Consider the following 455708-nt stretch of genomic DNA (forward strand, 5'->3'; position numbering starts at 1 on the left):
ACTGCATCACCAGCGGATACACCGATGCTGAATAATAGAAGATCCAGACTCCACCGCGCGCGCGCGCTCTCCTGTATAACCAATAGTGCACAATCAAGAACACGGGCGGAATTAGCACGCCGAGGTACGAAAAGTCGCGGAAATAAACTTCATATACCGTATACACATTTGTTGGGTCCGGGACGAACGCATATCCCTTCATCAAGGCTACAGGCGCCAGAGTTGAAATACCCAAAGCGTACTGAATGGAAATCAACAAGCGAAACGTATTCTCGCCCCAACTTAGATCCGGATTCCATTCCACAAGCCGGGAAAATGCAAGCAAAGGTGCAATCGTATAGCCCTTCATGCTTTCGAGAAACGATTCTACATTTTCCACAATACCGTCATCCGCGGAAATCCCCTTGGCAGTCATCCCCGCCACAAATACTGATAATGCAATAAATATGATCAGCGTAATGAGTAACCCGCGCATACGAATTGCGCCAACATTCATCAACGGAACAAGGGCCAGACACAAAAAGAACAAGATATATGTCCGACCAGTGCTGAGATAGCAGTAACAAAGACTCACCGCAACCGAAAGCCACAGGCGCCCAAATCCCAAATTGGATTGCCGATAAAGAAATATTGACACGGAGGTAGTCACAAACGAAAGTACCCACAGGTATGCCAATATCCCATAACCCTCTCCATCCTCCGTCATCGCCGCACGAAGTTGTATATAACCCAACACGGTGAAAACGCTCTCACCACCCGCGATTTCCGTAGCCCGCGCGTAGACGAGCGGCAGAGCAATGATCGCGACCAGCTGAGCCAGGTCAATAAATCGAGTCTTTCTCGCAATGACCCCGTGCCGCCGGATTTCTGGGCCTCGCCCCTGAAGCCCGCGACAGCATAAGATCATGATAAGCAATGCCAGAAGCTTCGCGGTCAGAATAAGAAGGACAAATTCCACCGACATCGAGATAAAAGAATCCCGGGACAAGTAATATCCAAGGAGCAAAGAGAACCAAACGAAGAAATAAATCTGGAACGGGTTCCCAAACCCCAATGGCCGCCGACTCGCTGTCAGCAGCCCTGCGAACGTAACGAGCAGCAATAACTCAAACATTCCGCATCCTGGAATAGTATGCGAGCGCGCTGGCGTCAAAAATCATACGACCCACCCAGGCCCATGCCGCACCGTGAATACCGTATGTATTTAGGAGAAAATATAGCGAAACAACAAAAATCGGTAATTCGATCATGTGCAATGTGGCGGTCAGACTCGCTCGCCCGTCTGCCTGAATCAACGCGTAAAACATGGAGCCGATCGCATTAGCAAAGACTCCGAGACACAGCACTTGACCGATTACAATCGACTCGGATTTCAGATGATCCTTTATCCACCACAAGAGTACATCCGGCAGAAGCAAGGCCATCAATATGCTCACGACCGCCATCAATCCAACCATGATGAACAGCCAGCGACGAAAATAGGGGCGCCACTCGCCAGGACGCTCGCGCATCAACTGGCTCAAGGTTGGAAACATTACGGACGACACCGAGCTTACCAATATCAGGCTTTGCGTCACCATCTCGTACGGCAACACATAAACAGTCACGGCAGCAGCGGAGATGACCGAGGCAATAACAAAGCGATCCGCCTGGACCAGGATCGGGCTGACGATGCTACTGACCGTCACCCATCCGCCGAAGGCGAACAGTGATCGCGCGATTCTTGAAGAATAGGCGCCCTTATATCCAACCCCACCATTCCGCATGCATCGGGCAGCCAGGTAATCAAATGCGAACAAAGCAAGAACCCTGCTGACAACTAACGTTGCAATCAGCCACGGAAGTTGATTGGTGTAGAGTGTTACCAGATACGGCCCACCAAAATTGATTACGCCGAGTCCCGCTCGCAATAGACTGATGCCTTTGAAGTTCAGGAAGGCTTCATTCATTCCGCGGTACGTGGCACTCATCGCCTGCGCCGGCAACGCAATGGCCAGCAAGATCATGGCCGAGCGGATCTCAAGAGGGGGAGTACCATGCGCGTCGATCCAGGCGTATCCACCCAGCAACGCGGTCGCCGCGACCAAAATGCCACCGACCAGTCCGGCCACAAGAGTGATCCGCCGTGCTGTCGCCAACACGTCCGGAATATCTGCCAGGTTGTCTGCGCCCCGTAGACTGGAGACCAATTGCGTCAGCGCTCGACCGATGCCGAGATCCAGCGCCCCCGCATAGCCGATCAATCCCCATGCCAGCGCCAGTAACCCAAACCGTTCGTTCCCGAGTTTCTGTATGAGTTGCGGGACCGTGACAGCTGCGACGAGTAATGGGAGCGTTAATCCAGCCAGATTCCACGAAATATGGGATAGCCGCATGATCTAATCATTTGGTTTCGCAAGCGGATCATGGCCGCAGACGGTGCTTCCCAATTCTCAAAGCTCCCTCACTAGACCAGCTACCTTGCTATTGCGCAAACTTCGCACCTTTCACCGCGCGTCCAGGACTGGAAGAGCGTCTTTGCTGTTTGCCGTGCCACGCACACGCCACGCAATTCATCGATCGGCCGGAATGATTTGCGGGTGATAGCCCAGTTGGCGTCTTCCTTTGCTTCAAGCAATTATGGGCGGTGCTGGCGGCGCGAGAGAGTAGCTATGTGCGGCACCCCATATATGCATTTCGACAGCGCCGCGTTGACGTCGCTGTCGACGTACGGTCAGCGATGTATGTTCGCGTGAAGGTCCAGCCAGGAGTTAATGCCCGCGCGGTCCGCACGTGGCGCTTCGCCCATATGTCAGGGCCGCCCCACATTGGGGGTTTTCAATAGCGGAGTTCGCCGCAGTCACCGCCCAAGCGACCCCTTTCATCACGAGTCCAGGTTGCGGATTGCGCTTTCGATTTCAGCGCTGAAATACTGTGAACGAGCAATCGCAGCACTGATGTGTTTGCACGATGAGGGCGCCGACCTGCGGCATGGCGAGGAAGCCCTCGCGTTCGCCAGCGGGCGTGAAATGGCCCTGATCCCGGGTGCCCCCTGAAACCTGTCCGGTCTGAAACACCGCCACCGCCGCGGACAAATCCCGCACACGCTCCTGCAGCGATTCCGCGGCCGCCGCTTTGTTCTTCGCTCGCCCGTCAGGTCCCAGTCGCGCTGCAAGTTGCCTCGTATTCGGCCTTGCCGACATTGAGCTGCAGTTCGATCAGCGCGCTGAGGTCCTTTCGCGGGGGGATAGAGCGCTTTCATCGGACCACGCACGATCGCATCGAGACGCTGCGCGTCCCGGGCGCGCAATGCCGCCAGCGCCGGCGTGATCCTTCGTCTCGGAACTACTTGATGCTTAAGTCGTTCACCGAGATTTTCCTACGCTGTCCGTGACCCGTTCCCTGCCGGCGAAGGCAAGTGCTTGTCAGGCTGGTTCATCGCCAGCCTTTCCTTGATGGATGCCTGTATCAGGCTTCCGGTTATCGTCAGGCGCAGGCCAGATTTAAGGCTCGCTTTTGGTGCAGTCGGGGAGTCGCCTCGCGCGTACCACGCCCGAGGCCTGACGCGAAGGAACCGTGCGCTTCAACGCGATGCCGCGAGTGTCTTGCGGCATGCATGCAAGGGGGAGAGTAGAACTACTCAGCGGCGCAGGACTGCGTCGGCGTCGGCGCGTCGACGAACTTCAGCGCGGTCGACAGCGACGACAGCAGCGATTCAAACTGGTCCATGAACGCGGATAGCAGCGCTTCGTCGGGCCGGTCGTCGAGGAGCTGGCGCTCCAGCGTGCGAAGCATCGGGGCGAGTTCCACCGCGCCGAGCGTGGCCAGGATCGCGTGCATATTGTGCGCAAGCAGGCTCGCATCGCGGTAGCGCGCTTCGGATACGGCCTGATGCAACTGCCGGTGGAAGTCCATTCGCTCGGCAAGAATGCGCTGCACGAGCCCGACGTAGATCTCGCGGCGTCCCTGCAGCCGTTCGAGTGCCGGCCCGACATCGAGCGCCGGGATCGCGCGCAGCGATACGATGCACGGAACTTTCGCGACGGCTTGCGCTGGCGTGCTCATGATCGCCGCGGCGCTTTGCAATGACTGTGCATCGCCGCCCACAAGCCGCGCCATGACCTGGTAGAGCTTCCGGGGCTCGATCGGCTTCGACACGTAGTCATCCATGCCGGCCGCCAGGCAGCGCTGCCGGTCATCTTCCAGCGCACTGGCCGTCAATGCCACGACCGGCATCGAGGCGTGCCGCGGATCGCGGCGGATGCGCTGCGTGGTTTCGAGCCCGTCCAGCATGGGCATCTGGACGTCCATCAGTACCAGATCAAAGCGCCCTTGTGCGAGCAGGCCCAGCGCATGCTGGCCGTTGTTCGCTTGCGTGACCTGCATGCCGGCCTGCGTCAGCAGCGCCTGCGCGACTTCCTGGTTGATCAGGTTGTCCTCCACCAGCAGCACCGTGCGTCCGCGCAGGGCGTGCGGTGTCGCGGTGCGTGCAGCGCCAGGCAGATCGTCGTGCACGTGTTCTGCCGAAGACTGGACGGCGTCCTGTTTTGGCGTGACGGCCGGCAGGCGTGCAGCGCGGCCTTGCCATGCGGGCGGTTTCGAAACGCCAAGACCGATCTCGAGCGTAAATAAGCTGCCCACACCTGCTTGGCTCTGCACGGTGATGCGACCACCCATCAACTCGGCAAGTCGTTTGCTGATCGCCAGGCCAAGGCCCGTTCCCTCGAAGCGCCGCGCGGCCGAACTGTCGGCCTGGTGGAACGGGCTGAACAATACGAGCAAGGCATCTTCGGCAATGCCGATTCCCGTGTCGCTGACCTCGAAGCGCACGGCCACGGTGTCGTCATCGGCATTGCATGCGCGCACCCGCAAGCGGATCTCGCCGGCATCGGTGAACTTGAGCGCATTGCCAAGCAGGTTGATCAGGATCTGCCCGATGCGCTGGGAGTCCCCGATGACATGGAGCGGCAGCGCGGGATCGACCTCCATCTGCAAGACCAGGCCTTTCTTGCGGACCTGCTCGCGGAACAGGGACAAGACATGGTCCAGCAGGCGCGCAAGCGGGAAGCTCGCGGCATCGACTGCCAGCATGCCTGCCTCCATCTTCGAGAAATCGAGGATGTCATTGACGATACGCTGCAGGTGCTGGCAAGACTCCTCGATGCGCGCGAGGTATTGCCCCTGCCTGCCGCTGTCCGGCTCGCCGATCGCGAGATGGGTCATGCCGCTGATGCCATTCAGCGGGGTCCGGATCTCGTGGCTCATGTTCGCCAGGAACTGCGACTTGGCCCGCGCCGCCGCTTCCGCCGACTCGCGCGCCTCCATCAGTTCGCGCGTGCGCTCGGCCACTTTCCATTCGAGCGTGCTCGCCAGGTTTTCCAGCGCCTGGCGCGTCCGTTCCTGTTCGGAGATGTCGGTCACCACGGTGCCGACGCCCATGATGACTGCGTCATGGCGGCTGCGGACCGGAAACCTCGCGACGCGGTAGACCCGTTGCCCGTGCGCGCGCACATTCAGCGTATGCTCGTCCACGTGCGTTTGGCCTGTGCGCAGCACGTCGGCATGGCCGCGCTCGCAGATGCCTGCGACGCGCCGGTCGGGCAAGGCCGTCCACGCGTTCCTACCCAGCAGGTCATGGAGGGGAAGGCCGGCGAATTCGCAGTAGATATCATTAGCCATATCGACCCTGCCGCCTGGGCTCATGTAGGCGAGGCCCGCCGGCACGTTCTTGCGAAAGGCCTGCCAGCGCTCCGCGTTCTGGCGCATTTCCCGGCGGCTGCGCCAGTGCAAGGCGGTCAGCGCAAGGATCAGGCAAATGGCGAGCGCGGTCAGCGCGATGATTGCCTGGCGCGCCAGATGGAACGAGCGGTACGCTTCATCGGTGTCGAGTTCGACAATGACACCCATTGCGGTGTCGGGAAACCAATGGCCCACGCCGATGACGCGGCGGCCGCGATAGTCGAGGTAGTGATCGAATACGCGCGTCTCGCCGTCCCTGGCATCGATCAGCGCAGCAGCCAATTCGGTCAGTTGTCCGTTACCGTCGGCAGGCACCGATGGCCCGCCACCGCGCGGCCGGGTCGGGACTTGCGCCCACAGGCCGAAGGGCGCTGATACCCATGGCTTCGCCGATGGCTGCAATGCTCTGTCGCCAGGCAGCCCGGGCGACAGCAGGCGCCCTGCGGCGTCGATGACATAGGCCTTGCCGCTCTTGCCAGACCAGCCCACGCGCAGGATCTCGAACAGCCGATCCTGGGGGTCCGTACGCAGGCAAAGGAAGGCGATTGGCGCCTCCGGCGTGCCGATGCGGGCACAGACCTGCTGGAACAAGGTGCCCGGGGGCTGTTCGCCCTCGGCAGTCAGGATCGGCATGGGCGACCGGTTCGGCCGTGTCGCCGCGTAATCAGCGTGCTGTGCGCGAGCCAGCGCTTCGATCACCACCGCGGTCGATACCGGCCTGCCGACATAGGCGCGGCTGCTGGCAGCGACAATCACGCGCTGCGGCGAGATCAGGCTATAGCCCTCGAAGCCGCGGCTGCGGAAGACGGGCGTGATCCACGCCTCATACTCGGCGCGCAGGGCCTGGTCGCCCGGCGCGGCGGCAATGCGGCGAGCGAGGTCGATCTGGTACGGGTTCTCGATGATCGTCCGCAGCCGTGTCTCACCGTCCTCCCTCAGCATCCCGATCATGCGCGTGACGGCATGCAGCGCGGCCTGCCGTTCGGCCTTCACGCGAGCACGCTCCTGCGAATGCAGCGTCTCAAGCACATGGGCGCTCAAAAGAAGAATGAGTGCAATCGCGGCGCAAGTCATGCCCATCGTCTTTCGGACATCAGCAGCAGGAATTTTCCCGGCACGCTGCCAGAGTCGCCCGAGGCCTTGCCTGACCTGGCCGGGCGTGAAAGAGAATGAGTTCACGGTAGATGGAACGTGGGTGCGGTGGTGCCGGCGGGGCCGAAACTGGGAGCGCGTGCGACTGGCGTAGATAGTCCATTTCGCGCCCGCCAACGTCGCGCGCCGCGGTGCATTATCCGAACCGCGACGCGTCGGGGGAATCCGGCATTGCCCGGCATAGGACTCCGCGATGAATTGGGCCAGAACCCGCAGGGTTCCTACGAAGAAATGGGTACGCTCTGGCGGACTTCAGCAACCGGGGTGGTGATTTGTGCGCCCGCCGCACCGTGCGGAGACTCACTGGCACTTGCGGAAGTGTGGTGATTCGCACAAAAATAATTTACATTAACTTTGGTGCGGCAAAAGTGGCCTGCTCGGAATCCACTTTGGATAAAGTTGTTATAGTTCAGTCACTTACATGAGATCGGGCAATGAGTGAAGACGGCGGCGCATCGGGTGCCACCAAGCTGACGCGGACGGAATTCGCAGTCGTGCGCGCGTACGCGCAGGGCATGAGGTCGGTCGATATCGCAAACCGGTACCTCACCGATCCGGACGACGATGACGTGCTGACCGAGCACCAGGCGATCACCCGGATCCTTAGTCTGCGCGACCGACTGGTCCAGTTTGCGTTGCAGCACGACCGGCCCGAGATCGCCGAGATGTTCGAGGCGCTGCGCGGGCGCTCCGACGTCGGCATGACCCGCCGCGTTGACGCGCTTTCCTCTCTAGAGGGTCTTGGCCAGGGGCGTCCGTCGTCGGGACATGAGGTAGGGCTATGGTTCGGCCCGAGCCTGGCCCGGCGCCTGACCTCAGCCGGCATCCACAAGATTTCAGATCTGGCCGACCTGGCTAATGCTCGAGGCAGCAGCTGGTGGCGCGCCGTTCCTCGCATTGGCCCGAAGTCGGCGGAGGTCATTACACGGTGGTTGATCCAACAGCGAGCCGCACAAAAAGATAATAATAAGGCACTTATAGCGCCGTATATCGTCGCACCGTCGGACGTCTCGCGACGTCCTTCCCTGGTCCCCCTTGCACTGGGCCCGGGCATGACGCATCCCGTACCGCTTGAACTTATGTTGCCGCATAGCGACGCGGGGCCAAACGCTGAGCGATCGGATCTGGAACTCGTTCGGCAATGGCTGGACGCCAGGCCCCGATCGCCCCATACCCGAAACAGCTATCGCAAGGAGGCGGAGCGGCTGCTGCTTTGGCTGGCCCAGGAACGACTGCAACTGAGAAATATGACGACGCAAGCGCTGCAACGCTATGCGGCTTTCCTGCGCGCACCGGAGCCGGCGTCGTTCTGGTGCGGCCCCGCAAGCCCGCGCGACCGGGTTCACTGGCGCCCATTCGAGGGGCCGCTCGGCGCAAGCTCGCAGGTTGCAGCGCTGCGCGTGGTGCATGCCATGCTCAAGGCACTGTCCCGCGCCGGACGGATAGGCGATGTCCGCGGGATGCTCGATGCGTCCGTTGCGCGGGCCGACGTGGTGGTGTCCGAGGCACCAGAAGCATCCGACGCAGCAAACGCTCCAGACGCGCTGAAGCGAAATGACATTGATGAATTCTTCGATTGGCTGAGGTCGCAACAAGACGCGAAGTGGCAGGCAGCGCTTGCAGCCGGCCTGCTGGTGCGCGATGGCTTCAGGCTAAGCCACCTTGCCAGCGTGACATGCGGCGCTTTGCGAATGGATGGAGACGGGGCCCGTCTGGATGAGGATGGTGCGCCATCGGTCGCTGCCGTGGTTGCTGCCGACACCCTCGCAGCGCTTCGGAAGCATTGGGTACGGCGAGGATTTGAAGTCAACCCGCCTGCTAGCGCGGCGCTCCTTGGGCCGCTCGAATTTCCGCGCACCCGTCGTGGCCTCGCGAAGCGCCTGGCAGGCAGTGCTGCCGGCTATGGGGCCAGCGGTCTCGATCAGTTGTTGCGAACAGCGTGGAAGACTTTCGCGACAGCGAAGGCACGCGAATTGCCGGCATTCACGCCGAGACAGATCCGTACTGCGACAGCATGAAGCCCCTGCGGGCCGGCAGGGAGGAGAAGGTCATTCCCCTCCCCGCGTTACACGGTCTTCGCCTCAGCTGCGCACTACGTCAGAGCAGCGTCTTGTCGAGGCCAAAGCGCGCCTTGAGCGCCTCCACCAGCGCCTCGCGCGCGCTGCGGTCGCTAAGCTGAACATCCAGCATCACCCGCCCGGAATCCCATTCCTTGATCGTGCCGAGCAACTGACCAGCATCTGTACGAATCTTGTACTGGCGGCTGATCTCCTTGACCTTGCGCGACTTGCCTTCCTGCGCCTGCTTGCGGATTGACTCGACTTCACGGCTGGACAACCCATCCGTCATGATGCGCGTCGCAAGTTCACGCGTGCGATCCTCACCCGCCAGCTTGAAGTACAGCGTCAGTTCATAACCCGCAGCGATGCCGATCGCGTTCGGCCGTTCCCGCATGACAGCCAGAACCGACTCGGGAAGGCGCAACAATGCGAGAGTCTTGTTTACCGTGCCGGCGGAGATACCGGTCAACTCGCAGATGTCCTCCTCCTTCTGCACCTTGCCTTCATCGAGCAACTGGCGCCAGGCGATCGCGTTGTCGAGCGCGGACTGATCCGACCGCTGCTCGTTGAGCATGAACGACAGCCGGTAGAAGTCGAGGTCGCTAAGATCATTTTCGACAAAGCATTCCATCTCGAGCTTGCCGGCAGATGCCAGGGCGCGCTTTCGATAGTGGCCGTCGATCAGGATGTAGTGGCCCGGCCGGGATGGATCCGGCGCGGCAAGGCCTGGCGTCTTCTGTCCGTGGGTGGCAATCGATGCGGCCCGCTCCTGCACGACGGCAGGATCGTAGATGCGGCGGGCATTTAGCGGATTGTCATGCAGGTGGGTCAGGAGAATCCGGACCAGCGCACGGGAGTTCTCGGTTTCCGCGCTTTCAGCGCTGAAAGCCGTCGGTGGCTCCGGCTGGCGCGCCTGCAGCAGGCCGTTCGGATGCTGGGAGATCGCCGCCTCGGCGCGCGCGAATCGATCGAGGGAATCGCTGCGATTCTTCTCGGCCGCCATGCCGGCCAGCATGCCCGCCTTCAGGCTCTTCAGTTTTGTAGCCATGCCTTAATGCTCAATCAAAGACAACACTTCATCAACCATCATGTCGACCTCCTGAACCGCTTCGCGAGCGCCGGCGACGCCGTGGACGGTACATCCGATTGCCTGGCATTCGCGGAATGCCGAGCGCGACCCGATCATCGAGTTCAATAGCGGTACCTCGCCGTCGTCGCCAAGGATTTCGATGGCCTGCCGCGCGATCGACACGCGTCGCTGAACCATATTCGCCATCACGCGGATCAGCAGCGTTTCGTTCTGGACTTGTGCATGCTGGGCCAGCGTCTTCGCCGCCACGGCTGCCCACAAATCGGGGGGCGACGGTACCACGGGAATGATCGCCAGATCCGAAATCAGCAGTGCGCTCGACGGCGCCGCGGAATGGACCGCAGGCGGGCAATCCACAACGATGTAGTCGTAGTCCTGCACGAACTTGCGGACTTCCCGATGCATGGCACCGCCCGACGGCGCCAGGCCAATAACGGAGGCGGGAAAAGGGCGTTCATCACTAGCCTGTGCCGCCCATCGCGTCGCAGTGCCCTGTTCGTCCATGTCGACCAGCATCGAACGGGCGCCACGCAGACCGAGCGTCCCGGCCAGATGCATGCTCACCGTAGTCTTGCCGCACCCGCCCTTCTGGTTGAAGACCGTGATGATTTTTGCTGCCACAAGGACCTCTCTTTCAGCGCTGAAAGCGCAGTTAACTTTAGGCGCAACTTTAGCCAAAACGACGTGACGTATCAACCCAGTTCGTAAATTTTATAAAATATATAAACATCCCTTGCGCTTTCACTGCAAGAGCGCTTTTTGCGGCCGCTTTGGCAAAAAGCCCAAAGCTTGATATTTCTGCTTGAAATGCGTCAGACAATCCGCCTAAAGTATCTGTAGTGCGCTCTACGGCGCACATGACACGCCAGCACAATCTGGTTATGATGCGCCCTACAGTCGAGTCAAGTCGTGCCAACCTCGTCGGCTTCCGTTCGGTATCTACGAGAACTCAACGTGCTTGAACGGTTGTTTACGTGGTGTAAGAGAACTTGCTTCGAAAAGGAAATTCCTATGGCAACCGGTACGGTCAAGTGGTTTAACGAGACTAAGGGCTTTGGCTTCATCACCCCGGACGACGGCGGTGCGGATCTGTTCGCGCACTTCTCCGAAATCCAGGGTTCGGGCTTCAAGACGCTGAAGGACGGCCAACGCGTGACCTTCGAGGTCAAGCAAGGTCCGAAGGGCCTGCAGGCATCGGCGATCAAGCCCGCCTGATCTTGCGGCAGCCACGCAGTTGATGCGCGGCTGTCGTTTGAAAGCAAAAAAGGCAAGCTGCGTGCTTGCCTTTTTTGTTGACCCTGGCAGGTATCAGCCGAGCTTGCGGACGCTGGTCCTCGACGGTTGCAGGATCAGGGCCTTTGACGAGTCCGCGTCGACCTTGGCACCCGGATACACCACGAGCACATCCTTCAGCGCCTTGCGGAACAACGCGCGGAACTTGCGTTCGCTCTCGGTCTCGGTGCCGAACTGCATTTGCAGGGCCTCCCAGGGGATCTCCGTACGCCGCTGGATCGTAAAGAACCGGTACGTCAGCCAAGAGTAGACGTCCAGCGCGAACGGCGACTGCTTGAGCGCCTTCAGTGCGCGCATATCGACCGGCACGGGTCGGTTGACCAGCTCGTTGAAGAAGGGTTCGGACAACACCACAAAGCTCTCGAACATGGAGCCCTGCCCGGGCTGCATGGGATCCCACCACGTCGACAGTTGATCAGCTAGCAGGTAACCAACGCGATCGATCGACAGCGGTTCGTGGTTGCTGGTCTGATTCTGGCTCGGCATCGACTTGTTCTGCACGATCGCAATCGTGGCCGAGAACAGCCGGATCATCTGCTGGCGTACCAGCGTCATGGTCCCGCGCTTGCCGCCAGTGGCCATCGGAATGCCGAGGTTGTACATGAACTCCGACAGGGAATTGCCCAGCGAGATGCGGCGGTCCTCAACCGTGCCGGTGAATTCGCCCCGCTTCTTCTTGGCCATGATCTCCTTGCCGATCCAAGCAAGCATCAGGCGAGGATAGGAGCCATAGGGGTAACCGAGCGACACGGTTTCCGACACAAGTTTCTGCCGGCCATTGCTGGCGCGCTCCGACCGCTGCTGCGTGAAGTAGCCAGGCTGGATCATCAGCGAGATGTTGCCGCTCGTACGCGTCCACACCGGCGGCGCGCCCTTGGGCGCGCGATAGGGCAACGTCACCTGGACACTGGCCCGGCTCAGGAAACCGACTTCGCCGCTTTGCCAGGCGTCTTCGCGCTCCATGGCCTGCGCCTCGTCGAACAGGCGTTGGAATTTTTCGGACGGAACCAGGTTGTTCTCGTTGCCGGGAACAATGATGCGGGATGGCTCGCCGTCCATATCCAGGACGGAGCGATCCCCCGCGGCGACCGGGGAGCGTTTGATGGGCATATTGGCGTGCTTCGGATTACCCGCCTTTGTACGCGAAGCCGTAAACCTTGTCACGCAGAAACGGGTACGTATACGTTCCGTTACGTTTCCTGTGGCGTTTCCCTGTATGCCAATTGGGTTGAGGTGCCGTGTTTACCTGGCTGGCAGAAGGCTGGCATGTCGGTGGGCAACCCGGGAGGGTTGTCCACGGAACGCCAGACCTTGGCTACAAGTAAACGATACCGATACGGGTTAACTACTTGTAAACCGTATACGGAGGGGTCAGCGCCTTGATTTCAAAAGAGATCTGTCCCGCCCGCGAACCCGAATCTGCGGAGGAACGTACTCGATTCTGCGAAGCCCCGAACCCGAATCTGCGCAAGGACGAACCTGTTTCAGCGGGTGGCCTGAACCGGTTTCTGCGTGGATAACTTCTTGTTCACACAGGCTTTTCCACAGCTGGAGCGTCCATTTGCGTACCCAATTCTGCGGCGATGTGCCGTTTTGATCGCCAGGAGGCGTAAACGCGCTCGCCGGCCGGAGTTATCCCCGCAGAAACAGGTACGTTCCGCGGTATACGCCTTGCCTGTTAACGCTTTGGCGTACCTGTTTCTGCGAAAGATCGATCCAAAGCGTACCTGATTCTGCGCTGCGGCGGTTTACACAGCTGTGCGCTCGTTGTCGTACCCATTTCTGCGGCGTACCTGATTCTGCGACGCGCCGGCCCAGGCAGATCCTCAAGTTCGGCGTACCCATTTCTGCGTGTTTAACAGATGCGCAATGGCGAAGTGCGTACCCGTTTCTGCGAGTCGTCTCACGTTCGCGCCGCAGCCAAACAATAACACTTTCCATTATACACATGCCTTTCCACAAAAGCTAGCGCTCACATTTATACGTATACGTGCGTTTGGCGGCACAGGCTGCGAGTACCCGTTTCTGCGCACGTTTGCGTACTGAGTCTTCGGTGAGCGACAGGCGCAAGGGTTGGCTCTGCTCGGTGCGTACCCATTTCTGCGTACTCGGACCAATCCAAACGCCAGGGGACCGCGTACCCGTTTCTGCGAACTGGTCCCAAGGGGGCTCAGCAGCGGAAAATTCTTGCGCTGCAACAACACCCGTACCCATTTCTGCGCAGGAAAAATGCGGCACGGCAACAGAAAGAGGGGCTATCTACGCGTCGTGGCAATCACGACGGGGCACGAAAAAAAATTTCTCGCCGTACCCGTTTCTGCGGGCGTGGAATCAGGGGCCGGACAGGCGTTTCCGGTTTGCGTACCTGTTTCTGCGGGCCTGAATCGGAGCGAGCGTACCCATTTCTGCGTGCTGCGCTGCGGAAGGTATGCGGCCGGACTCCCCAGGGACGGGGATTGCGTACCCGTTTCTGCGTGCCGGAGGCCGGCACTTACGGATTCGGTAGGAAGAGGGGGAGACCGTCCTCCGGTCTTACTGGAGGGATGTGGCAGTGAAGGCGCGACAGCGGCAGTCGCGACCCCAACAGGCGTAAAAAAACCCGCCTCAGTGGGCGGGTTCCTTGTCGTAGCGCGCCAGGCGCGCCGCGCGCTCGCTTACAGCGGGGTGATGTTCGCGGCTTGCAGACCCTTCGGGCCGTTCTTGACTTCGAACGACACGCGCTGGTTCTCTTGCAGCGACTTGAAGCCTTCCGAGCGGATTTCGGAGAAGTGGGCGAAGAGGTCGTCACCACCTGCGTCCGGCTTGATGAAGCCGAAGCCCTTGGCGTCGTTGAACCATTTGACGATACCGGTTTGCATGATTTGCTTTCCAGAAAAAATAAAAAAAGCGAATGGCGAAACCGCCATCCTACATAGAACTCAAGGAAAGGACACCATGGACAACCGAAGTACCAGACGGTGGCTAACGAATGAACTGTTGCCTCGTCGCTTGAATCTAGGCCGATTTATACGGGGGTTCGATGCCACCGTCAAGCTGGGAGTGATCCCGGGGTGGGGCGGGCATCACTTTTCGGCGCTGTGCGATCATCACGCCTTTTGCATGTCGTTCATGCGTCGGCACCGCCACCTGCGTCACGATTCTGTACCAGCGTACGCTTGCCGCAACATGGGCGCGGTATACCCATGCCCATGCGGCGGCCAGGATGTCCCGGCCATATCGGCCATTGCGTCCGGCGCACCGATGCACCAACGATAGACAGTCAGGAGACCATTCATGTCGATACCGGAACCCGCCTCCACGCCACCGGGCGGCCCAGCCGCCGGCCAACCCGCGCCGTCGCTGCTTGAGCGCCTCTTCGGGCTGTCGGAACACCAGACGGATGTCCGCACCGAAGTCCTTGCCGGGATGACGACCTTCCTTACGATGGCGTACATCATCTTCGTAAACCCGTCCATCCTGGGCGATGCCGGCATGCCGAAGGACGCGGTTTTCGTGGCCACTTGCGTGGCTGCGGCGATCGGTACGCTGATCATGGGCTTCTATGCCAACTATCCGATCGCCATGGCCCCCGGCATGGGCCTGAATGCTTACTTTGCGTACACCGTGGTGAAGGGCATGGGCTTCGCGTGGCAGGCCGCGCTCGGCGCGGTGTTCATCTCCGGCTGCCTGTTCCTGCTGGTCACGCTGTTCCGCGTCCGCGAGATGATCGTCAACGGCATTCCGCATTCGATTCGCGTGGCGATCACCGCGGGCATCGGCCTGTTCCTCGCGATCGTGGCGCTCAAGAACGCGGGCATCGTCACGGCGAGCCCCGCTACGCTGGTGACCATCGGCGACCTCCACCAGCCGTCCGCGGTGCTGGCGATCGTCGGCTTCTTCGTCATCGTTTCGCTGGACCAGCTCAAGGTGAAGGGGGCAATCCTGATCGGCATCCTGCTGACCACGGTGCTGAGTTTCTTCTTTGCAGGAAATACGTTCCACGGTGTGTTGTCGGCACCACCGTCGATCAGCCCGACGCTGTTCAAGCTCGATATCTCGGCTGCGTTGTCGATCGGCATCGTCAACGTAGTGCTGGTCTTCTTCCTGGTGGAACTGTTCGATGCTACCGGCACGCTGATGGGCGTGGCCAACCGCGCTGGGTTGCTCAAGGCCGGCCGCATGGACCGCCTCAACAAGGCGCTGATGGCGGACAGCACGGCGATCATGGCGGGCTCGTTCCTGGGCACGTCGTCGACCACTGCCTATATCGAAAGCGCATCGGGCGTGCAGGCAGGCGGACGCACGGGGCTCACCGCCGTGACGGTCGCGGTCCTGTTTCTGGCGTGCCTGTTCATCGCGCCGCTCGCGGGCACGGTGCCGGCCTATGCGACCGCGCCCGCATTGCTCTATGTGTCCTGCCTGATGCTGCGCGAACTGCTCGACATCGACTGGAACGACGTCACTGAAGTCGTGCCAGCCGTGCTGACCGCGCTCGGCATGCCTTTCACCTATTCCGTCGCCAATGGCGTCGCATTCGGCTTCATCAGCTACGCCGTGCTGAAGCTGCTGACCGGCCGTGCGCGCAATGTCCCGGTGATGGTGTGGATCATCGCTGCGGTGTTCGTCTTCAAGTTCTACTACCTGCCAGGCCACTGAGCGGTGGGGGTCGAGGCGGGTCCGCGCCGCCTCAGTCTGCGTGCCGAGAACCCTCAAGGCGTACCCGTTTCTGCGTGACCGGCCGTGGCAAGGCGTACCCGTTTCTGCGAGCATCGGGCGCGCTGGCGCATGACCGCAGAAGCATGCCATGCCGATGGATGAGAACGGTGAGGCGCTTGCCGCAGGCTTCATCCCAATGGATGAGTGCGGCATGAGTTTGGTCGGACATCCCCCACTCGGGGCTGGACAAACCGCCGCAAATGCACTGAACTATAGGCGTGGCAAAGAGAGGGCGCATGAAAGCGCCCTTTCTTGACTCCGGTTCATCGGGAAAGGCGCCATAGAGCGCACTGAAGCAGCTTCGGCAAGTCCGCCTGCCGTGGGACACGTCCGACAAGACCGTTTTTCAATACGGCATCGCCACCACGAAGACAGAGCGCGCGGACACACGTGCGCCAAGCAAAAAACAATTTAAAGACAGAAAAGTGGTAAACGCGAACGTGTAGTGCCGGGGGTGTTGTACAACGGGGATCAGATCATGACCGCAGGAGAAATCCGGCGAACCGCCATCGGGCCCATCAGCGAGTCCGCCAGTCGTTCCATGCATCGCACCTGGGCTGCACTGGGAGAAGCCGCGGGTGAGTCAGCCACCCGCAGGATCCGCCACGACGGTGCGGCGGTGTCGGGCGTGACCGCGTTGCTCCAGGACGGCGAGCTGTCGGCGGGCGCGCGCGAGGCGATCGAGAACTTGCTGCGGCGCCATCGGCTGCTCGAGGCCGAACTGGTGCGCCAGCGTGAGCTGCTGCAGGAATGGATCCTGAGCCAGCAGACCTACAAGGCTCTCTACTATCAGTATTCCGGACAGACGCCCGAGGCTCCGCGCGTTGAACTGATGCGCGAGCGCGATGCCGTGCGGCGGCGTCTCCAGGAAGAATTGCATCTTGGCAGCGATCCGCTTGCTGTCATGGATGAACCAGCACGCAGTCAGTCCAGTTCGTGACACCGACGTCAAACCCGCGGCGGCAACGGCCGGGAGGGCCGGAACCGATGCGCCGGGAAACCGGGATGAACAATAAGCCCAACGTCCGGGAGATCGTAATGGACCGACTGTGCAAGGCGCCGACACGCGCCGCGCAGGTCGTGGTCGTGTCGCGTCATGAGGATTTTGGTTTTACCCCTGCCCAGTTCGGGCCGGGTTGGGACGTGCGCCGCATCCAGCAGGTGCGCGACCTGGAGCGTATCGTGCGATCGAGCGCGCCCATGGCGGGCGTGATCGACCTGCAGACCGAGTACAGCGAAGTCGAGCTCGGGCAGCTGGAGCAGGGGCTGCAACACCTGCACGTGACGTGGGTGGCCATCACCACCGATGCACGTCTTGCGGACCAGCGCATACGCCGGCTGATCCGCGACTATTGCGTCGACTATGTGCGCACGCCGTTCTCGCATGACGAACTGCTCTACACGCTCAAGCATGCGCATGGCATGGCGTGCCTGCATCACGGGCGCACCACCGAGATGGCGCCGCATGGGACCATGATCGGCGAATGCGCGTCGATGCGTGCGATGTTCCGCTCGCTCGCCAAGGTGGCGCACAACGAGGCGCCGGTGTTCATCTCGGGCGAGTCGGGCACGGGCAAGGAACTCGCAGCACAGGCCATCCATGAGGCATCGAGCCGGCGCAAGGGACCTTTCGTTGCGATCAACTGCGGCGCGATTCCTTCACACCTCGTGCAGTCGGAGCTGTTCGGCTACGAGAAGGGCGCGTTCACCGGCGCGAACCAGCGCAAGATCGGCTGGATCGAGCAGGCGCAGGGCGGCACGCTGTTCCTCGATGAAATCGGCGACCTGCCGCTCGAAAGTCAGGTGGCGCTGTTGCGCTTCCTGCAGCAGGGCACCATCACCAGGCTGGGCGGACACCAGTCCATTCCGCTGGATCTGCGCATCATCTCGGCCACGCACGTGGACCTGGTGGCGGCGCAGGCCGATGGCCGCTTCCGCGCGGACTTGTTCCACCGGCTCTGCGTGCTCACGCTGACCATCCCCGCATTGCGCGAACGCGGCGAGGACATCCTGCTGCTTGCCAATGCGGTACTGGCCGAGCACGGGCACGAAGCCCACCGGCGCATCCGCGGATTCTCGCCATGCGCCACGCAGGCGATGATGCAATACGCCTGGCCGGGCAATGTGCGGGAGCTGATCAACCGCGTGCGGCGTGCGATCGTGATGACCGACAACCGCAAGATTACCGCAGAGGACCTGCAATTGCATGGTGGCGCCGAGTTGCCGCGCAAGACGCTCGATGCGATTCGCGAGGAGGCCGAACGCGAGGCGATCCGCAGTGTCATGGCGAGCCACGGCTTCCATGTCGTGCCCGCCGCGCGCGAACTCAACGTGTCGCGCGTGACGCTGTACCGGCTCATGCACAAGCACAACATCCGCGTGGAGACGCAGCAGACGGCCGGCGAGTAAGCCGGCGAACGGTTGAGCCGACTGGCCGCATGCGCGCGCCAGGCGCTCCAGGGAAAGGGGAACTGGCGACGTCCGCTCGCCGGTTCCCCCTTCCCCGTGCCTTGCGGCACGTCAGCGCACAACGGCGACCGGCACGGGTGGCGTGCGCACCGGTCCGGCAGCTTCGGTCCCGGCGACGGGAGCCGCCGCCAGGTTCATGCTGATCTTGCCGCGCGGGCGTGGCGGGGCGTTGCCGCCGCCGTCATTGTGGCGGCCGGGCGCCGCGTCGCGGCGGTCCAGGCCATCGCGTGCCTGCCGCTCGTTCGGCGTCGCGGCGCCCGGGTCCTGCTTGAACTGCAAGTCGCCCCATGCCCAGCCGAAGCCGCGCACGTAGACGTCGCTGCTCACGGCCGCATGCGAATTGTCACTGGCGTTATCGGGCCGGTCAAAATAGGCATAGCTGGCCGCCAAGGCGCTGGTCGAGCACAAAGCCAGGGCGGCGGCAAGGTATCCGGCTTTCATGGTGGCTCCTCCCTTGGTGGAAAAAAGTGCCCGCCGGGGGACGGAGCACAATTCCTGCTGGCTTGCGGCGCTTGCTGCGCTATAGCGGCTGCGCCGTGGCCATATCTAAATATATCTAATGTCCAGTGCGGCGCCGATACGCCGAGATCGCAAGCGCCCGGCTCCATAACGCGCATGGCGATGCGGGCTGTGTTGGCACACGCGGATGCGGCAGCAACGGCGATGACAACAGGTCCATGACAGACGGCGGCGGTCCCGCCAACCGGTGCGAACGCCGGCGTGCCGTCATGCGTGCTGGCGGATGACGCATGGCTGGGGGCTCCTCTTGCAATCGCGCGTAATGGCGTGTGGTGGCGTCACGGATTATTACTACTCCCTGTCAGACAGAGAGCGACAAGTGTGCCAATGGCCGCAAGCGCTTGTTTCATGCGGCTTCCAGCCCGATGCAAAGGCTGTATGGTCATCTTGTGCCGCGGTCGCCGACGATTCCGTTACGCCGATGCAACGGAAGCGGCCCGCGTGGCGCGCCGCGCCCCCGCCACGCGTGAGCGTTACATGCCGCGATGTCGCGTCCTAGGCGGCATTGCGCGCCGCGAGGGGGTCCGCTGGTGCAATTCCGCCACGGTTGCAGCGCTGTTACACGGGCCACGCGTATATCACTTGCGCGCACGCCGGCGCCGCACGCAGAAACGGGTACGCCGGGTTAGCCAGGACGCGGGGAGACGCTCAGCGTGCCGGGGCTGATTGCTGTGCCGGAGCCGGCGACTGGCCGGCGCCGCTGGCACCCGCGCCGGAAATGGGTTTGGGTCCGGGTTGGCTGCGTTCGCAGCCACCACAAGCCAGCAGGCTCAGTCCAAGCAGCAAGATGACGGCCAGCGGCCGCCCTGGGATCGTGCGGGTCACAGTGGCTCCTTTCGCGGTAGTTGCGGCGCAGATGCCGCGTCACAGGCGCGGGCAGGCATGCCTGTTTTTACTGTAGCAGGTCGGTCGTGTACTGCCGGATGCGGCTCCAGGCCGGAAGAGTGCTCCGATGCGAAGTATCATGAACGCAGGTGTCGCGTCGGCTGCGGCTGCACCAGGCATGGCAGCTGGCGCCACGTTCTGTCCGTGGTGCTGCGAAGGTCTCCCGAGCATGACTGCTGATGAGCACAACCTGTCCGATCCAACGGACCGCCACGCCCGCCGTCCGCACTCTGGCCTGCGACGCTTCCTGCCTGATCGCCACACCGGCCAGCGCACGGTTCGCGTGGTGGTTGCCGCGGTTCAGTCGTGGTTCGCGCACCGTGCTGCCAGCAAGGGCGCCGCACTCTCGTTCTACATGCTGTTCTCGCTGGCCCCGATACTGGTCCTGGTGATATCGATCGCCGGCCTGTTCTTCGGCGCAGAGGCCGCGCGCGGCGAGATTTTCGAGCAGTTGCAAGATCTGGTCGGCGAACAGGGTGCGAGTGCGATCCAGAGCATCCTGGCTGCCACGCATCGCGCCGGGGGCAGCGGGGTGGCCGCGATCATCGCCACCGGGATCCTGTTTGTCGGTGCTACCAGCGCCTTTGCCGAACTCAAGAGCAGCCTGGACGATATCTGGCACGTGCCGGTGCCGGCGACGGCGGGCTGGCAGCAACTGCTGCGCTCGCGGCTGCTCTCGTTCAGCCTGGTGCTGGTGCTGGCGTTGATGCTGCTGGTTTCGCTGATCGTGAACGCGGCGCTTGCCGTGATCGATCGCTTCTGGGGCGCGCTGTGGACGCAGTCCTGGTTCGCGCCCGTGGCCGATGTGCTGTCGACGCTGTTCTCGTTTGCCGTGGTGACGGCGTTGTTCGCGGTCATCTTCAAGATGCTGCCCAACGCGCGCATTGCCTGGCGCGATGTCACCATGGGCGCGATCATCACTGCAGTGCTGTTTTCGGTCGGCAAGCGCCTGATTGGCCTTTACCTCGGCAACAGCGCGGTGGCATCGTCGTATGGGGCCGCCGGCTCGGTCGTGGCGCTGATGCTGTGGGTGTATTACTCTGCACAGATCTTCTTTTTCGGCGCAGAACTGACGCGCCAGTACGCGCTGCAGTTCGGCAGCCTGCGCGGCCAGCAGGCGGATGCGTTGCCCGGCCAGGGCGGCGAACCGGTAAAATAGCGCCCCATTCCCTTTCGTGCGTGCCCGCAGTGCCGGCTCGACCGCCACCCTGCGGTCCTCGTCGTTGCCCGGTCGGCTCCCGCATGCCGGGCCCTGCAATCTACCCGATCCCTATCCGCTGCCGTGAGCTCGCTCGTATCCGAAATTGCGCGTCGACGCACCTTTGCCATCATCTCCCACCCCGACGCGGGCAAGACCACTCTGACCGAAAAGCTGCTGTGGTTCGGCGGCGCGATCCAGGTGGCCGGCGAAGTGCGCGCGCGCAAGGCTGACCGCCATGCCACGTCGGACTGGATGGAGCTGGAAAAGCAGCGCGGCATTTCGGTGACCTCGTCGGTGATGCAGTTCCCGTACCGCCGCGAAGCTGCCGACGGCAAGGCCGAGGAGAACATCGTCAACCTGCTCGACACGCCGGGCCACGAGGATTTCTCCGAAGATACCTACCGCACGCTGACTGCCGTGGACTCGGCCGTGATGGTGATCGACTCGGTCAATGGCGTGGAAGCGCAGACCATCAAGCTGCTCAACGTCTGCCGCCTGCGCGCTACGCCGATCCTCACCTTCATCAACAAGCTCGACCGCGAAGGCCGTTCGCCGATCGAGTTGCTCGACGAAATCGAAGACGTGCTGCAGATTCAGTGCGCGCCGATGACCTGGCCGATCGGCATGGGCAAGGCCTTCCGGGGCGTGTACCACCTGATCGACGACAAGGTGCAGCTGTTCGATCCGCACGGTGACAAGGGTACGGCGGCCATTCTCGATGGCCTCGACAACCCGGAGCTTGACCGCATCCTTGGCAGCCAGGCCGACGAGCTGCGCCTCGAGATCGAACTGGTGCGCGGTGCCTCGCACACGTTCGACAAGGAAGCGTTCCTGGCCGGCAAGCAGACGCCGGTCTACTTCGGCTCCGCCATCAACAACTTCGGTGTGCAATCTCTGCTCGACGCGCTGTGCCAGCTGTCGCCCCCGCCGCTCGCGCGCAATACCGAGTCGCGCGTGGTCGAGCCGCAGGAAGGCAAGTTCACGGGTTTCGTGTTCAAGATCCAGGCCAATATGGATCCGCGCCACCGCGACCGCATTGCCTTCGTGCGCGTGTGCTCGGGCCGCTTCGAGCGCGGCATGAAGCTGCTGCACGTGTCGCAGGCCAAGACCGTGGCGATCAACAACGCCATCACGTTCATGGCGCAGGACCGCAACACGACGGAAGAGGCCTACGCGGGCGACATCATCGGCGTGCCGAACCACGGCACCATCCGGCTGGGCGATGTCTTCACCGAGGGTGAGCCGCTGAAGTTCACGGGCATCCCGTCGTTCGCGCCCGAGTTCTTCCGCCGCGCGCGACTGAACAACCCGCTCAAGGTCAAGCAACTGCAGAAGGGCCTGCAGCAGCTCGCGGAAGAGGGCGCCACGCAGATGTTCCGCCCGCTCGCGTCGAACGAACTCGTGCTTGGCGCGGTCGGTATCCTGCAGTTCGACGTGGTGGCGCACCGGCTCGAGCACGAGTACGGCGTCGATGCCATTTTCGAGTCGCACGAATGCGCGACCGCGCGCTGGCTCAAGGGCGCGCCGGCCGAGATCGAAAAGCTCATTGCCAAGGCCGGCCACAACGTGGCGCTCGACGGCGCCGGCGACCATGTGTACCTGGCGCCCAGCATGGTCAACCTGCGCCTCACCCAGGAAAAATTCCCGGACGTGCAGTTCCTGGAAACGCGCGAGATCGTCTGACCCGAGCGCATCCCGGATGCAAAACGGCCCGCAGCAGTGCGGGCCGTTTTGCATGGAAGTGCCGTTTTGCGCGCATTGGCGCCTGGGATAGCAACGCGGCGGGTCAGAGAGCCCCTCTCTTCACGCCGTGTGCGAATGTCGGCAGCTGTATGCACGCGATCCACCATGCCGCCGTAGAATAACGCTCTTTGCCCTAATGGCGCGCTGTGCAGCCGGATGCTCCGCAGCTGGCCGCTCCGCAGTTGGCCGCTCCGCAGCTAGCCGCAAGCCACGCCATCCATCTCCCTGACCGGCACCCGCCGCCGCGACTGCTCCCATGTCTTCCCCCGCCGCCACCACTGCCGAAGCGTCCGACAGCGTCTTCGGTGATGCTTCATTCCGCCGTTTCTGGTTTGCGCGCCTGTGCACGACCATCGGGTACCAGATCTTCACCGTGGCGGTTGGCTGGCAGATGTATGACCTGACGCGTGATGCGTTCATGCTCGGGCTGGTGGGGCTCGTGCAGTTCCTGCCGTCGGTCGCGCTGATCCTGATGTCGGGCCATATGGCGGACCGCTTTGACCGTCGCCGCATCGTACGGACCTGCCAGGCGCTGGAAGCGCTGATCGCTGTCGCGATGGCGGTGTCCAGCCTCTCCGGGCGGATCAATCCCGAGCACATCTTCGTGTTCGTGGCGCTGATCGGTGCGACGCGGGCGTTCGAAACGCCCACACTGCAGGCTTTGCTGCCGAGCGTGGTAACGCAGCGCCAGTTGCCGCGCGCGGTGGCGCTGTCCAGTTCCGCGGGGCAGGCGGCCATCATCATCGGCCCGGCCATCGGCGGCTTCGCTTATGTTGCGGGGCCAGGCGTGGTGTACGCGCTGAGCGCCACGCTGTTCGTGATCGCCGCGATCCTCGTCAGCGGCCTGACGCTGCGCCAGCCGGTGCAGCGGCTAACGGCGCCGGTCAGCGTGAAGACGCTGTTTGCCGGGTTTGCCTATATCCGCAGCCGCCCGGTGCTGCTTGGCGCGATCTCGCTGGACCTGTTCGCGGTCCTGCTCGGTGGCGCGACGGCGCTGCTGCCGATCTATGCGCGCGACATTCTCCACACCGGCCCGTGGGGGCTTGGGCTGCTGCGCTCGGCGCCCGCGATCGGGGCGCTGGTCACCGCGCTGTGGCTGGCCCACCATCCGCTCAACCGCCGTGCGGGCAAGGTGATGTTCGGTGCCGTGGCACTGTTCGGCGCGGCCACGCTGGTGTTCGGCGTATCGCACTGGCTGCCCCTGTCGATGGCCGCGCTGGTGGTGCTTGGCGCATCGGACATGATCAGCGTGGTGGTGCGCTCGACGTTGGTTCAGCTCGATACGCCCGATGACATGCGCGGACGCGTCGGCGCCGTCAACTCGGTCTTTATCGGTGCATCCAACCAGCTCGGCGAGTTCGAGTCGGGTGTGACGGCGGCACTGCTGGGGCCGGTCGGCGCGGTGATCCTCGGCGGCGTGGGCACGCTGCTGGTGGTGGCGGTCTGGATGCGCCTGTTCCCGGCGCTGACCCACCGCGACCGCCTGCACGACCATCCGGCCTGATGACTGGGGCCCCGAGGCCCAGAGCGTACCCGTTTCTGCGTGCATGTGTGGTGTCGTCCGGCAACGTCGGGCGGGCGATCGCGGTATAGTCGCCAGGCACTCTTCAGACACGTATGGCCGCTCCTGACACCAGCCTCCACACCGGGAATGACCCGCTGCGACACCATGCGGTGTTCAACGCGCTGACGGGCTCCCGTGCCTCGCTGGAACGCGCCGCCGCGCTTGGCGATGGGCTTGGCCTCGCGCTGTGGCGCAACGGGCATGACGACACCGCCTACGCGCAACCGGGCCACCATACGCTGTCGGTTTACCTCGAGGGCGGCCATTCGACGTACCGGCTCGATCAGCCCGGCAATCTCGGCGCTCCCGGCCGCCTGTGCCTGTTGCCCGCGGATCATGAGTCGCGCTGGCATGTCGGGGGTACCCAGCGCTTCCTGCATCTGTACTTCGATCCCGGCTACGTCGCCTGGCATTGCGTGCGGCTGCTCGATCGCGAGCCGCGCGGGCTGCAATTGCGCGACCTGACCTTCGCCGAGGATCCGCACCTGTTCGCGTTCGGCCAGCGCCTGGCCATGCTCGACTGGCAGGCGCCCGATGCGCGCATGGCCGGCAACGCGCTTGCGCATGATGCCGTCACGCATCTTCTGCTCAGCCATGCCGCCCATCGCGCAGGCACCGACTGGCGAGGCGGATTGTCTGCAGCGGCGCGCCGCATGGTGCGCGACTGGATCGAAGCCCATCCCGAACAGAATCCGACGCTCGGTGAACTGGCAGCGCTGGCGGGTTTGTCGGAATACCACTTTGCGCGCATGTTCCGCGTGAGCTTCGGCATGCCGCCGCATGCTTGGATTTTGCGAGCGCGGCTGCAACGCGCGCTGCGACTGCTGGGCGAGCCGGGCCTGTGCTTGCGTGAGATCGCTATGCGCGCCGGGTTTGCCTCGCCCAGCCACTTCAATAACCGCTTCCGTTCAGCGTTCGGCATCACGCCTGGCGCGTGGCGTGCCGACCGCGTACGCTGACGCGGCTTGCCGTCCGGCCGTCGATGCCGGAAACCAATTCCCTTTCCGGCTGTCCTCTGAAAAACAGCGTAATCCCGCCTAATGGCGCCATTTGTCGGTGAATGTCTGACATTTTGGCCTGACAACGCGCCTGATCCGTTGCTTCACATTGCGCCTTGTGTCGCATAACGGCCTGGCATACGCGCGCAGAAACGGGTACGCCCCCACCTGGAGCCGCTTCTCATGAACTGGAATATGGACGCCGTGAAGCTCGATACCGCATGGAACTACCTGGTGCAGCTGGCCGTGCATCAAGGCATGAACTGCCTGGTCGCCGTACTGATCCTGATCGCGGGATGGTGGTTGTCGGCGTGTGCGGCCGAATCGGCGCAGCGCGCGCTGGACCGCACGCACCTGGATGAAACCGTGCGGCCGATGCTGGCCAACACGTTCCAGTGGATGGTGCGCGTGCTTACCATCGTGCTGGTGCTGTCCCAGTTCGGGGTGCAGACGGCCAGCATCATCGCCATGCTCGGCGCGGCCGGGCTTGCGATCGGGCTGGCGCTGCAGGGAACGCTGCAGAACATTGCAGCCGGCCTCATGCTGGTGCTGCTGCGGCCGTTCCGCGTCGGGCAGTACATCGATGCTCAAGGGGTTGCTGGCACGGTCCGCGAGGTCAGCCTGTTCATGACCGAGCTGACCACGGCTGACGGTGTCTGCCTGCGCGTGCCCAATGGCAAGCTGTGGGGCAGCGCGATCACGAACTACAGCGAGAACGCGTCGCGCCGCATCGACATCGAGACCACGGTGGCGTTCGGCGGTGACATGCACAAGGGCCTGGACGCACTGCACATGATGCTGTCCGCCGAGCCGCGCCTGTTGCCGGAGCCGAAGCCCGAGGCGATGGTCGTCAACTACACCGAGCAGGGCGTCACGCTGAACCTGCGCTGCTGGACTTCGAGCGAGGACTACTGGACGGTGCGCTACGCGTTCTACGAGCGCATCAAGAAGGTGCTCGAGGACGCGGGCTGCAAGCTCGCATCACCGATCCAGGAGGTGCGCATGCCAGACCCGGGCGCCACGCCGGTCACCACACCGCCGACCGCAACGCCCGATCCGCGCGCCAATCCGTTGCGGCGCGCGGGCTAGTTCGCTGAGTCAGTCGCGCGCGTCTTCGTCGGCGAACAGCGTGCAGGCGCCCGCTTCGGCATCACTGACGTTGCGGCGGAAGGTCGCGAACAGGTCGCGTCCGACGCCATGGCGATTGGCCCGCAGGTCGGGGCGTGCGGATTCGCGCGCGTCCCACTCGGCATCTGCCACCAGCACGGTCAGCACACCGGCCGGCGCATCCACGCGCACCATGTCGCCGGTACGCACGCGCCCAATACCGCCACCGTTCAGCGCCTCCGGACAGACGTGAATGGCCGCCGGCACCTTGCCCGATGCGCCCGACATGCGTCCATCCGTCACAAGCGCGACAAGGAAGCCTCGGTCCTGCAACACCGTCAGCGTCGGCGTGAGCTTGTGCAACTCCGGCATGCCGCACGATGCCGGGCCTTGCCACGGCAGCACTGCGACGAAATCGCGCTCGAGCTCGCCGCGCTTGAATGCCGCGATCACGTCGTCCTGGTGCTCGAACACGATCGCAGGCGCTTCCACGACCTGGTGTTCCGGCTTCACTGCAGAAGTCTTGATGACCGCACGCCCGAGCCTGCCGTCGAGCACCTTGATGCCACCGTCCGCCGCGAACGGCTGCGCCGGGCCGCGCACGATCGTGTCGTCGAGCGAGGCCTTGGGCCCATCCGTCCATTCGAGCTTGCCATCGCGCAGCACGGGCTCGCGCGTATAGGCCTCCAGCCCGCGGCCGACCACCGTGTTGACATCGTCATGCAGCAGGCCGAGTTCGAGCAGACCGCGAATCACCACCGACAGGCCGCCGGCCGCCTGGAACTGGTTTACGTCGGCCTTGCCGTTCGGGTAGACGCGCGCAAGCAGCGGCACCGCGGCCGACAGTTCATCGAAATCGTCCCACGTCAGTACGATGCCGGCCACGCGTGCCATGGCGATCAGGTGCAGCGTGTGATTGGTCGAACCGCCCGTGGCCAGCAGGCCCACGATGCCGTTGACGAAGGCGCGCTCGTCGAGCACGTCGGCCACAGGCGTATACCGTTCGCCGCCATGCACGAGGCGCAAGGCCTGCCGGGCCGATTCGCGTGTCAGCGCTTCGCGCAGCGGCGTGTTGGGATTGATGAAGGCCGTGCCCGGCAGATGCAGGCCCATCATTTCCATCAGCATCTGGTTGGAGTTGGCGGTGCCGTAGAACGTGCACGTGCCGGGGCTATGATAGGAACGTGTCTCGGCCTCGAGCAGCTCCTTGCGGCCGATCTTGCCTTCGGCATAGAGCTGGCGCACATGCGCCTTCTCGTCATTGCTCATGCCGGTGGTCATGGGGCCGCCCGGCACGAACACCGCCGGCAGGTGGCCAAACGACAGCGCGCCCATCACCAGCCCTGGCACGATCTTGTCGCAGACGCCGAGATACAGCGCGCCGTCGAACATCTGGTGCGACAGTGCCACCGCCGTGGCCAATGCGATCACATCGCGCGAGAACAGTGACAGGTCCATGCCGTCCTGGCCCTGGGTTACGCCGTCGCACATGGCAGGCGTGCCGCCGGCGAACTGCGCCGTGCCGCCGGCTTCCAGCGCGGCCTCCTTGAGCCACTTCGGGAAGGCCGCCAGCGGTTGGTGCGCCGACAGCATGTCGTTGTAAGACGAGACGATCGCCAGGTTGGGCCGCTCGTCGGCCTTGAGCCGGATCTTCGCCTCGTCCGGCATAGCGGCGATGGCGTGCGCGAGGTTGGTACAGGAAATCTGGCTGCGCTCGACTTTCTGGCCCGCCATGGCGCGGGTGCGGTCAAGGTAGGCCTGACGCGAAGGGCCGCTGCGCGAGACGATGCGGGCCGTGACCCGTTCGAGTACTGGGTGACGTGGCATAGGTTTCTCCTGCGGGGTTGCTTCCAGCCTAGCGCACTTCGCGGCACGCTGCACGGTGGAGCGACGCAGCCAGTGGGCACGCAGAAACGGGTACGCTTTGTGGCCCGCTCGCCTCGCCAAGCGGCGGGGACTCACGTAAACTGGCCGGAACTTATGGGCCGCTGCGGGACACTCATTGCATGCGGCCGCATCGGGCAGGTGCCGCGCATGCGCGCGTTCTGACCGCCATCCTCATGCCTAGGAGCCCACGGTGAGCATGCCTGATTTCGACATGGTGCTGTTCGGCGGCACCGGCGACCTGGCCCGGCGCAAGCTGTTGCCGTCGCTTTATGAAGCCCACCATGCCGGGCTGCTGCACCCGCGTGCGCGCATTCTCGCGACGGGCAGCCAGCCACTGAGCCAGGAAGACTACATTGCGTCGCTGGAGCAGGGCGTACGGCCGGGCCTGGCGCATGCGCCGCCCGAGTCATGGGCCGCGTTCCTGGCCCGCATCTGCTACGTGCAGGCCGACGCACGCGTGCCCGCGCACTTCGATGCACTCGCCGAAAAGGTGCTGTCGCGCCGCCCCGAAGTGGTGGTGTGCTACCTTGCAACGGCGCCACATCTTTTCGTGCCGATCTGCGAGCAACTGGCGCGTACCGGGCTGAACACGCCGAATGTCCGGATCGTGCTGGAAAAGCCGCTGGGGCACGATCTCGAATCGTCCGAAGCGATCAACGCCGCAGTCGCGAAATTCTTTGCCGAGGACCAGATCTACCGCATCGATCATTACCTCGGCAAGGAGTCGGTGCAGAACCTGATGGCAATCCGCTTCGGCAACGCGCTGTTCGAGCCGCTGTGGCGGCGAGAGTGGGTGCAGGATGTGCAGATCACGATCGCCGAGGAACTCGGCGTCGAGACGCGCGGGGACTTCTACGATCGCACGGGCGCCTTGCGCGACATGGTGCAGAACCACCTGCTGCAGCTGCTGTGCATGGTGGCCATGGAGCCCCCGAGCAGCCTGTCGGAAGACGCGATCCGCGACGAGAAGATCAAGATCCTCAAGGCGCTCAAGCCGATTACGCCGCAGGCCGTGGCCGAGAAGACCGTGCGCGGCCAGTATCGCGCCGGCGCCATCGGGGGCAAGCCGGTGCCGGGCTACCTCGACGAGAAAGGCATTGCCGCCGACAGCCGGACCGAGACCTTTGTCGCGATCAAGGCGGAGATCGCCAACTGGCGCTGGGAAGGCGTGCCGTTCTACCTGCGCACGGGCAAGCGCATGCAGTCGCGCGTGGCCGAGATCGTGGTGCATTTCCGCGATGTGCCGCATGCCATCTTTCCGCGGCCGCTGACGCTGTCGCCGCAGAACCGGCTCGTGATCCAGCTGCAGCCCGAGGAAAGCATCCGCTTGTACTTCCTGGTCAAGCAGCCTGGCGACACGCTGGAACTGACGCCCACCTCGCTCGACCTGGACTTCGCCAACTCGTTCAAGGTGCGCCGCGCGGGCGCCTATGAACGGCTGCTGCTCGACGTGATCCGCGGCAGGCTGGGCCTGTTCGTGCGGCGTGACGAGCAGGTGCAGGCGTGGCGCTGGGTCGAGCCGATTCTCGACACATGGGAAGAAAGCAACGTGCCGCCCAAGCCGTATACCGCGGGCACGTGGGGTCCGGCGGCGTCGTCGGCGCTGATGTCGCGCGACGACTCGCTGTGGCACGAGGAAGCCTGACTGGAGATACCGCCATGCGCGAATTCGAGCATGCAAACGCGATGGACCAGGCCGAGGCGCTGGCCATTTCCATCGGCAATGCACTGGACCAGGCGATCCGCGTCAACGGCTGGGCCGTGCTCGCGGTGTCCGGCAGCCGCTCGCCGGTGCCGATGTTCGAGCGCCTGCGCTACCGCCCCGTGCGCTGGGACGCAGTGACCATCACGCTGGTCGACGAGCGCGTGGTGCCGCCGGACCACCCCGACAGCAATGGCGGGCTCGTGCGCGCACACCTGCTGCGCGAAGCCGCGGCCAGTGCGGCGTTCGTGCCGCTGATCGCGGATGCCGCTGAGGTCGCGGACCCGGCGAGCGCCGTGGCGCGGCTCAACAAGGCATTCCGGCAACCCGACGTCGTGGTGCTCGGCATGGGCGAGGATGGGCACACCGCATCGCTGTTCCCGGATGCGCCCGAACTGCAGACCGCACTCAGCGACCCGAAGCCCGGGTACCTCATTACCCATCCGTCGAGCGCGCCGCATGTGCGCGTGACGCTGAACCTTGCCGCGATCCTCGCTGCCGAGCGTGCTTTCCTTGCTGTCGCAGGCAAGGTCAAGGCCGAGGTGCTGGCCCGCGCAATGCAAGGCCCGACGCCGGCGCTGCCGGTCAGCATCGTGCTGGCCAACCAGCGCCGCGGCTTCGACCTTTTCCGTGCATGAGCAACGCCATGGCTGCTTCCGCCGTGCCCGATGACACCGCCTATCCGCGTTTGCTGGCCGACGTGGGCGGGACCAATGTGCGCTTCGCACTGGAAACGGCGCCGATGCAGATCGGCGCCGTGACCGCGCTGAAGGTGGCCGACCATCCGTCGCTGGAAGCGGCCATGCGCCACTACCGCGATGCGCTGTCTGCCTCGGGTGCCAAGTTGCCGCGCCATGCTGCCATCGGTCTCGCGAATCCGGTCACGGGCGACCACGTTCGCCTGACCAACCACGACTGGGCCTTCTCGATCGAAGCCACGCGGCAAGCGCTCGGGCTGCAGACGCTCGTGGCCATCAACGATTTCACGTCGCTGGCGCTGGGCTTGCCTTACCTTGGCGCGAACGATCTCGTGCAGATCCGCTCCGGCCAAGCCGTGGCCACTGCGCCGCGTGCGCTGATCGGGCCTGGCACCGGGTTGGGCGTGTCGGGGCTGGTGCCCGCGCCGGGCGGTGGCGCCGTGGCGCTGGCGGGGGAGGGCGGCCATATCGAACTCATGCCCGTGACCGACGACGAGTGGATCGCCTGGCGCGCCACGCACGCGAGCCTTGGGCGGGTGTCGGCGGAGCGGTTGTTGTCAGGCATGGGGCTGTCGCAGATCCATGCCGCGCTGTCCGCAGAAACGGGTACGCGCGTGGACGTGCCGCTGACGCCCGAGCAGGTCACGACGGGTGCCTTCGCACGGCACGATCCGCTCTGCGAGCGCACCATGGCGGTGTTTTTTGGCCTGCTCGGATCTGTCGCAGCGGACATCGCGCTGGTAATGGGCGCGCTTGGCGGCGTGTATCTCGGTGGCGGCATCCTGCCGCGCTTCGTGCCAGCGCTGCAGGCGTCGGCCTTCAATGCGCGCTTCGTCGCCAAGGGCCGCATGCGCGGCTATCTCGACAAGCTGCCTGTCTACGTGATTACCGCGAGCTATCCCGCGCTGCCGGGCCTGGCGCGCGCGCTGGCCGATACGCTCAGTCACGGCCGCCCACATATCGGATAAGACATGCGCGTGCTGCTGGTGGAAGACGATGCCATGATCGGCGACAGCGTGAAGCTTGCGTTGCGCCAGGAAGGCTTTGCGGTGGACTGGGTGCAGGATGGCGAGGCGGGCCTTGCCGCGGGCACGCCAACGGGAGGCTCGGGCGGTGCCGACGAAGGCGCGTGCTATGACCTGATCCTGCTCGACCTCGGCTTGCCGCGCCGCTCGGGGCTTGACGTGCTGCGTGCCCTGCGCGCGCGCGGCGTGTCGACGCCGGTGCTGATCCTGACCGCACGTGACGCGATTGCCGATCGTGTGGCGGGACTCAATGCGGGCGCCGACGATTACCTCGTCAAGCCGTTCGACCTGCAGGAGCTGGCCGCGCGCATGCACGCGCTCGCGCGCCGCGCCGAAGGAAGGGCCGAGCCGATCCTCAGCTACGGTGCCATTTCGCTGAACCCGGCCACGCGCGAGGTCACCCTCAATGGCGAACCGGTGCACCTGTCCGCGCGTGAGTTCTCGCTGCTGTCGGCGCTGATGGCGCGCCCGGGCAAGGTCTGGTCGGTCGCGCAGTTGCAGGAACGACTGTACAGCTGGGACGACGAGGTGGGCAGCAATACGGTCGAGGTCTACATCCACGCGCTGCGCAAGAAGTTCGGCGCCGCGCTGATCCGCAATATCCGCGGCGTGGGCTATGTCATGCCCCGGCTCGAAGAGGGACCGGGCAACTGATGCGTTCGATCCAGCGAACCCTGCTGTGGTGGCTTGCGGCCGGGCTGATGGCGGGCATCGCCATCGCGACCGTGCTGATCTACGGCCAGGCGCGGCAAGAGGCCAACGCCTTGTTCGATTACCAGATGAAGCAGGTCGCGGCCGCGCTGCCTAGCCAGTTCGCCGATCCGGTGGCACCGCCGTTCCTGATGGAGGGCGGCCCAGGTGCTGACCTGCTCCATGCCGACGAGGACGTGGTCATCCATATCTGGGACGGCTCCGGCCGCAGCCTGTACTTGTCGCACGCGCATCCGGCGCTGCCGGCGCGCGCTGAGCTTGGGTTCTCCAACGTCACCACGGGCGAAGGCGAATGGCGTCTGTACAGCATGCAGCTCGGCCCCGCAGTCGTTCAGATCGCGCAGCCGATGAGCGCGCGACGCACGCTCGCGGCGCGCATGGCGCTGCGCACCGTGGCGCCATTGCTGCTTCTGCTGCCGCTGCTGGCGTGGCTGGTGTGGATGGCGGTGGGCCGTGGGCTGCGGCCGCTGCGCGAGATCGCCACCGAAGTCCGTGCGCGCGATGCGAACGCGCTCACGCCGCTGGCTGTGCGCCCGATGCCGGACGAGATCGCGCCGCTCAGCGACGCGCTCAACCAGCTGCTGGGGCGGCTGTCGCATGCGATCGATACCCAGCGCGCCTTCGTGGCCGATGCCGCGCACGCGCTGCGCACGCCGCTGACGGCGCTGCAGTTGCAGGCGCAACTGGTCGAGCGCGCCGAAGATCCGCAGGCGCGGCGCCAGGCAGTCAGCAACCTGCGCCAGGGGCTCGAGCGGCTGACCCATCTGGTGGCACAGCTGCTGACGCTCGCGCGCCAGGAGCCGGGAGCCGTGACGTTGCCGCAGGAGCCGGTGGACCTCCACGAGGTGGCATCCACCGTGGTGGCCGACATGGCGCAGGCTGCGCTGGATCGTGAAATCGACCTCGGCCTCGACGCTGACAGCGTGCCGGTTGCAAGCGTTCACGGCGATGCCGATGCGCTGCGCATCCTGCTGACCAACCTGATCGACAACGCGCTCGCCTACATCCCGCGCGGCAGCCGCGTGGACGTCCAGGTCAGGCAGGCGACGGGGGGCCGCGCGGTCCAGCTTGTGGTCAGCGACAACGGGCCGGGCATTCCCGCGGCGGAGCGGGGGCGCGTGTTCGACCGCTTCTACCGCCTGCCCGATGCGCCGACCGGCGGCAGCGGGCTGGGACTTGCCATCGTGGCCGAGATCGCGCAGTCGCATGGCGCGCGCGTGTCGCTGGAAGACGCGGGCCCGGGGTTGCGCGTGCGCGTGACGTTTCCCTCCGCTTGAGGGTGCGCGTCGCTCAGACAGGCGTCAGCAGCGACTCGCCGGCAAAGTGGCGGCGGGCGTTCTCCAGGAACTGATCGACCGACGCCTGGATCGCCTCCGGAGACCCTCCGGCCATATGCGGGGTCAGGACCACGTTCGGGCAGTCGAACCGCGCTCAAAGCGTGCGGCCAAAAGCGAAAAAGGAGCGCACATTCTATCGCCGCGGCGCGGCCTGCGCTGTCACGGACGCGTACGCAGAAACGGGTACGCTTTGGCTGTTCGCAGAAACGGGTACGTTCGCAGAAACGGGTACGCTTTTGCTCCGGCAGGACAGCGAGAGGCGATCTTCCAGTGTCCCAGGCCGGTCATCTGTGGCAGAAATCCGGACCGCTGAAGGCCCTGCGGCAGGCGCGCAGAAACGGGTACGCTTTTGCCGGCGCGTATCATCGTGCTCTCTTCTACTCGTCCCGGAATCCCCGCATGCGCGCGATCGGCAATTTCCTCTGGTTCATCCTTGGCGGTGTCTTCATGGGCCTGGCCTGGTGGCTGGCGGGGCTGCTGGCGTTTTGCTCGATCGTGGGTATCCCGTGGGGCAAGGCGTGCTTCGTGATCGGCAGCTTCACGTTCTTCCCGTTCGGCAAGCAGGCGATCAGCCGGCGCGAGCTGAACCAGCGCGACGACATCGGCACCGGTGCGCTCGGCATGGTCGGCAATGTGCTGTGGTTCGTCTTTGCCGGCATCTGGCTCGCGATCGGCCACGTGATGTCGGCCATCGCGTGCTTCGTGACCATCATCGGGATTCCGTTCGCGATCCAGCACCTGAAGCTGGCCGGTATCGCGCTGGCGCCGATCGGCCAGACGGTAGTGAGCAATGAGGTGGCGGAGGCCGCGCGGCGCGAAACGGCGCGTGGCGAGGTCAACAGCCTGAGGCGGTAGGGGCTAGGCGTCGTCGGACGGTTCTTCGCGGCTCGCATGGGCGACGAGCCGGTCCAGCAGGCTGGCGAGCAGCGCCTGCTCCTGTTCGCTCAGGCAGCCGAAGATCTCTTCATTGCGCCGGGCGATCAACGCGATGGCCTGCCGGTACAGCGGCTTGCCCTGCGGCGTCAGGGTGAGCACCACGCCGCGCCCGTCGGCTTTGCTTGCCGACTTGCTGACCAGCCCGCGATCCACCAGCGCTTGCGCCGAACGGCTGGCCTGCCCCTTGGTCAGGTTGGCCTTCTGCGCGAGCGCATTGACCGACAACGGCGCGAACGCGCCAATCGCGGCCAGGCAGCGGCCTTCGCTGAGCAGCAGGCCACATTGCTCGAGGTACGCGTAGGCGCTGTCCTTGTCGCTGAGCTTGTTGACCTGGTGCAGGCGGTAGGTCAGGAACTGGTCCAGGCGGGGCAGGGCTTTCATGTCGGATCCATCAGGGAACCGGAACTTTACACCCGTGCCTCGGCTGTTTCGATCAGGGCGAGCACGGGGGCCAGCGCGTCCTGTCGGCTCATCAGGCCGAGGCACACCATGGCCAGCAGCAGCGGCGTCTTGTCCCGGCCGACCCGGGCCATGGTTTCGCACAGGCGGGTGTAGGCGAGATCGAGTTCGTCAGCTTGCATGGCGGGCTCCGTCAGAAGGGGTTTGCAGGAAAGGGGCGAGGACGGTGCGGATCTGATCCGGTTGCGGCGTGCGCCAGCGCGCCAGGACATAGCCGTCCGGACGAATCACGTACAACGTGCCAGGCTGTGCGCCATAGCGCTGAAAGGCCTGCCCGTCGACATCGACCAGCATCCCTTCCCGAGCCGTACTGCCAGCGGGATTTATGGCGAGCAACTGCACGCCAGCGGCATGCGCCTGCGCCATGGCGGCGATGTCTCCCGGTACGCTATCGCCAAACCACAGCAGCGTGAAGCGATGGCCGAAGCTGGCGGTCAGGTGTCCGCGGTCCACGCGGGCTTCCGGCGCGGGCATGCCCGGCGCCGCAGCGGCGCACTCGCCGCCGAAGTCGGACGGACCATTCAGCGCCGAGTCCGCATACGCGATCGGCGCCGACTGACGCGGATTGATCAGCGAGCGTACGCCCGGTTCATCGAGCGCCAGACGCAGCGTGGCCTGCCGCATCAATTCGAAGGCGAAGTTCGGCGGCGCCATGAACTCCGTGCTCTTGGCGCCGTGGGCGATGTTCTGCCGCGTGGCATGCACGCGCTCGGTGGAATAGCTGTCGAGCAGGCTTGCACCGGCACGGCCCTGGATGACCCACGCGAGCTTCCACGCCAGATTGCCCGCATCATCGAGTCCGGAGTTGAGCCCGCGCACGCCGAAGATCGGCACCAGGTGCGCCGCGTCGCCCGCGAACAGCACTCGCCCGTGCCGGTACGCATCCAGCGTCAGGCACTTGGCGTTGTAAATGGAGATCCACAGCGGCTCCCACGGTTCGGTCTCGCCGATCATGTCGAGATGGCTCTGCACGCGCGGCAGCACGTTCTCGGGCTTGACGGCCTCGATGGGGTCCTCGTCGTCGCGGATCTGGTAGTCGATGCGCCAGACGTCGTCGGGCTGGCGATGCATCAGGATGGTCGAGCCGGGGTTTGACGGCGGATCGAACCACGCCAGCCGCTCCACGTCGCGCTTTGTCTTTTGCACGATATCGACGATCACATAGCGGCCTTCGTATTGCGTGCCTTCCATGCGCAGTCCGAGCTGCTCGCGCACGGTGCTGCGGCCGCCGTCGCAGGCGATGAGCCACTGGGCGCGGACTTCTTGTGTGCCTTCTGCGCTTTCGATGTTCACGCTGACGCTATCCGCATCTTGCCGCACGGTGATGACACGCGCGTTGAAGCGCACATCGGCAAGTGTCCCGCAGGCAAGCGCAGCCTCATGCGCGAACGCTTCCAGGTAGTACTGCTGGATATTGACCATCGGCGCGAAGCGCTCCCCGGGTTCGCTCGGCATGCGGAAATGCAGCACTTCGGCATCGCGGTAGTAGCTGCGCCCGCCGACCCACGGCAGGCCCTTGTCGACCGTGGCCTGGTCCGCGCCAACCCAGCCGAGGATCTCCAGCGATCGGCGCGACATGCAGATGGCACGGCTGCCCGCGCAGTACCCGCCATCAGCTTCGATCACGAGCGAGGCGATGCCCTGGCGCGCGAGCAGGGCGCTCAGCGCCAGGCCGACCGGGCCACCACCGGCGATCAGCACAGGAACCTCGGACGGCCATGGCCGCGCGTCGGCGACGGGCGGCAAGGGTGGCGCAGCGGAGGCGGGGGCGGGGGCGGAACGATCTGTCATGGACAACCTCGGCAATGTAGTTGTGTGCGCAACTATATCGACATAATAGTTGCGCACGAAACTAGCGTAAACCCCGGCGTTCGATACTCTCGCCTATGCTTTGCAGGAAGCACTTCTCCGGCTCATTGTGTGTCTGCCATGCCATCCGTTCCGTCTGAAGCCGCACCTCGCCTGCACTGGCTGCCCGCGCCCGGGAGCTGGCAATACCACGTGCTGCTCGGCGCGGCGGGCATGCTGGTGCTCGGCCCGCTGGGCGGGATTGCCGCGGCGTACATGAACTTCTCGCTGGGCTTCTTCGTGGGCGGGCAGGTGCTGGCCGGCATACTCGGCTCGGTGGTGACCTGCGGCTACGGCGCGTCCGGCCGGCATGGCGCGAACTACATCCAGACCGCGGCCGCCTCGGTGGCCGGCATGGGCGGCATGGCGGTGGTGATCCAGGCGATGAGCTGGCTCGGGCTCGCGCAGCCGCCGCTTTGGCAACTCATGGGGTACATGCTGTGCATCGGCATGTATGGCGTCGGCGTCGGCATGCTGTACACGCCCCTGCTGGTCGACCGCATGCAGCTGACGTTTCCGTCGGGCCTGGCGGTCGCTAATATCCTGCGCGCGCTGACCGATCCACCGCTGCTACGCCGCGCGGTGTCGCGGTTGGGCGGCGGCATGGCGGTGGGGCTGGCAAGTGGATTGTGGCTGTCCCGTCTCGCGCCGCTGGCCGCGCTCGATATCTCGGCATCGACCTTCGGCGCGGGGATGATCGTCAGCGCGCGCATCGGCATTGCCGCGCTGACCGGCGGGCTCGCAGGCTGGGCGATGACGCCGTACTTCGTCTCGATCGGCTGGCTGGCGCCGGGCGACCCATACCGCAAGATCACGTTCCTGATCGCGCTCGGCATGATCGTGGGCGCCGCGGTGGTGGACGTTTCGCTGCTGGCGGCGCGCGCATGGCGGCAGTGGCGCGACCGTGCAGCGCCCGCGGTCGCGCGTGTCGACGGGCCTGGCATGCGCTGGGTCGTGGCATGGGTGCTCCTGTGGGGCGCGGCGGTGGTCGCGGCGGGGGTGGCCTGGTTCGGGCAGCCTCTCGGCTATCAGTTGATGGCGGTGCTGCTGGTAGTGGTGTTTGCGCTGGTCAACGGCATTTCGGTCGGCATGGTCGACCAGAACCCGATCTCGTCGGCGTTCGTGCTGTGCGTGATCCTGATGGCGGCAGCAGGGCTGCGTGCGCCGCACGTCGGCCTGATCGCCGCGACGGTGCTGCTGGTGTCCACCGCCGAAGCCTGCGACATGCAGCAGGACCGCTCGACGGGCTGGCGCCTCGGCAGCCGCCGCATGGTGCAGTTCGGCTATCAGGTGGCGGGGATCATCGTCGGGGCGCTGCTCGCAGTCGCCCTCGCGCGGCTGTTCATGCAGGCGTATCCGGTGCTGGCGCTGGACCAGACCACGCTCACGGCCGACCAGCAGCCGGCGCGCTGGACGTCGGCGATGACCTACAAGATCGTCGGCGTGCTGCGCGGACTGGCCGAGGCGCGCGGCTACCAGCATCTTGCCGTCATCATTGGCGTGGCGATCGGGCTGGTGACAGAAGTGCTGCGCAAGGCGCTGCGCGCGCACGAGGGGTTCCAGCGGTTCGTCCAATCCGGACGATCTGGCAGGACGGTCGATTTCGCGTTGGACGCCGTCTTGCTGCCTTCGCCGTATGCGTCGTCGTTCGGTGGCTTCGTCAATCTGCCCGCCGCGGCATGGATGGCGGCCGGCGGCATCGTGGCCGGCCTGACCGAGGGATTCGGCGCGCGTCGCCCAAGCCGTTCCCTGCCAGAGGACATGAGCACCCCATCGCTGATTGGCGGCGGCATGATCGCCGGCGACGCGCTGGCCGCGCTGGCTATCGGCATGGCAGGACTGTTGGCCGTCACACGCGGCTGACTGTCAAATTTTATTGACGCTTCTGTCCAATGTGGGATGGATTGTCAAATCAGATGGCGCGCGTACCATTGCGCCAAGACTGTCGAACTGGCTTGACTGGAGAAACGCCATGGCCCTTGACCAAGAATCCTTTGCCCTGCTGCGCGCGTCGGTGCAGCGTTTCATCGACGAACGCCTGAAGCCGGCCGAAGACACGCTCGAAGAGCTTGACGACGTGCCGGCCGACATCGTCGCCGACATGAAGGAAATGGGCCTGTTCGGCATCTCCATCCCCGAAAACTACGGCGGTATCGGCCTGTCGATGTCGCAGGAATGCGACGTGGTGTACGACCTCGGCCACACCGCATTCGCGTTCCGTTCGGTGTTCGGCACCAACGTCGGCATCGGTTCGCAGGGCATCCTGATGGATGGCACTGAAGAGCAGAAGCAGGCCTACCTGCCGAAGATCGCCAGTGGCGAGCTGATCATCTCGTTCGCGCTGACCGAGCCGAACGCCGGTTCCGACGCGGCTTCGCTGCAGACGAAGGCCGAACTCGATGGTGACCACTACGTCATCAACGGTACCAAGCGCTTCATCACCAATGCGCCGCGCGCGGGAGCCTTCACGCTGATGGCGCGCACGGGCGGGCCCGGTGCGTCGGGCATCTCGTCGTTCATCGTGCCGGCCGATACCCCGGGCATCTCGCTGGGCAAGCCGGACAAGAAGATGGGCCAGCGCGGCACCAAGACCTGCGACGTCGTGCTGGAGAACGCGCGCGTGCCGGCCGCCAACATCATCGGCGGCGTACCGGGCGTGGGTTTCAAGACCGCCATGAAAGTGCTCGACCGCGGCCGCCTGCACCTGTCGGCGCTGGCCTGCGGCATGGCGCATCGCCTGATTACCGATGCCGTGGCCTATGCCAAGGAGCGCAAACAGTTCGGCAAGCCGATCGGCGACTTCCAGCTGATTCAGGGCATGCTGGCCGACAGCCAGGCCGAGTTGTACGCGGGTCTGTCGATGATGCGCGACTGCGCGCAGCGCTATGACGCCAAGCCGGCCGGCAAGAGCGACCCTGAAGTCAGCATGCTGGCCTCGTGCACCAAGATGTTCTGTACCGAAATGGTGGGCCGCATTGCGGACCGCGCGGTGCAGATTCACGGCGGCGCCGGCTATATCGCCGAATACAAGGCAGAACGCTTCTACCGCGATGTGCGTCTGCTGCGCCTGTATGAAGGCACCACGCAGATCCAGCAGGTCATCATCGCCAAGCATCTGCTGCGCGACTGATGGCGGCCGCGGCAGCAGGGCGCGATAAGGGCAGTCTTCCGGAGAGCCGCGGCGTGCACCGCCTGCGTGCCGTGGTGGCTACCTACCGGCCGGAGTTCCCGGCCTACACGCTGGCCGTGTCGCCGGCCGAGTTGCTGGCGCTCAGCGCCATGCCAGGGGAGCTGGCGGCAGCGCGTGATCCGCGCGCGCATGCTCACCTGGAACGCCTGCGTGAAGACGTACATGGCAGTGGCATCGCGTTGCCCGGTGCGATCGTGGTGGCCGTGAGTGGCGGGCACATGCATTGCGAATGCGACCACCTGTATGCGCTGGAAATGCGCCCGCAGGCCGGGGACCGGCTGATTGTGATCGATGGCTATGATCGCCTGCTGGCGCTCGCCCACAGCGAACGTCGCCACTGCCAGACGCTGGTGTCGGCGGTGTTGTGGCACACCGCCATGAAACCGGTGCCCGCCGCGTGTGGGGGGACCGCCCAAGAGGCGACCGCCAGCGCGATGGCGCAATCGGCGGCCGCGCGCTGGGCCAATGCCGCGCGCGTCTGGCACTGAGTATCCGGAAACACGTGAACGAAGCATGCCGCCGATTGGCGGCATGTTTGTTTTCGGGGGGAATTCGATTCTGTGAGTGGCGCCCTATTCGGCCTACTCGGCAGGCCAGACGCTGTCCACGTCTCGCAGCAGATGCCCCGCGAGGATGTAGTCGCCAAGCCGCGTGGCCTTGGCTTCCAGGTCGAGCAGTTCATGGTCCGTCAGCGTGCCCAGATCGAACTGGCAATACAGGTTGCGCTGCCTGAACGTGGTCTTGACCTTGGCCAGGCCTTCGATCAGCGCTTCGCGCGAGCGCACGGCGACGCTTTCCTGGCCGCGATACTGAACCTTGATCCCGCGCTTTTCCCCGAGCCTGCCGAGTTCGACGGCGTCCTGCCATCCGGTCTCGTAGTCCAGCTCCAGCGCCAGCACTCCTTCCGCAGCGAGAAGCCGGAGCGCTTCCGCCTTGCTGCCAGCCCGCACGATTGACATCCACACCTCTTGTCTCTACTTATACTGTACGAATATACAGTCAACACCAGGGCACGGCAAGGGGCGCGCCGTGGGATGGCGCCCGCGGAAGCCGGCGCGTTGGCTCATTCTGGGCCGCGTCCTTTTCGCTTGCATGACGCTTGCGTGACAATACTACGGACGCGCGGCGGGCGCTTCGCCGGATGCGGCCCCATCCATGGCCCCTGCCGCCGCCGACGCCGCACTGAAATCGCCAGCATAGACCTGCGACAGCCCGCTCGGGATCACGTATCTGCGGATCGCCGCGTTGACCGCGTCGGGCGTGGCTGCACGCAGGCGCGCTTCGAGGTCCTCGGTATAGGCCATGGTGCGGCCCAGATAGAGCTGGTTGGCCAGCGCGCCCGCCAGTGCGCCGTCGCTGCTGCGGCTGACGATGCCCTGCTGCAGGATGCCGCTGACGGCTTCGGACAACTCCGCCTTGCTGACGCCTTCACGCACGAAGCGCTCGAGTTCGTCTGCGACGGCGCGCTGCACGCGTTCGAGGTTCTGCGGTGCATATTGCGCCTGCAGGCCGAAGCGGCCGGCGCGGTCGAGCGCGCCCACATTGACCCAGCTCGATGCGCCGTAGCTGAGCCCTTCCTTCTGGCGCAGCCGGTCAGCCAGGCGGCTGCGCAGCGAGCCGCCGCCGAACACGCGGTTGGCAATCAGCATCAGCGCGAAGTCGGGGGCGTCGTTGGTCAGGTCGATCGGCTCTGCGGCCAGGTAGACCGCATTGGCCTTGCCCGGCGTGGCCAGCGTGAAGTCCGCGGGCGTGATCGGCACGAAAGGCCTGTCCACGCGCGCGAAGGATTGCTGCGCGCGCCAGTCGCCAAACAGCTCGCCGGCCTGGGTGACAGCCGCATCGGCATCGAAGTCGCCGACGAGGCTCAGTTGCGCGTTTTCTGTACCGTAGAAACGTGCGTGGAAATCCCGCACCTGCGCGAGTGTGGCGGCCTGGAGTGCGGCGATGCTTTCATCAAACGTTTGCGCGTGGCGCGGGTCGCCGACCGGGTAGGGGTCGCCATGGCGGCCAAGCGCGTCGGAGGCCATCACGCCCGGCTGCCGCCGCACGCTTTCTATATCGGAGATGGTCGTGCTGCGCAGTGTTTCGAATTCCGCTTCGGGGAAGGTCGGCGCGCGCAGCACGTCACGCAACAGCGCGAGTAGCGCGGGCAGTTGCTCGCGCCGGGTCTCGAAGCTCACCGCGACGCGCTCCGAGCCGCCGGAAATCGATACCCGTGCGCGCAAGGCCTCGATGCGATCGGAAATCTGCATGCGATCCATGTTGCCGGCGCCGCGCCTGAGCATCGATGCGGCAAGACTGCCGACGGTCGTCAGGCCCTGCAGGCTTTGCACGTCGCCCATGCGCAAGATCAGCGTGCCGTTGACCACGCCGCCGCGCGTGGGCTTGGGCAGCAGCGCGAGCTTCATGCCATTGGCCAGCGTCTCGCGCCGCGTGTGCGCTTCGATATTGGCCGGGCTAGGATCAAATTCGGCGACTGCCGCCAGCGCCGGCTTGCCCTGGTAGCCACGCACGAGCTGCGCCACGTCCGGTGCCCTGGGGACCTGCGCGCGTTGCGGCTTGTCCTCGGGTACGAACAGTCCGACCGTGCGGTTCGACGCCTGGAAGTAGTTGAGCGCGACGCGCTGCACATCTTCGAGCGTCACGGTCTCGATGCGGTCGCGCGCAATCAGGAACAGGCGCCAGTCGCCCTTGGCAATGGCTTCCGACAGCGCAATGCCAAGCGCGCCGGGATCGTTCATGTAGTGCTCGTACGCATTGCGCATGCGCACGCGCGCGCGTTCTAGCTCTTCCTGTGTCACCGGCGCATCGGCGAAGCCTTCGACCTGCGTGATAAGCGCCGCGCGCGCGGGCGACATCGCCTGGTCCTTCGCGGTTTCGGCCATGAAGAGCAAGGTGCCGGGATCCTTCATTGCACTGAACGATGTGCCGACCGAGGTCGCCTTCTTCTGCTCCACCAGCGCCTTGTACAGCCGCCCGCCCGGCGTGTCGCCGAGGATGATCGTCAGCATCGCGAGCGCCGTGGTGTCCGGGTGCGCGCCCGGGCTGACGTGGTACTGCGCGGCTACGAGTCCACTGTCGCCGGGCCGCTTTACGACCAGTTCGCGCGCGCCTTCCTGCGGCGGCTCCACGGTGTGCTCGGGCGGCAGCACGCGCGTGGGACGTGCGATGGATCCAAAATAGCGCTCGATGCGTGCAAGCGTCCACGCCGGGTCGAACTTGCCGGCGATCACGAGCACCGCATTGTCGGGCTGGTAGTAGCGGCGGTAGAACGCACGCAGGTTGTCGATGCTGACCTGCTCCACGTCGCTGCGCGCGCCGATGGGTGCCTTGCCGTAGTTGTGCCAGCGGTAGGAAGCGGCCATCATCTGCTGGATCAGCATGCGGCCGGGGCTGTTCTCGCCCATCTCCATCTCGTTGCGTACCACCGTCATCTCGCTGTCGAGATCGGCGCGCGAGACGAAGCTGTTGACCATGCGGTCGGCCTCCATGCGCAACGCCCAGTCGAGGTTGTCGTCGCTCGCGGTGAAGGTCTCGAAGTAGTTGGTGCGGTCCTGCGCCGTGGTGCCGTTGGACGACATGCCGCGTTGCGCGAACTCCGTCGGGATGGTCTTGCCCGGCAGCGTCGGCGTGCCCTTGAACAGCAGGTGTTCGAGCAGATGCGCCATGCCGGTTTCGCCGTAGTTCTCCTGGCGGCTGCCGACCAGGTAGGTCATGTTGACCGTGGTGGTGGGCTTGGCCGCGTCCGGCGCCAGCACGATACGTAACCCGTTGGGCAGCCGATACTCGGTGATGCCCTCGACAGAGGTGACCTGGACCGCGCTCGCCGCCGCCTGCGCCGTGCTGGCCGGCGCGGCGGAAGCGCCGCCTGGCAGCCCAAGCCACAACAGGCCCGTCATAGCGAGCGAGCAGGTCAGCGGAAGCGGTTTGGCAGGACGCATGGAATCTCCGGGAAACAACATCGCAGGCTGGTGATTCTAGCCGTAGTCCATTGCCGTAACTGTGCCCCATGGCACGGTCGAAGGCCACAGGGGAATGTCCGAATCCAGCGGGTGCCTGGGTGCCTGACGCGGTAGCATGCACGCATGGAACTCGATCCCGACACCTGCTACAAGGCCGTGGCCTCGCATGACCGGCGCTTCGATGGCCGCTTCTTCGTCGGCGTGTCGTCCACGGGCATCTACTGCCGGCCCGTGTGCGCGGTGCGTACCCCGAAGCGCGAGAACTGCACGTTCTACGAAAGCGCCGCGGCGGCGGAGAAACACGGCTTTCGCCCCTGCCTACGCTGCCGCCCGGAACTCGCGCCCGGCCATGGGCTGGCCGATATCTCGGGCCGCCTCGCGCAAGCTGCCGCAACGCTGATCGACGAAGGCTTCATGGCCGATGCCGGCGTGGCTGCGCTTGCCGCACGCATCGGCGTGACCGAACGCCATCTGCATCGACTGTTCACCGCGCAGTTTGGTGTCTCGGTGCTCGAGTACGTGCAGACGCAGCGCCTGCTGCTGGCCAAGCGGCTGCTGACCGATACCGCGCTGCCCGTCACCGAAGTGGCGCTGGCCGCTGGTTTTGGCAGCGTGCGGCGCTTCAACGACGTGCTGCGCACGCGCTATGGCCTCACGCCCATGGCATTGCGCAAGCGCGCGTCGGACGGCGTGGCTGACCGGCTGGTGTTCGAACTCGGCTACCGGCCGCCGCTCGCATGGGAGGCGCTGCTGGGCTTTCTGGCGGTGCGCGCGGTCGATGGCATCGAGCAAGTGCGCGATGGCGCGTATGCGCGCACGCTGTCGGTCGAGAGCGGCGGCACCACGCATCGCGGCTGGGTGCGCCTTGATCATGTGCCGGGGCGGCTCGTGTTGCGCGTCACATTGTCGGCGTCGCTCGCGCGCGTGATTCCGCAAGCGCTGGGCAAGGTGCGCCGGCTTTGCGACCTTGGCTGCCGGCCCGATATTGTCGACCGCCACCTTGGTGAGCTGGCCAGCGATGTGCCGGGCATGCGGCTGCCGGGCAGTGTCGACGGGTTCGAGATCGCCGTGCGCGCCGTGATCGGCCAGGTGATCTCGGTGGTGCAGGCGCGGCGCATCCTGGCGCGGCTCGGACAGACCGCAGGCGATGCCCTGCCGGCGCCCGCCATGCCGATCGACGGATGCGCGCCGCTGCAACATGGCTTTCCATCCGCCGCTGCGCTGGCAGCATTGCCGGATGCAGACATGGTTGCCGCCGGCGTGTCACCGGGCAAGCTGCGTACACTGCGCGCACTTGCGCAACGCGTTGCCAGCGGTGCGCTTCCGCTGGAGCAGCACATGCCGCCCGAGCAGACCGTGGCGGCGCTGTGCGAGATTGACGGGATCGGCGACTGGACTGCGCAGTACGTCGCGATGCGCGCATTGGGCTGGCCTGACGCGTTCCCGGGGACCGACTACGCGTTGCGCAAGGTACTCGGCGTGAACACCGTACGGGCCATGCAGGCGCGTACGGCGCAGTGGGCACCATGGCGCGCCTATGCGGCCATCCACTTGTGGCATCGCTATGAAGCGATGAAAACGCAAGGTGACGGCGCAGTGATACCTTTGCCCGACATAATTGCCAGCCATTCCGATATCGAGGTGACGACATGATCAGCTACCGCCAGATCGACAGCCCGCTCGGCGCCATGCTGTTGCGTGTGCAGGACAGCTTCCTGACGGGCGTTTATTTCGAGGGGCAGAAGTACTATCCGGCCGCGGCAGTGTCCAGCGTGGTGCCGGAAAGCGCCGCACGCATCTTCGACGAGACCGCCAGACAGATTGCCGCGTATTTCGATGGATTACTCGAAGCCTTCTCGGTGCCCATGCGCCTCGTTGGCACGGACTTCCAGAGGCGCGTGTGGGAGGCGCTGCGTGCGATCCCGTTCGGCGAGACGTTGTCCTATGGCGATCTCGCCGGACAGCTTGGGCTGCCGCCGGGGCACGCGCGCGCGGTCGGCGGCGCGGTGGGACGCAATCCCGTTTCGGTGATCGTGCCGTGCCATCGCGTGCTTGGCGCGGCCGGCGACCTGACCGGCTATGCCGGCGGCACCGATCGCAAGCGCGCGCTGCTCCGGCTCGAGGGCCACGCTGCCGCAGCGCGTCTGCCGATCATGCAGCAGTCCGCTCTCGCCTTCGTGTAGGTCCGGCGTGGCACGCCTGTTCATCGCCGTCGACGCGCCGCCTGAGATAGCGGCGCGGCTGGTGAAGAGCGTGCCGACAGCCAGCGGCATCCGCGCTGCACCGACCGGGCAGGTGCACCTGACCTTGCGCTTTCTCGGGGAGTGCGACGCGGAGCAGACCGAGCGCATCCGCGCCGCGCTCGACGCCGTCCGTGCGGCGGACTTCACGCTGAACGTGGCTGGCGTCGGCCGCTTTCGCGGCCGGCAGGGCAGCGTGCTGTGGGCAGGCATGGCGCCGTGCCCTGAGCTCGATGCGCTGTATGTGGCCATCACCGCCGCGCTGCAGTCCGTCGGTATCGCGCCGGAGCCGCGGCGGTTTCGCCCGCACCTGACTCTTGCGCGCTGTCGCCCCACGGCGCCGGAAGTGCTGCAACGCGAATGGCTGGCCAATCATCGCGACATAGCCGTGCCGCCGTGGCACGCGCGGCGCTTCGTGCTGTACGAAAGCCGCCTGGAGCGGCAAGGCGCGACGCATGCCGAGATCGGGTCGTGGCCGCTCATGGCACCGGATACTCCTCCTGCGACGGCGAGCGTACCCGTTTCTGCGTGACGCAGCGTGACAAAAACCGCGCGCCGCTGCGCGAAAGCGGCGTGAACGCTACCCCCCGAAAGTCTGTGCTCAAGTTTTGCCACAGATTGCCGAAGCCCATCCCATGAGTCTTGCCGTCGAACGCAGCGTCCCCTTAATATGCGGCGCTCGGCCGCATGCCGTTTCTGCCGCGCCGCCCCCTGAACGTGAATGCGCGCGGTGCGCTGCCATCCTGATGTTGCCTGATTCCATGAGCCTCCAAGAATTTCCCGAGTCCACCCAAGCCGGCGACGGCCAGCGAGACGATATCGATGAGGGGCCAGGCGCTGCGCAGCCGGACGAGCGCTATCGGCTGACCCATACGTCGCAGATCGGCACGGTGCTGCGCGACCTGTCCTGGCAGAAGTGCCTGATCACCGTGCGCACGCGCACCGGCCATCAGTTCGTGACGTCGATCCTGCACATGGATCCGGTCAACCGGACGTTTATCTTCGACTGGTGCAACGCTGATGCCGAACGCCAGTCGCTGATGACGTCGGACGAGAACGCGTTTTCGGGTTTGCTGCGCGGCGTGCCGGTCAACTTCGTGGTCGGCCGTCCGGCGGCCACGCGCCACGACGACCGTCCGGCCTTTACCGCCGAGTTTCCCGAGAAGCTTTACCACTTCCAGCGCCGCCGGCATTTCCGCGCCCGCACGCTGGTGACCAAGGGCTACCGCTGCGAAGTCCGCAACCCGGACAACAGCGTGCTGTCGCTCGACATTGCCGACCTGTCGCTGTCCGGTGTCGGCCTGCGTTCGAAGACGGTTGGCGAAGACCGCCTGCCCGTGGGCACGATGGTGAGCCGCTGCCGCCTGGATTTCCGCGAGCTGGGCAAGCTCGACATCGATCTCCAGATCGTCGGCCACTGGCTGGTCGGCAACGACGACAGCGCGATCCACCACTATGGCTGCGCGTTCGTGAACCCGGACGGACGCATAGAGAATTTTCTGCAGCGCCTGGTGTTTGCGCTGGAACTCGCGCACCGCGGCTGAGGCCGCAAGCTGCCTCAGCGAACCGCGGCGCGGTCAGGACGTACGATCAGGACGTGATCAGGCGGCCAATGGCCGCGGCCGCTTCGCGCATCGGCGGCAGCAGGCGCGACACCATTTCCGCTTCCGTCACCTTGGCCGCACGCACGCTCACGCTGATGCCGGCCAGCACGATGCCCGCGGCCGAACGCACCGGCACCGCCATGGCGCGCAGGCCCGGTTCGAGTTCTTCATCGACGACCACGTAGTCGAGTTCGCGGGCGCGCTCGAAGCATGCTTCGAGTTCCTGGCGCGATACCTTGGTTTGTAGCGTGCGCGGCCGCAGGTCGGCATGCTCGAAGAAACCGTCGAGCACCGACGCCGGCTGGTGCGCCAGCAGCAGGCGCCCGTTCGACGTGCAATAGGCCGGTAGCCGGCTGCCCATGCCGAGCGAGTAATTGACCACGCGCTGCACTTCCGAACGCACGAGATAGAGGATGTCGGTGCCGTCCAGGATGGCCAGCGTGCAGGTCTCGTGGATGCGCGCGCTCAGGTTGTCCAGGATCGGCTGTGACAGCGAAACCATCGACGTCGACGAGAAATACGCGTGCCCGAGGTGCAGCACGCGCGGGCGCAGCGCGAACTGCCCGTCCTGCTGGCTGACGTAGCCGAGCTGCTCCAGCGTGTACAGGCAGCGGCGCACCGACGCGCGCGACAACTGCGTGCGCTGCGCCACTTGCGAGATCGTCAGCGGGCGCTTGCGCTCGGAAAACGCCTCCAGCACGGTCAGGCCGCGTGCCAGCGACAGCATGAAGTTCGGGTCGCCGGAGAAACTGCTGAGCAGATCAGACTGGGGATAGGCAACGCGGACGGTATCGGCCTGGGCCTGGCCGATACCAAGGGGGCGGGTGGTCTCCATCTTTGATTTGCTTTGTTCGATAATCGCGCAATCTTAAACGGAGTCGGCGCCGCGGGCCAGTGGTTTTGGAGCACTGGGGCAAAGACGCCCTGTACACCCGGTGTTTCAGCGCCGAAAGCGACTCTGCCAGCTTGGAGGTAAGGCCCATTCCCGGCAGTCCGCTCAGTCGGTCACCCGACCTGTTCGCGCAGCAGCGCGGCCATGCGTTGCGCCAGCGGCGACAGGTAGGCGCCGGCGCGCGTCACCACGCCGATGCGCCGCCGCAAGTCGAGTTCGTCCAGCCCCACGTCGAGCGGCTTCAGGCCCGGCAGCCCGGCCTCGGCGTGGCCGCTCGATACGCTCAGCATGGGCGTGCCACGGATCAGCCCAAAAAGCGATGCGGTGCCGAAGTCCACTTCCACCCGCATCGCCGGCGGCGGCAGCCCTTGCCGGCGGAAGGCCTCGTCGACCTGCTGGCGCAGCACGATATGGCCCTCCGGCAGCAGCCATTCCTGGCCGCACAGGTCGGCCAGGCGCAGGTTGCGCCGCTGCTGCAGCGGATGAGCTTCATCGGCCACCACCACGAGGCGGTCGTCGAACAGCTCTTCAATGGCCAGGATGTCGGTGGCCTGCCTCGGTACGGGCGCTACGGCAAGGTCCAGTTCGCCGGCCGTGAGCAGGTCCATCAGGTCGCGCGCCAGGCGGCGGCGCAGACGCAGACGGGCCACCGGGCGCTCCTTCAACAGCCTGCGGCAGGCGTCCAGCACGATCGAATTGGGCAGCGACGGCGAGTATCCGAGCCGCAGCACGCCCAACTCGCCGGTGCGGATCCCCTGCATCTCCTTGAGCGCATCCTCGTATTCGAGCTGGATGCGGCGCGCGCGCTCGATAAAGTGCCGACCCGCTTGCGTGGTGCTCATGCCATTGGCCGTGCGCTCGAACAGCGGCACGCCAACCTGCGCCTCGACGCGCTGCACCGCCTTGGTCAGCGCCGGCTGGGTGATGCCCAGCGACTCCGCCGCTCGGCCGATGCCGCAGCACCGCTCCACGGCCAGGATGTATTCGATATCCCGTGTCTCCATGCCAGCATTCCTGTTGGTTATGACTTTATAGCCAAGCCTGCATTGTGGTGATGTCGCTCATCTTACAGACTCCACCAGACATACAGCATGGAGACGCCGATGGGCTTTGCATATTTCCTGCGCCGCGCCGCGCGCTACTGGGGCGACCTGCCGGCCGTCCTCTATCGCGATCAGGTCCTGACCTACCGCGAGCTCGACGAGCGCTCGACGCGGCTCGCCAACGCGCTGCTCGCGATGGGGCTGCGCCAGGGCGACCGCGTGGCGGTGCAGTCGCGCAACCGGCCGGAACTGGTGGAAATCGAATGCGCGCTGTACAAGGCGGGCCTGGTCAAGGCGGCGCTCAACCCGCGCTTTACTGCGCCCGAGGCGTCCGACGTGGTGGAAAACTGCCAGCCGCGCGTGCTGATCGCCGGGCCGGGCTACGCCGGCTATTCGCCGGCCACGCGCGGCTTCGGGTCGGTGGAAACGTTCGTCTCTATCGGCAAGGATGCGCCCGGCTATGCAGCCTATGAAGCGCTCCTGGCTGAAGCCAGCACCGAATTGCCCGAGATCACCCCCGCGCCCGGCGATCTCGCCGTGCTGCATTTCTCGTCCGGCTCGACCGGCAAGATCAAGGCCGCCATGCAGAGCTACGGCAACCGCCTGGCAGCGCTGCGCAAGATGCTGATGGGCATGGACAGCCCGCCACGGCCCGGTGACCGGCTGGCGCTGATCGGGCCCGTCACGCACGCGTCCGGCATGCTGATGCAGCCTTACCTGTACTGCGGCGCCACGCTGGTGCTGTTCGAGAAATTCGAGCCGGCCGATTTCCTGGCCGAGGTGGCGCGCCTGCGCATCACGCACGTGTTCATGGTCCCGGCCATGATCAACATGCTGCTGGCCGAACCCTCGCTGGCCAGTGCGGACCTGAGCAGCCTGAGGACGCTCGCCTATGGCGCTGCGCCGATGGCGCCGGCACGCATCCGTGAAGCGTGGGAGCGCATCGGTCCCATCCTGTCGCAGGGCTACGGCGCGAGCGAGTCCACCTCGGGCGTCACGCGCCTGTCTACGGCCGATCATGCGCAAGCCATCGCCTCGTACCCCGAGCGGCTGGCCTCATGTGGCCGCGCGCTCGGCGAGACCGAGGTGCGCGTGGTCGATGAACAGGGCCGCGAGGTGGCCGTCGGCGAGATCGGCGAACTGGTGATCCGTGGCGAGGACGTGTTCCAGGGCTACTGGGGCGAGCCGGCGCTGACGCAGGAGGTGCTCGTCAATGGCTGGCTGCGCACCGGCGACATGGCGCGCGTCGACGCGCAGGGGTACCTGTACCTGGTGGACCGCAAGAAGGACATGATCATCTCCGGCGGCTTCAACGTCTACCCGACCGAGGTCGAAGCCACGCTGTACCAGCACCCCGACGTGCTGGAGGCGTGCGTGATCAGCGTGCCCGACGAGACCTGGGGCGAAAGCGTCAAGGCTGTCGTCACGCTTCGCCCGGGCCGGCAGGCCAGCGCCCAGTCGCTGATCGCGCATTGCCGCGAACGGATTGCCGACTACAAGTCGCCGCGCTCGGTGGACTTCGTCGACGAACTGCCCAAGAACGCCAGCGGCAAGCTGGCCCGCAAGCTGGTGCGCGAGCCGTACTGGCAGGGCGCATCGCGCCGCGTGAATTGATAAAGCCGAGAAAGCCGAGGAAGCCACCATGTTCGAATACCTGACCAATCCGCTGTTGACCGAGACGCGTGCCGCCGTCCGGCGCTTTATCGACGAAGAACTGCGGCCGCTCGAACGCGAACTGGGCCTGGGCTCGGAAGACCCGTGGCCGGTCGAAACGCTGCGCAACGTGTGGCGCCGCTCCAGCGAGCTTGGCCTCTACGCCGCCTGCTTGCCGGTGGCGCTCGGCGGCAAGGGCCTGAATATTGCCGAGCAATGCGCGCTCAAGGCGGACCTTGCGGCGAGCGGCTGCGTGCTGGCGCCGCACGTGCTCGGCGACCTGGGGGGGCCGCCGCGCGTGGGCAATATGCTCAAGTACGCGACCCCGGAGCAGCTCGACCGCTACTTCCTGCCGGTGATCCGCGGCGAGAAGTCGACCTGCTTCGCGCTCACCGAGACGCATTCGGGCTCCGACGCCCAGAGCATTGCCACGACCGCAGTGGCCGATGGCGACACGCTCGTCGTCAACGGCAGCAAGCACTACATCAGCGGCGCGCCGTTCGCGAGCTTCGCCATCGTCATGTGCGTCACCGATGCGACCGTATCGCCGCCCGCGATCAGCGCCGTGCTGGTGGACCTGGACCTGCCGGGCGTGACCGTCACGCAGGCCTACGTGCCGATGTCGGGCCAGCATATCGATGCCGATATCGCTTTCGACAACGTGCGCGTGCCGCGCGCCAACATCCTCGGCGGCGAGGGCAATGGCTTCAAGCTGGGCATGTCGCGCATCAACGTCAACCGGCTGCTGCATTGCCCGTCCATGCTCGGACTTGCAACCAGCGCTTACCGGTCGTCGCTGGAATACGCGGGCAAGCGGCGCCAGTTCGGTGGCCCGATCGCGCGCTTCCAGGCCATCCAGCACATGCTGGCCGACATGGCAGCGGCGCTGTGGGCGTGCGAGAGCATGATCGCGCAGACCGCCGCGCTGGCCGATGCCGGCGCGGACCTGCGCATGAAGGCGGCGGCGTGCAAGCTGTTCGTTTCGGAGCGCTGCTTCGAGGTCGCGGACAAGGCCGTGCAGATCCACGGCAACGTGGGCGTCACGCGCGGCCATCCGGTGGAGCAGGCCTTCCGCAAGCTGCGCATGTTCCGCGTGTTCACGGGCACCAGCGAGATCCAGCGCAATACCATCGCCAAGGCGATTCTCGAACCTGCGACGAAATAGCCGCCCGCCCACGGCACGGCAACGACATACCCAGACAATAGGCGGTGCAGGACACTGCCCGCCAGCCACGGAGACAACCATGAACCGCCGACAATGGCTTGCCACCACAGGTGCCGCCGCGGTCAGCGCAATGCTGGCCCCGGCGCGCGCCGCCGCACCGGCATCCGCCGCCTATCCTACCCGCCCGATCCGCCTGATCGTTCCGTTCGTGGCGGGCAGCTCGCCCGACAACTCGGCGCGGATGCTGTCGTCGGAGCTGGGCGCCCGGCTCGGACAGCCGCTGGTCGTGGAGAACATGCCCGGCGCGGGCGGCATCATCGGTGCCGGCGCGCTCAAGCGTGCGGCGCCCGACGGCTACACGCTGGGCCTGCTGGCCAATACGCACGTGATCAACGTGCACATGTACCGTAATGCGCCGTATGATGCGGCGCGCGACTTCACGCCGATCACCGCGATCTCGGGTGGCCCCACCGCACTGGTGGTGCCGGCCGATTCGCCGTACCGCACGGCCGGCGAACTGATCCAGGCGATGAAGAAGGCGCCTGGCAAGCTCAACTACGGCTCTGGCGGCAAGGGCAGCATCGCCCATCTGGCGGTCGAAGCGCTGCTGCACCAGACCGGCTGCGAAGCCGTCCACATCCCGTACAAGGGCGCGCCGGAAATCGTGTCCGCCATGCTGAGCCACCAGACCCAGTTCGGCATGCCAGTGCTCGCCACGGCCACGCAGTACGTGCGCAACGGACAGGTGCGCGCATTGGCCGTCTCGTCGTCATCGCGCTCGCCGTACTTCCCCGATGTGCCGACGCTCGCCGAGGTCTTGCCGCCGGGGTTTGTGATCGACAACTGGGGCGGCCTGTTCGCGCCCGCAAATTTCCCGCCGGCACTGACGCAGAGATTGTTTGCCGCCGTCACCGAAGTGCAGGCGAGCGGCCGCATGGACGCGCAGATCAAGGCCAATGCCGGTGAACTGCGGCGCAGTGCCTCCCCGGCCCAGTTCCGCGACATGGTCGCCGCCGATAACGCCCGCTACGGCGCGCTGATGCGTTCGATCGGCATGCTTGCCGATGTCGGCTAAATCTTGCGGAGCGTTGCGATGAAACCAGAGTGGTCCTGCCTCAGGGACGTGAAGATCATCGACGTCAGCCAGTTACTGCCTGGACCGCATGCCACCAGCCTGCTGATGCAGCTTGGCGCGGACGTGATCAAGGTGGAGCAGCCGGGCACGGGCGACACCTCGCGCCAGCTGGGCAAGGCGGTATTTGCGCAGTTCAATCGTGGCAAGCAGTCCGTGGCGCTCGACCTGAAGTCGGCGCACGGCCGCGAGGCCTTCCTTGCGCTGGTGCGCGATGCGGATGCGGTGGTGGAAGGTTTCCGCCCGGGCGTGATGCGGCGGCTTGGACTCGACTACGAGGCGCTGGCCGCGGTCAACCCGGCCATCGTGCTGTGCTCGGTCTCCGGCTTCGGGCAGGAAGGTCCGTACGCGGACCATGCCGGCCATGACCTCAACTACCTGGCGCTCGCCGGCTACTGGTCGGTGCCGGTGCAGGTGCACGACAAGGTATCGCGGCCGCGTGCGCGTATCTCGGACTACGCGGCATCGGGCTATGCGGCACTGTCGCTGGCGGTGGCCATCATGAGCGCGCGTCAGAACGGCCACGGCCAGCATCTCGACGTATCGATCCACGATGCGATCCTGTCGTGGACCGCGCACGGCGCATGGGCCGCGCGCGGCTACGAAGAGAGGCCTGCCGATGCGCCAATGGTGATGCCGGACAACGACCTGTTCGAAACGCGCGATGGCCGCCACCTGGCGCTTGGCATCCTGGAAAACAAGTTCTGGGGGAACCTGGGCGAAGCCCTTGGCGAGACCTTCCCCGCATTGCGCGATCCGCGCTTTGCACAACGGCCGGGCCGGCAGCAGCACAAGGCCGAAGTGCATGGCCTGTTGCAGGAGATTTTCAGGTCGCGCACGCTGGCCGAGTGGACGGACACGTTTGCCGCGGTCGATGTGCCGTTCTCGCCTGCGCTCGGCGCACGCGAGCTGTTTGACGATCCGCACATCAAGGCACGCGGCACAGTTCGTCATCTGCCTGATGAGGACGCGATCGCGCTGCGGTTTCCGGTGAAGTTCTCGCTGGGTCTGCCGGATGGTGATGACACGGTGCCGCCGCTGGGTGGCGCTGGCGGCTGACGACCGGCGACGCTGATCGAGCTGACCACGCGGAGGCCTCGTCAGCGTCGTCAGAGCTTCTGCTGCGCCGCGAGCGCGAGAATCTTCGCCCACCGCCGCGCATGCGTGCGTGTGGGCATGGGGATCTGCCAGAGCGGCCGGGCATTGTGCTCGAGCCGCAGGGCCAACGCCCACGTGCCCGCATCGGTGACCGGCTCGGCGCCCGCGATGTCGGCGAAGATGAAGCGTGATTGCACGTCGCCAAGCACTACCGTGCCGAGCTTGCGGTCCGCGTCGATGCGCAGGCTGCCCCACGTGCCGCCGACAGACAGGATGCGTTCGCCCTGCCTGCGTACACCGTGGATGGCGCGCCAGCGCCGCACGCCATCGGCAATCAAAGCGGCCAGCAGCGCGATGGCAAGCGCGACAGCGCCGCCACCGGCAGGGGTGCCGGCTGCGTCGGCGACGGCATGGTAGAGACGGACCAGCCCGTAGATCAGGGCCCCGATCAGGGCCAGGCCAAGCAGGATAAAGGGCACGTACGGCTCCGGCGCGTACCGGGCAGGCTGCCCGGCGTTCAAAGCCGCGATTTTACCGGCGCCCCGGTGAAGGGCGCCGGCATGCGACTACGAGAGCCGCCGGCCCAGCGTCTCCGGCACCATCCGCAGCCCGATCAGCGACACCAGCCCGCAGCCGATCAGGTAGAACGCCGGCGCATTGGGGCTGCCCGTCACGTGGATCAGCACGGTCGAGAACAGCTGTGCAAAGCCGCCGAACACCGCGATGGCCACGTAGTAGGTCACCGCCATGCCGGTCGCGCGCAGGCGCTGGGGCAGCACCTCGCTGACCAGCACCAGCGTGGCGGGCGACGTCATCGCCATCGGGATGGCCAGGCACCCGACCACTACCAGCAGGCAAGTCAGCGACGGGAAGGTGTTGATCAGCACGAAGGCCGGATAGGCCATCACCAGCAGCGCGATGCGCGACCACCACACCATGGTGCGGCGCCCGACCCGGTCGCTCAGCAAGCCTGCAATGGGCCCGAAGATCACCATCATGCCTGCCGCGACAAAGCCGGCCCACACCGCGTCGCCGCGCGGGATGTTGAGCTGGAACGAAGCGTAGTTGGGCAGGTAGTACGCAATCAGGTGCACGGCGGCAGCCAGGCCGGTCATCAGCAGCACGCTGGCCACGAGTTCGCGCCAGTGCGCGCGCATCAACTGCCAGCCGCCGGCCGCGGCCTTCTTGCGAGCCGGGGCCTCCAGCGTTTCTTCCAGCCGGCGGCGGATGACCTGACCGACAGGAATGACGAGGATGCCGATCAGGAAGGCCACGCGCCAGCCCCAGTGTTCCAGGGCGTCCGGACTCAGCGTATGGCTGAGCGCGAGCGCAACCAGCGCGGCGAAGACCGCGGCAATGCCCTGGCTGGCGGTCTGCCAGCTGGTGTAGAAGCCGCGCGAACGTTCGTCCGCATACTCCATCAGCATTGCGGTGGCGGAGCCCATTTCTCCGCCGATCGCGAAGCCCTGGACGAGGCGCGCGACGATCATCAGGATCGGCGCCATGATGCCGAACTGCGCATAGGGCGGCGTCACGACAAGGATCAGCGCGCTGAGCCCCATCAGCCACATCGACAGCAGCACCGCCGGCTTGCGGCCATAGCGGTCGGCGTAGGCGCCGATCACGAGGCCGCCGAGCGGGCGCATCAGGTAGCCCGCGCCAAACGTGCCGAAGGACAGCAGCAGCTGGCCCAGCGGATTGCCCACCGGAAAGTAGAGCGGAATGATCAGCGTGGCAAAGAAGTTGTACACGCCGGAGTCATACAGTTCCAGCGCGCCGCCGATGGTGATCGCCGTGATGGCCGACGCCTTCGACATCGGTTTCTTCTGGTCCGGGTGGTCCGCTTGCTGGCCGGATACCGGCGGGTGCGCGGGCGCCACCATGGTGGTCGGGTCGAGAGGCATTGCAAGTCTCCTGGGCGCGGCAGACCGGTTAGCCATGTGTGGCTGCCGCGTTGTTGACGTCTGAATCTGAATGCGACGCCGCCTCAGGCGGCGCCTGCGCTATTCGGGTTTGAGTCCCGCGCGCCTGACGGCGAGCGGCCATACCTTCTGTTCCGCTTCGATGAGGCTGGCGAATGCCTGCGGCGTGCTGCCTACGGGCTCGAAGCCCTGGCTGGTCAGCCGCTCGCGTACCGCTGGTTTGCCTACCGCACTTGTCAGCGCCTGGCTCAGCCTGGCGATGATTTGCGGCGGCGTACCGGCGGGCGCGACCAGACCGTACCATTCAGTGGTATCGATGCCCGGCACGCCGGCCTCGGCAAGCGTCGGCACATCGGGCAACTGCGGCAGCCGCTGCTTGCTCACCACCGCGAGCGCCTTGAGCTGTCCGGAGCGCAGCAGCGGTTCGGCCACCGGCAGGCCCGGGAACATCAGTTGCACATGGCCGCCGACCACGTCGGCCAGCGCCGGCGGCGCGCCTTTGTAGGGCGCATGCACGATGTCCACGCCGGCCTGCCGCTTGAACGATTCGCCGATCAGGTGAAGCTGCGTGCCCGGTCCCGAAGAGGCATAGCTGTAACGCCCCGGTTGTGCTTTGATCTTCGCCACCAGATCGCGCACTGAAGTTGCCACGGCCGGATTGACGACCATGACGTAGTTCAGGCTGACCAGTTGTCCAATGGGCGCGAACTCGCGCGACAGGTCCACGGTGGCGTTGGCGGACAGGCTGCGGTTGATGATCGTCGGGGTGGTCGCCACCAGCAGGGTGTATCCGTCCGGCGCCGCCTTTGCTGCCGCTGCCGCGCCGATATTGCCGGCCGCACCGGGGCGGTTATCCACCACCACGGGCTGGCCCAGGCTGACGGCGAGCTGCTCGGCGACCACGCGCGTGGCCATATCGACACTCCCGCCCGCGGGCCACGGCACGATGAGTTTCACGGGGTGATTCGGGTACGAACCCTGTGCCCAGGCCCCCGTCATCATCACGGCCAGCCCGATCGCGCCCAGCATCTTCTGCTTGCCTTGCGTCTGGGATTTCACAACCACTCTCCTTTACTTCTAGCGTTACTGCTTGCTTTACTGCGTCATTCCAGGCGGAAGCCGGTCTGCTTGATGGCCAGCGCCCATTTCTTCTGTTCGGCGGCCATGAAGGTCGCGAACTGGGCCGGCGAACCGGCCGCGGCCGGTTCATAGCCCTTGCTGGCCAGCTGCTGGCGCACGCCGGGCGCATTCAGCGCTTTTTCGATCTCCTTGCCGAGCAGCGCTACGATGTCCTTCGGCGTGCCTGCTGGCGCCACCAGCCCATACCACTCGCTCGCCTCGATGCCCGGGTACCCGGCCTCCGCCATGGTCGGGATGTCCGGGAACAGCGGCAGGCGCTGCTTGCTGGCCACCGCGATGCCCTTGAGTTGGCCGCCCTTCACGAACGGCATCACCGCCGGCACGCCATGGAACATCATGTGGATGTGCCCGCCCACCATGTCGGTCAGCGCTTGCGGGCCACCCTTGTAGGGCGCGTGGACGATATCGACGCGGGCCATCTCCTTGAAGACCTCGCTGACCACGTTCTGCTGCGTGCCGGGGCCGACCGAGGCATAGCTGAGCTTGCCGGGCTCGGACTTGGCACGGGCCACCAGGTCCTTGACCGAGCCGGCCACCGACGGGTTGACGACCAGCATGTACGGCGAGCTGGCCATCAGTCCCAGCGGCGCGAAGTCCTTGCCGAAGTCGAACGGCAGGTTCTTCTGCAGGCTGGCGTTGATGGCCATCGGCGCGCTGGCGACCAGCAGCGTGTAGCCGTCCGGCGCGGCCTTGGCGCCCATGCCGGCGCCGATGTTGCCGGTGGCGCCCGGCCGGTTGTCGATTACGAACTGCTGGCCCAGGCTCGCCGTCATCTTCTCGGCCACGGTGCGCGTGACGGTATCGACGCCGCCACCGGCCGGCCACGGCACGATGATGCGCACGGGGCGATTCGGGTAACCGCCTTGCGCCAGGGCGCTGGTGGCACCCGCAACGAGGGCAATGGCGCCCAGGGCATGACCCACGCGGTGCAGTACGGATTTCATGGCTTGTCTCCTTGTTGTCTTGTGATGGTCCCCGCGTCTCGGGTTCGGGGGACTCGCTACACCAATCGTTTTAGTCGTTCGTAGTTCGTCTTCAGGCTGCCACGGTGGGCCGGGCCGCTTCGCGCTGCACGTCGCCTTGCTTCCATTGCGCCGTCAGCCGTTCCCAGCGCGTCCGCACGGCGGCCACGTTGCGCGCCTTGATGTGGCCATAGCCGCGAATGTCCATCGGCAGGCGCGCAATCTCCAGCGCCAGCTCCAGGTTTTGCGCAGACAGCTTTGGCAGCAGCGCCTCGATGCCGCGGCGGTACTCGGCGATCAGCGCGCGTTCTTCCTTGCGCTCCTCGGTGTAGCCGAACGGGTCGAATGCGGTGCCGCGCAGGCCCTTGAATTTCGCCAGCACACCGAAGGCCGAGCGCATCCACGGGCCATACGTGCCCTTGACCAGTTCACCCTTGTCGTTCTTCTTCGCGAAGAGCGGCGGCGCAAGGTGGTGCACCAGGCGCACGTTGCCTTCGAACATCGACTCGATCTGCTTGCGGAACGCGGCGCCGGTGTGCAGGCGGGCCACCTCGTATTCATCCTTGTAGGCCATCAGCTTGAACAGCGAGCGCGCCACGGCCTCGGTGAGGCGCGTGCCACCCGTGACCGACTCGGCGATCCTGACGCAGTCGATGAAGCTTTCGTACTGCGCCGCGTAGGCGCGGTTCTGGTAGCCGGTCAGGAACTCGACGTGGCGCGCCAGCAGGTCGTCGAGCGACGGCTTGCGCAAGAACTGGATCACCTGGGCATTGGCGGCGCGCACCGGTACGCGCGACATGTCATGCGCGCACATCCGGCCCCATTCGAACGCCGCCTTGTTGCTGTCGATCTGCACGCCGTTCAGTTCGATGGCCCGCATGATCGCGTCATGCGACAGCGGCACGCGGCCCTTCTGCCATGCGTAGCCAAGCATCATCAGGTTCGCGTAGATCGACTGGCCCATCACCTGCTTCGCCACTTGCTCTGCGTCGAAGCTGCCGACCTGGTCCCGGCCCACTGCCTGCGCGATGCGGCCGACGGCTTCCTCGGTCTGCGGGTCCCAGTCAGGGTTGCGCACGAAGGCGGCGGTCGGGGTCACATGGCTGTTGAGCACGACATAGGTGCGCTGCGGCGACATGGCGGCAATGGTTGCCTTGCTGGCTGCGACCACCGTGTCGCACGCGATCACCAGGTCCGCCATGGCCATGTCGACACGGCTCGCATGCAGCGCATCGGGGCTCGCGGCGATCTGGATGTGGCTCCAGGTGGAACCACCCATCTGCGCCATGCCGGTGGCGTCCTGCGTGATCACGCCCTTGCCTTCCAAATGCGCGGCCATGCCCAGCACGCCGCCGATAGTCACGATGCCGGTGCCCCCGATACCCGCCACGACGATGCGCGCCGCTTCCGGCAGCACGGGCAGCGGGATGTCGGTCGGCACGGATTGGACCTTTCCGCCGGTCGACGGCTTCTTCAGCTTGCCGCCCTCAACGGTGACAAAGCTCGGGCAGAAGCCCTTGGTGCACGAGAAATCCTTGTTGCAGGTGTCCTGGTTCACCTTGCGCTTGCGGCCGAATTCGGTCTCCACCGGTTGCACGGCCAGGCAGTTGCTTTCCACCGAGCAGTCGCCGCAGCCTTCGCACACGAGCTCGTTGATGACCACGCGCTTGTCCGGGTCGACCATGGTGCCGCGCTTGCGTTCGCGACGCTTCTTGGTGGCGCAGGTCTGGTCGTAGATGATCGCCGTGACGCCGCTGACTTCGCGCAGTTCGCGCTGCACGGTGTCGAGTTCGTCGCGGTGGCGAATCGTGACGCCGGCTGCCAGGTTCGCGACACCCTTGTACTTCTCGGGCTCGTCCGTGACCACCACGATCTGGCGCACGCCTTCAGCGTGCAGTTCGCGCGACATCGCGGGGACGTCAAGCTCGCCGCCGTCCACCGGCTGGCCACCGGTCATGGCCACGGCGCTGTTGAACAGGATCTTGTAGGTCAGATTCACGCCGGCGTGGATCGACTGGCGTATCGCCAGGAGACCCGAATGGTTGTAGGTGCCGTCGCCCAGGTTGGCGAACATGTGCTTGCGCTTGCTGAACGCCGACTGGCCCATCCAGTGCACGCCTTCACCGCCCATCTGCGACCACGACGTGGTCGAGCGGTCCATCCACACCACCATGCCGTGGCAGCCGATGCCGGCGGTCGCGACGGAGCCTTCCGGCACCTTGGTGCTGGTGTTGTGCGGGCAGCCCGGGCAGAACCAGGGCAGGCGGTCGGTGCCGCGCGAATCGCCCTGCGCGGTGGCGCGTTCCTTGGCTTCGATTTCCTTCAGGCGCACGTCCATGCGCGCGGCCACGTCGTCGGGCACGCCGAGCGCCTTGAGACGCTGCGCGATGGCCTTGGCCACCAGCGCCGGCGACAGGTCGGCCTTGGCGCGCAGCAGCCAGTCCTCGGCTGGCCGCGCGTGGCTCCATTCGCCGCCCACGCCTTCGGTGTGGTGGTACTTGCCGAACACGGCCGGGCGGGCCTGCTCGGGATAGTGGTACAGCTCGTCCTTGAGTTGCTGCTCGATGATGGGACGCTTTTCTTCCACGACCAGCACCTCGCGCAGACCATGCGCGAACTCGCGCACGCTCAGCGATTCCAGCGGCCACACCACGCTGACCTTGTGAACGCGGATGCCGAGCGCGCGGCAGGTGGCGTCATCGAGACCCAGGTCGAGCAGCGCCTGGCGCGTATCGCTGTAGGCCTTGCCGCTGGCGATGATGCCGAAGCGGTCATTCGGGCCTTCCACCACATTGCGGTTCAGCCGGTTGGCGCGCACATAGGCGAGCGCCGCGGGCCACTTGTATTCCATCATGCGCGCTTCGGCCGCCAGCGGATCGTCGGGCCAGCGGATATGCAGGCCGCCCTCGGGCACGGCGAAGTCTTCCGGCAGCAGGATGCGCACGCGGTCCGAATCGGTGACGACCGACGAGCCGGACTCCACCACTTCCTGCACGGTCTTCATGCCGGACCACAGGCCGCTGAAGCGGCTCATGGCGAAGGCGTGCACGCCCAGGTCCAGGATGTCCTGCACGTTCGACGGGAAGAACACCGGCAGGCCGCAGGCCATGAAGGTGTGGTCGCTCTGGTGCGCGAGCGTGCTGCTCTTGGACACGTGGTCGTCGCCGGCGAGCGCGATCACGCCGCCCAGGCGCGACGTGCCGGCCAGGTTGGCATGCTTGAGAGCATCACCGCTGCGGTCGACGCCGGGGCCCTTGCCATACCAGATGCCGAACACGCCGTCGTATTTCTTGCTTTCCGCATCGAAGTCCAGCTGCTGCGATCCCCACACGGCCGTGACGCCGAGCTCTTCGTTGACGCCGGGCTTGAACACGACGTGGTTGTCGGCGAGGTATTTCTTCGCCTGCCACATGGCCTGGTCATAGTTGCCGAGCGGCGAGCCGCGGTAGCCGGAAATGAAGGCCGCGGTGTTGTGGCCCGCCATGGCGTCGCGCCGGCGTTGCAACAGCGGCAGGCGCACCAGCGCCTGCACGCCGCTCATGTAGGCACGGCCGGATTCGAGCGCGTACTTGTCATCGATCGAGACAGCTTCCATGGCCTTCCGGGCCGCGTCGGGGAGAATTGGAGCGTTCATGGGGCGGATTCAGCCAGTGTGTTTGTAGGGTAGGGACGGCCAGCGTCTGCCGGTAGCCCGGATATCAGCAATCTGTGTGTGGTTGGATCAGGCCGGAAGCGAGACTGGATGCGGGACTGGAAGCGGAATGCCCAGTTGCTGGCCCAGCGCGCCTAGCTCACGGGCAATGGCGTCTGGCAGTGCGATGCCGTGCGCTCGGCCTTCGCGTTCCAGCGTGTCGCCGCGGTGGCCGGGGAGCCGTGCATCCCCGCCGCCGGCGGCCAGGTAGTTGCCGGTCCACTGCGCCATGTAGTCGGCGAAGACGCCCTGGCCGGAAAAGGCCTCGGGCTTGACCAGCCAGACAAAGCCGCCCTGACGGCCGACCGCACCGCCGCTGCCGACGTGGTTGCGCTCTGGCGAGAGCGAATCGGCCGTGGCGGCCAGCGCACCCGCGAGGCACTCCACCATCATGGCGATGCCGATGCCCTTGTGGCCGCCCGTGGGTAACAGCGACCCGGCGAGTGCGCGTTGCGCGTCGGTGGTCGGCTGACCGTCGGCGTCGAGCGCCCAGCCTTCGGGAATGGGTTTGCCCTCGCGGGCGGCAAGCAGGATGTGACCGCGCGCGGCGACGCTGCACGCCACATCGAACACGATCGGCGCCTGGCCCGGCAGCGGGCAACCGAAGGCGATCGGGTTGTGACCGATGGCGGGGCCGGAAAAGCCTTCCATGCCGAGAACCGGCGGGGTGCGCTGTCCCACCATGCAGAACGCGCCGGCCTCGGCCGCGAGCAGTGCATGGATGCCAAGTGCGCCAAGGTGGCCGCACGACTGCACCGCGACGAGCACGGAAGCGCTCGATTCCAGTGCTTCCAGACCAAGCCGAACCGCATGCGGCCCCGCAACCTGTCCCATGGCACCATCGGCGTCCAGCACGATGCCGCCGGCAAAGGCACGGTGCGACATTGTCGCGCGCGGATTGAAGTCACCGGCGCGCAGGCGGTCGACGTAAGACGGCACGCGTGTCATGCCATGCGTCTTGTAGCCGCGCAGTTCGCTGCGCACGAGCGCGGCGGCGGCCTCGACGGCATGCTCGGGCGCCACGCCGCACGATTCGAATACGGCCGACGTCCATTGCTCCAGGCCGTGGACATTCCATCGGGTCGTCATGACGATTTCTCCCGCACGATCATCAGCCGCTCGGTGAACGGCGCGGCATAGACCGACTGGTAGTAGAGCGGCTGGTCGCGCAGCGTGTAGCCGCGCATTTCCATGATGAAGGCCGGAGCCTCGGGGTCGATGCCAAGCTGGCGCGCGACCGTTGCCGGCGGCTTTTCAAAGCGGATCCACTGGTCCACGCGCAGCGTCGGCAGCGACAGGCGCTGGCCGATCAGCTCGCGCAGGTTCTTTTCCAGTGCCTCGCGGTCCAGGCCGCCCAATTGGGCGAAGTCTTCCTCGCGCAGCCAGAACTCGCTGTACAGGTCAAAGCGGCCGCCGACGTTGATCACGCGCTCGATGCGCACGTAGCCATCGCCTTCGAGGAAGTCTGCCCACGGCCCCTTCTTCTTGATGCGCTTGACCGAGCGCGCGTGGACGTACGACGGCAGTTCGTTGCCCTCTTCGTCGCGGAAGCGCAGGTAGCGTACGTCCGCCGGCGCGACGCGCGTACCGGATACGAACGTGCCGCGCCCCTGCTCGCGCGTGATCAGTCCTGAGTGCGTCAGCCGGATCAGCGCTTTCTGAATGGTGCCGACGCTTACGCCGTGCATGGCGGCCAGCTCTGCCTCTGACGGCAGGCGGTCGCCCTCGCGCAGGGCGCCGGATTCGATGGAGCGGATGATCGCGTCGGAGACGCTGTTCAGTTTGGTCATGGTTGCTCAGAGGCTCAGTGCGAATCGACTGATCGCGGTCTCCCGGACATCGAGCACCTCGCTGGTCAGCTGCGTGCCCGATGCGATATCCATCGCATAGGCATACAGCTGCTCGCCAAGGTCGGAGATCTTCTCTCCGTGCTGCAGGACGCCGCTCACGTCGAAATCTATGTTGTCGGCCATGGTCTGCAGCGTATTGACGTTGCCGCACACCTTGACGGTCGGTGCCACCATGCTGCCGATCGGGTTGCCCACGCCCGTGCCGAAAAACGTGAGCTGGCACCCGCCGGCGGCAAGCGCAGTCAGATTTTCCACTGCCGCGGCCGGTGCGTCCATGAAATGCAGCCCCGGCTTGCGCGGCGCCTCGCCGTAGCGCAGCACGCCCACCAGTGGCGTGCTGCCGGCCTTGGCCATGGCGCCCAGCGCTTTTTCCTCGACGGTGGTCAGACCGCCGCGCTTGTTGTCGGGCGAAGGCTGGTCTTCGCGCATGTCGACGCCGCGCGAGATCGCGAGGTTTTCCATATTGCGCACCGCAGTGACGAAGGCCTCGCGCACGCGGCCGTCAGCGGCGCGTTCGGCAAACAGGTGATCGGCGCCAATGAATTCCGAGGTCTCCGAGATGATGACAGTGCCGCCTTCGGCGATCACCATATCCGCCATGCGTCCGATGACCGGATTGCAGCTCAGGCCCGAGGTGGTATCCGATCCGCCGCATTCCACACCGATTACCAGCGACGATACCGGGCACGGCACGCGGCGCGCACGCGACGCGGCCAGCGACAGGCGGGCCGCCTTGCGCGTGCCTTCGGCGATGCAGTCAACAGTGCCGTTGGGCTGCAGGTGCACGCGTTCGACCGGTTTGCCGGCAGCCTGGATGCGGCGCGCCACTTCTTCCGTGGACGAGGGCTCCAGGCCAACCAGCAGTACCGAGGCGATATTGGGGTTGCGGCCCAGCCCGGCCAGCTGCTCGAAGGCGAAATCCAGGTCGGCGCCGAACTGGCCGCGCACGAACAGCGTAGTGACCGGGATGCAGCCGCCCACGGTGCGCGCAATGGTGCGCGTCACAGGGTTGCAGTTATCCATGACCGAAACGACGGCGACCCAGTTGCGCACGCCGACCGCGCCGTTTTCGCGCGGATATCCGAGAAAGGTGGTTGCCATCTGTGTCAGCCCTTGTGCAGGTCGCCGCGCGCGCGCGCCGATTCGATGTTGTGAACGTGCATGTGTTCGCCGGCCCGGATCATATGGCTGGCGCGGCCGATGACCTGGCCGTACTTGACGATGTCGACGCCCGAAGGCGTGTCGGTGATGCAAATCTTGTGGCCGAAGGGCACGTCCTGCAGCAGGACCAGTCTTCCTGATCGCTCGCCTTCCAGGGCGCACGCTTCTCCGGCGTGGCCCGCGTCCAGCAGCGTGGCCACATTGTCGGTCGGGTTCAGTACGATAGCTCGGGGCATTGATCAACTCCTGTATAGGTGTTGAGATGCAATGTAGAGAATTGCACAATGCTTAGTCAAGGCAAATCGCGTATCCCCCCGAGAAAACCACTACTCTTATATAGAAGTCCTATATAGAAGTTGTTGACATCGGCTTGCGGCGTGTCTATCGTCATGTCAACGGCGCCGCGGTTTTGCGCCGATGTGATTCAACAAAGGAGTCAGCATGAAGGTGGTGTCACACCTGGAAAAGATTGCGAAGCTTCAGGCACTGCGCGACCGCCTGGATCCGCTCGATGATTTCGAGCTGTGGTTCTGGGCCGGCATGACGGCCGGCACGCATGCGGTCAATGCAGCGCTGCATCAGGCAGGCGTCACGCTGGACGACAACATGTTCGCCACGCAGCCCGGCGTGTATCTGGTGCCCCAAGCGGACGGCAAGCTGCAGGCGGCGTTCCGGCCGCTTGGCGACGTGCTGCATGTCGGGCGCCCGAAAGTGGAGGCACCGGTGCCCGCCGACATCGCCGCGATGATGGAAGACATGGAGCGCATCGAGCATTACCGCGACCCGTGCTTGCGCGAAGGCCTGGTCCCGACCGAGGCCATTGCCCGCAGCTGCGACACGGCGCTGCGGCATTGCCTGGATTTGCTGGCGACGCGCATGGAGGGGAGTGCACATGGACATTGAAGGACACCTCGGCATCGCGCGCCGCATCGAGGCATCGCTGCAGAAATGCGGACCGGCCGACTACGAGATGACCATCGAGGCCGCGATGCTCGCCGGCACGCACTGGCTGAACGTGCTGCTTCACAAGCTTGGCACCACGCCGGCGCAGCAGGACGTGTTCCACACGTACCTGCTGACCGTCAACGAGTTCCGGCGGCTGACGGTGGCGGCGGAAAAGCCGCTGGCGGCGCTGGCGGCCATCGAGGACACGCGTGCGCCGTTTGTGCGGGGCAATCATCCCGGCGGAGAAGCCGCGGCCGAACGTGCGCTGACGCTGCTTTCGCTGATCCGTGCGACGGCGCTCGGCCAGGCGTGAGACAGCAAGGAATCAGTCAGTAATCGAACGAAACAAAGCAAGGAGCCAACAGTGAAGGCAATTCGTGTGGTGCCGGGCCCGGAGGGCGGCAAGGTCGAGGTGCAGGATATTCCGGTTCCCGTCGCGGGGCCGGGCCAGGTGCTGGTCAGGGTTCGTGCATCGGGCCTGAACCGCGGTGAGATTAACCAGGCGAAGGAGTTGCGTACCGGCAATACCATCACCACCGGCGTCGAGTTCGCGGGCGAGGTGGCCGAAGTCGGTGAAGGCGTGCACGGCTGGCGCAAGGGCGACCGCGTCATGGGGCACGGCAAGGGCTGCCAGGCTGAATATGTCGTTTCCGATCCGATGGCGCTGATCGCCGTGCCGGACGGCATGTCGTGGATCGATGCCGCCGCGTTTCCGAATGTCTTTATCACGGCACACGACGCGCTGGTGGTGAACGGCCAGCTCAAGCAGGGCGAGTCGGTGCTGGTCAACGGTGCGTCGGGCGGCGTGGCGATGGCTGCCATCCAGATCGCGTCGCTGATGGGCGCCAAACCGGTGATTGCCCAGTCGCGTTCGGCCGCCAAGCTCGACAAGCTCAGCCAGTACGGTGTGGACGTCTGCATCGATTCGTCGAAGGACGACCAGGTCGAAAAGGTGATGGAGGCGACCGGCAACAAGGGCGTCGACGTCATCATCGACACGGTCGGCGGGCCGGTGTTCGAAGCCAATATGAAGAGCCTTGCCGTTCAGGGGCGCCTGGTGAACATCGCGCGGCTAGGCTCGGCCACGGCGCAGATCGACCTGGCCCAGCTATGGCTCAAGCGTCTGCACCTGATCGGCGTGACGTTCCGTACCCGCACCGAGCAGGAGCGGCTCGAATGCATCCAGGCGTGCGCGCGCGACATGCTGCCGTTCCTGCGTGCCGGCCGCGTGCGGCTGCCGATCGACCGTACCTTTGCCATGACCGATATCCACGCGGCGCACGCATACATGAAGCAGGACCAGCACGTCGGCAAGATCGTGCTGCTGGTCGACTGAATCCACCGATAGAAGAGGAGACATCATGACCATTGAAATCAAGCCGCTGACCGGTTCGGTCGGTGCATCCGTGACCGGCGTCAACCTGAACGACCCGATCAACGACGCCACCTTCAAGGTGCTGCACCAGGCGTTCCTCGAACACGGCATGCTCGTGTTCCGCGGCCAGTTCCTGCAGCCCGCTGCGCAGGTGGCCTTCGCCCGGCTGTGGGGCACGCCCGTGCAGGGCAACCCGCTGCTCAAGGGGCTGGCGGAGTTCCCGGAACTGTTTCAGGTCACCAAGATTCCGAAGGAGACCGCCTCGACCGAGGCCTGGCACTCGGACTCGATCTACACCGCGGTGCCGCCGAAGATCTCGATCCTGTCGGGCGTCACGATTCCCATCGGCGGCGACACCATGTGGTGCAACCAGTATCTCTCGTACGAACGCCTGTCGCCGGTCATGCAGCGCCTGATCGAGGGCCTGCGCGCACGCTTCTCCGGCGCGCGCCTGGCCAAGATGACGGGCTCGGACAAGGTGCCATCGGCGGTGCACCCGATCGTGCGCACGCATCCGGAGACGGGCCGCAAGGCACTGTACGTCGGCCATCCGGACACCGCCGAATGCATCGAAGGCATGACCGAGGCCGAGAGCCGTCCGCTGCTCGACTTCCTGTACGAGCATTCGGTCACGCCGGACAACGTCTACCGCCACATGTGGCAGGAAGGCGATGTGGTGATGTGGGACAACCGCTGCACCATGCACTACGCCGTCCATGACTACGGCAATGCCGAGCGCGTACTCAACCGCGTGACGCTCGAAGGCGAAGTGCCCAACTGAGCGGCACGAACCGACCGGCACCGCAGGCGGCACTGGCCCCACGCGGTGTCCGGCGCGCAGCGTCCCCATGCTGGTTGGCGCGGCGGATCACAGGAGATGGAACCATGCAGATAGGCATCCCGACTGAAACTCGGGCGGGAGAGGCGCGCGTCGCCGCTACGCCGGAGACAGTCAAGAAATACGTCGCACAAGGCCACAAGGTCGTGGTGCAGGCGGGCGCGGGCTTGCGTGCCAGCCAGACCGATAGCGCCTATGAGGCGGCCGGTGCGACGATCGGCACCGCCGCCGACGCGCTCGGCGCGCCGCTCGTGCTCAAGGTGCGCGCACCTGAGAGCGCCGAACTGGCGCAGATGAAGTCCGGCGCCGTGCTGGTGGGCATGCTCAACCCGTTCGATACCGAGAACAACGCGCGCATGACCGCCGCCGGCATCACCGCCTTCGCGCTCGAAGCGGCACCGCGCACCACGCGTGCGCAGAGCATGGACGTGCTGTCCTCGCAGGCGAACATCGCCGGCTACAAGGCCGTGCTGGTCGCAGCGCATCACTACCAGCGCTTCATGCCGATGCTGATGACCGCCGCGGGCACCGTCAAGGCCGCGCGCGTGCTGATCCTCGGTGCCGGCGTGGCGGGCTTGCAGGCGATCGCCACGGCCAAGCGCCTCGGTGCGGTAATCGAAGCCTCGGACGTGCGCCCGGCCGTGAAGGAGCAGATCGAATCGCTCGGCGGCAAGTTCCTCGACGTGCCGTTCGTGACCGACGAAGAGCGCGAGATCGCGCAAGGTGTCGGCGGTTATGCGCGGCCAATGCCGCCGGACTGGATGAAGCGCCAGGCCGAGCTGGTGCACCAGCGTGCGATCCAGGCCGACATCATCATCACCACCGCGCTGATCCCCGGCCGCAAGGCACCGGTTCTGCTGCACGAAGCCACCGTGCAGCAGATGAAGCCGGGCTCGGTGGTGGTCGACCTGGCCGCCGCGCAAGGCGGCAACTGCCCGCTGACCGTGGCCGACGAAGTGGTCGAGCGCCATGGCGTGATCTTCGTGGGCCATACGAATCTGGCCAGCATGGTCGCCGCAGACGCCTCGGCGCTGTACGCGCGCAACGTGCTGGACTTCCTCAAGCTGGTCATCGACAAGGACGGCCAGTTCTCGCTCAACCTCGAAGACGACATCGTCGCGGCTTGCCTGATGACGCGGCGCGAAGAAGCGGCGCTGGCCGGTTAAGGAGACAACCATGGAAATGGTGAACCACACGGTGATCAACCTGATCATCTTCGTGCTGGCGATCTACGTGGGCTACCACGTGGTGTGGACGGTCACGCCCGCGCTGCACACGCCGCTGATGGCGGTAACCAATGCGATCTCGGCCATCATCATCGTCGGTGCGATGCTGGCCGCTGGCCTGACTGAAGGCGGCGTGGGCCGCGCGATGGGCACGCTTGCGGTGGCACTGGCTGCGGTCAACGTGTTCGGCGGCTTCCTCGTCACGCAGCGCATGCTCGAGATGTTCCGCAAGAAGGCGCCGAAGGTGAAGGCCGAGGCGCAGCCCGCAAAGACGCCCGCGCATGCCGGCGGAGAACTGGTGGAGATGCCGCGATGAACGGACTGTCCATGAATACCGTGACGCTGTTCTACCTGGGCGCGTCGGTCTGCTTTATCCAGGCCCTCAAAGGGCTTTCGCACCCGGCTTCGGCCCGCAAGGGCAATGCCTTCGGCATGATCGGCATGGCGGTGGCGGCACTCACCACGGTGGCGCTGATCCTCAAGCTCAAGAACGAGTTCCTCGCTGCCGGTAGCGGCACGACAGCCGGGTCTGGCCTTGCGCTGATCCTGGCTGGCCTGGTCGTCGGCGGCGGCATCGGCGCCTATGTGGCGAAGAAGGTCGAGATGACCAAGATGCCCGAACTGGTCGCGGCGATGCACTCGCTGATCGGTCTCGCGGCGGTGTGCATTGCGGTGGCCGCGGTGGCGGAACCTTCCGCCTTTGGTATTGCGCCGGCGGGCTCGCATGAGATTCCGATGGGCAACCGCATCGAACTGTTCATCGGCTGCTTCGTCGGTGCCATCACGTTCTCCGGCTCCGTGATCGCCTTCGGCAAGCTGGCAGGTCGCTACAAGTTCCGCCTGTTCCAGGGTGCCCCCGTTGTGTTCGCGGGCCAGCACATGCTGAACCTGGCGCTGGCCGTCGCCATGGTCGGCTTCGGCATTGCGTTCTTCATGACGCAGGAGTGGACGCCGTTCCTCGTCATGCTGGCCATCGCCTTCGTGCTCGGCGTGCTGATCATCATCCCGATCGGCGGCGCCGACATGCCGGTGGTGGTGTCGATGCTGAACTCGTACTCGGGCTGGGCGGCCGCCGGTATCGGCTTCTCGCTGAACAACCCGATGCTGATCATTGCCGGTTCGCTGGTGGGTTCGTCCGGTGCCATCCTCTCGTACATCATGTGCAAGGCGATGAACCGTTCGTTCTTCAACGTGATCCTCGGCGGCTTCGGCAGCGATGCGGGAGCGAGCGCAGCAGGCGGTTCGCAAGTGCAGCGCAACGTAAAGTCGGGCTCCGCCGATGACGCCTCGTTCCTGATGGGCAATGCCGAGACCGTGATCATCGTGCCGGGTTACGGCCTGGCAGTGGCGCGCGCCCAGCACGCACTCAAGGAACTGACCGAAAAGCTGACCGAGAAGGGCGTGACCGTGAAGTACGCGATCCACCCGGTGGCGGGCCGCATGCCGGGCCACATGAACGTGCTGCTGGCCGAGGCCGAGGTGCCCTACGACCAGGTCTTCGAGATGGAAGACATCAACAGCGAGTTCGGCCAGGCCGACGTGGTGCTGGTGCTCGGCGCGAACGACGTGGTGAACCCGTCGGCCAAGACCGATCCGAAGTCACCGATCGCCGGCATGCCGATCCTGGAGGCGTACAAGGCCAAGACCATCATCGTGAACAAGCGTTCGATGGCGGCCGGCTACGCCGGCCTCGACAACGAGCTGTTCTACATGGACAAGACCATGATGGTGTTCGGCGACGCCAAGAAGGTGGTCGAGGACATGGTCAAGGCGGCGTAAGCACTACGTCATACGGATATCGGAGGAGACATGGCAATGAACCATGAGGACGGACGCAGCCTGAACCCGTTCGCTGATCTGGAGGGCAAGGTGGCGCTGGTCACCGGCGCCTTCGGTGGACTGGGTCTGCATTTCGCGAAGACCCTGTCGCGCGCCGGCTGCAAGGTGGCATTGGCCGGACGGCGTGTGGGCGAAGGCGAGGCGCTGCTGGCCGAACTGCGCAAGCAGGGTGGACAGGGTTGCGTGGTCGCGCTCGACGTCAGGGACCCCACCTGGGTCGATTCGGCATTCGAGCGAGCGCAGCAAGAGCTGGGTCCGGTGCAGATCGTCGTCAACAGCGCCGGCATTGCAACCACCGGCGCGGCCATGGACGTGGACGAGGCGCAGTGGCAAAGCGTGATCGACACCAACCTGAACGGCGCCTGGCGCGTGGCGCAGCGTGCCGCGCGCATGATGCGCGACACCGACACGCACGGCAGCATCATCAACATCGCGTCGATCCTCGGGCTACGCGTGGCCCAGCAGGTGCCGGCATACACCGCAGCCAAAGCGGGCCTGATCCACCTGACGCGCTCGCTCGCGCTGGAGTGGGCGCGCCATGGCATCCGCGTCAATGCGTTGGCGCCGGGTTACTTCGAGACCGAGATCAACCGCAGCTTTTTCGAGACCGAGAGCGGGCAGGCGCTGATCCGGCGCATCCCGCAGCGCAGGCTCGGTCAGCCGCGGCAGCTCGACGGCGCGCTGCTGTTACTGGCGTCTGACGCATCCGATTTCATGACCGGCACGGTGCTGCCTGTCGACGGTGGCCATTCCATCAATTCGCTTTAAGGCAAGCCTCCATGTTCACTCCCTGCCCCACCGAACGCAGCAAGGCCATTGCCGACCGCGTCGAGGCCTTCGTGCGCGACGTTGTCGCGCCGTATGAGCGCGATCCCCGCAACGCCGGCCACGGCCCGACCGAGGACCTGGTCCGCGAACTGCGCGCCAAGGCGCGCGAAGCCGGCGTGATGACGCCGCACATCCTGCCCGACGGCGATCACCTGTCTCAGCTGGAGACGGCAGCGGTGCTCAAGCGCTCGGCGTTGTCGCCGCTGGGTCCCGTGGCGGTCAATACGATGGCGCCGGACGAAGGCAATATGTATCTGCTTGGCAAGGTCGCCACGGCGGAGCAGAAGCGGCGCTTTCTCGACAAGCTCGTGAGCGGCGACGCGCGTTCGGCGTTCTTCATGACCGAGCCGGCCGAGGAAGGCGGCGCCGGGTCCGATCCGTCGATGCTGCAGACCATTGCCGTGCAGCAAGGTGACGAGTGGGTCATCAACGGCCGCAAGATGTTTATCACCGGAGCGGAAGGCGCGGCGGTGGGCATCGTGATGGCGCGCACGGGCGGCGACGACAAGGTCCAGTCCACCATGTTCCTGGTGGACCTGCCCAACCCGGCCATCCGCATCGAACGCGTGCTCGACACCATCGACAATTCGATGCCTGGCGGCCATGCGCTGATCGTCATCGACAATCTGCGTGTGCCGGCCAGCCAGGTGCTTGGCGAAGTCCATGAAGGCTTCCGCTATGCGCAGGTACGGCTGTCCCCGGCGCGGCTGTCGCATTGCATGCGCTGGCACGGGTGCGCCACGCGCGCGAACGAGATCGCCACAGCCTACGCGACGCGGCGCAAGGCCTTCGGCAAGCTGCTGATCGACCATGAGGCCGTGGGCTTCATGCTGGCCGAGAACCTGATCGACCTGCAGCAGGCGGCGCTGATGATCGACTGGTGCGCGGGCGTGCTCGATAGCGGTGTGCTCGGCACCAACGAAAGCTCGATGGCAAAAGTGGCGGTGTCCGAGGCGGTGTATCGCGTCGCTGACCGCTGCGTGCAGGTCATGGGCGGTACGGGCGTATCGCGCGATACGATCGTCGAGCAGGTATTCCGCGAAGTGCGCGCCTTCCGCATCTACGATGGCCCGACTGAAGTTCACAAGTGGTCGCTGGCGAAGATGATCAAGCGCAAGGCCCTGAACGGCGAGGCGAGCCATGGCTGAGGCGCACGATTTCGCCGGCACGGTGCCGGTGCGCGAGCAGCACCGCTTCGACCAGGCGGCGCTGGAGCGGTGGATGGCGCAGCACGTCGAAGGCTACGCCGGACCGCTGACGATCGATCAGTTCAAGGGCGGGCAATCCAACCCTACCTATCGCCTGCGCACGCCAGGACACAGCTATGTGCTGCGGCGCAAGCCGCCCGGCGAACTGCTCAAGGGTGCGCACGCGGTGGAACGCGAAGCGCGCGTGATGGCGGCGCTGGGACAGGCGGGCTTTCCGGTGCCCCGTATCCACGGGCTCTGCACCGACGATTCGGTGATCGGCAGCTGGTTCTTCGTCATGGATATGGTCGAAGGGCGCATCTTCTGGGATGCCGGCTTCGCCGACGTGCCGCGCGACGAGCGTGCCGCGTACATGGATGCGATGAACGCGACACTGGCCAGCCTGCATACGATCGATCCGCAGGCCATCGGGCTCGGTGACTACGGCAAGGCGGGCGGCTATGTCGCGCGGCAGGTGGCGCGGTGGTCGAAGCAGTACCTCGACGACGAACTCGCTGGCCGGCATCCGGCGATGGACCGGTTGGTCGAGTGGCTGCCGAAACATCTTCCCGCGAGCGACGACGTTGCCATCACCCACGGCGACTTCCGCGCCGACAACCTGATCTTCCATCCGACCGAGCCGCGCGTGCTGGCGGTGCTGGATTGGGAGCTGTCGACGCTCGGCGATCCGCTGGCCGACTTCGCCTACCACGCGATGATGTTCCGCATGCCACCCGATATCCTGGGCGGGATCGCGGGACGAGACCTGGTGGCGGCAGGCTTGCCGGACGAGGCGGCGTACGTCGCGGCTTATTGCCGCCGCACCGGGCGCGAAGGCATCGCCGACCTGGACTTCTACATCGCCTTCAACATGTTCCGCTTTGCTGCGATCCTGCACGGCGTGAAGGGCCGTGCTGCACGCGGCACGGCATCCAGTGCCGAGGCGCATGCGATGGGCGAGCGCTTCGCACGCGTGGCGGACCTGGCGTGGGCGCAGGCGCAGCGCGTGGGCTGACATTGTCGTAGTCGTAGTCGTAGTCGTAGTCGTAGTCGTACTCGAAGTCGACCGTCAGGCCAGGCGCAGCTGTCGGCGTAGCCGCCTGTGCCTGCGATCCTTGGATCCTCCTGTAAAACCCGGCCCGTTGCCCTCGCAAGGTCCGGGTTTTTTCATGTTGTCCCGTGCATCCCGCCTCGAATGTCGTGCGCCACACAGGCTCCCGCCGCCGCGTCACGGCAACTGTCTGTATGTTCTGTTTATTCGAACACGATCGCTGATCCGGGGCCATTGAACCGCAGATTCTCGCTGCCCATACTCCTTCTTACATTGCCGGAGGCGGACGCGTCAGCAGCGACAGCGAAGAAAAGACGAGCACGAGCCAGCCGCGTCGCACTATGTTCTATGTAGGACATCTGGATTTCCCTAGAAGAAAGTCATCAGTGCCGGATATATGCTTCAAATACATATATAGGAGTTGATGAGTTGACCATGCGAATCGAAGTTCCGCGGACGACCTTGCCCGGCTCTTCATTTGCGCGTCCAGGGACGCAGATGGGGGTAGTGCGCGGCATTGCGGGCTCGCGGGAGGCGGCCTCCTCGGTGATTTCGATTCGCGCCGCCAGCTGACCGCGAAACGGAGAAGCGCTGCACCAAACGATTCGTTGTGCCGCGACGCCTGCAGGCTCGTTCAGCGGAGCTGCTGGCGTCGTGACTTCATGTCAACTATCAGGAGGTTTGAGAAATGCGTCTGATGACTGGATTTCGCAGCGTTGCCTGCGTCTTGACGATGCTGTGCGCTGGCGCAGGCATTGCGCATGCGCAAGAATTTGCCGGCCGCCTGGTCAATGTGATTGTCAATTTCCCGGTGGGGGGCCCCACCGACCTCGAGGGGCGCGTCTTTGCGGAACATCTGCCGCGCTTTCTGAAAGGCACCAGCGCTGTCGTCGTTCGCAACGTCGCCGGCGCCGGCGGCATGATCGCCGTGAACCAGCTCGGCGACATCTCCGAATCGAATAAGCTCAACATCGGTTTCTTTACCTGGGACCCGATGCAGCAGATCTTGAAGCATCCGAACTTGCGGGTCCAATTCAACGACCTCAAGTTCATTGCCGGCATGGAGCAGACCAACCTGCTTTACATCCGGCGTGACACCGCTCCGGGCATGGCCAAGCCTGCCGACATTGCCAAGGTCAATACGTTCCGCGCCGCCGTGCTTTCGAACGGTTCGGACTGGTCGGCGTTGCGCCAGAGTCTGGCCCTTGACCTGCTGGGCGCCAAGTACCGGATCATCCCTGGCTACAAGGGGACGCGCGAGGCCGAAGTGGCGATGCTCCAGGGCGACATACAGTTGGTCAGTAATTCCTTGCCCGGCTACAACTCCTTTGCCAGATTGAACTTGGTGGACAAGGGCATCGCGATTCCGCTGTTCCAATACGAGCGCGGCGAAGGCAACCTCAGGCGCAGTCCCAACCTGCCCGATGTGCCCACCTTCCTGGAGCTGTATCGCGACATCCACGGTGCCAATGCGAACCCGAGCGGGCCGAAGTGGGAAGCGCTCCAGTTCCTGAACCGGATCTCGCGCACGCCGCGGGTGATCTTCATGCCGCCCAATGCCCCCGACGCTGCCGTCGCTGAACTGCGCAGCGCGGTGGAAAGGATGGCGAAGGATCCGCAGTTCCTCGCGCAGTACGAAAAGGTGGCGCAGGCGCCGGCACATTTCGTACAGGGTGCCGACGGCGAGCGCGTCATTGTCGAACTGAAAAGGTTGCCGCCGGAAATGGTGACCTTCTTCAACCAGTACATCGAATCGAATTCATCGCGCTGAGCGCTGCCAGCACGGCCAACAGCAGCCGCGTGCACGCATGTCGCCATGCGCGCACGCAGCGGCACTCAAAGGAAATGGGTATGGACTGCAACGATATGATGAATTTTGCGTTGCCGGAAGAACTGCGCATGCTGAAGGATTCGCTGCGCCGCTTTGTGAATCAGGAACTCATTCCGGCTGAACTCACCGCACGCAAGGACGACAAGCTGATTCCGGAACTGCGTGCCCGCGTCGAGGCGTTCGGGCAAGAACTGGGACTCGACAAGTTCGATGTTCCGGTCGAGTACGGCGGGCTGGGCTTCGGCCTGCTCGCCAAGACAATCGTGTGGTCCGAGCTTGCCCGCACGGTGGCCTTGCCGGTGCGGTCAATCAATCCGTTCGGCGCGACGGTGTACCCCGTGCTCTATGAACTCGACGCTGCGCAGAAGGAGCGCTTTCTCTTGCCGACATTGCGCGGCGAATTGAAATGGTGTTTTGCCCAGACCGAGCCCGATGCGGGTTCGGACCCCGGCGGCATGAAGACCACCGCCGTGCGCGACGGCGATCATTACGTGATCAACGGTTTCAAGCGCTTCATCACCGGTGCGGCGGATGCCGATTATGCGCAACTGATGGCCGCGACGGATCGCACAAAAGGCTCGCACGGCGGGATCTCTGCCTTCATCGTCGACATGAAATCTCCCGGCGTCAAACTGCTGCGTGCGCAGAAGATGCTGGTCGACGACACGCCCTGGGAGATCGCCTTCGACGATGTCAGAGTGCCGGTCGAAAATCGCATCGGCGCCGAAGGCGAAGGCTTCAGGCACGCACAGAAGGTGCTCACCGTACTTCGCGTGCGTCACGGCGCCAGGGCCTGCGGAGTGATGGAGCGCTGTCTCGAACTGGCCGCAAGCTACGCGAAGGAGCGTGTGACCTTCGACAAGCCGCTTGCCGAACGGCAAGGCGTGCAATGGTTGATCGCCGACTCCTACCTCGAGTGGCACCAGCTCGAACTGATGGTCAGGAACGCAGCGTGGAAACACGATCGCGGCGAGGACATTCGCACGGAAGCTTACATGGCGAAGAATTTCGGCGACAGCAAATCCTTTGAAGCTGCAGATCGATGCATGCAACTTCACGGCGGTATCGGACTCTCGACCGAACTGCCGATCGAGAAGTTCTGGCGTGATCAGCGCAGCATGCTGATCACCGATGGGCCGACCGACGTTCTCAAGGGCGCCATCGCCCGGCATGCCTTGAATGTGTTCGGCTGATGACACTGGTCCGCCGAGGCGCATTGCCGGTTCAGGCAATGCGTCGCGACTGAATCTGTTCCTTTTGGAGAACCCATGAATCCAAGCCGCATCCACGAACTCCTCGAGCCGTGGCTCGCGAGTGAGCCCGAACGCGAATTCATTCATCTCCCCGGTCGCACTGTGACCTACGCCGAGGTCGGCGCGATGGCCAGCGCCCTGGAGACGGAACTGCTCGCCTTGGGCGTGCGCCCCGGCGATCGGGTGGTCATCGTGACGGAAAACTGCACCGAGCATATCGCCTTGCTGCTCGCTTGCAGTCGCGTCGGCGCCTGGTCCTGCGGCGTCAATGCCCGCATGGCAGCCGGCGAAGTCGATGCCTTTGCGCAATTGGTCGATGCGCGGCTGATTTACTTCACTACGGGGGTCTCGGCGTCGGCAATGACCCATGCCGGGCGCCACCGGGCCCGCTCATCGACGCTCGGCGCACTCATGCACAGCGACGTGCGCCTTGAGGCAGTCGCCGAACAAGGCAGCGAAGCCGAGCGCGTCGCGGCGATCATCTCCACCTCCGGCACCACCGGTAGGCCAAAGGGCGTCATGGTGACCCACGCGGCAGTGCTGCATGCCGCGCGCGTCTCCTGCAAATCGCGCGGCCTGGGTCGCGACGATCGCCTGTGCCTGTTCGTGCCGATGACCCATATCTTCGGCCTCGCCGCCGTGCTGGCCTCGTCGCTCCTGTCGGGCGCAACCTTGGTCTTGCACCAGACTTTCTCTGCGGCCGATGTGCTCGACGCACTCGCCCATCATCGGGTCAGCCAGCTGCAAGGTCCGCCGGCGCTGTATTCGCGCCTCCTTGCCCACCTCGAGACGCATGGCATTGATCGGCCATCAGCGCCGCATCTGCGCTACATCTACACGGGAAGCAGTCCGCTCGACATCGCGCTGAAGGAGCGCGTGGAGGCTTGTTTCGGCCTGCCGCTGCACCACGGTTATGCAAGTTCGGAATCCCCGGTTGGCTGCGCCACTGCAAGCAACGTGCGGCGCCAGGACACCGCCGCAGGCTATCTCCTGGAGGGCATGTCCATTCGCATCGTGGACGCCGACCATCGCGATGTAGCGGCGGGCGAGACCGGGGAGATCTGGCTCGCCGGGCCGTATCTGACGCCCGGTTACTTTCGCGATCCCGAGGCCACCCGCCAGGCCTTCCGTCCCGGCGGCTGGTATGCCACCGGTGATCTTGGGCGGCTGGGGGAGGACGGCGCGTTGTTCATCGTCGGCCGGCTGAAGGAGCTCATCATCCGCTCCGGCTTCAATGTGTATCCGGCAGAAGTGGAAGCGGTGCTCAATCAGCATCCCAGCGTGCGGCGCTCGGCGGTCGTCGGGCAGCGAGAGCCTGATGGCAACGAGAGGGTGATCGCTTTCCTCGAGCTTCGCGACGGCACGGGGTTCGATGAGCAGGCACTGCGCGGCTACCTGCGGGAGCAACTGGCTCCCTACAAGCAACCGGCGCTGTTTCGCGTGCTGCCCTCCATGCCGATGACCGACACCGGCAAGTTGCTCAAACGAAATTTGCTCGCCCACATCGATGCAGTGGCGCAGGGATGACCGGGCTGTTGCCCTCGTGAATTGAACGAAACATCGAAGGAGAAAGAGATGAGTCAGGAAGTCGTGAGTTATGAACTCGATGGCGACGTTGCCATGATCGGTCTCAACCGCCCGGCCAAGCGTAATGCCTTCAACGACGAACTGCATAAGCAGTTGCATGCGGCAGTGATGCGCGCGGGTGAAGAGGCCAGGTGCGGCGTGCTGTTCGGTCATGGGGAGTGCTTCAGCGGTGGGCTGGATCTCGCCTACGCCGCGGCGATGTGGGAAAGCGGCAAGGAGCACAAGCTGCCGTATCCCCGCAATTACGACACTGAGCTGATCGCTCGGGGCAGGATCCCGTTCGTCTCTGCCTTGCATGGCGCCACCATTGGTGGCGGCTTCGAGGCCGCGGCCAGCACCCATATTCGGGTCGCCGACGAAACGACGTTCTTCGCCCTGCCTGAGGGCCAGCGTGGCATCTTCGTCGGCGGCGCCGGCTCGGTGCGGATCAGCCGGCTGATCGGCACCGCCCTCATGACGGACCTGATGTTGACGGGACGCGTGCTGAACGCCGAGGAGGCGCTGCGCTTCAACGCGGTGCAATATGTGGTGCCCAAGGGGCAGGCGCTGGAGAAGGCCGTCGCATTGGCCCGGCGCATCTGCGCCAACGCGCCGCTGACCAATTTCGCCATCACCAATGCCTTGCCGCGCATCGCGGATATGTCGTACGACGATGGCATCTTCGTCGAGCGGCTGGTCAGCGAATACACCCTCAGCCCCGAAACGACCGCGCGTCTGGGCGAGTTCCTCAACAAGAAGGCGGCGCCCATCAAGGCGCCGGGAGGGGGAGAGACGCTGTGAAGTGCCTGCGCGAATCGGCGATCGTCGCTTATGCCGAAACCAAGGTCATGGAGAAAAGCAACCGCGACGTCTGGGAGCTTGATGCCGAAGTCCTCGAAGCCTTGCTCGAACGCAGCGGCTTCGAGAAGGGGGAGATCGACGGCCTGGTCATGGCCGGGTTCGGGCTGACAGCGGCGGGCGAGAGTTTCTGGGCGCAGGTAACGGCCGACCAGCTCGGCCTGGAACTCGACTACTGCGACCAGGTGCATATCGGCGGCTGTTCAGCCACGGGCAGTGTCGCACGTGCCGCGGCAGCGATCGATGCCGGCCTGTGCACCACGGTCTTGCTGCTGTTCGCCGATACCGGCGTGGCGGAGAACAACCGAGGTGACCGGAGTTTCCGCCGCGAGTGGGCCGATCCGTACGGCGTATTTGGTCCCCCCGACGCTTTCGGCTTGCTGACGCGGCGCTACGAGCATCAGTATGGACTTGACTACGAGATGCTGGGCAAGCTGGCGGTCACCCAGCGTGCCCATGCCGTGTTGAACGAGAACGCCTGCGAGAAGCTGCGCAAGCCGATCACGATCGATGACTACCTCAACTCGCGCATGATTGCCGACCCGATACGTCTGCTCGATTGCGTCATGCGCTGCGACGCCGCTTCCGGCTTGCTGATGACCAGCAGACGGCGCGCCAGGGAAAAGGGCATCGACAAGTTCATCACGCCGATCGGCTACGGGGAGCGGACCAACTTCCAGGGCGGGGAGAACTTCGTCGATGTGACCCGCAGCGGCCACGAGGCTTGCGGCAAACGCGCCCTCGCCCAGGCGGGACTCGCGCTCAAGGATGTCGCATCGTTTCATCCCTACGACGATTTCATCATCGCGATCATGCTGCAGCTCGAGGCGTTCGGCTTTTGTGGGCGAGGCCAGGGCGTGCAGTTCATCCGCGAAATGAACTTTTCCTTCGATGGTGATCTACCCTTGAATACCGGCGGCGGTCAGATCTCGGCAGGACAAGCGGCATGCTGTTCGCACAACCTGATCGAGGCAATAAGGCAGTTGATGGGCGAGGGCGGCGCGCGTCAGGTCAGGAATACCGCCAATGCGCTGGTGAGTGGCATCGGCTGGATCAATTATTCGCGCAACTGGGGCACGAGCAGCGCCCTGGTTCTGGCGCCCAACGCATGATCAACACGCAAGGCGACAATGGAAACAGCGACTCCCGATCTTCTCGATGATACGTTGGATGTCAGGCGCGCGATCCGGCCATCCAGCTTCACGCAGCCATTCTGGGCCGCGACACGCGAGAAGAAACTGGTCATCCAGTATTGCCGGGCAACCGGCAAGTATCAGCATTACCCGCGCCCAACCAGCATCTTCACCGGCCGCAAGACCGACATCGAATGGCGCGAGGTCTCGGGTCGCGGCGAAGTCTTCTCATGGACCGTGGTGCGGCGCGGCCCCGGAGCTTTTCGTGGGCACGAGCCCTATGTGGTCGCGTCGGTGACGCTCGATGTCGGCGTCAATGTGATTGCCAACCTGGTCCATTGTTCGCTGGATGAAGTGTTCATCGGCATGAAGGTCGTGCCGTACTGGCTGCCGATAGACGATGGCATGCACCTGCTGATGTTTGAACCGGAGCGGTAGAGCAGCGATGACCGCCGATGCCTCCAACGTGGCGGGCAAGCTCGCCCGTACGCCGTGACCGCGGGGAACAGTCGCACTACTGCGTCGCCAATGAAGCCTGCCCGCCGGACTCCGCGCCGTACTCATCGTACTTGTGTATCTGCGCCTTCAGTCGATTCAGCAACCGGTTGGCCGCCGGAGAGAGCTGGCGGCCGGCACGCGTGACGAGATGGGCCTCGGAACTCTCGAGCAGGCGATTGTCCACGGGAAGGGCCACCAGCTCGCCTGCCGCCAGTTCCGGTGCAATCGCGATGGGCGCGAGCAGCGTGAATCCCAGGTTGCTCTTTGCAAAGAGCTTCAGGACATTTACCGAATTGGTCGTGATGGCAGGGGTGAGCCTGACCTTGTCGAGCAGCATGGCAGCGTCCACCAGCCGCCGCGTACCGTGTTCGGGATGTGTCAGGGCCATCGGGTACGGCATAAGATCTTGAAGCGTTACCGATTTCACCTTGCCAACCAGCGGGAATGCCGGCGAGACGATGGCATGCATCGGCTGGCGCGATCCCGCGCGGCTCACGATTTTGCTGTCGGATGACGGGTTGAAGACCAGGCCTATGTCTGCTTCATCTTCCGACACCCTCCGCATGACCTCGTTGGTGCTGCAAAGGTCCATCGTGATCGAAATCTCTGGGTACGCTTCGCAGAACTGCTTGATAGGGCCGCCGACCATGGTGGAGGCAAAGCCTTCGCCCATCACGACAACGATCGTGCCGCGGCGAAGTCCCCGGATCTCCTGGAGCTTGGCAACCAGGTCGCCCTGATGGGAACGTTGCTGCCGGAAGTACTCGATAAGCAGGGCACCCGCTTCGGTCGGCCGGACGCCGCGCTTGTTGCGTTCCACCAGAGCGATGGCGAGCTCCTCTTCCAGCAGCGCAATCTGCCTGCTGACGGCCGAGGGTGCCACATCAAGATAATCGGCCGCCGCGCGTACCGTGCCGCATCGTACGGCTTCATACAGATAGCCTATGCGGCTTTCGTTGATTGGGCTTGCCATTCCGTTTTCCCGATACGAGCAGCGCCGTCCCTGGCCAATAGCGGATTCTCGCACTCCTGATCGCGAGAGCGCAATCGCATGCCGGGACGGGACGGCGGTTTCGTAGCGGATGCCGTGGCCCATCTCGCGTGCGGCGAAATTGGCCAGGTTTGATGGCCAGGCGATTTTGCGCGTCATGTGCAGCGCTCCCAGCATGCTCATGACCGGCCCTGCCTGGCTTCGTTCGCACGGTTGGCTGTCGCGTCTACGCCGTCAGGCGCGGCCAATTGCGGTGACTGCCGACGCGGCGGTCTGGACCCAGACGCTCTTTGTCTGCGTGTACTCGTAAAGCGCTTCAATGCCGCTGGTGCGTCCGTAGCCGCTGTTCTTGTAGCCGCCAAATGGCGAGCCGACATGGACGGCCCGGTAGCCGTTGATCCAGAACGTACCCGCATCCACTTGCGCGGCGACGCGGTGTGCACGCGCGACGTCGTTGGTCCAGACCGCGCCGGCGAGGCCAAATTCGCTGTCATTGGCAATGGCGATTGCCTCTTCCTCGGTGTCGAACGGAATGGCAGCGATGACGGGGCCGAAGACTTCCGTGCGGGCAATGTCCATCTGGTTGGACACGCCGGCGAAGAGGGTCGGCGGGACAAAGTAGCCGCGGTCCTCGAAGCTGGTCGTACCGGCGGCGAGCTGTGCACCTTCTTCCACGCCGCGTGCAATCATGCGCTTGATGTGCTCGTACTGGTTCCGGTTGTTGATCGGACCGATCTCCGTGGACGTTTCAAGCGGGTGGCCAAGCCTCAGCTTGCGGGCACCTTCGGCCACCTTGTCGACGACTTGCTGGTAGACCTTTCGCTGGATCAGCAGGCGCGAACCGGCGGTGCAGCTCTGGCCTGAGCCGGAGAAGACCGCCGCCTGGGCCCCGATCGCGGCAAGGTCAAGATTGGCGTCATCGAAGACGATATTGGCCGACTTTCCGCCCAGTTCCAGGATGCACGGAATGACGCGCTTGGCGGCGGCTTCTGCAATACGTATCCCGGTTGCGGGCGATCCCACGAAGACCACCTTCTTCACGACATCGTCGGCGATAGCCGCCTGGCCGGTGGTATGGCCATAGCCCGCGAGCACATTGATCAGGCCAACCGGTACGCCAGCCTGTTCAGCCAGCGACGCCACGGCGAGCGACGTGAACGGCGTCAACTCGGAAGGCTTGAGCAAGACGGCATTGCCGACCGCAACGGTCGGGGCTACCTGCCATCCGAACGACAGGATGGGGATGTTCCAGGGGGCGATGTGCAGGATCGTGCCGAAGGGCTCGCGGCGGGTGTAGTTCAGGTGCGTGGTGGGGACAGGGATGACGTGCCCATAGAACTTGTCCGCCCAGCCCGCATAGAACTCGAACATTTCCGCGACCATCTCCACCTCGCGGCGGCTGTCGCGGATGGGCTTTCCCTGAGACATCGATTCCAGCACGGCGAGCGGTTCATTGTGCTCGCGCACTTTAGCTGCGACCGCGTAGAGGATGCGGCCGCGGGCAGCATGCGTGAGGCTCCACCAATGCTTTTGCGCTTCGCGCGCGGCGATGCAGGCCTGCTGTGCAATCGCGGGGCCGGCATCGCGATAACTAAGGCTCTTCTCGCCCGTAGCCGGATCGAACAGCTCGATGTCCTGGCCCGTGCCCGCGACGAGCCTGCCGCCGACATAGGATCCGATTTCTGTAGCGTCCGGGAAGAACGCAGCAAATGCGCCGATCAGGGTTCCTGCTTTCGATTGTTCCATCACCGCTCCGGTCAGGGAAAAGTTGGTCGTGAGGCAACACGGCTTCTGCGTCGTCATCAGCCTTGCTGCTCGTTCCGGGGCAGTATGGTTTGCGGCTTTGCGCTCAACAATCAGATCCGATGCGCGATCGTGTTCTAACAATGAGAACACGCGCGCCGATGTGCCGATGCAGGCCCATGGCAGCGCGTGGAGGGAGATCGGGGCATGGCTCGAAGCGGCGCATGACCCACAGGCGGTCATGTGGCCAGGTGATGGCCTGCTGTTTCAGCGGGGGAAGCGGACGGACAGGCCGGAACACGGGCCCGCCACGCTCAGAGTTCCAGAATGAGCCGGCTACCCGGCAACGCGCGCGAGCAGCACGTCATCATCTTCGTGTTCGCCTCGCGCTCGCCGCGCGTGAGGACGACGTCGCGATGATCGACGCTGCCGGAAAGCACGCGCACCTCGCATGAGCCGCACAGGCCTTCCTCGCAATCGCTCTGGATGTCGATGCCGGCGCAGCGCAGCGTGGTCAGCAGGGTCTGGTCAGCGGGCACGGTGACGGTCAGTCCCGAGTCCTTCAGCTCTACCTCGAACGGCTGCTCTTTCGACGGATCGAGCGTGCCCAGCGTCGTCGCGAAATGTTCGACGCGCAGCGCGTCATCCGGCCAGCCGGTGCAGGCCTGTTCCAGCGCTTCCACCATGCGCGCCGGGCCGCAGGCGTAGATTTGCGCGTTGCGGTCGGTGCGTGCCAGCAGCGCGTCGAGGTCGTTGCGGCCGCCTTCTTCCTTGATGTACAGGTGCAGGCGCTCGCCATGCAGCGCGCGCAGCTCGTCGATCATCGCCATGCCGGTCCGCGTGCGCCCGCTGTAGTGGATCTCGTAGTCGATCCCCAGCGCCAGCGCGCGCCGCGCCATCGCGCTGACCGGCGTGATGCCGATGCCCCCTGCAATGAAGATCGCCTTGCGGCATCCCTCATCCATGCGGAAGTGATTGCGCGGGCCGCGGATCTTCAGGCGGTCGCCGGGCTTCACGTGATCGTGGATCCAGGCCGAGCCGCCACGGCTTTCCGGCTCGCGCAGCACGGCAATCTCGAGCACGCCGGTTTCGGCAGGGTCGCCGCACAGCGAATACTGGCGCGACAGGCCCGTCTCGCCGCAATCGACATCGATATGCGAGCCCGGCGACCAGCGCGGCATCGCCTTGCCATCGGGCGAGGCGAGCCGCAGCCGCACGATGCCGTCCGCTGCCTGCGTGACGCTCTGTACGACCACGGGCCGGCTGATGGCTTGCCCTGAGGGCTCACCAATGCGCACCGGCGTCTGCTGCGCGAGCAACGATGGTTGCGTGCGCTCCGGGTTCTGCGCCGGGTCCCATTCGACCCACAGATGCTCGGGGCCGCGGAACGAAGTGTTGGGTAGATACGTGAATGACTGCTGCGCGAGCCGCATATGCGGCAGCCGGCGCGTCAGTTCCTCCAGGAAGATCTGCATCTCCATGCGGGCCAGGTTCTTGCCCATGCACTGGTGCGAGCCGTAGCCGAAGGTGAGCTGGTCGGCGGCGTTCTCGCGGCGGATGTCAAAGAGGTCGGCATCGGCGAAGTGCGCCTCGTCATGGTTCGCCGACGAGGTCACGATCAGCAGTTTCGATCCGGCCGCGATGGGGATGCCGCCGACGTCGGTATCGCGCGTGACTACGCGCCGCCATGCCGCTACCGAGCCGTTGTGGCGCAGGCATTCCTCGACGGCGTTGGGGATCAGCGCGGGGTCCTCGCAGATCTCGCGCCACACGTCCGGATGCTGCAGCAGCAGCTTGATGGCGTTGGCGCTGGCATTCGCGGTGGTTTCGTGCGCGGCGACGATGCCGGCCATCATCATCGAATGCAGGTAGGAGTCGGTGACGACTTCGGGCAGTTCCTTCTGCTTGCGGATGCCGTATTGCATCCAGCCTGGCGCGGATGGGTCTGCGCGCATCTTGTCGAGGATGCGACCGGCGAGCTGCCAGAAGTTGCCGACCGCATGAGCGACCGCGACCTGCTCTTCGGGCTTCGGCCGGCCCCAGGTGTTGACCGTATGCGCGATCGAATACTGGCGCAGCAGGTCCATGTCTTCCTCGGGCACGCCGAGGAAATGCAGGGCGACCGTCAGCGGGACTTCCCACAGCATCTGGTCGACGAGGTCGGCCTTGCCGTCGTCGATGAAGCGGTCCACATACTCGCGCGCCAGCTTGCGCACCAGCGGTTCATGGTGCTTGAGCTGCTCGGGCGTGAACGGCTCCATCAGCGCGCGGCGGCGCGGCATGTGCGCGGGCTCGTCCTCGTTGACCAGCGTGCGGTTCATCGCGTAGCCGTACGAGGCCAGCACGGCGTTGGCCTCTGGGCCGGTCGGCGTGATCTTCTCCAGCGCGATGGCGGGGCTGAAGGTCAGGTTGTCGCGGAAAATCGCCTTGATGTCGTCATAGCGCGTCACCACCCAGTAGCCGAGCTGTGGGCTGTAGAACACCGGCTCCTGCTCGCGCGACCAGCGCACGTACTCGGGCGGGTCCTGCTGGTAGCCATCGCCAAACGGATCGAAGGCCGCAGCCTCCGCGCTGACCGGACAGCCGTTCGGCGCGGCTGCAGCGGGCTGCGCGCCATGGCTGAACGGACACTTCTGCGTGGTGGTTTCCGGGGTGGCTGCGGTCATGGGTATGGCTCCAACAAGGCAATGTGGACAACGGCTGGCGCCAGTCTCAGTCCAGCGTGATCTTCAGGTCGCGGATGAGTTTCTGCCAGCGCGCGGTTTCGCTGCGCAGCAGGTCACTGAACTGCTGCGGCGAGTTGCCGACCGGCTCGACCCCGAAATCCACCAGGCGCTTGTTCACGGCCGGCTCCTTCAGCGCGGCCACGACCTGGCGGTTCAGCGTGGTGATGACATCGGGCGACGTGGCGGCCGGCACCACCATGCCGACGAGTGCGGCGGCTTCGACGTTCTTGTAGCCGACTTCCGCGAAGGTCGGCACATCGGGGAGCTGCGGCAGGCGCGTGGCGTTGGCCACGGCAAGCGGACGGACCTTGCCGCCCTTGATGAAGCCTGCGCCAGCGGCAAAGTCGACCATCATTGCGGGGATCTGGCCGGCCGCCACGTCGGACAGCGCGGGCGCTGCGCCACGGTAAGGCGCATGCGTCATGGTCAGCCCCGCCTCGACCTTCAGCAATTCCATGGCGAGGTGGTGCGGGCTGCCGGCGCCCGCCGATCCATAGTTGATACCGCCCGGCTTGGCCTTGGTCTGCGCGATGAATTCCTGCACCGTGTGCGCCGTGCTGCCCGGGCCGACCACCAGGATCATCGGAAAGCGGCCAAGCAGCGTCACCGGCGCCAGGTCCTTGGGCTGGTAGCTCAGCGTCTTGTAGAGCGCGGGGTTGAACACCAGCGTGCCGTTATCGGCGGACAGCACCGTGTAGCCATCCGCCGCGGCGCGCGCCGTCTCGGTCGCGCCGATGGCGGTATTGCCGCCGGGCTTGTTATCCACGACTACCGGCTGCCCCACCTTGGCCGACAACCCCTGCCCGATGGTGCGCGCCAGGAAATCCGAGCCACCGCCCGCGGCATACGGCACGACCCAGCGGATCGGCTTGCTCGGGTAGGTATCGGCGGCCAGAGCGGCGCCGGTGGAGGTGGCTGCCAGCGTTGCCGCGACAAAGGCGAGGCGAAAGGAAGTCCTGTGGGGCGTCATGTTGTCTCCGGTGTTGTGGTACTTCATTTTGCGTAAATCATATACGCATTGCGTAAAAATAAGATGAGGGTTAACCTCGAAGGCAAGGAAGTCGGCGAACCGATAAGCAGACGGTCCCCGGGAGGATGTGATGCGCGAAGAACGAAACGACGACAATGCGCCCGCGCGCGGCGAACGGCGCCGCCGGGTGCAGTCGGCAGTCACCGGCATGGCCGTGCTCAAGGGCTTGGCCAGAATGGGGGGCAGGGCGACTCTGACGGGGCTGGCCGCCCATATCGACGAAAGCCCGGCCAAGGTCCACCGCTATCTGGTGAGCCTGGTCGAGGAAGGGCTGGTTGCCCAGGACGCCGGTGGACAGCAGTACCAGCTTGGCGTGGAAGCACTGCATATCGGCCTGGCGGCCATGCGGCAGGCTGATCCGATCCGGCTCGCGGAGGCATCGCTGATTCGCGTGCGCGAGCGGCATGAGGTCACCTGCTTTATCGCCGTCATGGGCAACAAGGGGCCGACCATTGTGCGTTTCGAGGAACCGGGACTGCCGGTGACCGTGAACGTGCGGGTGGGCTCGGTCATGCCCTTGCTATGGAGCGCCACCGGACGGGTCTTTCTGGGATTGCTCGACGAGCGGGAAGTCCTGGCGCTGGCCCGCGCGGAACTGGCGGCGGCGGCGCCGGACTTGCGCGCCATGCTGGCGGCCGATGACCCGATCGGGCAACTGCGAAGGGATGTCCGGACTGCCGGCTGTGCGGCGGTACGCGATGTGAACCTGAAGGGCATCAGCGCGGTGTCAGCGCCGGTGTTCGACTACACGGGCAGACTGAGTGCGGTACTGACCGCGCTTGGCGCCACCGGCGGATTTGATCCGGATATCGATGGACCGATCGGCAGGGTGGTGAGGGAGGAGGCGGCGGCGGTCAGTGCGCAGCTTGGATATGTGCCGACCTGATGTTCGTGCCTGGACAGGCCGAATAACGTATCACGCAACATCGTCACGATAACGCTGTCATTCCTTGCGAGCGCTCGCCGTCTGCGCAGACGTCTGCGGATTCGGTACGCTGTGCTGCAGCGCCGCCTGCCTGATTGGTTCCGGCTTCATGCCTGCCAGTTGCAGCACATTGTCGGTCGCGTCGATCTTCACCGGATCGGTCTTCTTCCATTGCTGCCTGGGGATGATGAGTTTCCATGTCCCGGTCTTGCCCGTATCGCGGAAGAACGCAGCCACGCCGACGTACTCGGTGGCCTCGTTCATGGGCTCGCTGATGCTCGCAGCGGCGTCAGGCCTGAGCACGACATCCCTGGTGGCAAGCAAATCCATCTTCAGCATGTCGAGGTCATTCGCTTGGAGTTGTTCGTAGCTGAGCTGTTCGAACGTTTGCGGCGTCCTCAACTGGTAGACCCGCACCACGGTCGACAGCGATCGTCCAGCGCCACTTGCATTCAACGACGACCGGCTGACGAGGTCGATGTTCATGGTCTTGACCTGCGTCGTGAACATCCACTTCGCCGCATCCACTGTGCCGTCCTTCACGGCCTGGCCCACGCCGCAGCCAGTTAAAAGGGTGAAGCCCAGCGCCGCGATGCAGCTTCGCAATTGCCACGTCATTGTGTTGATCCTCTGTGTTTTCATGTTGCTGTGTTCCATCGGCGTGCGACCTCAGTGTGGTCCGGACACCGGCGCCGGATGGCCCGTCCAGGTGCCAAGTTTCACGCGCGTCACCGGATCATCGACCGGTGCGTCAGATTCACCTGTGTGCCGCCTCAATTGCGTAGTCAAGCCGAGGCTGGCATCGTTCGAGTTCAACGCGGGCGGTGGCATCAATGAACGTCTCACATGCATTTCCAGGTGGGCATGCGCTGCGTAGCCGAGGTAGAAGCGCAGCACGCCCATCACCTCCTGATGGAGGCGTCGGCCCGGCATCAGCCCGAGTACCGAGTCGCGCCGGTTCGGGGTGATCACCACGAGTACGGTGTTGGTGCGGTCAAGGAAGCCGCGTCCGAGCACGCAGTTCTCCCCAAGCGGCTGCTGTTCGTGCGTATCCAGACGCACCCACACAGGATGAAATTCCGTGACTGTGATCATGGCATCCGGCACCGCATGCTGCAGCACACCTGCGAGCCCCTCCGCAGTACGCGTACGCTGGCTGGCGAGTCCCAGCATCGACAGGAGCTTGCGCGTCGGCACCGATTGCTCGACCGGCGACTGGCCGATGCCGAGTCCCAGCAGGCTCAGCAGACAGCGCGACACCTTGTCTTCGCCGCCGGTGCGGAAGCCCACCGGATAGCGGTACTTGCGTCCCACGCGGTAGAACTGCGTGGTGATCCGATGGTGGAACAGGTCCAGGAACGCGGCCAGGGGTTCCGCGCCGTCCCGGCGCTGGGCAATCTCGTCCACAAAGTAGGACGGCATGCGGGCATCGACGCCGTAGAGGCCAAGGAAAGTCGTCCGAAGCACCGGCGGCAAGGCGGGTTGGTCCGCATCCCGCTCGACGCGATCGATTTCCCGCCCCGGAAATCCGAGCTGTCCGGACGAACGGAATCGAACCGGCTCGTCGGCAGGCGAATCGGTGGTGCCCAGCGGTGGGCGCTCCGGTGCGGCCAGCTCGATCAGCTCGCACAGCCGAAAAAAATTCATCCGCGGCGCATTGGCAAGCAACGCCGGCAGCAGGCTACCGGTATCCATGGTGCACTTCTCAGTGGAGTTCAAAACGGGGCCCCCTCACCTTTGCTGTCGGGCCATTCGAGCCGCTTGCCGCTGGGCTGCGAGACAACGACCAGGCGGGTGTACAGGTTCAGGGTGGCATAAAGCGCCAGGAAGCGGTTCAGCATTTCGCCGAACAATTCCACATCGCCGTCGCCGGCGAAGCGGGTGCTGTCCAGGCTCACCTCGATTTCCACTCCGCGCTGCAGTCCGCCCTTCACCAGTTTCTGCAGCGGGCGATGGCGGACGTCGGTGATGGCATCGATCCTGCGCCGGTTCAGCTCGCCGTCGGTCCAGTCGTAGAGCGCCAGACTGCCACGCAGCACCTCGGCATCAAGGAGGGACAGATAATTGGGCGCCAGGTGCGACAGCACGCGCCAATGAAATCGGTCGCCGGTCGGCGGGTACACCGGCAAGGTGGGCGCCGTCAGGTTGCGCACGGCGCCGATATTGGTGAAGCCGCCGCCCATGCGGCAGATGCCGGCCTCGCGCAACCCCTTTCTCGGCAGCATGCCGTTCGTACCGGTGACCGACAGGGACAGGGTTTCCTGCGGCAACGTGTCCTGCTGCTCCCAGGCATGCCCTCCAAGCACGAGCCAGGTATCGAAGCGCCCGGACGGCCCCCTTCGTACACGCGTATGAAAGTAGCGCTCGGGCATGTCATGGCGCAGCATCCCGCCTCGGTGCCGGAAAGCGGCGAATGGCGCGTACTCGAAGCGCTCGCCGGTCGCTGCGTCGAATCCGCGCACGGTATCGACCGAGTAGGCCTCGACATGCTGACCGTGTTGTTCCATGGTCCGCACTCGGTATTCGGTCTCATGGTGAGTGACCGTGATCGGATCGGCCTCCAGCTCGAACAGGTTGATGACAGGTGTGCAGAAAAGCCGGATGTTCTCGGCCGAGAAGCGCATGTCATCCGGAAACAGCTTGGCGAGAACGACTTCGACATCGAAGTGCTGAACATCTGACGGGATTGCCGCCATGTCGAGCCCGAGCAGGTCCACAAACATGAACTTCTCGGGGAACGTGAAATACTCCAGCAGCAGCTGGTAACCGCCGAAGGCATTGTCGGGCTTGGGCCAGAGCCGCTCGCTGGCGCCAAATCCCACCGGCGCCAGGCGCAGGCCCGTCATGGACTGCGGTGCGCCTGGCCGGTCGATCGGGTAGCCGGGAATGCGAACGTGCATGGCCAGCGGTTGCGCAGTCAGCGCCGCGTAGAGTGCCAGCGCCACGGGACGATCCGCATGCAGATAAAGCCGCAGCCGGGGCACCTTCAGCTGTTCCTGCCGCGACTGGGCCTGCCGGGCCAGGCGCAGACGAATGACGGAGCGGCCGTCCTCGCGTGCGTAGGTACCCGCTTCGGCCACGCTAAGCGGGTACAGATCGACAGGCTGGGTTGTCCGGTAGATGCATTCCACGCTGTTGCCGATGCCTTGCTGCGACCCCAGCAAGACCGGATCGGACACAGCCTCCAGCCCGGCCGCCAGGGTCTCGTGACCTTGCAGCACGCCGGGGCTCGGGATCAGTTCCAGGATCGACAGCGACGGGATCATGCGCAGGTAGTGCGGCCACAGCATGCTGACCAGGCCTTCCGTCAGTTCCGGCAACTCGTCGTCGAGCTTGTGGCGCAGCCGCCCCATCAGGAAGGCGAAGCCCTCGAACAGACGTTCGACGTGGGGATCGCGTTCGCCGATGCGGTCGATATTGAGCATCCGCGCGCGGTCGGGGAACGCCTGGGCGAATTCCTTGCCGGCCTCGCGCAGGTAGCGCATCTCGGCCTCGTAATAGCGCAGGATGTCGTTGTCTTGGGTGGGGTGATTCATGGGCATGTGAGTGGTCTTGCCGTTCAGGCCATGGCGACGGCGCGGGCCGGGTCAATGGCGGTCAGCTCGCCCATCAGGGCATCGATGCGCTGCGCCAGGGCGGGCTTGTCGGCATCCTTGCGCGTCAGGCGGGATCTCAGCAGCCGCACCATTTGATGCTTGACCTCGAACGCCAGCGACGGCTCCCAGGTTGCCAGCCGATAGTGATGAGCGCTCTGGTCCAGCGCGGCAAGCAGGTGCAGGGCGGTATCCGCGCGATCGGCACGCTCCGCCACGCGCGCCATCACCAGCTGGCGCAAAAAGCGTTCGCGCTCGCCGTCCGACGCGGGCAGGCCCTGCAACCACGCCAGGGCCGCATCGAGGCTTTGCTGTGCGGCCAGCTCTGCGGCCTGGGCCTCGGTTTCCGCCCAATCCGTGCTGGCCGAATCCACTGCCACGGGGGCTACAGTCTCACCGCGCTCGATATCGCGCACGGTGGCATGGCGGGCGATCCATTCCAGCGTAGTGTCGTCCGCGAACGGCGTCCCATCGGCAAAGGCAAGTTGATCGAGGCCCGGCAGCCGCTCCAGCATCAGCGCGCAATCGGTGGCCAGCAGGTCGCGCACGCGTGCGTACTGGCCGCCGGCCTGGTCCTGGGCGGCGAACGCGTAGTACTGCAGATCGAGCCAGAAGTGATTGGCCCCCTCGGCAAAGGCCTGCTCGACCCGGTCGAGCAGTTCCGGCCACTGCTTCTGCAGGACCAGCCGCTTCATGTGGGCGCGTAGTTCGGCACGCGGTGCCACGAGCCGCGTCCTGCCACCGGCCTCATGCGGCGGGACCTCGGTCAGCGTGTCCCAGCGTACGCAACGCATCAGGCGGTAGGCAGCCAGATAGCCTTCCGGCTGATCGCGCAGGAACTGCGCCATCTGGCGCGCGCCGTCCAGGAGCTCCCGCGTGGAGGTCACCTTGGCCGAGGCGAGCGTCGTCGCGATTGCCGGCGCCTTGACGGGCACTGCGTGACTATCGCTATCCGCGGCTGATGGAGACTCGACCCGGCCCTCGAACCGGCGAAATAGCGTATCCAGCGCCGGACGGGCCGCTTCCGGCCACTGTGCGGTGCGCTCCTGCATCAGCGCCAGCGCCGACAGGGTGCGCTCCAGGTAAGTCCCGCTCAGTCCAGAGACGCGGTCGAGGCGATCCGTGAAGGTGGCGCCAGCGAGCCACTCCAGGGCGGCCTTGCGGCTTTCCGCGCGGGCCGGCAGCAACTGTTCCCCGAACCGGTCGATCAGTGCCGACAGCAGTTCAAAGGCCGAGGCCACGCCTTCCGCCCCGTCCCGCCGCATGCGGCCGTAGGCGTAATAGGCCGCCAGTCGTACATCCTTGGCGCTGGCCTTGAGCAACCGCTCTGCCGTGTCGATGATCAGGCTATCGTTGATGTCCGACAGCCTGGCGACCTCCTCCTTAATGGCGAGGAAATCGTCGTCATAGCCGGGGTCATCGCCGACCGGCGCCTCGGGGCGGATAGGCTGAAGCCAGGGTTCCCAGCGCACCTGCGTGGAACGTGCGAGGTCCGTGGGCGTGCGCGAGCCGAACAGCGCATTGAGAAGATGGTTGAACATAGGCGCTACTTGCGTGTTGACGGTGCCATGCGTCCGGCAGGTTCCTTGCCGGCGAAGATGCGGGACGGGAGCACGAATCCGCGCAGCCATAGCATTTCCAGCGGACCCTGACTCACGTCTGTGCGCAACTGATAGCTGATCGGATAGGCAAGGTCCGCCGACGCTGGCCCCTTTGCATCGCGTGCAATGAGGGCAGCGGCGTCGGGTTGTACGGCAGCACCGGGCTCGCCCGTGCCAGCGCCCGCCTTTTGGTCCCCAGTGTCCGCGCTGGCTTGCCAGGTCAGCTGAAACGTCGCAGTGTCGATTGGCATGACGCGCGCGCGCTCCAGCATCCGCACCCAGCCCCAAGGCCCGCTGAACTCGTAGGTCTTGTTGGTGCCGGCCTTCTCGGTTTGCCATTGCAGCCTGGTGCCCGGCTCCTGCAGGTTGCTGGCCGGCCACGTCATGAACTGCCAGGTCTCGCGCTGGTTGTAGTAGTGCAGTTTCTGGTTATCCACGGTCAGCAGCGAGTCCGTCAGGCCGGGCGTCGGAATCGGCTTGAGCTGGAAGCGATACGCGGGCTCGCCCTGCGCCAGCAGGTGGGCGGCAATATGCTGCAGCGTATTGATGCCCTTGAGAAAGGCGGGATCGAAGGCCATGGCCTGTCCTGCGGTGGCCGAGGGTACCCATTGATCCCCCTGCAACTCGAGCACGCCAGCAAGGTTCGTTGCCAGAAATGCGTGGATCAGACCGCTTTGCGGGCGCAGGAAGCGCGCCAGTTCCGGCAGCGAGGCGTCATTGGCGGTGTCGGCGAACGGGTAGCGTCCTGCAAACGACCGGCCCCACGCCATCGCAATGTTCTGGCGCCATGCATCATCCAGGCTTGCCTGGGCGGGCAGCAGGACCACCTGAGTGGCCTGCGCGATCGGGCGCACGAACAGGGCGTCTCCCATGCCGGCCCATTGGTTACCGAAGCTGGCCGCCATCAGCTGTGCATAGGCCTGGGTATCGGCCAACTCCGAGCCTTTGCCTTGAAACAAGGCTTGGGCCATCTGGCGCGCCTGGGCATCGCCATCACTACTGGTGCTGATCTGCTGCAGGCGCAGCCGCAAGGCCGTCGCGCGATCGAGATAACGTTGCAGACTCAGGTCGCCCTGATTGCCTTGGAGGCCCTGGCCGCCCTGGCCCACCAGCCGCAGCACTGGACCGAACGCGATCCCGAGCGGGCCGGCAGGGTCGGCCTTGGCGACCTCCGGTACCTCGATCTTCTTGCCGATCAGGTCGCGGGCCTTGTTGACCAGCGTGTCCGACAGCGAATCCTTGCGCGCCCCGGCGCCACCCTGGTACTCCAGCGACTTCATCAGCGCGATCACCGGCGACTGGCGCGCGTCGGCCAGGAGCTTGAGCTGGTCGATAACGGCAGGTAGCGTCGCCGCTGGCTCCCATTGCGCGCTGTTCATGAACTGCTGCCAATGGTCGGCGTACTCGTCGAAGTACTGCTCGGTCAGGGCGGCCTGCAGGTCCTTGCCGGAATCTGCGTCGGCATCCGGCTGTGGCGGCTTGCCTCCCGTCAGCACCCAGTCGCTGGCGACCTGCTTGCGCTTGGCGGCTTCCTCAATGGCTGCAGCTACGTAACCCTCATAGGCCTGCCGGGTGAAGACGCCGGGCACCAGCGCGACAGCGCGCAGCAACCCGCGCGGGTCCGTGCCGGCGGTCAGGGAGGCCAGGGTCTGGTCGGGGTATTTGTTGCCAGCGCCGCGGAGGATGCCCTGATAAATGGTGTCCTGCGCATTGCGCTCCCCGATCACCGCTAGCAGGGTCTGCCGTGCACCGGTCACCAGCTCTGGACGGGGCTCGATGCGCCAGTCCGGGTTGGCCTTCAGGTGCTCGGCGTAGAACCTTGCGAACCGCTCGGCCAGGTCCTGCTTCTGTCCAGGGGGAATCCTCGCGTCGGTGGTCCAGTGCTGCCCCAGTTGCTGCGCGAGGAATGCAGCATCCACTCGCTCCGGGTGGGCGAGCATGAGGTAGGCCTTGAGGGTGTCGTGTCCCTGCAGTGCCCACTTGCTGGTTTCTTCATTCAGTCCGCTGGTCTGCAGTTGCGACAGGTCGACCAGTTTCGCTTCCAGGTCCTGTGCCGCCGGAGCGACAAGGATGTCGCGGCTGGCCTTTGCGTAAGGCTTCCACAGCGCGGCCAGTACGTCGGCATCGCGGTTCAGGCCGAAGCGGGTGAAGAGCGGCGCGTGGTGTTGGACGCGGTCCTCGTAGCGCTGGATTTGCTGTTGCAGGGTATCGAGCGCCTGCAGGCGTGCGGCGGTACTGGGCGTAGATTGGATCTCGTGCGCGGCCTGCTGTGCGGCCTGCAGGTCTCGCGCGTTCTGGAGACCGGACAGAAACATGCCCCCAATCCACAAGCTGATAGCGGACAGAGCCAATACCGTAAGCACCGTCACGGGATGAAAGCCTATACGACGCCCCGGCTGTCGCCGTGCGGTATCGCCTAAATGTTGCCACAGCGGCAATTCCGCAATGGCGTCGAGGTATTCCCTATCATCAAACGCCGGCGCAAAGGCGAAACCGCGAACCGGCAACTTCCTGCGGGTACCGCCCTCCAATCCGCCAAGCCAATTGGCCAGTGCCTTGGCGCGGCCATCCAGCCATTGGGAAAGCTGTCCCAGATAAATCTCCCGGCCATTCTGGGGGAGTCGTTCCAAACTCTGTTCCGATAGTTGATCACGTAGCGCATGTAGCGCGGCCTCGATTCCACTGGAGTTCGCTTGCCGGGACACCTCACAGGCAATGACTGGCATATCGGCGGGCGAAATGGAACTTGCGTGAACAATTTCGAGCGCATGAATCGGAGCAGACCAGCGCAAACTCTCAGCAACGCGCGCAAGGGCGATGGAAAAAGCATGCGTGCCATAACGTTCCTTGAGCGGGGTTGTCGCCCCGTCCAAGACCAGCACAACCAAGTCGATAGGGCGCCGACGGCGCAGTTTCGAGAGTTGTTTGAGTCGAGCCGTCTCCAATTTGCTGCGAACCAGTACAGCATGCGGAGTGATTAGCCAGCCCTGTTCATCCAGGTCAGGTAGCCGTTGCGCGATGGCGGCATCGTCGCCGATCAACAGCAGCCAAGGCAGACGATAGCGCCAACGTAGGCCGTACCGCTGTCGCAACTCACTACGTAAATCGTCAAGATCCTTCGGTGCTCGTTGCGTGAGGCGGGACTTCAGTAGGCTCGCTTGTGTAGTATCGGCCAACTCAGGTTCACGGCGGCGAAGCGACATAGTCAGCGCACGCACCGCATCCCACGCGCGCGCAAAACGATCCAATGACGCAAGCACAGCGAGAATGAGCGTGCCGAAAGCCACCAAGGAAAGCCAAAGGCTCCGAGCATCGGGGGTCTTGATGCCGAGACTTTCTCCCCAAATCACGATAGCGCAAGTGATCAGGAGCGCAAGCACAAGGAGGGAAAGCAAATCTATCCGTAGCTTCTTCATGACTTTCAAACTTCTTCCTAGCAATCGGCGTTCCGGGCGCGCATGCAACGGTAGCGACCAGGGGCTATGCTAAGGCGAATCAAATGTCCATATAGGAGGTGTACTGCGTGGGGATCAGGAGGGGGCTTGGGTGACACTTGCAGACACACAGATCGTCGCTCAGGGCAGCTTCGCGGCCATCCGGGCCTTTCATTGCCAGTCTTGGGCCGCTGCAGACAATGACTCCCATGGTTTTGCAGACCGGGCACCAAACTGGATCACCCTCATAGGCTTGATCGCGGTTCCCAACCATGTCGTCGGCCCTGCCACCTTCGACCCTGCCACCAACAGTCGTTGGGTCGCCTCTCTGAATGTCGTAGCGTCTTGTCACACCATCTTCCTTCAAGAATCTGCCTGCGTTCGATCAGAATCCCGCGTTACATCTTTATCGGCGTCACGGCGGACCACAGCGGTGAGCATTGTTCTTTGCTCCGCCGTTACGATGATCTGACACGGGGTCTGCTCTGAAAGCGCGTCCACGGCGCATGCCAACGCCAGCCAGGGAGATGCCACACCGGCATAACCGATCGTCTGATCGATATCCGTTGGTGTAGCCTCCAACCCAAGCTGCCGTGCGGCTTCATGTAGCTTGCTGCTTTGATCGACACTCAACCCAGACTTCCAGCCAGAAGGAATCTTCTCGGCTGTCACATCGGCCCACTTCAAGGCATTCGCCAACATGGCTTCTGGCGCATCGACGTCCCCCCACACTGGCCTGTGCAGGCTTGCGCACGCCGTGAGAGCATGTTTGCGGACCAGTACATCGGACGCTAGCAGCAAAGCCGTGCCGGCTTCGCAGGTTCCTGTCGGAGGCGAATTGCCGATAACTGGGTGCAATTGGATGGCGACGACGAGTCGTGTCACTTGCGTTGCCTCTTCGGCAACGATGCGATCTAGCCAGTCATCCATGATGCCGGTGCCGGATGGCGTATCTTCATCGGCGATCTGCATGGAGGATGGCAGGCGCCGCTCAGTCCAGCACTCCTGCCAAAGAGCCACATACGCTTCCCGGTCCAACTCCCCAGAGAGCCACAAGCTAACTTCGATCCCGGAACGGGATGGGAGAGCTCGAATGGCTTTCGCCATGTCGGCAAGCAGTTCCGAGTACAGCCATCGCGTCACGGCGACTTGGCGAGCGCTATCGTCCATTTCAGAATCCAGCTTGCCCCCCGGCACTTCGATCCACCGCGCCTTGACGGGGTCACTATCGGAAGCAAGGGCATCTCGCGTCGTCAGATTGACGGACCCAGATCGCACAGCCGAACTGGCATTCTCCCGCCTTTCCGCCGAGAAACGAAAGGCTGACCCGAGAAGAATCAAGGGACGAGACGCTGCAGCAAAGACCGCTTCGTTGTACTCATGTGCAGCTTCACGTTGCATCTCGGCGTCCAGCTTTCTTCCTTCAAAGTAGCTGTACCTCCTCAGCACGACAAAAAGCGGGATGCCTAGCGGAAAGATGATCAAGGTCACCCAGAATTTGAACGTGTTCGTGGGCAATTGTGCCGGCCAGAAACGAAGAATTCCCAAAGCGAGTACCGACGCAGTCGCGAGGTGCACAATGGCCCAGAGAATTCTGGACGGACGTGCCACAGCTTCGGTGTTTTCTGTCGGCAACAGCGAGAAATCGACTGCCATGTCAAGCGAAGCTTCGCTTCCCCACCGAAGTGACATGGAACTGCCCGACGCCCCGAGTCACGCCTTGTGACTCGGGGTTCAAATCCGTCCCGTAGTCTTTCTCATTGCTCGTTGGAAACACCTCTTCGCAGAGATAGTGCATCGCTTGCCCAACTGTCATGGCAGGGTTCCGAAGAGCCTCCATGCGATTGGAAAGTGCAACGACAGGCATTGCGCTCAGCGCAAGAAGAACACAACGGCGAGAGATTGGTTTCATACGGCCCCCGGACGTAGACGAATAGAATCAATCACGGCGTCCCACAATTCCAGCGCTTCTTCATCGCTGGCGAAGGATTCCCTGTTGGTGGTGTAAGCGCTTTCACCGACCCTGAGCGTGGCGTTCAGATTGGGTTCCACCAGCGAGTGCGCCATGCCGGGGGCCTCCCATTTGAATCCGTAGCCGCGCTTTCCGTCCTGATTGCTTGCCAGCAGGATCTCGTCCGCCTGAATGGGGCCGACCGGACGTGCGCGGTCACGTAGACGCGCGAACCCCGCTATCGTGCCAAGCAGCCCGGCAACGACACCTCCGGCCCGCTCGCGCAAACCGGGTTCCACCCGACGCTGTGCATAGGATGTGAGCTCGAAGAAGACATCGGGCTTGCCGGGCAACTGGATGACCATGCGCCAGCTTTCTCGGTTGAAATCGTTGTCCGCGAGAATTGCGTCATCGACCACGTAGCCGACACCCTCTGGAATTTTCCCTGAAGGAATCTGGTGCCACTCGCGAGAGAGCTCTTCGCAAGTAGCCAAGGCTGTCGATTTGCGACTTTTTGACACATCTCCCGAGTAGCTAAGAAATCGCGTACCTGCACGAAAATAGGTATCAAATACGTAAGGCTGATACCGCTCCTCCGCGTCGGAGTTCGGCCAGGATATCAACGTTACTCCACCGTTCGAATGCGAGACGCGCTCGATGAATAGACTGTCGTGTGTGGCCGTCCTGGCTAGGCGCAACGACTGTACTTTCTGAGCGAGAAATCGCTCGTAGTCTTCCTGGCTCCGGATATCCAGTAACGGTTTGATCTTGACCTTGTTGAAGGAATAGGTCTCGATCGTCTTGGCGTTCTCGGGGATGTCCACCAAGTGTCGGCCAATCGCTCGCGTTCTCCATCCTTGTTTCATGGATTCTCCTTCTTGTGCCAGTTTGCCTGTTGGGCGATCTTGATCACCGCGTACATCGTTGCGAAGAGCGATCGCCGATGCGCGTCGCCATAGCTTCCCTGATGGTCGTAGCAAAAGTATTCATTGCTCTGCCCTGGATTACTCTGTCCATGCGCAAAGCTCATCGCAACGCCGGCTTTACCTGGGGCTTCGCCCGAGTACACTGGCACCGTGCCGTCACCAGGACAGTCAGGATCGGCGATCGTTAAGACAGAACCTTTGTTGGTTCTAAGCGTTCCTTTACCGTCGTCCCGTACCACAGTGATTGCCGCCGGACCGAAAGCGGATACTTCGTTGATTTCCCATGTCACCTCTCCCCAGCTCATACGGTCCTTGGCAGCCATCAGACCTGACCCGAGCAGCCCGCCGGCGTCCTTGTCGACCTCGCGTAGACCCTGCGCCCCATAGTGGGCATAGGTGGGCGACTTATATTGCTTCTCGATAGCGCTGTGAAACTCTCTGACCAGTCCGATGGTTGTTGTCAACTCTTCGCGAGGAGCATCACGCTCTTCCTTTTCGTGTCCTTGGCTTTTCTTGTCACCAGGATCCATCAACGCCAAATTGTGATCAGGCACAAGCCCATACCATGCCGGAGACAGATAGATCTCCTCATAGGGGTCTCCACCTGCCGGTAAGGGCGGCATCAGCTCGTTTCCTTTGTTGTCCCGCACGAACAGCCATGGCTTGCCGTCGTTGTAATCAGCGGTCGGCAACAACTCGAGTCCACCCGGAGCTTGCGAAAGAATGGCCACAACGTCGGCGGCGTTGCGCCCCAGAAACAGCTTTTCCGCTCCTTCAAAGCCCGCGCGCATGCGCTTATACGTGGCCGGCGCACCTGTTGCGGGCTGAACGCCGTGCGAAACGCCAAGGACCTTGTCGCATTGATGAATCTCGGTCAGCGCACGGCTGACCAGCCCTCCCATCGAGTGAGTGACGACGATGACCTTTTCCGCCATCGGCCGATTCGGCTTCTTGCGCTGAATACTGCATTGGTTGCTCCCCTCACCATCCGGTGTGTCCTTGACGGTCACGCGCTTGCCCTCGTTGTAGTAGGGAAGAATCGTGTTTTCGACCAGGTCCTTGATGGCTGCGCCAGAATCCTTGTTGCTCTGCAGCCAGTTGTAACCACCTGCCCAAACATCGAACTGATAGTTGGCTGCGTGCAAAACTTCTTCTCGTGTCAGCGCGTCGCCCTCTTTTGCACCCCATTCGCTCGGCGAATCCTGACTAGATTCCTCCGCCCAACCCTTGAAGTCGGCTTCGCAACGATCGAAATCGTACCGGGCCAAGTCATTGAGCAGTTTTTGCAACTGCCCCATGAATGGGTGGTAGCTGGAGCGCATCAATGCACCCCACCCGCGCGCTACCAACACGTTCTTCGGCAGTCCGCTTTCGCCCGCGTCAATAGGCCCACTGGGGTCGACCTCAACCGTTTCGGTCGCCAGGTCATCGGCCCGCTCGTTGGTATTCTTGAGTAGGTAGCTGAACAGTTGCACGATCAGGTCTGCTCCACCTCTTAGATCGAGGTTCGGGGGACTCCACGCGCTTGATTTGCCTTCCTTCTTACGGAGGTTGGTTCCCATGATGCCCGGTACGAAAAGGATGGGAATCACATACGGCTTTGCCAGCACGATTTTTTCACGCTGGTCCTCCTCAGAGGTCAGTGTCGCGGAACTGTACTGATCGCCGTTCTTGTCGACGGTACTGTGAATGATGACGGTATTGGATTCGGCCATAGTCTTCGCAACGAATTGGGGAGTTAGTCGAGCGGACGAATTTGTACGGGCTCCACGAAGATGCTCTTCTGGACTGGCGTCTTGCCGGACGCGTCCGTTTGCATCTTGAGTCTCGTGCCGTCGCCTCTGGCTATTTCAATGGCAGAGTTGGAGAGTGGCTCCCCTGTCGATGGATTCCGAAGGACATAGGTGTCATTGAATTTTGCGTGCTGCCACGTGTTCATCGACTGAGCCAGCGAGCTGGGTCCCTGGCGGCTGAATGCCGCCGACCTGATGGTCCGGTCTCCGCGCGTTCCGTCCTCGATCCCGGTTGACGACATTCGCAGATACGAGCCGCCACACTTGAGCAGCAGCTCGTCCTTTGCCTCGATGACGACGCGACCATTTGCACTGGTAATCGTCATGTGTTTATCCGCGAGAAGACGCATTTCGTCGCTCTGGGCCTGGAGTTCAACCTTTCCCCGCGCAGCAACCAACTTGACGCCCAGCTTCTGGGCAAAGATGGACACCAACTCGCCCGCAGCCAGCGTGAAGCGTTTTGCGATGCTGAAATCCGCGTGGCTGCCCGCCGTAGCAATGAGGTTTTGGGCGGCTGTGCATTGCAGGTCATTACCGGAGGCCAGCGCCACGCCGGCAGGAGCACTGACGAGAATTCCCGCTCTCTTGAGTTGTGCGAGAGACTCATCGAGGAGGGCTTTCTGCCTAGCGTAGTCAGCGGCTACCGCCTCGGCTGCCTTGGCCGCAGCACCCAACGCCTCGCTTTGCTGAAGCGCCTGCTGCAGTAGCCCCTTTGCAGCCTCCATATCAAGTTGCTGGCCGTGGGCGTTCGGCTGGTCATCTGCCGAGATCAGCAGACCCTTGCCCCCACGCACGGCACCCCATCCGGACGTGCGCAATTCAAAGCCGTCGCCGCGTTTCTGCTTCTTGCCGTCAACCAGGTAGCCCAGATTGAGTTGGGTCTTGCCGCCGTACTCCGTCGAGAGCTTGATGCCTTCCTGGCCCTCCCAATCCTCCATGCGCAGCTTGTTGTTGCTCTGCGTGCGGATAACATTGCGCGACAGCCACCGGTCCGCGGTCGTGATGTGGTCGCCCTGATAGCTGTTGTGGTGGGCCGACGCGATATAGGGCTTGTTCGGGTTCCCGTCCGTGAAGGCAATGGCCACCTCAGTTCCGTCCAGCAGCGGGAAGTGGAAGCCAGTCTGAAGGCCGCCAGCGAAGGGTTTGGCGAGGCGTAGCGGCACGCTCTCGCCGCCGGAGGGCCACTCCTCGAAGTCCAGGTCGAAGCGCACCGTGTAATGCCCGTCCTGGGTCAGGTAGGCGTACTTGTACTTGTTCGGTGACGTGACGCGTGCACCGAGCGTGCCTGCAATGCGCGGCCAGTTCGCTTCGTCTAGCGGCAGCCGGAAGCGCCGGTCGGACGGAATGGACTTGAAGGAATTGCGGTAGGCCTGATCGCGCGCGCCGCTGTGCGTGACCTCGGTGATCACCTGACCGTTGGGCGCATCGAGGAGCGCAAGGTTCAGGCGCAGGATGCGTGCCGGGCGCAACTCCAGCACGTTGCTCTCGCCCTCATAGACGACTTGCCCGGCAATGGCTGCCTCGTGGCGTAGCTGCGCTTCCCACTTGGCGCTGTCCTGATCCAGGTGGTGCGTGCCATAGAAGTATGGCTGGCCGTAAGTCGTGCGGTCCTTGCGCGCGATGTTCGCCTCGGCCTGGAAGCGCTCGTAGGCCTGCGCCGGGTTGCGGTCAGCGGCCCGGACCGATTGCGCCACCGTCCTGGCGACGGTCTTGATGGCGTAGACGGCTTCCACCCCGGATTCCAGCCCTGCTGTCTCCTGATACGGTGGCCGCAGTTCCGGCTGATAAAGGTAGTGGTCGATATCGTCCGCCACCACCCAGTTTTCCCCGAATTTGCCCGGAACGAAGTAGCTGTACAACCCTTCCTGCTCCATCAGCAGGCGGATGTAGTCCCAGTCGGACATCTGGTACTGGAGCCGGAACTTGTGCTGCGGATACTGGCGGCGCGTCTTGAAGGCGAACTGGTGTCCCTTGAGGTCGTGCCGCCGCAGGATGGCCTCGATGATCTGCGGCGCGGTCTTGTGCTGATAGACACGGCTGGCATGCGTGAGCCGCAAGCGCGCCACGAGGGGTTCCACCACCATTTCATAGGCAGCGAAGTCGCGCGTCTGCCTGGTCTTGGCGAAGCGGGTAATGCAGCCGGCGAACCGGCGAGGCTCGTCACCGTCGGCGGCGTCGATCACGAACGCCGCGTCGCGACCAAGATAGTCCGCGCGGTCCAGTTCCAGCGGATGCGTCAGCTGCACGGTCACCACATAGGGTTCACCCAGGCGCTCCACGGCCTTGAACGACACCACTGAAAGCGCGGCGGCAGTGGGCGCGCTGGGGACCTCCAGGAAATACGCCTGTCGACCGGTAATTCCCTTGGGCAGATCGCTCGCAGTCGCCTTTGGTTCCTCCACCACACTAGCCATTGTTCTTTGCTCCGTTCTCAACGTGATCGAACCCTGCCGGAGAGCGGCAATTCGGGCGTTCTCACGTTCTCCTCGGTCCGGACGGTACGCTAATTTATTACGGACGCAAACATATCTAGGTCAAATATCGATTTAAATCAATGATCTGTAAATCGGTATTTAAATTTGGGAAGTTTCATATATTTTCCGCTGATCTTTCATGTTACTTATCACACCGGATCGCCCGCGCCGGACTACAGAATATGGATCTGGTTTCATGCTCCAAGCAACTTTTTAATCAGAGATAAGAGGGAAAAAAATGGCTGAAAGTTTCCAGAATGAAGTGCCCAAAGCACGGATCAACATCAAGCTGGACCTGCATACCGGCGGTGCGCAGAAGAAGGTCGAGTTGCCGCTCAAGATGCTGGTGATGGGCGACTACAGCAATGGACAGGACACCCGCGCCCTTGCAGAGCGTGAGAAGGTCTCGATCAACAAGAACAACTTCAATTCCGTCCTCGCCGATTTCAATCCCAAGGCCAGGATTGCGGTCGGCAACACGCTGGCCGGCGATGGCTCGGAACTTCCAGTCGACCTTGACTTCAAGTCCATGGACGACTTCAAACCGGAAGTTGTGGCGGGCCGCGTACCCGAGTTGCGGGCGTTGATGGCCGCGCGTAACCTGCTGCGCGACCTCAAGTCGAATCTGCTCGACAACGCGATGTTCCGCCGCGAGCTGGAAAAGATCCTCAAGGATCCGTCCCTGTCCGAGCGCCTGCGTGCCGATCTGCAAAGGATTGGCGAGAACGCCCCGTCCGCCCAGTAATCAGCCTATTTAGGATTGAATCCCATGGCCAAACAAGAGATTTCCGCACTCGCTCACAGCGAGGTTGACACCGTTGTGCTGGACGCGCCTGGCAAGACCGTCTACGAATCCCTTTGCGAGAAGATCAACCTGACCCCGGTCAGGAGCGCACGTCCGGTGGAATCCTTCCAGAGCCCAGAAGCATTGTCCGATTCATCGCTGGATGAGCGTGTTGCGCAAGCGATGCACGTATTCCTGAAGATGATCCAGGATTCATCGCAGCAGGTGGACCGGCTCGATAAGAGCCTGCTGGATTTTCATATCGCGCACCTGGACGAGCAGATCAGCCGCCAGCTTGATGCAATCATGCACCACGAAACATTCCAGCAGATCGAGTCTGCGTGGCGCGGGCTGAAGTTCCTGGTCGACCGCACGGACTTCCGCAAGAACGTCAAGATCGAGGTGCTGGATGCTTCCAAGGAAGCATTGCGCCAGGACTTCGAAGACACGCCGGAAGTGATCCAGAGCGGCTTGTACCTGCATACGTACATCCAGGAATACGACACGCCGGGCGGCGAGCCGATCGGCTCGATCATCTCCAACTACGCGTTCGATCGCAGCCCCCAGGATATCGCCCTGCTGCGCAATATCTCGAAGGTTTCGGCGGCGGCCCACATGCCGTTCATTGGATCGGTGTCACCGAAGTTCTTTGGTAAGGACTCGATGGAGGACGTGGCCAGCATTCGAGACATCGGCAATTATTTTGACCGTGCGGAATACCTGAAGTGGAAGAGCTTCCGCGATTCCGACGATGCCCGCTACATCGGCCTGACGCTGCCGCGCTTCCTCGCACGTTTGCCCTATGGTCCCGAAACGGTGCCAGTGCGCGCCTTCAACTATACCGAGGCCGTCAAGGGCCCCGATCACAATCGCTATCTGTGGGCGAATGCCTCGTTCGCCTTTGCCGCAAACATGGTGCAAAGCTTCATCAAGAACGGCTGGTGCGTGCAGATTCGCGGCCCGCAGGCCGGCGGCCTGGTGGAGGACCTGCCGATCCACTTGTATGACCTGGGTACCGGTAATCAGGCCAAGATCCCCACCGAGGTGCTGATCCCGGAAACGCGCGAGTTCGAGTTCGCCAATCTGGGCTTCATCCCGCTGTCGTACTACAAGAACCACGACTTCGCTTGCTTCTTCTCGGCGCACTCCACGCAGAAGCCGGCGCTCTATGACACCAGCGAGGCCACGGCCAACAGCCGGGTCAACGCGCGCCTGCCATACATTTTCCTGCTGTCGCGGATCGCCCATTACCTGAAGCTGATTCAGCGCGAGAACATCGGCACCACCAAGGACAGGCGCCTGCTGGAGCTGGAGCTGAACACGTGGGTCAAAACGCTGGTGACAGAAATGACCGATCCGGGCGACGAGCTGCAGGCCTCGCACCCGCTGCGCGAGGCGAAGGTAATTGTCGAGGATATCGAGGACAACCCGGGCTTCTTCCGCGTCAAGCTTTTCATCGTGCCGCACTTCCAGATCGAGGGCTTGGACATCAACCTGTCGCTGGTGTCGCAGATGCCGAAGGCGAAGAACTGAGTGCACTGAACCGGTTCGCCAGCACTGCTGCGCATTGCGTGGAGGAAAGTCCTCCATGCAATGCGCAGCCTCAGCCACGATGACGCGCCTCAGACTGCGCGGCGATTGATCACACATGAAGATAACGAGACCGCTGTGGGCACAAGGCATTTTCATGACTCCACAGCATTTTCAGCAGCAAGCGCTGTGGGAGCGCCATACCGACGAGCTGGTTGCGCGCATTGCGTGTCCGGAGCCGTGGGGCACCGTTCGTGTCGCACTCGACCCGCAAGCGCTATCCATCCACCGACTGGCCGTCAGTGCCTTGACTGTGCGCCTGCCCGACGGAACGGTGATTGACACGGAAACCGCGGACCGCACGCCACCGGCACGCGATCTCGCCGATGTGCCGGCTAGTGTCGATGCGGCAGTCGTACTGGTCGGCCTGCCACTGGTGGACGCCCAGGGTGGCAACTGCATGGAGGACGGCGAGCGTCCCGCCCGGCCGCGACGCTTCGTGCGCGAGTATCTGTCAGTGGCCGATCTGCATGGCGAAGGCAAGGAAGAGATTAGCGTCGAGCGGCACGCGCTCGCACTGCTCTTCGATTTCGAGGCCCACGGCGACTATGTGACCTGCCCGATCGCCCGGCTGATCCGCACGCCGCACGGGCGATTTGAACTCGACCCGACATTCGTGCCGCCGTGCTTGCTTGTCGCTGCGAGCGATAGGCTTACCGAGCGGATGAAGCGGCTCTCGGAGATCCTTGCCGCCAAGAGTGCGAGCCTGGCCGTGCGCCGAAGGGAGCGCTCGGACCAGATTGCCGACTTCGCCGTGGCAGATGTGGCGCTCTTCTGGCTGCTGCATAGCGTCAACAGCAATTGGCCGGAGCTGGCCCGCCTGTGTGCAGCACCGCGGCAACATCCGGAACGACTCTATGGCGTGCTGTCCCGCCTGGCCGGGGCGCTGCTGACTTTCTCGACCACCGAGACATTACAGGCCATTCCCGCTTACAACCACTTGGCGCCAGAACCGGTGTTCGCGGAACTGGAATCGCTAATCCGCACGCTGCTCGACACAGTCATCCCGTCGCGGGTGGTTCCCGTTGCGCTGGAACGAACAAGGCCCACGGCCTGGGTTGGCAAGATCCTCGACGAACGGCTGGTGGAAGGCGCCGAGTACTACTTGTCCGTCCAGGCAGGCTTGCCCGCTCACACACTGCTCGAACAGCTGCCGCGCCTGTGCAAGGCAGGTGCGCCAGACGAAGTCGAACAGATCGTCAACTCAGCGCTGCCGGGTATTCCCTTGCGCACCATGTCCCGCCTTCCCGCAGCGATTCCGGTCCGTGTCGAGAATCAGTACTTCGCACTGGATAGCGCGCATCCGGCCTTCCAGCGCATGCTGGCCGCGCGCGCGTGCCAGTTCTATGTTCCGGCCTCCGTGCCGGACGTATCGCTTGAACTTTTTGCGGTATTGCCGGCATGACGACGCTTACTACCATTCTGCCTCTCGCCTTGCGCGACACGGCCTTGACCGTTACGGAACTTGCCGGGGAAGCCAAGCCGGAGACTTTCGAGACCTTCCGGACCAGGTGCCTTGAGCACTTGAGCCGCCTGCGTGAAGAGTTCCACGCGGCCGGGCATTCGACGGCCGTGGTCGAAGATGCGGCCTACGCCCAATGCGCGTTGCTGGACGAGGTGGCCTTGCGCAGTCTGCAGGCCAAGGAGCGCGATGCCTGGGAACGTGAACCCCTGCAGGTCAAGGAGTTCCAGAGCCATGACGCTGGCGAGGAACTGATTGCCCGCATCGAGCGCCGATTGGCCGAACCCCAGCCGGTGTTGCCCCTGCTGGCCGTCTTCTACACCGTGCTGGGGCTGGGCTTCCAGGGCAAGTTCGCGCTGGAGGGCACCGGCGCCCGCGAGCGGCTGATGCGTGCCATCGACGAGCGTCTGGAGCGTGGCGGCGTTCAAAAGAACACGGGGCCGGTGATCGTTACGAGTGGGCAGGCAAGAGAATGGCGAGGCCTGTCGCCAGTGGCCTGGGTGGGCATCGCCCTGGCTGGTGCGGCTCTGGTCTATGTTGCGCTGGACCGATGGCTGGCCGTGTCGATCGCCCAGCTCGGTGGCTGAAAGGGTGTTCGTGACAGGCTATCCCTATCGCACGCTTTTCAGTTGGGTCACGGCGCTCGCGCTGGCCTGGCTGGCCCTCAGCTCTCCCTGGGCAATGACCTGGAACCTGCTGCTGGCCGGGCTCGTCATCGTGCTGGCGCTTGTGGCTATCGTGGTTGCGACGCGGCGTGCCCGTGCCCGCAGACAGGCGTCGCGGGCCGTACTGGAGGCCATCCACGTGTCGTTGGACACGCTTCCGGGAGACCTTCGCCAAAACACCCCGATCGTGCTGACCGTGGGCGACTGCGCGCCCGCGCTGGTCTTTGGCGAACCGCTGGTTCGGATGACGGACGCCGCGATCTGGGTGCGCGTGCACGAGCCCACCAGGCTGGCCTACGTGGCCGATGCGCTGAAGCGCTGGCGCGAGGGCCAGGGGCCCGATGCCGTCGCGTGCCTGGTAGGCGCGGACCAGGCATGCGATCCGGCTACGCTCAGCGCTGGACTCAGGCGTTGGCGTGCTGCTATCGGCGAGGCCAGTCGTGCCGTCGGGTATCCGCTGCCGGTCTGCGTCGCCGTGTACGCGGAAGAAGCCAGCGGCCCCCCTGATGACTGCCCGTGGTTTGGCATCTCTGGCGGGAGCCTGCCCTCGGGAGAAGCGCTGTGCGACCAACTGGCCGACCGCCTTGCACAGTATCCGCAGGCGGCAGCGCCAGTTGACCGTGCGGAGCGCATGGGGCGCGCCGCACGCCTGGATGCGCTCGTCAGGTGGGCGTCCGGCGCATTGTTGCCGGCCTTGCGGGATGACGGGCGGGAATCAGGACGAAGCGGGCGCCCGGTCCGCGTGGCGGCCTTCGGCGTGACTGCCGTGAAAGGCATCCCGGCTCATGATTCGCTCTACGCCCGTTTTGTGACGCAGCTCACTGGATTGGCAACGTCCGCACGGGAAGGGAATAGGGCGTCCTATCCCTTGCCGGATGCATTGATCCGTGGCATTGCTGTGCAGCCTGTGCGACGCGCCTTGCCGAGCGCGTTAGCACACGCCTTTGCCTGGCTGGCCCTGAGCTTCTGCGCGGCCGCAGCCGCGTCAGCTTGGCAGAACCGCGCATTGGTGACGCGCGTCTTTGGCGACATGGCCCATTACCGCACCATCGGCGCGGAGCACGACGCCGCACGGGTCGACGCGTTGCAGGCGCTCAAGCGCGATCGAGATGAACTCGAGCAGTACCAGAGCGCCGGCGTGCCGCCACGGCTCGGGCTGGGCTTCTATCGGGGCGCGAAGCTGCTGGCGCCCCTCAACACCCTGATCGCAGGCTATCAGCCGCCAGCACCACCGCCTTCGACCATCGAACTGAACAGCCTTTCGCTGTTCAAGAGCGGCAGCGCGGTGCTCAATCCCGGGTCCAACCGCGTCCTGATCGGCGCGCTGGAGCTGATCAAGGCTCATCCGGACAAGCGCGTACTGGTTGCTGGACACACCGACGCCGTAGGCGCCGCCCAATCAAACCTCAAGCTGTCCGAGGCACGTGCCGCCTCGGTGCGCGACTGGCTCGCCGATGCGGCTGGTCTGCCGGTGACGCGCTTCGCAATCCAGGGCTATGGCGACACCCGTCCCAAAGCACCCAACGACACGGAAGCCGGACGTTCGGCTAACCGCCGTGTCGAGATTACCCTCGTCCCAGATTGCCGCGATGACCGTCGCGGCGTTCAGGAAACTTTGGGCCAGTCGGCCTGTTCATTCCAGCAAAAGGAGTAGGAAGCAATGGCAATTCCCGCATACATGTGGATCAAGGACGACGGCGGAGCCGATATCAAGGGCTCGGTCACCGTGTCCGGCCGCGAGGGCAGCGTCGAAGTCGTCGCCTTCGACCACGCCGTCAACATCCCGACCGACTCGAACACCGGCAAGCTGACCGGCACCCGCGTGCACAAGCCGATCGTGTTCACCAAGGAAACGGATGCCTCGACCCCCTACCTGTACAAGGCGGTCACCAGCGGACAGACGCTGAAGTCGATTGAGATCAAGTGGTACAAGATCGATGACGCCGGCAAGGAGAAGGAGTACTTCAACACCAAGCTGGAAAACGTCAAGGTGGTCGGCGTCACGCCGAAGATGCTGGACATCAAGAACCCGGCCTACGAAAAACATAACCATCTCGAGGACATCGAGCTGCGCTACGAGAAGATCATCTGGTCGTATAAGGACGGCAACATCATTCACGCCGACAGCTGGAACGAGCGCTCATAAGCGCCATATAGCCGGTGCCTGACACCGGACCGCAATGCGTGCGGCACCTGACACCAGTTGCCGCACTTCACTTTCTCTTCTGCAGTTCGCCATGACCAGCCGTGACTATTCCCCGTTTCTGCGCCGCCTGAATGCGCACTGCGCCCATGCGCTGGCCGATGCCGCCAGCCTTTGTGAAACGCGAGCCCACCGGGACATCGAGGTGGAGCACTGGCTGGTCAAGTTGTTGGAACTCGGCGAAGGCGACCTGCTGGCGATCCTGCGGCGATATGAACTGGACGTGGATGGAGTCTGGAATGGTCTGCTTACCGCCATTGACCGGCTGCCACACGACCTGCGCGGCAAGCCGGGATTGTCGGCACGTCTTGGCCAATGGCTGGAAGCGGCCTGGGTCAAGGCCTCTCTTGATAGCGGGGCGCATTCGATCCGCTCCGCCCACCTCCTGGCCGCGTTGGCGGAGACTCCCAACCTGCTGCGGGCGCCGGATGCCTGGCCATTGCTGAGTATTTCGGCGACACAGATTGAACGCCTGATTCCTGAACTGGATAAGATCTCCACCGAAGCTGATCTCCCGGGTGCATCTCCCACGCCGGCAAATCCGCGGATGTCCGACTCCCCATCGCAGACGCCGACGATGCCACCCCGACCGTTGCCGGGTCAGGCCGACACCTCTGCGCTGGCACGGTTCACTACCGACATTACGCAGAAGGCGCGCGACGGCAGAATCGACCCCGTGTTCGGCCGTGACACGGAGATCCGCCAGATGATCGATATTCTCGCGCGTCGCCGTAAGAACAATCCGATCCTGGTAGGCGAGCCGGGGGTAGGTAAAACGGCGCTGGTCGAAGGGCTGGCCCTTAAGATCGCGCAAGCAGATGTCCCGGCAGTCATCCGCGATGTCAGCGTGCTGACGCTGGATCTGGGGCTCCTGCAGGCCGGAGCTGGCGTCAAGGGAGAGTTCGAACAGCGCCTCAAGAACGTGATGGAGGCCGTGCAGCAGTCGTCCACGCCGATCTTGCTCTTCATCGACGAGGCGCACACGCTGATTGGCGCGGGCAACAATGCCGGCGGCGCCGACGCCGCCAACCTCCTGAAACCCGCGCTTGCACGCGGCGAACTGCGCACGATCGCCGCAACGACCTGGTCGGAATACAAGCAGTACTTTGAGCGTGACGCGGCGCTTGAGCGCCGGTTCCAGATGGTCAAGGTCGACGAGCCAGACGATGACGGCGCTTGCCTGATGCTGCGGGGACTCAAGGAGCGCTATGCGCAGCACCACGGGGTGCACATCACCGATGCAGCAGTTGCAGCAGCGGTCAGACTTTCGCGCCGGTATCTCACCGGGCGCCAGTTGCCTGACAAGGCGGTAGATCTGCTCGACACTGCCGCCGCTCGCGTGCGGATGAGCCAGGAGGCGACACCGGTCGCCATCTCCGCCTGCGAAGCCGAGCGCGCCGCACTGGAGGTCGAGCGAACCGCCCTGCGACAGGATCAGGGTGCCACCGGGACCAGCGACGCCGAACGGCTGGCCGCCATCGATGAGCGACTGGCGTCACTGGATGCCCAACACGAAGAGCTTGAGCGCTCCTTTGCCGAACAGAAGGACTCCGCGCAGGCGCTGCTGGCCTTGCGTGGGCAATGGCAAGCCGCCTCGGATGCTTCGGTGCGCCGGGATCTGGAGCCGTCGATCCTGGCAGCACACCAGGTGCTCGCGCGTGCCGGCCAGACGTCCCTGATTCATGCGGAAGTCGATGAGAACGTCATCGCGCAGGTCATCGCCGACTGGACCGGGGTTCCAGTCGACAGTCAGCTGTCCAATGAACTCGCCACGTTGCTGGAACTGGAATCCCGCTTGGGTGAGGTGGTGGTGGGTCAGGACGAAGCGCTGGCCGCGCTTGGCAAGAGCCTGCGTGCTGCCAGGGCGGGGCTCAAGTGCGAGGAAGCACCCATTGGGGTTTTTCTGCTAGTCGGTCCGTCCGGAGTCGGCAAGACAGAAACTGCGCGAGCATTGGCCGACCTGATGTTTGGCGGAGAGCGATCGCTCATTACCATCAACCTGTCTGAATATCAGGAGGCACACACCGTCTCCCAGTTGAAGGGTTCGCCGCCGGGCTATGTTGGCTATGGCGAAGGCGGCATCCTGACCGAGGCCGTTCACCAGCGTCCCTACAGTGTGGTGTTGCTGGATGAAGTGGAAAAGGCCCACCGCGATGTGCTGAACCTGTTCTACCAGGTGTTCGATCGCGGCTTCATGCGCGACGGCGAGGGCCGGGTCATTGACTTCCGCAACACGGTCATTCTCATGACGTCGAACCTGGGCAGCGATGAAATTCTTGCAGCCAACCAGGCCGTTGCCGAAGCTGGCGGCGATATCACCACCGCCATACTGATGGAGACCATCCGGCCCCAGCTGGTGGACCATTTCCAGCCCGCGTTGCTGGCGCGCTTCCAGACCGTCGTATACCGTCCCCTCGCCGCCGAGGCCATGGAAAGGATCGTACGCATGAAGCTCGCGAAGGTGGCAACTCGCATCGAGCGCCGCTTCGGCGTGCCACTGCAGTGCGAGGACGCGCTGGTGGCCGAGTTGGTCCGTGCCTGCCTGCTCCCCGATTCCGGCGCCCGCAACATCGACAGCCTGCTGGATCAGCAGATTCTGCCTGTGCTGGCGCGCGAGTTGCTCGCGCGCATGATGGACACGCAAATCCTGGCCGCAATCCGGCTGTCGCTTTCCGACGAAGACGGTATTGGCGTGGAGATTGAAGAGGTGTCGCGGTGACGCGGGGCGGGCCAGGGCTCTTCGAGGCGGTGACGGGATATTTTGCGAACGGCGTCGCCGTGGACGAGTTCGATCCGGCCACGCAGACCTTCTTGTCAGTGCAGGACAACATCCAGCGCATCCTCAACAGTCGCCGGGGCGGGCTGGCACACCTGCCCGACTATGGACTTGGAGACCTGTCGCGGATTTACCGCCACCTGCCAGCTTCCGCGCACACGCTCCAGCGGGAGATCGAGGCAACGCTGCTGCGCTACGAGCCACGTCTCAGGGCGATCGACATCACGATCGAGGAAACGGAGCCCGGCATGCTGCTGAGCTTCACCATGAGCTGCCACCTGCATCAGGCGGGGCTCGTGCGTTTCGGCACCCATTTCACGCCGGACGGCAAGACGCGGCTCAAGCTGCTGAAGGCCGTACAGGACCGGCACTGACCCATCGCGTTACGACGACAATCCCCATCCCCCTGATCGAAAACCCAAAAAAATCGCCGCTTGCGGCGGCGATGGGGAAGGGGGGCGTCAGTCAAGACGGGGTCTGTGTCTCAACGACAAGGACATTATACCTTATGTATTAAGACATTACATACAACTTTAGTGGGGCAACGCTGAGCAACAATTGAATAGTCAACCCCTCAGTAAGGCTTGCCGAGGAACAGATAAAAGCTGTAGACGCCCGCGGCAGCCCGCCCGTAAGCGAGATAAAGCGGGCCAACCGGGCTATCCAGCGCCAGGAAGATCGACCCCGACTTGAGCACCCCGGTCGGGCTGCCAGGCACCAGCGGCTGCCCCACGCGGCCCGCTTCCAGCGACATGCCGGCATAGACGCCTTCCAGCAGACTCTGCCGTGCAAGCTTGTTGTAGTAGACAATGCGCGCGAACTGCAGGTCGGCGCCCAAGAGTTGCCCGGTGCTGTAGCCCGATTGCTGAAGGAATCCGCCCCACTGAAAGTAGTCGTAGCGCGGCAGGGGGTTGTCGCCGATTTTGCTGCCCGCCTTGAAGCCCAGGTTGAACGTGTTGTTGCCGAACGAAAAGGCGTAGGTGCCGTCGATGGTGCCTTTGACATAGGCCTGCTCGGCGCCCAGCCCAGGCTGGGAGGCATAGAGTTTCAGCCAGCCGGCATAGCCGCTGCGGGGAAAAGATGTGCTGTCCAGTTGATCCAGGAAGAGTCGCCCCGTGATCGCCCCGAGGCGGATATGGCCGGGCTCGGGCGCCAGTTGCGCGGGACCTGTACTGAGCGAGGCATCGAGAGAGCCGACTTGCACGCCGATGCGCGCTTCACCGTACTTGGTGAACTGGCTGCCGAAGTCCAGCGACACGCTATAGCTGCGTACGTCGTACTGCGCGATGCGGGTGTTGCCCTGGAAAATGTTGACCGGTCTGCGCTCCAGGTCGATGCGCGGCGCCACGAAGAAGTACTGGCGCGTGTTGAGCGGCTGGTAGAACTCGCTGTGCAGCGCGGAGGTCTGGCCGACCTGCAGGTCGTTGCGCCATTCGGCGCCGAGCGAGTTGATCCACGGGCGCCGATGGCTGGCGACGAGGTTGAAATAGGATTCGCCGCGGAAATCCGTGGTCAATCCCAAGCCGAAGCGCAGATAGTTCGGGCCGTAGGTTTTTTCGATGGCATCGACTGCCATGATGCGTCGGCCTGGCTCTTCCAGGAAGCCGTAGTTCACATGCTCGAAGTCGCCAGTGCCGAACAGATGCCGCATGTCGAGGTCAAGCTGTGCCTGGTCGATCGGTTCGCCGGGTTTGGTCTCCATCACCGACGCGGCATAGCCGGGGTTGACGCGCTGCATCGGCGCGAAGCGGATTTCGTCGACGGGGCGCAGGTCCGGCGGATCCAGCGTTTGCTGGCGGATGCGCAGCGCGGCGTACTGCCCCGGGGGCAGCGCCAGCGGCGCAAGGCGGTCGGCCACCTTGTGCGCCGCGGCTTCGCCGACGGGAATGGTGTTGGTCAGGTGATCGAAGTCGCTGGCCGAGAAATCGCCCAGTTCCGGCAGGATCAGCACATCCGTGGACTTGAGCAAGGCCAGTGAACTGCGCACGTTCTGCTCGGTCAGGATGTTCAGCATCTGTCCCGTGACGCCGAGAATCGAATTCAGTTCGTCACGCCGCATCAGCGGCGTGCCGAGGTTCACCGCAATGACGATGTCGGCGCCCATCTGGCGCGCCACGTCCACCGGCAGATTATCGGTCAGGCCGCCATCCACGAGCAGCCGTCCCTCGTATTCGGCCGGCGCGACCGCGCCGGGCACGGACATGCTGGCGCGCATGACCTGCGCCAGTTCGCCCTTGCTGAAGACCACCGGCGTGCCCGCGACGAGATCGGTGGCCACGGCACGGTAGGGAATCGGCAGCCGGTCGAAGTCACGGTAGCCTGGGACCTTGGCCAGCTGGCGCAGCACGGTCTCGAGCTGCACGCCGGATACCGCCCCTTTGGGCAACTGGATGCTCCCGTCCTTGATGCCGATCTCGGGTGTGAACAGGTTGGTGTAGTCGTCCAGCTTGCGGCGCACCGTCAGGTCCTGGCGCGGCGGGCGTTCCTTAAAGATTTTCGCGGTGGACAGGCCCGCCACGAGCTTTTCCATGTCGGCGGGCGACATGCCGCTGGCATAGGCACCGCCGACGAGCGAGCCCATGCTGGTGCCGGCTATACAGTCCACCGGCACGCGCAGTTCTTCCAGCACTTTGAGCACGCCGATATGTGCCGCACCGCGTGCGCCGCCGCCGGACAGTACCAGGCAGATGCGCGGACGGCCGAGGCCCGGGGTCGGTACGGTCGGGGGCTGTGGCGGCGTGACGGCAGGCGGTGGCCCCGGCGCCGGCGTTGGCTGTTCCGTGGCCGTGGCCGTGGTCGTCGCGGCGGCCGCGCGCGCGCTGTCGACTGCCAGCAGCAGTGCGGCAGCGAGCAGCGCAGCCAACCATCGGGGTCGGATCGCAACGTTCATGGGACAGATCAGCGGACGCCGCATGTACGGCTCGGGTCTGGCTCAGGTCTGGCTTGGGTGGCCGTGCCGTGCAAAGGCCGCCGACCATGCTTGCGGATATCTTGGCGCAAACCGCGTGGCACCGAGTCCGCCGTCGAAACAATTCATCATGGCTAGCGGAAGCGTTCAGATCGCCGCATCGCAGACTCGGCATGCCAGTCGCAGCGAGAACGACTAACATCTACAGGACGAGCAAGGCTCTGGGGTACGAATGTACGGGTACTTCTTCTACCAGACCGCCGCAGGGCAACTGACCCTGATACCACGGGAAAAAGACTGGATGTTGATGCTGGGCAGCGGCGTTGTCGGCCGCTTTCCGGATGCCCAGACGGCGGTGGACGCCCTGTACGGGGGCGAATTGCGTGTGCGTGGGCGCCTGCTGGACGCCAATGGCCTTGGTGTGCCCAGGCGCGCGCATGACTGGCTCTACCATGTGTTGAGCCGTTGAGCGATCCAGCCGGCACGCCGGCGCCCGTGGAAAGGGGAACCGCCATGACAGCCCTTGTCGAGTGGACCCGCGAGCATACGTGCCGTCTCTTCCCGATGTCGGCGCAATACAGCGCGGGCGGCGGTTGCCAGGTGCAGGTGATCTGGCAGGCCGAACCGCCGGGTGCCGGGGTAATACGCCCGCGCCACGGCGCGGCGCTGCAGTTCGACCAGGACGTGATCGATGCGGTCTATCTGGCCGATCCGGCCGAACTGGCGCGTATCGGCGGCCGGCTGACGGATCTGGTATCGCGCTGGCTGGCTGGCGATGACATCGCTTGTATGACGGGCGATGTGCTCGTGATTCCGGTGGGGGATGCGTTGCTGAATCACTAGGCCGCGTCCAGCGTCGAGATCGCCACGCCGGCCTGCTTGCCCCGCCGGGAATATACTGTTGGCAACCCCGGCTCGCCGGTTTTGCCATTCCGAGTTGTTCCGTGCCAGACCATCCCGATCAAGACGACCCCCGTCCCGTGCCGCCCGAGCAGCCCGGCGACAATGAATGCTGCGGCTCCGGCTGCGATCCCTGCATCTTCGATTACTACTATCAGGAAATGCAGCGATACCGCGATGAACTGAAGGCCTGGGAAGCGCGCCAGGCCGCACGCCAGTCCGCCGCCGAGGATTCGCCCACTTGAGCGCGCTCGGCGATTTCGTGCGGCGCCATCCGCGCCTGTTCGTGCTGACCGGCGCGGGCATCAGCACCGATTCCGGCATTCCCGGCTACCGCGATGCAAACGGCCAGTGGCAGCGTTCGCAGCCGATCACGCTGCAGGCCTTCCTGGGCTCGCATGCGGGGCGCCAGCGCTATTGGGCGCGCAGCATGATCGGCTGGCCCGTGGCGGCCGGGGCGGAGCCAAATGCCGGCCATCACGCATTGGTGACGCTGGCGCGGCAAGGGCATGTGATGCGTCTGGTCACGCAGAACGTGGACGGGCTGCACCAGCGTGCCGGCAGTGAGGATGTGATCGAGCTGCACGGCAGCATCGGCAGTGCAATCTGCCTGTCGTGCGGCACGCGCCATGACCGCGCCGGCTTGCAGCGCTGGCTCACCGAGCAGAACGGCGAATTGCGCGATGTGATTGCCGAACCTGCGGCCGATGGCGATGCCCACTTCGAATCACCGCTGTTCGCGCATTTCCGTGTGCCGTCGTGCGAGCGGTGCGACGGTCTGCTCAAGCCCGACGTGGTGTTCTTCGGCGAATCCGTACCGCGCGAGCGCGTCGATGGCGCACGCGAAGCCCTGGTGCAGTCGGACGCGGTGCTCGTGGTCGGCTCGTCGCTGACGGTGTATTCGGGCTATCGCTTCTGCGTGTGGGCCGAGCAGATGGGCAAGCCCGTGGCCGTGGTCAACCTCGGCGTGACGCGAGCCGATCCGATGCTCACGCTCAAGGTCGAGCAGCCATGCGCGCAGGCGTTGTCCGAACTGACGACATGGCTCGCTCAGCCCGGTGATTGACCGGCACGCATTCGCCCGTTAGCATCGCTTCATTCGTCTTATCGTTTTCCACGCTTCCGACATCATGAACGCAGCCCGCCATCGCCACGCCCAGCCAGCCCTTGCGGCCGGTGCGCGCGCACGCGGTCTCGCTGCGCTGGTGGCGGTGGCTTCTCCCCCTCCTGTCGCGTCGCCACCCCCGGCGACCGCCGGCGCCCATCCGCCGCCGGCATTGCTTGGCTGACGGGTTCGTCCCGCAGCGCCTCTCTACGTCTCCGGTAGCACCACCCCTGGCGCTTTAATGCGCTGATGGCACACATGCGTGCCGGAGCCTGCCATGCTTTCGACAGGTGCAACCCCATGCGCATTGACAATCAACTGGCGGCACAGACCGATGCCGCTTCCGGCCAGCGTACGCTGGCTTCCCTGGGCGCGACGCCCCTTTTCGTGCTGCTGTGGAGCAGCGGTGCGATCTTTGCCCGCTGGGCGCTCGACCATGCCACGCCGTTCGCGCTGCTCACGCTGCGCTTTGCGCTGGCGCTCGCCGTACTCATCGCCATCGCGCTTGCGCGGGGGCAGCTGTTGCCGCGGCGTGGTGAACGGTGCCAGGCCGCGCTGGCGGGCTTGCTGATGGTGGCTGGATACTCGATCGGCTACTTCCTGGCGCTCGAGCGGGGCCTGACCCCGGGTGTGCTGGCCACCATCCTCGGCGCGCAGCCGATGCTCACGCTGTTGCTGACCGAGCGGCGCTTTGGCGCGGCGCGGATGGCGGGACTGGCTTTGTCCCTCGCCGGCCTGGCCATGGTCGTGGCCGACAGCCTGCTGATGGCGCGGTTGTCGCCGGCCGGCGTGTTGTTCGCGCTGGCCTCGCTGATGAGCGTGACGATCGGCGCGATCCTGCAAAAGCGCCTCACCAGTACGCCTGCGCAGGTGCTGCCGCTGCAGTATGGCGTGAGCACCCTGGCATGCCTGCTGTGCGTGACGTTCCAGCCGTTCTCGTTCGATGCGACGCTGGCGTTCTTCGTGCCGCTGGCATGGCTGGCGCTTGTGATCTCCGTTGCCGCCACGCTGCTGTTCTATCGCCTGATCCGCGCCGGCAATCTCGTCAACGTGACAAGCCTGTTCTACCTGGTGCCGGCGGGCACGGCCGTGTTCGACTATCTGCTGCTGGGGAACCGGCTGGCGCCGATGGCGATCGCGGGAATGGGGGCGATCCTGGCAGGGCTGGCGGTCGTGTTCCGGCGCAGGCCGGAACACTGAACCGACCGCGTCAGGCCACTGCCTTGCCCCGCAGAAGCTTGCCGGGCAGGGCGCCGGTGGCTTGCTTGTTCTCGAAGATCGGCACGCCGGCTACCAGTGTCGCGAGATAGCCATCGGCTTCCTGCACGAGACGCCGTCCGCCGGCAGGAAGATCAAAAGCCATGCGCGGCGCGTGGAGCTTCAGGCCGTCGTAGTCAATCACGTTGATGTCCGCCTTCATGCCCGGCTGCAGCGTGCCGCGGTCGGACAGGCCATACAGCCTGGCGGTGTCCGCGGTTTGGCGCTTGACCAGCGCTTCGAGCGGCAGGCGCGGACCGCGCGTGCGTTCTCGCGCCCAGTGGGTCAGCATGAACGTCGGCATGCTGACGTCGCAGATATAGCCGCAATGCGCGCCGCCGTCGGACAGACTGTTGACAGTGGCCGGATGCTGCAGCATCTCGTGCAAGTGCGTGAGCGAGCCGTAGGAGTAGTTGAAGCTCGGGTAGTACAGGATCGCGCGGCCGTCCTGCTCCAGCATGAGGTCGTAGATGGCCGCGAGCGGGGTCTGTCCGCACCGGGCCGCAATTGCGGCGACGCTGGTTTCGGGTGGCGGTTCATAGTCGGGCGTGCCGCCGAGCGGGAAGATGCGCTCGAAGTGACCGAACATCGCTTCGAGACCCTTGTCCATGCGTGCGCGCGGCTCGGTCAGGACGCGCTCGCGCACGGCGGGATCGCGCAGCCTTGTCACGCGTGCCTCAAAGCTCAGGCCGGCCAGTTCCTGGAATGCCGGGCACGCGATGAACGGGTGCAGCGAGCTCTGCCACGAGAACAGCAGCCCCAGCGGCCGGCCGCTGATGCCCCCATAGAGCGGCACGCCGCCGGCATGTGCCTGGTCGAGTGCGGCCAGCAGGTCGCGCCACAGGTCGGGCGCGGGATCGGTCTGCTGCAGGTTGAACAGCACCGGCAGCTTGTTGTGGCGCGCGAGCCGTTCCAGCCACGGCAGCTCATTGCCCATCGACACATGGTTGGCCGTCATCTGGAATACGCCGTGGCCGGCCTCGCCGAGCACGCGGCCGAGGCTCATGATCTCGTCGCCGCTCGCGAACGTGCCGGGCGGGTACTTGCGCTCGTCGTACTTGTGCAGGAACGTGCGCGACGTCGAAAAGCCGAGGGCGCCCGCTGCCATGCCTTCGCGCATGAGCCGGCACATCTGGTCGAGGTCCTGCGGCGTAGCTTCGTCGTGGTGGATGCCACGCTCGCCCATCACGTACGCACGCAGCGCCGCGTGCGGAATCTGCGCGCCGATGTCGAGAGCCTTGGGACGGCGGTCCAGTGCATCGAGGTACTCAGGGAAGGTTTCCCAGTCCCACTCGATGCCTTCGGACAACACCGAGCCCGGGATGTCCTCCACGCCTTCCATCACCTTGATCAGCCACGAACGGTCGGCCGGGCGCACCGGTGCGAAGCCGACGCCGCAGTTGCCCATCACCGCAGTGGTCACGCCGTGCCACGTCGATGGCGACAGGTACGGATCCCACGTCGCCTGGCCGTCGTAGTGCGTGTGGATGTCGATCCACCCCGGCACGACCAGCGCGCCGTTGGCGTCGAGTTCACGACGCGCTGTGCCGGCCCTGCCGCCGGCCTGGGTGACGCGCCCGCCGTCGATCGCAAGGTCGCCCTGATAGGCCGGTTGGCCGGTGCCGTCGACGAGGGTGCCGCCACGGATGACTAAATCGTGCATTGCCTGTTCCTTTGCCGTGTCTTGCAGGGTTTGCTGGCGGGGCGGTCAGTCGAGCTTGAGCCCGATGCGCTTGATCACAGCGCCCCAGCGCTCATAGTCGTTGGCCACGATCTGCCTGAACGCATCGGGGCCGGCGCCGCTGATCTCGTTGCCTTGCGCGCGGATCAGCTCGGCGATATCGGGCGATTCCACCGCGGTGCGGAACGCATTGGCGATCTTCTGCGCAATGGCCGGCGGCAGCTTGCCGGGCCCGAACACGCCTTGCCAGCCGACGATGTCGAGCCCCGGCACGCCCTGCTCGGCCATGGTCGGCAGGTCCGGCAGCACCGTCAGGCGCTTGTCGGCCGCCACGCCGAGCAGCTTGACCTTGCCGGCACGCGCGTTCTCGACCGCGGTGGAGGTGCCGTCGAAATAGACCTGCACGTCGCCAGCCAGCAGTGCGCGGGTGGCATCGGCGGTGCCCTTGTACGGCACGTGGACCATCTCGATGCCGGCGCGCTGCTGCAGGATCTCGCCGTTCAGGTGCGAGGTGGACCCGAGGCTGTACGAAGCAAAGTTGAGCGCGCCCGGATGCTGCTTCGCGTAGCTCACCATTTCGCGCACGTTGCTGAAGGGCGCGTTGCGGTTGGCCACCAGCACGGTGGCGGAGCGTACGAGCTGCACCACGGGAGTGAAGTCCTTGAACGCGTCGTACGGCAGCTTGTTGTAGAGATGCGGATTCTGCGTGTGGGTGACGACGATGGTGTAGAGCAGCGTGTGGCCGTCGGCCGGGGCATGCGCCACATCCGCTGCGCCGATGAACGTGCCGGCGCCCGGCTTGTTGTCGATGATCAGGTTCGCGCCGGTCTGGTCCGACACGCGCTTGGCGATCAAGCGCAGCAGGCCGTCACTGCCCGACCCGGCGCTGAACGGCACCACCACGCGTACCGGCTTGCCGGCCTGCGGCCAATCGTTGGGAGGGGCCGCGCTGGCGGGGTTGCCAGTGAATGCGGCGACGGTGACGGCAATGACGGCGAGGCTCAGGCGCGCGGTTCCGCGCGCTTGCGGGGCAAGGCGGTCCATCTTGTCTCCTGTTCCGGAATGTTCCGTAGGGGGCAGCCGTGGCGCCGGTGGGGCGCTCGATGCTCTCTGGCAGGTCTGCGAGCCGAGTATAGGGATTGCCGTACCGTGAAATCCAATGCATATTTGTGGCCTTCCCTATGAAATAAATCTATATGCTCAGCTTGCGTCGTCTCGAGCATTTCGCGGTGCTGGCCGAAGAGCGCAGCTTCTCGCGCGCCGCGCGCCGGCTCAACCTGACCCAGCCGGCGCTGACGCGCAGCATCCAGACGCTCGAGGAAACGCTGGAGCTTCAACTGGTGGACCGTGCCGCGAGCGGGCTGGTGCTGACGGAAGCCGGCGCAATGGTGCTGGAGCGTTCACGCCGCATGCTCGGCGATGTGCGTGCGCTGCAGCGCGAAGCGGGGCGGCTGCGCGGCTTCGAGACGGGGACGGTGAACTTTGGCGTCGGCTCTTTCCCTGCCGCGGCCTTCCTCGGCTCCGTAATGACACGCGTGGCGCGCGACTATCCCGGGCTGGTGGTACGCGTGGAAACCGAGAGCTGGCGTCGGCTGCTCGAAAAGCTGCAGCGCGACGAGCTCGATTTTGTCGTGGCCGTGACCCACAGCCTGCCGCCGCCGGCGGATTTCCAGGTGCGGGAGTTGCCAGCGCAGCGCATGGGGTTCTTCGTACGGCCGGGGCATCCGTTGGCGGGGCTCGGTCAGGAGGCGGTGCGCGGGCAGATTGCCGGTTTTGGGCTTGCCACGACCACGCTGCCGCCACGCGCGCGCAGCGAACTGGCAGCGCTTTTCGGACTGCCCAGTGCCGACGAACTGCCGGTACGGCTGGAGTGTGACAACGTGCAGGTGTTGTGCGAGGTGGCCGGCGCGTCTGACGCGGTGCTGTTCGCGACCCACGAGGCCGTGCGCAGGGAGTTGGCCGCGGGAACGCTGGCGCCACTGATACTGGAATACCTCGCTCCGGCGCCTTTACCGCTGACGCTGGTGTACCCCGGTGGACGCAATCTGTCAGGCGCAGCCCAGTTGCTGGTCGGGCTGCTGGAGGAGTGTGCCGGCTGTCCTGTCACGCCACAAGCGCCTCCGCCGGCCGGCTGAGCGCTACTGGTCCTTCACTTCGACCCGAATCCCTTCCGGCGCCACGGTGATCGCGCCGGGTTCGACGTCCTTGCCGCCGAAGCGCAGCTCCTCCGGCTTGAACGTGTAGATCGGGTAATCCTTCAGCAGTTGCTGCGCGACCACCGCGCCGATGGCATTGAGCTGCTCCTTGTACAACGCCATGCCTTGGACTTCCACGTCCTGCACGGTCGGGTTGTCCAGCAGCACGGCGCGTTGCGCCTTGTCGTAGCGCAGCCCGCTGTTCAGCGAAAGCGTGCCGTTGACCGGCGGCGATGCCGTCAGCGCGTTGGTGAGCCGGGCATCCATCTGCGTCGTGATGCGGTTGTTGGCATCGTCGAGCACCAGGCGCGGGCGCGTGAGCTGGACGCTGACGACCTGCGCATAGCGCAGTGTGGCCGGGAAGCGCTTGTCCACGGCCTGCTGCAGTTCCTGCTTCGTGAATGTGTATTCGCCGGTCCAGATGTTGTAGCCAGCGTGGGCGGCGGTCGTCACGGCAACGGTCGCCGCGGCAATCAATAGGCGTCGATGAAGGCGCATGAGGCTGGGTGCGCGCATTGGCGCAATGTTGTCTGCGTAGTGCCTGTCAGACACGGATCGGCAGAGGAGCGTTCCAGTGCGGGAACAAAGGCACGGCCAAGTGCGGCCTGAGGCTCAGTAGTGCGGGGGGATTTCGTGCTGCGGGTTGGACTCGGCAGCCGTCGAGGGCGCGCTGGTCACCTGCTGATAGAGCGCGCGGAACTGCTCCTGCAGCAGGTCAAGCTGTTGCTGCTGGCGCGCGACGGTCAGGTTCAGCGTTTCGAGCAGGTCTTCCTGGAACGCGAGCTTGATCTCGAGTTCGTTGAGGCGGTCATCCATGGCGGTATCTCCGGCTTGGTCTCCGGCAAGGGCGCCGAGCCGCGCATTGTAAGCGAGGCGAGGCCCCCTTGCGGATCAGTCGGAGCGCCGCCTTACTGGTGCTGGGCAGGCTTGATCAGCATCCACAGCACGCCGAAGCGGTCCGTCACCATGCCGAACTTCTCGGCGAAGAAGGTCGTGGACAGCGGCATCATCACCTGGCCGCCTTCGGTCAGGCCGTTGAATGCCTTTTCCAACGCCGCTACGTTGTCGTACGTGATCGACAGCGCGATGCCCTGGAATTGCGGATTGCCGGTGCAGCGCCCGTCGGACACCATGATCAGGCTGTCGCCGACCTTGAACTCGGCGTGCATGACCTTGTCATCCATGGCGGCAGTAGGACCGCAGCCTTCGCCGGCACCGACCTTGTCCTTTTCGGGATTGTCCTTGAACCGCATCAGCATGCCGGGCTTGGCGTCAATCGTCTTCTTGTAGAACTCGAGTGCTTCCTCGCAACGGCCTTCAAAGAACAGATAAGGCTGGACTAGCATGGACATCTCCTGTTGGGGGACACGCTTGCGCATGGCCGGAGGGAATCAGTCTTGGGGCCGGGAACGTTGCATCCGCGGCGAGCGGCGTCACTGCGTTTGTGTACGCCGTCCACAATACCTTAGCAAAGAAACTGGACGGCGTCCACATCGATATGCCGGCACTTCAGCGGCGCCCTCTACGGCACAAGTGATGGCATAGAATGACCGCGCCGCCTCCATTCAATCTGGCACGGCGGCTACAGACACACAAATGGGGTTGCATTGCGTTACGAACTGACCGACCTGCGCCTGTTCCAGGCCATTGCCGACGCGCAGAGCCTTTCCGGCGGGGCGACTGCCACGCACATCACGGCGTCGGCGGCGAGCTACCGGCTGAAGAATCTCGAGCATGCAATGGGCACGCCGCTGTTCGTGCGCAATGCGCGCGGCATGGAGCTGACGCCGGCGGGGGAGACGCTGCTGGTCCACGTGCGCGAACTGCTGCTTGGCGTGGAGCGCATGCATGGCGAGGTCGGGCGTTTTTCCGCCGGGCTCAAGGGCCACATCCGGCTGCTGGCGAACAGCAGCTCGCTCAACGGCTTCATCATCCCGAGCGTGAGCCGTTTCCTGACGGCCAACCCGGATGTGAATATCGACCTGGAAGAACGTGCGAGCCAGGCCATCCTGACCGCGGTGGCTGCGCATGAAGCCGACGTCGGCATCCTCGCTGGCGACTTCGATACCACCGGCGTACGCGCGGTGCGCTATGCCGTCGACGAGTTGATTCTTGCCGTGGCGGCGGACCACCCGCTCGCGCGCGAGGCGGAGGTGCGCTTCGGCGCGGCGCTGGCATTCGATTTCGTATGCATGAGCCGCACGAGCAGCAACTTCCTGTTCCTGCGCGACATGGCGCAGCGTGCGGGCAAAAGCCCCAATGTGCGACTGCATGCGCACAGCTTCGAGGCGGTGCTGTCGCTGGCGGAGGCGGGAGTCGGTGTGGCGCTGGTGCCGCGCAGCGTCGCGGCGGCCGCGTTGCGCGACGCGCGCGTGGTGGGCGTGCGGCTGGCCGAATCGTGGGCGCTGCGTGAACTCAACCTGATCGTGCGCGCCGATGGCAAGCTGCCCGGGTTTGCGGCTGCGTTCGTGCAGTTCCTGCTCAATGACCCGCGCGTGGCGGCCACGCGCGAGGGCGGTACGGTCGCGTCGACCGCACCGTGATGACTGCGTTGATTTACCGCTTGCGATTCAGGAACGTCGCCATGTGATGCTGCGGCTCACCCGTATCGAACGCGCGGCCGAACTCGGCCACGCTGTTGTTGATCGATACATCGAGCGGCGCTTCTTCCCACTCTCGCAGCAGGCGCTTCTGCTGGCGCACGACCTGCGGGCCGAAGCCTGCGAACAGCGCGGCAATGCGCTCGACTTCCGCGTCCAGTTCCGCGAGCGGCACTACGCGGTTCACCATCCCCCACGACAGCGCTTCTTCCGCGCCGCACAGTTCTCCCGTCAGCAGCATCCAGGCAGCGCGAGCGTTGCCGATCAGCCGCGGCATCAGCGCGGCATGAATCACGGACGGGATGCCGACCTTGACCTCGGGCATGCCGAGCTGCGCGTTGTCCGCGGCAATGCGGATATCGCAGGCGAGTGCCAGTTCCAGTCCGCCACCGAGGCACCAGCCCGGCATGCGTGCAATCACGGGTACCGGAAAGTGCCGCAGCGCATCACAAAGGCCGCGCAGGCCGCTGATGAAGACTTCGGCGGATTCGCGTGTGAGCGCGGCCATCTCCTTGATATCGGCGCCGCCGATGAATCCCTTCTCGCCAGCACCGCGTACCACCAGCACCCGCACGGCGTCATTGGCGGCCAGTGCGTTGACCACGCGCGTGAGGTCCGCAATCACCGACGTGCCCAGGATGTTCAGCGATCCCGCTTCACGGATGGTCAGCGTGGCAACGCCGCGCTCGTCGATCTCGACGCCGGCATGCGTGTTGGAGGCGTGTTCGCTCATGATGTATTCCTCGATGTGTGGCTTATTGCAGCTTCGTGAAGTGGATATCCTCGACCACCTTCTTCCAATGCGCGTTCTGCGTGCGGATCAGGTCGCCGAACGCCTTGCGCGAGGTCCATGCCGGAATCGCGCCCTGTTTCTCGATGGCGGTGATGACCTCCGGCTCGGCTAGCACCTTGTGCACTGCGTCGTTGAGCTTGTCGAGGATCGGTGCGGGCGTGCCGGCCGGCGCGCCGAGGCCGAACCACGACGGATTGTTCATCGCGCCCAGCCCGGCTTCGGCGTACGTCGGCACGTTCGGCAGCACCTTGAGCCGCTGTTTCGCCGCGACGGCCAGCGGCTTGAGCTTGCCGCCCTGGATCAGCCCCGACGAGGACGGAATGTTGTCGAACACGACCTGGATCTGTCCTGCGACCGCATCATTGAGTGCGGGGCCCAGGCCCTTGTACGGCACGTGGAGCATACGTGTGCCGGTCTCGTTCATGAACAGTTCGCCGTTCATATGGCTCAGGCCGCCGTTGCCGGACGAGCCGAACGAATACTTGCCCGGATTGGCCTTCAGCAGCTTGATGAACGCCTGCAGGTCGGTCGCCGGGAAAGCCGGGTTCACGACCAGCACGTTGGGCACGTCGGCGAGGTTGCTGATCGGATCGAAGTCCTTCACCGGGTCATAGGCGGTCTTTAGGTACACGTTCGGATTCACCGCGTGCGAGCTTTCGACTTCCATCACCAGCGTGTAGCCATCGGGCGTCTGCTTGGCCGCGTAAGCGCTGCCTACGGCGCCGCCCGCGCCGGGGCGGTTCTCGACGACGACGGGCTGGCCAATCACCGGCCCGAGCCGCGTGCCGACGATGCGCGCGATGATGTCGGTCGTGCCGCCTGCCGCGTAGGGCACGATCAGCTTGACGGGGCGATCAGGCCAGGCCGCCTGCGCGGTGCCCGCCACGCCGAGGCCAGCCAGCAGTGCGAGGACAGGATAAGTCGGTTTCATCAGGTGTCTCCGTATCAGGATATCGATTGTGTTCAGGCCGGCGCGGTGTGTTCGCCCAGCAGCGGCGGCGGCTGCGACGGTCCGGTGTGGCCGGCGAGCATAGGGTTGCGCACCATCGGCACGGTGCCCATCACCGGGTGCTCGGCGAATTGCTGCAGCCCGCGGTGGCGCACCTGCGGATGCGCAAAGACTTCTTCCATAGTGTGGATCGGGCCCCACGGCACGCCGGCGGCATCGAAGGCGTCCGTCCATGCGGTGCGAGTGCGTGTCGGGAAGATCTCCGTCAGCAGTGCGCGCAGTTGCGGCAAGTTTTCGATACGCGCCGAGTTGGTCGCGTAGCGCGCGTCCTGTGCCAGGTCGGCCATACCGGCGACTGCACAGAAGCGGGCGAACTGGCCGTCATTGCCGATGGCGAGGATCAGGTAGCCGTCCGCGCAGCGGAACACTTCGTACGGCGCGCAGTTCGGGTGCGCATTCCCGCTGCGCTGGGGGTTCTCGCCCGATACCAGGTAATTCGCACCCTGATTCGCGTTGAGCGCCACGGCTACATCGAGCAGCGCGATATCGAGGTGCTGGCCGACGCCGGTCGCGTGGCGCTGGTACAGCGCAGCAAGCACGGCCGAAGTCGCGTACATGCCGGTGCTGAGGTCCACCACCGCCACGCCGGTGCGCAGCGGGCCGGCGCCAGGACTGCCGTCGGGCTGGCCGGTATAGCTCATGAGCCCGCCCATTCCCTGGAACACGTAGTCATAGCCCGGCTTGTCGGCCATCGGCCCGTCCTGGCCGAAGCCGGTGATCGACAGGTAGACCAGTCGCGGGTTGATCGCCTTGAGGCGGTCGTAGTCCAGCCCGTAGCGCCGCAGCGTGCCGACCTTGTAGTTCTCGACCAGCACGTCTGCCTCGCGCGCCAGTTCGCGCACCTGCGCGGTGCCTTCGGGCGTGCCGTAGTCGATCGCCACCGAACGCTTGCCGCGATTGCAGCTGATGAAATAGCCGGACAGGCGCGCGTCGCTGCCATCGGCCGCCGACATGTAAGGCGGGCCCCAGCCGCGCGTATCGTCGCCCCGCTCGGGGTGTTCGACCTTCGTCACCTCGGCGCCGAGATCCGCCAGGTTCTGGGTGCACCAGGGGCCGGCCAGGATGCGCGACAGGTCCAATACACGCACGCCTTCCAGGGCACGATGAAGCATGACAACTCCCGCATTCGCAAAACAATGCGGCCGAGTATAGGGAGCGCCCCAGGGCCGAACCAGTCGAGAGTTTTTAAAGGCGCGTTCGCCGGTTTTGAACGGTCTCGCAGCGCCTGTCCGCAGGCCATTCGGACGCCGGGTTTGGCGCAAGCCCGCCGCCGTGTCACAATTCGCCTTTGGACCTTTCCGGCACCTTGATTCGGCCCGTGACCCGGCCAGCCGAGTCCCAGCGCTTCGACCGCGGCCGAAAGCTGCTTCAAGAGCCGACAAATTCACATAGATTTTCTGGCGATGACTACCATCCTTCAGCACATTCCCACCGGCGAGCGCGTCGGCATTGCGTTCTCTGGCGGCCTGGACACCAGCGCGGCGCTTCTCTGGATGCGCCAGAAGGGCGCCATCCCTTACGCCTACACGGCCAATCTGGGCCAGCCCGACGAGCCTGACTACGACGACATCCCGCGCCGCGCCAAGGCCTACGGCGCCGAGGAAGCCCGCCTGGTGGACTGCCGCACGCAACTCGTGGCCGAGGGCATCGCCGCACTGCAGTGCGGTGCGTTCCACATTTCCACCGCCGGCGTCACGTACTTCAACACCACCCCGATCGGCCGCGCCGTCACCGGCACCATGTTGGTTGCCGCGATGAAGGAAGATGGCGTCAATATCTGGGGTGATGGCAGCACGTTCAAAGGCAATGATATCGAGCGTTTCTACCGCTACGGCCTCCTGACCAACCCGGGCCTGCAGATCTACAAGCCGTGGCTGGACCAGCAGTTCATCGACGAACTTGGCGGCCGCGCCGAGATGTCCGAGTTCATGCGCCAGAACGGCTTCGACTACAAGATGTCGGCTGAAAAGGCGTACTCGACGGATTCAAACATGCTGGGCGCCACCCACGAGGCCAAGGATCTGGAGCACCTGGATTCGGGCATCCGCATCGTGCAGCCGATCATGGGCGTGCAGTTCTGGCGTGACGAAGTCGAAGTCAAGCGCGAGGAAGTCACCGTGCGCTTCGAGCAGGGCCAGCCCGTTGCGCTGAACGGCAAGACCTTCGCCAACAGCGTCGAGCTGTTCGCCGAAGCCAACGTCATCGGCGGCCGCCATGGCCTGGGCATGAGCGACCAGATCGAGAACCGTATCATCGAAGCCAAGAGCCGCGGCATCTACGAAGCCCCGGGCCTGGCACTGCTGTTCATCGCGTACGAGCGCCTGATTACCGGCATCCATAACGAAGACACCATCGAGCAGTACCGCGACAACGGCCGCCGCCTTGGCCGCCTTCTGTACCAGGGCCGCTGGTTCGACCCGCAAGCCATCATGCTGCGCGAAACCGCCCAGCGCTGGGTGGCGGGTGCCGTGACCGGCGAAGTGACCATTGAACTGCGCCGCGGCAATGATTACTCGATCCTGAACACCACCTCGCCGAACCTGACCTACAAGCCGGAACGGCTGACCATGGAGAAGGGTGAGTCGATGTTCACGCCGCTGGACCGTATTGGCCAGCTGACCATGCGTACGCTGGATATCGTGGATACTCGCGAGAAGCTGCAGACGTATGCGAAGACGGGGCTGCTGTCGTCGGCGGTTAGTGCTTCGTTGCCGAAGCTGGAAGACTGAGCGTACTCGCGGTGACAACGCTGCGTGAATGCGCGGCGCATCATAAAAAACCGGCACTTCGTGGTGCCGGTTTTTTCTTTGTGATCCGTCCCAAACGACGCCGCACTGAACCTGCTCACATCAGTGCGGCCACAGTCCTTTTTTCCGGCGGCAGGCGAGCATAGACTGGTGTCACGATGCATCAAGGGGAGCCTCAGATGACCGTCTCGCCTCCTGAAGACCGCGAAAAGAGCTCCCGCCGCGATTTCCTCGGTGACCTCGGCAGTCTGGCCGCCTTAGCAACCCTGGCCCCCGCAAGCGCGGCGCAAACACTAAGCCCGAACGCCGCCGCCTGCCTGCTGACCCCGGCCGCCACTGAGGGCCCCTTCTATGTCGGCGACGCTCAACTGCGCAGCGATATCCGCGACGGCCGGCCCGGCCAGCCATTGCGCTTGCGCTTGATGGTTGTCGATGCCGACCATGACTGCACGCCGGTGCAGGGTGCGCTGGTCAGCATCTGGCATTGCGATGCCGAAGGCAGCTATAGCGGTGAAGACGGGCCGCGCGACGCTACGCGTTTTCTGCGCGGCGTGCAGCCAACCGCTGCTGATGGTGCCGCTGCGTTTGTCACGATCTATCCCGGCTGGTACCGGCCGCGCGCGGTTCATATCCACTTCAAGGTGTTGCTCGCGAATGCCGAGGTGCTGACCAGCCAGCTTTACTTCAGCGACGCGCTGAACCGAGAGGTGCTAGGCAGCCATCCGGCATATCGCGCGCGCGGCGTGCCGACGCGTGGCAACGCACAGGATCCGATCGCGGGCGGTCAGCCGCCACTGGTGCACGTACGCAGCGGGACGGAATGGCTGGATGGGGATTTCATCGTGGGCATCGCACGCGGTGGCGCCCATCGCGCGGGCGTGCGTTCTTCCCTATGAATGAAGTGCCGCCCCGCTCGACATCCGTCAGGAGGCTGACGGCGGGCTCGCGGCAAGCAGGTTGGCGTCGCGGCTCAGCCGCCACTTGCCGTTGTCCTCCCTGCGCAGCAACGTGAGCGTGTAGCCCGAGCGATGCATCGCCCTGCCGTCGGGCGGCGTGATGGTCAGGTCGATGAAATTGCGCAGGTAGGCCCAGTCGCCGATCACCTGCAGTTCGCGGATGTCATAGCTGCCTTGCAGCTTCACACCGACCATGCCCGCGGATGCTTGCGCGAAGGCGGCCTTGCCGAAGGGTTCCTGGCCGGGGACCATGAAAACGACGTCGTCCGTCATCAGGTCCAGCACCGTGTCGGTATCGCCGCGCTGGCTGGCGGTGAACCAGGCCTCTACCAGTTCACGGATGGCGCGTTCGTCGTCTGCGGGATTCATGGCTGCCTCGCTTGTTTGCCCGTGCCAGCGGGCGTCCGTGTTGGCACCGCCAGCGGGTAGGGATTGATAGCGCCGCCGGCCGTGTAGATGCCGTAATGCAGGTGCGGCGGCGTGCCCTGCGCATTGCCGGTATTGCCGCAAGTGGCATGCCGCGCCGGCAAGAGCATCATCTTGCCCGGAATTACGCTTGATGCGCACGCGCCATCGATTCAGGGGAATTTTCTACATTGGCGGGAAGTTCTTACGTTGCCCCAGAAAGCCAGACTCACAACCAGATAGGCAAAGCAAAGCACATATGCGGGGTTTGGAGCCGGAACCGGCGTTGGTATGGCAGTTGCCTTTGCCAACACAGGATCGGCATGCAGAGCGGGTCCGGCTCAAGGCTGGCCTGCCGGCCGGTCACCAAGGCTTCGATGGAGGAAAGCATGAGCAAGAAAATACTGATTTGCATGATGGCGGCGGCCACGTTTGGCTCGCTGGCGGGCTGCAGTGCGACCGGCACAGCGTCCGGTTCTGGCGCCGGCGGCGGCACGCTGACTGGCTCGGGCTCCGTCAACGACAACACCGGCAGCCGTCCGCGAAGTGGCTATGGTACGGCGCCGGGCGCGACGTCAAGCGGAGGGACAGCCAGTGGCGCCACGTCAGGCGGCACGTCGTCCACGTCGCCGCGCTATTGAGATGGCTTGAGCTGGCGATACAGCGGACGTTGTCATGGCGGGCACCGGCGAAGCATCGCCGGTGCCCGTTTTGCATTCGCCGGGTGGGCTTCTTAGCGGGAAGCCGTTCCGGTCCGGAGCGAGGCGCTGGCGGCCTGGGCGCCGGGCGCTGCAGATTGCGCGGCCGGGGCCTCTGCCATGGCTGTATGCTGGGACCAGCCACCGCCGAGCGCCTTGTAAAGATCGACGCGGCTCGTCAGCCGTGCGAGCCGGATGGTGACGAGCGTCTGCTGCGCCGAATAAAGCTGGCGCTGCGCGTCGAAGACCGGGAAGTAGTTGTCCACGCCGTTGCGAAACCGCATCTCGGAGAGGCGCCGCGTTTCCTCTATCTCGCGCGAGAGGGTTTCCTGCGCTGCCGCCTGGCGGTCATAGGTGCCCCGCGCTGCGAGGCCGTCCGCCACTTCGCGGAACGCCTGCTGGATAGTCTTTTCGTAGGCGGCGACGTTGATGTCCTTCTGTACCTTCGACGCATCCAGCCTGGCCTGGTTAGCCCCGCCATGGAAGATCGGCATGGTGATCTGGGGCGCGAACGCCCACGCCATGCCGCTTGAAAACAGCCCGGCCAGCGCGGTGCTCGCGACGCCGATCGCCGCGGTTAGCGAGATGCTTGGGAAGAAGGCTGCGCGCGCCGCGCCGATGTCGGCGTTTGCCGCCTTCAGCCGATGCTCTGCGGCCATGATGTCAGGCCGTTGCTCAAGCAGCGCCGAGGGCAGGCCAGGCGGCAGTTCTGCGACGAACGACGTGTTCTCGAACGGTTGCGGCGCCGGCAGGTCCGCCGGCAACTGCGTACCTACAAGCAGCGTCAGCGCATTTTCGTCCTGCGCGACCTGACGTGTGTACTGTTCGACGCCGACGCGTGCGGTTTCGAGTTGCGTCTGCGCGCGATGCATGTCGATCTGCGCCATGCCGCCTGCGCGCTTGCTGCGCTCGACCATCTGCACGGTGTCTTGCTGGACCTTCAGCGTGTCCTGCGAGATCTTCAGCAGCGCCCGGTCCGCCTGCAGCGTCAGGTAGGCGCTTGCAACCTCCGCCACCAGGCTGATCTGCGCGCTGCGTTGCACCTCCTGCACAGCCAGGTACTGTTCCAGCGCCTCATGCTTGAGGCTTCGCACACGGCCAAACACATCGAGCTCAAAGGCATTGAAGCCGACGCCAGCCGCATAGGCATGGATGACCGATGACTGCGCCCCCTGGCCGATCAGCGCGCCGGGTATGCGCGTCGCAACCATGCTCGCGTTGGCATCGAGGGACGGGAACTGCGCGGCCCGCTGGATGCGGTACTGCGCGCGCGCCTGGTCGATGGCCAGCGTCGCCATGCGCAGGTCGCGGTTATTGGCCAGCGCCAGTTCGATCAGCCGGCGCAGCCCCGGATCGGTGAAGAAGTCCTCCCATCCGAGGCTCGCAGCCGGCGTCTGCGCTTGCGCCTGCACGCCTGTGCCCTGCACATAGGCCGCTCCGGTTGGCCAGGCGTTGGGCACCGGCTGGTCGGGACGCTCGTACGTGGGCTCCAGCGTGCAGGCTGTCAGCGCCAGCGGAATTGCAACTGTCGCGATACGCAGGAGCGGAGGGAGGGTTCGCGTTTGCTGTGCTTTCATGTGGCTCATCCGTGTTATCCGCTTCAGCCGGCAAACGCGCGGCGCAGCAACTGTGCGATGGCGACGCGCGGCCTGCCCTGATTGGCAATGTTGTGGGCGGGCTCGCTGAACAGCAGCCGGATCAGCCGGTGCCGTGCCGCCATATCCGGCCGCAACGACACGCCGACAAGCCCGTCGCGCGTGCGGGCGACCTGGCATGGCACCCAACCCAGCGGCGCCAGCCAGAACGCGCCTTCGGCACCGGGCCGGACATCGGCCGCGCGCGCGCAGCGCAGCCCCGCGCCATTGCAGGAGAGATCCTGGGTGACGCCCGCGAACTCGCGCGGCGTGCCGTCGGCACCATGCAGGCGCAGCAGTGCGCGCGCGCGATATGGGAAGCGCTCCTCCTTGCGCGGCCGCGGCAGTTCGAAGCACACCAGCAGCGATGCCAGGTAAAGCACCATCGACACCACGGTCCACGCGATGTTGAACGACACGCCCGGCGCGTCGGCATCTGCGGCGACGGCGCGCGCGAGTCCCATGCCGGTCAGCACGAACAGCGCGCCGTACAGCGCGGCGAATTTGCCGTGCACGACCAGCTTCGATCGGTCGAGTCCCTTGTTTGTGACCTTGAACGGCCGCCCGAACGGCTTGATCACCGCGCTGGCCAGCGTTGCGGTGACAGCCACCGCCGCGACGATCTGCGTGACCTCGGTGAAGATCGGCATCGCGCGCGACCCGGTCACCCAGATGCTGTACGCCCAGTACAGCAGCAGCGCAGGCACGCCATAGGCAAGGAACTGCAGCGGATCGCCATACAGCGTTGGCACGTCGAAGTACCAGTACAGCAGAGGCCCTGCCAGCAGCATCAGCGTGAATGGCCGGCTGATCCAGTGCAGCAGTCCGTGTATGTAGTGCAAGCGCTGCAGGCCCGTGTAGCCGCGCCCGCGCAGCGGACCGTCGGCCGTCAGCGCGACCTGGATCGTGCCCAGCCCCCAGCGGCTGCGCTGGCTGATGTATTCGGGCAGGCCTTCAGCGGAAAGGCCCACGCTCAGGCGTTCGTTCAGCCAGCGCGTGGTGTAGCCATGCGGCATGAGCCGGTAGGTCAGGTGGATATCTTCCGTCACGGTGCCGGTCGGAAAGCCGCCGATGCGCGCGAGCGCCTCGCGCCGCACCACGAACGAAGTGCCGATGCAGAACGCCGTGCCCCACGCATCCTTGGCCGGCTGCATGATGTCGAAGAACGCGCGCTGCTCGTCGACCCAGCATTCCGTCGAGCGCAGGTTGTACTGGATGGGGTCGGCGTTGTAATAGAACTGCGGCGTCTGCACCACGCCCACGGCGGGGTCGTCGAACAACCCGACGATGCGCAGCAGGATGTTGCGATTGGGGGCGAAATCCGCGTCCAGCACCATGATGAATGGCGCGCCGCCGCCGCGCTGTGCCGCACTGTGCATCAGGCCGTTGTTGAGGTTGCCGGCCTTGGCATGCGCGTTGTCGGGCCGCGTCACGTAGCACGCGCCAACACGTGCGCAGTAGGCCTTGAGCCAGTCGCGGCGCGTATCGTCCAGCACCCACACGCGGAAGTTCGGATAGTCGATCGCCAGTGCCGAGACGATCGTCTTTTCGAGCACGTCCAGGCCTTCGTTGTAGGTCGCGATGAAGATGTCCACGGCGGGCGCCGGGCGGCTGCGCCGCAGGCTGGCCTCGCTGGCATCGGCGGCGGCGCTGTGGTTTGAAGTACGCGTCAGCGTGATGATGGAGATCAGCGTATAGGCGATGGTCAGGGTTTCGAAGCCGAAAAACGTGTACGACCACAGGCTTGGGAAATCCATGCGCCAGTCCGGCAGCGTCTGCGACGCGCGCCACACGTAATACACCACCAGCAGAACCCCTGCGGCGGTGCCGAACAGCCATCGGTCCGCGGCACGGTGGCGGTCACCGCGCAGGCACAGCACCGCGATCAGGAAGGCGCCGGCATTGATCTGCACCAGCATGCGGTTTTCAAGAAAGTAGGCGAACATCGTCACTCCGTGCGTGTGTCGTCGGGCGGGGCCTGCGCCTGCGCGGCGACGGTCTTGCAGGCCGGGCAGTTGCCGCCGGGCTGGAACGGATTCCAGCCCGAAGCGGCCAGCACGGCCCAGGCGGTCGCGCCCAGGTGTGGCAGGTGGTAGTAGTAGAAGTCTTCCGTGGTCGAATCCGGCCCGATGGACAGGCCGGTGCGGATGCGCGGTTCGGGCGTCGCAAACAACATGCCCGACGGTGCGCGTTGCGCCCGCAGCAGCGGCCACAGTGCGCGCGCTTCGTCGTCGCGGCCGCTGGCGCGCAGCACCAGCGCAGCCTGGCCCGTGCCCTCGGTCCACATGCCGTCGGGCCGCGCGTTGAAGCCATAACCACCGCCTGCTGCGTGGTGCGTGCGCGTCCAGTCAAGTGCACGCCGCCACGATGCGGCTGACTCGGGCACTGCGATCAGCGGCCACAGGGATGCATCCAGCGCCGATGGTTCTCCGTTGAGCGTGCGGCCGTCGTCGCGCGTGCCGATTGCGAAGCGGCCATCGCCGGGCTGCCACATCGCGTCGACGAACTCGCGCGCGCGCTGCGCTGCGGCATTCCAGCGCGCGTCGCCAGTGCGCAGCGCGAGCCAGCGGAACGCGGCGTACGCATCGACGTTGTGCTCGGTCGACTTCCAGCCCTGGCGGCGCGGCGTCGGCTCATGGCCGAAGTAGCCCCCGATGTAGCCGGCCGGGCTTTCGCTGCCGAAGGTCTGTTTGTCGATCCATGTCATCAGCGTCGCGGCGGTGTCGAGATAGCGGCGCTCATGCGTGGCTTCGTAGGTGGCCAGCAGCAGCAGCGCCGCCCAGGCCACGTTGCCGGTCGCGGTGCCGACCTGGTAGGCGTCTTCGAACCAGCGCTTGCTCGGCGCGTCCCACCAGCCGGGCATCGGTACTGGTCCGTCCGGCACCGCGCCGGCACGATAGGCATTGCGCACGCGGCCGTCGTGGTAGTGGCGGTCGCGCGTGGCGCCAGCCACCACGCCATCGGCGATGCGGCGCGCGGCGTCCGGCTGGCCGCAAGCGATCAGCGCCACGCCGGCCAGCGCGTTGTCATAGACAAACGCGGACTGCTGCAGCGGAGGCGGCAGCGGCTCGCCGCCCGGGGCGGGCTCGTAGCTGCCGAGCATCACGGGTCCCTTGCCGGGCACGGCGGCTACGCGTGCCGCCAGTGTCTTGCAGCCGTCGCGCAGCAACTGCTCGCGCGCCTGCACAGCCGGCGTGGCCGCGGGTGCTGCCATGGCCGTCGCGCTCAACACGGAGCACGCCAGCAGCATCGCCGCGAGCAGCCCGGCTCTGCGCGCGGGAAAGGCCTGGATCGTATAACGCTGCACGGTGTCCTCCTTCCTGCGGGCGTTCGCTTTGACTTCGATAACCGGCTCACATCAGGCTGTGCAGCCAGGAGCTGTTCAGGCTGACCTTGGCCCAGTGGCCAAGCGCGCAGCGGTCGGTCTCCTGCGTGCCGGTTGCTGGCAGGTCGGGCAGCGGCTTGTCGAGCCGCGCGATCAGGTAGACCTCGTTCTTCTCGATCGGCGGGAAGGGTACGAAGTAGCGCGCCTGATCGCCGTCTGGTGCACGTGGCAGGACTTCGGCCACCGCCCCGGAAACGGGCTTGCCTACGCCATCCACGTGGACCGTGACGCGTGTGCCGGGCAGCAGGTCCTTGCTCAGGCTGCGCGGGAATACCGCGACCACGCGGGGCTGGCTGCAGTTAGTCGTGCGCATCAGCGTGGCACCGGCCGCGACGCGCGTTCCGGGCGGGGCCAGCACGTCTTCCACTACGCCGCCTGCATAGGCCTTGATTTCCAGGTTGGAAACACGGTCCAGCCGTTCTTGCTCGGTGGCGACCATCTTGTCGACGGACTCGCCGTATTCCTGCAGCTGCGCGATCTCTGACTGCGTCTGGGCGATACTCGCGCGCAGTTCGTCCTGGCGCTGCACCAGCGCACCGACGGCACCGTCGGCGCTGCTCATGTAGACCTTGCCGCGCGCCGCCTCGCTGCTGCCGCGCGCGCTCTCCAGCTCTGCCTGAATCGCGTCGCGCTGGCCGGCCAGCACGGTGAGCTGGTTGCGCGAGGCATCGGTGTACGCTTCGCTGACCGCGCCGGCCCACTGCATGGCCTGGTTGCGGTTGACCACGTCTTCCTGCTGGTCAATCTGCTGGCGCGCGACCGAAAGCTTCGCCTCGATGCCCTTGATGCGCGATGCGTGTTCACGCTGCGCGGCCGTCTGGTAGCGCTGGATTTCCTGGGTCGTCGACGCGAGCCGTGACTGGTCCGACGCGAGCTTGGCCCGCGCGGCCTCGAGGCGCGTCTGGTTGTCGAGCCGTTTGCCGGTCAGGTCCACCAGCAGCGCACGGTCAAGGTTCGAGTTCTGCAGCGTCATCAGCGGCTGCCCGGCCCCGAATGTGCCACCCACCGCCACGGCCTGGCGCGTGACGACGCCTTCGACCGGCGTGGTCACCAGGTTCACCGGGCTGTTGACCACGGCGCGCTCGGACGAGCGGTTGAATACCGGGGGAAACATCACGGACAGGATGACCCAGATGATGAAGGCGACCATGCCGTAGCTGGCAAGGCGCGGAGCGATCTGCCACAGCGGCCTCAGGCTGATTTCGCGGCTTCGCCCGCGTACCAGCGGCTCCGCGGGTTTCGCCGGGAGCGGCTGTATCCGTGCCGGCAACGTGGGCCGAGGGTCTGGCTTCTTGTTCATGGCATCCTCACGCGTGTAAAAAGCTTTCCCCGCCGCCGCGATAGGAACCGAGGCAGAATGGGCGATCGTTACCCGCACGCGGCCCAGCGGCCTTGCGCGCAAGCGTGGTCGTCATCCCCCAACAACTATTTCTTATGCACCGCGTTCCGCGGCCTGCATGGGCACGGGACGGGACTACTGTTCGACCGGGAAAGCCGGTCTGGTGTTTGCCCGCTTCATCACCATTGCGAACGCAGCGAGTCAGCGAGCGGAAGAGCGAGGCGCGAACGCCATTGATCCCCGGGCATGTTGCGTTGCGACGATGCTGCCCGGAGCGATTCAAGGCTATGCAAGTCGACGCATATATGCTGTAAGAATGTGTAAGGGCTGTATGTCACACCACTTTATGACGGGCTCGATCCGCGACGCGATACACGATGCCCATCGGCTTCGCTCGCACGATGGACATTGCACATCGACGGCACTGTTGTGGCGCATGGTCTCTGCGCGATTCGCGCATTCGCGGCAAAATGCAGATCGGCCGCGCTGCCGGCAATATGAACATTACGGACATTGATTCTTGCAAAACAGGAAAACCGCCATGCCTGACATCGCCACGCACGCCGTGCCATATCGACGCCTTGGTACCAGCAACCTGAAGGTCTCCGCGCTGTGCCTCGGGACCATGATGTTCGCCGACCAGACCGACGAAGCCGAAGCGGCACGCATCGTCGCCAGCGCGCGCGAGCACGGCGTGAACTTCATCGATACCGCAGACGTCTACAGCAAGGGCGCGTCCGAACAGATGGTCGGTCGCCTGCTAACGGGCGATCGGCACGACTGGGTGCTCGCGACCAAGCTCGGCAACCCCATGCAGGCGGGACCAAACCATTCGCACTATTCGCGCGTCTGGATCCTGCACGAAACCGAGGAGAGCCTGCGCCGCCTGGCCACCGACTACATCGACATCCTGTATCTGCACCGCGACTACGCGGGCGAGAATCTCGAGGAAGCCGTACGCGCGATGGGCGATCTCGTGCGCGCGGGCAAGATCCGCTACTGGGCAGTCTCGAACTTCCGCGGCTGGCGCATTGCCGAGATTGCGCGGCTGTGCGACCAGCTCGGCGTGCCGCGCCCCGTGGCCTGCCAGCCGTACTACAACCTGCTCAACCGCATGCCGGAAGTCGAGATCCTGCCTGCCTGCGAACACTATGGCCTGGGCGTCGTGCCGTACAGCCCGATCGCGCGCGGCGTACTGACGGGCAAGTATCAGCCGGGCCAGGCGCCGGCCAGCGGCACGCGCGCCGGCCGCGCCGACCGCCGCATGATGCAGACCGAGTTCCGCGAGGAATCGCTCATCATCGCGCAACAGCTCAAGGTGCATGCCGAGGCGCGCGGGCTCACGCCGGGCCAGTTCGCGACCGCCTGGGTGCTGGCCAATCCGATCATCACGTCGGTGATTGCAGGCCCGCGTACGCTGTCGCAGTTTGAAGACTACTTCGGCGCGATGAACGTTGTCATTTCGCCGGAAGAGGAAGCCATGGTCGATGCGCTCGTCACGCCGGGCCATGCGTCGACGCATGGCTATAACGATCCGAACTACCCGTTTGGCGGCCGTCCGGTACGCGTGGCGGCACCGCCGGCGGCCTGAGGCGCCGGCAAGTGGACAATGCGTGGCTCTTGCCGCCGATGTTTTGTGGCAACAACCGCGTAAGCCCTCAAGCTGTCCCTGCGCGTCGCGCGCGTTCCTACTAATATTCAGTTAAAGCGGTGTGCGCAATGGTTGCGCACCACCCATGCACTTGGGACCGGCGTGAAGACCGCGCCGAGGGTGCCGGTAGAACGGGATGGCCAAAACGTGGCACGACGTGGCTGGATCTTCGCTGGCTTGGCAGTCGCCCTCTGTGGGGGCGGATATGTCGTTTATAGCCTCGTATCGAATGAAGTGCGCAATTCGCACTGGCAGGCGCGCTACCTTGGCCGCTTTGCCAGCGAATTGACCTTCGAGGTGCAGCCTGGCGCCAGCGATCGCATCAGGTTCCCGCATTCGGGCCCCTACGACGCCAGGATGGGCTACGGCCGCCTGCCGCAGATTGCGCAGCGGCTCGGCGAGCGCGGTTTCGTGCCGGCCGAGCAGGCGCGCATGTCGCCCGAGATGATCCGCTTGATGGATCAGGGTATCTTCCCGCCGTATCGCGAAAAGAACCAGGCTGGCCTGGTGCTGCGCGACTGCAACAGCATGACGCTCGTGTTCGAGCGTTATCCGCAGCGCCAGTACGACAATTTCGACGCCGTGCCGCCGGTGCTCGTGAGCGCGCTGCTGTATGTCGAGAACCAGGGGCTGCTCAATCCCGAATACCCGAGCATGAACCCGGCACTGGACTGGAAGCGGCTGTCGCGCGCGGTAATCGACCGCGCCATCCGCTTCGCCGACAGCTCGCATGAATCGCCTGGCGGCAGCACGCTTGCGACGCAGATCGAAAAATACCGGCACTCGCCCGAAGGCCGCACGCAATCGATTCCCGAGAAATTCCGGCAGATGGCGTCGGCTTCGCTGCGGGCCTATATGGACGGCCCCGATACCCAGCGCGCACGCGAACGGATCGTGGTCGATTACCTCAACACCGTACCGCTGTCCGCACGCGTGGGCTTTGGTGAAGTCAACGGCATCGGCGACGCGCTGTGGGTCTGGTATGGCGAAGACTTCGGCGAGGTCAACCGCCTGTTGAAGCAGATGGATTCGCGCGCGCCGACCGACCGCCAGGCACAGGCGTTCAAGCGCGCGCTGTCGCTGATCATCTCGCAGCGCCGGCCGTCCTACCACTTGCGCCGCGACGACACCAATCTCGACGCGCTGACGGGCAGCTACCTGCGCTTGCTGGGGGCCAACAACATCATTACGCCGGAGCTGCGCGATGCCGCGCTGCGGCAGCAGCTTGACAAGGCCGCGCCGCCTGTGCGGCCCGATCAGGGACCGTTCGTCACGCGCAAGGCCATCAACCGCGTGCGTGCGGACATCGGGCGCCTGACCGGCGTGGACAGCCGCTACGACATGGACCGCCTGGACCTGACCGCGGACAGCACCATCAATCGCGAAGCGCAACGCATCGTCACCGATACCCTCTTGAGCATGCGGGACAAGGCCGTCGCGCACACCATGGGGCTGTATGGCCACAACCTGCTGCGCGAGCAGGACGACCCGTCAAAGCTGGTCGCTAGCTTCACGCTGTTCGAGCGCGTCGGCAATGCCAGCGTGGTTCGCGTGCAGGCCGACAACATCGACCAGCCGTTCGACATCAACAGCGGCGCGCGCCTGAATTTGGGCTCGACGGCCAAGCTGCGCACGCTGGTAACGTACCTGGAAATCTTCAGCGAACTGCACGCGCGCTACGCGAGCATGAGCAAGGAAGAACTGGCCGGCGTGAAGGTCGCGAAGCCCGACGCCCTGAGCCGCTGGGCGATCGACTACCTTTCCAAGGCACGCACGCCGCAGGATCGCACGCTGGCAGCCATGCTCGACGCCGCGATGGAACGCAAGTACTCGGGCAGCCCGGGCGAAGGCTTCTACACGGGCGGCGGCCTGCAGAGCTTCACCAACTTCGAGCGCTGGGAAGGCGAACGCATCATGACCGTGCGCGTGGGTTTCCAGCACTCGGTCAACCTGGTGTTCATCCGCATGATGCGCGACATCGTGCGCTATGAGCTGTTCCACGGCAAGGTGGACATGAGCAATATCTTCGAGGACCGCAACGCGCCCGAGCGCCGCGTGTACCTCGAGCGCTTCGCCGACCAGGAAGGTGCAGCGTACATGACCAATTTCTACCAGCGCTACCGCGGCAAGGATTCGGACCAGCGCGTGGCGACGCTGCTCGGACGCGTGCGCGTGAGCACGCCGCACTATACGGCGGTGCGCATGTCGGTGGCGCTACTGAGCGCGCGGCCCGATCTCGATGAAGAGAGCTTCGTGCGCATCATGCGTTCGCGCATGTCGGAAAAGCAGCTTGCCGGCGAGGACCTGCCGGCGCTCTATCGCAAGTACGGCCACGACAAGTTCAATCTCAATGACCGCGGCTACCTCTCGCGCGTCCATCCGCTGGAGTTGTGGATGGTGGAGTACCTCGGCAAGAATCCGGACGCCACGCTGACGCAGATCCTGAACGACAGCAAGGCCGAGCGGCAGTATGTGTACCGCTGGCTGTTCCGTTCGCACAGCAAGTACGGGCAGGACAACCGCATCCGCACGCTGCTGGAGCAGGAGGCATTCCAGCGCATCGCCAAGCGCTGGCAGCGGTTGGGCTATCCGTTCGATTCGCTGACGCCGTCGTACGCGACCGCGATCGGCGCGTCAGGCGATCGTCCCGCGGCACTCGCCGAACTGGCCGGCATCATCCAGAGCGGCGGCATGGCCACACAGACCGCGACGCTGCGTAGCCTGGATTTTGCGGCGAACACCCCTTATGCGACGCGCTTCGTGCTCCAGCCGGACCCGGGCAAGCGGCTGCTACCGACGGAGATCACGGACCTGGTGCGGCGCTCGATGCTGGATGTGGTGGAACGCGGCACGGCCAAGTCGATCGCCGGAGCATTCGTGGTACCTGGCAAGGGCGGCGCGCCTGTCCCGATTGCCGGCAAGACCGGAACCGGCGACCAGCGCTTCCAGACCTATGGCCCGGGCGGGCGACTGATTTCGTCGCGTTCGGTCAATCGTTCCGCCACGTTCGTGTTCGTGCTCGGCGAGCGCTTTTTCGGCACTGTGACCATCAACGTCAGCGAGCCCTATGCCGCGCGCTACAGCTTTACCAGCGCGCTGGCGGTACGGGTGCTGCGCTACCTGGCGCCGCAGGTGGCAGCAATGGCGACGCCGGGCAGCGAACAGGCGCTGCTGCGCTGCCGCGACTGGCCACAGGAAATCCGCCTGCCGCGCAACGAGGCGCAGGCGCCTGCGCCGGAAGGCGCGACGGCTTCGGCGGACGTGTTGAAAGTGGATCAGCCCCTGCGGCGTACCATGCCGTAGAGCACCAGCAGCACGATCGCGCCGAGCACCGAGGCAATCCAGCCGGCCGGCTGGCCTGGCTGGTACCAGCCCATCGAACGGCCGACGAAACCGGCCGCCACCGAGCCCAGAATGCCGAGCAGGATCGTCATGATCCAGCCCATCTTGTCGTCGCCGGGCTTGATGGCCCGGGCGATCAGTCCCACGATGAGGCCGACGAAGACGGTGCCAAGGAATGCCATCATGATCTGCTCCTGCTGTGGAAGGGATCGCGGCGGGCGCCCGTCCCGCACGTTCGCTGGCGCCGCCCGCTGCGATCCATAATATACGCGGCCACGGCAGGTGGCATGGCTCGCCATGCCCAGCCGCCCAGCCGCCCAGCCGCTTAGCCGCTTAGCCGATCAGCCGCCGGCGAGCCGGAACTGGCCGACCGCGTGGTGCAGTGCGGCTGCCTGGTCTTCCAGCGACGCGGCAGCGGCGGCAGCTTCTTCCACCAGCGCCGCGTTCTGCTGCGCCATCTGGTCCATCTGCGACACCGCCTGGTTGACCTGCTCGATGCCGCCGGTCTGCTCTTCGGTGGCTGCCCGCATCTCGCCCATCAGGTCCGTGACGCGCTTGACCGCCTCGACGATCTCGTCCATGGCCTTGCCCGCACCTTCGACCAGCACCGCGCCGTCTTCCACGCGCTGCGCCGAATTGCCGATCAATGCCTTGATCTCCTTGGCAGCAGTGGCGCTGCGCTGGGCCAGCGTGCGCACCTCGCCGGCTACCACGGCAAAGCCGCGGCCCTGCTCGCCGGCGCGCGCGGCTTCCACCGCGGCGTTCAGCGCCAGGATATTGGTCTGGAACGCAATGCCTTCGATCACGGCGATGATGTCGACCACCTTGCCCGACGCTTCCTTGATGTCGCCCATGGTCGTGACCACCTGGCTCACGATGCTGCCGCCGCGCACCGCGATCTCGGATGCGCCCTCGGCCAGGCGGCTGGCCTGGCGCGCATTGTCGGCGCTCTGGCGCACCGTGCTGGTGAGCTGCTCCATGCTGGCTGCGGTTTGCTCCAGCGAGGCCGCCTGCTCTTCGCTGCGGCGCGACAGGTCGGAGTTGCCGGCGGAAATCTGCTTGGCCGCGCCCGCGATTGAATCGGCCGAACCCCGGATGCTGCCTATTGCGCCGGTCAGGCGCGACTGCATCTGCTGCATGGCGTAAAGCACGCTGTGCTCGTCGCCGGGCTGCACCTCGACCATGGTGCTCAGGTTGCCTTCGGCGATGCGCGTGGCGATCTGCGACGTGAGCGCAGGCTCGCCGCCGAGCTGCTTCTGCAGGCTGCCGGCCACGCGCAGCATGACCACCGTCATCAGCGCGCCCACGCCGAGCAGCAGCCCGAGCGCGTTGAGCAGCGACGTGCGGAACGTGGCCTCGATGTCGTCCAGGTACAGGCCGGCGATAAAGTTCCAGTCCCAGGGGCGGAAGTTGGCCACATAGCTGAGCTTGGGCTGCGGCGCCTCGGCGCCTGGCCTGGGCCACAGGTAGTTGACGAAGCCCTTGCCGGCGCCCTTGCCGATGGCGGCGATATCGCGGAACAGGTACGTGCCGTTGGGATCCTTCATGTCCTCCATCTTCTTGCCGATCATGTCGGTCTTGAACGGATGCATGAGCACTTCGGTGTCGGAGCGCATCAGCGTGAAGTAGCCGTCGTCGCCAAAGCGCATCGCGCGCACGCGCTCCAGCGCCTGTTCTTTGGCTTCTTCCGGCGGCATCTTGCCCGCCTTGGCCAGCGCCTCATACCCGGCCACCACCGACACCGCGGTATCCGTGACGTGCGCCAGGTCAAGCCGGCGCTCCTCCATGCGCAGCGCGCGCATCTGCCATGCATTCCACAGCGTGATGCCAAGCAGGCATACCCAGCTCAGCACCAGTGGCAGCAAGAGCTTTTTCCTCAGACTCAGGTTTTGCAGCATTGCCTCTGTTTCTCCCCATATGCTCGGTGTAATCGGACTTTTGGCGTCCGTCCCCGCCATAACGGCGACCGCTTTGACTAACTTGATTGGGGTAATACCTCCTTGAAGGCAGCAAGGTTTGTCGGCTTTTTGGAAAGAAGTGGAGACAGCGTCACGGAGAAAACCTCGGTCTGCCCTAAAATCGGCGGCAGTCCGACAGGGCCGCAGAGCGCCCTGTATCCCATCCCACGCCAACCCCCCACGAGGAGCACGCATGGCAGCGACGCCACGCAACCCTATGACGCAACCCGATGCAGCCGACGGCAGTAGCACGCATGACCGCGGTGTCCTGTCGGTGTTCCTCGTGTTCCTGCGGCTGGGCCTCACGTCGTTTGGCGGTCCCGTGGCGCACCTCGGGTACTTTCGCGACGAGTTCGTCACACGCAGGCGCTGGCTCAGCGAACGCGCCTATGCGGATCTCGTCGGCCTGTGCCAGTTTCTGCCGGGCCCGGCGAGCAGCCAGGTCGGCCTAGCCCTTGGCATGTCGCGCGCCGGCTATGCAGGCGCGCTGGCGGCATGGACAGGCTTCACCTTGCCGTCGGCACTGGCCATGATCCTCTTGGCGCAGGGGTTGGCGGCATGGGGAGCCAACGTTCCGCCTGGCCTGTTGCACGGGCTCAAGCTCGTGGCCCTGGCCGTGGTGGCGCAGGCGTTCTGGGGCATGGCGCGAAACCTATGCCCGGACACGCTGCGCGTGACCATCATGGCGATTGCTGTGTGTCTGGCCGTCGCGGTGCCCGGGCCGTGGATCCAGGTCGCAGTCATCGCCGCCACGGCGATCGCTGGTCTCCTGCTGATCCGAACGGAAACAGCGCCTGTGCATGACCCCTTGCCGATGCCCGTGACCCATCGCGCCGGGGTCGCGGCGTTGGTGCTTTTCGCTGTGCTGATGGCCGGCCTGCCGTTGCTTGCGCGTCATGCGGGCGCAGGCGCGGTGCCGATGTTCGATGCCTTCTTTCGCGCCGGCGCCCTGGTATTCGGCGGCGGCCACGTCGTGCTGCCGCTGCTGGACGCGGCGGTGATCCCGACCGGCTGGGTGAGCCGCGACGCGTTCCTTGCCGGCTATGGCGTGGTGCAGGCCATGCCGGGGCCGCTCTTCACGTTCGCCGCGTTTCTCGGTGCTGCGATGCAGATCGAACCCACCGGCTGGGCCGGCGGCTTGCTCTGCCTGGTGGCGATCTTCCTGCCTGGCATGCTGCTGGTGATCGGCGTGCTGCCGTTCTGGGAAAGCCTGCGCCGCAGCCGGCGCGCGCAGGCCGCGCTGGCGGGCGTGAATGCCGGCGTGGTCGGCCTGCTGCTGGCCGCGCTGTACCAGCCCGTGTGGACCAGCGCGGTGCATGCGCCACGCGATTTCGGGCTGGCTGTGGTGGCGCTGGTCGCGCTGATGTGGTGGCGGCTGCCGCCGTGGCTTGTCGTGGCGGTGGCTGCGGTGGCCGGGTGGGCGGCGGGGCTGTAGCGCTGCTCCCGGTTTCGCGCGCGCGTTACCGCTCGGGCTCGACGCGCCGGAATGCCCGCAGCAGGGCAAGGTCATAGCCGATCTTGAGCAGCCCGCAAGCCACCAGCGGCGCGGCGGCCCAGCCTGTGGCCAGCATGGCGCCGGCCAGCGTCGGGCCAAGCGCGGCGGCCAGACTTCTGGGTACTGCTGTCAGGCTGGCAGCCGCGGGGCGTTCTGGCGGTGTCACCACGGCCATCACGTACGCGGTGCGAGTCGGTACATCCATCTGGGACAGTGCGCTGCGGGCCAGCAGCAGGACCAGCGCCGGCACGAGCGAGGGCGCCATGGCCGCGGCAATCAGGCACAGGCTGGACGGGATATGCGTGAACACCATGGTGTTCAGGAGGCCGACGCGGCGCGCCAGCGGCACGGCCACCAGCTGCGATGCCGCCGACAACAGCCCGGCCCAGAAGAAGAACCGGCCCGCGTCGCCCGGCGACAGCCCAAAGCGCTGCATCAGCCAGAGCGACAGCAGCGCGTTGACCACCAGCCCGCCCGCGAAGGCGTCCACGCTGAACAGCAGCGCCAGGCGCATGACGATGCCGCGCGATGCACCGAGTGGCACGCGCGGCGTGTCCGCATGCGGATCGTGTGCCGGCAAGCGGGCATAGAGGTACCACAACGCGCCTCCCACGAGCGCGTACAGCACGAACATCGCGCGCATGGCGGGCAGCGGCGCCAGCATGCCGTGCCCCGCGGCCCAGCCCGGCAGCGCTGCCGCGAGCGCGCCGAAGGCCGATGCCAGCGAACCGCTCAGGCTGTAGCGCGCAAACAGCGCGGTGCGCGCCTGCGGCGTGGCCGCATCCGCCAGGCGCGCATGCTCCAGCGGCAGGAACAGGCTGACATCACCCGAGCCGGGATTGATCGTGCCGACAAAGGCAACGATCACCAGCGGCCACAGCGAGGTTAGTCCCGCAAAGCCGATGCCGGTCGCCACCATCAGCGCGGCAGCCAGCGTCAGCATGCGCCGCAACGGATAGCGGTGCCCGAGCACGCCGACCAGGATGGTCGCCAGCGCAGACCCCGCCAGCGTGGCGCTGCCGATCAGCCCGACCGCGAGCGGATCGAAGCCGAGCGCCAGCAGGTACGCGGGCAGCAGCACGGCGACAAAGCCATCGCAGATGCCGCGCAGCGCGCGGCCCAGCAGCAGCGTCAGGGCCACCGGATCGATACCCGGCGGCAGCACCATACTGGCGAGCGAGGCCCGCATCGGCGCTTCCCTAGTGATGGAGCAGCGCATGCCGGGCCGGCAACAGGTAGGCGCCGTCGCGCAAGGCGGCGCAACCGAGCGCACGGACGGCGCGCCAGATCCGCATGCGGGCGGTGGCGCTGGAAGTAGGCAGGCTGACGATCAGCAGCGTCCACGAGTCTTGGCTGTTCATGGCTCGATGATAGGACTGCCATAGGGTTGTCTTCAATGCTGTAGCAATGTCTACAAACCTCGACACGGAAATCTTTCATTGATTGCGCAATGGATGTATCGCGGCCGCCCCTCGCGTCAGCAATTCGTCAAGAAACTGGCCTATGGTGGAGACTTGGCGTACAACCAGACCCTGCTCCGCACCGCGAAGCAGTCTGGAACCTGCAGGAGGGACCATGTCGGTCAGACTCAGGTGCTGGTCGGAAGATGGCGAGGAAGTCGTCGACGTTCCCGGGGCCACGCTCGCTGCCCAGGTCGCACAGGCGGCCGCGCAACCTGCGCCCGAAGCACCGCAACCGCCGGTGGAGTTCACCAAGTGGACGATGCCCGATGACCCCGACCGCTACGCAGACTACGCGTAGCCCCATGTGGTGCCCGGCGCATACCGCCGGGCGCTCTTCCCACCAAAGATTTTCTCTTCGCTGAAAGGCTGATATCTCGCTTTATGCATAGGACGCGGCAACGCGTTTTCATATGCTTCGGTCATCGCGCTGCACCCTTCTGCCCGCAGCGAGAACGATGACTGGAGACATCAATGCCCTTGTTCCTGAACGAAGTCTGGCTTGGCGACATCAAGCCGGAACTGATCGAAGAGGCCGTGACCTTCTTCGGCAACCTGAGCGTCGGCACCAAGCCCGACAACCTTCCGCCCGACCTGCGCATGATTGCCGGCCCCTGGCTCTCGGCCGAGGAGGCGAAGGTGATGTTCATCTTCGAGATCGACGACCCGTCGACCATGTTCGATGCCTACGCTGAGCGCGTAGTCAGCGGCCTGTTTGCGCGGCGCAAGCTGACGCTCCTTTCCGGTTGGGACCAGATGAAGGCCTATACCGATCGCGTGACCGACAGCGTCGCTAACGCCTGACCCGCATCGAGACAAGGAGAACGAAGATGCCGAAGTTTTTCAATGAAGTCTGGCTGCGCGACATGTCGCCGAAGACCATGCAGGGGGTCGTGGATTTTCTGGGCAACCTGCGCAAAGGCGTGCGCCCGCACAACCTGCCTGGCGACCTCAAGCTGCTTGCCGGCCCATGGCTGTCCAACGAAGAGGCGAAGGTGTATTTCGTGTTCGAGATCGACGACCCGACCGAAACGTTCGAGGCCTTTGCCGAGCGCGTGGCCGATGGGCTGTTCCTGAAGCGCCGGCTGACGCTGATCCAGGACTGGGACGGCGCGCGCAGCTTCTCTCGCTACCTCAGCGGACGTCCGGCCAAAGCGGCATAAAGCAGAAGGGCACCTCAGGTGCCACGGGCGGCCTCCCGGCGGCCGCCGCCGTACTGCGCAAGCAGCGCGTGTGAATCGCGCGGAACGCCGGAAACACTACAAGATCAGACCGCAGGAGACAAACCATGAGCGGGTTCAACAACGGGCGCCGCCTGGCGCTTAAGCAGGGCATTGCGCTGGTGGCGGCTTCGGCTGCGTCCGGGCTGATGATCCACACACCGGCACGTGCCGCGGGGCAGACGTACAACTACAAGCTCGGCATCGCGCTCGATGCGACGCATCCGACGACCGTCAACCTGACCGCTGCCGCGGCCGAGATTGCGCGTGCCTCCAACGGCCGCCTGAACATCCGCGTCTTTCCGAACAGCCAGCTCGGCAGCGACACCGACATGGTGTCGCAGGTGCGCTCGGGCGCCATCGACCTTGTCAGCACGGCGGGCCTGATCTGGGGCACGCTGGTGCCGGCCGCCTCCATCAGCGGGATCGGATTTGCGTTCCCGAGCTACGAGCACGTCTGGAAGGCCATGGACGGTGATCTCGGCGCGCATATCCGCGGTGCGTTCGCGAAGGTCAACCTGATGCCGCTGCCGAAGATCTGGGACCACGGTTTCCGCCAGGTCACCAGCAGCAACCGGCAGATCAACACGCCGCAGGACCTGAGCGGCTTCAAGATCCGCGTGCCGCTGAGCCCGGCGCTGACGTCGATGTTCAAGGCCTTCGGCGCCGCGCCGGCGGGCATCAACATGGCGGAGACCTACACCGCGTTGCAGACGAAGATCGTCGACGGCCAGGAAAACCCGCTGACGATCCTGGGTACGCAGCGGCTCTACGAAGTGCAGAAGTACTGCTCGCTGACGTCGCACGTGTGGGATGGCTTCTGGCTCGTCGCGAATCTGCGCACATGGAACGCCTTGCCCGAAGACCTGCGGCAACTGGCGGCCACTACGTTCGATACGTATGCCGTCAAGCAGCGCCAGGCCGTCGATGCACTCAATACCCGCCTGCGCGAAGAACTGAAAGGCCGCGGCATGGTGTTTAACCAGCCTGACGTAAAGGTGTTCCGCGATTACCTGAGCAAGGCCGGTTTCTACCGCGACTGGCAGAAAAAATTCCCGGCCGAAACCTGGGCGCTGCTCGAACAGTACTCGGGCAAGCTGGCCTGACCACAACCCACGGCATTTCCAATCCGGCACCGCTGGCCGGTGGCTGCACGCCACCGCCGCGGCTGCGCTCAACCAGAATTCCAGGAGACATCATGACCTTCCTCGCGCGCATGGCATCGCTCGTCACGCTCGGCCTTACCCTTTCCTGCATGGGCACGCAAAGTGCCGCGGCGCAGGAGTTGAAGGGCAAGTACATGAAGACGCCGACGGGCTACCTGATGGTGCTGCGGCATGGCGACAACGTGCTGCAGAACCTTGAGCAACTGGCGCGGGACGAGCATATTCCGAGCGCCAGCTTCGTCGGCATCGGCTTCATGTCCGAAGCCACGTTCGGCTTCTACGACTTCGGCCGCAAGCAGTTCGATCCGAAGACGTACCGCAATGTCGAGATGGCCAACATGACCGGTTCCATCGCGTGGAAAGAGGGCAAGCCTTCGATCCACGCGCACGGCACCGTCACGGACGGCACGTTCCAGGGCGCGGGCGGCCATCTTCTCGGGCTGACCGTCGGCACCGGGTCCTGCGAGATCACGGTCACGGTCTACCCGCAACGTCTGGATCGCTTCGTCGACCCCGAAATTCAGGCCAACGTACTTGGCTTGCCGCAGCAATGACGGAGGCGGGACATGTCCACGCATATGGTCGATATCAATCCCCCGGGCATAGAGTCCCATGCCGGGGCGCTTTCGGGCGGCGCACCGGCGCGCATGCTGCGGCTGGCTGACAAGGCGCTCGGCGTTGTGTCCGAAGTGCCGGCGGCCCTGCTCGTGGTGGCCGAGATCGGCGTGCTGTTCAGCGGCGTGCTGAGCCGCTATGTCCTGCACACGCCGCTGGTGTGGGTCGACGAGCTGGCGTCGCTGTTGTTCATCTGGCTCATCATGCTCGGCGCCGCGGTGGCGTTCCGGCGCGGCAGCCATATGCGCATGACGGCGCTCGTTGATGCCGCAGCGCCGAAATGGCGCGGCGTGTTCGAACTCGTGGCAACGGTGGCGGCGCTGACGTGGCTCGTGCTGGTCGCGCATCCCGCTTATGAATTCGCGAGTGAGGAAGCCGCCGTGACCATGCCGGCACTGGACATCTCCAACGCCTGGCGTGCCGCCGCGCTGCCGCTCGGCATCGCGCTGATCCTGCTGATGAGCGTGGTGCGGCTGCTGTCCACCTCCAGCCTGCGAATGGTGTTGGTGGCACTGGTCGCATGCGCTGGGGTCGTGGGCGGCCTTGTGCTGCTGCAGCCTGCCTTGCAAGAACTCGGCAATGCCAACCTGCTGGTGTTCTTTGTCGGCATCGTTGCCCTGCTGGTGTTCACGGGCGTGCCGATCGCATTCTCGTTCGGCCTAGCGACGTTCGGCTATCTGTCGCTGACTACGTCCACGCCGACCATTGTCGTGATCGGCCGCATGGACGAAGGCATGTCGCACCTGATCCTGCTCGCGGTGCCGATGTTCGTGTTCCTCGGCGTGCTGATCGAGATGACGTCGATGGCGCGCGCCATGGTGCAGTTCCTGGCCAACCTGCTCGGCCATATCCGTGGCGGCCTGTCGTATGTGCTGATCGGGGCGATGTATCTCGTCTCCGGCATCTCGGGCTCCAAGGCGGCGGACATGGCAGCCGTGGCGCCGGCGCTGTTTCCCGAGATGAAGAAGCGCGGCGCCGATGATGGCGACATGGTCGCGCTGCTTGCGGCGACCGGCGCGCAGACGGAGACGGTGCCGCCGAGCCTGGTGCTGATCACCATCGGCTCAGTGACCGGCATCTCCATTGCCGACCTGTTCACCGCCGGATTGATGCCGGGCATTGTGCTGGCACTCGTGCTCGGCCTGGTCGTGTGGTGGCAGGCCCGCAAGAGCGGCAGCGCCTGCAGCGCGCGTGCCACGCGGGCCATGATCGGCAAGAGTCTCGTGGTGGCATTGCCCGCGCTCGCGCTGCCGTTCGTCGTGCGCGCCGCGGTGGTGGAGGGCGTGGCGACGGCGACGGAAGTGTCCACGATCGGCATCGTCTACGCGCTGATCGTCGGGCTGCTGGTGTACCGCAAGCTCGACCTCAGGCAACTGTGGCCCGCGCTCGTCGATACGGCCGCCTTGTCTGGAGCGATCCTGCTGATCATCGGCACCGCGACCGGCATGGCCTGGTCGCTCACGCAGTCGGGCTTCTCGGGTGACCTGGCAGCGGCCATGGCTCGGCTACCGGGGGGTGCGCCGGCTTTCATGGCGGTCTCGATCGTGGCCTTCGTGCTGCTTGGCAGCGTGCTGGAAGGCATTCCCGCAATCGTGCTGTTCGGCCCGCTCCTGTTTCCGATCGCGCGCCAGCTGGGCATCCATGACGTGCATTACTCGATGGTGGTCGTACTGGCCATGGGCATCGGCCTGTTCGCGCCGCCGTTCGGTGTCGGCTACTACGCCGCCTGCGCGATCAGCCGTACCAAGCCTAGCGAGGGCGTGCGCCACATCTGGCGCTACATGACTTTCCTGTTCATCGGCACCGTCGTCGTCGCGGCCGTGCCGTGGATCTCCACCGGTTTCCTCCATCACTGAGCATCCCATGAAGTTCGCCGCCATCGTCGAATACGCCAACGAGCCTGAGCGCCTTGCGCAATTCCGGCCCGCCCATCGCGCCTATCTGCAAGCGCTGTTGCAACACGGACGCCTGGTGATCGCCGGCCCGTTCGCCGACGGCAGCGGCGCGCTGTTCGTGTATGAAGTCGCCAATGAAAGCGAGGCATCGAAGCTCGCTGCCAATGATCCGTTCGCGAAAGCGTCGCTGTTCCGAAGCGTTGTCATGAAGCCCTGGAAGCTCGTGTTCGCGAGCCAGGACAACCTGAATCTCCCGCTGTGAGGCGCATATGAAAATGGACACCACGATCCTGCAGACACTGGCTGCATCGCTGCGCCATGCCGCGCAGCAGAACCAGCCGATTCCGCCCGTGCGGGACGCACTGTCCGCCGTGGGCGTGCAAGGCGCCTATACGGTACAGGACATCAATACCGCGTACTACCTCGACACCGGCCGCCGGCTGACGGGCCGCAAGATCGGCCTGACGTCGAAGTCCGTGCAGCAGCAGCTTGGCGTGGATGCGCCCGATTTCGGCATGCTGTTCGCGGACATGGAACTCGCTCCAGACGAAGAGGTTGCGCTCGACCGCGTGTTGCAACCGAAGGTCGAGGCGGAAGTGGCCGTCGTGCTGGAGCGCGACCTGAAGCACGAACAGGTCACGCTGTCGCAGTTGATCTCCGCGATTGCTTATGTGTTGCCGGCCGTGGAGATTGTCGGCAGCCGCATCGCAAATTGGGACATCCGCCTGCTGGACACCGTGGCGGACAACGCGTCGTCTGGCCTGTATGCGCTCGGGACGCAGCCGCGCAGGCTGTCGGAGGTGGATCTGCGCATGTGCGGCATGCTCATGGAGCGCAAGGGTGAGGTGGTATCGCTCGGCGTGGGCGCCGCGTGCCTGAGCCATCCGCTCAACGCTGCGCTGTGGCTGGCTCGCAAGATGGCGGAAGTGGGAAGGCCGTTGCTTGCGGGCGACGTCATCATGACGGGCGCGCTCGGGCCCATGGTGACCGTCGCGCCGGGCGACATCATCGACACCACCATCGCGGGTCTTGGCTCGGTCCGCACTGCGTTTGCCGCTGACTGAATCGAGCGATTGAGATTAACGCGAAAGCCCGTGCGGGCTCAGGCCCGTGTCAGCTTTCGGATCAGGTCGATGACGGTCCGGCTCGCATACGTCAGCGGCCGCTGCGTGCTCGTGGCCAGCACCAGCGTGCGCGTGAGGACCGGGTCGACGATCCGGCTCACCGCAATGCGGCCGAGCTTCATGTCGACTTCCACGGCTTGCCGCGTGAGGATCGTGTAGGCTGCCCCGTTCGCGACGATCTCGCGCATGGCGGTCAGCGAATCGACCTCGATCTGGGTGTTCAGCTGAACGCCCGCCTTCTTTGCCTCGTCCAGCAGCATCATGTGGAAGCCATCGGGCGCGCCAGGCAGCACCAGCGGCAGCGCCGCGGCGTCGGCGAACCTGCAGCTCCGACTGGCCACATTCGGATCACCCGCACGTGCGATCAGATAGAGCTCGTCGGTGGCCAGCTTTTCATCGGTCTTGTGGATCCGCTCGCCATAGCGCGAAAACACGCCCACATCCGTGCGTCCGCTGGCCAGCGCTTCTTCGATATTGCCCGCGAAACCTTCCATCAGCCGCAACTCGATCTTCGGGAAATCCGCGCGCACGCGCTGGAACAGCGGGCCGACGATCTGCTGCGTGATCGATGCCTGCAAGGCCAGCTTGACGGGGCCGCTCGGCACTTCGGCGCGGTCGCGGATATCGTTCCTGAGCAGTTCGAATTCGCCGAGCAGCGTCTTCACGCGCGGCATGATGGACTGCCCGAATTCCGTCAGCACCACGCCGCGGCCGGTGCGGTAGAACAGCTTCGCGCCGAACTCGCCTTCCAGCGCGGCAATGTGCTTGCTGAGCGCAGACTGCGCAATGCCGCGTGACGCACAGACTTTGCTGAGACTGCCGGCTTCGACGATGTCGGATAACAGTTGTAGGTGCTTGATGTCCATCGTCGGTCTGCGCCTGTGGAGTCGGTTCCGATTGGTTCGCGACGATTGTAGCGAAAGGCTCGCGCTGCGGTGTCCGGAATGCGTGGTGCGAAAGCAGGAGCGCGCACCAGCCTGTACCATGGGGTCTGGGCCGCGTGGCCCGCGCATCAGGAAGACGTGGAGATTCGCGAGGAAGGGAATGGCATTGCAATCCGGGAGCGGAAAGATGTTCGTGGCGGGCGAAGCGGGCAGGATCGAGCTGATCGTCGATATGCCTCGCGCCGTGGCAAGCGGTATCGCTGTCGTCGCGCATCCGCATCCGCTGCAAGGCGGCACGGCCACGCACAAGGTCCCGCATGTGCTTGCGAAAGCGCTGGCCGCGCGCGGCTATGTGACGGTGCGCCCCAATTTCCGCGGCGTGGGCGAGACCGAAGGCGAGCACGATGCCGGCGACGGCGAGACGAACGACACCGTGGCGGTGGTGAACCACCTTCGCCAGCAATACCCGGGCCTGCCGCTGGTCCTGGCGGGCTTCTCGTTCGGCGCCTATGTCGTGGCGCTTACGGTGCAAGTGCTCGCCAGCCAGGGACTCGCATGCCCGCACGTGATCCTCACGGGCATGCCGTGGGGAACCATCCCGGGGCACCGCAGCTATGCGACGCCGGATGTCCCGTCGACAGCGCTGGTCGTGCATGGCGAGAACGACGAGCGCGTGACGCTCGGCGCCGTGCTGGACTGGGCGCGTCCGCAGGAAATGCCCATCGTGGTAGTGCCCGGCGCCAACCACTTCTTTACCGGAAAACTTTCTGCGCTGGAGCGCGTGGTCGGTCGCTATCTTGACCATCTGCCGGAGCCGTCAGCGCCTGCCTGATCCGCCGGTATGCCGGGCGGCGCAGGCAAGTCGCGGCGCGCCGGGGCGAGAAGCGAAGCGGTCAGGCGCGGCGGGCCCGCGCTAGGATCGGGCTGACATCATGTTCCATCACGCGACTCGGGAGCCTGACAAAGCCACGCCGATGCCGCCGTCAGCATCGCTTGCAGGCCCGTTTGCAATGTGGGGTGAATCACGGGTGCGAACTTCGGCGAATGATTGCTAGGTATCCTATTCAACTGCTTTGCGGCTTTGGCCTGTGCATAGACTTCCGGGTCGGTGCCACCGATGAACCAGAACACGTAGGGCACGTTCCAGGCTCGCCCAAAAACGCTAAAGTCCTCACTGGCCGAGGCCGGCCGCGCCTCGCAGGCCTTATCGCCAAACTGCGCCTTGAAGACGTCGGCCACCTGACTTGTGGCTGCGATATCGTTCTCCGTCAGCGGATACGTGCTCAGCGTGGTGAACTCCGGCGGTCGCTCAGCGTTGGATGCATCGCACTCCGCGCAACAGATGCGTCGGATGGACGCCAGCATGTACTCGCGCACGTCCTCGTCGAACGTGCGCATATTCAATTTGATGGTTGCCTCGTCCGGAATGATGTTTTCCTTGGTACCTGCCTGCAGTGAGCCAATCGTCAGCACCGCGTTGTCCATCGGCGAAATCTCGCGCGAAACGATGGTCTGCAGGCGCAGCGTCGTGGACGCGGCCATGATGACGGGGTCGATGGAAGTCTGCGGCTGCGAACCATGCGAGCCACGACCGAACAGCCTGATCTTAAGGCTATCGCCCGCTGACAGAATGACGCCCGGGCGATAACTGACGGTGCCGCTCGGGCCTACCATGACGTGCTGGCCCAGAATGATGTCTGGCTTGGGAAAGCGTTCCGCATGCCAGGCGTTGACCATGCTGCTGGCACCGCGTCCCACTTCTTCGCCTGGTTGAAAGACCAGCATGACGGTGCCCTTCCAGGCATCACGGTGCTCGGCCAGGACACGCGCCACCCCCATCAGCCATGTCACGTGCATGTCGTGCCCACACGAATGCGCGACATCGACTTCGACGCCGTCTTCATCTCTGGCCTTGACGGTGCTGGCATAGGACAAGCCGGTGTTTTCGGCCATGGGTAAAGCATCCATGTCTGCACGGAGCATTACCGTGGGTCCCTCGCCGTTGCGCAGCACACCAACAAGCCCGGTCACCCCGACTTCACGCGTCACTTCATAGCCCAAGGCCTGGATGTAATCTCCCGCGACTTTGGCTGTGCGGAACTCCTGCATCGACAACTCGGGGTGCTGGTGAAAGTCCTTGTAGATGGCTTCGAGTTCCGTCACCAACGTGTCGCTGCGGGTCGCCATAGCTTGGACGAGTGCGTTCATGGAACACCTCCGGACGTTCAGTGACCAGTTTGCGTTATCCGGGTTGCTTCGGCCAGGAAGAAATCCTTGGCTCTTCCTTGAATGGACTGTTGCAACGCTTCATTTTGCGCGCGGGAACCCGGGCTGTCTCGCGCGTGGGCCGAGGGGAGCGGGTCGGGCATACCGACACGACTTCGTCAAAAATTTGTCTCCCGGTTGGAGACGTACATGTGCCCGCCTGATGAGGCTAGGCAAGTGGGTGTGTTTGCATTGTTCATGTTGTGGAAATAATTATTCATATTTACGGACAATTGTTTAAATATGCCTGTCACATTGCTGTCGCAATATCTCGCGGCCGAGTCGGTGGGAGGCTGCGGCTCGCAAGCTAGCCGTGACACCACCGCCAGGAACCTTCGCTTAAAAGAAACCGGGATTTGACAGTGAAAAAAACTCTCCTCGCAATGGCAGTCACAACTTGCGCCTTGTCCGGCGCCGCCTTTGCTCAATCGTCCAACGTGACGCTCTATGGCATCGCTGATGCTGGCGTCAGTTTCCAAAGCCACGTCAATGGTGGCGCTAACGGAAGTGGCTCCGTAACCGGTGTGACTTCGGGTGGCCTCTCCGGCTCGCGTTGGGGCCTGCGCGGTGTCGAGGATCTGGGCAACAATCTGAAGGGCATCTTCGTACTGGAAAGCGGCTTTGACATCGATTCTGGCAAATCCGCCCAAGGGGGCCGACTGTTCGGGCGCCAGGCCTATGTTGGCTTGCAAGGCAACTACGGCGCTATCACGTTAGGCCGCCAGCAGAACGCGCTCTATGACTTATTCGGCGCGTACGACCCGATGGCGGTGGGACCGATGTACTCGCTCAACTCCGTCGATAACCAATTCAATGGCCGCGCCGACAATGCCATCAAGTACACCGGCAAGTTCGGCGGCCTGACGGCAACCGGCTTCTACAGCTTCGGCCGCGATGTCACGTCCGGCCTCGGCGGTGAAGTGCCGGGTCATTTCAAGGTGGGTACCAACTTTGGCGGCGGCCTGGCCTATGCGAGCGGCCCATTCTCGGTGGGCGCTGCTTATGATCAGTTCCAGGGAAGCACCCTTGCGTCGGCGGACCTGACCGCCAAGCGTGCTGCGATTGGCGCCTCGTATGCATTCGGTAATGCCAAGGCATTTGCCGGATACCGCTGGATGCAGGACGAGGTCACGACCGGCAAGGCCCGCCACGACAACCTGTATTGGTTGGGGGCAAATTACAAGTTCACGCCGGCCTTCACCCTGACCGGCGCGACCTACTTTACCGACGCGCGCACTGACAGCAAGGACTCGTGGATGTTCGTCCTGAATGCTGACTATGCCTTCTCCAAGCGTACGGATGCGTACCTGTTGCTTGGTTATGTGAAGAACAAGGGCAACGCCACGTTCGGTGTGACGGGCACCGCGAATACGCTGCCGGGCCAGAACCAGACTGGCGCTATGGTCGGCGTGCGTCACCGCTTCTGATCCGCCTTGGTGCGGAATTGGCACACCATAGAGTGTGCCGTGACAGATCATATCGACCTTGACTTGTCACTGGGTTAAGGACATTTGGCCGGCATATGCCGGCCATTTTTTTGCCTGCGTGGAGCGTAGGCAGCGAACGGATCGTTGCGGGAAGTTCGCGGACAGTTGTTGCGTTGAAGCCCGCTGTAACGCCGCGTAAACCGTTGCTACCGTCGCATCGTTGCGATTTCAAATGAGAACGATTATCCTTTTTGCTTCCGATCTTATTTGTGACTGAAGTGTCACAACACGTCTGCGCCTTTCGTCGCCCATCCATCGCAATGACCGAATCCGAGCCGGCTTCCGGCCAACAGCGTCGGGCCTTCTGGCTCAAGCATCTCCATCAGTGGCACTGGATCAGTTCCGCGATCTGCCTGATCGGGATGCTGCTGTTCGCGGTGACCGGCTTCACGCTGAACCATGCGGCCCAGATCGAGGCTTCGCCGAGTGTCGTGACGCGACAGGCTACCGCGCCTGCCAGCGTGCTTTCCGCGCTGAAATCCGCGATGCCGGCTGCCTCGGGCAGCGGGCGCGATGCCAAGAGCCCGGTGCCGCCGGCGCTGGCCGAATGGCTGTCGCGCGAACTCGATATCGACGCGAGCGGGCGCGAGGCGGAATGGTCCGCCGATGAAGTCTATGTGTCGCTGCCCCGGCCGGGCGGCGATGCCTGGGTCAGCCTGGCGCTCGATACCGGTGAGACCCAGTACGAGAAGACCACGCGTGGGGCCATCTCGTACCTGAACGACCTGCACAAGGGCCGCAATACCGGCCGGGCCTGGAGCCTGTTCCTGGATGTGTTCGCGCTGTCCTGCCTGTTATTCAGCCTGACTGGCCTGTTCCTGCTCAAGCTGCATGCCGCCGGCCGCGTGGCCACGTGGCCGCTGGTCGGACTGGGTCTGGTGGTGCCGCTGCTGCTGGCGATCCTGTTCATCCACTGACCGGTCTCGGCTTCCGGTCTTTCGAACTTTCCTGATTCTCCTGACGAGGTTTTCCGATATGCGCCGACTGCTCACCGTCACCCTCACCGGCATGGCCGCCGTCCCGCTGACCGGCCCGGCCTTCGCAGCCGACATGAACGTGAAGGTGGAGATCCCGCGCCTAAACGTGGCGGAATACCACCGCCCATATGTCGCGGTCTGGGTGGAACGCGCCGACCAGAGCCCGGCGGCGACGCTGGCGGTCTGGTACGACGTCAAGAACAAGGAAGGCACCAAGTGGCTCAAGGACATGCGCCAGTGGTGGCGCAAGGCCGGCCGCGACATGCAGATGCCCGCCGACGGCATTTCCGGCGCCACGCGTGCGCCGGGCGAGCACACGCTCACTTTCACGGAGGGAAAGGCCCCGCTAGGCAAGCTGCCTGCCGGCAACTACCAGCTCGTGGTCGAAGCCGCGCGTGAAGTCGGCGGCCGCGAACTGCTGCGGGTTCCGTTCACGTGGCCACCGCAGTCGGCCCAGACCGCCCGTGCGAAGGGCGAGCACGAGCTGGGCGGCGTGACCGTCGACCTGAAGCCTTGATGTTCTTGACGTTCCTGATGCCACTGCCGCACTGATTCCAACCGGAGACCGACGATGAAGACTTTCCGATCGCGCCTTTCCACGCGCCTGGCCGTACTGGCGCTGGCGACCCTGGCCCCGCTGGCCGCCCATGCGCACCGCCAGTGGCTGCTGCCGTCGGCCACGGTGCTGTCCGGCAACGACACCTGGGTGACCGTGGACGCCGCCGTCTCCAACGACCTGTTTTACTTCGAACACGTGCCGCTGCGCCTGGACAACCTCGTCGTGACCGGCCCGGACGGCAGCGCCGTGAAGGCCGAGAACGCCAGCACGGGCCGCTACCGCAGCACCTTCGACCTGCACCTGACGCAGCCCGGCACGTACCGCGTGGCGGTGGTCAACCAGGGCCTGTTCGCCAGCTACAAGGAAAACGGCCAGACCAAGCGCTGGCGCGGCACCGCTGACGCATTCGCGAAGGAAGTGCCCGCTAACGCGCAGGAGCTGCAGGTGACGCAGGCCGAAGGCCGTGTCGAATCGTTCGTCACGAACGGCAAGCCGAGCAGCCAGGGCCTGGCCGCCAGCGGCCGTGGCCTGGAACTGGCGCCGATCACGCATCCGAACGACCTCGTATCCGGCGGTACGGCCAGCTTCCGCCTGCTGCTCGACGGCAAGCCAGCGTCCAACCTGAAGGTCGCCGTGGTGCCGGGCGGTATCCGCTACCGCGACCAGTTGCAGGAGTTCAGCGCCACCACCGATGCCGACGGCAAGTTCAGCGTCAAGTGGCCGGCCCCTGGCATGTACTGGATGGAAGCCGAAGTGCGCGACGAGAAGACCTCGGTCAAGGCTGCCAAGACCCGCCGCGCGACCTACGCGGTGACGGTCGAAGTATTGCCGCAATAAGGCGTCTGAAGGTACCTTCCGCGTGAACCGCGTCCTGATCCCGCCCACCCTGTCCGCGCCGCCGGTTCCGCCCGGCGCGCAGACTCGCGCGCAGCGCTGGAGTGGCGAGACCATGGGCACGACGTGGTCGGTCGTGGCCATGCTGGTGCAGGAGGCCGATGCCGACGCGCTGGAGCAGGGCATCTGCGCCGTGCTCGACAGCGTGATCGCGCAGATGAGCAATTGGGAGGCCGATTCGGACGTCAGCCGATTCAACCGCGCCCCCGCGGACACGTGGGTCGCGCTGCCGGCCGACTGCGTGCGCGTGCTTGCGTGCGCGCTGCAGGTCGCGCGCGACAGCGGTGGCGCCTATGACCCCAGCGCCGGGCCACTGGTCGACCTGTGGGGCTTCGGCCCTGCGCCGCGACGCTGCGCGACGCCGGCTCCGGACCAGGTCGCTCAGGTCCGGCAGCAATGCGGCTGGGATCGTATCGAACTCGATATCGACGGAGGCTGCGCGCTGCAGCCGGGTGGCGTATCGCTCGACTTCTGCGCGATTGCCAAGGGCTTTGCGGTAGATGCCGTCGCGCAATACCTCGAGTCCGAAGGCGTGGCACACCACCTGACCGAAATCGGCGGCGAACTGCGCGGCCACGGCGTCAAGCCGGACGGCTTGCCATGGTGGGTCCAGCTGGAAACGCCGCCTGATTGTGCAGTCACGGCGCAGGAGCAGACGCTGGTCGCCATGTACGGCCTGTCCGTGGCAACGTCGGGCGACTACCGGCGCTTCTTCGACAGCGAAGGCCGCCGCTATGCCCACACCATCGACCCGCGCACCGGTTATCCAGCCAGCCACGCGCTCGCTTCGGTGACCGTCCTGCACACCGAATGCATGATGGCCGATGCGCTTTCCACTGCCCTGACCGTGCTCGGCCCACAGGCCGGCATGGAGCACGCGCGCCGGCATGGCATTGCCGCGCGCTTTCTCGTGCGTACGCCGGGCGGCTTTGACGAACATCTTTCCCCGGCCTTTGCCGCGATGCTGGCGTGAACCTATTCACCGCATGCTGGCTGGCCGCTGTGGCAGGTGTCTGCGTGGCAATGCTGAGCCCGTCGCGCGCCGGCATGGCAGCCGGCGTGTTGCTGGCCTATGCGGGCTTCTGCGGCGCGGTGTTCGACCACCACCGCCGCCGGCGCGCGCGCGTTGCGTCGCTTGCCGTCAGCGGCGCGCATCAGGAAGGGGCGACGCTGGTGGCTTACGCAAGCCAGACCGGCTTCGCCGAGCAACTGGCCATGCAGACCGCCACGGCGCTGCAGGGCGCTGGCATGCCGGTGCATCTGCTCTCGTTCGAAGAGCTCGATGCGCGCCGCCTCGCCCGCGTCCGGCAGGCGCTGTTCGTGGTCAGCACGACCGGCGAAGGCGATGCACCGGACAGTGCCTCCGGCTTTGCGCGCCGCCTGCTGGCTGGTGGCGGCCACGATGCACTGCGCCAGCTTCGCTATGGCGTGCTGGCGCTCGGCGATAGCAGCTATGCGCGCTTTTGCGCGTTTGGCCATGCGTTGTCGGATTGGCTGCAGCGCCACCATGCAAGGCCTTTATTCGATCTGATTGAGGTCGACAACGGTGATGCAGGCGCCCTGCGGCACTGGCAGAACCACTTGTCCGCGCTCAGCGGCGGCACGGAGATCGCCGACTGGGAGCGTCCGCGTTATGAGCATTGGCAGCTCGCTGCGCGCGAACACTTGAACCCCGGAAGCGATGGCGCACCGGCGTTTCACCTCGTGCTCAGGCCCGAGGGCGCCGTGCCGGGCTGGCAGGCCGGCGATATTGCTGAAGTTGGTCCTTGCCATGATCCGGCCGATATCGGCCGCTTGCTGAGCCACCTGAGCATGGACGGCGCCGCGCCGGTGCGCTGCGATGCGCAGACGGTGACGTTGGCCGAAGCGCTGGCCACGCGGCTGTTGCTGCCCGAAGCGCATCTGGCCACGATGCGGGCGTTGCCGCCGCAGCAGCTTGTCGATGCACTGTCACCGTTGCCGCATCGGGAGTATTCGATTGCCTCGCTGCCGCAGGATGGTCAGCTCGAACTGCTGGTGCGACAGACCCGGCATGCCGACGGCAGGCTGGGTCTCGCCTCAGGCTGGCTGACGAGTCATGCGCCGGTGGGCGCGCGCATTGCGCTGCGTATTCGCACCAATCGCAGCTTCCATTCGCCGGCTGACGGCCGGCCGCTGGTACTGATTGGCAATGGCACCGGCCTGGCCGGGCTGCGCGGCCACCTGAAGGCGCGTGCGCTGGCGGGGCGCCATCGCAACTGGCTGTTCTTCGGTGAGCGGTCGGCGCGGCATGATGGATTCTTTGCCGATGAACTCGCGGCCTGGCAGGCACAAGGTGTGCTGGAGCGGGTCGACCTTGTGTATTCTCGCGACGGCAATGCCTTGCGATATGTGCAGGACGCGCTCCGGGAGCGCGCACCGGTGCTGCGGGAATGGGTTGAGGCGGGTGCGGCGATTTACGTTTGCGGCAGCCTGCAAGGCATGGCCGGTGGCGTCAATGACGCGCTGGCCGATGTGCTTGGCGAGGCGGGTTTGCGCCGGCTGACCGAGCAGGGTCGCTATCGCCGCGACGTCTACTAGATCCGCCAGCTCCCGTTTATCCGACGTACCCGAGGATGCTGACGAACTGGCATGCACTGCCGGCCAGCACGAACAGGTGCCAGATGCCATGGAAGTGCTTCACCTTTTCGTCGAACAGGAAGAAGCCGATTCCGGCCGTATAGAGCGCTCCGCCCGCTACCAGCCACCAAAGACCGGCCGCAGGCAACGCTGCGGCCAGCGGCTGAAACGCAATCACCACCAGCCACCCCATCACCACATAGATCAGCAGAGACAGCACGCGTGTGCGCCGCCCGATCCAGAGCTCCTGCACGATGCCAATTACAGCGAGTCCCCAGTTGATCCCGAATAACGTCCATCCCCACGTCCCACGCAACGTAACCAGCGCAAACGGCGTATAGCTGCCCGCAATCAACAGATAGATCGCGCAATAATCAAGCCGCTGGAACACATTCTTGGCCGGACCGCGCAAGCTGTGATACAGCGTGGAAATCGTATAGAGCAGAACCAGCGTGGTCCCGTAGACCACTGAACTGACCACCTTCCACGCATCGTGGTAGAGGGCCGAGGATGTCACCAGCACCGCCATGCCGGCGGCTGCCAGGATGGCGCCGGCCAGGTGGCTGTACCCGTTGAATCGTTCGCCGCGATACATGCGCCGTCCTCCGGAAGAACTCAGTCGGTTCGCGATCCGCGTTGCGATCGCGGATGCGCGAAGCCATATTCTGGCACGGCTGCCGCAAGCGACCACCGCAAGGCCCTGACGCGAGTCATGGCATCGTTGCCGCAGCGCGACGCATCGCAGCACATTCCTGGTGTAAAGCACGTGTGCCCTAAACAGGTGCCGCAGTCTGTTTGCACCGGCCAGATGGCGGCAGCACTGACCTCTCACCCGTACGGGTGGCCTTCGAGAGGGAGTTCGAAACGCGCATCGCGGAGTGTCCTCTGTACTCCCTTGCAATTCACTGTCTCATCGCCTTACATGAAGCGTTCTCCGCGGACGACAGGATCATCACGCGGCCGCCCGGCAAGACCGCCTGAAACCCGCCGCCCTCGTGCGGCTTCCATTGACCAGGAGCGTCGATCATGAGCACCGTGACCACCAGGGACGGTACGGAAATCTTCTACAAGGACTGGGGCAAGGGCCGGCCCGTAGTGTTCTCGCACGGCTGGCCCCTGACCGCCGATGCATGGGACCCTCAGATGCTCTTCCTCGTGCAAAAAGGCTTCCGTGTCATTGCGCATGACCGCCGCAGCCACGGGCGTTCCACGCAGACATCGGCGGGCAACGAGATGGACACCTACGCCGATGACCTTGCGACGCTGCTGGACAAGCTCGACATCAAGGACGCCACCATGGTCGGCCATTCCACCGGCGGCGGCGAGGTCGCGCACTACATCGGCCGGCATGGCACCGCGCGCGTTGCACAGGCCGTGCTGATCGGTGCCGTGCCGCCGCTGATGCTGAAGACCGATGCCAACCCCGGCGGCCTCCCGCTCGAAGTATTCGACGGCATCCGCAAGGGCGTGGTGGATAACCGCTCGCAGTTCTACCTCGATCTCGCCACGCCGTTCTACGGCTACAACCGTTCCGGTGCCAAGCCATCGCAAGGGGTTATCCAGGAGTTCTGGCGCCAGGGCATGGCCGGTGGCGTGCTGGGCCAGTACGAATGCATTCGCCAGTTCTCGGAAGTCGACTACACAGAAGACCTCAAGAAGATCGACGTGCCGACGCTGGTGCTGCATGGCGACGATGATCAGATCGTGCCGATCGATGCGTCGGCCAAGATGACCGCGAAAATCGTCAAGAACGCCACGCTCAAGATCTATCCGGGCGCGTCGCACGGCCTGTGCACGGTCAACGCCGACGAGGTAAATGCGGATCTGCTTGCGTTCCTGAACCAGTGACGGGGAACTTCGCCGGCGCCGGCGGTGATGTCAGTCCGCCGGCGCGGCGAGCGCGGCGTCCAGCATCGCGATCGCAAGGCCAATCAGCAGTGCGGCGGCGGAGGCGATGAACCAGCGCACGGTCTGGCGATACTCGGTGACGGCATCATCCTCGATGCGCAGGGCGCGGAATAGCGCGACGATCTGCAGCACCACCGCGCCGACCAGCGACAGCGCGGCGAACAGCGCGCGCGCATTCCAGTGTCCGGGGCTCTCGAAACCCCAGAAACGCCAGAAGGCCAGCGAGAAACCGAGCAGCACGGTGATCGCCGTGATGATGCCTTGCCGGTAGCCCGCAGGTACTACCTGTGGCATGGGCGGTGTGTCGGGACGCGGAGTCTCGGGGGAGGCCACCTGGCGTGCGTTCAGGATGAGTACGCCGGCATTTGCACCATGGCCAGCGTCGCAACCAGCCCGCCCACGACGTGGCTGCGATGTCCCTTGCCGGTCGTGTCTTCGAGCAGCAGCGCGCTGCCCGGCACCAGCGAACGGCGCTCGCCGTCGGATGCCTGGAACTCCATCTCGCCGTCCAGCACGATGATCCACATGCGCGCCGGCGAGGGGTGAAGGTCGCCGACCCAGCCAGCCGGCACCACCAGGAATCCTTGCCGCGCGGCCTCGCTCATGGGAGATACCCAGAAGGCAGGCGCCGGCGGCGCAAAGCTGCGCTCGGTCATCTCCATCGACAACGCGCCGAAATGCGATTCGCCAGCCTCATCGGCATACAGCCGCCCGAAGGCCAGTGTGGAATGGCTGTGGGCATGCTCCGAAGTATCGGGCATGGTATGCCTCCCGCACGGGGCCTCATGCCCCTCATCGTGTCTTGTCAGTCTAGGTCGCCGGAGCAGGGGCGTCGAGAGATGAAAAAAGGCGTTGCCCGATGTGTCGGACAAGGCCTCGTTGCTAAGCCCGCCTGAACCTCGGAACGCGATGTGCGCGGGCACGCCACGCTGCGCGGATCACCCCGGCTACAACAGCCTAAATTCCCAACTGCCGCGCCGCCAGATCCTTCATGATCTCCTCCGCTCCCCCACCGATCATCATGACCTTCACTTCCCGGTACAGCCTTTCCACCCGGCTGCCACGCATGTAACCCATGCCCCCAAGCAACTGCACCGCGCGATCCGCACAGAACTGGAAAGTACGCGTGGCCATGTTCTTGGCCATGGCGATCTGCGCAACCGGTGCCGCGCCGTCGTCCAGTCGGGCGGCCAGGTCGTCCAGCATCGCGCGCGTGGCTTCGATGCGCGTGGCCATGTCGACCAGCTGGTGGCGCACTACCTGGTGATCGGCCAGCCGCTTGCCGAAGGTGTGGCGATCGCCTGCCCAAGCGAGGGCGTCGTGGAAGCACACCTGCGCGTAGCCGCAGGCTGCGGCCGCCAGGGCCAGGCGTTCGTGGTTGAAGTTCTTCGTGATCGCGGCGAAGCCCTTGCCTTCCTCGCCGATCAGGTTGTCGACCGGTACTCGGCAGTTGTCGAAGTAGAGCTGCGCGGTGTCGGAGGCCCACCAGCCCATCTTCTTGAGTTCCGTGCGCGACAGGCCCGGTGTATCGCCTTCGATGAGCAGCAATGACACGCCACTGGCGCCCGGATCACCGGTGCGTACCGCGACTGTGAAGTAGTCGGCCCGCATGCCCGACGTAATGTAGAGCTTGGTGCCATTGACGACGTAGTGGTCGCCTTCACGACATGCCGATGTGGTCAGGTGCGCGACATCGGAGCCCGCGCCGGGTTCGGTGATGGCGAGCGCGGAAATCTTCTCGCCGGACAGGATCTGCGGCAACACGCGCGCCTTCATCGCTTCGCTGCCGACCGCGGCAATCGGCGGCGCGCCGATGGTGTGCGAGAACAGCCCCGACGCGATGCCGCCGGAGCCGCCCCACGCGCGCTCTTCGAACAGGATCATGCGGTAGAACGCGTCGCAAGGCGCGCCGCCGTAGGCCTCGGGAAAGCCGGGCTGCAGCAGGCCCGCTTCGGCGGCCTTGCGGTACAGCTCGCGCGGAAAGCTGCCGGCCTCGTCCCAGGCTTCGGCGTGCGGGGCGACTTCCTTCTCGAAGAAGCGGCGGACCGAGGCGCGGAATGCTTCGTGGTCGGCGGTGTAGTAGCGGGGATTGGGCGGTTGCAGAACCATGTTTGCGGGCATTGTCGGGTCACTCCGCGGCCGGCGCCAGGCAATCGGGCAGCTCGTAGAGCGGGAAGCCGTTGAATGGCTCGGAGCGCTGGTGCGCGGGCAGGGCCCACGTATGCTTGGCGTTGGGGACGCCGCCGTCGACGCGCAGCGTCGAGCCCGTGATGAACGCCGCTGCCGGGGACAGCAGAAAGGCCACCGCGGCGGAAACTTCCGCCTCCGTGCCAAGCCGCTGCAGCGGCACCTTGCGCGCGAGCTGGCGGATCTTTTCCTGGAACGCGGGCGGATAGGTGTCGAAGCCGCTGGACGCGATCCAGCCCGGGGCTACAGCATTGACGCGCACGCCCGACGCGGCCCATTCGCACGCGGCGGTTTCCGTGAACGACAACATGCCCGCGCGCGCCGCGCCGGAATGTCCCATGCCCGGCATGCCGTTCCACATGTCGGCGATGATGTTGACGATGGCGCCACCGTTGGCTTCCATCCACTGCGTGTAGCACTCGCGCGCGACCAAGAAGCCGCCGGTCAGGTTGTTGCGCACGACCGCTTCCCAGCCCTTGAGACTGATGTCGCGCAGCGGCGACGGGAACTGCCCGCCGGCGTTGTTGAAGAGACCGTCGATACGACCATGCACGGCCAGCACGTTGACGATGGTGTGGCGTACCTGCTCCTCGTCGCGGATGTCGCACACGTGCAGCGAAATGCGTTGTGCGGCGCCCGGTTCGGCGGCGTCGATTTCCGCACGGACCTGTTCGAGTTTTTCGATCTTGCGGCCCGCGAGCGCCAGGCTGGCGCCAAGGCTCGCAAGTTCGTGCGCGGTGCAGCGGCCGATGCCGCTGCCGCCGCCGGTGACCAGTACGGTGCGTCCGGCAAACAGCTCGCGGTGGAATACGGAACGATATTGCATGCGTGTCTCCGGGTTCAGGGATTGGTACTCAGGCCAAGCCGCTTGACCAGTTTGCCCTGGCTCTCATAGCGCTGGCGGGCGAACGCGGCGTAGCCGCTGCTGTCGAGGTAGGCCATCTCCTGGTCGAGCTTGTCCAGCATCAGCTGCATGGCTGGCTCGTACAGGGCCTTGCGGAACGCGTCGTGCAGCACCTGCACGGCTTGTGCGTCCATGCCGCGCGGCCCGGCAATGCCGAACGGCGACGTGGAGACCATGTCGAGTCCCACATCGCGCAGCGTTGGCACGGAAGGCCAGCGGCGCGAATGCCCGGCGGTCCACAGCACAAGCCAGCGCGCCTTGCCGCTGTCCACGTACGGCCCGATGCCGCCCGCGGTCACGCCAAGATCGATATGTCCGCCCATCATCGCCGCGATGATTTCCGACTCGCCCTTGTACGGCACGTGGTTCAGGCGGATGCCGAGCCTCTGGCTGATTTCCTCCATGGTCACGTGCATGGTGCTGTTGGTGCCCGTGGTGCCGTAGCTGATCTTGCCGGGATTGCGCCGCGCTTCCTCCACCATGTCCTGCCACGATTTCCACGGCGCGTCGGCGCGTGTGGCCACGCCAAGCGAATAGCCGGTCAAGTGGATGACATAGGTGAAGTCCTGCATCGGGTCGAACTGCGTCTTCTGCAGATGGGGGAGGCGGAACACGGGCTCCGGCATGATCGTCAGCGTGTAGCCGTCGGGCTTGGCGCGCGCGACGTAATTGGCGCCGAGCACACCGGCGGCGCCGGGACGGTTCTCGACCACAACGGGCTGGCCCAGGTGCTTGCTCGCGCCATCGGCGAGCGTACGCACGAGCGTGTCGGTGGCACCGCCGGCCGCGAACGGCACCACCAGTGTCACCGGCCGCGCCGGGAATCCCGCCGCCCGCGCACGGCCCGCGGCCAGCGTGCCCAGCGGCGCAAGAATGCCGAGCGCCACCAGCGAGAGGCTGGTACGGCGTCGGTCGTCAATGACTTCAGTTTTCTCAGCCTGCATGGTGCGCTCCTCAGGGCTATTGCTCGTTCTGGTTCTGAAGGATCAGGGCATCCAGTGCCACCGCGCCTTGTCCTTCCTGGCGCACCAGCAGCGGGTTCACTTCCATTTCGCTGAGCCGGTCGCCGAGTGCCATGGCGGCGTCGGAGAGCGCGGCAATCGCGGCCGCGGCCGCTTCGATGTCGGCAGCGGGTTTGCCGCGGAAGCCGGTCATCAGCCGGTAGCCGCGCAGGCTGGACAGCATCTCGCGCGCCATGGCGCGGTCCACCGGCAGCAGACGGTGCGCGACGTCGTGGAAGATCTCGGTGAAGATGCCGCCCAGGCCGACCGTCATCGCCGGGCCGAATACGGGATCGCGCGTCACGCCGACAATCAGCTCGCAGACGCCGCTGGCCATTTTCTGTACCAGCACGCCGCGTTGCTCGGCTTGAGGCATGGCCTTGACCGCATTGGCCACGACTTCGCCCGCCGCCGTACGGACTTGCTCCGCATCGACAAGGCCAAGGCGCACGCCGCCTACCTCGGTCTTGTGCGCGATGTCCGGACTCAGCACCTTGACCACTACCGGATAGCCGATGCTGTCCGCAGCCATGGCGGCCTCGTCCGGCGTGGCGGCCATGGCCTCGGCGCCAATCGGCACGCCAAAGCCTGCCAGCCACTGTTTGGCCTGGTATTCATCGGTGGAAGCGGCAGGCAGGTAGCCGGCGGCGCCCGTCGACGCCTGGGCGCGCAGATCCATCCAGTGTGCAGTCGGCGCGGCGGTGTCAAGCCAGCCCACGTAGGTGCCGAGTGCCTGCGCGGCACGTGCGACGTCCGGGAACAGCGCGACGCCGGCCTCGGCCAGCCGCTGGCGGCTGGTCGGCTCGCCAGTTGTGGCGACCACGATCAGGCGGTTGGTCTTCGCGGCGACCTCGATCAGTTCGTCGGCGACGCGGTCGAGCAGGTAGGCCGTGGCGTAGATGAAGATGACATCGGTGCCGTCATCGTCGGCCAGGTTGTCGAGCACCGCATAGGCCAGGCCATTGCGGTTGAAGAGCTGGCCCGTCATGTCGACCGGATTGGCCACGCCACCGATCTCCGGCACGGCGGTCTGCAGACGCTGCTGCACCGCCTCCGACAGGCGCGGCACGTCAAGGCCCGCGGCGCTGAGCAGGTCAGCCGACAGCGCGCCCATGGCGCCCGACACCGATGCCACCACCACGCGGCGCCCAGCGCTGCGCTGTCGGAAGCCGGACAGGTAGGCAAGATCGGTGAGGTGCGCCGGGTCGCGCGCCTGCATGGCGCCGACCTGCGCGAAGGCGGCGCGGTAGATCGCCTGGTTGCCTGCCAGCACTGCGGTGTGCGATTGCGTGGCGCTGGAGCCGGCCTCGCTTTCGCCGGCCTTGAGCACGATCAGCGGCTTGCCCGCGGCACGCAGGCGCGCGGCGGCGTCGATGAAGCGCGGACCGTTGCGCAGGCCTTCCACATAGCCGACCACGGCGCCGGTCTGCGCGTCATCGGCCAGGTAGTCGAGGTAATCGGCATAGTCGAGACAGGCTTCGTTACCGGTGTTGATGAACTGGTGGAAGCCCACGTCCATCTGCCGGCCGGTGGCGTAGACGATCGCGCACACATTGCCGCTCTGCGTCAGCAGGCTGACGTGGCCGGGGCCGTCTTGCGGCGGGTAGGCCCGGAACGTCGTGGCGAACGCGGTGATGGCGCGCGTAGTCAGGTTGGCCAGGCCCATGCAGTTGGGGCCGGCAATGGCCATGCCGGTTTCCCGGGCAAAGGCGGTCAATTCGGCCTGAAGGGCGATGCCGGCCTCGCCGGCTTCGGCAAAGCCCGAGGCATAGAGGATGGCCGCGCGGATGCCGACTGCGTGGCAGCGGCGCATCTGCGGCAGTACGTCGTCGGCGCCGAGTGCGAGTACGGCCACATCGGGCGTCTTTGGCAGCGATTCGACATCCGGATAGCACGCCAGCCCGGCGATTTCCGCGTAGCGCGGATTGACCGGATAGACCGTGCCCCGGTAGCCAAGGCGCTGCAGGTGGTCCAGCGCCACGCCGCCGATACGGCTGGTATCGCGCGAGGCGCCGATGATGGCAATGGAAGCCGGTTCGAGCAGCTGGGACAGGGCGGCGCGGTCTGTTCGGGGCGCCGTAGCGGTAATGGTCATCATGATCTCCATCCTTCCTGTGCCGGAAAGGTGGAGCGATTCAAGCCCATGGCGGCGGGGCGCGGCAAGCAAGGCGCCGCAGACTGTGCACATTGTGAACGGATGCCGTGTGGCGCCCAGGCGCTTGTTGCGCCGCAATGTGGCTTGGGCGATGCCTTCGCGGGCGCGTGGCGGTGTATCTTTAAAGGTATCTGACCTTTAGGCCGCCCGGGCAGCCGGTGCTGGGGGGCGCAGCGGAGAGACGCGAATGCACGAGCCCTGCAATGTGAGCGTGTCGTCGGTGACCCGTCATGGCCGCTCACGGCATGCGTGGCGCGCGGCCTGGCGGCGCGCGGCCTCGCTGGTGACAACGCTGTTTTGCGCCGGTGTGCTGGCGGGTTGCGCGAGCCTGCCAGCGTCGGCCGAACGTACGCCTTCGACGGCGCCAACCGATACCAGCGACACGCCACTCGGCAAGGCGCTCGCGCCCAGGCTGGCGCAGCATCCGGGCGATTCGCTGTTCTATCCGCTATCGTCCGGTCCCGACGCGCTGGCCGCACGACTGGCCATGGCGCGGGCGGCGCAGCGCAGCCTGGACCTGCAGACCTATATTTTCGAGCCTACCGGCACCGGCGCTGCCGTGCTCGGCGACATCATCAACGCCGCCGACCGCGGGGTGCGCGTGCGGCTGTTGCTGGATGACATGCATACCGGTGGCCTGGACAAGGTGCTGGCCGCGATCGACTCGCATCCCAATATCGAGGTCAGGCTGTTCAACCCGTTCGCGAACCGGGGCGCGCGCTGGCTGGAAATGCTGTGGAGCTTCAGCCGGCTGGACCGCCGCATGCACAACAAGTCGATGACGGTGGACAACCAGATCTCGCTGGTTGGCGGGCGCAATGTGGGCGATGCCTATTTCTCCGCGCGTGCCGACATGGACTTCAGCGATCTGGACGTGCTTGTCGCGGGACCGGTCGTGCCGCAGGTGTCCGCGGTGTTCGATGCTTACTGGAACGATCCGTCGTCCTACCCCGTGGCCGCGCTGATTCCCGAAGGCAAGGATGCGCCCGAAGAAATGCGCGCGTTGCGTAAGCGCCTCGAAGCGCGCGGCGAGCAGGCGCGCGCCAGCCCCTATGTGCAGGAACTGCTTGATTCGGGTCTGGCGAAAGGTATCGAAAGCGGCCACATGCCCGGCTACACGGGCAAGGCCACCGTGGTGTCGGACAGCGCGTCCAAGGCTACCGGGAAGACCGAGGGCGATGGCTATGCCACGGTGCGGCTGGAGCACATGATCAGTGCGGCGAAGAACGAAGTGGTGCTGGTATCGCCGTACTTCGTGCCGGACGATGACGGCGAAGCGTGGCTTGTCGCGCTTGCCCGTCGCGGCATTCACGTGCGCATCCTGACCAATTCGTTCGCGGCCAACGACGTGAGCGCCGTGCACGCCGGCTACATGCCTCACCGCGAGGCGCTGGTGGCGGCCGGCATCGAACTGTACGAGCTCAAGCCGAGTGCCTACGCGGAACTCGCCCAGCGCGGCAAGCCGGCCGAATCGGGATCGGGAACGGGCGCGGGAACGCGCGCTGGCGCGGGGACGGGTTCGGGATCGGGGACGGGGACGGGGACGGGGACGGGGACGGGGACGGGTTCGGGATCCGGATTGGGCTCGGGGTCCGGGTCGAGAGTGACTTCGGGCTCGAGCTCGGGTTCGCGTTCATGGCTTGCGTCGAGCCGCGCCAGCCTGCATGCCAAAAACTACATCGTCGACCAGCATCTTGTATTCATCGGTTCGCTCAACATGGATCAGCGTTCGGCCAAGCTGAATACCGAGATGGGCATCGTCCTGGATAGCGCGCCGCTGGCCCAGCGCATCCTCAAGGGCATGAATGATGGCTTGCTCGACATCGCCTACCGGGTCGAACTGCGTGCGAACCCGGACGGGAGCTCGCGCCATCTGACGTGGGTCACGCGCGAGAGCGGCCAGTTGAAAACCTACGACAGTGAGCCGGGGATGGGCCCGCTGCAACACCTTGGCATCGGCTTCCTGCGCGTGCTGCCGATCAAGGAAGAGTTGTAGACGCGCATAAGCGGGAGGCCGTTGCTGCACAGCGTCTTACGTGAATCTCCGATCGGCGGTAATGTGCGGGCTGCGCCCCGGAACCCACTGAGGGCCGCCCGCGCTGCCCCGGCAATCGCGCAGCGGCCTGCACGCAAGGAGATCCATGAAAGCCGCTGTCCTGCATCAACCCAAGTCCCCGCTGGTGATCGAAGACGTTGCCATCGGCAAGCCTGGCCCGCATGAAGTCCTGATCCGGACCGCCGCTGTTGGCGTGTGCCATTCGGACCTGCATTTCCTGGATGGCGCCTACCCGCATCCGATGCCCGCAGTACTTGGCCACGAAGCCGCCGGCGTGGTGGAGCAGGTCGGCGAACTGGTGCGCACGGTCAGGCCCGGCGACCACGTGATCACCTGCCTGTCGGCCTATTGCGGCCATTGCGAGCACTGCCTGACCGGCCACCTGTCGTTGTGCACCGAGCCGGATACGCGCCGAGGCGAAGACGAACCGCCGCGCCTGACGGCGCACCACGGCGGCCCGATGAATCAGTTCATCAACCTGTCCGCGTTTGCCGAGCAGATGCTCGTACACGAGCATGCGCTGGTTGCGATCCGCCGCGACATGCCGCTTGACCGCGCCGCACTGATTGGTTGCGCCGTGACCACCGGGTTCGGCGCGGTGGTTCATACCGCGCGCGTGCAGCCCGGCGAAACCGTGGCCGTCATCGGCTGCGGCGGTATCGGATTGGCCACCATCAACGGTGCGGCCATCGCGGGCGCTGGCCGCATCATCGCTATCGACCGCGTGCCTGGCAAGCTGGAACTGGCGCGACAATTCGGCGCGACCGATGTCGTCCAGGCCGGTGACGATACCGTCGACGCCGTGCGCGCGCTGACCGGCGGCGGCGTGCACCATGCGTTCGAGGCGATCGGCCTCAAGCAAACTGCCGAGCAGGCCTTCGCGATGCTGCGCCGCGGCGGCACGGCCACCATCATCGGCATGATTGCACCGGGCGTGAAGATCGAACTCAAGGGCAGCGACTTCCTTGGCGAGAAGAAGATCCAGGGCTCGCTGATGGGCTCCAACCGCTTTCCGGTGGACATGCCGCGCATGGTGGATTTCTACATGGCGGGACGGCTCAAGCTCGACGAACTGATCTCGCGGCGCCTGCCGCTCGAAGAGATCAACAGCGCGTTTGATGAACTTAGGCGCGGAGAACTGGCGCGTTCGGTGGTGGTGTTTGGGGACTGAGGAAGTTGCTGGCAGGTTGATCGGGGCCGCAGCCGCTTGCGGCGCGGCCCTGTCGACTCCACTGGTTTACGACCGCATTCGATTCAGTTCATCGATACGCTGTTGGTAGCTGCGCAGCAGGCAGCCCTTATCGCTGCAAAGATTGCGGGAATCGCGAAGCCATGCGCGCTGATCCGCGCGTAACCGCGCCTTGTTCGCCGATGTCTTCAGTTTCTGCTCATAGACCATGGCCAGCTTTTTATCGACACGCGTCAGTTCTGCATCCGCGCAAATCAGCTGCGCCTGCGTGGAGACGAGCTTGCTGCAATCGAAACTATGGGCCAACGCATCCTTCATCTCGGGCTGAATCTCCGCCAGTCCCGGTCTGCATAGACCTTGCAGCGATTTGCAGGCGACATCGCGCCCGACCCATGCCATGTCACGCGCCCCATATTCCTTGACGAAGCGATTGATGCCGGCATTGCTGACGCCGCGCTGCATGGCATTCGCCGCGATGATCTCGTTGCAGAGCGAGTCCGAAGCGTAAGTCTTGCCATCGCGCCGGTAGCAACTGTGAAAGCCGAGCAGCCCGGTGCCAACGACACTGCGTCGTTCTCCTGATGCGAACACAATGGAAGCGCAAGCGGAAGCGCACCTGGCATTGCTTGGCACGGTCGTGTAGACGCGTACCGTGTCCATGGCATCGATCAGCCGGAAAGCGGCCTCGACATTGCCGCCCGGGCTGTTCAATGCAAGGATCACGAGTCCTTCTTCATCACGGTCAGCCAATTTGGCTGCGGCGAGGAACTTCTTTGCATCACCTTCCTGAATCTTGCCTTCCCCGATCAGCATCTTCTTCCTGAGTTGGGGTTGGTAGTAGATGGTGAAGTCCATGGCGGATGCCGTACCGGGAAGCATCAGCACAGTGAGCCAGACGCAGCAAAGCCACCGGAGGATCAAGCCCGGCGCCGTCGCTTGCGTGGCTGCCGGGCGCGCTCTGTTGTGCATACGCTTCTCCCGCTGGATGTGAAAAGCATAGCCTCGGATCTGCGGCCGACTGCGTTGTGCGTCAGGCTTGCACCGCCTCCCGCTTTCGCGCGGCCGGACGTCTGGTCTCCGGCACGCCCAGTGTCTGTTCCAGCACGTCGAGGAAGACGCGCACGCTGGCTGGCATCAGCTTTCGCGCCGGCATCAGCACATAGACCTTGAGCGGCGACGACGAGTAGGCCGGCAGCACGCGTACAAGCTGCCCTTGCTGGATTTGGTCCTGCACGAAGCGCGGCGACAGCCGGGCGACACCCAGGCCGTCGATGGCGGCCTTCAGGCGCAGTTCGGCGTTATGCGTGCAGATGCGGGGCTCGACATCCAGCCGCGCCGTTTCGATGTCGTCGCGCAGGAATTCCCAGAAGTGATCGTCGGCGTTGCCGAGCGTGGGCCAGCCGGCCAGGTCCTGCGGGGTACGCGGCAGGCCGCGGTCGCGGATCAGCGCAGGCGCCGCATAGAAGCCGCGCTCGATCAGCACGACGCGCTTGCTCGCGAACGATGTGTCCTGAAGCCGCGTGTTCGTCATGACGAAAGCTAGGTCATAGCCATGGCGGATCAGGTCGGGCTGGTCCCAGCTGACATCCACGTGCACGCGCAGGCGCGGATGCAGGCGCATCAGGCGGCTGAGCCCGTCGGACAGGTGCTGCGAACCGACTTCATAGGGGGTGGAGATACGCAGCACACCGCTGACCTCGTCGCTGACGGAGGCGGCCTCGGCGTTGATCTCGTGCAGTTCGGCGAACAGCGGCGCCACGCGGTCGTAGAGCCGCTGGCCGCGCTCGGTCACGCGCACGCGCCGCGTGGTGCGTTCAAACAGACGCACCCCAAGCTGGCTCTCCAGCCGGGCCACCGCCGCGCTGGCCGAGGACTTTGGCACCTCAGCCAGCTCGGCGCCCTGGGTAAAGCCGCCGCCTTCCACCACGCGGCAGAAAATTTCCCAGTCCTTCCATTCGATCGTTTTCATGCAGTGCCCCGGCGTCAGTGGCGCGCTCGCGGATGGGTCCGGGAGCGGGTGCGCTTGCGGCTGGATTGTCCCACAGTGTGGACAATGGTGCTGGGGCCGATGTGCGGCGCAACCGGTGCTGCCGGATTTAGTTCCAATATTGCTGGGCAGCAGGCACGTCGGTGGCGGACGCCGGAGCCCGAACCAACGCTCAGTAGGGCTGGTCGCCAGGGCGGATATCGAAATTCAGGGTCTCGGCGATATCCAACATTTCCTCGTCATCCTCGCTGCGCGTGATCCAGCCGCCGTAGGCATCGCCGCCGGTATCCCAGTTCCACAGCGTGTAGCCGGCCACGCGCAGCTGCCGGTGGGCCAGTTCCATCAGTTCTGGCACGCTGGTGCTCTCCAGGAAGTTCTCGTCCTCGGGGTCCTCGCTGCCCCAGTCGATCTCAAGGTCCAGCCGCTCGCACAGCTGGTTCATGCAGCCGATGAAGGACTGGCAGTCCTTCCAGTCCACGTAGAAGCCCGACTGCCAGTCGATGACCTCGCGGATCACCCACAGCAGTTCCTGGCCCTCGGTGTCGTCTTCCTCCGCGTCGAGCAGCGCGTCTTCGAACAGCGCGCGTTGCGCATCGGTCTGCGCGGTGTCGCCAAGGTTGATCAGCGCAAAGAAGCGCTGGATGGCGTCCTGGATGTGGTCGTCCAATGGTGTGACCATGTTCGTTCTCCTTATTGGGTATGTCTGTATTGGGTATGTCTGTGTTGCGGGGCCTTCAGGCCGCGATGCCGCCGATTTCTCGCTGGCCGAGCGGCGTCACCCGCAGCGCGCGCGACGCGGGCGTCGCCTCGATCCAGCCGCGTTCAAGCAGGTTGCCGAGCAGCGCGGCACCGAGTGCGCCGCCGAGATGCGGCTTGCGCTCGCTCCAGTCGGGGCAGGTGCACGCGAACTGGCGCCGCTTGCGGCGCGCGGCCTCGACGTTGACGCCAAGCCGCGACATGGCTTGCGCGCCGTCGCCGCTGAGGTCCACGGCATTGCCGTTCACGAGCAGCCAGCCGGCGCGCGTCATGCGCTCGAACAGGCCAACGGCGAGTTCGCCAGCCAGATGATCGTAGCAAGTGCGTGCCTGCCGCAACGCAGGCGGCGCCGCGCGCGACACCGGCACATCACGCAGCCGCGGCGGCCGGCTCGCGAGCGAGGCGGAAGCCAGCGCTTCAATCGCCACGCCGATCTCGGGCGCCGCCAGCCGATAGTAGCGATTGCGCCCGCGCGTCTCCACGGCGAGCAGCCCGCCTTCACTGAGCCGCGTCAGATGTCCGCTCGCGGATGAGGCGGACAGGCCAGCGATCAGCGCCAGTTCCCCGGCGGGGCGGGCGCTGCCGTCCATCAGCGCCCATAGCATGGCCGCACGGCCGGGATCTGCCAGCAGGCCGGCGAGCTGGCTGATGCCTGGAGTGTATTCCATGATTCATAGGGGGATGAATGATGGAATGGAGTATAGAGGGATTTGCAGTCGGCGTGATCTCGGACATTAATGTCCTGCTTGCACATCAAAACCCTGTTCTGGACATCAAAGCGCCTTTCTGAACATCAGTGAGCTTTTAAATGTATGGACGCCCCGGAGTCACGCGCGCGTTGCTCCCGTCGATGACGGTTCCGGTGCTGTTTTCGCACTGAAGCTCAAGGCACCGATGAGGATCCCACGTTGTGCGGCGTGGGAAGGGGTTCGAGCGCGTCGGTTTCATCCAGGTGGAACAGCGCGTCGAACTGGCCGGCGATGGATGCATCGAAATAGTGGCTGGCCCGTTCTGACTGCGGCAGGTAAAGCACGCCAATCGCCCGCTCGAGCATGGCCTCGGACAGCGTCCGGCTTGCGCCGGCGCCCAGCGCAAGAAAGAAGCGGTCCAGTCCGGTGGCGTGAAACAGTGACTCCCAACTGCCGGGCAGTGCCGGGACAATGCGCTTTCGCTCGGGATCGCCATCCCACTCGGATGCCGCGCACACATAACCTGTATAAGTAGTAAAGCCAACCAGCAGCGCGCGCGTCCCGGCCAGCTTGCGAACCAGTTGGCCGAGAGTCCACTCCCCGCGCAAGCGGGACTCCGTCGCGCTGGCATCGCCGACGTGTGAATTGTGTGCCCAGACCACGGCACGGCCGCTTCCGCCGCGCCGCTGCCTGTACTCGGCCAGCGAGTTCAGCGTCTGCGCCATATGGGCGTCGCGCAGATTCCAGGTGTTGACGCGACGCCCGAACATCTCGCGGTAGTAGGCCTCGGCATTCACCACTACCAAGGCGTTCTGCTCCGCAAAATAGTGCGAGTCCATAGCAGCGAGGCCATTGCGAGAGATGTAGGCGGCTTCATCGCAGCGCAACTGAAGTAATTGCCGGATGGCGCCCTCCGTGGCCGGCATGCGCGCCCCGGTCGCAGCCTGGTAACCATAGGCGGCGGGGTCTCGCACATGATCAAGCGCGGCATAATGCTGCCGGGCCGACTCCGCCTGCATGGGGTCGATGGGAGCGAGATACCGGATCACGGCCTCTGCGGAGCGATACAGGCTGTAAAGATCAAGGCCGTACACGCCCGTACGCCGCTCCGCAGGCAGGCCGGCGTTGTGTTCGCGCAGCCATTCGATGAATGACAGGAACTCCTGGTTCCGCCACATCCAGGATGGGAACCTCTGGAAGTCGGCAACAGCCATTACGCTGTCATCGTGGCCTTCACCATGCACATAGCGATTGACCCGCCACGCGTCCGGCCAGTCGCCTTCGATGGCAACGGCATCGAACCCTTCATCCGCTATCAGCGCCTGCGTGATCTGTGCACGCATTCGGTAGAAGTCGGCGGTGCCGTGAGTGGCCTCACCGAGCAGAACGAACTGCTTCTCGTGCGCCAGCTCAAGTAGCCGCGCATAATCGGACGAGGTGCCGTCCAGTCGATGAGCGGCTTCCCGTACTGCCAAAAAGGGTGTGAGCGCAGAAGACATAGGGTTCCATACAGGGCTTGCTGTCAGGCGGCCTCGGCGCGCGATTCGTGCGCGGGCATGCGCTTGAGCAGCGTATCCAGCGTTGGTCGATCGACGACCTCCTTGTCGAGCAGCAACTGCGCCAGAGCGTCAAGCACCGGGCGCCGGGCGAAGAGGGTCTTGCGGGTCCGCTCGGCGGCCTCGGCCAGAATCAGGCGAACTTCTTCGTCGATGGTTTGCGCAGTGCGCTCGCTGTAGTCCCGGTCAGGCCGGGGCAGCGCGGGGCCCATCGGCAGCAGGCTGTTGCCGGTGCGTTCATAGCATGGCAGCCCAAGCGAGCTGCTCATTCCGTATTGCGTCACCATCTGGCGGGCCATGTCGGTGGCACGCTCCAGGTCGTTCTGAGCGCCGGTGGAGACGTCGTCGAAGACAATCTGTTCGGCCATGCGTCCGCCCAGCAACACATCGAGCCTGTCGAGCAATTCGCTGCGCCGGAGCAGATAGCGGTCCTCCGCCGGTGTCTGCTGTGTATAGCCGAGCGCGCCTACACCACGCGGGATGATGGAGATGCGCGATACCCGGTCGGCATGCGCGCGGCTTTCCGCGACCAGTGCGTGGCCTGCCTCGTGGTAGGCAATGGTCTGCTTCTCCAGCGCGATCATGACGCGATTGCGCTTTTCGAGGCCGCCGATGATGCGGTCGAGCGCCTCGTCGAAATCGGCCATGTCGACGGCAGCCTTGTTCTTGCGCGCGGCAAGCAGGGCCGCCTCGTTGACCAGGTTTGCGAGATCAGCACCGGCGAAACCGGGGGTGCGTGCGGCGAGGTCATGCAGGGCGACTTCAGGGGCGAGCGTGACATTGCGAACATGGACGAGCAGGATCTGCTCGCGTCCGGCAAGGTCGGGGCGGTCAAGTACGATGTGGCGGTCGAACCGGCCCGGCCGCAGGAGCGCTGCGTCGAGGATCTCCGGCCGGTTGGTGGCGGCCATGATGATGACCCCTTTGTTGGTGTCGAAGCCGTCCATTTGCACGAGCAACTGATTGAGCGTCTGTTCTCGCTCGTCCTGGCCGCCTGCGACGTTGAGGGTGCGGGTCTTGCCCAGCGCATCCAGCTCGTCGATGAAGATGATGCAGGGTGCCTTCTGTTCGGCCTGGGCAAACAGGTCTCTGACACGCGCGGCGCCAACACCCACGAACAGCTCGACAAACTCGGATCCGCTCATGCTGAAGAACGGCACGCCAGCTTCGCCTGCAACCGCGCGCGCCAGTAGCGTCTTTCCGGTGCCGGGGGCACCGAGGAGCAGCACCCCTTTGGGTATCTTGCCGCCCAGTCGCCGATAGCGTTGGGGTTCCTTGAGGAAGTCGACCACTTCCATCAACTCGGCCTTGGCTTCGTCAATGCCGGCGACGTCAGCGAACGTGACGCCGGTCTGCTGCTGCAGATAGATCTTTGCCTTGCTCTTGCCAATTTCGAGCAAGCCGTCCCTGCCTCCGCCCATGCGCTTGATCACCAATGTCCAGATTCCCAGGAAGACGAGCGCCGGTACGATCCATGAAAGGACCGCGCCAATCCACTTGTTGTCGGCTTCACCGGCGTACCGCACATGTGCGGCGTCCAGATCGGACAGGAGGTTGGGGTCATTGATGCGTACGGTAGTGAACACATGCTCGGCTCGTCCTGACTTCTGCAGTGCCGCGGCCTGGTCGCGGGGCACAATGGCTTCCAGCCCGGCTGTGACGACCGTGCCACTGATTTCGGTTTCGCCAACGCTCGCGGTGCGGACCTTGTCGGCTTTGAGCAGCGCCTTGAAGTCGCTGTACGCCAGTGTCTGGATACTGGCCGCACCGATGTAGAACTGCAGAATCAGTATCGCTACGGTTGTGAGAATGAGGTACCAAAGCGAGAACTCGGTTTGCTGACGTTCCATGGTCGATTGACGGCGGGCTTGCCTCGGCAGGTTGCTGCTTGGTCAAACATAGTGCCGGCTACCGAGCCAAGGTTGATCGGCATCAACGGTTGTGAAGAGATCGCTCATCAAAGGGTCCGTCGGACCATCGGGGCTGAGGTGAAGACTGAATCTCATGTCAATCCCGGAACAGCGGCGACCCATGCAAGCCAGCGGGAAATGCCGGCAGGTTTCGACCCCGCGAGTCCGCGCAAGCCGGGGTCCTTTGGCCTGGTGGGCATGCGAGAGCGCGCTTACCTGCTCGGCGGCACATACGCAGTGGAAAGCGGACCAGAGAAGGGTACAGAGATCGTGATTCGTCTGCGACTGCCTGGCAGACCCGTGCTGGCAGAGGGTGATCCCGTTACGGAGTTGGGAGTTCCTTGACGCTTGTCAACTCGGCCTGCACGCGGATGCCTAAATTTGCCGTGAGCGAACGGCGCAATGAGCAGGAGCGCGAGCGCACCGGCCATACCCAATTGGCGCTTCATGTCTGAACCATTACAGGAACGGCGGACCTCGCCGCCGCAAATTCAACATCGTCTTCTGCATCCGGGGCAAGCTGGTCAGAATTCTTCGCCGAACATGCGGGCTCCCGCGGCCGCGTTCTCCGCGGAGCCGTGGGGGATGCGCTCGATCGCAATCATGCAGTCGGTCGTGAGCAGCAATGAAGCGATGGAGACGGCATTCTGCAGCGCGGTGCGTACGACCTTGACCGGGTCGATCACGCCGAGTTCGAGCATGTCGCCAAAGCGCTCGCCCCCGGCATCGTAGCCGATGGTTCCCGACGCCTCGCATACCCGGTGAACGACCGCATCGGCGTCGGCGCCGGCATTCGCGACGATCTGCCGCATTGGCGCCGCCAGCGCTGCGTGGACGATGCGTGCACCGGCAGCCTGTTCCGCATTTGGCGCTTGCCAGTCCTGCAGCACGGTACGGGCACGCAGCAGCGCCACGCCTCCACCTGCGACGATGCCCTCGTCCACTGCGGCGCGCGTAGCATGCAATGCGTCCTGGAACCGGTTCTTGCGTTCATGCAATGCGCTCTCGGTAGCCGCGCCGACCTTGATGACGGCGACGCCGCCCGTCAGCCGGGCGATGCGACGCTGCAATCCTTCGCGGTCGTAGTCCGAGCGTGCGTCGGGCACCCGGCTGCGCAGTACGGCGATGCGCGCGGCTACGCGGGATGCATCGGCGCCGGAGCCCACCAGCGTCGTCGCGTCCTTGTTGATTTCCACGCGCCGTGCCTCGCCCAGTTGTTCCAGTCCGACATGCTCAAGGGATGTGCCCGTTTGCGGCGACACCACCGTCGCGCCGGTCAGCGCAGCGAGATCCCCAAGTTGCTCGGTGCGAGAGTCGCCAAAGCCAGGGGACTTTACCGCGCAGCTCTTCAGTGCGCCGCGCAGGTTGTTGACGACCAGCGTCGCCAGCGCTTCGCCTTCCACATCGTTGGCAATGACCAGCAACGACCGGCCTGCCCGCGTCACAGCTTCCAGGATCGGCAGCAACTGTGCTATCGACGAGATACTTGCGTCACAAAGCAGTACCAGCGGAGATTCGAGCACGACAGCGCGGCTCTCCGTGGTCGCGAACAGCGGAGACAGGTAGCCGCGGTCGATCAGTGCGCCTTCGGCAATATCCAGCTCGTCGTCAAGCTTGGAACCGTCTTCGACGCTGATGGCGCCGTCCTTGCCCACGTGTTCCACGGCCTGGGCGACCAGCGTTCCGACAGTGTGGTCGCCGCTGGCCGAGATGGTCGCAATCTGCCTCATTTCGTCAGTACCGCCGCACGGCTTCGCACTTGCCAGCAAATGCTCCGAGACTAGTTTTCCGGCCGCTTCGATGCCTCGTTTGAGTTGCATCGGGTCGTGTCCGGCCTCGACGTACTTCACCCCTTCCGCCACGATGGCGTGGGCAAGGGTCGTCGCAGTCGTGGTGCCGTCGCCGGCGATCTCGCTGGTTCGGACCGCTGCTTCGCAGAGCAGGCGGGCGCCCATATCGGCGAACGGGTCGGGCAGCGAGACGGACTTGGCTACCACCACCCCGGAGTTGGCGACCAGGGGCACCATGTCGCGGCGTTCTACGATGACATTGCGCCCGCCCGGTCCCAGCGTGACCTTGACGGCCCGCGCGAGCAATTCCACACCATGAAGCATCTCGCGTCGCGCGCTCTGGTGGAAGATAAGAGTTTTTTCGGGCATGGCGAATTCCGCATCGTGATCCAGGTTGGCAACGGCTCTACCGTAGGTGCCGTGGCGACGCGCGCGTTGATGTAACGCAAGGGCGACGATGCGCGATGGCGTCACGCATTGTCGGACCGGCTTCGCGGTTCGGCCCGGACATTGGCCCCGTCTGTCACCACCTTGGAAAGTATCAAGAGCGTCGTCATGCCCCGGCTGGCCCCTGGCTTTGCTCTCTCAAACATAGGCTAGCCCTGTCGACTGGAATTGCTCCGTATCAACGGATGCAGAAACGCTGCGTCATGGCGTTGCCGAGGCCGGGCGTCCGACCGCCTCTGCTTACCCGGTGCCTGTGCGGTTCCTTTGATCCAGCTTAAGTCGCGGTCTGGCAGGGCGCATAGCTTATCCCTATGTGACCTGCGGTCGCTGCCAACGCGAAGCTTGTGGCGTGTGACGCCGCCTGCTACGCCCCCGGCCGTCAGGGTGCTGCCCTTCAACGAGGAGCCCAACATGAAAGTCCGTGCACAGTTCGCGAAGGTCCGACCCGTTCGGTGGAGTCCGTTTCCGGTCGAGCACATTTCCGACCGCTACAAGCAGCCCGCTGCCGCGCCAATTGTGGCGACCTGTCCCGTCTGCCACGCTGTCTTCATGCGGGGCCACTGGCAATGGCGCCCGGCGCCCTCCGGCGCGGCACACCTGGTGTGTTCGGCATGCGCGCGCACCGCTGACGGCATTCCGGCGGCGCGGGTGGTGCTTGCAGGCGGCTTTGAGGGCACCCATCGCACGGAGATCCTCGCTCTTGTCCGCCATAGGGAAGCCGGGTTGCGCGCGCAGCATCCGATGGAACGGCTGATGTCCATCGATTCCGACGACCAGGGCACCGTCATTGCGACCACCGGCGTGCACTTGGCGCGCGATGTCGGCAATGCCATCCATCACGCTTACCGCGGCAAGCTTACGATCGACTACGACCATGCGGAAACCGAACTGCATGTGAGCTGGCACCGGGATTGATCGGAGCACCTGAACGGGGGCGCGAATGAAACTCGTCACTGCGCAGCAGGTAATGATCGACGCGGATGGCGTGGTCCTTCCAGGGGAACTGGCCTTGCCTGACGCGCCTCGCGGGATTGTCCTGTTCGCCCACGGGAGTGGCAGTTCCCGCCATAGCCCGCGCAACCGTCTGGTGGCGTCGATGCTGCACGATGCCGACATCGGCACCTTGCTGTTCGACCTGCTGACGCCGGAAGAGGATATTGGCCTGACGCGGCGCTTCGATATTGCGCTGCTGCGCGACAGGCTCAGCGCTGCGACGGAATCAATAGAACGCCTGGCAGGGCAGCGCGATCTCAGAGTTGGTTACTTCGGTGCGAGCACTGGCGCGGCCGCGGCCGTGCGTGCCGCCGTCGCAACGCCGGCGCACCGGCGTATCAATGCGGTCGTGTCCCGCGGCGGGCGAGTTGATCTTGCCGGCCACGATGCACTTTGCCGCCTGGCCTCTCCGCTGCTGATGATCGTCGGGGAAAATGATCCGGTCGTCGTCAGTCTCAATGCCCGCGCCGCCGCGTGGATACCATGCGAAAAGCGGCTGCAAGTGATTCCCGGCGCTACCCACCTGTTCGAAGAACCCGGCGCGTTGGAGCAGGTCGGCAAGCTTGCCGCCGGATGGTTCGTTCGCCACTTTGCCGCCGCCGAAAGCAAAAGGAAAACGTAGCGCTCTCATTGCCCGTCTGCCCTGGCGCCGGAACTGCGATATTGCAGCTCTGCCCGCACCGTGGCCGGCCTCCGCACCGGCTCGGCAGACCCACCGACATCAGCCGTGAGGGGTTAACTCACGACATGTTCCATTTTCACTGTATCGCTCATTTCGGGTGTGCGAAGGCGGCATGCCTACTGTTTGGGGCCGAAGGGACCCATTGCGCCGAGCAATGCGGTGCTAGGCCGACGCGTGTCGGCTTCGCTTCACTGTCTCGCGGCCCCCAGCTCCCATCGGGATGATCACACGGTGACCGTATCGCTTTTTATTTCCCCGAAAGCGGGTTCCGGTACAGGACCTGCCGCCCGCCAATGCTCCTCTGCAAAACGGCGACATCTCGTCTGACATTAGCGATGGCTTCGATCGGTTCTCTGACGCGGTGGCTTAGCCGCTTGACCCTCAGCCAGTCCAGTCGCGTGGTACCGCTTTGCATATGACCCGGCGGAAAAGGCAACCGAGGTTTCCAGTGATACACATAATGACGGACTCAAAATCAGCGTCTCACTGACTACCGTTATGTTTGTGGTAGCCGATACTTCCAAATGCATAATTGCGGAGTCAATCCATGTCTGCGAGCGCAATGAATAGAACGTTGGCATCATGCGCGACTTCGGCGGAGACAGGCCAACCTCCTGCCCTATCCGGACACCCTCGGCTGCAACTTATGATTGCACAAACGGAGTTAGTTACTGCGGCCCTGGCCACGGCGTGCCGCCTTTGTGATAAGCAGCAAGCCCTCGTCGCAAAACTTGCCCGGCAAGGGCCGCCTCCGCCTAGTGCAATTCAACTGCTTGATACGTTACAAGCAAGCCTTGATCTCCTAGAACGCCGGCGAACCGCGATGCTAGGCATCATCGATTGCATTGCATCCGGGCATCTTTCTGTTCTTCAAAGCCGGGAATTATTGGATTCACGAATTGCGACGATGGCTAACTGCCTCGCCGATTGCAAAAGTTATTCGGTCGATTCATCTTCATTGCTATTTCGACGTCAGCAAGATGGTAGTACGGCTGCCGCACGGTCGGGCAGAGAATACCCGATACCGCTGCAAGTTCGATCAGGCTTGGCAAGATCGTCGCCAGCGAAGGATGGCCGCATAATGAAACTTGTGCCCTTGGTCCCGCATTCTTCATGAGCGTGCCCAAGCTTCCGCCGTTGCGCCTCACACCCTGGGCGGTCAGGCGGAAGGTGACAGTTGTGTTGACCCTTGAACGCTCGCCATGGTGCGGAGTCAGGTATCGTTGCGATGCCGTGGCGCCTCTGTACGCATTTGTTCGCCGATGTCAGTGAACGTGATGGCCACACCGGCTGTCGCGCCTGTCTCCGAGATGTAGGGAAATGTCTTGCGCAGGAAGCATCGCCCACCGTTATCGCGTATGACAGCTTCGCACGGTTCGCCCCCGCTAACCACATGCTGGATGTCGGTATAGAAGTTGGGATCGCGGAATATCGGCACGAGGTCAGCGATTCTTCTTCCGGTATCGGCAGGCCTCAGCGGAAATACATTCCGCATGGTCGGCGTGAACCACTGAAGCTTCAGGTCCAGGTCAAGAAACACAGCCATGACTGCACCGGAAAGCAGTACGCGGTTTTGCATCGCGAGCCGTTCGATGTTCCCCTGCAGGTCGACGTTGGCATCGTTAAGCTCCGCGTTGCTCTGTTTGAGTTGTTCGTTGGATGCCTTAAGTTCCTCATTGAGTGCCTGCAATTCCTCGCGCGATGCTTCCAACTCCTCGCGGGACACGCGCGCTTCGTCCTTCCAGTCGACGCTGGCGCCAATACCAAGGTCATCTTGAAGAAGGCTGGAGCCGGCCGCATCGGGCACGTCAGCAGAATCCTGGTCCCGAATGAATGACACCAAAATGCGATCCCATGCCTTCCCACACGAGGTTTGCAGCGGTGTCAGCCGCATGCTGATGGGAGCGTCGCCGGCAACGCCGTCCTTCAGGTTGGTCAGAGTCAGTGCCTCGTGTCTGTCTAACACCTGCCTGATGCCATATTGGAGCTGCGCCGCCCATTGCCCACGGACCAGATCCGCCAAATTGAGGGAAGGTTCCCCCGCCGGCAGGCTCAGGATGCCCTTCGTGTTGCCATATGTCCTCAGCACCTCGCCCCCGTCGTCGATCAGCACCGACGGAACGTCGAACTGCTCATGTGCGACCCGAAGCGCAGCCGCTGCCCGCGCAGTGCTATGCGGAGCAGGGGACAGGGGGTGCCGTCGGGCGCCTGGCATCGGGCCGACTTTACGATAAATATTCCATTCTGCAGAGACTGCCTCGAATCCCTGTACGTTGAAGGGTAGGGCTTCACTCTTGCCCAGGAAGAGAAATCCGCCGCTGCGCAATGCGCCGTGAAGAAGAAACAACACGTCCTTGACTGTCTCACGCTCCAAATAGATAAACAGGTTGCGGCAGGTAACAAGGTCCAGTTGCGAAAACGGGGGGTCGGAGAGCAGATCCTGCGGCACAAACACCAGCTTTTCGCGCAGGAACCGCTTTACTCGAAAGAACGCGTCGACCCTGTAGAGGTACCGGCTTTGACGCGCGGGCGATAGCCCGGTCAGCGACTCAGTACGGAACAGGCCTCGACTCGCCTTTGCCACGAGTTCGGGCGCCGCGTCTGTGGCAAAGATCTGGAAGTCCAGTGCCGCAGCCTTTTCCTGTCCGATTTCATCGAGAAGCATCGCAATTGAGTAGGCCTCCTGACCGGTCGCGCACGCCGGCGTCCACACCCTCACCGTGCGCTCGGTTCCCGCCTCGGCGACGAGCGGTCCAAGTACATCTTTACGCAGGACCGCCCACGCATCGGTGTCACGGAAAAACTCGGTCACGTGGATGGGGATGCCGCGCACCAGTGCTTCCAGTTCGACCGGATCATCCTCGAGAAGCAGGGCATAGTCGTCGAACGACCAAACTTTTCGTATATCCATGCGTTGCTGGATGCGCCAGAGCAGCGGCGAAGGCTTGTATCCGCGCAGGTTGAGTCCCGCCCGCTGCGCTACCAGCCCGATAATCCGGTCGAGCGTCGCGGACATGCCGCCTGTCCAGTCCCCGGACGCCTCGGGGCGTACATAGGCCGGATCGGCGCAGGCGACTAGTTGTTGGCCGATGGCGCCGACGGGCAGGACATGATCGTGGATGCCGCGCTGTATGACTGCCCGAGGCATGGCGTCATGCAAGGCCGTGAGGGGGTCCTGGACGATGACGATGCCACCAGCCTGCCGGATGCGGACCGCGCCGGCGGTTCCGTCCATGCCGGTGCCTGAAAGGATGACGGCTATGGAGCGCGGCGCTTCACGCAGCGCCAGACTTTCGAGGAATGCGTCAATCGTATCGATGCCGGGGCGTCGACCGCCGCCGTCCGCAGCACTCGTATGAAGCGCGCCATCTTCAAGTGTCAGGATGTGATCCGGCGACGGGATGTACACCGTGTTCGCCGCGGGCCGCATGCCGTCGGCAGCGACTTGGACGGGCAGGCTTGTCCATCTAGTGATCAGATCCGGCAAACCGCTGGGACGGTCGTTGGGCAAATGCTGAAGCACGACAAGCGCAAACGGCAACTTGGCAGGGAGACCCTCAAAAAGCTTTTGCAAGGCCGTGATGCCGCCGGCCGATGCGCCGACGGCAACGACTGGTACATCGACCTGGCCTCTGTCCAGCATTTGCTCTTCCACTGGCTCCTCCGATATCAGAATGTTGCAAACCAGTCTGCAACGCAAGGTTTGAGGTCATCCGGCCGGCCAGTCATTGTAGAACTGCCCAACAAACGATCAGAGTCCCTGTTCGCATTTCTCCGACTTCGCCGACGAAAACGATACTCGTAGGTTTTTTTTGAGTTCTGACGGCCACGGAGGCCGCCACAGCGACAAACACCTATGCGAGAGAAATATGCGGTCGGGCCGCGGACTGCCTGGCGGCCAGGGTAGAGCCGCTGATGCATGACGCAAGCGCTGTCCGAAATGTGATCTAACTGAACACGAGGGCGAGATCCGGGGCTGCCCGCGCGCAGCATCAATCCCTTGTCGCGAAGGATGTCGTTGATCAGCGCGAGACTCTGAGCGGCCAGCTTGTGCGCAGCGCCTGCCTGATCAATTTGTAAGCGGGTTAGGGCGGTGCGCATCGCCCCCCTATACTGCTAGTTGTAGCGTTTCGGAAGCTAAGTGCTTCTGGTTCGCCTATCACTCGTTTCCGGGCTTTCCCCCTCGATGACGTCCTAGGACTTGTGACTCCTGAAAGTCACTCATGGGGATTCCTGGAACATTCATGCAAGATGCCACACGGCGACCGCCGTTCGCCCAATCCCCCAGTAGCCAGGCAAGCCAGCCTTTCCCAAGGGACGATGCAATCGATGTCCGGCGAGAGACTCTATTTCGCAAGACCGATCGCAAAGTTGGCTTTCGCCTTCGTTGCTGCCTTTCCGCGTGTCAGGTTGGCGCAGCCGTGCTCTCATCGTGATGAAGACGCCGTAACGATCCTAAGCACTGCGATATGGGCGGAGATGATCGTTGGCAATGGAAGATGAGCGTTCACAACGGTGACAGTTGTTCAACACTGCCATCACCATGCCACCCTGGCAGGCAATGAAGGAAGATATCGTGCCGAATGAATTTGCAGAGACCACTTACCGTGCCATACATGTCACGCGCCTTCTACGCGACCGCCAGGTGGGCAGGCCGCCGGAGGGGGGCTCCCAGCGATTCGGAGTCATGCGATTGGCGGCGTCCCGCTGGCGTCAGGCAATCACGTTGCTCATTGACTGGGATCGTGCTGTTAAAGAAGGCTGGCCCGACCTGAGGTCACCGTCCTGCATCCAACCCAGGACCGTCAGGAGCATCGGTCGCAGTCATCAAGCAAGTGTCCGCCGGCTCGCCAGAAATGGAAACTGAGATTGCGTGAGGTAACTTCATGCGTACGTTGTTGTATTTCAGTCTGAACGACACCGCCACGGCACGAATGGCACAAGTGCGATTCGGCGATTTGGCCGGTGCCTCAGCAGGCGTCAAAGGGCCATGGTTTGTCCAGCGCGACAATCAGCCCGTCGAGGAATGGGTTCCCAGAGACGGTTGCCTCCCCTGCTCCAGCATTTCGCCAACGCGCCGCACGTTGCGATCACGCTAGCCCTTTCGTCCGCCCGGGAGGCGATCGATGGCATGTCTACCTTCGTTAAGGCGAGGTAGCCGCTCGGCCATGCCGCTGGCTCGGATCAAGAGAAAGAGGGGGCATCGTGTCGGGTCGCGGTCTCAGCGTTTTCGAATCACAGGCCGACGATCGACTCGCCTGCGACCAGACCATCGATAACGTGTTCGCCGTGTCGTACGGCGGCACGCTTCGCCAACCCCAAGTCAGCCCAGTGCATATCTGGAACGTGGAACACGCGCGCATTATTTCCACTAGGTGGCTCACCTTCCCGACAGATGAGCACGGACGCACTGTATGAGCGGTCTGGCCGGCGCTCATGCCATTTGCGAGGAGCGTCATATTTATAGACTAACGGATAGATATCAAATCCCTTACAGTTTTCCGCAGGATAGTTGTCCATCATTTCACTCCAAGTATGGTTTGTTTCCGTACGCACTCTTCGTGACGGCGTTCTGGTATTTAATCAGGATTTTTGACCATCCGCTGTGGCTTACCTTGCATTCTGCATATTCGGTCTAAATAATGGCTGCTAGCGCACGACAATTTTGATTCGCTGTGAATCACAGATAGATTTTTACCTTTTCATGTCGATACGCGGCGACGCCTCAGCTCAGGCCATGAATTATATCGACAGCAAATTTTCCGTAGTGGACGGCGGCCTGCTCCGCGGCCGCGCGCGTGTAGTAATCATCCTCTTCGTCGAATGACTCACAGAACATTCGATCGTCGCGATTCGCTGTGTAACGGATGGCCATCATATAGCACCATTTCGGCCCGGGAGCGCCAGCGCGAACACACTCGCGGGGAGACTCGAATGCCGCGACGTGTATGTACATGCCTCGATACTCCTGGCACAGCCAATTCATTCGTGCTCGCACGGCGGACGCTCGTCAGTCAGCCTCCTAAGGCTTAGGCTGCTAAGATCATCTTTGCAACAGCACATACCATCACCAGTAATGATGTGGAGTAGGCGAACACACTAAGCCAATGGAGCATTCTGCTCGGTATTTCGCTTCGTCGTTGTCGCCAATCAAAGAGCTGCGAGAGGACAAATAGGATAAAACTGGAAGAGTAAACTGCCAACACACGCTTCCCCTCGTAAACGAATCGCTTTTCTCTACATTTAGCGGTTCAGCTACCCCCGATGGGGAATGGCTGAATAGAAAAGAAGCGAACTCTCGCAGATGCTGACTGGCACGTGGATTCGCACGCTTTGCATTGTGGCTTGCGGCAATCTACGCGTCGGTAATTAGGGCGCAGCGAGAAGATCAAGGAGGCGGCATTGAGGACAGTCGCCCCGTAGAGGCGGACGTTTCAACGCGGGTAGCATGGCTACTTGAAGATCCTGCTGAAACAGTTATACGGAGCTTTCCCATCGTAGTCAATGAGACTTTATCGCTCGAATCTGTAAGCGGTCTAGCCGCTCGAGAGCGCCATGACCTGCGGAGCGGTTGCCATGACCTACGCAGATCATGCACAGGGCTGGCGCGGAGCGACGCTTCGCACCAGGTTGGATATCGCTCCACGGTCACGCCCGGTACGGTTGCCCAGCGATGCGGGCTCACGGGGATACTGCCAAAACAGCCGTTCCGCGCGTCGCTCGGTAACCGCGCCTGGTACCAGAGCTAAGACTTCAGGTTGGCGTCTATTCGATCGTGGCCGTTCCACGTCAGGCGCCATGCCATATTTGGGGTTTTCTCCGCCAGTCCATGGTCCTGTAGGAGCAGGAGATGGTGGGCTAGCCTCGAAGGGTCGACATTGCCAAGAGCCTTGCCAAGCTGAACATCAGTCATAGAGGCTTGGATCTCGGCTCGTAGCGCCAGGAGGATTCTGTCCAGCAAAGACTTGTCTCGTTGCATCTCGCACCTCGGATCTTATTGGGTTGCGCCAAGTATTGTTGCTGCGTGGATTGAAGTCCTATGTGGAGCCAGGGGTTGTGCTCTCACTCGTACCTGGACCAACAAAAAAATGGTTCTATTCCGAGGTGGCACCAACAGTGATCGCCATTTCGACACGCAGAAAAGCCGCATTCGCTCAGAACTTGTGGCGATAGTTGATGCGCCCCTTTGTCAGATCGTATGGCGACATTTCGAGCGTAACACGATCCCCGGCAAGAATCCGTATGCGATTCCTCTTGAGCCGGCCAGACGAGTAAGCCCAGACCTCGAAGCCATTCTCCAGGGTGACGCGAAAGCGGCTATCCGGAAGGACTTCCGAAACCTTTCCGCCAAATTCCACCAGTTCTTCTTTTGCCACGGATGCTCCTTTCTGCTTTAGCGAGTGCCACGCGATAGCATGGGATGCCGATGCGGGAATGGTTGCAGGCGTAGGTGTGCCACTGCGCTTTCCCCTGCGCTACGGGCGGCTTGCCTGGCGTTGGCTTCCGTATGGTGCGTGGCATGCCGCATCGAAACATTGGCGACGATACGTTCGGCGCCGTCCTTGTACTCGGAGATCATGTAGTTCGCGAACCAGACGCCGGGCTCTTGTTGGATGGGGTAAACCGAAACGCTGAACGGAGTAATGCTGGGATGCAAATTGTTGCCTGTTCGGAAGGCGCTCGATCCTTGAGGGCGCGTGCAGTGTTCCCATGTTGGTGTGGTACACGTGCCTGGCGATCGGTTGCCATTGCAAAAGCCAGTGTCGCATCCTGCGTGCGATCGCAGGCGGAGAAACTGGTGTGGATTGACCGTGCTTGCGCGAGCCAGCACGCCTAGCACATGCGAGCTGGTTACGGAACGTGCTGCGGGTCGGAAATGATTGCGGCCGATGTTGCCGCGAAAGGTTCGGGTGGACGCCCGTGCTGCCGCTAATACTCTTCTAATGATGATGTCTGGCGGACGGCGCATTGTGGGCATCGACTGGTGTCGACGCAAAGATATGGTACCACTTGCGGAGATTTCCTGCCTGGAGGGTGCGTCCAAGGCCCGGCAGGTACGGTGGATCCGGGGCGACTCCATGGAGTAACAAATCCATCAAGTCTGATCGCCTTTCCAGATCATGCCTCGGTCAAAGGCAGCAGGATGTCGGCATACCAGGCGGAATTCAAGCCCAGGGCTTCGTCTAGTTCAAAGTCCCGCGAGCCCACGTCCAGTCTAGCTGAATGGGTGCCCAGCAGCATCCACGGCAGCGCGCGCGTGGATGCATCGGTCCTGGGCATGCGCATGACCACCGGTGCTCCGCTCGTGCCGCGATGCGTCCTTGCATCGGTCAGGAAGTAGCCATGCCCCTGAAAGCGCATGCCGAATGAGGATGAGATGATTGCCTGGCGCACAACGGGCAAATGATGAAGCGTGTCATGGAATCCCAGCGGGAAGCCGACGATTAGCACCGGTGTGCCTGCTTCGATGCGGTCGCGTGGCCGGTAAAGGTGGGCGGGTGTAAAGGCCCGGTAGACCATGCTCGGCGGCAGCGCGGCGTGGTCGAGTTCGATCACGGCCACGTCGATGCCGCCGCCGCCATCGAGGCCGTCACGCCAGACACTTTTGCCGTCGCGATACAGCGGAATCGAGAAGCCGATGGACGCTCCCATGTTGTCCGGATCGACATGCAGTTCGATCTCGATCCGGTCGGGGAAGTGCTTGGTCGGCTCATCGATCAGCACATGCCGGCTCGTGACAACGAACAGTCGCTGCCCTCTTTCGAAGAAAAAGCCAGTGGCGTTGGTCTTGGCTTGTGGCCCCTCGAATGTGGCAACGCGCGTGACGGCCAGCAGGATCGATTCGATCATGATTCGGTGGTACTCCCTGCTTGCTCAACAACATGGTTGGAAGGCGTCGGGGTTCAGTGCTTGCCAATTCGATCGCCGTTCTTGCATGAAACAATCGTGCTGGTGTCGGCACTCGTCCACTACAGACTTGCGTAGTCCCCGCCTGCCTCTTCGCTCAATACCTGGGACCAGCCTTGTGGACCGCTGTCCTTTGCTTCGCGGTAGCGCCAGATCACACCGCAGTCGGAGCAACGGAATGTGCTGATAGTGACCGTGGCAGCTCGAGGGAGCTTACTTCGCCGTGTATCGATGATATGCAACGCCAGATGTCCGGAGGCCTTGGAGGCGTCGCGCGCCACTGCAAGACAGTTTGCGCAGAGCAACATACCGATCTCTTGAGCTGGAGGGATGCCACTGTAGCATGCATCGCTGAACAATCCGGCACCCTTTCGCGGACGTCTTCAGCGCCTTGGCTTTTGGCGGCCCTGGCAAGTACGTTTCGATTGCCGCGAGATCTTCATTGACCGCGATGCGGCATGCCTGTATAAGAATTAGTGCAGGATCTTCAAGCGTAACCTCGAAGCGTTAGGTACACGCCCCGGCGGCGCCACTTTCTCTCCATGTTTCCTCCTTGATCGTCATGCCTCGCTGCCCACATTTTCAGATCGGCGAGAATTCTTAAGGAGTCCTTACGTGGAAACCGGTACAGTAAAGTGGTTTAATGATTCAAAGGGTTTTGGCTTCATTACGCCTGATGCAGGCGGAAACGATCTGTTCGCCCATTTCTCCGAAATTCAGGGGAACGGGTTCAAGTCGCTGCAGGAAGGCCAGAAAGTGCGGTATGTGGCTGGTGTAGGCCAGAAGGGTCCGGCTGCGACCAAGATCGAACCGATCTAAGTCGACCGCCCAAGGTACGCAAGAAGCCCCGTTGGGAAAGCCGGCGGGGCTTTTCCTTTATGGGTTCACCGTGATGGGTACGGAAGGAGTAGCGTCGGGAACTGGTCTTGAAGTCGTAGACTTCCCCGAGACTCCACGATCGCCATCTGGCGCAAGCACGACATTCGACCACATCGGCTCGATACCCACATGGTGTCCGACGATCCCGACTTTGAGGCCATAGTCGCGGATGGCATCGGCCTGTACTGAACTCGCCGGCGCATGCGGTGTGTTCTGAGTGGATGAGAAGACCGCGATTCAGGGGCTCGATCGGTCCAATCCAACGCGGAGCATCCGGTGCGATTCTTCTGGTTCAGTGGACTAGCAGTCGTTTTGTTGCTGCTCCTCTCGGATGCTTCGGCGGATCTTTCGCAAGGCACGGAGGGCGTGGGGATCATTCGGTTGTTCCATCGTGACGTCAACAGATCTCGCATGATCAGCCAGGGATGCGCACACCGCGTCGCGGAATCGGCCTTCGCCAGAGTCTCCCTTGCTTCTGGCTTCGTGATCGCGCATTGTCTTCCGCTCCAATGCGCGATCGGCCAGGAAGCTCGCTTCATCTTTACGCACGTGCTCGCTCTTTCCAAGGACCGATACGCTGCCTTGGGGAGAGCTATCAAAGATACCGTAGCCATCTGGGCATGCCGCATCTTCGGTGTAAAGTGTCCTGCCACTGCCTTCGCAACGTATTGCATGTGCGGAGGACGCCGTTGCCAGCATCATGCCAAGGAGTGTTGCTCTGATAGTTCTCATGTTAATTCTCGTTGGCGTAGGAATGTGCTTGGCGTGTCAGAGCCGGCGGTGTTGCTGGAATCAACATATGACATCCGAAGATGCGGCATACCCTCTCGATGGCTTAAGGCCGGTGACTGTAGCATGCAGGCAGTCTGTTGGTGGGCCGCATAACGGCTGAACGATTCCATCAAACTGGTGCATCGACCGGTTGAATCCGCAGCTGCGGTAGGCGCCTTCGTCTGGCTTTCCCTTAAATCTTCGAGCGAAGCCGATATTTCGCGCAGAAAAGGGGCGCTGACGGACAACTGAGGGCTCCTCGATCGTTTGCGAATCGCTATCTGGCGTGGCGACCCAATGTCCTTCGTGAGTGATCAAACGGGCCAATCGAAAAATGGTCGCATGAGGTCGGCCGGTTCTGCCCGCGTACGCCGGCCAAGCGAACGACTGCAGGAGTACCGGCGGGCTCGCAATTCAGGTGTCAGGCACGTTCGATCATGCGCAATACGGCGGCGGCAAGGGGACCATTGGCATCCCCCAGCAAATCTACCGCATCGAAATGATGCCCGCGTTCCTGCGCTACAACCTGTACGTCAAAACCGCATTCAGTCAACAGTGCCTGATATTCGCGCTGGAGTCGGTGGTACTCCGGAGATTCATCCCCGCCAACGGTCAGGATCATTGGCAGTTTCACCATCGGCAGATGGTGGATCGGGCTGTAGTTGGCAACATCCGCCTCGTTCAACCCCACCACCCTGTTGAGATAGCACAGGCGGATGGGCTCCAGGTCATACAAGCCGCTGATGGCGCAGCCACCCTTGACGATATCGGCGGGCACGCCGAGCGTTTCCCAATCCGTTCCTGCCAGCATGGCGGTGAGATGGCCGCCGGCGGAGTGACCCGAGACAAAGATCCGGTTCGCGTCGCACCCAAGCTCCCCGGCGTTGCGATAGAGCCATGCCACGGCACCACGATTGTCGCCCACGATTTCGCCCATGCTGACATCAGGGGCGAGGCGGTAGTTCACCACAGCGACATTGATGTCGTGCCTCAGATAGGGCGCTGCGATGTAGCTGAAGTCCGATTTGTCCAGCGATTGCCAGTAGCCGCCGTGGATGAAGACCAGCAATGGACGGTCCTTCGTGTTGGCGGGAAAGAAGTCCAGGGCCTGCTTGATGTTGGGACCATAGGCGAGATTCTCCCTTACTGGATGGGCTCGACGAAATTCGGCGCTGGTTTTCTCCCACCCTCGAAAAATATCCTGGAAGCCGGGGATGCCGGCCCTGACGTTGTACTGCTGGTCCAGTCCTTCCTGATTGAAGTTTCGATACACTGACATTACATTTGGCTCCACACTGTTGGATCGATGTTTCGATTCATTAGATCGTTGCGACGCAAATTGGCGTCCGGCCAAAGATACTTGTCGGCGTAAGGTGCGGCGCGCCCCTGGGTGACAACGACTATCGCAAAGACGCCATGTTTGGAAAGAGTGAAAACCGGGATGACTACCAGGCGATAGACCGGCCGGTGGGCGGGATGGCGAGGAAGCTGAAGGATGGCTTCCATATCTCCGCTCATTCTCATCCGCGCGGCCAACTCATCTACGCCTATGTGGGCGCAATCCTGGTTACAACGGACTTCGGTTCCTGGGTCGTGCCGCCGCAGCGCGCGGTATGGGTGCCGTGCAACGTCGAACATGCCATGCAGGCTTGCGGCGACGTCGAGATGCGCACCGTCTATATCCGTGCCGATGCCGTTCCCGCGGAACTGCGTGATTGTTGTGTCGTCGCTGTCCCGCCCTTGTTGAGGGAGCTGATTTCGGCGGTGGTTCGCATGCCCCTGGACTACGATCCAGGCAGCCGGGATGGCCTCGTGGTCGAGCTGCTCTTGCAGGACCTGCGACCGCTTTCCGTCGTTCCGCTGCACTTGCCGATGCCGAAGGATGCCCGGCTTAACAAGATCTGCGCGAAGATTCTCGACGATCCCTCGGACGAGACCTCCGTGGAGGCGTGGAGCCGCTCGGTGGGCGCAAGCGAGCGGACCATCATCCGCTTGTTCCCGGAGGAAACGGGCATGACGTACAGCCGCTGGAAGCAGCAGGCAAGGCTGATGGCGGCAGTGCGGCTGCTCGCCGAGGGATGTCATGTCACGGACATTGCCTTGCAGCTTGGATATGAAAGTCCAAGCGCCTTCAGCGCCATGTTCAGGCGAGCGCTGGGCATGACGCCTACCGAATATTTCAGGGACAGGGCCGGCGACTAGCATCGCGAGTAGTTTGGCGTCTTCTCGACATCAACTGGCGTCACCGCACGAATCGCATACCGCACCATGCGGCACAGTCAAGGTGTCGGCGGCCTGCCAGCACCGTGTGGGCTCCGTCGGCACTTTATCCAGTCGAGGAGTCAGTATGTCAGTGATGGATCGTATCCAGGCTGCCGGCATTGTCTTGCCCGCCGCCGAAATCCCGAAGGCACTCTATGTCCCCTACACGCAGCACCATGGTTTGCTGACGGTATCGGGGCAATTGCCTCTGCGGAACGGCAAGCCCTTGTTCGTCGGCACGGTGCCCGACGCAGTCGCCGTCGAGGCGGCACAGGAAGCGGCACGGCTGTGTCTGGCCAACTTGCTGGGTTGGGTCGCCGCCGCTGTGGAGGGCGACTTCGAACGTATCCGCGGCGTGGTCCGGGTTGGCGGCTACGTGGCGGTGAAACCTGGGTTCAATGACGCCCCCCTGGTGATCAACGCGGCGTCGGACCTTCTCAACCGGATCTTCCAAGAGCGGGGGCGTCATGCACGCCTGGCGATAGGCGTGGCGAGCCTTCCCTTCGGTGCGCCGGTGGAAATCGAAGCGACCTTTGCACTGGACGTGTAGTCGATGGACACCGCGACAAAAACCGGGTATGCGGACGTGCTGGTTGGGCTGCAGTACGGCGACGAGGGAAAGGCCCGGGTGGTTGACCACCTCGCTGCCGGGTATGACGTGATTGCACGCTTCAACGGCGGCGCGAACGCAGGGCACACCATTGCCACGTCTGAGGGCATCTTGCGGCTCCGTCAGGTACCTTCTGGCGTGCTGCACCCTCGGGTTTCCCTCTACATCGGCTCGGGCTGCGTGATCGGCTTGCGGCAACTGGCATCCGAAATCGAAATGTTGGCCGGGCAGGGAATCGACCTGGCGGGGCGCCTGACCATCAGTGACCGATGTCCGGTCGTGCAGCCAGCGCACTTCCTGTCTGATCGTCGGGATGGCGGGCGCATCGGCACCACCGGCAACGGTATCGGACCCTGTTACGCGGACTTGGCGGCCCGCATGCGGGGCGGCGAGCGATCTGCGTTTCAGCTTTGCGACCTCATGCGGGACGAGAGCAGGGTGTTCGAACAGATGATGCGGCTGGCAGCCCAACGCGATGACGAGGATATCGCGGTCCTCATTCAAGAGATGCGCCAGGCATGGCAGGTGGTGCGGCCCTTCGTAACCGATAATCCGGTTGCCCTCCTGGAGCGGGTTGAAGGCGGGGCGCGGGTTCTGTTCGAGGGCGCTCAGTCAGTCATGCTGGATGTTGTGCAGGGCGCCCAACCCTGGGTGACGTCCAGCCATACCCTGCCTTCCTACGCCTACGTGGGCGGTGACCTCCCATGCCGGTATCACCGCAAGACAATTGGCGTGGCCAAGGCCATGGTCTCCCGCGTTGGCAGCGGTCCCTTGCCGACGGAACTCGGCGCGGAGCGCTCAGAGGCATATTGCGCCGACGCGGGGCGCGAGGGGCGCGGCAGAGCTGATGAGGCGGCACGCTTTGATCCGCGGGCATTGCTCGCGCAAGGGGACGCCTTCTCCACCGGTATAGCGATCCGCATGCTGTCGAACGAATATGGCACCGGTACCGGCAGGCCGCGTCGGGTAGGTCTGCTCGACGTCGCTCAACTCCAGCTTGCCATACGGCAGTTTGGGGTCGACGAGGTCTACCTGAACAAGTGCGACAGCCTGGCGGTTTTTGCGCAGACTCGCGACCGGTGCATTCCGGTCGTTGTCGGCTCACGCGACGGCAATGCCATGCATGTGATGCGATTTCCGGCTTTCGATGAGAGCGTCATTCCGCGCGACGACGCAACGCCGCTTCCTCCGCAACTTGAAACCCTGCTCGAATGGTTGGCGGATGTCCTCGGCCGGCCACTACGCGGCATCGGATTGGGTCCGCAACGTGCGCAGATGCGGCTATTCAAGACTCAACCATGAACCCCATGAACATTGAGACACCATCCTACTTTCGTAGCGAAATGCGTCGCGCCGACCTGGCCTGGACCGACTGGGCTGCCGTCGAAGCCTTCCTCAGGGACGAACTGATCTGCAGGGTTGCGGTGCATGACGCACCGTTCCCCTACATCACTGCGCAGAGCTTCACTTTCACCGGCGACACGTTCCTGATCCACAGTTCGAGATTCGGCAAGCTCGCGTCGGCGATACGGGCGAATCCCCTTGTCACGATCGAAGTGGATCGGCCTATCGGGTTGCTGAAGGCGCCCAAGGGACAGAACACAAGCCTCGAGTACTACAGCGTCATCGCGCGATGCGAAGTGAAACTTCGGGAGAGCACGGACGACGTGCGTGCCCACCAGAACCAGGCGCTGGAGAAGTTCAGACCCGAGAAGGACTATTCACCGATCGAGGATGGAGCAGCAAATCAGATCATTGCCTATCGATGCGAGATTCGTGAGCTGAGCGCGAAAAAGCGCATCCTTGCCGACGGCCAGTACTCGCCGCCGGGGCAGCCGAAAGCGCCGTACTTGCGCTATCCATTCCAGTCTGGCGCTACGCTGTCCGGCTTGCCGCCGGAGGCATTCGATCCTCACAAGTTCGCAGCAAGGTAACTCGCGAGATCCGACGATACGAGAGGTGCTCCGGCACCTCTTTTTTTCGTTCGTCGAGAGAGTTCCTTGGCACTTGCGAGACAGAGCTTGGCGTTCCTGCGCGGGCCTCGACTACGTCTCCACGCGACAGTAGCAGGCGATACGCATCGATGCATATCGCGCTGCCAGCAGTGCCCCTCCCGAGGGTCCTGGCATCAAAACTACTGGAGACAAGATGAAACACACCCCACTCGAGCTGATGCGCGTGCGCACCGGCGACCGGCTGGAACGGCTACCCGTATGCGGTTACCACCGATTCCTGTTTGCCGTTATTGCACTGGCCTTCTTCTTCGACAATCTCGACCTGGCCATGATGACCTATCTCCTGGGATCGATCCGCTCGGAATTCGGATTGACTCCCGCACAGGCCGGCATGCTCGGCAGCGCTAGCTTCGTCGGCATGGCTGTCGGTGCGCTCGGCTCCGGGGTACTGGCGGACAGGTTCGGCCGGAAGCCGGTTTTCCAGGTCAGCATGATCATCTGGGGCGTTGGCAGCTACCTCTGCTCCACCGCGCACAGTCCGACGGAACTTGGCGCGTATCGGGTCTTGCTTGGCCTGGGCATGGGCATGGAACTTCCTTTGGCCCAGACGCTGATGTCGGAATTCATTCCGGCGCGCCAGCGCGGCAAGTACCTGGCACTGATGGATGGAAACTGGCCGATTGCCTTCATTTGCGCGGGCATGATGTCGTACTACGTGTTGAGCGCATATAGCTGGCGCACGATGTTCCTGCTCGGCGCGGTACCGGCGCTCTTCCTCCTTGTCATCCGCCGCTACGTGCCGGAGTCCCCTCGCTGGCTGGAATCGCGAGGCCGGCATGCGGAGGCGGCCGACATCGTCGAGCGGATCGAGCAATCGGTGATGCGGCGGATGAAGCTGCATGCGTTGCCCGAAGTCACTCCCATGGTTGCCGCGCCGGAGCCGGCTGCATCGGGCCTTCGCGTGCTCTGGTCCCGCGAGTACCGCAGTCGGACGTTGACGGTATGGGGTCTGTGGTTCTTTGCCCTGCTGGGGTTCTATGGTCTGAACACCTGGATTGGCGCATTGTTGCAGCAGTCCGGGGTGGGGGTGACCAAATCGGTCTTGTATACGGTCTATATTTCCATCGGGGGCATTCCGGGGTTCCTCTGGGCCGCCTGGGCAGTGGAGCGCTGGGGACGCAAGCCTGCCTGCGTCGCGACGCTGGTGGGCGGTGCCTGCATGGTGTTCATCTACGGCAGGGTGGCCGGTTCCCATTCTGAAGCCTTGGTGCTGTTCCTTTCAGGCGGCATGATGCAGTTTTTCATGTTCGGCATGTGGGCGGTGCTCTATACCTACACGCCTGAGCTCTACCCCACGCGCGCACGCGCCTCTGGTTGCGGAATGGCATCGACGGTCGGCCGGGTGGGTTCGTTGCTCGGCCCGGCGCTGGTGGGCCTGATACTGCCTGTCGCCGGGCAAGCTGGCGTGTTCTGCCTTGGCGCGTTGTGCTTCCTTGCGGCGGCGGGGATCGTGTGCCGGTTCGGCATCGAGACCCGGGGACGAGCGCTGGAGACCATTGCTGACTGATCCAGGCGGGCCCTCTTCAGGTTGAGCGAAGCGAGCAGGCCGTCATCAAGGTCTTGAATGATGCCGTGCTCACCAGGGAGGGCAACACTTATCGCGTCGCAGTGGCGATCGTGGCCGACGGTCCGCAGTAAAGGGCAGGGTCAACGAGTGATCTTCGTGAGCGGCCAAGCGCTGACGGCGCCCGCGTTTTCCCCGCGCAAGGGGACGCCAACGCGATGGTGTACGCCTTTCGGCCGCAACTGGCGCAATTCACACGGGATCGCAGCCGGCTCTAGCGCGGCAGCGTGCCATCCTAAAGCGCCGCCGCGAACGGGCTAGAGGGGAGGGCGTACGGTCAGTCGTCGCGCCAGTGGTGCCATTCGCGGCGCTGCGCTTGCCATGCGTGCTCCTGGCGCTCGCGCCATTCATGTTCTTGATGCTCCCGCCATTCATGTTCGCGCCACGCGCGAGCGCGCCAGTCTTCGTAGTAGCCTGGTGAGAGCACGACAGGTTGGCGCTGGATTCGCCCGCCCAAGTTCATTGGTTTTGGGTCCGAGCATGGCCGCGGTGCCCTACGGTCCGCAACGCTGCGTTTAACCGAAACGAGGTATTTCTATGCCGCGCGCTCCGCAGCATACTGACCGAGGGCATGGCAGGCTGCCGGTACGAGCTTCGGCGGGCCTGAAAACGCAAAGACCGTATCAGACACTGACAAGAAATTCGCTGTATCTCGAAGTCAAGCATGGCAATAGGGGCTATCCCGGAATGGCTCCAACAGTCGTATTTTTCAACGGGGGGTGAATGATGTTTGTCGGCTTCCAGGCAGTTCCCGGCGCAATCGTGCCGTACGCTTATGACTGGTCGATGATCGGTCTGTCGTTCCTAGTCTCCGTATGTGGCGCCTATGTGGGGCTGCGCTGGTCGCAGCGCATTCGCAAGGGCGACGGTCGGCTTGATGTCGACCGCCTGCTTTGCGCGTGCGTGGCGTTGGGAGGCGGTGCGGTCTGGTCCATGCACTTTATCGGCATGGTTGCCTACCAGACGCCGACCCGTCGCGAATTCGACATGCTGCTGACCATCGCTTCGCTGCTGGCGGTGCTCGTGCTCGTTGGGGCGGGGCTGGTTATCGCCTCACGGCCTTTCGGGGGGCGTACGGACAATATTGTCAAAGGAGGCGTGCTGACAGGGCTCGGCGTGGTGGCCATGCACTACACCGGCATGGCCGCGGTTCACTCCAACTCGCGCTACGATTGGGATATTGGCATCATTGCGTTGTCGCTGCTGATCGCCGTGGTGGTATCGGTCATAGCACTATGGCTAGCCACGACCGTCAAAACCGCCGGTAAGCAGTTCGCAGCGGCCATGGTCATGGGTCTTGCGGTTTGCGGCATGCATTACACGGGCATGGCTGCCGGTACCATGATCTGCACCAGCCCAAGCTACTCACCGAGCCTGTTCGCCATCGAAGGCGGCAGCATCGGCTATGCGGTTTTCGTGCTGACCATGGTCACGCTACTGATCATCCTCCTGATCGAAGCGACCCGAGCTGGCATCGATGCGGCCGCGGCGTCGACTTCCGGTTCGCGACCTCGATAACAAGAGTTCGTTCTTTGCAAGCACAAGCCCTCGCAGCACTGCGAGGGAAAGGCGTCGCGTCGTCCCCAGCGTCCAAGCGATGGATGCCGAGTACAAGCGCTGCATTAGCCGAGGCGTCTCAGCCGGTGCAAGTCCCGAGCAGGGGAAGAAGTCAGAGGCCGATGTGAAAGCGTTCTTTAGCCGGGCAATGGGGTTGTAGCGATGGTGCGCTGAGTCCGCGGCATCGGCCGGTTCGCTGGCGGCTGACGGGCCAGGAGAGAAGCCCGTTACACCATCATTTCGCCGACGCTGCCGGGCTCGACCGTGCTCGGCACGAGATGGGTTCCGATCACGGGTGACTTCGCCATCTTCGGCACCGGATAGTCGGGGAAATTGCTCCGGCCTTGCTGGCGTACAGCGCCGCGGTCAGCCTGAATAAAATCCCGCTTTCCTTCTGCTGCTTCTTGTAGCACCGATGCTCTACTGTCCGAAGACGGTGACGGATCCTCAGGCTATTCTCGTGGGATCCTCCTGCTCGAACGCCCGCATCAACGCCCCAATCTTCATTCAAGTATCGCACGCGTGGCCTGGGGGTGGCGTCTGATATCGGTTGTGGGATTCGGAATGCTTGCCCTAATCGGAGCAGTTGGCGTCGGAATAGCAGTCGGACTAAGTCGCAATCTCTAAAGTGCTTTAAGGTGCGCGCTGGAATGTGAGCATCCCGTCGACCGTCCGACGAGGCAAGGTCGGCCGTTCTACAACGCATGCAGCTTAATCCTTGATCCAGCCCAAATCCGTGAATGCTTCATCACCTACCTTATTAACATGGGCAGTGCGGTAGAAGGTAACCGCCGAGGCTTGTAATCCGTCGCTTTTCGCAATGCTGTGCGGCGCAACATTTGATCGTCGCGGTCTTCGTCATCCAAGGAGTATGTGATGCAATCCATTGTACTTGCGGCCGATGGGTCAACGTACAGCGATGCAGCGGCGCAATGTTTGGCTGCCGGGAAATTACTGAAGGGGCCATTGCTCGTACACCTCGTCCACTGCATGCCCGACGTGTCTGGGGAGGTGAAGTCCTACATCAGCGCCGCTGACCTTGCAGCATGGCACTCGGACGAGAGTGGCCGGACGTTGCGGTCTGCCGCTGAGATCCTGAGCGCAGCGGGTGTTCCGTTCGAACAGCACGCGCTGACGGGTTTTGCACCAGAGCGCATCGTCGCGTTAGCACGTTCGGTTAATGCAGCAGCGATTGTGATGGGCACTCACGGCCGTGGCGCATTCCTGGATGCAATTGTTGGTTCCGTAGCGGGCCGCGTCATTGCTCACGCCCCGTGCCCCGTCATTTTGGTGAAGGCTGGCACTACCAGTAGCTAAAGACTGGGAATGCATGACCTCCGGTAATGAGGTCAGTTCTGCTATGTCCAACGATCGCAGCCCGCTCTTTCGCGTGCGCGGCGTCTATAAGACGTATCGAACCGGCGAGGTGATCGTCCACGCGCTGAACGGTGTGGACCTCGACCTTTATGACCGGGAGTTTGTCGTCCTATTGGGAGCATCGGGAAGCGGAAAATCGACGTTGCTGCATATACTGGGCGGACTGGACCGCCCGACGTCCGGGACCATCCAATACCGGGACCATGACCTGGCAAACGCCGATGAGGCCGGTCTTACCGTCTACCGCCGCGAGCACGTTGGTTTTGTATTTCAGTTCTACAATCTGATCCCGAGCTTGACGGCCCTGGAAAACGTCGCACTGGTGGCCGATATCGCCGAGCACCCCATGAATCCGCTCGATGCCCTTGAGTTGGTAGGGCTATCGGCGCGCAAGGACCACTTTCCAGCGCAACTCTCCGGCGGAGAACAGCAGCGCATCGCCATTGCCCGTGCCGTCGTCAAGCAGCCGGACATTCTTCTTTGTGACGAGCCAACCGGAGCGCTGGACTACAGCACGGGGAGGCTTGTACTTGAGGTTCTTCAGCGCGTGAATACGGAGCAGGGTGCAATCACTGCCGTTATCACGCATAACACAGCCATAGCTGCAATGGCTGACCGCGTGCTACACATCAGCAGTGGTCGCATCACAGAAATTGAGCAGCACGCGACGCGAGCAACTCCATCGGAGCTGCGATGGTAGCCGCGCGCTTAACCATGCTATCGCGTGAGTTGTGGCGGCTTCGCGCCCAGGTTACTGCCGCGGCGCTGGTCGTCGCATGCGGCATAGCCGTGCTGGTCGCGATGAATGGGGCATGGCGCTCTCTTGCATCTTCCAAAGACCGTTACTACGAGATGCAGCGCTTTGCCGACGTGTTTGCCAATGTGAAACGTGCGCCGGTTTCCCTCGAAAGACCCATTCGCGCTATCCCGGGCGTGCGGGAAGTCCTCATGCGCATCGTCCATGACGTTACTGCGGATGTACCGGGCACCCGTGAGCCGGCCACGCTTCGCCTCATCTCCCTGCCAGCCGCTGGCAAGGTCGGCATCAATGGGCTATGGGTTTCACGAGGCCGACTTCCAGACTCATCCCGTGACGACGAAGTCGTCCTTAGTGTCGCCTTCGCAGATGCCAATGGACTGGATGTCGGGGGGCACGTGACAGCCATACTCAATGGTCATGCCCGCCGGTTGACGATCACTGGCCTCGGAATGTCACCCGAGTACGTTTATGAGGTAGGGCAGGGCATGGTGTTTCCGGACAATCGCCGGTTCGGCGTCATGTGGATGGGGCACGCCGAAATGGAATCCGCCTTCGATATGGAGGGGGGCTTCAATGATCTGGCCATCCTGCTTGACGCCGAGGCCCGCCCCCAGGAGGTCGTCACAAGGCTGGACCGGATACTTCTCCGTTACGGCTGCCTCGGAGCGTATGAACGGACGCTGCAACAGTCGAATCGATTTCTTAGCGATGAACTCGACGAGATCCGCGTGATCGCCAACTACGTCCCAGCCCTATTCCTGGCGGTGGCGGCTTTCCTGCTGTATACGTTGCTGAGTCGCCTCGTGACCTTGCAGCGGGCAGAGGTTGGTTTGCTGAAGGCGTTTGGCTACAGCACCGGGACCGTGGCTCTCCAGTATGTGTATTTTGGCCTGGCGACGGTATTGCTTGGGGTGCTGCTCGGCGTGCCTGGCGGGCTGTATCTGGAGAAACTGCTGGTCGACCTATACCGCCAGTATTTCCACTTCCCCGCGCTGAACGCCGAGGTCTCCCCCGGGATCGTGGTCGGCGCTGTCATGGCGAGTGTGTGTGCGGCCTCCGTGGGCAGTGCATCGGCCGCCCTGCGCGCAGGGCGCTTGTCGCCAGTTGAAGCGATGCGCCCTGAGTTACCGCTCGGCTTCCGGGCGAGCTTTCTCGACCGTGCAGGCCTCCTGGCGGTGCTGCCCATTCCCCTGCGGCTAATTTTGCGCAATCTGGCTCGTAGGCCGGGCAAGGCCTTGATGTCCATTACCGCCATCGCGCTGGCCGTGGGGTTGACCATCGTCGGACGGTTCGGACTCGACGGCGTCAACACCATTCTCAACCTCCAGTTCGACCGCGTTCAGCATGAAGACGTGACGTTGATCTTCAACGAGCCGCGCCCCCTGCGGGTCGTCCATGACTTGGCCCAGATGCCGGGCGTCCTGCGAGTCGAGCCATTTCGCGTTGTGCCGGTATGGTTGCGCCACGCTAATCGCTCCAAACGCACCGAGATCACAGGTCTGGAAGCCAGGGGCGAGTTACATGAGATTGCGGGCTACACCTCCGGACGTCATCCAGTTGCTTCGGACGGGCTTGTACTCTCGGCAAGACTGGCAGCGGAGCTGGGCTTATCGGTGGGCGAGCGTGTTGAAGTTGAAGTGCTCGAGGGCCGCCGCAACAGTCTGGTCATGCGGGTAGCGGATGTCGTCGATGACCTGCTGGGCGCCGCTGCCTACATGGACCACAAGGCATCGTCCCGCTTGCTGGGCGAAGCGCCGGCAATCAGTGGGGCGTACCTCCGTGTCGACGCCGACAAGGCACAATTGCTGTACCAAAGGCTCAAGGGCCTGCCGGTCGTGAGTTCCGTGATCATACGCTCCGCTGTAATCGCCAGCATCCGCAGAACGCTTGATCGGACGTTCGTCGTCTTCAGTCTGGTGCTGGCGGCGTTCGCCACGGTGATCGTGGCTGGGGTCGTCTACAACAACTTTCGCATTGCGCTGTCCGAGCGCGGGAATGAACTGGCAAGTCTGCGGGTACTCGGATTTTCCCAGCAAGAGGTTGCGGGGATTCTGCTCGGCGAGCAGCTCTTTCTGACGGTCTTGTCCTTGCCGGTCGGCATTGCGTTGGGCTATGGCTTGTGCGCCTTGCTCGTCCCCATGTTCGACCGCGAAGCCTTCCGCATCCCGCTCCACCTGAGCAGGCAAACACTGGCCCAAGCATTGCTGCCGGCCATCGGCGCCGCGGCCGTGGCGGCACTGCTTGTCCAGCAGCGGCTGCGACGGCTGGACCTGATCGCAGTGCTGAAAACCAGAGAGTAAGGCGATGCGGTGGTCAAGAGTCAAGACGTTCCTGATGGCGGGTGCTGCCATGATTGCGGCAGGCCTTGGCTATCTGCTGATGCCAGAGCCGGTGGAAGTGGAGGTGGTCAAGCCGTCCGTTGGTGCGATGGCAGTCATCACAACCGAGGAGGGAGAGACCCGCAGCAGGGAACGCTACGTTGTTGCCGCACCTGTCGCAGGAAGGCTAATGCGGATCAGCTTGCGGGAGGGCGACTGGGTGCATGAAGGGGAAGTGGTGGCAGAACTCGCGCCCCTGCCGCTCACGGCCCAGGAACGCGAAGAAGCCCAAGCACGGGTGGCTGCGGCGCGTGCGGCATACCGTGAGGCGCAAGAGCGCGTCCGGCATGCCGCCGAAGACCACGCTCAGGCGCAGCGCGAACTGCAGCGTGTCGAGAGGCTGGTGCGGGAGCGCTTCCTGTCTCCCCAGGCAGGGGAGCAGGCCGCCAACGCCACCATTACCGCCGGCAATGATCTCGCCGCGGCGCGCGCCCGCGCCAGCACCGCCTTGCAGGAGGTCCGCGTGGCAGAAGCCGGCCTGCTGGCCATCGAGGAGCACAAACGGGGGCGCTGGCCGGTCGTGTCGGTTCATGCACCGTTCACCGGAGCCGTATTATCCATTCCGGAGCGCAGCGAGCGGGTTGTCGCTGCGGGCGAGCCCTTGCTGACGATCGGCAATCCACACGACTTGGAGATCGTGGTCGAACTACTGTCAACGGAAGCAGTCAAGGTGCGGCCGCAGATGCCGGCGCGCCTGGAAGGATGGGGCGGCGAGCAAGCGGTACAAGGCAAGGTTCGGCTCGTGGAGCCCCATGCGTTCACCAAGGTATCCGCACTGGGCATAGAAGAAAAGCGGACCCGGGTGATTATCGACGTTATTGATCCACCCTCTGGGCTGGGCGACGGATTTCGCGTCATAGCGAGCGTTGTGCTGTGGCAGACCGATCACGCGACAAAGTTGCCCGCGAGTTCGCTGTACCGTTGCGGCGGTGCCCAATGGTGTGTGTTTCGGCTTGAGGGCGACCGGGTGCGCAGGACGGAGGTCAGGATTGGTCACCGGAATTCGGATGAGGTGGAACTGCTTTCTCCCTTGACCGGCGGCGTACAAGTAGTTCGATATCCGCAAAGCAGCCTTCAGGATGGCCAGCGGGTAAAGCTGCGTACCGACCCCTAGTCCATTGTGTCGGTCGAAATGCACCCCGAATCGACTGCGCCCCTAGGTTACATGCCATGTCGCCGATGTTCGCAACGGCCGCGCCGTTGCCGCGGATGGCGCTTTTGTACGGTGCCGGAGGTGCAGCTTCCCGGTGCGGTTACTCTGGCGCCGTCTGCGAATGAAGGCTGGTGGTCTCCCAAGGTTGCCGCCGCCGGCCCAGCTTGGTCAAGGTGTCGCGCAGGCGCTAATATTTGGCTTGTCGTCGAATCACAAGGCACTGTCAATGCAAAAGCAAGATGGATTGAGTCCTGACGCGGACGAAATGCCAGGGAGTCAGGCTGCGGCAAGACGAAGCACGCTCGTGAGCGTCGCGGTCAATGTCGGCCTGACACTCGCCCAGGTTGCCGCCGGAATCTTTGCTGGCTCCCAGGCACTGGTGGCCGACGCCATTCACTCCCTTTCGGATCTGGTTTCGGATTTCGTTGTCCTGTATGCCAGCCACCATAGCAAGAAAGCGCCAAGCGACTCCTATCATTATGGGCACCAGCGTTTCGAGACTGCTGCCTCGCTGATACTTGGACTTCTCTTGCTAGTTGTCGGCGTCGGCATGCTGTCAAACGCCGTACTCAAGCTTGAACATCCGGATTCAATCCAGCCAGTACGAATAGTCGGGCTTTGGGTCGCCCTGGGTGCGCTGGCAACCAAGGAATTGTTGTTTCGCTATATGCTCGCGATCGCCGAACGAGTCCGTTCGAGCATGCTGGTTGCAAATGCCTGGCACGCTCGGTCGGATGCAGCATCTTCGCTGGTGGTGGCGCTGGGGATCCTGGGCAATACCCTGGGTTACCACCTGCTGGATCCGATCGCGGCACTCGTGGTTGGCCTGATGGTGACAAGAATGGGCTGGCAGTTTTCCCGGAGTGCCTTGCGGGACCTGATGGATCGTGCGATCGACGCGGAGACGGTAACGGCGATTCGAAATGCCATGCTGGAAACGCCAGGCGTGCTCGGTGCGCACGATGTGCGGACCCGGAAGATGGGTGACATGATTCTCGTGGACGTCCACCTTGACATCAATGCAGCGGCGAGCGTGAGACAGGGGCATGACATTGCGCTTGAGGCGAGACGGCGAGTGATGAGCCGCAAAGATGTCCTCAACGTCATGACGCACGTTGATCCGGTCGACGTGGCATGAAATCTTGTGGTCAACCGACCAAATGCACTTGGCGGAACTGGTATGAGGAATTGCGATTTTTTCTCACAGAGATAATCAGGTGCATTTTCTCTTTAGTCCTGACGCTGATGCCAGCCTTTGCCCCGCCGACACGGATGGTAATGTCACGGGACGCCTCATCAGCTATTTTGTATGGACGCATCTGGCTCAGGCGGGCTCGCACTATCTGGACAGGGATCTTGATGGGGCCTATTTCGGTCTTTATTTCGTTCTCCCTGTCCGATACGGGTAACCTGCCGGTCGAGCCAGGAGGGCGGTGCTACGGCTATGTCGCCAGGCGGTTCATGCGCGCTTCTGCATCGCTGGCGCACCAAGCAAATCGTCGATGCTGACTTGCAGGCCGTCTTGCCAGCCCGGAGCCGGGGAGCGTAGTTCAAGGGAAGAACCCGCGCCGCGTACAATCGCTTCGACGATAGCAAGGCCAAGTCCGCTGCCCTTGGCTGCGGTCGCTCCGCGCTCGAACGGCTTTGTCAGACGTTTAAGTTCATCGTGCGGCAGCACCGGTCCGTGATTCCTCACTGTGAGCGAACCGGTGGCCAATAGCGAAATCTCCACAGGTTGCCCATGTGAGCCGTGCTTCTGTGCATTCTCGACCAGATTGCGCACGACGATGGCAAATGCGTCCTGATCGATCCACGACGGAACAGGCTGGTCGGGCAGGTCAAGCTGGATCGGGTTCGCAGAGGCCACGCGTCGGAAATCCTCGATGACAAGTTCAAGCACCGGCCGGAGATCCTGCGGCGCATCGCCGAGCACGCGTCCATTTTCCGCCTTCGCGAGTTGCATCAGCCTTTCGCTGACCCGCGACAGGGTGTGCAAGGACCGTTCGACGTTCTGCACGCGCTCCCGCATGGCGGCGGAAGGCATTTCGTCCATGAGACGTTGCGTCTGTGCGAGGGCCGCGGCAATCGGCGTGCGCAACTCGTGTGCGCTGTTGGCGGTGAAGCTGCGCTCGGCGGCCAGCGCGCGATCCAGCCGGGCCATCAGGTCATTGACTGCGTCGGCAATCGGCGCGATTTCCGTCGGTAACTCCTTCTTTGCGAGCGGCGTCAGATCGTTCTGACCGCGCGCGGCAATGCTGCCGCAGAAGCGTCGGATTGGCCGCAGCCCGGTCCGGACAATCAGCCAGATTCCACACAGGCCCACCGGTAGAAACAGGATGAGGACCTTGGCGACCGCGAGCGCGGCTTCCATCACGGCATGCCGGCGCGTGGCGAGCGGCTCGGCGATCATCAGAGAGACCGTGCCCTGTAAGCCCGGCTCGGCGTAAATCCGGTGCGACGGCGTAGAAGTGAAGCCGGCCTTCAGGCCAGGCGGGAAGATGGCCAAAGTGGCGTCGTGCGATCGCAGCAGCAGTCTGCCCTTGTCGTCGCGGACCGCGTAGGTCAGCAATTCGTCGTGCGGGCGAACGGCTGCGATACGGCGGCTGCTATCCTCATCATCATCCGCATCCCGCCCGACGATGTCCATGATGGCGAGCGGCAACAGGCGCTGCGCGGTCTCCTGCAACGCACTGTCCGACATCCGATCGACCTCGCGACGCAGTACGTAGAAAGAAGCCGCCGTCGCGGCCAGCGACAGCACGGCGAGCCCTGCAACCAGCGCTGCCGCGAGTCGACCTTGCAGGCTGCGCAGCATGGTCAGTCCCGCTTGAGCCGATAGCCGAGCCCACGCAATGTCTCGATGACATCGGCACCAAGCTTCTTGCGTAGCCGGCTCATGTGTACCTCGATGGTGTTGCTGCCAATCTCCTCGTTGAAGGAATAAAGGCGATCCTCCAGCCGGCTCCTTGACACGATCATCCCCGGACGCTGAATCAGGGCTTCGAGAAGTGCCCATTCACTGGCCGTCAGGTCAACGTGCGCGTCCCCGCGCATCACGCTGCGCCCCGCCGTATCGATATGCAGTTCGCCGAGTGTGACCAGGGGATTGGGATTGCCCGAATACCGGCGTGACACCGCGCTCACCCGTGCGGAGAGCTCCGAGAGGTCGAACGGCTTAACGAGATAGTCATCCGCGCCGGCGTTCAGGCCAGCGATGCGGTTTGATACCTGATCGAGCGCAGTCAAGATGATGACCGGCACGGTCGAACCACCCGAGCGAATCTCTCGCAGGAAATCGAGCCCCCTACCGTCGGGAAGCAGCAGATCGAGCAGGATCAGGTCGTAGTTAGCGGCCGCAAGGTGTCGGCGCGCATCGGCGATGCTGGCCACGAAGTCGGTCGGATGTCCGTCTTTCTCGATCTGGTCGCGGACAGCCTCCCCGAGCCAAGGTTCATCTTCGATGAGAAGGACTCTCATTAAGAGCTCCTTGATAGGTGTGTCGCGTGACTTTGGCACGCGAACCTGTCACCAACATGAAGAAAATTTCTTGTGTCCGCAAGCTTGGCTTCAGGTTTCAGGTGCATTGTGGAGTCCAGGGATGCGAACGGGAGATGTTAGTCATGAAACACCTGCGAATAGCCAGAGGCTTGGCGCTCACGATGGTCGCACTTGTCGGCGCTGCCGGCATCCATCCCGCACTGGCGCACGACAACGACGATTGCGAGGCGCCTGTGAATGCCTGGAAGCCGCGAGACGCGGTCCGGACGGTGGCGCGGCAAAAAGGCTGGCAGATCGACAGGCTCAGGATTGACGACGGTTGCTATGAGGTCAAGGGGCATGATGCCGAAGGCCGCCGTTTCAAGGCAAAACTTGATCCGGTCACCCTTGACGTCGTCCGTATAAAGCTTGAAGACGCCGACCACGGCGGGGCACGCGGACAACGGCCGGACGCGAATGCTGGCAAGCCACCGGCTGACGCACCCCCCGAAGGCTTAATGAAGCCAGGCACGAAGCCCCAGGTCCAGATCCGCTGACTCCCTATTGCCGACGCACCGCGTACCTCATCGGCATTGTCCCTGCTGAAGCAGCGGCAGGCCAATGCGATGAGTGCGATGCCCCCCTTTTGTCCAAATCAGGAGAATCCAGATGAAACACGCCTTCCCGATCGCCGTGCTTGCCGGCGCGCTTGCCGCGCCTTCACTGGCATCCGCGCGCCAGGTCTTGTTCGAAACGCAACTGTCGAGCTATGGGGGAGATGGCGCGTACGTTGCCATGTATGTCACCGATCGCGCCGGACGGTATCAGGGCACGCTGTGGGTGGCAGGGCAAAAAGCCAAGTACTACCGGCACCTGCGCGACTGGTATCGCGCCACGGGCGGCACCGCAAAGGTGGACGGCATCACCGGCGCCAGCGTCGGCGCCGGCAAGACGCTGCGAGCGACTCTGGATCTGTCCGACGCGCTGATCGATGCCGGATATGAGGTCCACATCGACACGGCGGTCGAGGACATGAAGGAGTACCCGTCCGAGGTCGTCGTGCCGCTGACCTCCTCGGGCGCGAACAAGACATTCAAGGGGAGTGGCAATGTGAAGTCGTTCCGCTATTCACTGTAACCAGGGGCAGGCGAGAAGGTGACCGATGTTACGCAAGCTCCATTCAATCCCCGGTCTCATTGCTGCATTGCTGATGACGATCGTCGCCTTGGCAGGCGCCGCGCTTTCGGTGAATCCGGCACTTGAGCAGGCAAGTGCCGTTCGCCCGAGCCTCGCTCCTCTTAGCGTTGCAACGCTAGCCAGCCGCGTGAGCGCCGCGACGCCCGACATCGAAACTCTCACACGTCGGCCGTCAGGGGTGATCATCGCGCACTACCAGGCCGGGGGCCAACAGCGTGCATCGATCATCGATCCCGCTACTGGCAAGGCTATCGGCGACTATCGCCCCTCGGCTGTCGAGCGTTGGCTGAAGAACCTGCACCGCAAGCTCTTTCTTGGCGACGCTGGCCGGATCGCAACCGGTGCGACTGCTGCCCTCATGCTGTTCGCAGCGTTGTCCGGGCTTGTATTGCTCGCACGCCGGATGGGCGGGTGGTCGCGTATTTTGGCCCCGATCCGGGGTGACGGGTTGCAGCGGTTGCATAACGAAACTGCGCGCGCTGCGCTTGCCGGCCTCACGCTGTCGGCGATAACCGGGGTCTTCATGTCGTTGACGACGTTCGGCGTGATTCCCGAAGGCGGCGCGCAGGAACCCGTCCTCAGCGTTCCGGCAATCACCACACCCCCGATGCCGTTGCGGCAGATGCCCGCACTGGCAATAGATGTCTCCAGTCTGCGCCAGCTGACGTTTGCCAACGCGGCCGACCCAACCAGCCTCATCGAGGTGAATACGACGGATGGCATCGGTTATGTCGATCCATCGTCAGGCAGATGGCTTGCCTTTCAGCCGGCCGACGCCTGGCAACGTGCGCATGGTGTTGTCCGCATGCTGCACACGGGCGAAGGGCTATGGTGGCTCGGGCTGATCCTCGGCGCATCGTCGGCGTCGGTGCCGTTGCTGGCCGCAACCGGTCTGCTGCTGTGGCTGCGTCGTCGACGGGCCATGCCGAAGCTCGCTGGGAACGTGCCGGCACGCGACGCGGATACCGTGTTGCTGGTGGGCACCGAGGGCAATAGCACGTGGGGCTTTGCTTCGGCGCTGCATGCAGCGCTGACCCGGGCTGGCCTTCGCGTGCATGTAGCGCCGATGAACGATTTTGCAGCCGGCTACCGCAGCCTGCGGTATCTGCTGGTCCTGACTGCGACCTACGGTGACGGCGATGCACCGGAGAGCGCTGTGCGATTCCTGCCGAAGCTCGAGCGCCTGACGATCCCCGGCGGGGTAGCGTTCGGGGTCTTGGGCTTCGGCGACCGCCAGTTTCCTCATTTTTGCGGCTATGCGCGAACGGTTCATGACGCACTGACCGCCAGGGGGCTGGAAGCACTGACCGATCCGGGCATGGTTGACCGTCAGTCCGAACCCGAATTCCGGCAGTGGTGTACGGGGCTCGCCGAAAGGCTCGGCGTATCGCTCGATATCCGCTATACGCCATTGCTGCCGCCCACGATACCGCTCAAGCTCGTCTCACGTGACGACTATGGTGGGGATCCGGAGGACATGACTTCGGTGTTGCGCTTCATGCCTGCCGAGGGGGCAAGATCCTGGGCCACCCTGCTACGGCCGCGGCTGCCCCGGTTCGGGACGGGGGATCTGCTCGGCGTCGTGCCACCGGGTGCTACCTCGCCCCGGTACTACTCGCTCGCGAGCGCGACAGCGGACGGCCTGGCCGAGATCTGCGTGCGGCGTCATCCGAACGGCGTGTGCTCCAGGTATCTCACAGGCCTGCAGCCAGGCGACACGATTAAGGCATTCATGCGGCCGCACGCGAGCTTTCGGCCGGGCGCGGGAAACGCTCCTTTAATCCTGATCGGGGCCGGTACCGGGATTGGTCCGCTGATCGGCTTCATCCGGCACAACGGGGCCCGCCGTCCGATGCACCTGTATTTTGGTGCGCGCAATGCTGACGATGGTTTCCTGTACCGCGACGAACTCAGGGACCTGGTAGCCGACCGGCGGCTGCAGGCACTCACGACTGCCTTCTCACGCTCCGGTAGTCGGAGTTATGTGCAGGACCGCCTTGTCGCCGATGCAGTGAGCCTGCGCACCTTGCTTACTCACGGTGCGCAAATCATGGTGTGCGGTGGCCGAAGGATGGCGGAGGGGGTCGCACAGGCGTGGGAACGCATTTTGACGGGTACCGGCTTGTCCGTCGCACAACTGAGAGCACAGGGACGTTATGTCGAAGATGTCTATTGAGGGGGCGCCTGACCTGCAGCTCAAGCGCTTCCGGGTGACCGGCGCGACGATGGGCACGCGGTACTCTGCGACGTTCCACGCGTCCCCGGAGACCGATGAAAGCGAACTTGCTGCGGAGCTTGCTGCTGCCGTAGGCGCGGTTGACGAGCAGATGTCGAACTGGAAGGACAGTTCCGACCTGTCTCGCCTGAATCGCGCCGAGCCGAACTGCTGGGTGCAGGTCTCCGGCAATCTCGCGGCTTTGCTCGTGCGTGCGCTGGAGATCGGCCGTGACACCCACAATGCCTTCAACATCGGCGTCGGTGACCTGGTCGGCATGTGGGGCTTTGGGCCATCGGGGGAACAGCGTGCACATCGTCCGGGCGGAGTGGGCACGTCGCGGGCAAGCCCGTGCCCGCCTGTGAGCGATCTGATCGACGTGGACGTGCAACAGTGCCGGGTGCGCAAGCGGGAACCCGTTGCGCTTGATCTGTGCGGCATTGCAAAGGGATTCGGCGTCGACGAACTCGCGCGCGTGTTGAGCGAGCACGGGATCGGCTCATGGCTTGTCGGCATCGACGGTGAAATGCGCGCGCGCGGAAGCAAACCGGACGGGCCGCCGTGGGCGATCGCGCTTGAGGCCCCGGATTACGACCGACACGCAGCAATGGCCGTGATCGAACTGAGTAACGCCGCCATCGCGACGTCCGGCGACTACCGCCACTGGGCTGACATCGATGGTGCACGCGTCTCGCACACAATGGATCCCCGAACTGGCGCGCCACTGTGCGGGTCCGTTGCGTCCGTGACGGTACTTGCCCCGACATGCGCGGACGCGGACGCCTACGCAACAGCCTTGCTGGTGCTCGGCTTGCAGGCGGGGCGAGACTATGCGCATTGCCGGCGCCTCGACGCACTCTTCATCGTACGCGACGGCGATGCGCTGCGTGCGATCGGGACTGGCTGCTTTGCCAATGTGCAATAGGACCTTGGCCAATTCTTGCTACCGGTATGAGCTTTAGCCATGCACCCAGCGCGGCGCTGTCTTCCGTGACGGCATTCCGATTATGGACATCATCCAGACCTGGCTCGACGTCTCGGCTCACCGCCACGCGGCGCCGAGTCGCTCAACCGAAACACGGACGCCGGCGCTGCCATGCAAGGCATTCTTGTGCCATCGCAATTTGAGCGAGCAAGTTCCTGCGTTACGCGCGTTCTTGGACTTCGGTTGCCTCCGCCCATGGGTCGTCACTGTGAAGCAGCGCAAAATCATCGGGGAACAGCTCGCGAAAGGGCGGGGGATATTGAAATGCCCGCATCGATTCGAGTTTCCGCTGGTCGGTTACGACAAACACCTCAATGAGACGTCGTTGCCCGATGTAGTCCCGAGCATGAACGTAGTAGTACCCGACGTCCTGCCAGACTAACGATTCAGCAATGTAGGGCCCGACGATTCCCGGGATTAGGCTGAAGGCCTTGAACTGCTCCAACGCCTGGTTGACATACTCGGCTTCGGATAACTCAGGTCCCATGGCCGCTGCCGTGAGCCTCAGACGTGGGGCTTTCGTCATATCGTGATGTATGTAAGGCACCGTCGGAAAACAGCCTTCATTATTACGGCGGCACCCTGACGTGGCGAGCCCGCATGCCCATGCGATGGGTTCTATGGCTCGAAGGGCTGCAGCTAAGCCTAACGGCCCTTTGACCTAGGCCGCCTCTACGGCTGCTCCCACGTGCGTACGGTCAGTCGTCGCGCCAGTGGTGCCATTCGCGGCGCTGCGCTTGCCATGCGTGCTCCTGGCGCTCGCGCCATTCATGTTCTTGATGTTCCCGCCATTCATGTTCGCGCCACGCGCGAGCGCGCCAATCTTCGTAGTAGCCTGGTGAGAGCACGACAGGTTGGCGCTGGATCACCACAGGAGCCGGCTCCTCATAGACAGGAACAGGGGCATACACCGGCGCAGCGACGTAGGGAACTGGGATACCCACTCCCACATCCACGTTGACACGAGCTTGTGCGCCAGCCGAAGTAAAGGCAGCCACGCCCGCCAGAAGCACCAACGACAGAACTTTTCTCATGGAGAGAATCCTTCTACTATGACTTACGTGGATAGAAACCGCTGTTGCGAGGATGTTTCCAACGGCACCGGGGTGTCGGCCGCCGTCACAAGCATCCCTCGATTAGTGTTGACGCTTGGGCCGAAGCTGTTTGACGTGCTCGGTAACCGAGCCTGCGTCCGTCACTGCTTCTTGGTGGCCTCAGCGGCGCCGCCGCTAGTGGCCTTGGCTGCGGGAGCCGTTGCGCCCGCCTTCGACTGTTCTGCCGAGGCCTTGCTGGCTTTCGTCTTTGCTACGCTCTTCTCGTGCTTGGCCTTGCTTACCTTTGCCGTCGCCTTGCCTTCCTTTTCTTGCGCGCCCGCGGCCGGCACGTCCTTCTTGGCTTCTTCCTTCAGGGCCGGTGCGGCCTTGCTATCGGCCGCCTTGTCTTTGGCGGTTGCGGTTTGTGCGGGGAGGACGCTCGGATGTGCCGAAGAGGCCGGCGCACCGGTCTGAGCAGCAGCGGTACCAGCGAGAGCGATAGAGGCGATGGCGAGGAGAAGCTTTTTCACGGTGACATTTCCTTGGGTTAGGTGACAGCGCAGCATTGTGCCGTGCTCACTTCCAAGAACGGGGCTGATCTGCACCCTGTTGACCGTTAAGTCGTGACAATCCGTAAGCTTTGCAACCGTTGAAACAATTTACGAAACGCGGACGAATCGATGCTTGGATTAAGGGCGGCAACTCCGATGCGGAGCAAATCGATTGCTGACGATGAATCGGCAAATTGAAATGTTGCATTCGCTCTGCCATCACCGGACCGCGGCATGGAACACCTCCAAGACCTCGAACTCGACTCTGAAACCGTGCCCGCAAAAAAGGGTGGCTGCCAAACGAAGCACGCTTGTTGAGCGACGCCAGGGCGGGTGGTCGCCGGCGTCCTCGCAGGACCCCAGGCGCTGATCGCGGATGCCATTCGCTACCCCCGTCTCGAAGAGGTGTTGCCAAAGACCTAGCCAAACAGTTCAAGCATCGCGTCAATGCCCAACGTGGTGCGGCCACCGATTGGCACCTGGCGACCGCCGCTGATCGGACATGCCACTGAGGGCGCGTTAGGCCGGCCGGTGGCGGGCACCAGTGTGTCTTCCAATGTCGCCGTAATCCCGGACCAACCCGTCTGGATTGCCAATCTCCAGCAACTCCATATGGACGGATTTTCAGATCCGGAAGGCCGCCTTCTTCCTGGCGTTCTTGGGCTTCACTGGAGACGCTCTGCTTAATTGACGGGCTGGGCCGGCGGAAAACTCCATGCGCCACGGAGAATCTCGGAGTGGGGCCTATACAGGCGTACGGTGTAGTTCCACCCGGGCACGATCGGCAGACAGTTGGGCGACTGTCCGTTACACCCACCGAACTGGATCGGAATCGATCCGTCACCGTCCTTCTTGGCTGTGATGTTGTTGACCGTGTAGACGTTGGCCGGGTTCTTCTGGAAGTAACCTTCGGCATTGTAAACGCTGACCGACCAGAATCCGTCCACAGGCACATCCTTTACGTTCACCCGGTACACGGTCTTGCCGTCGTTCTTTTCCGGCGTGATATTCAGGTAGGTGGCGTCCTTGTCCGGGTTGCCGCCCCAGCCAGCCGCAGTGCCCATTAGGTGGCGCACGGGATCGACCTCGCCTTTCTTGCCGAACGACCTCTTGAAATCCGATGTTGTGGCCGATAGCGCCAGCAACGCATCACGCACCTTTTTCTGGCTAACCTGGTCCCAGCTTGGCAGTTCCAGCTTGCCCGTCGCCTTCTGGCTGACCTTGATGACGTCTTGCAACGCATGGACCTGCTTCAGGTCATTCGAATCGTTTGGGTCCACCAGCGTGCGGATGGCCACCACCACGTAGCGCGTGCCGACGTTCTCGCGCGTCAGCGAGTGCGTGCCAGCACCGTAGAACACATTGGGCACGTAGTGGTCCTCGCTGATGACCTGCAGCGACATGAAGCGCTTGCCCGATTCCGGCATAGTGATTGTCACCGGGCCGGCATCAAGATCGAACACACCTGAGGAATACAGCGTGTCACGGTTCAGGCGGATCACGGTCTGCTGATCGATCGACGCGGGCTCGCGCCGGTGCATCAGATTGCCCACGCCGTCCTGCTTTGCCACTCTGGCGATATACATGTCGGACTCTGCACGCACGAAGTTGTCTACCGTGACCGGCACGGTTGCGCCAGCGGCCTGTGCAGCGACGGTCTGACCATGGGTAGTACCCACGCCAGCAAGGGCGAAGCCCACCAAGGCCTCGGCAATCATTGCTCTCTTCACAACTCCCCTCCTCGTATCGGGTTTTCAGAGTCACACAAGCGCGTGCCTGAGCCAGCCTTTTACTCGGCCGCCACCATGGGCGGCTGCCGCCATTGGCCGGACAGCATCTCCTGTTTCGGTAGGTACACGCGCAGGAAGGCATAGAAAGGCCCGTCTGGCGCTGGCAGCCAGTTGCTTACCTTATCTTTGCCGGGGCTGTCCTTCTGGACATACAGGGTCAGCCCGCCATCGCGATCGCGCTTGAGTTGGCCGAGCATCGAAGAGTTGATCAGGTATCGATTCAGGGGGTTAGCCACCAGCAGCTTGCTCTTGCCGTCATACATCGTCAGCGACCAGAACGCATTGGCGGGCGGTAGCTTGTCCTTGTCGAAATGCAAGGTATAACGCGCGGCGGCCGCATTCAGCGGCTGGCCTGCGGCGTCCAGGAAGTAGCCGGGATAGAGCGCCTCTTCCGCCGAGTTACCGAATATTCCCAGTGCCGCCGCTGCATAGCGGTACATGTAGTGGTTGTTCAGGTGCTCTCGTGTACCAAACAAGTCACCGCTGGTGAGCTTCCTTGTGTCCAGTTGCGTCTTCTTGAACTCCACGAACTGCGCCTTGCCATCGGCCATGCCGTCCTCCAGGACCTTCCGCATGGCCGGCGATAGCGAGCGCTCGTCGAACGGCAAGCCGCGACCGACGCCGATCTTTGCGAAGCGCACCATCACATCGTGCTCGCTCGGCACCGTCGGCGCGAACTGCAGCATGAAATTCAGGTAGCGGAAGAAGGCCAACGAATCCGCGGCGTTCGCGGCCGACTTCGGCCAGTCGATGGGTGAGGCTGCTGCTGGTGCCGGCTTGCCGAGGAACGCGCTCAGCGTCCGTACCTTGTAGCCCTTTTGGATAGCACGCACGTGGCGCAAATCCTTGGCGTTGAGAAGCTGCGTGCGGTATATAGCGTAGGCAATGCTGGACTCGCTGCGGATCACGGCCTTGACGCTGGCTGGCTTCTCGCCGTTCCAGTCCGGTCCCGCGATCATGTAGTTGCCACCCTTGTCGCCCGTGGTGCGGGTGCCAAGATAGGCGAAGTTGTGCGTATAAAGATCGATCAGTTGGACGGAGTAGTAACGTTTGTTCTCGATGGGCGGCAACGTAAGCACCAGCGGCTCCGCGCGCAGGTCCATCCAGACAAATGAGTATGGCGTGTCGGAATTGGGCGTGATGATCACCGTGTCTTTCGGCGTGAAGACGTTGGCTGTGTTGCCTATTTGGTTGAACGGCGCCTTGAAGTTCGGACCACCCTGGTCGACTGCCTGGGCGTAGAGGGTCTTGTACGCTTCAACGACCGGGTAGCCGTAGGTGTACGCGTCGCCCGCGATGGAGCGAAGTTCCGCCTCATTGACCGCGCTCGCAGCCCCCTCGTCGGCGGCCTGTTCCGCCGCTGGACTATTTTTTACGGCCTGGCATCCCGACAACGCAAAGACTTGTAGCAAAGCGGCCACCAACAGATGCTTGATCGACATCACGGCTCCCATAAATTAGAACAGGGGGTTACATTCCCCAAGTGCAGCACACATGGGCAATTGCGACGTCCTGCCACCATTTGTAATGTGGAGAATTCTTTCAATGGAAGGCATAGACAGCGCGGGGCCAGGCCCTTCTCCCGGGTGCAGCGCCCACAAGACTACTCCCCATCCCGCGCGGTGCGTTGGCAAGGCCGCCCAGCGCTTTGGACCAAGGCGCCCCGGTGTGCACGATTGATCCACCGGGAATATACGTCCAGTTAGTTTCGCGAGGGCATCGCTCGTCCAATCAGCCGCCAGTAGCTTGTCGGCATGAGACGCTCCAGCCAGGAAGAGATGACGGCGTCGTGGCCCACAAGCACGCGTTCACGGTCGACTTGCACGGCCCGCACGATAATCTCGGCCGCCTTCTGCGGGGGCATGCGCAGCAGCTTCTCGAAGTCGGCGCGGCCCTGCCGCACTTCCTCTTCACACAGGTTGCTACGTGTGCGTGCATGACGGGCGATGGATGTGGTGACCCCTCCTGGGTGGACGACCGTAACGCCTATCGGGGTCCCTGCCAGTTCGTGGCGCAACGCATTGGAGAACCCGCGCACCGCGAACTTGCTGGCGCAATAGGCGGCATGGCCTGGGGGCGCGATGAGACCAAACAGGCTGGAAATATTGACGATGCGCGCCTGCTGACGCTCGCGCAGCAGGGGCAAGAACGCGCGTGTCATCCTCACCACGCCCTCGAAGTTGACGGCCATCACCCAGTCGAAGTCAGCCTCGCTGACCTCCTCGAAGGTGCCACCGAGTGCCACGCCCGCATTGTTAATGACCAGGTCGACCTGGTCGTGCTCTTGCACCACTGCATGCGGCAAGGCAGCGACGGCTGCACGGCAGGCGACATCGAGTACATGTTGGCTGGTGTGTACGCCCGACTTGCCAGCCATCCGCGCGGTCTCGCGCAGACCGTGCTCGTCGATGTCCGCCAACGCCAAATGGCAGCCTCGACGCGCCAGTGCCAGCGCAAGCGAGCGCCCGATACCACCACCTGCGCCCGTCAATACGGCAACGCGGTCGTTCAGCTTCATGGTCTCGATTCCATAAGTTGACAACATTGCGAGGATTGCCCCGTTGCGCGGGGGACGACACCAATGTGCCTGTTCAGAAAGGCCAACTGCGCCGCGATGCTGCTTGCGAACGCCCGCTCATCGTGCAAATGCAACTCAAAGTGGTTGCCTTCCACGAGATGAAATTCGCCGTTCGGTATGCATCTGGAGGCCCGTCGCGCCGCACTGGCCGGCGTAATCGTGTCGTTAGTTCCGGCCACGATCAGCGTAGGCGCGGTAACCTTGTGTGCGCGCCGGATCGGGCTGTAGAGCGGCACCTCAAGGAAGACGCGCGACAGGACCTTGTTCTCCCACTCAGCGCCTGCAGGCAGCAGCCTTGCATAACCATGCCAGGCGTCATCGCCGGTCAACGCGGCCATATCGCCGGGACGACCGACGATCGGGCTGTAGTGCGGGCGACGAATGACGCTCCCACACAGGTCGCGCATGGCGGCAAGCACCATGCGCAGTGAGAGGCCGAAGGGTATCTGCCGCATACCGGCCAGCCCACTGACATGCGGGACTTGGGCTATGACCGCCCGTACCCGGTGGTCGGCGGCAGCGGTCTGGATGACATGCCCGCCTGAGAACGATGTCCCCCACAACACCATGCGATTGGCGTCGACCTCTGGAAGTGAGCGCACATGGGCGATTGCGGCGGCCCAGTCCTGCAGGTGACGGCGCGGGCTGACCCAATGCCTCGGCTCTCCATCGCTGTCTCCAAAATTCCTGTAATCGAAGAGATATGCAGCGTAGCCTTCGGCCACGAACCGCCCTGCAATGGCAGGCAGGCCGGCGGCACGAATGGCGCCGAATCCGTGCGCCATGATGATGACAGGCGGGCTCGGGCTCGGGCTCGGGTTCGGCAGCATCAGCGTGGCTGCACAACGCTCACCGCGACTTTGGAAGGAAGTCTCAATGCTGACCATGCAAGGCTCCAAGGCGGAATGTGGCTGACACTCACACGGCCGTTCCGTCCATTCTGGTTGCCACAAGGTCGCTGGCTTTCCCAGTGCGCGCCGTGGTTGCGGCACGGACGAACGCCAGCGCGGGATCGTTGACCGGATGCCTTGTCAACATGTCGCGGTCGGCCTCGAAGTTATGGACGACGCGCCACGGCAGCTTGCGCCCCTGGCGGGGCAAGACGTTTCGGCCGCGCTGCACATAGCCGGACTGCAGGGAATCCATGACTGTTTCATCCAGCATTTCCCCGGCGGGCGCACCTGGCGTGACAACCTCGTACTCGTGGCGGTCCATATGATCGAGCAGCCGGCAGATGTAGCTGGCAGCAAGGTCGACCTTCAGAGTCCAGGGGGCATTGGTATAACCAAACAGATGGGCCATGTTGGGCACGTCCTGCATCAGCACGCTCTTGTAGGTCATGAGGCTGCTGGCGTGGCGCGGTTGCCCATCCACCTGTACTTCCATGCCACCCAACGACTGAAGCTGAAGGCCAGTGGCCGTGACAATGATGTCGGCGTCGAGGCGCCTGCCCGACTTCAGGCGAACGCCGGTCTCAGTAAAGGTGTCGATCTGGTCCGTCACCACTGACGCCTTGCCTTCGCGGATGGCCTTGAAGAGATCGCCGTCAGGCACGGCACACAACCGTTGGTCCCACGGGTTGTATTCCGGCGAAAAGTGCCGCAGGTCGGCACCGTGGCCGAGTTGTTGCTCGACATGCGACAGCAGCCAGGCGCGAACGCGCTGAGGCCACCGTCTTGCCGCCCTGTAGATAAAGCGCTGCAGGCGAATATTGCGCCAGCGTGCCAGGCCAAAGACCCAGCTTGCCGGCAGCATCTTCTGCAGCACGGCAGATATCTTGTCATAGGCCGGCACTGAGAAGACGTAACTCGGCGATCGCTGCAGCATCGTGACGTGCGACGCCTTGCCTGCCATGGACGGCACCAGGGTGACCGCCGTCGCACCACTTCCGATCACGATGACACGCTTGCCGTGGTAGTCGAGGTCTTGAGGCCAGTGTTGCGGATGGACGCAGATACCCTGGAACCGCTCGAGACCCGTAAAGTCGGGGCGGTACCCGTGGTCGTAGTTGTAATAGCCCGTGCAGGAAATCAGGAACTTGCAGGTGAGGGAATGGGTTTCGTGACTGTCTTCCTGCTGTACGGTGACGGTCCAACTCCGATCTTCGCTCGACCACGATGCACGTAGGACTTTGAGTCCGAACCGGATGGATTTGTCGACGCCATACTCGCGCGCGGTATCGGCTATGTAGCGACGGATCGCGGGCCCGTCGGCAAGGACTTTCAACTCATGCCAGGGACGGAACTTGTAGCCGAAGCTGAACATATCCGAATCCGACCGGATGCCGGGGTACCGGAACAGGTCCCATGTGCCGCCGATGGCGCTGCGCCGCTCCAGGATGCCGACGCGCTTGTCGGGACAAGCCTCGGCCAGGTGGCAGGCCATGCCGATGCCGGATAAGCCGGCGCCAATAATCAATACGTCGAAGTCGGCCTTCACGCAGCGTCTCCTTATGTCTTGCCTGATCGCCCGGAAACTGTAGCGCGCCGCGCGAAAGCACTCTTGACACTACGAGACACTTAATTTACGTTACGAGCCATGGATGCCCTGGTGAGAGCAAGTGGATTGCGTGGCTACCCCGTGCTGATGCGCGACCTGGGTTGCGACCCCACGCCGTTGCTGCAGCGATATCACCTCGACGAGGGGGCGCTCGGCAGCGATGACGCCATGATTTCGCTACGCGCCGTCGTGCATCTTCTGGAAGCCAGCGCGGAACAGACCCGGACCGGTGACCTCGGCTTGCGCCTGTCCCGGCACCAAAGCATTGACGTGCTGGGGCCTTTGAGCATCGCTTTGCAGAACGCACCGACGATTCGCGCGGCCATGGATTTCGCGGCGCGCCACACGTTCGTGCATAGCCCCGGCCTGGTCTACGCCGTGCACAAGCACAGCGAGTTTGCCAACGATGCAGCCGAAGTTTCCATCGAGATCCGCCTCTCGCGGCAGCCGGCTCAGCGGCAAACCATTGACCTGTGCCTGGCAGATATCCATAACTTCACTCGGCTGCTAGCCGGCGACCGATACCTGCTTCGCGCAGTGTCAGTTCCACACACGCCCGTTGTACCCGTCAGCACTTACGAGCGCTTCTTTGGCGCCAGGGTATGGGTGGAGCAGCCGAGAGCCAGTCTGCATCTCAGCCGGAGCACGCTTGCGGCCGACCTGCTCGGCGTCGACGCAACGCTGCGGCGAATTGCCGAGGACTACATCTTTCGCCATTTCGGCAGCGAGCAAGGCAGTGTTTCTGATCGTGTCCGGCAGGTTCTGCGCCAGACGCTGGGCACGTCGAGCCACAGCAAGGCCACCGTGGCCGATCTGCTGGCCTTGCACCCGCGCACGATGCAACGCCGCCTTGCTGCGGAGGCGACCAGTTTCGAAGCCATCAGGGACGACGTGCGCAGGGAACTGGCCATGCGCTATCTATGCGAGACCAGTCTGCCTCTCGGACAGATCTCTCTCTTGCTGGGCCTTCCCGCCCAATCTGCGTTGTCGCGGGCTTGCCGTCAGTGGTATGGCGTCCCCCCTTCTGCATTGCGCAAGCATAAACGCGCCGCAGATTGATCCACGCGCTGCGAGGCCGCAACCGGCCGGAAACGGCCGGCTCACATCTAGGCCGGCCTTGTATAGAGGCAAAGCCCCGGGGAAGTTTTCAGGGGAGGCCGTCGAAGCCTCCATAAGCTGTCAAAAAGACTAGCGCAATCCAAAAAAGCTCAGGATGGCCAGGATAATCACTACCGCTCCGACAAGCCAGACTATGTTCATGAGAATCTCCTAGCTACACGTGTCCTGAACCAGTTTCAAGGCACTTGCGTGTTACCGGGGCAAATTTCGTGCCGATTCGCAGATACCAAAAGCGATGACATGGGCGGCACATGGCCAGCGCGGACTGAGAGAGCGGCATCGGGCGCGCCGGCGCGCCTGCAACTTTTGCTCCGTCCCGGTGAAAATGTTTCCGATACGCAAGGAGGGCGACAACGGTGCTTCCTTAATTTGCTGCAGCGCATAATCGGAAATTGCAGCCTACGTTCTGTGTTTGCCTTTCGGGTGCCTATGTATCCACGTCGGTGGCAGTCGTGAGACTATTTCGCGCAACGGCGTGACCCAGAACCGCCACGGCCTCATCTTCCAACTTCACCGCTTGTTCCGGCAATTCAAGAGAACGGTGTCGCGGATATAAGCAGCTAAGCAGTTCGGCAACAACAGCTCTTGAATCGAAAGGCCCGAACTGTACGACTTCGCCCTCATTGACCTCGGCTATATACCATTCGGACCGCGAAACCGAATAGACCACGACCAAACGCCTAGTTTGAGCGTTCATGACAAACTCCCCGAATCCTCCTGACGGAGGCAGGAAATATTAATGTGCTCTCTGGCTCAGAAAATGAGATGAAAACGGCATTGCGCTTGACTGTGAATAGCCGCCAGCCATTTGGCCGATATAAATCAGACGCTCGAAAATAGCCTCACTGAATGAGGGGGACAATACCGATCCGCTCGGCCAGCATCCGTTCGTACACGCCAAAGTGGAGGTCCACTTCGGCCTGGCTGACCACCGTGACGTCTATGCTGAACTGATCCGTCTTTAGCCCTAACATGGTGGCGAGCGCTACCTCCAGAGTTGGCGCAGCATCCTTGTCCTTCGAAAACGTCGTGCCAATATTGATGGAATAGGCATTTGAACGGTCCGCTACGACCTCCAATAGTCGCGCTGCAGCGCTCATATTGTGCTCGATGGCAATGCGCGCCAGCTCTGCAATGGTCCGCATCTTTTCAGTCGGAAATCCACCCAAGCAGCGCAGGCGAACGCGATGGGGACCTAACGTTATCCAATCGGTATCGAACTCCATGGTGACCTCTGCTGTGTACGTCATGCTGCCGTCGACAACGATGATCCATGTGGCTTAGGAAAGGCCAGCGCCATTACGCCGTGCGCATACTGTAGATCGGCGAGGGCTGGGGTTCCATCGCGCGCGGCGAACACGAGGTTCGCCGGGCCGACCAGCGCGCCTGGTCGACGCCCTGGTCGACGCCATGTCTCCCTACGTCACGTTGATCGCAATCCTCCGCGGCCGCGCATCCTCGCGACGCGGAATGGTCAGCTTCAGCACGCCGTCTTGCAACTGTGCATTGATCTGCGTGGCATCCAGATCCGGACTCAGTGAAAAGACACGCGCGAAGTGGGGCTGGCTGACTTCCGCGTACTGCACGCGCAGGCCTGAAGGCATCGGTACGACGGCTTCCGCCGCAATATGGAGGTTGTTGTCGTGCACGCTCACCTGAAGCTTGTCACGACTCACTCCCGGCAGATCAGCCCACAAGGTCACGCCGTTTGTATCCTCCACGATGTCGACTGCGGGCACCAGGGTCACTGCCCGCGCAGCTTTGTCCTCGCGACGTTGCGCCAACGCACTGTCATGGCGTTCGGCGACTTGGGTGGCATCGTTCATGGCAGGCTCCTTCCCATTATTGGACGGTGATGGCACGCGGCTTCGATGCCTCGCGTTTGCCCACGCTTACGGAAAGACAACCATTGGCATATCGCGCCTGTACCTTGTCGGGATCGGCGCCCTCGGGCAATTCAATCACTCTGCGGAAGGCTCCGACAAAGCGTTCCTGTGCATACCGTCGCGACTCCGGCATGTCATCGGACCAAACGGAGTGGCGCTCGCCGCTGATTGTCAGCAGCCCTCTGTCGATAGAGACCTCAAAGTCTTCTTGCTTGACGCCGGGCGCGAACGCAACGATCTCGATGGAGTCGTCCGTTGCGCCAACATTAACCGCAGGAAATGTGCCGAAACGCCCGGCGCGGATGCTGGAGGGAAAACCCCCGAACACACCAGTCATCTGCCTTTGCAAACGTTCGAGGTCACTGAAGAGGTCAGTTCCAAAGAATGCGTCAGCCATGGTCGTATCCTCCTTTCGATGCCAGCGAGGAGGAAGGGGCCTTACGCGCTCCCATTCACCTGCCTCACTGCTGGCAAACAAACAGAAACACGCAGCGCGACGTCGCGACTGCCTTAGCGGAAATAAAAATAGCAAGAGAAAAAAGCGATTTCAAGAGATGCATAAATCACATTCATGCCGGGCTGGCGAAACGTGTCCTGCTTTGTCTGGCAATCAGTAATCGCTATCCTCGCAGGGGCGGGAGGGCGACCCCGCAGGGCAAGCGCGCTCGACAATCGGCCGCGCCTTACGGAAAGTGCAAGAAGGAGAAAACGAATGGAGCTTCGGCAGTTGCGGTATTTCCTGCAGGTAGTCGAACTCGGCAGCATGGGAAAGGCTGCGCAGAAGCTGGACGTGGGCACATCGGCACTTAGTCAGCAGATCAGCAGGCTCGAAGGCGAGTTGGCGACTCGGCTCTTGCAGCGCACGTCCGCAGGCGTGGTGCCGACGGACGCCGGGCTGGCTTTTTGGCGGCAGGCGCAACTGGCCGTCCGCCATGCCGACGATGCGGTCCGTGCCGCGCAGCTCGCGAGACTGTCTGGCCACGTCAGCGTCGGCATGGCGCCCAGTACGATCTCGGTGCTTGGCTTGCCTTTCATGCAGGCCATGCGGGACCGCTATCCGGACATCCGGCTTCATCTCGTCGAAAGTCTCTCGGGCAACCTGGCGACCATGATCGACACCCGCCAACTTGACCTCGCCGTCCTGTTCCAGGCAGACGGACACCACCGCTGGAGTCTGGCGCCACTGCTTACGGAACGTCTTTTCCTGATCGGCCGGCGCGACATGCCGGGCGTGCCAGCGGGTAAGACCGTGAAGCTGGCGCAGTTGCACGATTTGCCGCTGATCCTGCCAAGCAGTCCGCACGGATTGCGGTCGGTGCTCGATGTGGCATTTGCGAGGGGAAAGTTCCAGCCAAACCTGGTGGCCGAGATCGACGGACTCGCGATGCTGATGGATGCCGTGCGGGCAGGCTTCGGGGCGACCGTGCAGCCCGGCGCGGCAGTCGCGCGGCTCGGCGGCGAGCCGCTTGCCATGATTGCCATCGCGGACGCCGGCGCACGCCGGCCCAATGTGCTGGCCAGCTTGTCGGATGAAGAGCTGTCGCCGGCCGGGCTCGCCGCCCGAGGCACCCTGGCGTCCGTCGCGCGTCAGCTGGTGCTGGACGGAAGCTGGCCAGGGGCGACCCTTCACGATTCCTAAACACCTGTTTCCCGCCCCCTTCTGGCGGGCGCCCGCCCCGCTCAGTACAGTCGCAGCCAACAACGGAGACTGTACTCATGTGGGACGTACTCGTAATCGGCGGGGGCAACGCGGCGCTGTGCGCGGCCCTCATGGCGCGCGAAGCTGGCGCCAGCGTGCTGCTGCTGGAAGCTGCGCCGAAGGCCTGGCGCGGCGGCAACTCCCAGCACACCCGCAATCTGCGATGCATGCACGATGCGCCTCAGGACGTGCTGGTCGACAGCTACCCCGAGGAGGAGTACTGGCAGGACCTGCTCAAGGTCACCGGTGGTATCACCAATGAGGCGCTGGCGCGCCTGGTGATCCGCGCTTCATCGACCTGCCGGCCGTGGATGCGCCGCCACGGCGTACATTTTCAGCCGCCCCTGTCGGGCGCGCTGCATGTCGCCCGCACCAATGCCTTCTTCATGGGCGGCGGCAAGGCCCTGGTGAATGCCTACTATCGCAGCGCCGAAAACCTTGGGGTAGAGATCCGCTACGAAACGCCGGTCGATGCCATCGAACTCGATGGCAGCCGGTTCGTGGCCGCGCGCAGCGGGGCACAGCGCTTCCAGGCGCGTACCTGCGTGCTGGCCGCGGGCGGCTTCGAATCGAACCGGGAATGGCTGCGCGAAGCGTGGGGCCGCAACGAGCGCGGCGAATGGCCGGCCGACAACTTCCTGATCCGCGGCACACGGTTCAATATGGGAGTACTGCTCAAGCACATGATCGAGGCGGGCGCCGATGCTATCGGTGATCCGTCGCAATCGCACTGTGTGGCCATCGACGCGCGCGCGCCGCTGTATGACGGCGGCATCTGCACGCGTATCGATTGCGTGTCGCTAGGCGTGGTGGTGAACCGCGACGCCGAGCGCTTCTATGACGAGGGCGAGGATTTCTGGCCGAAGCGCTACGCGATATGGGGCCGCCTGGTGGCCCAGCAACCGGGCCAGATCGCTTACTCGATCATCGATGCCAAGGCTATCGGCCGCTTCATGCCTCCGGTCTTCCCCGGCACGGTAGCCGATACGCTGCCCGAACTCGCGCGCAAGCTGGGTCTGCCGGAACAGGCATTTGTGAAGAGCGTGGCCGACTACAACGCCGCCTGCCGGCCCGGCACGTTCGACCATACGACGCTGGATGACTGCCGCACCGAAGGGCTGACGCCGCCGAAGACGCACTGGGCACGGCCCATCGACACCGCGCCCTTCTATGGCTATGCGCTGCGTCCTGGCATCACGTTCACCTACCTCGGCCTGAAGGTCGACGAGCACGCCGCCGTGCATTTTGGCGGCGAGCCGAGCGACAACCTGTTCGTCGCTGGCGAGATGATGGCCGGCAATGTGCTTGGCAAGGGCTACACGGCGGGCGTCGGCATGTCGATTGGCACCGCCTTCGGCCGTATTGCGGGCACCCGCGCCGCGCGCGCGGCCGCACAAGCCAAAGGAGTACAACATGAAGCAGCTTGAGGCACTCGTGCGCGAGGCTGAAGATACGGCCGTCGCGGCCGCAGCCGACATCTCTCAGACCCGTGAACGCAGGATCATCCCGATCCAGGCGCTGCCGCTGACCGACAACGAAGCCGAGGTTGCCCGCCAGATGCAGATCTGCAATGCCTGTCGCTACTGCGAGGGCTTCTGCGCGGTGTTTCCGGCCATGACGCGGCGCCTGTCCTTCGGCAAGGCGGACATCAATTACCTGGCCAACCTGTGCCACAACTGCGGTGCCTGCTACCACGCCTGCCAGTACGCGCCGCCGCACGAGTTCGCGGTGAACGTACCGCAAGCCATGGCGCGGGTGCGTGGCGAGACCTACGCCGAATATGCATGGCCCGCGCCGCTGGGCGCGCTGTACCGGCGCAACGGTCTCACCGTGGCACTGGCGCTGGCCTTTGGCCTCGCCTTGTTCCTGCTGCTGGCCGTGGCGCGCCACGGCGCCTTGTGGCACGCACCGCTGGCCGGCAACTTCTATGCGATCTTTCCGCACAACATGATGGCCGCGATGTTCGGGGCGGTGTTCGGCTTCGCAGTGCTGTCGCTGGGCATCGGTGTGCGGAAGTTCTGGCGCGATGTGTCGCCTGGCCACGCGACGCCGCCTGCCCTGAAGGAGGCCGCCGCTGACGCGCTGACGCTGACCTATCTCGACGGCGGACACGGCCAGGGGTGCAACGAGCAGGACGATCGCTTTACGCTGGCGCGTCGCCGCTTCCATCACCTGACGTTCTACGGCTTCATGGCCTGCTTTGCGTCCACCGGCGTGGCGACGCTGTACCACTACCTGCGGGATCTCCACGCGCCGTATCCGGTGACGAGCTTGCCTGTGATGCTTGGGTCGGCCGGCGGAATCGGGCTGCTCGTCGGCCCTGCTGGCCTGCTGTGGCTGAATCTGCGGCGCGACCCCAACCGCGGCGATGCCGCCCAGCGTCCCATGGATCGTGGCTTCATCGCGCTGCTGCTGCTGACCGCGGCTACCGGCCTTGCCTTGCTCGCCGGCCGTGATACCGGCGCCATGGCCACGCTGTTGGCCGTCCACCTCGGCGTGGTGATGGCGCTGTTCGCCACGCTGCCGTTCGGCAAGTTCGCCCACGGCATCTACCGCTGCGCGGCGCTATTGAAGTCGGCCATCGAAAAGCGCCAGCCGAACTCGCTGCAGCTCGGTTCGGACTGAGGCAGTCCCAACCTCCAATGCGCTCAGGCACCGGCGTTTGCTACCCGCGGCGCCGACAAGAACATCATCGAATCCCAAGGAGACAGTCGCATGTTTGACATGACCCGCCGTACCGCCATCGCCTGCCTGGCAGGCGCAAGCTTCGCACTCTGCGGCATGATGCCCGCTGCCGCGCAGAGCTGGCCGGAGAAGCCCGTCACGGTCGTGGTACCGTTCGCTTCCGGTGGCACCACCGACATCATTGCCCGCACCATTGGCCAGAAAATGGGCGAGTCGCTTCGCCAGCCCGTCGTGGTGGACAACCGGCCCGGTGCCGGCGGCACGCTTGGCGCGAGCAACGTGGCACGCGCCACGCCAGACGGCTACACGCTGCTGCTGGCCACCGTCGCGCATACCATGGCGCCAGGCATCTACAAGAAGCTGCCCTACGATTTCACCCGCGACCTGGTGCCGGTCGGCCTCGTGGCGTTGACTCCGAACGTGCTGCTCGTCAGTGCTTCGATGCCCGTGAAGTCGGTGGCTGAGTTGATTGCCTACATCAAGTCGCATCCCGGCAAGGTGAATTACGGCTCGGCGGGTCCCGGCAGCACCGAGCATCTTTCCGGCGAACTGCTCCGGTCGATGACCGGCACCGATATCGTCCATGTCCCGTACAAGGGCGGCGCACCGATGATGACCGACCTCATCGCCGGGCAGATCCAGATGGCCGTGGAGACCAGCCCCTCGGCGGCACCGCACGTGCGCTCAGGCAAGCTCCGCGCGCTGGCGGTGACTACGGCGAAGCGTTCGCCCGCCTATCCCGGCGTGCCTACGTTGGACGAAAGCGGCATCAAGGGCTACGAGGTGACCACGTGGTATGCGCTGATGGCGCCGCGTGGCACGCCTGAGACGGTCACGCGGCGCCTCGGCACGGAACTGGCCAAGGCGCTGCAACAGCCGGACGTGCTGAAGCGCTTCGAAGAGCAGGGGGTGACGGCGGGTGACATGACGCCAGCGAAGCTTGCAGAGTTCATCCGCCAGGAAACCGAGCGTTGGGGGCGGGTGTCGAAGACGGCCGGTGTGACTGCGGATTAATAGCGCCGCATGCAAATGTTGCGGTATACCGGCATACCGGCAAACCGTTAGAACTGAACTGACGCGCTGCCGATACCATCGAACGCCACGGTCACCAGATCGCCAGCGGAAGCGGGCAGGATGCCGACCCATGTGCCCGTGGTGACGACCGTACCCGCTTCCACGCGCCTGCCTTCGCGCGTAGCGTGTCTCAACCAGGCCACCAGCCCAAACGCCGGATCGCCAAGCGCATGCGTGCCGCGGCGCTCCAATTCCTGCGCGCCAATCCTGACGTGGCAACGCTGCGAGGCCCAGTCGCGAGCCTGGTAGGGCATCCATTCGCCGAGCACCAGCGCGCCGTGCGCCTGCAAGTCTGCAAGTTTCAGCAGCGCCGGTGCATCGGTGTACTGCTGCCAGCGCGAGTCCACGACTTCGATCGAGACTGCCATGGCGTCGATCCATGCCGATGCCGTCTCGCCATCGAGAGCTGCTGCTTCAGCAGCGTCTACCGAGCGCCCGAGGCGCAGCGCAATCTCGGCCTCGATGCCACGCCAGGTGAAGGGCCATCCCTCGGCTCGCGCCGGGCTGCTCCAGACGCCTTCCACAGGAAGTTGCGCGTGCGTCAACTGCGCCTGACGGGACGGTCCGCCGGACTTCCAGAATGCAGGCCCGGATGTTTGCCAGCCGAAAGCCGAGGCTACCTTTGCCTGTACTGCGTAGGACTCCTCGGGCGTCGTCAATGCGCCAGCCAGTGACTGCGCATCGACGCACTGTTGTTCGCGCCTTGCGCGGATGATGGCGTGGGCGACGGCATCGATCGGGTCGACATTCATATGGGTCATCTTGTTGGAGTGAATGAAAGCAATGGCCTGTCAGTCGCCATCCAGGGCACGCAAGATGGCGCGGCATGCTGCGGGTACCGGACCAATCACGGGTATGGCGAGTCGCCTGCTGAGTGCCTCGGCGGCGCGGCCCAGCGGACCGCCCCCAATGACCACGGCTTGCGCGCCATCGGCCTCTATGCAGGACTGGACGGCTGCGGCTAACGCTGCCTCCAGCGCTTCAGGGTCCTGGCCAAGCAGCAAGGGATTGCCTGAGGTGAACCGTGTTCCTGTGAAGCCGGCCTCCAGCCCAAGCTGACGGACTTTCGACGCGATGGAGGCCGCCAGTGCCGGTGTGGTCGTGGCGATGCCGAAGCGGCCGTGTTGCGCAGCCTCGCGCATGGCCGCCTCGCCGATGCCTACGACCGGCACTGCAAGCCGGCGCCGAAGGATCTCGGCGCCAGGGTCCCCAAACGCGGCGACGATGAAGCCGCCGACGCTGCCCACATCGACGGCACCGACCACGTCCGCTGCTGCCTGCAGATCGCTCTCTTCGACGATCATCGGCACGCCACTTTCCATGGTCAGGCCGCGGATGGCTGCGCGTCCGCCCAGGCTGGAACGCGCAATCTCCACCATCATCTGCGTGGTTGCCTGCGACGTATTAGGGTTGATTAACAGGATCGGATTCATGTCATTGCTTGAGTCAGGATCCGCTGGCACTGGCGGTACCCGTGCCGACTGCCAACTCTGCCGTGTCTTCCGGTTCGGGTTCACCCATGGGGCGGCCGAAGGTCTCAGGCGCAAACTGTACGCTTAGCGCGAACACAGCGTACATGGCGGCCAGCATGCTGAACATGCCACCCACGCCGTAGCTTTCGAACACGCGGCCACTGATCAGCGGTGTCAACGCACCGGCCAGCGTACCCAGCGCGAGAATGAGCGAGGTGCCGAAAGCACGGACATCGGTGGGATATTGCTCGGGGGCAAAGATCCAGATCGAGGTGTTCAGCAGCACCACGCAGAACGTAAAGCACGCCCCGAACAACAGCACCAATCCCACATTGAACGTCAGGAAGCCGAAACTCAGCCCTGCCGCGCATGCCAGTCCCGCACCAATGGTCAGCACGCGCTTGCGCGGAAAGTGGTAGCCGCAATACGAAGCTGCCAGCGCGCCGAACAGGCTTCCGCTTTGCATCACCATGGTGAACAACAGGCTTTTCGAGATGGTGTATCCCTGCGACATCAGGATCGTGGGCATCAACGTCAGCACTGAAATCTGCGCGCCGTATGTCATCGAGACCGCGATACCCAACGCGACCGTGCGCCGGCCCAAGCGACCCTGGAACACATCGCGCAACCGTACCCTGGCCCGTGGCGAATCGTCCTGAACGGCCTCCCGGATGTACTGTGTCGGTTCTCCGCGCAGCTTGCCCAGACGCCCGGAAGCAAGGCCGGAGAGCACACGGTTCGCCTGGTCCACGCGGCCCTTCGACAGCAGGAAGCGAGGCGTCTCGGGAATAAAGCGACGGTAGAACACGACGAAGATGGCGGGCACGACCAGGCAGCCGAACAGCCACCGCCAGCTGTCCGGTCCGGGGAACAGCGCGAACACGGCCAAGCCGAACGCGGGTGCCAGCATATTGCCCAGACCGCCGCTGCCCACGCTGACCATGCCGACCGCGGTGCCGCGGAAACGGGTCGAGCACAGCTCGGCAAGGATTGTCACGGCCACCGAGATTTCACCACCCAGGCCGATGCCGACGATGAACCGGCCCGCAGCCAGCACCGTATAGTTCGGCGCCAGCGCGCAGATGACCGCACCGAGCGTGAACAGCAGCAGGTTCGCATTCAGCATCGCGCGACGGCCGTAGCGATCGGCGATATAGCCCGATGCGACGCGGCCCAGTGCCGCTGCGCTGAACGTCAGCGTATTGAGAAAGCCGATATGCGCGACCGATATGCCCCATTGCTCGCGCAAGATGGGCCCCACCAGGCCCACGGCGTTCTGTTCAAAGACATCGAACATCACGCCCAGCATGATCAGGAAGATGATCTTCTTGTGTGCGGCGGTGACGCCGATGCCATCCATTGCCCGGTCGAGTTCGTGCTGCTGGGGCGAACTCGATGATTGGACATTCACTTCTGCGCCCATCTTGTCTCCTCCTCGAAATGAGGTCAGTTACGGTGTGTCCGCAAACTTGCTGCCGGCATCGCTGGCCGGCATTGGAACAGAGCAGTCATGAAAGTGCGGCTGCGACGCGGTGCTAGGTCAGTGCTGGCGCAGTCAGAGGCGGGCGGCGGGCGCCCACGGCGTGCTCCGCCGCGAACGCCAGCCGCAACAACACGGCTTCCGAAAACGGTCGGCCAAACAACTCCAGGCCGACCGGAACGCCATGTGCGGCGTGGGCATCCGGTTCGGAGAAGCCTGCCGGGATGACGATTGCGGGGAAGCCCGTGGCCGACGCGAGCACGCCATTGCGCTCGGCCTGGGCCTCGCCCACGGGCACGACCAGGCGGCGCTGGTGCGGAAACGCCAGCGCATCGAGACGGTGCGCTGCCATCAACCCGAGGACGCGTTCACGCAACGCTTGCTGGCGTTGCAACCGTTCGCGGTATTCGGTCTCGTTGCCTGCCAGTGCCATGGCGTTCTTCAGCGTTCCCGCGACGCTGGGATGCACGCTCGCCGAAGCGATGATGTCTTCCATGGAGCGTACCGACACGTCGGATGGGGCATCGGCAAGGTAGGCGTCAAGGTCGCCCTTCATTTCGTAGAGGTGCACCAGCGTGTCGGCCAGCAGCGCGTCGGGGTGGATCGCTTCATCGATCTGCACCAGCTCGGCACCTCGTGCACGGATGGTGGCAAGCGCGTTCTGCATGACGGCATTGACGGCGCGATGCTCGGGCCCATCGCCAAAGAAGGAGCGCAGTACGCCGATGCGAGCCCCTTTCAGCGCGTCAGGATGCAGTCCTTCGGTGTAGCTAGGCCGGGTATGCGAAGCGGCTTCGCCGGTAACCGGGTCCGCCGGGTCGTAGCCGGCGATGATGTCGAGCAAGAGCGCGGCATCGGTCACGGTGCGTGTGATCGGCCCGATGGTGTCTTGCGTCAGCCCGCAAGGGATCAGTCCGGTACGGCTGACCAGTCCCATCGTCGGACGCAAGCCGACGAGGTTGTTCGCCGAAGCGGGGGAGCGAATGGAATTGACACCATCCGTGCCGATTCCCAGCAGGCCGAAGTTGGCAGCAATACCCGCGGCCGTGCCGCCGCTTGAACCACCCGGCGTCCGCGTGAGGTCATAGGGGTTGCGGGTTTGTCCGCCCAGCGTGCTGACGGTCTCGCCGCCAGATGCCAGCTCGTGCAGGTTGGTCTTGGCCAGTACGATCGCGCCGGCCTCGCGCAGCCTGCGCACGATGAAGGCGTCCTCCACCGCAAGATTACCTTGCAGGCAACGTGCGCCCGCAGTCGTCTCCATACCGGCGCATTCGATGTTGTCCTTGACCAGGACCGGTATGCCATGCAGACGCGCGAGCGGAACGGATGGCGCGGCCGCAGCTTGCGCGTCCAGTTGATCCGCTTCTGACAATGCGTGGGGATTGAACTGCAGTACGCTGTAGATGCCCGGGCCGTTCCTGTCATAGGCGGCGATCCGGTCCAGGTATCGCTGCACCAGTTGACGCGCCGTGAGTCGGCCTTCACGCATGGCGGCATGGACGCCCTCTACGGTGGCCTCCATGACCCGGGTGCCGGAGTCGGTGGTTGATTTCATGTTTGTGTTCCTTGCGCCCGCGGGAAGGGCGCCGGGGTGATGAGTCGTCGGGGAGCGGCACGCCGCTCCCCGACATGCGCTACCGGTTGACCAGCTTTGCCGGCAAGGTCCAGATGGCGAACGCGCCAAGGACAAGCATGCCCGCAATCATGTAGTACGCGCTGGTACCGCTCTGGGTTACGTCACGCAGATACCCGATCATGTAGCCGCTGGTAAAGCCGGCCAGGTTGCCGATCGAATTGCTCATGGCGATGGCCGTCGCCGCCGCCGCGCCGCTGAGGAAGGCGGTAGGCAGGGACCAGAACAGCGGCGAACAGGTCAGGATGCCGGCCGCGGCAATCGACAGGAACACCAGCGAGAGCGCCGTGCTGTGCATGATCCAGGGCAGGGCCAGGAAGCCGATGGCGCCCATCATGCAGGGCACGATCAGGTGCCAGCGCCGTTCCCGATGCTTATCCGCGCTCTTGCCGAACACGTACATGGTGACGATGGCCGCCATATACGGGATCGCGCTGAGCAGGCCGATATGCAGCGGATCGGACACACCTGTCGACTTGATGAACGTTGGCAGCCAGAGCGTAATGCCGTACTGCCCGGTGACATAGCAGAAGCAGATCAGGCTGATGAGCCAGACACGCGGGTCGGTGAAGACGTTGCCCACGCGCGCCTCATGGCCCGCCGCCTTGTTGTCCTCCGCCTTGGCCAGCTCGAGCACGCGCTTCTCGTCGTCACTGAGCCATTTGGCCTTGGAGATGGAACTGTCCAGGTAGAAGAAGCAGGCGAGGCCCAGCAATATGGCAGGCACGGCTTCAATGAAGAACATCCATTGCCAGCCCGCCCAACCCGCAATGCCCCCCATGCTGCCCATCAAAAAGCCTGACAACGGGTTGCCGATGATGCCGGACAGCGGCGAGCCCATGCAATAGATCGCCATGATCTTGGCGCGCCGATGCGAGGGATACCAGCAGGACAAGTAGTACACGATGCCGGGCGTGAAGCCCGCTTCGGCCAGGCCCAGCAGGAAACGCAAGGTGTAGAAAGCAGTCGGGGTCTCCACGAACACGAAGCACGCCGAAAGCAGGCCCCATGTCACCATGATCCGGCCGATCCAGACCTTGGCGCCGAAGCGGTGAAGCGCAAGGTTGCTGGGTATCTCGAACAGGAAGTATCCGATGAAGAAGATGCCGGCACCCAGGCCATAGACGGTTTCGCTGAAGCCAAGGTCCTGCGACATCTGGAGCTTGGCAAAGCCGACGTTGACTCGGTCGAGATAGGCAATCAGGAAGCAAAGCATCAGGAACGGCACGAGGCGCCAGCTTACCTTGCGATAAACCGCGTCTTCGTACGAACTCACCTTTGCCCCGGCGTGCAGGGTAGTTTCCACAGCGTCTCCTTTTGTATTGTCAGGTACGTCGGTGCTGCTGCGCCGATGCTGGAGCCGATCGGCGCTGTGTGGAACGTGGAATGGGCCTGTACCGCCGGGGCCTGCGGCTGCGCGCTTGCAGCGGTGCTGCCAACCAGTTGCGGCAAGGCCCTCCCCGGCCTTGACTGTGAACTGGGGCTCGCCGCGATCGCAGGACCCGGTGGCCTGCGTCAGGCTGCGGCCCGCAGCGGCAAGGGGTTTGAGTGGGCCGCGAGATAGTCCATGGCTGCGGCGACGCCGCTTGCGGCCACTGGCACACCGGACAACTTCAGCCCCATTTCGCAGCCGGACAGCGTGGCCATCAGCGTGAGATCGTTGCAGTCGCCGAGATGGCCGATACGGAACATCCGCCCCTTCATCTTGCCGAGCGCCGCGCCGAGCGACATGTTGAAGCGGTCGTAGATGATCCGGCGCACGGAGTCCGCGTCAATGCCGTCGGGCATCATCACGCCGGTCAGCACCGGGCTGTAGACCGACGGGTCCGCGCACTGGATCTCGAGGCCCCATGCGCGCACTGCACGGCGGCAAGCCTCGGCCAGGCGATGGTGGCGTGCGAAGACGTTGTCGAGCCCTTCTTCAAGGATCATGTCCAGCGCCTCCGACAAGCCATAGAGCAGGTTTGTGCTGGGCGTGTAGGGCCAGTAGCCGGTCTGGTTCATGGCGATGATCTCCTCCCAATCCCAGAAACTGCGTGGCAGGCGCGCGGACCGGCTGGCTTCGATTGCCTTCGGCGACACGGCGTTGAAGCTGATGCCCGGCGGCAGCATGAGCCCCTTTTGCGAGCCGGAGACGGTCACGTCCACGCCCCACTCGTCGTGGCGATAGTCGGCAGAGGCCAGCCCCGAGATTGTGTCGACCATCAGCAGCGCCGGATGGCCCGCTGCATCGATGGCCTTGCGCACGGCGGCGATATCAGACGTGACGCCGGTCGAGGTCTCGTTATGCACCACGCAGACCGCCTTGATGGCATGGTCGCTGTCCTGGCGCAGGCGCGCTTCGATCATGTCGGCCTGAACCCCGCGACGCCAGCCCTCGATGCCCGGCAAGCCCAGGAACTCTGGGCGCAGCCCAAGTTTCTCGGCCATCTTTTTCCAGAGTGTGGCGAAGTGGCCGGTCTCGAACATCAGCACGGTATCGCCCGGGCTCAGCGTGTTGGATAGCGCGGCTTCCCATGCGCCTGTTCCGGAGGCCGGATAGATCACAACCGGCTGCTCAGTCTTGAAGATCTTGCGGATGCCGGCCAGCACCTTCAATCCCAGCGCGCCGAACTCCGGGCCGCGATGGTCAATGGTCGGGTAGCTGATGGCCCGCAGGATGCGATCCGGCACCGGGCTTGGTCCGGGGATTTGCAGGTAATGACGGCCAGCGGGATGGAAGTCCAGTTTCAGCATTTGCTCCTCCTGTTGAATTTTGCATTCAAAATACTTTAGCAGGAGAGGCGCATCGGAGAAGGGCCCGGAACAAGAAAAAAACGCCGCAGTGTTTACCCCGATCTAAGGGGATCTTGCGCCTTGGCGGCGCTGTGCTATGGGTCTGCTAAAATCCCTTCAAACGCCCATTCGTTGGACTTTGCATGCAAGATTCCATGTCATCAGCCGATACCACCCTCGCATCCATGCTTCCGAAGGTCGAGCGGCAACGCCTGCATGACACGGTCGTGGGCCACCTTCGCAACTTCATCGTGGAGGGGGTACTGAAGGCCGGCACAAAGCTTAACGAGCGAGAGCTTTGCGAAACGCTTGGCATCTCGCGCACACCGCTGCGCGAGGCACTGAAGGTGCTCGCGGCGGAAGGGCTGATCGATATCTCGCCCAATCGCGGCGCCACGGTAGCCAGCCTGTCGGCAACGGAAATCCGGGATACCTTCGAGTTGATGAGTGGCCTGGAGGCGTTTTCGGGAGAGCTGGCCTGCGAACGCATGACCGCTGTCGAGCTTGCAGAACTCAAAGCCTTGCACTACACCATGCTTGCCTGCCGTGCGCAGGAAGACCTGTCCGGTTACTACGACTGCAACCGGCAGATTCATGACCGCATCAATCAGGCTGCGCGCAACGCTGCGCTTCGCCAGACCTACCTGGCCGTCAACCGCAGGCTGCAAGCGCTGCGATTCCGTTCGAACTTTCAGAAGACGAAGTGGGACAGCGCCATCCATGACCACGATGAAATGCTGATCGCGCTGGAGGCGCGCGATGGCAAGCGACTCGCGGCAATCCTGCGCCAGCATTTGCTCGACAAGCGCGACGCAGTGCTGCTCATGCTGGCAGCCGAGGCGGACGCCGCGCCCGTGACGTCGGAATCCTGATTACACGGGAGACTGTCTTCTCAGCAGCACGAGGTCAGAGTAGCCGCGCCGCAAGAATCGAAGTACGCGCGTGGCCAATTCAAGGTCTCCACCATTCATGGCGACACATGGCGAGCCAGGAACCGATCCAATTGGCCCGCGAACGCCTTGCCATCCTGCGCAGCATATGGTGCCGGACCGCCGGTATCAATGCCTGAACTGCGAAGCTGTTCCATCACGTCGCGCATCGTCAGGCGCTCCTGAATGTTCTCGCGGCTGAACCAGCTTCCCCGCGGGTCAAGCACATAAGCGCCCTTTTCCAGGGCAGCGGCGGCAAGAGGAATGTCAGCCGTAATCACAAGGTCACCGTGGATGACCAGTTCGACAATACGGTCATCGGCTGCGTCGAAGCCGGCTGGCACTTGCAGGGCCCTGATAAAGCGCGACGGAGGCGTGCGCAAGAACTTGTTCGCTACCAGCGTGACGCACACTTCGAGACGCTGCGCAGCCCGATACAACATTTCCTTGACCACAACAGGGCAGGCGTCTGCGTCAACCAGTACTTGCATCGCGGAATTCCAATCGATAGTGGGAGCCGCTCATATTACTGCCAGCCCGGCCGATGGGGAGCGCCTATCCGTGGAATTCCGCGCGTCCATACCGGATCGCTTCATCCCGGTTTGGGCTGACAATACGAAAGATAAGTGTATATAAATCAGTGTGTTGTTTACATTGTAATTACAGATTACGTATTTTATACTCCGCCGCGAGATGCGTATTCTGGTTTGCCGGCAGGAGCTGCGCCGTGGTTGGCGCGACCTTCCCCCGCAGTTCAACCGGTAGCAAACAGATTCCCTCAGGTCCGACAGCCCCTGCAGTTCATTTGCTGGAACTTCCAATAAGGAAAACATGAAGCTCAAACTGTTCGCCATCGCCGCCGGGCTGCTTGCGTCGGCCAGCACTTATGCGCAATCAAGCGTGACCCTCTACGGAATCGTGGACGCCGGCGTCGAGTACCTCAACAAGGTGCCTGATGCCACCGGGAACAGTTCGCACCTGCTGGCCCTGCAATCGGGCAGCCAGGCAGGGTCACGCTGGGGCCTGCGAGGCGTGGAAGATCTGGGTGGAGGCCTGCGCGGCGTCTTTACGCTGGAAAGCGGCTTCACCGTTGACGACGGAAAGATGGCGCAAGGTAACCGCTTGTTCGGTCGTGCCGCCTATGTAGGCTTGCAGAACCAGTGGGGGCAACTGACCGTGGGTCGCCACGCTACTCCGTTCTGGGATTTTGCTGGTGCGTTTGATCCGATGTCTAACGCTGGACGCTACGCCATCGGCGCACAAGACCCGTTCATGCTTAGCCAGCGTGCGGACAACTCTGCCAAGTATGTCGGCACGTTCGGTGGCCTGACAGTGACCGGCCTGTACAGCTTCAACTACAACAACCAGGAAATCCCGGGCAACTTCACCAACGGCCGCGAATACTCGCTGATGACCGTGTATGCGGCCGGCCCGCTTTCGGTTGGCGCCGTGTACGACCAGACGAATCAATCGTCCGCCACCGCACTGACGACCAACCAGTTGTTCCGCCGTGCAGCGATTGCTGGCACCTATGCGTTCGGTCGGGCCAAGGTCTACGGCGGCTACCGCTATGCGCGTGCCTACAACGGTGCGTCCCTGCCGGGCACCGCCGGCGCTACCAACACCTACTCCAACCTTGCCTGGGCCGGACTCGGCTATCAGCTCACGCCGGCCTTCTCGCTGACGGGCGCTGCCTACTATCAGAACCTGCGTTACGCCCAGGTTGGCAATCCGTGGCAGTTCGTCGCAACTGCTGATTACATGCTGTCCAAGCGTACCGACCTGTATGCCTCGATGTCATACGCGCTGAACAACAATTCCCGCTCGGCGCTTGGCGTGAACGGCTTCAACGACGTGCTGGGCTCGACGTCCAGTGAGCGCGTGGTGCCCGGTGCCAATCAGTTCGGACTCGTGGTGGGGATCCGCCACAAGTTCTGAGCGGTTGCAACGCGACAGTCAAACAGCCCGGGGACTTCCCCGGGTTTTTTTACAAGCCTGACGAGACAAGCGCGAAGGCCGCGCCAATCCTTGCCCTCTCTTATGCTTTCATCGATTCGCACGAAAATTCAGGTCATTTCCACCGGCATTGTCGTGACATCGCTTGCGCTGACCGCTTGTGCAACCTATGTCATCGTTCGCGACAGCAACCTGGAAACGATCCGGCAAAACCTCGATGCCATCGCTACCGGCCATGCACTCGCGCTCGATGAATGGGTGACAGGGAAAGCAACCATGGTGGCTGCCGCCGCAGAGCAGATTGCGCCAGGCGACCCACGCGGTATTGTTCGTCAGCTGCAGAAGGCCGGCGCATTCCCGATCACCACTGCCGGCTGGCAGGACAAGTCCTTTGTCGCAAGCAAGGACCAGATGCCGTCAGGCTTCGATCCGACTGCGCGACCCTGGTACAAGGAGACCCTGGCAGCGGCTAAGCCAATCGTGACGAAGCCATACGCTGACGCAACGACGGGCAAGCCGTTTGTCTCGTTCGCCGCACCCATCGTGCGAGACGGCGTGACAAGTGGCGTGGTGTCTGCGGTAGTGTCCCTGGATGGCGTACGCGATGTCGTGACCGCCGTGCGCCCGACGCCCGAGAGTCTTGGCTTTGTGGTCGACAAGGATGCCAATATCCTGGCGCACCCCGATGCAAAGTACATCCGCAAGCCGGCGTTGGAGTTGTCGCAAGCGTTGACGCCACAGGCATTGGCATCGCTTGAAAGCGAAGGAAATCCGCTCGAGATCGAGCTCGACGGCAGAATGAAGCTGCTGCGCGCAAGGCCGATTCACGGCACGAACTGGCAGCTCGTCGTGGCGCTGGATAAGGCAGAGGCCACTGCAGCCCTGAATCGGGTGATCAAGACCTCGGCGTTAGCCATCGTGCTGCTGGCGGTGTTGGCCGCGGCGCTGAGCGGCTTGTTCACCGCACGAGCGTTTCGCCGGCTATCCGAAGTGCGAGACGCCATGAATGAAATCGCCACCGGTGACGGCGATCTGACCCGCCGTCTTCCGGTCGACGGCCGTGACGAGGTCTCGCAGATCGCGACATCCTTCAATACCTTCGTCGAAAAGCTCGGCAGCACACTGACCAGGATTCGGCGTGGCAGCGAATCGGTGAAGGTCGCGACCAACGAAATCGAGGCTGGAAACCAGGACCTGTCGCGTCGTACGGAAATGGCGGCGAGCAATCTGGAGGAGACAGCGGCTTCGCTGTCCGAGCTGACCGGATCGGTGAGCCGCTCCGCCGAAGCAACAGTTCAGGCAACACGTCTTGCATCATTCGCCAGTGACGCGGCGAAGCGTGGCGGCAATGTCGTTTCCGACGTCGTCGCGACGATGGAGGACATCGCCCGTTCGTCATCGAGGATCGGGGAGATCATCGGCGTCATCGACGGCATTGCCTACCAGACCAATATCCTTGCACTGAATGCTGCAGTCGAGGCCGCACGCGCTGGCGAACATGGCAAAGGCTTCGCCGTGGTAGCCGGCGAAGTGCGCAGCCTTGCGCATCGGAGTGCCTCGGCGGCCAAGGAGATCAAGACGCTGATCGAGACCTCCGAAGTCAGCGTACAGTCCGGGACCCAGCGGGTTCAGGCTGCCGGCGATGCGATGACGGAAATCGTCGACGGCATCCGCCAGGTCTCCTCGCTCATTTCCGAGATCAGTGCGGCCATGGGCGAACAAAGTACAGGCCTCAGCCAGATCAATCAGGCAGTCGAGGAAATGGAGCAAGCCACGCAACAGAATGCCGCGCTGGTGGAACAGGCAGCGGCGGCTTCGTCGCTGCTGGATGAGCAGGCCGGCGATCTGGCGGAGGCCGTGGCGGGATTCAAGCTGAATAGCTGAGCGGCCCTGCGCCGCTCGCTCAGGGGCGCGAGTGCAGGCGAATGCATCCTTGTGATGAGGGCAAGCCAGGCCTGCAAAAATTCACAAGCCATGCGCCCCTGAAAACAACGCGGTGCGCAGACTTATCAAGTCATTCGCCCGAATGCTGCGCGGTGACGCGTATCGCTCCCATTCTTCTTCCGTTGGTAATCCCAACGCATCAAGGACATGACCTGACCACGATGAGGTCGGCTGACGCGTTGGCCATGTTGGCGCGTTGCTTGCCGGCGAGGTTGTCCCTGCGTCGCTGCTAAACTTCCGCCGATAAGCCCAGGCCAGCCCCTCTGCATTCACCGTGAACCTTGCCAATCTGGAACGCCAGCTTTCCTTCCTCAGAGAAATCGACGAGCTGAAGAGTGTCGTGCGGTTGACGCCGCTTATCAACCAGTCGCGTCGGGAAAACAGCGCCGAACATTCCTGGCACCTTGCCATGTATGCGCTGATTCTGTCGGAGCATGCGGCAGCACCCGTTGACGTGGTGCGCGTCGTGAAGATGCTGCTGATTCACGATATCGTGGAGATCGATGCGGGAGATGTGCCGTTTCACGACCCGGCGGCGCGAGCCGGTCAGGCGGAGCGGGAACAAGAGGCGGCCGAGCGCATTTTCTCGTTGTTGCCGGAAGCGCAGGCCGCGGAGTTTCGCGCGCTATGGGCAGAATTCGAGGCTGCGGAGAGTGACGACGCCAGGTTCGCCAAAGCGTTGGACCGCTTTCAGCCGCTACTCCATAACGCCGCCACCGGCGGCGGCAGCTGGGTGGAGTGCGACGTCACGGAAGAACAGGCCTTTGCACGATACCGGCCTCCCATTGAGCGAGGCGCACCGGCTTTGTGGGAGGAATCCGCCAGGCTCATTCGCGAGCATTACGGCAAGTCGCAGCCAGAGTGAATTGGCCACGCCAGCGGCAAGCTCCGCGGGTCGAGACAGATCACGTTCGACCCGAGGGTTCTTCGTATCAGTGAAGCCCATGCCGCCCAGGCTGTCCTGGGCGCAGGCGACTATAGAGCGACTATAGCTTGCGAATATTCGACGCTTGCAGGCCCTTCTGGCCTTGTGTCACGTCGAACTCCACTTTCGCTCCTTCATCCAGCGACTTGAATCCGCTGCCCTGGATTTCGCTGTGATGCGCAAACAGATCCTTGCCACCGTCATCCGGGGTGATGAATCCATAACCCTTTTCATTGTTGAACCACTTCACAATGCCAGTTGCCATCTTGCCCTCGGAATTTTGCGCACACACAGTCTGCGTGCGGACGAAGTTGCACCAAAGAATCGCCACGCCAATTTCAATACGGCGCCTCGAGCTGTCAGCATAGCCGAAGAGGTGCTGGCTTCATCTCAGGGTTTACCTCTGAAGTAACTGCGGTCTACTGCCTACTAACCCGATGGTCATTAAATGCGATGGGCCAGTTTTATCAGATTTATTCGGGATACATCAGCTTGTGATCGATCACACCATCGCATGCTTGGGGAAACAGCGGAGTTGTCGGTACTTTGGGTAATTGCAGAGTTGCGTCCCTTTTTGGTTGAAGACGGCGCCCGGAGTGACTAAGATGCTCTCTCCGAGCGAGACAGAAAGATCCACGCTCGCCAGCCAGACCTTGCGTCCGCGAACAGGTAGCCGCCTTGTGCCGGCCGACCGAATCAGTCACGGACGGTAGTGAAGTCCCGTAGCCCTATTAGACCTAAAGCTTGGGAGACAACTGTGCTGAGTCATCATGAATTTGCCACGCTGGTACTTGTCAATGGCAGCCCGGACTCAACGGAGCTGGACCGTGCGGATATAGAAGCGCTGCTGGCGCGGCAACTCGTCACGCTGGAGCGGCTCGGTCCGGACCGCAGTCGTCCTCACGTGACAATCCAGGGGTACGTCGTGCTCAAGGCGCTGGACCGTAGTCGCGCACACGATTGCCGGGCGCGCGAAACCGTGCGCTAGCCGTACGGCGCACCTGCATCGTTGACCTCAGGCCCATGTGGCCAGTTTGATGCGTCAACGGGTTGGCAAGCGCTCGAAGCGGGACAAGGTGGAGCTTGTCATCCATGACTCGGACGGCGCGGTGCAGGGCACCGCCTCGTTCCACCACGCCATTGCTGACATGGTTCGCAACGAACCGCAAGCGTAGTCATTCGCGGGTTCGCGGAGTTCGCAGAGTTCCCCGAGGCCATTGCCGCGCCAGGCGGCTGTGGCAAATTCGGCACGCGTGATATCAGACAAAAGCGGATAGCCGCGTCGGACGCGTTGGACGGAGACTCACTGCATTCCCAAAGTGGAGACCCATCATGCCGGGAAAGAACGTCCATGTCGTTCCAGCCCATGACGGCTGGGCAGTCGAATCGGAAGCCGGTGGCCCCAGGCAGTTGTTCGACTCGCAGGAACAAGCCATTGCCGCAGGCACCGAGAAGGCAAGGCACGATCAGGCAGAGTTGCTGATCCATGGCCGTGACGGCCAGATCCGCGAACGCAATTCATTTGGCCATGATCCCCGCAACATCAAAGGCTAACGAGGTCGGGCGGTGTGGCCCGCGCGTGCCGGGGCAAGCGGACACGGAAGTGTCCGACGCCGCTGCCGCATTCCGGATAGCGTTCTGCCATCACGGTACCGACGGGCCCGCCTAGGGGTGTAAGCCGCTGCGGCATCAAGGCAAACAGCCATCGCAATGTCTATCATGGAAACGGCCAGCCTCCCTTCTGAACTGCAGAATCCTGGCGCGACGGGCCACCTGGAGAGTTGCCATGCTGGATTCCGAGCGCGAGATGCGCGATCTGGAGTTCGCTGACCGGTATATCCATGACGGCCGCGAACGCGTCCGGCGTCAGATTGCGTTGATCCGGACATTGCGCGACGACGGCCATGACATCTCGCAGGCGTGCCGGCTGCTGACGGCACTGCGCGACGCGGTCGCCGTCGGGCGCCGACATCGCGCGCTGATCATCGAGACGCTGATCGACCTCGATCGCCGGTAGTTCCGCGCCAGCTACCCCGAGCCATGGATTGGGCAGCGTTAGGGGTGGCGATAGGGGGGGCGATTACCTGCCGCAGACAGGGTTCGGTGACCCGGCCGGCTAGGTCCTATCGACGGACCAGCGCCACCACATAGCTGCAGGGCTTGCTTCCCGGATTGTAGAAGGTGCATGGCGCCGGCGGGCCCAGTTGCAGGCAGTCGCCGGCTTCCAGTTCGTGGGTGATCTCGCCTTCCTGGAATACCAGCGCCCCGCTGCGCAGCCAGATCTGCTGGTGCAGAAACGTGAACGCCGAGGGCGGGTACGAGACCCGTGCCCCCGGGGGCAGCGTCACTTCTACAAGTTCGAGCATGCCGCCACTGCGCGGGGATACCGCGCGCCGGGTATAGCCCGTTTCGGGATCGGTCCAGACCGGCTGGTCCGCGGCGCGGCTCAGGCGTTCGCCGGCCTGCTCGGCGCGTGCGAGCAGCATCGACAGCGGCAGGCCGAATGCGCCCGACAGCTTGCCCAGCACGGTCGCCGTGGGGCTTGCCTCGCCACGCTCGATCTTGCTGATCATGGCTTTCGAGACACCCGAGCGTTCCGCCAGGTCCGCCAGTGACCATTCGCGCGATTCGCGCTCGACACGCACGCAGGTGGAGATGGCGAAGGTAGGGTCCTGCAGCGGTGAGTGCATGCGCGCGTCTGATTGGCGGTTCGTCCGGCTGGCCGGCGGCTTGATGTGTACACTATAGTAGACGATCGACTATCATGTGAGAAGCCCATTTTGCCATCTGGAGAGCAGCCATGAATATCCGCGACGCAGGCCCGGACGATATGCCGGCGGTTACTGTCATCTACAACGAAGCGGTCGAAACCACGACCGCTATCTGGAACGAGACGCCTGTCGATACGGCTAATCGCTTGGAATGGCTCGCTGCGCGCCGCAAGGCGGGGTACCCGGTGCTGGTGGCGGTCGACGGGGATGCCGGGGTGGTGGGCTATGCGTCCTTCGGCGACTGGCGTGCGTTCGACGGCTACCGTCACACCGTGGAGCACTCCGTTTATGTCCGCTCGGACCAGCGCCGCAAAGGTATCGCAGAAGCCCTCATGGTGGCGCTGATCGATCGTGCGCGCGAGCTCGGCAAGCATGTCATGGTGGCGGCCATCGAGGCGCAGAACGCCAGTTCGATCCGCCTGCACGAAAAGCTGGGCTTCAGGCAGGTCGGGCTGCTCCCCGAGGTCGGGACGAAGTTCGGGAAGTGGCTCGACCTTGCCTTCCTGCAGATCCAGCTGGACCAGCGTTCAGATCCGGACCGTATTGCCGGTCGCTGAGATCGCGTTCAGGCTTGCTATCGCATCGCGCAATTCCGCCTGCAACTGGCCGACCAGTTCGGCCGCCGGCAATTGCCGGGCCAACGGCGCAGCCTGTCCTGACCACTGCGCGGCGTAATCACTGTTGCCCTTCGCCTTGGCCGCGGCATGCAAGGCCTTGCCGGCGTCATACGTGGTCGGGTAGTCAGGGACGGCTGGCGCATCGGGCGCCTCGCCCAGTTCCGTGAAGCGGTTCGTGAAGCCGCGCGCCGCGCGCCCGGAAATCGCGCGCGTCAGTGTGGTCGGCCGTACCGGCTGCGCCGAGAAGGCCGCGCGGTAGGCCCCATCGGCGGATGATTCCTCGCAGCCGACAAAGGCTGTCCCCAACTGGGCGGCCTGTGCCCCAAGCGCCAGCACCGCGGCAATGCCCGCGCCGTCCATGATGCCGCCGGCGGCGATCACGGGCAGACGGGTGTGCCGCACCAGGATGCGCACCAGCGCCAGAGTGCCGAGGCCTTCGTCATAGCCGGCCGGGTCGAAGACACCCCGGTGTCCACCGGCCTCGATGCCCTGCGCCACGATCGCGTCGATGCCGGCCGCCTCGATCTGGCGCGCCTCCTCCAGCGACGTGGCGCTGGCCAGCAGCACGATGCCCGCCGCATGCAGCGCGTCGATCTTTTCCTGGGCGGGCAGCCCGAAGTGGAAGCTCACCACCGCCGGCTTTTCCTCGAGCAGCATCTGGAACATGGCCTCATCCACGACAAAGCTCTTGTAGATCTCGCGCAGGCTCGCGGGCGGCGTGGCGCCATACTCGGCGAATCGCGGCGCAAGGTAGTCGAGCCAGGCTTTCTCGCGCGCGGCATCAGCCACGGCGGGCACATGGCAGAACAGGTTGATGTTGAACGGCTTGCCGGTCAGCGCGCGCGTGTCGCGGATTGCCTTGCGTGCGCCTTCCGCGTCCATGGCGCCAACGCCGAGCGAGCCGAGTCCGCCCGCCTCCGACACGGCGGCGGCCATGGCCGGGGTGCTGACGCCGGCCATCGGCGCCTGGATGATCGGCGTGGCGATATTCAGCAGCGAGAGCAGGCTGCGGCCATCGCCGGAACGCGTGGTGGTGTCCATGACAGTGATTCCTGTTGAGGTCGGGTAGTGGTTTCAAATTCCTGCGGTCGCTGTGCCATCCCGTGTGTCAGGTATGGCGCAGTTCCTGCACGAACGCTTCGTATGCCGAGGTCGTGAAGCCCGCACGCCTGATCAGGAAGGTGTGTGCGGAACGCACCGGCACGGTCTGCAGATCGGTGGCATCGGGGTACATGGCAAGCAGCGAGCGCGGCACAATCGCCGCGGCCGATCCGGCGGTGACGCAGGCCAGGATCGCGTGATACGACGGCATTTCGATCACCGACAGCCGGTGGCGGAGATCCTCGCCACGTTGCTCGAGCCAGTCTTCCGCGCAGCGGCGATAAGTGCAGCCTTTCGAGAACGCGGCGAGATGCCGTAGCGTCACGTCCCGCGGGCCGCGCGCCCTTGGGTGCGTGCCGGGCAGGATCAGCACCAGCTCCTCGGTCCGCAGGAAAACGCCTTCCAGTCCCTCGCCAAGCGCCGCCATGCTCGTATTGCGTGGCGTGCCGGTGCCCGGATGCGCAACCACTGCACAGTCCAGCCGATGGCCCAGCACGGCATCGACGAGAAACCCCGTGGTTCCCGTGGTCAGCTTCAGTTCAACTTCAGGCCATGCGGCATGGAACTGAGCCAGCGGCTTAGGCAGCAACGTTGCGGCAGAACTCTCCATCGAGCCGAGCCGCAGCGTGCCGCTTGGCGCACTGAGGCGCATGGATTGCCGCGCTTCCTCGGCCAGCGTCAGCATCTGTTCCGCGTAGCCGAGCAGCCGCTGCCCTTCCGGCGTCAGGATCATCTTCCTGCTGTCGCGCTGGAACAGGGTGACGCCAAGGCTCTCCTCGAGCTGCTTGACCCGCGTCGTGACGTTGGACTGCACGCGCGCGAGGGCCTTTGCTGCCCGGGTGATGCTCTGTTCGCGCGCGACGGCGCGAAAGATTTCCAGTTCTGCGAGTTCCACGTGGCCGGGCGCGACGCTTGGCGAAGCGTTCTCTAATTAAGAATGAAAGTGTATTGAGTATTGTAAATTGAGAACAATGTGTCAAGGAAGCAGGTGTCCGCGAAGGTGCCCGCACGGTACAGGACTCGCGCGATCCCTACGGCGAAGGTTCGCGCACGCTGGCCGGCATGGACAAAGCGGGGTGTCGTCGTCGCCGGCGCGTCAGTCGATCCGTATCTCGATGGCGCCTATGCCTGATGACGGCGCCGCCGTGTGAACCTGCGCGACGGAAACCGCTTTGCGCCAGGCCTGCCGTAGATTGCGGCAGGCCTGGCGCATTCCGCCTTCTTCAGGGTCCTTCAATCAGCGGCACTCAATGCCCGGCACTCTGGCCCCCATCCACATGCAGGATCTCCCCGGTCACGAAGCCGGCGGATTCCAGATAAAGTACCGCGTCGGCAATATCGCGCATCTCGCCCATATGGCCGACCGGATGCAGCGCGCCCAGCGCATCGTGTGTTTCGGGCGCATGCATCGGTGACTTGATGATGCCCGGCGACACCGCATTCACGCGAATGCCGGTCTTCGCATACTCGATGGCCAGCGACTTCGTCGCGGCGTTCAGCCCGCCCTTGGTCAGCGAGGCCAGCACGGAAGGCACGCCGCTGATGGCATGGTCGACCAGGCTCGTCGTGATGCTGACCACATGGCCGCTGCGGCGCTTCTCCATTTCAGCGATGGCCAACTGAGTGATATGGAAAAAGCCGGACAGGTTCACATTGGTCACCGCCGCGTAGTCCTCGTCCGTATAGCTGGTAAAGGGTTTGGCGACGAAGATGCCGGCGTTATTGACGAGCGTATCGACGCGATCGAACTTTTCCAGCGCTGTGTCGATGACGCGGCGCGCGGTGTCGCGCTCGCCGATATCGCCGGCCACGGTGAGGATGTCCGGATCATCGGAAGGCTGGATGTTGCGCGCCGTCGCGACCACGCGATAGCCGCGTTCGCGATAGGCCTTGACCAGCTCTGCACCGATACCCTGCGAAGCGCCCGTGATGATGGCAACCTTGTGTGAAGCACTCATTTTTAACCTCTGCATAATGGAATTGGATTTGGCTGTCTTGCCAATCGGACCGTCGGGACCGATGGGTCCAAATCTAGGTGAAGCGCCGTGGCGGATGAACGGCCGCCGCGACCAAACAGTTGTGCGTCGTGGGAACAAGTCGGGGAGCCACCGCGGTCAGTCGCGCCGGAGTTGCGCGATGACGACGAGGATCACGGCGGCATTCCCCGGTTGCTGGAAGTGCGAATACGCGGCGCGCGCATGTCCGGCCTTGTCGCCGAGCATGTCGGCGAACAGGTCCGACGCACCATCGAGCACCGCCGGCTGCTGCAACCAGCCCTCCGCACTGGTCACATGCCCTTCCACGCGCACGATGTGATCGAGCCGATCAAAGCCGCCCAGATGCGAGCGGATCTGCGCGAGCACGTTGAGCGCCGCCAGTTCCGCCGCCTGCCTGCCTTGTTCCAGCGACAGGTCACGGCCAACCTGCCCCTGCCAGATCACCTTGCCATCTCTGAGCGGCAGTTGCCCTGAAATGAACAGCAGGTCACCAGCCTGGCTGACGGCGGTGTAGCTGCCGAGCGGCTTCGGCGGATCGGGCAGTGCGAGTCCGCGCGCGGCAAGTCTTTCCTCTATCGACATCGTGCCTCCTGCATGAAGTGGCTGTTGCACATGCAGAGCACTGTAGTGACGCGGGCGTTCTGCATAAAGGCATCGCCGCTTACAGCAATTGGTACATCGCGGAACAAGTGCGCGCGACGCCTACATGCCGGCGGCGCCTTTGTATGCGCGTGTATCAGCGAGGAATGCTGATACGTGGGCTCACAACATCGCCGGTATGCCGCTACAGCGGGGATACACCGGTCCCTTCAAATGCATGCACCAGCGCGGCGGACATGGCATCCAATCCGGATGTCCCGGCTCCCCCTGCGTTGCACTGCGGCGACAGGCCCGACCTGAAGCCATTGCCACACTATCGAGCACACAAGGTGAGACCTCAATCATGACCAAGATCGAACACGTTCTGTACACCGGCAAGACCCACACCACTGGCGGCCGCGACGGCGCGGCGCGCAGCAACGACGGGCGCCTGGACATCAAGCTCTCGCCTCCGGGCAGCACCGGCAGCGGCACGAACCCGGAGCAGCTGTTCGCCGCGGGCTGGTCTGCCTGCTTCATCGGCGCGATGGGCAAGGCCGCCAGCGTGTTGAAGGTCAAGCTTCCGGCCGATGTCGCCGTGGACGCAGAGGTGGACCTCGGCACCACCGACGATGCCTATTTTCTGCAGGCGCGGCTCAATGTCAGCCTGCCGGGCATTCCCTCGGACACCGCGCAGGCGTTGGTAGAAAAGGCGCACCAGACCTGCCCGTACTCCAAGATGACCCGCGGCAACATCGATGTCACGATCAACGTGGTCTGAGCCACGGGCCCGTGGATCACGCGGGCTGCTTCCCGACCGACGCCGGCTGCTGTTTAGCCGGCGTCGGCTTGTTACATGGCGGCAAGTTCAGGCTGCCGTCAAAGCCTTTCCCATATCGACCCAGACGTGATTCAGGCAGGAATCATTTCGCGGCCGAAGCTGTCCAGTTCCTGGGCAAGGCTGCGCGCTGCCAGCCTGACCAGCGCTTCGCCTTTCTCCGGCGTTGCCAGGCCCGGATCGGAGCCGATGCGGCCATCAGGGAACCGAGCGCGGAAGTCGTGCGCCTCGCGGATCGGGCCCGAAGGCGCGATCTTCGGTGCGTAGTCGGCCAGCTTGATGGCGGCGGGAAACGCCCATTGCGTAATGGCAATTTCCGACGGCGTGGCATGCGAGCCATGGCCCGTCGGGAACTGTTCGCGCGCCAGTTCGCCCACGCCTTCCAGATCCCACCAGTTGCACAGCTTCAGCGCGAAGCCCGCGCGGCGGCCGGCAAAGCTCGCCTCGGCATAGATCTCCGAGAATGCCGCTTCAATCGAGGCGATATTGCCGCCGTGCCCGTTGAGGAACAGGATCTTCTCGAAGCCATGGCCCACCAGCGAGCGCGTCCAGTCGCCGATCGCGGCGATAAAGGTGGACGGGCGCAGGCTGATGGTGCCGGGAAAGCCAAGGTGATGCTGGGCCATGCCGATATTGAAGGTGGGCCCGACGAGGATATCGGCGGCCTTTTCCCTTTCCGCTTCGCGCGCAATGATCTCGGGGCACAGCCAGTCGGTCCCGAGCAGCCCGGTTGGCCCGTGCTGCTCGTTCGAACCGATGGGAATGACGATCGTGCGGCTGCGTTTCAGGAACTGCTCGATTTCCGCCCAGGTCGACAGATGCAAAAGCATGATGACTCCTTTCTTTGTCCGTTCCCACCGGAAACCGGACCTGTTTGACAAGGCAGTACGAGCCAGGCAGCGGCGCACTGCTTCCAGATTGGCTACCGCTTCGCGGGCAGCTTGTTAGCGAGAATGATCAGGGCGGCGGCCACAGGCAGGCAAGCCATGGCCAGTATGCCGAGGTGCAGGGTGCCCGTCGCGGTCTTGGCCCACCCGATAATGGCGGGACCCCAGAAGCCGCCCGACAACCCGATGGTATTGATCAGCGCAATGCCGCCGGCCGCCGCCGGGCCCTTGATGTACTCGGCGGGCATGGCCCAGAACACGGTGTAGGCCATCCACAGGCCCATGGTGGCAAGCGTGAGCAGGGCCAGCGTCAGGACGAGATTGCCATCGGCCAGTGTCGAGGCACCCAGCAACAGCCCGGCAGCGAGGGCGGGCAGCGCGCTGTGGAAGCGCCGCTCGCCCACGCGGTCGGACCTGCGGCCCATGAAATACATGCCGAACGCGGCGGCCACATAGGGGATGGCGGAGTACCAGCCGAGTTGCACGGTATCGGTCACGCCCTGTGCCTTGATGAAGGTCGGCAGCCAGAAGCTGATGGCATAGATCGCGGCGATGATGCAGAAGTAGGCGAGCGCCAGCACGTAGACCCTTGCGTCCTTCGCCACGGCCATGAACGAATGCTTGTGCGCCTCGGGGACATGGAGTTCCGCTTCCAGCCGGCGCCGTTCATCCGCGTTCAGCCACGCTGCGTCGGCGGGCCGGTCCGGCACGAACGACAGCGCCAGGATGCCCAGCAGGATGCAAGGCAGCCCCTCGACCAGGAACATCCACTGCCAGCCTGTCAGGCCAGCGGTGCCGGCAAGCGAGGTCATCAGCCAGGCCGACACGGGGCCGCCGACAATGCCGCCGATCGGACCGGCCAGGAAGACGATGGCAATGGCGCGCGCCATCCGTTGCGGACCGTACCAGCACGAGAGGTAATAGATCATGCCGGGAGCGAAGCCCGCCTCGAACACGCCCAGCAGGAAGCGCATGGCGTAGAACATTGGCACATTGCGTACAAAGAGCATGCAGGCGGAAGTGATGCCCCACAGCACCAGGATGCGGCTGAAGGTCTTGCGCGCGCCGACACGCGGCAGCAGCAGGTTGCTGGGTATCTCGAAAAGCACATAACCGATGAAGAAAATGCCCGCGCCTACGCCGTAGGCGGCATCGGAGAAGCCGAGATCGCCTTGCATCTGCAGCTTTGCAAAGCCGACATTGACCCGGTCCAGGTACGCGAACAGGTAACAGGTCAGCAGGAAGGGCAGCAATCGCCAGTTGATCTTGCTGTAAAGCGAGGAGGCGTCGTCAGCGGCGCTTGTGGTGGGAACTGCGATCATGCCGGTCTCCTGTGGTATTGCGCGCAATCGGCGCTTCTAGTAGAGCCGATGGTGACAGCGCAGCGGGAGCCGGCAAACAGCAACTGTGCTCACACATCGTTCCCTTTTGAGCAACGCAGCCCGCCCCCTTACGCGGCAGCGCGTCCGTCGAGCAAAGGCTGCCTGCTTCAGGTAAGGTGGCGCATCGCCCGCTCATCGATTCAGTGGATGTCCTCCTATGCGTGAGATTAATCAGCAGCGCTTGCGGTACTTTCGTGAAGTCCTCACGCAGGGCACGATCCGTGGGGCGGCGGACAGTCTCAATACCGCGCCGTCGGTCATCACCCGGCAGATCCGGCTACTGGAAGAAGAGCTTGGCGCCACGCTGTTCGAGCGCGAGCCGCGCGGCTTGCGGCCAACGGCGGCGGCTGCGCATTTGATCGAGTTCTGGCGCGGGTACCGTTCTCACCAGGAGAAGCTCGAAGACCAGTTGCATGCGCTCAAGGGTCTGCAGCAAGGCGAAGTCCAGCTGGCCATGAGCGAGGGCTACGTGGATCCGCTGGTCAACGAGGTGCTGGCCCCGTTTTGCGCGCAGTACCCGAAGCTCGACGTCCAGCTGGAGATCCTGCCGGTCGACGACGTTCTGAACGAAGTGGCAGAGAGCCGTGCGCACATCGGCCTTGCCTACAATCCGCCGCCGCATCCGCGCATCGAATACCGTGCGAGCGCGCCGCAGCCGGTCGTGCTGCTGGTCCGGCACGATCACCCGCTGGCGTTGCGCGGCGGACCGGCCAGCGTGGCGGACTTGCAGTCCTACCCGCTCGCGATGATGCCGGCATCGTTTGGCGTCGGGCACGCGCTGCAGATGCTGGAGTTTGCCGAGAACATCCGGATCCGCCCGACGCTGGTCAGCAACTCCCTGACGGCGCTCAAGCAGTTCGTCGCCTACGAAAACTTCATGACGCTGATCGGCGAGTTCGCCGCGTATCGCGAGATCGCGGCCGGCACCCTTGCGGCGGTGCCGCTCGATCATCCGCTGTTCCAGGGCACGCAGGCACGGCTGCTGGTCAAGGCCGGCCGGCCCTTGCCGGCGGCGGCGCTTGCGATGCTGGACCATATCTCGCGCAAGATGTCGATCTTCGCCGGTAGCGGAACGTAGCTTTCGCTGCCGGTTTGCAGAGCAAATCGGAAAGGCTCGCGGGTGCAACGCCTGCCGAGCGCTCCCGTCAAGCGATAAGCCACTCCGCCATGGCCGGTTAGACATCCGCGCCACAGTCATTTCATTTGTCCTCCTGCTGTCCCATTGAGTCACCGTGCGCTGGCTCGCAGAATGGCGCAACAAAAAAATACGGAAGGAAGCCGGGAATTTCCCTGATTCATCTTCAAGGAAATTCAGATGGTGGCATTGCCTCGCCGCGATGACGATGGCCAGTTCAGCCATCGTGCGGATTCTGGCTAGCTCATGGCTTCCTGAGGGGTTCCAGCCATAGCGTCGACGCCCTGAAAGATCGACGCATGGCAGGAAGCAGGGCTTCCAAGACGGCAGTCCTGTATCGCCACGCTCATTGCGGCTGGCATTTACTTTTAAATCGGGAGAGTCATTATGCGCGCATCGCGCAAGCAATATTTCAAGGGGTCAGTGGCTGCTGCCACGTTGCTCAGTGTGGCGCTGGCAGGCTGTGGCGGCGGTGGCGATAGCGGTGGCGATGCAACCGCTTCGTCTTCACCGGCCGCGCAGACGCCCGTGAATACACCAGTGGCCCAGCCAGGCGCGCCGGCGGGAAACGCGCCGTTGGGCACGCCCGGTGCGGCACCGGCCGGAGCACCGAAGAACACTCTCGCACTGGCTTGCGAAGGGTGTCCGCCTTCCGTGGCGCTGTCTTACTCTGGTTCGGGCGTCGGCATATGGCGAGCAAAAAACGACACAGCAAGCAGCGCCGATGTGCCAGTGCAGATCGCAGGACTGACGGGGCAGGACCTCACGCTGGTCTTTACCAACACGACTGGCAGCGAGCTGACCATGCAGGGGATTTCGCTGACGGCGGGCAGCTCGTCAAGCATGCGGCAATCGATGCTGCGCGGCCGAGACGCCGGTGCCCGCGCGCACGGCGGACATGACGAGCAAATCATGGAGTTCAACCGTACCGGCTGGCAGCAGTACGCGCGCCAGGGCGCGGCGCCGCGCTTTTCGGTCGCGGCGCCGGTCCAATGGGCGGTGAACGATACCCGCAACTGGTACAGCGCGGACGGCACCACGCGCGCCGCCACGCTCGTCAGGCAAGCCACGGCGTCGGACGGCGTAACGGTCAACTACTGGGTGGAAACCGCGGAAAGTACGCCACAGAAGGTGTCGTCCGCGCATCTCGATGCGCTCGTGGCAGGATTCTCCAACGCCGGCGGCATCTATGACATGCTGAAATCCGTCGGCGGCCCGCTGTGGGGACCGCACCAGTACGGCAGTTCGATGATTGCGTCCGAGGGCCAGCCGGTCGATATCGTGATCCTGAACTTCGACCGCAACGCGCAGCCGTACGGCAAGCTCGGCTACTTCTGGTCGCAGAACGCGTTTCTGAAGACAAGCCGGCCGGACAGCAACGAATCGGTGTCGCTCTACCTGGACGCGGAAACGCTGTACCTCGGCGGCGAGCCTGGCAGAGAAGATATTCTGCTTGCCATGGCGCACGAAGGCATGCACTTGCAGAACTTCTATCGACGCAGCGTACTGGCCGGTGGCCAATACGGCTTCAATGTCTGGCTGGAGGAAATGACGGCCATGATGATGGAAGACTTTGCCAGCTTGCGCGTCAATGACGGGTACAACAACATCCGTGACAACCGTTTTATCGACTACATCGGTTACAAGGGCGGCAATCTCAACTGCAACCTGCTGAGATTCACCGGCTTCGGAACGAAGTGCGAGAGCTATTCCGTGTCCGGGTCGCTGGGCGGGTTCCTCAACCGCCAGCTGGGGCTCGATTTCTACAAGGACCTGCTCTCGCGCACATCGCATGCCGATTCGGTGGCGGTACTGGATGCGGCAATAAGGAACGCCAAACCAGCATCGAGCCTGGCGGACGAGGTGCTGCGCTGGTCGACCACGTCGGGATCTTTGATGCCTGCCGCGGGGTCGCCGGCCGGCTACGGATATCCGGCGCGCATTGACGGCGGCTTTACCTTGCCCGTGATCGACCCGAGTCTCTACACGGGGATCCGGACATTGGCCACTGCCGTGCCTGACATGCTCGAACCGTACGCGACGTTCCCGGTCGTGCGGCAGGCTGTGCAGGGCACCTACAATGAGACCGTCAAGCTGCCGGCAGGCATGACGCTCACGGTTGTGGTTCACTGACCGGAACGCCGGCATCAGGCGGACATTGCATCACCTTATGCCGGCTCTGCCATACGAGTCCATGTTCAGACGACTACCTGCGGCCCTCATCGTTGCCGCCTGTACCCTTACCGCATGCTTTACGCCGTCGGTCGGTGCCCACATCACACTGGAAGGCAAGATCCGGGTCAAGGGCAATGCCATGTTTCCCATGATCGTGCTGCAGCAGGACGACGGACCGGCGTGGGAGCTGACCGGCATGACCGTGGCTGCGGCACGCGAGCAGTTCAATCAGCTCGCGACCGTGCACGGTACCGTCACGCGCGCGCCGGGCAAGGACACATGGATGCCGGGCCTGCGCGTGGATTCAGTCGAGTCTCGTCCCGAGCCATAGTGCGTCGAGGCGCTCAACGCCGGCTATTGCGCGTCGTGAAAAATCAGCCCGACCGTATGACGCCTGCCGCTGCGCACAGCACTGACGCCATGGCGCATTGCGACTTTCCGCGTGCCGCCGCGCAGGCCCGGCACCGGTCGCTGGTTGACAGTGAACACCACGGCATCGCCTTGCCGCAGCGCGACGACTTCGGCGCGCTGGCCATGCGCGGCGCTTTCGGTCATGACGAACTCCCCGCCTTCGAAATCGCGGCCCGGCTCGGAGAGCAGGATCGCGACCTGCAGCGGAAACACGTGGGTCCCGTAGAGGTCCTGATGCAGGCAGTTGTAGTCGCCGGGCCCGTACTGCAGGATCAGCGGCGTCGGCCGGGTCTGGCCTGCGCGATGACATCGGCCGAGGAAGGCTTCCAGTCCGTCGGGGTACTGCACGTCCACGCGCATCGGCGCATTCCAGCGATTGGCGATCGCCGCGAGCGGCGGATACAACGTGTGGCGAAGCTCGTCCAGCAATGGCGGCAGCGGATAGGCGAAGTACTTGTACTCGCCGCGTCCGAAGCCGTGGCGGGCCATTACGACGCGCGAGCGGTACAACTCGTCGCGGTCGTATAGCGCAGCCAGCGTCTCGCATTGCTTCGGCGTCAGCATGCCCTGCAAGACCGCATTGCCGTGTTCATCCAGTGACCTGCCGACTTCGGTCCAGTCGAATGCTGTGCTGATATCCGCAGAACGCGCTTTCATGCTTTGCGCCTGCTGCATTGGATCAGTCTTCATGGTGGCTCACTCTTTGTGATGACGTGTGATGCCAATGTAAGGACCGAGGCCGTTCTCGAAACTCCGCTGCTTGCGGTTGAATTCAGGGCGAGCGCTACCAGGCCGGCTATTCGTCGAACGGTTGCTTGCCCAGCACCTCAACCACATGATCGACGAAGCAGGTGATGCGCGACGCCAATGCCGTATTGCGATAGTAGACGGCGTTGATCGGCTGACGCTCGTCTAGCGTCTGCCGTGCAAACAGTGGCACCAGCCGGCCACTGAGGCGGTCTTCGCGTGTCATGAAGTCCGACAGGCAGACGATCCCCTGGCCGGCCAGTGCCAGGCTCCTGAGCGTTTCGCCGCTCGATGACGCAATGGCTGGTTTGATGTGCACGATGCTGCCGTCGTCGTCGCGCAATGGCCAGTCGTTGAGCGAATCGGGCTGGCTGAAGCCGAGCAACGCATGCTGCGCAAGCTGGGCAGGTCTGGTCGGTGTGCCGTGTCGTTTCAGGTAATCGGGGCTGGCCAGCACCCGCACGCGGCTGGTGCCGATCGGCCGCGCATGCAGCGTCGAGTCCTTGAGCGAGCCGATGCGGAACGCCACATCGGCCCGCTTCTCGATCAGGTCGATGATGCCCTCGTTCGAGTGCAGTTCCAGTTCCACGTCCGGGTAGCGCGCCCGGAAGCCTTCCACCAGTGGCACAAGCACGTGCAGCATGAAGGGCGTCGCCGCATCGACGCGCAGGCGTCCCACGGGGCGCATGCGACGTGCCGCCATCTGCTCTTCCGCGTCGTCGACCATGGCGAGAATGGCGCGTGCATGGGTCAGGAATGCCGCGCCTTCCTCCGTCAGCTCCAATCGCCGCGTGGTCCGGCGCAGCAGCGTGGTCTGCAGCTTTTCTTCGAGCCGGCTCAGCGTGCGGCTGGTGGCGGATACCGTCAGGTCGAGCTGTTCCGCGGCTGCTGTGATCGAACCCGTATCCACGACAGCCGCAAAGGCCAGCAGTTCGTCGATGGTCGTCTTCATTGTTGATTTCAAATCAAATGAATTTGACTTATACACGGCTTAATTTGCAAATGTAAAGCCGGCAAACTGGCTCCATTCCAAGTTATCTCTTGCTGCCACACAGGAGTCCCCTCATGAGCATTCCTTCTTTCGGCGTCGGTACGTTCCGCCTGACCGGCCAAGCCGCCGTCGACTCCGTATACAACGCGCTGGACCTCGGCTACCGCGCCATCGACACTGCGCAGATCTACGGCAACGAGGCCGATGTCGGCCAGGCCATCGCCGAAAGCGGCGTGAAACGCGACGAGCTGTTCCTCACCACCAAGATCTGGACCGAGCACTACGCCGCCGACAAGCTCGTGCCGAGCCTGCGCGAAAGCCTGGACAAGCTGCGCACCGACTATGTCGACCTGACGCTGATCCACTGGCCCGCGCCGGGCAACGGCGTGCCGCTGCGCGAGTTCATGGAGGCGCTCGCCGCGGCGAAGTCGCTGGGGCTGACGCGCCAGATCGGCGTCTCGAACTTCAATATCGCGCTGACGCACCAGGCCATCGACGTGGTCGGCAAGGGAGAGATCGCGACCAACCAGATCGAACTGAGCCCCTACCTGCAGAGCCGCAAGCTGACGGCTTTCCTGACGGAGCAGGGCATCGCAGTGACGTCGTACATGACGCTGGCTTACGGCAAGGTGCTGACGGACCCTGTGCTCGCACAGATCGCCGCAAAGCATGGCGCTACGGTGGCACAGGTTGCCCTCGCATGGGCGCTGCAGCTCGGCTATGCCGTGATCCCGTCGTCGACGAAGCGCGAGAACCTCGCAAGCAACCTGCTGGCGCGCGACCTGAAGCTCGACGCCGGCGACATGGCGCAGATCACCGCGCTGGAACGCAACGGCCGCGAAGTCAACCCCGAGGGTCTGGCGCCGGAATGGGACTGAGGCCAGGCTGCTGCATTCGACATTTCATGTCGCCACGAAGCTTCGGGGCAGTGGACAGTGCAAAGATTCGTCTGACGCTGTAGCGCCGCGAGCATTCCTGTTGCGCGCCGCCGATCAGCAACACACCGAATCCGCCACACCATGATGCCTGCCGACCCGCTTGAAGCCGTCACCGCTCCAGATCCGTATCCGTACTATCGTGCGCTCGCGACGCGTCAGCCGTTTGGTTTCGACGAGAGGCTGGGCTTGTGGGTGGCAGCCGGGCGCGCGGAGGTGGCAGCCGTGCTGGCCCATCCCGACTGCCGGGTGCGCCCGCTGTCGCAGCCGGTGCCGACTGCGCTCGCCGGCACCGCGGCGGGCGAGTTGTTTGGCCGTCTGATCCGCATGAACGACGGGGCCGCTCACGCACCGCTGAAAGCCATCCTGATGCGGTTGATGGCCAGCATGGATGCAGCCACGGCAAAAACGCGTTCTGCCGGGCTGGCCGGCGTACTCGATCTCGTGCCGGACATGGCGCCGCTCAACGGTGCCACGATCAATCGCTGGCTGTTCACGCTGCCCGTCGTGACGGTGGCCGATCTGCTCGGCCTGCCTGTGCGTGCGGGCGCCGATGCCATGGCTGTCGCGGCCCGCGTGGCCGCCTACGCAGCGGCGCAGTCGCCGCTGGCTACAGCCGGCGATGTCGAGGCGGGTGCCGACGCGGCTCGGTGGCTGGGGCAGTGGCTGAAAATGCCTGCGGGGCGGCCATGTCCGGCGGAAGACCTCGGCCTGCTGCCAGCGCTGCGGCAAGCGGCGCATGCCGATGACATCGCGCCAGAGGTCGTCGCGGCCAATGTGATAGGCCTGATGGTGCAGGCATGCGAGGCCACGGCCGGGCTTGCCGGCAACATGCTGGTCCGGCTCGGCCGCAGTAGCCCCACCACGCGCGGGCTCGATGAACTGGCTGTGCGCGTGGCGATCGACGATCCGCCGGTGCAAAATACACGCCGCTTCCTTGCGGCTGATGCGCGCGTGTGCGGCGTGCCGGTCAGGGCCGGCGATGCCTTGCTTGTACTACTGGCCGCTGCGTCGTGCGCAGCGCCCGTCGAAGCTGGCGCAAGGCCCTGGACGTTCGGCGCGGGCCGCCATGCCTGCCCCGGCGACGCGCTCGCTCGGGCGCTTGCCGCGGCGACTGTCGACGCGCTGCTCGCGCGTGGCGCGCAGCCGGCCGCCCTGGCGCAGGCGTTCCGCTACCGGCCTTCGCACAACGCGCGCATCCCGCATTTCCTTTGAAGCGCTGGTTCCTCCCCAATCTCTCACGGAGACCCACGACATGATCGCCGTCATCTTCGAAGTCGAGCCCGCACCGGGCCGCAAGGGCACGTATCTCGACATTGCCGCGAAGTTGCGGCCCACGCTGGAGGCCATCGACGGCTTCATCTCGGTCGAGCGTTTCCAGAGCCTGACGAACCCCGGCAAGATCCTGTCGCTGTCATTCTTCCGCGACGAGGCTGCCGTCATGGCATGGCGTAACACCGAGGAGCACCGCCAGGCGCAGGCCGCCGGCCGCGGCGGCGTGTTCTCGGGCTATCGGCTGCGCGTGGCGCAGGTGTTGCGCGACTACGGCCTGAACGAGCGCGACGAGGCGCCCGCCGACAGCCGCGCGGTGCATGACCGCGCAACGCGCTGAGGCGCCGTGGCTCGCACATACGCCTGACAAGAAAGCCTGACACAATCGATCCCGTCAACGGAATCCGGACGGGAGGCCAGTCACATGGGACGCCGCGGCGGCAGCACGGCACGGCTATGGACAGCGTTGGGCAAGAGCGCGACGCGCCAGGCCCGGCGCATGGGGCGCGAGATGACCCGCGCGATCAACAAGTCGGTGACCAAGCCGATGACCGAGGCCATCGTGCGCAACGCGGTGAAGCAGTCATCGGCCGTCACCAAGGCCACGCAACGCGCGCTGTCCGGGGTGGCCTCGCCCGTGCCGCCGCCACAAAGCCGCGGCAGCGGACGTTGGGAAGAAGGCGTTGGCGGACTCGGCCCCCTCGCGCAGCGCAACTACCGCATCTTCATACCGGCCGGCGTAACGGCCCGGCGGCGTGCGCCGATGCTCGTGCTCTTGCACGGCTGCGGCCAGGACGCCGCGAGCTTTGCCACGGTCACGCGCGCTGCAACCGTGGCGCGGGAGGCGGGCTGCGTCGTGCTGCTGCCGGAGCAGTCGTCGCAGGGCAACGCACAACGGTGCTGGAACTGGTTTCGTCCCGCTACGCGCGGGAGTGCCGAGGCCGCGTTGCTGATGGCGATGATCGACCATGTGTGTGGCCGCTATCCGGTGCGGCCTGACCGCGTCAGCGTGATGGGGCTATCGGCCGGCGGTGCGATGGCGATGATGCTGGGATTGCGTTATCCGGATCGCTTTATCGGAGTTAGCTCGCATGCGGGGGCGGTGCCTTACAGCGCTGGCAACACGGCGCAGGCCGGGGCGGCCATGCGGGGCAGCCGGGTGCCGGATGCTGCGGCGCGGCAGGCACTGCGGTTATGGTTGGCGGGGCGGCCTTTGCCGCCGTTGCTGCTGCTGCATGGCGATAGGGATTCGGTGGTTTCGGTGGAGAACGCGATGACGGCTGCGCGGCTTTGGCTGGACTTGCTGCCGGATCCGTCGGTGCGGCTGGTCGTGCCTGGCGCGCGTCGCGTGCAGCGTGGGCAAAGGTTGCCGGCGGAGGTGTCTGACTGGCTGGTCGACGGGGAAATCTTCGTGCGGCTCGTCAGGATCGAGGGCCTCGGGCATGCGTGGAGCGGGGGGCCGGCGGCGCAGGCCTTTTCCGATCCGCGGGGACCGGATGCGTTGCGGATCGCGTTGCGGTTTTTCGGGGACAGGTGAGGGCAAGCCTACTCGAGCTTGCCCGGCTCCATCACGACATCGCTGACGGGACACGCCACACAAGGCAGGATCCACCCGTCATCCTTCTCATCCGGGCTGAGCCCGGGCCAGTCGATCCGATAGCGGATAGCGCCCTCGCGCAAACGGCTCGCACAGGCACGGCACGTTCCGTTGCGGCACGAATTGGGCAGTGCGACGCCTTCGAGCAGCCCGGCTTCGAGCAGACTCAGGCCGGCTGGCGCGGCAAAGGTGACATCGCCGGGCAACACGCGCACGGTGAATTCGGCCAGTTCGTCCACCGGGACGTCGCCGGTTTCAGTGTGCGGATCCGTCATCGTCGGCCTGTGGAAACAGCGCACGTCCGTGCGTGGCGTCGCGCAAGGCAGCCTGGGCAGCATCGCGCTGGGTAGCGGGGAGCCGGATCACCAGGCGCGCCATGGCGCCGTAGGCGGTGTCCGCCAGCGTGCAGCCGTCCTGTGCCGCCTGTTCAAGCCAGCGGCGCACGCGCGGCTCGTCGGCGTAGTCGACCTCCACCGCCAGCTCTGCATAGGCAATGCGCTCGACCCGCTCCGCGGATTTCAGTGCCGCGGCAATTGCATCGGTATAAGCGCGCACCAACCCGCCAGCGCCGAGCTTGACACCCCCGTAGTAGCGCACCACGGCGGCCAGCACCCCGTCGAGATCGTGATGGCGCAACACTTCCAGGATCGGCCGTCCCGCCGTGCCGGAGGGTTCCCCGTCATCCGACATCCCCGACTGCCCGCCAGCAAGCAGCGCCCAGCACACATGCGTGGCGGCGGGGTGCTGCGCACGCAGTGATTGCAGGACTGCCATGGCGGCGTCGCGGTCAGGAACGGGGATCGCCAGGGCGAGAAAACGGCTCTTGCGGATCTCGAGTTCGGCGTCGACAGGGGCGGCGAGGGTATAGGTGGGCAAGCGGAACTGCCAGGCAGGCACGGTGGCCAACAACGACAAAACGGGGAGTTTACCGCAGCGCCGCGCCCGGTCATCGATGTGGCGATTTAGTGGTTCATCGTCAACTTCCTGTCATATACCCCCACTACGATGCGCAGCGACGAGGGCGCGGCTGTCGCGCCATGTCTGGTTTCTATGACAAGCGGATGCACTTTGAGCCATGCCGCCCCACTTTCCCCGGAAAAGACCCATGTTCGACAAACCTGATGCCTCGCGTCGCAAGGCGCTGAAAATCCTCGCCGGTGCGCCGATGCTGCCGCTGGGCCTGGCTTCCGCCGGCCTGCTCGTGGGCTGTGGCGGTGGCGATGAGGCCATTGCCGCGCCGGCCACCAACCCCAACGCGACCTTCACCACCGCGGAATTCACCGGCATGAGCGCCCCGACGCTGGCCAATCCGGCCGCCATGGCAACCACGACCGTTGGCTCGAGCATGAAGGTCAACTTCAGCGACGGCAGCAGCCGCACGTTCAAGCTCGCCTACCAGCCGTTCTTCATCACCGGCGACATGGTGCCGGACGGCAAGGGCGGCACTATCCTGGCCGGCGGCTATTACGACATCAACAACCAGCCGATCCGGGATACCTCGGTGGCCGGAAAGGAGCGCCAGTTCTTCTCCGACGCGCCCGACGGCACCTCGCTGCTGAAGATTGAAAATGCCCGCGTTGCCGGCGTGAAGGGCAACCCGGTGTTCGCCGTGGTGCAATTCGAGTACAACACGCGCGACCAGTCGGGAGCCGACACCTATGGCCGCCTGCCGTCGCCCATCGCCGTGCTGACGCTGGACCAGGACCCGGCCACCGGCAAGCTCACGCTGGTCAAGTACCACAACGTGGACACCTCGCCAGCGCACGGCCTGTGGATTACCTGCGGCGCCAGCCTGTCGCCGTGGAACACGCACCTGTCGAGCGAAGAATACGAGCCCGACGCCTTCACCGCCGATGCGAAGCTGATCGCCCAGTACAAGGCCTTCAGCAAGAACCTGCTCGGCAGCGAGACGGCCTACAAGCCTTACCACTACGGCCACCTGCCCGAAGTCCGCGTAAATCCGGACGGCACGGGCAGCATCACCAAGCACTATTGCGTGGGCCGCATCTCGCACGAACTGGTGCAGGTCATGCCTGACAACCGTACCGTGCTGATGGGCGACGACGCCACCAACAGCGGCCTGTTCATGTTCGTGGCCGACCGCGAAACGGACCTGTCGTCGGGCACGCTGTATGTGGCGAAGCTCGGCAGCGGCTTCTCGATCGATCCGGCCGCCGCCGGCTGCGACATCAGCTGGATCAAGCTGGGCCACGCCACCAGCGCCGAAATCGAGAACCTGGCCGACACGCTTGCACCGGCCGATGTCATCGATGTGAAGCTGGTCGATCCGACCATCGCCGATCCGTCGGCCACCGGCTACACCAAGATCTTCTACAACGGCGCTGCCAACTGGGTGAAGGTCATGCCGGGCATGGAGAAGGCCGCTGCGTTCCTGGAAACGCACCGCTACGCCTACCTGAAGGGCGGCAGCATGGGCTTCACCAAGATGGAAGGCACCACGGTCAACATCAAGGACAAGATCGCCTACTCCGCGCTGCAGAACGTGGTCGACTCCATGGTGCTGAACAAGAAGGGCTGGAACGCGCAGAGCGGCATCTCGCTGGACGCCGCGCTGAACGCCGGCGCTGTCATGCAGCACAAGCTGGACGGCGGCCAGAAGGATCAGGACGGCAATGCCATCGACAGCGAATGGGTGCCGGTGCACACCAAGGGCCTGCTCAACGGCCGCGACATCGCCGCGGATGACCTCGGCAACACGGCCGACCCGAACTGGATCGGCAACCCGGACAACCTGAAGTTCTCAGAAAAGCTGCGCACGCTTTTCATTGGCGAGGACAGCGGCCAGCACGTCAATAACTTCCTGTGGGCCTACAACGTCGATACCAGGCAGCTGTCGCGCCTGCTGTCGACGCCGGCCGGCGCTGAAGCCACCGGCCTGCACGCCGTGGACGAGATCAACGGCTGGACCTACATCATGAGCAACTTCCAGCATGCCGGCGATTGGGGTTCCACTTTGCACGCCAAGGTGCAACCGACGCTGGACCCGCTGGTGCGCGCGAACTACAAGGACCGGGCCGGTGCGGCGGTCGGCTACCTGACGGCTGACCTGTCGAGCATCAAGCTGGCCAAGGCCTGACCGGTCGGGCAAGGGGATACATCAGTAGGCGGGCTTCGGCCCGCCTTTTTTGTTTCTGCAAACGGCTCGCCCGCCGAGGACAGGGCCGGCCGGCCAAAGTTGTCTTGTCAACTATATTGGCTGTTCTCCCTAAATATCCGCGCGGCCGTGCCGATACTCCAACGGCAGACCATCGAAAACAGACATCGGACAAAAAGGGGGAGAGCAACAATGTCGCAGGCAAATCTGAGCATCCGTGCGCGTCTGGGCGCCAGCTTCGGACTGGTCGTGCTGTTGTCGGGCGCGGCCATCGGCACGGGCCTGGCGCAGCTTGAGGGCAGTGACGCGGCGCGTTACACCGTGCTCGGCCTGGGCCTGGCAGCACTGGTGGCGGCCGTGGCGGGCGCCTTGTGGCTCGCCGCGGCCATCGAGCGGCCGCTCGCGGATGCCGTCTACATCGCCGAGACCGTGGCCGCCGGCGACCTGAGCCAGGACTTCGACACCGACCAGGGCGGTGCCTTCGGCCGGCTGCTCGGCGGCATGGGCAAGATGGAGGACATCCTGACCGACCTGGTAAGCCGGATCAAGAGCTCGACCGACTCGATCGCCGACTCGTCGCGTCAGATCGCGGATGGCAATACCGATCTCTCCCAGCGGACCGAGGAACAGGCGGCCACGCTGCAGGAAACGGCGTCTAGCATGGGCAGCCTGACCGATATGGTGAGGCGCAACGCCGAACGCGCCCACGCCGCCAATGACATCGCTGCCAATGCCTCTGAGATCGCCGAGCGCGGCGGCGTGGTCGTCAATGACGTGGTGCAGACCATGCAGGCGATCAGCGCCAGCTCGAACAAGGTGGTCGAGATCATCCAGGTTATCGAAGGCATTGCGTTCCAGACCAATATCCTGGCGCTCAATGCCGCCGTGGAAGCGGCGCGTGCGGGCGAGCAGGGTCGTGGCTTTGCCGTGGTTGCCGGTGAAGTGCGCACACTGGCACAGCGCAGCGCCACCGCCGCGAAGGAAATTCGCGTGCTGATCGGCGATTCCGCGCGGCAGGTCGAAGGCGGCGCCGTGCTGGTCGACAAGGCCGGGCAGACCATGGAAGAGCTCCAGCAGGCCGTGCGCAGTGTCACGGGCATCCTCGGCGAGATCTCGGTGGCGTCGCGCGACCAGAGCAGCAGCATCGAGCAGGTCAACCAGGCCGTGGCGCAAATGGATGCCGTCACGCAGCAGAACGCGGCACTGGTGGAACAGGCCGCAGCGGCGTCGGCATCGCTGGCGGACCAGGCCCATCAGCTCCAGGGCGTGGTGGGCGAGTTCAAGCTTTAAGCAGACCGCGTTTGGGGGCCCGGCATTGCACCGGCCGCCTAATCCGCAGTAACCTCTGCGCGAGGCGGCAGGCACATGCCGCCACTTGCCCCACCTCAGAGGAGACTGCCATGCCATGCAGACGCCAGTTCCTGGGATACCTGCCGCTCGCCCTGTCGGGCGGCGTGGCTATCACCGGGCTCTTCGGCAGCCCTTCCGCCAGCGCCGCCATGATCGGCGAGCAGGAGCCGCAGGCGCAGAAAGTTGGCTACAAGGCCGACACCACCAAGGTGGATCCGAAGAAATACCCAAGCCACAAGACCAGTCAGACCTGCGCCAACTGCCAGCTTTATCAGGGCGACACGGGTAGCGCCGCCGGCGGCTGCGCGCTGTTCGGCGACAAGGAGGTCGCGGCAGCCGGCTGGTGCAACGCCTGGGAGCAAGGTTGAAATCCATGACGAGCCAGACCCCTGACCCTGATGCCCGCCGCCTCGCGCCAGCCACGGACCGCAACCGCGAGCCGATCCTCGCCGTGCTTCGCAACGTGCTACCGGCGACCGGAACGGTGCTGGAGATCGCGAGCGGCACCGGCCAGCATGCGGTGCACTTCGCCGCGGCGCTGCCGGGCTTGACCTGGCAGCCAAGCGACCCTGATGCGGCGGCGCGCGCGTCGATCGCTGCCTGGACCCATCACGCAGGCCTGACCAACGTGCGCGCCCCGCTGGCGCTCGATGTGTGCGCGCAGCCGTGGGGTATCGATGCCGCCGATGCCGTGGTCTGCATCAACATGGTCCATATCTCGCCATGGGTGGCCACGCAGGCGCTCTTTGCCGGCGCGGGCCGGCTGCTTGGCGCTGGCGGCGTGTTGTTCCTGTATGGGCCTTACCGGCGTGGTGGCGCCCACACCGCGCCGAGCAATGCCGCGTTCGATGCGCAGCTCCGCGCGACCGATCCGGAATGGGGCGTGCGCGACATGGAAGACGTGATATCTCTGGGCGAGGCCCAGGGCATGCGCTGCGATGCGCCGGTGACGATGCCGGCCAATAATTTCAGCCTCGTGTTCCGGAAATAGACGATCCTGGCTCGCGTGGCGCGCTCCCTTGGGCCCGTCAACCGCGCACCAGCATCACCGCCGCCGTGGCGATCAGGCATAGCGCGAACAGCGCGCGCAGGCGGCGCTCGGGCATCCGGTGCGCCAGTGCCACGCCCCACGAAATCGTCAGCATGCCGCCCAGCGAAAGCGGGATGCCGCTGACCCAGTCGACATGTCCGGCATGCGCGTAAGTGGCAAGGGCCACCACGGCACCGGGCGTCACGAGGGCCAGCGCCAGCCCCTGTGCGGCGGCCTGTCGCATGCCGAACAGGCCAACCAGCGCCGGCGCGGCCACCACGCCGCCGCCGACGCTGAAGAAGCCCGAGAACGCGCCGCCGACCACGCCGACCAGCGGAATCCAGCGCGGCGAGACGCGTGCATGCTGAGCTGTGATCGCCCGTCCGGGCAGCAGCCGCCAGAGAAAATACAGCGCCAGGCCGATCATGAAGCCGGCAAAGATGCGGCGCAGCAACTGCGCATCCATGGAAGTAGCCAGCCGCGCCGACAGGTAGGTCGCGAGTACCGCGCTGAGTCCGAGCATGAGCGCCATGCGCAGCGCGATATCGGCACGCTTGCGGTATTGCCAGAAGCCGATCAGCACATTGGGCGCGATCATGACCAGCGCCGTGCCCTGAGCGAGTTGCTGATCATCCATGCCGAACAACAGCCCGAGCGCGGGGATGGCAATCAAGCCGCCGCCGATGCCGAACAGGCCGCCTACCGCCCCAAGCAAACCACCCAACCCGAAAATCAACAGCGTAGACAGCAGGAAATGTTCGGGCATTGCAGGCACGGCGCAGGAACGGATGGAGGCGGGACGGAGGTGCGGCGGATGCGGGAGACATCATACGCGACCATTCCGGCACCCGAAGCCGGCCCTCCGCGACGGTCACCCCTTCAGCAGGCCATGCCGGCGATGCCATTCCTGCAGCGACTCCTCCGGCCAGGTGCCGCAACGCACGTGGCCCTTGCCGCGTGGTACATCCACCCACTCGGGGGCGAAATCTAGGGCGGCCTCGACCACATCGGGCGGCTTGGGCAGCGGGGTATCGATGGCCGATGCGTGGGGATGGACGAGGTGCGGCCAGCGCGGATCGAACAACCACAGCGCGCTGCCGCACTTGAGGCAGAAATGCCGTTGCGCCGGTGAACGCGTGGCGCGCTTGCCGGGTTCGCGCATGACGGCGTGGTAGATCCCCAGGTGCTTCTTGCCGCGTACGCGCAGCGTCGAGGCATCGCCGCCCAGATTGATGGCGTAGCCGCCGCTGCCTGCGGTCTTGCGGCAGATCGAGCAGTGGCAATGCATGAACGGATATGGAGAGTCCGACTCCAGCGAGAATTGCACGGCGCCGCAATGGCACGAGCCTTCGAGATGCATGACTGGCCTCCTGTTCAACGATTCGATGCCATTGACTTTAGAAGACGTGCCGTCAGGGGCCCAAGGTCAATGTGCGGCTTACGCTGCTACCTGGCGGATGCCGTGCAGCCGGTGCTGCACCCTGGCAGCCATACGGGGGAATTCGGCCGCAGCGATGCGCTTTTTTGCAGGATTGGCAAGGTAGCGCCGTCGCTACCATGCTGGCTCCCGAATACCCCGCAGGATCCCTTTCCGAATGATCAGGACACGTTTTCTCGCTGCGCTGTTGCCTGTCGCGCTGACCGCCTGCGGCGGCGGTGGAGGCGGTGGAGATAACTCCGCCCAGACGCCGATGGCGCCGCCGCCGACCGCTCGCGCACCGCAGACCAACGTGCCTGCGCCCACCTATGTCGCGGGCTCGGGTCGGCTAGTGATGTTTCAGGCGCTCAACGACGTGCGCGACGCGCTCGGCGTCGGCCTGCTGGCACAGGATGCCGCGCTCGACACGGCCGCCCAGGCACACGCCGAATACCTGCAGGCCAACCGGATCGTCGGCCATGACGAAGCATCCGCCAACGCTGGGTACTACGCCGACACGCCGCTGGCGCGCGCGCGCAAGGCCGGTGCTCCCGATACCGAATGGATTGGCGAGGTGGCGGCCGCACAAGGCGCGGGCGTCGACGTCGCCGCCGACGCCCGCGGCTGTTTCGACCAGTGGTACTCCACGGTCTATCACCTGCAGGGGGTGATCGACAATGCCGAGTCCGTGGGCGTGGGCTTCGTGCCTGCGCGTAACGGCTGGTTCAGCACGTGCGTGCTCATGTTCGGCACGAGTACCGCGGTGCCGCCCGGGCCGCAGGCCAACAGCACCCCTTATGCCGGCGGCCAGCAGATGGCTACGCATGCAATCGTGACGATCCCGCGCGCGGGCGAGGTGGCTGTGCAGCCCGGGTTCAATGCCGGTGGAGAACAGCCGAACCCGGCGCCGGACCTTTCCGCGCCGGGCCGCCCCCTGATGGTGTACGTGAATGGTGCCAACGGCGAAGTCCTGACGGTGTCGAGCTTCCGTCTGTTCGACGGCACCGGCGCCGAAGTGCCCACGCGCGCGTTGGTGTCGGAGGCCGCGAAACCAGGCTCGATGGGGTCGGCCGTGGCCGACCCGAACGGCCAGTACCTGCGGCGCAACGCGGTGTTCCTGCTGCCGCTTGCGCCGCTGAAGTCTGGCGCCACCTACACGGTGAGCTTCGCCGGCGCGCGCGCCGGCACGCCGCTGAGCACAAGCTGGTCGTTCACTACGGTGGCTGCCCCGGTACCCTGACCGGACGCTTTGCCGCAGCGGCTACAGCGCCCTGCGGAAGGTCAGGTTGATCCGTTTCTGCCCGAGCAGCGGGTGGTCACCATCGGCCAGCGGCGCCACGCCATGGAAGGCCAGGCGCGAAGGGCCGCCCCATACCACCACGTCGCCATGGGCGAGCCGTATGCGCGCAGGCCGGTCGGCGCGCCGCAAGCCGCCGAACAGGAACACAGCCGGCAGGCCCAGCGATACCGATACGATCGGGGCGCGAAGATCGCGCTCGTCGCGATCCTGATGCAAGGAAAGCCGGGTGCCCGGCTCATACCGGTTGATCAGGCAGGCATCCGGCGCAAAGCAGGCAAAGCCTGCCTCGGCCGCGGCACGCGTGGCCAGGTCGAGGAATGCCGCGGGCATGGCCGGCCATGGCTCGCCATCGAGCGGATCGCATGGATCATAGCGGTAGCCCGTCCTGTCGGAGACCCAGCCGGCCTGCCCGCAGTTGGTCATGGCCACCGACATGCGCAAGCCACCCGGCGTGATCATGTGGCGCCAGGGCGCTTTTGCAGCAATGTCTCCGATCTCGTCGAGCAATTGCGGCGCCTGCGTGCGCGCAAAGCCGCGCAGCACGACGGCACCTTCCGCAAGCGGCTCGGGCGCGCTGCCGGGAGCATACCCGTCTTGCGAGTTGTCGAGATTGTCGAAGAGGTCGAACGTCATGGGGCAGTGGCACAGGCAGGATGGCACGGCAACCTGGGGAATTATCGCTCCGATGCACCGGCGCCGCCGGAACGCTGTGGCACGGTGTATCGCGCACATTTTGATTCACTGCACTCGTCGGCCCTCGATCGGGAAAATCAGGGTTTATACTTAGCTCCACCTTCCTGATTCCTGCCCCATGACATCGCGCCCGCTCGATCGGGCCAGTTCGACCCGCTGCATCATGAAACGCTTTCTCGCCTTCAGTCTTGTCGCCTGGCTTGCCGCAGCCGTATTGATCTTCGGCGGGGATTCGCCGGCGATGATCGCGTTGAGCGGGGTAGTCGCGCTCGCGGGCCTGGACATCTTCCAGCCCTGAGCCGCCGCTGAGCTGAAAAAGACAAAGGCCGCCCGTGAGGCGGCCTTTGTCGTGTTGGAAGCGCCTGGGGCGCCACTCAGTCAGGCGAAGGTATCGACCTCTCCCTGTGCCAGCACGCGTGCCGGACGGGCGACCGGCGTGGCGGACGGGGACGCGGACTCGGCGCTGGCCAGGTTCGTGCCGAAGCCCGTGTGGCCGCGGCTGTTGCCGGCCTGCTGCTGTTGCTGCTGCTGACCGTTGCCGGTCTGGCCGGCAAAGCTGTCGGCGCCGACCGACGTCTGGCCGAGCTGGATGCCGTTTTCGGACAGTGCCGTGCGCAGGTGGGGAATTGCGGCTTCCACCGCGGCGCGCACGGCCTGGTGCGGCGAAACGAACTGCGCCTGGGCCTGGTCGTTGACGACGTTGAGCACAACCTTCAGCGGACCCAGGTTGGGCGGGTTCAGCTGCAGTTCGGCGCTCTGGCTGCCTTGCCCCGTGAGCCGGATCATCTGCTGGCCCAGCGCCTGCGGCCACTGCGTGTCGTTCAGCGGCGGCGCCACCACGGGGCGTGCGGCTGCGGCGACGGCTGCCGGAGCGGCGGAAGGCGACTGGTTGGCCAGTGCCGCGGCAATTGCCGCTGCAGCGCCGTCGTTCTGCGTGGGCACTGCGGAATCGGCCGTTTGCGCGGCGACCTGGATCTGTTGCGCGAACGGGGCTGCCACGGTTTTGCCGTCCTGCGCAGGACTGTCGACGCGCTGCAGTGCCATGTGCTGAGGCTGACCGGCGCCAGGCTGGCCCTGGCTGTCGGCGAACTGGCCGCCGTGGCCCTGCCGCATGTCAGCCGCCGCAGTCAGCGGCGCATTCGGCGTGGCGGCGGTCTGGGCGGCGTCAGTCGTGGCAGGCTTTGCCGAAGCGTCTGCCAGCACGGCGCGCTGCGACAGGATATTGGCAAGCGTGTCGGCGACAGTCGGAGCCGACTTGGCTGGGGTGGCCACCTGCACCGTTGCCTGGGCGGCTTGCGTATCGACCGTATCGGTATTCAGGTCCGCGAGCGTGGTCGCGGCGGCGCCGGTCGTATCGGTCGATGCGGCTGCAGGCGATTGCAGTGCTGCAAGTCCCGACGCTGCGGCGGTACCGGCGGCCGCGACGGTGTTGCTGCCTGCGGCAGTTGCCGGCGCGCCATCCGCGGCGACAGGGGCGGGCGTGGCCGGCAGCAGCGCGGCCAGTGCTGCCGCAGCGGCGCTGGCATCAGCCGCCTGCGCGCTGGTGTCCTCATCGTCATTGGGGTCCTTGCGACGGCCCGGCTGTGCGCCGGTCTTGCCGGCGGTGGCGCGCGGCGTGTCCTTGGCGTCGGGCGTCTTCGCGGTGTTGTTGTCGCGGGTGTCCTTCGCCGGTGCGACCTTTGCAGGCTGGGCCTTGGCACTGGAATCCTGGCTCGGCGCGGGTTGACTGTTGTCCTTCGCGCGCGACAGCGCACCACTGAAGGCGTTGTTGCCGGCATCTGCCGCTGCACGGCTGGCCGGGTCGGCCTTGGGAGAGGCGTTGCTGACGATCTGGCTGATATCGATCATGGGTGGATGCTTGTCCCTTGGGCTCAGTTGAGTCGGCTGGCGTTGTCACGGGCCAGTCGTGCGGCGTATTCGTCGTTGGCGCGCTGCTCGCGGCGCGCGGCGACCTTTTCCTCGCGGGCGTCGGCGCGCGCGATCAGGGTGTCGAACGAGTTCACGCGGCGCTTGTTGTTCTGCCAGCGGCTGCGTCCGGCCAGCAGGTCGGCTTCGGCCTTTTCCAGCGCGGTGGTCTGCTGGCGGATGGCGTGGTCGAGCGAATCAAGGAAGCGCGAGAAATCGTGCCAGCGCCCCGACGTCATCCCTTCCGCGGCCACTGCCTGCATGCGCTCGCGGTATTCGTGGCGATATTGCGTGAGCTGGTTGAGCTGGTTCTCGGCCTGCGTGCGCAGCCCCTGCAGCCGGCCCAGTTCGCGCGCGGCGGCATCGGTGTCGTTCTGGGCCAGCTCGGCCAGGGTTTGCAGAGCATTCGGTTTAGCCATATTCGCTCCTGTCGAAGAGGCTATGCAGCTGCCCGACCGCGTCGTCGTATTCCGCGCGCTCGTGGATGTCCTGCTGCAGGAAGGCTTCCATCCGGGGATGGAGCCGGATCGCCAGATCCAGCTCGGGATCGTTGCCGGGCACGTACGCGCCCACGCTGATCAGGTCGCGGTTGCGCTGGTAGCGCGACATCAGCTGCTTGAAGCGGCGCACCGAGCTGAATTGCTCGGGCGGGATCAGCGCGGTCATCGCGCGGCTGATCGACGCTTCCACGTCGATGGCCGGATAGTGGCCGGCCTCGGCCAGGCTGCGAGAGAGCACCACATGGCCGTCCAGGATCGCGCGCGCCGAGTCGGCGATCGGGTCCTGCTGGTCATCGCCCTCGGTCAGCACGGTATAAAAGGCCGTGATCGAGCCGCCGCCTTCCGGGCCGTTGCCGGTGCGCTCGACCAGCGTCGGCAGCTTGGCAAACACCGAAGGCGGATAGCCCTTGGTGGCGGGCGGCTCGCCGATCGCCAGTGCGATCTCGCGTTGGGCCATCGCGTAGCGCGTGAGCGAATCCATGATCAGCAGCACATGCTTGCCCTGGTCACGGAAGTACTCTGCCAGCCGCGTCGAATACGCGGCGCCCTGCATGCGCAGCAGCGGCGAGCAATCGGCCGGTGCCGCCACCACGACCGAGCGGGCGCGGCCTTCGGGGCCGAGGATGTGTTCGATGAATTCCTTGACCTCGCGGCCGCGTTCGCCGATCAGGCCGACCACGATCACGTCTGCGCTGGTGTAGCGCGCCATCATGCCGAGCAGCACGCTCTTGCCCACACCGGAGCCCGCGAACAGGCCCATGCGCTGGCCGCGTCCCACGGTCAGCATGCCGTTGATCGCGCGCACGCCGGTGTCGAGCACCGTCTGGATCGGCGCTCGCATCAGCGGGTTGATCTGTTCGGCGGACAGCGGGACTTCCTGCGCGGCGCGGATCGGGCCCAGGCCATCGAGCGGACGGCCGGCGGCATCCACTACGCGGCCGAGCATGCCTTCGCCGACCGGCAGGCGCTTGGAACCCGGCTCGCGCGGCGAGCTGGCGCCCTCCGGCTGCGGCGACGGCTCGAGCGGATAGACGCGCGCGCCGGGCAGCAGGCCAACCACGTCGGACTGCGGCATCAGGTAGAGGCGGTCTGCGCCGAAGCCGACGACTTCGGCTTCAGCCGTGCGCTGGCCGCCGGCATTGGCGCTGAACTGCCCCGCGGGCAGTTCGATCAGGCAGTCGCTGCCCACGGGCAGTCGCAGGCCAACGGCTTCCAGCACCAGGCCGGCAGCGCGCGTGAGTCGCCCGCAACTGCGCTTGCTGTCGAGGCCGGAGATGCCGGCCGATGCCTTGTTCAAGGCATGGCGCCAGTGCTCCGCGTGGGGCACCGGCGGCAGTTCGGGCACGTCGGTCCGGGCTTCCGTCGCAGCGTCAGTCATGCTGCGGCTCCCACGGATCGTCGCGGCCCAGGGCCTTCGCCACGCGTGCCCAGCGGGTTTCCAGCCGGGCGTCGCGTTCGCCGCTGGTCGCGCTGGCGATGCAGCCGCCACGCGTGACGGCCGGGTCTGCGCGCAGGGTCCAGCCAGCAGCTTCGAGTTCGCCCTGCATATGCGCTTCGACCAGCCCCACGTCTTCGGGATGGAGCAGCAGGCACGGCGAGCCGGTCAGCGCCGGTTCGCTGGTCAACAGCTCGCGCACGGCGGGCAGCAGGACTTCCGGATCTTCTTCCACTTTCGTGCGCACGAGCTGGCGCGCGACATCGAGCGCGAGCGAAACCAGCGCATCGGACACTTCCTGATCGACGCCGTCGAGCGCCTTGCGGAAGTTCGCGGCCAGTCCCTGCAGGCGCGTGGCTTCGTTGCGCGCGGCTTCGAGCCCGCGCGCATAGCCTTCGCGGTGGCCGTCGCCATAGCCCTGGGTCTGGCCCTGGGTATAGCCCTGTGCGTAGCCTTCCTTGCGCGCGCCTTCGCGCATGGCGTCGAGCGCCGCGAAGTCGATCGGCGGCGGTGCCGGTTCGGCGGGTGCTTCCTGCACGATCTCTTGCAGCGCGGCGCGCGGGTCCAGGGAACCCATCTGCCAGCGCTGCCAGCCGGCGCCGCGCGTGCGGCGCGGCGGCTCGAACGGGGCAAAGCCGCCAGCGTCGCCGCCGGCCTGGTTCTCGCGCAGTGCGATACGTGCGGCAAGGCCGCGCTCAGACATAGGCATCGTCTCCTCCGCCAATCTGGACTTCGCCGGCATCGGCCAGGCGTCTTACCACCTGCAGGATGGCCTTCTGCTCGGCCTCGACCTGCGACACGCGCACCGGGCCCAGCGCATCCAGGTCCTCGCGCAGCATTTCGCCGGCACGCGTGGACATGTTGCGGATGAACTTGTCGCGCAGCTCGGCCGGCGCGCCCTTGAGCGCGACGATGAGCGATTCGGTGGCAATTTCCTTGAGCACGCGCTGGATGCCGCGATCGTCGACTTCCATGAGGTTCTCGAACAGGAACATCTCGTCGATGATCTTCTGCGCCAGGTCGCCGTCGTGCAGGCGCACGCCGTCGATGACGGCTTCTTCGTGCGCGGTGCTCATCAGGTTGATGATCTCGGCCGCCGTGCGTACGCCACCCATGCGGCTGCGCTTCAGGCTCTGGCCCGACAGCAGCTTCGACAGCACGTCCGTCAGTTCCTGCAGCGCGCCCGGCTGCACGCCGCCGAACGTGGCGATACGCAGGATCACGTCGTTGCGCAGGCGGTCCGTGAACAGCGCCAGCACTTCGGACGACTTCTGGCGGTCCAGGTGGATCAGGATCGTGGCGATGATCTGCGGATGCTCGTCGCGGATCAGTTCGGCCACCGAGGTCGCATCCATCCAGTTCAGCGAGTCGATGCCGCTGCCCGGATCGCGCGATTCCAGGATGTCCTCGATCACCGACTGGGCGCGCTCTTCGCCGAGCGCCTTGTTCAGCACGCTGCGGATGAACGAGCTCGAATCGACGTTCAGCGCCAGGTATTGCTCGGTCTCGCCGCGGAACTCGCCGAGCACGCCGGCCATTTCCTCGCGCGTCACGGAGCGCAGTTCGGCCATGGCCGAGCCCAGTTCCTGCACCTCGCGCTGGGACAGGTGCTTGAACACTTCGGCAGCGGCGTCTTCGCCGATCGCCATCATCAGGATGGCGCTCTTCTGCAGGCCGGTAGCAGTGGAGGCGGCTTTAGCGGAGGTCATTGCCAATCCAGTTCTTGATTACGCTGGCAACCAGGCGCGGGTCGCGTTGCGCGGCGTCGCGCACCAGCGCGAGATCGCTTTCATACTTCGCGGCCAGCCGCAGAACTTCCGGATTGGTCGGTTCCTCGGGTGGCAGCAGTTCGGCCGTAGTTTCGGCGGCCGGAGTGGGTGCCGGCAGGGGCGGGGTGGTGTAGCGGCGCAGGATCGGGCGCGCAATCTTGAACCACGCGAACAGTGCCAGCAGCGCCAGCAGCAGATAGCCCGCGCCGGTCTTGGCCAGGTCGATCATTTCAGGTTGTTTCCACAACGGCAGTTCAGGCGTGACTTCGCGATCGACCGTGAACGGGCTGTTCACCACATTGATCGAGTCGCCGCGGTCGGCCGAGAAGCCCATGGTTTCCTTGGTCAGGTTCTCGATCTGGGCCAGCAGTGCAGGCGGCAGCGGCTGGGCAACCATCTTGCCCTTGGCGTCGGCCAGTTGCCGGTAATTGACCACCACCGCGACGGACAGGCGGCGCACGCCACCTGGCGCCTGCTGCACGTGGCGAACGGTGCGGTCGAGTTCATAGTTGACGGTCGAATCGCGACGGTTGCTGCTCGGGCCGGTCGATGCGGTGCTCGTGGCGGCCTGTGCCTGGCCCGCTTGGGCGCCTTGCGGCTGCGCGGGTGCGCCGGCCTGGCCCGGTGCCTGTCCGGCACGCGGCGTTTGCGCCGTGGTGATCGGTGCCGCGGCAGGCGCCGGCGGCTGATTGGACAGCGCGCCCGGCACGCCGCCCGGCGGCGTCGCACCCTGCTGGTTCGACTCGCTGGTCTGCTGGCTGCGGATGGCAGCGTGGGTCGGATCCTGGTTCGGCTTGTAGCTTTCGTCGGTGTGCTCGACGATCGAGAAATCGACGTCGGCCGTCACCTGTGCGCGCACATTGTCCTTGCCGACGATCGGCGTCAGGATCGATTCGATGCGCTTCAGGTAGTTCTGCTCCAGCGCCTGCACATACTTGAGCTGGGTCGCGTCGAGCATGCGCTCGTTGCCGCTGTTCGACAGTAGGTTGCCGTGCTGGTCGACGATGGAGATCGCCTTCGGCGTCAGTTCCGGCACGCTCGACGACACCAGGTGGCTGATCGCCGCGACCTGGCCTTCATCGATGGCGCGGCCGGGATAAAGCTGCAGCACGATCGACGCCGTGGGCTTCTGGCGCTCGCGCACGAACAGCGTCGGCTTCGGAATGGCCAGGTGCACGCGTGCGGACTGCACGGCGGCGATCGATTCGATCGAGCGCGCGAGCTCGCCTTCGAGCCCGCGCTGGTAATTGACCTGTTCGGCGAACTGGCTGATGCCGAACTTCTGGTTGTCCATCAGTTCCAGGCCCGTAGTGCCGCTCTTGGGCAGGCCTTGCGAAGCCAGGCGCAGACGCGTCTCATGGACCTTTTCCGCCGGGACCATCACGGCGCCGCCGCCTTCGGCGAACTTGTACGGCACGTTCATCTGCTGCAGCGACTGCAGCACCGCGCCGCCGTCGCGCTCGGACAGGTTGCTGTACAGCACCTTGTAGTCCGGCGCACGCGACCACAGCACGCCGACGGCGATGGCCGCAGCCAGCGCGGCGCCACCGAGCATCAGCGGCAGCTTGGGATTGGCCTTGAGGCGGTCGAGCACTTCGCCCGAGCGGCCGGGCAAGGACATTGCCGCGGTCATGCGCGCGCTCCGGCCATGGCCGGGCGATAGCCCCGATCGCTCTGGCGATGGTGGCCACCATGGACGTCGGCACGCCTTGCTTCGGCACGGCTCACTTCAGGCTGCTGAGAAAACACGCGTACTCCCGGGAGGGTTGTTCTGGAACACCGCGCCGGATTGGCAAACGCAAGGCAAAGCCCGCGCCTTTCCGGCACGGTAGCGATGATCGGTCAACGCGCTTGCGCACAATCTGGTGAATAGGCCGGGTTTTCCTCCCGATTTCGGCTGATGGCGCGCGGCGGGCGGCAGGTACGCTTGGCCCCGCTGAAATTGGGTGGCAAGCGCGCGCGATGGGACTGCAATGTGAATCTTGCGGCACGTCTCGACGGTATTTGCGCGGCTACCTGTCGTCTAACCCATGTCTAACCACAGGATCCGGCACCGATGCTTCCACCCGGGCCGGCAGGGGAACCCGCTTCATGACCACGCTCTCTCCCATCGAAGGCATGCTGCAGCAGCTGCGCGGCCTGGCCCAGACCGCGGCCGGCACCAGTTCGCAGGCTGCCGCACCGGCGGCCTCCGGCGGCTTCGCCGGCGAACTGCAGCGCAGCCTGAGCCGCATCAATGCCACGCAGGAACGCGCCTACGGCCTGTCCGAAGCTTTTGAACTTGGCAAGCCGGGCGTGGCGCTCAATGACGTGATGATCGAACTGCAAAAGGCCAATGTGTCGTTCCAGACCGGCGTGCAGGTGAGGAACCGGCTGGTGCAGGCGTATCAGGAAATGATGAATATGCCGGTGTAAGGCCATGCCGGCATGGCGCCGGCAAACCGGATGTCAGGCAGCCCCTGTGCCGCGAACGCGGGCAGGGGCTGTTTCCATTCAGGGAACAACGGGATCAGACCGGAGCCTCGGGGCCGGATTCCAGTTGGTAGAGCCAGGCAAGCAGCTCCGCAATGGCAACGTACAGTTGCGGCGGGATATGGCTGTCCAGGTCCACCTGCATCAGCAGGTTCACGAGCGTGGGAGAGCCGTGCACATAGACGCCGGCTTCCCGCGCACGGGCAATGATGGCCTCGGCGACGACGCCATAGCCCTTGGCCACCACTCGAGGTGCCTTGTCGTCCGTCTGGTACGACAGTGCGATGGCGGCGCCGCGGTTCGGATCGGCTTCGCTCATGCCGCGCCTCCGTTTTCCATGCTGTCGCGTGTTTCGACGTTCAGGCGCTGCAACGCGATGCCTTGCGCTTCGAGCTGGCTGCGCAGCTGCGGACGCGCCGCGATGAAGCGCGCGGCGACATCGGTCTCGGCCGTTGCCAGGCGGGCTTCGAGGCCATTCGGACCGAGTGTCAGCACGGCCTCGACCATGCCGAGCTTCGGCAACTGCAGCCGCAGACGGCTGGACCACTGCCGCGCATCCGATGCGTCTTGACTGGCCGCGTCGTCTTCATGGCGCGTGATGTCCCATTCCATCGGCGTGCCGGGCCACGCTTCGCCGGCGAAGCGGAACTGTTGCGTAGCCAGCAGTTCCAGCTGCTGGCGCACGACACCTTCGGTGGACGGGTGAATGGCTGGTCCCTGCGCCGCTTGCTGTTGCGCGGGCTCGGGGCCGGCACTCAGGTCCATCAGCACGCTGTGGCGTGGCGCGGCGGCTTGCTCCGGGGCGCGCCCCGCGTCGGCCGTGGCCTGGTAGGCCTGCGTGGCGACCGAGCCAGCGGAAGGCCGGGACGGCATGCCATCCGGCGATGCCTCTCTGCTGTAAGACGCATGCGAGCCCATGCCCTGGCGTACGCCTTGTTCGAACGGCGCGTGGTTGTGGGCGACACGCGGGTTGCCTGGCGCTGCCAGCGCTTCGGCAAGCAACTGCGAGGCAGGGATGGGGACCGGGCCGGCGGCGCGTGGCACATCGGCGGCCGTGGAGCTGTTGGAACCTGACGGGCCGCTGTACGTCAGCATCGGCGCCTCGGGTCCGGCTTTCGCACCCGGCGGCGCGAAGGGCGCATTAGGCAGCAGCGGCTGGCCGAGCGGGGCTTGCGGCTGTTGCAGGATGCTGGCCAGTGGCCGCGAACCCGCAACCCATTGCGCCAGGTGCGATTCGTAGAACAGTCCGCTCTCATCCACCTTATTGGCCAGCGCCGTCGCCACGGTTGCCGTGTTGCCGGTCGTCGGCGGAGCGGGAAGCAAGGGGCCAGCCGAGCGCAGTGGCTGCGCAGGCGTGCCGTCCATCAGCGTGAGGATGGCGCGCGCGGCAAAGCTCAGCGACTCGCGCGTGGAGGCGCCGGGCAGCAGCGTGGCCTGGCCCGGCTGGCCATTGGCAGCCCTGGCGGCCTGGCTGTTGCGGATGGCCTGGTCGGTCGAGTTCTGCACGCCCGACTCGGATGCGTCCAGCACGGGCTGGAGCAGCGCAACCTTGTCGAGCGTGGACAGGCCCGTGCGCAGTTGTTGCGGATCGAGCGTCTGGACGGAACTCAGTCCGGGAGGAAGATGGATGCCGGTCATGTTGCCGGGACAGACGAGCGGCGGGCCTCTTGGGACTCGCCGCGCAAAGCGTTACGCCGTCGCGCCGTAGGCGGCGGACAGGTCGAACTGGCGGCGCGAGCTGGTCAGCAGGCTGCCAATGCGGCGGAGTTCGGGCATGGCCAGGTCACGGATACGCGCGTCGTACGTCAGGATGCGGTCCAGCAACTGGTAGCGGCGCATGCGCTCGGCATCCGAGAGCGACGCTTCATGGTCGAGCTGGCGCAGCCGGTCGACCAGCACCAGGTAGCCGCTCTGCAGTTCGGCGACGGTATCCCAGTCCGCGGCCTGCGCGGCTTCGAACATGCGGCCAGACAGCACGAGGATTTCCTCGTAGCAGGTGACGATGGGAGAGAATTGAGCCATTTCGGTAGCCTTGCAGCGTAAATTATTGCTCTGCCTGCTGGGACGTCTCGTCGATCTGCGCCCAGGCCGAAGCCAGGCTTTCCAGCAGCCGGTCGACTTCGTCGAGCATGTCGCCATCGCTGTGCAGGTTGGCCAGCATCAGGCGCCGCACCATGTATTCGTACAGCGACTCGAGGTTGGCGGAGATCTCGCCGCCCGCCTCGTGGTCCAGCACGGCGCGCAGGCCGTTGTCGACGATGTCGATGGCCTTGGAGATGGCATTGCCGCGCGCCACGATCTCGCCGTTCTCCAGATGGAACTTTGCCCTCGCGATGGCAGCGCGCGCGCCGTCATACAGCATTGTGATGAGCTTGATGGGACTGGCACTCATGGCGCCGGTCTGGACCCCAACCTGGGCGTAGGCGTTGATGGCTTGGCGGGCGAACATGGTTTGCTCTCGTTAAGGCGGTTACTTGCTCGATGCGTTGTTCAGCGCGGTGAACTGCTGCGTCAGGTAGCTGCTGGTGCGATTCATCTGGCTGACCATTAGGTCCAGCTGGGTGAACTGGGCCTTGTAGCGGTCCATGGTTGTGTTGATACGATCCTGCGAGTCGCTATAGTTCTTTTCCAGATCCTTCAGCGTCTTGGTGATGCCGTCCTGCGCGGTCTTGAGCGAACCGTTTGTGGCCGACAGGCCGTCAACATAGCCGCTTACCTGCTTGCCGATGCCGCCGGTGCCCGTGGTGCTCGAGAACATGGCAGTGACGCCGGCAAGATTGTTGTTGAGCGCCTTGGTCAGCTTGGTATCGTCAACCGACATGGTACCGGTCTTGCCGTCGAATTTGATGCCAATATCTGCCAGCGAGATAGAACCGCCGTTGCCGTCCGGCATGGTGCCGCCAAGCATGGAGCGCAGGCGCATCTGGATGGAGCGCAGCGTGCCGTCGCCGGTCAGTGGCGACGAGCTTTGCTTGGACGTATCGAATGCAGTGAGCGACTTCGCCGTGGTCTGGATATTGTTGTACGCGGTAACGAAGGCCTGGATCGACGACTTGATCGAATCGTAGTCACGCGTGACCGTCAGCGAGGTGGTGCCTTCCTTGGTCAGGTTCATCGTGAGGCCCTGGCCGGCGTCGACCACGGCATTGCTCTGGCTGACGATATCGATGCCATTCACCTTCAGCGTGGCATTGGCCGGGGGCACCTTCTGCTCCATGGCATTCGTCGTTGCCGAGGGATCGAAGCCGACGATATTGTTCAGCGCCGCACTGCCCGACGACACGCGCATGGTGGCCTGCGTGCCGGTCTTGTCGGAGGTCAGCACCAGGCGATACGGGGTGCTGCTGCCATCATTGATGATGCTGGCGGTCACGCCTACGCCGGCCTTGTTGATGGCGTCACGGATATCCTGCAGCGAGGCGTTGTTCGCAATCGTGACCTTCTTGGTGCTGGTCGGTGTGGCGGTCGGATCCGCCGCGAGTGCTTCGCCGAAGTCGAAGACGATCTCGCCGCTGGTGCCGGCAATGGCAGCCTTCTGATCGGCAATCTGGCCGCTGACCAGCGATTGCGCGGTAGCCAGCGTCTTGACGGTAATGCTGTAGTTGCCCGGTACGGCGTTGGATGCCGTGGTCACCGACATGATGTCAGTCGAGCCCACCGTGGCCTTGACGGCACCGAACGTCGTGGCGTCGCCAAGCTTCTTGGCGGCGGCCTGGTATGCAGTCAACACGCTCTGCACCTGCCCAAAAGCCGACAGCTTTGCCTGGAAGCTCGTGGCCCGCTTGTCGATGGCGTCGAGCGGTGCCTGCTCGGCGGTTTTCAGTTGGTCGAGCAGGCTGGTCAGGTCCAGGTTCGAGCCGACGCCAAGGGCGGAGATCGCTGCCATGTTGTTTTTACCTCTTCTTCAATTGACGTGACTTCGTATGGTGAGCGCGCTTACACGGCCTGGCTGACGAACAGTCCCTGCAGCTTGTCGATGGCGCTTGCGATTCGCAGTACCTCTACGGTGGGCATCTGCCGGATCAGTTCGCCGGTTTCCTTGTCGACCACCTTGGTGATGACGCGGTGCGTGCTTTCGTCGATCTCGAAGCGCAGGCTGATCGACGTTGACTTCAGTGCCTCGACCAGTTCGCCGACGGCAGCGGAGGTATCCACCGAACCCGCCGCGCCAGTCTTTCCGCTGTCGTCCTGGCCATTGCCAACAACGGGAAAGGAGACGCCTGTCGGTGCCTGGACGCCAATGGTGCTGGCGGGCACATCGGAAGGAAGTCGCACTGCGACCGGAGTCACTGAAGAAGGAGACGCCATGATTTGCTCCATCCGGTTTGGCGTGAATCAACATCGGAAAGAAACGCTTTGCAGGCAGTGGTCTGCCTGCAAAACGCTCCCGGCAAAAAGGCCGGGCCTTGCGGCCCAGCCTTTTTTGCCAGCGCAGGTGCGATTAACGCAGCAGCGACAGCACGCCTTGAGTGGTCTGGTTGGCTTGCGCCAGAACCGAGGTACCAGCCTGTTGCAGGATGTTCGCGCGGGTCATGTTCGACACTTCCGTTGCGTAGTCTGCATCCTGAATGCGCGAGCGCGAAGCCGACAGGTTCGTCACGGTCGTGCCCAGGTTGGCGATGGCCGAGTCAAAACGGTTTTGCACGGCACCCAGCGAGCTGCGCAGGTCGTCGACCTTCGACAGGGCGGCGTCGATGGCAGCCAGCGGGTTTTGGGTAGCGGCCGACAGCGGCTTGCTCGAATCAAACGTGACGGTTGCCGTCGGGGTGGCGGTGGTCGTGCCTTGGGCGGCGTCCTTGACGGTGATCGTGGCCGCGTAGAAATCGGTGCCGTTCTGGACGAACCAGCGGCCGTTGTCATCTTGCACCAGCGTGTTGGCGGTGCCGCCGTTCGCATCCGTGAACGTCATGTCCGCTGCGGCGACGTCGACGCTGGCGCCGGTGTTGTCGCGGCCCTGGACCACAGCATTTTCACCAGTGGCGGTGTTGGCGCTGTTATAGGCGTACGGCGTCGTGGTACCGGCCGACGACGGGCCGGCTACGTTCAGGGTGTTCAGGCCCAGCGTGGTGGCGTTGATCTGCTTCAGGTCGATGCTGATGGTTTCGCCGTCGTTGGCGCCAACCTGCACAGCCATCTTCGAGTTGCTGGCCAGGACCTTCACGCCGTTGAACTGCGTCTGCGACGAAACGCGGTCGATTTCGTCCAGGCGTTGCTTGATTTCAGCCTGGACCGAAGCCAGGTCGGAGCCCGAGTTCGAACCGTTGGCGGCCTGCACGCTCAGTTCACGGATACGTTGCAGGTTGTTGTTGACTTCGGTCAGTGCGCCTTCGGTCGTTTGCGCCAGCGAGATGCCGTCGTTGGCGTTGCGCTGGGCTTGGGTCAGGCCGCGGATGTTGGCGGTGAAGCGGTTCGCAATGGCTTGGCCAGCAGCGTCATCCTTGGCGCTGTTGATGCGCAGACCCGACGACAGGCGTTGGATCGCGGTGTTCAGCGACGATTGCGAAGCGTTCAGGTTGTTCTGAGTCATCAGAGACAACGAATTGGTATTAATGACTTGCGCCATTTACGACTCCTGTATGCAAAGTTTTGGGCATTCCGGCAGTTGCCGTAACGTTGGCTGCCTGCTTTGCAGGGCGTAGAGTGCCTCCGTTGTTTGGGTTATCGACAGGTGTCGCGAAAGGTTTAGAGTGACTTTTTCGCAGGATTGCAACAGCCGAGATGGCCGCGGCTCGCTCGTTGCGGACGGCTGCAGCGTGTCTGGCGCGGCCGCGTTGTGGCCGTACTTCAGCGCCGCCGGCGCTTGCGCGGCATGTAGATGGGTACGAAATCCGGCGAGGTGTCGGTTTCGGGGGCGGGCAAGGCTTCGCCGCCAGCGCTGGCCTGCGTGATCATGGCAATCGCATGCTTGTATACGACCACCGGCCTGGTGTCCTGCATGTCCTTGCCAAGCAAGAGCAGGTAGTCGTCCAGGGCGAGCACTACGCCTTGCAGCCGGGTGCCGTTGCACAGGAGCACGACAACCGGGATGCGGCTTCCCGCGTGGAGGCCGAGTTGCTGGTGCTGCAGTTTCCGGCTGTCTCGTGGGGGCCTGGTTTCCTTCTTCACATCGACTCCGGAAGAGCCCGCAGGGGTTCTGGCGGCTGGTGGCGATCGACCGACCGGTGCCGATATTCAGTATGGCCCGGCCAGCGCAATGGGAGAAACATTCGCTCTCGGCACCGGCATGGGAATGCTTCCCGCGCGCCACGCCGCCGACGGGGCCGTGTTGCGGACCACGGGGTTCGACGCGCTTTTTGGCGACCGGTGCGGTCGGGGAGAAGGGGAATACTTCAGCGGCGAGAGTAACAAATTTTTACAAACACAGCAGAAGTCGGCCATCTTCGAGAATTAGAGGTTTTCCTCTAGACGGCTCGTTGCCAATATCGACACTCTTGAGGTAGCGGTCTGCCGGCCAACGGCCGACAGACGCGCTGCGGATTCCTGGGACGCTTGTATGCCCTTTGTATTAACATAAGTGCACACTTACATAGTGCGATCCCAATTCGAGCGAAACCTTGTGCCGTCGCGATAAAAGTGATTATTTCATCGCATTCAACTAGGGCGTTCACTGATAGAAACGGGATTTACACCTCATGTAAGCACGTTTATATTCATACCAGAGCTAACTGGCTCTGAGCAGTCCTGGAAAGCCTACGAGCACCCCGCGCGTGGGCTTCTTTTTTTGGGGCTCACGTCGAGCCGGCAGCACCTTGCGGTGCTCCGCCATGGGGCCATCGGGATGCCTGGCAGGATTAAAAGGCACACCGCAACCTGCCCATTCATGGAAATGCGGCCACTTTCCATGCCAATTCCAAATTCCCTTCAAGAAGTGTTCGGTCATCGCCGATAGGCAGCCGTGCGCCGGTTGTCAGCAGTCACGTCCAGTGACGGCTCTCACGCGCGCGCATGACAAAAATATCAATCACGGAGTGTTTGGAGGGAGTGAGATGGCCTGGTTGCGAAACCTTGGCATAGGGACCCGCCTGTCCCTGGCCTTTATGCTGGTGGTGCTGTTGCTGATTGGCGTCGCGGTATTTGGCGTGACGTCGCTGGCTGGGATGAACGCATCCTTGCACCTGACCGTGGAGGGTCGCCTGCTCAAGGTGATCGACCTTGGCCATGTCAAGCAAGACGCGCTCGAGATCGGCGTGATCGTGCGTGACGCGGCCCTGACCGAAGATCCCGCGCTGGTCCAGCAAAATACGCAGCGCATCGACGGCATGCGCAAGGAGATGGGCGCGACGCTCGATGCGCTGGGCAAGCTGATCGCCGCTTCCGGCCGTCCCGACCTGCAGAAGACCTTTTCCGATCTGACGTCCGCGCGCGAGGCCTACAACGGCCAGCTCGACATGGTGCTGCGCCAGCTCGGCGCGGGCGAGTTCGCCGGCGCGCGGGCGGCCCTTGTGGTGACGTTGCCCGCCGCGCAGCGCCCGTACTTCGAAAAGCTCGATGAGATCATGGACGGCGGCCGCAACCTTGCGCTGGCCGCGGTCAAGCAAGCCGATGCGGGGTTTGTCTGGACCCGTAATGTGCTGCTCGGCCTGACCGCGCTGGCCGTGCTGCTCGCGGTGCTGATGGGCACCGCCATCACGCGGTCGATCACCGGTCCCGCGCGCGAGGCACTGGAAGCCGCCGAGGCGCTGGCCACGGGCAATCTGCGCCACACGTTCAACGTGCGCAGCAGCGATGAAATGGGCCGCATGCTGGCGGCGCTCGAACGCGCGTTCCGCCACCTGGCGGCACTCGTGCATGGCATCCAGCAGGCATCGGGCTCGATCGACGGCGCCACGCGCGAGATCGCCCGCGGCAATACCGATCTGTCGCAGCGCACGGAACAGCAGGCTGCGTCGCTGGAGCAAACCGCAGCATCGATGGAGCAGCTCACGTCGACGGTGCGCCAGAACGCCGACAACGCGCGGCAGGCCAACCAGCTCGCGGTCAACGCGTCGGATGTGGCCACGGAAGGCGGCCGCGTCGTGCGCGATGTGGTCCAGACCATGGACAGCATCTCCAAGTCGTCGTCGCAGGTGGCGGATATCACCGGCGTGATCGAGAGCATTGCGTTCCAGACCAATATCCTTGCGCTCAACGCTGCGGTCGAGGCGGCGCGCGCGGGCGAGCAGGGGCGCGGCTTTGCGGTGGTGGCGTCAGAGGTGCGCAATCTCGCGCAGCGCTCGTCCGCTGCCGCCAAGGAAATTGCCGAGCTGATCGGCGGCTCGGTGCGGCAGGTGCAGGACGGTGCGCGTCAGGCCGAACAGGCGGGCAAGACCATGGACGACATCGTTGGGGCGGTGCGTCGGGTGACGGACATCATGGGCGAGATCTCGGCGGCCAGCACGGAGCAGACTTCCGGCATCGAGCAGGTCAGCCTGGCGGTGACGCAGATGGAAAGCATGACGCAGCAGAACGCCGCGCTGGTCGAACAGGCCGCCGCTGCGGCGGAGAGCCTCATGCAGCAGGCCGGGGGCCTGGTGAACGAAGTGGGCCGGTTCGACGTCGCACAGGGATCCCCGGCGACGCTCGCGCTGGATGCAGTCGTACCGCCGCGCCAAATCGACCCCGCGCCGCTCCCGCCGATGGCGAACCCTGCAGCCCTGGCCGCCCCGCGTGCCCGTGCCGCAGCCGTGCCTGCGGCCACGCGTCCGCCGGTGCAGCGCAAGCCACAATCGCAGGCTGTACTGACCAAGCGCGCGCCGGCCGTGCCCGCAAAGGAGCGTCCGCCGGTCGGCCGACAGCGTCAGGAACCGGTGCTCAAGACCGCCCTGCGACGCCCCGCCGGTGCCACACAGACGGCCATGGCCGACAGCGGCGACTGGGAAACCTTCTGATCCGACCGTAGCAGTCCCTTCACCATTGCGCCAGCGCCCTCCACGAGAGCGCCGGCGCGAATGTCTCAAAGCGCCTACAATGGCGGCTCTTCCTGATCCTCGTAGCAAGAGCAGGCCGGTCCACCTGGCGCATGCGGCGCCTTACGGCCGCCATGCCTGCCGCCGCTGGTGCCGATGACCGCCGTTCCTTCCCAGTCGCCGCACGCGGCCGATACTTCGCCTTCCTCGTCCTCCCCAACCGTCCCGACCGCCACCAGCGAACCGCCGGTCATGCAGATCCTGTTCGGGCTGATGCTGGCCATCCTGCTCGGCGCGCTGGAACAGTCGATCGTCGCGGTAGTGCTGCCCGAGATCGCGCTGCAGCTGCGCGGCTTCGAGGACATGGCCTGGGTGATCTCGGCCTACCTCGTCGCCTCGACCGTGGCCACGCCGATCTACGGCAAGCTCTCCGACGTGCTGGGCCGGCGCTCGGTACTGTCGTTTTCCATCCTGCTGTTCATGGTCGCCTCGGCGGTGTGTGCGCTGGCCCAAACCATGCCGCAGCTGATCCTCGCGCGAATCCTGCAAGGCCTGGGCGGAGGCGGACTGATCTCGGTGTCGCAGGCGGCCATTGCCGACGTGGTGCCGCTGCGGGACCGCGGCCGCTACCAGGGTTACGTGAGCGGCGTGTGGGCGGTGGCTAGCATGGCCGGGCCGGTGATCGGCGGGTACCTCGCGCATTACCTGTCCTGGCGTTGGATTTTCTGGATCAATCTGCCACTGGCCCTGCTGGCGCTGGTCGTGGTGCGCCGTGCACTGCGCTTCCTGCCGGTCAGCGGCCGGCGCCATCGCATCGACTATCTCGGCGCGCTGCTGTTCGGCGGCGGCCTCAGCGGCGTGCTGGTGTTCCTGACGCGGCTGGGGCAGGGGCATTCCCCGCTGCGGACGGATTCGCTGGCGCTGCTGATCGCCGGCCTTGTCGCCATCGCGCTGTTCGTCTGGCAGGAAAAGCGTGCGGCGGATCCCGTGATTCCGCTGGCCATGCTGGGCGTGCCGACCGTGGCGATCTGCTGTGCCACGCTGTTCTTCTGCTTCTTCCAGCTCATCGCCATGTCGGTGTTGCTGCCGCTGCGTTTCCAGGTAGTGGGCGGAGCCGCGGCCGATGCCGCTGCGCTGCGGCTGGTGCCGCTTACGCTAGCGATTCCGTTCGGCGCCTACGCGTCGGGGCGCATCATGTCGCGCACTGGCCGCTACAAGCCGCTGCAGATGGCGGGCGCCTCCGTGGCGCCTCTGGCGATTGTCGCACTCGCCTTTGTCGATCCGGCCGCGGTCTGGCTGTGCGTGCTGGTAATGGTGATTCTTGGCTTTTCGATCGGCTTGCAGCTGCCGAGCGGCCTGGTCGCCACGCAAAATGCCGTGCCGCCTCAGCAGGTGGGCATTGCGACGGCACTGACGGCGTTTTCGCGCATGCTCGGTGGCGCCGTCGGCGTGGCGGTGCTGACCACTGTGCTGATCGCGCTGCTGCGCCATAGCGGGATGGCCGTGACCGACCTGGCCGGCGGCGAGGACGTGCTGATGAGCATGTTCCGCCGCGCGCTGGCCCCTGACACCCCGGCCGCCGACGCCGCCGCCGTACGACAGGCCGCCGAGTACGCCTTCCGCCTGCTGTTCCTGATGAGCGCGGCGGTGTCGTTGCTGGCACCGTTCCTGGTCATGCGCCTGCGGGAAGCCACCTTGCGAGGCAGCCCCGCGGCGGCCGAGTAGCCCTCGGTCTCAGGCGCCGCGCGCCACCCGCCGCCGCGCGCGCGCCGCCAGCCCCGGCCCCAGGGCCCAGCGCAACGTCGGGGCCAGCACCCGCATGCCGGCCAGCGATGCCGGACGGCGTATCGATGGCCCGTCGAGATCGAGCATCCGCCGCGCCCAGTCAGGCAGCAGCGCAATGCCCGCGTAGGCCATGACGCGCACCGCCGGCAGCAGCATCGGGTTGGCCACCGGCATCTTCATCACCAGCCGCGCCACTTCACGCGTGCGCGCGCTTGCTTCCAGCTGCGGCCGCATTGCCTCGAGATAGGCGGCAATCGCCGCGCTGGAGCGGGGCACATCGGACGCGCCCAGTAATTCGGCAATCTGAGCGACTTCGTCGTAATAGCGGTCCTGCTCGGCGTTGCCAAGCGGACCTACATAGCGCAGATACCCGGCCATGAAGCTCGATACTTCAGCCACGTGCACCCATGTCAGCAGCGCGGGGTCATCGGCGGCGTAGGGCCGTCCGTCGAGTCCGCTGCCGCGGATGTGCGAGTGGATACGCCGCACGCGAGCGATCAGTGCCATGGCGTCGGCGCGGCTGCCGTAGGTCGTCCCCGCGATGAACTGGGCGGTGCGGCCCAGCCGCCCTTGCATGTCGGCCCGGAAGGTCGAATGGTCCCAGACACCAGCCAGTGCCAGCGGGTGCAGTGTCTGCATCAGCAGCGCGCTGACACCGCCGGCCAGCATCGCGGGAAAGTCTGCATGCACGCGCCAGCAGACCGCATCCGGGCCAAACAGCCCCGGGTCGCCGGGCGGGTTGTCGTAGTCCAGCGTCAGGCCGGAATTGCTGCGGGTGAGCGCGCGCACCTGAGCGCCGGCCTCAGAGCGCAGGCGACTCGAAATGCGGCTGATGAACTGGCCGTGGCCGCGGCCAGCCGTGGGGTCGGTGGAGGCTGACAAGATCGGTGGATGCGTTGGAGGTCACGGTCAGGATACACGGGAAGCCGGTGGCGTGATGATGGCTGACCGGGGGCTGGTGCGACTGCACAGTTGCGATGGGCGGGGCGAGCAACAAAAAAAGAGCCGGAATTCCTTCGAATTCCGGCCCACCCAATGTCCGGGATGCGTGAATGGCAGCACCGCATGCTGCTGCCCGCATGCCGGAGAACTTATGTGCCGGTGCCGGACGGGCACCGGCAGGTCACGCGTTACGGCTGGCGCTGGCCTCCGCCTCCCATGCCGCCTTGTCCCTGTTGATGGCTTTGTTGGCCTTGCTGGCCCTGTTGCGAGCTTCCGCCGCGATCCTGCTGCTGCTGTTGGCCCGAACCCTTGTCCTGGTTACCCATCTGTCCGCCGCTCGAGCGTTGGCCCTGTTCAGAACCTTGCTGGCCGCTGCGTTGGCCGCTTTGCGACTGCTCCTGCTGCCGCTGGCCTTGTTGCCCTTGCTGGCCCTGTTGGGATTGCCCCGGCTGCTGTTGCTGCTGTCCCATTGCTCTCTCCATGTCGCGCGGCGAACTGCCGCGTCAAGGCATGTCGCAAGGCATATGCCAGCTTTGTCTTTACCGCCGCAGGCGGGATTCCCGTCGGCGGCGGTGAATGATTCCAGCCGGTTTTACAAATCGTTGTCCCGATTTACATGGCCGCGTGCCGCTCGGTTGGCCTGCCCAGTGCGTACTGCGCACACGCGACGGACTGGGAACAGGTACGGGGATTGCAGTACACCAGCGCGGCCGCCGCGCGTCGTCGCGTGCAAGCAGCATAGGTGCCGTGGCACGCCGTTCCGATTACCCGCTTAGGAGAGAACCATGCAATCCAGCCAACCTACCGCTCCGATCCTGCGCAAGGCCTGTCTGGCGGCAGCATTGGCGGTTGTCGGGGGCAGCGCTTTGGCGCTGGATGCCGGCGGCTTCATGCGTACTGCTGTCGACACCACATCGCCGCCGTCCAATTCTGCGCCGGGCATGCCGGGCCGCGCCGCCATCGATCGCGACACGCGAACCGCCCCGGCAAACAGCGACACGAGCACCGACAAGGCCAAGCAGGCCGTCACGGACAGCACCATCACCACCAAGATCAAGACCAAGCTGCTGTCGACCAAGGACCTGAAGTCGACGGGCATCCACATCAAGACCAAGGATGGTACGGTCAATGTCAGCGGCGTCGTGCCGAGCCAGGAACAGCACGACCTGGCGCTGGAGACGATCCGCGGCGTGGACGGCGTGACCTCGGTCAACGACACGCTGAAGGTATCGTCGCGCTGACCGCCGCATGGACAATGGCCGGCCCCATGTGGGCCGGCCCTCGCATTGCCATGTCTTCCCGGTAGGGATCGCGGCGTCAGGCCTGCTTGCGCCGCGCTGTCGTCCGTGACGCAGAGGTGCTCTTGCCGCCGGACGAATGCGACGCGCGCTTCGCGGACGCGCGGCTGCCGGCCGCGCGTTTTGCGGGTGCATGCTTGCGGGCCGGCGCACGGCGTGCGGTCTTTCGAGGGGCGTCCTCTTCTTTGGGCTCGGAGGACTTGTCGCGACCCCCGCGCTTGCCCCGGGTGTCGAGGCTCTGCTTGAGCAGCGCCACCATGTCGATGACCTTGGCACTCTTGCGTGGCGCTTCCTCTTCTTCGGCCGCCGGCGTGAGCTCATGCGTCTGGCCCGATTCGATTTTCTGCTCGATGCGCGCCATCAGGTCGTGGCGATAGGTGTCGCGATATTGCTCCGGCGCCCATTCCTCGCTCATGTCCTCGACCAGCTTGACGGCCATTTCGATCTCGCGCGCGTGCGCACCCGTGGCCTTTCCGCTCGACGCCTTTGGCAGCTTGAGCTCCGAGATCGGCAGCACTTCGTCGGCAAAGCGCATGGTGTTGAGCACCAGCGCATTGTCGTCGACCAGCATGGCGGCCAGGTGCTGGCGATTGCGCAGCACCACGAGCGCCAGCGCGGCGCGTCCGGTGCGCCGCATGGTTTCGCGCAGCAGTGCATAGCCGCGCTCGCCGCGCTTGTCGGGTTCCAGGTAGTACGGCGTGTCGAAGTAGTAGGGCGGGATGTCGTCGGCCTGCACGAAACTGACGATATCCACCGTCTGCGTCGCCTCGACGTTGGCCTGCCGGAAATCTTCGTCGCTGAGCACCACGTATTCGTCTTTCTCGTACTGGTAGCCCTTGACGATGTGCTCCTTGGGAATGGGCTTGCCGGTGCTCTTGTTGATGCGCTGGTAGCCGACCGGTGCCATGTCCCGCGCGTCAAGCAGATCCAGGTCCAGTGTCTGGTTGCGCGACGCGGGCTTCAGCACCACCGGAATGTTGACCAGGCCGAACGTGATCGCGCCTTTCCAGATAATGCGGGACACGGCGGGTCTCCTCGAATCAGGCGGCCGCGCGTTGCGGCGGTGGCGGCGGCACGTCACCAGGGGGCGGATCGACGACGGGCTCTGGCTCGCCCGGCGGCGGTTCCGGGGGCGGGATCTCGGGCTTGCGAGCGGGTATGTCGGGGTCGGGAGTGGTATGCATATCGTGTTCCGTCAGGGTTGATGCGGTTGATCCTCGAAGGCTGCGCCGAGTGCCTTTTCGACGCCATTTCGGCGCCCTCTCGGCGGGATCAGCTGCCTTGCTCCTCGAACAGCCGGGTCAGCGCTTCCAGGCTGGCCGGCTTGACCAGATGGCGGTCAAATCCCGCTTCCAGCGCCCGCCGGCGGTCTTCGGGCTGCCCGTAGCCGGTGAGCGCAACGAGTGTCGCTCCGCGCATTTCGGGCAGCGCGCGCAGGCGCCGCGCGGTCTCAAAGCCATCCATGGCGGGCATGCCGAGATCGAGCAGCACTACCTCGGGCTTCACTTCCGGTGCGCGTGCAACGGCACTGGGGCCATCGGGCGCGGTCACCACGGTGTGTCCCAGCATCCTCAGCGTCATGCTCATGGCCTCAAGCGCATCGGTGTTGTCGTCCACCAGCATGATCACGCGCGGCGGGCCGGACGGCCGAGGCGCCATGGTCTCGGCCGGATGCCAGTTCTGCCACGGCTCGACCGGCAACTCCACGATGAAGGTGCTGCCTTCGCCGGGGCCCGGGCTTTCTGCCCGGATACTGCCGCCATGCAGCCGCACGAGCTGCTGGACAAGGGTCAGACCGATGCCGGGACCTTCCGGCATATAAGACTGCGCGCCACCCGTATCGGCGCCATCGTCCGCATATCCGGCTCCCGCAACGGGCGGGCTGCCCGGCTCCTCGGGTGCCAGCGGGTCGAACAGCAGCCGCTGCAGTGTCCCCGTAAGGCCCATGCCGTTGTCGTGCACCCTGACGTCGACGCGTCCGTCCGTCACCGTGACATCGAGCCGGATCTGTCCGCCGGCCGGCGTATAGGCCGCGGCGTTGTGTAGCAGATTGCTGAAGATCTGGGTGAGCCGGACCATATCGCCGCGCACGGGCAGCGGCTGTTCAGGCAAGGACAGCCGCAGCGTGTGCTGCTGGGCTTCCATGACGGGCCTTACGGTTTCCACCGCGGTGTTGAGCGCGCCGCGCAGTTCCACGAGGTCCTGTCGCAACGTGATCCTGCCCTGGTTGAAGCGCGAGATATCGAGCAGGTCGTCCACCAGTTGCGACAAGTGCCTGAGCTGGCGTCCGATCACGTCGCGCGCGCGGAATGCGTCGGCCGGCGCGGGTTGTGGCTGTTGCAGAAGGTCGACCGCGCTGCGCATGGGGGCCAGCGGGTTGCGCAATTCGTGCGCAAGCATGGCCAGGAACTGCTCCTTGCGGCGCTCCTCGCCGCGCAACGCGCGCCGGGCACGGTTCTGCGTGGTGACGTCCTGGCAAGTGCCGGCCACGCGCAGCGTCTCATTGCCAGTGCCGCGCATGGGGAAGGCGCGTGCAAGGACTTCACGGATGCCGCCGTCGGCGTGCATGAACTGGAATTCGATGTCGAGCTTGCCGTCCTGCAGCATGCTGGCAACGGCGCTTGCCACGCGCGCACGATCCGCCGGTACGACGCGATCCAGGCAGCACGACGGGTCTTCCATCATCTTTTCCGGCGTCTGGCCGCACAGCTCCGACAGGCGCGGACTGACGAACAACAGGCGGCGCTCGCGCGCGTCAAGCAGCCAGACCACATCGACGAGCGACTCCGCGAGCTGGCGGAACATGTCCTCGTTGTCGTGCAGGGCCTGGCTGGTGCGGTGATAGGCATCCTCGGCCCGGCGCAGCCGCAGCAGCGACTGGATACTGGCGATCAGTTCCTCGGGCTCTGACGGTTCGACCATGAAGTTGTCCGCGCCGCAATCCAGTGCTTCCACGCGCTGCGCTGAAGTGGCAAGCGCCGGCGAAGTCAGCAGGATGGGCGTACTGGAAAGGTGGGGGTCGGACTTGAGCAGCTTGCAGACCTCAAGCCCGCTGATGTCCGGGAGGCGCAGCGCCAACAGCACCAGCGCAGGCATATGCTGCCGCACCAGCGACAACGCTGCCTGTCCGGTCGAAGCTTCCAGCACCGAAAATCCGGCGCGTTGCAGGATGCTGCTCTTCACATAGCGCGGCCCTTCGCGGTCCTCCACGTTGAGGATCAGGCGGCCTTGGTGGGCAACGCGCGAGGTCATGGCCGGCAACCTTCGCGACGCGGGGCCGCAGCGCAGCGCGTTGTAGAAATTACCCGATAGATTTGCGTACAGTATGTACGCTTTACAAGCTTATGCGTGCTCACGGCGTCGTTCCCCTTGTATCGCTGCGTTGGCAGCAGGTATCCGGTCCGTTATCGGTGGGACCACGAGGGAAACATGCGCAAAAGGCGTGCCGGAGCACCATCCGGGCTATCGCCGCGCCGCTTCACCGCTATGCGCTTCGGCGCTTGGTGAGGTTCCGCCATGCGGTCCGGCCGATTGCGGAGCCTCGGCGGCTTTCTGCGAAATCTTTCCTGGCTCCGTGGCGCCTGGCGCACCGCCAGCGTCCTTCTTGCCGAACCGCGAGGCGATCTGGTCCTGCACCTTCGCCAGGGCGTCGGCCTGGCGCTTCGCCTCTTCGGCTTCCTTCGCCTTGCGCGCATCCGTGGCCTGTTGCTGCTCCGGGGTAGGCGCTGGCAGGCGTGCGCTCGCGGGCAGGGCTACGGCGATCAGCAACGCGGCGGCCAGCGCGCGCCGGGAAAAGTGCGGCCCGGCGGCGCCAGCCAGGCGCACATGGCGGAGATAGGGAATCAAGGATCGGGTCATGGCTTGCTCCTTCCGGCGCGAGCCAGCCTGGTGGCAGCGCGCGTGATGGTCTGGCGGGTGTCCGCATAGGTGTCCCAGGGGTCGTGGCGTGCCAGCTCGTCCAGGCGAGGCGCCACATTGGCGACGGTCCACTGGTCGGAGGCCTCGAGCCCGTCGAGCTCGTCCCACGCAAGCGGAACCGACACGCCCAGGCCGGGGCGCGCCCGCGCGGAGAATGCCGCGGCCGTCGTGGCGCCAACGCCATTGCGCAGGTAATCGATGAAAATCTTGCCAATGCGGTTGCCCGCGCCGCTCTTGGCCACAAAGCGCTGCGGAATCGTCACGGCCATGTGCAGCACCACACCGTGCGCAAACTCCTTGACCTCATCCCAGCCCGCGCGCGGTGTCAGCGGCACCACCACGTGCAGGCCCTTGCCGCCGCTGGTCTTCAGGAAACTGGCGAGCCCGAGTTCGTCGAGCCACGCCTTCATCAGCGCCGCGGCTTCGCGCATGTGCGGCCACGGCACGCCCTCCCCGGGGTCGAGATCGAAGATGATGCGGTTGGGCCGGTCCATGCTGCGCTTGTTGGCATTCCAGGTATGGAACTCCACCACATTAAGCTGCGCCGCGGCCACCAGTGCGTGCTCCGAGACGATCTCGAGCAGCGCCGGATGACCCGGCCACAGGTCCGGATCGAGCACGTTGACGCCGTCGATCTTTAGCGTGTCGCCATGCCGCTGGAAAAACTGCTGGCCGGCGACGCCGGCCGGCGCCCGCACCATGGCGATGGGGCGGCCGCGCAGATGCGGCAGCATCAGTGGCGCCGCGCTTTCGTAGTAGCGCACCAGGTCTCCCTTGGTCAGCCCGCTGGCGGTATCGATGACGCGCTCCGCGTGACTGATGGCGACCTTGCCGTTCGCCGCCGTGGGTTTGCCCTTGCGTGTGGTGGCTGGCGCGCTCCTGGCTGCGGTTGTGGCCGCCGTCTTGCGGCCGGCGGGTGCGGCGGGCTTTTCCACGGACACCGCGCTGGCGGGTTTATCGCTGCGCAAGCCATGGAACACGGCATGGCGCACGCGGCCTTCGCGCGTCCACGATCCGAACGACACCTCGGCCACGAGCCGCGGCCGAACCCACAGCCCCTTGATCGAGGAGGGCAGCTCATGGAAGGGCGCCTTGTCCGTGCGCTGCGCATCCAGCTGTTCGCGCAGGCTGGCCAGCGAGCGCGTATCGAACCCCGTTCCCACATTGCCCGCATAACGCAGGCGCCCGGCGCTGTCGTGCACGCCGAGCAGCAGGGAGCCGAGACCCTGGCGGCTGCCCTTGGGCTCGGTAAAGCCGCCGATCACGAACTCCTGGCGCTGCGTGCATTTGAGCTTGATCCACGTGTTGCTGCGCGTGCTGACATACGGCGCGTCGATGCGCTTGCCGATCACGCCTTCGAGCTTCATGCGACAGGCAGCGTCGAGCATTTCGTCGGGGGCGGCTTCGAATTCCTCGCTGAAGCGCAGGCGTGTGCCGGTGTTGTTCTCGAACAGGCGCCGCAGCAGCGCGCGCCGTTCGGACAGCGGCGCCTTGCGCAGGTCGTGGCCGGCATAGAACGGCAGGTCGAAGACGAAGTACTGGATCGATTCCACGTGCGACGTCTCGAAGGCATTCTGCAAGGCCTGGAAATCGGTCTCGCCGTGCTTGCCGAGCACGACGATTTCCCCATCGAGCCAGCCATCGGGCAATCCGAGCGCGCGCACTTCGCGCGCGAGCGTCTTGAGGCGCGATGTCCAGTCGTGGCCCTGGCGCGTAAACAAGCGCACGTCGTCGCCGTCGATACGGGCCAGCATGCGGTAGCCGTCGAACTTGATCTCGTAGCGCCATGCATCGGCATCGGGGGGCGCTCGCTCGACCAGCGTGGCCAGTTGCGGCGACAGCGCGAGCGGCAGTGCGGCGGCAGTGGCGCGACGTGGGAGCGGCAAGGGCTTGGTTCTGGCGCTGTCCTTGGTGCTGTCCTTGGCGCCGTTGCCGGGCTTCGTAGCGTTCGTAGCGGCCCTTCGCCCGGTGGTCTTGCGCGCGGCCGATGTGCCGGCCAGCACGCTGTCGGGCAGCGCTTCGGTCACGTCGAATTCGGATGCGGGCACCGCCGCATCGTCGCGCTCCTTGATCAGCAGCCAGGCATCCTGCTCCTTCTGCCGGCTGCCGTGCATGCGCACCAGCGTCCAGTGGCCATGCAGCTTTTCGCCGCGCAACTCGAACTTGAGCTTGCCGGCGCGATAGGCCGCATCGGCATCGCCGTCGGGCACCCAGATCCCACGATCCCACACGATCACCGTGCCAGCGCCGTAGTGGCCCGGCGGGATCACGCCCTCGAAGCCCGCATAGTCGAGCGGATGGTCTTCCACATGCACCGCCATGCGCTTGTCGGCGGGGTCCAGGCTCGGACCCTTTGGCACGGCCCAGCTTTTCAGCGTGCCGTCGAGTTCCAGCCGGAAGTCATAATGCAACCGCCGCGCAGCGTGCTTCTGGATGACGAAGGACAAGGTGCCGGCGCGCTTTGCCTTTGGCGTTGCCCTGGCGCGCTGGCGCGTGCCGCCGGGTTCGGGCGTGGCTGCGAAATCCCGCATCTGGCGATACTTGCCGAGCGCGTCGGCCGGGCGCTTGCGCGCGGGCTCCGCAGTTCGGGTGCTACGCGTGCCGCGGGTGTCGTCAGGGGTCTGGCGCGTGGTCTTGGCCATGGTGAACCAGCCTCACCTTGCAAGGAGGCGAACCTCGGTGGCTTCAGCTTAGGCACGGCCCTGGCGCGCCGAAATCGGCGCCAGTCCTACACCTGAGTCGGCCAATGCCGCGCGCGTGTGCTTCTTACCGGACGTTGTAATTCCTCGCCGGCGCGTGCGCGTGTGTCCGGGCGCGAAACGCCGGCGCCGGGCTCCTGTGGCGGCGGGAACGCTCCTTGCGGGATAAAGGCCCTGCATATCGGTCGAGCGTCGCCGGCAGTGGGTCCCGGATGCCGGCGATCGTCGTTCCCTTGCCGGGGCATCAGGAAGCAAGCAGATGAAAGTCTCTCTGAAGAAAATCGGGTCGCAGGTCATCGTGCTGACTGGGGCCACCAGCGGTGTCGGCCTGGTTACTGCGCGCAAGGCCGCGGCCATGGGCGCCCGGCTCGTGCTGGTAGCCCGCAGCGAGGATTCGCTGCACAAGCTGGCCGAGGAACTGCGGGAGAAGGGTGCCGAGGTCATTACCGTGACCGCCGACGTGGGCCGGCACGAAGATGTGGCGCGCGTGGCGCATGCCGCCATCGAGCGCTTTGCCGGGTTCGATACGTGGGTCAACAATGCTGGCGTGACGATCTTCGGCCGCCATGCCGATGTGCCGCTCGAAGACCAGCGGCGCCTGTTCGACACCAACTACTGGGGCACCGTGCACGGCTCGCTGGCCGCCGCGGCGCACCTGCGCGAGCGTGGCGGCGCGATCATCAACATCGGCAGCGAGGCCTCCGACGGGCCGCTACCGCTGCAAAGCGCATACGCGGCATCGCAGCATGCGATCAAGGGCTTCACCGATTCCCTGCGGCTGGAACTGGAGCAGGAAATGGCGCCGATCAGCGTCACGCTGATCAAGCCCGCCGGGCTGGAAACGCCGCTGGCCATGCATGCCAAGAACTTCCTGGACGTGGAGCCGCGCCTGCCGCCGCCACTCTATGATCCGGCACTGGCCGCGGAGGCGATCCTCTTTGCCGCCGAGCATCCGCGCCGCGACCTGTTTGTCGGCGGGGCGGCCAAGGCGTTCTCCGCGGCTGCCTATCACGCGCCGCGCACATTCGACCAGGTCATGCGCCGCTTCATGGGCCGCGCGCAGCAGACCCGGCATCCCGCCGGCCCGCTGGAGGACAACACGCTGTACGGCGGCGGCAACGACCTGCAGGAACGCACGGGCAACCGTGTCGCCTTGCAGTCATGCCCTTACACGACGAGTGCGCGCCATCCCGTGCTGACCACGGCGCTCGTTGTCGGCGCGTCGGCCGCACTGGCCGCGGTGATGCAGGTCCGCCGCGGACGGCATGACTAGTCGTGGCACGCGTTGCCACCGGTGCCGGCCTTCAGCCGGCCCGGTACGCTTCAAGGCGGTTGTACAACGTCTTCAGGCTGATGCCGAGTGCGCGCGCGGCCTGCCGCTTGTCGCCGTTGTAGTGGGCGAGCGTGGCCATGATGATCTCGCGCTGCGTGTCGGCAAGCGTGGTGCCGACACGCACGTTGACGACACCGTCTACCGTGTTCGGCCGCTGCGGCTGCGAGCCGAGGTTGGGATTGCCGATCTCGATCACCTTGTCGGCGAGGATGAACGCGCGGTAGACCGCATTCTTGAGTTCGCGCACATTGCCGGGCCAGTCGTAGCGCGTGAGCCGCTCAAGCGTGCCGGCGGAAAACACCTTGTCGGTCCGCTCCATCGCGTTGTACTCGGCCAGGAAGTGCCGGGCGAGCGGAATGATGTCTTCCACGCGCTCCCGCAACGGCGGGATATGCAGCGGAAATACCGCCAGGCGGTAGAGCAGGTCTTCGCGCAATTGGCCGCCGCGCACGGCGTCGAGCGGGTCGCGGTTGGTGGCGGCGAGAATGCGGACATCGGTCGCGATCATCGTATCGCCGCCGACGCGGTGGAAGGTACAGCTTTCCAGAACGCGCAACAGTTTGACCTGCATCGCAAGCGGCATTTCCGTTACCTCGTCGAGGAACAGCGTGCCGCCCTGCGCCTGTTCGAAGTAGCCAGCCTTCTGGTCGATCGCGCCGGTGAAGCCGCCCTTTTCGTGGCCGAACAGTTCGGACTCGATCAGCGTAGGTTGAATTGCGCCGCAGTTGACCGCCACGAACGGTCCTTCGCACCGGCTGCTGCGCGCGTGTACGGCCCGCGCCACGACTTCCTTGCCGGTGCCGCTTTCCCCGACGGCGATCATGGTGACATCGGTAGCGGCGACACGTTCGACCTGCGCGAGCAGGCGGCGCATGGCGGGCGAGGTGCTTTCCCACAACAGGGAGACCTGCGAGGGAATGGCGCGGCCCCGCAAGCCCTCCGCTTGCGGGGCCGCGCCGCGTCGGGACGGACTGGCGGTAGTCGACACGTTGGCATGGATAACGGGGCGCGGGACGTTCCTATGCTAGCCCGTGGGGCAAGGCGGTGCCAGACGTCAGGCGCAGCGCGCGGAAACATCCGACAGCCGTGTCAGAGAGACACTGGCAACAATCAGGCCTGTAGATAGGTAGACTTCCCATACGCATTTTGCGTTGCTCCGCCCGTCTGCGATGGCAACACGTTACGTCAGACCGGAGGACGGCAGGGCACGACGTGTTGCATTGCAGCAGGCGGGGAAGATTGTTTATTCCCCCGGCAACGCTATTGCGCGCTATTCGCTATTCGCTATTTGCTATCCCCAGGTCAACTTCCCGGCCTCCGGGCCGCGCAACCATGTCTCACATCCTGATTGTCGACGACGACGAGAATGCCTGCGCCGCGCTGGCCGAGATCGTGGCACTGGAAGGGTTCACCGCCTCGACCGCGGGCAGCCTGCGTGAAGCCCGCCTGCAGATCGGCTGGCGCATGCCGGACGTGATCCTGGCTGACCTGCGCCTGCCGGACGGCAACGGCCTGGAGCTGTTTGCCGAAGTGGCATCTTCGGGCGTGGAAATTATCCTCACCACCGGTTACGCGAGCGTAGACAGTGCCGTGGAAGCCCTGCGCTCGGGCGCCACCGATTACCTCGTCAAGCCCATCAACGTGGCGCGTCTGCAGACCGTGCTGAAGCGGCTCGCCAATACCGGAGCGCTGCGCGCGGAAATCCATTCGCTGCGCGGCGAATTGCGCCGCTATGGCCGGTTTGGCCGGTTGCTGGGCAGTTCCGACGTCATGCAGGCGGTCTACGACCAGCTCGCGCGGGTGGCGCCGACAGAGGCCACTGTGCTGCTGATCGGCGAGAGCGGCACCGGCAAGGAACTGGCGATGCAGACGGTGCATGAGTTGTCCGCGCGGCGGCGGCAGCCGTTCCTGGCGGTCAACTGCGGCGCCATCTCGCCGACGCTGATCGAAACCGAGATGTTCGGCCACGAGCGGGGCAGCTTCACGGGCGCCGACCGCCAGCACAAGGGCTATTTCGAGCGCGCCGACGGCGGCACGCTGTTCCTTGACGAAATCACCGAGATGCCTGCCGAGCTGCAGGTCAAGCTGCTGCGCGTGCTCGAAACCGGCAGCTTCATGCGGGTCGGTACCAACCGCGAGCAGCACGCCGATGTGCGGGTGCTCGCGGCGACCAACCGCAATCCTGAAGAGGCCGTCGCCGAGGGCAAGCTGCGCGCGGACCTGTTCCACCGCCTCAATGTGTTTCCGGTAGAACTGCCGCCGCTGCGCGCACGTGGCGACGACGTGATCCAGATTGCCAATACGATGCTGGAGCAGCTCAATGCCGAGCAGGGCACTGCGCGGCGCTTCGCACCCAACGTGCTCGACAGCCTGCGCCAGCACATGTGGCCAGGCAATGTGCGCGAGTTGCGCAATTTTGTGCAGCGCGCCTACATCATGGCCGATGACGACCTGATCACCGAAGTACAGGTGCCGCTGCAGGCTGCGGCGGCGCAGGCGCCGGCCGCCGCGATGGTATCGGTGCCGGTGGGCATGTCGCTGGCCGATGCCGACCGGCAGCTCATCTTCGCGACACTGGAACAATGTGCCGGGGTGAAAAAGCACGCTGCGGAAATTCTTGGCATCAGCCTCAAGACCCTGTACAACCGGCTGGAAGATTATGCAGCGCGAGGCGAGCTGCCCGAGTGGCTGCGTGCCGCGCGCACCAGCCAGGGCGGCATCCAAGCCAGCGGCTGACACCCACGGGCTCGCCACGGCGGTATCGGCTGGCCCCGCTTGAGCTGGGTTGCATGCTTTTTGCATGGCAACTGCGTGAAAAACCGGGGCAACAAGATCATGACGCAGCATTCGCCATCCAGCGAGCCGGAGCATCCGAACCATGAACGCACGCCATCGCGCGAGCATGACGTGCGGACCGTGACGGAAGTTGGGGCGCTGATCGACCAGACCGCACACGACCTCCGTTCTTCGCTCAATGCCATCCAGAGCTGGGCCTACGTGCTCGAGCGCGCGATCGACCAGACCGCCGCGCCGGCACGGCGAGCGCTCGATGGCGTGCGCGCAGGCATCCAGCAGCAACTGGCGCTGGTGGAGGAAATGGAAGAGGCTGTGCGCTTGCTGGCCGACGACAGCCCGCCGCAATGGCGCCGCACCGACCTGCTTGCCGCAACCACGCAGGCCGTCGCCGACCGCCGGCAGGCTGCGGCTGCGCGGGGTGTCGAACTGAAAGACGTGCAGACCAGCGGCGAGGCGTCCGACTGGTTCATCGACGCGGACCCGGTTCGCCTGGCACCGCTGCTGCGCCATCTGGTCGTGCATTGCATCTGGCGTTCGCAGGCGGGCGGCTCGGTGGCCGTGCATCTGTATGCGGAACCGGAGTACATCCGCTTGCGCATCACGGAAAGTCCGCCGGTGGATCAGACCCGCGGCGCAAGCCGCTTGTCCGTGCTCTCCGATTTCTTCGGACGGCGTCCGGCGCCGCCGGCGCAGTCCACGCGGCAGTCCAGCGCGCTGCTGCTCACGCGCCGCATGGTGGAGCTGCACGGTGCGGTGCTCAGCACTGAGAGCGAAACCTCCGACACCGACAAGGTCACGGTCTGCATCGGCGTGAAGTTTCCACGCAAGGCGGCGCCTGCCGCCACGCTGTAGCTTTTACACTGCGCCGGCACAAAGTGCCGGCAATGCGCCCCCACTGCGGTCCGCTGAAACGCCGGCGGCGTGGAGAAGCCTGCACAACGGCGGGCACTCGCGTGCTGGCCCGCTGATTGCATGGGAAGGGGTATTCATTACGGAGGCCCAGCCATGCAAAAAGCCCATGCTCCCGCCAAGCCCAGCACCGCCCGCAAGCCTGCCGCCACCTCCGCGAAAACGGGAAAGTCTGCAAAGGCCTCGGCACCGCGCGCCGGTGCGTCGGCAAAGCGCCCGTCGTCCAAGCCCGACACACGCTCCAGCGCGTCGTCTGATGAAAAGAAGCGCAAGACGTACCAGGGCGCGGTCGACGATTCTCTCGAAATGACGTTTCCCGCGAGCGATCCGATTTCGCCCAGTGCTGCCATGCACGCCGAGAAGAAGACGCAGACCGGCCGCGACGACGTCGACTGGAAACTCAAGCGCGGCAGCGAACACCAGCCCGCGGGCGCCAAGCCTGCCGGACATCGCAAAGGCGCGACCGGGCGCGGTTGAACGCCGCGCAGCGCTAGCCATGCCGAGACAGCCCCAATGCCCCGCACGACAAAGGAGCCTCCATGTCTGATGCCATCATCGCCGGTCGTTTCGACAGCTTTGCCAAGGCGGAAACCACGGCGAGCCGCCTGCGCGCGCAAGGCGTCGCCGAAGAAGACCTGAGCGTCTTCTACGTCAATCCGCCCGGCCAGCACGCGACCTATCCGATCGGCGGCGACACCGCTGTCGATCCCGGTGCGCGCCGCTCGGGGTTGGGTGCGCTGACCGGCGTGCTGCTGGGCGCGACGATGGGTGCGGCCGTCGGTGCCGCACTGGTGACGATCCTGGCGCTGTCGCCGCCCGTTTCGCTGTTCGTGCTGGTCTTTACGACAGGACTCGGGGCCTATGCCGGTTCGCTCGTCGGTGCGCTGTCCCTGACCCGCTCCGGACGGGCCGAAGCCCGTGGCGGTGGTTCGCCCGTGCGCAACGCCGGCGTATTGCTGGCCGCGCATGTCGAAACCGGCAACGCGGGCCTGGTGTGCGATGTCCTGCGCAAGGGTGGCGCACGGGACATCGAGCGTGCACAGGGCCACTGGCGTGAAGGCCGTTGGTCCGATTTCGACCCGCTGGCACCGCCCGTGCCGGCCGGGCGTGAAGGCGAGCCGTACCGCGCGTGACGGATCTGTTCGCATTTGCAACCATCAGGAGATGTCCATGAGACCCGAGCAACCCCCGCCCCGTGATCTGGATCCGGATCTTGATCCGCGCCGTGAACCGCCCCCGCCGCGTGGCGCCGCGATTGTCGGCACGATCGACCACAATTCACCGGGCCCGGGCCCGTTCGTGATGGCGGCCGATACGCTGGAAGGCAACAAGGTGGTCGATCCGTCCGGCGACGACATCGGCACCATCGACCACATCATGATCGACGTGCCCGGCGGACGCGTTGCGTATGCGGTGCTGGCCGTCGGCGGCTTCCTCGGTATCGGCGAAAAGCTGTTCGCGCTGCCGTGGTCCGCACTGACGCTCGATACGCGCCGCAAGTGCTTCGTGCTCGGCGTGGAGAAGGACCGCCTGAAGGCCGCACCGGGATTCGACAAGGATCACTGGCCTGGCATGGCGGATTCGCAGTGGGCCACCAGCATTCACGAGTACTACGGCATTTCGCCGTACTGGGAGTCGGATCGCTACGATCCGTGGCGTTGATCGGACCCTGCGCCGCATTGGCGGCCGCGTGGATCCCGCCACGGCGATGACAACGGATTCAGGGTGGGAGAGAGGGGTGAGGGCCGGCGGCGCTGTCCGTCGGCCCTTGCTTTGTGCGGGGCCTGAACGCAGGTGTTGCCTACACCTTGTGGTGAATGGGGCCCGAGGCGTGATCCGCCGGGTCTGCATTCATGCCACTGACGGCCGGCTGTGCGGGAGCGGGAACAGGAGGATCGTCGCGCCGCGTGCGCAGGGCGTTGTGAACACCGAGTACGCCGGGGCTGATCGCCGCGGCTTTCTCGATATCTTGCGCGACGGACGGGGTATCGACGCAGCCAGTCAGCGTGACGCGGCCATCGGCCACTTCGACGACGAGCCCTTCGGGCAGGCTGCCGCCGAAGGCCTCGGCAATGCGCGCACGTACCTGCGCTTCCAGTTCGGGGGATTGCGGCATGGTGTTCTCCGGTTGGGGCAAGAGGAATCCCAGGCCGCGCAAGATGTGTTCCAGCGCCGACGCCGCTCGCATGCCGAAGTGCGGCGCGCGTTGTAGGACAGCGCCCGCTGAACATCGGCGGCGTGATCCATACAATAAAAAGCAGCGCATGCCGGCACAAGCCGATGGAGCGAGAAGCGAGAAGCGAGGAGAGCGGCAATGAGCAGAAACGGTCCCGACCTCAAGGATACGCAAGGCGCGGCAGCCTCACAGGCCGGGCGGCACAGATCCCGTCTGATTCATGGGTTCGACAGATTCGCGGGCGCAGCCACGCGCCACGCCGGGTCCCCCACTGCGTTTGTGATGGCAGTGTTCGTGGTTGTGGCATGGGCTGTCACGGGCCCGATGTTCGGCTACTCGGAGACGTGGCAACTCGTCATCAATACAGGAACCACCATCGTGACTTTCCTCATGGTGTTCCTGATCCAGCAGAGCCAGAACAAGGATGCCGTCGCCGTGCACCTGAAGCTCAACGAGTTGCTGGCCTCGCATCGCGAAGCGAGCAATATGCTCGTCGCCATCGAGGATCTCGATGAAGAAGAGTTGCGCCAGCTCGCCGCGTTCTACCGCCATCTGGCCGAGCTTGCCGAACAGGAGGGCGGCCTCAAGTGCAGCCACTCGCTCGATGAGGCGAACATGAATACCGCGAAGAAGCGCGAGGCCCGCGTCAGCCGCCACGCCGTCGCACCGGATGCCGGACCTTCGTCCGCGAAGCCAGGCAAGGCGCCGGAAGCCGACATGGCCAGCCACGAGGCCTGACATGCCAGCGACCAATAACAAGGCGAGGCAGGTGATGGTGTATGGCTGCGCACGCTACGGGCAGCCGGACAGCCACCAGGCCATGACGCTCGAACAGATCGGCCGGAACGTGGCGAAGATCGGCGGCTACGGCTTCAGCGGTGCCTACGAGCACAGCGCCACTGCGCGGACGCCGGCTGGCGGAACCGCGGCGCCATATCTCGTGCCGCTGGACACGGTGGTGGGTGACGCGCAGGCGCAAGCGCTGCATCTTCGCAGCGCCGACGACCTGTTTGGCGGGGTGGTGCCGTTTGCGTTCGTGGCGACCAAGGTGATCTCGCACGGGCTGGTCGCGCCCGATGCGGTTGCGCCCGCGGGCTGGAATCCGGACTTCGCGCAGCGGGCAGGTGCGGCGGTGCTGCCTGGCTTCACGGCGTTCTCGCTCGAAGACGCCCGCAGCGCCGGCCTGCGCCTGATGGCCGGCGGCGTAGTCCGGCTCAAGGATCCGTGCGGCATCGGCGGGCTCGGCCAGCAGACCGTCGACAGCGAAGCCGCGCTCGACGCTGCGTTGGCGGCGATGTCGGCGACCGACATCGAATCCCATGGCCTCGTACTCGAGCGCGATCTCGATTCGCCGGACACGTACAGTGTCGGACAGATACTGGTAGCGGGAGTGCTGGCCAGTTATTGCGGCACGCAGGATCTCACCGTCAACAACACCGGTGAAGAGGTATATGGCGGATCAACGCTGGCGGTTGTGCGCGGCGGCTTCGATGCGCTGCTGGCCCAGCCGTTCGGGCCGCGTGCGTTGTCGGCGATCCGTGCGGCCATGGCCTATCACGACGCCGCGCTCGCCTGCTACCCCGGCATGGTGCTGTCACGCTGCAACTACGACGTGGCATTCGGCGTGCCGGTCGGCGCCACTGGCGAAGGCGCAGCCAGGGCGCTCACCGGCGTCCTGGAGCAATCGTGGCGCGTGGGCGGCGCCACGGGCGCGGAACTGGCCGCGCTGAGAGCGCTGAAGGCTGACCCCGCGCGTGAGCGCGTCGTGGCCGCCACGCGTGAAGTGTATGGTCCGGACGCGCACTTGCCGGCCGGTGCCGAACTGTATTTTCAGGGCGAGGACCGCCACGTGGGCCTGCTTACCAAGTACGCATATCTGGAGTCGGACAACGATGGCCACCCATGAAGATCTGATCGAAATCCAGAGCGAAGGCGGCAGCATTGCCGGCACGCTGATTGCGCCAGCCACCAGGCTGCCCGGCGTGCTGTTCGTGCATGGATGGGGCGGCAGCCAGGAGCAGTATCTGGCGCGCGCGCGCAAGGTGGCAGGGCTCGGTTGCGTGTGCCTGACTTTCGACCTGACCGGCCACGCTGGTACCCGCGCGCAGTATGAAACTGTCAGCCGGATGCGCAACCTGGCGGATGTGGTCGCCGCCTATGACGTACTGGCGCGCCACGCGGAGGTGGACCGCAATGCCATTGCGGTGGTGGGCAGCAGCTACGGGGGCTATCTGGCCGCCGTCCTGACCAGCATGCGCCATGTGCGCTGGCTGGGGCTGCGCGCGCCGGCGCTGTACATGGACGAGGGCTGGGAGCATCCGAAGCGGCAGCTTCATCGCGAACAGGACCTCGTCAACTACCGGCGCTCCATCGTACCGCCCGAGACCAACCGGGCATTGCGTGCCTGCACCGCCTTCGAGGGCGATGTGCTTGTGATTGAATCGGAGAACGACCAGATCGTCCCGCATGCGGCGGTCACCAGCTACGTGGATGCCTGTGTACGTGCGAATTCCATGACCTATCGCGTGATCAAAGGGGCGGACCACGGTATCACCGATGAAGAGCACCAGCGCGCTTACTCCAGCCTGTTGCTCAACTGGTTGCGGGAGATGGTCACCGGGGCGCGCGCAGGTCCCGTCTCTGCGCAGCGTCCGACGGCGGCTAATTCGCCGTCTGCGGATGAGGCACGGCGCGCTTCGGAAGGCTCCGGAGCGCGGCCGTAGGGCCCGCTCATGCAAAGCGCCCGGCGGCGCCAGTGCGGCACGGGCGTATAACGCGACGGGCGTATGGCGCGCGGCTCAAACGAGCGGGGCGATCACTTGTCCGACACGTGCTTGGGCTTGCCCTTGGTTTTGGTCGATGCCATCTTCTCGAGTTCCTTGGTGCTCATCGACTTGGCCATCGATTTGGATGCGCCCTTGAGCGCGCCGGCCTTCTTGTCGCCGCGCTTGGCGGCAAGCGCCGCGCCGGCGGCCTGCTGCTGTGCCTTGGATTTGGCTGGCATGACTAACCTCCTTCTTTTTCAGGGCGCTGCGCCCGGCGAAGGAACGAACCCGGACGCCAGCGCATGCGTGCACGATGCAGTGCACATTTCTGCCTGTCTATATTCGGCCCAGCACGACCAGGAGAGCCACGATCAGGACAATGAGGCCCAGTCCGCCGCTTGGCCAGTATCCCCAGCCCGAGCTGTACGGCCATGCCGGCAAGGCGCCGACGAGCAACAGGATCAGTAAGATCAGAAGAATGGTGCCGATTCCCATATCGCGCTCCGGTTTTTGGGCCGCGAGGCCACGCTTGTCATCAGGGCGCGGCCGGTCAGTGTGCCGGGGTGTTGAATGGGCCATAAACCGGCTTCGCCACGCAGTTTCAGCGTAGCCGAGGGCGTTGCCGCATCCTTCCCGAACGCGGCTGAAAACCTTGTAGGAATCGGACGACGACCGGGCGCTTGACCCGGCACTCGCGGCTCAGCCGGCCTCGGTCAGGCCGCGTTCCACGGCATAGACTGCCACCTGCACCCGGCTGGCAAGGTTGAGCTTTTTCAGGATATTTTGCACGTGGATCTTCACGGTGCTCTCGGCGACACCCAGGTCGCGTGCGATCTCCTTGTTGCTCTCGCCGCGCGTCAGCCCCTGCACGATCTCGCGCTCGCGCGCAGTGAGCTTCGCGGTGTCGTCTTGGCGCACCGGGGCTGGCGCGGGCGCGCGAAACTGCTGCACGAGCTTCGCTGTCATGGCTTCGGAGATCACGGGCTCCCCGGCGGCGGCGCGGCGGATGGCGCTCGTGAGCGCTTCGGTCTCGATATTCTTCAGCAGGTAGCCGCGCGCGCCGCGGCGCAGCGCGGTGGCCAGTTCCTCGGCCTCTTCCGATACGGTCAGCACGATCACCGCCGAGTCCGGCAGGTCTTCGACCAGCAACTGCAGCGCTTCCAGCCCTGACAGGCCCGGCATGTTCAGGTCCAGCAAGATGACATCGGGCCGGTGCTGCTTGGCGCGCTTGATGCCCTCCACGCCGTCGGCCGCTTCATCGACGATCTCGAAGTCGGCCTGCCGCTGGAGCAGCGCGCGGATGCCCGAGCGGAACAGCGTGTGGTCGTCGATCAGCAGGATGCGGATGGTCATGGCAGGGACTCCTGGAATAGGCGCGGCATCGCTTGCCCCGCGGTGGATTGGCGTTCGGCCCCGGCGGCCTGGTCGCCGTGCGGCAGCACCAGTTCGATGCGCACGCCGCGGCCCGGCCGGGCGTCGATGGCAAGGCGCGCGTGCAACCGCGCGGCGCGTTCGCGCATGATGTTCAGGCCCACATGGGCCTCGCTGTCGCGGCCGAGCTCGGCCGGGTCGAAGCCCTCGCCGTCGTCCTCGACCACAAGACGGAAATCATGGCCATGGCACAGCGACACGGTCACGTGTGCGGCCATCGCATGCTTGCGCACATTGGACAGCGCTTCCTGCAGGATGAACAGCACCTGAAGCTGCTGCTCGGGCTGCAGCGGCAAGCGGTTGCCGTGATCGTCGATGACCAGCGTGGCTTCGGTGCGGCACTGCCGCCGGAACCGCTCGACGGTTTCTTCCACAGCGGGACGCAATTCGCCGGGCGTCAGGCGCGAGCGGAAGTTGTTCAGCAGCTCGCGCACGTCCTGGTAGCTCTCTTCGACACCATGGCGCAGCATCGGCACGATCTCGCGTGCTTCGGCGAGGTCGTCGCGGTCCACCGCGTCGCCGAGAAGCTGCACCTGCAGGTTGAGGAAATTGAGGCCCTGCGCAATGCTGTCGTGCAGGCCCTGCGCGACCAGGTTGCGCTCTTCGACGACGGCGAGCTGCCGCGCGCTGGCGGACAGGCGCAGGTGCTCCAGCGCGATGCCAAGGTGCTGTGCCAGGGTATCGAGCAACTGCCGGTCCGACGGGGGCAACTCGCGCGGTGCGTGGAAATGCAGCGCAAAGGTGCCGATGGCGCCACGCTGGCTTTCGATGCGGAACGCCGCGATGGCCGTGAAACCTTCGCGCGTGCATGGCGACGGCTGGGGCAGCAGCGGGCGGCGTGTGGTCCTACGCAGGTCGGCGATGGCGACCACGCCTTCACGCGTGGCATCGCCACAGTGGCAGGCATCGACGGCCATGCAATTGCCGGACTCGGCCAGTGCCGCAGGCAGGCCCGCGGAGGCGAGCAGGTGCAGCTTGCCGTGCTGCGCGTCCATGACGCGTACGGATCCGCCGTCGGCATCGAACTGCCCCATGACGCGTTGCAGGAAGCCGCGCGCCATGGCTTCGGCATCACGGGCCTGGTTGAGGAACGCGGCCATGTCGTAGAGCGTCTCCAGGTCACGGTTCTGGCGTTCCAGCTCCGCAGTCTTGCTCGCCACGCGCGCGGCCAGGTCCTGGTACAGGTCCTGCAACTCGGCCGCCATGCGGTTGAAACCCGCATTGAGCGTGCCGAACTCGTCGCGTGTTTCCACCGGCAGCCGCAGCGAGAACTCGCGCGCGGCCATGCGGCGCAGGCCGTCCTGCAGCCGCAGCACCGGCAGGATGATCCACAGGTATAGCAGATAGATGACGGCGACCGTGCCCACGCAGGCAATGGCCGCCAGTCCGGCTTGCGAGAGGCGCAGCAGGTCGGTCTTGCGCGCACTGTCGTGCTCGATCAGCATCACGAGCCGGTCGGCCTCTGCCACGAAGGCGGGCAGCGCCTGCACATAAGCAACCCCGCTACCCGCCTGCGCCAGCGGCCTGAGCTCGTGCTGCCAGTCATACGCGACACGGTCGAGCTGTTCATGGATGGCCGGTTCATCGGGCAGGAACAGCGGCCGGACCGGATTGCCCTTGCGCAGCTGAGCAAGCGTGCCGTCCAGCGCCTGGATCTGCGCATCGCGGGCACCGGCCTGTCCCGCATTGGCCAGTCCCAGCTCGATTGCCACGCGGTTGGCGCGCATCCGCAGGCTGCCGGCATCGTTGATGGCGGCGCCCGCGCCTTCGAGCTTCCAGGACAGCCACAGCGTGCCGGCGATCATGGTGAGCACCACCAGCAGCGACGCCAGCGACAGCAGGATGATGCGCGTGGACAAGCGGTGACGCGGTGGCGTCAGGCCGGCGGCATCGGGAAACTGGCTGCTGTCCGCGGCAGGCGCGGTGTCGGTGTCGGAATCTGGCATGGGAGCAAGGTTTGCAGACGGGGGCGGTCAACCTCACGGGCGATTCTCCGCGTGGTGAGCCCTATCGGGCATGCGCCAGATCAATAAAACGCCGATTGATGGCGCTTGTTTGTGGTGTTTTCTGCGCTTTGCAGCCGATCGACCGCCTGGCGAGCGGAATGCATCCCGGCGATCGGAGGAAAACATCACGGCGTGATGGAACCGAACGGGCCGTTCCCGTGCTTCCGATAGACCGCGCCGTGGGTCAGGTCTTGCCCGCGAATCTCGCCAGGACTTATTCGCGATCAAGTCCCGCCGGCAGCACGAGTCCTAGCATCGACGCGTCTGAACCCGGAGAACCACCATGTCGAGCGCCATTGAGATCCTGGTCCGCCAGCACCGCGACTGCGACCAGGCACTGGAAGACCTTGAAGCCTGCCTGCGCGGTCCCGACTGGGACATGGCCGCGAGCGCCTTCGCGCGTCTGGAAGCGGCTCTGCAAGGCAATTTCTCGGCCGAGGAAGACCGCCTGTTTCCGGCCTTCGAAAAGGTCGCCGGCTCCGCCAGCGGCCCTACCGCCGTGATGCGGCATGAGCACGACGAAGTCCGCGAGTTGCTGGGCAACGCAGGCGAATGGCTGCAGCTGCGCGACGCGAACGCACTGGCAGCCGAACTCGACACACTTGTTGTGCTGCTGCAGCAGCACAACATCAAGGAAGAGAACGTGCTGTTCCCGATGTGCCGCACGCATGTGCCGGAACTTGACACCTTGCTGGCGAACGGCGTCTGAGCGAGACAGGAACGCGACCTTGAAAGCCATCGGTCTCGACTACGATCGCGCACCGCGTCCCGGCATGGTGTTCGGCTGCCTGATGCCGGCACCGTGGCTCGGTGCCGCGGCGGGCGTGCTGCTGGCGCTCGGCCCAGTGGCGGGGCTGCCGGACAGGTTCGCGCCGCTCGCGCTCGCGGCCGTGCATGTGCTCGCGCTGGGCATGCTGCTGCCGGTCATGCTTGGCGCGCTGTTCCAGATGATGCCGGTGGTGGCAGGCGTGGCGGTGCCGGGATCGGGGCGCGTGGCGCCGCTTGTGGCGCTGACTGCCAGCATTGCGGCTGGCGCACTGGCCGCTGGCTTTCTCGGCGGCGGCACCGTGCCGTTCCGCCTCGCCGCGCTGGCAGGGGGCTTGCTGTTGCCGCTGGCGGGTGGCTTGCTGCTGTGGGGCGGCCGTCGTGTGGGAAGGGTCGATGCCACCACACGCACGCTGGCCGGCATCGGCGCGCCGCTGGCGCTGACCGGACTGCTCGGCGCGGCGCTGGCGGGCTTGTTCGGCGGCCTGTGGCGTGCGTCGCCGTCACCGTTGCTGGCATTGCACGTTGTCTGGGGCCTTGGCGGCTGGCTGGCCGCGCTGGTGACCGGCATAGCGACCACCGTGCTGCCGATGTTCTGGCAGGTTCCGCGCCTGCCGTGCTGGCTGCAGCGCTGCCTGCCGCTTGGCCACTGGTTGCCGTTGCTGGCATTCACTGTCCTGATCGTGGTGCAGCCGGAAGGCCAGATCGCGCGCTGGGCGTTTTGGGCCTGGCTGGCATTCGCCGCCGTGACGGCCGCTTTCATGCTGGCCGGCATGCTGCGCGCGCGACGCCGCCATGATCCCGTCTGGCTGCTATGGCCGGTGGCCGCTGCAAGCATGCTTGCAGCGGCGCTGCTGGCAGCGGCCTTGCCGCAGGCGCCGTCCGCCTGGCTGTCCTGGTGGGTCGGCACGCTCGCGCTGATTGGCGGCGGCGTGCTTCCCGTGACAGCGATGCTCGGCAAGATCGTTCCCTTCCTGGTCTGGCTGCACCTGCGCAGGCTGCTGCCGCCACGCGCTCGCGTGCCGGCCATGCAGGCCATCATCAACCCGGACGCCCAGCGGCACCAGTCCTGGCTGCTGCTTGCCGCCTTCGCGATGCTGCTCGCATTACCGTTGGCGCCGGCATGGTTCGCGCGTGCGGGTGGACTCGCATTGGCCCTGGCCAATGGGTGGCTCGGCCTGCAATTGCTGAAGGCGCTGCGTTGCATGCGCGCCATGCGGGCACAGGGCGGATTGCCGCCGAGGAAGCCGTTCGTGGGGACGGCGCAGGCAGGGAAAACACACCATGGTTGAGACCGCGATGCTTGAAAGACTGCAGTTGTTCCGCGGCGTCGATGCCCGCGTGCTTGGCGCGATTGCCAACGGGGCCACGACGCAGCGCCTGTCGAAGGGAGAATTCCTGTTCCGCCGCGGCGACGCCTGCAGCGGCCTGATCATCGTGCTGGACGGGCTGGTCAAGCTCGCATTGCCGGCCACGCCATGCAGCGTCAAAGGCCTGGAACGTGCGGTCGAGGTGTTCGGTCCTGGTGCGGTGTTTGGCGAAGATGTGCTGTTCGCGGATGCGCTACAGCCGGCCGATTGTCAGGCGATGATGCGCACGACGGTGCTCTGCATCGACAGCGCCGCACTGTGGGACACGCTGGAGCAAGACCCGCTGTTGTCCGCACGGCTGCTGCGCAACCTGTCGAGCCGGCTCCATGCGCTGATGCGCGATATCGAGGCCACCAGCCTGCAGAACGCCTTGCAGCGCGTGGCCGGCTTCCTGCGCGACGAGGCGCATGCCGGCCGCTGCACGTGGCTCGCCTGCACGCAGCGCGTGATCGCCTCCAAGCTTGGCATCACGCCCGAGACTCTCTCGCGTGTGGTCAGCCGCTTCAGCGCCGAGAATCTGGTACGGCTCGAACGCGGGAAGATTTTCGTGCTTGATGCCGAAGGGCTGGGGCGCCTGGCCGCTGAGGGGTTACACGCGGACGCCCCCGCCGTCGCTCATGCCGCGACGGTGGCTGCCGGCATCGGCACGACAGCGGGCTTTTCGCCGGTCAGCAGGTAGTGCAGCAGGTCCGCCACAGGGCGGATCGCTTCGCCGAACGGCAGCGCGCCCTTGCCGCGGAAGAATAGCCCGCGTTCCACATCGCCGCGCACGGCCTGCGCCAGTTTCAGGTCGATGCAGAACTGCCCGATGCGCGCCACGCCGTCGCGCAGCCCGCACGCATGCAGGCAGTCGAATCCTTCCAGGCAGTCGCGCGCCTTGGCCCGGCGCTGCAGCCGGCTTTCGCTCGACAGGTAACGCGATAGCCATGGCGTCAGCACGGCGCGCGCCGGCAAGCCTGCCACGCTGGTGAACTCGCACAGGTCTTCGGGGCTCGCGGTGGCCAGCACGTGCTTGAAGGCCGGATGCGCGTCGCATTCCTCGGTGACAGCGAACGCTGTACCAAGCTGCACTGCGGCGGCACCTTCGCCGAGCCAGTGGCGCACCTTCGCATGGCTGTTGATGCCGCCCGCCAGGATCAGCGGAATGCTGTCCCACGCGAGCCCCAGCGTCTGGAACAGCTCGCGGCATTCGGCAAGCACACGCGCAAACGAAAAGCGCGCTTCGCCGAGGTCCTGGATGGCGGGGGCACCAAGATGGCCGCCCGCGTGGGCGGGATGTTCAACTACGATCGCATCGGGCAGCCGTCCCTTCTTCATCCACTTGCGCAGCACCAGTCCGATGCCGCGCGCTTCCGACAGGATCGGGATCAGCGCGACCTTCGGGTAGTCCGCGGTCAGCTCCGGCAGGTCAAGCGGCAGGCCGGCGCCCATGACGATGGCATCGGCGCCGCTTTCGCACGCCTGGCGCACCAGTTGCGCGTGCGAACCGACGGCTTTCATCACATTGACGGCAACGAGGCCGCGCCCGCCGGAGAGGTCGCGCGCGCTGCGGATCTCGCGGTCCAGCGCCACGAGGTTGGCGGCCTCGATGCGCGCCTTGTCGCGCGTGCCGCCTGTCTGCGCCATCAGGTCGGGATGGTGGTGGCGCAGGTCGATGCTGGCAATGGTGCCCACGCCGTTGTGCGCGGCCACGGTGCCCGCCAGGCGGTGTGCCGAGATGCCGATGCCCATGCCGCCCTGGACGATCGGCAGCAGCCGGCGCCCGGCCAGCTTCAGCCAGTGTTCTGTCATGATGGTCTCACTATCTGGGAACTGCGCGCGGCCCGCGGTATCGGACCGCGCACGAACGGCCAAGCGTGGCACAGCGGGCAGTCCCGGCGTTTGCCGCAGGTCAATGGCGTGAAGGCACTGCACCAATGGCGTAGGCCGACTGGTCTATGACGCACGTCGTCATGGCGCGGTTTGAGCGCGGTCAAGTCCGCTCGCCAAGTGGCTGGCTAGCATCTGCGCTGGCCGAATTCCCGCGCCGCGCTCGCGGCGCCTGTGACATGACAATTTCCTCTTCCGTGCGGGCGCGCCACCCGCAACTGGTGGCGCCGGCGGGCTCGCTGACCGCGCTGCGCGCGGCGCTCGAACACGGCGCCGATGCCGTGTACCTCGGCTTGCGAGATGCCACTAACGCGCGCAACTTCGGCGGCCTCAACTTCACCGAGGCCGACATCCGCACCGGCGTGGCCGAAGCCCATGCACGCGATGCCGAGGTGCTGTTCGCGATCAACACGTTCCCGCAGACGGGCGAAGTGGCGAAGTGGCACCGCGCGGTCGATGCTGCCGCGGATCTGGGCGCCGACGCGGTCATCATGGCCGATGCGGGACTCATGGCCTATGCGTCCGAGCGTCACCCCCAATTGCGGCTGCACCTGTCGGTGCAGGGCTCGGCCACGCATGCCGACGCGATCGAACTGATGCGCGAGCGCTTCAACGTCAAGCGCGTGGTGCTGCCGCGCGTGCTGTCGCTCGCGCAGATCGGCAAGCTCGCGCGGCAGACCAGCGTGGAACTCGAAGTCTTCGGTTTCGGCAGCCTGTGCGTGATGGCCGAGGGCCGCTGCCTGCTGTCCTCATATGCGACCGGTGACTCGCCCAACAACAAGGGCGTGTGCTCGCCCGCGCATGCGGTGCGCTGGACCGAGCAGGACGGCACCATGCATGCGCGCCTGTCGGGCATCCTGATCGACAGTTATGCGCCCGGCGAGCCCGCCGGCTATCCCACGCTGTGCAAGGGACGCTTCGAGGTGCAGGGCGAGCGCGGCTACGTGCTGGAAGAGCCCACGAGCCTCAACGCACTCTCTTTGTTGCCAGCGCTGATCGACATCGGCATCGCTGCCATCAAGATCGAAGGCCGCCAGCGCAGCCCGCGCTATGTGGCGGACGTGGTCGGCGTGCTGCGCGCCGCCATCGACGCGGCCTGTGCCGAGCCCGCGCGTTTCACGCCGCGCCAGGAATGGCAAGGCACGCTGGGCCGCCATGCCGAAGGCGACCAGGTCACGCAGGGCGCCTATGACAGGCCGTGGCGATGAGCGCGGCAACCTTCCAATCACGGAGCCATTGATGCGGAATACCTCCACCCCGGGCACGGCTAGCTTCGGCATTGCGCTGGGCCCTCTGCTGTACTACTGGCCGCGCGCGACGGTGATGCAGTTCTATGCCGACGTCGCGGAATCGTCCGTCGATCGCGTCTACCTGGGCGAGACCGTCTGCACGCGCCGCCACGAACTGCGCCATGCTCACTGGATCGAGATCGCGCAGATGCTGCGCGACGCCGGCAAGGAGGTGGTCCTGTCCACGCCGGTGCTCGTCGAGTCCGATTCCGATATCGCCTGCATGCGCCGTGTCTGCGAGCAGGACGAATTCCTCGTAGAGGCCAATGACATTGGTGCCGTTCGCTGCATGGGCGGCCGTCCGTTCGTCGGCGGGCCGCATCTCAACGTCTATCACGCCGATACGCTGGCGTGGCTGGCCAGTCTCGGCGCCAGCGGCTGCGTGATGCCGGTGGAGATGGACGGCGCCACGCTGGCTGCACTATCGGCCGGGCGCTGCGCCGGCGTGGCGCTGGAAGTGCTCGCCTGGGGCCGCATGCCGCTCGCGTTTTCGGCGCGCTGCTTCACCGCACGCCACCATCGCTTGCGCAAGGACGCGTGCGAATTCCGCTGTCTCGACTATCCGGATGGTCTCGTTGCCGCCACGGGCGAAGGCCAGGCGTTCTTCACGCTCAACGGCATCCAGACGCAGTCTGCCACGTGCCTGGATCTGTGCGCGCAGGCGTTGACCATGGCACATGTGGGTATCGATATGCTGCGCGTCAGCCCGCAATCGACCGGCACGCTGGACGCGGTGGCTGCGCTTGCGGCAATCCGTTCGGGCACACGCCCGCCCGCGCCCAGCGGCGTGCTGCCTGCCGGCGCCGAGCCGAGCAACGGCTACTGGCACGGGCGCCCCGGCATTGCGTGGGAGGCGCGACCATGAGTGCACTGCAATCGCTGCTGGCCCGCGTGCATCGCCGCTTGCCGGGCCGAGCGCGGGCGTTGCCGCTGGTGTCGGCGCTGGAACTGGCTCGCCGTGCCAGATGGCTGGAGCCGCCTGCGGCGCTCGACGGGCATACCTTCTTGCTGACGGTGACGGACCTCAAACTTGACGTGCCGTTCCGATGCGAGCAGGGACGCTTTCGCCTGGCCAGCGCAGATAGCGGCGTGCCGGAACTGACGCTGCGCGCGTGCGTGCCGGATTACCTGCGGCTGCTCGCGGGGCAGTGTGACACCGATACGCTCTTCTTCCAGCGCAGGCTGGTGATTGGCGGGGATACGGCGTTGGGGCTGGAGGTGAAGTATTGGCTGGATGCGGCGCCTCGGCCAGCGTGGCTCGGGGCGATCGCCGGGAAGTTGGCAGCGGGGTTTGCAGGTGGAGGCGAGCGTTGATGGGAGCGGCACCCTGACCCCCTTACTTACACCCCAGCCTCTTTGCCAGCTTATGCAAATTGCTGGCATCGATCCCAAGTTCCCGCGCGGCCTTTGCCCAATTCCGCCCGTGAAGCCGCAACGCGTGCTCGATGCAATCCCGTTGGGTCTGCTCTACGGCATCGCGCAAGGTGACGCCCGCGGCTAGCGTGGCTCGCGAATGCACTGCTGACGGCGCGCTCGCCACGGGTGCCACAGGTCCCTCCGATGGCGAAGCCAGACTATCCAGGTCCAGCAGATCCGCCTCCAGTGTCACGATGTCATTCCGGTTGGCCCCACGGCTCACGGACCGCAGCGCCGCACGGCTCACCACATGCTCCAGCTCGCGCACATTGCCGGGCCAGCGGTAGCGGCGCAGCGCATCCTGCGCGCTCCGTGACAGGCGCAGGCTGCGCATGCCGAGGCGCGCGCGGTTCAGTTCGAGAAAGCGGCCGGCCAGCAGCAGCACGTCGTTGTCGCGTTCGCGCAGCGGCGGAATGGGGATCGGATAGACCGACAGCCGGTGATACAGGTCAGCGCGGAACGAGCCGTCCCGTACATGCTCGCGCAGGTTGCGGTTGGTCGCCGCGATCACGCGCACATCGACGCGGCGTGGCTTGTCGGAGCCCAGGCGCTGGATCTCCCCGTTCTGCAGCGTGCGCAGCAGCTTGGCCTGGATAGCCAGCGGCAGTTCGCCAACTTCATCAAGGAACAGTGTGCCGCCGTCAGCGGCTTCGAAGCGGCCCGGACGCTCGCCGGTGGCGCCCGAGAACGCGCCTTTGACATGGCCGAACAGCTCGCTCTCGGCGAGGGACTCCGGCAGCGCGGCGCAGTTCACGTGGACCAGCGGGCGGTCGCGCCGGCGCGACAGGCGATGCAGCCTGTGTGCGAACAACTCCTTGCCGACGCCGGTTTCACCAAGCAGCAGCACCGGCAGTTCCGAATCGGCCACCACGTCCAGTTCATGCAGCAGCCCGGTGATGGCCTCGCTCTGGCCGATGATCTCGCCCTCGTCCGGCGGCAGCTCGTTATCAGGCGTCTTGCCGCGAGAGAGCTGCAGCGCGCGGATGTCCGCCTCGAGTTGCGTGGTGCGGATGGCGGCCTCGACCAACAGCGTCAGTCCGTCCAGCTCCGCCTGTGCGGCCTCGTCGAAGGTGCCGACCTGCAGCGCGTCCAGCGTGAGCACGCCCCAGGCGCGGCCGTCGAGTTCGAGGCGGATGCCCATGCAGTCATGCACCGGCAGGGGCTCTCCCACATGTTCGTCGATGAGGCCGTCGTAGGGGTCGGGCAACACGCTGTCATGGTGAAAGCACGTGACCCCACGCCGCGCGAGGATGGCGCCAAGTCGCGGGTGCAGTCCCACCGAAAACCTACGCCCGAGGGCGTCTCGTACGAGCCCGTCTACGGCCACGGGCCGCAAGTGTTCTTCTTCCAGGCGCAGCAGCGCCACAGCGCCACAGCCGAAACAGGCGCGCAGCGCGCTCACCAGCCGCTGCAGGCGAACCGCGTGCGGCAGGTCGGCTCCCAGGTCGGCAAGTAGCTCCGGGTAGACACCACGGTGGAGTAGGGTCATAAATACCTTAACGGGTAAATTACACCTCGATTATATGTGGGTGAATTATACCGTTAGAAATATAACTCAATGATTCTATTCAGATAAAAACTGGCACGGTACTCGCGTAGTGATCTCCGACACATTCGACAAGGAGCACATGATGCGCTTGCAAGACCAGCCTCTGGGCCAACTGGCCCGCCGGATTCCTGGTGCCACCGGCATCTTCCACGGCTATGACCTCGACTTCTGCTGCGGCGGCAAGCAGACGCTGCGCGATGCCGCGGTTGCCAAGGGACTCGACGCCGATGCCATCGAATCGCGTTTGCAGACCCTGCAGCGCGACAGCGAGCCCGTGCAGACCGATTGGGGTGCGGTGCCGCCGGCCTCACTGATTGCCCACATCCTCACGCGTTTCCACGAGCGTCATCGCGAACAGCTTCCGGAACTGATCCGCCTCGCCCGCCGCGTGGAGCACGTGCATGGCGACCGGCCGGATTGTCCGGTCGGGCTGGCCGACCATCTGGTGGCGATGCGCAGCGAACTGGAAGCGCATATGCAGAAGGAAGAACAGATCCTGTTCCCGATGCTCGCGCGCGGGCTGCAGGCGGCCGCCACGGCGCCGATCACGGTCATGCGCATGGAGCATGACGACCACGGCGAAGCGCTGCAGCGGCTGGCCGCACTGACCAACGACATCACGCTGCCGCGCGCTGCATGCAATACCTGGCGCGCGCTGTACCTGGGCCTGCGCACGCTGCGTGAAGACCTGATGGAACACATCCATCTGGAAAACAACATCCTGTTCGAGCCGGCCGCAGTGGTCGCAGCGAACGACTGAGTCCTCCGGACACATCCCCAAGGAAACTAACCAACAAGCGAGCCTCATCATGGGTCCCTATCGCAGACTCTGGTTCCTGCTGATCGCCGTGCTGGCGGTCACGTTCTCCCTGCTCGGCTATTACGGGGTCGAGGTCTACCGGCAAGCACCGCCGATACCGGCGAAGGTAGTAGCCAGCGACGGCCGCACGCTGTTCACCGGCGACGACATCCTCGACGGCCAGACCGCCTGGCAATCGGTAGGCGGCATGCAGCTCGGCTCCATCTGGGGCCACGGCGCCTACCAGGCGCCGGACTGGACCGCCGACTGGCTGCATCGCGAACTGACCGCGTGGCTGGACCTGGCGGCGCAGCAGCAGTATGGCCGTCCATACGCCAAGCTTGACGGACCCGCGCAAGCCGGCTTGCGCGAGCAGTTGCGCACCGAGTACCGCGGCAACCAAACCGATGCGCAGACCGGTGTGCTGACGGTCTCGCCGCTGCGCGCGCAGGCCATCGCGCAGACAGCTGACTACTATGACCGCCTGTTCTCCGACTCGCCTGATCTGCACACGAGCCGCGAGCACTTCGCGATGAAGGAGAACACGCTGCCGAGCGCCGAACGCCGCGCGCAGCTTACGCACTTCTTCTTCTGGACGGCATGGGCCGCTTCCACCGCGCGTCCCGGGCACGAAGCGACCTACACCAACAACTGGCCGCATGAGCCGCTGATCGGCAACCAGCCGACCAGCGAGAACGTGGTGTGGTCCGTGGTCAGCGTGGTGGTGTTGCTGGCTGGCGTTGGCCTGCTGGTGTGGGCCTGGGCGTTCCTGCGCGGGCAGGAAGAGAACCTGCCGCACGCGCCGACGCGCGATCCGCTGCTGGCCGTGGCGCTCACGCCGTCCCAACGCGCGCTCGGCAAGTACCTGTTCCTCGTCGTCGCACTGTTCGTGTTCCAGGTATTCCTGGGCGGCTTCACCGCGCACTACACGGTGGAAGGCCAGAAGTTCTACGGGCTCGATGTCTCGCAGTGGTTCCCCTACTCGCTGGTGCGCACCTGGCACATCCAGAGCGCGCTGTTCTGGATCGCCACGGGCTTCCTGGCCGCGGGGCTGTTCCTCGCGCCGCTGATCAACGGCGGCAAGGACCCGAAGTTCCAGCGCCTGGGCGTCGACGTCCTGTTCTGGGCGCTCGTCGTTGTCGTGGTCGGCTCGTTCACGGGCAACTACCTGGCAATCGCGCAGATCCTGCCGGCAAACCTGAACTTCTGGCTGGGCCATCAAGGTTATGAGTATGTGGACCTTGGCCGCCTGTGGCAGATCGGCAAGTTCGCAGGCATCCTGATCTGGCTTGTGCTGATGATGCGCGGCATCTGGCCGGCGCTGCGCGCGCGCGGCAGCGATAAGAACCTGCTTGCGTTGCTGACCTCGTCGGTCGTGGCGATCGGCTTGTTCTACGGCGCGGGTCTGGCTTACGGCGAGCGTACCAGCCTGACGGTGATGGAGTACTGGCGCTGGTGGGTCGTTCACCTTTGGGTGGAGGGCTTCTTTGAAGTGTTCGCAACCACGGCGCTGGCTTTCGTGTTCTGCACGCTTGGTCTGGTATCGCGCCCGATGGCGACGGCGGCAAGCCTCGCCTCCGCGTCGCTGTTCATGCTGGGCGGCATTCCGGGCACGTTCCACCACCTGTACTTTGCTGGCACGACCACGCCGGTGATGGCAGTCGGCGCGGCATTCAGCGCGCTCGAAGTGGTGCCGCTGATCGTGCTCGGCCACGAGGCATGGGACAACTGGCGCCTGAAGGACCGTGCGCCATGGATGGCCGACCTGAAGTGGCCGCTGATGTGCTTCGTCGCCGTGGCGTTCTGGAATATGCTCGGTGCCGGCGTATTCGGCTTCATGATCAACCCGCCGATCTCGCTGTACTACATCCAGGGCCAGAACACCACGCCGGTGCACGCCCACGCCGCGCTGTTCGGCGTGTATGGCTTCCTCGCGCTGGGTTTCACGCTGCTGGTGCTGCGCTATGTGCGCCCGGCCTACCGCCTGAGCCCTGCATTGATGAAGACGGCGTTCTGGGGATTGAACGCGGGCCTCGTGCTGATGATCAGCACCAGCCTGCTGCCGATCGGCATCATCCAGTTCCTGGCGAGCGTAGAGTATGGCACCTGGTACTCGCGCAGCGAGGCCTTCATGCAGCAGCCGATCCTGCAGACCCTGCGCTGGGTGCGCACCTTCGGCGACGTGGTGTTTATCGTCGGTGCCGTGTCGTTCGCGCTGCAGGTGGTGCTGGGGCTGGGCAACCGCACGATCATCGCGGATGTGAAGCCGGTGGGACTGGAGCCGGTCAGGCGCTGACACCAGGGCTCCCCTCTCCCAATTCGCGCGAGAGGGGAGCAACCCACCAACTGTTCCGCAGTCAGAACGGCCGATCCCCCATGATGGTGGCGCGCTCCATCCTGCGCGGGGCCGGCCAATAGTCGCTGACCGCATAATGCTGCGTGGCCATGTTGTCCCAGATCGCCACGCTGTTCGGCCGCCAGCGGAAACGCACCTGGTACTCCGGAATCGCGGCCTGGCTCAGCAGGTAGTTCAGCAGCAGGCTCGCGCCGGGCGTCTTGTCCTGTCCGAAGCGCACGTTCTCGGGCGTGTGGTAGTTGATGAAGTGCGTGGAGAACGGCGTCACGTACAAGATCTTCTCGCCGGTGTCCGGATGCGTCCGGACCACGGGATGATCGACCAGCGGGTGCTTGCGCACCAGTTCCTCGCGCTCCTCGGTCGACATGATCGCGCCAAACGAATGCTCGATGCCATGCTTGGCGCGCAGCCCTTCGATCTTCTGCTTGATCTCTTCGGGCAGGTTCTTGTAGGCGTCGACCATATTCACCCAGATCGTGTCCCCGCCAACCTCCGGGCAGGAGATGCAGCGCAGCACCGCACCCCTGGGAGGATTCGCGCGCCACGAGGCATCGCTGTGGTAGGTGTTCTCGAAATGGTCCCGCTTCTCGCTCTTGACGATCTCGATGAGACCCGGATAGCCAGGAACCGTATTGGCGACGGGGTGGTCTTCCAGGTCGCCGAAGCGCTTCGCGAACGCGACGTGGTCGTCGCGCGTCATCTCCTGGTCGCGGAAGAACAGTACGCGGTGCTTGAGCAGCAGCGCTTTGATCTCCGCATGCAGCGAATCGTCGCGCGCGACATTGCCAAGCTGCACGCCGGTCAGCTCGGCGCCGATCGAACAGGTAAGTGGATTGACTTGCATGGTGGCTACTCCTTGAAGGTCTGGATGTCAGCAGTCGGTCAGGGTCAGTCAGCCGTGAGCACGATCTTGCCCATGTGCTGGCTGCTCGCGATGTAGGCGTAGGCTTCTCCAATCGAAGCCATCGGGAAGGTCTTGTCGATCGGCAGGCGCAGCCTGCCTCCGCGGAAGAACGGCAGCAGGTCGCGTGCGCAGGCCTGGATGCAATCGAGGCGTTCCTGCTCGGTGCGCGTGCGGAAGGTTGCGCCGATCAGCTTCAGGCGGTTGTGCCACAGCAGGTTCAGGTCGAGTTGCGCGGTGCTCGCGCCGCCCAGGCGGGCAAGGTTGACGAGCCGCCCTTTCACCGCAAGGCTCCTGACATGGTCCTCGAAGACCGTGCCGCCGACCGTATCGATGATGATGTCCACGCCGCGTCGGTCGGTGGCTGCCATGATGGCGTCCACCTGGGAATCGGTGGACGCATTGACCCCGACATTGATGCCGAAGTCCGCCAGGCGTTCGAGCTTTGCGGCGGATCGCGACGATGCGATCACGGGCCGCGCGCGCATCGTCGCCGCGATCATGATCGCGGCCATGCCCACGCCGCCTGAGGCGCCGTTGATGAACACCGATTCGCCGGCCTTCAGTTCGCCGTTGCTGACCAGTGCATCGTGGGCGGTGATGAAGACATTGGGAAACGCGGCGGCCTCGACCCAGGACACATCGTCGGGCACGGCCATCAGCGCCAGCGGGGCTGCGACCACATACTGCGCATGGCAGCCGCGGCCGTGGCCCATGACGCGGTCGCCTTCACGCCATTGGCTCACCTGTTCGCCCACGCGCACGACCTCACCCGCGAACTCGACCCCTGCGGTCATCGGGTCGCCGTTCCGATGCTCGCGCATGTATTTGATCTCGCCGTAGTTGAGGCCGGACGCGCGAACGCGGACCAGGACCTCGTTGGCGCCGGGCTGGGGAATGGGGATATCCCGCACCTCAAGCCGACCACCGTCGGCGCCGGCTATGACTTGTGCCGCTTTCATGCCTTCTCCTTTGCTTTCCCCTGCATGGCAGGGTGTTGGCTGGATTGTCGCCAGAGCAGGCATTCAACGCTTGACGCGTGGCGCCACAACTTGGCCTATCGCGTCAGGCGTGAGGACCTTGCGTACGAAGCGCTGGCGCACGCGGGCGCCGGAAAGCAAAGCGGGAGCAGGGACGCCGTCAGGCCGACGGCGCAAACAAGGGATGTAGCGGGACGGGTGGCGCGATCAGTGTTCCGCGCCGGTGCGCCAGCGTGTCGGCGGCATGCCGAATTGCGAGCTGAACCAGCGCGAAAAGGTGCTGACTTCCGCGAAGCCAACCAGCATCGCCACCTGGGAGACGGGATAGCGGAGATCCGCGAGGTAGCGGCTTGCCAGCCCGCGCCGGACCTCGTTTACGAGCGAAGAGAACTCTTGCCCTTCTTGTCCGAGCCGGCGTTGCAGGGTCCGCGCGCTCATGCCGAGCTGCTGGCCGACCTGCTCGATGCTGCCTTGTCCGCGCGGCAGCAGCATATGGACCGAACGGCGTACGTTGGACGCCGTGGAAATCCTGCGCCCGCGCGGGTGCTGGTCGAGAAATTCCCTGGCGTAGCGGGCGAGATTCACATCGCCAAGCGGATTGGGACGATCGAGATCCTGCCGGTCCAGCACGATGCCATCGAAGTCGCTGCCGAACTCCACATTCGTGCCGAACAGCCGGCGATGCACGTGCAGGTTCGCGGGCGCGCCATGCGTGAAATGCACGCTGCGCGGCTTCCACTTTCCGCCGAGCATCGATTTCATCAGGCAAAGCATCGCGCCGATCGAAAGCTCGACCGGCTGGCGCCCGGGGGTCGGGCGGTCGGTGATCAACTGCAGCCGGACGATGGCGACAGCATCGGTTTCCTCGACATGGACGAGCACGGACTCGCTCAGCAGGTGGCGGTACGTCTCGAGCTGGCCGAGCGCGTGGCGCAAAGTCGGCTGGTGCTGCAGCAGCAGGCTGATCGGGCCGAAATCGGACAGGCGCCACGACTCGGCCATCAGCAATCCGACCGCCGCGCCGCTGGACGCCTGCTCGGAGGCATCGAGCACATTCGCCAGCCACGGCTCGGGGACATGGAGGTCCGGTGAAACGATGCATGAGCGGTCCGCCCCGACATGACGGATCATGCGCTCCGGGTCGACGCTGAGCGTGCGTGCGATCTCGGAGAACTTGACAAGTAGGGCGCTGCGAATCAGGGTGCTCATGTGATGGCTCAGGGGACGAATCCGTGGCTTGCGGCGCGCCGTTGCGACGCCGCGATGCCGTCACTCAAGGTATTCAGGCGCCCGTGGCGTGTCAACCTTGCGTGCGCCCGAGCTATCGTAAACACCTAGCCATCACGCACGATGGGCTTAGCGCGTCTTGCGCAAGTAGCCCTGCGTACCGCCGTTGCGGTTCGGCGCAAAGCCGTTGGCCTGCAGCGACTCTTCCACGGTATCGTAGAACACCCCGATCTTGCTGATCTCGCGCGCCTCTTTGGCCGTGGCAATCTCGCGGCCGAACTCGTGGGAGATGCGCACAAGCTGCTCGATCTGCTTCACGGTGCTCATCTTCGCCGTGCGCTTCTGGTTCCACAGCACGTCCTCGGTACCGCAACGCACGTGCAAGCCCATGGCAATGCCCATCATGTTGACCGGCAGCACATTGCGCACATTGCTCTCCACGGTCACCACCGCGCCGTCGGGCACGCCGCGCATGAAATTGCCGAGGCTGTAGACGTTCGGGGTGTCCATGCCGCCGCCGATGGCGACCCAGTTCATCACCAGCGGACCCTTGTAAAAGCCTCGGCGCATCAGGCGCTCCACTGACTCGAAGCTGTTCGTGTTGTAGCACTGAAACGCGCTCTGAATGCCCTTGGCCGTCAGGCGGCGGACGTGTTCCTCGACCCACCCGGGTTGCGCGGGCACGGTCATTTCCTTGTAGGCGTTGAAGATGGCCGGGTTCTCGCGCGAGGTGCCCCGGAAGTCGGCATCCTCGGCATGGTCGGTCACGTTCATCTGCGAGGTGTTGACCGTGACCGTCACCTGATCCGGAGTGGGCTCCAGGTCGGCCAGCATGTGACGCGTGTCGTCGGACAGCCACTTGGCGGCCTGGCCCTCGTTCTCCGGTGCGAACGAGATCGAGCCGCCTACCTGGATGATCATCTCCGGCACGGCCTTGCGCACGCCGGCGACCAGTTCGTTGAACTTTGACAGGCGCTTGCTGCCCTTGCCGTCGAGTTCGCGCACATGCAGGTGCAGCACCGTGGCGCCCGCGTTGTAGCAATCTACGGCCTTCTGGATCTGTTCCTCCATCGTGACCGGGATGTCCTCGGGAAAGTCGGACGGCAGCCAGCCCGGCGCATACGGTGCGGCGGTGATGATCAGCGGTTGCTGGTTTTCCGGGAAAAGATGGCCGTCGAGAAAGTTCATGGTGGTCTCCAGGGGGGAAGGGCTGCTGTCGTTGCCAGGAGTTGCCCCCTCGCATGGCGAGAAGCGCGTGTCTCCTGTTCCCGGCTTCGATCCGGTGCGTCGAGTATCGGGTTCGTCGGCCCGCCCGGACTTGCTTATCCGGGACAATCGTTTGCTTTTTTGGGACGGGCTCGCCGTGGGCGCTGCTGCCGGACAGGCTTGTCACCATCGGCACAAATCTGTCGCGCGATGCAAAGCGGGGGCGGGGGCGACCCCACAGAATGCGCTGGAAGGCCATTTCAGCGCCACGCCGACGGCATCGGAGATGCCGGGCGGAGGAACAAGAGACCCCCAAGGAATTGCCATGAAGCCGTTCTCCAGGATTGCGCGCCACACGCTGGCGTTGATGACTGCCACCGTCTGCCTTATGCCTGCCGCACAGCCGGCCAGGGCTGCGGACTGGCCAACCAAGCCCGTACGGATCCTCGTCGGGGCGCCCCCCGGCGGCACGGCCGACATTGTGGCGCGCCTCTTCGCGCATGAATTGCAGCGTCCGCTCGGACAGCCCGTGATCGTCGATTACAAGGCTGGCGCAGCGGGAACCATCGGCGTACACGGCCTGCTGTCCGCGCCGCGCGACGGGTACACCTTCCTGCTGATCCAGAAGGGCATTGCCGCGGAAGTGCCGCACGTCATGAAGGTGTCGTTCGATCCCTTCAAGGACCTGGTCCCGATCGCGCAGCTGACCCGTCAAGGTCTGGTGCTGGTCGGCAAGCCCGGCCTGCCGGCGAAGAACCTCACTGAACTCATCGCCTATATCAAGGCGAACCCGGGCAAGATCGACTACGCGAACTACGGCGCCGGCCTGCGCGGGCAGACCATCGGCGTGCAGTTCAACCGCCTGGCGGGACTGACGACCGGCGCGGTGAGCTACAAGGGGTCGCCACCCGCGCTGCAGGACGTCATGGGCGGCCATGTGCCGCTGATGTTCGACGGCCCGGCCACATCGCTGCCGTTCATCAAATCCGGGCAGTTGAAGGCGTTCGCCATTGCCTACCCGAAGCGCATCGCCGCACTGCCTGATGTCCCGACGTTCACCGAGCTCGGATACCCCGATCTCAAGGAAGTGAGCTGGATGGGCCTTTGGTCCGCGCCGGGCGTACCGCCGGCAGTCGTCACGAAGGTGCGCGAGGCGCTGCTCAAGGCGATGCAATCGCCGGATGTCAGAAAGAAGGTCGAGGACCTTGGCATGGAGGTCGGTTCGGCGGCTACCACGGAGGAGCTGGCCAGGGACGTGCGGGAGTCGTACGAACGCCAGGGCAAGCTGCTGCGCTCGATCGACTTTAAGCCGGAGTGATCGTGCAGACGGCCAGCGTCGGCAAGCTGATCCGCAGCGCCAGCCTGAACGGTTACATCGAACTGGTGGAGTCGCTCGGGCTGGACCCCTACGCGTTCCTGCGCGGAGTCGGATTGTCGGCGCGGCTGCTGGAAGACCCGGAACGGCTGATCCCGAGCCATGCCGTTCGCGAACTGCTCGAAGTCACGGCAGCTGCCACCGGCGTGGAAGATTTCGCGCTGCGGCTCGCGGCCCAGCGCTCGTTCTCGAACCTCGGGCCGATCAGCCTGGTGCTGAAGGAAGAACCCACGCCGCGGCTGGCGCTCGAGACGCTGTGCCGCTATCTCAAGCTGCTCAGCGCGTCGCTGATCACGCGTATCGAGGACAGCGGCAACACCGTGATCGTCCGCGAGGAACTCGTGCCGAGTCCAGGGCTTGCCACGCGGCAGGCCATGGAGCTCGCCGTGGGTGTGAAGTTTCGCATCCTGCGCGAACTGATCGGTCCGCGGTGGCGGCCCGTCGAGGTGTGCTTCACGCATCGCGCGCCGCTCGATGTATCGGCGCACCGTGTCTTCTTCGGTTGCAAGCCGATGTTCAACCAGTCGTTCAATGGGCTGGTCTGCGCGGCGGCGGACTTGCAGATGCCACGAACGACGGAGAATGCGGGCGCGGCACGCTTTGCGCGCGACTACCTTGAGACGGCGCTTCGGCAGCGTAGTGAAGGCATTCGTGAATCGTGCCGGGAGTTGATCCTGGCTTTGCTGCCGGGTGGGCGCTGTACTGCGCAGCAACTGGCGCACCATCTGCGTGTCGACCGTCGCACGCTTTACCGGTATCTCAATGCGGAAGGGGTGACGTTTTCAGAGTTGCTCAATGAGGTGCGGGCGGAGTTGGTGATACGCCATCTTCGGGAAAGTGACCTGCCAGTGGGCGAGGTTTCAGCCTTGCTCGGATTCTCGGCGCAAAGCTGCTTCAGTCACTGGTTTCGCGTGACGTTTGGGTGTAGTGCGTCTGAGTGGCGCAGGCAAACGATGTTCGCCGGTCCGCAAGCTCGCGCCGAAGCGGTGCTGGAGCGATAAGTGTGGCGCATCTGATCTGAAAGCGAAGCAAGAAGCATATCCAGCTGAGCCATCGCGCGTCAGCAACAACGTCTGGAACCGTGGGTCAAGCGCCGGCAGCGATTGTGGTGTTGCCGGATACGCCGGTGAGGTGTGGGGACGATGCGCACGCGCAGCACGGGATGCACCCAGTAGCCGATGCGGCGCGACCAGCCGATCGACACGCCGATCAGGAAGCCCGCGACGCCGCCATAGGCCACGCCGAGGCCAAGCAGCTTTAGCGTGTTGAGCGTGCTGTCGCCGAGCCGGGGCCAGTCGTCGACGTAGACCTCGATCAGCGCCAGCAGCGCAGCGGCGGCCAGCGCGGCGATGCTGAGTTCCTCGGTGTAGGCCCAGTCGGAGAAGCCCGCGACCTTGTTCGGCCAGCGCCAAGTGATGGCGCCGAACGCGGTCCATGCGATGGCGGCAGCGATACCGGTCGGCCACGGCCGCCATGCGGTGCGCGACTCCGGCGTGGCAGCGCCGCGCGCGAGCGCCGCCGGCGGGTTCGGACAATGTATGGCTATGGCTCATGGATTCGGCTCCCCGCTTTTGTTGTGTCGTTTTGGTTGGGTCAGTCCGGCAGTTCAGTGACGACAGCTTGCGCTCAGGCGGCTTTGCGATTCCGCTGCTGCTGCGCATCGCGCTGCGCGACCAGTTCGCGCACACGCGGAATCAGTTCGCGGCCATAGTCGACGACGTCTTCCAGCGGGTCGAAGCCGCGGATCAGGAAAGTCGTGACACCGAGGTCGTAGTACTCCAGCAGCGCTTGGGCCACTTGCTCAGGTGTACCGACGAGGCCGGTGGAGTTCGAGCGTCCGCCGGTCTCGCGAGCAATCGCGGTCCACAGGCGCTGGTCGACGCGGTCGCCCTGTTCTGCCGCCGCAAGCAGGCGGCGCGCGCCTTCGCTCTGTTGCGGGCCGCCGCGGCTATAGCCCTGCTGCACGCGCAGCGCGCGGGTGCGTTCGAGGATGCTGTCGGCGCGGGCCCAGGCCTTCTCCTCGGTCTCGGCCAGTACCGGGCGGAACGACACCGAGAAGCGCACCTCGCGGCCATGCTTCGCGGCTTCGGCGCGTACGCGTGTGGTCAGGTCGCGCACCTGGTCGAGCGATTCTCCCCACAGCGCATACACGTCGGCATGCTTGCCCGCGACCGTTAGCGCCGCTTCGGATGCGCCGCCGAAATAGATCGGCACATGCGGCTTCTGCGCCGGCTTGACTTCGGAGAAGCCGTTGCTGAACCGGTAGTACTTGCCTTCGTGATCGAACGGTTTGTCCGCGGTCCAGATGCGGCGCAGGATGCCGAGGTACTCGTCGGTGCGCGCGTAGCGTTCGTCGTGGTTCAGGTAATCGCCATCGCGCTTCTGTTCGTGGTCGGAGCCGCCAGAAATGAAATGCACGCCGAGCCGGCCGCCGCTGAACTGGTCGAGCGTGGCGATCTGGCGCGCGGCCAGCGTCGGTGCGGTGAAGCCCGGGCGATGGGCCAGCATGAAGTGGATGCGCTCGGTGACCGTGGCCGCATAGGAAATCGTCAGCGTCGCCGACGGGCCCGTGGAATGGTGCGGCACCAGGATGCGGTCGAAGCCGGCCTGCTCATGGGCCTGCGCGAATGCGCGCACGTAATCGCGATCGATCACCGGGCCCGTCGGGCGGTGGATTTCGGACTGCTTCTGGCTCTGGATCATGCCGATGATATCGACGCTCATGCGAGTTTCTCCTGGATGGAAGGGTGCAACGTAGCGCTCGCGCGGACGGCGCAAGGCGATGTGCAAAGGAAGAGACGACAAAGGGGCAGGGCCACAACGTACGCCCAAACGCCGCGCGGCCGAACGAATAAAAACGACAGACCATATGCAGGATGCGTCGTTATCGAAACGGCGCGGCGGCGGTACGCTATATGGCATTCACAAGCGGTGCGTGGCTCGCGTACCGACCCTGCAAGGAATCCACCATGTCCCTGTCTTCCCTGCGCCGGCTGCCGAGCAGCGAGGCGCTGCTCGGCGATGTGCTCGCCCAGTTGACGCCTCGCCTTGCGGCAACCGCCGCGCAGCACGACGCCGCGGCGAGCTTTCCTCACGAGAACTTCACGCTGCTGCACCAGTACGGTTTGATCTCGCAGGTAGTGCCGCGCCCACACGGTGGCGGCGGAGCGGGGTTGGCAGAGGCGCGCCGCATCATCGATGCGGTGGCCAGCGGCGATGCCGCGACGGCGCTGGTGCTGACCATGACCTATCTGCAGCATCGCGCGATCGGCCGAGCCGATACGCACTGGACCGAAGCGGTACGCAAACAGGTATTCGCGAGCGCGGTTGAAGATGGCGGACTGATCAATTCGCTGCGAGTGGAGCCAGACCTTGGCTCGCCTGCCCGCGGTGGCTTGCCGGGCACCGTTGCCACGCGCCTGGCGAACGGATGGCGGCTTAGCGGCCGCAAGCTGTACAGCACCGGCATTCCGGCATTGCGCTGGCTGTCGGTCTGGGCACGCACCGACGAGCCACAGCCGCGCGTCGGGGTGTTCCTCGTGCCCCGGCCCGGGAGGGACACGGCGGGAATCCGCATCGTGGAGAACTGGAATCACATGGGCCTGCGCGCGTCGGGCAGCCATGAGACGGTGCTCGACAATGTGTGGATTCCGCCCGAAAACGCCGTCGACATCCGCGAGCCTTCGGCGTGGGCGCCCGCTGGCGCCAGCCAGGCCGATGTCGATGCCAATGCGGACCAGCAGGCATGGATGGTGGTGCTGCTCGGCAGCCTTTATGACGCCGTGGCGCGTGCGGGCTTCGACTGGATCCTCGCCTTTGTGCGGGAGCGGACACCCGGAAGCCTTGGCGCGCCGCTCGCGACACTGCCACGCGGCAGGAAGCGATCGGCGAAATCGCGACGCTGCTGCATGCCAACCAGGCGCTGCTCGACGATGCCGCCGCACGCACCGACGCCGGCACCCCGCCGACACCGACCGACAGCGGACTGTTAAAGTTCACGGTGACGGGCAATGCGATCCGCGCGGTGGAGCTGGCGCTGCAGCTGTCGGGCAACCACGGCCTGAGCCGCAACAATCCGCTGGAACGCCATTACCGTGACGTGCTGTGCAGCCGCATCCATACGCCGCAGAATGATTCGATCCTCGTGGCGGCCGGGCGCGTGGCGCTCGGACAATGACATATCAGGAGACACGGGATGAGTGAGTCCCCCACCGCGGGCCGCGCTTCGCTGGCGCCGCTGCGCGAGTTCATCACGGGCCTGTCGGCGCTGCTGGATGAGCAGCCCGGCGAGGCGCGCATCCTGCGCGAAGGCGGCGCGCTGCTGGCACGGCTGGTCGCACGCGATGACTGGCTGCCCGATGCGTTCGCGCAGCCGCATCCCGAGTACTACCAGCAGATGCTGCTGCACTGCGACTCGGCCGAGCGCTTTTCGATCGTCAGTTTCGTGTGGGGGCCGGGCCAGCGCACGCCGATTCATGACCACACGGTGTGGGGCCTGATCGGCATGCTGCGCGGCGCCGAGTATTCGCAGCCATTCGTGCTCGATGGATCGGGCCGGCCGGTTCTGCATGGCGAGCCGACGCGGCTGGAGCCGGGCCACGTGGAAGCCGTTTCGCCAACCGTGGGCGATATCCACCGCGTGCACAACGCCTACGACGACCGCGTCTCGATCAGCATCCACGTGTACGGCGCCAACATCGGCGGCGTGCGCCGCAGCGTCTATACCGAAGCCGGCGAACGCAAGCCGTTCATTTCCGGCTATTCCAACCCTTACCTGCCCAATCCGTGGGACCGCTCGAAGGATTCCGCCGCATCATGACCGTTTCTGCACAACCGTTTCCGCTGATTACCAGCCAGGCCGTGCGCCAGGCGCTGCTGGACCGCACGGAGATCGCACTGATCGACGTGCGCGAGGAAGATCCGTTTGCGCAGTCGCATCCGCTGTGGGCGGCTAACTTCCCGCTGTCCAAGCTCGAACTCGAAGCGTGGCCGCGCATCCCGCGCCGCGATACGCGCATCGTTGTCTATGGCGAGCATGAGGGCACCGACCTCGCGCCGCGCGCGGCGAACGTGCTGCGCGGGCTTGGCTATACCGACGTGAACCTGCTCGAAGGTGGACTCGATGCATGGATTGCTGCCGGCGGCGAAGTGTTCCGCGACGTCAACGTGCCGAGCAAGTCGTTCGGCGAGGTCGTGGAAGCGAAGCGCCATACGCCATCGCTGGCTGCGCCGGAGGTCAAGGCTCTGATCGATCGCGGTGCCGACGTGGTCGTGGTGGACGCCCGGCGGTTCGACGAATACCAGACCATGAGCATCCCCACGGCCACGAGCGTGCCGGGTGCCGAACTGGTGCTGCGCGTACGCGAGCTCGCGCCGAACCCGGCGACGCAGGTCATCGTGAATTGCGCGGGCCGCACGCGCAGCATCATCGGCACACAATCACTGATCAACGCCGGCATTCCCAACCCTGTGGCAGCGCTGCGCAACGGCACCATCGGCTGGACGCTGGCGGGGCAGACACTGGACCACGGAGCAAGCCGACGCGCGCCCCTGGAAGTCCCCGAGGCCAACCGCGAGCAGGCACGCCGAGGCGCGCGCGATATCGCCGCGCGTGCGGGTGTTCAGAGCATTGCTTATGATGCGCTGGCGTCGCTGGAAGCGCCGGGCCGCACGGTCTACCGGTTCGATGTGCGCACGCCCGAGGAATATGCCGATGGCCACTTGCCCGGCTTCGTCAACGCGCCGGGCGGACAGCTCGTCCAGGAGACCGACCACAGCGCGCCCGTGCGCGGCGCGCGCATCGTGCTGGCCGATGATGATGGCGTGCGTGCGGACATGAGTGCGTCCTGGCTTGCGCAGATGGGCTGGGATGTCCGCGTGGTCGAACCAGTCGATGCGGCGCTGCGCAGCGAAGCCGGCGTTCCGCGCGTGCCTGCGCCCGACGCGGCGCCGGTGGAGACCGTGTCGCCGGCCACGCTCGCATCGTGGCTGCAGGCGCAGGATGGACAGACCGCCGTGCTCGATGTCACGGCCAGCGCCAACTACGTAAAGCGCCATATCCCGGGCGCGTGGTTCGTCATACGCGCGCAGTTGGCTGATGCGCTGAAGCGCATTCCAGCGGCGCAGCGCTATGTGCTGACCTGCGGCACCAGCCAGCTCGCGCGCTTTGCCGCCGCGGATCTGCGTGCGCTCACGCAGGCGGAGATCTGCGTGCTGGAAGGCGGCACGCTCGCGTGGATCGCGGCGGGTCTGCCGGTCGAAAGCGGAGAGACGCATCTGGCCGTGCCGCGCACGGACCGCTACCGCCGACCTTACGAAGGCACCGACAACGCGGCTGCGGCGATGCAGGCGTACCTCGACTGGGAGTTCGGGCTGATCGCGCAGCTTGAACGCGATGGGACGCATTTTTTTAATGTGGTCTGATTTTATGGCGTAGGGGTGTTGGGCACAGCGTTCCAATAAGATCAGTGGCGGGACGCCTTCGGCTGCGTTACGCGCATGTCGTCGTCTGGACGCAAGCTCATCAACTGCGAATCGCCATACTCAGCCGTGCAAAGGCGTCATCGAATTCCTCGCCGAGCGCACCGAGTGCGGCCACATTGCCTTGCCGGGCCGCCGTTTCCATGCGATGGCAGACCTCCCCCAGCGCAAACGCACCCACGGCGCGCGACGACGACTTCAAACGGTGCACGCCATGCGCGACGCCGTCCGCGCGCTGTGCGGCGATATCGCGCCGGATGCTGGCGGCAATCGTCTGGGCAGCACGTTCATATTCGTCCAGCAGTTCGCGAATCGCAGCGGCGTCGTCGCCGACAAAGGCCCTGAGCGCTTCCGCATCGAAGACGGGCAATGCATGCGGGCCGGCCGTGGGCATCGGCCCCGCCAGCGAAGGCGAGGGCGACGGCAGCCAGTGCGCAAGGGTCTGCTGCAGCGCGGACAGCGTCAGTGGCTTGGCCAGGTAGTCATCCATGCCGATATCCCGCGCCTGCAACGCTTCCCCTTTGATCGCGTTAGCGGTCAGCGCGATGACGGGCATGCGTGTCCGGCCGGCCTGGGCTTCTTCGGCGCGGATCTGGTCGCACAGCGCATAGCCATCGAGCCGAGGCATATGCAGGTCGGTCAGCAGCAGCGCATAGCTGCCGCGGCGCCACCGGTCGAGCGCGTCGGCGCCATCAGCGGCGAAGTCGACACGGTAGCCGAGCAACTGGAGCTGGCGCGAGATCACACGGCGATTGATCTCGTCGTCTTCCGCGACGAGCAGGCGATGGGCCTGTACCGATGCCGAGGTACTGGCCTGCGCAATCTCTGGTTCGGCAAGTGGCGCGGCCGCCGGCAGCAGGCGCTTCGCAGCCATCGCCACGGCATCTTCCAGCGTGCGCCGGCGCAATGCATGCCGGCCGATCGAAACGGCATTGCCGGCCTCTGATGCCGGGGCTGGACTGTAGCCTGCACGCAAGCGCACACGCCCGGTGCCAGTGGGCATCTGCGCGATAAGCGCGGAGAATGCGGCGGGACTTGCGTCGTCGCCGTGCAGCAGCACCCCGGCCCCGGTGCCATCGGCAGCCGCGGCGATGCGTGCTGGCACGTCGTCTTGCGCCGTTACCGTAGCGCCTGCGTGGCGCAGGTAACGTGCGACGGTGGTGCGTTGCGGCTCGGCGATGCCGATGAGGAGGCAGTGCACGCCACTGATCGGAGTGGGCCTTGGCAGCGGCGCTTCGGCGGCGCGCAGCGGCAGGCAGACGGTGAAGGTGGCCCCGGCGCCGGGCTGGCTCGCCGCCGCGATCGAACCGCCCATCAGTTCGGTGAGCCGGCGGCAGATCGCCAGGCCCAGGCCCGTGCCGCCGAAGCGCCGCGTGGTCGTGGTCTCGGCCTGTACGAATGGCTGGAACAGCGTCGCCATCGCATCGGGGGGCATGCCGATGCCGTTGTCTTCAATCTCGAACCGGACCACGTCGCCCCCGGCGGGCGCGATGCGCAGATAGACGCGGCCGCCGGGCAGCGCCCCGCCGGAAAACTTGATCGCGTTGCCGACCAGGTTGTAGAGCACCTGCCGTAGCCGCAGATCATCGCCAAGCACTTGCGCAGGGAGCCCGGGATCGATGTCGAGATAGAGCGCCACGTTATTGCGCTCGGCCAGCAGCACCAGCGACGCGCACAGCGTCTCGACGGTATGTTCGATCGATAGCGGCACGCATTCGATGCGCATCTTGTCCGCTTCGATTTTCGAAAAATCGAGGATGTCGTCGATGATGTTCAGCAGCGCGGCGGCCGATTCACGCACGGTCGCCACCATCTCGCGCTGATCGGCCGAGAGCGTCGTGCGCGTGAGCACTTCGATCATGCCGATGACGCCGTTCATCGGCGTGCGGATCTCGTGGCTAATCATCGCGAGGAAGGCGCTTTTGGCGCGCGACGCTGCCTCAGCCTCCTGGCGGGCGCGTTCGATTTCAAGCTGGGCGATGCGGCTCTGGGTCACATCGCGCGCGGTGGCGTAGAGCGTTCCGTCGTCGCGCAGCACCGCCCGCCAGGACAGCCAGCGCACTGCGCCGTCCTTGCAGAGATAGCGGTTCTGGAAATCTTCGATCGGATTCCCTTTGACATGGCTCCGGACGAGTTCCTGCGTACGCGCCCGGTCCTCGGGCGCGACGAAATCGAGGAACGGACGCGCGAGTAGTTCGTCGGCGCGCCAGCCCAGCACGCTTGTGAAGGCGGGATTGACGCGCGTGAAGTAGCCGTCGCCCGAGGCCTCGCAGATGAGGTCCAGCGACAGTTCCAGCAATGGGTCGCGGTGGTCTGCCGCCTGCGTTGGGGCAGTGACGTCATCGCCAAGGCGGGCCGGGACATGCGTCTCTTCGGACGTTGACATAGGAAGCGGGCGTTTGGCGTCGGTGTGCGATCGCGAGCGTCGGGCGTTAATATGATTTAAGTGAAACTTAATTAACGCATAAATGACATTTTCGCGCATGCTAGCACAGAACTGCATTGCCCCATCCGATCTCGCAAGTTGAGGCCGGCGCGCGTGAGCCGGGGTCTGGAGTTCGTGCGCGGGCCAAGATTGAAAAAAAGGGAGTCGGGCGTTGTATCATTTCCATCCTCGCCGCCTTCATCATCTATGGTCGGTGGCGGCATGTGGCTCACGCGCCCTGCGGAGCAAGATCCTGAGCAGGCTCCATGGCTGAAGAACCCGACTTTTATTCCACCCGCGAGGCGGCCCGCCGGCTAGGTGTGTCGCTGCGCTCCATCCAGGTATGGGTGGAGAGTGGGCGCCTGCCAGCATGGAAGACCGATGGCGGCCATCGGCGTATCCCGCGCACGGCGGTGGAAACGCTTGCGACGGAGCAGGATCAGGCACGCGCAGCGTCGTCGCGGCCGCCCACCATCATCCTGATCGATGACGACCCGTACATGCTGGACCTCTGCCAGCGTGTAATTTCTACAAGACTGCCGGCCGTGCGGTTGGAAGTGGCGCAAAACGGATTTGAAGGGCTGCTCATGATCGGGAAGGTCAATCCCGACCTGATCGTCCTCGACCTGATGATGCCGGGGATGGACGGCTTCCGGCTGATCCATGCACTTGGCAGGGTTCCCCACTACTGCGAGATCGGCACCGTCGTCATGACGGGCCTGACGGAAGAGGAAATCGCCGCGCACGGTGGGCTGCCCGCTGCGGTCACCGTGCTGCGCAAGCCCCAAGGCGTGCTGGCGTTGCCCGAGACGATCGAAATGCTGCTCAAGCTGCCCGCCGGCCACGAGGCGGCGGCGGCCTGAACCACTGCGCGCCGGCTCCCTTCGAGCGTCCGGACTCCGCGCTTTTCCACCGGGACGAAAACCTCAACCGGCCTCCAAGCCACTGCGGGCTCGTGACGGTTTCTGCACGCATATCTAACCGTACAGTCATGGAAATGCAACAAATTGTTACGTAGACTGCGATGAGTATCATTTTTCCCACATCGAGGCGTGCACCCCGCTGGGCGGATGGTTCTAAATACTTCAACAAATCAATAAGTTATTTGAGATCTCTGCTATGGCAGGCGCGTATCGGCACTCGCCTTATTGTGGCATATGGAGCATAACTGCTCTCAAGTACACCTTTTGCGTTGTTGTGGTTTCATTTTCAATATATTGTTTCCCGGCGGTGCGTATCCTCCCGTACCGTCGAGCAGTCATCCATGCTCGTTCGGCACCCCCGTGCCCGCACTGTCCGGGCACGGGTTCTTTTTGGAGACATAAACGCATCCGGCTCTGCGACAAGCTGAAGTGGAGAAAAAGATGGTCGTACCTCTGAGATGGGTGACCGAGAGCTATCGCGGCATGTTCATCCACGCGTTGGCTTTTGAACTGGTGGACGCCACCAGGGAGCTGACCGGACCGGGACCGAAATGGGGTTATCTGCTGGGCGTCGGATATGCGGACGTTCCGAGTCACGATATGCAGTACGACCGCGAGGTCGACAAGCAGGACTACTACACGCGTGCCGCAGCCGAGCAGGCAGCGATCCACTATGGCCAACGTATCATCGACGTGATCTTCGAAATGCGTTGACGACTGGCCGCGTCGACAAGCCGCTTCTTCAACGCAGCAGCAACGCCACGCCACACAGGACCAGCGCGGCGCTCCACACCAGGTCCAGGTTGATCCATCCCGTGCGCAGGAATGCCACACCAATGCGGTCATAGACCAGCAGCGCCACCGCGCAGATGGCCACCAGCATCGCGCCGGTATGCAGGCCCAGTGCCAGCACGGCCGGTGCCACGGCGCTGCCGCGGCTGATCTGGCCGGACAGTGGCGACGCGCATAGCGGCATGAGCACTGGCACCAGCATGAGTCCGGCGCCATGCACGCCCGCCATCAGGAACGACCAGCATGCAAGCCCGGCCATGCCGGCTTGCATGCCCACGCGCGGCCGACCGCGGTGGCCGCGCCAAACATGCCATGCCGCCCAGCCGATCAGGACAAGCCCACCAGCGCGTGCGAACACGCGCGTGTCGATCACGCTGCCTAGCCACAGTGCCACCGCCACGAATACCGCCACCGCGAGCGCATGGCCGAGCGCGATCGGCAACAGCGACAGCATCACCACGCTGCGCTTGTGGCGGTGCAGTCCCAGCGCCACGGCGAACAGCCAGCCCATGGCAGGGTTGATGCCGTGGAACAGGCCCAGCGCAGCAATCAGCAGCCACGGCCACCATGACGCCCACTGCGCCGATGCAGTCGTCAGCGTGGCGGACGGGTCCATTACGGATAGCAGTACGAATCCGACGAACAGTCGCCGCCCTGAAGCCGGACCTGGTGCGGGCGATGCCCTTTCGGCCATTCGAGGAAGAACTTCGGGTCGAACTCGATGCCGCCATTCGGGCCGGCGTCGAGCTTCACCATCCAGCCGTCGATGCCCTCGGGATAGAACTGCGGATCCACCGCGCCGTACAGCGAGTTGGTGAAGTAGACGCGTCGGCCGTCGCGGCTGATCTCGACCATCTGCGGCCCGCCATTGAGCGCGCCGTTCTTCGCACCGGGATGCGTAGCGCGCGACACGATGCCGCCGATGCGCACCTTGCCCGTGAGCTTCGGTTCGAACGGGTCGGAGACATCGTATTGCAGCAGGTCACCCGTGCCCCAGCACGACACGTAGAGGAAACGGTCGTCCATCGACAGGTCGATGTCGGTCACGAGCGGCGGCACGGCCTTGAAGCCCTTTAGCACGGGCGGCAACTGGTCGGGGTCGGCGGCCTCGGCCGGGATCTCGATGACCTTGCGCACGGCCCACTTGTCCTTGTCGCGATACCAGGTCCAGATCGACGATGACAGGTCCTTCAGGCTGATCACGCAGTTGACGAAGCCATAGGCTTTGGTCGGGTCATGCGCCGGGCGCAACTCGAACACGAGCTGGTGCTCGTCGCCGAAGTCGATCTCCTGCAGGTGCCTGCGCCGCGTTAAGTCCCAGAAGTGTAGGCGGCGGCCATAGCGCGCGCCGAGCAGGATGTCGGGCACCAGGCCGTCCTCGACCATGTCCGGCGTGCCCCATTCGCTGGTCACCAGCGTGTCGTAGCCCAGGTGCCACCAACCGTCATAGGCGAAGTACTGCGGGCCGCGCTCCACCTCCCACCGGCCGAGCGGCTCGAAGCTCTGCGCGTCGAGCATGGCGATGCCGCCGGGGCCCTTGCCCTCGGCATTGCCGAGTGCGGTCACGTAAATGCCGCCTGGCCCGCAGTGCACGGTATGCGGGCGGCTGTAGCCGGTGCGCTCGGCCAGTGTCTCGGGTTCGATCACCTTGGCCAGGAAGGGCTTGAGCGGATCGGGCTTGGTGTCGAGGATATAGATGCGCGACGAGCGCAGTCCCGGCACGACGAGATAGCGTCGCTCCATATGCGGATGCGGCGCGTTCGGGCACAGGCACGAGGAACATGCATTCCAGCCGAAGTGGTGCAGCTCGTCTCCGGCATGCGGCATGGCGACCTGGCCGACGATGCTTGCGTAGCGCGGTGACGCCGGGTCCACGTCGACCACGGCGATGGCGTCGGGCTGCTTGCGCTCGGGATCGAACATCGCCACGTAGGCAATGGTCTCGGGCGGCGCCTTGGCTGCCAGGCGGGGGGATGGGTAAAAGCTCGGATCCGGCTTCCAGGTGGCCATGGCGCGTCTCCTCGGGTCTGTTCCCGGGTCTGTTCCCACATACCGCAGGTTTTCCAATATAGGACAGAACGCCGCCGGGGCGAGGGGCCGGTGTCCCGGTCAGCAGCGGCCATGACGAGGCAGATTCGTCGCTTTGGACGAGTTGCTGTCGCGCGCCGCTTCGCGATACTCGTCGGCACCCTTTACTTTGTCTGTTGCCGCGGACCGCCCCCATGACTCCTGCCGCCCTGACGCCGTTCGAAGCCACCGATATCCGCACCCTGATCGATGAACAGGCTGCGCGGCGCGGCAGCCATCCGTTCCTGGTGTGGGAACCCTTTGACGGCCAGGGCAAGACGTGGTCTTACGCTGAATTCGGTGACGCGGTCCGACGCTTTGCAGCGGGATTGCAGACACGCGGCGTGCAAGCCGGCGAGCGCGTGCTCGTGCATCTGGACAACTGCGCGGAATCGGTCATCGCCTGGCTGGGCTGCGCGTATGCGGGCGCGGTGCCCGTGACAACGAACACGCGTTCCAGCGCCGACGAACTCGCTTACTTTGCGAGCCATAGCGGCGCCGTGGCCGGCATCACGCAGCCGCGCTTCGCGGCCATGGTGCGCGCGGCTGCGCCGGCATTGAATTGGGTGGCCGTCACCGCGACCGACAACGGTGCGCCGCCGGAAGCGGATGTGGCTGGCTTCACGCCGTTCGCGGCCATCGATGCCGATCCCGCCACGCTGGCCAGCCGCCCGCACGACCCGATGGCGCCGTTCGGCATCCAGTACACCTCGGGCACGACTTCGCGGCCGAAGGCGGTGCTGTGGAGCCATGCCAACGCGCTGTGGGGCGCGCAGCTTTGCGCGCGGCATGAGGACCTCCGCGCGGACGATGTCCATCTCGTGCACCTGCCGCTGTTCCATACCAACGCGCAGGTGTATTCGGTGGCCGCTTCGCTGTGGGTAGGCGCGACGGTGGTGCTGCTGCCGAAGTTCTCGGTATCGCGCTTCTGGCCGGTGTCGCTGAAGCATGGCTGCACCTGGACGTCGGTGGTGCCATTCTGCGTGCGTGCGCTGATGGCCCAGCCGCTACCCGAACGGCACAGCTATCGCCACTGGGGCAGCGGCGTCTGCGAGCCGCCGACCGACGCCCACTTCGGTGTGAAGACCATCGGCTGGTGGGGCATGACCGAGACCGTCTCGCACGGCACGGTGGGCTCGCCGCATCGCGCCAACGCGCCGATGTCGATGGGGCGGCCGTCGCCGGGGTATGAAATCCATGTGCTCGATGCGCAGGGCCGGCCGGTGGCACCGGGCCAGACCGGTGACCTCTATGTGCGCGGACGCCGCGGGGTGTCGCTGTTCCTGGAGTACTTCAACGATCCGGCCGCCACGGCCGCGGCGTTCCGCGAAGATGGCCTGTTCATCACGGGCGACCGCGTGCGGCTCGGCGAAGACGGTGCCTTGTACTTTGCCGACCGGGCCAAGGACATGCTGAAGGTAGGCGGCGAGAACGTGGCGGCGTCGGAAATCGAACGCGTGATCGCGCTCGTGCCCGGCGTGGCGGAAGCCGCTGTGGTGGCGAAGAAACACCCCATGCTCGATGAAGTGCCGGTGGCCTTCGTCATTCCCGGACCGGCGGCTGGCGACGATCTGGCGAAACGGATCCTTGCCGCCTGCGCGGCGCAACTCGCCGACTTCAAGCGTCCGCACGAAGTGCGCCTGATGGACAGCCTGCCACGGGCCACGCTCGAGAAAGTGGCGAAGGCGAAGCTGCGGGAACTGCTGGCACAGGTGTAGTACGGAGCGCACAATTTCCGGGCGCAGCATCAAGCACAGATTGCGCCTGGGTTGCCGGACCGATTATTCGCTTCCAGCGCATTCTGACTTTCCACCCAGCCCGATTGTTTTTCCCACCGGCAACGGTAACCTGCTCCCATCCCCCCATCCACGCCGCGCAACGCACCTCCGAGCGGCGCAACGAGCAGGCAAGGCCCCAATGAAGGACTACCACGCGCCGCAAGGCATTGCGCTGATGATCGCGGCGGTCGCTTGCTTTGCCATGCTCGATACGCTGACCAAGGTCGTCGGCAGCGCGGTCCCCGTGGTCATGGCGCTGTGGGTGCGCTATCTCGCGCAGACCGCGCTGACAGGCGCGGTTCTGCTACCCGCGCGAGGGCGGGCGCTGCTGCATACGCGCCGGCCGGTGCTCCAGAGCCTGCGCGCCGTGCTGATGCTGACATCCAGCCTGTGTGCGTTCTTCAGCCTGAAGGTCCTGCCTGTGGGGGATTTCACCGCCGTGGCCATGCTGACGCCGCTCGCGATTACGCTGGCCGCCGCCGCGCTGATGGGGGAGCACGTATCGCCGGTGCGCTGGCTGTTCCTGCTGTTGGGCCTTGTCGGCGCATTGATGGTGATACGGCCTGGCCCCGAATTCCAGCCGGCCATGCTGCTGCCGCTGGGCGTGGTGCTGTCCAATGCGGGCTACCAGTTGATGACCGGTCCGCTGACGCGAGCCGACGGGGTCGGTACGACGCACTTCTACACAGGATGCGTTGCCACGCTGCTGCTGACCGCGGCGTTGCCTTTTACGTGGGTCTGGCACGTGAGCCCGCTGCACTGGCTCATGCTTGCCGGCATGGCGCTGGCCGGTTGTGCCGGCCACCTGTGCCTGGTCTTTGCCTATGCGCGCGCGCCGGTTGGCGTGCTGACGCCTTATCTCTACCTGCAGATCGCGTTCGCGATGCTTGGTGGCTGGCTGGTGTTCTCGCACGTGCCGGACGTCTGGTCGCTGATGGGCGTCGTGATGATCGCCGCCAGCGGTGTCGGCGGCACTGCCGCTGCGGCGCGCGAGCGCGGCCGGCGCGCGGTGAGCGCCCCGGCCTGACATCGGCTCCGGCTATGCCGTCTCGGTGAGGGCAGTCAGGCCGAGCAGCGTTCTCGCCTGCGCGGGCGTCGCCACGGCGCGGCCATACTCGCCGCACAGCTGCGCCACGCGTTCCACCAGCTGCGCGTTGCTGCGCGCCAGCGTGTCCTTGTCCCAGCGGATGTTGTCTTCCAGGCCGGTCCGGCAATGGCCGCCCAGTTCCAGCGTCCAGTGATTGACCTCGAGCTGATGCCGTCCGATACCGGCTGCCGTCCAGGTGGCGCCCGGCAGGACCTTGTGCAGCTGCTCCACCTCGAATTCCAGCACTTCGCGGCGCGCGGGCATCGCATTGCGAATGCCGAACACAAATTGCACATGTGGCTGCGGCGCGATCAGGCCTTCCTTAACCAGGTCGGCCATGCTGTAGATCATCGACACATCGAAGATCTCGATCTCCGGCTTGACGTGGTACTCGCGCATGCTGCCAGCCAGTTCGCGAATGAGCGTCGGCGAGTTCTCGTAGACGCTTGAAGGGAAGTTGACCGATCCGGTGGCCAGCGAGGCCATGTCCGGACGCAGGTTCAGCATGGCACCACGCTGGCTGGCCTCGCGCCCGCGTCCGCCCGTGGAGAATTGCACGATCATGCCGGGGCAATGCTTGCGGATGCCCTCCTGCAAGGCGGCGAAGCGGTCCGGGTCTGAGCTGGGGTTTTGCTCGTCGTCGCGGACATGCAGGTGGACCAGCGTGGCGCCGGCCTCGAAGCTGGCGTGCGTGCTTTCGATCTGTTCGGCCACCGTGACCGGCACGGCGATGTTGTCCTTCTTGCGTGGCACGGAACCGGTGATGGCCACCGAGATGATGCAGGGGTCTTGCATGCGATGTCTCCTTGGGGGATGTCGTGAAAGTCGTAGAGGGGATGGCCTCGGCGAATGGCTTCAGTTGTGGCGCAGCTTCGCTTGCGCCGCCATGCGGACCGAGGCATTGGCCGCGCCATAGCCCAGATATCCGCTGCGCTGCACGAGCTCGAAAAAGAAGCGCTCGTGGAATGGCTCGGTATAGGTGTGCAGGAATTCGCCATGGCCGTCGCGGTCGTAGAGCAGGCCAAGGCGCTGCAGCCGGGCCAGCAGCGTGTCGTCGAGCGCGAGCCGGGCGGCGAGGTCGTCGTAGTAGTTGTCCGGCACGGGCAGCATCGCGGAACGGCTGCGGTCGATCTGCTCCACCGTCTGCGTGAGTTCTGCGGAGCGGAAGGCGATGTGGTGCACGCCCGATCCCGCATAGGCGGCGACGAATCGGCCCGTGGCGGTGCGGCCGCTCTCCGACACATTGAGCGGGATGCGCACGCGCTGGTCGGCGCTGACCATGGCGCGGCTCTTGACCAGCCCGTACGGATCCGCGATCTCGTGCACGCCTTCGGCCTGCATGCCGAACACCGAGCGGTAGAACAGCACGAAGGTGTCGAGCTTGTGCGCGGGCAGGGCCTGTGCAATGTGGTCGATCGCCGTCAGCCCGGCGTCGGAGGTGTCGGCCTGCACCGGCGCGCGCAAGTCGAAGTCGCTCTCGTAGATGCTGCGTGCGGCGTCGAGGTCATCGATCAGGTGGAACAGCAAGCCGTCTGGCGAGCGCAGCGCGGGAATCACGCGCTCGTCGGGGCCTACCCGTTCGCGCCACTCCTTGCATAGCAGCGCACGGGCACGCGAGATGGCGCGGCCGGCGTCGTCCACCTTGAGGCCGATCGCACAAACGGAAGGGCCGTGCAGCTGGAAGTGCTCGGCGGCGGCGCTGTCCTGCTCCGCATTGAGGATCAGGTTGATGCCGCCCTGCCGGTACAGGTCGACCGCCTTGGAGCGATGGTGTCCGGCATGCACGAAGCCAAGCGATTCCAGGCGCCGGGCCAGTTCGCGGCCGGCCACGTAGTCGACGGCAAATTCGATGAAATCCACCCCGTCGAAAACCGGTGGCGCCGGCAGCGCATGCCCGCCCGCCTCGGACTCGAGCCAGATCAGCGAGCGCAGCCCGTCCAGTGCGGTCTGCCGCGCCGGTGCGGCACGGAACTCGTCGTTGAAAATTTCCAGCGACAGCGGGCCCGTATAGCCGGCCTGCAGTACGGCGCGCGCGAACGCGGTGACGGGCAGGTCGCCCTGGCCCGGAAAGTTACGGTAATGCCGGCTCCAGCCCAGCACGTCCATCGACATGCGCGGCGCGTCGGCAAGCTGCACAAAGAAGATCTTGTCCGCGGGCACGGCATCGAGCCCCGACAGGTCGTCGCCGAGCGCAAGCGTATGGAAGCTGTCCAGCACCAGCCCGAGCGCCGGATGGTCCGCGTGCTGCACGATGTCCCACGCCTGGCGCCAGGTGCGCGTGTGGCGACCCCATGCCAGCGCCTCGAAGCCGACGCGCAGGCCGCGCCGCGCGGCGGCCTCGGCCATCTGGCGCAGATCGGCGGCGGCGCGCGCGGGATCGTCGATGGCGATGTCTTGCACGTTGCTGCAGACCAGCACCGTGTCGGCGCCGAGCTGTTCCATCACATCGAACTTGCGTTCGGCGCGCGCCATATTGCGCGCGAACAGCTCCGCCGGCATCGCCTCGAAATCGCGCAGCGGCTGGTAGAGCATGATGCGCAGCCCGAGGTCGGTCGCCATGCGGCACACCTCGGCGGGCGAGCCCTCGAAGTTGAGCAGGTCGTTCTCGAAGATTTCCACGCCGTCGAACCCGGCCGCCGCGGCGGCTTCGAGCTTCTCCGGCAGCGTGCCGGACAGCGAGACGGTGGCGATGGACTTGGGGAGCGGCTTGAGCGAAAGGTCGGCTGACATGGCACGTGCGGCAGGGAAGGGCATGCCGCAAGGTTAGGAGCCAACTGTGGGCCAAACAATCGCAATTCGCGCGCCGACGAGCGATAATCGCGCGATGGCGCGCGACAGTCGTGCATTACTCGGGTTAACCATGGAAAAAGAACCGCTGAACCGGCGTGACTGGATCGCAGGGCTGGAAAAGGGCCTGGCTATCCTGGAGGCCTTCGACAACGACCATCCGCGGCTGACGCCAAGCCAGGCGGCGCAGTTGACGGGCCTGACCCGCACCGCTGCGCGGCGCTACCTGCTCACACTCGAACACCTTGGCTACACCACCAGCGACGGTACGCTGTTCAGCCTGACGCCGCGGGTGCTCAAGGTCGGCTGGTCCTACTTCGATTCGGCGCGACTGCCACGCCTGGTGCAGCCGTTCCTGCAGCAGATCACGGCCCAGTTGGGTGAGGCGGCTTACCTGAGCGTGCTAGATGGCTGGGAGCTGGTGTTCATCTCCCGCACCAGCACCAGCCGCGTGATGAGCACGGGCTTCGTGCTGGGCGCGCGCGTTCCGGCGCCACTGGCCTCGGCGGGCGTGATGATGCTGGCGTCGCAGCCGGAGGACACGGTGCGGGAGTGGCTGGACCAGTGCGTGCTGACGCCCTATACGCCATACACCATCCTCCAGCACGACCGATTGCTGCAGGAAATCCGCAAGGCCGGCGCGCAGGGCTATGCCGTGGTCGAGCAGCAGCTGCAGATCGGCGTGCGTGGCGTCGCGGTGCCGCTGCGCGATCGCCACGGCAAGGTGATCGCCGCGCTGTCGGTCAATATGCAGATCGGCGAGGAGAGCGCGGAAGCGGCATGCGCGCGCGTGCTGCAGGTGCTGCAGGACACCGCGCTGTCGATCATGCGTACGCTGTAGCGCCCATGCGCCTGCCGTGCTAAGCGCAGTGGCTTACTTGTGCAATGAACTCGCCAGCGCGAACGGCCCCTGCGACAGGCGGTCCTTGAGAAATTCGATGCACACGCGCATGCGCGCCGATGAAGATGCGCGCGCGCTGGTCACGGCCCAGACATCGGCCGGCTGCTGCCAGGCCGGCAGCACCTGCATGAGTTCGCCTTCGCGGATGCTGTCGGCCACATCCCAGACCGACGCCATGATGATGCCGTAGCCTTCATGGGCCCACTGGCGCGTGACGTCGCTGTGGTTGGACGCCATCGGGCCGGTCACCTTGACCATCTCCATGCCGGCCGGGCCTTGCAGCCGCCACACGCCAAAGGCCTGGTCGCGCTCGCGGTGGAGCAGGCAATCGTGCTGCGCAAGCTCGGCCAGATGGCGCGGCGTGCCGCGCCGTGCCAGGTAGGCCGGCGCCGCACACAGCACGCGGCTGCCGCTGGCGATGCGGCTCGCAATCAGGTGCGGCTCCTCAACTTCGCCGATGCGGATATCGAGATCGAAGTTCTCGCCGATCAGGTCCACGCGCCGGTCCAGCAGCTCCAGCCATACCTCCAGCCCCGGATGCTGTTGCCGCAGCAGCGCCAGCACCGGCGCCACGAAACGCCGTCCGAGCCGGAAGCTTGCGGCAATGCGCAGCAGCCCGCGCGGCTCGCTGTCGGCCCTGCCGGCGCCGCCGACGGCTTCGAGCATGCCATCCACGTCCTCCAGGATCTTCCGCGCCCACGCAAACGCGTTCTCGCCCTCCGCCGTCACGCTGACGCGTCGCGTCGTGCGATGAAAGAGCCGGGTGCCGAGCATCGCCTCCAGCATGGCGATGCGCTTGCTCACATGCGCGGGCGAGATGCCCATCTCATGCGCGGCGGCAATGAAGCTCGAACGCTGCGCTACGGTGCAGAACAGCCGCAAGTCCCGCAGGAACGGGTCATTGTTCGCTGACAGCGCATTCTGAGTTTCCATATTGCCGGATTGTTATTCGCAGGCTTAACGATAGGCTATCGACGAAGGCCGCGCCAGAGGCGCGGCCGCGTTCATTTCAGGAGACGACATGAAGACGGTACTGGTGCTCAATGGCCCTAATCTCAACCTGCTCGGCACGCGCGAGCCGGCGGTGTATGGCAGTGAAACGCTGGCCGATGTAGAGCGCATCTGCGCGGAAGCTGCGCAATCTCTTGGTCTGCGGGCCGAATGCCGGCAGACGAACTACGAAGGGCAACTGATCGACTGGATCCACGAGGCCGGGCGCGCCTGTGCTCAGGGGGAGCTGATTGGCGTGGTGCTCAATGCGGGGGCGCTGACGCATACCTCGATTGCGCTGCATGATGCGATCAAAGGGGCTGCGGTGCCGGTGATCGAGTACCACATCTCGAACGTGCATGCGCGCGAGGCGTTTCGGCATCATTCCTGGATTTCGCCGGTGGCTCGGGGGGTGATGGCGGGATTTGGAGTGGCGGGATATGGGCTGGCGGTTTCGGCGCTGGCCGGGATGGTCTCAGGTAAGTGATTGGGTTTGGCGCGCTTGGCAGGCGCCGCTGTTTCGCCGGCGTAGCCGGCGACCTCCTTTTGTCCGAGCGACAAAAGGAGGCAAAAGCGCGTCAGGCTTGCCCTAACGGGCGAATATTTATCGTAGTGTGCTGAGGGTTTTGTACGGGTATGGGCTTCAGAGTCATTCACGCTGCCTGCCGCGTGGGGCACGACCGTGAGAGGGAATACAGCGCTGATTGAACGAGCCCCGAAACTGTCCGTGGCCCCTGCTGCCGGCGATATCGTGTGATCGCCTTCGGCTGCGCCACGCGCAGAGCCCTAGTCTGAGCACGCAGGCCCAGGGCGAATTGCGCCTCAGGACGAGGCCCGCGCATTGCATGCGCGAAGTCGAGGAAAGGGCTCTCGGAACGAACCTCGGGCGCCGGGGACATTGATGCGCTTGCACCCCGACTACGACGCGCGCGCAGCGCAGCCGAAGGCGTCCCACCTCTGGCCTTATTGGAACGCTGTACCCGAGTCCAACTTGGGGATCGTACAAAAGCCGGTTATCGCCAGGCACAGGTTCCGACTCACATAGCGTAGCAGGGTTGAACGTCGATCACGTTTCGCGAGACCAAAGCCGCTTGAACCATAGAAGCGCACCGTTGATGGCCAGCCGCCATGCGACGCGTTTTTCTGCCTGCTCTTTTGTCGCATGGACAAAAGAGTAGGTCGCCGGCTACGCCGGCGAAACAGCGGCGCCCGCCAAGAGCGACACGACATCAAAACTTATGCCTGACCCCCGCCATCACCCCCAACCGACTCCCATTCCCATACGTATTCCCACTGTTATTAAACGCAGGCGCGCTGTTAAGCGCGATCCACGCCCCCTGCAGATGCGTGTAGTCGACTTCCAGATAAATATCCGTCCGCTTGCTGAAGCTGTAATCCAGCATCCCCGCCGTAGTCAGCCGCTTGCCGCTCTGCCCGGCGTGGCGCAGCCAGTCATACTGAAAAGTACCGATGAACGCGAGCGCATCGTTCAACGCAAACCGCGTACCCACATAGCCAACATTGTTCCGATAGTCCGCCACATCCAGATGGTTGTTGGTATAGCCGAGGTAATACTGCGACCGCCCGGCCTTGTACGTGCCACCAAGCCCCCACACCGTCTGCTTGCTGGCCTGCGCCGCAGGCACGGCGCCGAAGAACGCCGACGATACGTTGTAGGTCTGCTGATACACCGCACCGACTTCGATCGGCCCTGAGCTGTAGACCAGCGAGCCGGCCGCGGCCGAGCTGTTCTTCACGCTGCCGGCGACCTCGCCGAATGTGTAGGCACCCGCAATCTGCAGGCCCCCGAAGCTCTTGATGTACTTGACGGTGTTGTCATACCGCAGGCCGGTGTAGTTGCCGCCCTGGTAGCCGACGATCGAGTTGTTGGCGAAGGCCATCGCTTCGTACGACGACAACACCTCATGGGCCAGCGTGTATTGGCGCCCCAGCGCCAGCTTGCCGAAGTCACCCTCCAAGCCCACGACCGCGGTACGCCCAAACAGGCGACCGCCTTGCTGGCTGGTGCCGGTGTCGGGACTGAAGCCGGATTCGAGGATGAACCACGACTTCAGCCCGCTGCCGAGATCCTCGGTGCCGCGCAGGCCCCAGCGGCTGCCGGTCAGGACGCCGTCGGTCATCTGGACTCTGCCGTGGCCCGCGGCATCTTCGTTGGTGCTGTAGCGGATAGTGGTATCGATCAGGCCATAGAGCGTGACGCCGGTGGTGACGGGGGTGGTCTGGGCGATTGCCCCCGCGCTGCCCGCGCCGAGCGCGAGCAACGTGATCAGTTGCTTCTTCATGGTGTGTTGGATGTCCCGCTGTAGTGTGGCTCGAATGCCTTTTTGTCGTCAGGCGTGTTGCAAGGTGTTGGGGGCTGGCGTGTGGCTCAGTGCTCGGGCACCTTGCGCGGCGCGGTCAGGAACATCCAGGTCAGCGCGATGAAGTACGCGCAGGGGATCATCGTGAAGAGCACGGCGTAGTTGTTGTGCGTGGCCGTCAGGACATAGCCCACGAGCTGGGTCATGAACATGCCGCCGACTGCGCCGATCATGCCGCCGAAGCCGAATACCGAGCTGACCACATGCTTGGGCGTGTAGTCCATCACCATGCTCCAGATATTGGCAGTCCACGCCTGGTGCGCACCGATGGCGACCGATATCGCGGCGACGGCCGTCCACAGGCTGCTGGCGCCGGCGGCGAACACGATCGACGTGATGCACACCGCGAAGATCAGCATCGAGAGCAGCCGAGCGCGGACCGCCGCCATGCCGTGGCTGATGAGCCACGACGACAGGGCGCCGCCGCCCACGCTGCCGATATCGGCACACAGGTAGATGACGATCAGCGGGATGCCCATCTGCGTGACGCTGATGCCGAGCTGGTACTGCTGGTTCAGGAACGGCGGCAGCCAGTACAGGTAGAACCAGAACACCGGCGCGGTGATGGCATAGGCGAAGGCGAAGGCCCAGGTGCCGCGCATGCGCAGGATCTTCGAGTACGGGATGCGCTGCGGCGCGGGCTCGACATCGCGGCTGACGTGTGCGAGTTCCGCTTGCGTGACCGTGGGATGCTCATCGGGGTTGTGGTACTTGATCATCCAGAACACGAGCCAGAGCGCGCCCATCGCACCGACGATCAGGAACGCGGCCTGCCAGCCCCAGGCCTGCAGGATCAGCGGCAGCATGATCGGTGTGAGCATGGCGCCGACGTTGGTGCCGGCATTGAAGATGCCGGTCGCCACGGCCCGTTCGCTGGCCGGGAACCACGTGCGCGTGGTCTTGACGCAGGCCGGGTAGTTGGCGGCTTCAGTCAGGCCGAGGAAGAAGCGGCAGATCATGAAGCCGACGGCGGAGGCCGCCAACGCGTGCGCGCCGCAGGCAATGCTCCACAGCAGCACGGCCAGCGCAAAGGCGCGCTTGACGCCGACCATGTCGATGAAGCGGCCCTGCAGTGCAAAGCCGATGGCGTAGCCGACCTGGAACCAGAAGTTGATGTTGGCGTAGTCCTGGGCGGTCCAGGCCATGGCCTTGGCCAGCACCGGCTGCAGCACGCCGAGCGCGGCGCGGTCGACGTAGTTGAGCGTGGTGGCAAAGAACACCAGCGCGAGCATGCCCCAGCGCACCTTGCCGAGCGCGAACCCGGCGCGGATCTTGTCAGCCAGGGAGTGGCCGGGCACGGCGGTGGCCGGGATCTCCTTGTGAATCGTGGTCATTTGTTTGTCTCCACCATTGGATGCAATGTGCTTTCCGGTATGCCCTGTAGCGCCTGGACAGGCTGGCAACCGGTCTTGTTCGTGGCGGGAGTGCGCAGGCGCGGGGCCGTCGCGTCTTCCCGCGCTGTCTATCAGTATTTAAGGCGAGCCACGGCGCGCAGCGCTTCCGGCGTAGCGGTGCCGAAGCCGAAAAACTCCAGGTATGCGGGAATCATTTCGAACAGCATGTCGGTGCCGACCTGGACCTTGCAGCCGCGCGCGATGGCGGCTTCCAGGAACGGCGTGTATTCGGACTTCATCACCACTTCGCCGACCATCGCGCCCGCATCGATGCGGGTCACGTCGAACGGCAGCGCATCGCCGGGGTTCATGCCGAGCGGGGTGGCGTTGACCACTACGTCGTAGCCGGCCGGGTCGGCCGAACCGGTGGTGACGCGCAGCGCCGGGTAGTGCGCGAGCAGGCGGTCACGCAGTGCGAGCGAGGAAGCCTCGCGTGTATCGAACAGTGCCAGTTCGGCCACGCTCGCTGCGGCCAGCGAAGCGGCGATCGCGCTGCCTACGCCGCCGCTGCCCGACACCATGGCGCGCGCGCCTTCGAGTCGGCAGCCCTTGCGCTGGATGCCGCGCACGAAGCCCGCGCCGTCGAACTGGTCGCCGACCAGCTTGCCGTCATCGCGCAGCAGCACGGCGTTGCAGGCACCGGCGATGCGCGCGGTCGGCGTGAGTTCGTCGACCAGTTCGATGGTGGTGACCTTGTGCGGCATGGTGACCAGCGCACCGCGGATATTGCTCAGGCGAAACAGCGAGCGGAAGAACACGGGGTAGTCGTCGGGCTTCACGCCCATCGGCACCACGACGGCGTCGATGCCCTGCTGTTCGAACCAGGGGTTGTAGATCATGGGCGCCTTGAATGACTCCGTGGGGAAGCCAAGGTGCGCAATGAGGGTGGTCTTGCCGTTGATCATGATGTTCCTGGGGGCGGAGGAATCGGGTCGGCGTGGATGCGTGGTCCGCGCCTGGCGGGGAATGTCTCGATGACCGGAGATTAGTGGCCCGTGAGCCGGGAACCAAGCGACGTAGTCCGCATAAGGCGCGATTAGCGAACGCATGTGGGCGATCAGGAAACGCACTGCGGGTTTCTACGGAGGGCGGTGGTTGCCATGCGCGATGCGGCAGGCGGCGGGCACATTGCTATGATCGGACGACCTTGCCGCCGGCCCTGTCGCATTGATTGTCCGGGCGGCCTGCCACACAGCCCCACCATCACAGGAGCCCCGACATGAGCGCCGCTGAAGCCTGGGACAACCCGCTGGGCATCCAGGGTTACGAGTTCATCGAATTCGCCTCGCCGGATCCCGCCGCGCTCGGCCGCACCTTCGAGCGTTTCGGCTTTGCGGCCATTGCCGAGCACCGCCACAAGGCGGTCAGGCTCTACCGCCAGGGCGAGATGAATTTCATCGTGGACGCGGAGCCCGATTCCTTCGCGACGCGCTACGCGGCCGAGTACGGCTTGTCGATCTGCGCCGTCGGCATCCGCGTGAACGATGCCGCCGCGGCCTACGCGCGCGCGCTCGACGCCGGCGCGTGGCCGTTCGAAGGTGGCACCGTGGGTCCGATGGAGCTGAACATCCCGGCCATCCAGGGCATCGGCCAGTCGGTCATCTATTTCATCGACCGCTGGCGTGGGAAGGAAGGACGCCCCGGCGATGTCGGCGACATCTCGATCTATGACGTCGACTTCCGTCCCATGCCGCAGGGCAACCGGCCGGGCGACGCGGGCCTCGTCCGAGTCGATCACCTGACGCAGGCGGTCGAGCCCGGCCATCTCGAGGAATGGAGCGATTTTTACCGCAAGGTGCTTGGCTTCCGGGAAATCCACGAAGTCCATCCCGACTGGCAGGTGGCCAGCGACGCGTGCGTGCTGCTGTCGCCGTGCGGGCAGATCCGGATCCCGCTGTACGAGAAGGGGACGCCGCGCCACGACCGCATGCGCCATTACCTGTCGGACCCGCATGGCGAGGGCATCCAGCACATCGCGCTGGCCACGGATGACCTGGCGGCCAGCGCCGCGGTCCTGGCAGCCAGTGGCGTGCAGTTCGTGCAGCCGCCGGCCGCTTACTACGGCACGCTCGATGGGCGCCTGCCGGGGCATGGCCTCGATCCCGCCACACTGCAGCGCTACGGCATCCTCGTGGACGGCACCGTGCGCGCGGATGGCGGGCAGGACCGCTTTCTCCAGGCCTTTGCAAAGCGCGAGGCGGGCGAGTTCTTCTTCGAGATCGTCCAGCGCGACGGTCACCACGGTTTTGGCGAGGGCAACCTGGCTGTTCTGGAATCGTTGCCGGGGCAGTGAGCCGGACCGGCTTCGGAGGCCCCTCGCGGCCGGCCGCGCCTGATGCTGCCCTTGGCGCACTGCGGTCGCATGGACCCTTGCTTAGCGCATCCTAAGCAATACGTCATGGCATGGAAAATAACATCTGGCGTTATTTCCATGAAATTTAGGCATGTACCGGCAACGCTGCGATCGCACGACGGCAATAAATTGCGTGTGTGCAGCAAATTCTGCCGCGCTGCTGCGGCGTGTATCCCGCGTGCACAAGTTTTCCTCGAATTTGCACTTCGCTCCAGCGTAATCCACTCTCCGGGTGGCTGTCCACGACGCGCCCGCGCGACGGGTTAACCCGGATTCTTGGCTCCGAGCCCTCGCACCTAAGATCGGTTCCATTAACGAACCTCGGTTCGCTATAAGAACAAATGGCGGGCTGCCGAGACAGCGGCCGAGCCGATTTCCTGAATCAAACGGAGACAAACCGTGCCCCAGCCCCAACCCGCCAAAGGCGACGTCATCGACGTCCAGGCTCTGATCGACGAGCGGCCGTTCACCGGCTACCAGTGGCTGATCCTGATCCTGTGCTTCCTGATCGTTGCGGTCGATGGTTTCGACACAGCGGCCATTGGCTATATCGCGCCGGCGCTGGTGCAGGACTGGGGTATCCAGAAGTCGGAACTCGGCCCCGTCATGAGCGCCGCGCTGTTCGGCCTGGCCTTCGGCGCCATCTTCGCCGGTCCGCTCGCTGACCGCGTCGGCCGCAAGCGCGTGCTGGTGCTTTCGGTGTTCTTCTTCGGCCTGTGCAGCGTGGCCACAGCCTTCGCGCCAAGCCTTGGCTGGCTGACGGCGCTGCGCTTCCTGACCGGGCTCGGCCTTGGTGCCGCCATGCCGAACGCGGTGACGCTGACCTCCGAATTCGCTCCGCAGCGCCGCCGCGCCGTGCTGGTCAACACCATGTTCTGCGGTTTTCCGCTCGGTTCCGCCGTGGGCGGCTTTGTCGCGGCGGCGATGATTCCGCACTACGGCTGGCACAGTGTGCTGCTGCTCGGCGGCGTGCTGCCGGTCGTGCTGGCCGTGCTGCTGGTGTTCCTGCTGCCGGAATCGGTGCGGTACATGGTGCTGCGCAGCTACCCGGTCGAACAGATCGGCAAGGTGCTGCAGCGGGTCACGGGTGCGGCCACCACGGCGACCGGCTATGTCATCGGCGAGCAGGCCCCGGCCACGCGCTCGCCCATCGGCACGGTGCTGTCGCCCGGCTATCGCCTGGGCTCGGCCATGCTGTGGAGCACCTACTTCATGGGTCTCGTCATCTTCTACCTGCTGACGAGCTGGATGCCCACGCTGATGAAGGACGCGGGCTTCACGATCGAGCGTGCCTCGTTCCTGACCGCGCTGTTCCCGCTCGGCGGCGGCATCGGCACCATCGCCGCTGGCTGGTTCATGGACCGCTTCAATCCGAACAAGGTCATTGCGTTGACGTATGCCGCGACAGGCGTGCTGATCTACGCGGTCGGGCAGGGCACCGGCAGCCAGGTGCTGCTCGGCGTACTGATCTTCCTGGCCGGCACGGCAATGAATGGTGCCCAGTCGTCGATGCCGTCGCTCGCCGCGGCGTTCTATCCCACGCAGGGCCGTGCGACCGGCGTGGCGTGGATGCTCGGCATCGGCCGCTTCGGCGGCATCACCGGCGCGCTGCTCGGTGCGGAACTGCTGCGCCGGCAGCTGGGCTTCGACATGATCTTCACGTTGCTTGCGGTGCCGGCGTTCCTGGCAGCGATTGCGCTGATGGTGAAACACTTCGGCGGCCGTCCGGCAGGGACCACCGAGACGGGTGGCCGGCCCGTGGCCACTCACTGAGACGGGAGCGGTTGTCCGCGACGCGGGGCATCGGGATGCGCCGCCGCCCGGATGCAATCGGCCAGCGCCTCGGCCATCGGCGTGAGAGTGCGGTCCTTGTGCCGCAGCAGGCCAACCGGCTCTTCGGTGCCGAGGGTGTCGATGGGCAGTGCTACCAGCCCGCCTTCATCCATGGCGCGTCGCGTGGCCGACATCGGTGCGGCCCAGACGCAGTCGCTCTGTTCCGCCAGCAGGCGCCCCAGATACGCATCGGACGTCTCCACGCAGCCATCCGGCAGGCGCAGGCCGTGGCGAGCCAGCAGGCTTTCGGTGTTGTGCCGCGGAATCGACCCCGCGGCAGCAATGACCAGCGGCCACGCGAGGCAATCGATCAGCGTCGGGCGCGAATCCTTCGTCAGCGCATGCCCGGGCCGCACCGCCAACACCAGCGAATCGGGCCCCAGCGACTCGAACCACAGGCTTTCCATCGCGACCGGATCGTCCATGCGGCCGATCACGAGATCGAGCACGTCGGCCTTGAGCTGGTCGATCAGGTTGCGATTCATGCCGGTACGCACATCCAGCCCGACCTCCGGATACGTGGCGCGAAAGCGCAGCACGGCATCGGTCAGCACGGCCGGCACCACGCTCGGCAGCGCGCCGAGGCGGATACGTTCATGCGTCTTCGCGCTTTCGCCCGTGACGCTGCCGGCGGCGGCGTCAATATCGGCCAGGATGCGCAGCGCATGCTGCAGGAAACGCGTGCCCGCAGTGGTCAGCTCGGTGCCGGCGCGCTGCCGTACGAGCAGCCGCGTGCCGGCCAGTTCTTCCAGTTCGCTCAGGGTCTTGGAAACCGCTGGCTGTGTCAGCCCGAGGCGGTCCGCGGCGCGGCCCAGATGCTGGGTTTGCGAGACCGCGACGAAGCAATAGAGATGCCGCAGCCGCACGCGGTTACGGAAGATGTCCTGCGCGGCCTGCTCTTGCCGTTCCATATCGAAAATTCATCGTAATCGCTCAATAACTCAATTTACATGACTTTGGGTGTGTCTTAAAGTCATTCCACCCCCTTACAACACGGAGACGAAGCATGCAGCGCCTCGCCCAGTACCGTCGCCCCTATTGGGACACCCAACCCGAGTACCGTTTCGACCCCTATGCCTCGACGGTACTGCGCTCGCCGGCGCTGCCGCTGGTGCAGATTCCGCAGTCGCTGTCCGAAGTGACCGGCCCCACGTTTGGCGCCGAGTTCGTGCGCGCCGGCGACAACGACCTGACGATTGGCAATGGCGGCGATCCGCTCGGCGAGCGCATCCTGGTGACGGGCCGCGTGCTGGACGAGAACGGCCGTCCGGTCCCGAACGCGCTGATCGAGGTCTGGCAGGCCAACGCAGCGGGCCGCTACACGCACAAGCGCGACCAGCATGACGCGCCGCTCGACCCGCATTTCTCGGGCGAAGGCCGCACCGTCACCGATGCCAACGGCCGCTACCAGTTCAAGACCATCAAGCCCGGTGCGTATCCCTGGCGCAATCACCACAACGCCTGGCGGCCGCAGCATATCCACTTCTCGCTGTTCGGTAACGCCTACGCGACGCGCCTGGTCACGCAGATGTACTTCCCCGGCGACCCGCTGCTGGCGTTCGACCCGATCTTTAACTGCGTGCCCGACGAGAAAGCGCGCAACCGCCTGATCTCGACCTTTGACTGGGAAACCACGCAGCCCGAGTACGCGCTCGGTTACCGTTTCGATATCGTCCTGCGTGGCCGCGATGCCACGCCGATGGAGTAAGAGCATGCTGTACGCCACCGCTTCGCAAACTGTCGGCCCTTACCTGCATATCGGCCTGACCGGCCTGAACTGCGCCGACCTCACCGCTGACGCACCGGAACTGGCCGGCCAGCGCATCGTCATCGAAGGCCGCGTCGTCGACGGCACCGGCGCGCCCGTGCCCGACGGCATGGTCGAGATCTGGCAAGCCAACCCGGCCGGCCGCTACCGCCATGCCGAAGATGCGCGCGAACTGCCGCTGGTTGCCGGCTTCACCGGCTTCGGCCGCGTGCCGACCGCCGAGGACGGCTCGTTCCGCTTCGTCACCGTGAAGCCGGGCGTGGTGCCGGGCGCGGACGGCAAGCCGCAGGCGCCGCACATCATGGTGTCGGTGTTTATGCGCGGCCTGGTCAAGCACGTGGCCACGCGCGTCTACTTCCCGGACGAGACCGCTGCCAATGCCGCCGACGGCGTGCTGGCACTGGTGCCGGCGGAGCGCCGCGGCACGCTGATCGCTACCGCGCAAGGTAATGGCACGCTGCGTTGGGACGTGGTGCTGCAGGGGGCGGGTGAGACGGTGTTCTTCGATATCTGACGCTGCGCGCATAATCGTGCCGTCGCCAATGTCGTGACGGCACACCCACTACGCCCCCCAATGCCAAGCTCGACCCGCCTTACCGATCCGATGTTCGGCAGCCCGGCGGTGCTGGAGATCTTCTCCAATACCGGCACCGTGCGCTGCATGCTTGCCGTCGAAGCGGCACTGGCCCGCGCCGAATCACATTGCGGCGTGATTCCCGTCGCCGCGGCCACTGTCATCTCCGAAGTCTGTTCGGACGTCTCAGTCATCGATCTCGATGCCTTGGCCCAGGCCGCCGTTTCAGCGGGCAATCTCGCCATTCCCTTCGTCAAGCAGCTCACTGCCGCCGTGGCGGCGCGCGATGCCGAGGCTGCGCGCTTCGTGCACTGGGGCGCCACCAGCCAGGACATCATCGACACCGCACTGGTGCTGCAGCTTGGCGAGGCCCTGCCGCAGCTTCAGGCGGCATTGCTCGCGCTTGGCAATGCCTGCGCCGGCCAGGCCACGTCGCATCGCGACACGCCGATGGTCGGCCGCACGTGGCTGCAGCACGCGTTGCCAACGACGTTCGGCCTGAAGGCTGCGGGCTGGCTCGATGCACTGCGCCGAGACCTGCGCCGTCTCGATGCTGCACGCGATCATAGCCAAGCGCTGCAGTTCGGCGGCGCAGCCGGCACACTCGCGAGCCTCGGCAAGTCCGCGCCGGACGTGGCGCGTGCGTTGGTCAGTGAACTGAACCTGGAGTTGCCCGCGCTGCCGTGGCACGCGCATCGCGACCGACTCGTGGAAACTGCGACCGCGCTGGGCATGCTCACCGGCACGCTCGGCAAGATGGCGCGCGATATCTCGCTGATGATGCAGACCGAAGTCGCGGAAGTGGCCGAGCCATCCGGCCCCGGCCGCGGTGGCTCAAGCACCATGCCGCACAAGCGCAACCCGGTCGGCTGCGCCGCCGTGCTGACCGCGGCGGTACGTGTGCCGCCGCTGGTCGCGACGATGCTGTCGGGCATGGTGCAGGAACACGAACGCGCGCTCGGCGGCTGGCAGGCCGAGTGGGACACGCTGCCGCAGGTCGTCGCGCTTGCCGCCGGCGCCTTGCGCCAGATGGGCGAGGTGGTCTCGGGCCTGCAGGTCGACGCCGCGCGCATGCGCGCCAATCTCGACATGACGCATGGCCTGATCCTCGGCGAGGCGGCCATGCTCGAACTCGGCGGCCGCATCGGCCGGCTCGAAGCGCACCATGTGGTCGAGCGCGCATCGCGCCGCGCGGTGGCGCAAGGCACCACGTTGCGCGATGCGCTGGCACAGACGCTTGCCGAGAATCCGTCGCACGCCAGTCTGCTTGACGATGCCGCGCTCGACAGACTGGCGGATCCGGCCAACTACGCCGGCCAGTCCGCTGCATTCGCCGATGCCGCCGTGCAGGCCTGGCATGCGTCGCTGGCGCAGCGGCAGCAGCGCTGAACACAACACGCCCCCCAAGGTTTCCAGGAGACCGCATTGCCTTACCTCGACCATGCCGGCGCCCGGCTTTACTACACCGTGGACGGCCCCGACAACGCGCCGGCCATCCTCTTCTCCAACTCGCTCGGCACTGACCACACCATGTGGCAGCCGCAGGCGGACGCCCTGGCCGGACGCTTCCGCGTGGTGCGCTACGACACGCGCGGCCATGGCCGTTCCACCGCGCCGGGCGACGCCTTCACCATGGATCAGCTTGGCGGCGATGCCATCGCTATCCTGGAGGCGCTCGGCATCGCGCAGGCGGTGTTCTGCGGCGTGTCGATGGGCGGCCTGACCGGCATGTGGCTGGGCGTGCATGCGCCCGAGCGCTTCCCGAAGATCGTGCTTGCCAACACCGCCGCGAAAATTGGCAATGCGGATGGCTGGAACTCGCGCATCGAAGGCGTGCTGCGCAACGGCATGCGCCCCATGGTGGCGCCTTCCATCGAACGCTGGTTCACCCCGGGCTTTGCCGCCACGGCAAGCCGAGCCATCGACCCGCTGCTCACAGTGCTGGGCGGACTCGATCCGCGCGGCTATGCCGCCAACTGCGCCGCGGTGCGCGACGCGGATTTCCGCGATGCCGTACGCACGATCCGCGTGCCCGTACTGGTGATCGCGGGCAGCGACGATCCATCCACGTCCGCGCAGGAAGGCCGCGAGCTTGCCGCCGCGATTCCCGATGCGCGCTTCGTCGAATTGCCTGCCGCACACATCTCCAACTTCGAACAGCCGGGCCGCTTTACTGCCGCGCTACTTGATTTCATCGTCGGCCGCCTGCCGGTCACCGATGATCACGCCCGCTATGATGCAGGCCTGTCCGTACGGCGCGACGTACTCGGCAGCGACCACGTCGATCGCTCGATCGCGCGCCTGACACCGCTCAATGAGGAATTCCAGAACCTGATCACCCGCTATGCATGGGGCGAGATCTGGACGCGCGAAGGGCTGCCGCGGCACACGCGCAGCCTGCTGACCATTGCGATGATGGTGGCGCTGAACCGCTCCGACGAACTGAAGCTGCACTTGCGCGCCGCCGCCAACAACGGCGTGACGCGCGACGAGATCAAGGAAGTGCTACTGCAGACCGCCATCTACTGCGGCGTGCCGGCTGCGAACTCGGCCTTCCATATGGCCGAGGAAGTGTTCGCCGCCATCGACGAGGCCAACCGCCGGCCGCAGGCCTGATCCATCCTATCGCGTTGCAAATGCCGGCAGCCGGGCGCGCCCCGACTGCCGGAACTCGGTCGGCGTCTGCCCGACCTGCTTCGCGAAGAAGCGTGAGAAATACGCCGCATCGGCAAAGCCGAGCGACAGCGCAATGTGCTTGACCTCGAGGTCGCTGAACAGCAGATCGCGCTGCGCCTGCGCCAGCACCCTGGCGTGGACCATCTGCAGCGCCGACTGCCCCGCCATCTGCCTGCAGATACGGTTGAGCTGCGTGCCCGTGATGCCGATGTCGCTGGCGTAGTCGCCAATCTCCCTTTGCTCGCGGTAGCCGGACTCCAGCAATTGCTGGAACTGCTGGAAGTGCCGCGCAGGCCGGCTGTTGCTGCGCGCCGCGGCGGGCGCCGACGCGTCCGCTAGACGAGCGATGCCGATCAGCACCACGGTCAGCAGAGCGGACAGCGCGGCACCGCGCCACGCGGACACGCTTTCCATTTCTCCCCTGAACAGTGACAGCGCATCGGCCAGCGGGTCGTCGCGCCGCACGCGGTCGTGGCGCGGGCGCTCGAACAGCGGCAGGGTATCGGGCACACCGGCCACCAGTGTGCGCAGGTGGCTGTCCGTCATGGTCACGACGATGCCATCGGTATCGGGCCGGAACATGAAGCCATGGATATGCTGCGGCGGCACGGTGACCAGCGAGCCGCCGCGCAACGCTTCGCGCCCGCCCTCGAGCAAGGCTTCCCCGCCGCCCGCATGGATGTACAAAATTTGCAGGAAGCGCTCGTGCCGGTGCGGCTGGATCTCCCAGCCGTGCAGCTTGCTGCGCTGCGCAATCGATTCAAAATGCAGCTGATCCAGTAGCGGCTCTGAAGAACTGGCGCCGTACAGCGAGTAAGTCGGGACGGATTTCACGGCGGGTTAGTGTTTACCAGTAATGTTCGAATTGTCCTGTTCTTGGTTCGGTCTGTCCATTCCGGAAAGCCACCCCGGCCGCTATCTTTTCTCCCATCAGAACAACGCTTACGGAGACAAAGCCATGCGCACCCAGGTAGCCATCATCGGCGCCGGCCCCGCCGGTCTTCTGCTCGGACAATTGCTCAGCCGCGCGGGCATCGACAACATCATCGTGGAACAACGCAGCCCCGAGTACGTACTGGGCCGCATCCGCGCCGGCATCCTCGAAAGCGTCACCGTGGACGCACTGGAACGTGCGGGCGTTGCCGCACGGCTGCATGACGAAGGCCTGCCGCATGCGGGCATCGAACTGTCGTTCAACGGCCAGCGCCATCGCATCGACCTGCAAGCGCTGACGGGCCGAACGGTGACGGTGTATGGCCAGACCGAAGTCACGCGCGACCTGATGGCCGCGCGCCAGGCGGAGGGCACCACGACCATCTACGAAGCCGCCGACGTGAGTCTGCACGGCTTCGACGGCACGCGGCCCTTGGTGCGCTACCGTAAGGACGGCGCCACGCATGAAATCGAATGCGACTATATCGCGGGCTGCGATGGCTTCCACGGTGTCAGCCGCCAGAGTGTGCCCGCGACGTCGACGCAGCTGTTCGAACGCGTCTATCCGTTCGGCTGGCTGGGCATCCTGTCGGACACGCCGCCTGTCGCCGACGAGCTGATCTACGCCAGCCACGAACGCGGCTTCGCACTGTGCAGCATGCGGTCCAAGGCGCGCAGCCGCTACTACGTGCAGGTGCCGTCGACCGAGCGCGTGGAGGACTGGTCGGACGAACGCTTCTGGGATGAACTGCGCAGCCGGCTGGATCCGCAAGCCGCCGAGTCGCTCGTGACCGGACCCTCTATCGAAAAGAGCATCGCCCCGCTGCGCAGCTTCGTGTGCGAGCCGATGCGTTTCGGCCGCCTGTTCCTGGCCGGCGATGCCGCACATATCGTCCCGCCGACCGGCGCCAAGGGCCTGAACCTCGCGGCCAGCGATGTGCTGTACCTCGCCGACGCGCTCACGGCGCGCTATCAGCAGGACGATGTGCGGGAACTCGACAGCTATTCGGAGAAATGCCTGCGCCGCATCTGGAAGGCCGAGCGCTTCTCATGGTGGATGACCTCGCTGCTGCACCGGTTCCCCGATGCCGACGCGTTCTCGGCCCGCATCCAGCAAGCCGAGCTTGATTTCCTGGTCAGCTCCGAAGCCGCCTGCAAGGCGCTGGCCGAGAATTACGTCGGGCTGCCGTACTGAGGCGCTGGCTCTTCATGCACCGGCGCATGCACCGGCGCCAATGCGTCGGACAGCACCGCGCCGACCATGATCACCGCGGGACTGGCCAGCCCCGCGTCGAGCGCTTCGCCCAGCGTGGCAAGCGTGCCGGTCCAGCACCGCTGCCCGTTGCCGCCTGCGTGCATGACGACTGCCGCGAGCGTGCCGGGCAGCATGTTTGCCGCCAGCAGCGCATCGCGGATTGCCGCGAGCCGGCTCATACCCATGTAGATCACCAGCGTCGTGCCGCTGCGCGCCAGCGCGCCCCAGTCAGGGCTGCCGTGATCACTCGTGTGCGCGGTCACTAAACTCACGCCATGGCAGTGCGCGCGGTGCGTCAGCGCCACGCCCAGCGCCTGCGCGGCGGCCTGTCCGCTGCTGATGCCATTGACGACCTCGACCGGCACACCATGCGCGCGCAGAAATGCCGATTCCTCGGCGCCGCGCCCGAACAGCAGCGGATCGCCGCCCTTCACGCGCGCGACCTCCTTGCCGGCCATGGCATGCATCAGCGTCAGTTGCAGGATGCGGTCCTGGCTCACCGAGCAGCGTCCGCCGCGCTTGCCGACCCATTCCACGTGCGTGCCCGGGCTGGCATAGCAGGTCATCTCCGGCGACACCAGGTCATCCACGAGCCAGACCTGCGCGCGCTCCAGCACGCGTGCCGCGCGCACCGTGACGAGTTCGGGGCTGCCGGGGCCGGCGCCGACCAGCCATACCTTGCCGGGCTTGAGGGGAGGGTTCATGGGGAGTCCATTTATCTTTCGTGGCGAGCGTCAGTGGCTGGTGCCGGACGAGCGAGTGGTCTTGTTGAATACGTTGTACTTGCCGATGGGCTTGTCCATCGGGATGCGCTTGACCTCGCGCACCGTGCGCGCGTCGTACACCACGATGGCGCCATCGCGCTCCATCACGCTGACCAGCGCATAGCGGCCGTCGCGCGTGAATTCCACATGGGCGGCGGTGCGGCCCGGGCTCGGCGTCACGCTGCCGGCCACGGCCAGCGTCTGCTTGTCGATCAGCTGCAGCGTGTCGCGCTTCGGGCTCATCATGGCATCGGCCCAGGCATAGGGCGTGTTCTCGTGGCTGCGCAGGAAGAAGCCCGGCCCGTTGGTCGGCACCGTGGCAACGGTCTGCCAGCTCTGCATGTCGATCACGCTGATGCTGCCTTGCTTCAGGTTGGGCGACGCCATGACCTCGTGACCGTCGCGCACCCACGTGATGCCGCTGCCGAGATGTGGCATGCCCGACAGCGCCAGGCCGGCCACCTTGCGGCCATGCGCGAGGTCGACGACCTGCCCGCCGCCATCCCGCGATGCGCCCAGGATGTGCCGGTATGACTGGTCGAAGTAGAAGTCGTCGAGTACGTCGTCCAGCGCGATCATCCTCGTTGCGGGCGCGGTGCCGGCTTTCATGCTGACGTAAGGGATCTCCCAGACCTCCGGAATGTCCTTGAGCGCGACGATGAAGCTGTGCCGCGGCGCGGCATCATAAACGGCCGATACCCGCGACGCCCGGCCGTTCCGGCCTTTGACGTCGATGACCGCGGCCAGCGCCAGGTCGTCGGCGCGCAGAAGCACCAGCGTCTGCGGCAAGGTGTTGCCGGCCAGCACCCACTTGCCATCATCGCTGACGGCCACATTGCGCGTGTTCAGGCCGACGCGGATCTCCGCCGTGAAGGTCAGGTTCCACAGGTCGTACTTGCTGACCCAGCCATCGCGGCTAGCCATGAACACATAGCGGCCGTCCTGGCTGAACTTCGGGCCGCCATGTAGCGCGAAACGCGTGCGGAAGCGGTGGATCGGCTCGAGGCGGTCGCCATCGAGCACGCTGATATGATGGCTGCCGGCTTCCACGACGAGAAACAGGTTGGCCGGGTCGGCCTTGAACACGGGCGTGGCGGGAAGGCTATCCGTCGCGGGGTACACGATATGACTAACGCGGATGTCGGCGGCAGCCCACGGCCGCGAGGTCGCGGGCCCGGTGCGCAACCATGCGGCGAGGTCCGTCAGTTTGGCGTTGTCGAGCTGGCCCGCAAAACCCGGCATCTGCGTAGCCGCCCGGCCTTCGCGCAGCACCGTGGCCAGCTCGGCCGGGCGCAGGCGCTCCAGGCTCTCGGGCAGCAGCGCGGGGCCCATCGCGCCAAGACGGTCGGCGCCGTGGCATGCGGCGCAATGCTGTCCGTATAGCGCGGCGGCGTCGACGGTGGCCGCTTGCCCGCCTATGGCCGCCGTCTGGCACACGCCTGCGAGCACGTACGCCGCCAGCCATTGCAGGAAGCGGTTCATGCGGCGACCTCCGCTCCGAGCGGCATGGCAAGCTCCTCGTCGGTCAGGTAGCAGCCGGGGTCTTGCGCCCATGGATTGCCGGTCACCGCGGCCGCGCGCACACGCGTATTGCCGTTGCAAATATCCACCTGCGCGCAGTTCGCGCAGCGCCCTTGCAGCGGACGCGGCGATGCCGCCAGGCCTGCCATGAGCGGATCGCTGCGGTCGGCCCAGATATCGCCGAACGCGCGCTCGCGCACATTACCGAGCGTGACGTGCCACCACATCGTGTCGGGGTGGACGTTGCCGAGGTTGTCGATATTGGCCACGCCAACGCCGGTCGCATTGCCGCCCCAGTTCACAAGCCGCCGGCGCATGTCGGCCAGCCGGTGCGGCTGGTGCCGCGCGATCCAGTGCAGCAGGTAGACGCCGTCTGCATCGTTATTGCCGGTGACGAAGTCCCCGGCATGGCCCTGGCGCGCGCGCTCCCAGACGTGGTCAAACAGCCAGTCAAGCGCGGCGCGCGTGGCCGCGTGACGCGCGTCGTCGCCACGGTGGCTGCGGCCGCGCCCCGCGTAGTTGAAGTGCGACAGGTAGAACTTGTCGATGCCTTCCGCTTCGGTAAAGGCCACCACCGCCGGCAGTTCGTTCGCGTTCTCTTCGGTCAGCGTCATGCGCACGCCTACCCGCAGGCCAGCGCTGCGCGCCGCGCGCAGGCCGGCGATTGCACGGCGGAAAGCATCGCCGCTGCGGCGGAAGCGGTCGTGTGTGTCCTGCATGCCGTCGAGGCTGACGCCGACATAGTCGAAGCCGCCCTCGGCTAGCCGCGCGGCGTGCGCGGCATCGAGCAATGTGCCGTTCGACGACAGCGACAAGTGGAAGCCCATCTCTCGCGCGCGCGCTGCAATCGTGTACAGATCCTCGCGCAGCAGCGGCTCGCCGCCGGACAGGATCAGCGCGGGGGCATGCGCTGCCTTGAGCTGCCCGAGCACATCCAGCGCTTCAGCCGTAGTCAGTTCGCCCTTGAAGTTGGTGTCGGCGGAGGTCGAATAGCAATGCTTGCAGTTGAGGTTGCAGCGCCGGATCAAGTTCCAGATGACGACCGGGCCGGCCGGCTTGCGCGGCGCGGGCAAGGGACCGCCATCGCGCAGCGCTTCCATGAATCGGGACAGGCGGAACATGATGACTCCCTTACTCGGTACGGGCCGGTGGCAGGCGCAGGCCGGTCTTCTTGAGGATGCGCGTGGACCACAACACGTCGTGCGCGCGGCAGGCGTCACCGAGCAACTGCGCAATGCGCGCCACGAGCGGTAACGCCTCTTCCCGCGTGCGGGCATGCGCCATGGCGAAGAGGTTGTACGGCCACAGCGGCAGGTTGCGCGGGCGCCGGTAGCAGTGGCTCACGAATGGCAGTGCACCGACCTGCTCGCCCAGCGCGTCGATGCAGGCGTCGTCCACATCCCACACAGTCATGCCGTTGGCACGCCAGCCCAGCGCATAGTGGTTCGGTACTGCCGCGATGCGGCGCAGCGTGCCGTTTGCCTGCATTGCCGTCAGGCGGGCAATGACCTCGGCTTCATCGATGCCAAGCTGCGTACCAACGGCGGCATAGGGCGAGCTGACAAGCGGAAGGCCGCCCTGCGTCGCGCGGATCAGCGCAAGGTCGATGGCATCGTGCGCGTAAGGTTCCATGGCGATTCACGCGGGCAGGTAGAGGTTGACGAAGTACTCGCGTTCCTTCGGGAACGGAAGGATCTCCACGCCCGCATCGCGGCCGATGCGCTGCAAGGCGGGGCTCACATCCTCGGCACGCTGCACCGCAAGCACGAACCACAGGTTCAGGTGATGCGAGCGTGCGTAGTGGTGCGCCACTTCCGGGTGCGCGTTGATCGCGTCGATCACGGCGTCAAGCCTGTCTTCCGGCGCGTGGCACGCGCACAGCACGAAGCGGCCGCCCGCGCGCTCGATCTGGTACAGCGGCCCGAAGCGCGTCAGGATTCCGGCGTCCAGCAGCGCCTGCAGGCGCGCGAGCAGTGTGGCCTCATCAACTTGCAGGGCTTCGGCCGCATCGGCATACGGCCGCGGTGTCAGCGCCAGTCCGTGCTGCAGGGTGTTGATGATGCGGCGGTCGAGCGCATCGGGGACGAAGGTCATGACGGCTCCTGCTGCGGCGCGTAGCGTGTGTTGCGCTGCTTGTAGCAGCGCGTGCCGACAAGGACGGCGCCCGGTAGCTGGCTGAGTCCTACCTGCTCGTTGATGCGTGCCAGCGCTTCGCGCGATGCTTGCGCGTCGCGCGCGTGAACCATCGCGAAGAGGTTGTACGGCCAGTCGGGAGCGCTGCGTGTGCGGCGATAGCAGAGCGTCACGCCCGGCATGCGCGAAAGGCGGATGCCAAGTGCGTCGACGCGGCTGTCTGGCACATCCCAGACGGACATGGCGTTGTGCTGGTAGCCGAAGCGGCCGTGGTGCAGGACCACCCCGAGCCGGCGGATTACACCGCTTTCGCACCAGTGCGCGAGCCGTTCGAGGATGCGATCCAGTGGAATGCGCGTACGCAGCGCGAGCGCGTGGAATGGCTGCGGCGCCAGCGGTAGGCCCGATTCGAGCGCTGCGATCAGCCGCCAGTCGTCGGCATCCGGCTGCACCGGGCCCGGCGTCCTGGTGGCGCGGCGCGGCTGGCGGGAACCGCTATCGCGCAGCGAAAAGCCAAGGTCGATGTGATACTCGCGCTCCATCGGCAGGTCCAGAGGGGTCAGGCCGGTCCTGGCTGCGATGTCGGCGAACACTGCGTCGAGCGCATCGCGGTCGCGCGCGCCCGCGACGAACCACAGGTTGTGGCGATGTCCGCGCCGTGCGTAGTTGTGGCTGATCGCGCTGCAGGTGCTCACGCACGCCGCGACGCGGTCCAGCTGCGCGGGTTCGACGGCCAGTGCGCCAAGCGAGCTGACGCCGATCACATTCGGCGCGAACACCGCGCCAATGCGGCTGATGCGTCCGGTGCCAAGATCGCGGGCGAGCAGGCTCAGCAGGTCGTGTTCGCAAAGGCCCAGTTCACCGGCCAGTTGGCGGTATGGGCGCGGATGCAGCGGCAGGTCGCGCTGGATCCGGTCGTAGAGCATGGCTTCGTCGTACATGGTTGCAATCGTTACATGCCGAAGCGCTGGGCGCGCACCGTGAAGAAGATGCCGCTCGGGTTATCGGCCGGCAGCGTAGCGAGCCGCGCGAAGGTGGCTGTGTCGTAGACCTCCACGCGGTTGTCGTCGCGGCACGACAGCCACACGGCTTCGCCCTTGGGCGTGAATTCCATGTGCAGCACGCCGCGGCACGGGCGCATGGTCCGCACGACCCGCCGCGTCGCGGTGTCGATGACCTGCACCGTGTCGTTGTGCGGGAAGGCGAAGTTGACCCAGACCTGCCGGCCATCCGGGCGCGCCATGACAAACACCGGCTGGCCGGCCAGCGCAACGCGTGCGGATTCCTTCCAGCCTTGCGCAGCGTCGGCGACGAGCACCTCGTGCCGTCCGATCGCGGGCAACCATGCCATGCCCTGTGCCATGCCCCAGCCGCGCAGGTGCGGCATCTTGTAGACGGGCAGCGGATCGGTGCCGCGGCCATAGCCGGACAGGATGCGCCGCGCCTCGGGCGGAGACTGCCACAGGTCGACCAGCGCCAGCCCGTCCTGGCCAAATAGGCCCGCGATGTACCAGCGGCCATCCGGCGTGACGAGCCCGTCGTACGGGTCGCGTCCGGCGTGCAGCCGCGTGACCTGCGGCTCGCGCGGGTGGTGGATGTCGATGATCCAGATCTCGCCCGATTCGAACAGGCTGGCGGCGAGCCTCCGGCCCGGCAGGTCGGCCAGGCCGACGACCTTGGAGCGCTTGCCGTCCATGCCAATGGCGGGAATGTCTGCCAGGGGTTCCAGCGTCGCCGCATCGAACAGCTTGATGCCCCCCGGCGCATAGTTCTGTGCCGCTACCACTCGGCCATCCTGCGTAATGGCGCCGCCGATGCTGTTGCCAGCCTGCATCACGCGATGCGTGACGCGCGCTTGCAGAAGGTCCACGCGCGACAATCCGCCGTCGCGCCCGAAGACGTAGGCAAAGCGGCCATCGCGCGAGAACACCACGCTCGCGTGCGACAGATCGCCCAGGCCGTCGACCGTCGCAAGCTGCGTCATGCCAGTGGTCTCCACGACCTGCATGCGGCCCGCGGCGCGTTCGATGATGACGCCGAGATCGCCAGTGCCGCGCGCCGGCGTTGCGCAACCGGCGAGCAACGCACCGGTCAGGAGAATGGGCAGCAGACACTCCAGTGCCTGCCGTGTGATCCGGGCTACCTGCCCGGAACGGCTGGTGCCTGGCCGGCCTGCAATCGTTCGATCAGCCATTGGGCTTCATCCTGCGTCATGAAAGGTTGCCATGGCGGCATGGCGGTGCCGGGGCGGCCCTGCAGCACGGTGGCCACCAGGCCATCGCGCGGCTTGCCTGTAAGCGCGGCGGCCGTCAGTGGCGAACCGAGCCCGCCTTGCAGCGTCATGCCGTGGCACGCACCGCAGTCATCGCGCAGCAGACGGGCGAGTTCCGCCTGCCGAGCCGGCAGCGGCTGGGCCGCCGACGTGCCCGCTGCGGCGAGCAGCAGGCCGAGCGCGATGCAGCGCGCCATGCCGGCTACAACGTCAGCACCCATTTGGCGAGCGTGTCGGCTTCGGCGTCGGTAACACGGTTGGCCGGCATCGGTACCGGCCCCCATTTGCCGCTGCTGCCCTTGAGGATGGACCCGGAAAGCTGGGCGGCGGCGTCCTTGCTGCCCTTGTACTTCGCGGCCACGTCCTTGAAGGCCGGACCGACGAGCCTCTTGTCGACGCTGTGGCAGGCCATGCAAGCCTTGCTCGCAGCGAGCTCGGGGCTCGCGTGCGCAGCCGCGGAAAGCAGCGCACAGGCGGCCGCGGCGATGGCGATTCGGATGGTTTGCATCTCTTGGCTCCGGTGGCGTGTGGTGCCGAACCACGTACATGGCTCCACACCGCACGCACGATCAGTAGATGTCGTGCTGCGTGTTGTAGGCGTTGAACTTGCCGGTAGGCGTGATCAGGCGCGGATCCTTGATCACCGTCTTGAGCTTGCGCGTCTTGTCATCGACGACGACCAGCGCAGACTCGCCATCCTTGGTGCCCCATACGGAGAACCACACCTCGTCGCCGGCCTTGTTGTATTCGGCCTGCACCACGCGCTTGGCGCCTTCGCCCTTCAGGTTGGCCCATTCGGCGACCGGCAGTACCTGGAAGCCTGCTTCCAGATTGCGCGTATCGAATACGGCCACCGACTGGTTGAGCTTGGCGTCGGGGTTCAGCGGCGTATCGACCCACAGGTTGGTTGACTTCGGATGCGTCTTGATGAACAGCGAACCGCCGCCCTGGCCCTTGACCGTCTGCACGACCTTCCATGCCTGCGCCTTGTGTCTCACGGGGTCGGTACCGATCAGGCTGATGGTCTCGTCGCCGAGATGGCTCGTGGCCCAGACCGGTCCGAACTTCGGATGGACGAAGTTCGCACCGCGGCCCGGGTGCGGCGTCTTGCCCACGTCGACCAGCGCAGCGAGCTTGTCCTCCTTGGTATCGACGACCGCGATCTTGTTCGAGGCATTGGCGGCCACCAGGAAGTAGCGGCCAGTTGCATCGAAGCCACCGTCATGCAGGAACTTGGCGGAGTCGATGGTCGTGGTCTTGAGGTTGTTCAGGTCCGCGTAGTTGACCATCATGATCTTGCCGGTTTCCTTGGCGTTGATCACGAACTCCGGATGGAAGTGGCTCGCGACGATCGAGGCCACGCGCGGCTCGGGGTGGTACTCGTTGTCCACGGTCATGCCGCGCGTCGAAACGACCTTGAGCGGCTTGAGCGTGTCGCCTTCCATGATCACGTACTGCGGCGGCCAGTAGGAGCCTGCCACGGCGTACTTGTCCTCGTAGCCCTTGTACTTGGACGTCTCCACCGAGCGCGCTTCAAGACCGATCTTGACCTCGGCGACGATGTCGGGCTTCGGCAGCCACAGATCGATCAGGTCCAGGCGTGCATCGCGTCCGATCACGTACAGGTAACGGCCCGATGCCGACATGCGCGAAATATGCACCGCATAGCCGGTCTTCACGATGTTGATGATCTTCTTGCTGTCGCCGTCGATCAGCGCGACCTCGCCGGCATCGCGCAGCGTGACCGAGAACAGGTTGTCCAGGTTGTACTGGTTCATCTTGCGCGCGGGACGCTTCGCCACGGGCACGATGTCCTTGCGGCTCTTCTCGATGTCCGCAAGCGAGAACTCCGGCGGTGTCGGCGGATCGAGCTGGATATAGCGGGCCATCAGGTCGACCTCGCTGTCGGACAGGTCCCCCGAAGTGCCCCAGTTCGGCATGCCAGCGGGGCTGCCGTACTTGATGAAGGTCTTCAGGTACTCGCTGCCGCGCGCACGCGTGATGTCGGGCGTCAGCGGCTTGCCGGTCGCGCCTTTGCGCAGCACGCCGTGGCAGCCGGCGCAGCGCTCGAAGTAGATTTGCCGGGCATGGTCGAACTCGGTGGGTGTCAGGGTAGGCGTCGCTGCCATCGGCGGCGTGGCAGATGCGGCTGCCGGTGTGTCTGCGCTGGCGTGGCTCAGCCAGAGAGTAAGCGGCAATGCCGCAAGCGCAGTGAACCTCCAGGATTTCGCTTTCATAGTGCTGTTCTTCAGCGAGTTGGGGAAAGCTGTCATGCCGGCCGTATTTTTTCGTGATGCTTGTTGCGCCGGCGGTCATGGAGATCATGGTGAACATTGCGCAGTGCCGGGTTGACTGTCGTCAACGGCAGCGGGCGCCGCCGCCTATGGCCTTGCAGTCATTGTGGACATGACGCGGAAAATCACATCGCGCCCCGCACCTCTGCGAGTGCCTGCTGCACGGCGTCCCACGTCTCGGCTTCTTCAGCCTCGGTGCATACGCCGTGCTGCCGTTTGGTGGCGCCAAGCCGGTTCAGCACGAGGTGCCGGTCGGGCACGACGTCAACGCTTGCGAGGCAAGCCTTGACGCAGGAAAGCGCACATCCGTCGAGTGCAAGGATGGGGCGGCCCGAACGCGCGACACGCGTCAGCGCGGGCACGCCGCCGCCGACGCCGCTGATGCAGGACATCTCGGCTGCACCGCTGCGGTCGAGCCGGACCGCGAAGGTGTTCGCAAGCTGCGCGACGCTCGAGCAGCCAGAACAGGCATAGACCAGCGGCAGGCTGGCCAGGGTGGAGTGGGACATGGTGACGGAGAAAGGATCGCGGTCAGACTGCGACGGCGGCAAGCTGCGGAGCCGGGCGCGCTTCGCGGCCGAAGCGGCGGCTCGCGCGCAGCGCGAGGATGAACAGCACCACGGCCGTCGGATCATTCAGCGGCAGGCACGGCAGCCTGGAATCCGTGGGTGCGTCGGTAACGAGCGCGAGGATGGACGGATCGCGGGGATAGTAGGGCTCGCGGCCATGCGCGGGCCGGTAGACCTCGATGCGCGGTATCGCGTCGCTGCGGAAGCCTTCCACCAGCGTCAGGTCCGCGGGCGCAGGCGTGCAAGCTGCTCGTGCAGCGTGGGTTCCTTCTCGCCGTGCAGCTCGCGCACGATGGCATAGCGGTACGGTGACGCCACCATGACCTCGTTGGCGCCGGCCGCGCGAAAGCGCGCGCTGTCCTTGGTGGGCGGTTCCAGTTCCAGCGGATGGTGGCTGTGCTTGACCACGTTGACGCTCAGCCCGTGTGAACGGAACCAGGGCAGCATGGCGGTAATAAGTGTGGTCTTGCCGCTGCCAGACGTGCCGGCGATGCCGATAACGAATCCTTGCATGATCCTCAGTTCTTCGCGGATGAGTTGCCACGCCCGATTGGGCATACGAGTGGCAGGAAGCTGTCGGCCCGATGCGAGTACGCGAGCAGCGCACCTGCTTCGAGGTCGAAATACCAGCCGTGCAGCGTCAGCCGGCCGCGGTCCAGCTCGCGTCGCACGAAAGGAAACGTCTCGAGATTGCCTAGCGACACGAGAATCGCTGCCTGTTCACAGGCGCGCTGGCGTTGCGCGCTGCTCGCGCCGGCCAGTGTGTCGTCGACGTGCCGCCTCGCGGAACTGGCGATCCGCACCCACGGCCCGATGAAGTCTCTGCCCGCGACAGCGTCTTCGTGTTCGGCACCCGCGGGTTGCGCCAGTAATGCGCGAATCCCGCCGCATCCGGCATGGCCCATCACGATGATGCGGGCCACGCGCAACTGCTCCACCGCGAACTGGATGGCGGCGGATACGCCGTGCAGGCTGCCTTCGTGGTTGCCGGTGCATGGCGGCACCAGGTTGCCGATATTGCGTACTGTAAACAGCTCGCCGGGGTCGCATCCAAGTAGCAGGGCGGGGTCGACACGCGAATCACTGCAGCCGATCAGCAGCGTCGGCGGACGCTGGCCGTCGCGCAGCGTATCGAAAAGCTCGGGTTCGTCCTCGAAGTAATGCTGCTGGAAGCGCTCGAACCCTTTCAGCAGACGTTCGATCTCGTGCATGCCAGAAGCCTCCGGGGACGGTTTTCCCTACTGCACCAGCGGGCTGTCGGCGCCTTCGAGCTCGATACCCGTGATGCTGGCCCTGCCGATCAGCAGGCTGGCGTACTGCTTCCAGGCACGGTCGCGCGCGGCGGCGGTCAGCGCGTGGGCGATGTCGGCGCGCACCATGTCGAACGGCAGGCGCGTGCCGTCGCAGCGGTCAAGTACGCGTACGATATGCAGGCCGAAGCGCGTCTCGACCAGTTGCGGCAACAGGCCCTGTACCGGCGCGGAGAAGACCGCGCGCTCGAACTCCGGCGCGGTCTCGCCACGGAACACGCGTCCAAGTCTGCCGCCGCCCGCGCCGCTCGGACAGTTCGACAGCGCCTGCGCATGGCTCGCGAAGCTCGACGGATCGCCCTTGATCAGCGCCAGCGTCTGCAGTGCCACCTCGCGCAGCGCGTCGAGCGGCACGCGCGGCGTGACCTGGAACAGGATGTGCTCGACCTCGACCCATTCGCCTTCGCGGAAGCGGTCGGGCCGGCTGTCGTAGTGGCGGCGGCAGCTGCTTTCGTCCGCGTCCGGTACGGGCGCTTCATGCGCGAGCAGTGCCAGTGCGAGCGCATCGTCATCCGTGTCGCCGCCAGCAATGCCGAGGCGCTCGGCCTCCGTGCGCATCAGGCGGCGCAGGATGGCCGACACGGTGGCCATATGCGCGGGATTGCGCGCATCGCGGTGTTGGTCCATCTCGCGTTCGATATCGTCATCGGTCAGTTCTACGCCATTGACGGTGACTGGCATGGTGTTCTCCGGTTCTGATGGATGCGCTTACCGGCTGCGCACGAGTTGCCACGCGCGGCCGAGATAGCCCACGGAAGCGAAACCGCTCCAGACATGGACGAGGCGCGTGAACGGGAAGATCACGAACAGCGACATGCCCATGAACAGGTGCACCTTGAACAGGAGCGGGGCTTCGGCGACGAAGCTTGCGGCATCGCCGCGCAGCGTGACGATGTGCTGGGCCCAAGTCATCAGCTGCACCATCATGTGGCCGTCCATATGGCTGGCCGATTCGAAGATGGTCGACAGCCCTAGCAGCAGCGTCACCAGCAGCCACAACAGCAATACCTTGTCGCCCGTGCGGGTCACTGCCGATACGCGCGCGTTGGTCAGGCGGCGATGCAGCAGGATCAGCAGGCCGGCCAGGCACATGGTGCCCATCACGCCGCCGGCGGTCATCGCCACAGCCTGCTTGAGGCTGTGCGAAACACCAAGCGCATCCCACACTGCCACGGGCGTCAGCAGACCGGCCAGATGGCCGAAAAACAGCCCGAGGATGCCGACGTGGAACAGGATGTTGCCCGTGCGCAGGTTGCCGCGATACAGCACCTGCGAGCTGTCGGTCTTCCAGGTGTACTGCTCGCGCTCGAAGCGCGCGAGGCTGCCGAACAGGAAGATGGCGAGCGCGATGTACGGGTAGATGCCGAAGAGGAATTGGTTGATCAGGTTCATGGTCGTAACCTTGGCATGCTTAGCAGACGGGGGACACCGGCGCGCGCTGCGCTGTTGTGCCACGCGGATAGAACTTCACGGCCTGCGCGCCAGTGGCGGGGCCGAGCAGCGGCTCGACGCCGTCCGCACCGGGGCCGAAGGTTTCCAGCGCTTCGTCCATGTCGCGTACGGGCGGCTCGGTTTGTGGTTCGGGCTGCACGTCGGTCAGCGTGCGCAGCACGGCGAAGACGCTTGCATACGGGCTTTCGTTGCGCGCCAGGCGGTCGCCCACGGCGGCCAGCACATGGATGGCGTCGCCGAGCAACTGCTCGGCGCGCGCATCCTTTCCATCCGCGGCCAGTGCGCCGAGGTACTCGAGGAACAGCGGCACGTAGTCGGGCAGTTCGGACGCGGTCGGCTCGAAGCCGTCGCGCCGGTATTCCTCGATCAGGTCGACCATGGCCTGGCCGCGGTCGCGGCTTTCGCCGTGGACGTGCTCGAACAGGTGCAGCGAATGGGCCGGGTTGCGATCGAACGTGGCGACGTAGTTTTCCTGCAGTGCAATCAGCGATTCGCTGCGCAGCAGCGAAGTCAGCGGCGTCAGCATGTCGCGCGCCTGCGGCCATTCGGCCAGTGCCGCGTCGATCTCGGGCAGGCTGTCGAGCAGTGCTTCGTCGGGGTAGCAGAGCAGGGCGCTAAGAACTGGGTAGAGGGGCATGTTGGTTCTCCTGTCTGGTCAGCCGGCGAATGCCTTGCGCGAACGCGGCAGCGCGGCATAAGCGATGGCCGGCTTCGGCTTCTTGCCGAACAGCGTGCCTTCGGACGTGCCGCCGGAGCAGCCGTTGCCGAAGGTGAAGCCGCAACTGGCCTTGTCGCCGAAGCTGTCCTCGACCATTTCCTTGTGCGACGACGGGATGACGAAGCGGTCTTCATAGTTTGCGATGGCCATGGTCTGGTACATGTCTTCGACCTGCGCCGGCGTCAGGCCGACCTGCTCGAGCACCGCCAGGTCCTGCAAGCCATCCACCACCTGCGAACGCTTGTAGGCGCGCATCGCGAGCATGCGGTCGAGCGCGGACAGAACGGGCATGACATCGCCCGCGGTCAGCAGGTTGGCGAGGTACTTCACCGGAATGCGCAGGCTCTTCACGTCCGGGATCACGCCGTTCATGCCCATATGGCCCCCCTCGGCGGCGGACTGGATCGGCGACAGCGGCGGGATGTACCAGACCATCGGCAGCGTGCGGTACTCGGGGTGCAGCGGGAAGGCGACCTTCCATTCGCAGGCCATCTTGTAGACCGGCGACTTGCGCGCGGCGTCGAGCCAGCTCTGCGGAATGCCCTGGCGGCGCGCCTCGGCCTGAACGATGGGATCGTGCGGGTCGAGGAACACGTCGAGCTGCGACTGGTACAGGTCTCGCTCATCAGCGACCGACGCGGCTTGCTCGATACGATCGGCGTCATACAGCATCACGCCGAGATAGCGGATGCGGCCCACGCAGGTTTCCGAGCACACGGTCGGCTGGCCGGCCTCGATGCGCGGATAGCAGAACAGGCACTTCTCGGCCTTGCCGCTCTGCCAGTTGAAGTAGATCTTCTTGTACGGGCAGCCCGAGATGCACATGCGCCAGCCCCGGCACTTGTCCTGGTCGACGAGTACGATGCCGTCATCCTCGCGCTTGTAGATCGAGCCGGACGGGCAAGATGCCACGCATGCCGGGTTCAGGCAGTGTTCGCACAGGCGCGGCAGGTACATCATGAAGGTGTTCTCGAAGGTCGAGTACATCTCCTTCTGCACGTCGTCGAACAGCTTGTCGCGGCCGCGCGAGCTGAATTCGCCGCCGAGATCGTCTTCCCAGTTCGGACCCCATTCGATCTTTTCCATCTTGCGGCCGGTCAGCACGGACACCGGACGCGCGGTCGGCGGCGTCTGCACGAGCGGCGCCTTCTGCAGGTGCTCGTAGTCGTACGTGAACGGCTCGTAGTAGTCGTCGATCTGCGGCAGGTTCGGATTGGCGAACAGGTTCGCCAGGATCTTCAGCTTGCCGCCCTGGCGCGGCTCAAGGCTGCCATTGGCGTTACGCTTCCAGCCGCCTTGCCATTTGTCCTGGTTCTCCCATTCCTTGGGGTAACCGATACCCGGCTTGGTTTCGACATTGTTGAACCATGCGTACTCGATGCCGTCGCGGCTGGTCCACACGTTCTTGCAGGTTACGGAGCAGGTATGGCAGCCGATGCACTTGTCGAGGTTCAGCACCATGGCTACCTGGGCACGGATCTTCATTCTCAGGCTCCTTCCTTCACTGTCGTTTCCACGAGCGGCCCTTCCAGCCAGTCGACCTTCTTCATCTTGCGCAGGATCACGAACTCGTCGCGGTTGCTGCCCACGGTGCCGTAGTAATTGAAGCCGTAGGCAAGCTGCGCGTAGCCCCCGATCATGTGCGTGGGCTTGGTCACGGCGCGCGTGACCGAGTTATGGATGCCGCCACGCATGCGGCTGGTCTCGGCGCCCGGCACGTTCACGATCTTTTCCTGGGCGTGGTACATCAGGCACATGCCCTGCGGCACGCGCTGCGACACCACCACGCGGGCGGTCAGCGTGCCATTGACGTTGAACACTTCCACCCAGTCGTTGTCTCGGATGCCGTTGGCCTTGGCTTCGACCTCCGAGATCCACACATGCGGACCGCCGCGCGACAGCGTCAGCATGCGCAGGTTGTCCGAATAGGTGGAGTGGATACCCCACTTCTGGTGCGGCGTGATCCAGTTCAGCACCAGCTCGGGGTTGCCGTTCGGCTTCTTGCCGAGCATCGGGCTGACCGTCTTGGTGTCGATGGCGGGCTTGTACACGCACGAGCCTTCGCCGAAGTCGAGCATCCAGCGATGGTCCTGCCAGAACTGCTGCCGGCCGGTCAGCGTGCGCCATGGAATCAGTTCATGCACGTTGGTGTAGCCGGCGTTGTAGCTGACTTCTTCCGATTCAAGGCCCGACCATGTCGGCGCCGAGATGATCTTGCGCGGCTGTGCCTGCACGTCGCGGAAGCGGATCTTGTCGTGCTCGCGGCCTTCGGCCAGGTGGGTGTGGTCGCGGCCGGTGATCTTCGACAGCGCATCCCACGCCTTCACCGCGACGTGGCCGTTGGTCTCGGGCGCGAAGGTCAGGATCATCTCGGCCGCATCGATCGCGGTTTCCAGCTTCGGGCGGCCCTGGCTCACGCCAGGCTCGGTGACGGTCTTGCTTAGTTCACCGATCTCCCTGACCTCGTGTTTCGTGCCCCAGTTGATGCCCTTGCCGCCGTTGCCCATCTTGTCGAGCAGCGGGCCGATCGAAGAGAACTTCTTGTAGATGTCGGCGTAGTTGCGCTCAACCACCGTCATCGACGGAGCAGTCTTGCCCGGAATCAGGTCGCATTCGCCATGCTTCCAGTCCTTCGGCTCGAACGGCTGGCCGAGCTCACCGGGGGTGTCGTGCAGCAGCGGCGTGCAGACCAGGTCCTTGCGCGTACCGAGGTAAGGCCCGGCAATCTCGCTGAACTTCTTCGCGATGGCCTTGTAGATTTCCCAGTCGGTTTTGCTTTCCCACAGCGGCTGCACGGCCTCCGACAGCGGGTGGATGAACGGATGCATGTCGGACGTGTTGAGGTCGTCCTTCTCGTACCACGTGGCGGTCGGCAGCACGATGTCGCCGTACAGGCAGGTCGTGCTCATGCGGAAATCGAGCACGGTCAGCAAGTCGAGCTTGCCTTCGGCGGCCGGGCGTACCTTGACTTCAGTGGGCTTGATTGCGTCGTTCTCGTCGCCGAACACGGCGTTCTGCGTGCCGAGCAGATACTTCAGGAAGTACTCGTGACCCTTGCCCGAGCTGCCCAGGATGTTCGAACGCCACACGAACATATTGCGCGGGAAGTTCGCGGGGTTGTCGGGGTCGTCGCACGCGAACTGGAGGTTGCCGGACTTCAGTTGCTCCACGGTGTAGGCCACCGGGTCTTTGCCGGCGCGTTCTGCTGCATCGACCACGTCGAGCGGGTTGCTGCCGAGCTGCGGCGCGGATGGCAGCCAGCCCATGCGTTCGGACTTTGCGTTGAGGTCGAGCAGCGACATCTTGTCGTACTTGCCCTTGTCCGCGGTCGGCGACAGGATCTCGTCGACGCCGAGCTTCTCGTGGCGCCACTGGCTGGTGTGGTTATAGAAGAACGAGGTGCCGTTCATCTGGCGCGGCGGCCGCGACCAGTCGAGCCCGAAGGCCAGCGGCGCCCAGCCGAACTGCGGACGCAGCTTTTCCTGGCCGACATAGTGGGCCCAGCCGCCGCCGCTCTTGCCGACGCAGCCGCACATCATCAGCAGGTTGATGATGCCGCGGTAGATCATGTCGTTGTGGTACCAGTGGTTCAGCGCCGCCCCGACGATGACCATGCTCTTGCCTTGCGTGCGGTCCGCGTTGTCGGCGAACTCGCGCGCGACCTGGATGACGAGCTTGGCCGGCACCGAGGTGTGCTTCTCCTGCCAGGCGGGCGTGTAGGGGACATCATCCTCATAGGAGGCCGCGACGTTCGGGCCGCCCAGGCCCTGGTCGACGCCATAGTTAGCGAGCTGCAGGTCGTACACGGTTGCCACGAGCGCGGTGGCGCCATCGGCCAGCGTCACGCGGCGGGCCGGTACGCGGCGGCGCAGCAGCGCGTCGTGTTCGCCACCGAAGTACGGGAAGCCGACTTCGGCGACCTCGTCGTGGCTGCCCAGCAGCGACAGGCGCGGATCGATATGGCGGCCGCTGCCGCCGTCTTTCATCTCCAGGTTCCAGCGGCCGACCTTTTCGCCTTCGTTATGCGCGGCCTCGCCCCAGCGGAAGCCGATCGAGCCATTGGGTGCGAGGATCTCGCCGGTCGCGTCGTCGATCTGCAGTGTCTTCCATTCGGGATGGTTCGCTTCGCCAAGGTTGTCGGCCAGATGCGAGGCGCGCAGGAAGTGGTCAGGCACCAGGGTGCCGTCGTTGTCGCGCAGCAGCACCAGCATCGGCATGTCGGTGTACTGCTTGATGTAGTCGCGGAAGTAGGCGGATTTGCGGGTGACGTGGAATTCCTTGAGCACGACATGGCCCATGGCCATGGCCAGCGCGGCGTCGGTGCCTTGCTTCGGGGCCAGCCAGATGTCGCCGAATTTGACCATCTCGCCGAAGTCGGAAGACACGGCCACGGTCTTGGTGCCCTTGTAGCGCACCTCAGTGTAGAAGTGCGCGTCCGGCGTGCGCGTCTGCGGCACGTTGGAGCCCCACACCATCAGGTAGGTGGAGTTGTACCAGTCGGCGGATTCGGGCACGTCGGTTTGTTCGCCCCAGATCTGCGGGCTCGCGGGCGGTAGGTCGCAGTACCAGTCGTAGAACGACAGGCAAGCGCCGCCGAGCAGGCTCAGGTAGCGCGCGCCAGCGGCGTAGGAGACCATCGACATGGCCGGGATCGGCGAGAAACCGATCACGCGATCTGGGCCGAACTTCTTGACGGTGAATGCGTTGGCGGCGGCGATCATCTCGGTCGCGGTGTTCCAGTCGGCGCGCACGAAGCCGCCCTGGCCGCGCACGCTCTTATAGCGCTTCGCCTTTTCCGGGTCCTGGCTGATCGATTCCCAGGCCGCGATCGGATCCATGGTCTTGCGGGCCTCGCGCCACATTTCCATCAGGCGGCCACGGATCATCGGGTACTTCACGCGCTGGGCGGAATAGACGTACCAGCTGTACGATGCACCACGCGGGCAGCCACGCGGCTCATGGTTGGGCAGGTCGGGGCGGGTGCGCGGGTAGTCGGTCTGCTGGGTTTCCCAGGTGATCAGGCCGTTCTTCACATAGACCTTCCATGAGCACGAGCCTGTGCAGTTCACACCGTGCGTGGAGCGCACGATCTTGTCGTGCTGCCAGCGGCTGCGATAGCCGTCTTCCCACTTGCGGTCCTCGTTCACCACCGCGCCGTGCCCGTCCGCATACGTGGACTTGACGCGCGACATGAACTTCAGTCGATCCAGAAAGTGACTCATCTCTTGTTCTCCGCGAATGCTTGCTGCGCGCGGCGTGAGGCCGTTGCAGGGACACTCGTAGCTTATGGGGGAGTAAAGTGCGCGCCAATTCGCTGGTGGAACAGGCCGCGCGGTGCGTTCGGGCTAGTCGGCGGGCGCCGGCCTAGTTCTGTCGAACTAGGCCGGCCGGCAGCACATCAGCAAGGCATGGCTGCGTTGCGGCGCGCGTAGCACCACCACGTCACCAGCACGCAGCTCACGTAGAACGCGATGAAGCAATACAGCGCGGCGTCGGCGGAGCCGGTCAGTTCCAGCGACGTGCCAAAGCTCTTGGGGATGAAGAAGCCGCCGTAGGCACCGATCGCGCCGGAGAAGCCGAGCACCGCGGCGGATTCCTTGCCCGCTTCCTGCAATGCCTGCTTCTGCGCCGTGTCGCCCTTGCCCTTGGCGGCACGCTGGCGTTCGGTCAGGAAGATCACCGGAATCATGCGGAACGTGGAGCCGTTGCCGACACCAGTCAGCGCGAACAGCGCGACGAAGGCTGCGAGGAATGCCGGGAAACTGCCCGCTGCGCCGTCATGCGGCAGTGCGGCCAGCACGGCGAACACGGCGGCGATCATGCCGACAAACGTCCACAGCGTGACGCGCGCGCCGCCAAGCTTGTCGGAGATCCAGCCGCCCACGGGACGCGTCAGTGCGCCGACCAGCGGCCCGAGGAACGCATACGCGGTCGGGTTCACGCCCGGAAACTGCGACTTGGTCAGCAGCGCCAGGCCGGCCGAGAAGCCGATGAACGAGCCGAACGTGCCCACGTAGAGCCAGCACATCAGCCAGTTGTGCTTGCGCTTGAAGATGATGGCCTGGTCAGCGAAGGACGCCTTGGCGTCGGCGATGTCATGCATGCCGAACCATGCGGCAAGCGACGACACCACGATGAACGGCACCCAGATGAACCCCGCGTTCTGCAGCCACAGGTTCTTCATGGCGTCGCCGGCCTGGTACTGCTGGGGCTCGCCGCCAAGCGTGCCGAACACGGCCACCGATACCACGAGCGGCGTGACGAACTGAACGACCGACACGCCGAGATTGCCGATGCCCGCATTGAGGCCTGTAGCCAGGCCCTTCTTCGCCTTCGGGAAGAAGAAGCTGATATTGGCCATCGACGAACTGAAGTTGGCGCCGCCGAAGCCGCACAGCAAGGCGAGCGCAAGCAGCGTCGGGTAGCCCGTGGACGGATCGCGCAGCGCGAAGCCCATGCCGAGCGCAGGAATCAGCAGCAGCGCCGTGGAGATCGCGGTGAAGCGTCGACCGCCGAACACCGGGACGAGGAACGAGTAGAAGATGCGCAGCGTGGCGCCGGACAAAGCGGGCAGTGCGGTGAGCCAGAACAGTTGGTTCTTGGTGAACTGGAAGCCAGCGCGATCAAGATTGACCGCGACCACGCTCCACAGCATCCAGACCACGAAGGCCAGCATCAGCGCGGGGATCGAAATCCACAGGTTGCGGTAGGCGATGCGCTCGCCGGTGTTCTGCCAGAAGGCCTTGTTCTCGGGCTCCCAGCGGGTCAGTACGGAAGTGGACATGACAGTGTGCTTAAGTGTTGAGGGATGTCAGGAAGGCGTCAGGCGGTCTGAGTCAGGCCGACTGCTTGCTCCTTGCGCCGGCGTTCGGCGCGTTGGCTGTAGTGCATCCAGACCAGGCTTACGCACACCGTGCCGTACATCAGCATGAAGCAGCTGCTGCGCACGCCGGTGAGGTCGGCCAGCGCGCCGAACAGGATCGGCAGCACGAAGCCGCCCAGCCCGCCTGCGAGCCCGACTACGCCGGAGACGGCGCCGATGTTGTGCGTGAAATCGTTCGAGATGAACTTGAAGACCGAGGCCTTGCCGATGGCGAACGCAATGCCGACCACGAACAGCAGGAAGGTGAACACCGCTGGCGTCAGCGCGATGCGGAAGCTCTGCGGGCCCGTGGTGGTGTGGATCACGAAGTCGGTTTGCGGGTAGCTCAGCAGGAAGAAGCCGACCCAGCTCACCCACATGACCCACCACGTGGTGCGGTGCGCGCCGTAGCGGTCGGAGATCCAGCCGCCGATCGCGCGCAGCACGCCGCCGGGCAGCGAGAAGCAGGCGGCCAGGAAGGCGGCCACCTTGATATCGAAGCCGTATTCGCCGATGTAGTACTTGGTCATCCACAGCGACAGGCCGACATAGCCGCCGAACACCACCGAGTAGTACTGCGAGTAGCGCCACACGCGCGGGTCGCGCATCACGGCAAGCTGCTCGCGCCAGCCGGCACTCGTCATCACCCGGTGGGCGGGATTGCTGCGCGACCCGAGCCAGAACACGATGGCCGTCACTAGCATCGCCACCGAATACACGCGCGGCACGATTTCCCAGGTGCCAGCGGCGAGGATCAGCGCGGGTGCGACAAACTTGGTCAGCGCGGCACCGGAGTTACCGGCACCGAAGATCCCCATCGCGAGCCCTTGGCGAGAACGCGGGAACCAGCGTGCCACGTAAGGCGTGCCGACGGAAAACGAACCGCCCGCCAGACCGACGAACAGGCCGAGCACCAGCAGTTGCCACAGCGTGTGCGCGTACGAGATCAGCCAGATCGGGATGACGGTAGCCAGCATCAGCACGAAGAACACGACACGGCCGCCGTAGCGGTCGGTCCACAGGCCTAGCGGCACGCGGATCAGCGAGCCGCTCAGCACGGGCGTAGCGGCGAGCAGGCCGAACTCGGTTTCATTGAGCCCGAGTTCCTTCTTGAGCGGGATGCCGAGGACGGCAAATAGCATCCAGACGGCAAAGCAGATGGTGAAGGCGAACGTGCTGGATGCCAGCGTCGTCCATGCCCCGGAAGGGACGGGCTCCGGCATGCGCGCCGCGCGTGTGGGGGTGGCCATGGCCATGCTCCTGTGTCAACTTTGACGGTGATGCCAGCGTAGGCACGACCGCTGCGGCTGACCATTCGCCGGGAGCACAAGCCGCCACGCCGCGGAACCTGCTGGTGGAGCTAGTTCCATCGGCGGAGGACGGCGGCCGCATCACGGTGATATCGTGATTGCAGCCCGCCTGGACACGGTATCAACCCGTGACACGGATCAAACTTCTCGCCAGCGCCCATCATGGAAACCATCCCGATCCTGCCCGCACGCGGTCCGCACAAGTCGCCGGAGACGGGGCCGCCGCCGCGCGGCTTTGCGCTGTTCGCACTTGGCTTCCGGCCGTTCTACCTGGGCGGCGCGATCTTCGCGGCCATTGCCGTGGCGGTATGGGCTGCCGTGTTTGGCGGCGTGCTCGCAGCGCCGTCCGCCGCGCTGCCGCCGATGCTGTGGCATGCGCACGAGATGGTGTTTGGTTTTGCCGCGGCGATCGTCGTCGGCTTCCTGTTCACGGCAGGGCGCGCATGGACAGGGCAACCCACGCCGACCGGCGTGCTGCTGGCCTCCCTGTTCGTGCTCTGGCTGGGCGGACGCGGTGCGATGTGGTTTGGCACCGGCGCGCCAGCTTCATGGATCGACGCCGCGTTCCTGCCGCTGGCCGCGCTCGCATTCACGCGCACGCTGGTGCGCGGCGGCAATCGCCGCAACTATCCGCTGGCGTTTGCGCTGTGGCTGCTCGCGCTGGCCAATGTGGTGAGCCTCGGATTGCAGGCCAGCGGCCACACGAATGGCGCGTTGCGTGCGTGCCAGGCCGGAGTCGCCCTGATCACGCTGTTCGTGATCGTGATCGGCGGGCGCGTGATTCCGATGTTCACCACGAATGCGATCCCAGGCTTCCGTCTGCGTCAGTATCCGAAGGTGGATCGGCTTGTCGTGCCTGCGGCGGTGCTTGGGCAGCTGGCCGGCCTGGTTCCGCTGCCGGGTTGGCTGGCTGCGGCACTGTCCGTGCCCGCGGCGGTGGTGCTCGGCATCCGCGTGGCTGGCTGGCGTGGCTATGCGGTGGGAAACCGGCCGCTGCTGTGGTCGCTGCACCTTGCCTATGCGTGGCTGCCGCTGGCTTTCGTGCTGCAGGCGGCTGCGGCGCTCGGGCTCGTGATGGCAGGCATCGCTACGCATGCGTTCACGGTGGGCGTGCTGGGCGGCGCGATCATAGCGATGGTCACGCGCACGGCGCTCGGCCACACGGGGCGGATGCTGGCGGCCGGTGCAGCCGAGACCGCCGCGTACTGGCTGGTGGCCGCAGCCGCCGTGTTGCGGGTGATCGGGCCGCTGGCCTGGCCGGCCGGCTATCTGCATTGGATCTACGGCGCGGCGGTTTGCTGGGTGGCCGGGTTCGTGATCTATGCGGTCGTCTATGCCCCACGGCTGATGCGGCCGAGGATCGATGGGAAGGCCGGCTGACAGCGCACAGATTGCCGGTAACAGCGGGACAAGAAGCAGCGGATTCGTATCTGCCGTCGAGTCCTACCCCATCCCGGCCACCACGCCGACGCCAGTGCCGCCCCGTTCCCTCCTCACGCTCAGCCACGCCACCAGCAGCGCGGCCAGCGGTGCGAGTGCAGCGACCCACGGCAGCGCGCCCAGGCCCGGGCCGTGATCGACCACCGTGCCGCCCAGCCACGCGCCGATCCCGTTGCCGAGGTTGAAGGCCGCGATATTGAAGCTCGACGCGAGATTCTGGCCTGCGCCGCTGGCGTGGTGCAGCACACGAAGCTGCAACGGCGACACTGTGGCGAATGCGGCCACGCCAAGGATGCCGACAAAGATCGCGACGGCCGGCTGGCTGTGGACCGCGAAGGTCATGGCGGCCAGCACACCGGTGAGCGTCGCGAGCGAGCCCAGCAGCGCCGTGGTGGGCTGGCGGTCCGCGAAGCGTCCGCCCAGGATGTTGCCGAGGATCATGCCGCCGCCGAACAGCAGCAGGATCGGCGACACGGCACTTTCGCTGAAGCCCGCCACGCGCGTCAGCAGCGGCTGCACATAGGTGATCACGGCAAAGACACCGACCGACTGCAGCACGGTCATCAGCAGGCCTAGCAGTACCTGCGGACGTACGACGGTGGGGAGCTCCTCGCGCAGCGCAACCGGGGCGCTCTGGTCGCGGCTCTTGTCCACCAGCGCGGCAATCACCGCCAGCGACACCACGCCGATCAGCGTCATGGCCCAGAAGGTGGCGCGCCAGCCGAGATGCAGGCCGAGCCATGCGCCGGCGGGCATGCCTAGAAGCGTGGCCAGCGTGAGGCCAGAAAACATGACGGAGATCGCCGAAGCGCGGCGCTCGGCCGGCACCAGCCCGGTCGCCACGACGGCGCCGACGCCGAAGAAGGTGCCATGCGTGAGCGAGGTCAGCACGCGCGCGATCATCAGCGTGGTGTAGTCGGGCGCCAGCGCACAGGCCGCATTGCCGACGGTGTAGATGACCATCAGCGCGAGCAGCACGGCCTTGCGCGGCATGCGGCGGGTCAGCAGGGTGAGCACCGGCGCGCCCGCGAACACGCCGAGCGCATAGCCGGAAACCAGCATGCCGGCGGCGGCAATGCTGACGTGCAAGTCAGTGGCCACTTGCAGCAGCAGGCCCATGATGACGAATTCGGCGCAACCGATGCCGAAAGAGCCAGCGGTCAGCGCATAGAGCGCAATGGGCATGCGGTTGCTGCGTGGCGGGGAGGAGATTGGGTTCGACATGGTGGGGGCGGTTGTGGAACGCAGGGCGGGAGTGCGGGAAGACTGGGAGTGTCGACCTTTTCATCTTCATTAAAAACAGGCAAGATTGATAATCAGTTTCAATAGAATCTTGATAATCATGGACCGCATCGGCGATATCGGCTTGTTCCTCCGTGTGCTAGATCTCGGTTCGATCAGTGCCGCCGCGCGCAGCATGGATCTGTCCGTGGCGGTGGCTAGCCAGCGCCTGCAGCGGCTCGAACGTGATCTCGGCGTCCGACTGCTGCATCGCACGACGCGACGCCTGCACGCGACCCCGGAGGGCGCGATCCTGGCGGAGCAGGGCCGCGCGCTCGTCGAAGACCTCGATGCGCTGGGCAGCTCGCTGCGCCAGGCAGGTAGCGGCATCTCCGGTACCTTGCGGCTGACCACGTCGTCGTCGTTCGGGCGCCTGTATATTTCGCCGCTGCTGCCGGAATTCATGGCGATCCATCCCGGGCTGAAGCTCAGCTTCACCATGACCGACAACGTGCTGGACCTTGTCAGCGCCGGGTTCGACCTGGCGATCCGGATCGGCACGCTTGACGATTCGACGCTGGTTGCGCGCAAGCTGGCCAGCAACCGGCGGCTGTTGTGTGCCTCGCCGGAATACCTGAGCCGCCGGGGTACGCCGCGCACGCCGCAGGACCTTGCCAGCCATGATTGCCTGGTGCTGGTGGGCAGCCAGGGGCGGCAGGACGTCTGGCACATCGGCGATGGGGCGGGCGGTGAGATCGCCGTCCGGGTGCGCGGACCGATCGAGGCCAACTCTGGCGAGTTGCTGTCGGATGCCGCGCTGGCCGGTCTGGGAATCGCCCTGCATTCGACCTGGCACGTTTGCGCGGCGCTGCGCAAGGGACAACTGGTGCCGGTGCTGGCCGATTATCCGCTGGCGGAGTCGGGCATCTACGCGGTCATGCCGCAACGCCGGCTGGTGCCGCCGCGCGTTCGGGCCTTCGTGGATTTCCTGGCCGAACGCTTTGGCGAGAATCCGCCGTGGGAGCGTCTGGCCTGACGGGGCGCGCCCCAGTGCAACCGGTGCCTAAAAAATGGGCGGTCCGGTGCGTTGACGCACAGACACGGCGTTTGGCGGGTGACGGGCGAGGATATCCACAGATTCTGTGGATATCCTCGCGGTTTTTCAACATGGGTTTTCACTGTCGACGCGACGCCCGGCCTGAGGGTATGCTGAGCAGTCCGCCCCGGCCTGCCGCTGCCGTTCGGCGTCCCCGCCTGCATTCCCTTCCTTCCGATCCCATGCGAAACCAAGGGCTGACGGCAGTACCGATCCTGACGATGCTGGTTGCCGCTGTCATGGCGGCTGGTTGCGTGGCGCAGTATCGCGTGCCCTCGGGCGCGCCGGCGGCCAGCGTACGGTTGATGACGGATACCGACGACAACACCACCTTCACGGTGGTGGACCCGGCCAAATGCCCGGTACCGGCGCGCCCGCTGGTACTGGCCGGCACCGGCAAACAGCTTTCGGCAATCGGCAAGGACCGCGGACTCGACATGGCAGGGAGCTCGCCCGAGCCGCCGTCGCGCACGCGCGAGCGACAGGTCGAGGCCGGCCGACGGATCTATGTGGGGGTGAGTTCGATGGCCGCGCCACCGGCGCCCGAATTGCGTTGCGCGGCAGGCGTGTCGTTCGTGCCCGAGGCGGGCGCGCAATATGAAATCCGCTACAAGCGTGACGAGACGGCGAGCCAGTGCTCGGCACAGGTGCTGCGCCTGCAACCGTTGCCGTCAGGCGGTGCGCGGCCCATGGTCGAGCCGACGCAGCAAGGCTTTCGCGCGCTGAGGAAGGAATACGTCTGCCAGGCGTCCTGAGACTGCCGGGAAGCGCCGGCCCCTGACCCCAGGGGCGGCCGGCGGGGACGACGACTGAATTACGACTCGATCAGGAACCGTTCCGGGCGCTTGCCCAGCCATGCCGGGGCGCGGCCACGGCCGGACCACGTCTTGCCGGTCTTGGGATCCATGTACTTCGCCGGCAGCGGAGCGTGCTCTTTCTTGGTGGCGGTGTTCGAACCAGCCGGCCGGCCACGGCCGCGGCGCGGCGCGATGTCGTCCGGGGTCAGACCGTATTCGGACATCAGCGAGCGGATCTGGTCGATCACGCCGGCGACTTCAGTCGCCCTTACTTCATTAAGCTTGGCTTCGAGCGCTTCTTTTTCCGCAAGAAGTTGCTTGTATGTCGCCATTTATATTCCCCTTTTTCTGCAATAGGCCGCTGCATGGTACTGGAACTACATGCCGATTTGGCATTGTCATGCGGCGGTGGACACAAAAAAATTTTACAAAATATAACGCAGATTGCACGGGTCTATTGTTACAGAGTGTGGGATTGGGGGAAATAACGGGTGGAGGCGGGGGCAATAGCAATGCTGGTTGATGCTTTGGCAAAGGCTAAAGAAGTTCTTCGACGAATTGCAGGGAGTATTGGTCTTGGCATGCGCCGCTGTTTCGCCGGCGTAGCCGGCGACCTACTTTTGTCCGAGCGACAAAAGTAGGCAAAAGCGCGTTTTGGTTGCCCCAAAGGGGCGAATTTTTATCGTAGTGCGCCAGGGGTGTTGTACGGGTATGGGCTTCAGAGTTCTTCACGCCGCCTGCCGCGTGGGGCACCACCGTGGTCAGGAATAAAGCGCTGATTGAACGAGCCCTGCAAGCGCTGGTGGCCCCTGCTGCGAGCGATACCGTGTGATCGCCTTCGGCTGCGCTGCGCGTAGAGCCCTAGTCTGAGCACGCAGGCCCAGGGTACGCCACGCCTCGGTGACGATGCCCAGGCATGACATGCGCGAATTAAAGAGAGGAAATGGACCTCGGGCGCCAGCGACGTTGATGAGCTTGCCCCCAGACGAAGACGCACGCGCAGCACAGCCGAAAGCGTTCCACCCCTGCCGCTATTGGAACGCTGTACCTATACGTGGTCGGGGCTTGTTCAAAATCCGGTTGGCGTCAGGCACCGCGCTGAAAACCTACGCGTAGCAGGGTCGAACGGCTGACCTCCGTGGCAGGCGTCCAAAGCCGTTTGAGCCACTGCCGCCGTGGAATTGATGGCCAGCGGCTACGACGCGCTTTTCTGCTTACTCTTTTGTCGCTAGGACAAAAGAGTAAGTCGCCGGCTACGCCGGCGAAACAGCAGCACTTGCCAGGAGCGATAACCCAGCCCCAACGAGAAGCCCGCGCCGGCTAGAAAAAAAGGCCCCGGGAAAGCAGGAATCCCAGGGCATAAATCCACCGCTGTGGCGGCAGAGGAGACATCGTTGAATTCACTGCGGACAACCGCGCCAGAGGCAGCAGTTGTCCGATTGGCATATCGATTTCAGATCGCCCAGCCTCCGGCATAGAACGCAGCCAGTGCTACGGCAATCGCTACGGTGCCGACATTGAGCTTGCGCCATTCGCCCGCAACGATGCGGCCGACCACCAGCGTGCAGAAGCCGAGCATGATGCCGGTGACGATATTGCAAGTCAGCACGATAAATACCGCGCAGACCAGACCGGCGAGTGCATCGACGAGGTCGTCCATATGCAGGCGCGAGACGCTCGACAGCATCAGCAGGCCCACGTACATCAGCGCCGGTGCGGTGGCGTACGACGGCACCAGGCCGGCCAATGGCGAGAAGAACATCACTGCGAGGAACAGCAGGCCGACTACCACTGCGGTCAGGCCGGTCTTGGCGCCGGCGGCAACGCCGACGGTCGATTCGATGTAGGCCGCGGCCGGTGCGCCGCCGAAGATGGCGGAGAAGATCGAACTGACCGAGTCCGCCGTGAGCGCGCGTCCGCCGTTGCGGATGTGGCCATTGGCGTCGAGCTGGCCGGCCTGGCCCGCGACGGCGCGGATCGTGCCGGTGGCATCGAACACGGCAGTCATCACCAGCGCCAGCACGCTGGGCAGCACGGCGGCGGACAGTGCGCCGCGGATGTCCATGGCGCCAATCAGCGACTGGTGGCCCGGTGCGCTCAGCGACGGCAGCGCGAAGACGCCAGTGAACTTCACGGCGGGGTCGAAGATCAGGCCCAGCACCGAGATGGCGACGATCACCAGCAGGATGCCGCCCGGCACGCGCCGGCGCTCCAGGCCGAAGATGGCGGCCAGCCCCAGCACCGACATCACGACGGGGAACGCGGTGATCTTGCCCAGCGCCACGGGCAGGCCAGCGCCGCTGTTCTTGACCACGAGGCCGACATCATTGGACGCGATCAGCAGCAGGAACAGGCCGATGCCGATCCCCGCGCCGTGGGCCACGCCGGCTGGCAGGTTGCGCAGGATCCAGGAACGTACGCCGGTCACGGAGATCGCGGTGAAGACCACGCCCATCAGGAACACGGCGCCGAGTGCCACGGCCGGCGACAGCCCCTGCCCGAGCACCAGGCCAAAGGCCATGAACGCGGTCAGCGAAATGGCACAGCCGATCGCGATCGGCAGCTTGGCCCAGACCCCCATCAGCAGCGAGCCGAAGGCCGTGGTCAGGCACACCGCCACGAATACCGCGCTGGTGTCGAAGCCGGCCTTGCCGAGCATGCCCGGCACGACAAAGACGGCGTAGACCATGGCCATGAAGGTCGTCACGCCTGCCACGAGTTCCTGCCGCTGCGTGCTGCCGCGGGCGGTGATCTGGAAGTAGGCGTCGAGCTTGTTCTTGACTTCGGGGCGCGCGGAATCGACTTCCGTCACTGACGGATAGGGCTGTTCGATCATGATGATCTGTCTCCTTGCTGGGCGCTGCCACGGCTGGCGGGAAGGGGCCGCGAACAGGCTTTGTCTCACGTGGTTCTAGGTATCGGCCGTAGCGCTCGCGCCGCGGCCGGTTTTATCGGTGTGCCGGCTGTCTTTCGCCTTCTGGACGGGCGCGATCTGGGCAAGGCTGAAGGCTAGGTGACGCGCGGCGCGTCGTCATAACCCCGACAAAATGCGCGGTATGTCCGCAGCGGAATAGTGAATGTGATGACTTGCCGTCTCGCCAGCGGCCGGTGGCGCCGAGGCCATTCAGAGAGGGGCCGCCATTATCAGCCAGTTCGAATGGGGCCTATAGGTATTGACCCGTATGTCTTTGGGGCGACTTCGCTATACTAGGGATAACCCTCGGATCGAACGAAAAGTGCGGTCCGATGCGCTTATTTTCTATCAGGAATCTTTTATGCAAGTCCTTGCTGACACTCTCTATCGCCAGTCGCCGAGCCGCCGTCCCGCAGTCCCTGCAGACCCTTCCCGCAGTGTTGTCCCATACGCCCGCATGGGCAGCGGCAAGTCTCTGAGCGCCCGCGTGCGCGAGTATTTCGCGCGGGGCTGGGCGCTGCATGTGCAGAACGCGCGAGAGGCCGCGCCGATCACCTGGCTGTGAACGCGGCCCACTGCAGACTCAGTACATCCCCGTCGCTTCCTTGAAGCGTCCCAGCGTCCAGCCATGCCCGAGCAGCAACATGCGGGTATGCAGATCGTCCTTCACTACCGCGCTGACTTGCTCGCCCAGCGAGGTGAGGGTCTTGTAGCGCAGGTCGACATAGCCAAGCGCGTACCGCCGGCCGAGCGACTGCCATAGCGCATGAGCGCCCGCCGACTGCCGCGCGCCGCTGAGCAGGCATAGCCCGCCATCGAGCGCCCAGCGGTAGAGGCCTGACGCCAGGCCGAGGCGCTGGTAGGGCGGCGCAAACTTCGTGTGCGGCGATCGCACCCACGGGTCGGCGCGCCGGCCGACTTCAATCAGCCGGTTGAAAACCGTATAGCCAGCCAGCTGGCGGCTGGCCACATCTTCCACATACACGAAAATCTCGCCATCGGCCTCGCGATAGCGCAGGCGCAGCCCGGGAAGGCCGCTTGGCATGTGAGGCATGTCATGCAGCCGGTCGCCGGGGCGGCGCATGCGGTCATGCAGCGCGCCGAGTTCGTGTTCCACTTCGGCAGTTTCGGGGCTGACATCGACGCGCAATTCCAACGCGCGTGCCAGTACCTGCGCCGGGTCGCGCAGTGCAAACGTCATGGTCATGGCGTGCTCCTCAGCTATTGAAGGCGACGTACAGAATGACGAGCGCCACCATGGCGCAAAGCGTGCGGCGATAGATGGATGGCATGGCTTTCTCCTGAATGCACGATGGTTCGCGGCTGCCAACGCGGCAGCCGCATGCAAAGTGCCGTGCGGGAAAGCTCAGGTCGGGACGGAGGTCCGCCGAGCTGTCCGCACGGCCAGGAAAAGCACGGCCAGGCAGGCCGGGATTACCGGCAGGCCGATGCGCGTGACCATCTCCGACGCGCACGCGGCCGCGCCATGCGTGGCATGGCAAAGCGAGGCGGTGGCGTGGAGCGACAGGGGCATCGGCAAGGCAGTGGCGGCATAGAGCCGGCTGGGCAATTTGCCGCCGACCAACGACTCTTATGCCACATCGGGCACTGAATGTCCAACTATCAGGCTGAGATCTGCGTTCAACAGCGGCCAACGAACAAGATTCTCGATGGACTTCCCTAGTCAGACGGGTTGCATGCCGCCGCAATATTGCAATTGTGAACACTGTCTACATGGACTAGACTCGGTAGCACATGCCCCACGGCGGGGCAGTTCCGCAGGGAGCCATGATGACAGCTAGCACGGCACCGCAAACCGAACCCCACAAGACGTCAGCTCCGGAATCCGGCCCGGTCATGCTGCTGGTCGCCACGATCAAGGGCGCGTGGTTCCTGGCCAGTGACCCCGCGCGCCGCACCTGGGAACTGCGTGGGCCGGTATTCCTCGGGCACACCATCCACCACATCGTGCAGGATCCGCGGGAACCGGAGCGCATGCTGATGGCGGCGCGCACCGGCCATCTGGGACCGACGGTATTCCGTTCGGACGACGGCGGCGGCAACTGGACCGAGGCCACGCGCCCACCGGCGTTCAACAAGGCCCCCGAAGGTGAAACCGGCCGCGTGGTCGACCATGTCTTCTGGCTCACGCCCGGACATGCGTCCGAACCCGGCACGTGGTATGCCGGCACCTCTCCGCAAGGCTTGTTCCGCAGTACCGATCACGGTGCGAGCTGGGAGCCGGTGGCCGGCTTCAATGATCACCCGATGCGGCGCGCCTGGACCGGCGGCGAACAGGACGGCACGCCCGACGGCCCAAAGATGCATTCCATCCTTGTCGATCCGCGCGATCCGAAGCACCTCTACATCGGCATGTCGAGCGGCGGCGTATTCGAAAGCACCGATGCGGGTACCGACTGGAAGCCGCTGAACCGCGGTTGCGCCGCGAATTTCCTGCCGGACCCCAACGTCGAATTCGGCCATGACCCGCACTGCGTGGTGCAGCATCCGGCTGCGCCTGACATCCTGTACCAGCAAAACCACTGCGGCATCTATCGCATGGACCGGCGCGAAGGGGTGTGGAAGCGCATCGGCGACGCCATGCCGCGCGAGGTTGGGGATATCGGCTTCCCGATCGTCGTGCATCAGCGCGATCCACGCACGGTATGGGTCTTCCCGATGGATGGCAGCGACGTCTGGCCCCGCGTGAGCCCCGGCGGCAAGCCCGCGGTCTATGTCACGCGCGACGCAGGCGAGTCGTGGCAGCGGCAGGATCGTGGCCTGCCCACCGATCAGGCCTGGCTCACCGTCAAGCGCCAGGCCATGACTGCCGACGCGCACGCGCCTGTGGGGGTGTATTTCGGCACCACCGGCGGCGAGATCTGGGCCAGTGCCGATGAAGGCGAACACTGGCAGTGCATTGCGAGCCACTTGCCGCACATCTACGCGGTCCAGTCGGCACGGCCGGTCTGACGCTCAAGGGAGTCAGCATGCGCGTCCATATTGCCTCGCCGCTGCTTTCCTATACCGATCAGCAGTCGGTCGTGGAAGCCCATGGCAAGAGCATCGGCCAGTTGCTCGAGGACCTGGACCGGCAGTTTCCCGGCATGCGTTTCCGCATTGTCGATGAGCAGGACAAGCTGCGGCCGTATATCCGCGTCTTCGTCAATCGCGTGCAGTGGATGCGGCTCGACGCGCCGCTGCACGACGATGACGAGGTCCACATCCTGCAGGCACTCGCTGGCGGCTGATTCGCTGTATCGCGTATCGCGGGCATTCCGCCGCCATGATCTGGTGCAAAGTCGTTGCGTGAATCAGATCAATCCCACTTAAGCCCTGCTTAAATCCCCGAGTCCGGTTGCCGATATCCAGACATCGAACGTCTGCTGTCCGCCTGCCGCCGGGCCGCAGACCGCACCTACCGCAGCGGCAAACTAATTAGCCATTCGGCACGCAAGGGGAGCATCACATGAGCAGTTCGATGAGGGACATCGATGAACGCACCAACCTGACCAACAACAACCAGTTCGAACTGCTGTTGTTCCGGCTGGGCGACGCCGAGCATACAGGCCAGTCCGAACTGTTCGGCATCAACGTCTTTAAGGTCCGCGAAATCCTGGTGATGCCGCCGGTCACCACCGTCGTCGGCGCGGATCCGTCGATCCTGGGCATGGCCGACATCCGCGGCCAGGTGATTCCGGTCATCGACCTGCCGCGCCTGGTTGGCTGCAAGCCAGCAAACGGCCTCGGCATCCTGCTGGTGACCGAATACGCGCGCTCGACGCAAGGGTTTGCGGTCGAGGCCGTCGAGGAAATCGTGCGCCTGGAATGGAACCAGGTCCATTCAGCCGAAGCCAGCGTGCGCACGGGCCACGTCACCAGCATCGCCAAGCTCGACGCCGGCACGGACAACGCGCGCCTGGTGCAGGTACTGGACGTCGAACAGATCCTGCGCGACGTGCTGCCGTCGCGCCAGCCGGACGTGGTTCCGGAAGCGGTTGGCCCCCAGCTCACCCTGCCGCCTGGCACCAAGGTGATCGCCGCCGACGATTCCGCGCTCGCGCGCGGGCTGATCGAGCAGAGCCTGAAGGCGCTGGGCGCGCCGGTGCTGATGACCAAGTCCGGCAAGGAAGCCTGGGATCTGCTCGACAGCATGGCCGCTGAAGCCGCCAGCAACGGCCGTTCGATCCACGACGAAGTGGCGCTGGTGCTGACCGACCTGGAAATGCCGGAGATGGATGGCTTCACGCTGACCCGCAAAATCAAGGCGGACAGCCGCCTCAAATCGCTGCCGGTCGTGATTCATTCATCTCTTTCCGGCGAGGCCAGTGAGGAACATGTGCGCAAGGTGGGCGCCAACGCCTATGTCGCCAAGTTCGTCGCGAAGGAACTTGCCGAGACGTTGCGCAGCGTGCTGGTGCACTGAACGCCGCCCGGCGTGGTCAACTTGTATCGCATGAGGCACAGAACAGCCCCGGACGCAACCATTTCCCCACGCCGTCCTGTTGCCTATAAATTAGGCACGCCAGTCTTTTCCAATACCGGCGCGCCTTGTGCGGTTGTCAATAGGCCGGATATCCACTGTTCCTGTGGATAGTTTTCCCGGGGGCCCCGTCCGCCTCATACCTAAGTATGAGGCGATACCCGGAAACGCGGACCGGACGGGCGCTTCCGCCCGCCATTCTCCTTACTTTGGCTGGGCCACCACCCGAAGGTAGGGCTTCAACGTCTTGAAGCCATTCGGGTATTTCTTCCGTGCGTCTTCGTCCGAAACCGACGTCGGGATGATCACGTCATCTCCCGGTTTCCAGTTGACCGGGGTCGCCACGGCATGCTTCGCGTTGAGCTGCAGCGAATCCAGCAGGCGCAGGACTTCGTCGAAATTGCGGCCGGCACTCATCGGATACGCCAGCATCGCCTTGATCTTCTTGTCCGGCCCGATCCAGAACACCGAGCGGATGGTCGCGTTATCCACGGCGGTGCGCGGGCCGCCGCTGGCTTCGGGGTGGATCATGTCATAGAGCTTGGCCACCTTCAGGTCGGCATCGCCGATCATCGGATAGTTGACCGCATGGCCCTGTGTTTCCTCGATGTCCTTGGCCCAGCGCGAGTGGTCGCCGACCGGATCGATGCTCAGGCCGATGATCTTGGTGTTGCGCTTGTCGAATTCGGGCTTGAGGCCAGCCATATAGCCGAGTTCGGTCGTGCAGACGGGCGTGAAGTCCTTCGGATGCGAAAACAGGATGGCCCAGCCGTCTCCGATCCATTCATGGAAATGGATCGTGCCTTGCGTGGTCTCGGCGGTGAAGTCAGGGGCTTCTTCGCCAATTCGAATCGCCATGATCGAACTCCTTGGTTGGGGGTGAAGACAAAGGGGCTAATGAAATGCCGCTAGTGAAACACCAGCACGGGAATCGTACTGTGCGTCAGGACCTTGTGCGTCTCGCTGCCGATCAGCATGGCCTGCAGGCCGCGCCGCCCGTGCGACGACATCACGATCAGGTCGCAGTCCCGCTGCTGCGCCGTCAGGACGATCGCCTGCCACGGGTGGTCGTCCGTGGCGGTGACGGTTTCGCATGGTACGCCTGCCTGGGTTGCCGCCCGGCTCAGGGCAAGCAGGAATTCCTCTGCGTGGCGCGCGGCCTCGGCGGCGAACGTTTCCCGCGACTCCTGCAGGCTGCTGAGCCGGTAGGTCATCAGGTGGTACTGGGGGATCACATGGAGGCCAGTGACCCGGGCACCGATGCGCTCGGCAAAGGTCATGGCCCGCGCAATCATGGCGTCGGCTCGGGGGGAGCCGTCCGTGGGAACCAGGAAGTGCCTGAACATCATGTCCTCCGCTTGCCAGAGTCCACGGGAAGCCGACGCGCTGGCGCCTGGCGCATGCCCCGGTCCGCGCGGGCCACTCCAGTATAGGAACTGGCCGGTCGTGGCAACAGGATCGGAAACCGGCCCGGACGCATGCCGCGTGGCAGGCCAAATCATTAACATGTTGTTATCATCCGATGTGCCTTTCGATGATCCTATGACAACGAGGTCGCAAAATGATTGCGCTGCGCGAGGCCTGGCAGGCCGGGCTGTTCCACCGCGGGAACTGGTTTCCCAATATCGTCGCGGGCGCCATCGTCGGCGTGGTGGCACTGCCGCTGGCCATGGCCTTTGCCATTGCGTCCGGTGCAAAGCCCGAACAGGGGCTGTACACGGCGATCGTGGCGGGGCTGCTGGTGTCGGCGTGTGGCGGCAGCCGCGTGCAAATCGCGGGGCCCACGGGGGCGTTCATCGTAATCCTGTCCGGCATCACCGCGAAGCACGGCATCGACGGCCTGCAGATCGCCACGCTGATGGCGGGGCTCATCCTGCTGGCCATGGGGCTGGCGCGGCTCGGCAGCGTGATCCGCTTTATTCCGGCGCCGGTCATCGTGGGTTTCACGGCCGGCATCGGCGTGATCATCTTCGTCGGCCAGTGGCGCGATTTCTTCGGCTTGCCGGCGGTCGCCGGCGAACATTTCCACGAGAAGCTCTGGCACCTGCTCCAGGTTTTCCCGCAACTGCACGTGGCGACGACGGCGATTGCCGTGCTGAGCCTGCTGCTGGTTGTCGGGGCGCCACGCGTGCACTGGCTGCGCCGCATCCCCGGGCCGCTGCTGGCGCTGGTGGCGGCCACCGCCATCCAGGCGGTGTTCCGCTTCGAGGGCGTGGCGACGATCGGCAGCGCCTTCGGCGGGCTGCCACGCGGCTTGCCGGGGCTGTCCCTGCCCGAGGTCACGCTCGCGCGCGTCATCGAGCTGGCCGGGCCAGCCTTCACCATCGCCATGCTCGGCGCGATCGAGTCGCTGCTGTCGGCCGTGGTTGCCGACGGCATGGCCGGCACGCGCCATGATTCGAACCAGGAACTGATGGGCCAGGGCCTGGCCAATGTCGTCGCGCCGCTGTTCGGTGGCTTTGCGGCGACCGGCGCCATTGCGCGTACCGCCACGAATATCCGCAACGGCGGCAACAGCCCGCTGGCCGGCATCACGCATGCGGTCACGCTGGTGCTGGTGGTGCTGTTCCTGGCGCCGCTGGCGGCCAACGTGCCACTGGCCGCGCTGGCCGCGATCCTGTTCGTGGTGGCCTACAACATGAGCGAGCTGCGCCATTTCGCGCGCATGGTCCGCCGCGCGCCGCGTGCCGACGTGGCGATCCTGCTGATCACGTTCAGCCTGACCGTGCTAACGGACCTGGTGGTGGCCGTCAATATCGGCGTGATCCTGGCCATGCTGCAGTTCCTGCGGCGCATGTCGGTGTCGGTCGAAGTGTCACGCCAGGACGCGCCCGATCTGGAGCACGAACTGTCGCGCGACGGCGGCACGCCGCCCGGTCTGCCACCAGGCGTGCTGGTGTATGGCATCGACGGGCCATTCTTTTTCGGTGCCGTGGAGAATTTCGAGCGTGCGCTGATCCAGACGCATACCGATCCGCGCGTGCTGCTGATCCGCTTGCGCCGCGTGCCGTTCATGGACATGACTGGCTTGCAGACGCTGGATGAGGTAATCGGCAAGCTCCGCGAGCGCGGCGTCGCCGTGGTGCTGTGCGAGGCGAACGCGCGCGTGCGCCAGAAACTCATGCGCGCGGGGGTGCTGGCCGCGCTCGGTGAAGCCAACTACCAGGACACGCTGGCTGCGGCGGCCGAGCGCTGCGCGCAGCTTGCGCGCGAGCAGTGACAGCGCGGCTCAGGCCTTGTCGGCGGGCGCTTTCTTTTTGGCGGCGGCCTTTGCCTTGGTGGCGTAGTCCACACCGTGTTGCGCGAGGTATTCGCGGATCAGTTGCCGCACCACCTGCGATGGCGTCAGGTCCTGCGATGCGCACAGGGTCTCGAAAGCCTTCTTCTTGACCGGATCGATCAGTATGGTGAGGCGGGCGGTCTTGGATTCCATGGAGGTCAGCCGCGATGCGCGGCGGCAATCGGAAACGCATTATATACAGCGGCCCCCGCGGCTCCAGCGGCCCGCGGGCGCCTACAGTTCCTCCTCGATCGGCAACATCCGCAGCAGTCCCTGTCCGAGATGCTGCAGCGCGCCCATGTCCGGTTCGCTGTCATAGGTGCGCAGCAGGCCGTTCTCGCGTGTGACCCACACCAGATGCGAGCCACTACCGTCGGCGTCCGGCGCGAGCATGACTTTGTAGGCGACATCCAGCAGCGCCTGGTCCAGGTCCTTGCCGAGTGCCACGCACAGCGGCGCGCTGTCGACGACCACGCCCATTTCCGTATTGAGCCGGGCGGAGCGCGGGTCCAGGTTCAGCGATCCGACGAATAGCAGGCGCCGGTCCACCATATAGCTCTTGGCATGCAGGCTCGCGCGGCTCTTGCTGACCATGCTGCGGTGGCCCTGCTTGCCTTCGCGCGCCATCTCCGCATAGGCGGACGGCTTGAGTTCGTACAGTTCCACGCCCGCTTCGAGCAGGTCCTTGCGCCACGGCGAATAACCTGCGTGCACGGCGCTGACATCCGTCGCAGCGAAGGAGTTGGTCAGGATACGCACCGTCACGCCGCGCTGCGTCATCTGCGCAAACCATTCGACGGCCTTGCGGTTCGGCACGAAATAGGGCGATACCAGCGCCAGTTCCTGTTGCGCACTGCCAAGCAGCTTCACGAGCTTGGGAATCGCATGGCTGGAATCGTCTTCGGGCGGCAGCGTGACCTTCGCGGCCTTGTCGGCAATCACCGTGGCCTGGCCCCAGTACGCGGGCAGCTTGCCGCTTTCGAGCGCCTGCGCGAGCCCCGAGGACAGCAGGGTCTGCGAATACTCGCCGCCGCGCGCTTCGGCGACGTGCTTGTCGAGGTAGTCGCGCAAGGCCTGCAGCTGCGCCGCGGCGTCCTCGGGCGGCTTGACCAGCGCACTGACGGGGTAGGCGGCGGCGCCGTTCCAGTAGTCGTCGAACACCGCCGAGACCTCGGGCACCACGGGGCCCGCCAGCAGCAGGTCCAGATCGGTGAAATCCGAGCCCTTGTCGGCGGAGAAATACGCATCGCCGATATTGCGGCCGCCGACGATCGTGAGCTGGTTGTCGGCGGTCATTGACTTGTTGTGCATGCGGCGGTTCAGCCGGCTGTAGTCGAGCGCCATCGCGGCCATGCGCAGGCTGCGCGAGGCGAATGGGTTGAACAGCCGGACTTCGATGTTCGGGTGGTCATCGAGCGCCGACAGGATGCGGTCCTGTCCGGCCACGTGCAGGTCGTCGAGCAGCAGCCGCACGCGTACGCCGCGGTCTGCGGCGGCGATGATGTTGGCGAGCAGCGTCTTGCCGGTCAGGTCGCCGTCGTAGATGTAATACTGCACGTCCAGCGTGCGTTGCGCGGCCCTGGCCAGCGCAATGCGTGCCACTAGTGCGTCCGGGCCGCTGGCGAGCGGATAGAACCCGGACTGGCCCGGGTGCGCCGAGAGCATCGGCGCCATGGTGCGGGCCAGCAGCGTACTGGCCGTGTCCGCTGGCGTCACCGCGTAGGTGCCTACGCGCCCATCCTGCGGCGGCAGGCTCGCACAGCCGGCCAGCAGCAGCGCGGTGGCCAGCAGCACCGTGAGGCGGTGCTGCCAGCGGTGCGTCAGTCGGGGGCGGTCCTGGACGGCGGGCATGGCATCTCCTGGGCGGCGGCCAGCCTCCTGTGTAGCGCGTTTTGCGAGCGCGCGCCAGTCCCGCGCCGGCCTGCACTACTATCAAGGCATACACGACGAAACCCGGCAGGAGACAGCCATGGATCAGGAAGCCTTCAATACGAGCATCCGCAAGTTCCTGAAGACCGTCGGCGTCGGCTCCCAGCGCGAGATCGAACAGGCCGTGGCGGCCGCGCTGGCCAGCGGCGACCTCGACGGGAACGAGATCCTGCCGGTCAAGATGACGCTCGAGCTCGGCAAGCTCAAGCTCAGCGCGACGTTCGACGGCGAGATCCGGCTGGCCTGAATTCGCCTGTCCCTATTCGGGCAGCGCCAGGTCGGCGATCACCGCGGCCAGGAAACGCGCGGCCTCGCCACCCGTGACCACGCGGTGGTCGAAGGTCAGGCTCAGCGGGATCACGCGGTGCACGGCCGGCACGCCATTGGCCGCGACGACTTCGTCGCGGATATGGCCGGCGCCGAGGATCGCCACCGTGGGCGGCACCACGATCGGCGCGGCATAGCGGCCCGCGATCATGCCGAAGTTGGACAGCGTGATGGTGTTGCCGCGCATTTCCTCGGGCGCGATCGTGCGTGCGCGGATATCGGCGCGCATGCGGTCCAGGCCGTGTCGCAGATCCGCGGCGTCGCGGTTGCCCACATTACGCAGCACGGGAACGAACAGGCCTTCGGGCAGGTCGGCGGCGATGCCGACGTCGATCTTCTGCATCACGTGCCGCTTGCCGGTCTGGCCCTCGTACCAGCCATTGAGCCCCGGCTCCGCACGGCAACCGGCCACGAGCGCGCGCACCAGCCGGATCGTCACGTCATGCGCGCCTTGCCACGCATGGATATCGGCATCGTCCATCACGGTCGCGGCGGCGACTTCGCTCTGCGCGCGCGCCATGTTCTGCGCCATCGCACGCCGCACGCCGCGCAGCACTTCACCCGGGCCGGTTTCAGCCAGTGTTGATGCGACGCGTTCCACATCAGCAGCCGTGACGACGCCGTCGGGCCCGGACGGGTTTGCCATCGCCAGGTCCACGCCGAGCCGCCTTGCCAGCGCGCGCACCGCCGGCGTGGCCTTGATGCCCGCGCCGGCCGCACCCCCGCTCAGCGGCGTGGCGGATTCTGCCACCACATGCGAGCCGACCTTGACCGCGCCTACTACGGTGCCCGCATCGGCATCGTTGCCCGCGCCTTCGAAGCTCGCGAGCGGCGCGCCAAGGTGGACGAGGTCGCCCGCCTGTGCAAACAGCTTGCCAATCGTGCCGGCATACGGCGAGGGGATTTCCACAATGGCCTTGGCCGTTTCGACCGACAGCAACGGCTGATCCGCGGCCACGGTGTCGCCGACCTTCACATGCCACGTCACGATCTCGGCTTCCTGCAGGCCTTCGCCCAGGTCGGGCAGCTTGAAGACTCTCATCGTTGCGTCCCCGTAAGACTATTGCCACTATGCCGACAGCGCCTTGCGCACGGCATCGACAATGCGCGCCACGCTCGGCAGATAGGTGTGTTCCAGCCGCGCAAGCGGCACCACGGTGTCGAAGCCCGTCACGCGCTGCACCGGCGCCGCAAGCGAGTACAGGCCCGCATCAGCCAGCCCCGCAGCGATCTCCGCGCCGAATCCCGCCGTGCGTGGTGCTTCGTGCACGATCACGCAGCGGCTCGTGCGCGCCACTGATTCGAGGATGGTCTGCATGTCGAGCGGCTTGAGCGTCGCCACGTCGATCACGGCAGCCGATATGCCTTCCTCGGCAAGCTGATCGGCTGCGGCCAGCGTTTCCTGCACCATTGCGCCCCAGCTCACCAGCGTGACGTCGCTGCCATCGCGCAACGTGAAACAGGCGTCGAGTGGCAATGCCGCGCCGTCGTCCGCGACTTCCTGCCGGAACAGCCGGTATAGCCGCGTCGGCTCCAGGAAGATCACCGGGTCGGGATCGTTGATCGCAGCGAGCAGCAGGCCATAGGCGCGTGCCGGCGATGACGGGATGACCACGCGGATGCCCGGCATGTGGGCAAACATCGCCTCCGGGCTTTCCGAGTGGTGCTCGGGCGCGTGGATGCCCGCGCCGAACGGCGAGCGCACCACCAGCGGACAGCTAAGCCGGTTGCGCGTACGGTGCCGCATGCGCCCGGCGTGGTTGATGATGTTGTCGATGGCCGGATAGATAAAGCCCGTGAACTGGATCTCCGCCACGGGCTTGAGCCCCATCGCCGCCATGCCGATCGCGGCGCCGACAATGCCGGCTTCGGCCAGCGGGGTGTCGAGCACGCGCTGCGGACCGAATCGTGCCTGCAGCCCTACCGTGGCGCGGAACACGCCGCCATTCACGCCGATGTCCTCGCCGAGCAGCATGACATCGGGGTCGTGCTCCAGCGCGTAGCCGAGCGCCTGGTTGACGGCCTCGACCAGAGTGATTTCAGCCATGGTGCGCTCGCCTCAGTTCGGGTTGGTCTGGCCATGCGGCGCGGCATAGCGCCGTGCCGTCGCGAGCTGCTCTTGCAATGCTGCGGGCATGGTCGCGTACAGGCAGTCGAACATCGCGGCGGGATCGGGCGGCGGCAGCGCCAGGTAAGCTTCCACGGCCTGCGCGACCTGCTGCGAGCATTCGCGCACCAGCGCTTCTTCGCGCCCCGCATCCCACGCGCCGAGCTTTACCAGGTGCTCGCGCAGCCTGAGCAGCGGTTCGGCCTGCCAGTGCGCCTTGACCGTGGACTCGTCACGGTAGCGCGAGGCATCGTCAGCCGTGGTGTGGTCGCCGAGCCGGTACGTGATCGCTTCGATCAGCGATGGTCCCTCGCCGGCGCGCGCACGCTCTATCGCTTCGCCTACGCGGTGCCGAACTGCCACGATGTCATTGCCATCGATCTGCTCTCCCGGAATGCCTGCGGCGATCGCCTTTTGCGCGAGCGTGTGCGCAGCGGTCTGACGGCTGCGCGGCATCGAAATGGCCCACTGGTTGTTGTTGACGACGATCACGAGCGGCGCATGCCACGCGCCGGCCATGTTCATCCCCTCGTAGAAATCGCCTTTCGAGGTGCCACCATCGCCAAGCATGCAGACTGCCACGCGCGGTTCGCCGCGCAACTGCACCGCGTAAGCCACGCCTGCCGCATGGCAGACCTGCGTGCCGATCGGCACGTTGTTGCCGAAGTCGTGCGGCGCCGCCGCAAAACCGCTGCCGCGCTCGTCGCCGCCCCAGTACAGCAGGCTTTCGGTCATGGTGACGCCGCGCACAAACTGCGCGGCGTGATCGCGGTACGACGGCACCAGTATGTCCTCGGGCCGCATCGCGCTGGCTACGCCAACGCCGACCGCCTCCTGCCCGAGCGCCGATGCGAACGTGCCGATCTTGCCGGTGCGCTGCATCGCAATGGCTTTGAGGTCGAACTGGCGGGTCAGCACCATCGCACGGTACAGCGGCAGCAGCGCGTCCGGGTCGTTGGCGAATGGCGGGAGAGGGGAAGAGGAAACCGGGGTTGCGCCCGGCGGGTCGAGGTATCGTGTGTAGCCGATGTCAAAGCTCGCAACCGTGCCCATGTGGCCGCCTCCGATGTGCGTGTCAGGGATTCCGCACGTCCTTGTGGGACGGCAGGATCGGGTCGGGTTGCTTTGAGTTTAGGGCATGGGCGCGCGCGCGGGGATTGGAAAGCGGCGTTTATGTTGCACGGGGCGCAAAAGGGGCCTGGGGCCCCGCTTCGGCCGTGGGGCGTGGATCCACGGGCGTGTTATCCCGCCAGCGCGAACGCCTTCTCGATCGCGTTCAACAATTCCTGCAGTCGCAGAGGCTTTCCGCACACCGCATCGAATCCGGATTCCATTGCGGCGCGTCGATCCTGCTGTCGCGTGAATGCCGTCAGCGCCACGGCGGGAACATGGTCCAGAGAGGCAACGGCCTCGCGCACACGAATCCTGCGAATCAGGTCGTTGCCATCGCATCCGGGAAGACCGATGTCACTGATGATCAGATCCGGCATGCTGGTGGTCACCTGATCGAATGCCTCCTCGCCGTCACCGGCCGGGCGCACAAGTGCGCCGTAGCCAGTCAGGATCGCCGTGAGCGCGGCGAGCGCATCCATGTCATCCTCTACCAACAGTACGTCCAGGCCGCTTAGTGGCATGGCATCCGGTGCTGAAGGAGCTACGGCGAGCGGGGCGTCCTCGTCGCTTCGCGCGGGGGCGGTCAATGGAATCGTGACCTCGAAGGTCGAGCCCAGCCCCACGCCGGCGCTGGATGCCTGCACCGTACCGCCGTGCATTTCCACCAGTTGCCTGACGATGGCCAAGCCCAGTCCCAACCCGCCATGCTGTCGACGGTTGGCATCTTCGCTCTGGGTAAACCGGTCAAACAGCAGCGGCAGAAACTCTGCGGTAATACCTCGTCCGTGATCGATGACGCGAACGCGCAAGGCACCGCCATTTGATGCCACCTCGATCCGCACGATGCCCCCTTCGGGCGAGAATTTGATCGCGTTCGATACCAGGTTCCACAGGATCTGTTCGAAACGGGCAGGGTCCAGCCACGCAGCATCTGCCAACACAGGCGGCATCTCCGTGACCAGTGTCACGTTGCGCTCCTGAGCCTGGCGCTGCATGCTCTCGACCGCAACGCGGACGAGTTCGGCCGGATTGACCCGCTCGAGCTCCAGTTTCAGTTTGCCAACGTTGAGCATCGACACGTCGACCAGATCCGCGATCAAGCGGCGTTGAATCGCGATATTGCGTTCGACAGCGGCCAGTCCGCGCCGGCCTTCGTCGGAGTTGATGTGTTGGTTCAGGACATGGGTCCAGATGGAAATCACGTTTAGCGGACTGCGCAATTCGTGCGACAGGATCGCGATGAAGTCATCCTTCATGCGGTTCAGACGCTCCATCGCTGCACGTGCCGCTTGCTCGCGCTCTATCAGCTGCTCGCGCTGGCGTTCAAGGTTGACCCGGTCAGTAATGTTTGACACGACGGCGACCTTGACACCCGACTGGAGCACGGCAGAGATACTCCACTCGAGGTGCATGATTTCGCCTTGGGCGTTGCAAAGCGGAAAAGTGCCTTGCCATCCGTGCTCCTGCAGGCGCCCGGTGGACTCGGCCACTCGCTCTCGCCAGTCCTGCGGTGCAAACTCAGCGACGGGCTGCCCCGCGAGTTCCGCTCCTGACCGCTGCAGCAGCGTCACCATGGCAGGGTTCACGTCGACAAAGCGCCCGGACAGGTCCAGCGTACAGATGCCTCCGATGGCCTGGTGATAGATCGCGCGAAAGCGCGCCTCGCTTTCGCGCAAGGACTGTTCGGCGGCACTTGCGCGTATCAGTGACGAGATCGTGGCCACCAGTATGGCTGGCTCGGCCGGGTGCGTCAGGTAGGCGCTGGCACCTGCATCAAGGCCGCGCACCTTGTCGCAATCGGCCATATAGGTGGCCGACAGATGCACCACGGGTATGGTGGCGGTTTCCGGCCGTCCGCGCAGGATCCTGCAGACCTGGAAGCCATCGATATCGGGCAGGTTGACATCGAGCACCACGGCCGACACGCTGACATCGGCGATCTCCAGGGCCCGCTGCCCGATCTCGGCTTCTACAGTCCGGAACCCGGCGGTTGCCAGTACGCGCACCGTCGCGTACCGCGTGACGGGATTGTCGTCCACCACCAGCACCAGCGGCTGGACGGCGCCGCCCGCTGCGTGTCCGCCCGGGACGACGTCGACGCTATCCGGCATGACCGTCTCCAGCGGGCGCCTGGCTCTGGCTCGGGAACGTCGCGGGCAAGGTCACGTAGAAGCGCGAACCGACCCCGACCTGACTTTCGAAGCCTATCGAGCCGCCGAGCAGTTCCGCCAGTCGCTTGCTGAGCGCCAGTCCGAGTCCCGAGCCGCGATAGCGGCGCTGCAGCGGCGAATCGACCTGCACGAAGTCACCGAACACCGCGCCATGCGCCTCCGCCGGTATCCCGATGCCGGTATCGCGCACGGAGAACATGATCATGTCGCCAGGCTCGCGCTTCGCCGAAACCCGCACTTCACCACTGGGGGTAAATTTCAGCGCGTTCGAGATAAAGTTGCGCAGGATTTGCGACACCTTGCGGTCGTCGCTGAACAACTTGCTCACGTCATGTGGCTCCTCGAAGATCAGCGATACCTCGGGATTGGTCAGCACCGGCTTGAACATGCCACGCAGCGCATCGAACAGCGCCACCATGTCGAACCAAGCCGGCGATACTTCGACGCGGCCCGCTTCCAGGCGCGCCAGGTCCAGCAGGTCATTGACCATGCCGGCAAACTCGGCGGCCGTATCGCGCACGAACCTGACCTGCTTCTCCTGTTCCGGGGTAAGTGGGCCATCGACACGGTCGATCAGCAAACGCGTGATGCTTTGAATCGCCACGATCGGCGTGCGGAACTCGTGGCTCATATAGGCCAGAAAGCGGCTCTTGAGTTCGGTGGCCTGCCGAAGCTGTTCCGCCTGGATGTCGAGTTCGGCGTAGAGCGCTACGACACCGCGGTTGGTCTCGTCGATCTCGGTGCGCAAGGTCTCCACTTCCCGCGTACGCGCGTCCAGTGCTGCCTGCAGGCTGGCAATGTCTTGGGGGGTGGAAGCGGGTGCGTTCATTTCAGACCTCCGCGCGGCGGATGACCACCACCGTGGCATCGTCCCGTCCGCGGCAGAACCTCCAGAGCACAAAGGCGGCAATCAGCGCGGGGTCGCGTTGCAGCACGCTGGCGTCGTCGAGATTCCAGCGCGACTGGATGCCGTCGGAATGCAGAATCACCAGGGCATGGTCCGGCCATTCCAGGTCCTGCTCCTGCACGGTACGCACTTGCAGCCCTGCCGTGCCGCTCTGGCTGATCAGCGTGCGGTCTGCCAGGCCAGAGATGACGCGTCCGATAATATTGCCCGCGCCTGCAAAGCAGATGCGATTGGTGCCGGCGTCGATGCGCGCGACGCCCACCGCCGCACCTCGCGTCCCCCGCAATGCGGCATGCGCCTGTTCTACGTGATGGCGCGGATTGCCTCCTCGTTGCCGGTCGAAGGCCTGCAGGGCGGCCACCGCCGCGTGTGCCGCGTCCGGGCCGTGTCCGAGACCGTCAGCCATCATGACGTCGGCGCGCCGGTCGTGCAAGGCCACATCCCATCCATCGCCGCTGACGTGCTCGCCGGGGGCCGGCACGCACACGGCCCCAATCGCAAAGCCGTGGTCCGGGCGACGCGCTCCGCCATTGATGTCACGCTCGCGGTAGAAGCGTGCCAGGATCAGGCTGCCGGAGCCGGGGCGCGTGTAGATATCGAAATCGTCGGCCAGGCGGCGGACCGCACCGAGTCCCTGGCCCGCGCTGCCGGCCGTTGAGTATCCGTCGTGCAAGCAGGCCTGTAGGTCGGCCATGCCCGGGCCATCGTCCATCGACAGCAATTCGATCGCCACGCTGTCCGCGACTTCGCTTGCCGCCAGCAACAGGCGGCCACGCTTGGCATGGCGCAGCAGGTTGTTGCCAAGCTCGTTGACGGCAAGCGCGAGCCGCCCCGCCTGGACTGCATCGAATCCAAGCCGTCTCGACATTTCCGTCGCCTGCCGCCGGACTTCGCCGACGCGGGTTGAATCGCCCATCGGTACGATGAGGTGTGGTCCGTGGCGTCTACTTCCACCGAGTGATGCTGACACAGGTTCCCTCGCCAACTTGGGTACGGATGACCAGTTCGTTCACCAGGCGCCTGCTGCCCGACAGCCCCATGCCAAGACCGGTGCCGGTGGTCCAGCCATCGACCAGCGCCTGCTCGACATCCGGTATGCCCGGGCCGTGATCCTCGAAATGCAGGCGCAGCCCGCGGCGCACGCCCTCGTCCAGGATCTCCCAACGCATCTCGCCACCGAGTCCATACACCATGGTGTTGCGTGCAAGCTCGCTTGCCGCCGTGATCATCTTAGTCTGCTCCACCAGCGAGAATTTGAGCTGGCCTGACAATGTGCGGACCAAGGCGCGCGCTTGCACGATGTCCCGCTCGTCGCGGAGCGGCGCACATCCGGTGCCAGGCAGTTCGTCGGCCACGTCAGTTCCTCCGCACGCCGTCGAGTATGGCCATGCCACGCTCCACATTCAGCGCCGTGCGCACACCTCCGAGCGATAATCCCAACTCCACCAGCGTAATCGCCACGGCGGGCCGGATACCCACCACGACGGTGGTGGCGCCGAGCAACCTGCCGATATCCGAAATGCTGACGAGCATGCGGCCGATAAAGGAATCCACTACTTCCAGTGCTGAAACATCGATCAGCACGCCGTGTGCGCCGCTCTTTTCTATTTGCCCGGCCAGATCTTCCTGCAACTTCAGAGCGGTCTGGTCCTGCATATCGATCTGGATGGTCACGAGCAGGTGCTTGCCCATCCGCAAGATTGGAATCCGTTCCATGGCGGTTTCCGCGTCTCAGGCAGCGCCGCGCGACACCGTGTGTCCCGTCAGGCGCATCGCGGTGGCGAGCGCATCGGCCAGGGTGGACTTGGTAGTGATGCCTTGCAGGTCGATGCCCAGATGGACAATGGTTTGTGCAATCTGTGGGCGGATACCACTGATGATGCTTTCGGCACCCATCAATCGAATGGCGGTCACCGTCTTGATCAGGTGCTGCGCCACCAGCGTATCCACGGTAGGCACCCCTGTAATGTCGATGATGGCCAGTTCCGAGCCGGTTTCCACCAGCCGCTCCAGCAGTGTTTCCATGACCATCTGCGAGCGGCTGCTGTCGAGCGTTCCGATCACGGGCACCGCCAGTACTCCTTCCCACAGCTTGATGACAGGCGTCGACAGTTCCATCAGCTCCTGCTGCTGACGCACGATGATCTCTTCGCGCGTTTTCTGGTACGAGGACACAGTCCACTGCGCCATGCGGTCGACAATGTCCGAGGCAGCCCAGATGACGTTGATCTGGTCCTCCACACCCCCAGCCTGCCGCTGCAGGGCTTCGAAGATCGGCCGCTTGAGCGCCAGCACGAAGCCACTGGTCACGTCGGCGGTTTCGCCCTGTGCGGCGCGCGCGCTGGATAGCCGCGTCAGCGTCTCTCGCAACGCAGTCCATGACGCCGCGGCTCTGAACTGGGCGGCATCCCCGGCGCCACGCATGCCGGCTTCCAGTGCCCGCAGGATCGCCCGCTGCTCGGAAATCAGATCGTGGGTCAGCGCTTTCCCCTCTGCATAGACCTGGTACTCCGCCGTCCATCCCTGGATCACGCTGTCCTGCTCGTTGCGCAAAAGATCGGCTAGTCGCTGGTTTTCTGGGGGCATGGGGTGTCGGGGTCAGTATGTGATAGGCACCCGCCTCAAGCTTGCGTCAGGCAAGTGGATCACTTCATTCTAGGAAAGATCACGGGTGTGCACTGTCGGCCCGTAGATTGACGGGCGGGCGAGGGCAAAATCAGAAAAAGTGTCGCATTGACCTCTTCAAAAAAGAAAAAGGCTCCCGCGGGAGCTTTTCCATCTTGGCTGGGTTCGGCCGACCGCTTATTCCTGATAAGCCGGCGGCACGAACCCTGCAAAGCGCTGTTGCGCCACGGTCTTGAACTCGGCCGACTGATAGGCGTCGCGAATGTCCTTGACGAACGGCTTGTTGAGGTCCGCAGTCTTCATCGCCACGAGGTTCATGTAGTAGTCGGGAATCTTCTCGAGCGCCAGCGCCGAGGTCAGTTTCAAACCGGAAGCCAGCGCGAAGTTGCCGTTGACGAACGCATAGTCCACATCATCGAGCGAGCGCGGCAAGCGGCACGACGCTCAGGCGGCTTCGAGGGCGCGGTCGAGGTCTTCGATCAGGTCATCGATATGCTCGATGCCGATCGACAGGCGCACCATGTCTTCGCTCACGCCGGCGGCCTTGAGCTCGTCGGCATTGAGCTGGCGGTGCGTGGTCGAGGCCGGGTGCGTAGCCAGCGACTTGGCATCGCCAATGTTGACCAGGCGCGTGAACAGCTGCAGCGCGTCGAGGAAACGCGCGCCGCCTTCACGTCCGCCCGCCTTCAGGCCGAACGACAGGATGCCGGGGCCGCGGCCGCCGAGGTACTTCTGCACCAGCGCGTGATCAGCGTGCTCCGGCAGGCCTGCGAAGTTGACCCATGCCACCTTCGGATGCTTCTGCAGGTGGTGAGCGATAGCCAGCGCGTTCTCGGTGATGCGGTCCAGGCGCAGCGCCAGCGTCTCGATGCCTTGCAGGATGAGGAACGCGTTGAACGGCGACAGCGCCGCGCCGGTATTGCGCAGCGGCACCACGCGCGCGCGGCCGATGTAGGCCGCTGGGCCCAGTGCCTCGGTATAGACCACGCCGTGGTATGACACGTCGGGCTCGTTCAGGCGCTTGAAGCGGTCCTTGTGCTTGGCCCACGGGAACTTCCCGCTGTCCACGATCGCGCCGCCCACGCTGTTGCCGTGGCCGCCCAGGTACTTGGTCAGCGAATGCACGATGATATCCGCGCCATGCTCGAACGGCCGGCACAGATACGGAGAGGGCACGGTGTTGTCGACGATCAGGGGCACGCCATGGTTGTGCGCCACGCGCGCAATCGCTTCGATATCGACCACGTTGCCGAGCGGATTGCCGACCGATTCCACGAAAACGGCCTTGGTACGTTCGTCGATCAGGTCGCCAAAGCTCGCCGGATTGCGGCCATCGGCAAAGCGCGTTTCGATGCCCGACTGTGGCAGCGTATGCGCGAGCAGGTTATAGGTGCCGCCGTAAAGCTGGCTCGATGAGACGATGTTGTCGCCGGCCTCCGCGATGGTCTGGATCGCGTAGGTGATGGCCGCCATGCCCGAAGCCAGCGCAAGTGCGCCGACGCCGCCTTCGAGCGCGGCCAGGCGCTGCTCCAGCACGTCGTTGGTCGGGTTCATGATGCGGCTGTAGATATTGCCTGGCACCTTCAGGTCAAACAGGTCGGCGCCATGCTGGGCGCTGTCGAACGAGTAGGCGACGGTTTGATAGATCGGTACCGCTACGGCACGCGTGGTCGGATCGGGCGAGTAGCCGCCGTGGACGGCAAGGGTTTCAAGTCTCATGTTCGGGTTGTTCTTGGAGAGGTGCTGGACCGGCACGCGTGGGGAAGATGCCGGATGGAGCCGCGGCGAACGGATGCGTCGGGCTTGGGGGATGGTAGCAGCGCGGGGTGGCTCAGGCCATGTGGGGGAAAGAACCATATTGCATTTGCTTATGCGCGTTTGGGACTTTTTGAGGTTGTGGGCCCGAACCGCAAGCCCCCGCCGAAGACCCCGGCAAAAACAGCGATCACCCGCCGAGAACCCTGCCCCTGCCATAATCCTTCATCCCAACCCCCCCCCCCGGAGCATGACAATCATGAAAGTCGCCATCATGGGCGCCGGAGCCGTCGGCTGCTACTACGGCGGAATGCTAGCGAGGGCCGGCCACGAAGTCATTCTGATCGCCCGCCCGCAACACGTACAGGCCATTGGAGCAACCGGCCTTCGGCTCGAAACGCAATCGTTCGACGAACAGGTCAAGGTGTCGGCCAGCTCGGACCCCAGCGCCGTACAGGGCGCTGACCTCGTCCTCTTCTGCGTGAAATCGACCGACACCCAAAGCGCCGCGCTGGCGATGAAGCCGGCGCTTGCCAAGAGCGCGCTGGTGCTGTCGCTACAGAATGGCGTGGAGAACGCCGACACGCTGCGCAGCCTGCTGGAGCAGGAGGTGGCCGCGGCAGTGGTCTACGTGGCTACTGAAATGGCTGGCCCCGGACATGTCAGGCACCACGGCCGCGGCGAACTCGTGATCGAGCCGACCAGTCACGGCGCAAACCTAGCCGCGATATTTGCCGCCGCAGGCGTGCCAGTCGAAACCTCCGACAATGTGCGCGGCGCGCTGTGGGCCAAGCTGATCCTGAACTGCGCATACAACGCACTGTCGGCCATTACGCAACTGCCATACGGACGCCTTGTTCGCGGCGAGGGCGTCGAGGCCGTGATGCGCGACGTGATGGAGGAATGCTTCGCCGTCGCGCGCGCCGAAGGCGTGAAGCTGCCCGACGATGTCGCGCTGGCGATCCGCCGCATTGCGGAGACCATGCCCGGACAGTCGTCATCGACGGCGCAGGACCTCGCGCGCGGCAAGCGCAGCGAGATCGATCATCTCAACGGCCTGATCGTGCGCCGCGGCGACGCGCTGGGCATCCCAGTGCCAGCCAACCGGGTGCTGCACGCACTGGTAAGGCTGATCGAGGACAAGCAGCAACACGGCTGATTGCTGTCCAGATGTGGGGGTGGCAAATGTCCCGACATGGATATGCGCCGGCCGCATAAGGCCCAGCGATATCATTCCTTGACCCTGCCATTGCCCGTTCCCTGCAGTGCAAGGCTCGTGCCCGCTGCGCAGTGCCATCCCGTCCTGCTGCCGCTGGCGCTGCTGTGGTTCGGCCTCGGCAGCAAGAGCCTGATCTTTGTGCTGATCCACTCGGTGCTGTGGCCGCTCGCGCTCAATACCTATGCGGGATTTCGCAGCGTACCGGAGACGCTGCGCATGGCCGGGCGCAACTACGGGCTGCGCGGCGTGCGCTACGTGGCGCTGATCCTCGTGCCGGCTGCACTGCCCGCGATCCTGTCGGGGCTGAAGATCGGCTGGGCCTTTGCCTGGCGCACGCTGATCGCGGCGGAGCTGGTGTTCGGCGCATCGTCGGGGCAGGGCGGGTTGGGCTGGTTTATCTTCCAGAACCGCAACGAGCTTTACACGGACCGCGTATTCGCCGGCCTGGCTACGGTGATCCTGATCGGCTTGCTGGTCGAAGGGCTGGTGTTCACGACGCTGGAGCGGCTGACCGTGCGGCGCTGGGGCATGCAGCATTAGTTGCCCTGTCCATCAAGCGGGAGTAGTGTACGGCTCCGATATCAACGGCCATCGCCACACTCATCGGAGTCCCGCATGACAGAGATCCACCACGCCGCCGCCGAAGGCTTCGCCGCTCAGGCCGCCACATACGCCCGCGGCCGACCGGAATACCCCGAAGCCATCGGCGACTGGTTGCGTGGGACGCTGGGCCTTGGTCAGGGCAAGACGGTTGTCGACCTCGGCGCCGGCACTGGCAAGTTTTCGCGGCGGCTGGCCGCGACCGCTTCCACTGTCATTGCGGTAGAGCCGGTCGACGAGATGCGCGCGCAATTGTCCGCTGCGCTGCCAGCGGTGAAGGCCGTTGCCGGCGCGGCCGAGGCGATGCCGTTGCCCGATGCGAGCGTCGATGCCATCGTCTGCGCCCAGGCCTTCCACTGGTTTGCCAACGATCGCGCCATGGCGGAGATCCGCCGCGTACTGCGTCCCGGCGGGATGCTGGGACTGGTGTGGAACGTGCGCGATGAGAGCGTGCCTTGGGTCGCGAGACTCACGGCGATCATGACGCCATACGAAGGCGATGCGCCTCGGTTCTACAAGGGCGACTGGAAGCGCATGTTTCCGGCTGATGGATTCGGGCCGCTCGCGCTTGAGAGCCTGCCTTACGTGCACGCCGGCCCGCCGCAGCAAGTCATCGTCGATCGCGTGATGTCGGTCAGTTTTATTGCCGCGTTGCCGCCGCAGCGGCAAGCCGAAGTACGCGCCCAACTGGAGGCCGTGATCGACGATGATCCGGCACTGGCTGGCCATGCGCAGGTGGCGTTTCCGTACCGGACGGAGGCGTACAGCTGCCTGCGCGAGTAGCCGCACGTTGCCGCACACAGCCGTGACGGGCCCGCTACATGGTGGCCTGTCGCACCCAGAACGCCACGGGGCCATAGGGCGGCATCACGGATGCCGGCATGACGGGCTCGCGCGCGAGGGTGTCCAGAATATCGCGCCACATCGCCAGCACGCGCTGCGCCCGGGGCAGCATGCGGACGGCGTCAGGCGTGGGCAGCCAGTGCGGGCTGCAGACGCGGAACAGTGTGGTATCCAGCGCGGACTCCAGGCTGCGCAGCTGATAGTGCAGCCGCTGTGACTGGATGCCAAGTTCGGATGCCGCGCGGCTTGAGTCCCGATAACGCATGAGTGCGACGAACGCACGCAGGGACAACAGGCTCACGCGCCGGTTCTTCAGGAGGTGTGCCATGCAAGGGGCCATGCCGGCTGCCGACAGCCTGCCGCAGGCTGCCGGTTCGCGCGGCGTGGTGGCGCTGGGTAAAACGCTGATCGTAGCCACCGGCGTGGCCACCTTGATTCAGAAACTTCCGCAACCTTGTCGTGATACGTCGGAAGTTTCGTTCGGCTTTCCGAGGTGGGATCCTCTTGGGACGGGCGGAAAGCGGGGGGAGAAGCATCCACATCAGGGCGGCAACGCGCCCCGTGCGGCGTCAGTGCAGCGGCAACTGGCCGAGCGCAGTCAGCGCGAGCACGACTTCGGGTGACAGCCGGCGTTCGCGGCATGGCACGCCGGCGGTTTCCAGCGTGGTCCAGAGGTCGGCGTCACCGGTGACGATCCGCTGCCTGAGGTGGGCAAGATAGGTGTGCTCGGATGGCGTGAGCGGGCGCGGTGCGCTGCGCAAGTCATCCAGGATGTCGCCAAGCGAGAGATCGGAAGGGGTCATACAAAGCGAAAAAGTAAAGCTGCGGCGGGATAACGCATGATTCTATCCATGCAATGCAGTAACGGCTTAACCAAAAGCGGGCAATAACCCTTCTAATTCAGGCATGTGGCGCCTACGCGGCGAATGCCTCGTGACGATGTGCTTTAAGGCGCCTTTGCCTGCGTCACGAAGTCGCGCCGCCAGCCATTGTTGTTGCGGAAAAACGCCACTGTCAGTCGCCGGCGGCGCTGTTCTGCGACAGTGCCGCGCGCATACGGCGCGGAGAGGCTAAAGGCAGTGTGCGCAACGCACATCGCAGCATTGCCACATGGCGGAATAAACCTGCGGCGCCGCGCGTATACGCCTATACAACAGGTATCAGGCGAGGTCGCAGGAACGGGCTGCATGGGCGGCCCGCATAGTTGTTGTGCAGGAGGTATGGCCATGGACCGTGCTGCAAGATGGGCGGGGGCCTGGGTAATAGCCGGTATCGGCCTTTGCGCCGGCACGCCGGCGCTGGCGGACGAGGCGTGGAGCACGGGACCGCCGTGCCAACTGGTGGCTGGCCAGGTGGTCATCAATGGCCAGTGGCAGCAGGTGACAGGCGTGGCCTGCCTGCAGCCAGACGGCAGCTGGCAACTGGTGGACGGCAGCGGCGGCGCCTACTACTCGACGCCGTACTACTACGACGACGATGGCGATGCATGGAACTGGGCGCCGGTGGCCGTAGGCTATGGCGCGGCCTTCATCTTCGTCGATCGCCATCACCATGTGCACCCGATGCACCATGTCTACTTCCGCTATGGCGGAGGTGCTGGCTGGGGCGGCCGCGGCTTCCGTGCCATGCCGCCCGGCGGCTACCGTGGTGGCATGGGGGGCGGCGCGGGCCGCGGAATGGCCGGTGGCATGGGTGGCGGCATGGGCGGCGCGCACGGCGGTGGCTTCCACGGAGGCGGCCATCGCTGACGGTCCGGCGGCCACACATTGACAAGGGCAGGTCCGTTCTATACGGTGATTGCTCGTTCCGTCATGCCGGCGTGCATTGCACGCCGGTTTTCTTTCCGCGTCCGCCTATGCCACGCAAAGCCGCCCAAGTCTCAGAAGCCGACAAGCACGCCGCCGAAGGCGGGGCCGTAGCCGTGGATCGCGCCCTGTTCGTGCTGTCCGCGTTCCGGCTTGGCGATACCTCGCTCGGGCTGGCGGACCTGGCGCAACGCTCGGGCCTGTACAAGAGCACGCTGCTGCGGCTGCTGGCCTCGCTCGAGCATGCCGCGCTGGTGCAGCGGCGGCCCGACGGGCGCTACAGCCTGGGGCCGGAGGTGGCGCGGCTCAATGCGGTCTATGCCGCGTCGTTCTCGCTGGAAGCCGTGGTCATGCCGGTGCTGCGCGCGCTGGTCGAGGCCACGCGTGAAAGTGCCGCCTTCCATGTCGAGCAGGGCGAGCACAGGCTGTGCCTGTATCGCGTCGATTCGCCGCAGCCTGTGCGCGACCACATCCGCGCGGGCGAACTGCTGCCGCGCGACCGCGGCGCCGGCGGGCGCGTGCTGCGCGCGTTTGCGGGCGAAGGCGGCGAGTTGTACGAACGCATCCGCCGCCAGGGCGTGATCGCGCTGGTCGGGGACCGCAGCCCCGATATCGCCGGCGTTTCTGCGCCAGTATTCGGGCCCGACGGCGCCCTGGCGGGCGCGCTTACGCTGACCTGTCCGACAAGCCGGTTCCGCGAAGACTTCCGTGACGATGTCCTTGGCGCCGCCCGCGGGCTGACTCAAGCGCTCGGTGGGACGTTCCCTGATTTCCCCGAGATGCCGGCCGCCGCCTGACCTCGTCGCCTGACCTGTTGCGTGCGGGTGTTGCACCGAGGCGACCCGGCTTGTCGGGGGTGCCCCGCTGGCGCCGGAGCGGGATATCATTCGCGGTCGCCCCCCTTTACCCCGTGCCGTCATGTCGATTCGAAACCGATCGACGGCATCCCTCATGGCCTTGTTAAGGGATTCTCGTGCACCTGGACCAGCAGACCATTGCGGTCGTCATGATGGTGTTCTTTTCCAGCACGCTGGTCATTGCGGCCGGGCTGGTCTTTGCGCTGCGCGCGATCGAAGCGGGGCGGCTATGGGCGTTCGGCCACGTGGTTGGCTCCGGCGCCGGGCTGGCGCTGGCGGTCAGCGCGGCCGGCGGGGCGCCGCACATCGGCATGGCCGGGGCCGCTGCCTTCATGGTGGGCTGGCTGCTGATCTATCGCGGCGTTCGCGTCTACTACGGCCTGCCGACGCACGCGGCGCCACTGGCCGTTGCAGGCCTGGTCGTGCTCGCGCTGATGGCGACCTCCGGCGGCCTGCCGCAGGGAACGCGCATGCTGCAGGCGGGGGTCTATGTCGTGCTGGCCATGATGTCGCTGGCGACGATCGGTACGCTCGTAACCACCGGGCGCGGACGGCGCAGCATCGGCGCCCCGCTGGTGCTGGTGTCGAGCCTGCTGCAGCTGTCCACCCAGCTCGTTGGGGCCAGCCATGCGCTTAGCCAGGTTGCCGCCGAGCGTCAAGACCTGACCCTGTTCTTCGCTGGCCCGGCCGGTTCGGCCTGGGCGCTGGCACCGCTGATCGCCGTCCTGCTGGGCCTGTTCGGCTTCACGGTGATGGCGATGGAGCAGATCATCGCCAACAACGAAAGCGGCGCGCGCGTGGACGCGCTGACCGGCCTGCTCAATCGCGGCGCGCTCGACATGTCGGCACTTAGCCTGGTTGCGCGCTGGCAGCGCGACGGGCAGTCGCTGTCATGTCTGGTCATTGATATCGACCACTTCAAGCAGGTCAACGATACCTTCGGCCACCATGCCGGCGATGCCGTGCTGCGCGAAGTGGCCCAGGCGCTGGACAACTCGCGCCGCGCCTCGGACGTGGCCGGACGCTACGGCGGCGAGGAATTCTGCATCCTCTGCCCGCATACCGACGAACACCAGGCCACCGCGCTGGCCAACCGTATCCTTCGCAAGGTCCGCGCCATTCCGCTGCCGGGGAAGGAGTGCTTCGCGTCGGTGAGCATCGGCGTCGCGCAGCTGCACGGTGCAACGGGTAGCAAGGAGCTGCTGTGGCGCACCTTGTTCGCGGATGCCGACCGCGCCCTCTACCAGGCCAAGCAGCAGGGCCGCGATCGCTATGAGGTGGCGTCCGCCATGCTCGACGAGAAGCCGGCGCCGCTGCCGGTCCTCGTGAACAGCCAGATCATGACGCCGGCGGCCTGAACGGCGTCAGTCTCCCTGCGCTGGCACATCGCGTTGCGGCGTGCCGTCGTAGGTCCAAAGGAACTGGCGCGGGATCGGGCCCTTGTTGCGGCCGCCTTGCTGTGTCTGCTCCCACGCGTGCGCGAGGATGCCCACGGAGCGCGACAGGCAGAACAGCCCGCGCGCCAGCGGCGCCGGAAACCCCAGTTCCGCGTAGATGACAGCCGTGGCCCCGTCGATATTCATCGGCACTGGCTTGCTGCGGCCTTCGCCGAGCGCGCGCTCCACGGCCCGCGCAATCGCGGCAAAGCGGCCATTGACCACGCTTTTCTCCGCCGCCTGATCCACCAGCGCCAGCAGTCGCGGCGCACGCGGATCCACGGGATGAAAGCGGTGGCCGAAGCCCGAGACGAACCTGCCGTGCAGGTCGCGGTAGTGCGCCAGGCCGGCGCTGACTGCCTGGTCCAGAGCGGCGCCTTCGTCGATGCGCCCGGCGATGTCCTGGTACAACTCCACAGCCTGCTCGCCTGCGCCGCCGTGCACATCACCGAGCACGTTGACGGCCGAAGCCATCGCGTTGTTCAGGCCGACGCCGCAAGTGGCGGCCATGCGCGCGATGGCGATGCTGGGCGCCTGCGGGCCGTGATCGACAGCCGCCATCAATGCGGCATCGAGCAGTTCGCCCTGTCCCGGGCCGGGCAGCTCGCCGCGCAGCATCAGCCAGATCATCTGCGCGAACGACACCTGGCCGATCAGCTGTTCGATCGGATAGCCGCGGTATCGGATTTCGCCGGGGCGCATGTCGATGATTTCCGTGCGCCACCAGTCCTGGGACAGCTGCTGGCCGGGGTCCATGGCCTGATTGATCTCGCTCATACCGCGCGCTCCTGTCTGAGGGTATCGATGTCGGCCTCGCTGTAGCCAAGGCCGGCGAGGATCTGCTGTGTGTGTTCGCCAAGCTGCGGGGGCGGTGTGTCCACCGACGGCGCTTCCTGGTTCAGCTTGAAGCCGGTGCGCACCACGCGGATATCGCGGCCCACGCCGGGCACGTCGGCAAACGTCCCGATCATGCCGCGGTCGCGCACCTGCGGCTGCTCCAGCGTTTGTGGCACGCCCAGTACGGGGCCGGCCGGCACGCCGGCCTCGTTGAGCAGCGCCCACCACTCGTTGGCGGGCTTCTTCTCAAGTTCGGCCTCTAGTGCCTGCGTTAGCGCGGCGCGGTTCGCCAGGCGCGCCTGGCGCGCGGCGAAGCGTTCATCGGCGATCAGCTCCAGACGGCCGACCACGCGGCACACGGCCTCGAACTGCTCCTGCTTGTTCGCGGCGATGTTCAACAGGCCGTCGCCGGTGCGGAAGGTGCCAGACGGACTGGCCGTGAAGTTCTCGTTGCCCATCGGCGCCGGTGCCTTGCCGGCGATCAGGTGGTTCGACACGACCCAGCCCATGGTCGCGAGCGTGGCTTCGAGCATCGACACGTCGATGAAGTAGCCCTCGGTGCGCTGGTGGTCCGCCAGCGAAGCGGCAATCGCAAATGCGGCAGTAATGCCGCCGATGGTGTCCGACACCGGATAGCCGACACGGTACGGCGCGGTCTCTGCATCGCCAGTGATGCTCATCACGCCCGACATGCCCTGGATGATCTGGTCATACGCGGGCAGGTCCGACAGCGGCCCGTCCTGGCCAAAGCCCGAGATCGCACAGTAGATCAGGCGCGGGTTGTCCTGCTTCAGGACGTCGTAGCCCAGGCCCAGCCGCGCCATCACGCCGGGGCGGAAGTTCTCGACCACCACGTCGGCGCTCTGGACGAGCTTGCGGAACACTTCCTTGCCGCGCGCGTGCTTGAGGTTCAGCGTGATCGACTGCTTGCCCGGGTTCTGCGCCAGGAACGACACGCCCATCAGGCGCTGGTTCAGGTCTGCATCCGCGCCGAGCTGGCGCGCGAGATCGCCGGTGCCAGGCGTTTCCACCTTGATGACTTCCGCGCCCATGTGCGCGAGCTGGTGGCAGCAGAACGGGCCGGCCAGCACATTGGTCAGGTCGAGGACGCGCACATGGCGCAACGGTTTTTGCATGATGGAATTCCTGCTGACTGCGGGATTGACCGAGATAGGCGGCCGCTGCGAATTACTCTACGCGCGCGCCGGATTCCCGCACGATCGCGCTCCAGCGTGTGTTTTCGGATTTGATGAAGGCCGCCAGGTCCTGAGGCGTGCCGCCGCGCGGCTCACTGCCTTCCTCGCGCATCTTGCTGAGGGTGTCGGGCTGGGCCAGCGCCTTGTTGACCTCGGCGTTGAGCCGCTTGACCACGTCCGGCGACGTGCCCGCCGGAGCCACGAGCGCCTTCCAGTCCTCCGCCTGGAAGCCTGCAAAGCCGGACTCGGCCACGGTCGGCACTGCTGCCAGCAGCGGCAGGCGTTTGGCCGATGTGACGGCCAGTGCGCGGATCTTGCCAGCCTTGATCATCGGCATGGCAATCGGCGGCGTGGCGAAATAGAAGTCGGTCTGGCCGCCGAGGAGGTCGGTCAGTGCCGGCGACGCGCCCTTGTATGGCACGTGCAGCATCTTGATGCCGGCGCGCCGCGCGAACATTTCGCCCGTGAGGTGGCCGACCGTGCCGGTGCCGGCGGAGGCCATCGACAGCGGCTTCGCCTTGGCGGCTGCCACGAGATCCGCCACCGTCTTGTACGGCGAATCGGCCCTCACGATCAGCACCACCGGCTGGGCGGAAACCAACACCACGGGCGTGAAGTCCTTCACCGCGTCATAAGGCATCTTCGGGTACAGCGTCGGGTTGATCGCCAGGTTGGCAGTCTGCCCCATGCCAAGCGTGTAGCCATCGGGTTTGGCCTTCGCGACGACGTCGAGGCCGATATTGCCGCCGGCTCCCGCGCGGTTCTCCACCACCACGTTCCAGTGCGTGGCCACACCTACCTTGTTGAATACCAACCGCGACAGCACGTCGGTGCCGCCGGCAGGCGGGAACGGCACCACGAGCCGAACAGGCTGGCTCGGGTACGTGTCGGCGCGGGCAGGTCCGGCTGCCGCCATGACGGCAGGCAACGCGAGGCAGAGAAGGGCGCTGGCCCACGAGTGAAGCTTGCGACGGTGCGGGAAAGTCATATAGTCTCCTGATGCTTTTGATGTTCTATAAGATAGAACCATGATCTTATAGAAAGAACGATAGCAGAATAGGAGCCGTTGCTAAACGTGTCAAGAGTCCAGCGTTTTCACGATCTGCCACTACAATGGCGCCCGGCCCGCGCCCGGCCGTTTGGTCCGCGCGGGAACATTGCAGTGGTTGTACGGAAAAACGGAATTGATGATGTCAAACGCATGCGGCCTGGACTTCGGCACGTCCAACTCCACGGTGGGCTGGACCCGCCCCGGCCACCCGGCCGCGCTCTTGCCGCTCGAAGATGGCAAGCTCACGCTCCCCTCGGTGATCTTCTTCCACGCCGAAGACCCGCTGGTCAGCTACGGCCGCGCTGCGCTGGACGACTACCTGGCCGGCTATGAAGGGCGGCTGATGCGCTCGCTCAAGAGCCTGCTCGGCACGTCGATGATGGAAGACAGCACCGAGGTGATGGGGCAGGCCATGCCGTTCCGCAAGCTGCTCGCCCACTTCATCGGCGAACTGAAGGCACGTGCGGAACGCTCCGCCGGCACCACGTTCACGCGTGCGGTGCTGGGCCGCCCGGTGTTCTTCATCGACGAAGATCCGGCAGCCGACCGTCTCGCCGAACAGACGCTGGCCGAAATCGCGCGCGATGCCGGCTTCCGCGACATCGAATTCCAGTACGAGCCGATCGCGGCTGCGTTCGATTACGAGGCAAAGATTTCGGACGAAGAACTTGTGCTGGTGGTCGATATCGGCGGCGGCACGTCCGACTTCTCGCTGGTCCGCCTCTCGCCGGAACGGGCCAAACGCATCGACCGGCGTGAAGACATCCTGGCCAACGGCGGCGTGCATATCGGCGGAACAGATTTTGACCGAGCGCTGAGTCTTGCGCGGGCAATGCCGCTGCTGGGCCTCGGCAGCAAGTTGCGCAGCGGCAAGGAGATGCCGTCGAGCCAGTACTTCGATCTGGCGAGCTGGCACACCATCAACCTGGTCTACACGCGCAAAGCGTGGTCGATCGTGATGGACAACTACCGCGACGCGGCCGACACCGTAAAGCTCGACCGCCTGATCCGCCTGATTCGCGAGCGCGCCGGGCACTGGCTGGCCATCCAGATGGAAGCCGCCAAGATCGCGCTGTCGGGCGTCGACCGTACCGACGTGGACCTGCATCGCATCGAGCCGGAGCTGATGCTGTCAATCACGCGTGATGAATTCGACGAATCCATCGGCAAGCTGGTGGCGAAGACGGAGAAGACGGTAACGGACATGCTGGCGTCAGCGGGCGTGGACGGCGCATCGGTCGACACGATCCTTTTCACTGGCGGTTCCAGCAGCGTGCCGATGCTTCGGCATCAACTCGGCCAACTGCTGCCGCGCGCGCGGCGTGTGGAAGGGGACTTGTTTGGCGGGATCGGGTCGGGGCTGGCGCTGGACGCGGCGCGGAAGTTTGGGTGATTTTAGCGGTCAGCGTGTTCAAAGCGAATGGGCACGCATGGATCAGTACGTGCAGGCGATGACGCCCCAATGCTGACCGACTGCCCGCCGGACCGCCAACAAATTAGCCTTCGCCACCGAGGCATCGCGTCCCAGCCGCATCAGCGCCGGCAATTGCCACGGTGCCTTCAATAATCCCACCATGACCGCACCGACATCGGTGCGCCCATCGCTCCCCATGCCAGCCACTGCCAACGGGGGCACAGCGCGCGTAGCCGGATCGATTACCACGCGGCACGCCGCGAACGGCAGTCCGTAGTGGCGCGCGACGCGGGCGGCAATGTGGGATTCCATGTCCACGGCCAGTGCCCCGCCGGCATCGCGCAATGCGGCCTTGTCGGCTAGCGTAACCACCGCAGTGTCGGAACCGGCGATGACGCCGGATACCGCTTGCGGCAGCGCCTCCTGCAGCGCGGTTACCCAGGCCGGATCGGTCGGGGTCGAGACGCCGTCCGTTTCATCGCGCACGCTGGTGGCAATGACCACGGCGCCTGGCACAAGCGCTGGATCCAATCCGCCGGCCACGCCGAAACTGATGATGCCCGCGCATGCTTTGACGCAGCGTTCAATGGCCACGCCGAGCGCTGTACCGCGCTGGCCGTACACCACTTCGGAATGCTGCCCGCCGGCAATGCGGGCTTCGAAATCCATGCCGCAGACAACCAGCACACGAGGTTCGCCATCGGGGCGCGCGATTGCCGCGCCGGTCACAGTCCCCACGCCACCTGACGGTTGCCGCTGCGCTCCAGGTTGCGATAGCGCGCCAGCGCCCACAGCGGGAAGTAACGCGCATAGCCGTGATAGCGCAGGTAGAACACGCGCGGGAATCCTACGGCGGTGAAGCGTGGCTCGTGCCAGAGGCCGTCGGCTTGCTGCGTGCGCAGCAGGTAGTCGATGCCGCGCGTCACCGCGGGGTGTGCGGCCTGGCCCGCAGCCATCAGCGCGAGCAATGCCCAGGCGGTTTGGGAGGCCACGCTCGGTGCCGTTTCGTAGCCACGATATTCGAGCTTGTAGCTGTCGCCGTCTTCGCCCCAGCCGCCATCCGGATTCTGGATGGCCACGAGCCATTCCGCAGCACGCCGCAGCGGCGGCGCGTCCGGTCCCAGACCCGCGGCGTTGAGCGCGCACAAAGCGCTCCAGGTGCCGTAGATGTAGTTGGTACCCCAGCGCCCGAACCAGCTTCCGTCCGGTAACTGCTCGGCGAGCAGGTATTGGAGCGCGCGCGCGGCCGGTTCGCTCTTGTCGGGCGTGGCGCCGGTCTGGCACAGCATCGACAGGCAGCGCGCCGACACGTCGGCCGTGGGCGGGTCGAGCAAGGCCCCATGGTCCGCAAACGGGATGTTGTTCAGGTACAGATGCGTGTTCTCGGGCTCGAACGCACCCCAGCCGCCGTTGGCGCTCTGCATGCCGACGATCCATTCAATCGCGCGGGCGGTGGCTTCGGCGTTCGGATCCGCGCGTCCGGAATGATCCGTACGCGCGGCGCGGTGCATCGCCGCGACTACCACGGCGGTGTCGTCCACGTCGGGGTAATGCGGATTGGCGTACTGGAACGCCCAGCCGCCCGGGCGCACATCCGGCCGGCGTACCGTCCAGTCGCCGCGCACGTCGAGCACCTGCAACGGGCGCAGCCAGTCCAGCGCGCGCGTGACGGCGGCGGTAGCGCGCGGCTCCGACGCTTCCAGCAACGCATGCGCAGCCAGCGCGGTATCCCAGACCGGCGACAGGCACGGCTGGCAATAGGCTTCATCACCGTGGACCACGAGCAGCTTGTCGATCGAGCGGCGGGCGATGGCGCGGTCCGGATCGTCGGGCGGGACGCCGAGCACGTCGAACATCATCACCGAGTTCGCCATGGCGGGGAAGATCGCGCCGAGACCGTCTTCGCCGTTGAGCCGTTCGCGCACGAACGCCTTCGCCGCGTCGATGGCGCGGCGGCGCAGGCCGCGCGGCATGACGTGTTCGGCCGTGCGCAGCAGTACGTCGGCGCCGTGAAACAGCGCGTGCCAGCCCTTATGCTGGTGCGGTGCCCGTGGCGGCAGCCGTACGGCATCGCGCGAGCCGAGGAACAGTTCGTCGATACCGACCTTGCGCGGATTGCGCGCCTGCGGCCGCAGGCTGTTCAGCACCAGCAGCGGCACGATGACCGTGCGCGCCCAGTAGGAAACCTTTGACAGGTGGAACGGGAACCACTGCGGCAGCAGCATGATTTCCACCGGCATCATCGGCACGGCCTGCCACGGCATCACGCCGTACAGCGCCAGCAGCGTGCGCGTGAAGACGTTGCTGGTTTCCGCGCCGCCCATCGCGAGGATGACCTCGCGCGCGCGCGCCATGTGCGCTGCCTGCGGATCGTCGCCGGCCATCTTCAGCGCGAAGTAGGCCTTCACGCTGGCGCTGATATCGGAGCGGCCTTCATGGAACAGCGGCCAGCCGCCGTCGGCATTCTGGATGCGCCGCAGGTAGCGCGCGATGCGGGCTTCCAGCGACAGGTCCGGCGTCTCGCCGAGGTAGTGCACCATGAGCACGTACTCGGCGGGAATGGTGGCGTCGGCTTCGAGCTCGTAGACCCAGTGCCCGTCGGCATTCTGCTGCGCGAGCAGCGCATCGACCGCGTGGCCGATGCCGGCATCCAGCGGGGACAGGGCCTCAATGGGGGCCTGTAGGGCCGGCGCCGCGGTCGCGACCGCGGCGCGCGGAGCGGCAAGGACGGCCTCGTTCATCGACATTCAAACTCCTTGTGCGGCACGACGCTTGCGTGCCTCGATGATGATGTTCAGGACACCCCCGGACGCGTCGCGCCACAAGGCGGATCCTTTTGCAACATCCTCAAACCATGGTGTGCCGCAGGACGATCCACAGCAACTGCGCACGCGGCACACGCACGCGTGCGCGCGGCGCGCGCCAGCCCCGCGCACGCAGGCGCACGAGCAGGCAGTGGTAGACCTGCGACATGATGCGCGGGGAGCGCACCACGCGCGACGGGCAGCGCGCCATCACCGCGTCGGCCTGTTCGTAGTGCGCCTGCGCTTCACGCGCGACGGCCGCGCACGCGGCGTCGATACCGGCATGCGCGATGACTTCCATTGGCGTGGCGTGCTCCAGCCCTTGTACGCCCGCGGCGGCCAGCGCGGGCGCAGGCAGGTAGAGGCGGCCGATGGCGGCGTCTTCGTCGATATCGCGCAGGATGTTGGTGAGCTGCAGCGCACGCCCGAGATGATGGGCCAGCGCGAGGCCAGGCGCTTCATCCATGCCGAACACACGAACGGCGAGACGGCCCACCGCGCTCGCGACACGGTCGCAGTACAGGTCCAGCGTGTCGGCATCGGGCGCGCGGATATCGGCGACCACGTCCATGGTCATGCCGTCGATCACGTCGAGGAAATCCTGCTGGCGCAGGTGGAAGGCTTCGATCTGTTGCGCCAGCGGCCGCAGCGCGCTTGGGGCCATGCCCGCGTAGCACAGGCCGATGTCACGTCGCCATGCGTCCAGGCCGGCCAGGCGCTCGGCATGCGGCGCGTCGCAGTCTGCAATGTCGTCAACGGCGCGGCAGAACGCGTAGATCTCGAACATGGCCTGCCGCTGCGCTGCTGGCAGGATGCGCATGGCCGCGTGAAATGAACTGCCCGAGGATACGGCCTGCGTGGCCGCACCGGCGATGGGGGCGTCTGGCGTTGCGATTTGAGTACCGGCCACGTAACTCCTCGACACGCTTTTTTTGCCGTCGTGCGGCATCGGCGGACCACTGTGCCGTGCCACGCTGACGGTGGATTGGGGTCGGCCGATTATAGCAACAACCTCGTAACACGCCGCCGGGCTAGAGTGCTCTATCGGGAGCGTCCGGAAGGGGCGGAGGCGGCCTCGCCGGTGCTTGTGCCGCCTGGTACAAACCGCGTGTAAGGCAAGTCGTGGGCGGGGGAGGTGGTGGTCTGGTCGACTACCTTTTCCACGTCCGGGACTTCACGCAGCGCATCCATGAACGGCGCCTTGGCGAAGCCCGGGCGCACGCAACCCTGCACCGTCAGCCAGCGGCCGCGCACCGTGATCCACAAACTACTGTCCTGCCAGGCCGGCATGGTCGCGGCCAGCGTTCTCAAACGGCGTTGCAGACTTTCGGCGATTTCCTTGTCGTACTGGAAGGCATTGGCGAGGCGGCAACGGCCTTCGGTCCAGCAGTGGTTGCCTTGTTCGATGCGGTGATGCGCTTCACGTCGCCATTCGGCCTCGCTCACCCGCGGGCCGGCGGGTTCGGGGCAACCGGCAATGCGCGATGAGATTTGAATGAAGGGATCGTTGCCGTAGTTCGCCATGGCTTCGGCGCGCAGCGATTCCACCGGCAGGAGCAGTGCGAGAAGAAAGGCGATGCCCCAAATGCAAAGAGCCCCGCATTCGCGAGGCTCTTTGCCGGCAGGCGCGTGCATGGGCGCGCGCCTGCTATGTCCAAACCGGTCAGACCGCCTGGATCTTCGTGGCTTGTTCGCCCTTCTGGCCCATCGCCTTGACGTAGCGGACCTTCTGGCCTTCCTTCAACGACTTGAAGCCTGCGCCTTCAATCGCGGAGAAGTGCGCGAACAGATCGTTCCCGCCTGCGTCCGGGGTGATGAAGCCGAAGCCCTTGGCGTCGTTGAACCACTTAACGGTACCGGTTTCCATATCTTTTTCAACCTTGAATTTCAAATGAGCTTAATTGCCCGCTGTACATCGTGCTCAATGCAGGAACCGGGCATGGGTTGGTGAATGCCCAGTTCCACCGCGCATTGTTTATGCCTTTCAAATGTCGGTGGTATGACAAACGAAAAACACCACGGAACGACACACTGAAAGGCGCTGCACATGTGGGATTGCATTCTGACGAATTTTCCCGGCGTGTCAATCAGGCAAAGCGCCGAATCATGATGAGAGGTTCCGACACGAGATATTAGCGGTTTCTACATCGCCGTCGATTCAGTGAATTCCCTGAGTTGCGCGCTTTCTGAACCGCTGCGCGTCGTACGCCGGCGTACTGACAGACTTTCCATTTATGCAGATGTGTCAGCCAGCACCGTTGTCGGGCATAATGTCTGCTTTGTAAGCCATTGTCTTGCCACCGTTTTTACAATTGCTTACTCGTTTTGCGCATACCGCGTTTGGGGGATATCCACCGGGACAGCGTCGCAAACCAGAAACGGTGACATGAAAATAAGGATATCGCGCGAAAATGCTTAAGGCTGACGCGACGAAACCACTGCGCGCCACGCGGAGGCGGATGTCACTGGCCGAACGGGGAAACACAGTCGCAATAGCGGCAGCGAGGCCTCGCTTTTCCACGGACAGGGGCACCAGGTTTGTCCGGTCCATCGCCGCCGATTCCGCAAGTCGTCCATCTCGGTCCGGATACCAGCCGGCGTGATCGCCTGTGCCTGAACGATGGATCCCGTTTGGCACAATTGTTGACAATGTGTTGCGCCGGGCTGTCATAGCATCCAATTTTTGCCCTCGTTCGGTGCATAGCGCGTCTTGGCGTGGCGGCCGTGCAAGCACTTGTGGCACTAGCGTGGCGCGATCACAACACAAAGTCATGTTGTCCATAGCTACACCGTGGTAGGCTGTCAAGTTATTTTGTGTGACATTATGAAAATCCTTTCGGTATTTGGCACACGTCCCGAAGCCATCAAGATGGCCCCGCTGGTCAAGACACTTGGGGGCAGCGCGGAAATCGACTCCGTCGTCTGTGTGACCGGCCAGCATCAGCAGATGCTGCAGCAGGTCCTGGACCTGTTCGACATCGTTCCCCAGTACAACCTGGAACTGATGACGCGTAACCAGACGCTCAACGGCCTGAGTTCGCGGCTGCTGGCATCGTTTGACGACGTGCTCGAGACGGTGCGTCCCGACAGGATTCTCGTGCATGGCGATACGACCTCGGCCATGGTTTCCGCCCTGGCGGCGTTCCATCGCCGCATCCCGGTGGGCCATGTCGAGGCAGGTCTGCGGACTGGCGACCTGTCGCAGCCCTGGCCCGAGGAGATGAACCGCCGCACCATTGATGTCTGCGCCGACCTGCTGTTCGCGCCAACTGAATCTTCACGTCATAACCTGCAGGCCGAAAACCTGGGCGGCCGCATCGTGGTCACTGGTAATACCGTGATCGACGCACTGCTCCAGACGACTGGCCGGATCCTCGCAGACCAGCCGTTCCGCGAGCGGCTCGATGCGCATTTCCCGTTTCTTCGCGACGACCGCAAGCTGCTGCTGGTCACGGGCCACCGCCGGGAGAATTTCGGCACCGGTTTCGCCAATATCTGCGAGGCCCTGGCACAACTGGCGCGGCGCGACGACATCCAGATCGTCTACCCGGTCCACCTCAACCCCAACGTTCAGGGCCCCGTGCAGGACAAACTGTCGGGCTTGCCCAACGTGCATCTGATCGAGCCGCTCGATTACGCGCTGTTCGTGCGGCTGATGCAGCGGGCCCACGTCATCCTGACCGATTCCGGTGGCGTGCAGGAAGAAGCCCCGTCGCTGGGCAAGCCCGTGCTGGTGATGCGCAATGTCACCGAGCGTCCCGAGGCGGTGCATGCCGGGACGGTCAGGCTGGTTGGTACCGAGGTCGCGAGCATCGTGCATTCGGTCACCCACCTTTATGACAATGACGATGCCTGGCGTGCGTTCTCGCAGCGGCTGAATCCTTACGGCGATGGCCACGCTTCGCAGCGCATCGTGGCGGCGCTCACGGGGGCGCCCATGGGCGAGTTCCTGCACGACCAGCAGGCGGCGGCGTGACCGCCATGACGCTTTCCGCTCCGGCCCGCCATGCCCGCCCTGCGGCGCACCACGGGGCGGCCGCATTCTGATGGGAACCATGGACACCGTGTCGCTAGTCAACCACGTACTTCTCGCGGCCTCGCTGTGCATCATCGCGCTGCTGGTGATCTACACGGCGCGGCACTACGTGTTCACGCTGAATCGCCTGTTTGGCCGCCAGCGCCAGCCCTACCTCGATATCGAGCATGGGGTATGGCCGCAGGTCGTGGTCTGCGTCGCCGCGCATAACGAAGAGCGCGTGATCGCGGATTGCCTGAACGCGCTGCTGGAGGTCGACTATCCGCACGACAGAATGACGATCATGCCGGTCAACGACCGGTCCACAGACGGCACGCGGCAGATCATTGACGATATCGCGGCGAAGCATCCGGGCCGCTTCTCGTTGTTTCACCGCACCGAGGGGCGCCCCGGCAAGGCGGCGGCCTTGCGCGACGCGACCGCGCTGATCGAGGCCGAGATCATGATCGTGTTCGACGCCGACTACCTGCCCGCGCGTGGCCTGATCAAGCAGCTCGTGGCACCGTTTTTCGATCCGGAGGTCGGCGCGATCATGGGCCGCGTGGTGCCGGTCAACGCCGGTGCCAACCTGCTGACGCGCCTGCTCGACCTGGAACGCGCGGGCGGCTACCAGGTCGACCAGACCGCGCGCATGAACCTCGGGCTGGTGCCGCAATACGGCGGCACCGTGGGCGGCATTCGCTGCCGTGCGCTGGCCGAGATTGGGGGCTGGAATATCGACACGCTCGCCGAAGACACCGATGTCACGTTCCGCCTGCTGCAGCGCGGCTGGAAGACGGTCTATCAGAACCGCTCCGAGTGCTATGAAGAGGTGCCGGAGGTGTGGCCCGTGCGGGTCCGTCAGATCAGCCGCTGGTCGCGCGGTCACAACCAGGTGATGGTGAACAATATCTGGAAGCTGGTCACGAACCGGCGCATCAGCCTGCGCGAGCGGGTCGACGGCGCGCTGCTGTTGCTGATCTTCATCATGCCGCCGATCCAGCTGCTCGGCTGGGTGATTGCCGCCATCCTGTTCTACATCGCGGCGCAGTCGATCGTGTCGGGCTGGGTGTTCCTGACTGCGTTGCTTTGCTATGGCGGGCTGGGCAGCAATGCGGCGTTCTTCGAGATCGCTGCGGCCACCTACCTCGACGGCCACCGCAACCGCATCCGCCTGTTGCCGCTGAACCTGTTCGGCTTCCTGGTCAGCATGGTGGCGATCTCGCGCGCGGCCCTCACGCAGATCGCCGACGCATGGCGCAAGCGCGAGCTGGTCTGGGACAAGACCGAACGCTTCCGTACGCCGGTCCCGGGCGCCACCGGCGCCGTGCCGGCAGCCTCCGACACCAAACCGGGCGGAGAGGCGCGATGACGGCAAACTACTTCCTGCTCGCGGGCGCCGTGCTGGGCCTGTTGCTGCTGCCGTTCGTGCCCGCGCTTTCCGAATGGCTGCGGCCGACCGACTTCGCGCCGCTGCCGATGCGGCGCGACCAGCCGAATAGCCTGACCTTTTTTGCCAACGGCTTCCGCTCGCGCCTGGTGGAGCAGCATGGTGTGGATCTGGACGCGCTGCGCAGGGCGGGCGACGCCTACGAGATTCCCGTCAGCAAGGCGCTCAGCGTCGGGCGTGATATCCGTACGCTGGAACGGGATCAGCAGAAGGCGCTGGCGCGCGCACTGGGCAAGGCCAACCATATCGTGCTGTTCCGCGGCAGCGCGTGGCTCGGGCGGGACAGCCGCGTGCGTGCCGACCTCTACGTGGAGCGCGATTTCGAGGCCGGCGCCGGTACGCAACTGCGCGCGTGCCTGGCCGAAGGGAACGTACGGCTCGGCGAGAAGGCGGAGGTTCAGCGCTGGGTGCATGGGCGCCAGGTGCACCTGATGGCGAATTCGCGCGTGGCGGGGCGGGTCACGGCAGAGCACTTTGTCTGCTTCGCCGCGCCGGCACGCTTCGAACGGGCCGGTGCGCCATCCGTAGTATTCGGCGATGTCGCCGACACCCCGAAGCCGGTGCCCATGCCGCAGCCGGTGGCTTCGCGCCAGGTGCTCGACGGCGATGCGGAAATCGGACACGACAGCACGCTCGCGGGCGACTACGTGGTACGCGGGAATTGCCGTGTGACAGGTGAGGTCGCGCTCGAGGGCAGCATCAAGAGCCATGGCGATCTGCACGTCGGCGAGGGCGCCCGCGTCATCGGCAGTCTTTCGGCGCGAAAGAACATGGAGATCGGCGCCGGCAGCGCGATTCTGGGGCCGCTGATCGGCTTCGAGGATATCGTGCTCGGCCCGAATTGCCGGATCGGACGTCCCGATGCGCCGACCACGCTGGTGTGCAACCGCTTGTTCGTCTCGCCAGGCTGCATCGTTCATGGGGTGATCACCACCCATGAAGGTGCGCGCTTCGCAGCGTAGGAGCAGGCTGTGTTATGGCTCCCGAACCTGTTCCGCGCCTTCGCCGCCGCATGCCCGGCCGACAGCGTGTGCCGGCTCGTACGGTGCTGCGCCGGGATGCTGCTCGCCACGAGCTTGTCGCTGACCGCAGCGGCGGCGGACTCCAGACCGGCAACGCTTATGTTCGAAGACTTCACGGTCGCCAATGGCGCCATGACCGTATTTGCCCACGGCGACTATGTCGAGCCCTACACCGCGATCTATGCGCTGCTGGTCGCGCACAGGCTCGGGGTGGACGTGCGCACGCGGGCTGCGGCATTGGCGCAGTGGCTGCTGCCCTACCAGCAGGCGGACGGCCCATTCCCGCGCATCTGCCGCAGCGGCGACACGCAGTGGGTTGCCTGCGGTCCGGCCGATGCCGACGATTCGCTTGCGGTGTTCTGGTGCCTGCTGGCCAGCGAGGTGCTCAAGGGCGATCGCGCACTGGAGGCCAGTTGCGGCAAGTCGCTGGAAAACCTGGCCACGTTGTGGGATCCGCAACGTGCCACGTTCCGGGCGCGGTTCGGACGGCCCGAGGCTTATTTTGCCGACAACGTCGAAGTGATTGGCGCGCTCGGAAAACTGCGCGCCCGGTCCGACACCGCGGCGCGATACGCGCGCGAACTGTCGCAACTGCCTTCGCAGAGACTGATGCTCGACGGGCTGGCGCGCAGCTACGGCTACAACCCGGCAGTGGCGCTGGAGCCGGCACGGGCCACCTTGCCGCCGGCGCCCTACGGTTTCTATCCCAATGTGGTCGCCCCGGTTTATCTGTGGCTGTGCGATGTGACCACCGGCTCGCAGGCGGCACGCCAGTGGGCCGTATGGAAACACCGCCATGCCGAGGACTGGCTCGCTGGCAAGAGCGACCACTATCCGTGGGGCGTAATCGCATTGGCGGCATACCAGGCTGGCGATCGCGAGACCGCCGCCGCATGGCTGAAGGCGTCGGCGGCGTGGCGCGCGCAAGGTCGCTGGAATGTACTGGAGGAAGGTGTGCGGATCGGGCTCCTGCATGCCATGCCTGACACGGCCGACAGGCCCAACATGCAATGAGGTTGAATTTGCTGAAAGTATCCGCGTGGCGCAAGCATGTCCTGGGCGTGCTCGCACTGGTGGCGATCGTGGCGTGCGCGCTGCTGGCGTATCGCAGCATGAACGAAGGGCCAGGCAAGCCGCAGAGCGACAGCATCGTGCTGGTGGTTCCCGACAACCTGTCGGGCGAGAACCGCATTTACGCGCAAGCCTGGATGGACGCCGCGCTCGAAGAAGGCGTGCGCCTGAGCACGGTCACCGCGTCGGAGTTCGTGCGCCATGGCCTGAACGGCGAGCGCGACTACTCCGCGGTGATCCTGCCGGACACCGTACACCGCTCGATGACCACGGCATTTGTCAACAAGGTCAGGCAGTTCGTGGAGGCCGGCGGGGCGCTGATGCAGGTGTATGACGCAGGCATCCTCAACGAGAACGGCTTCTACGAGCAGGGCGCATCGCGCATGTCGGATGTGGTCGGCGTGCAGTACGGTTTCTATGCCAGGCTGCGCAACGACATGGCGCATCAGGCGACGGTGTATGGCGCACCGGAGGTCATGGTTGGCCTGCATATTCCGCCTGGCCGCTGGATCGCCAACGATGGCCGCGCGATGCTGTCGGGCTATGGCGAAGACATGCTGCGCTATCCGGCCATGCACACCGGCAGTGGCTACACCGGCAAGGTGCTGATGGTGTCGGACGACAACTCGATCATTGCCGGCGAGCGCAAGCTCGGCAAGGGCCGCGTGCTGTTCGTCAACCTGCCGCTGGGTTATCTCAAGCTGCGCACCGACGGTGTGTTGCTGCACGGCTTCCTGAATTACTTTGCCACGGGCATGCTGGAACAGCCGAAGCTGTCGCCGGCGCCGCAGGGCATTGGCGGGCTGGTGCTGAACTGGCACTGCGATGCGCAGATCTGCATCGACGCGGTCGACAGCCTGATCAAGGACGGCGTATTCAAGCGCGGTCCGTTCAGCTTCCATATCACCGCCGGGCCGGACCAGCGCCAGTTCAACGATGGCCGTGGCGTCGATCTTGCGAACAACGCCGCGTTTACCGAAGTCGTGCGCGGGCTCATGCGCGATGGCCATGAGATCGGCAGCCATGGCGGCTGGATCCACGACTGGTTCGGGCTCAACGTCAACGAGAAGAACCAGGCGTCGATGGAGGTCTACCTGCAGAAGAATGCGGATGCCGTCCAGGCGCTGACCGGCAAGCCGCAGACGGAGTACTCGGCGCCCACCGGCAACCAGCCGGAATGGGCGACGCGCTGGCTCGACGAGCACAACGTCAAGGCCTACTACTTCACCGGCAATATCGGCCAGGGACCGACGCGCACCTATCGCAACGGCCGTCGCGACGAGCACATCTGGTCGTTCCCCGTGCAGACCTATGGCCAGTACAGCACGATTGAAGAAGCCTACATGTCCAACATTCCGGAGACGGAGATCGCGAACTGGCTCACGTCGCTGGTGCGCTTTACCGCGGGGACCGGCGAAATACGACTGATCTACTTCCATCCGCCCGGCGCCGTGCGCTATCTGCGCGCCATCGACGCGCTGCTTGAATCTGCCGACGCCGAACAGGCCCGTCACAAGTTCCAGTGGCACACGATGACGCAGATGGCGGACTTTGCACAGCGGCGCGAGCAGACCGTCTGGCGTCTCGCCTCGGACCGCAACGATGTCCGCGTCACTGCCGAGAACAAGGAATCGCTCGACGCCCTGACGTGGCTGTTCCCGACCGACCGCTATGCCCGGCCGCGTGTGGAAAGCGGACAGGGCAGCGTGTCGATGCAGGGGGCAAGCTGGAAAGTGGTGGCGGGCCCCGGAAACCGGATCGTGATTGCCGCAGGGTTGAAGGCGGGCGGAGCCTGATGGCGCCGCAGCGATCGCCGTAATGAGTTTGGTCAGTATGAATTGGGTCAGTTGGACCCCAGCTAATTGGGATGAATTGAGCGTGGATTGGAATCGAATCGTAGGGGGTGCTTCGCTGGCAGCATCCGCCCTGGCCATGAATGTTGCCCGCGCGCAGGGCGAGGTACAGCCTGCCGCGGTTGAGCCGGAGGCCACGCTGGCCCAGGATGCATCCTCGATGACGCCGATGCCGATCCCTGTTCCGACGCCGCGGCCCATGGCGATCCCGCAGCCGCTGCCGGTGCCCTTCGAGCCGGAAAAGGGCGCCATCGAAGTTGTGCTTGGCAACGGCCGCATGACCAACGGCTACGGTGGGGCAACTGCCGCCGCGGTGCGCGGCATGGCCGTGACACCGCTGGGCGTGGTGCAGGGCGAGCTCGATCACCAGAGCCGCTTCGGCTTCAGCGGCCAGTACGGAGCGCTGTCGCTGACGCGCGATCTGTCCGAGGATTACTACATGACGGTGGGCGCCGGCGCCGGCAGCAGCGAGCTGTTCCCGAGCTGGCGCGTCGATGCCAGTGGTTACCGCAAGTTCGGACCGGACCGCCGCTTCGTAGCAGGCCTGGGCGCCTACTATGCGAAAGGCCAGGACGGCGGACGTTCGGACCACGGCGTGTTGCTGAGCGGGCTCGCGTACTTCCCGTCGCTGGTGGTCGAAGGCGGCCTGCGTTTCAACCGCGCGAACCCGGGCCAGGTGTTTGGTCCTAGCCAGTATGTGGCCGCCACCATTGGCAGCGACGAGAAGCGTGCGTTTATCCTGCGCGCCGAGCACGCCCGCGAGGCCTATCAGGTCTTCTCGACCGGCACCGAGCGCGTGGACTTCGACAGCTACAGCTTCAGCGTGCAATGGCGCGAACGGATTTCCCGCTCGCTGCTGCTGCTGATCGGCGCGCAGTATTACCACAACCCCAACTACAGCCGCACAGCCGGTGAAGTGGGCTTCCGATGGAGTTTCCGGTGAACGGCACCGCCGCCCCACAGGATCCGCAGCAGGGCAGGCGTCCCGCTGCCGCGCGCGGCGACCCGCTGCAGCGCGTGACCGGCTATCGCGGCGACCGGTTCGAGAAGCACCGCGCCATGCGCCGGCTGGCGTTTCCGCTGACGCGCTGGATTGACGTGTTGCTGATCCCGGCCTTCCTCACCTATGCGCTCTGCGCGGGGTGGCCATGGGTGGCAGACTTCTGGCGCCGCATGATCGGCTTCTGGAGTACAGCGCTCGGCGGCGAGATCTCGCTGCAGGCGGACCCCGCGCTGTTGCCCGGCTTCGGCACCGTGCCATACGCGCACGCCAATGCCGCCCTGCCCACGCCGGTGCAGTGGCTGTGCGGCATGGTGATCACGCTGGTGCTGCTGTTCGGTACACGATGGTTGACTTCGGGCCGCGCGCTCCCGCTTGCTTACGGGCTGCGGCTGATCGGGCTGATTCAGGCCAGCGCGCAACTCTACTTCTACGCCTGGCCTGCGAGCTTTCCGTATGACGCAGGCAAGTCCATCGCGTCGCTGACGCAGGCTTCCGTGCTGGTCATCGCCATCACGCCGTGGTTGTACGCGCTGATCTATAACGTGCTGGACTTCGGCTTCGTGCGCAAGCTGCTGCTGTCGGCTATGGCCATGGCGTACCTGATCGTGCTGATCCCGCTCCAGTACACGCTGGCCGCTTCGTCGCTGTTCCATTTCTCGGTGCTGTGGTATCCAATGGTCTTCCTGCTCGGATCGATCTTCGTCCAGTTCGGCACGCTGGTGGCGTTGTACGCCTGGGCGATGAGCTGGAAGCCGCGCAACTGAGCGCGGGTTGCATGCCGTTTGTCTTGTGTCCTGGGGGCGCAAGCCGCGGTTGAGTAACATTGTGGTTTGTGGCGATGCTTCGGCCAGGCTCGCTGCCATGCATTCCTAACGGCCGCGCTCTCCTGGTGGTTCAGGGAGAACACAGAAAATCAATAACGCACGACCGCAGGATCGCATCAGCAATTTGCAGTCGCAGCAGGCAGAAGGGTGTGAGGGATGAGGATTGCCTCGGTGGAAGACGATCCGGACCAGGCGGAGCTGATCCGGAAAATACTGGACGAGGCCGGATTCGAATGCGAATCCTATGCCACGGGCGCGGGCTTGCTTCGTGCATTGCGCGAGCAGGCGTTCGACTTGCTCGTCGTGGACTGGCAATTGCCGGACACCAGTGGCATCGAACTGGTGAGCTGGGTGCGCCAGACTTCCGGCGCCATGCCGCCGATCCTGTTCCTGACCAGCCGCACCTCTGAAGACGACATCGTTGCCGGCCTGAGCGTCGGGGGCGACGACTACATGCTCAAGCCGATCCGTGCCGCGGAACTGCTCGCGCGCGTGCGCTCGCTGCTGCGGCGCGCCTATCCCGAGACCGCGCGCGAGACGGACATCATCCGCCGCGGCAGCTATTGCCTGGATCCTCGCGCGCGCACGATCGCGCTTGGCGGGGAGCCTGTCCCGGTGTCGCCGCGCGAGTACGAACTGGCGCTTTTCCTGTTCCGCAACATGGGCCGGCTGCTGTCGCGCGATGTGGTCGAGCAGGCTGTATGGGGACGTGCCATCGGCACTGGCTCGCGCACCATCGATACGCACATGTCGCGTCTTCGCATCAAGCTGGCATTGCGGCCCGAGAACGGCGTGAGGCTCACGTCGATCTATTCGCACGGCTACCGTTTCGAAGAGGCAGATGCCGGGGACGATGGCCATGCGTAAGGCCGCCGCGGCAAGTGCCGGAATCGCTCTGGCATTGTGGCTGGCGGCGTCCGGGCCGGCGCAAGCGGGCGCGGCCGGTGCGGAAGGCGCCGATTTCATCTACGTGGTCGAACGTGGCGACAACCTGTTCAACGTGGCTGAGCGCTTCATGGCCAGCGCCGAAGGCTGGCGCGTGCTTCAGGCACGCAATGGCGTGGCTGATCCTTTTCGGCTGGCGCCCGGCACGCGCCTGCGCATCCCGCTCGGGCAGATTCCCGAGCAGCCCGGTGCGGCGCGCGTGGTCTTCGTCAACGGGCAGGCGCAGGCCGATGGCGAGCCGCTGCGCGCGGGCATGGCGCTGCGCGAGGCCGCGCGCATCGTGACCGCGGCCGGCAGCACCCTCACGCTGGAGCTGCCTGACCGCACGCGCGTGACGCTGCCGCCGGCCACGACCGTGACGGTGCGGCGCCTGCGCACGTTCCGCAAGTCCGGACTGACCGATACGGTGATCGGCATCGAGCGCGGCCAGGCCGACACGCGTGTCGCGCCCGAGGGCGGCGGCGTGGGCCGCTTCGAACTGCATACGCCGATGATGGTGACTGGTGTTCGCGGCACGCGCTACCGCGTGTCCGCCGATGCCGCGGGCAGCCGCAGCGAGGTACTGGAAGGCCGCGTCGGCGTCAGTCTTGCGCGTGCGGCGGCGGCATCCGGCACGGCGGTGGCGGCTGGTTACGGCATCGGTGTGGCGGCAGGCGCCGCCCTGTCGCGACCCGTTGCGCTGCTGCCCGCGCCCCAACTGCAACCGCTGCCTGACACGGTCCTTGGGCCGGCTGCGGACGCCGCGTGGCAACCCGTGCAGGGCGCCGCCGGCTATCGCGTCTCGGTCGCGCGCGATGCCGCGCATACCGAGCTGGTCTGGACAGGCGAAACGGCGGACACGCGTGTCGGCCTGGATGGCCTGCCCGAAGGATCGCTCTACCTTGCTGTGAGCGCCATTGACGCGCAGCGCCTGACCGGAAAGCCGGCATCCGTGCCGTTTGCGGTGCGGCTGAATCCGGCAGCGCCATTCACGTTGCAGCCGGCCGCCGGCACCGTGCGCTATGGCGAATCGGTCGCGTTTGAGTGGGCGGCCGTGGGCGCCGCGGCATCCTACGAACTCGCCGTGTCCGCCGATGCGGGGTTTGCCGCGACCGCAGCCACACAGCAAGCCCGGTCGGAGCACGCGGCACAGAAACTTGGGCCGGGCGCCTGGTTCTGGCGTGTGCGCTCGCTGGACGCGGCCGGCCGGCCCGGACCATGGTCGGCCGCCGTGCCGTTCACGCTAGAGCCCGCGCCGCCCATGCCGACGCTGCGCGACGACGGCGACAGCCTGCGCATCGGCTGGCCCGCGGACGCGCGGGCGACGGCGGGATACCGCGTGCAGATCGCCGAGGACGCCGGCTTTACCCGCATGGTGGGGGACCAGCGCAGCGCCGACAACGAAGTGGCACTGCCGCGGCCACCGGCCGGTACCTACTATGTGCGCGTGGCGCGCGCCTTGCCGGACGGCAAGGAGCCAGAGACCTCATTCTCCGCGCCGCAGCGTCTCGACATCGTCGCGCTCCTGCGTGACGGACAGGGCGTCACGATCCGGCTCGGCAACGGCGCCCGCGACGAAGGCGGCCATGACGCCGGTATCCGCATCCGGTAAGTCGGGGCGGCGTGCGCCGGATGCCGCCTTCGGGCGTCGCACGCTCGTCGAATGGGCCTTGCTGCTGGCTGCCGTGCTGGCGCTGGTGACGGTCGTCGCGCGCCATGGCTGGGCCGAGCGTGCGGACCTGGCCATCTACGATCTATCCATCCAGGCGCAGCACCATGCGGCGCGCGACGATATTGTCATTGTCGCCATCGACGACGCGAGCATCACGGCCATCGGCCGCTGGCCCTGGCGCCGCACGGTACTGGCTGCGCTGGTGGACCGCATTGCCGCCGGTCAACCGCGCGTGATCGGCATGGACGTGATCCTGACCGAGCGCGACACGCGCTATCCGAAGGACGATGCCGTGCTTGCCCGCAGCTTCGCCGCAGCGGGCAACGTGGTGCTGCCCGCGCTGGCCGAATCATCAGCCAATGGCATGGTGGTGCGATATCCGCTGGCCGGGCTAGGCGCTGACGTCGGGCACATCAACCTCACGGTGGACGCCGACGGCGTGGCGCGGCAGCTATACCTGCTCGAAGGGCCCGCACCTGTGAAACAAGCCGGGCTGCCCCACGTGGCGGTGGTCATGGCGTCATGGGGTCGGACGCAGCCACCCGTCGTCAGCTATCGCCATGAGCCGGCCAGCGTGATCGACGCGTTCGGCTGGGAGCGCCGATACCGCTTGCGCATCCCGTTCGCGGGCCCGCCGGGCACGTTTGCCCGCGTTTCGGCGCGCGACCTGCTGGAAGGCCGCATCGACCCCGCCATATTCCGTGACAAGGCCGTACTGTTCGGCGCCATCGCGACCGGGATGGGCGACGTATTGCCCACGCCGGTAGCGCGCGACGGGCGCGGCATGAGCGGCGTGGAAATCCTGGCCAATACGGTGCAGACGCTGCTGGACAACGATGCCATCGTCGTGGTGCCGCGAGCCTGGCAGGTGGCGTGCACCGTGCTGGCCATACTGGCGGCCGCGCTCGCCGCGCTGGTGCTGACGCCGCGCGGCGCGCTGCTCGCGACAGGTGTGATGGTGGCGGTGCTGCTTGGCGGGCCGCCGCTGCTGCTCGCCGGTGCTCGGCTGTGGTTTGCGCCCGCAGCGGCGCTGCTTGGTTGCCTGATGTTTTATCCGTTATGGAGCTGGCGCCGCCAGGAAGCCGCACTTCGCTTCCTCGCGCAGGAACTGGCGCGCCATGAGCGCGAGCCCGACCTGCCTTCCGCTTCCACGGCCATTGGCGCCACGCTGGAGAGCCGCATGCGAGCGGTCTATCGCATGAGTTCGCGGCTGCATGACCTGCGCCGCTTCCTCGCCGACGGGCTCGAAAGCCTGCCTGAGGCGACGGTGATCTGCAACCTGGAAGGCGGGGTGCTGCTTGCGAACCGGCGCTGTGTGGCGCTCGTTCCCGGAGTGCTCGGCGCAGGCAACGGCAGCATCGCGCAGAGCGGCCATGCCGATATGGATGGTGGCGCGCGTCCGGATATCCGCGCGGTGATCGCCGTATTGTTCGCCGCGCCGGAACCGGCGCTGGAGTACTGGCAGGCGCTGCATGCGCGCAGCACCGCAGCCGGCGGTCTCGACGATGGCATCGAACTGGCCGCGCGCAATGAGCGCCGCTATCTCATGCATGGCGCGCCGCTGCATGACGAGCAGGGCAGCGTAGCCGGGCTGATCGTCAGCTTTATCGACATCACAGCGATTCGCGTGGCCGAGCGCCAGCGCGAGCAGATGCTGCGTTTCCTGTCGCACGACATGCGCTCGCCACAGGCGTCGATTCTCGCGCTGATCGACCTGCATCGCGGCGCAGCCGGCGACGGTCCGCCCGCCGAACTGCTCACGCGCATCGGCGCGCATGCCCGGCGCACCATGTCGCTGGCCGATGACTTCATTCGCGTCGCGCGCGCAGAAACACAGCCGCTCGCGCTTCAAGATGTGGATCTGGCGGGGCTCGTGCTGGACGCCACGGACGAGATGTGGGCGCTGGCCAATGCCGGCGGGGTGCAGCTCAACGTGCACGTGCCCAATGATCCGGCTATGGTCCGTGCCGAGCCTGCGCTGCTTGTGCGGGCGATTGGCAATCTCGTCAGTAACGCGATCAAGTTCAGTCCGCGCGGCGCGGCGGTCATGGTGGCATTGCAGGCTGAGCCGGATCGCTTCGTTGTGTCGGTGTCGGACCACGGGCCCGGCATCCCGCTTGCGAAGCAGCAACGGCTGTTCGCGCCATTTGCGCGGCTGCATGAACATGAGGCCGGTGCGCCGGCCGGCAGCGGGCTTGGTCTGGTGCTGGCAAAGAACGTGGTGGAGCGCCATGGTGGCAACATCCGCGTGGCGAGCGATGCAGGGGCGGGGGCGACATTCTCGCTGCACCTGCCTACTTCACCATGTTACTGAGCGCCGTTCGACACAATTGTTGGCAGTTGCTTTGGGCGGATTTGCCTACGATGTCGGGGTCGTGCGGCCCCGCTACGCACGGCTTGTAACGCCCGCTCCAGCCCTCCCAGTAGTTTCTGGGGCGGGCGCTTTTTTTTGGTTCATTGGCAACTTGCGGAGTGGAGGGGGCACCCGCCCCAGTCCCACTAGTCGCCAAGCTCTGCTGCGGCCTCCATCAGAACGTCCGCACTTTCGAATCCCAGTCTTACACCTAATGCATCATTCGCCGGCTGCCACAAGGCATGCGCGCGCGCGAGCCGCACGGCTCCCGCTTCCGTCAGCCAAACCGCGCGCCGGCGTCGATCATGCTCGGACGCAACGACCTCGGCAAAGCCCGCGCTGACGAGCTAGTGTAGCTACATGTAATTAACCAGGAGACTGACGTGACGAATTACCGCTATGGGGTTGCATCGCCAGCCGAGATCGCGGAGATGAGCGGCAAGGCCGTTCTGGAAGCAATCATCGACGGGCGATTGCCCGCAACCGCCGATCTCCCAGATACTCGGCTTCTGGCTGACGCAGGTGGGCGATGGATTCGCAGTATTCGAAGGCGATCCGGGCGCGCAACTGTTCAACCCCATGGGAACCGTGCACGGTGGCTGGGCGCTGACGCTGATCGACAGCGCCACGGGTTGTGCGGCCAATTCCGTGTTGCCCGCTGGGACGGGCTACACGACGGTCGAAACCAAGGGCAATTTCTCGCGGCCGATCAAGGCCGACACTGGCCGGGTACGTGCGGAGGGACGCGTGATCAATCAGGGGCGGCAGATCATCACGGCGAAGGCGCGCGTGCTCGCCGCCGACGGGCGTGTACTGGCCCATGGCACTTCCACGTTGCTGGTGCTGGCGTCTGCCAAATAGACGGCCAGACCCTGGCGCGCGGGCGAGCGCTGATCGCCGCCTTTTCCTTCATTCCTCATTGGGCACCGCGCTGACTACGCCGGCGGCACGTCCGCGGACAGCGCGGCCAGCATGGCAAGATAATCCGCAAAGCCGCCCGGCGCCCGGGCGGTCGCGCGTGCACTGGTCATGACCCGCGGCTGCGTGCTCCATGCGATCTGCGCGTTCAGCGCGATAAGGCGCTGCACCAGCGCCACGTCCTCGCTGATCGCATGCGGCGGGAAGCCGCCGGCACGGCGATAAGTGCGCGCGCAAATGCCGAAGTTGGCGCCATGGATGTGCCGATGGCCGTCCTTGCGGCAGTATCGCGCGTCAAATCTGGCGGGGACATGGGCCGGCTGCTGGCTCCAGTCGTCCACCGTCACCAGTCCGCACACGGCATCGGCGCACAGTGCCAGCTGCGCCACCAGCCAGTCCGGGGCCACGCGGCTGTCGGCGTCGGTGAAGGCGAGCCAGCGCGCTTTGCGTGCAAGCAGATGCTGCGCGCCAAGATGGCGCGCGATGCCGACATTGCGCGAGGCCATGGTCAGGCACGTCACCTGCGCAGCCGCATGGCGTTGTGCGATAGCAAGCGAGTCGTCGGTGCAGTCGTCGAGCACGACCACCAGCATGACAGGCTCCCCGTTAAGCGCCGGGTGCAGCGCCGCCACGTGCAGTGCCAACAGGCACGCCTCAAGGCAGGCTTCTTCATTGTGGACCGGTACCACGACGCCGATCATCGCATGGCCTCCCGCATGCGTAATGGCTGCGTGTTGCGCGACCAGACTTCCAGCAGAAAATCAGGTTCGAGATGGCGCACGTGCCGGCACAGTCCAGGCTGTCTTCCAATGGCCGCGTGGATATCGCGTGTTGCCATCTGCCGTTCGCGGAACGGGCGCAGCCAGTGGCACGCGACGATGGTGCCGCGCGGTGTCAGCGCGCCGACCGCCTGCCGGGCCGTGGCGATCCAGTCGTCCGGCGTGAAGTAGTAGCCGAGTTCGCTGAGCACGATCAGGTCGAAGCTGCCCCCAGGCCATTCCTGCGGCAGCCGGGCCACGCGACCCTCGACATGCGAGTGGCCGGCCAGGCGTGTCTGCATGCGATCGATGGCGCGAGCCGCCACGTCGATGGCCAGCAGCGCATCGCACCGGCCGGCGAGCTGCTCGGTCAGTATGCCGTTCGCGCAGCCTGCTTCCAGTGCGCGCGCGTATCTCGCTTCGGGCAGCGCGGCCATGAGCAGCGCGCGCTTGCGTGCCTCGTACCACAGTGTCTCGAAGCCCCACGGGTCGTCCTGCTCGAACATGGCATCGAAGGCTTGCGCGGAGGTCGCGGAGGTCGCGGGGGTCATAACGCGTACTCGCAGTCGGTGTGGCTCATGGCAGTGCCCAACGCGGCAAGGTCGCGTTCGGCGTGGCTTTGCCGCAGGAATACCGGCAGGTCCGCATAAAGCGAAGCAAGGCGCGCATTGCGGCACAGTGGCCCGGCGCCGAGCACATTGCCCGCGCGATGCAGCACGCGCTGCACCGCGGCTTCGACTGCCGTGCGCAGGCGCATCGCGGCCGCGAATGCATCTTCGGCCGGATTGGCGTCGATCCACGCGGCCGTTTCGCGCAGCAGCGCGGCTACGGCACGGAGATCGCCATCGATGGCGCCGAGATGCGCGGCCGCGTGGGCGTCGCCGTGGTTGCGCACCGCGTCGCGCACTGCCCATGCCAGCGGCAATACCGCGCCGTACCAGCACGCCGCGATGCCCCCGCCGCCATGCCAGAAGCCGGGACGCTCGAGATAAGCGCGCGGGCCGCCGATCTGTAGCGCGGGGCAGTCGTGCAGCAGCACGTCGCCACTTGCGGTATCCGCCATGCCGACTGCGTGCCAGCCATCGGTTGTGATCGTTACGCCCGGCCCTGACATATCGAGCGCGGCGAGCACGGGCACGCCATCGTCGCCATGGCAGGTCAACAGGGCATGGGACACGCCGCTGGCGCCCGAGCACCATGCCTTGCGTCCGTCGAGCAGAATCGGCTTGCCTTTCGCGACACCCGTTTGCGCTGCAAGGGCCCTTGTATCGAGGTCCGGCGCGGGGCGTGCGCGTACACGCGCATCGGGCGGTTCGGCGGCCCAAACAGCCCAGATGGTGTCGCTAGTCGGGAATGCACCGGCTACTTCGGCCAGGATCGCCAGCGCATCGGCGTGAGCTTCGAACAGCTTGATAGCCACCGGCCCCTGCGTGGCCGCGATGGTGGCGAACAACTGCCACCGTACGGCGGTATGGCCGTGTCCCGGCAGCGGAATATCGCCAGACCGGCCATGGCTTTCGATCAGTGCGCTGATCGTATCGCGTAGGTTCATGGTGGCGAAGGAGAGCGGTCGCGCATGACGGCGCCTTCGCAAGTTCCTTGCCAGTCTCGTCGCTACGGCGGTATAGCGGCTCCAGAGGGCCTGTGCCGCCGGACGTGCAATCTTTACCGGTGCGCGTACGGCGCTTCTGAAAAAGGGAGTCAGCCCTGGTTGCGCGCGAGCACCATTGCCAGTTCCACCGCGGTAGCGGCCACGGTGTCGACGTCCGGCGCGTACCCGTCGCGTATCCAGCGCAGCGCGATGTGAACGACACCGCCAGCGACGCCGGCCAGTAACAGGGGATCCGCAGTCTGCCCGGCAGGCAGCAGCGTGTGCGCGAGCAGGCCGCCGAACGCCCGCAGCGACTCATCGAGCGCTTCATCGACACGCTTGCTGACGCCACGGATCTCCAGCAGGAACACCCGGGCCGAGCGCGGTTCGCGCTGCAGCGCGCCGAAGTACGCGCGCAGCATGGCCAGCGCGCGCTGCTGCCGGTCGCGTCCCGCGTCTTGCGCCGCATGCTCGATCGATTGCAGCAGCAGATCGGTCACGGCGCGGAACGACG

General features: G+C 64.9%; 406 protein-coding genes and 8 pseudogenes (2 of these 414 running past the window's edge). 196 read left to right on the plus strand and 218 right to left on the minus strand.

The annotated features are described in order from the left end of the window. The 3 genes from K2O51_RS06980 to K2O51_RS06990 form a co-directional block, all read right to left on the minus strand. A protein-coding gene (locus K2O51_RS06980) for an O-antigen polymerase (protein WP_011301456.1) crosses the window boundary here: on the minus strand, window positions 1–1114 show its 5' portion. It extends 119 nt beyond the left edge of the window; 1114 of the gene's 1233 nt are visible here — the first part of the coding sequence; its start codon is at window positions 1112–1114; its stop codon lies off the left edge, out of view. Beyond that, window positions 1107–2375 (minus strand): oligosaccharide flippase family protein, encoded by a 1269-nt coding sequence (locus K2O51_RS06985; protein ID WP_011301455.1) that lies wholly within the window; start codon window positions 2373–2375, stop codon window positions 1107–1109. Before K2O51_RS06985 ends, K2O51_RS06980 begins: the two co-directional genes overlap by 8 nt. A 1240-nt stretch (window positions 2376–3615) precedes the next feature. Then, window positions 3616–6747, minus strand: coding sequence for a PAS domain-containing hybrid sensor histidine kinase/response regulator (locus tag K2O51_RS06990; RefSeq protein WP_220629985.1), 3132 nt, complete (start codon window positions 6745–6747; stop codon window positions 3616–3618). A gap of 557 nt (window positions 6748–7304) precedes the next feature. Here K2O51_RS06990 and K2O51_RS06995 point away from each other — a divergent pair. Next, on the plus strand, window positions 7305–8888 hold the full coding sequence (locus tag K2O51_RS06995) for a site-specific integrase (RefSeq protein WP_220629986.1): 1584 nt from the start codon (window positions 7305–7307) through the stop codon (window positions 8886–8888). Window positions 8889–8967: 79 nt separating this feature from the next. Here K2O51_RS06995 and K2O51_RS07000 read toward each other — a convergent pair whose 3' ends face one another. Further along, window positions 8968–9978, minus strand: coding sequence for a ParB/RepB/Spo0J family partition protein (locus K2O51_RS07000; RefSeq protein ID WP_011301452.1), 1011 nt, complete (start codon window positions 9976–9978; stop codon window positions 8968–8970). 3 nt (window positions 9979–9981) lie between these two features. Next, a complete protein-coding gene (locus K2O51_RS07005; RefSeq protein ID WP_011301451.1) occupies window positions 9982–10641 on the minus strand; it encodes an AAA family ATPase in 660 nt (219 codons plus the stop codon). Window positions 10642–11031: 390 nt separating this feature from the next. Here K2O51_RS07005 and K2O51_RS07010 point away from each other — a divergent pair, with 390 nt between their 5' ends. Further along, window positions 11032–11235, plus strand: a complete 204-nt coding sequence (locus K2O51_RS07010) for a cold-shock protein (protein ID WP_006159056.1) — start codon at window positions 11032–11034, stop codon at window positions 11233–11235. Window positions 11236–11328: 93 nt separating this feature from the next. Here the strand turns inward: K2O51_RS07010 and K2O51_RS07015 are convergent, their stop codons facing one another. Next, entirely contained in the window at window positions 11329–12423 is a 1095-nt protein-coding gene (locus tag K2O51_RS07015) for a replication protein RepA (RefSeq protein WP_011301450.1), read from the minus strand. Window positions 12424–13967: 1544 nt separating this feature from the next. Beyond that, entirely contained in the window at window positions 13968–14171 is a 204-nt protein-coding gene (locus K2O51_RS07020; RefSeq protein WP_035875195.1) for a cold-shock protein, read from the minus strand. A gap of 415 nt (window positions 14172–14586) precedes the next feature. Here K2O51_RS07020 and K2O51_RS07025 point away from each other — a divergent pair, with 415 nt between their 5' ends. The 3 genes from K2O51_RS07025 to K2O51_RS07035 all read left to right on the plus strand — a co-directional run bounded on the left by K2O51_RS07025 (window position 14587) and on the right by K2O51_RS07035 (window position 18417). Further along, entirely contained in the window at window positions 14587–15948 is a 1362-nt protein-coding gene (locus K2O51_RS07025) for an NCS2 family permease (protein WP_220629987.1), read from the plus strand. 538 nt (window positions 15949–16486) lie between these two features. Continuing rightward, window positions 16487–16948, plus strand: a complete 462-nt coding sequence (locus K2O51_RS07030; RefSeq protein WP_011301447.1) for a hypothetical protein — start codon at window positions 16487–16489, stop codon at window positions 16946–16948. A gap of 98 nt (window positions 16949–17046) precedes the next feature. Next, window positions 17047–18417 (plus strand): sigma-54-dependent transcriptional regulator, encoded by a 1371-nt coding sequence (locus K2O51_RS07035; protein ID WP_140949807.1) that lies wholly within the window; start codon window positions 17047–17049, stop codon window positions 18415–18417. A 111-nt stretch (window positions 18418–18528) separates the two neighbouring features. On the opposite strand, the gene K2O51_RS07040 is transcribed toward K2O51_RS07035, so the two are convergent. Both K2O51_RS07040 and K2O51_RS07045 read right to left on the minus strand, forming a co-directional pair. Continuing rightward, a complete protein-coding gene (locus K2O51_RS07040; protein WP_140949793.1) occupies window positions 18529–18918 on the minus strand; it encodes a hypothetical protein in 390 nt (129 codons plus the stop codon). Window positions 18919–19644: 726 nt separating this feature from the next. Further along, on the minus strand, window positions 19645–19821 hold the full coding sequence (locus tag K2O51_RS07045) for a hypothetical protein (RefSeq protein ID WP_166487107.1): 177 nt from the start codon (window positions 19819–19821) through the stop codon (window positions 19645–19647). A gap of 229 nt (window positions 19822–20050) precedes the next feature. Here K2O51_RS07045 and K2O51_RS07050 point away from each other — a divergent pair, with 229 nt between their 5' ends. The 5 genes from K2O51_RS07050 to K2O51_RS07070 all read left to right on the plus strand — a co-directional run bounded on the left by K2O51_RS07050 (window position 20051) and on the right by K2O51_RS07070 (window position 26476). Beyond that, entirely contained in the window at window positions 20051–21040 is a 990-nt protein-coding gene (locus K2O51_RS07050) for a YihY/virulence factor BrkB family protein (RefSeq protein ID WP_245001785.1), read from the plus strand. 123 nt (window positions 21041–21163) lie between these two features. Next, the gene (locus K2O51_RS07055) at window positions 21164–22765 is read left to right on the plus strand and encodes a peptide chain release factor 3 (protein WP_011301443.1); all 1602 of its coding nucleotides are present in this window, start codon (window positions 21164–21166) and stop codon (window positions 22763–22765) included. Window positions 22766–23081: 316 nt separating this feature from the next. Continuing rightward, window positions 23082–24329 carry an MFS transporter gene (locus K2O51_RS07060; RefSeq protein ID WP_140949797.1) on the plus strand — a complete coding sequence of 416 codons (1248 nt, stop codon included), beginning with the start codon at window positions 23082–23084 and terminating at the stop codon, window positions 24327–24329. Window positions 24330–24442: 113 nt separating this feature from the next. Further along, window positions 24443–25348 (plus strand): helix-turn-helix transcriptional regulator, encoded by a 906-nt coding sequence (locus K2O51_RS07065; protein ID WP_011301441.1) that lies wholly within the window; start codon window positions 24443–24445, stop codon window positions 25346–25348. Between the two features lie 222 nt (window positions 25349–25570). Continuing rightward, the gene (locus K2O51_RS07070) at window positions 25571–26476 is read left to right on the plus strand and encodes a mechanosensitive ion channel family protein (protein WP_011301440.1); all 906 of its coding nucleotides are present in this window, start codon (window positions 25571–25573) and stop codon (window positions 26474–26476) included. 9 nt (window positions 26477–26485) lie between these two features. Here the strand turns inward: K2O51_RS07070 and edd are convergent, their stop codons facing one another. Next, window positions 26486–28321 (minus strand): phosphogluconate dehydratase, encoded by a 1836-nt coding sequence (gene edd / locus K2O51_RS07075; protein WP_220629988.1) that lies wholly within the window; start codon window positions 28319–28321, stop codon window positions 26486–26488. A gap of 256 nt (window positions 28322–28577) precedes the next feature. Between edd and zwf the strand changes: the two genes are divergently transcribed. The 5 genes from zwf to K2O51_RS07100 are packed head-to-tail and all read left to right on the plus strand — an operon-like array spanning window position 28578 to window position 33794. Continuing rightward, on the plus strand, window positions 28578–30026 hold the full coding sequence (gene zwf / locus K2O51_RS07080; protein WP_011301438.1) for a glucose-6-phosphate dehydrogenase: 1449 nt from the start codon (window positions 28578–28580) through the stop codon (window positions 30024–30026). A gap of 14 nt (window positions 30027–30040) precedes the next feature. Further along, window positions 30041–30721, plus strand: a complete 681-nt coding sequence (pgl, locus tag K2O51_RS07085) for a 6-phosphogluconolactonase (RefSeq protein WP_011301437.1) — start codon at window positions 30041–30043, stop codon at window positions 30719–30721. Further along, complete coding sequence (locus K2O51_RS07090) at window positions 30718–31749, plus strand: glucokinase (protein ID WP_011301436.1); 1032 nt, start codon at window positions 30718–30720, stop codon at window positions 31747–31749. Before pgl ends, K2O51_RS07090 begins: the two co-directional genes overlap by 4 nt. Before the next feature lie 3 nt (window positions 31750–31752). Then, window positions 31753–32460, plus strand: coding sequence for a response regulator (locus tag K2O51_RS07095; protein WP_011301435.1), 708 nt, complete (start codon window positions 31753–31755; stop codon window positions 32458–32460). Continuing rightward, window positions 32460–33794, plus strand: coding sequence for a sensor histidine kinase (locus K2O51_RS07100; protein WP_011301434.1), 1335 nt, complete (start codon window positions 32460–32462; stop codon window positions 33792–33794). Before K2O51_RS07095 ends, K2O51_RS07100 begins: the two co-directional genes overlap by 1 nt. A 13-nt stretch (window positions 33795–33807) precedes the next feature. Here the strand turns inward: K2O51_RS07100 and K2O51_RS07105 are convergent. After that, a pseudogene (locus K2O51_RS07105) lies at window positions 33808–33942 on the minus strand (2-hydroxyacid dehydrogenase); the annotation flags it as partial. Window positions 33943–34253: 311 nt separating this feature from the next. On the opposite strand from K2O51_RS07105, the gene K2O51_RS07110 reads away from it, so the two are divergent. Continuing rightward, a complete protein-coding gene (locus tag K2O51_RS07110) occupies window positions 34254–34709 on the plus strand; it encodes a YccF domain-containing protein (RefSeq protein ID WP_011301433.1) in 456 nt (151 codons plus the stop codon). 3 nt (window positions 34710–34712) lie between these two features. On the opposite strand, the gene K2O51_RS07115 is transcribed toward K2O51_RS07110, so the two are convergent. The 3 genes from K2O51_RS07115 to K2O51_RS07125 are packed head-to-tail and all read right to left on the minus strand — an operon-like array spanning window position 34713 to window position 37040. Further along, window positions 34713–35171, minus strand: a complete 459-nt coding sequence (locus tag K2O51_RS07115) for a MarR family winged helix-turn-helix transcriptional regulator (protein ID WP_011301432.1) — start codon at window positions 35169–35171, stop codon at window positions 34713–34715. 26 nt (window positions 35172–35197) lie between these two features. Then, window positions 35198–35371, minus strand: coding sequence for a hypothetical protein (locus K2O51_RS07120; protein WP_166487106.1), 174 nt, complete (start codon window positions 35369–35371; stop codon window positions 35198–35200). Beyond that, on the minus strand, window positions 35361–37040 hold the full coding sequence (locus K2O51_RS07125) for an FAD-dependent oxidoreductase (RefSeq protein ID WP_220629989.1): 1680 nt from the start codon (window positions 37038–37040) through the stop codon (window positions 35361–35363). The genes K2O51_RS07120 and K2O51_RS07125 overlap by 11 nt, the downstream gene beginning before the upstream one ends. A gap of 138 nt (window positions 37041–37178) precedes the next feature. Between K2O51_RS07125 and K2O51_RS07130 the strand changes: the two genes are divergently transcribed. The 3 genes from K2O51_RS07130 (at window position 37179) to K2O51_RS07140 (ending at window position 40775) form a co-directional block, all read left to right on the plus strand. Next, window positions 37179–38960, plus strand: coding sequence for an OPT/YSL family transporter (locus K2O51_RS07130; RefSeq protein ID WP_220629990.1), 1782 nt, complete (start codon window positions 37179–37181; stop codon window positions 38958–38960). Between the two features lie 109 nt (window positions 38961–39069). Further along, window positions 39070–40227, plus strand: coding sequence for an acyl-CoA dehydrogenase family protein (locus tag K2O51_RS07135; RefSeq protein WP_011301429.1), 1158 nt, complete (start codon window positions 39070–39072; stop codon window positions 40225–40227). Then, the gene (locus K2O51_RS07140; protein ID WP_220629991.1) at window positions 40227–40775 is read left to right on the plus strand and encodes a hypothetical protein; all 549 of its coding nucleotides are present in this window, start codon (window positions 40227–40229) and stop codon (window positions 40773–40775) included. Before K2O51_RS07135 ends, K2O51_RS07140 begins: the two co-directional genes overlap by 1 nt. A gap of 93 nt (window positions 40776–40868) precedes the next feature. Here the strand turns inward: K2O51_RS07140 and K2O51_RS07145 are convergent, their stop codons facing one another. Further along, window positions 40869–41246, minus strand: coding sequence for a hypothetical protein (locus tag K2O51_RS07145; protein ID WP_041680317.1), 378 nt, complete (start codon window positions 41244–41246; stop codon window positions 40869–40871). A gap of 153 nt (window positions 41247–41399) precedes the next feature. After that, window positions 41400–44228 (minus strand): M16 family metallopeptidase, encoded by a 2829-nt coding sequence (locus K2O51_RS07150; RefSeq protein ID WP_220629992.1) that lies wholly within the window; start codon window positions 44226–44228, stop codon window positions 41400–41402. Between the two features lie 144 nt (window positions 44229–44372). On the opposite strand from K2O51_RS07150, the gene K2O51_RS07155 reads away from it, so the two are divergent. From K2O51_RS07155 to K2O51_RS07170, 4 genes are all read left to right on the plus strand, one after another. Then, window positions 44373–45902 (plus strand): DNA-3-methyladenine glycosylase 2 family protein, encoded by a 1530-nt coding sequence (locus tag K2O51_RS07155; protein WP_011301425.1) that lies wholly within the window; start codon window positions 44373–44375, stop codon window positions 45900–45902. Then, on the plus strand, window positions 45899–46432 hold the full coding sequence (locus tag K2O51_RS07160; RefSeq protein WP_011301424.1) for a methylated-DNA--[protein]-cysteine S-methyltransferase: 534 nt from the start codon (window positions 45899–45901) through the stop codon (window positions 46430–46432). The genes K2O51_RS07155 and K2O51_RS07160 overlap by 4 nt, the downstream gene beginning before the upstream one ends. Window positions 46433–46439: 7 nt before the next feature. Then, entirely contained in the window at window positions 46440–47021 is a 582-nt protein-coding gene (gene thpR / locus K2O51_RS07165) for an RNA 2',3'-cyclic phosphodiesterase (protein ID WP_220629993.1), read from the plus strand. Between the two features lie 229 nt (window positions 47022–47250). Next, window positions 47251–48033 (plus strand): flagellar brake protein, encoded by a 783-nt coding sequence (locus tag K2O51_RS07170; RefSeq protein ID WP_041680621.1) that lies wholly within the window; start codon window positions 47251–47253, stop codon window positions 48031–48033. 46 nt (window positions 48034–48079) lie between these two features. Here the strand turns inward: K2O51_RS07170 and K2O51_RS07175 are convergent, their stop codons facing one another. After that, window positions 48080–48928: an IclR family transcriptional regulator domain-containing protein gene (locus tag K2O51_RS07175; RefSeq protein WP_011301421.1), complete on the minus strand. Its 849-nt coding sequence runs from the start codon at window positions 48926–48928 to the stop codon at window positions 48080–48082. 170 nt (window positions 48929–49098) lie between these two features. Continuing rightward, window positions 49099–49989 carry a LysR family transcriptional regulator gene (locus K2O51_RS07180; protein ID WP_011301420.1) on the minus strand — a complete coding sequence of 297 codons (891 nt, stop codon included), beginning with the start codon at window positions 49987–49989 and terminating at the stop codon, window positions 49099–49101. Between the two features lie 99 nt (window positions 49990–50088). Between K2O51_RS07180 and K2O51_RS07185 the strand changes: the two genes are divergently transcribed. The 4 genes from K2O51_RS07185 to K2O51_RS07200 all read left to right on the plus strand — a co-directional run bounded on the left by K2O51_RS07185 (window position 50089) and on the right by K2O51_RS07200 (window position 55037). Further along, a complete protein-coding gene (locus K2O51_RS07185) occupies window positions 50089–51642 on the plus strand; it encodes an acyl-CoA synthetase (protein WP_220629994.1) in 1554 nt (517 codons plus the stop codon). A 28-nt stretch (window positions 51643–51670) separates the two neighbouring features. After that, window positions 51671–52846: an acyl-CoA dehydrogenase family protein gene (locus K2O51_RS07190; protein WP_011301418.1), complete on the plus strand. Its 1176-nt coding sequence runs from the start codon at window positions 51671–51673 to the stop codon at window positions 52844–52846. 79 nt (window positions 52847–52925) lie between these two features. Beyond that, complete coding sequence (locus K2O51_RS07195; RefSeq protein WP_011301417.1) at window positions 52926–53921, plus strand: tripartite tricarboxylate transporter substrate-binding protein; 996 nt, start codon at window positions 52926–52928, stop codon at window positions 53919–53921. Between the two features lie 18 nt (window positions 53922–53939). After that, a complete protein-coding gene (locus tag K2O51_RS07200; RefSeq protein ID WP_011301416.1) occupies window positions 53940–55037 on the plus strand; it encodes a CaiB/BaiF CoA transferase family protein in 1098 nt (365 codons plus the stop codon). A 50-nt stretch (window positions 55038–55087) separates the two neighbouring features. Here K2O51_RS07200 and K2O51_RS07205 read toward each other — a convergent pair whose 3' ends face one another. From K2O51_RS07205 to K2O51_RS07245, 9 genes are all read right to left on the minus strand, one after another. After that, window positions 55088–55555 carry a hypothetical protein gene (locus tag K2O51_RS07205; protein ID WP_140950692.1) on the minus strand — a complete coding sequence of 156 codons (468 nt, stop codon included), beginning with the start codon at window positions 55553–55555 and terminating at the stop codon, window positions 55088–55090. Window positions 55556–55642: 87 nt separating this feature from the next. Then, a complete protein-coding gene (locus K2O51_RS07210) occupies window positions 55643–56980 on the minus strand; it encodes an MFS transporter (protein ID WP_011301414.1) in 1338 nt (445 codons plus the stop codon). 99 nt (window positions 56981–57079) lie between these two features. After that, window positions 57080–58057, minus strand: a complete 978-nt coding sequence (locus K2O51_RS07215) for a Bug family tripartite tricarboxylate transporter substrate binding protein (RefSeq protein ID WP_011301413.1) — start codon at window positions 58055–58057, stop codon at window positions 57080–57082. Between the two features lie 44 nt (window positions 58058–58101). After that, window positions 58102–59082 (minus strand): tripartite tricarboxylate transporter substrate binding protein, encoded by a 981-nt coding sequence (locus K2O51_RS07220; RefSeq protein WP_011301412.1) that lies wholly within the window; start codon window positions 59080–59082, stop codon window positions 58102–58104. Window positions 59083–59173: 91 nt separating this feature from the next. Further along, entirely contained in the window at window positions 59174–62734 is a 3561-nt protein-coding gene (locus tag K2O51_RS07225; RefSeq protein ID WP_220629995.1) for an indolepyruvate ferredoxin oxidoreductase family protein, read from the minus strand. A gap of 87 nt (window positions 62735–62821) precedes the next feature. Continuing rightward, entirely contained in the window at window positions 62822–63880 is a 1059-nt protein-coding gene (locus K2O51_RS07230; protein WP_220629996.1) for an Ldh family oxidoreductase, read from the minus strand. After that, window positions 63877–64581 carry a GntR family transcriptional regulator gene (locus K2O51_RS07235; RefSeq protein WP_011301409.1) on the minus strand — a complete coding sequence of 235 codons (705 nt, stop codon included), beginning with the start codon at window positions 64579–64581 and terminating at the stop codon, window positions 63877–63879. The genes K2O51_RS07230 and K2O51_RS07235 overlap by 4 nt, the downstream gene beginning before the upstream one ends. Before the next feature lie 6 nt (window positions 64582–64587). Beyond that, a complete protein-coding gene (locus K2O51_RS07240) occupies window positions 64588–65742 on the minus strand; it encodes a UxaA family hydrolase (RefSeq protein ID WP_011301408.1) in 1155 nt (384 codons plus the stop codon). A 5-nt stretch (window positions 65743–65747) separates the two neighbouring features. Then, window positions 65748–66038, minus strand: coding sequence for a UxaA family hydrolase (locus K2O51_RS07245; RefSeq protein ID WP_011301407.1), 291 nt, complete (start codon window positions 66036–66038; stop codon window positions 65748–65750). A 205-nt stretch (window positions 66039–66243) separates the two neighbouring features. Here K2O51_RS07245 and K2O51_RS07250 point away from each other — a divergent pair, with 205 nt between their 5' ends. From K2O51_RS07250 to K2O51_RS07325, 16 genes are all read left to right on the plus strand, one after another. Further along, window positions 66244–66705, plus strand: a complete 462-nt coding sequence (locus K2O51_RS07250; protein WP_011301406.1) for a hypothetical protein — start codon at window positions 66244–66246, stop codon at window positions 66703–66705. Continuing rightward, a complete protein-coding gene (locus K2O51_RS07255) occupies window positions 66695–67060 on the plus strand; it encodes a hypothetical protein (protein WP_011301405.1) in 366 nt (121 codons plus the stop codon). The genes K2O51_RS07250 and K2O51_RS07255 overlap by 11 nt, the downstream gene beginning before the upstream one ends. Before the next feature lie 51 nt (window positions 67061–67111). After that, the gene (locus tag K2O51_RS07260; RefSeq protein ID WP_011301404.1) at window positions 67112–68083 is read left to right on the plus strand and encodes a zinc-binding dehydrogenase; all 972 of its coding nucleotides are present in this window, start codon (window positions 67112–67114) and stop codon (window positions 68081–68083) included. A gap of 25 nt (window positions 68084–68108) precedes the next feature. After that, window positions 68109–68903, plus strand: coding sequence for a TauD/TfdA dioxygenase family protein (locus K2O51_RS07265; protein WP_011301403.1), 795 nt, complete (start codon window positions 68109–68111; stop codon window positions 68901–68903). 104 nt (window positions 68904–69007) lie between these two features. Beyond that, window positions 69008–70126 (plus strand): Re/Si-specific NAD(P)(+) transhydrogenase subunit alpha, encoded by a 1119-nt coding sequence (locus K2O51_RS07270; protein ID WP_220629997.1) that lies wholly within the window; start codon window positions 69008–69010, stop codon window positions 70124–70126. 10 nt (window positions 70127–70136) lie between these two features. Further along, window positions 70137–70502 carry an NAD(P) transhydrogenase subunit alpha part 2 gene (locus tag K2O51_RS07275; RefSeq protein ID WP_011301401.1) on the plus strand — a complete coding sequence of 122 codons (366 nt, stop codon included), beginning with the start codon at window positions 70137–70139 and terminating at the stop codon, window positions 70500–70502. Continuing rightward, window positions 70499–71965 (plus strand): NAD(P)(+) transhydrogenase (Re/Si-specific) subunit beta, encoded by a 1467-nt coding sequence (locus K2O51_RS07280; RefSeq protein WP_011296109.1) that lies wholly within the window; start codon window positions 70499–70501, stop codon window positions 71963–71965. Before K2O51_RS07275 ends, K2O51_RS07280 begins: the two co-directional genes overlap by 4 nt. A 36-nt stretch (window positions 71966–72001) precedes the next feature. Further along, a complete protein-coding gene (locus tag K2O51_RS07285) occupies window positions 72002–72793 on the plus strand; it encodes an SDR family NAD(P)-dependent oxidoreductase (RefSeq protein ID WP_011301400.1) in 792 nt (263 codons plus the stop codon). An 11-nt stretch (window positions 72794–72804) separates the two neighbouring features. After that, window positions 72805–74001, plus strand: a complete 1197-nt coding sequence (locus K2O51_RS07290) for an acyl-CoA dehydrogenase family protein (RefSeq protein WP_220629998.1) — start codon at window positions 72805–72807, stop codon at window positions 73999–74001. Beyond that, window positions 73994–75055: a phosphotransferase gene (locus tag K2O51_RS07295; protein ID WP_220629999.1), complete on the plus strand. Its 1062-nt coding sequence runs from the start codon at window positions 73994–73996 to the stop codon at window positions 75053–75055. The genes K2O51_RS07290 and K2O51_RS07295 overlap by 8 nt, the downstream gene beginning before the upstream one ends. A 724-nt stretch (window positions 75056–75779) precedes the next feature. Next, window positions 75780–76862 (plus strand): Bug family tripartite tricarboxylate transporter substrate binding protein, encoded by a 1083-nt coding sequence (locus K2O51_RS07300; protein WP_011301397.1) that lies wholly within the window; start codon window positions 75780–75782, stop codon window positions 76860–76862. 128 nt (window positions 76863–76990) lie between these two features. Further along, entirely contained in the window at window positions 76991–78115 is a 1125-nt protein-coding gene (locus tag K2O51_RS07305; protein ID WP_245001786.1) for an acyl-CoA dehydrogenase family protein, read from the plus strand. A gap of 75 nt (window positions 78116–78190) precedes the next feature. Continuing rightward, entirely contained in the window at window positions 78191–79702 is a 1512-nt protein-coding gene (locus tag K2O51_RS07310) for a class I adenylate-forming enzyme family protein (RefSeq protein WP_220630001.1), read from the plus strand. Between the two features lie 48 nt (window positions 79703–79750). Beyond that, window positions 79751–80542 (plus strand): crotonase/enoyl-CoA hydratase family protein, encoded by a 792-nt coding sequence (locus K2O51_RS07315; RefSeq protein ID WP_011301394.1) that lies wholly within the window; start codon window positions 79751–79753, stop codon window positions 80540–80542. After that, complete coding sequence (locus tag K2O51_RS07320) at window positions 80539–81711, plus strand: thiolase family protein (protein ID WP_220630002.1); 1173 nt, start codon at window positions 80539–80541, stop codon at window positions 81709–81711. Before K2O51_RS07315 ends, K2O51_RS07320 begins: the two co-directional genes overlap by 4 nt. An 18-nt stretch (window positions 81712–81729) precedes the next feature. Continuing rightward, a complete protein-coding gene (locus K2O51_RS07325) occupies window positions 81730–82170 on the plus strand; it encodes a Zn-ribbon domain-containing OB-fold protein (protein WP_011301392.1) in 441 nt (146 codons plus the stop codon). A 76-nt stretch (window positions 82171–82246) separates the two neighbouring features. On the opposite strand, the gene K2O51_RS07330 is transcribed toward K2O51_RS07325, so the two are convergent. The 4 genes from K2O51_RS07330 to K2O51_RS07345 form a co-directional block, all read right to left on the minus strand. Continuing rightward, entirely contained in the window at window positions 82247–83203 is a 957-nt protein-coding gene (locus K2O51_RS07330) for a LysR family transcriptional regulator (RefSeq protein ID WP_140949777.1), read from the minus strand. A gap of 252 nt (window positions 83204–83455) precedes the next feature. After that, window positions 83456–84967, minus strand: coding sequence for an aldehyde dehydrogenase family protein (locus K2O51_RS07335; protein ID WP_011301390.1), 1512 nt, complete (start codon window positions 84965–84967; stop codon window positions 83456–83458). Between the two features lie 311 nt (window positions 84968–85278). Continuing rightward, complete coding sequence (locus K2O51_RS07340) at window positions 85279–87630, minus strand: cytochrome P450/oxidoreductase (protein WP_220630003.1); 2352 nt, start codon at window positions 87628–87630, stop codon at window positions 85279–85281. Window positions 87631–87676: 46 nt separating this feature from the next. Further along, on the minus strand, window positions 87677–88660 hold the full coding sequence (locus K2O51_RS07345; protein ID WP_220630004.1) for a Bug family tripartite tricarboxylate transporter substrate binding protein: 984 nt from the start codon (window positions 88658–88660) through the stop codon (window positions 87677–87679). 130 nt (window positions 88661–88790) lie between these two features. Between K2O51_RS07345 and K2O51_RS07350 the strand changes: the two genes are divergently transcribed. Continuing rightward, on the plus strand, window positions 88791–89606 hold the full coding sequence (locus tag K2O51_RS07350) for an IclR family transcriptional regulator (RefSeq protein ID WP_220630005.1): 816 nt from the start codon (window positions 88791–88793) through the stop codon (window positions 89604–89606). Window positions 89607–89663: 57 nt separating this feature from the next. Here the strand turns inward: K2O51_RS07350 and tssJ are convergent, their stop codons facing one another. The 10 genes from tssJ to K2O51_RS07400 form a co-directional block, all read right to left on the minus strand. Then, window positions 89664–90263, minus strand: a complete 600-nt coding sequence (gene tssJ, locus K2O51_RS07355) for a type VI secretion system lipoprotein TssJ (RefSeq protein WP_220630006.1) — start codon at window positions 90261–90263, stop codon at window positions 89664–89666. A 51-nt stretch (window positions 90264–90314) separates the two neighbouring features. After that, a complete protein-coding gene (gene tssG, locus K2O51_RS07360) occupies window positions 90315–91340 on the minus strand; it encodes a type VI secretion system baseplate subunit TssG (protein ID WP_041680316.1) in 1026 nt (341 codons plus the stop codon). Window positions 91341–91360: 20 nt separating this feature from the next. After that, a complete protein-coding gene (gene tssF, locus K2O51_RS07365) occupies window positions 91361–93181 on the minus strand; it encodes a type VI secretion system baseplate subunit TssF (protein WP_220630007.1) in 1821 nt (606 codons plus the stop codon). 23 nt (window positions 93182–93204) lie between these two features. Then, window positions 93205–94779, minus strand: a complete 1575-nt coding sequence (tssA, locus tag K2O51_RS07370) for a type VI secretion system protein TssA (RefSeq protein WP_140949733.1) — start codon at window positions 94777–94779, stop codon at window positions 93205–93207. Between the two features lie 5 nt (window positions 94780–94784). Continuing rightward, window positions 94785–98255 carry an ImcF-related family protein gene (locus tag K2O51_RS07375; RefSeq protein ID WP_220630672.1) on the minus strand — a complete coding sequence of 1157 codons (3471 nt, stop codon included), beginning with the start codon at window positions 98253–98255 and terminating at the stop codon, window positions 94785–94787. A 79-nt stretch (window positions 98256–98334) separates the two neighbouring features. After that, window positions 98335–98547, minus strand: coding sequence for a PAAR domain-containing protein (locus K2O51_RS07380; protein ID WP_342394094.1), 213 nt, complete (start codon window positions 98545–98547; stop codon window positions 98335–98337). Between the two features lie 89 nt (window positions 98548–98636). Beyond that, entirely contained in the window at window positions 98637–99929 is a 1293-nt protein-coding gene (locus K2O51_RS07385) for a hypothetical protein (protein ID WP_220630008.1), read from the minus strand. A gap of 252 nt (window positions 99930–100181) precedes the next feature. Then, the gene (locus K2O51_RS07390) at window positions 100182–101090 is read right to left on the minus strand and encodes a T6SS immunity protein Tli4 family protein (RefSeq protein ID WP_011301380.1); all 909 of its coding nucleotides are present in this window, start codon (window positions 101088–101090) and stop codon (window positions 100182–100184) included. Further along, window positions 101087–102865, minus strand: a complete 1779-nt coding sequence (locus tag K2O51_RS07395; RefSeq protein WP_011301379.1) for an alpha/beta hydrolase family protein — start codon at window positions 102863–102865, stop codon at window positions 101087–101089. The genes K2O51_RS07390 and K2O51_RS07395 overlap by 4 nt, the downstream gene beginning before the upstream one ends. A 23-nt stretch (window positions 102866–102888) precedes the next feature. Then, complete coding sequence (locus K2O51_RS07400; protein ID WP_220630673.1) at window positions 102889–105357, minus strand: type VI secretion system Vgr family protein; 2469 nt, start codon at window positions 105355–105357, stop codon at window positions 102889–102891. 298 nt (window positions 105358–105655) lie between these two features. On the opposite strand from K2O51_RS07400, the gene tssB reads away from it, so the two are divergent. The 8 genes from tssB (at window position 105656) to tssE (ending at window position 115271) form a co-directional block, all read left to right on the plus strand. Then, a complete protein-coding gene (gene tssB, locus K2O51_RS07405) occupies window positions 105656–106162 on the plus strand; it encodes a type VI secretion system contractile sheath small subunit (RefSeq protein ID WP_011301377.1) in 507 nt (168 codons plus the stop codon). A gap of 24 nt (window positions 106163–106186) precedes the next feature. Continuing rightward, on the plus strand, window positions 106187–107734 hold the full coding sequence (gene tssC, locus K2O51_RS07410) for a type VI secretion system contractile sheath large subunit (protein WP_220630009.1): 1548 nt from the start codon (window positions 106187–106189) through the stop codon (window positions 107732–107734). A 115-nt stretch (window positions 107735–107849) separates the two neighbouring features. After that, complete coding sequence (gene tssK, locus K2O51_RS07415; RefSeq protein ID WP_220630010.1) at window positions 107850–109196, plus strand: type VI secretion system baseplate subunit TssK; 1347 nt, start codon at window positions 107850–107852, stop codon at window positions 109194–109196. After that, the gene (locus K2O51_RS07420; RefSeq protein WP_140949737.1) at window positions 109193–109840 is read left to right on the plus strand and encodes a DotU/TssL family secretion system protein; all 648 of its coding nucleotides are present in this window, start codon (window positions 109193–109195) and stop codon (window positions 109838–109840) included. Before tssK ends, K2O51_RS07420 begins: the two co-directional genes overlap by 4 nt. A 10-nt stretch (window positions 109841–109850) precedes the next feature. Continuing rightward, a complete protein-coding gene (locus K2O51_RS07425) occupies window positions 109851–111572 on the plus strand; it encodes an OmpA family protein (protein WP_245001787.1) in 1722 nt (573 codons plus the stop codon). Window positions 111573–111578: 6 nt separating this feature from the next. After that, on the plus strand, window positions 111579–112064 hold the full coding sequence (locus K2O51_RS07430; RefSeq protein WP_011301372.1) for an Hcp family type VI secretion system effector: 486 nt from the start codon (window positions 111579–111581) through the stop codon (window positions 112062–112064). 91 nt (window positions 112065–112155) lie between these two features. Further along, window positions 112156–114840 (plus strand): type VI secretion system ATPase TssH, encoded by a 2685-nt coding sequence (tssH, locus tag K2O51_RS07435; RefSeq protein WP_220630011.1) that lies wholly within the window; start codon window positions 112156–112158, stop codon window positions 114838–114840. Continuing rightward, complete coding sequence (gene tssE, locus K2O51_RS07440; protein WP_011301370.1) at window positions 114837–115271, plus strand: type VI secretion system baseplate subunit TssE; 435 nt, start codon at window positions 114837–114839, stop codon at window positions 115269–115271. Before tssH ends, tssE begins: the two co-directional genes overlap by 4 nt. Before the next feature lie 200 nt (window positions 115272–115471). Here the strand turns inward: tssE and K2O51_RS07445 are convergent, their stop codons facing one another. Then, entirely contained in the window at window positions 115472–117787 is a 2316-nt protein-coding gene (locus K2O51_RS07445; protein WP_245001788.1) for a patatin-like phospholipase family protein, read from the minus strand. A gap of 250 nt (window positions 117788–118037) precedes the next feature. Here K2O51_RS07445 and K2O51_RS07450 point away from each other — a divergent pair, with 250 nt between their 5' ends. From K2O51_RS07450 to K2O51_RS07470, 5 genes are all read left to right on the plus strand, one after another. Next, on the plus strand, window positions 118038–118274 hold the full coding sequence (locus K2O51_RS07450) for a hypothetical protein (RefSeq protein WP_011301368.1): 237 nt from the start codon (window positions 118038–118040) through the stop codon (window positions 118272–118274). Window positions 118275–118318: 44 nt separating this feature from the next. Further along, window positions 118319–118648: a hypothetical protein gene (locus K2O51_RS07455; RefSeq protein WP_011301367.1), complete on the plus strand. Its 330-nt coding sequence runs from the start codon at window positions 118319–118321 to the stop codon at window positions 118646–118648. A 101-nt stretch (window positions 118649–118749) separates the two neighbouring features. Further along, window positions 118750–118950 (plus strand): oxidoreductase-like domain-containing protein, encoded by a 201-nt coding sequence (locus K2O51_RS07460; protein WP_224009352.1) that lies wholly within the window; start codon window positions 118750–118752, stop codon window positions 118948–118950. Beyond that, window positions 118947–119771 (plus strand): NAD-dependent protein deacetylase, encoded by an 825-nt coding sequence (locus K2O51_RS07465; RefSeq protein ID WP_011301365.1) that lies wholly within the window; start codon window positions 118947–118949, stop codon window positions 119769–119771. The genes K2O51_RS07460 and K2O51_RS07465 overlap by 4 nt, the downstream gene beginning before the upstream one ends. Window positions 119772–120110: 339 nt before the next feature. Then, on the plus strand, window positions 120111–121010 hold the full coding sequence (locus tag K2O51_RS07470) for a DMT family transporter (protein ID WP_220630012.1): 900 nt from the start codon (window positions 120111–120113) through the stop codon (window positions 121008–121010). A 10-nt stretch (window positions 121011–121020) separates the two neighbouring features. On the opposite strand, the gene K2O51_RS07475 is transcribed toward K2O51_RS07470, so the two are convergent. Together K2O51_RS07475 and K2O51_RS07480 are read right to left on the minus strand one after the other, a co-directional pair. Beyond that, window positions 121021–122730 carry an N-acyl-D-amino-acid deacylase family protein gene (locus K2O51_RS07475; protein ID WP_140949745.1) on the minus strand — a complete coding sequence of 570 codons (1710 nt, stop codon included), beginning with the start codon at window positions 122728–122730 and terminating at the stop codon, window positions 121021–121023. 45 nt (window positions 122731–122775) lie between these two features. After that, window positions 122776–123792 carry a Bug family tripartite tricarboxylate transporter substrate binding protein gene (locus K2O51_RS07480; protein ID WP_011301362.1) on the minus strand — a complete coding sequence of 339 codons (1017 nt, stop codon included), beginning with the start codon at window positions 123790–123792 and terminating at the stop codon, window positions 122776–122778. Between the two features lie 152 nt (window positions 123793–123944). Here K2O51_RS07480 and K2O51_RS07485 point away from each other — a divergent pair, with 152 nt between their 5' ends. Continuing rightward, window positions 123945–124883 carry a LysR family transcriptional regulator gene (locus tag K2O51_RS07485; protein WP_011301361.1) on the plus strand — a complete coding sequence of 313 codons (939 nt, stop codon included), beginning with the start codon at window positions 123945–123947 and terminating at the stop codon, window positions 124881–124883. A 3-nt stretch (window positions 124884–124886) separates the two neighbouring features. Here K2O51_RS07485 and K2O51_RS07490 read toward each other — a convergent pair whose 3' ends face one another. The 3 genes from K2O51_RS07490 to K2O51_RS07500 all read right to left on the minus strand — a co-directional run bounded on the left by K2O51_RS07490 (window position 124887) and on the right by K2O51_RS07500 (window position 126289). Further along, window positions 124887–125441, minus strand: coding sequence for a DUF1439 domain-containing protein (locus K2O51_RS07490; protein ID WP_041680614.1), 555 nt, complete (start codon window positions 125439–125441; stop codon window positions 124887–124889). A gap of 114 nt (window positions 125442–125555) precedes the next feature. Then, window positions 125556–125759 carry a SlyX family protein gene (locus tag K2O51_RS07495; protein WP_011301359.1) on the minus strand — a complete coding sequence of 68 codons (204 nt, stop codon included), beginning with the start codon at window positions 125757–125759 and terminating at the stop codon, window positions 125556–125558. Window positions 125760–125851: 92 nt separating this feature from the next. After that, complete coding sequence (locus K2O51_RS07500) at window positions 125852–126289, minus strand: VOC family protein (protein ID WP_011301358.1); 438 nt, start codon at window positions 126287–126289, stop codon at window positions 125852–125854. 261 nt (window positions 126290–126550) lie between these two features. Between K2O51_RS07500 and K2O51_RS07505 the strand changes: the two genes are divergently transcribed. Then, a complete protein-coding gene (locus K2O51_RS07505) occupies window positions 126551–127486 on the plus strand; it encodes a LysR family transcriptional regulator (protein WP_011301357.1) in 936 nt (311 codons plus the stop codon). Between the two features lie 13 nt (window positions 127487–127499). Here the strand turns inward: K2O51_RS07505 and K2O51_RS07510 are convergent, their stop codons facing one another. From K2O51_RS07510 to K2O51_RS07520, 3 genes are read right to left on the minus strand one after another with little or no spacing between them, the layout of a single operon-like run. Next, on the minus strand, window positions 127500–128276 hold the full coding sequence (locus K2O51_RS07510; RefSeq protein WP_011301356.1) for an enoyl-CoA hydratase: 777 nt from the start codon (window positions 128274–128276) through the stop codon (window positions 127500–127502). 22 nt (window positions 128277–128298) lie between these two features. Then, window positions 128299–129267 (minus strand): Bug family tripartite tricarboxylate transporter substrate binding protein, encoded by a 969-nt coding sequence (locus K2O51_RS07515; protein WP_220630013.1) that lies wholly within the window; start codon window positions 129265–129267, stop codon window positions 128299–128301. A gap of 32 nt (window positions 129268–129299) precedes the next feature. Then, window positions 129300–130457, minus strand: coding sequence for a CaiB/BaiF CoA transferase family protein (locus K2O51_RS07520; RefSeq protein ID WP_220630014.1), 1158 nt, complete (start codon window positions 130455–130457; stop codon window positions 129300–129302). 291 nt (window positions 130458–130748) lie between these two features. Here K2O51_RS07520 and argG point away from each other — a divergent pair, with 291 nt between their 5' ends. Both argG and K2O51_RS07530 read left to right on the plus strand, forming a co-directional pair. Next, window positions 130749–132074, plus strand: coding sequence for an argininosuccinate synthase (gene argG / locus K2O51_RS07525; RefSeq protein WP_011301353.1), 1326 nt, complete (start codon window positions 130749–130751; stop codon window positions 132072–132074). Between the two features lie 197 nt (window positions 132075–132271). Next, window positions 132272–132988: an intradiol ring-cleavage dioxygenase gene (locus K2O51_RS07530; protein ID WP_220630015.1), complete on the plus strand. Its 717-nt coding sequence runs from the start codon at window positions 132272–132274 to the stop codon at window positions 132986–132988. Between the two features lie 27 nt (window positions 132989–133015). Here the strand turns inward: K2O51_RS07530 and K2O51_RS07535 are convergent, their stop codons facing one another. After that, window positions 133016–133417 (minus strand): YybH family protein, encoded by a 402-nt coding sequence (locus K2O51_RS07535; protein ID WP_220630016.1) that lies wholly within the window; start codon window positions 133415–133417, stop codon window positions 133016–133018. Window positions 133418–133842: 425 nt separating this feature from the next. Between K2O51_RS07535 and K2O51_RS07540 the strand changes: the two genes are divergently transcribed. After that, a complete protein-coding gene (locus K2O51_RS07540; RefSeq protein ID WP_140949748.1) occupies window positions 133843–134094 on the plus strand; it encodes a hypothetical protein in 252 nt (83 codons plus the stop codon). Between the two features lie 92 nt (window positions 134095–134186). On the opposite strand, the gene K2O51_RS07545 is transcribed toward K2O51_RS07540, so the two are convergent. The 4 genes from K2O51_RS07545 to K2O51_RS07560 all read right to left on the minus strand — a co-directional run bounded on the left by K2O51_RS07545 (window position 134187) and on the right by K2O51_RS07560 (window position 140470). Further along, a complete protein-coding gene (locus tag K2O51_RS07545) occupies window positions 134187–135737 on the minus strand; it encodes an efflux transporter outer membrane subunit (protein WP_220630017.1) in 1551 nt (516 codons plus the stop codon). A gap of 14 nt (window positions 135738–135751) precedes the next feature. Continuing rightward, the gene (locus K2O51_RS07550) at window positions 135752–137731 is read right to left on the minus strand and encodes a glycosyltransferase family 2 protein (protein ID WP_011301347.1); all 1980 of its coding nucleotides are present in this window, start codon (window positions 137729–137731) and stop codon (window positions 135752–135754) included. A gap of 2 nt (window positions 137732–137733) precedes the next feature. Next, on the minus strand, window positions 137734–139035 hold the full coding sequence (locus tag K2O51_RS07555; RefSeq protein ID WP_049796565.1) for a hypothetical protein: 1302 nt from the start codon (window positions 139033–139035) through the stop codon (window positions 137734–137736). Between the two features lie 103 nt (window positions 139036–139138). Continuing rightward, window positions 139139–140470 (minus strand): HlyD family secretion protein, encoded by a 1332-nt coding sequence (locus K2O51_RS07560; protein WP_011301345.1) that lies wholly within the window; start codon window positions 140468–140470, stop codon window positions 139139–139141. Between the two features lie 580 nt (window positions 140471–141050). On the opposite strand from K2O51_RS07560, the gene K2O51_RS07565 reads away from it, so the two are divergent. Both K2O51_RS07565 and K2O51_RS07570 read left to right on the plus strand, forming a co-directional pair. Then, window positions 141051–142100, plus strand: a complete 1050-nt coding sequence (locus K2O51_RS07565) for an aldo/keto reductase (protein WP_011301344.1) — start codon at window positions 141051–141053, stop codon at window positions 142098–142100. Between the two features lie 207 nt (window positions 142101–142307). Beyond that, window positions 142308–145463 (plus strand): transglycosylase domain-containing protein, encoded by a 3156-nt coding sequence (locus K2O51_RS07570; protein WP_084792011.1) that lies wholly within the window; start codon window positions 142308–142310, stop codon window positions 145461–145463. On the opposite strand, the gene K2O51_RS07575 is transcribed toward K2O51_RS07570, so the two are convergent. Together K2O51_RS07575 and K2O51_RS07580 are read right to left on the minus strand one after the other, a co-directional pair. After that, complete coding sequence (locus K2O51_RS07575; RefSeq protein ID WP_011301342.1) at window positions 145436–145687, minus strand: GlsB/YeaQ/YmgE family stress response membrane protein; 252 nt, start codon at window positions 145685–145687, stop codon at window positions 145436–145438. The genes K2O51_RS07570 and K2O51_RS07575 overlap by 28 nt on opposite strands. 156 nt (window positions 145688–145843) lie before the next feature. Then, complete coding sequence (locus K2O51_RS07580; protein WP_140949752.1) at window positions 145844–147400, minus strand: methyl-accepting chemotaxis protein; 1557 nt, start codon at window positions 147398–147400, stop codon at window positions 145844–145846. 277 nt (window positions 147401–147677) lie between these two features. Between K2O51_RS07580 and chrA the strand changes: the two genes are divergently transcribed. After that, window positions 147678–148895 (plus strand): chromate efflux transporter, encoded by a 1218-nt coding sequence (gene chrA, locus K2O51_RS07585; protein WP_220630675.1) that lies wholly within the window; start codon window positions 147678–147680, stop codon window positions 148893–148895. Between the two features lie 25 nt (window positions 148896–148920). Here the strand turns inward: chrA and K2O51_RS07590 are convergent, their stop codons facing one another. Both K2O51_RS07590 and K2O51_RS07595 read right to left on the minus strand, forming a co-directional pair. Further along, window positions 148921–150144, minus strand: a complete 1224-nt coding sequence (locus K2O51_RS07590) for an MFS transporter (protein WP_011301339.1) — start codon at window positions 150142–150144, stop codon at window positions 148921–148923. A gap of 31 nt (window positions 150145–150175) precedes the next feature. Next, window positions 150176–150316, minus strand: a pseudogene (locus K2O51_RS07595) (chromate resistance protein ChrB domain-containing protein); the annotation flags it as partial. Window positions 150317–150530: 214 nt separating this feature from the next. Here K2O51_RS07595 and K2O51_RS07600 point away from each other — a divergent pair. The 8 genes from K2O51_RS07600 to mhpD all read left to right on the plus strand — a co-directional run bounded on the left by K2O51_RS07600 (window position 150531) and on the right by mhpD (window position 156375). Further along, window positions 150531–150716 carry a hypothetical protein gene (locus tag K2O51_RS07600; protein WP_041680308.1) on the plus strand — a complete coding sequence of 62 codons (186 nt, stop codon included), beginning with the start codon at window positions 150531–150533 and terminating at the stop codon, window positions 150714–150716. A 173-nt stretch (window positions 150717–150889) separates the two neighbouring features. Continuing rightward, the gene (locus tag K2O51_RS07605) at window positions 150890–151219 is read left to right on the plus strand and encodes a hypothetical protein (RefSeq protein ID WP_011301337.1); all 330 of its coding nucleotides are present in this window, start codon (window positions 150890–150892) and stop codon (window positions 151217–151219) included. A gap of 26 nt (window positions 151220–151245) precedes the next feature. Continuing rightward, window positions 151246–151578: a hypothetical protein gene (locus K2O51_RS07610; RefSeq protein ID WP_011301336.1), complete on the plus strand. Its 333-nt coding sequence runs from the start codon at window positions 151246–151248 to the stop codon at window positions 151576–151578. Between the two features lie 125 nt (window positions 151579–151703). After that, window positions 151704–152741: a TRAP transporter substrate-binding protein gene (locus K2O51_RS07615; protein WP_011301335.1), complete on the plus strand. Its 1038-nt coding sequence runs from the start codon at window positions 151704–151706 to the stop codon at window positions 152739–152741. Window positions 152742–152833: 92 nt separating this feature from the next. Continuing rightward, the gene (locus K2O51_RS07620) at window positions 152834–153355 is read left to right on the plus strand and encodes a PPC domain-containing DNA-binding protein (protein ID WP_011301334.1); all 522 of its coding nucleotides are present in this window, start codon (window positions 152834–152836) and stop codon (window positions 153353–153355) included. 12 nt (window positions 153356–153367) lie between these two features. Beyond that, window positions 153368–155272, plus strand: a complete 1905-nt coding sequence (locus K2O51_RS07625; protein WP_140949758.1) for a TRAP transporter large permease — start codon at window positions 153368–153370, stop codon at window positions 155270–155272. A 7-nt stretch (window positions 155273–155279) separates the two neighbouring features. Continuing rightward, window positions 155280–155573: a YciI family protein gene (locus K2O51_RS07630; RefSeq protein WP_140949760.1), complete on the plus strand. Its 294-nt coding sequence runs from the start codon at window positions 155280–155282 to the stop codon at window positions 155571–155573. A 7-nt stretch (window positions 155574–155580) separates the two neighbouring features. Continuing rightward, window positions 155581–156375: a 2-keto-4-pentenoate hydratase gene (gene mhpD / locus K2O51_RS07635; protein ID WP_140949762.1), complete on the plus strand. Its 795-nt coding sequence runs from the start codon at window positions 155581–155583 to the stop codon at window positions 156373–156375. Between the two features lie 38 nt (window positions 156376–156413). On the opposite strand, the gene K2O51_RS07640 is transcribed toward mhpD, so the two are convergent. Next, window positions 156414–157301, minus strand: coding sequence for a LysR family transcriptional regulator (locus K2O51_RS07640; protein ID WP_011301330.1), 888 nt, complete (start codon window positions 157299–157301; stop codon window positions 156414–156416). A gap of 178 nt (window positions 157302–157479) precedes the next feature. On the opposite strand from K2O51_RS07640, the gene K2O51_RS07645 reads away from it, so the two are divergent. Next, window positions 157480–158151, plus strand: a complete 672-nt coding sequence (locus K2O51_RS07645; RefSeq protein WP_220630018.1) for an alpha/beta hydrolase — start codon at window positions 157480–157482, stop codon at window positions 158149–158151. Between the two features lie 98 nt (window positions 158152–158249). Here K2O51_RS07645 and K2O51_RS07650 read toward each other — a convergent pair whose 3' ends face one another. Next, window positions 158250–159527 (minus strand): M20 family metallopeptidase, encoded by a 1278-nt coding sequence (locus tag K2O51_RS07650; RefSeq protein WP_011301328.1) that lies wholly within the window; start codon window positions 159525–159527, stop codon window positions 158250–158252. A gap of 419 nt (window positions 159528–159946) precedes the next feature. Between K2O51_RS07650 and K2O51_RS07655 the strand changes: the two genes are divergently transcribed. The 6 genes from K2O51_RS07655 (at window position 159947) to K2O51_RS07680 (ending at window position 166060) form a co-directional block, all read left to right on the plus strand. Next, entirely contained in the window at window positions 159947–161011 is a 1065-nt protein-coding gene (locus K2O51_RS07655; RefSeq protein WP_011301327.1) for a porin, read from the plus strand. Between the two features lie 320 nt (window positions 161012–161331). Beyond that, window positions 161332–161988 carry a PepSY-associated TM helix domain-containing protein gene (locus K2O51_RS07660; protein ID WP_011301326.1) on the plus strand — a complete coding sequence of 219 codons (657 nt, stop codon included), beginning with the start codon at window positions 161332–161334 and terminating at the stop codon, window positions 161986–161988. A 58-nt stretch (window positions 161989–162046) separates the two neighbouring features. Beyond that, entirely contained in the window at window positions 162047–162565 is a 519-nt protein-coding gene (locus K2O51_RS07665; RefSeq protein ID WP_011301325.1) for a DUF2271 domain-containing protein, read from the plus strand. Window positions 162566–162619: 54 nt separating this feature from the next. Then, the gene (locus tag K2O51_RS07670) at window positions 162620–163444 is read left to right on the plus strand and encodes a DUF4198 domain-containing protein (RefSeq protein WP_011301324.1); all 825 of its coding nucleotides are present in this window, start codon (window positions 162620–162622) and stop codon (window positions 163442–163444) included. A 22-nt stretch (window positions 163445–163466) separates the two neighbouring features. After that, window positions 163467–164474 carry an FAD:protein FMN transferase gene (locus tag K2O51_RS07675; protein WP_011301323.1) on the plus strand — a complete coding sequence of 336 codons (1008 nt, stop codon included), beginning with the start codon at window positions 163467–163469 and terminating at the stop codon, window positions 164472–164474. 50 nt (window positions 164475–164524) lie between these two features. Continuing rightward, window positions 164525–166060: a sulfite reductase subunit alpha gene (locus K2O51_RS07680; protein ID WP_220630676.1), complete on the plus strand. Its 1536-nt coding sequence runs from the start codon at window positions 164525–164527 to the stop codon at window positions 166058–166060. 16 nt (window positions 166061–166076) lie between these two features. Here the strand turns inward: K2O51_RS07680 and trhA are convergent, their stop codons facing one another. Further along, window positions 166077–166694 (minus strand): PAQR family membrane homeostasis protein TrhA, encoded by a 618-nt coding sequence (gene trhA / locus K2O51_RS07685; protein ID WP_011301321.1) that lies wholly within the window; start codon window positions 166692–166694, stop codon window positions 166077–166079. A 431-nt stretch (window positions 166695–167125) separates the two neighbouring features. Between trhA and K2O51_RS07690 the strand changes: the two genes are divergently transcribed. After that, window positions 167126–167947: an alpha/beta fold hydrolase gene (locus tag K2O51_RS07690; RefSeq protein ID WP_011301320.1), complete on the plus strand. Its 822-nt coding sequence runs from the start codon at window positions 167126–167128 to the stop codon at window positions 167945–167947. A gap of 30 nt (window positions 167948–167977) precedes the next feature. On the opposite strand, the gene K2O51_RS07695 is transcribed toward K2O51_RS07690, so the two are convergent. The 6 genes from K2O51_RS07695 to K2O51_RS07720 all read right to left on the minus strand — a co-directional run bounded on the left by K2O51_RS07695 (window position 167978) and on the right by K2O51_RS07720 (window position 174194). Further along, window positions 167978–168301, minus strand: a complete 324-nt coding sequence (locus K2O51_RS07695) for a hypothetical protein (protein ID WP_011301319.1) — start codon at window positions 168299–168301, stop codon at window positions 167978–167980. Between the two features lie 50 nt (window positions 168302–168351). Then, window positions 168352–168768, minus strand: coding sequence for a cupin domain-containing protein (locus tag K2O51_RS07700; RefSeq protein ID WP_011301318.1), 417 nt, complete (start codon window positions 168766–168768; stop codon window positions 168352–168354). Window positions 168769–168964: 196 nt separating this feature from the next. Further along, window positions 168965–170116 (minus strand): acyl-CoA dehydrogenase family protein, encoded by a 1152-nt coding sequence (locus K2O51_RS07705; RefSeq protein WP_041680610.1) that lies wholly within the window; start codon window positions 170114–170116, stop codon window positions 168965–168967. A gap of 19 nt (window positions 170117–170135) precedes the next feature. Further along, on the minus strand, window positions 170136–171020 hold the full coding sequence (locus K2O51_RS07710; protein ID WP_011301316.1) for an SDR family oxidoreductase: 885 nt from the start codon (window positions 171018–171020) through the stop codon (window positions 170136–170138). 14 nt (window positions 171021–171034) lie between these two features. After that, window positions 171035–172042 carry a tripartite tricarboxylate transporter substrate binding protein gene (locus K2O51_RS07715; RefSeq protein WP_011301315.1) on the minus strand — a complete coding sequence of 336 codons (1008 nt, stop codon included), beginning with the start codon at window positions 172040–172042 and terminating at the stop codon, window positions 171035–171037. Window positions 172043–172058: 16 nt separating this feature from the next. Beyond that, on the minus strand, window positions 172059–174194 hold the full coding sequence (locus K2O51_RS07720; protein WP_011301314.1) for an acetate--CoA ligase family protein: 2136 nt from the start codon (window positions 174192–174194) through the stop codon (window positions 172059–172061). Window positions 174195–174441: 247 nt separating this feature from the next. Between K2O51_RS07720 and K2O51_RS07725 the strand changes: the two genes are divergently transcribed. Further along, window positions 174442–176250 carry a phospholipase D family protein gene (locus K2O51_RS07725; protein WP_011301313.1) on the plus strand — a complete coding sequence of 603 codons (1809 nt, stop codon included), beginning with the start codon at window positions 174442–174444 and terminating at the stop codon, window positions 176248–176250. 145 nt (window positions 176251–176395) lie between these two features. Further along, window positions 176396–177481, plus strand: coding sequence for a Zn-dependent alcohol dehydrogenase (locus K2O51_RS07735; protein ID WP_011301312.1), 1086 nt, complete (start codon window positions 176396–176398; stop codon window positions 177479–177481). A gap of 66 nt (window positions 177482–177547) precedes the next feature. Here K2O51_RS07735 and K2O51_RS07740 read toward each other — a convergent pair whose 3' ends face one another. The 7 genes from K2O51_RS07740 to groL form a co-directional block, all read right to left on the minus strand. Beyond that, the gene (locus K2O51_RS07740) at window positions 177548–178354 is read right to left on the minus strand and encodes a lysozyme inhibitor LprI family protein (protein WP_235679928.1); all 807 of its coding nucleotides are present in this window, start codon (window positions 178352–178354) and stop codon (window positions 177548–177550) included. Between the two features lie 175 nt (window positions 178355–178529). After that, the gene (locus K2O51_RS07745; protein ID WP_011301310.1) at window positions 178530–179468 is read right to left on the minus strand and encodes a LysR family transcriptional regulator; all 939 of its coding nucleotides are present in this window, start codon (window positions 179466–179468) and stop codon (window positions 178530–178532) included. A gap of 190 nt (window positions 179469–179658) precedes the next feature. Next, the gene (locus tag K2O51_RS07750; RefSeq protein WP_011301309.1) at window positions 179659–180165 is read right to left on the minus strand and encodes a DUF6630 family protein; all 507 of its coding nucleotides are present in this window, start codon (window positions 180163–180165) and stop codon (window positions 179659–179661) included. Between the two features lie 55 nt (window positions 180166–180220). Next, window positions 180221–180910, minus strand: coding sequence for an ArsR/SmtB family transcription factor (locus K2O51_RS07755; protein ID WP_011301308.1), 690 nt, complete (start codon window positions 180908–180910; stop codon window positions 180221–180223). Window positions 180911–181125: 215 nt separating this feature from the next. Beyond that, on the minus strand, window positions 181126–182430 hold the full coding sequence (locus K2O51_RS07760; protein WP_011301307.1) for an erythromycin esterase family protein: 1305 nt from the start codon (window positions 182428–182430) through the stop codon (window positions 181126–181128). 23 nt (window positions 182431–182453) lie between these two features. Beyond that, on the minus strand, window positions 182454–184337 hold the full coding sequence (gene ftsH, locus K2O51_RS07765; protein ID WP_220630019.1) for an ATP-dependent zinc metalloprotease FtsH: 1884 nt from the start codon (window positions 184335–184337) through the stop codon (window positions 182454–182456). Between the two features lie 584 nt (window positions 184338–184921). Then, the gene (groL, locus tag K2O51_RS07770; RefSeq protein WP_011301305.1) at window positions 184922–186556 is read right to left on the minus strand and encodes a chaperonin GroEL; all 1635 of its coding nucleotides are present in this window, start codon (window positions 186554–186556) and stop codon (window positions 184922–184924) included. Between the two features lie 489 nt (window positions 186557–187045). Between groL and K2O51_RS07775 the strand changes: the two genes are divergently transcribed. Beyond that, window positions 187046–187549 (plus strand): BCAM0308 family protein, encoded by a 504-nt coding sequence (locus K2O51_RS07775; RefSeq protein WP_220630020.1) that lies wholly within the window; start codon window positions 187046–187048, stop codon window positions 187547–187549. A gap of 25 nt (window positions 187550–187574) precedes the next feature. After that, on the plus strand, window positions 187575–188249 hold the full coding sequence (locus tag K2O51_RS07780; RefSeq protein ID WP_011301303.1) for a dienelactone hydrolase family protein: 675 nt from the start codon (window positions 187575–187577) through the stop codon (window positions 188247–188249). A 1273-nt stretch (window positions 188250–189522) separates the two neighbouring features. Here K2O51_RS07780 and K2O51_RS07785 read toward each other — a convergent pair. From K2O51_RS07785 to K2O51_RS07800, 4 genes are all read right to left on the minus strand, one after another. Further along, on the minus strand, window positions 189523–191964 hold the full coding sequence (locus K2O51_RS07785; protein WP_011301302.1) for a chemotaxis protein CheB: 2442 nt from the start codon (window positions 191962–191964) through the stop codon (window positions 189523–189525). A 1580-nt stretch (window positions 191965–193544) separates the two neighbouring features. Continuing rightward, a complete protein-coding gene (locus K2O51_RS07790) occupies window positions 193545–193829 on the minus strand; it encodes a hypothetical protein (protein WP_084792008.1) in 285 nt (94 codons plus the stop codon). Between the two features lie 1634 nt (window positions 193830–195463). Then, the gene (gene infA, locus K2O51_RS07795) at window positions 195464–195685 is read right to left on the minus strand and encodes a translation initiation factor IF-1 (RefSeq protein WP_220630021.1); all 222 of its coding nucleotides are present in this window, start codon (window positions 195683–195685) and stop codon (window positions 195464–195466) included. 742 nt (window positions 195686–196427) lie between these two features. Further along, entirely contained in the window at window positions 196428–197159 is a 732-nt protein-coding gene (locus tag K2O51_RS07800; protein WP_011301297.1) for a S1 family peptidase, read from the minus strand. 672 nt (window positions 197160–197831) lie between these two features. Here K2O51_RS07800 and K2O51_RS07805 point away from each other — a divergent pair. Both K2O51_RS07805 and K2O51_RS35745 read left to right on the plus strand, forming a co-directional pair. Next, window positions 197832–198035 (plus strand): cold-shock protein, encoded by a 204-nt coding sequence (locus tag K2O51_RS07805; protein WP_010812830.1) that lies wholly within the window; start codon window positions 197832–197834, stop codon window positions 198033–198035. A 144-nt stretch (window positions 198036–198179) separates the two neighbouring features. Further along, a pseudogene (locus tag K2O51_RS35745) lies at window positions 198180–198387 on the plus strand (IS630 family transposase); the annotation flags it as partial. 8 nt (window positions 198388–198395) lie between these two features. Here K2O51_RS35745 and K2O51_RS07810 read toward each other — a convergent pair. Both K2O51_RS07810 and K2O51_RS07815 read right to left on the minus strand, forming a co-directional pair. After that, complete coding sequence (locus tag K2O51_RS07810) at window positions 198396–198827, minus strand: hypothetical protein (protein WP_011301296.1); 432 nt, start codon at window positions 198825–198827, stop codon at window positions 198396–198398. 460 nt (window positions 198828–199287) lie between these two features. After that, the gene (locus tag K2O51_RS07815; RefSeq protein WP_011301295.1) at window positions 199288–200145 is read right to left on the minus strand and encodes an alpha/beta hydrolase; all 858 of its coding nucleotides are present in this window, start codon (window positions 200143–200145) and stop codon (window positions 199288–199290) included. A 137-nt stretch (window positions 200146–200282) separates the two neighbouring features. On the opposite strand from K2O51_RS07815, the gene K2O51_RS07820 reads away from it, so the two are divergent. The 6 genes from K2O51_RS07820 (at window position 200283) to K2O51_RS07845 (ending at window position 206835) form a co-directional block, all read left to right on the plus strand. Beyond that, a complete protein-coding gene (locus K2O51_RS07820) occupies window positions 200283–201068 on the plus strand; it encodes an AraC family transcriptional regulator (RefSeq protein WP_041680302.1) in 786 nt (261 codons plus the stop codon). Window positions 201069–201213: 145 nt separating this feature from the next. Continuing rightward, complete coding sequence (locus K2O51_RS07825) at window positions 201214–201678, plus strand: RidA family protein (protein WP_011301293.1); 465 nt, start codon at window positions 201214–201216, stop codon at window positions 201676–201678. Between the two features lie 3 nt (window positions 201679–201681). Further along, the gene (locus K2O51_RS07830) at window positions 201682–203040 is read left to right on the plus strand and encodes an adenylosuccinate synthetase (protein WP_011301292.1); all 1359 of its coding nucleotides are present in this window, start codon (window positions 201682–201684) and stop codon (window positions 203038–203040) included. Between the two features lie 5 nt (window positions 203041–203045). Further along, a complete protein-coding gene (locus K2O51_RS07835) occupies window positions 203046–203672 on the plus strand; it encodes a pyridoxamine 5'-phosphate oxidase family protein (RefSeq protein WP_220630677.1) in 627 nt (208 codons plus the stop codon). A 214-nt stretch (window positions 203673–203886) separates the two neighbouring features. Then, entirely contained in the window at window positions 203887–205260 is a 1374-nt protein-coding gene (locus K2O51_RS07840) for an MFS transporter (RefSeq protein ID WP_011301290.1), read from the plus strand. Between the two features lie 783 nt (window positions 205261–206043). Further along, entirely contained in the window at window positions 206044–206835 is a 792-nt protein-coding gene (locus tag K2O51_RS07845) for an MHYT domain-containing protein (RefSeq protein WP_041680602.1), read from the plus strand. Window positions 206836–207101: 266 nt separating this feature from the next. Here the strand turns inward: K2O51_RS07845 and K2O51_RS07850 are convergent, their stop codons facing one another. Next, window positions 207102–207287, minus strand: a complete 186-nt coding sequence (locus K2O51_RS07850) for a hypothetical protein (protein ID WP_220630022.1) — start codon at window positions 207285–207287, stop codon at window positions 207102–207104. Window positions 207288–207750: 463 nt separating this feature from the next. Here K2O51_RS07850 and K2O51_RS07855 point away from each other — a divergent pair, with 463 nt between their 5' ends. The 5 genes from K2O51_RS07855 (at window position 207751) to K2O51_RS07875 (ending at window position 213680) form a co-directional block, all read left to right on the plus strand. Continuing rightward, a complete protein-coding gene (locus K2O51_RS07855; RefSeq protein WP_041680300.1) occupies window positions 207751–208191 on the plus strand; it encodes a universal stress protein in 441 nt (146 codons plus the stop codon). A 43-nt stretch (window positions 208192–208234) separates the two neighbouring features. After that, window positions 208235–208951, plus strand: a complete 717-nt coding sequence (locus tag K2O51_RS07860) for an ABC transporter ATP-binding protein (protein WP_011301286.1) — start codon at window positions 208235–208237, stop codon at window positions 208949–208951. Then, a complete protein-coding gene (locus K2O51_RS07865; protein WP_140951381.1) occupies window positions 208945–211311 on the plus strand; it encodes an ABC transporter permease in 2367 nt (788 codons plus the stop codon). The genes K2O51_RS07860 and K2O51_RS07865 overlap by 7 nt, the downstream gene beginning before the upstream one ends. A gap of 49 nt (window positions 211312–211360) precedes the next feature. Continuing rightward, on the plus strand, window positions 211361–212503 hold the full coding sequence (locus K2O51_RS07870) for an efflux RND transporter periplasmic adaptor subunit (protein ID WP_166487104.1): 1143 nt from the start codon (window positions 211361–211363) through the stop codon (window positions 212501–212503). Window positions 212504–212768: 265 nt separating this feature from the next. Beyond that, complete coding sequence (locus K2O51_RS07875) at window positions 212769–213680, plus strand: cation diffusion facilitator family transporter (RefSeq protein ID WP_011301283.1); 912 nt, start codon at window positions 212769–212771, stop codon at window positions 213678–213680. Window positions 213681–214001: 321 nt separating this feature from the next. On the opposite strand, the gene K2O51_RS07880 is transcribed toward K2O51_RS07875, so the two are convergent. Next, a complete protein-coding gene (locus tag K2O51_RS07880; RefSeq protein ID WP_011301282.1) occupies window positions 214002–215357 on the minus strand; it encodes a sensor histidine kinase in 1356 nt (451 codons plus the stop codon). Between the two features lie 2 nt (window positions 215358–215359). Next, on the minus strand, window positions 215360–216019 hold the full coding sequence (locus K2O51_RS07885) for a response regulator (protein WP_011301281.1): 660 nt from the start codon (window positions 216017–216019) through the stop codon (window positions 215360–215362). 143 nt (window positions 216020–216162) lie between these two features. Between K2O51_RS07885 and K2O51_RS07890 the strand changes: the two genes are divergently transcribed. The 4 genes from K2O51_RS07890 (at window position 216163) to K2O51_RS07905 (ending at window position 220356) form a co-directional block, all read left to right on the plus strand. Further along, on the plus strand, window positions 216163–216576 hold the full coding sequence (locus K2O51_RS07890; protein ID WP_041680601.1) for a PepSY domain-containing protein: 414 nt from the start codon (window positions 216163–216165) through the stop codon (window positions 216574–216576). A gap of 112 nt (window positions 216577–216688) precedes the next feature. After that, window positions 216689–217156, plus strand: a complete 468-nt coding sequence (locus tag K2O51_RS07895; RefSeq protein WP_011301279.1) for a DUF2271 domain-containing protein — start codon at window positions 216689–216691, stop codon at window positions 217154–217156. 25 nt (window positions 217157–217181) lie between these two features. Beyond that, window positions 217182–219392 carry a PepSY domain-containing protein gene (locus K2O51_RS07900; protein WP_220630023.1) on the plus strand — a complete coding sequence of 737 codons (2211 nt, stop codon included), beginning with the start codon at window positions 217182–217184 and terminating at the stop codon, window positions 219390–219392. Beyond that, on the plus strand, window positions 219373–220356 hold the full coding sequence (locus K2O51_RS07905) for an FAD:protein FMN transferase (RefSeq protein WP_220630024.1): 984 nt from the start codon (window positions 219373–219375) through the stop codon (window positions 220354–220356). Before K2O51_RS07900 ends, K2O51_RS07905 begins: the two co-directional genes overlap by 20 nt. 220 nt (window positions 220357–220576) lie before the next feature. Here the strand turns inward: K2O51_RS07905 and K2O51_RS07910 are convergent, their stop codons facing one another. The 8 genes from K2O51_RS07910 to K2O51_RS07945 form a co-directional block, all read right to left on the minus strand. Beyond that, window positions 220577–220942 carry a hypothetical protein gene (locus tag K2O51_RS07910; RefSeq protein ID WP_220630025.1) on the minus strand — a complete coding sequence of 122 codons (366 nt, stop codon included), beginning with the start codon at window positions 220940–220942 and terminating at the stop codon, window positions 220577–220579. A gap of 172 nt (window positions 220943–221114) precedes the next feature. Beyond that, window positions 221115–221450, minus strand: a complete 336-nt coding sequence (locus tag K2O51_RS07915) for a hypothetical protein (RefSeq protein WP_140951375.1) — start codon at window positions 221448–221450, stop codon at window positions 221115–221117. A gap of 161 nt (window positions 221451–221611) precedes the next feature. Further along, entirely contained in the window at window positions 221612–221980 is a 369-nt protein-coding gene (locus K2O51_RS07920; RefSeq protein WP_049796515.1) for a hypothetical protein, read from the minus strand. A 704-nt stretch (window positions 221981–222684) separates the two neighbouring features. Beyond that, complete coding sequence (locus tag K2O51_RS07925) at window positions 222685–223719, minus strand: DUF1254 domain-containing protein (RefSeq protein ID WP_011301273.1); 1035 nt, start codon at window positions 223717–223719, stop codon at window positions 222685–222687. Window positions 223720–223790: 71 nt separating this feature from the next. After that, a complete protein-coding gene (locus tag K2O51_RS07930; RefSeq protein ID WP_220630026.1) occupies window positions 223791–225233 on the minus strand; it encodes a DUF1254 domain-containing protein in 1443 nt (480 codons plus the stop codon). Window positions 225234–225493: 260 nt separating this feature from the next. Beyond that, complete coding sequence (locus K2O51_RS07935) at window positions 225494–226309, minus strand: SDR family NAD(P)-dependent oxidoreductase (RefSeq protein WP_220630027.1); 816 nt, start codon at window positions 226307–226309, stop codon at window positions 225494–225496. Then, window positions 226306–227256 (minus strand): alpha/beta hydrolase, encoded by a 951-nt coding sequence (locus K2O51_RS07940; RefSeq protein ID WP_011301270.1) that lies wholly within the window; start codon window positions 227254–227256, stop codon window positions 226306–226308. The genes K2O51_RS07935 and K2O51_RS07940 overlap by 4 nt, the downstream gene beginning before the upstream one ends. Window positions 227257–227287: 31 nt before the next feature. Next, window positions 227288–228808 carry a flavin-containing monooxygenase gene (locus K2O51_RS07945; protein WP_220630028.1) on the minus strand — a complete coding sequence of 507 codons (1521 nt, stop codon included), beginning with the start codon at window positions 228806–228808 and terminating at the stop codon, window positions 227288–227290. Window positions 228809–228907: 99 nt separating this feature from the next. On the opposite strand from K2O51_RS07945, the gene K2O51_RS07950 reads away from it, so the two are divergent. Beyond that, window positions 228908–229927, plus strand: a complete 1020-nt coding sequence (locus K2O51_RS07950; RefSeq protein WP_220630029.1) for an AraC family transcriptional regulator — start codon at window positions 228908–228910, stop codon at window positions 229925–229927. A gap of 487 nt (window positions 229928–230414) precedes the next feature. On the opposite strand, the gene K2O51_RS07955 is transcribed toward K2O51_RS07950, so the two are convergent. The 4 genes from K2O51_RS07955 to K2O51_RS07970 all read right to left on the minus strand — a co-directional run bounded on the left by K2O51_RS07955 (window position 230415) and on the right by K2O51_RS07970 (window position 232270). Continuing rightward, window positions 230415–230684 carry a hypothetical protein gene (locus K2O51_RS07955; RefSeq protein WP_220630030.1) on the minus strand — a complete coding sequence of 90 codons (270 nt, stop codon included), beginning with the start codon at window positions 230682–230684 and terminating at the stop codon, window positions 230415–230417. A 145-nt stretch (window positions 230685–230829) separates the two neighbouring features. Next, complete coding sequence (locus tag K2O51_RS07960; RefSeq protein ID WP_011301266.1) at window positions 230830–231213, minus strand: hypothetical protein; 384 nt, start codon at window positions 231211–231213, stop codon at window positions 230830–230832. Between the two features lie 192 nt (window positions 231214–231405). Further along, on the minus strand, window positions 231406–231813 hold the full coding sequence (locus K2O51_RS07965) for an Hsp20/alpha crystallin family protein (protein WP_011301265.1): 408 nt from the start codon (window positions 231811–231813) through the stop codon (window positions 231406–231408). Window positions 231814–231829: 16 nt separating this feature from the next. Next, the gene (locus K2O51_RS07970; protein ID WP_011301264.1) at window positions 231830–232270 is read right to left on the minus strand and encodes an Hsp20/alpha crystallin family protein; all 441 of its coding nucleotides are present in this window, start codon (window positions 232268–232270) and stop codon (window positions 231830–231832) included. Between the two features lie 315 nt (window positions 232271–232585). Between K2O51_RS07970 and K2O51_RS07975 the strand changes: the two genes are divergently transcribed. From K2O51_RS07975 to K2O51_RS07990, 4 genes are all read left to right on the plus strand, one after another. Beyond that, window positions 232586–233512 carry a LysR family transcriptional regulator gene (locus K2O51_RS07975; protein ID WP_011301263.1) on the plus strand — a complete coding sequence of 309 codons (927 nt, stop codon included), beginning with the start codon at window positions 232586–232588 and terminating at the stop codon, window positions 233510–233512. A gap of 77 nt (window positions 233513–233589) precedes the next feature. Next, window positions 233590–234999, plus strand: coding sequence for an FAD-dependent tricarballylate dehydrogenase TcuA (gene tcuA, locus K2O51_RS07980; protein ID WP_220630031.1), 1410 nt, complete (start codon window positions 233590–233592; stop codon window positions 234997–234999). Continuing rightward, window positions 234986–236197, plus strand: a complete 1212-nt coding sequence (tcuB, locus tag K2O51_RS07985) for a tricarballylate utilization 4Fe-4S protein TcuB (RefSeq protein ID WP_220630032.1) — start codon at window positions 234986–234988, stop codon at window positions 236195–236197. The genes tcuA and tcuB overlap by 14 nt, the downstream gene beginning before the upstream one ends. A 90-nt stretch (window positions 236198–236287) precedes the next feature. Continuing rightward, the gene (locus K2O51_RS07990; protein ID WP_011301260.1) at window positions 236288–237271 is read left to right on the plus strand and encodes a Bug family tripartite tricarboxylate transporter substrate binding protein; all 984 of its coding nucleotides are present in this window, start codon (window positions 236288–236290) and stop codon (window positions 237269–237271) included. 47 nt (window positions 237272–237318) lie between these two features. Here the strand turns inward: K2O51_RS07990 and K2O51_RS07995 are convergent, their stop codons facing one another. From K2O51_RS07995 to K2O51_RS08020, 6 genes are all read right to left on the minus strand, one after another. Continuing rightward, on the minus strand, window positions 237319–238083 hold the full coding sequence (locus K2O51_RS07995; protein ID WP_041680298.1) for a fumarylacetoacetate hydrolase family protein: 765 nt from the start codon (window positions 238081–238083) through the stop codon (window positions 237319–237321). Window positions 238084–238122: 39 nt separating this feature from the next. After that, entirely contained in the window at window positions 238123–238764 is a 642-nt protein-coding gene (locus K2O51_RS08000) for an aspartate/glutamate racemase family protein (RefSeq protein ID WP_220630033.1), read from the minus strand. Between the two features lie 13 nt (window positions 238765–238777). Beyond that, the gene (locus K2O51_RS08005; protein WP_220630034.1) at window positions 238778–240226 is read right to left on the minus strand and encodes an MFS transporter; all 1449 of its coding nucleotides are present in this window, start codon (window positions 240224–240226) and stop codon (window positions 238778–238780) included. Between the two features lie 112 nt (window positions 240227–240338). Next, window positions 240339–241838 (minus strand): amidase family protein, encoded by a 1500-nt coding sequence (locus K2O51_RS08010; protein ID WP_011301256.1) that lies wholly within the window; start codon window positions 241836–241838, stop codon window positions 240339–240341. A gap of 79 nt (window positions 241839–241917) precedes the next feature. Further along, window positions 241918–243222, minus strand: a complete 1305-nt coding sequence (locus K2O51_RS08015) for an MFS transporter (protein ID WP_011301255.1) — start codon at window positions 243220–243222, stop codon at window positions 241918–241920. Window positions 243223–243431: 209 nt separating this feature from the next. Then, complete coding sequence (locus K2O51_RS08020) at window positions 243432–244652, minus strand: pyridoxal-phosphate-dependent aminotransferase family protein (RefSeq protein ID WP_220630035.1); 1221 nt, start codon at window positions 244650–244652, stop codon at window positions 243432–243434. A gap of 182 nt (window positions 244653–244834) precedes the next feature. On the opposite strand from K2O51_RS08020, the gene K2O51_RS08025 reads away from it, so the two are divergent. After that, the gene (locus K2O51_RS08025; protein WP_220630036.1) at window positions 244835–245563 is read left to right on the plus strand and encodes a GntR family transcriptional regulator; all 729 of its coding nucleotides are present in this window, start codon (window positions 244835–244837) and stop codon (window positions 245561–245563) included. Window positions 245564–245658: 95 nt separating this feature from the next. Here the strand turns inward: K2O51_RS08025 and K2O51_RS08030 are convergent, their stop codons facing one another. Then, entirely contained in the window at window positions 245659–246111 is a 453-nt protein-coding gene (locus tag K2O51_RS08030) for a YaiI/YqxD family protein (RefSeq protein ID WP_011301252.1), read from the minus strand. A 340-nt stretch (window positions 246112–246451) separates the two neighbouring features. Between K2O51_RS08030 and K2O51_RS08035 the strand changes: the two genes are divergently transcribed. The 3 genes from K2O51_RS08035 to K2O51_RS08045 all read left to right on the plus strand — a co-directional run bounded on the left by K2O51_RS08035 (window position 246452) and on the right by K2O51_RS08045 (window position 250385). Continuing rightward, window positions 246452–247558: a porin gene (locus tag K2O51_RS08035; RefSeq protein WP_220630037.1), complete on the plus strand. Its 1107-nt coding sequence runs from the start codon at window positions 246452–246454 to the stop codon at window positions 247556–247558. 102 nt (window positions 247559–247660) lie between these two features. Beyond that, window positions 247661–249460, plus strand: coding sequence for a methyl-accepting chemotaxis protein (locus K2O51_RS08040; RefSeq protein ID WP_220630038.1), 1800 nt, complete (start codon window positions 247661–247663; stop codon window positions 249458–249460). A 334-nt stretch (window positions 249461–249794) separates the two neighbouring features. Next, window positions 249795–250385 (plus strand): HD domain-containing protein, encoded by a 591-nt coding sequence (locus K2O51_RS08045; protein ID WP_011301249.1) that lies wholly within the window; start codon window positions 249795–249797, stop codon window positions 250383–250385. Window positions 250386–250506: 121 nt separating this feature from the next. On the opposite strand, the gene K2O51_RS08050 is transcribed toward K2O51_RS08045, so the two are convergent. Next, a complete protein-coding gene (locus K2O51_RS08050; protein ID WP_011301248.1) occupies window positions 250507–250710 on the minus strand; it encodes a cold-shock protein in 204 nt (67 codons plus the stop codon). Window positions 250711–251202: 492 nt separating this feature from the next. On the opposite strand from K2O51_RS08050, the gene K2O51_RS08055 reads away from it, so the two are divergent. The 4 genes from K2O51_RS08055 to K2O51_RS08070 all read left to right on the plus strand — a co-directional run bounded on the left by K2O51_RS08055 (window position 251203) and on the right by K2O51_RS08070 (window position 252462). Next, a complete protein-coding gene (locus tag K2O51_RS08055; protein WP_011301247.1) occupies window positions 251203–251433 on the plus strand; it encodes a hypothetical protein in 231 nt (76 codons plus the stop codon). 49 nt (window positions 251434–251482) lie between these two features. Continuing rightward, entirely contained in the window at window positions 251483–251620 is a 138-nt protein-coding gene (locus K2O51_RS08060) for a hypothetical protein (RefSeq protein ID WP_220630039.1), read from the plus strand. Between the two features lie 157 nt (window positions 251621–251777). After that, entirely contained in the window at window positions 251778–251999 is a 222-nt protein-coding gene (locus K2O51_RS08065; RefSeq protein ID WP_140949386.1) for a DUF2188 domain-containing protein, read from the plus strand. A gap of 232 nt (window positions 252000–252231) precedes the next feature. Continuing rightward, complete coding sequence (locus K2O51_RS08070; RefSeq protein ID WP_220630040.1) at window positions 252232–252462, plus strand: hypothetical protein; 231 nt, start codon at window positions 252232–252234, stop codon at window positions 252460–252462. Window positions 252463–252568: 106 nt separating this feature from the next. Here K2O51_RS08070 and K2O51_RS08075 read toward each other — a convergent pair whose 3' ends face one another. Then, on the minus strand, window positions 252569–253135 hold the full coding sequence (locus tag K2O51_RS08075; protein WP_011301244.1) for a helix-turn-helix domain-containing protein: 567 nt from the start codon (window positions 253133–253135) through the stop codon (window positions 252569–252571). A gap of 110 nt (window positions 253136–253245) precedes the next feature. Here K2O51_RS08075 and K2O51_RS08080 point away from each other — a divergent pair, with 110 nt between their 5' ends. Continuing rightward, entirely contained in the window at window positions 253246–253773 is a 528-nt protein-coding gene (locus K2O51_RS08080; RefSeq protein ID WP_011301243.1) for a GNAT family N-acetyltransferase, read from the plus strand. Here K2O51_RS08080 and K2O51_RS08085 read toward each other — a convergent pair. The 4 genes from K2O51_RS08085 to K2O51_RS08100 form a co-directional block, all read right to left on the minus strand. Continuing rightward, on the minus strand, window positions 253744–254874 hold the full coding sequence (locus K2O51_RS08085) for an NAD(P)H-dependent flavin oxidoreductase (protein WP_220630041.1): 1131 nt from the start codon (window positions 254872–254874) through the stop codon (window positions 253744–253746). The genes K2O51_RS08080 and K2O51_RS08085 overlap by 30 nt on opposite strands. 67 nt (window positions 254875–254941) lie before the next feature. After that, a complete protein-coding gene (locus K2O51_RS08090) occupies window positions 254942–255829 on the minus strand; it encodes a LysR substrate-binding domain-containing protein (protein WP_140949389.1) in 888 nt (295 codons plus the stop codon). A gap of 352 nt (window positions 255830–256181) precedes the next feature. Beyond that, a complete protein-coding gene (locus tag K2O51_RS08095; RefSeq protein ID WP_140949390.1) occupies window positions 256182–256892 on the minus strand; it encodes an SDR family NAD(P)-dependent oxidoreductase in 711 nt (236 codons plus the stop codon). Window positions 256893–257048: 156 nt separating this feature from the next. Beyond that, window positions 257049–257513 (minus strand): RidA family protein, encoded by a 465-nt coding sequence (locus tag K2O51_RS08100; protein WP_011301239.1) that lies wholly within the window; start codon window positions 257511–257513, stop codon window positions 257049–257051. Between the two features lie 361 nt (window positions 257514–257874). Here K2O51_RS08100 and K2O51_RS08105 point away from each other — a divergent pair, with 361 nt between their 5' ends. After that, window positions 257875–258291, plus strand: coding sequence for an organic hydroperoxide resistance protein (locus K2O51_RS08105; RefSeq protein ID WP_011301238.1), 417 nt, complete (start codon window positions 257875–257877; stop codon window positions 258289–258291). Window positions 258292–258422: 131 nt separating this feature from the next. On the opposite strand, the gene K2O51_RS08110 is transcribed toward K2O51_RS08105, so the two are convergent. Then, window positions 258423–259178: a creatininase family protein gene (locus K2O51_RS08110; protein ID WP_011301237.1), complete on the minus strand. Its 756-nt coding sequence runs from the start codon at window positions 259176–259178 to the stop codon at window positions 258423–258425. Window positions 259179–259270: 92 nt separating this feature from the next. Continuing rightward, a complete protein-coding gene (locus K2O51_RS08115) occupies window positions 259271–260557 on the minus strand; it encodes an MFS transporter (protein ID WP_220630042.1) in 1287 nt (428 codons plus the stop codon). A gap of 217 nt (window positions 260558–260774) precedes the next feature. Between K2O51_RS08115 and K2O51_RS08120 the strand changes: the two genes are divergently transcribed. From K2O51_RS08120 to K2O51_RS08130, 3 genes are all read left to right on the plus strand, one after another. Next, window positions 260775–261695: a LysR family transcriptional regulator gene (locus K2O51_RS08120; protein ID WP_220630043.1), complete on the plus strand. Its 921-nt coding sequence runs from the start codon at window positions 260775–260777 to the stop codon at window positions 261693–261695. A gap of 444 nt (window positions 261696–262139) precedes the next feature. Continuing rightward, window positions 262140–263885, plus strand: coding sequence for a M30 family zinc metallopeptidase (locus K2O51_RS08125; RefSeq protein ID WP_011301234.1), 1746 nt, complete (start codon window positions 262140–262142; stop codon window positions 263883–263885). Window positions 263886–263946: 61 nt separating this feature from the next. Continuing rightward, window positions 263947–264258, plus strand: coding sequence for a hypothetical protein (locus K2O51_RS08130; RefSeq protein WP_041680597.1), 312 nt, complete (start codon window positions 263947–263949; stop codon window positions 264256–264258). Between the two features lie 23 nt (window positions 264259–264281). Here K2O51_RS08130 and K2O51_RS08135 read toward each other — a convergent pair whose 3' ends face one another. Then, complete coding sequence (locus K2O51_RS08135) at window positions 264282–264995, minus strand: 2OG-Fe(II) oxygenase (protein WP_220630044.1); 714 nt, start codon at window positions 264993–264995, stop codon at window positions 264282–264284. A 139-nt stretch (window positions 264996–265134) separates the two neighbouring features. Next, window positions 265135–266037 (minus strand): LysR family transcriptional regulator, encoded by a 903-nt coding sequence (locus K2O51_RS08140; RefSeq protein ID WP_220630045.1) that lies wholly within the window; start codon window positions 266035–266037, stop codon window positions 265135–265137. A gap of 113 nt (window positions 266038–266150) precedes the next feature. Between K2O51_RS08140 and dkgB the strand changes: the two genes are divergently transcribed. The 4 genes from dkgB (at window position 266151) to K2O51_RS08160 (ending at window position 269820) form a co-directional block, all read left to right on the plus strand. Continuing rightward, a complete protein-coding gene (dkgB, locus tag K2O51_RS08145) occupies window positions 266151–266954 on the plus strand; it encodes a 2,5-didehydrogluconate reductase DkgB (RefSeq protein ID WP_011301230.1) in 804 nt (267 codons plus the stop codon). A 141-nt stretch (window positions 266955–267095) separates the two neighbouring features. Beyond that, the gene (locus K2O51_RS08150) at window positions 267096–268226 is read left to right on the plus strand and encodes a cytochrome P450 family protein (RefSeq protein WP_220630046.1); all 1131 of its coding nucleotides are present in this window, start codon (window positions 267096–267098) and stop codon (window positions 268224–268226) included. 40 nt (window positions 268227–268266) lie between these two features. Then, a complete protein-coding gene (locus K2O51_RS08155; protein ID WP_220630047.1) occupies window positions 268267–268623 on the plus strand; it encodes an antibiotic biosynthesis monooxygenase family protein in 357 nt (118 codons plus the stop codon). A gap of 84 nt (window positions 268624–268707) precedes the next feature. Beyond that, window positions 268708–269820 (plus strand): extracellular catalytic domain type 1 short-chain-length polyhydroxyalkanoate depolymerase, encoded by a 1113-nt coding sequence (locus tag K2O51_RS08160; protein ID WP_220630048.1) that lies wholly within the window; start codon window positions 268708–268710, stop codon window positions 269818–269820. A gap of 8 nt (window positions 269821–269828) precedes the next feature. On the opposite strand, the gene K2O51_RS08165 is transcribed toward K2O51_RS08160, so the two are convergent. Continuing rightward, entirely contained in the window at window positions 269829–270155 is a 327-nt protein-coding gene (locus K2O51_RS08165) for a 2Fe-2S iron-sulfur cluster-binding protein (RefSeq protein ID WP_220630049.1), read from the minus strand. After that, window positions 270136–270756 (minus strand): IMPACT family protein, encoded by a 621-nt coding sequence (locus K2O51_RS08170; RefSeq protein WP_220630050.1) that lies wholly within the window; start codon window positions 270754–270756, stop codon window positions 270136–270138. Before K2O51_RS08170 ends, K2O51_RS08165 begins: the two co-directional genes overlap by 20 nt. Before the next feature lie 229 nt (window positions 270757–270985). On the opposite strand from K2O51_RS08170, the gene K2O51_RS08175 reads away from it, so the two are divergent. From K2O51_RS08175 to K2O51_RS08190, 4 genes are all read left to right on the plus strand, one after another. Next, window positions 270986–272977, plus strand: coding sequence for a PhoX family protein (locus K2O51_RS08175; RefSeq protein WP_140949400.1), 1992 nt, complete (start codon window positions 270986–270988; stop codon window positions 272975–272977). A 210-nt stretch (window positions 272978–273187) separates the two neighbouring features. After that, entirely contained in the window at window positions 273188–274285 is a 1098-nt protein-coding gene (locus K2O51_RS08180; protein WP_011301223.1) for a methyl-accepting chemotaxis protein, read from the plus strand. A 110-nt stretch (window positions 274286–274395) separates the two neighbouring features. Further along, window positions 274396–274713 (plus strand): high-potential iron-sulfur protein, encoded by a 318-nt coding sequence (locus K2O51_RS08185; protein WP_011301222.1) that lies wholly within the window; start codon window positions 274396–274398, stop codon window positions 274711–274713. A 5-nt stretch (window positions 274714–274718) separates the two neighbouring features. After that, window positions 274719–275336 (plus strand): DUF938 domain-containing protein, encoded by a 618-nt coding sequence (locus K2O51_RS08190; RefSeq protein ID WP_011301221.1) that lies wholly within the window; start codon window positions 274719–274721, stop codon window positions 275334–275336. A gap of 37 nt (window positions 275337–275373) precedes the next feature. On the opposite strand, the gene K2O51_RS08195 is transcribed toward K2O51_RS08190, so the two are convergent. Beyond that, complete coding sequence (locus K2O51_RS08195) at window positions 275374–276141, minus strand: sulfite exporter TauE/SafE family protein (RefSeq protein WP_011301220.1); 768 nt, start codon at window positions 276139–276141, stop codon at window positions 275374–275376. Between the two features lie 105 nt (window positions 276142–276246). Beyond that, window positions 276247–276735 (minus strand): GFA family protein, encoded by a 489-nt coding sequence (locus K2O51_RS08200; RefSeq protein WP_011301219.1) that lies wholly within the window; start codon window positions 276733–276735, stop codon window positions 276247–276249. A 235-nt stretch (window positions 276736–276970) separates the two neighbouring features. On the opposite strand from K2O51_RS08200, the gene K2O51_RS08205 reads away from it, so the two are divergent. After that, window positions 276971–278032 carry a CAP domain-containing protein gene (locus K2O51_RS08205; RefSeq protein ID WP_140949402.1) on the plus strand — a complete coding sequence of 354 codons (1062 nt, stop codon included), beginning with the start codon at window positions 276971–276973 and terminating at the stop codon, window positions 278030–278032. A gap of 21 nt (window positions 278033–278053) precedes the next feature. Here the strand turns inward: K2O51_RS08205 and alkB are convergent, their stop codons facing one another. Continuing rightward, window positions 278054–278725: a DNA oxidative demethylase AlkB gene (gene alkB / locus K2O51_RS08210; RefSeq protein ID WP_220630051.1), complete on the minus strand. Its 672-nt coding sequence runs from the start codon at window positions 278723–278725 to the stop codon at window positions 278054–278056. Between the two features lie 223 nt (window positions 278726–278948). Between alkB and K2O51_RS35545 the strand changes: the two genes are divergently transcribed. Continuing rightward, on the plus strand, window positions 278949–279083 hold the full coding sequence (locus K2O51_RS35545; protein ID WP_041680593.1) for a hypothetical protein: 135 nt from the start codon (window positions 278949–278951) through the stop codon (window positions 279081–279083). Between the two features lie 80 nt (window positions 279084–279163). On the opposite strand, the gene K2O51_RS08215 is transcribed toward K2O51_RS35545, so the two are convergent. The 6 genes from K2O51_RS08215 to fliF are packed head-to-tail and all read right to left on the minus strand — an operon-like array spanning window position 279164 to window position 286027. Next, a complete protein-coding gene (locus K2O51_RS08215; RefSeq protein ID WP_220630052.1) occupies window positions 279164–280633 on the minus strand; it encodes a flagellar hook-length control protein FliK in 1470 nt (489 codons plus the stop codon). Between the two features lie 23 nt (window positions 280634–280656). Beyond that, window positions 280657–281109, minus strand: coding sequence for a flagellar export protein FliJ (gene fliJ, locus K2O51_RS08220; RefSeq protein ID WP_011301215.1), 453 nt, complete (start codon window positions 281107–281109; stop codon window positions 280657–280659). After that, on the minus strand, window positions 281102–282568 hold the full coding sequence (fliI, locus tag K2O51_RS08225; protein WP_220630053.1) for a flagellar protein export ATPase FliI: 1467 nt from the start codon (window positions 282566–282568) through the stop codon (window positions 281102–281104). Before fliI ends, fliJ begins: the two co-directional genes overlap by 8 nt. Then, window positions 282561–283334, minus strand: coding sequence for a flagellar assembly protein FliH (fliH, locus tag K2O51_RS08230; protein ID WP_220630054.1), 774 nt, complete (start codon window positions 283332–283334; stop codon window positions 282561–282563). Before fliH ends, fliI begins: the two co-directional genes overlap by 8 nt. Further along, window positions 283321–284334 (minus strand): flagellar motor switch protein FliG, encoded by a 1014-nt coding sequence (fliG, locus tag K2O51_RS08235; RefSeq protein ID WP_011301212.1) that lies wholly within the window; start codon window positions 284332–284334, stop codon window positions 283321–283323. The genes fliH and fliG overlap by 14 nt, the downstream gene beginning before the upstream one ends. After that, window positions 284321–286027 (minus strand): flagellar basal-body MS-ring/collar protein FliF, encoded by a 1707-nt coding sequence (gene fliF / locus K2O51_RS08240; protein WP_220630055.1) that lies wholly within the window; start codon window positions 286025–286027, stop codon window positions 284321–284323. The genes fliG and fliF overlap by 14 nt, the downstream gene beginning before the upstream one ends. A 458-nt stretch (window positions 286028–286485) precedes the next feature. On the opposite strand from fliF, the gene fliE reads away from it, so the two are divergent. Beyond that, window positions 286486–286809, plus strand: coding sequence for a flagellar hook-basal body complex protein FliE (gene fliE, locus K2O51_RS08245; protein ID WP_011301210.1), 324 nt, complete (start codon window positions 286486–286488; stop codon window positions 286807–286809). A gap of 94 nt (window positions 286810–286903) precedes the next feature. On the opposite strand, the gene K2O51_RS08250 is transcribed toward fliE, so the two are convergent. The 8 genes from K2O51_RS08250 to K2O51_RS08285 all read right to left on the minus strand — a co-directional run bounded on the left by K2O51_RS08250 (window position 286904) and on the right by K2O51_RS08285 (window position 292971). Then, window positions 286904–287185 (minus strand): EscU/YscU/HrcU family type III secretion system export apparatus switch protein, encoded by a 282-nt coding sequence (locus tag K2O51_RS08250; RefSeq protein WP_011301209.1) that lies wholly within the window; start codon window positions 287183–287185, stop codon window positions 286904–286906. Continuing rightward, on the minus strand, window positions 287182–288504 hold the full coding sequence (gene fliK, locus K2O51_RS08255; protein WP_220630056.1) for a flagellar hook-length control protein FliK: 1323 nt from the start codon (window positions 288502–288504) through the stop codon (window positions 287182–287184). The genes K2O51_RS08250 and fliK overlap by 4 nt, the downstream gene beginning before the upstream one ends. A 51-nt stretch (window positions 288505–288555) precedes the next feature. Further along, window positions 288556–288888, minus strand: coding sequence for a flagellar protein FliT (locus tag K2O51_RS08260; RefSeq protein WP_011301207.1), 333 nt, complete (start codon window positions 288886–288888; stop codon window positions 288556–288558). A gap of 22 nt (window positions 288889–288910) precedes the next feature. After that, complete coding sequence (fliS, locus tag K2O51_RS08265) at window positions 288911–289315, minus strand: flagellar export chaperone FliS (protein ID WP_011301206.1); 405 nt, start codon at window positions 289313–289315, stop codon at window positions 288911–288913. Between the two features lie 21 nt (window positions 289316–289336). Beyond that, window positions 289337–290752 carry a flagellar filament capping protein FliD gene (gene fliD / locus K2O51_RS08270; protein ID WP_011301205.1) on the minus strand — a complete coding sequence of 472 codons (1416 nt, stop codon included), beginning with the start codon at window positions 290750–290752 and terminating at the stop codon, window positions 289337–289339. A gap of 50 nt (window positions 290753–290802) precedes the next feature. Further along, on the minus strand, window positions 290803–291174 hold the full coding sequence (locus K2O51_RS08275; protein ID WP_011301204.1) for a flagellar protein FlaG: 372 nt from the start codon (window positions 291172–291174) through the stop codon (window positions 290803–290805). Between the two features lie 133 nt (window positions 291175–291307). Next, on the minus strand, window positions 291308–292429 hold the full coding sequence (locus K2O51_RS08280) for a flagellin FliC (RefSeq protein ID WP_011301203.1): 1122 nt from the start codon (window positions 292427–292429) through the stop codon (window positions 291308–291310). A 221-nt stretch (window positions 292430–292650) separates the two neighbouring features. Beyond that, entirely contained in the window at window positions 292651–292971 is a 321-nt protein-coding gene (locus K2O51_RS08285) for an RNA chaperone Hfq (protein ID WP_011301202.1), read from the minus strand. A gap of 881 nt (window positions 292972–293852) precedes the next feature. Here K2O51_RS08285 and K2O51_RS08290 point away from each other — a divergent pair. Further along, window positions 293853–295733 carry a methyl-accepting chemotaxis protein gene (locus tag K2O51_RS08290; RefSeq protein WP_140949409.1) on the plus strand — a complete coding sequence of 627 codons (1881 nt, stop codon included), beginning with the start codon at window positions 293853–293855 and terminating at the stop codon, window positions 295731–295733. Between the two features lie 74 nt (window positions 295734–295807). Here K2O51_RS08290 and K2O51_RS08295 read toward each other — a convergent pair whose 3' ends face one another. Next, window positions 295808–296005, minus strand: coding sequence for a hypothetical protein (locus K2O51_RS08295; protein ID WP_140949410.1), 198 nt, complete (start codon window positions 296003–296005; stop codon window positions 295808–295810). Between K2O51_RS08295 and K2O51_RS08300 the strand changes: the two genes are divergently transcribed. Continuing rightward, window positions 296004–297476 carry an MDR family MFS transporter gene (locus K2O51_RS08300; protein WP_220630057.1) on the plus strand — a complete coding sequence of 491 codons (1473 nt, stop codon included), beginning with the start codon at window positions 296004–296006 and terminating at the stop codon, window positions 297474–297476. The two genes, K2O51_RS08295 and K2O51_RS08300, sit on opposite strands and share 2 nt — an antisense overlap. Before the next feature lie 9 nt (window positions 297477–297485). Here K2O51_RS08300 and K2O51_RS08305 read toward each other — a convergent pair whose 3' ends face one another. Beyond that, a complete protein-coding gene (locus K2O51_RS08305; RefSeq protein ID WP_041680294.1) occupies window positions 297486–298418 on the minus strand; it encodes an oxygenase MpaB family protein in 933 nt (310 codons plus the stop codon). A 248-nt stretch (window positions 298419–298666) separates the two neighbouring features. Next, complete coding sequence (locus K2O51_RS08310; protein ID WP_041680293.1) at window positions 298667–298948, minus strand: hypothetical protein; 282 nt, start codon at window positions 298946–298948, stop codon at window positions 298667–298669. A 315-nt stretch (window positions 298949–299263) separates the two neighbouring features. On the opposite strand from K2O51_RS08310, the gene K2O51_RS08315 reads away from it, so the two are divergent. Further along, entirely contained in the window at window positions 299264–299719 is a 456-nt protein-coding gene (locus K2O51_RS08315) for a BON domain-containing protein (protein WP_220630058.1), read from the plus strand. A 76-nt stretch (window positions 299720–299795) separates the two neighbouring features. On the opposite strand, the gene ku is transcribed toward K2O51_RS08315, so the two are convergent. From ku to ligD, 5 genes are all read right to left on the minus strand, one after another. Continuing rightward, window positions 299796–300800 (minus strand): non-homologous end joining protein Ku, encoded by a 1005-nt coding sequence (gene ku / locus K2O51_RS08320; protein ID WP_140949413.1) that lies wholly within the window; start codon window positions 300798–300800, stop codon window positions 299796–299798. Window positions 300801–300816: 16 nt separating this feature from the next. Then, window positions 300817–300960, minus strand: coding sequence for a hypothetical protein (locus tag K2O51_RS08325; protein WP_166487102.1), 144 nt, complete (start codon window positions 300958–300960; stop codon window positions 300817–300819). Window positions 300961–301048: 88 nt separating this feature from the next. Further along, window positions 301049–303028, minus strand: a complete 1980-nt coding sequence (locus K2O51_RS08330; RefSeq protein WP_011301195.1) for a hybrid sensor histidine kinase/response regulator — start codon at window positions 303026–303028, stop codon at window positions 301049–301051. A gap of 210 nt (window positions 303029–303238) precedes the next feature. After that, entirely contained in the window at window positions 303239–303634 is a 396-nt protein-coding gene (locus tag K2O51_RS08335; RefSeq protein WP_011301194.1) for a hypothetical protein, read from the minus strand. Beyond that, complete coding sequence (gene ligD, locus K2O51_RS08340) at window positions 303631–306336, minus strand: DNA ligase D (RefSeq protein ID WP_220630059.1); 2706 nt, start codon at window positions 306334–306336, stop codon at window positions 303631–303633. Before ligD ends, K2O51_RS08335 begins: the two co-directional genes overlap by 4 nt. 316 nt (window positions 306337–306652) lie before the next feature. Between ligD and K2O51_RS08345 the strand changes: the two genes are divergently transcribed. After that, complete coding sequence (locus K2O51_RS08345; RefSeq protein ID WP_011301192.1) at window positions 306653–307666, plus strand: SDR family oxidoreductase; 1014 nt, start codon at window positions 306653–306655, stop codon at window positions 307664–307666. A gap of 31 nt (window positions 307667–307697) precedes the next feature. Here the strand turns inward: K2O51_RS08345 and K2O51_RS08350 are convergent, their stop codons facing one another. After that, window positions 307698–308714 carry a sigma-54 interaction domain-containing protein gene (locus K2O51_RS08350; RefSeq protein ID WP_011301191.1) on the minus strand — a complete coding sequence of 339 codons (1017 nt, stop codon included), beginning with the start codon at window positions 308712–308714 and terminating at the stop codon, window positions 307698–307700. Window positions 308715–309058: 344 nt separating this feature from the next. Between K2O51_RS08350 and K2O51_RS08355 the strand changes: the two genes are divergently transcribed. The 5 genes from K2O51_RS08355 (at window position 309059) to K2O51_RS08375 (ending at window position 313093) form a co-directional block, all read left to right on the plus strand. Then, window positions 309059–310462, plus strand: coding sequence for a sigma-54-dependent transcriptional regulator (locus K2O51_RS08355; protein ID WP_220630060.1), 1404 nt, complete (start codon window positions 309059–309061; stop codon window positions 310460–310462). A gap of 99 nt (window positions 310463–310561) precedes the next feature. Next, entirely contained in the window at window positions 310562–311374 is an 813-nt protein-coding gene (locus tag K2O51_RS08360; RefSeq protein WP_011301189.1) for a sensor histidine kinase, read from the plus strand. Window positions 311375–311527: 153 nt separating this feature from the next. Next, on the plus strand, window positions 311528–311908 hold the full coding sequence (locus K2O51_RS08365; RefSeq protein ID WP_011301188.1) for a hypothetical protein: 381 nt from the start codon (window positions 311528–311530) through the stop codon (window positions 311906–311908). Between the two features lie 62 nt (window positions 311909–311970). Further along, window positions 311971–312564 (plus strand): hypothetical protein, encoded by a 594-nt coding sequence (locus K2O51_RS08370; RefSeq protein ID WP_140949416.1) that lies wholly within the window; start codon window positions 311971–311973, stop codon window positions 312562–312564. 37 nt (window positions 312565–312601) lie between these two features. Beyond that, the gene (locus K2O51_RS08375) at window positions 312602–313093 is read left to right on the plus strand and encodes a PRC-barrel domain-containing protein (RefSeq protein ID WP_011301186.1); all 492 of its coding nucleotides are present in this window, start codon (window positions 312602–312604) and stop codon (window positions 313091–313093) included. A 139-nt stretch (window positions 313094–313232) separates the two neighbouring features. Here K2O51_RS08375 and K2O51_RS08380 read toward each other — a convergent pair whose 3' ends face one another. Further along, window positions 313233–313547 (minus strand): BON domain-containing protein, encoded by a 315-nt coding sequence (locus K2O51_RS08380; RefSeq protein WP_011301185.1) that lies wholly within the window; start codon window positions 313545–313547, stop codon window positions 313233–313235. Between the two features lie 198 nt (window positions 313548–313745). Between K2O51_RS08380 and K2O51_RS08385 the strand changes: the two genes are divergently transcribed. Genes K2O51_RS08385 through K2O51_RS08395 form a run of 3 tightly spaced genes read left to right on the plus strand, consistent with a single transcriptional unit; the run spans window position 313746 to window position 316330 of the window. Beyond that, on the plus strand, window positions 313746–314345 hold the full coding sequence (locus K2O51_RS08385) for a low affinity iron permease family protein (RefSeq protein WP_011301184.1): 600 nt from the start codon (window positions 313746–313748) through the stop codon (window positions 314343–314345). Between the two features lies 1 nt (window position 314346). Next, window positions 314347–315513, plus strand: coding sequence for a DUF3182 family protein (locus tag K2O51_RS08390; RefSeq protein WP_220630061.1), 1167 nt, complete (start codon window positions 314347–314349; stop codon window positions 315511–315513). After that, window positions 315500–316330: an alpha/beta hydrolase family protein gene (locus K2O51_RS08395; protein WP_140949418.1), complete on the plus strand. Its 831-nt coding sequence runs from the start codon at window positions 315500–315502 to the stop codon at window positions 316328–316330. Before K2O51_RS08390 ends, K2O51_RS08395 begins: the two co-directional genes overlap by 14 nt. A gap of 92 nt (window positions 316331–316422) precedes the next feature. Here K2O51_RS08395 and K2O51_RS08400 read toward each other — a convergent pair whose 3' ends face one another. The 4 genes from K2O51_RS08400 to K2O51_RS08415 all read right to left on the minus strand — a co-directional run bounded on the left by K2O51_RS08400 (window position 316423) and on the right by K2O51_RS08415 (window position 319749). Then, window positions 316423–316611, minus strand: a complete 189-nt coding sequence (locus tag K2O51_RS08400) for a DUF3008 family protein (RefSeq protein WP_011301181.1) — start codon at window positions 316609–316611, stop codon at window positions 316423–316425. A gap of 97 nt (window positions 316612–316708) precedes the next feature. Further along, window positions 316709–316867 carry a DUF3309 family protein gene (locus tag K2O51_RS08405; RefSeq protein WP_084791964.1) on the minus strand — a complete coding sequence of 53 codons (159 nt, stop codon included), beginning with the start codon at window positions 316865–316867 and terminating at the stop codon, window positions 316709–316711. A 204-nt stretch (window positions 316868–317071) separates the two neighbouring features. Next, on the minus strand, window positions 317072–317725 hold the full coding sequence (locus tag K2O51_RS08410; protein WP_011301180.1) for a response regulator: 654 nt from the start codon (window positions 317723–317725) through the stop codon (window positions 317072–317074). Continuing rightward, on the minus strand, window positions 317722–319749 hold the full coding sequence (locus tag K2O51_RS08415; protein ID WP_220630062.1) for a type IV pili methyl-accepting chemotaxis transducer N-terminal domain-containing protein: 2028 nt from the start codon (window positions 319747–319749) through the stop codon (window positions 317722–317724). The genes K2O51_RS08410 and K2O51_RS08415 overlap by 4 nt, the downstream gene beginning before the upstream one ends. A gap of 343 nt (window positions 319750–320092) precedes the next feature. Here K2O51_RS08415 and K2O51_RS08420 point away from each other — a divergent pair, with 343 nt between their 5' ends. The 3 genes from K2O51_RS08420 to K2O51_RS08430 are packed head-to-tail and all read left to right on the plus strand — an operon-like array spanning window position 320093 to window position 322623. Further along, window positions 320093–320518, plus strand: coding sequence for a hemerythrin domain-containing protein (locus K2O51_RS08420; RefSeq protein ID WP_220630063.1), 426 nt, complete (start codon window positions 320093–320095; stop codon window positions 320516–320518). Window positions 320519–320537: 19 nt separating this feature from the next. Further along, on the plus strand, window positions 320538–321866 hold the full coding sequence (locus K2O51_RS08425; protein WP_245001791.1) for a hypothetical protein: 1329 nt from the start codon (window positions 320538–320540) through the stop codon (window positions 321864–321866). A gap of 7 nt (window positions 321867–321873) precedes the next feature. After that, a complete protein-coding gene (locus K2O51_RS08430; protein ID WP_166487101.1) occupies window positions 321874–322623 on the plus strand; it encodes a Crp/Fnr family transcriptional regulator in 750 nt (249 codons plus the stop codon). Here the strand turns inward: K2O51_RS08430 and K2O51_RS08435 are convergent. Continuing rightward, window positions 322560–323735: an NAD(P)H-dependent flavin oxidoreductase gene (locus K2O51_RS08435; protein ID WP_041680289.1), complete on the minus strand. Its 1176-nt coding sequence runs from the start codon at window positions 323733–323735 to the stop codon at window positions 322560–322562. The two genes, K2O51_RS08430 and K2O51_RS08435, sit on opposite strands and share 64 nt — an antisense overlap. Before the next feature lie 257 nt (window positions 323736–323992). Between K2O51_RS08435 and ubiU the strand changes: the two genes are divergently transcribed. From ubiU to ubiT, 3 genes are read left to right on the plus strand one after another with little or no spacing between them, the layout of a single operon-like run. After that, a complete protein-coding gene (ubiU, locus tag K2O51_RS08440) occupies window positions 323993–325021 on the plus strand; it encodes a ubiquinone anaerobic biosynthesis protein UbiU (RefSeq protein ID WP_181184380.1) in 1029 nt (342 codons plus the stop codon). A 31-nt stretch (window positions 325022–325052) separates the two neighbouring features. Next, window positions 325053–325967, plus strand: a complete 915-nt coding sequence (locus K2O51_RS08445) for a U32 family peptidase (protein WP_140949422.1) — start codon at window positions 325053–325055, stop codon at window positions 325965–325967. Further along, the gene (gene ubiT / locus K2O51_RS08450; protein WP_140949423.1) at window positions 325964–326416 is read left to right on the plus strand and encodes a ubiquinone anaerobic biosynthesis accessory factor UbiT; all 453 of its coding nucleotides are present in this window, start codon (window positions 325964–325966) and stop codon (window positions 326414–326416) included. The genes K2O51_RS08445 and ubiT overlap by 4 nt, the downstream gene beginning before the upstream one ends. Window positions 326417–326438: 22 nt before the next feature. Here ubiT and norR read toward each other — a convergent pair whose 3' ends face one another. Further along, on the minus strand, window positions 326439–328007 hold the full coding sequence (norR, locus tag K2O51_RS08455) for a nitric oxide reductase transcriptional regulator NorR (protein ID WP_011301171.1): 1569 nt from the start codon (window positions 328005–328007) through the stop codon (window positions 326439–326441). A 142-nt stretch (window positions 328008–328149) separates the two neighbouring features. On the opposite strand from norR, the gene ytfE reads away from it, so the two are divergent. Then, on the plus strand, window positions 328150–328827 hold the full coding sequence (gene ytfE, locus K2O51_RS08460; RefSeq protein ID WP_011301170.1) for an iron-sulfur cluster repair protein YtfE: 678 nt from the start codon (window positions 328150–328152) through the stop codon (window positions 328825–328827). 49 nt (window positions 328828–328876) lie between these two features. Continuing rightward, window positions 328877–331162, plus strand: coding sequence for a nitric-oxide reductase large subunit (locus tag K2O51_RS08465; RefSeq protein WP_220630065.1), 2286 nt, complete (start codon window positions 328877–328879; stop codon window positions 331160–331162). Between the two features lie 61 nt (window positions 331163–331223). On the opposite strand, the gene K2O51_RS08470 is transcribed toward K2O51_RS08465, so the two are convergent. From K2O51_RS08470 to K2O51_RS08485, 4 genes are all read right to left on the minus strand, one after another. Beyond that, window positions 331224–332066 (minus strand): TauD/TfdA dioxygenase family protein, encoded by an 843-nt coding sequence (locus K2O51_RS08470; RefSeq protein ID WP_011301168.1) that lies wholly within the window; start codon window positions 332064–332066, stop codon window positions 331224–331226. 44 nt (window positions 332067–332110) lie between these two features. After that, window positions 332111–333085: a quinone oxidoreductase family protein gene (locus tag K2O51_RS08475; protein WP_011301167.1), complete on the minus strand. Its 975-nt coding sequence runs from the start codon at window positions 333083–333085 to the stop codon at window positions 332111–332113. A gap of 225 nt (window positions 333086–333310) precedes the next feature. Next, on the minus strand, window positions 333311–334312 hold the full coding sequence (locus K2O51_RS08480; RefSeq protein ID WP_011301166.1) for an AraC family transcriptional regulator: 1002 nt from the start codon (window positions 334310–334312) through the stop codon (window positions 333311–333313). 147 nt (window positions 334313–334459) lie between these two features. After that, complete coding sequence (locus K2O51_RS08485) at window positions 334460–335518, minus strand: beta-keto acid cleavage family enzyme (protein ID WP_011301165.1); 1059 nt, start codon at window positions 335516–335518, stop codon at window positions 334460–334462. 343 nt (window positions 335519–335861) lie between these two features. On the opposite strand from K2O51_RS08485, the gene K2O51_RS08490 reads away from it, so the two are divergent. Next, window positions 335862–336854 (plus strand): Bug family tripartite tricarboxylate transporter substrate binding protein, encoded by a 993-nt coding sequence (locus K2O51_RS08490; protein WP_011301164.1) that lies wholly within the window; start codon window positions 335862–335864, stop codon window positions 336852–336854. Between the two features lie 2 nt (window positions 336855–336856). Continuing rightward, on the plus strand, window positions 336857–337912 hold the full coding sequence (locus K2O51_RS08495) for an AraC family transcriptional regulator (RefSeq protein WP_140949425.1): 1056 nt from the start codon (window positions 336857–336859) through the stop codon (window positions 337910–337912). A gap of 146 nt (window positions 337913–338058) precedes the next feature. Here K2O51_RS08495 and K2O51_RS35135 read toward each other — a convergent pair. Both K2O51_RS35135 and K2O51_RS08500 read right to left on the minus strand, forming a co-directional pair. Continuing rightward, a pseudogene (locus tag K2O51_RS35135) lies at window positions 338059–338457 on the minus strand (ABC transporter permease); the annotation flags it as partial. 80 nt (window positions 338458–338537) lie between these two features. Beyond that, on the minus strand, window positions 338538–339635 hold the full coding sequence (locus K2O51_RS08500) for an LLM class flavin-dependent oxidoreductase (protein ID WP_220630066.1): 1098 nt from the start codon (window positions 339633–339635) through the stop codon (window positions 338538–338540). Between the two features lie 245 nt (window positions 339636–339880). Between K2O51_RS08500 and K2O51_RS08505 the strand changes: the two are divergent. From K2O51_RS08505 to K2O51_RS08515, 3 genes and pseudogenes are all read left to right on the plus strand, one after another. After that, window positions 339881–341088: pseudogene (locus K2O51_RS08505) on the plus strand (acyl-CoA dehydrogenase family protein). An 18-nt stretch (window positions 341089–341106) separates the two neighbouring features. Then, on the plus strand, window positions 341107–341730 hold the full coding sequence (locus K2O51_RS08510; RefSeq protein WP_011301159.1) for a cysteine dioxygenase family protein: 624 nt from the start codon (window positions 341107–341109) through the stop codon (window positions 341728–341730). After that, complete coding sequence (locus K2O51_RS08515; protein ID WP_011301158.1) at window positions 341727–343334, plus strand: rhodanese-related sulfurtransferase; 1608 nt, start codon at window positions 341727–341729, stop codon at window positions 343332–343334. Before K2O51_RS08510 ends, K2O51_RS08515 begins: the two co-directional genes overlap by 4 nt. A gap of 100 nt (window positions 343335–343434) precedes the next feature. Here K2O51_RS08515 and K2O51_RS08520 read toward each other — a convergent pair whose 3' ends face one another. Beyond that, window positions 343435–345777 (minus strand): PAS domain-containing hybrid sensor histidine kinase/response regulator, encoded by a 2343-nt coding sequence (locus tag K2O51_RS08520; protein ID WP_220630067.1) that lies wholly within the window; start codon window positions 345775–345777, stop codon window positions 343435–343437. A 305-nt stretch (window positions 345778–346082) separates the two neighbouring features. Here K2O51_RS08520 and K2O51_RS08525 point away from each other — a divergent pair, with 305 nt between their 5' ends. Then, window positions 346083–346679, plus strand: coding sequence for a response regulator (locus K2O51_RS08525; protein ID WP_220630068.1), 597 nt, complete (start codon window positions 346083–346085; stop codon window positions 346677–346679). 501 nt (window positions 346680–347180) lie between these two features. Further along, window positions 347181–347453 carry a hypothetical protein gene (locus tag K2O51_RS08530; protein ID WP_011301155.1) on the plus strand — a complete coding sequence of 91 codons (273 nt, stop codon included), beginning with the start codon at window positions 347181–347183 and terminating at the stop codon, window positions 347451–347453. Between the two features lie 28 nt (window positions 347454–347481). Here the strand turns inward: K2O51_RS08530 and K2O51_RS08535 are convergent, their stop codons facing one another. Further along, the gene (locus K2O51_RS08535) at window positions 347482–348147 is read right to left on the minus strand and encodes a hypothetical protein (protein WP_011301154.1); all 666 of its coding nucleotides are present in this window, start codon (window positions 348145–348147) and stop codon (window positions 347482–347484) included. Continuing rightward, window positions 348147–349541 (minus strand): selenium-binding family protein, encoded by a 1395-nt coding sequence (locus K2O51_RS08540; protein ID WP_011301153.1) that lies wholly within the window; start codon window positions 349539–349541, stop codon window positions 348147–348149. Before K2O51_RS08540 ends, K2O51_RS08535 begins: the two co-directional genes overlap by 1 nt. Before the next feature lie 212 nt (window positions 349542–349753). Between K2O51_RS08540 and K2O51_RS08545 the strand changes: the two genes are divergently transcribed. Together K2O51_RS08545 and K2O51_RS08550 are read left to right on the plus strand one after the other, a co-directional pair. Next, complete coding sequence (locus K2O51_RS08545; RefSeq protein WP_220630069.1) at window positions 349754–351316, plus strand: AMP-binding protein; 1563 nt, start codon at window positions 349754–349756, stop codon at window positions 351314–351316. 199 nt (window positions 351317–351515) lie between these two features. After that, the gene (locus K2O51_RS08550; protein WP_220630070.1) at window positions 351516–352403 is read left to right on the plus strand and encodes a DMT family transporter; all 888 of its coding nucleotides are present in this window, start codon (window positions 351516–351518) and stop codon (window positions 352401–352403) included. 12 nt (window positions 352404–352415) lie between these two features. Here K2O51_RS08550 and K2O51_RS08555 read toward each other — a convergent pair whose 3' ends face one another. Further along, the gene (locus K2O51_RS08555; RefSeq protein ID WP_140949430.1) at window positions 352416–353258 is read right to left on the minus strand and encodes a 3-oxoadipate:acetyl-CoA acetyltransferase; all 843 of its coding nucleotides are present in this window, start codon (window positions 353256–353258) and stop codon (window positions 352416–352418) included. A gap of 60 nt (window positions 353259–353318) precedes the next feature. After that, the gene (locus K2O51_RS08560) at window positions 353319–355217 is read right to left on the minus strand and encodes a bifunctional sugar phosphate isomerase/epimerase/4-hydroxyphenylpyruvate dioxygenase family protein (RefSeq protein ID WP_425332964.1); all 1899 of its coding nucleotides are present in this window, start codon (window positions 355215–355217) and stop codon (window positions 353319–353321) included. Window positions 355218–355323: 106 nt separating this feature from the next. Between K2O51_RS08560 and K2O51_RS08565 the strand changes: the two genes are divergently transcribed. After that, window positions 355324–356091, plus strand: coding sequence for an IclR family transcriptional regulator domain-containing protein (locus K2O51_RS08565; RefSeq protein WP_011301148.1), 768 nt, complete (start codon window positions 355324–355326; stop codon window positions 356089–356091). Between the two features lie 33 nt (window positions 356092–356124). On the opposite strand, the gene K2O51_RS08570 is transcribed toward K2O51_RS08565, so the two are convergent. Next, the gene (locus K2O51_RS08570) at window positions 356125–357084 is read right to left on the minus strand and encodes a LysR family transcriptional regulator (RefSeq protein WP_140949432.1); all 960 of its coding nucleotides are present in this window, start codon (window positions 357082–357084) and stop codon (window positions 356125–356127) included. Window positions 357085–357172: 88 nt separating this feature from the next. On the opposite strand from K2O51_RS08570, the gene aroQ reads away from it, so the two are divergent. Continuing rightward, window positions 357173–357628 carry a type II 3-dehydroquinate dehydratase gene (gene aroQ, locus K2O51_RS08575; RefSeq protein ID WP_011301146.1) on the plus strand — a complete coding sequence of 152 codons (456 nt, stop codon included), beginning with the start codon at window positions 357173–357175 and terminating at the stop codon, window positions 357626–357628. Window positions 357629–358370: 742 nt separating this feature from the next. On the opposite strand, the gene K2O51_RS08580 is transcribed toward aroQ, so the two are convergent. From K2O51_RS08580 to K2O51_RS08590, 3 genes are all read right to left on the minus strand, one after another. Beyond that, window positions 358371–359444: a porin gene (locus K2O51_RS08580; protein WP_140949434.1), complete on the minus strand. Its 1074-nt coding sequence runs from the start codon at window positions 359442–359444 to the stop codon at window positions 358371–358373. Window positions 359445–359530: 86 nt separating this feature from the next. Then, on the minus strand, window positions 359531–360856 hold the full coding sequence (locus tag K2O51_RS08585; RefSeq protein WP_011301144.1) for an MFS transporter: 1326 nt from the start codon (window positions 360854–360856) through the stop codon (window positions 359531–359533). A 131-nt stretch (window positions 360857–360987) separates the two neighbouring features. Next, entirely contained in the window at window positions 360988–361821 is an 834-nt protein-coding gene (locus tag K2O51_RS08590) for a shikimate dehydrogenase family protein (RefSeq protein WP_220630072.1), read from the minus strand. A 314-nt stretch (window positions 361822–362135) separates the two neighbouring features. Between K2O51_RS08590 and K2O51_RS08595 the strand changes: the two genes are divergently transcribed. Both K2O51_RS08595 and K2O51_RS08600 read left to right on the plus strand, forming a co-directional pair. Then, on the plus strand, window positions 362136–363209 hold the full coding sequence (locus tag K2O51_RS08595; protein WP_220630073.1) for a 4-hydroxyphenylpyruvate dioxygenase family protein: 1074 nt from the start codon (window positions 362136–362138) through the stop codon (window positions 363207–363209). A 459-nt stretch (window positions 363210–363668) separates the two neighbouring features. Continuing rightward, window positions 363669–365042, plus strand: a complete 1374-nt coding sequence (locus K2O51_RS08600; RefSeq protein WP_220630074.1) for an MFS transporter — start codon at window positions 363669–363671, stop codon at window positions 365040–365042. On the opposite strand, the gene K2O51_RS08605 is transcribed toward K2O51_RS08600, so the two are convergent. Then, on the minus strand, window positions 365036–366013 hold the full coding sequence (locus K2O51_RS08605; protein WP_011301140.1) for a LysR substrate-binding domain-containing protein: 978 nt from the start codon (window positions 366011–366013) through the stop codon (window positions 365036–365038). The two genes, K2O51_RS08600 and K2O51_RS08605, sit on opposite strands and share 7 nt — an antisense overlap. Before the next feature lie 95 nt (window positions 366014–366108). On the opposite strand from K2O51_RS08605, the gene pcaH reads away from it, so the two are divergent. The 4 genes from pcaH (at window position 366109) to pcaDC (ending at window position 370060) form a co-directional block, all read left to right on the plus strand. Next, a complete protein-coding gene (gene pcaH, locus K2O51_RS08610; protein ID WP_011301139.1) occupies window positions 366109–366810 on the plus strand; it encodes a protocatechuate 3,4-dioxygenase subunit beta in 702 nt (233 codons plus the stop codon). Window positions 366811–366814: 4 nt separating this feature from the next. After that, window positions 366815–367384 carry a protocatechuate 3,4-dioxygenase subunit alpha gene (gene pcaG / locus K2O51_RS08615; protein ID WP_011301138.1) on the plus strand — a complete coding sequence of 190 codons (570 nt, stop codon included), beginning with the start codon at window positions 366815–366817 and terminating at the stop codon, window positions 367382–367384. Window positions 367385–367474: 90 nt separating this feature from the next. Continuing rightward, window positions 367475–368833 carry a 3-carboxy-cis,cis-muconate cycloisomerase gene (locus K2O51_RS08620; RefSeq protein ID WP_041680585.1) on the plus strand — a complete coding sequence of 453 codons (1359 nt, stop codon included), beginning with the start codon at window positions 367475–367477 and terminating at the stop codon, window positions 368831–368833. Between the two features lie 36 nt (window positions 368834–368869). Further along, window positions 368870–370060: a bifunctional 3-oxoadipate enol-lactonase/4-carboxymuconolactone decarboxylase PcaDC gene (gene pcaDC, locus K2O51_RS08625; protein WP_140949438.1), complete on the plus strand. Its 1191-nt coding sequence runs from the start codon at window positions 368870–368872 to the stop codon at window positions 370058–370060. A 6-nt stretch (window positions 370061–370066) separates the two neighbouring features. Here the strand turns inward: pcaDC and K2O51_RS08630 are convergent, their stop codons facing one another. Beyond that, window positions 370067–370954 (minus strand): helix-turn-helix domain-containing protein, encoded by an 888-nt coding sequence (locus K2O51_RS08630; RefSeq protein ID WP_140949439.1) that lies wholly within the window; start codon window positions 370952–370954, stop codon window positions 370067–370069. A 124-nt stretch (window positions 370955–371078) separates the two neighbouring features. Here K2O51_RS08630 and pobA point away from each other — a divergent pair, with 124 nt between their 5' ends. Beyond that, entirely contained in the window at window positions 371079–372248 is a 1170-nt protein-coding gene (pobA, locus tag K2O51_RS08635; protein WP_140949440.1) for a 4-hydroxybenzoate 3-monooxygenase, read from the plus strand. Here the strand turns inward: pobA and cobA are convergent. From cobA to K2O51_RS08735, 20 genes and pseudogenes are all read right to left on the minus strand, one after another. Continuing rightward, on the minus strand, window positions 372227–373012 hold the full coding sequence (gene cobA, locus K2O51_RS08640) for a uroporphyrinogen-III C-methyltransferase (RefSeq protein ID WP_011301133.1): 786 nt from the start codon (window positions 373010–373012) through the stop codon (window positions 372227–372229). The two genes, pobA and cobA, sit on opposite strands and share 22 nt — an antisense overlap. Before the next feature lie 30 nt (window positions 373013–373042). Beyond that, window positions 373043–374554, minus strand: a complete 1512-nt coding sequence (locus tag K2O51_RS08645; RefSeq protein ID WP_220630075.1) for a nitrite reductase — start codon at window positions 374552–374554, stop codon at window positions 373043–373045. Continuing rightward, a complete protein-coding gene (nirJ, locus tag K2O51_RS08650; RefSeq protein WP_220630076.1) occupies window positions 374551–375714 on the minus strand; it encodes a heme d1 biosynthesis radical SAM protein NirJ in 1164 nt (387 codons plus the stop codon). The genes K2O51_RS08645 and nirJ overlap by 4 nt, the downstream gene beginning before the upstream one ends. Before the next feature lie 10 nt (window positions 375715–375724). After that, window positions 375725–376225 carry a siroheme decarboxylase subunit beta gene (gene ahbB / locus K2O51_RS08655; protein ID WP_140949443.1) on the minus strand — a complete coding sequence of 167 codons (501 nt, stop codon included), beginning with the start codon at window positions 376223–376225 and terminating at the stop codon, window positions 375725–375727. Between the two features lie 6 nt (window positions 376226–376231). Next, a complete protein-coding gene (locus K2O51_RS08660) occupies window positions 376232–376687 on the minus strand; it encodes an Lrp/AsnC family transcriptional regulator (protein WP_220630077.1) in 456 nt (151 codons plus the stop codon). Beyond that, window positions 376684–377667, minus strand: coding sequence for a siroheme decarboxylase subunit beta (ahbB, locus tag K2O51_RS08665; protein ID WP_220630078.1), 984 nt, complete (start codon window positions 377665–377667; stop codon window positions 376684–376686). Before ahbB (K2O51_RS08665) ends, K2O51_RS08660 begins: the two co-directional genes overlap by 4 nt. 11 nt (window positions 377668–377678) lie before the next feature. After that, the gene (locus K2O51_RS08670; RefSeq protein WP_245001792.1) at window positions 377679–378920 is read right to left on the minus strand and encodes a cytochrome D1 domain-containing protein; all 1242 of its coding nucleotides are present in this window, start codon (window positions 378918–378920) and stop codon (window positions 377679–377681) included. Continuing rightward, window positions 378866–379195, minus strand: coding sequence for a c-type cytochrome (locus tag K2O51_RS08675; protein ID WP_011301126.1), 330 nt, complete (start codon window positions 379193–379195; stop codon window positions 378866–378868). Before K2O51_RS08675 ends, K2O51_RS08670 begins: the two co-directional genes overlap by 55 nt. A 5-nt stretch (window positions 379196–379200) precedes the next feature. After that, window positions 379201–379506 carry a c-type cytochrome gene (locus tag K2O51_RS08680; protein ID WP_011301125.1) on the minus strand — a complete coding sequence of 102 codons (306 nt, stop codon included), beginning with the start codon at window positions 379504–379506 and terminating at the stop codon, window positions 379201–379203. Window positions 379507–379567: 61 nt separating this feature from the next. Then, window positions 379568–381235, minus strand: a complete 1668-nt coding sequence (locus tag K2O51_RS08685; protein WP_140949446.1) for a nitrite reductase — start codon at window positions 381233–381235, stop codon at window positions 379568–379570. 182 nt (window positions 381236–381417) lie between these two features. After that, on the minus strand, window positions 381418–381801 hold the full coding sequence (locus tag K2O51_RS08690; RefSeq protein WP_220630080.1) for a putative zinc-binding protein: 384 nt from the start codon (window positions 381799–381801) through the stop codon (window positions 381418–381420). A 22-nt stretch (window positions 381802–381823) separates the two neighbouring features. Then, window positions 381824–382374, minus strand: a pseudogene (gene mobB, locus K2O51_RS08695) (molybdopterin-guanine dinucleotide biosynthesis protein B). Between the two features lie 5 nt (window positions 382375–382379). Beyond that, the gene (locus K2O51_RS08700) at window positions 382380–383072 is read right to left on the minus strand and encodes a carbonic anhydrase (RefSeq protein WP_011301121.1); all 693 of its coding nucleotides are present in this window, start codon (window positions 383070–383072) and stop codon (window positions 382380–382382) included. Window positions 383073–383099: 27 nt separating this feature from the next. Further along, window positions 383100–383852 carry a peptidylprolyl isomerase gene (locus K2O51_RS08705; RefSeq protein WP_011301120.1) on the minus strand — a complete coding sequence of 251 codons (753 nt, stop codon included), beginning with the start codon at window positions 383850–383852 and terminating at the stop codon, window positions 383100–383102. Window positions 383853–383879: 27 nt separating this feature from the next. Further along, window positions 383880–384563: a respiratory nitrate reductase subunit gamma gene (gene narI, locus K2O51_RS08710; RefSeq protein WP_140949449.1), complete on the minus strand. Its 684-nt coding sequence runs from the start codon at window positions 384561–384563 to the stop codon at window positions 383880–383882. Between the two features lie 19 nt (window positions 384564–384582). Next, window positions 384583–385260, minus strand: a complete 678-nt coding sequence (narJ, locus tag K2O51_RS08715) for a nitrate reductase molybdenum cofactor assembly chaperone (protein WP_140949450.1) — start codon at window positions 385258–385260, stop codon at window positions 384583–384585. Between the two features lie 18 nt (window positions 385261–385278). Beyond that, window positions 385279–386826 (minus strand): nitrate reductase subunit beta, encoded by a 1548-nt coding sequence (narH, locus tag K2O51_RS08720; RefSeq protein WP_140949451.1) that lies wholly within the window; start codon window positions 386824–386826, stop codon window positions 385279–385281. A gap of 2 nt (window positions 386827–386828) precedes the next feature. Next, the gene (locus K2O51_RS08725; protein WP_220630081.1) at window positions 386829–390563 is read right to left on the minus strand and encodes a nitrate reductase subunit alpha; all 3735 of its coding nucleotides are present in this window, start codon (window positions 390561–390563) and stop codon (window positions 386829–386831) included. A gap of 176 nt (window positions 390564–390739) precedes the next feature. Continuing rightward, window positions 390740–392125, minus strand: coding sequence for a NarK family nitrate/nitrite MFS transporter (locus tag K2O51_RS08730; RefSeq protein ID WP_011301115.1), 1386 nt, complete (start codon window positions 392123–392125; stop codon window positions 390740–390742). Between the two features lie 38 nt (window positions 392126–392163). Next, a complete protein-coding gene (locus K2O51_RS08735) occupies window positions 392164–393453 on the minus strand; it encodes an MFS transporter (protein WP_011301114.1) in 1290 nt (429 codons plus the stop codon). A gap of 222 nt (window positions 393454–393675) precedes the next feature. On the opposite strand from K2O51_RS08735, the gene K2O51_RS08740 reads away from it, so the two are divergent. Then, complete coding sequence (locus tag K2O51_RS08740; RefSeq protein ID WP_220630082.1) at window positions 393676–394893, plus strand: NnrS family protein; 1218 nt, start codon at window positions 393676–393678, stop codon at window positions 394891–394893. Between the two features lie 63 nt (window positions 394894–394956). Here K2O51_RS08740 and K2O51_RS08745 read toward each other — a convergent pair whose 3' ends face one another. Continuing rightward, window positions 394957–396138, minus strand: coding sequence for an MFS transporter (locus K2O51_RS08745; RefSeq protein WP_245001793.1), 1182 nt, complete (start codon window positions 396136–396138; stop codon window positions 394957–394959). A 157-nt stretch (window positions 396139–396295) separates the two neighbouring features. On the opposite strand from K2O51_RS08745, the gene K2O51_RS08750 reads away from it, so the two are divergent. After that, window positions 396296–397210 carry a LysR family transcriptional regulator gene (locus K2O51_RS08750; RefSeq protein WP_140949456.1) on the plus strand — a complete coding sequence of 305 codons (915 nt, stop codon included), beginning with the start codon at window positions 396296–396298 and terminating at the stop codon, window positions 397208–397210. Window positions 397211–397452: 242 nt separating this feature from the next. Beyond that, window positions 397453–398025: a hypothetical protein gene (locus tag K2O51_RS08755; protein ID WP_224010280.1), complete on the plus strand. Its 573-nt coding sequence runs from the start codon at window positions 397453–397455 to the stop codon at window positions 398023–398025. 59 nt (window positions 398026–398084) lie between these two features. On the opposite strand, the gene K2O51_RS08760 is transcribed toward K2O51_RS08755, so the two are convergent. Next, window positions 398085–398399, minus strand: a complete 315-nt coding sequence (locus tag K2O51_RS08760) for an H-NS histone family protein (protein WP_220630084.1) — start codon at window positions 398397–398399, stop codon at window positions 398085–398087. Window positions 398400–399520: 1121 nt separating this feature from the next. Beyond that, window positions 399521–400903 (minus strand): NCS2 family permease, encoded by a 1383-nt coding sequence (locus K2O51_RS08765; RefSeq protein ID WP_011301103.1) that lies wholly within the window; start codon window positions 400901–400903, stop codon window positions 399521–399523. A gap of 439 nt (window positions 400904–401342) precedes the next feature. Between K2O51_RS08765 and K2O51_RS08770 the strand changes: the two genes are divergently transcribed. After that, on the plus strand, window positions 401343–401546 hold the full coding sequence (locus K2O51_RS08770; protein WP_041680282.1) for a hypothetical protein: 204 nt from the start codon (window positions 401343–401345) through the stop codon (window positions 401544–401546). Window positions 401547–401564: 18 nt separating this feature from the next. Here K2O51_RS08770 and K2O51_RS08775 read toward each other — a convergent pair whose 3' ends face one another. After that, on the minus strand, window positions 401565–402188 hold the full coding sequence (locus K2O51_RS08775; RefSeq protein WP_011301102.1) for a hypothetical protein: 624 nt from the start codon (window positions 402186–402188) through the stop codon (window positions 401565–401567). 581 nt (window positions 402189–402769) lie between these two features. Here K2O51_RS08775 and K2O51_RS08780 point away from each other — a divergent pair. The 3 genes from K2O51_RS08780 to K2O51_RS08790 all read left to right on the plus strand — a co-directional run bounded on the left by K2O51_RS08780 (window position 402770) and on the right by K2O51_RS08790 (window position 405407). Beyond that, window positions 402770–403954, plus strand: a complete 1185-nt coding sequence (locus K2O51_RS08780) for a beta propeller repeat protein (protein WP_235679727.1) — start codon at window positions 402770–402772, stop codon at window positions 403952–403954. Between the two features lie 17 nt (window positions 403955–403971). Beyond that, complete coding sequence (locus tag K2O51_RS08785; protein WP_011301100.1) at window positions 403972–404232, plus strand: MoaD/ThiS family protein; 261 nt, start codon at window positions 403972–403974, stop codon at window positions 404230–404232. Window positions 404233–404450: 218 nt separating this feature from the next. Further along, window positions 404451–405407 (plus strand): chemotaxis protein, encoded by a 957-nt coding sequence (locus tag K2O51_RS08790; RefSeq protein WP_011301099.1) that lies wholly within the window; start codon window positions 404451–404453, stop codon window positions 405405–405407. A 261-nt stretch (window positions 405408–405668) separates the two neighbouring features. Here the strand turns inward: K2O51_RS08790 and K2O51_RS08795 are convergent, their stop codons facing one another. Continuing rightward, entirely contained in the window at window positions 405669–406322 is a 654-nt protein-coding gene (locus K2O51_RS08795) for a peroxiredoxin (RefSeq protein WP_011301098.1), read from the minus strand. Window positions 406323–406372: 50 nt separating this feature from the next. Then, entirely contained in the window at window positions 406373–406810 is a 438-nt protein-coding gene (locus K2O51_RS08800) for a universal stress protein (RefSeq protein WP_011301097.1), read from the minus strand. Window positions 406811–407025: 215 nt separating this feature from the next. Between K2O51_RS08800 and K2O51_RS08805 the strand changes: the two genes are divergently transcribed. After that, window positions 407026–408684: a SulP family inorganic anion transporter gene (locus K2O51_RS08805; protein ID WP_011301096.1), complete on the plus strand. Its 1659-nt coding sequence runs from the start codon at window positions 407026–407028 to the stop codon at window positions 408682–408684. A 9-nt stretch (window positions 408685–408693) separates the two neighbouring features. Here K2O51_RS08805 and K2O51_RS08810 read toward each other — a convergent pair whose 3' ends face one another. Further along, on the minus strand, window positions 408694–408897 hold the full coding sequence (locus K2O51_RS08810; RefSeq protein WP_011301095.1) for a ribbon-helix-helix domain-containing protein: 204 nt from the start codon (window positions 408895–408897) through the stop codon (window positions 408694–408696). Between the two features lie 81 nt (window positions 408898–408978). Continuing rightward, window positions 408979–410595, minus strand: coding sequence for a phospholipase D family protein (locus K2O51_RS08815; protein ID WP_140950560.1), 1617 nt, complete (start codon window positions 410593–410595; stop codon window positions 408979–408981). Window positions 410596–410713: 118 nt separating this feature from the next. Here K2O51_RS08815 and K2O51_RS08820 point away from each other — a divergent pair, with 118 nt between their 5' ends. Then, a complete protein-coding gene (locus K2O51_RS08820; RefSeq protein ID WP_220630085.1) occupies window positions 410714–410920 on the plus strand; it encodes a DUF6494 family protein in 207 nt (68 codons plus the stop codon). Window positions 410921–410932: 12 nt separating this feature from the next. Here the strand turns inward: K2O51_RS08820 and K2O51_RS08825 are convergent, their stop codons facing one another. The 11 genes and pseudogenes from K2O51_RS08825 to K2O51_RS08875 form a co-directional block, all read right to left on the minus strand. Further along, the gene (locus K2O51_RS08825) at window positions 410933–412042 is read right to left on the minus strand and encodes a dihydrolipoamide acetyltransferase family protein (RefSeq protein ID WP_011301092.1); all 1110 of its coding nucleotides are present in this window, start codon (window positions 412040–412042) and stop codon (window positions 410933–410935) included. Window positions 412043–412069: 27 nt separating this feature from the next. Next, a complete protein-coding gene (locus K2O51_RS08830) occupies window positions 412070–413047 on the minus strand; it encodes an alpha-ketoacid dehydrogenase subunit beta (protein WP_011301091.1) in 978 nt (325 codons plus the stop codon). A gap of 12 nt (window positions 413048–413059) precedes the next feature. Then, window positions 413060–414160 (minus strand): pyruvate dehydrogenase (acetyl-transferring) E1 component subunit alpha, encoded by a 1101-nt coding sequence (gene pdhA / locus K2O51_RS08835; protein ID WP_220630086.1) that lies wholly within the window; start codon window positions 414158–414160, stop codon window positions 413060–413062. A gap of 188 nt (window positions 414161–414348) precedes the next feature. Beyond that, the gene (locus K2O51_RS08840) at window positions 414349–416331 is read right to left on the minus strand and encodes a hybrid sensor histidine kinase/response regulator (RefSeq protein WP_220630087.1); all 1983 of its coding nucleotides are present in this window, start codon (window positions 416329–416331) and stop codon (window positions 414349–414351) included. Beyond that, entirely contained in the window at window positions 416321–417220 is a 900-nt protein-coding gene (locus K2O51_RS08845; protein ID WP_220630088.1) for an ATP-binding protein, read from the minus strand. Before K2O51_RS08845 ends, K2O51_RS08840 begins: the two co-directional genes overlap by 11 nt. Window position 417221: 1 nt before the next feature. Then, window positions 417222–418166 carry an ATP-binding SpoIIE family protein phosphatase gene (locus K2O51_RS08850; protein ID WP_245001794.1) on the minus strand — a complete coding sequence of 315 codons (945 nt, stop codon included), beginning with the start codon at window positions 418164–418166 and terminating at the stop codon, window positions 417222–417224. Window positions 418167–418242: 76 nt separating this feature from the next. Further along, window positions 418243–418653 (minus strand): anti-sigma regulatory factor, encoded by a 411-nt coding sequence (locus tag K2O51_RS08855; RefSeq protein WP_041680280.1) that lies wholly within the window; start codon window positions 418651–418653, stop codon window positions 418243–418245. 1 nt (window position 418654) lies between these two features. Then, window positions 418655–419014 (minus strand): STAS domain-containing protein, encoded by a 360-nt coding sequence (locus K2O51_RS08860; protein WP_140950556.1) that lies wholly within the window; start codon window positions 419012–419014, stop codon window positions 418655–418657. 15 nt (window positions 419015–419029) lie between these two features. Continuing rightward, window positions 419030–419884, minus strand: coding sequence for an STAS domain-containing protein (locus tag K2O51_RS08865; RefSeq protein WP_011301084.1), 855 nt, complete (start codon window positions 419882–419884; stop codon window positions 419030–419032). Between the two features lie 216 nt (window positions 419885–420100). After that, window positions 420101–420364, minus strand: a pseudogene (locus tag K2O51_RS08870) (MetQ/NlpA family ABC transporter substrate-binding protein); the annotation flags it as partial. Between the two features lie 3 nt (window positions 420365–420367). Next, window positions 420368–421642 carry an O-acetylhomoserine aminocarboxypropyltransferase/cysteine synthase family protein gene (locus tag K2O51_RS08875; RefSeq protein WP_140950555.1) on the minus strand — a complete coding sequence of 425 codons (1275 nt, stop codon included), beginning with the start codon at window positions 421640–421642 and terminating at the stop codon, window positions 420368–420370. A gap of 295 nt (window positions 421643–421937) precedes the next feature. Between K2O51_RS08875 and K2O51_RS08880 the strand changes: the two genes are divergently transcribed. The 3 genes and pseudogenes from K2O51_RS08880 (at window position 421938) to K2O51_RS08890 (ending at window position 424280) form a co-directional block, all read left to right on the plus strand. Continuing rightward, entirely contained in the window at window positions 421938–422837 is a 900-nt protein-coding gene (locus K2O51_RS08880; RefSeq protein WP_220630090.1) for a ketopantoate reductase family protein, read from the plus strand. Between the two features lie 144 nt (window positions 422838–422981). After that, window positions 422982–423437, plus strand: a pseudogene (locus tag K2O51_RS08885) (ABC transporter permease); the annotation flags it as partial. 75 nt (window positions 423438–423512) lie between these two features. Then, a complete protein-coding gene (locus K2O51_RS08890) occupies window positions 423513–424280 on the plus strand; it encodes a class I SAM-dependent methyltransferase (RefSeq protein WP_220630091.1) in 768 nt (255 codons plus the stop codon). A 34-nt stretch (window positions 424281–424314) separates the two neighbouring features. Here K2O51_RS08890 and K2O51_RS08895 read toward each other — a convergent pair whose 3' ends face one another. Further along, entirely contained in the window at window positions 424315–424668 is a 354-nt protein-coding gene (locus K2O51_RS08895) for a LysR family transcriptional regulator (RefSeq protein WP_041680279.1), read from the minus strand. 241 nt (window positions 424669–424909) lie between these two features. Next, complete coding sequence (locus K2O51_RS08900; protein ID WP_011301077.1) at window positions 424910–425143, minus strand: hypothetical protein; 234 nt, start codon at window positions 425141–425143, stop codon at window positions 424910–424912. A 423-nt stretch (window positions 425144–425566) separates the two neighbouring features. On the opposite strand from K2O51_RS08900, the gene K2O51_RS08905 reads away from it, so the two are divergent. From K2O51_RS08905 to K2O51_RS08915, 3 genes are all read left to right on the plus strand, one after another. Then, the gene (locus K2O51_RS08905; protein ID WP_181184443.1) at window positions 425567–426088 is read left to right on the plus strand and encodes a hypothetical protein; all 522 of its coding nucleotides are present in this window, start codon (window positions 425567–425569) and stop codon (window positions 426086–426088) included. A gap of 107 nt (window positions 426089–426195) precedes the next feature. Next, the gene (locus K2O51_RS08910; protein ID WP_011301075.1) at window positions 426196–426942 is read left to right on the plus strand and encodes an IclR family transcriptional regulator; all 747 of its coding nucleotides are present in this window, start codon (window positions 426196–426198) and stop codon (window positions 426940–426942) included. A gap of 176 nt (window positions 426943–427118) precedes the next feature. Further along, entirely contained in the window at window positions 427119–428360 is a 1242-nt protein-coding gene (locus K2O51_RS08915) for a GGDEF domain-containing protein (protein WP_011301074.1), read from the plus strand. Window positions 428361–428366: 6 nt separating this feature from the next. Here the strand turns inward: K2O51_RS08915 and K2O51_RS08920 are convergent, their stop codons facing one another. Genes K2O51_RS08920 through K2O51_RS08930 form a run of 3 tightly spaced genes read right to left on the minus strand, consistent with a single transcriptional unit; the run spans window position 428367 to window position 431459 of the window. Beyond that, on the minus strand, window positions 428367–429215 hold the full coding sequence (locus tag K2O51_RS08920; protein ID WP_011301073.1) for a citryl-CoA lyase: 849 nt from the start codon (window positions 429213–429215) through the stop codon (window positions 428367–428369). Further along, a complete protein-coding gene (locus K2O51_RS08925; protein ID WP_011301072.1) occupies window positions 429212–430411 on the minus strand; it encodes a CaiB/BaiF CoA transferase family protein in 1200 nt (399 codons plus the stop codon). The genes K2O51_RS08920 and K2O51_RS08925 overlap by 4 nt, the downstream gene beginning before the upstream one ends. Window positions 430412–430463: 52 nt before the next feature. Beyond that, on the minus strand, window positions 430464–431459 hold the full coding sequence (locus K2O51_RS08930) for a Bug family tripartite tricarboxylate transporter substrate binding protein (protein ID WP_011301071.1): 996 nt from the start codon (window positions 431457–431459) through the stop codon (window positions 430464–430466). A gap of 199 nt (window positions 431460–431658) precedes the next feature. On the opposite strand from K2O51_RS08930, the gene K2O51_RS08935 reads away from it, so the two are divergent. Next, window positions 431659–432915, plus strand: coding sequence for an Hsp70 family protein (locus K2O51_RS08935; protein WP_041680277.1), 1257 nt, complete (start codon window positions 431659–431661; stop codon window positions 432913–432915). 42 nt (window positions 432916–432957) lie between these two features. Here the strand turns inward: K2O51_RS08935 and K2O51_RS08940 are convergent, their stop codons facing one another. The 5 genes from K2O51_RS08940 to K2O51_RS08960 all read right to left on the minus strand — a co-directional run bounded on the left by K2O51_RS08940 (window position 432958) and on the right by K2O51_RS08960 (window position 437607). Further along, window positions 432958–433605 carry a phosphorylase gene (locus tag K2O51_RS08940; protein ID WP_041680572.1) on the minus strand — a complete coding sequence of 216 codons (648 nt, stop codon included), beginning with the start codon at window positions 433603–433605 and terminating at the stop codon, window positions 432958–432960. Between the two features lie 56 nt (window positions 433606–433661). Beyond that, a complete protein-coding gene (shc, locus tag K2O51_RS08945) occupies window positions 433662–435683 on the minus strand; it encodes a squalene--hopene cyclase (protein WP_011301068.1) in 2022 nt (673 codons plus the stop codon). A 100-nt stretch (window positions 435684–435783) separates the two neighbouring features. After that, on the minus strand, window positions 435784–436650 hold the full coding sequence (gene hpnD / locus K2O51_RS08950; protein WP_041680571.1) for a presqualene diphosphate synthase HpnD: 867 nt from the start codon (window positions 436648–436650) through the stop codon (window positions 435784–435786). Window positions 436651–436781: 131 nt separating this feature from the next. After that, window positions 436782–437375, minus strand: coding sequence for a BON domain-containing protein (locus tag K2O51_RS08955; RefSeq protein ID WP_011301066.1), 594 nt, complete (start codon window positions 437373–437375; stop codon window positions 436782–436784). Window positions 437376–437403: 28 nt separating this feature from the next. Beyond that, entirely contained in the window at window positions 437404–437607 is a 204-nt protein-coding gene (locus K2O51_RS08960; protein ID WP_011301065.1) for a cold-shock protein, read from the minus strand. Window positions 437608–438564: 957 nt separating this feature from the next. Here K2O51_RS08960 and wecB point away from each other — a divergent pair. The 11 genes from wecB to K2O51_RS09015 all read left to right on the plus strand — a co-directional run bounded on the left by wecB (window position 438565) and on the right by K2O51_RS09015 (window position 452788). Continuing rightward, window positions 438565–439716, plus strand: a complete 1152-nt coding sequence (wecB, locus tag K2O51_RS08965) for a non-hydrolyzing UDP-N-acetylglucosamine 2-epimerase (protein WP_011301064.1) — start codon at window positions 438565–438567, stop codon at window positions 439714–439716. 70 nt (window positions 439717–439786) lie between these two features. Beyond that, on the plus strand, window positions 439787–441127 hold the full coding sequence (locus K2O51_RS08970; RefSeq protein WP_011301063.1) for a glycosyltransferase: 1341 nt from the start codon (window positions 439787–439789) through the stop codon (window positions 441125–441127). Beyond that, complete coding sequence (locus K2O51_RS08975) at window positions 441124–442167, plus strand: bactofilin family protein (protein WP_220630092.1); 1044 nt, start codon at window positions 441124–441126, stop codon at window positions 442165–442167. The genes K2O51_RS08970 and K2O51_RS08975 overlap by 4 nt, the downstream gene beginning before the upstream one ends. 9 nt (window positions 442168–442176) lie before the next feature. Beyond that, window positions 442177–443241, plus strand: a complete 1065-nt coding sequence (locus tag K2O51_RS08980) for a hypothetical protein (protein ID WP_245001796.1) — start codon at window positions 442177–442179, stop codon at window positions 443239–443241. Between the two features lie 8 nt (window positions 443242–443249). Then, on the plus strand, window positions 443250–445094 hold the full coding sequence (locus K2O51_RS08985) for a polysaccharide deacetylase family protein (RefSeq protein WP_011301060.1): 1845 nt from the start codon (window positions 443250–443252) through the stop codon (window positions 445092–445094). Window positions 445095–445230: 136 nt separating this feature from the next. Continuing rightward, entirely contained in the window at window positions 445231–446094 is an 864-nt protein-coding gene (locus K2O51_RS08990) for a YaiO family outer membrane beta-barrel protein (RefSeq protein WP_235679729.1), read from the plus strand. Beyond that, window positions 446091–446918 (plus strand): hypothetical protein, encoded by an 828-nt coding sequence (locus tag K2O51_RS08995; protein ID WP_245001797.1) that lies wholly within the window; start codon window positions 446091–446093, stop codon window positions 446916–446918. The genes K2O51_RS08990 and K2O51_RS08995 overlap by 4 nt, the downstream gene beginning before the upstream one ends. A gap of 216 nt (window positions 446919–447134) precedes the next feature. Next, window positions 447135–447845 carry a response regulator transcription factor gene (locus tag K2O51_RS09000; RefSeq protein WP_011301057.1) on the plus strand — a complete coding sequence of 237 codons (711 nt, stop codon included), beginning with the start codon at window positions 447135–447137 and terminating at the stop codon, window positions 447843–447845. Next, window positions 447838–449514, plus strand: a complete 1677-nt coding sequence (locus K2O51_RS09005) for a FecR domain-containing protein (RefSeq protein WP_011301056.1) — start codon at window positions 447838–447840, stop codon at window positions 449512–449514. Before K2O51_RS09000 ends, K2O51_RS09005 begins: the two co-directional genes overlap by 8 nt. Continuing rightward, entirely contained in the window at window positions 449489–451888 is a 2400-nt protein-coding gene (locus tag K2O51_RS09010) for a CHASE2 domain-containing protein (RefSeq protein ID WP_220630094.1), read from the plus strand. Before K2O51_RS09005 ends, K2O51_RS09010 begins: the two co-directional genes overlap by 26 nt. Window positions 451889–452449: 561 nt before the next feature. Beyond that, window positions 452450–452788 carry a PaaI family thioesterase gene (locus K2O51_RS09015; RefSeq protein WP_245001798.1) on the plus strand — a complete coding sequence of 113 codons (339 nt, stop codon included), beginning with the start codon at window positions 452450–452452 and terminating at the stop codon, window positions 452786–452788. A 74-nt stretch (window positions 452789–452862) separates the two neighbouring features. Here the strand turns inward: K2O51_RS09015 and K2O51_RS09020 are convergent, their stop codons facing one another. The 4 genes from K2O51_RS09020 to K2O51_RS09035 form a co-directional block, all read right to left on the minus strand. Beyond that, the gene (locus tag K2O51_RS09020; protein ID WP_140953069.1) at window positions 452863–453546 is read right to left on the minus strand and encodes a glycosyltransferase family 2 protein; all 684 of its coding nucleotides are present in this window, start codon (window positions 453544–453546) and stop codon (window positions 452863–452865) included. Next, entirely contained in the window at window positions 453543–454154 is a 612-nt protein-coding gene (locus tag K2O51_RS09025) for a class I SAM-dependent DNA methyltransferase (protein WP_011301052.1), read from the minus strand. Before K2O51_RS09025 ends, K2O51_RS09020 begins: the two co-directional genes overlap by 4 nt. Next, complete coding sequence (locus tag K2O51_RS09030; RefSeq protein WP_220630095.1) at window positions 454151–455155, minus strand: acyl-CoA dehydrogenase; 1005 nt, start codon at window positions 455153–455155, stop codon at window positions 454151–454153. The genes K2O51_RS09025 and K2O51_RS09030 overlap by 4 nt, the downstream gene beginning before the upstream one ends. A 149-nt stretch (window positions 455156–455304) precedes the next feature. Continuing rightward, a protein-coding gene (locus K2O51_RS09035; protein WP_011301050.1) for a TetR/AcrR family transcriptional regulator crosses the window boundary here: on the minus strand, window positions 455305–455708 show its 3' portion. The gene runs 232 nt beyond the window's last position; only the last 404 of its 636 coding nucleotides appear in the window; its start codon lies beyond the right edge, outside the window; it ends in the stop codon at window positions 455305–455307.

The sequence above is a fragment of the Cupriavidus pinatubonensis genome, from assembly GCF_019602855.1.
Taxonomy (GTDB): Bacteria; Pseudomonadota; Gammaproteobacteria; order Burkholderiales; family Burkholderiaceae; genus Cupriavidus; species Cupriavidus pinatubonensis.

Coding starts and splice junctions, on each gene's coding strand:
- ahbB (WP_140949443.1), bottom strand. CDS start 376,225: ATGGAACCTTACGCGCACGATGCCATCGACCTTGCGCTGATCCGCGCG.
- K2O51_RS07375 (WP_220630672.1), bottom strand. CDS start 98,255: ATGAAGAAGCTACGGATAGATTTGCTTTCCCTCCTTGTGCTTGCGCTC.
- K2O51_RS07590 (WP_011301339.1), bottom strand. CDS start 150,144: ATGCGGGCCTCGCTCGCCAGTATGGTGCTGCCGCCGGGTATCGATCCG.
- K2O51_RS08125 (WP_011301234.1), top strand. CDS start 262,140: ATGCGCGCATCGCGCAAGCAATATTTCAAGGGGTCAGTGGCTGCTGCC.
- K2O51_RS08900 (WP_011301077.1), bottom strand. CDS start 425,143: ATGACCCCTTCCGATCTCTCGCTTGGCGACATCCTGGATGACTTGCGC.
- K2O51_RS07070 (WP_011301440.1), top strand. CDS start 25,571: ATGAACTGGAATATGGACGCCGTGAAGCTCGATACCGCATGGAACTAC.
- K2O51_RS08510 (WP_011301159.1), top strand. CDS start 341,107: ATGAGTGAGTCCCCCACCGCGGGCCGCGCTTCGCTGGCGCCGCTGCGC.
- K2O51_RS07825 (WP_011301293.1), top strand. CDS start 201,214: ATGTCAGTGATGGATCGTATCCAGGCTGCCGGCATTGTCTTGCCCGCC.
- K2O51_RS07390 (WP_011301380.1), bottom strand. CDS start 101,090: ATGAAACAAGGATGGAGAACGCGAGCGATTGGCCGACACTTGGTGGAC.
- K2O51_RS08380 (WP_011301185.1), bottom strand. CDS start 313,547: ATGCCGCAATCCCCCGAACTGGAAGCGCAGGTACGTGCGCGCATTGCC.
- K2O51_RS08470 (WP_011301168.1), bottom strand. CDS start 332,066: ATGCAAGTCAATCCACTTACCTGTTCGATCGGCGCCGAGCTGACCGGC.
- ftsH (WP_220630019.1), bottom strand. CDS start 184,337: ATGGAACGTCAGCAAACCGAGTTCTCGCTTTGGTACCTCATTCTCACA.
- K2O51_RS07140 (WP_220629991.1), top strand. CDS start 40,227: ATGGCGGCCGCGGCAGCAGGGCGCGATAAGGGCAGTCTTCCGGAGAGC.
- mhpD (WP_140949762.1), top strand. CDS start 155,581: ATGAAAATGGACACCACGATCCTGCAGACACTGGCTGCATCGCTGCGC.
- K2O51_RS07660 (WP_011301326.1), top strand. CDS start 161,332: ATGACCGAATCCGAGCCGGCTTCCGGCCAACAGCGTCGGGCCTTCTGG.
- K2O51_RS08260 (WP_011301207.1), bottom strand. CDS start 288,888: ATGGCTCAATTCTCTCCCATCGTCACCTGCTACGAGGAAATCCTCGTG.
- K2O51_RS08390 (WP_220630061.1), top strand. CDS start 314,347: ATGCCAGCGACCAATAACAAGGCGAGGCAGGTGATGGTGTATGGCTGC.
- K2O51_RS07325 (WP_011301392.1), top strand. CDS start 81,730: ATGGAAACAGCGACTCCCGATCTTCTCGATGATACGTTGGATGTCAGG.
- K2O51_RS07135 (WP_011301429.1), top strand. CDS start 39,070: ATGGCCCTTGACCAAGAATCCTTTGCCCTGCTGCGCGCGTCGGTGCAG.
- K2O51_RS08845 (WP_220630088.1), bottom strand. CDS start 417,220: ATGAACGCACCCGCTTCCACCCCCCAAGACATTGCCAGCCTGCAGGCA.
- K2O51_RS08325 (WP_166487102.1), bottom strand. CDS start 300,960: ATGCATACCACTCCCGACCCCGACATACCCGCTCGCAAGCCCGAGATC.
- K2O51_RS07110 (WP_011301433.1), top strand. CDS start 34,254: ATGCGCGCGATCGGCAATTTCCTCTGGTTCATCCTTGGCGGTGTCTTC.
- K2O51_RS08035 (WP_220630037.1), top strand. CDS start 246,452: ATGAAGCTCAAACTGTTCGCCATCGCCGCCGGGCTGCTTGCGTCGGCC.
- K2O51_RS08105 (WP_011301238.1), top strand. CDS start 257,875: ATGACCAAGATCGAACACGTTCTGTACACCGGCAAGACCCACACCACT.
- K2O51_RS08975 (WP_220630092.1), top strand. CDS start 441,124: ATGACGGCAAACTACTTCCTGCTCGCGGGCGCCGTGCTGGGCCTGTTG.
- K2O51_RS07225 (WP_220629995.1), bottom strand. CDS start 62,734: ATGAACGCTCCAATTCTCCCCGACGCGGCCCGGAAGGCCATGGAAGCT.
- K2O51_RS08620 (WP_041680585.1), top strand. CDS start 367,475: ATGTTCGGCAGCCCGGCGGTGCTGGAGATCTTCTCCAATACCGGCACC.
- K2O51_RS08860 (WP_140950556.1), bottom strand. CDS start 419,014: ATGGAACGGATTCCAATCTTGCGGATGGGCAAGCACCTGCTCGTGACC.
- K2O51_RS08560 (WP_425332964.1), bottom strand. CDS start 355,217: ATGCCCTTCCCTGCCGCACGTGCCATGTCAGCCGACCTTTCGCTCAAG.
- K2O51_RS07930 (WP_220630026.1), bottom strand. CDS start 225,233: ATGTCGATCAAGCATCTGTTGGTGGCCGCTTTGCTACAAGTCTTTGCG.
- K2O51_RS07995 (WP_041680298.1), bottom strand. CDS start 238,083: ATGAATGTCGACCCGATCGATGCCGTCGCCCACGCCATCATCCGCGCA.
- pcaG (WP_011301138.1), top strand. CDS start 366,815: ATGCTGTACGCCACCGCTTCGCAAACTGTCGGCCCTTACCTGCATATC.
- K2O51_RS08825 (WP_011301092.1), bottom strand. CDS start 412,042: ATGAGAGTCTTCAAGCTGCCCGACCTGGGCGAAGGCCTGCAGGAAGCC.
- K2O51_RS08880 (WP_220630090.1), top strand. CDS start 421,938: ATGAAAGTCGCCATCATGGGCGCCGGAGCCGTCGGCTGCTACTACGGC.
- K2O51_RS08430 (WP_166487101.1), top strand. CDS start 321,874: ATGCTTGAAAGACTGCAGTTGTTCCGCGGCGTCGATGCCCGCGTGCTT.
- K2O51_RS08115 (WP_220630042.1), bottom strand. CDS start 260,557: ATGATCGCAGTTCCCACCACAAGCGCCGCTGACGACGCCTCCTCGCTT.
- K2O51_RS08780 (WP_235679727.1), top strand. CDS start 402,770: ATGATGACAGCTAGCACGGCACCGCAAACCGAACCCCACAAGACGTCA.
- K2O51_RS07780 (WP_011301303.1), top strand. CDS start 187,575: ATGAAACTCGTCACTGCGCAGCAGGTAATGATCGACGCGGATGGCGTG.
- K2O51_RS07680 (WP_220630676.1), top strand. CDS start 164,525: ATGCTGAGCCCGTCGCGCGCCGGCATGGCAGCCGGCGTGTTGCTGGCC.
- K2O51_RS07900 (WP_220630023.1), top strand. CDS start 217,182: ATGTTACGCAAGCTCCATTCAATCCCCGGTCTCATTGCTGCATTGCTG.
- K2O51_RS07775 (WP_220630020.1), top strand. CDS start 187,046: ATGAAAGTCCGTGCACAGTTCGCGAAGGTCCGACCCGTTCGGTGGAGT.
- K2O51_RS09000 (WP_011301057.1), top strand. CDS start 447,135: ATGAGGATTGCCTCGGTGGAAGACGATCCGGACCAGGCGGAGCTGATC.
- tcuB (WP_220630032.1), top strand. CDS start 234,986: ATGAAGCAGCTTGAGGCACTCGTGCGCGAGGCTGAAGATACGGCCGTC.
- ubiT (WP_140949423.1), top strand. CDS start 325,964: ATGAGTGCACTGCAATCGCTGCTGGCCCGCGTGCATCGCCGCTTGCCG.
- K2O51_RS08085 (WP_220630041.1), bottom strand. CDS start 254,874: ATGGACACCACCACGCGTTCCGGCGATGGCCGCAGCCTGCTCTCGCTG.
- K2O51_RS07735 (WP_011301312.1), top strand. CDS start 176,396: ATGAAAGCCGCTGTCCTGCATCAACCCAAGTCCCCGCTGGTGATCGAA.
- K2O51_RS08690 (WP_220630080.1), bottom strand. CDS start 381,801: ATGTCCCACTCCACCCTGGCCAGCCTGCCGCTGGTCTATGCCTGTTCT.
- K2O51_RS07865 (WP_140951381.1), top strand. CDS start 208,945: ATGGTAGCCGCGCGCTTAACCATGCTATCGCGTGAGTTGTGGCGGCTT.
- K2O51_RS07305 (WP_245001786.1), top strand. CDS start 76,991: ATGCTGAAGGATTCGCTGCGCCGCTTTGTGAATCAGGAACTCATTCCG.
- K2O51_RS07255 (WP_011301405.1), top strand. CDS start 66,695: ATGGACATTGAAGGACACCTCGGCATCGCGCGCCGCATCGAGGCATCG.
- K2O51_RS08990 (WP_235679729.1), top strand. CDS start 445,231: ATGAATGTTGCCCGCGCGCAGGGCGAGGTACAGCCTGCCGCGGTTGAG.
- fliS (WP_011301206.1), bottom strand. CDS start 289,315: ATGTTCGCCCGCCAAGCCATCAACGCCTACGCCCAGGTTGGGGTCCAG.
- K2O51_RS08490 (WP_011301164.1), top strand. CDS start 335,862: ATGAAGCCGTTCTCCAGGATTGCGCGCCACACGCTGGCGTTGATGACT.
- K2O51_RS07600 (WP_041680308.1), top strand. CDS start 150,531: ATGTCGGTCAGACTCAGGTGCTGGTCGGAAGATGGCGAGGAAGTCGTC.
- K2O51_RS07610 (WP_011301336.1), top strand. CDS start 151,246: ATGCCGAAGTTTTTCAATGAAGTCTGGCTGCGCGACATGTCGCCGAAG.
- K2O51_RS07120 (WP_166487106.1), bottom strand. CDS start 35,371: ATGCAAGCTGACGAACTCGATCTCGCCTACACCCGCCTGTGCGAAACC.
- tssJ (WP_220630006.1), bottom strand. CDS start 90,263: ATGACGTGGCAATTGCGAAGCTGCATCGCGGCGCTGGGCTTCACCCTT.
- K2O51_RS08010 (WP_011301256.1), bottom strand. CDS start 241,838: ATGAAATCAACCACCGACTCCGGCACCCGGGTCATGGAGGCCACCGTA.
- K2O51_RS07895 (WP_011301279.1), top strand. CDS start 216,689: ATGAAACACGCCTTCCCGATCGCCGTGCTTGCCGGCGCGCTTGCCGCG.
- K2O51_RS07880 (WP_011301282.1), bottom strand. CDS start 215,357: ATGCTGCGCAGCCTGCAAGGTCGACTCGCGGCAGCGCTGGTTGCAGGG.
- K2O51_RS07580 (WP_140949752.1), bottom strand. CDS start 147,400: ATGCTGCAAAACCTGAGTCTGAGGAAAAAGCTCTTGCTGCCACTGGTG.
- K2O51_RS08890 (WP_220630091.1), top strand. CDS start 423,513: ATGACAGAGATCCACCACGCCGCCGCCGAAGGCTTCGCCGCTCAGGCC.
- argG (WP_011301353.1), top strand. CDS start 130,749: ATGACTACCATCCTTCAGCACATTCCCACCGGCGAGCGCGTCGGCATT.
- K2O51_RS07710 (WP_011301316.1), bottom strand. CDS start 171,020: ATGCAATATCGTTCCGTATTCCACCGCGAGCTGTTTGCCGGACGCACC.
- K2O51_RS07870 (WP_166487104.1), top strand. CDS start 211,361: ATGATTGCGGCAGGCCTTGGCTATCTGCTGATGCCAGAGCCGGTGGAA.
- tssG (WP_041680316.1), bottom strand. CDS start 91,340: ATGGATACCGGTAGCCTGCTGCCGGCGTTGCTTGCCAATGCGCCGCGG.
- K2O51_RS07180 (WP_011301420.1), bottom strand. CDS start 49,989: ATGGAGACACGGGATATCGAATACATCCTGGCCGTGGAGCGGTGCTGC.
- K2O51_RS07155 (WP_011301425.1), top strand. CDS start 44,373: ATGGAACTCGATCCCGACACCTGCTACAAGGCCGTGGCCTCGCATGAC.
- K2O51_RS08435 (WP_041680289.1), bottom strand. CDS start 323,735: ATGACAGAACACTGGCTGAAGCTGGCCGGGCGCCGGCTGCTGCCGATC.
- K2O51_RS07060 (WP_140949797.1), top strand. CDS start 23,082: ATGTCTTCCCCCGCCGCCACCACTGCCGAAGCGTCCGACAGCGTCTTC.
- shc (WP_011301068.1), bottom strand. CDS start 435,683: ATGTCGATGAACGAGGCCGTCCTTGCCGCTCCGCGCGCCGCGGTCGCG.
- alkB (WP_220630051.1), bottom strand. CDS start 278,725: ATGACGTTCGACCTCTTCGACAATCTCGACAACTCGCAAGACGGGTAT.
- K2O51_RS08475 (WP_011301167.1), bottom strand. CDS start 333,085: ATGAAAGCGGCACAAGTCATAGCCGGCGCCGACGGTGGTCGGCTTGAG.
- K2O51_RS07555 (WP_049796565.1), bottom strand. CDS start 139,035: ATGCTGCTGGCGTGCTCCGTGTTGAGCGCGACGGCCATGGCAGCACCC.
- K2O51_RS08025 (WP_220630036.1), top strand. CDS start 244,835: ATGCAAGATTCCATGTCATCAGCCGATACCACCCTCGCATCCATGCTT.
- tcuA (WP_220630031.1), top strand. CDS start 233,590: ATGTGGGACGTACTCGTAATCGGCGGGGGCAACGCGGCGCTGTGCGCG.
- K2O51_RS07145 (WP_041680317.1), bottom strand. CDS start 41,246: ATGTCAATCGTGCGGGCTGGCAGCAAGGCGGAAGCGCTCCGGCTTCTC.
- K2O51_RS08330 (WP_011301195.1), bottom strand. CDS start 303,028: ATGACCTCGCGCGTTGCCCACCAAGGCCGCCTGATCCTCAACGTGGAG.
- K2O51_RS08205 (WP_140949402.1), top strand. CDS start 276,971: ATGATCAGGACACGTTTTCTCGCTGCGCTGTTGCCTGTCGCGCTGACC.
- K2O51_RS08410 (WP_011301180.1), bottom strand. CDS start 317,725: ATGACCATCCGCATCCTGCTGATCGACGACCACACGCTGTTCCGCTCG.
- K2O51_RS07420 (WP_140949737.1), top strand. CDS start 109,193: ATGACGACGCTTACTACCATTCTGCCTCTCGCCTTGCGCGACACGGCC.
- K2O51_RS07740 (WP_235679928.1), bottom strand. CDS start 178,354: ATGGACTTCACCATCTACTACCAACCCCAACTCAGGAAGAAGATGCTG.
- K2O51_RS07975 (WP_011301263.1), top strand. CDS start 232,586: ATGGAGCTTCGGCAGTTGCGGTATTTCCTGCAGGTAGTCGAACTCGGC.
- groL (WP_011301305.1), bottom strand. CDS start 186,556: ATGCCCGAAAAAACTCTTATCTTCCACCAGAGCGCGCGACGCGAGATG.
- K2O51_RS07925 (WP_011301273.1), bottom strand. CDS start 223,719: ATGATTGCCGAGGCCTTGGTGGGCTTCGCCCTTGCTGGCGTGGGTACT.
- K2O51_RS07035 (WP_140949807.1), top strand. CDS start 17,047: ATGGACCGACTGTGCAAGGCGCCGACACGCGCCGCGCAGGTCGTGGTC.
- K2O51_RS08565 (WP_011301148.1), top strand. CDS start 355,324: ATGGAAAAAGAACCGCTGAACCGGCGTGACTGGATCGCAGGGCTGGAA.
- K2O51_RS07290 (WP_220629998.1), top strand. CDS start 72,805: ATGTTCACTCCCTGCCCCACCGAACGCAGCAAGGCCATTGCCGACCGC.
- K2O51_RS08930 (WP_011301071.1), bottom strand. CDS start 431,459: ATGACTTTCCCGCACCGTCGCAAGCTTCACTCGTGGGCCAGCGCCCTT.
- K2O51_RS07860 (WP_011301286.1), top strand. CDS start 208,235: ATGTCCAACGATCGCAGCCCGCTCTTTCGCGTGCGCGGCGTCTATAAG.
- K2O51_RS08480 (WP_011301166.1), bottom strand. CDS start 334,312: ATGAGCACCCTGATTCGCAGCGCCCTACTTGTCAAGTTCTCCGAGATC.
- K2O51_RS08300 (WP_220630057.1), top strand. CDS start 296,004: ATGCAGATCCTGTTCGGGCTGATGCTGGCCATCCTGCTCGGCGCGCTG.
- K2O51_RS08405 (WP_084791964.1), bottom strand. CDS start 316,867: ATGGGAATCGGCACCATTCTTCTGATCTTACTGATCCTGTTGCTCGTC.
- K2O51_RS07235 (WP_011301409.1), bottom strand. CDS start 64,581: ATGACCAAACTGAACAGCGTCTCCGACGCGATCATCCGCTCCATCGAA.
- K2O51_RS07620 (WP_011301334.1), top strand. CDS start 152,834: ATGACCTTCCTCGCGCGCATGGCATCGCTCGTCACGCTCGGCCTTACC.
- fliG (WP_011301212.1), bottom strand. CDS start 284,334: ATGACCTCCGCTAAAGCCGCCTCCACTGCTACCGGCCTGCAGAAGAGC.
- K2O51_RS07095 (WP_011301435.1), top strand. CDS start 31,753: ATGCGCGTGCTGCTGGTGGAAGACGATGCCATGATCGGCGACAGCGTG.
- K2O51_RS09010 (WP_220630094.1), top strand. CDS start 449,489: ATGACGCCGGTATCCGCATCCGGTAAGTCGGGGCGGCGTGCGCCGGAT.
- K2O51_RS08725 (WP_220630081.1), bottom strand. CDS start 390,563: ATGAGTCACTTTCTGGATCGACTGAAGTTCATGTCGCGCGTCAAGTCC.
- K2O51_RS07875 (WP_011301283.1), top strand. CDS start 212,769: ATGCAAAAGCAAGATGGATTGAGTCCTGACGCGGACGAAATGCCAGGG.
- K2O51_RS08550 (WP_220630070.1), top strand. CDS start 351,516: ATGAAGGACTACCACGCGCCGCAAGGCATTGCGCTGATGATCGCGGCG.
- K2O51_RS07170 (WP_041680621.1), top strand. CDS start 47,251: ATGAGCCTCCAAGAATTTCCCGAGTCCACCCAAGCCGGCGACGGCCAG.
- K2O51_RS07480 (WP_011301362.1), bottom strand. CDS start 123,792: ATGGACCGCCTTGCCCCGCAAGCGCGCGGAACCGCGCGCCTGAGCCTC.
- K2O51_RS08190 (WP_011301221.1), top strand. CDS start 274,719: ATGACGAGCCAGACCCCTGACCCTGATGCCCGCCGCCTCGCGCCAGCC.
- K2O51_RS08865 (WP_011301084.1), bottom strand. CDS start 419,884: ATGCCCCCAGAAAACCAGCGACTAGCCGATCTTTTGCGCAACGAGCAG.
- K2O51_RS08580 (WP_140949434.1), bottom strand. CDS start 359,444: ATGAAGAAGCAACTGATCACGTTGCTCGCGCTCGGCGCGGGCAGCGCG.
- K2O51_RS07100 (WP_011301434.1), top strand. CDS start 32,460: ATGCGTTCGATCCAGCGAACCCTGCTGTGGTGGCTTGCGGCCGGGCTG.
- pcaH (WP_011301139.1), top strand. CDS start 366,109: ATGCAGCGCCTCGCCCAGTACCGTCGCCCCTATTGGGACACCCAACCC.
- K2O51_RS08590 (WP_220630072.1), bottom strand. CDS start 361,821: ATGATCAACGGCAAGACCACCCTCATTGCGCACCTTGGCTTCCCCACG.
- K2O51_RS08570 (WP_140949432.1), bottom strand. CDS start 357,084: ATGGAAACTCAGAATGCGCTGTCAGCGAACAATGACCCGTTCCTGCGG.
- K2O51_RS07285 (WP_011301400.1), top strand. CDS start 72,002: ATGAACCATGAGGACGGACGCAGCCTGAACCCGTTCGCTGATCTGGAG.
- K2O51_RS08275 (WP_011301204.1), bottom strand. CDS start 291,174: ATGGCGTCTCCTTCTTCAGTGACTCCGGTCGCAGTGCGACTTCCTTCC.
- K2O51_RS07240 (WP_011301408.1), bottom strand. CDS start 65,742: ATGGCAACCACCTTTCTCGGATATCCGCGCGAAAACGGCGCGGTCGGC.
- K2O51_RS08120 (WP_220630043.1), top strand. CDS start 260,775: ATGCGTGAGATTAATCAGCAGCGCTTGCGGTACTTTCGTGAAGTCCTC.
- K2O51_RS08730 (WP_011301115.1), bottom strand. CDS start 392,125: ATGTCCACTTCCGTACTGACCCGCTGGGAGCCCGAGAACAAGGCCTTC.
- cobA (WP_011301133.1), bottom strand. CDS start 373,012: ATGAACCCTCCCCTCAAGCCCGGCAAGGTATGGCTGGTCGGCGCCGGC.
- K2O51_RS07450 (WP_011301368.1), top strand. CDS start 118,038: ATGTACGGGTACTTCTTCTACCAGACCGCCGCAGGGCAACTGACCCTG.
- K2O51_RS07150 (WP_220629992.1), bottom strand. CDS start 44,228: ATGCGTCCTGCCAAACCGCTTCCGCTGACCTGCTCGCTCGCTATGACG.
- ubiU (WP_181184380.1), top strand. CDS start 323,993: ATGACAATTTCCTCTTCCGTGCGGGCGCGCCACCCGCAACTGGTGGCG.
- K2O51_RS07395 (WP_011301379.1), bottom strand. CDS start 102,865: ATGGCCGAATCCAATACCGTCATCATTCACAGTACCGTCGACAAGAAC.
- wecB (WP_011301064.1), top strand. CDS start 438,565: ATGAAAATCCTTTCGGTATTTGGCACACGTCCCGAAGCCATCAAGATG.
- K2O51_RS08050 (WP_011301248.1), bottom strand. CDS start 250,710: ATGGCAACTGGCATTGTGAAGTGGTTCAACAATGAAAAGGGTTATGGA.
- fliJ (WP_011301215.1), bottom strand. CDS start 281,109: ATGGCTAAACCGAATGCTCTGCAAACCCTGGCCGAGCTGGCCCAGAAC.
- K2O51_RS07955 (WP_220630030.1), bottom strand. CDS start 230,684: ATGAACGCTCAAACTAGGCGTTTGGTCGTGGTCTATTCGGTTTCGCGG.
- K2O51_RS08485 (WP_011301165.1), bottom strand. CDS start 335,518: ATGAACTTTCTCGACGGCCATCTTTTCCCGGAAAACCAGCAACCGCTG.
- K2O51_RS07190 (WP_011301418.1), top strand. CDS start 51,671: ATGTTCGAATACCTGACCAATCCGCTGTTGACCGAGACGCGTGCCGCC.
- K2O51_RS08645 (WP_220630075.1), bottom strand. CDS start 374,554: ATGAACCGCTTCCTGCAATGGCTGGCGGCGTACGTGCTCGCAGGCGTG.
- K2O51_RS07315 (WP_011301394.1), top strand. CDS start 79,751: ATGAGTCAGGAAGTCGTGAGTTATGAACTCGATGGCGACGTTGCCATG.
- K2O51_RS07500 (WP_011301358.1), bottom strand. CDS start 126,289: ATGCTAGTCCAGCCTTATCTGTTCTTTGAAGGCCGTTGCGAGGAAGCA.
- ahbB (WP_220630078.1), bottom strand. CDS start 377,667: ATGTACGACGAAGCCATGCTCTACGACCGGATCCAGCGCGACCTGCCG.
- K2O51_RS08970 (WP_011301063.1), top strand. CDS start 439,787: ATGGGAACCATGGACACCGTGTCGCTAGTCAACCACGTACTTCTCGCG.
- K2O51_RS07470 (WP_220630012.1), top strand. CDS start 120,111: ATGCGCATTGACAATCAACTGGCGGCACAGACCGATGCCGCTTCCGGC.
- K2O51_RS07905 (WP_220630024.1), top strand. CDS start 219,373: ATGTCGAAGATGTCTATTGAGGGGGCGCCTGACCTGCAGCTCAAGCGC.
- K2O51_RS08540 (WP_011301153.1), bottom strand. CDS start 349,541: ATGGCCACCTGGAAGCCGGATCCGAGCTTTTACCCATCCCCCCGCCTG.
- ligD (WP_220630059.1), bottom strand. CDS start 306,336: ATGGCCAAGACCACGCGCCAGACCCCTGACGACACCCGCGGCACGCGT.
- K2O51_RS08040 (WP_220630038.1), top strand. CDS start 247,661: ATGCTTTCATCGATTCGCACGAAAATTCAGGTCATTTCCACCGGCATT.
- K2O51_RS08400 (WP_011301181.1), bottom strand. CDS start 316,611: ATGCCAGCCAAATCCAAGGCACAGCAGCAGGCCGCCGGCGCGGCGCTT.
- K2O51_RS07270 (WP_220629997.1), top strand. CDS start 69,008: ATGCAGATAGGCATCCCGACTGAAACTCGGGCGGGAGAGGCGCGCGTC.
- K2O51_RS07800 (WP_011301297.1), bottom strand. CDS start 197,159: ATGATCGAATCGATCCTGCTGGCCGTCACGCGCGTTGCCACATTCGAG.
- K2O51_RS07345 (WP_220630004.1), bottom strand. CDS start 88,660: ATGACGCCCCACAGGACTTCCTTTCGCCTCGCCTTTGTCGCGGCAACG.
- K2O51_RS08795 (WP_011301098.1), bottom strand. CDS start 406,322: ATGGCGATTCGAATTGGCGAAGAAGCCCCTGACTTCACCGCCGAGACC.
- fliE (WP_011301210.1), top strand. CDS start 286,486: ATGACCACGCTCTCTCCCATCGAAGGCATGCTGCAGCAGCTGCGCGGC.
- K2O51_RS07025 (WP_220629987.1), top strand. CDS start 14,587: ATGTCGATACCGGAACCCGCCTCCACGCCACCGGGCGGCCCAGCCGCC.
- K2O51_RS07490 (WP_041680614.1), bottom strand. CDS start 125,441: ATGCGCCTTCATCGACGCCTATTGATTGCCGCGGCGACCGTTGCCGTG.
- K2O51_RS08130 (WP_041680597.1), top strand. CDS start 263,947: ATGTTCAGACGACTACCTGCGGCCCTCATCGTTGCCGCCTGTACCCTT.
- K2O51_RS08135 (WP_220630044.1), bottom strand. CDS start 264,995: ATGAAAGCGCGTTCTGCGGATATCAGCACAGCATTCGACTGGACCGAA.
- K2O51_RS08925 (WP_011301072.1), bottom strand. CDS start 430,411: ATGCAAAAACCGTTGCGCCATGTGCGCGTCCTCGACCTGACCAATGTG.
- aroQ (WP_011301146.1), top strand. CDS start 357,173: ATGAAGACGGTACTGGTGCTCAATGGCCCTAATCTCAACCTGCTCGGC.
- K2O51_RS08000 (WP_220630033.1), bottom strand. CDS start 238,764: ATGAATCCGATCCTGTTAATCAACCCTAATACGTCGCAGGCAACCACG.
- K2O51_RS07700 (WP_011301318.1), bottom strand. CDS start 168,768: ATGCCCGATACTTCGGAGCATGCCCACAGCCATTCCACACTGGCCTTC.
- K2O51_RS07280 (WP_011296109.1), top strand. CDS start 70,499: ATGAACGGACTGTCCATGAATACCGTGACGCTGTTCTACCTGGGCGCG.
- fliI (WP_220630053.1), bottom strand. CDS start 282,568: ATGACTGACGCTGCGACGGAAGCCCGGACCGACGTGCCCGAACTGCCG.
- K2O51_RS08175 (WP_140949400.1), top strand. CDS start 270,986: ATGTTCGACAAACCTGATGCCTCGCGTCGCAAGGCGCTGAAAATCCTC.
- K2O51_RS07485 (WP_011301361.1), top strand. CDS start 123,945: ATGCTCAGCTTGCGTCGTCTCGAGCATTTCGCGGTGCTGGCCGAAGAG.
- K2O51_RS07640 (WP_011301330.1), bottom strand. CDS start 157,301: ATGGACATCAAGCACCTACAACTGTTATCCGACATCGTCGAAGCCGGC.
- K2O51_RS08895 (WP_041680279.1), bottom strand. CDS start 424,668: ATGGCACACCTCCTGAAGAACCGGCGCGTGAGCCTGTTGTCCCTGCGT.
- fliF (WP_220630055.1), bottom strand. CDS start 286,027: ATGACCGCGGCAATGTCCTTGCCCGGCCGCTCGGGCGAAGTGCTCGAC.
- tssH (WP_220630011.1), top strand. CDS start 112,156: ATGACCAGCCGTGACTATTCCCCGTTTCTGCGCCGCCTGAATGCGCAC.
- K2O51_RS08445 (WP_140949422.1), top strand. CDS start 325,053: ATGCGGAATACCTCCACCCCGGGCACGGCTAGCTTCGGCATTGCGCTG.
- K2O51_RS07725 (WP_011301313.1), top strand. CDS start 174,442: ATGCACGAGCCCTGCAATGTGAGCGTGTCGTCGGTGACCCGTCATGGC.
- pobA (WP_140949440.1), top strand. CDS start 371,079: ATGCGCACCCAGGTAGCCATCATCGGCGCCGGCCCCGCCGGTCTTCTG.
- K2O51_RS08765 (WP_011301103.1), bottom strand. CDS start 400,903: ATGATCGAACAGCCCTATCCGTCAGTGACGGAAGTCGATTCCGCGCGC.
- K2O51_RS08820 (WP_220630085.1), top strand. CDS start 410,714: ATGGATCAGGAAGCCTTCAATACGAGCATCCGCAAGTTCCTGAAGACC.
- K2O51_RS07220 (WP_011301412.1), bottom strand. CDS start 59,082: ATGAAATCCGTACTGCACCGCGTGGGTCATGCCCTGGGCGCCATTGCC.
- K2O51_RS07935 (WP_220630027.1), bottom strand. CDS start 226,309: ATGAAGCTGAACGACCGCGTTGCCGTATTGACGGGCGCAGGTGGTGGT.
- K2O51_RS08395 (WP_140949418.1), top strand. CDS start 315,500: ATGGCCACCCATGAAGATCTGATCGAAATCCAGAGCGAAGGCGGCAGC.
- K2O51_RS08500 (WP_220630066.1), bottom strand. CDS start 339,635: ATGAGCGTCGATATCATCGGCATGATCCAGAGCCAGAAGCAGTCCGAA.
- K2O51_RS08935 (WP_041680277.1), top strand. CDS start 431,659: ATGATGTCAAACGCATGCGGCCTGGACTTCGGCACGTCCAACTCCACG.
- K2O51_RS07750 (WP_011301309.1), bottom strand. CDS start 180,165: ATGGTCACACCATTGGACGACCACATCCAGGACGCCATCCAGCGCTTC.
- K2O51_RS08555 (WP_140949430.1), bottom strand. CDS start 353,258: ATGCAAGACCCCTGCATCATCTCGGTGGCCATCACCGGTTCCGTGCCA.
- K2O51_RS07815 (WP_011301295.1), bottom strand. CDS start 200,145: ATGTCAGTGTATCGAAACTTCAATCAGGAAGGACTGGACCAGCAGTAC.
- K2O51_RS07210 (WP_011301414.1), bottom strand. CDS start 56,980: ATGCCTCTCGACCCGACCACCATGGTGGCGCCCGCGCACCCGCCGGTA.
- K2O51_RS07950 (WP_220630029.1), top strand. CDS start 228,908: ATGGATGCCCTGGTGAGAGCAAGTGGATTGCGTGGCTACCCCGTGCTG.
- K2O51_RS08770 (WP_041680282.1), top strand. CDS start 401,343: ATGCAAGTCCTTGCTGACACTCTCTATCGCCAGTCGCCGAGCCGCCGT.
- K2O51_RS08595 (WP_220630073.1), top strand. CDS start 362,136: ATGAGCGCCGCTGAAGCCTGGGACAACCCGCTGGGCATCCAGGGTTAC.
- K2O51_RS07745 (WP_011301310.1), bottom strand. CDS start 179,468: ATGAAAACGATCGAATGGAAGGACTGGGAAATTTTCTGCCGCGTGGTG.
- K2O51_RS08385 (WP_011301184.1), top strand. CDS start 313,746: ATGAGCAGAAACGGTCCCGACCTCAAGGATACGCAAGGCGCGGCAGCC.
- K2O51_RS07065 (WP_011301441.1), top strand. CDS start 24,443: ATGGCCGCTCCTGACACCAGCCTCCACACCGGGAATGACCCGCTGCGA.
- K2O51_RS07885 (WP_011301281.1), bottom strand. CDS start 216,019: ATGAGAGTCCTTCTCATCGAAGATGAACCTTGGCTCGGGGAGGCTGTC.
- K2O51_RS08180 (WP_011301223.1), top strand. CDS start 273,188: ATGTCGCAGGCAAATCTGAGCATCCGTGCGCGTCTGGGCGCCAGCTTC.
- K2O51_RS09020 (WP_140953069.1), bottom strand. CDS start 453,546: ATGATCGGCGTCGTGGTACCGGTCCACAATGAAGAAGCCTGCCTTGAG.
- K2O51_RS08075 (WP_011301244.1), bottom strand. CDS start 253,135: ATGCACTCACCGCTGCAGGACCCTACCTTCGCCATCTCCACCTGCGTG.
- K2O51_RS07495 (WP_011301359.1), bottom strand. CDS start 125,759: ATGGATGACCGCCTCAACGAACTCGAGATCAAGCTCGCGTTCCAGGAA.
- K2O51_RS08585 (WP_011301144.1), bottom strand. CDS start 360,856: ATGACCACGATTCACAAGGAGATCCCGGCCACCGCCGTGCCCGGCCAC.
- K2O51_RS08095 (WP_140949390.1), bottom strand. CDS start 256,892: ATGAGTGCTTCACACAAGGTTGCCATCATCACGGGCGCTTCGCAGGGT.
- K2O51_RS08750 (WP_140949456.1), top strand. CDS start 396,296: ATGGACCGCATCGGCGATATCGGCTTGTTCCTCCGTGTGCTAGATCTC.
- K2O51_RS07000 (WP_011301452.1), bottom strand. CDS start 9,978: ATGGCTACAAAACTGAAGAGCCTGAAGGCGGGCATGCTGGCCGGCATG.
- K2O51_RS07530 (WP_220630015.1), top strand. CDS start 132,272: ATGACCGTCTCGCCTCCTGAAGACCGCGAAAAGAGCTCCCGCCGCGAT.
- K2O51_RS07340 (WP_220630003.1), bottom strand. CDS start 87,630: ATGACCGCAGCCACCCCGGAAACCACCACGCAGAAGTGTCCGTTCAGC.
- K2O51_RS07625 (WP_140949758.1), top strand. CDS start 153,368: ATGTCCACGCATATGGTCGATATCAATCCCCCGGGCATAGAGTCCCAT.
- tssC (WP_220630009.1), top strand. CDS start 106,187: ATGGCCAAACAAGAGATTTCCGCACTCGCTCACAGCGAGGTTGACACC.
- K2O51_RS08920 (WP_011301073.1), bottom strand. CDS start 429,215: ATGAGCGAGATCAATCAGGCCATGGACCCCGGCCAGCAGCTGTCCCAG.
- K2O51_RS07645 (WP_220630018.1), top strand. CDS start 157,480: ATGGCATTGCAATCCGGGAGCGGAAAGATGTTCGTGGCGGGCGAAGCG.
- K2O51_RS08335 (WP_011301194.1), bottom strand. CDS start 303,634: ATGACCCGATCCTTGATTCCCTATCTCCGCCATGTGCGCCTGGCTGGC.
- K2O51_RS08905 (WP_181184443.1), top strand. CDS start 425,567: ATGGACCGTGCTGCAAGATGGGCGGGGGCCTGGGTAATAGCCGGTATC.
- K2O51_RS07050 (WP_245001785.1), top strand. CDS start 20,051: ATGACTGCTGATGAGCACAACCTGTCCGATCCAACGGACCGCCACGCC.
- K2O51_RS08760 (WP_220630084.1), bottom strand. CDS start 398,399: ATGGCGACATACAAGCAACTTCTTGCGGAAAAAGAAGCGCTCGAAGCC.
- K2O51_RS08535 (WP_011301154.1), bottom strand. CDS start 348,147: ATGGACCCGTCCGCCACGCTGACGACTGCATCGGCGCAGTGGGCGTCA.
- K2O51_RS07115 (WP_011301432.1), bottom strand. CDS start 35,171: ATGAAAGCCCTGCCCCGCCTGGACCAGTTCCTGACCTACCGCCTGCAC.
- K2O51_RS09025 (WP_011301052.1), bottom strand. CDS start 454,154: ATGACCCCCGCGACCTCCGCGACCTCCGCGCAAGCCTTCGATGCCATG.
- K2O51_RS08200 (WP_011301219.1), bottom strand. CDS start 276,735: ATGCATCTCGAAGGCTCGTGCCATTGCGGCGCCGTGCAATTCTCGCTG.
- fliD (WP_011301205.1), bottom strand. CDS start 290,752: ATGGCAGCGATCTCCGCCCTTGGCGTCGGCTCGAACCTGGACCTGACC.
- edd (WP_220629988.1), bottom strand. CDS start 28,321: ATGCCACGTCACCCAGTACTCGAACGGGTCACGGCCCGCATCGTCTCG.
- K2O51_RS07090 (WP_011301436.1), top strand. CDS start 30,718: ATGAGCAACGCCATGGCTGCTTCCGCCGTGCCCGATGACACCGCCTAT.
- K2O51_RS08155 (WP_220630047.1), top strand. CDS start 268,267: ATGATCGCCGTCATCTTCGAAGTCGAGCCCGCACCGGGCCGCAAGGGC.
- K2O51_RS08070 (WP_220630040.1), top strand. CDS start 252,232: ATGCTGGATTCCGAGCGCGAGATGCGCGATCTGGAGTTCGCTGACCGG.
- K2O51_RS07300 (WP_011301397.1), top strand. CDS start 75,780: ATGCGTCTGATGACTGGATTTCGCAGCGTTGCCTGCGTCTTGACGATG.
- fliK (WP_220630056.1), bottom strand. CDS start 288,504: ATGACCGGCATCCATCTTCCTCCCGGACTGAGTTCCGTCCAGACGCTC.
- K2O51_RS07130 (WP_220629990.1), top strand. CDS start 37,179: ATGCCATCCGTTCCGTCTGAAGCCGCACCTCGCCTGCACTGGCTGCCC.
- K2O51_RS08680 (WP_011301125.1), bottom strand. CDS start 379,506: ATGCAAACCATCCGAATCGCCATCGCCGCGGCCGCCTGTGCGCTGCTT.
- K2O51_RS08735 (WP_011301114.1), bottom strand. CDS start 393,453: ATGGCCACCCCCACACGCGCGGCGCGCATGCCGGAGCCCGTCCCTTCC.
- K2O51_RS08465 (WP_220630065.1), top strand. CDS start 328,877: ATGGGTCCCTATCGCAGACTCTGGTTCCTGCTGATCGCCGTGCTGGCG.
- K2O51_RS07560 (WP_011301345.1), bottom strand. CDS start 140,470: ATGAACAAGAAGCCAGACCCTCGGCCCACGTTGCCGGCACGGATACAG.
- K2O51_RS07670 (WP_011301324.1), top strand. CDS start 162,620: ATGAAGACTTTCCGATCGCGCCTTTCCACGCGCCTGGCCGTACTGGCG.
- K2O51_RS08215 (WP_220630052.1), bottom strand. CDS start 280,633: ATGATCGATATCAGCCAGATCGTCAGCAACGCCTCTCCCAAGGCCGAC.
- K2O51_RS07160 (WP_011301424.1), top strand. CDS start 45,899: ATGATCAGCTACCGCCAGATCGACAGCCCGCTCGGCGCCATGCTGTTG.
- K2O51_RS07840 (WP_011301290.1), top strand. CDS start 203,887: ATGAAACACACCCCACTCGAGCTGATGCGCGTGCGCACCGGCGACCGG.
- K2O51_RS08140 (WP_220630045.1), bottom strand. CDS start 266,037: ATGAAGACGACCATCGACGAACTGCTGGCCTTTGCGGCTGTCGTGGAT.
- K2O51_RS08355 (WP_220630060.1), top strand. CDS start 309,059: ATGTCTCACATCCTGATTGTCGACGACGACGAGAATGCCTGCGCCGCG.
- K2O51_RS07855 (WP_041680300.1), top strand. CDS start 207,751: ATGCAATCCATTGTACTTGCGGCCGATGGGTCAACGTACAGCGATGCA.
- K2O51_RS06995 (WP_220629986.1), top strand. CDS start 7,305: ATGAGTGAAGACGGCGGCGCATCGGGTGCCACCAAGCTGACGCGGACG.
- K2O51_RS07575 (WP_011301342.1), bottom strand. CDS start 145,687: ATGATGGCATTCCTTGGCACCGTCTTCGTCGGCCTCATCGTGGGACTG.
- K2O51_RS08785 (WP_011301100.1), top strand. CDS start 403,972: ATGCGCGTCCATATTGCCTCGCCGCTGCTTTCCTATACCGATCAGCAG.
- K2O51_RS09030 (WP_220630095.1), bottom strand. CDS start 455,155: ATGAACCTACGCGATACGATCAGCGCACTGATCGAAAGCCATGGCCGG.
- K2O51_RS08185 (WP_011301222.1), top strand. CDS start 274,396: ATGCCATGCAGACGCCAGTTCCTGGGATACCTGCCGCTCGCCCTGTCG.
- K2O51_RS07040 (WP_140949793.1), bottom strand. CDS start 18,918: ATGAAAGCCGGATACCTTGCCGCCGCCCTGGCTTTGTGCTCGACCAGC.
- K2O51_RS06985 (WP_011301455.1), bottom strand. CDS start 2,375: ATGCGGCTATCCCATATTTCGTGGAATCTGGCTGGATTAACGCTCCCA.
- K2O51_RS08005 (WP_220630034.1), bottom strand. CDS start 240,226: ATGGGCGCAGAAGTGAATGTCCAATCATCGAGTTCGCCCCAGCAGCAC.
- K2O51_RS08800 (WP_011301097.1), bottom strand. CDS start 406,810: ATGTTCAGGCACTTCCTGGTTCCCACGGACGGCTCCCCCCGAGCCGAC.
- K2O51_RS08840 (WP_220630087.1), bottom strand. CDS start 416,331: ATGCCGGATAGCGTCGACGTCGTCCCGGGCGGACACGCAGCGGGCGGC.
- tssK (WP_220630010.1), top strand. CDS start 107,850: ATGAAGATAACGAGACCGCTGTGGGCACAAGGCATTTTCATGACTCCA.
- K2O51_RS08310 (WP_041680293.1), bottom strand. CDS start 298,948: ATGGGACAGCAGCAACAGCAGCCGGGGCAATCCCAACAGGGCCAGCAA.
- K2O51_RS08775 (WP_011301102.1), bottom strand. CDS start 402,188: ATGACCATGACGTTTGCACTGCGCGACCCGGCGCAGGTACTGGCACGC.
- K2O51_RS07475 (WP_140949745.1), bottom strand. CDS start 122,730: ATGCACGATTTAGTCATCCGTGGCGGCACCCTCGTCGACGGCACCGGC.
- K2O51_RS08940 (WP_041680572.1), bottom strand. CDS start 433,605: ATGGATTTCGAAGCCCGCATTGCCGGCGGGCAGCATTCCGAAGTGGTG.
- K2O51_RS08515 (WP_011301158.1), top strand. CDS start 341,727: ATGACCGTTTCTGCACAACCGTTTCCGCTGATTACCAGCCAGGCCGTG.
- K2O51_RS08700 (WP_011301121.1), bottom strand. CDS start 383,072: ATGCACGAGATCGAACGTCTGCTGAAAGGGTTCGAGCGCTTCCAGCAG.
- K2O51_RS08755 (WP_224010280.1), top strand. CDS start 397,453: ATGCGAAACCAAGGGCTGACGGCAGTACCGATCCTGACGATGCTGGTT.
- K2O51_RS07705 (WP_041680610.1), bottom strand. CDS start 170,116: ATGGTTCTGCAACCGCCCAATCCCCGCTACTACACCGCCGACCACGAA.
- chrA (WP_220630675.1), top strand. CDS start 147,678: ATGACGCAACCCGATGCAGCCGACGGCAGTAGCACGCATGACCGCGGT.
- K2O51_RS08605 (WP_011301140.1), bottom strand. CDS start 366,013: ATGGAACGGCAAGAGCAGGCCGCGCAGGACATCTTCCGTAACCGCGTG.
- K2O51_RS08315 (WP_220630058.1), top strand. CDS start 299,264: ATGCAATCCAGCCAACCTACCGCTCCGATCCTGCGCAAGGCCTGTCTG.
- K2O51_RS07400 (WP_220630673.1), bottom strand. CDS start 105,357: ATGGCTAGTGTGGTGGAGGAACCAAAGGCGACTGCGAGCGATCTGCCC.
- K2O51_RS07245 (WP_011301407.1), bottom strand. CDS start 66,038: ATGCCCCGAGCTATCGTACTGAACCCGACCGACAATGTGGCCACGCTG.
- K2O51_RS08020 (WP_220630035.1), bottom strand. CDS start 244,652: ATGCTGAAACTGGACTTCCATCCCGCTGGCCGTCATTACCTGCAAATC.
- K2O51_RS08030 (WP_011301252.1), bottom strand. CDS start 246,111: ATGCAAGTACTGGTTGACGCAGACGCCTGCCCTGTTGTGGTCAAGGAA.
- K2O51_RS07990 (WP_011301260.1), top strand. CDS start 236,288: ATGTTTGACATGACCCGCCGTACCGCCATCGCCTGCCTGGCAGGCGCA.
- pdhA (WP_220630086.1), bottom strand. CDS start 414,160: ATGGGCACGGTTGCGAGCTTTGACATCGGCTACACACGATACCTCGAC.
- K2O51_RS08675 (WP_011301126.1), bottom strand. CDS start 379,195: ATGGCGCGCTGCATCGCGCTCGGCCTGCTGCTCGCCGCAGCGGGCACG.
- K2O51_RS07755 (WP_011301308.1), bottom strand. CDS start 180,910: ATGGAATACACTCCAGGCATCAGCCAGCTCGCCGGCCTGCTGGCAGAT.
- K2O51_RS07295 (WP_220629999.1), top strand. CDS start 73,994: ATGGCTGAGGCGCACGATTTCGCCGGCACGGTGCCGGTGCGCGAGCAG.
- K2O51_RS07015 (WP_011301450.1), bottom strand. CDS start 12,423: ATGCCCATCAAACGCTCCCCGGTCGCCGCGGGGGATCGCTCCGTCCTG.
- K2O51_RS08740 (WP_220630082.1), top strand. CDS start 393,676: ATGGAAACCATCCCGATCCTGCCCGCACGCGGTCCGCACAAGTCGCCG.
- K2O51_RS08365 (WP_011301188.1), top strand. CDS start 311,528: ATGCAAAAAGCCCATGCTCCCGCCAAGCCCAGCACCGCCCGCAAGCCT.
- K2O51_RS08420 (WP_220630063.1), top strand. CDS start 320,093: ATGTCGAGCGCCATTGAGATCCTGGTCCGCCAGCACCGCGACTGCGAC.
- K2O51_RS07630 (WP_140949760.1), top strand. CDS start 155,280: ATGAAGTTCGCCGCCATCGTCGAATACGCCAACGAGCCTGAGCGCCTT.
- K2O51_RS09005 (WP_011301056.1), top strand. CDS start 447,838: ATGCGTAAGGCCGCCGCGGCAAGTGCCGGAATCGCTCTGGCATTGTGG.
- K2O51_RS07720 (WP_011301314.1), bottom strand. CDS start 174,194: ATGACCATTACCGCTACGGCGCCCCGAACAGACCGCGCCGCCCTGTCC.
- K2O51_RS07515 (WP_220630013.1), bottom strand. CDS start 129,267: ATGAAACCGACTTATCCTGTCCTCGCACTGCTGGCTGGCCTCGGCGTG.
- K2O51_RS08165 (WP_220630049.1), bottom strand. CDS start 270,155: ATGACGGATCCGCACACTGAAACCGGCGACGTCCCGGTGGACGAACTG.
- K2O51_RS08910 (WP_011301075.1), top strand. CDS start 426,196: ATGCCACGCAAAGCCGCCCAAGTCTCAGAAGCCGACAAGCACGCCGCC.
- K2O51_RS08960 (WP_011301065.1), bottom strand. CDS start 437,607: ATGGAAACCGGTACCGTTAAGTGGTTCAACGACGCCAAGGGCTTCGGC.
- K2O51_RS07605 (WP_011301337.1), top strand. CDS start 150,890: ATGCCCTTGTTCCTGAACGAAGTCTGGCTTGGCGACATCAAGCCGGAA.
- K2O51_RS08745 (WP_245001793.1), bottom strand. CDS start 396,138: ATGCCCATTGCGCTCTATGCGCTGACCGCTGGCTCTTTCGGCATCGGT.
- K2O51_RS08670 (WP_245001792.1), bottom strand. CDS start 378,920: ATGGCTGATCGAACGATTGCAGGCCGGCCAGGCACCAGCCGTTCCGGG.
- K2O51_RS07265 (WP_011301403.1), top strand. CDS start 68,109: ATGACCATTGAAATCAAGCCGCTGACCGGTTCGGTCGGTGCATCCGTG.
- K2O51_RS08080 (WP_011301243.1), top strand. CDS start 253,246: ATGAATATCCGCGACGCAGGCCCGGACGATATGCCGGCGGTTACTGTC.
- K2O51_RS07380 (WP_342394094.1), bottom strand. CDS start 98,547: ATGGTTGGGAACCGCGATCAAGCCTATGAGGGTGATCCAGTTTGGTGC.
- K2O51_RS08875 (WP_140950555.1), bottom strand. CDS start 421,642: ATGAGACTTGAAACCCTTGCCGTCCACGGCGGCTACTCGCCCGATCCG.
- K2O51_RS07430 (WP_011301372.1), top strand. CDS start 111,579: ATGGCAATTCCCGCATACATGTGGATCAAGGACGACGGCGGAGCCGAT.
- K2O51_RS07845 (WP_041680602.1), top strand. CDS start 206,044: ATGTTTGTCGGCTTCCAGGCAGTTCCCGGCGCAATCGTGCCGTACGCT.
- K2O51_RS07185 (WP_220629994.1), top strand. CDS start 50,089: ATGGGCTTTGCATATTTCCTGCGCCGCGCCGCGCGCTACTGGGGCGAC.
- trhA (WP_011301321.1), bottom strand. CDS start 166,694: ATGTATCGCGGCGAACGATTCAACGGGTACAGCCACCTGGCCGGCGCC.
- K2O51_RS07810 (WP_011301296.1), bottom strand. CDS start 198,827: ATGAGAACTATCAGAGCAACACTCCTTGGCATGATGCTGGCAACGGCG.
- K2O51_RS07565 (WP_011301344.1), top strand. CDS start 141,051: ATGCCTGACATCGCCACGCACGCCGTGCCATATCGACGCCTTGGTACC.
- K2O51_RS07615 (WP_011301335.1), top strand. CDS start 151,704: ATGAGCGGGTTCAACAACGGGCGCCGCCTGGCGCTTAAGCAGGGCATT.
- K2O51_RS08850 (WP_245001794.1), bottom strand. CDS start 418,166: ATGTCGAGACGGCTTGGATTCGATGCAGTCCAGGCGGGGCGGCTCGCG.
- K2O51_RS08060 (WP_220630039.1), top strand. CDS start 251,483: ATGCGTCAACGGGTTGGCAAGCGCTCGAAGCGGGACAAGGTGGAGCTT.
- K2O51_RS08345 (WP_011301192.1), top strand. CDS start 306,653: ATGAAAGTCTCTCTGAAGAAAATCGGGTCGCAGGTCATCGTGCTGACT.
- K2O51_RS08810 (WP_011301095.1), bottom strand. CDS start 408,897: ATGGAATCCAAGACCGCCCGCCTCACCATACTGATCGATCCGGTCAAG.
- K2O51_RS35545 (WP_041680593.1), top strand. CDS start 278,949: ATGAAACGCTTTCTCGCCTTCAGTCTTGTCGCCTGGCTTGCCGCAGCC.
- K2O51_RS08375 (WP_011301186.1), top strand. CDS start 312,602: ATGAGACCCGAGCAACCCCCGCCCCGTGATCTGGATCCGGATCTTGAT.
- K2O51_RS07455 (WP_011301367.1), top strand. CDS start 118,319: ATGACAGCCCTTGTCGAGTGGACCCGCGAGCATACGTGCCGTCTCTTC.
- K2O51_RS07330 (WP_140949777.1), bottom strand. CDS start 83,203: ATGGCAAGCCCAATCAACGAAAGCCGCATAGGCTATCTGTATGAAGCC.
- K2O51_RS08360 (WP_011301189.1), top strand. CDS start 310,562: ATGACGCAGCATTCGCCATCCAGCGAGCCGGAGCATCCGAACCATGAA.
- K2O51_RS08790 (WP_011301099.1), top strand. CDS start 404,451: ATGAGCAGTTCGATGAGGGACATCGATGAACGCACCAACCTGACCAAC.
- K2O51_RS07200 (WP_011301416.1), top strand. CDS start 53,940: ATGAAACCAGAGTGGTCCTGCCTCAGGGACGTGAAGATCATCGACGTC.
- K2O51_RS07910 (WP_220630025.1), bottom strand. CDS start 220,942: ATGACGAAAGCCCCACGTCTGAGGCTCACGGCAGCGGCCATGGGACCT.
- K2O51_RS08065 (WP_140949386.1), top strand. CDS start 251,778: ATGCCGGGAAAGAACGTCCATGTCGTTCCAGCCCATGACGGCTGGGCA.
- narI (WP_140949449.1), bottom strand. CDS start 384,563: ATGAACCTGATCAACCAATTCCTCTTCGGCATCTACCCGTACATCGCG.
- pgl (WP_011301437.1), top strand. CDS start 30,041: ATGCGCGAATTCGAGCATGCAAACGCGATGGACCAGGCCGAGGCGCTG.
- K2O51_RS07820 (WP_041680302.1), top strand. CDS start 200,283: ATGTTTGGAAAGAGTGAAAACCGGGATGACTACCAGGCGATAGACCGG.
- K2O51_RS08150 (WP_220630046.1), top strand. CDS start 267,096: ATGATGCCTGCCGACCCGCTTGAAGCCGTCACCGCTCCAGATCCGTAT.
- K2O51_RS07195 (WP_011301417.1), top strand. CDS start 52,926: ATGAACCGCCGACAATGGCTTGCCACCACAGGTGCCGCCGCGGTCAGC.
- K2O51_RS08280 (WP_011301203.1), bottom strand. CDS start 292,429: ATGGCGCAAGTCATTAATACCAATTCGTTGTCTCTGATGACTCAGAAC.
- K2O51_RS07250 (WP_011301406.1), top strand. CDS start 66,244: ATGAAGGTGGTGTCACACCTGGAAAAGATTGCGAAGCTTCAGGCACTG.
- fliH (WP_220630054.1), bottom strand. CDS start 283,334: ATGCCTATGTCTGAGCGCGGCCTTGCCGCACGTATCGCACTGCGCGAG.
- K2O51_RS08250 (WP_011301209.1), bottom strand. CDS start 287,185: ATGAGCGAAGCCGATCCGAACCGCGGCGCCGCCATCGCACTGTCGTAC.
- K2O51_RS07385 (WP_220630008.1), bottom strand. CDS start 99,929: ATGGCAGTCGATTTCTCGCTGTTGCCGACAGAAAACACCGAAGCTGTG.
- K2O51_RS08370 (WP_140949416.1), top strand. CDS start 311,971: ATGTCTGATGCCATCATCGCCGGTCGTTTCGACAGCTTTGCCAAGGCG.
- K2O51_RS07760 (WP_011301307.1), bottom strand. CDS start 182,430: ATGTCTTCTGCGCTCACACCCTTTTTGGCAGTACGGGAAGCCGCTCAT.
- K2O51_RS08100 (WP_011301239.1), bottom strand. CDS start 257,513: ATGTCGATAGAGGAAAGACTTGCCGCGCGCGGACTCGCACTGCCCGAT.
- K2O51_RS08295 (WP_140949410.1), bottom strand. CDS start 296,005: ATGACCGGCGGTTCGCTGGTGGCGGTCGGGACGGTTGGGGAGGACGAG.
- K2O51_RS07550 (WP_011301347.1), bottom strand. CDS start 137,731: ATGTTCGCCTACTTTCTTGAAAACCGCATGCTGGTGCAGATCAATGCC.
- K2O51_RS08525 (WP_220630068.1), top strand. CDS start 346,083: ATGGCTGAAGAACCCGACTTTTATTCCACCCGCGAGGCGGCCCGCCGG.
- K2O51_RS08815 (WP_140950560.1), bottom strand. CDS start 410,595: ATGCCCGCCGTCCAGGACCGCCCCCGACTGACGCACCGCTGGCAGCAC.
- K2O51_RS07020 (WP_035875195.1), bottom strand. CDS start 14,171: ATGCAAACCGGTATCGTCAAATGGTTCAACGACGCCAAGGGCTTCGGC.
- K2O51_RS07010 (WP_006159056.1), top strand. CDS start 11,032: ATGGCAACCGGTACGGTCAAGTGGTTTAACGAGACTAAGGGCTTTGGC.
- K2O51_RS08415 (WP_220630062.1), bottom strand. CDS start 319,749: ATGCCAGATTCCGACACCGACACCGCGCCTGCCGCGGACAGCAGCCAG.
- tssB (WP_011301377.1), top strand. CDS start 105,656: ATGGCTGAAAGTTTCCAGAATGAAGTGCCCAAAGCACGGATCAACATC.
- K2O51_RS07690 (WP_011301320.1), top strand. CDS start 167,126: ATGAGCACCGTGACCACCAGGGACGGTACGGAAATCTTCTACAAGGAC.
- K2O51_RS07965 (WP_011301265.1), bottom strand. CDS start 231,813: ATGAACGATGCCACCCAAGTCGCCGAACGCCATGACAGTGCGTTGGCG.
- K2O51_RS07535 (WP_220630016.1), bottom strand. CDS start 133,417: ATGAATCCCGCAGACGACGAACGCGCCATCCGTGAACTGGTAGAGGCC.
- K2O51_RS08705 (WP_011301120.1), bottom strand. CDS start 383,852: ATGCCAGTCACCGTCAATGGCGTAGAACTGACCGATGACGATATCGAA.
- K2O51_RS07790 (WP_084792008.1), bottom strand. CDS start 193,829: ATGGACAACTATCCTGCGGAAAACTGTAAGGGATTTGATATCTATCCG.
- K2O51_RS07335 (WP_011301390.1), bottom strand. CDS start 84,967: ATGGAACAATCGAAAGCAGGAACCCTGATCGGCGCATTTGCTGCGTTC.
- narH (WP_140949451.1), bottom strand. CDS start 386,826: ATGAAGATCCGTGCCCAGGTAGCCATGGTGCTGAACCTCGACAAGTGC.
- K2O51_RS08160 (WP_220630048.1), top strand. CDS start 268,708: ATGGGACGCCGCGGCGGCAGCACGGCACGGCTATGGACAGCGTTGGGC.
- K2O51_RS07830 (WP_011301292.1), top strand. CDS start 201,682: ATGGACACCGCGACAAAAACCGGGTATGCGGACGTGCTGGTTGGGCTG.
- tssA (WP_140949733.1), bottom strand. CDS start 94,779: ATGTTCAACCATCTTCTCAATGCGCTGTTCGGCTCGCGCACGCCCACG.
- K2O51_RS08520 (WP_220630067.1), bottom strand. CDS start 345,777: ATGTCAACGTCCGAAGAGACGCATGTCCCGGCCCGCCTTGGCGATGAC.
- K2O51_RS08955 (WP_011301066.1), bottom strand. CDS start 437,375: ATGCACGCGCCTGCCGGCAAAGAGCCTCGCGAATGCGGGGCTCTTTGC.
- K2O51_RS07310 (WP_220630001.1), top strand. CDS start 78,191: ATGAATCCAAGCCGCATCCACGAACTCCTCGAGCCGTGGCTCGCGAGT.
- K2O51_RS08290 (WP_140949409.1), top strand. CDS start 293,853: ATGGCCTGGTTGCGAAACCTTGGCATAGGGACCCGCCTGTCCCTGGCC.
- K2O51_RS08530 (WP_011301155.1), top strand. CDS start 347,181: ATGGTCGTACCTCTGAGATGGGTGACCGAGAGCTATCGCGGCATGTTC.
- K2O51_RS07540 (WP_140949748.1), top strand. CDS start 133,843: ATGAGCAAGAAAATACTGATTTGCATGATGGCGGCGGCCACGTTTGGC.
- K2O51_RS07520 (WP_220630014.1), bottom strand. CDS start 130,457: ATGCTTCATCGTGCCCTGGAAGGCGTGCGTGTATTGGACCTGTCGCGC.
- K2O51_RS07960 (WP_011301266.1), bottom strand. CDS start 231,213: ATGGAGTTCGATACCGATTGGATAACGTTAGGTCCCCATCGCGTTCGC.
- K2O51_RS07545 (WP_220630017.1), bottom strand. CDS start 135,737: ATGAGCCACATGAAAGCACAGCAAACGCGAACCCTCCCTCCGCTCCTG.
- K2O51_RS08830 (WP_011301091.1), bottom strand. CDS start 413,047: ATGGCTGAAATCACTCTGGTCGAGGCCGTCAACCAGGCGCTCGGCTAC.
- narJ (WP_140949450.1), bottom strand. CDS start 385,260: ATGCCCCTCTACCCAGTTCTTAGCGCCCTGCTCTGCTACCCCGACGAA.
- K2O51_RS07125 (WP_220629989.1), bottom strand. CDS start 37,040: ATGACAGATCGTTCCGCCCCCGCCCCCGCCTCCGCTGCGCCACCCTTG.
- K2O51_RS07665 (WP_011301325.1), top strand. CDS start 162,047: ATGCGCCGACTGCTCACCGTCACCCTCACCGGCATGGCCGCCGTCCCG.
- K2O51_RS07915 (WP_140951375.1), bottom strand. CDS start 221,450: ATGAGAAAAGTTCTGTCGTTGGTGCTTCTGGCGGGCGTGGCTGCCTTT.
- dkgB (WP_011301230.1), top strand. CDS start 266,151: ATGAGCATTCCTTCTTTCGGCGTCGGTACGTTCCGCCTGACCGGCCAA.
- K2O51_RS07350 (WP_220630005.1), top strand. CDS start 88,791: ATGCGCGAAGAACGAAACGACGACAATGCGCCCGCGCGCGGCGAACGG.
- K2O51_RS07445 (WP_245001788.1), bottom strand. CDS start 117,787: ATGAACGTTGCGATCCGACCCCGATGGTTGGCTGCGCTGCTCGCTGCC.
- K2O51_RS07510 (WP_011301356.1), bottom strand. CDS start 128,276: ATGAGCGAACACGCCTCCAACACGCATGCCGGCGTCGAGATCGACGAG.
- ytfE (WP_011301170.1), top strand. CDS start 328,150: ATGCGCTTGCAAGACCAGCCTCTGGGCCAACTGGCCCGCCGGATTCCT.
- K2O51_RS07175 (WP_011301421.1), bottom strand. CDS start 48,928: ATGGAGACCACCCGCCCCCTTGGTATCGGCCAGGCCCAGGCCGATACC.
- K2O51_RS08685 (WP_140949446.1), bottom strand. CDS start 381,235: ATGAAAGCGAAATCCTGGAGGTTCACTGCGCTTGCGGCATTGCCGCTT.
- K2O51_RS07940 (WP_011301270.1), bottom strand. CDS start 227,256: ATGGTCAGCATTGAGACTTCCTTCCAAAGTCGCGGTGAGCGTTGTGCA.
- K2O51_RS08195 (WP_011301220.1), bottom strand. CDS start 276,141: ATGCCCGAACATTTCCTGCTGTCTACGCTGTTGATTTTCGGGTTGGGT.
- K2O51_RS07275 (WP_011301401.1), top strand. CDS start 70,137: ATGGAAATGGTGAACCACACGGTGATCAACCTGATCATCTTCGTGCTG.
- K2O51_RS07890 (WP_041680601.1), top strand. CDS start 216,163: ATGAAACACCTGCGAATAGCCAGAGGCTTGGCGCTCACGATGGTCGCA.
- K2O51_RS07650 (WP_011301328.1), bottom strand. CDS start 159,527: ATGAACGCACTCGTCCAAGCTATGGCGACCCGCAGCGACACGTTGGTG.
- K2O51_RS07835 (WP_220630677.1), top strand. CDS start 203,046: ATGAACATTGAGACACCATCCTACTTTCGTAGCGAAATGCGTCGCGCC.
- K2O51_RS08805 (WP_011301096.1), top strand. CDS start 407,026: ATGATTGCGCTGCGCGAGGCCTGGCAGGCCGGGCTGTTCCACCGCGGG.
- K2O51_RS07715 (WP_011301315.1), bottom strand. CDS start 172,042: ATGCAGGCTGAGAAAACTGAAGTCATTGACGACCGACGCCGTACCAGC.
- K2O51_RS07030 (WP_011301447.1), top strand. CDS start 16,487: ATGACCGCAGGAGAAATCCGGCGAACCGCCATCGGGCCCATCAGCGAG.
- tssF (WP_220630007.1), bottom strand. CDS start 93,181: ATGAATCACCCCACCCAAGACAACGACATCCTGCGCTATTACGAGGCC.
- zwf (WP_011301438.1), top strand. CDS start 28,578: ATGCCTGATTTCGACATGGTGCTGTTCGGCGGCACCGGCGACCTGGCC.
- K2O51_RS08545 (WP_220630069.1), top strand. CDS start 349,754: ATGACTCCTGCCGCCCTGACGCCGTTCGAAGCCACCGATATCCGCACC.
- K2O51_RS07695 (WP_011301319.1), bottom strand. CDS start 168,301: ATGCCACAGGTAGTACCTGCGGGCTACCGGCAAGGCATCATCACGGCG.
- K2O51_RS08110 (WP_011301237.1), bottom strand. CDS start 259,178: ATGCTTTTGCATCTGTCGACCTGGGCGGAAATCGAGCAGTTCCTGAAA.
- K2O51_RS07230 (WP_220629996.1), bottom strand. CDS start 63,880: ATGACGACCCGATGGAATGTCCACGGCCTGGAGCAATGGACGTCGGCC.
- nirJ (WP_220630076.1), bottom strand. CDS start 375,714: ATGTTCCGCCTGTCCCGATTCATGGAAGCGCTGCGCGATGGCGGTCCC.
- norR (WP_011301171.1), bottom strand. CDS start 328,007: ATGACCCTACTCCACCGTGGTGTCTACCCGGAGCTACTTGCCGACCTG.
- K2O51_RS07970 (WP_011301264.1), bottom strand. CDS start 232,270: ATGGCTGACGCATTCTTTGGAACTGACCTCTTCAGTGACCTCGAACGT.
- K2O51_RS08660 (WP_220630077.1), bottom strand. CDS start 376,687: ATGACCTTCGTCCCCGATGCGCTCGACCGCCGCATCATCAACACCCTG.